This is a genomic window from Thiobacillus thiophilus, from assembly GCF_055378705.1.
Genome location: NZ_AP042404.1, coordinates 2,536,723 through 2,981,885 on the forward strand (window position 1 = coordinate 2,536,723; position 445,163 = coordinate 2,981,885).

457 protein-coding genes, 11 tRNA genes, 1 other RNA gene and 8 pseudogenes (2 of these 477 only partly in view) are annotated in these 445,163 nt (G+C 62.2%); 273 read left to right on the plus strand and 204 right to left on the minus strand.

Features of this window, described 5'->3' with window-relative positions; translation table 11 throughout:
- Nucleotides 1-1,318, minus strand: partial view of an aspartate ammonia-lyase gene (locus ACZ41T_RS12605; RefSeq protein ID WP_464921731.1) — the 5' portion only. It extends 83 nt beyond the left edge of the window; 1,318 of the gene's 1,401 nt are visible here — the first part of the coding sequence; the start codon lies at nt 1,316-1,318; its stop codon lies beyond the left edge, outside the window.
- Between the two features lie 11 nt (nt 1,319-1,329).
- Here ACZ41T_RS12605 and ACZ41T_RS12610 point away from each other — a divergent pair, with 11 nt between their 5' ends.
- The 4 genes from ACZ41T_RS12610 to ACZ41T_RS12625 are packed head-to-tail and all read left to right on the plus strand — an operon-like array spanning nt 1,330 to nt 4,144.
- A complete protein-coding gene (locus tag ACZ41T_RS12610; RefSeq protein WP_464921732.1) occupies nt 1,330-1,827 on the plus strand; it encodes a TlpA family protein disulfide reductase in 498 nt (165 codons plus the stop codon).
- Nucleotides 1,828-1,854: 27 nt separating this feature from the next.
- Nucleotides 1,855-2,361, plus strand: coding sequence for a thioredoxin family protein (locus tag ACZ41T_RS12615; RefSeq protein ID WP_464921733.1), 507 nt, complete (start codon nt 1,855-1,857; stop codon nt 2,359-2,361).
- Nucleotides 2,358-3,623, plus strand: a complete 1,266-nt coding sequence (locus tag ACZ41T_RS12620; RefSeq protein ID WP_464921734.1) for a TolC family protein — start codon at nt 2,358-2,360, stop codon at nt 3,621-3,623. Before ACZ41T_RS12615 ends, ACZ41T_RS12620 begins: the two co-directional genes overlap by 4 nt.
- Nucleotides 3,623-4,144 carry an efflux RND transporter periplasmic adaptor subunit gene (locus ACZ41T_RS12625; protein ID WP_464921735.1) on the plus strand — a complete coding sequence of 174 codons (522 nt, stop codon included), beginning with the start codon at nt 3,623-3,625 and terminating at the stop codon, nt 4,142-4,144. Before ACZ41T_RS12620 ends, ACZ41T_RS12625 begins: the two co-directional genes overlap by 1 nt.
- A gap of 94 nt (nt 4,145-4,238) precedes the next feature.
- Here ACZ41T_RS12625 and ACZ41T_RS12630 read toward each other — a convergent pair whose 3' ends face one another.
- Nucleotides 4,239-4,874: a lytic transglycosylase domain-containing protein gene (locus ACZ41T_RS12630; RefSeq protein WP_464921736.1), complete on the minus strand. Its 636-nt coding sequence runs from the start codon at nt 4,872-4,874 to the stop codon at nt 4,239-4,241.
- A 1-nt stretch (nt 4,875) separates the two neighbouring features.
- The gene (locus tag ACZ41T_RS12635; protein WP_464921737.1) at nt 4,876-6,618 is read right to left on the minus strand and encodes a proline--tRNA ligase; all 1,743 of its coding nucleotides are present in this window, start codon (nt 6,616-6,618) and stop codon (nt 4,876-4,878) included.
- A gap of 81 nt (nt 6,619-6,699) precedes the next feature.
- Here ACZ41T_RS12635 and ACZ41T_RS12640 point away from each other — a divergent pair, with 81 nt between their 5' ends.
- From ACZ41T_RS12640 to alr, 12 genes are all read left to right on the plus strand, one after another.
- Nucleotides 6,700-7,470 (plus strand): polyamine aminopropyltransferase, encoded by a 771-nt coding sequence (locus ACZ41T_RS12640; RefSeq protein ID WP_464921738.1) that lies wholly within the window; start codon nt 6,700-6,702, stop codon nt 7,468-7,470.
- A 165-nt stretch (nt 7,471-7,635) separates the two neighbouring features.
- The gene (locus tag ACZ41T_RS12645) at nt 7,636-8,187 is read left to right on the plus strand and encodes an RNA pyrophosphohydrolase (RefSeq protein ID WP_464921739.1); all 552 of its coding nucleotides are present in this window, start codon (nt 7,636-7,638) and stop codon (nt 8,185-8,187) included.
- Nucleotides 8,188-8,208: 21 nt separating this feature from the next.
- On the plus strand, nt 8,209-8,568 hold the full coding sequence (locus ACZ41T_RS12650; protein ID WP_464921740.1) for a hypothetical protein: 360 nt from the start codon (nt 8,209-8,211) through the stop codon (nt 8,566-8,568).
- Between the two features lie 189 nt (nt 8,569-8,757).
- A complete protein-coding gene (gene apbC / locus ACZ41T_RS12655; protein ID WP_464921741.1) occupies nt 8,758-9,846 on the plus strand; it encodes an iron-sulfur cluster carrier protein ApbC in 1,089 nt (362 codons plus the stop codon).
- Nucleotides 9,847-9,940: 94 nt separating this feature from the next.
- Entirely contained in the window at nt 9,941-10,507 is a 567-nt protein-coding gene (gene dcd, locus ACZ41T_RS12660) for a dCTP deaminase (RefSeq protein ID WP_464921742.1), read from the plus strand.
- A 180-nt stretch (nt 10,508-10,687) separates the two neighbouring features.
- A complete protein-coding gene (locus tag ACZ41T_RS12665) occupies nt 10,688-12,931 on the plus strand; it encodes an Orn/Lys/Arg family decarboxylase (protein WP_464921743.1) in 2,244 nt (747 codons plus the stop codon).
- 160 nt (nt 12,932-13,091) lie between these two features.
- Nucleotides 13,092-13,505 (plus strand): 30S ribosomal protein S6, encoded by a 414-nt coding sequence (rpsF, locus tag ACZ41T_RS12670; RefSeq protein WP_464921744.1) that lies wholly within the window; start codon nt 13,092-13,094, stop codon nt 13,503-13,505.
- Nucleotides 13,506-13,522: 17 nt separating this feature from the next.
- Nucleotides 13,523-13,813 carry a primosomal replication protein N gene (gene priB, locus ACZ41T_RS12675; RefSeq protein ID WP_464921745.1) on the plus strand — a complete coding sequence of 97 codons (291 nt, stop codon included), beginning with the start codon at nt 13,523-13,525 and terminating at the stop codon, nt 13,811-13,813.
- A gap of 3 nt (nt 13,814-13,816) precedes the next feature.
- A complete protein-coding gene (rpsR, locus tag ACZ41T_RS12680; RefSeq protein ID WP_461590754.1) occupies nt 13,817-14,107 on the plus strand; it encodes a 30S ribosomal protein S18 in 291 nt (96 codons plus the stop codon).
- A gap of 10 nt (nt 14,108-14,117) precedes the next feature.
- Entirely contained in the window at nt 14,118-14,567 is a 450-nt protein-coding gene (gene rplI / locus ACZ41T_RS12685) for a 50S ribosomal protein L9 (RefSeq protein WP_464921746.1), read from the plus strand.
- 137 nt (nt 14,568-14,704) lie between these two features.
- On the plus strand, nt 14,705-16,096 hold the full coding sequence (dnaB, locus tag ACZ41T_RS12690) for a replicative DNA helicase (protein ID WP_464921747.1): 1,392 nt from the start codon (nt 14,705-14,707) through the stop codon (nt 16,094-16,096).
- A 4-nt stretch (nt 16,097-16,100) separates the two neighbouring features.
- A complete protein-coding gene (gene alr, locus ACZ41T_RS12695) occupies nt 16,101-17,168 on the plus strand; it encodes an alanine racemase (protein ID WP_464921748.1) in 1,068 nt (355 codons plus the stop codon).
- Nucleotides 17,169-17,249: 81 nt separating this feature from the next.
- Here the strand turns inward: alr and ygfZ are convergent, their stop codons facing one another.
- Nucleotides 17,250-18,278, minus strand: a complete 1,029-nt coding sequence (gene ygfZ, locus ACZ41T_RS12700) for a CAF17-like 4Fe-4S cluster assembly/insertion protein YgfZ (protein ID WP_464921749.1) — start codon at nt 18,276-18,278, stop codon at nt 17,250-17,252.
- A gap of 51 nt (nt 18,279-18,329) precedes the next feature.
- On the opposite strand from ygfZ, the gene ACZ41T_RS12705 reads away from it, so the two are divergent.
- Nucleotides 18,330-18,761, plus strand: coding sequence for a protein YgfX (locus ACZ41T_RS12705; protein WP_464921750.1), 432 nt, complete (start codon nt 18,330-18,332; stop codon nt 18,759-18,761).
- Here ACZ41T_RS12705 and nadB read toward each other — a convergent pair.
- Nucleotides 18,697-20,322, minus strand: a complete 1,626-nt coding sequence (gene nadB, locus ACZ41T_RS12710) for an L-aspartate oxidase (RefSeq protein ID WP_464921751.1) — start codon at nt 20,320-20,322, stop codon at nt 18,697-18,699. The two genes, ACZ41T_RS12705 and nadB, sit on opposite strands and share 65 nt — an antisense overlap.
- Nucleotides 20,323-20,473: 151 nt before the next feature.
- On the opposite strand from nadB, the gene rpoE reads away from it, so the two are divergent.
- The 17 genes from rpoE to ACZ41T_RS12795 all read left to right on the plus strand — a co-directional run bounded on the left by rpoE (nt 20,474) and on the right by ACZ41T_RS12795 (nt 34,518).
- A complete protein-coding gene (gene rpoE / locus ACZ41T_RS12715; RefSeq protein ID WP_464923971.1) occupies nt 20,474-21,070 on the plus strand; it encodes an RNA polymerase sigma factor RpoE in 597 nt (198 codons plus the stop codon).
- Between the two features lie 2 nt (nt 21,071-21,072).
- Nucleotides 21,073-21,612, plus strand: a complete 540-nt coding sequence (locus ACZ41T_RS12720) for a sigma-E factor negative regulatory protein (RefSeq protein ID WP_464921752.1) — start codon at nt 21,073-21,075, stop codon at nt 21,610-21,612.
- Nucleotides 21,612-22,568, plus strand: a complete 957-nt coding sequence (locus ACZ41T_RS12725) for a MucB/RseB C-terminal domain-containing protein (protein ID WP_464921753.1) — start codon at nt 21,612-21,614, stop codon at nt 22,566-22,568. Before ACZ41T_RS12720 ends, ACZ41T_RS12725 begins: the two co-directional genes overlap by 1 nt.
- Nucleotides 22,569-22,576: 8 nt before the next feature.
- Nucleotides 22,577-22,999, plus strand: a complete 423-nt coding sequence (locus ACZ41T_RS12730) for a SoxR reducing system RseC family protein (protein ID WP_464921754.1) — start codon at nt 22,577-22,579, stop codon at nt 22,997-22,999.
- A 22-nt stretch (nt 23,000-23,021) separates the two neighbouring features.
- Complete coding sequence (locus ACZ41T_RS12735; RefSeq protein WP_464923972.1) at nt 23,022-24,407, plus strand: DegQ family serine endoprotease; 1,386 nt, start codon at nt 23,022-23,024, stop codon at nt 24,405-24,407.
- A gap of 156 nt (nt 24,408-24,563) precedes the next feature.
- On the plus strand, nt 24,564-24,842 hold the full coding sequence (locus ACZ41T_RS12740; RefSeq protein ID WP_464921755.1) for a glutaredoxin family protein: 279 nt from the start codon (nt 24,564-24,566) through the stop codon (nt 24,840-24,842).
- A gap of 64 nt (nt 24,843-24,906) precedes the next feature.
- The gene (gene lepA / locus ACZ41T_RS12745; protein ID WP_464921756.1) at nt 24,907-26,706 is read left to right on the plus strand and encodes a translation elongation factor 4; all 1,800 of its coding nucleotides are present in this window, start codon (nt 24,907-24,909) and stop codon (nt 26,704-26,706) included.
- 2 nt (nt 26,707-26,708) lie between these two features.
- Nucleotides 26,709-27,518 carry a signal peptidase I gene (lepB, locus tag ACZ41T_RS12750; protein ID WP_464921757.1) on the plus strand — a complete coding sequence of 270 codons (810 nt, stop codon included), beginning with the start codon at nt 26,709-26,711 and terminating at the stop codon, nt 27,516-27,518.
- Between the two features lie 9 nt (nt 27,519-27,527).
- Nucleotides 27,528-27,929 carry a DUF4845 domain-containing protein gene (locus ACZ41T_RS12755; protein WP_464921758.1) on the plus strand — a complete coding sequence of 134 codons (402 nt, stop codon included), beginning with the start codon at nt 27,528-27,530 and terminating at the stop codon, nt 27,927-27,929.
- Nucleotides 27,922-28,635: a ribonuclease III gene (gene rnc / locus ACZ41T_RS12760; protein ID WP_464921759.1), complete on the plus strand. Its 714-nt coding sequence runs from the start codon at nt 27,922-27,924 to the stop codon at nt 28,633-28,635. The genes ACZ41T_RS12755 and rnc overlap by 8 nt, the downstream gene beginning before the upstream one ends.
- Entirely contained in the window at nt 28,632-29,516 is an 885-nt protein-coding gene (era, locus tag ACZ41T_RS12765; protein WP_464921760.1) for a GTPase Era, read from the plus strand. The genes rnc and era overlap by 4 nt, the downstream gene beginning before the upstream one ends.
- 131 nt (nt 29,517-29,647) lie before the next feature.
- Complete coding sequence (gene recO / locus ACZ41T_RS12770; RefSeq protein ID WP_464921761.1) at nt 29,648-30,385, plus strand: DNA repair protein RecO; 738 nt, start codon at nt 29,648-29,650, stop codon at nt 30,383-30,385.
- Between the two features lie 3 nt (nt 30,386-30,388).
- Nucleotides 30,389-31,126: a pyridoxine 5'-phosphate synthase gene (gene pdxJ / locus ACZ41T_RS12775; protein ID WP_464921762.1), complete on the plus strand. Its 738-nt coding sequence runs from the start codon at nt 30,389-30,391 to the stop codon at nt 31,124-31,126.
- Nucleotides 31,127-31,254: 128 nt separating this feature from the next.
- The gene (locus tag ACZ41T_RS12780) at nt 31,255-32,214 is read left to right on the plus strand and encodes a GGDEF domain-containing protein (RefSeq protein ID WP_464921763.1); all 960 of its coding nucleotides are present in this window, start codon (nt 31,255-31,257) and stop codon (nt 32,212-32,214) included.
- On the plus strand, nt 32,211-33,260 hold the full coding sequence (locus ACZ41T_RS12785; RefSeq protein WP_464921764.1) for an ATP-binding protein: 1,050 nt from the start codon (nt 32,211-32,213) through the stop codon (nt 33,258-33,260). The genes ACZ41T_RS12780 and ACZ41T_RS12785 overlap by 4 nt, the downstream gene beginning before the upstream one ends.
- A complete protein-coding gene (locus ACZ41T_RS12790) occupies nt 33,247-34,131 on the plus strand; it encodes an STAS domain-containing protein (RefSeq protein ID WP_464921765.1) in 885 nt (294 codons plus the stop codon). Before ACZ41T_RS12785 ends, ACZ41T_RS12790 begins: the two co-directional genes overlap by 14 nt.
- A gap of 33 nt (nt 34,132-34,164) precedes the next feature.
- Nucleotides 34,165-34,518 (plus strand): STAS domain-containing protein, encoded by a 354-nt coding sequence (locus ACZ41T_RS12795; protein ID WP_464921766.1) that lies wholly within the window; start codon nt 34,165-34,167, stop codon nt 34,516-34,518.
- 207 nt (nt 34,519-34,725) lie between these two features.
- Here ACZ41T_RS12795 and ACZ41T_RS12800 read toward each other — a convergent pair whose 3' ends face one another.
- Both ACZ41T_RS12800 and ACZ41T_RS12805 read right to left on the minus strand, forming a co-directional pair.
- Nucleotides 34,726-36,042 carry a hemolysin family protein gene (locus tag ACZ41T_RS12800; protein ID WP_464921767.1) on the minus strand — a complete coding sequence of 439 codons (1,317 nt, stop codon included), beginning with the start codon at nt 36,040-36,042 and terminating at the stop codon, nt 34,726-34,728.
- Between the two features lie 293 nt (nt 36,043-36,335).
- Nucleotides 36,336-37,985, minus strand: coding sequence for an electron transfer flavoprotein-ubiquinone oxidoreductase (locus tag ACZ41T_RS12805; RefSeq protein WP_464921768.1), 1,650 nt, complete (start codon nt 37,983-37,985; stop codon nt 36,336-36,338).
- A gap of 72 nt (nt 37,986-38,057) precedes the next feature.
- On the opposite strand from ACZ41T_RS12805, the gene ACZ41T_RS12810 reads away from it, so the two are divergent.
- The 4 genes from ACZ41T_RS12810 to ACZ41T_RS12825 all read left to right on the plus strand — a co-directional run bounded on the left by ACZ41T_RS12810 (nt 38,058) and on the right by ACZ41T_RS12825 (nt 42,514).
- Nucleotides 38,058-38,810: an electron transfer flavoprotein subunit beta/FixA family protein gene (locus tag ACZ41T_RS12810; protein ID WP_464921769.1), complete on the plus strand. Its 753-nt coding sequence runs from the start codon at nt 38,058-38,060 to the stop codon at nt 38,808-38,810.
- A complete protein-coding gene (locus ACZ41T_RS12815; protein WP_464921770.1) occupies nt 38,807-39,739 on the plus strand; it encodes an electron transfer flavoprotein subunit alpha/FixB family protein in 933 nt (310 codons plus the stop codon). Before ACZ41T_RS12810 ends, ACZ41T_RS12815 begins: the two co-directional genes overlap by 4 nt.
- 23 nt (nt 39,740-39,762) lie before the next feature.
- Entirely contained in the window at nt 39,763-40,557 is a 795-nt protein-coding gene (locus tag ACZ41T_RS12820; RefSeq protein ID WP_464921771.1) for a ferredoxin--NADP reductase, read from the plus strand.
- Nucleotides 40,558-40,636: 79 nt separating this feature from the next.
- The gene (locus ACZ41T_RS12825; protein ID WP_464921772.1) at nt 40,637-42,514 is read left to right on the plus strand and encodes a potassium transporter Kup; all 1,878 of its coding nucleotides are present in this window, start codon (nt 40,637-40,639) and stop codon (nt 42,512-42,514) included.
- A 160-nt stretch (nt 42,515-42,674) separates the two neighbouring features.
- Here the strand turns inward: ACZ41T_RS12825 and ACZ41T_RS12830 are convergent, their stop codons facing one another.
- From ACZ41T_RS12830 to queA, 6 genes are all read right to left on the minus strand, one after another.
- Nucleotides 42,675-43,271: a DedA family protein gene (locus tag ACZ41T_RS12830; protein WP_464921773.1), complete on the minus strand. Its 597-nt coding sequence runs from the start codon at nt 43,269-43,271 to the stop codon at nt 42,675-42,677.
- A gap of 51 nt (nt 43,272-43,322) precedes the next feature.
- On the minus strand, nt 43,323-44,255 hold the full coding sequence (gene secF / locus ACZ41T_RS12835; protein ID WP_464921774.1) for a protein translocase subunit SecF: 933 nt from the start codon (nt 44,253-44,255) through the stop codon (nt 43,323-43,325).
- 9 nt (nt 44,256-44,264) lie between these two features.
- A complete protein-coding gene (gene secD / locus ACZ41T_RS12840) occupies nt 44,265-46,079 on the minus strand; it encodes a protein translocase subunit SecD (protein ID WP_464921775.1) in 1,815 nt (604 codons plus the stop codon).
- An 83-nt stretch (nt 46,080-46,162) separates the two neighbouring features.
- Nucleotides 46,163-46,480, minus strand: a complete 318-nt coding sequence (yajC, locus tag ACZ41T_RS12845; protein ID WP_464921776.1) for a preprotein translocase subunit YajC — start codon at nt 46,478-46,480, stop codon at nt 46,163-46,165.
- 40 nt (nt 46,481-46,520) lie between these two features.
- On the minus strand, nt 46,521-47,624 hold the full coding sequence (tgt, locus tag ACZ41T_RS12850) for a tRNA guanosine(34) transglycosylase Tgt (protein WP_464921777.1): 1,104 nt from the start codon (nt 47,622-47,624) through the stop codon (nt 46,521-46,523).
- Nucleotides 47,621-48,646, minus strand: a complete 1,026-nt coding sequence (gene queA / locus ACZ41T_RS12855; protein ID WP_464921778.1) for a tRNA preQ1(34) S-adenosylmethionine ribosyltransferase-isomerase QueA — start codon at nt 48,644-48,646, stop codon at nt 47,621-47,623. The genes tgt and queA overlap by 4 nt, the downstream gene beginning before the upstream one ends.
- Nucleotides 48,647-48,730: 84 nt before the next feature.
- Here queA and ACZ41T_RS12860 point away from each other — a divergent pair, with 84 nt between their 5' ends.
- Nucleotides 48,731-49,501, plus strand: a complete 771-nt coding sequence (locus ACZ41T_RS12860) for a ZIP family metal transporter (RefSeq protein WP_464923973.1) — start codon at nt 48,731-48,733, stop codon at nt 49,499-49,501.
- Here the strand turns inward: ACZ41T_RS12860 and ACZ41T_RS12865 are convergent.
- The 3 genes from ACZ41T_RS12865 to ACZ41T_RS12875 all read right to left on the minus strand — a co-directional run bounded on the left by ACZ41T_RS12865 (nt 49,433) and on the right by ACZ41T_RS12875 (nt 50,525).
- Nucleotides 49,433-49,657: a hypothetical protein gene (locus tag ACZ41T_RS12865; RefSeq protein ID WP_464921779.1), complete on the minus strand. Its 225-nt coding sequence runs from the start codon at nt 49,655-49,657 to the stop codon at nt 49,433-49,435. The genes ACZ41T_RS12860 and ACZ41T_RS12865 overlap by 69 nt on opposite strands.
- An 81-nt stretch (nt 49,658-49,738) precedes the next feature.
- On the minus strand, nt 49,739-50,020 hold the full coding sequence (locus ACZ41T_RS12870) for a TSUP family transporter (protein WP_464921780.1): 282 nt from the start codon (nt 50,018-50,020) through the stop codon (nt 49,739-49,741).
- 67 nt (nt 50,021-50,087) lie between these two features.
- A complete protein-coding gene (locus tag ACZ41T_RS12875; protein WP_464921781.1) occupies nt 50,088-50,525 on the minus strand; it encodes a MarR family winged helix-turn-helix transcriptional regulator in 438 nt (145 codons plus the stop codon).
- 96 nt (nt 50,526-50,621) lie between these two features.
- Here ACZ41T_RS12875 and ACZ41T_RS12880 point away from each other — a divergent pair, with 96 nt between their 5' ends.
- The 4 genes from ACZ41T_RS12880 (at nt 50,622) to ACZ41T_RS12895 (ending at nt 54,264) form a co-directional block, all read left to right on the plus strand.
- Entirely contained in the window at nt 50,622-51,182 is a 561-nt protein-coding gene (locus ACZ41T_RS12880) for a YIP1 family protein (protein WP_464921782.1), read from the plus strand.
- A 380-nt stretch (nt 51,183-51,562) separates the two neighbouring features.
- Nucleotides 51,563-51,934 (plus strand): hypothetical protein, encoded by a 372-nt coding sequence (locus ACZ41T_RS12885; RefSeq protein WP_464921783.1) that lies wholly within the window; start codon nt 51,563-51,565, stop codon nt 51,932-51,934.
- A gap of 32 nt (nt 51,935-51,966) precedes the next feature.
- On the plus strand, nt 51,967-52,884 hold the full coding sequence (locus ACZ41T_RS12890) for a hypothetical protein (protein WP_464921784.1): 918 nt from the start codon (nt 51,967-51,969) through the stop codon (nt 52,882-52,884).
- Between the two features lie 114 nt (nt 52,885-52,998).
- Nucleotides 52,999-54,264 carry an HD-GYP domain-containing protein gene (locus ACZ41T_RS12895; RefSeq protein ID WP_464921785.1) on the plus strand — a complete coding sequence of 422 codons (1,266 nt, stop codon included), beginning with the start codon at nt 52,999-53,001 and terminating at the stop codon, nt 54,262-54,264.
- A gap of 152 nt (nt 54,265-54,416) precedes the next feature.
- Here ACZ41T_RS12895 and ACZ41T_RS12900 read toward each other — a convergent pair whose 3' ends face one another.
- Nucleotides 54,417-54,797 carry a DUF3597 domain-containing protein gene (locus tag ACZ41T_RS12900; protein WP_464921786.1) on the minus strand — a complete coding sequence of 127 codons (381 nt, stop codon included), beginning with the start codon at nt 54,795-54,797 and terminating at the stop codon, nt 54,417-54,419.
- Between the two features lie 209 nt (nt 54,798-55,006).
- On the opposite strand from ACZ41T_RS12900, the gene ACZ41T_RS12905 reads away from it, so the two are divergent.
- On the plus strand, nt 55,007-56,047 hold the full coding sequence (locus ACZ41T_RS12905; protein WP_464921787.1) for an RNA methyltransferase: 1,041 nt from the start codon (nt 55,007-55,009) through the stop codon (nt 56,045-56,047).
- Between the two features lie 247 nt (nt 56,048-56,294).
- Here ACZ41T_RS12905 and ACZ41T_RS12910 read toward each other — a convergent pair whose 3' ends face one another.
- Together ACZ41T_RS12910 and ACZ41T_RS12915 are read right to left on the minus strand one after the other, a co-directional pair.
- Nucleotides 56,295-59,195: an IPTL-CTERM sorting domain-containing protein gene (locus tag ACZ41T_RS12910; protein WP_464921788.1), complete on the minus strand. Its 2,901-nt coding sequence runs from the start codon at nt 59,193-59,195 to the stop codon at nt 56,295-56,297.
- Nucleotides 59,196-59,232: 37 nt separating this feature from the next.
- Nucleotides 59,233-59,310: a hypothetical protein gene (locus ACZ41T_RS12915; RefSeq protein WP_464923974.1), complete on the minus strand. Its 78-nt coding sequence runs from the start codon at nt 59,308-59,310 to the stop codon at nt 59,233-59,235.
- Between the two features lie 407 nt (nt 59,311-59,717).
- Here ACZ41T_RS12915 and ACZ41T_RS12920 point away from each other — a divergent pair, with 407 nt between their 5' ends.
- Nucleotides 59,718-60,266, plus strand: a complete 549-nt coding sequence (locus ACZ41T_RS12920) for a GNAT family N-acetyltransferase (protein ID WP_464921789.1) — start codon at nt 59,718-59,720, stop codon at nt 60,264-60,266.
- 21 nt (nt 60,267-60,287) lie between these two features.
- On the opposite strand, the gene ACZ41T_RS12925 is transcribed toward ACZ41T_RS12920, so the two are convergent.
- The gene (locus ACZ41T_RS12925) at nt 60,288-62,651 is read right to left on the minus strand and encodes a Tex family protein (RefSeq protein ID WP_464921790.1); all 2,364 of its coding nucleotides are present in this window, start codon (nt 62,649-62,651) and stop codon (nt 60,288-60,290) included.
- A 202-nt stretch (nt 62,652-62,853) separates the two neighbouring features.
- On the opposite strand from ACZ41T_RS12925, the gene ACZ41T_RS12930 reads away from it, so the two are divergent.
- On the plus strand, nt 62,854-63,282 hold the full coding sequence (locus tag ACZ41T_RS12930; protein ID WP_464921791.1) for a hypothetical protein: 429 nt from the start codon (nt 62,854-62,856) through the stop codon (nt 63,280-63,282).
- Here the strand turns inward: ACZ41T_RS12930 and ACZ41T_RS12935 are convergent.
- Nucleotides 63,279-64,541 carry an EAL and HDOD domain-containing protein gene (locus ACZ41T_RS12935; RefSeq protein ID WP_464921792.1) on the minus strand — a complete coding sequence of 421 codons (1,263 nt, stop codon included), beginning with the start codon at nt 64,539-64,541 and terminating at the stop codon, nt 63,279-63,281. The two genes, ACZ41T_RS12930 and ACZ41T_RS12935, sit on opposite strands and share 4 nt — an antisense overlap.
- Before the next feature lie 334 nt (nt 64,542-64,875).
- Between ACZ41T_RS12935 and ACZ41T_RS12940 the strand changes: the two are divergent.
- Both ACZ41T_RS12940 and ACZ41T_RS12945 read left to right on the plus strand, forming a co-directional pair.
- A pseudogene (locus ACZ41T_RS12940) lies at nt 64,876-65,004 on the plus strand (hypothetical protein); the annotation flags it as partial.
- Between the two features lie 259 nt (nt 65,005-65,263).
- Nucleotides 65,264-65,824 carry a CBS domain-containing protein gene (locus tag ACZ41T_RS12945; protein WP_464921793.1) on the plus strand — a complete coding sequence of 187 codons (561 nt, stop codon included), beginning with the start codon at nt 65,264-65,266 and terminating at the stop codon, nt 65,822-65,824.
- Nucleotides 65,825-66,060: 236 nt separating this feature from the next.
- Here the strand turns inward: ACZ41T_RS12945 and ACZ41T_RS12950 are convergent, their stop codons facing one another.
- Both ACZ41T_RS12950 and ACZ41T_RS12955 read right to left on the minus strand, forming a co-directional pair.
- Complete coding sequence (locus ACZ41T_RS12950; RefSeq protein WP_464921794.1) at nt 66,061-67,014, minus strand: PDC sensor domain-containing protein; 954 nt, start codon at nt 67,012-67,014, stop codon at nt 66,061-66,063.
- 159 nt (nt 67,015-67,173) lie between these two features.
- Nucleotides 67,174-67,518, minus strand: a complete 345-nt coding sequence (locus ACZ41T_RS12955; protein WP_464921795.1) for a hypothetical protein — start codon at nt 67,516-67,518, stop codon at nt 67,174-67,176.
- A 298-nt stretch (nt 67,519-67,816) separates the two neighbouring features.
- Here ACZ41T_RS12955 and ACZ41T_RS12960 point away from each other — a divergent pair, with 298 nt between their 5' ends.
- The 8 genes from ACZ41T_RS12960 to ACZ41T_RS12995 all read left to right on the plus strand — a co-directional run bounded on the left by ACZ41T_RS12960 (nt 67,817) and on the right by ACZ41T_RS12995 (nt 72,335).
- Nucleotides 67,817-67,993 (plus strand): hypothetical protein, encoded by a 177-nt coding sequence (locus ACZ41T_RS12960; protein ID WP_464921796.1) that lies wholly within the window; start codon nt 67,817-67,819, stop codon nt 67,991-67,993.
- Nucleotides 67,994-68,070: 77 nt separating this feature from the next.
- Entirely contained in the window at nt 68,071-68,532 is a 462-nt protein-coding gene (locus tag ACZ41T_RS12965; protein WP_464921797.1) for a DUF3465 domain-containing protein, read from the plus strand.
- 430 nt (nt 68,533-68,962) lie between these two features.
- Entirely contained in the window at nt 68,963-69,466 is a 504-nt protein-coding gene (locus tag ACZ41T_RS12970) for a Spy/CpxP family protein refolding chaperone (protein WP_464921798.1), read from the plus strand.
- A gap of 323 nt (nt 69,467-69,789) precedes the next feature.
- Nucleotides 69,790-70,065 (plus strand): hypothetical protein, encoded by a 276-nt coding sequence (locus tag ACZ41T_RS12975; RefSeq protein ID WP_464921799.1) that lies wholly within the window; start codon nt 69,790-69,792, stop codon nt 70,063-70,065.
- Nucleotides 70,066-70,102: 37 nt separating this feature from the next.
- Nucleotides 70,103-71,008 (plus strand): NYN domain-containing protein, encoded by a 906-nt coding sequence (locus ACZ41T_RS12980; protein WP_464921800.1) that lies wholly within the window; start codon nt 70,103-70,105, stop codon nt 71,006-71,008.
- Between the two features lie 283 nt (nt 71,009-71,291).
- Complete coding sequence (locus tag ACZ41T_RS12985; RefSeq protein WP_464921801.1) at nt 71,292-71,552, plus strand: hypothetical protein; 261 nt, start codon at nt 71,292-71,294, stop codon at nt 71,550-71,552.
- A 50-nt stretch (nt 71,553-71,602) separates the two neighbouring features.
- Entirely contained in the window at nt 71,603-71,935 is a 333-nt protein-coding gene (locus tag ACZ41T_RS12990; protein ID WP_464921802.1) for an ElaB/YgaM/YqjD family protein, read from the plus strand.
- 7 nt (nt 71,936-71,942) lie between these two features.
- Nucleotides 71,943-72,335: a phage holin family protein gene (locus ACZ41T_RS12995; RefSeq protein ID WP_464921803.1), complete on the plus strand. Its 393-nt coding sequence runs from the start codon at nt 71,943-71,945 to the stop codon at nt 72,333-72,335.
- A gap of 17 nt (nt 72,336-72,352) precedes the next feature.
- Here the strand turns inward: ACZ41T_RS12995 and trhA are convergent, their stop codons facing one another.
- Together trhA and ACZ41T_RS13005 are read right to left on the minus strand one after the other, a co-directional pair.
- Entirely contained in the window at nt 72,353-73,009 is a 657-nt protein-coding gene (trhA, locus tag ACZ41T_RS13000) for a PAQR family membrane homeostasis protein TrhA (protein ID WP_464921804.1), read from the minus strand.
- 53 nt (nt 73,010-73,062) lie between these two features.
- The gene (locus ACZ41T_RS13005; protein ID WP_464921805.1) at nt 73,063-73,632 is read right to left on the minus strand and encodes a lipid-binding SYLF domain-containing protein; all 570 of its coding nucleotides are present in this window, start codon (nt 73,630-73,632) and stop codon (nt 73,063-73,065) included.
- A gap of 120 nt (nt 73,633-73,752) precedes the next feature.
- On the opposite strand from ACZ41T_RS13005, the gene ACZ41T_RS13010 reads away from it, so the two are divergent.
- Both ACZ41T_RS13010 and ACZ41T_RS13015 read left to right on the plus strand, forming a co-directional pair.
- Nucleotides 73,753-74,418, plus strand: coding sequence for an FAD-binding oxidoreductase (locus ACZ41T_RS13010; RefSeq protein ID WP_464921806.1), 666 nt, complete (start codon nt 73,753-73,755; stop codon nt 74,416-74,418).
- Between the two features lie 121 nt (nt 74,419-74,539).
- Nucleotides 74,540-75,367: an HDOD domain-containing protein gene (locus tag ACZ41T_RS13015; RefSeq protein ID WP_464921807.1), complete on the plus strand. Its 828-nt coding sequence runs from the start codon at nt 74,540-74,542 to the stop codon at nt 75,365-75,367.
- A gap of 21 nt (nt 75,368-75,388) precedes the next feature.
- Here ACZ41T_RS13015 and ACZ41T_RS13020 read toward each other — a convergent pair whose 3' ends face one another.
- The 4 genes from ACZ41T_RS13020 to ACZ41T_RS13035 form a co-directional block, all read right to left on the minus strand.
- Nucleotides 75,389-76,225: a MinD/ParA family protein gene (locus tag ACZ41T_RS13020; protein WP_464921808.1), complete on the minus strand. Its 837-nt coding sequence runs from the start codon at nt 76,223-76,225 to the stop codon at nt 75,389-75,391.
- The gene (locus ACZ41T_RS13025; protein WP_464921809.1) at nt 76,222-77,028 is read right to left on the minus strand and encodes a GGDEF domain-containing protein; all 807 of its coding nucleotides are present in this window, start codon (nt 77,026-77,028) and stop codon (nt 76,222-76,224) included. The genes ACZ41T_RS13020 and ACZ41T_RS13025 overlap by 4 nt, the downstream gene beginning before the upstream one ends.
- A 280-nt stretch (nt 77,029-77,308) precedes the next feature.
- On the minus strand, nt 77,309-78,661 hold the full coding sequence (locus tag ACZ41T_RS13030) for a TrpB-like pyridoxal phosphate-dependent enzyme (RefSeq protein WP_464921810.1): 1,353 nt from the start codon (nt 78,659-78,661) through the stop codon (nt 77,309-77,311).
- A gap of 207 nt (nt 78,662-78,868) precedes the next feature.
- Entirely contained in the window at nt 78,869-79,240 is a 372-nt protein-coding gene (locus tag ACZ41T_RS13035; protein WP_464921811.1) for a TusE/DsrC/DsvC family sulfur relay protein, read from the minus strand.
- A 229-nt stretch (nt 79,241-79,469) separates the two neighbouring features.
- Between ACZ41T_RS13035 and ACZ41T_RS13040 the strand changes: the two genes are divergently transcribed.
- The 21 genes from ACZ41T_RS13040 (at nt 79,470) to ACZ41T_RS13140 (ending at nt 100,134) form a co-directional block, all read left to right on the plus strand.
- Complete coding sequence (locus ACZ41T_RS13040) at nt 79,470-79,904, plus strand: YbaN family protein (RefSeq protein ID WP_464921812.1); 435 nt, start codon at nt 79,470-79,472, stop codon at nt 79,902-79,904.
- A gap of 62 nt (nt 79,905-79,966) precedes the next feature.
- A complete protein-coding gene (locus ACZ41T_RS13045) occupies nt 79,967-80,503 on the plus strand; it encodes a flavin reductase family protein (protein ID WP_464921813.1) in 537 nt (178 codons plus the stop codon).
- 58 nt (nt 80,504-80,561) lie between these two features.
- Nucleotides 80,562-81,722 (plus strand): MFS transporter, encoded by a 1,161-nt coding sequence (locus ACZ41T_RS13050; RefSeq protein ID WP_464921814.1) that lies wholly within the window; start codon nt 80,562-80,564, stop codon nt 81,720-81,722.
- Nucleotides 81,723-81,786: 64 nt separating this feature from the next.
- Nucleotides 81,787-83,190 carry a 3-isopropylmalate dehydratase large subunit gene (gene leuC / locus ACZ41T_RS13055; RefSeq protein ID WP_464921815.1) on the plus strand — a complete coding sequence of 468 codons (1,404 nt, stop codon included), beginning with the start codon at nt 81,787-81,789 and terminating at the stop codon, nt 83,188-83,190.
- Between the two features lie 9 nt (nt 83,191-83,199).
- Nucleotides 83,200-83,322 (plus strand): entericidin A/B family lipoprotein, encoded by a 123-nt coding sequence (locus ACZ41T_RS13060; RefSeq protein WP_464921816.1) that lies wholly within the window; start codon nt 83,200-83,202, stop codon nt 83,320-83,322.
- Complete coding sequence (gene leuD / locus ACZ41T_RS13065; protein ID WP_464921817.1) at nt 83,322-83,957, plus strand: 3-isopropylmalate dehydratase small subunit; 636 nt, start codon at nt 83,322-83,324, stop codon at nt 83,955-83,957. Before ACZ41T_RS13060 ends, leuD begins: the two co-directional genes overlap by 1 nt.
- A 79-nt stretch (nt 83,958-84,036) precedes the next feature.
- Nucleotides 84,037-85,098 carry a 3-isopropylmalate dehydrogenase gene (leuB, locus tag ACZ41T_RS13070; protein WP_464921818.1) on the plus strand — a complete coding sequence of 354 codons (1,062 nt, stop codon included), beginning with the start codon at nt 84,037-84,039 and terminating at the stop codon, nt 85,096-85,098.
- A 72-nt stretch (nt 85,099-85,170) separates the two neighbouring features.
- Nucleotides 85,171-86,283 carry an aspartate-semialdehyde dehydrogenase gene (gene asd, locus ACZ41T_RS13075; protein WP_464921819.1) on the plus strand — a complete coding sequence of 371 codons (1,113 nt, stop codon included), beginning with the start codon at nt 85,171-85,173 and terminating at the stop codon, nt 86,281-86,283.
- Between the two features lie 131 nt (nt 86,284-86,414).
- A complete protein-coding gene (locus ACZ41T_RS13080; protein WP_464921820.1) occupies nt 86,415-88,802 on the plus strand; it encodes a motility hub landmark protein FimV in 2,388 nt (795 codons plus the stop codon).
- Nucleotides 88,803-88,866: 64 nt separating this feature from the next.
- On the plus strand, nt 88,867-89,430 hold the full coding sequence (locus tag ACZ41T_RS13085; protein ID WP_464921821.1) for a hypothetical protein: 564 nt from the start codon (nt 88,867-88,869) through the stop codon (nt 89,428-89,430).
- On the plus strand, nt 89,427-90,206 hold the full coding sequence (gene truA / locus ACZ41T_RS13090) for a tRNA pseudouridine(38-40) synthase TruA (RefSeq protein ID WP_464921822.1): 780 nt from the start codon (nt 89,427-89,429) through the stop codon (nt 90,204-90,206). Before ACZ41T_RS13085 ends, truA begins: the two co-directional genes overlap by 4 nt.
- Nucleotides 90,191-90,808: a phosphoribosylanthranilate isomerase gene (locus ACZ41T_RS13095; protein WP_464921823.1), complete on the plus strand. Its 618-nt coding sequence runs from the start codon at nt 90,191-90,193 to the stop codon at nt 90,806-90,808. Before truA ends, ACZ41T_RS13095 begins: the two co-directional genes overlap by 16 nt.
- Nucleotides 90,808-92,007 carry a tryptophan synthase subunit beta gene (gene trpB, locus ACZ41T_RS13100; protein ID WP_464923975.1) on the plus strand — a complete coding sequence of 400 codons (1,200 nt, stop codon included), beginning with the start codon at nt 90,808-90,810 and terminating at the stop codon, nt 92,005-92,007. The genes ACZ41T_RS13095 and trpB overlap by 1 nt, the downstream gene beginning before the upstream one ends.
- Before the next feature lie 272 nt (nt 92,008-92,279).
- Nucleotides 92,280-93,086, plus strand: a complete 807-nt coding sequence (trpA, locus tag ACZ41T_RS13105; RefSeq protein ID WP_464921824.1) for a tryptophan synthase subunit alpha — start codon at nt 92,280-92,282, stop codon at nt 93,084-93,086.
- A gap of 184 nt (nt 93,087-93,270) precedes the next feature.
- Complete coding sequence (accD, locus tag ACZ41T_RS13110; RefSeq protein WP_464921825.1) at nt 93,271-94,137, plus strand: acetyl-CoA carboxylase, carboxyltransferase subunit beta; 867 nt, start codon at nt 93,271-93,273, stop codon at nt 94,135-94,137.
- Nucleotides 94,138-94,194: 57 nt separating this feature from the next.
- Complete coding sequence (gene folC / locus ACZ41T_RS13115) at nt 94,195-95,562, plus strand: bifunctional tetrahydrofolate synthase/dihydrofolate synthase (RefSeq protein WP_464921826.1); 1,368 nt, start codon at nt 94,195-94,197, stop codon at nt 95,560-95,562.
- Nucleotides 95,543-96,136 (plus strand): SPOR domain-containing protein, encoded by a 594-nt coding sequence (locus ACZ41T_RS13120; protein WP_464921827.1) that lies wholly within the window; start codon nt 95,543-95,545, stop codon nt 96,134-96,136. Before folC ends, ACZ41T_RS13120 begins: the two co-directional genes overlap by 20 nt.
- A gap of 2 nt (nt 96,137-96,138) precedes the next feature.
- The gene (locus ACZ41T_RS13125; RefSeq protein WP_464921828.1) at nt 96,139-96,624 is read left to right on the plus strand and encodes a CvpA family protein; all 486 of its coding nucleotides are present in this window, start codon (nt 96,139-96,141) and stop codon (nt 96,622-96,624) included.
- A 22-nt stretch (nt 96,625-96,646) separates the two neighbouring features.
- Nucleotides 96,647-98,170 carry an amidophosphoribosyltransferase gene (gene purF, locus ACZ41T_RS13130; protein WP_464921829.1) on the plus strand — a complete coding sequence of 508 codons (1,524 nt, stop codon included), beginning with the start codon at nt 96,647-96,649 and terminating at the stop codon, nt 98,168-98,170.
- 141 nt (nt 98,171-98,311) lie between these two features.
- Complete coding sequence (locus ACZ41T_RS13135) at nt 98,312-99,484, plus strand: O-succinylhomoserine sulfhydrylase (RefSeq protein WP_464921830.1); 1,173 nt, start codon at nt 98,312-98,314, stop codon at nt 99,482-99,484.
- Entirely contained in the window at nt 99,484-100,134 is a 651-nt protein-coding gene (locus ACZ41T_RS13140) for a hypothetical protein (protein ID WP_464921831.1), read from the plus strand. The genes ACZ41T_RS13135 and ACZ41T_RS13140 overlap by 1 nt, the downstream gene beginning before the upstream one ends.
- Here the strand turns inward: ACZ41T_RS13140 and ACZ41T_RS13145 are convergent.
- The 3 genes from ACZ41T_RS13145 to ACZ41T_RS13155 form a co-directional block, all read right to left on the minus strand.
- Nucleotides 100,129-100,884: a UDP-2,3-diacylglucosamine diphosphatase gene (locus tag ACZ41T_RS13145; protein ID WP_464923976.1), complete on the minus strand. Its 756-nt coding sequence runs from the start codon at nt 100,882-100,884 to the stop codon at nt 100,129-100,131. The two genes, ACZ41T_RS13140 and ACZ41T_RS13145, sit on opposite strands and share 6 nt — an antisense overlap.
- On the minus strand, nt 100,881-101,372 hold the full coding sequence (locus ACZ41T_RS13150; protein WP_464921832.1) for a peptidylprolyl isomerase: 492 nt from the start codon (nt 101,370-101,372) through the stop codon (nt 100,881-100,883). Before ACZ41T_RS13150 ends, ACZ41T_RS13145 begins: the two co-directional genes overlap by 4 nt.
- Before the next feature lie 69 nt (nt 101,373-101,441).
- Complete coding sequence (locus tag ACZ41T_RS13155; RefSeq protein ID WP_464921833.1) at nt 101,442-102,011, minus strand: tetratricopeptide repeat protein; 570 nt, start codon at nt 102,009-102,011, stop codon at nt 101,442-101,444.
- Between the two features lie 114 nt (nt 102,012-102,125).
- Here ACZ41T_RS13155 and cysS point away from each other — a divergent pair, with 114 nt between their 5' ends.
- The 20 genes from cysS to ACZ41T_RS13255 all read left to right on the plus strand — a co-directional run bounded on the left by cysS (nt 102,126) and on the right by ACZ41T_RS13255 (nt 121,003).
- On the plus strand, nt 102,126-103,493 hold the full coding sequence (cysS, locus tag ACZ41T_RS13160) for a cysteine--tRNA ligase (RefSeq protein WP_464923977.1): 1,368 nt from the start codon (nt 102,126-102,128) through the stop codon (nt 103,491-103,493).
- Nucleotides 103,494-103,511: 18 nt separating this feature from the next.
- Entirely contained in the window at nt 103,512-103,967 is a 456-nt protein-coding gene (locus tag ACZ41T_RS13165; RefSeq protein WP_464921834.1) for a hypothetical protein, read from the plus strand.
- Nucleotides 103,968-104,054: 87 nt separating this feature from the next.
- The gene (locus ACZ41T_RS13170) at nt 104,055-104,867 is read left to right on the plus strand and encodes an ABC transporter ATP-binding protein (RefSeq protein WP_464921835.1); all 813 of its coding nucleotides are present in this window, start codon (nt 104,055-104,057) and stop codon (nt 104,865-104,867) included.
- Nucleotides 104,860-105,648: a lipid asymmetry maintenance ABC transporter permease subunit MlaE gene (gene mlaE, locus ACZ41T_RS13175; RefSeq protein ID WP_464921836.1), complete on the plus strand. Its 789-nt coding sequence runs from the start codon at nt 104,860-104,862 to the stop codon at nt 105,646-105,648. Before ACZ41T_RS13170 ends, mlaE begins: the two co-directional genes overlap by 8 nt.
- On the plus strand, nt 105,649-106,116 hold the full coding sequence (gene mlaD, locus ACZ41T_RS13180) for an outer membrane lipid asymmetry maintenance protein MlaD (protein WP_464921837.1): 468 nt from the start codon (nt 105,649-105,651) through the stop codon (nt 106,114-106,116). It begins immediately after the preceding gene.
- Entirely contained in the window at nt 106,113-107,510 is a 1,398-nt protein-coding gene (locus ACZ41T_RS13185; protein ID WP_464921838.1) for a TolC family protein, read from the plus strand. Before mlaD ends, ACZ41T_RS13185 begins: the two co-directional genes overlap by 4 nt.
- A gap of 69 nt (nt 107,511-107,579) precedes the next feature.
- Complete coding sequence (locus tag ACZ41T_RS13190; protein WP_464921839.1) at nt 107,580-108,215, plus strand: MlaC/ttg2D family ABC transporter substrate-binding protein; 636 nt, start codon at nt 107,580-107,582, stop codon at nt 108,213-108,215.
- A complete protein-coding gene (locus tag ACZ41T_RS13195; protein WP_464921840.1) occupies nt 108,212-108,490 on the plus strand; it encodes an STAS domain-containing protein in 279 nt (92 codons plus the stop codon). The genes ACZ41T_RS13190 and ACZ41T_RS13195 overlap by 4 nt, the downstream gene beginning before the upstream one ends.
- On the plus strand, nt 108,487-109,395 hold the full coding sequence (locus tag ACZ41T_RS13200; protein WP_464921841.1) for an ABC transporter ATP-binding protein: 909 nt from the start codon (nt 108,487-108,489) through the stop codon (nt 109,393-109,395). Before ACZ41T_RS13195 ends, ACZ41T_RS13200 begins: the two co-directional genes overlap by 4 nt.
- 181 nt (nt 109,396-109,576) lie before the next feature.
- A complete protein-coding gene (locus tag ACZ41T_RS13205; protein WP_464921842.1) occupies nt 109,577-110,332 on the plus strand; it encodes an ABC transporter permease in 756 nt (251 codons plus the stop codon).
- Nucleotides 110,333-110,359: 27 nt separating this feature from the next.
- On the plus strand, nt 110,360-110,596 hold the full coding sequence (locus tag ACZ41T_RS13210; RefSeq protein WP_464921843.1) for a BolA family protein: 237 nt from the start codon (nt 110,360-110,362) through the stop codon (nt 110,594-110,596).
- A 297-nt stretch (nt 110,597-110,893) separates the two neighbouring features.
- Nucleotides 110,894-112,147 (plus strand): UDP-N-acetylglucosamine 1-carboxyvinyltransferase, encoded by a 1,254-nt coding sequence (gene murA / locus ACZ41T_RS13215; protein WP_464921844.1) that lies wholly within the window; start codon nt 110,894-110,896, stop codon nt 112,145-112,147.
- A gap of 135 nt (nt 112,148-112,282) precedes the next feature.
- A complete protein-coding gene (hisG, locus tag ACZ41T_RS13220; RefSeq protein WP_464921845.1) occupies nt 112,283-112,945 on the plus strand; it encodes an ATP phosphoribosyltransferase in 663 nt (220 codons plus the stop codon).
- A 33-nt stretch (nt 112,946-112,978) separates the two neighbouring features.
- The gene (locus ACZ41T_RS13225) at nt 112,979-113,263 is read left to right on the plus strand and encodes a type II toxin-antitoxin system Phd/YefM family antitoxin (protein WP_464921846.1); all 285 of its coding nucleotides are present in this window, start codon (nt 112,979-112,981) and stop codon (nt 113,261-113,263) included.
- 29 nt (nt 113,264-113,292) lie between these two features.
- Nucleotides 113,293-113,694, plus strand: a complete 402-nt coding sequence (locus ACZ41T_RS13230) for a type II toxin-antitoxin system VapC family toxin (protein WP_464921847.1) — start codon at nt 113,293-113,295, stop codon at nt 113,692-113,694.
- A 471-nt stretch (nt 113,695-114,165) separates the two neighbouring features.
- Nucleotides 114,166-116,001 carry a hypothetical protein gene (locus tag ACZ41T_RS13235; RefSeq protein ID WP_464921848.1) on the plus strand — a complete coding sequence of 612 codons (1,836 nt, stop codon included), beginning with the start codon at nt 114,166-114,168 and terminating at the stop codon, nt 115,999-116,001.
- A 92-nt stretch (nt 116,002-116,093) separates the two neighbouring features.
- Nucleotides 116,094-117,218, plus strand: coding sequence for a glycosyltransferase family 4 protein (locus ACZ41T_RS13240; protein ID WP_464921849.1), 1,125 nt, complete (start codon nt 116,094-116,096; stop codon nt 117,216-117,218).
- Nucleotides 117,218-118,210, plus strand: coding sequence for a UDP-glucose 4-epimerase family protein (locus tag ACZ41T_RS13245; RefSeq protein WP_464921850.1), 993 nt, complete (start codon nt 117,218-117,220; stop codon nt 118,208-118,210). Before ACZ41T_RS13240 ends, ACZ41T_RS13245 begins: the two co-directional genes overlap by 1 nt.
- A 14-nt stretch (nt 118,211-118,224) precedes the next feature.
- Complete coding sequence (locus ACZ41T_RS13250) at nt 118,225-119,163, plus strand: MraY family glycosyltransferase (RefSeq protein WP_464921851.1); 939 nt, start codon at nt 118,225-118,227, stop codon at nt 119,161-119,163.
- Entirely contained in the window at nt 119,153-121,003 is a 1,851-nt protein-coding gene (locus ACZ41T_RS13255) for a polysaccharide biosynthesis protein (protein WP_464921852.1), read from the plus strand. The genes ACZ41T_RS13250 and ACZ41T_RS13255 overlap by 11 nt, the downstream gene beginning before the upstream one ends.
- A 207-nt stretch (nt 121,004-121,210) precedes the next feature.
- Here the strand turns inward: ACZ41T_RS13255 and ACZ41T_RS13260 are convergent, their stop codons facing one another.
- Together ACZ41T_RS13260 and ACZ41T_RS13265 are read right to left on the minus strand one after the other, a co-directional pair.
- Nucleotides 121,211-122,275, minus strand: coding sequence for a glycosyltransferase family 10 domain-containing protein (locus ACZ41T_RS13260; protein ID WP_464921853.1), 1,065 nt, complete (start codon nt 122,273-122,275; stop codon nt 121,211-121,213).
- 46 nt (nt 122,276-122,321) lie between these two features.
- A complete protein-coding gene (locus ACZ41T_RS13265; protein WP_464921854.1) occupies nt 122,322-123,056 on the minus strand; it encodes a hypothetical protein in 735 nt (244 codons plus the stop codon).
- A gap of 554 nt (nt 123,057-123,610) precedes the next feature.
- Here ACZ41T_RS13265 and ACZ41T_RS13270 point away from each other — a divergent pair.
- Nucleotides 123,611-124,612, plus strand: a complete 1,002-nt coding sequence (locus ACZ41T_RS13270; RefSeq protein ID WP_464921855.1) for a glycosyltransferase — start codon at nt 123,611-123,613, stop codon at nt 124,610-124,612.
- A gap of 177 nt (nt 124,613-124,789) precedes the next feature.
- Here the strand turns inward: ACZ41T_RS13270 and ACZ41T_RS13275 are convergent, their stop codons facing one another.
- The 7 genes from ACZ41T_RS13275 to thiO all read right to left on the minus strand — a co-directional run bounded on the left by ACZ41T_RS13275 (nt 124,790) and on the right by thiO (nt 130,981).
- The gene (locus tag ACZ41T_RS13275) at nt 124,790-126,049 is read right to left on the minus strand and encodes an O-antigen ligase family protein (RefSeq protein WP_464921856.1); all 1,260 of its coding nucleotides are present in this window, start codon (nt 126,047-126,049) and stop codon (nt 124,790-124,792) included.
- A 78-nt stretch (nt 126,050-126,127) separates the two neighbouring features.
- Nucleotides 126,128-127,270 (minus strand): glycosyltransferase family 4 protein, encoded by a 1,143-nt coding sequence (locus ACZ41T_RS13280; RefSeq protein ID WP_464921857.1) that lies wholly within the window; start codon nt 127,268-127,270, stop codon nt 126,128-126,130.
- A complete protein-coding gene (locus tag ACZ41T_RS13285) occupies nt 127,249-128,340 on the minus strand; it encodes a mitochondrial fission ELM1 family protein (RefSeq protein WP_464921858.1) in 1,092 nt (363 codons plus the stop codon). The genes ACZ41T_RS13280 and ACZ41T_RS13285 overlap by 22 nt, the downstream gene beginning before the upstream one ends.
- On the minus strand, nt 128,333-128,902 hold the full coding sequence (locus ACZ41T_RS13290) for a Uma2 family endonuclease (RefSeq protein WP_464921859.1): 570 nt from the start codon (nt 128,900-128,902) through the stop codon (nt 128,333-128,335). The genes ACZ41T_RS13285 and ACZ41T_RS13290 overlap by 8 nt, the downstream gene beginning before the upstream one ends.
- A gap of 81 nt (nt 128,903-128,983) precedes the next feature.
- Nucleotides 128,984-129,397 carry a type II toxin-antitoxin system VapC family toxin gene (locus ACZ41T_RS13295; protein ID WP_464921860.1) on the minus strand — a complete coding sequence of 138 codons (414 nt, stop codon included), beginning with the start codon at nt 129,395-129,397 and terminating at the stop codon, nt 128,984-128,986.
- Nucleotides 129,397-129,633 (minus strand): type II toxin-antitoxin system Phd/YefM family antitoxin, encoded by a 237-nt coding sequence (locus ACZ41T_RS13300; protein ID WP_464921861.1) that lies wholly within the window; start codon nt 129,631-129,633, stop codon nt 129,397-129,399. Before ACZ41T_RS13300 ends, ACZ41T_RS13295 begins: the two co-directional genes overlap by 1 nt.
- A gap of 262 nt (nt 129,634-129,895) precedes the next feature.
- Nucleotides 129,896-130,981: a glycine oxidase ThiO gene (gene thiO, locus ACZ41T_RS13305; protein ID WP_464921862.1), complete on the minus strand. Its 1,086-nt coding sequence runs from the start codon at nt 130,979-130,981 to the stop codon at nt 129,896-129,898.
- 79 nt (nt 130,982-131,060) lie between these two features.
- Here thiO and ACZ41T_RS13310 point away from each other — a divergent pair, with 79 nt between their 5' ends.
- On the plus strand, nt 131,061-131,210 hold the full coding sequence (locus ACZ41T_RS13310; RefSeq protein WP_464923978.1) for a type II toxin-antitoxin system HicA family toxin: 150 nt from the start codon (nt 131,061-131,063) through the stop codon (nt 131,208-131,210).
- A 309-nt stretch (nt 131,211-131,519) separates the two neighbouring features.
- Nucleotides 131,520-131,741: a type II toxin-antitoxin system HicB family antitoxin gene (locus ACZ41T_RS13315; RefSeq protein ID WP_464923979.1), complete on the plus strand. Its 222-nt coding sequence runs from the start codon at nt 131,520-131,522 to the stop codon at nt 131,739-131,741.
- Here the strand turns inward: ACZ41T_RS13315 and ACZ41T_RS13320 are convergent.
- A complete protein-coding gene (locus tag ACZ41T_RS13320) occupies nt 131,732-131,944 on the minus strand; it encodes an NAD(P)/FAD-dependent oxidoreductase (protein ID WP_464921863.1) in 213 nt (70 codons plus the stop codon). The genes ACZ41T_RS13315 and ACZ41T_RS13320 overlap by 10 nt on opposite strands.
- A 140-nt stretch (nt 131,945-132,084) precedes the next feature.
- Here ACZ41T_RS13320 and ACZ41T_RS13325 point away from each other — a divergent pair, with 140 nt between their 5' ends.
- From ACZ41T_RS13325 to ACZ41T_RS13360, 8 genes are all read left to right on the plus strand, one after another.
- Nucleotides 132,085-132,582: a GspH/FimT family pseudopilin gene (locus ACZ41T_RS13325; protein WP_464921864.1), complete on the plus strand. Its 498-nt coding sequence runs from the start codon at nt 132,085-132,087 to the stop codon at nt 132,580-132,582.
- A gap of 176 nt (nt 132,583-132,758) precedes the next feature.
- Complete coding sequence (locus tag ACZ41T_RS13330; RefSeq protein WP_464923980.1) at nt 132,759-133,277, plus strand: GspH/FimT family pseudopilin; 519 nt, start codon at nt 132,759-132,761, stop codon at nt 133,275-133,277.
- Between the two features lie 8 nt (nt 133,278-133,285).
- Nucleotides 133,286-133,723, plus strand: coding sequence for a type IV pilus modification protein PilV (gene pilV / locus ACZ41T_RS13335; protein ID WP_464921865.1), 438 nt, complete (start codon nt 133,286-133,288; stop codon nt 133,721-133,723).
- The gene (locus ACZ41T_RS13340) at nt 133,720-134,727 is read left to right on the plus strand and encodes a PilW family protein (protein ID WP_464921866.1); all 1,008 of its coding nucleotides are present in this window, start codon (nt 133,720-133,722) and stop codon (nt 134,725-134,727) included. The genes pilV and ACZ41T_RS13340 overlap by 4 nt, the downstream gene beginning before the upstream one ends.
- Nucleotides 134,728-134,739: 12 nt before the next feature.
- The gene (locus ACZ41T_RS13345) at nt 134,740-135,297 is read left to right on the plus strand and encodes a pilus assembly PilX family protein (protein WP_464921867.1); all 558 of its coding nucleotides are present in this window, start codon (nt 134,740-134,742) and stop codon (nt 135,295-135,297) included.
- 20 nt (nt 135,298-135,317) lie between these two features.
- The gene (locus ACZ41T_RS13350) at nt 135,318-138,767 is read left to right on the plus strand and encodes a pilus assembly protein (RefSeq protein ID WP_464921868.1); all 3,450 of its coding nucleotides are present in this window, start codon (nt 135,318-135,320) and stop codon (nt 138,765-138,767) included.
- 7 nt (nt 138,768-138,774) lie between these two features.
- Nucleotides 138,775-139,122 carry a hypothetical protein gene (locus ACZ41T_RS13355; RefSeq protein ID WP_464921869.1) on the plus strand — a complete coding sequence of 116 codons (348 nt, stop codon included), beginning with the start codon at nt 138,775-138,777 and terminating at the stop codon, nt 139,120-139,122.
- A gap of 53 nt (nt 139,123-139,175) precedes the next feature.
- The gene (locus tag ACZ41T_RS13360; protein WP_464923981.1) at nt 139,176-139,562 is read left to right on the plus strand and encodes a type IV pilin protein; all 387 of its coding nucleotides are present in this window, start codon (nt 139,176-139,178) and stop codon (nt 139,560-139,562) included.
- A 39-nt stretch (nt 139,563-139,601) separates the two neighbouring features.
- Here the strand turns inward: ACZ41T_RS13360 and ACZ41T_RS13365 are convergent, their stop codons facing one another.
- The 6 genes from ACZ41T_RS13365 to ACZ41T_RS13390 form a co-directional block, all read right to left on the minus strand.
- Entirely contained in the window at nt 139,602-140,801 is a 1,200-nt protein-coding gene (locus ACZ41T_RS13365; protein WP_464921870.1) for an IS4 family transposase, read from the minus strand.
- Between the two features lie 225 nt (nt 140,802-141,026).
- The gene (locus ACZ41T_RS13370) at nt 141,027-141,440 is read right to left on the minus strand and encodes a GNAT family N-acetyltransferase (protein WP_464921871.1); all 414 of its coding nucleotides are present in this window, start codon (nt 141,438-141,440) and stop codon (nt 141,027-141,029) included.
- Between the two features lie 71 nt (nt 141,441-141,511).
- A complete protein-coding gene (locus tag ACZ41T_RS13375; protein ID WP_464921872.1) occupies nt 141,512-141,775 on the minus strand; it encodes a type II toxin-antitoxin system TacA family antitoxin in 264 nt (87 codons plus the stop codon).
- A gap of 238 nt (nt 141,776-142,013) precedes the next feature.
- A complete protein-coding gene (ispH, locus tag ACZ41T_RS13380; RefSeq protein ID WP_464921873.1) occupies nt 142,014-142,940 on the minus strand; it encodes a 4-hydroxy-3-methylbut-2-enyl diphosphate reductase in 927 nt (308 codons plus the stop codon).
- A 9-nt stretch (nt 142,941-142,949) separates the two neighbouring features.
- Nucleotides 142,950-143,204, minus strand: a complete 255-nt coding sequence (locus ACZ41T_RS13385) for a type II toxin-antitoxin system RelE/ParE family toxin (protein ID WP_464921874.1) — start codon at nt 143,202-143,204, stop codon at nt 142,950-142,952.
- 443 nt (nt 143,205-143,647) lie between these two features.
- A complete protein-coding gene (locus ACZ41T_RS13390) occupies nt 143,648-143,929 on the minus strand; it encodes a DUF3579 domain-containing protein (RefSeq protein ID WP_464921875.1) in 282 nt (93 codons plus the stop codon).
- Between the two features lie 323 nt (nt 143,930-144,252).
- Between ACZ41T_RS13390 and ACZ41T_RS13395 the strand changes: the two genes are divergently transcribed.
- From ACZ41T_RS13395 to ACZ41T_RS13435, 9 genes are all read left to right on the plus strand, one after another.
- Nucleotides 144,253-145,434, plus strand: a complete 1,182-nt coding sequence (locus tag ACZ41T_RS13395; RefSeq protein WP_464921876.1) for an acetylornithine transaminase — start codon at nt 144,253-144,255, stop codon at nt 145,432-145,434.
- Nucleotides 145,434-146,351, plus strand: a complete 918-nt coding sequence (argF, locus tag ACZ41T_RS13400; protein ID WP_464921877.1) for an ornithine carbamoyltransferase — start codon at nt 145,434-145,436, stop codon at nt 146,349-146,351. The genes ACZ41T_RS13395 and argF overlap by 1 nt, the downstream gene beginning before the upstream one ends.
- Nucleotides 146,348-146,587, plus strand: coding sequence for a DUF2283 domain-containing protein (locus ACZ41T_RS13405; protein WP_464921878.1), 240 nt, complete (start codon nt 146,348-146,350; stop codon nt 146,585-146,587). The genes argF and ACZ41T_RS13405 overlap by 4 nt, the downstream gene beginning before the upstream one ends.
- A gap of 11 nt (nt 146,588-146,598) precedes the next feature.
- Nucleotides 146,599-147,828: an argininosuccinate synthase gene (locus tag ACZ41T_RS13410; protein WP_464921879.1), complete on the plus strand. Its 1,230-nt coding sequence runs from the start codon at nt 146,599-146,601 to the stop codon at nt 147,826-147,828.
- A 2-nt stretch (nt 147,829-147,830) separates the two neighbouring features.
- Nucleotides 147,831-148,145 carry a pyrimidine/purine nucleoside phosphorylase gene (ppnP, locus tag ACZ41T_RS13415; RefSeq protein ID WP_464921880.1) on the plus strand — a complete coding sequence of 105 codons (315 nt, stop codon included), beginning with the start codon at nt 147,831-147,833 and terminating at the stop codon, nt 148,143-148,145.
- Between the two features lie 3 nt (nt 148,146-148,148).
- Nucleotides 148,149-148,754 carry a hypothetical protein gene (locus ACZ41T_RS13420; protein ID WP_464921881.1) on the plus strand — a complete coding sequence of 202 codons (606 nt, stop codon included), beginning with the start codon at nt 148,149-148,151 and terminating at the stop codon, nt 148,752-148,754.
- Entirely contained in the window at nt 148,741-149,226 is a 486-nt protein-coding gene (locus ACZ41T_RS13425) for a YajQ family cyclic di-GMP-binding protein (RefSeq protein ID WP_464921882.1), read from the plus strand. The genes ACZ41T_RS13420 and ACZ41T_RS13425 overlap by 14 nt, the downstream gene beginning before the upstream one ends.
- 18 nt (nt 149,227-149,244) lie before the next feature.
- On the plus strand, nt 149,245-149,790 hold the full coding sequence (locus ACZ41T_RS13430) for a DJ-1 family glyoxalase III (RefSeq protein WP_464921883.1): 546 nt from the start codon (nt 149,245-149,247) through the stop codon (nt 149,788-149,790).
- A gap of 72 nt (nt 149,791-149,862) precedes the next feature.
- On the plus strand, nt 149,863-150,297 hold the full coding sequence (locus ACZ41T_RS13435) for a CBS domain-containing protein (RefSeq protein ID WP_464921884.1): 435 nt from the start codon (nt 149,863-149,865) through the stop codon (nt 150,295-150,297).
- A 311-nt stretch (nt 150,298-150,608) separates the two neighbouring features.
- Here the strand turns inward: ACZ41T_RS13435 and rsgA are convergent, their stop codons facing one another.
- From rsgA to ACZ41T_RS13455, 4 genes are all read right to left on the minus strand, one after another.
- Nucleotides 150,609-151,334, minus strand: coding sequence for a ribosome small subunit-dependent GTPase A (gene rsgA, locus ACZ41T_RS13440; protein WP_464923982.1), 726 nt, complete (start codon nt 151,332-151,334; stop codon nt 150,609-150,611).
- 149 nt (nt 151,335-151,483) lie between these two features.
- Nucleotides 151,484-151,849 carry a CZB domain-containing protein gene (locus ACZ41T_RS13445; protein WP_464921885.1) on the minus strand — a complete coding sequence of 122 codons (366 nt, stop codon included), beginning with the start codon at nt 151,847-151,849 and terminating at the stop codon, nt 151,484-151,486.
- Between the two features lie 86 nt (nt 151,850-151,935).
- The gene (locus tag ACZ41T_RS13450) at nt 151,936-152,277 is read right to left on the minus strand and encodes a 4a-hydroxytetrahydrobiopterin dehydratase (protein WP_464921886.1); all 342 of its coding nucleotides are present in this window, start codon (nt 152,275-152,277) and stop codon (nt 151,936-151,938) included.
- 9 nt (nt 152,278-152,286) lie between these two features.
- Nucleotides 152,287-152,589 (minus strand): c-type cytochrome, encoded by a 303-nt coding sequence (locus ACZ41T_RS13455; protein WP_464921887.1) that lies wholly within the window; start codon nt 152,587-152,589, stop codon nt 152,287-152,289.
- A gap of 112 nt (nt 152,590-152,701) precedes the next feature.
- Here ACZ41T_RS13455 and orn point away from each other — a divergent pair, with 112 nt between their 5' ends.
- Complete coding sequence (gene orn, locus ACZ41T_RS13460) at nt 152,702-153,250, plus strand: oligoribonuclease (RefSeq protein WP_464921888.1); 549 nt, start codon at nt 152,702-152,704, stop codon at nt 153,248-153,250.
- 43 nt (nt 153,251-153,293) lie between these two features.
- Here orn and ACZ41T_RS13465 read toward each other — a convergent pair whose 3' ends face one another.
- The 4 genes from ACZ41T_RS13465 to ACZ41T_RS13480 all read right to left on the minus strand — a co-directional run bounded on the left by ACZ41T_RS13465 (nt 153,294) and on the right by ACZ41T_RS13480 (nt 156,545).
- Complete coding sequence (locus tag ACZ41T_RS13465; RefSeq protein WP_464921889.1) at nt 153,294-153,803, minus strand: PEGA domain-containing protein; 510 nt, start codon at nt 153,801-153,803, stop codon at nt 153,294-153,296.
- 142 nt (nt 153,804-153,945) lie between these two features.
- Nucleotides 153,946-155,235 carry a porin gene (locus tag ACZ41T_RS13470; protein WP_464921890.1) on the minus strand — a complete coding sequence of 430 codons (1,290 nt, stop codon included), beginning with the start codon at nt 155,233-155,235 and terminating at the stop codon, nt 153,946-153,948.
- 182 nt (nt 155,236-155,417) lie between these two features.
- On the minus strand, nt 155,418-155,825 hold the full coding sequence (locus ACZ41T_RS13475) for a DsrE family protein (protein ID WP_464921891.1): 408 nt from the start codon (nt 155,823-155,825) through the stop codon (nt 155,418-155,420).
- Between the two features lie 231 nt (nt 155,826-156,056).
- Nucleotides 156,057-156,545: a DsrE family protein gene (locus ACZ41T_RS13480; RefSeq protein ID WP_464921892.1), complete on the minus strand. Its 489-nt coding sequence runs from the start codon at nt 156,543-156,545 to the stop codon at nt 156,057-156,059.
- A gap of 75 nt (nt 156,546-156,620) precedes the next feature.
- On the opposite strand from ACZ41T_RS13480, the gene ACZ41T_RS13485 reads away from it, so the two are divergent.
- The 4 genes from ACZ41T_RS13485 to ACZ41T_RS13500 are packed head-to-tail and all read left to right on the plus strand — an operon-like array spanning nt 156,621 to nt 159,391.
- Entirely contained in the window at nt 156,621-157,175 is a 555-nt protein-coding gene (locus ACZ41T_RS13485; protein WP_464921893.1) for an RNA polymerase sigma factor, read from the plus strand.
- Nucleotides 157,172-157,903: a twin-arginine translocation signal domain-containing protein gene (locus tag ACZ41T_RS13490; protein WP_464921894.1), complete on the plus strand. Its 732-nt coding sequence runs from the start codon at nt 157,172-157,174 to the stop codon at nt 157,901-157,903. The genes ACZ41T_RS13485 and ACZ41T_RS13490 overlap by 4 nt, the downstream gene beginning before the upstream one ends.
- Nucleotides 157,890-158,957, plus strand: coding sequence for a DUF255 domain-containing protein (locus ACZ41T_RS13495; protein WP_464921895.1), 1,068 nt, complete (start codon nt 157,890-157,892; stop codon nt 158,955-158,957). The genes ACZ41T_RS13490 and ACZ41T_RS13495 overlap by 14 nt, the downstream gene beginning before the upstream one ends.
- A 23-nt stretch (nt 158,958-158,980) precedes the next feature.
- Nucleotides 158,981-159,391 (plus strand): hypothetical protein, encoded by a 411-nt coding sequence (locus ACZ41T_RS13500; RefSeq protein WP_464921896.1) that lies wholly within the window; start codon nt 158,981-158,983, stop codon nt 159,389-159,391.
- A gap of 44 nt (nt 159,392-159,435) precedes the next feature.
- Here ACZ41T_RS13500 and ACZ41T_RS13505 read toward each other — a convergent pair whose 3' ends face one another.
- Nucleotides 159,436-160,629 carry a Do family serine endopeptidase gene (locus ACZ41T_RS13505; RefSeq protein WP_464921897.1) on the minus strand — a complete coding sequence of 398 codons (1,194 nt, stop codon included), beginning with the start codon at nt 160,627-160,629 and terminating at the stop codon, nt 159,436-159,438.
- Between the two features lie 141 nt (nt 160,630-160,770).
- On the opposite strand from ACZ41T_RS13505, the gene petA reads away from it, so the two are divergent.
- The 6 genes from petA to ACZ41T_RS13535 all read left to right on the plus strand — a co-directional run bounded on the left by petA (nt 160,771) and on the right by ACZ41T_RS13535 (nt 164,567).
- A complete protein-coding gene (petA, locus tag ACZ41T_RS13510) occupies nt 160,771-161,376 on the plus strand; it encodes a ubiquinol-cytochrome c reductase iron-sulfur subunit (RefSeq protein WP_464921898.1) in 606 nt (201 codons plus the stop codon).
- Nucleotides 161,377-161,380: 4 nt separating this feature from the next.
- Nucleotides 161,381-162,616: a cytochrome b gene (locus ACZ41T_RS13515; protein ID WP_464921899.1), complete on the plus strand. Its 1,236-nt coding sequence runs from the start codon at nt 161,381-161,383 to the stop codon at nt 162,614-162,616.
- The gene (locus tag ACZ41T_RS13520) at nt 162,617-163,342 is read left to right on the plus strand and encodes a cytochrome c1 (RefSeq protein ID WP_464921900.1); all 726 of its coding nucleotides are present in this window, start codon (nt 162,617-162,619) and stop codon (nt 163,340-163,342) included.
- Between the two features lie 92 nt (nt 163,343-163,434).
- Nucleotides 163,435-164,034, plus strand: a complete 600-nt coding sequence (locus ACZ41T_RS13525) for a glutathione S-transferase N-terminal domain-containing protein (RefSeq protein WP_464921901.1) — start codon at nt 163,435-163,437, stop codon at nt 164,032-164,034.
- 9 nt (nt 164,035-164,043) lie between these two features.
- Nucleotides 164,044-164,448 (plus strand): ClpXP protease specificity-enhancing factor, encoded by a 405-nt coding sequence (locus ACZ41T_RS13530; RefSeq protein WP_464921902.1) that lies wholly within the window; start codon nt 164,044-164,046, stop codon nt 164,446-164,448.
- 43 nt (nt 164,449-164,491) lie between these two features.
- A tRNA-Thr gene (locus tag ACZ41T_RS13535) sits at nt 164,492-164,567 on the plus strand.
- Nucleotides 164,568-164,640: 73 nt separating this feature from the next.
- Here the strand turns inward: ACZ41T_RS13535 and ACZ41T_RS13540 are convergent.
- From ACZ41T_RS13540 to ACZ41T_RS13555, 4 genes and pseudogenes are all read right to left on the minus strand, one after another.
- The gene (locus tag ACZ41T_RS13540; protein ID WP_464921903.1) at nt 164,641-165,957 is read right to left on the minus strand and encodes a sigma-54-dependent transcriptional regulator; all 1,317 of its coding nucleotides are present in this window, start codon (nt 165,955-165,957) and stop codon (nt 164,641-164,643) included.
- A gap of 2 nt (nt 165,958-165,959) precedes the next feature.
- Nucleotides 165,960-167,537, minus strand: a complete 1,578-nt coding sequence (locus ACZ41T_RS13545) for a two-component system sensor histidine kinase NtrB (RefSeq protein ID WP_464921904.1) — start codon at nt 167,535-167,537, stop codon at nt 165,960-165,962.
- A complete protein-coding gene (locus ACZ41T_RS13550) occupies nt 167,534-167,758 on the minus strand; it encodes a PP0621 family protein (protein ID WP_464921905.1) in 225 nt (74 codons plus the stop codon). The genes ACZ41T_RS13545 and ACZ41T_RS13550 overlap by 4 nt, the downstream gene beginning before the upstream one ends.
- A 139-nt stretch (nt 167,759-167,897) precedes the next feature.
- Nucleotides 167,898-168,980, minus strand: a pseudogene (locus ACZ41T_RS13555) (IS3 family transposase).
- A 420-nt stretch (nt 168,981-169,400) separates the two neighbouring features.
- Between ACZ41T_RS13555 and ACZ41T_RS13560 the strand changes: the two are divergent.
- From ACZ41T_RS13560 to glgB, 9 genes are all read left to right on the plus strand, one after another.
- Nucleotides 169,401-169,673 carry a ComEA family DNA-binding protein gene (locus ACZ41T_RS13560; protein ID WP_464921906.1) on the plus strand — a complete coding sequence of 91 codons (273 nt, stop codon included), beginning with the start codon at nt 169,401-169,403 and terminating at the stop codon, nt 169,671-169,673.
- Nucleotides 169,674-169,957: 284 nt separating this feature from the next.
- Nucleotides 169,958-170,464, plus strand: coding sequence for a hypothetical protein (locus tag ACZ41T_RS13565; protein WP_464921907.1), 507 nt, complete (start codon nt 169,958-169,960; stop codon nt 170,462-170,464).
- Between the two features lie 301 nt (nt 170,465-170,765).
- Nucleotides 170,766-170,852: transfer RNA gene (locus tag ACZ41T_RS13570), tRNA-Leu, on the plus strand.
- Nucleotides 170,853-171,210: 358 nt separating this feature from the next.
- A complete protein-coding gene (gene pgi, locus ACZ41T_RS13575) occupies nt 171,211-172,812 on the plus strand; it encodes a glucose-6-phosphate isomerase (protein ID WP_464923983.1) in 1,602 nt (533 codons plus the stop codon).
- A 2-nt stretch (nt 172,813-172,814) separates the two neighbouring features.
- The gene (gene glk / locus ACZ41T_RS13580; protein ID WP_464921908.1) at nt 172,815-173,783 is read left to right on the plus strand and encodes a glucokinase; all 969 of its coding nucleotides are present in this window, start codon (nt 172,815-172,817) and stop codon (nt 173,781-173,783) included.
- A gap of 52 nt (nt 173,784-173,835) precedes the next feature.
- Complete coding sequence (gene glgC, locus ACZ41T_RS13585; RefSeq protein ID WP_464921909.1) at nt 173,836-175,155, plus strand: glucose-1-phosphate adenylyltransferase; 1,320 nt, start codon at nt 173,836-173,838, stop codon at nt 175,153-175,155.
- Nucleotides 175,145-176,866, plus strand: a complete 1,722-nt coding sequence (locus ACZ41T_RS13590) for a glycoside hydrolase family 57 protein (protein WP_464921910.1) — start codon at nt 175,145-175,147, stop codon at nt 176,864-176,866. The genes glgC and ACZ41T_RS13590 overlap by 11 nt, the downstream gene beginning before the upstream one ends.
- Before the next feature lie 169 nt (nt 176,867-177,035).
- Nucleotides 177,036-178,388: a 4-alpha-glucanotransferase gene (gene malQ, locus ACZ41T_RS13595; RefSeq protein WP_464921911.1), complete on the plus strand. Its 1,353-nt coding sequence runs from the start codon at nt 177,036-177,038 to the stop codon at nt 178,386-178,388.
- Nucleotides 178,389-178,551: 163 nt separating this feature from the next.
- Nucleotides 178,552-180,759, plus strand: coding sequence for a 1,4-alpha-glucan branching protein GlgB (glgB, locus tag ACZ41T_RS13600; protein WP_464921912.1), 2,208 nt, complete (start codon nt 178,552-178,554; stop codon nt 180,757-180,759).
- A 142-nt stretch (nt 180,760-180,901) separates the two neighbouring features.
- Here the strand turns inward: glgB and ACZ41T_RS13605 are convergent, their stop codons facing one another.
- Nucleotides 180,902-181,117 (minus strand): hypothetical protein, encoded by a 216-nt coding sequence (locus ACZ41T_RS13605; protein ID WP_464921913.1) that lies wholly within the window; start codon nt 181,115-181,117, stop codon nt 180,902-180,904.
- Between the two features lie 26 nt (nt 181,118-181,143).
- Between ACZ41T_RS13605 and glgA the strand changes: the two genes are divergently transcribed.
- From glgA to ACZ41T_RS13620, 3 genes are all read left to right on the plus strand, one after another.
- Nucleotides 181,144-182,601, plus strand: a complete 1,458-nt coding sequence (gene glgA / locus ACZ41T_RS13610) for a glycogen synthase GlgA (RefSeq protein ID WP_464921914.1) — start codon at nt 181,144-181,146, stop codon at nt 182,599-182,601.
- 17 nt (nt 182,602-182,618) lie between these two features.
- Nucleotides 182,619-185,093, plus strand: a complete 2,475-nt coding sequence (locus tag ACZ41T_RS13615) for a glycogen/starch/alpha-glucan phosphorylase (RefSeq protein WP_464921915.1) — start codon at nt 182,619-182,621, stop codon at nt 185,091-185,093.
- Nucleotides 185,094-185,346: 253 nt separating this feature from the next.
- On the plus strand, nt 185,347-186,093 hold the full coding sequence (locus tag ACZ41T_RS13620; RefSeq protein WP_464921916.1) for a hypothetical protein: 747 nt from the start codon (nt 185,347-185,349) through the stop codon (nt 186,091-186,093).
- 188 nt (nt 186,094-186,281) lie between these two features.
- Here ACZ41T_RS13620 and ACZ41T_RS13625 read toward each other — a convergent pair whose 3' ends face one another.
- The 8 genes from ACZ41T_RS13625 to ACZ41T_RS13660 form a co-directional block, all read right to left on the minus strand.
- A complete protein-coding gene (locus ACZ41T_RS13625; RefSeq protein ID WP_464921917.1) occupies nt 186,282-186,647 on the minus strand; it encodes a hypothetical protein in 366 nt (121 codons plus the stop codon).
- 152 nt (nt 186,648-186,799) lie between these two features.
- On the minus strand, nt 186,800-187,180 hold the full coding sequence (gene panD / locus ACZ41T_RS13630) for an aspartate 1-decarboxylase (protein WP_464921918.1): 381 nt from the start codon (nt 187,178-187,180) through the stop codon (nt 186,800-186,802).
- Between the two features lie 40 nt (nt 187,181-187,220).
- Entirely contained in the window at nt 187,221-188,066 is an 846-nt protein-coding gene (panC, locus tag ACZ41T_RS13635; protein ID WP_464921919.1) for a pantoate--beta-alanine ligase, read from the minus strand.
- Nucleotides 188,066-188,854, minus strand: a complete 789-nt coding sequence (gene panB / locus ACZ41T_RS13640) for a 3-methyl-2-oxobutanoate hydroxymethyltransferase (protein WP_464921920.1) — start codon at nt 188,852-188,854, stop codon at nt 188,066-188,068. Before panB ends, panC begins: the two co-directional genes overlap by 1 nt.
- A 1-nt stretch (nt 188,855) precedes the next feature.
- Complete coding sequence (locus ACZ41T_RS13645) at nt 188,856-189,497, minus strand: deoxynucleoside kinase (protein ID WP_464921921.1); 642 nt, start codon at nt 189,495-189,497, stop codon at nt 188,856-188,858.
- On the minus strand, nt 189,494-190,000 hold the full coding sequence (folK, locus tag ACZ41T_RS13650; RefSeq protein ID WP_464921922.1) for a 2-amino-4-hydroxy-6-hydroxymethyldihydropteridine diphosphokinase: 507 nt from the start codon (nt 189,998-190,000) through the stop codon (nt 189,494-189,496). The genes ACZ41T_RS13645 and folK overlap by 4 nt, the downstream gene beginning before the upstream one ends.
- On the minus strand, nt 189,997-191,352 hold the full coding sequence (gene pcnB, locus ACZ41T_RS13655; RefSeq protein ID WP_464921923.1) for a polynucleotide adenylyltransferase PcnB: 1,356 nt from the start codon (nt 191,350-191,352) through the stop codon (nt 189,997-189,999). Before pcnB ends, folK begins: the two co-directional genes overlap by 4 nt.
- A 78-nt stretch (nt 191,353-191,430) precedes the next feature.
- Nucleotides 191,431-192,189 (minus strand): ABC transporter ATP-binding protein, encoded by a 759-nt coding sequence (locus ACZ41T_RS13660; RefSeq protein ID WP_464921924.1) that lies wholly within the window; start codon nt 192,187-192,189, stop codon nt 191,431-191,433.
- A gap of 482 nt (nt 192,190-192,671) precedes the next feature.
- On the opposite strand from ACZ41T_RS13660, the gene ACZ41T_RS13665 reads away from it, so the two are divergent.
- The 6 genes from ACZ41T_RS13665 (at nt 192,672) to ACZ41T_RS13690 (ending at nt 199,591) form a co-directional block, all read left to right on the plus strand.
- Nucleotides 192,672-193,871, plus strand: a complete 1,200-nt coding sequence (locus ACZ41T_RS13665) for a DNA cytosine methyltransferase (protein WP_464921925.1) — start codon at nt 192,672-192,674, stop codon at nt 193,869-193,871.
- Nucleotides 193,868-194,470, plus strand: a complete 603-nt coding sequence (locus ACZ41T_RS13670; RefSeq protein WP_464921926.1) for a hypothetical protein — start codon at nt 193,868-193,870, stop codon at nt 194,468-194,470. Before ACZ41T_RS13665 ends, ACZ41T_RS13670 begins: the two co-directional genes overlap by 4 nt.
- 61 nt (nt 194,471-194,531) lie before the next feature.
- Entirely contained in the window at nt 194,532-195,905 is a 1,374-nt protein-coding gene (locus ACZ41T_RS13675; protein WP_464921300.1) for an IS1182 family transposase, read from the plus strand.
- A 101-nt stretch (nt 195,906-196,006) separates the two neighbouring features.
- Nucleotides 196,007-196,507, plus strand: coding sequence for a phosphoribosyltransferase-like protein (locus ACZ41T_RS13680; protein ID WP_464921927.1), 501 nt, complete (start codon nt 196,007-196,009; stop codon nt 196,505-196,507).
- Between the two features lies 1 nt (nt 196,508).
- The gene (locus tag ACZ41T_RS13685; protein WP_464921928.1) at nt 196,509-198,608 is read left to right on the plus strand and encodes an ORC-CDC6 family AAA ATPase; all 2,100 of its coding nucleotides are present in this window, start codon (nt 196,509-196,511) and stop codon (nt 198,606-198,608) included.
- Nucleotides 198,605-199,591: a hypothetical protein gene (locus ACZ41T_RS13690; protein WP_464921929.1), complete on the plus strand. Its 987-nt coding sequence runs from the start codon at nt 198,605-198,607 to the stop codon at nt 199,589-199,591. Before ACZ41T_RS13685 ends, ACZ41T_RS13690 begins: the two co-directional genes overlap by 4 nt.
- Nucleotides 199,592-199,908: 317 nt before the next feature.
- Here ACZ41T_RS13690 and vapC read toward each other — a convergent pair whose 3' ends face one another.
- The 6 genes from vapC to ACZ41T_RS13720 form a co-directional block, all read right to left on the minus strand.
- Nucleotides 199,909-200,325 carry a type II toxin-antitoxin system tRNA(fMet)-specific endonuclease VapC gene (gene vapC, locus ACZ41T_RS13695; protein ID WP_464921930.1) on the minus strand — a complete coding sequence of 139 codons (417 nt, stop codon included), beginning with the start codon at nt 200,323-200,325 and terminating at the stop codon, nt 199,909-199,911.
- Nucleotides 200,326-200,327: 2 nt separating this feature from the next.
- Entirely contained in the window at nt 200,328-200,552 is a 225-nt protein-coding gene (locus tag ACZ41T_RS13700; RefSeq protein ID WP_464921931.1) for an antitoxin, read from the minus strand.
- Between the two features lie 78 nt (nt 200,553-200,630).
- Nucleotides 200,631-201,491 (minus strand): FecCD family ABC transporter permease, encoded by an 861-nt coding sequence (locus tag ACZ41T_RS13705; RefSeq protein ID WP_464921932.1) that lies wholly within the window; start codon nt 201,489-201,491, stop codon nt 200,631-200,633.
- 62 nt (nt 201,492-201,553) lie between these two features.
- Nucleotides 201,554-202,198, minus strand: a complete 645-nt coding sequence (locus tag ACZ41T_RS13710; protein ID WP_464921933.1) for a peptidylprolyl isomerase — start codon at nt 202,196-202,198, stop codon at nt 201,554-201,556.
- 262 nt (nt 202,199-202,460) lie between these two features.
- Nucleotides 202,461-203,090 carry a DsbA family protein gene (locus tag ACZ41T_RS13715; protein WP_464921934.1) on the minus strand — a complete coding sequence of 210 codons (630 nt, stop codon included), beginning with the start codon at nt 203,088-203,090 and terminating at the stop codon, nt 202,461-202,463.
- 29 nt (nt 203,091-203,119) lie between these two features.
- On the minus strand, nt 203,120-203,473 hold the full coding sequence (locus ACZ41T_RS13720) for a winged helix-turn-helix transcriptional regulator (RefSeq protein WP_464921935.1): 354 nt from the start codon (nt 203,471-203,473) through the stop codon (nt 203,120-203,122).
- A gap of 118 nt (nt 203,474-203,591) precedes the next feature.
- Between ACZ41T_RS13720 and ACZ41T_RS13725 the strand changes: the two genes are divergently transcribed.
- Nucleotides 203,592-204,194, plus strand: coding sequence for a nitroreductase family protein (locus tag ACZ41T_RS13725; RefSeq protein ID WP_464923984.1), 603 nt, complete (start codon nt 203,592-203,594; stop codon nt 204,192-204,194).
- A 40-nt stretch (nt 204,195-204,234) separates the two neighbouring features.
- Here ACZ41T_RS13725 and ccoS read toward each other — a convergent pair whose 3' ends face one another.
- The 9 genes from ccoS to ccoN form a co-directional block, all read right to left on the minus strand.
- Nucleotides 204,235-204,408 (minus strand): cbb3-type cytochrome oxidase assembly protein CcoS, encoded by a 174-nt coding sequence (ccoS, locus tag ACZ41T_RS13730; RefSeq protein WP_464921936.1) that lies wholly within the window; start codon nt 204,406-204,408, stop codon nt 204,235-204,237.
- Between the two features lie 16 nt (nt 204,409-204,424).
- A complete protein-coding gene (locus ACZ41T_RS13735) occupies nt 204,425-206,842 on the minus strand; it encodes a heavy metal translocating P-type ATPase (protein WP_464923985.1) in 2,418 nt (805 codons plus the stop codon).
- Nucleotides 206,843-207,361: 519 nt separating this feature from the next.
- Nucleotides 207,362-207,496 carry a DUF3149 domain-containing protein gene (locus ACZ41T_RS13740; protein WP_464921937.1) on the minus strand — a complete coding sequence of 45 codons (135 nt, stop codon included), beginning with the start codon at nt 207,494-207,496 and terminating at the stop codon, nt 207,362-207,364.
- A gap of 1 nt (nt 207,497) precedes the next feature.
- Nucleotides 207,498-208,031 (minus strand): FixH family protein, encoded by a 534-nt coding sequence (locus ACZ41T_RS13745; protein ID WP_464921938.1) that lies wholly within the window; start codon nt 208,029-208,031, stop codon nt 207,498-207,500.
- Between the two features lie 19 nt (nt 208,032-208,050).
- Nucleotides 208,051-209,481, minus strand: coding sequence for a cytochrome c oxidase accessory protein CcoG (ccoG, locus tag ACZ41T_RS13750; protein ID WP_464921939.1), 1,431 nt, complete (start codon nt 209,479-209,481; stop codon nt 208,051-208,053).
- A gap of 92 nt (nt 209,482-209,573) precedes the next feature.
- Nucleotides 209,574-210,494, minus strand: a complete 921-nt coding sequence (ccoP, locus tag ACZ41T_RS13755; RefSeq protein ID WP_464921940.1) for a cytochrome-c oxidase, cbb3-type subunit III — start codon at nt 210,492-210,494, stop codon at nt 209,574-209,576.
- Entirely contained in the window at nt 210,491-210,658 is a 168-nt protein-coding gene (locus ACZ41T_RS13760; protein WP_464921941.1) for a cbb3-type cytochrome oxidase subunit 3, read from the minus strand. The genes ccoP and ACZ41T_RS13760 overlap by 4 nt, the downstream gene beginning before the upstream one ends.
- A gap of 7 nt (nt 210,659-210,665) precedes the next feature.
- A complete protein-coding gene (gene ccoO, locus ACZ41T_RS13765; protein WP_464921942.1) occupies nt 210,666-211,271 on the minus strand; it encodes a cytochrome-c oxidase, cbb3-type subunit II in 606 nt (201 codons plus the stop codon).
- Nucleotides 211,272-211,282: 11 nt separating this feature from the next.
- Entirely contained in the window at nt 211,283-212,704 is a 1,422-nt protein-coding gene (gene ccoN / locus ACZ41T_RS13770) for a cytochrome-c oxidase, cbb3-type subunit I (protein WP_464921943.1), read from the minus strand.
- A gap of 397 nt (nt 212,705-213,101) precedes the next feature.
- Here ccoN and aat point away from each other — a divergent pair, with 397 nt between their 5' ends.
- From aat to ACZ41T_RS13800, 6 genes are all read left to right on the plus strand, one after another.
- Nucleotides 213,102-213,800: a leucyl/phenylalanyl-tRNA--protein transferase gene (gene aat / locus ACZ41T_RS13775; RefSeq protein ID WP_464921944.1), complete on the plus strand. Its 699-nt coding sequence runs from the start codon at nt 213,102-213,104 to the stop codon at nt 213,798-213,800.
- Nucleotides 213,787-214,509 (plus strand): arginyltransferase, encoded by a 723-nt coding sequence (locus tag ACZ41T_RS13780; RefSeq protein ID WP_464921945.1) that lies wholly within the window; start codon nt 213,787-213,789, stop codon nt 214,507-214,509. Before aat ends, ACZ41T_RS13780 begins: the two co-directional genes overlap by 14 nt.
- Nucleotides 214,506-215,345 carry a hypothetical protein gene (locus tag ACZ41T_RS13785; RefSeq protein ID WP_464921946.1) on the plus strand — a complete coding sequence of 280 codons (840 nt, stop codon included), beginning with the start codon at nt 214,506-214,508 and terminating at the stop codon, nt 215,343-215,345. Before ACZ41T_RS13780 ends, ACZ41T_RS13785 begins: the two co-directional genes overlap by 4 nt.
- On the plus strand, nt 215,342-216,136 hold the full coding sequence (locus ACZ41T_RS13790; RefSeq protein ID WP_464921947.1) for a thymidylate synthase: 795 nt from the start codon (nt 215,342-215,344) through the stop codon (nt 216,134-216,136). Before ACZ41T_RS13785 ends, ACZ41T_RS13790 begins: the two co-directional genes overlap by 4 nt.
- 31 nt (nt 216,137-216,167) lie before the next feature.
- Complete coding sequence (locus ACZ41T_RS13795) at nt 216,168-216,668, plus strand: dihydrofolate reductase (protein ID WP_464921948.1); 501 nt, start codon at nt 216,168-216,170, stop codon at nt 216,666-216,668.
- A 115-nt stretch (nt 216,669-216,783) separates the two neighbouring features.
- Nucleotides 216,784-217,122 carry a zinc ribbon domain-containing protein YjdM gene (locus ACZ41T_RS13800; RefSeq protein ID WP_464921949.1) on the plus strand — a complete coding sequence of 113 codons (339 nt, stop codon included), beginning with the start codon at nt 216,784-216,786 and terminating at the stop codon, nt 217,120-217,122.
- 178 nt (nt 217,123-217,300) lie between these two features.
- Here ACZ41T_RS13800 and hemH read toward each other — a convergent pair whose 3' ends face one another.
- The gene (hemH, locus tag ACZ41T_RS13805; RefSeq protein ID WP_464921950.1) at nt 217,301-218,404 is read right to left on the minus strand and encodes a ferrochelatase; all 1,104 of its coding nucleotides are present in this window, start codon (nt 218,402-218,404) and stop codon (nt 217,301-217,303) included.
- Nucleotides 218,404-219,414 (minus strand): heat-inducible transcriptional repressor HrcA, encoded by a 1,011-nt coding sequence (gene hrcA, locus ACZ41T_RS13810; RefSeq protein ID WP_464921951.1) that lies wholly within the window; start codon nt 219,412-219,414, stop codon nt 218,404-218,406. The genes hemH and hrcA overlap by 1 nt, the downstream gene beginning before the upstream one ends.
- 127 nt (nt 219,415-219,541) lie before the next feature.
- Between hrcA and ACZ41T_RS13815 the strand changes: the two genes are divergently transcribed.
- Genes ACZ41T_RS13815 through ACZ41T_RS13825 form a run of 3 tightly spaced genes read left to right on the plus strand, consistent with a single transcriptional unit; the run spans nt 219,542 to nt 222,568 of the window.
- Complete coding sequence (locus tag ACZ41T_RS13815) at nt 219,542-220,414, plus strand: NAD kinase (protein ID WP_464921952.1); 873 nt, start codon at nt 219,542-219,544, stop codon at nt 220,412-220,414.
- A 7-nt stretch (nt 220,415-220,421) separates the two neighbouring features.
- Nucleotides 220,422-222,077: a DNA repair protein RecN gene (recN, locus tag ACZ41T_RS13820; RefSeq protein ID WP_464921953.1), complete on the plus strand. Its 1,656-nt coding sequence runs from the start codon at nt 220,422-220,424 to the stop codon at nt 222,075-222,077.
- Entirely contained in the window at nt 222,074-222,568 is a 495-nt protein-coding gene (locus ACZ41T_RS13825) for a thermonuclease family protein (protein WP_464921954.1), read from the plus strand. The genes recN and ACZ41T_RS13825 overlap by 4 nt, the downstream gene beginning before the upstream one ends.
- Here the strand turns inward: ACZ41T_RS13825 and ACZ41T_RS13830 are convergent.
- Nucleotides 222,565-224,388, minus strand: coding sequence for a SulP family inorganic anion transporter (locus ACZ41T_RS13830; RefSeq protein ID WP_464921955.1), 1,824 nt, complete (start codon nt 224,386-224,388; stop codon nt 222,565-222,567). The two genes, ACZ41T_RS13825 and ACZ41T_RS13830, sit on opposite strands and share 4 nt — an antisense overlap.
- 271 nt (nt 224,389-224,659) lie before the next feature.
- Nucleotides 224,660-224,803: a hypothetical protein gene (locus ACZ41T_RS13835; protein ID WP_464921956.1), complete on the minus strand. Its 144-nt coding sequence runs from the start codon at nt 224,801-224,803 to the stop codon at nt 224,660-224,662.
- Between the two features lie 77 nt (nt 224,804-224,880).
- Here ACZ41T_RS13835 and ACZ41T_RS13840 point away from each other — a divergent pair, with 77 nt between their 5' ends.
- Complete coding sequence (locus ACZ41T_RS13840) at nt 224,881-226,911, plus strand: nucleoside recognition domain-containing protein (RefSeq protein WP_464921957.1); 2,031 nt, start codon at nt 224,881-224,883, stop codon at nt 226,909-226,911.
- Nucleotides 226,912-227,020: 109 nt separating this feature from the next.
- On the opposite strand, the gene ACZ41T_RS13845 is transcribed toward ACZ41T_RS13840, so the two are convergent.
- Nucleotides 227,021-227,944: a histone deacetylase family protein gene (locus ACZ41T_RS13845; protein WP_464921958.1), complete on the minus strand. Its 924-nt coding sequence runs from the start codon at nt 227,942-227,944 to the stop codon at nt 227,021-227,023.
- Nucleotides 227,945-228,080: 136 nt separating this feature from the next.
- On the opposite strand from ACZ41T_RS13845, the gene ACZ41T_RS13850 reads away from it, so the two are divergent.
- Nucleotides 228,081-230,759: a bifunctional acetate--CoA ligase family protein/GNAT family N-acetyltransferase gene (locus ACZ41T_RS13850; protein ID WP_464921959.1), complete on the plus strand. Its 2,679-nt coding sequence runs from the start codon at nt 228,081-228,083 to the stop codon at nt 230,757-230,759.
- 40 nt (nt 230,760-230,799) lie between these two features.
- On the opposite strand, the gene ACZ41T_RS13855 is transcribed toward ACZ41T_RS13850, so the two are convergent.
- The 13 genes from ACZ41T_RS13855 to ACZ41T_RS13915 all read right to left on the minus strand — a co-directional run bounded on the left by ACZ41T_RS13855 (nt 230,800) and on the right by ACZ41T_RS13915 (nt 242,201).
- The gene (locus ACZ41T_RS13855; protein ID WP_464921960.1) at nt 230,800-232,701 is read right to left on the minus strand and encodes a sensor domain-containing diguanylate cyclase; all 1,902 of its coding nucleotides are present in this window, start codon (nt 232,699-232,701) and stop codon (nt 230,800-230,802) included.
- 237 nt (nt 232,702-232,938) lie between these two features.
- Nucleotides 232,939-233,373 (minus strand): DUF1841 family protein, encoded by a 435-nt coding sequence (locus tag ACZ41T_RS13860; protein ID WP_464921961.1) that lies wholly within the window; start codon nt 233,371-233,373, stop codon nt 232,939-232,941.
- Entirely contained in the window at nt 233,366-234,061 is a 696-nt protein-coding gene (gene nth / locus ACZ41T_RS13865) for an endonuclease III (RefSeq protein WP_464921962.1), read from the minus strand. The genes ACZ41T_RS13860 and nth overlap by 8 nt, the downstream gene beginning before the upstream one ends.
- A 10-nt stretch (nt 234,062-234,071) precedes the next feature.
- The gene (locus tag ACZ41T_RS13870) at nt 234,072-234,224 is read right to left on the minus strand and encodes a hypothetical protein (protein ID WP_464921963.1); all 153 of its coding nucleotides are present in this window, start codon (nt 234,222-234,224) and stop codon (nt 234,072-234,074) included.
- The gene (locus ACZ41T_RS13875; RefSeq protein ID WP_464921964.1) at nt 234,221-234,895 is read right to left on the minus strand and encodes an electron transport complex subunit E; all 675 of its coding nucleotides are present in this window, start codon (nt 234,893-234,895) and stop codon (nt 234,221-234,223) included. The genes ACZ41T_RS13870 and ACZ41T_RS13875 overlap by 4 nt, the downstream gene beginning before the upstream one ends.
- Nucleotides 234,892-235,566, minus strand: coding sequence for an electron transport complex subunit RsxG (gene rsxG, locus ACZ41T_RS13880; RefSeq protein ID WP_464921965.1), 675 nt, complete (start codon nt 235,564-235,566; stop codon nt 234,892-234,894). The genes ACZ41T_RS13875 and rsxG overlap by 4 nt, the downstream gene beginning before the upstream one ends.
- Nucleotides 235,563-236,600, minus strand: coding sequence for an electron transport complex subunit RsxD (rsxD, locus tag ACZ41T_RS13885; protein WP_464921966.1), 1,038 nt, complete (start codon nt 236,598-236,600; stop codon nt 235,563-235,565). Before rsxD ends, rsxG begins: the two co-directional genes overlap by 4 nt.
- The gene (gene rsxC, locus ACZ41T_RS13890; protein ID WP_464921967.1) at nt 236,600-238,321 is read right to left on the minus strand and encodes an electron transport complex subunit RsxC; all 1,722 of its coding nucleotides are present in this window, start codon (nt 238,319-238,321) and stop codon (nt 236,600-236,602) included. Before rsxC ends, rsxD begins: the two co-directional genes overlap by 1 nt.
- Nucleotides 238,318-238,869 (minus strand): electron transport complex subunit RsxB, encoded by a 552-nt coding sequence (rsxB, locus tag ACZ41T_RS13895; protein ID WP_464921968.1) that lies wholly within the window; start codon nt 238,867-238,869, stop codon nt 238,318-238,320. Before rsxB ends, rsxC begins: the two co-directional genes overlap by 4 nt.
- A 241-nt stretch (nt 238,870-239,110) precedes the next feature.
- A complete protein-coding gene (rsxA, locus tag ACZ41T_RS13900; RefSeq protein WP_464921969.1) occupies nt 239,111-239,686 on the minus strand; it encodes an electron transport complex subunit RsxA in 576 nt (191 codons plus the stop codon).
- A 95-nt stretch (nt 239,687-239,781) separates the two neighbouring features.
- Nucleotides 239,782-240,744 (minus strand): PDC sensor domain-containing protein, encoded by a 963-nt coding sequence (locus tag ACZ41T_RS13905; protein WP_464921970.1) that lies wholly within the window; start codon nt 240,742-240,744, stop codon nt 239,782-239,784.
- 71 nt (nt 240,745-240,815) lie between these two features.
- Nucleotides 240,816-241,481 (minus strand): histidinol-phosphatase, encoded by a 666-nt coding sequence (locus ACZ41T_RS13910; RefSeq protein ID WP_464921971.1) that lies wholly within the window; start codon nt 241,479-241,481, stop codon nt 240,816-240,818.
- 36 nt (nt 241,482-241,517) lie between these two features.
- Entirely contained in the window at nt 241,518-242,201 is a 684-nt protein-coding gene (locus ACZ41T_RS13915) for a YecA/YgfB family protein (protein WP_464921972.1), read from the minus strand.
- A gap of 47 nt (nt 242,202-242,248) precedes the next feature.
- On the opposite strand from ACZ41T_RS13915, the gene ACZ41T_RS13920 reads away from it, so the two are divergent.
- From ACZ41T_RS13920 to ACZ41T_RS13930, 3 genes are read left to right on the plus strand one after another with little or no spacing between them, the layout of a single operon-like run.
- Nucleotides 242,249-242,932, plus strand: coding sequence for an energy-coupling factor ABC transporter permease (locus ACZ41T_RS13920; protein WP_464921973.1), 684 nt, complete (start codon nt 242,249-242,251; stop codon nt 242,930-242,932).
- Nucleotides 242,933-242,956: 24 nt separating this feature from the next.
- A complete protein-coding gene (gene hrpA, locus ACZ41T_RS13925; RefSeq protein WP_464921974.1) occupies nt 242,957-246,727 on the plus strand; it encodes an ATP-dependent RNA helicase HrpA in 3,771 nt (1,256 codons plus the stop codon).
- 14 nt (nt 246,728-246,741) lie between these two features.
- Nucleotides 246,742-247,314: a CDP-alcohol phosphatidyltransferase family protein gene (locus tag ACZ41T_RS13930; protein ID WP_464921975.1), complete on the plus strand. Its 573-nt coding sequence runs from the start codon at nt 246,742-246,744 to the stop codon at nt 247,312-247,314.
- Nucleotides 247,315-247,320: 6 nt separating this feature from the next.
- Here ACZ41T_RS13930 and ACZ41T_RS13935 read toward each other — a convergent pair whose 3' ends face one another.
- A complete protein-coding gene (locus tag ACZ41T_RS13935; protein WP_464921976.1) occupies nt 247,321-248,532 on the minus strand; it encodes a diguanylate cyclase domain-containing protein in 1,212 nt (403 codons plus the stop codon).
- Nucleotides 248,533-248,676: 144 nt separating this feature from the next.
- A complete protein-coding gene (locus ACZ41T_RS13940; RefSeq protein ID WP_464921977.1) occupies nt 248,677-249,243 on the minus strand; it encodes a peroxiredoxin in 567 nt (188 codons plus the stop codon).
- A 78-nt stretch (nt 249,244-249,321) separates the two neighbouring features.
- On the opposite strand from ACZ41T_RS13940, the gene ACZ41T_RS13945 reads away from it, so the two are divergent.
- The 5 genes and pseudogenes from ACZ41T_RS13945 to ACZ41T_RS13965 all read left to right on the plus strand — a co-directional run.
- Nucleotides 249,322-249,397, plus strand: a tRNA-Arg gene (locus ACZ41T_RS13945).
- 580 nt (nt 249,398-249,977) lie between these two features.
- Entirely contained in the window at nt 249,978-250,055 is a 78-nt protein-coding gene (locus tag ACZ41T_RS13950; RefSeq protein WP_464923986.1) for a hypothetical protein, read from the plus strand.
- Between the two features lie 246 nt (nt 250,056-250,301).
- The gene (locus ACZ41T_RS13955; RefSeq protein ID WP_464921978.1) at nt 250,302-250,616 is read left to right on the plus strand and encodes a type II toxin-antitoxin system Phd/YefM family antitoxin; all 315 of its coding nucleotides are present in this window, start codon (nt 250,302-250,304) and stop codon (nt 250,614-250,616) included.
- 16 nt (nt 250,617-250,632) lie between these two features.
- Nucleotides 250,633-251,052 (plus strand): putative toxin-antitoxin system toxin component, PIN family, encoded by a 420-nt coding sequence (locus ACZ41T_RS13960; protein WP_464921979.1) that lies wholly within the window; start codon nt 250,633-250,635, stop codon nt 251,050-251,052.
- 148 nt (nt 251,053-251,200) lie between these two features.
- Nucleotides 251,201-251,605 (plus strand): annotated as a pseudogene (locus ACZ41T_RS13965) (type I restriction-modification enzyme R subunit C-terminal domain-containing protein); the annotation flags it as partial.
- 153 nt (nt 251,606-251,758) lie between these two features.
- Here the strand turns inward: ACZ41T_RS13965 and ACZ41T_RS13970 are convergent.
- The 9 genes from ACZ41T_RS13970 to ACZ41T_RS14010 form a co-directional block, all read right to left on the minus strand.
- Nucleotides 251,759-251,834: transfer RNA gene (locus ACZ41T_RS13970), tRNA-Glu, on the minus strand.
- 46 nt (nt 251,835-251,880) lie between these two features.
- Complete coding sequence (locus tag ACZ41T_RS13975; RefSeq protein WP_464921980.1) at nt 251,881-252,066, minus strand: hypothetical protein; 186 nt, start codon at nt 252,064-252,066, stop codon at nt 251,881-251,883.
- A gap of 17 nt (nt 252,067-252,083) precedes the next feature.
- A tRNA-Ala gene (locus tag ACZ41T_RS13980) sits at nt 252,084-252,159 on the minus strand.
- Nucleotides 252,160-252,204: 45 nt separating this feature from the next.
- Nucleotides 252,205-253,587, minus strand: coding sequence for an FAD-binding oxidoreductase (locus ACZ41T_RS13985; protein ID WP_464921981.1), 1,383 nt, complete (start codon nt 253,585-253,587; stop codon nt 252,205-252,207).
- Nucleotides 253,588-253,604: 17 nt separating this feature from the next.
- Nucleotides 253,605-254,024, minus strand: a complete 420-nt coding sequence (locus ACZ41T_RS13990) for an SseB family protein (protein ID WP_464921982.1) — start codon at nt 254,022-254,024, stop codon at nt 253,605-253,607.
- Between the two features lie 65 nt (nt 254,025-254,089).
- Nucleotides 254,090-255,175 carry an alanine dehydrogenase gene (gene ald, locus ACZ41T_RS13995; RefSeq protein ID WP_464921983.1) on the minus strand — a complete coding sequence of 362 codons (1,086 nt, stop codon included), beginning with the start codon at nt 255,173-255,175 and terminating at the stop codon, nt 254,090-254,092.
- Nucleotides 255,176-255,244: 69 nt separating this feature from the next.
- Nucleotides 255,245-256,492 (minus strand): TIGR03790 family protein, encoded by a 1,248-nt coding sequence (locus tag ACZ41T_RS14000; protein ID WP_464921984.1) that lies wholly within the window; start codon nt 256,490-256,492, stop codon nt 255,245-255,247.
- Between the two features lie 5 nt (nt 256,493-256,497).
- Complete coding sequence (locus ACZ41T_RS14005; RefSeq protein WP_464921985.1) at nt 256,498-257,508, minus strand: quinone-dependent dihydroorotate dehydrogenase; 1,011 nt, start codon at nt 257,506-257,508, stop codon at nt 256,498-256,500.
- 2 nt (nt 257,509-257,510) lie between these two features.
- The gene (locus ACZ41T_RS14010) at nt 257,511-258,755 is read right to left on the minus strand and encodes a dicarboxylate/amino acid:cation symporter (protein ID WP_464921986.1); all 1,245 of its coding nucleotides are present in this window, start codon (nt 258,753-258,755) and stop codon (nt 257,511-257,513) included.
- A gap of 153 nt (nt 258,756-258,908) precedes the next feature.
- On the opposite strand from ACZ41T_RS14010, the gene ACZ41T_RS14015 reads away from it, so the two are divergent.
- The 3 genes from ACZ41T_RS14015 (at nt 258,909) to ACZ41T_RS14025 (ending at nt 265,436) form a co-directional block, all read left to right on the plus strand.
- The gene (locus tag ACZ41T_RS14015) at nt 258,909-260,072 is read left to right on the plus strand and encodes a D-alanyl-D-alanine carboxypeptidase family protein (RefSeq protein ID WP_464921987.1); all 1,164 of its coding nucleotides are present in this window, start codon (nt 258,909-258,911) and stop codon (nt 260,070-260,072) included.
- A 162-nt stretch (nt 260,073-260,234) separates the two neighbouring features.
- Nucleotides 260,235-261,671 (plus strand): AsmA family protein, encoded by a 1,437-nt coding sequence (locus ACZ41T_RS14020; RefSeq protein ID WP_464921988.1) that lies wholly within the window; start codon nt 260,235-260,237, stop codon nt 261,669-261,671.
- 249 nt (nt 261,672-261,920) lie between these two features.
- On the plus strand, nt 261,921-265,436 hold the full coding sequence (locus ACZ41T_RS14025; RefSeq protein WP_464921989.1) for a hypothetical protein: 3,516 nt from the start codon (nt 261,921-261,923) through the stop codon (nt 265,434-265,436).
- Nucleotides 265,437-265,580: 144 nt separating this feature from the next.
- Here the strand turns inward: ACZ41T_RS14025 and ACZ41T_RS14030 are convergent, their stop codons facing one another.
- Both ACZ41T_RS14030 and ACZ41T_RS14035 read right to left on the minus strand, forming a co-directional pair.
- Nucleotides 265,581-266,912, minus strand: a complete 1,332-nt coding sequence (locus ACZ41T_RS14030) for an ATP-binding protein (protein ID WP_464921990.1) — start codon at nt 266,910-266,912, stop codon at nt 265,581-265,583.
- Nucleotides 266,909-267,628: a response regulator gene (locus ACZ41T_RS14035; RefSeq protein WP_464921991.1), complete on the minus strand. Its 720-nt coding sequence runs from the start codon at nt 267,626-267,628 to the stop codon at nt 266,909-266,911. Before ACZ41T_RS14035 ends, ACZ41T_RS14030 begins: the two co-directional genes overlap by 4 nt.
- Before the next feature lie 303 nt (nt 267,629-267,931).
- On the opposite strand from ACZ41T_RS14035, the gene ACZ41T_RS14040 reads away from it, so the two are divergent.
- From ACZ41T_RS14040 to ACZ41T_RS14085, 10 genes are read left to right on the plus strand one after another with little or no spacing between them, the layout of a single operon-like run.
- Entirely contained in the window at nt 267,932-268,660 is a 729-nt protein-coding gene (locus ACZ41T_RS14040; protein ID WP_464921992.1) for a hypothetical protein, read from the plus strand.
- Nucleotides 268,657-270,168, plus strand: coding sequence for a TolC family protein (locus ACZ41T_RS14045; protein WP_464921993.1), 1,512 nt, complete (start codon nt 268,657-268,659; stop codon nt 270,166-270,168). The genes ACZ41T_RS14040 and ACZ41T_RS14045 overlap by 4 nt, the downstream gene beginning before the upstream one ends.
- Nucleotides 270,165-271,166, plus strand: a complete 1,002-nt coding sequence (locus tag ACZ41T_RS14050; protein ID WP_464921314.1) for an HlyD family secretion protein — start codon at nt 270,165-270,167, stop codon at nt 271,164-271,166. The genes ACZ41T_RS14045 and ACZ41T_RS14050 overlap by 4 nt, the downstream gene beginning before the upstream one ends.
- Nucleotides 271,163-272,023: an HD-GYP domain-containing protein gene (locus ACZ41T_RS14055; protein ID WP_464921994.1), complete on the plus strand. Its 861-nt coding sequence runs from the start codon at nt 271,163-271,165 to the stop codon at nt 272,021-272,023. Before ACZ41T_RS14050 ends, ACZ41T_RS14055 begins: the two co-directional genes overlap by 4 nt.
- Nucleotides 272,020-272,958 carry an ABC transporter ATP-binding protein gene (locus ACZ41T_RS14060; protein ID WP_464921312.1) on the plus strand — a complete coding sequence of 313 codons (939 nt, stop codon included), beginning with the start codon at nt 272,020-272,022 and terminating at the stop codon, nt 272,956-272,958. The genes ACZ41T_RS14055 and ACZ41T_RS14060 overlap by 4 nt, the downstream gene beginning before the upstream one ends.
- Nucleotides 272,955-273,914 carry an ABC transporter ATP-binding protein gene (locus ACZ41T_RS14065; RefSeq protein WP_464921311.1) on the plus strand — a complete coding sequence of 320 codons (960 nt, stop codon included), beginning with the start codon at nt 272,955-272,957 and terminating at the stop codon, nt 273,912-273,914. Before ACZ41T_RS14060 ends, ACZ41T_RS14065 begins: the two co-directional genes overlap by 4 nt.
- A complete protein-coding gene (locus tag ACZ41T_RS14070; protein WP_464921310.1) occupies nt 273,911-275,035 on the plus strand; it encodes an ABC transporter permease in 1,125 nt (374 codons plus the stop codon). The genes ACZ41T_RS14065 and ACZ41T_RS14070 overlap by 4 nt, the downstream gene beginning before the upstream one ends.
- Nucleotides 275,036-275,045: 10 nt before the next feature.
- Nucleotides 275,046-276,173 (plus strand): ABC transporter permease, encoded by a 1,128-nt coding sequence (locus ACZ41T_RS14075; RefSeq protein WP_464921309.1) that lies wholly within the window; start codon nt 275,046-275,048, stop codon nt 276,171-276,173.
- Nucleotide 276,174: 1 nt separating this feature from the next.
- Nucleotides 276,175-276,627: a cytochrome c gene (locus ACZ41T_RS14080; RefSeq protein WP_464921995.1), complete on the plus strand. Its 453-nt coding sequence runs from the start codon at nt 276,175-276,177 to the stop codon at nt 276,625-276,627.
- Between the two features lie 34 nt (nt 276,628-276,661).
- The gene (locus ACZ41T_RS14085; protein WP_464921996.1) at nt 276,662-277,078 is read left to right on the plus strand and encodes a hypothetical protein; all 417 of its coding nucleotides are present in this window, start codon (nt 276,662-276,664) and stop codon (nt 277,076-277,078) included.
- Nucleotides 277,079-277,246: 168 nt separating this feature from the next.
- On the opposite strand, the gene ACZ41T_RS14090 is transcribed toward ACZ41T_RS14085, so the two are convergent.
- Nucleotides 277,247-277,423, minus strand: a complete 177-nt coding sequence (locus tag ACZ41T_RS14090; RefSeq protein ID WP_464921997.1) for a hypothetical protein — start codon at nt 277,421-277,423, stop codon at nt 277,247-277,249.
- 71 nt (nt 277,424-277,494) lie between these two features.
- Here ACZ41T_RS14090 and ACZ41T_RS14095 point away from each other — a divergent pair, with 71 nt between their 5' ends.
- The 9 genes from ACZ41T_RS14095 (at nt 277,495) to ACZ41T_RS14135 (ending at nt 288,728) form a co-directional block, all read left to right on the plus strand.
- A complete protein-coding gene (locus tag ACZ41T_RS14095; protein ID WP_464921998.1) occupies nt 277,495-278,898 on the plus strand; it encodes an MBL fold metallo-hydrolase RNA specificity domain-containing protein in 1,404 nt (467 codons plus the stop codon).
- Nucleotides 278,899-278,952: 54 nt separating this feature from the next.
- Nucleotides 278,953-279,375 carry a hypothetical protein gene (locus ACZ41T_RS14100; protein WP_464921999.1) on the plus strand — a complete coding sequence of 141 codons (423 nt, stop codon included), beginning with the start codon at nt 278,953-278,955 and terminating at the stop codon, nt 279,373-279,375.
- A 23-nt stretch (nt 279,376-279,398) separates the two neighbouring features.
- Complete coding sequence (locus tag ACZ41T_RS14105; protein WP_464922000.1) at nt 279,399-280,262, plus strand: LOG family protein; 864 nt, start codon at nt 279,399-279,401, stop codon at nt 280,260-280,262.
- A 28-nt stretch (nt 280,263-280,290) separates the two neighbouring features.
- Entirely contained in the window at nt 280,291-281,334 is a 1,044-nt protein-coding gene (locus ACZ41T_RS14110) for a S1C family serine protease (protein WP_464922001.1), read from the plus strand.
- Between the two features lie 133 nt (nt 281,335-281,467).
- Nucleotides 281,468-283,516, plus strand: a complete 2,049-nt coding sequence (locus ACZ41T_RS14115) for a glycogen debranching protein (protein WP_464922002.1) — start codon at nt 281,468-281,470, stop codon at nt 283,514-283,516.
- Nucleotides 283,517-283,528: 12 nt separating this feature from the next.
- Nucleotides 283,529-284,629 carry an acetate/propionate family kinase gene (locus ACZ41T_RS14120; RefSeq protein WP_464922003.1) on the plus strand — a complete coding sequence of 367 codons (1,101 nt, stop codon included), beginning with the start codon at nt 283,529-283,531 and terminating at the stop codon, nt 284,627-284,629.
- Between the two features lie 112 nt (nt 284,630-284,741).
- Nucleotides 284,742-287,072, plus strand: coding sequence for a phosphoketolase family protein (locus ACZ41T_RS14125; protein WP_464923987.1), 2,331 nt, complete (start codon nt 284,742-284,744; stop codon nt 287,070-287,072).
- A 177-nt stretch (nt 287,073-287,249) separates the two neighbouring features.
- The gene (locus ACZ41T_RS14130) at nt 287,250-288,296 is read left to right on the plus strand and encodes a phospholipase A (RefSeq protein WP_464922004.1); all 1,047 of its coding nucleotides are present in this window, start codon (nt 287,250-287,252) and stop codon (nt 288,294-288,296) included.
- A 123-nt stretch (nt 288,297-288,419) separates the two neighbouring features.
- Nucleotides 288,420-288,728 carry a hypothetical protein gene (locus ACZ41T_RS14135; protein ID WP_464922005.1) on the plus strand — a complete coding sequence of 103 codons (309 nt, stop codon included), beginning with the start codon at nt 288,420-288,422 and terminating at the stop codon, nt 288,726-288,728.
- Between the two features lie 270 nt (nt 288,729-288,998).
- On the opposite strand, the gene ACZ41T_RS14140 is transcribed toward ACZ41T_RS14135, so the two are convergent.
- The 5 genes from ACZ41T_RS14140 to murJ form a co-directional block, all read right to left on the minus strand.
- On the minus strand, nt 288,999-289,436 hold the full coding sequence (locus tag ACZ41T_RS14140) for an FKBP-type peptidyl-prolyl cis-trans isomerase (RefSeq protein WP_464922006.1): 438 nt from the start codon (nt 289,434-289,436) through the stop codon (nt 288,999-289,001).
- Nucleotides 289,433-289,927 (minus strand): signal peptidase II, encoded by a 495-nt coding sequence (gene lspA / locus ACZ41T_RS14145; RefSeq protein ID WP_464922007.1) that lies wholly within the window; start codon nt 289,925-289,927, stop codon nt 289,433-289,435. The genes ACZ41T_RS14140 and lspA overlap by 4 nt, the downstream gene beginning before the upstream one ends.
- Before the next feature lie 94 nt (nt 289,928-290,021).
- Complete coding sequence (ileS, locus tag ACZ41T_RS14150; protein WP_464922008.1) at nt 290,022-292,808, minus strand: isoleucine--tRNA ligase; 2,787 nt, start codon at nt 292,806-292,808, stop codon at nt 290,022-290,024.
- A gap of 12 nt (nt 292,809-292,820) precedes the next feature.
- Nucleotides 292,821-293,750 carry a bifunctional riboflavin kinase/FAD synthetase gene (locus ACZ41T_RS14155; protein ID WP_464922009.1) on the minus strand — a complete coding sequence of 310 codons (930 nt, stop codon included), beginning with the start codon at nt 293,748-293,750 and terminating at the stop codon, nt 292,821-292,823.
- A gap of 63 nt (nt 293,751-293,813) precedes the next feature.
- Nucleotides 293,814-295,352: a murein biosynthesis integral membrane protein MurJ gene (gene murJ, locus ACZ41T_RS14160; protein ID WP_464922010.1), complete on the minus strand. Its 1,539-nt coding sequence runs from the start codon at nt 295,350-295,352 to the stop codon at nt 293,814-293,816.
- 247 nt (nt 295,353-295,599) lie between these two features.
- Between murJ and rpsT the strand changes: the two genes are divergently transcribed.
- Entirely contained in the window at nt 295,600-295,866 is a 267-nt protein-coding gene (gene rpsT / locus ACZ41T_RS14165) for a 30S ribosomal protein S20 (protein WP_464922011.1), read from the plus strand.
- A 17-nt stretch (nt 295,867-295,883) separates the two neighbouring features.
- Here rpsT and ACZ41T_RS14170 read toward each other — a convergent pair whose 3' ends face one another.
- From ACZ41T_RS14170 to pdhA, 4 genes are all read right to left on the minus strand, one after another.
- On the minus strand, nt 295,884-296,237 hold the full coding sequence (locus ACZ41T_RS14170) for a hypothetical protein (protein ID WP_464922012.1): 354 nt from the start codon (nt 296,235-296,237) through the stop codon (nt 295,884-295,886).
- Between the two features lie 3 nt (nt 296,238-296,240).
- Nucleotides 296,241-299,261, minus strand: a complete 3,021-nt coding sequence (locus ACZ41T_RS14175; RefSeq protein ID WP_464922013.1) for an FAD-dependent oxidoreductase — start codon at nt 299,259-299,261, stop codon at nt 296,241-296,243.
- Nucleotides 299,262-299,406: 145 nt separating this feature from the next.
- A complete protein-coding gene (locus ACZ41T_RS14180) occupies nt 299,407-300,390 on the minus strand; it encodes an alpha-ketoacid dehydrogenase subunit beta (protein WP_464922014.1) in 984 nt (327 codons plus the stop codon).
- Nucleotides 300,391-300,408: 18 nt separating this feature from the next.
- Nucleotides 300,409-301,410, minus strand: coding sequence for a pyruvate dehydrogenase (acetyl-transferring) E1 component subunit alpha (gene pdhA / locus ACZ41T_RS14185; RefSeq protein WP_464922015.1), 1,002 nt, complete (start codon nt 301,408-301,410; stop codon nt 300,409-300,411).
- Nucleotides 301,411-301,522: 112 nt separating this feature from the next.
- Between pdhA and ACZ41T_RS14190 the strand changes: the two genes are divergently transcribed.
- Nucleotides 301,523-303,001 (plus strand): M17 family metallopeptidase, encoded by a 1,479-nt coding sequence (locus ACZ41T_RS14190; protein ID WP_464922016.1) that lies wholly within the window; start codon nt 301,523-301,525, stop codon nt 302,999-303,001.
- Nucleotides 303,002-303,013: 12 nt separating this feature from the next.
- On the plus strand, nt 303,014-303,673 hold the full coding sequence (locus ACZ41T_RS14195; RefSeq protein WP_464922017.1) for an RluA family pseudouridine synthase: 660 nt from the start codon (nt 303,014-303,016) through the stop codon (nt 303,671-303,673).
- A gap of 106 nt (nt 303,674-303,779) precedes the next feature.
- Here the strand turns inward: ACZ41T_RS14195 and ACZ41T_RS14200 are convergent, their stop codons facing one another.
- From ACZ41T_RS14200 to ACZ41T_RS14315, 24 genes and pseudogenes are all read right to left on the minus strand, one after another.
- Complete coding sequence (locus ACZ41T_RS14200) at nt 303,780-304,262, minus strand: hypothetical protein (RefSeq protein ID WP_464922018.1); 483 nt, start codon at nt 304,260-304,262, stop codon at nt 303,780-303,782.
- Between the two features lie 126 nt (nt 304,263-304,388).
- Nucleotides 304,389-304,850: a hypothetical protein gene (locus ACZ41T_RS14205; protein ID WP_464922019.1), complete on the minus strand. Its 462-nt coding sequence runs from the start codon at nt 304,848-304,850 to the stop codon at nt 304,389-304,391.
- Between the two features lie 84 nt (nt 304,851-304,934).
- Nucleotides 304,935-305,249, minus strand: a complete 315-nt coding sequence (gene soxZ, locus ACZ41T_RS14210) for a thiosulfate oxidation carrier complex protein SoxZ (protein WP_464922020.1) — start codon at nt 305,247-305,249, stop codon at nt 304,935-304,937.
- A gap of 34 nt (nt 305,250-305,283) precedes the next feature.
- The gene (gene soxY, locus ACZ41T_RS14215; RefSeq protein ID WP_464922021.1) at nt 305,284-305,763 is read right to left on the minus strand and encodes a thiosulfate oxidation carrier protein SoxY; all 480 of its coding nucleotides are present in this window, start codon (nt 305,761-305,763) and stop codon (nt 305,284-305,286) included.
- Between the two features lie 31 nt (nt 305,764-305,794).
- Nucleotides 305,795-306,727, minus strand: a complete 933-nt coding sequence (gene soxA, locus ACZ41T_RS14220) for a sulfur oxidation c-type cytochrome SoxA (RefSeq protein WP_464922022.1) — start codon at nt 306,725-306,727, stop codon at nt 305,795-305,797.
- 12 nt (nt 306,728-306,739) lie between these two features.
- Nucleotides 306,740-307,234, minus strand: a complete 495-nt coding sequence (soxX, locus tag ACZ41T_RS14225; RefSeq protein WP_464922023.1) for a sulfur oxidation c-type cytochrome SoxX — start codon at nt 307,232-307,234, stop codon at nt 306,740-306,742.
- A gap of 32 nt (nt 307,235-307,266) precedes the next feature.
- A complete protein-coding gene (locus tag ACZ41T_RS14230; protein WP_464922024.1) occupies nt 307,267-308,763 on the minus strand; it encodes a hypothetical protein in 1,497 nt (498 codons plus the stop codon).
- Nucleotides 308,764-308,787: 24 nt separating this feature from the next.
- Nucleotides 308,788-308,931 carry a hypothetical protein gene (locus ACZ41T_RS14235; RefSeq protein WP_464922025.1) on the minus strand — a complete coding sequence of 48 codons (144 nt, stop codon included), beginning with the start codon at nt 308,929-308,931 and terminating at the stop codon, nt 308,788-308,790.
- Between the two features lie 97 nt (nt 308,932-309,028).
- The gene (locus tag ACZ41T_RS14240) at nt 309,029-309,238 is read right to left on the minus strand and encodes a hypothetical protein (RefSeq protein WP_464922026.1); all 210 of its coding nucleotides are present in this window, start codon (nt 309,236-309,238) and stop codon (nt 309,029-309,031) included.
- Nucleotides 309,239-309,481: 243 nt separating this feature from the next.
- Nucleotides 309,482-310,585, minus strand: coding sequence for an IS1380 family transposase (locus ACZ41T_RS14245; protein WP_464923988.1), 1,104 nt, complete (start codon nt 310,583-310,585; stop codon nt 309,482-309,484).
- A pseudogene (locus tag ACZ41T_RS14250) lies at nt 310,585-310,824 on the minus strand (IS3-like element ISAzo10 family transposase); the annotation flags it as partial. The gene ACZ41T_RS14245 and the pseudogene ACZ41T_RS14250, both read right to left, overlap by 1 nt.
- Nucleotides 310,825-310,849: 25 nt before the next feature.
- Complete coding sequence (locus tag ACZ41T_RS14255) at nt 310,850-311,323, minus strand: periplasmic heavy metal sensor (protein ID WP_464922027.1); 474 nt, start codon at nt 311,321-311,323, stop codon at nt 310,850-310,852.
- On the minus strand, nt 311,320-311,760 hold the full coding sequence (locus ACZ41T_RS14260) for an anti-sigma factor family protein (protein ID WP_464922028.1): 441 nt from the start codon (nt 311,758-311,760) through the stop codon (nt 311,320-311,322). Before ACZ41T_RS14260 ends, ACZ41T_RS14255 begins: the two co-directional genes overlap by 4 nt.
- Nucleotides 311,761-311,801: 41 nt before the next feature.
- On the minus strand, nt 311,802-312,374 hold the full coding sequence (locus ACZ41T_RS14265) for an RNA polymerase sigma factor (protein WP_464922029.1): 573 nt from the start codon (nt 312,372-312,374) through the stop codon (nt 311,802-311,804).
- A gap of 439 nt (nt 312,375-312,813) precedes the next feature.
- Nucleotides 312,814-313,530, minus strand: a complete 717-nt coding sequence (locus ACZ41T_RS14270; protein ID WP_464922030.1) for an ABC transporter ATP-binding protein — start codon at nt 313,528-313,530, stop codon at nt 312,814-312,816.
- 1 nt (nt 313,531) lies between these two features.
- Nucleotides 313,532-314,725 carry an ABC transporter permease gene (locus tag ACZ41T_RS14275; protein ID WP_464922031.1) on the minus strand — a complete coding sequence of 398 codons (1,194 nt, stop codon included), beginning with the start codon at nt 314,723-314,725 and terminating at the stop codon, nt 313,532-313,534.
- A complete protein-coding gene (locus tag ACZ41T_RS14280) occupies nt 314,726-315,871 on the minus strand; it encodes an efflux RND transporter periplasmic adaptor subunit (protein WP_464922032.1) in 1,146 nt (381 codons plus the stop codon).
- Nucleotides 315,868-317,157: a TolC family protein gene (locus ACZ41T_RS14285; protein WP_464922033.1), complete on the minus strand. Its 1,290-nt coding sequence runs from the start codon at nt 317,155-317,157 to the stop codon at nt 315,868-315,870. Before ACZ41T_RS14285 ends, ACZ41T_RS14280 begins: the two co-directional genes overlap by 4 nt.
- Before the next feature lie 295 nt (nt 317,158-317,452).
- Nucleotides 317,453-317,728 (minus strand): hypothetical protein, encoded by a 276-nt coding sequence (locus ACZ41T_RS14290; protein ID WP_464922034.1) that lies wholly within the window; start codon nt 317,726-317,728, stop codon nt 317,453-317,455.
- A gap of 80 nt (nt 317,729-317,808) precedes the next feature.
- Nucleotides 317,809-318,288: a Spy/CpxP family protein refolding chaperone gene (locus ACZ41T_RS14295; protein WP_464922035.1), complete on the minus strand. Its 480-nt coding sequence runs from the start codon at nt 318,286-318,288 to the stop codon at nt 317,809-317,811.
- Nucleotides 318,289-318,673: 385 nt separating this feature from the next.
- The gene (locus ACZ41T_RS14300; protein ID WP_464922036.1) at nt 318,674-319,621 is read right to left on the minus strand and encodes a hypothetical protein; all 948 of its coding nucleotides are present in this window, start codon (nt 319,619-319,621) and stop codon (nt 318,674-318,676) included.
- A complete protein-coding gene (locus ACZ41T_RS14305) occupies nt 319,614-320,015 on the minus strand; it encodes an ExbD/TolR family protein (RefSeq protein ID WP_464922037.1) in 402 nt (133 codons plus the stop codon). Before ACZ41T_RS14305 ends, ACZ41T_RS14300 begins: the two co-directional genes overlap by 8 nt.
- Nucleotides 320,002-320,649 (minus strand): MotA/TolQ/ExbB proton channel family protein, encoded by a 648-nt coding sequence (locus ACZ41T_RS14310; protein ID WP_464922038.1) that lies wholly within the window; start codon nt 320,647-320,649, stop codon nt 320,002-320,004. The genes ACZ41T_RS14305 and ACZ41T_RS14310 overlap by 14 nt, the downstream gene beginning before the upstream one ends.
- Nucleotides 320,650-320,897: 248 nt before the next feature.
- A complete protein-coding gene (locus tag ACZ41T_RS14315) occupies nt 320,898-321,620 on the minus strand; it encodes a MipA/OmpV family protein (RefSeq protein WP_464922039.1) in 723 nt (240 codons plus the stop codon).
- 315 nt (nt 321,621-321,935) lie between these two features.
- Between ACZ41T_RS14315 and ACZ41T_RS14320 the strand changes: the two genes are divergently transcribed.
- From ACZ41T_RS14320 to ACZ41T_RS14335, 4 genes are all read left to right on the plus strand, one after another.
- On the plus strand, nt 321,936-322,658 hold the full coding sequence (locus ACZ41T_RS14320) for a response regulator (protein ID WP_464922040.1): 723 nt from the start codon (nt 321,936-321,938) through the stop codon (nt 322,656-322,658).
- Complete coding sequence (locus ACZ41T_RS14325) at nt 322,655-324,034, plus strand: ATP-binding protein (protein ID WP_464922041.1); 1,380 nt, start codon at nt 322,655-322,657, stop codon at nt 324,032-324,034. Before ACZ41T_RS14320 ends, ACZ41T_RS14325 begins: the two co-directional genes overlap by 4 nt.
- Nucleotides 324,035-324,245: 211 nt before the next feature.
- Nucleotides 324,246-324,470 carry a Fic family protein gene (locus ACZ41T_RS14330; RefSeq protein WP_464922042.1) on the plus strand — a complete coding sequence of 75 codons (225 nt, stop codon included), beginning with the start codon at nt 324,246-324,248 and terminating at the stop codon, nt 324,468-324,470.
- Nucleotides 324,418-324,969 carry a Fic family protein gene (locus ACZ41T_RS14335; RefSeq protein ID WP_464922043.1) on the plus strand — a complete coding sequence of 184 codons (552 nt, stop codon included), beginning with the start codon at nt 324,418-324,420 and terminating at the stop codon, nt 324,967-324,969. The genes ACZ41T_RS14330 and ACZ41T_RS14335 overlap by 53 nt, the downstream gene beginning before the upstream one ends.
- Nucleotides 324,970-325,126: 157 nt before the next feature.
- Here the strand turns inward: ACZ41T_RS14335 and ssrA are convergent.
- The 5 genes from ssrA to ACZ41T_RS14360 all read right to left on the minus strand — a co-directional run bounded on the left by ssrA (nt 325,127) and on the right by ACZ41T_RS14360 (nt 328,695).
- Nucleotides 325,127-325,493, minus strand: a transfer-messenger RNA (tmRNA) gene (ssrA, locus tag ACZ41T_RS14340).
- A gap of 83 nt (nt 325,494-325,576) precedes the next feature.
- Entirely contained in the window at nt 325,577-325,960 is a 384-nt protein-coding gene (locus ACZ41T_RS14345; protein WP_464922044.1) for a SirB2 family protein, read from the minus strand.
- 3 nt (nt 325,961-325,963) lie between these two features.
- Nucleotides 325,964-326,641, minus strand: coding sequence for an HAD-IA family hydrolase (locus ACZ41T_RS14350; RefSeq protein ID WP_464922045.1), 678 nt, complete (start codon nt 326,639-326,641; stop codon nt 325,964-325,966).
- Between the two features lie 4 nt (nt 326,642-326,645).
- On the minus strand, nt 326,646-327,344 hold the full coding sequence (ubiG, locus tag ACZ41T_RS14355) for a bifunctional 2-polyprenyl-6-hydroxyphenol methylase/3-demethylubiquinol 3-O-methyltransferase UbiG (RefSeq protein ID WP_464922046.1): 699 nt from the start codon (nt 327,342-327,344) through the stop codon (nt 326,646-326,648).
- Nucleotides 327,345-327,354: 10 nt separating this feature from the next.
- Nucleotides 327,355-328,695 (minus strand): TRZ/ATZ family hydrolase, encoded by a 1,341-nt coding sequence (locus tag ACZ41T_RS14360; protein WP_464922047.1) that lies wholly within the window; start codon nt 328,693-328,695, stop codon nt 327,355-327,357.
- Between the two features lie 102 nt (nt 328,696-328,797).
- Between ACZ41T_RS14360 and gyrA the strand changes: the two genes are divergently transcribed.
- From gyrA to radA, 16 genes are all read left to right on the plus strand, one after another.
- Nucleotides 328,798-331,356 (plus strand): DNA gyrase subunit A, encoded by a 2,559-nt coding sequence (gene gyrA, locus ACZ41T_RS14365; RefSeq protein ID WP_464922048.1) that lies wholly within the window; start codon nt 328,798-328,800, stop codon nt 331,354-331,356.
- A 3-nt stretch (nt 331,357-331,359) separates the two neighbouring features.
- Nucleotides 331,360-332,439, plus strand: coding sequence for a 3-phosphoserine/phosphohydroxythreonine transaminase (serC, locus tag ACZ41T_RS14370; protein ID WP_464922049.1), 1,080 nt, complete (start codon nt 331,360-331,362; stop codon nt 332,437-332,439).
- Nucleotides 332,432-333,610, plus strand: coding sequence for a phosphoglycerate dehydrogenase (locus ACZ41T_RS14375; protein WP_464922050.1), 1,179 nt, complete (start codon nt 332,432-332,434; stop codon nt 333,608-333,610). The genes serC and ACZ41T_RS14375 overlap by 8 nt, the downstream gene beginning before the upstream one ends.
- Nucleotides 333,611-333,614: 4 nt before the next feature.
- Complete coding sequence (pheA, locus tag ACZ41T_RS14380; protein WP_464922051.1) at nt 333,615-334,679, plus strand: prephenate dehydratase; 1,065 nt, start codon at nt 333,615-333,617, stop codon at nt 334,677-334,679.
- Nucleotides 334,679-335,824: a histidinol-phosphate transaminase gene (gene hisC, locus ACZ41T_RS14385; RefSeq protein ID WP_464923989.1), complete on the plus strand. Its 1,146-nt coding sequence runs from the start codon at nt 334,679-334,681 to the stop codon at nt 335,822-335,824. Before pheA ends, hisC begins: the two co-directional genes overlap by 1 nt.
- Nucleotides 335,821-336,687, plus strand: coding sequence for a prephenate dehydrogenase (locus ACZ41T_RS14390; RefSeq protein WP_464922052.1), 867 nt, complete (start codon nt 335,821-335,823; stop codon nt 336,685-336,687). The genes hisC and ACZ41T_RS14390 overlap by 4 nt, the downstream gene beginning before the upstream one ends.
- Nucleotides 336,687-337,982, plus strand: a complete 1,296-nt coding sequence (gene aroA / locus ACZ41T_RS14395) for a 3-phosphoshikimate 1-carboxyvinyltransferase (protein ID WP_464922053.1) — start codon at nt 336,687-336,689, stop codon at nt 337,980-337,982. Before ACZ41T_RS14390 ends, aroA begins: the two co-directional genes overlap by 1 nt.
- Nucleotides 337,979-338,674 carry a (d)CMP kinase gene (cmk, locus tag ACZ41T_RS14400; RefSeq protein ID WP_464922054.1) on the plus strand — a complete coding sequence of 232 codons (696 nt, stop codon included), beginning with the start codon at nt 337,979-337,981 and terminating at the stop codon, nt 338,672-338,674. Before aroA ends, cmk begins: the two co-directional genes overlap by 4 nt.
- Before the next feature lie 81 nt (nt 338,675-338,755).
- Nucleotides 338,756-340,501 carry a 30S ribosomal protein S1 gene (rpsA, locus tag ACZ41T_RS14405; protein ID WP_464922055.1) on the plus strand — a complete coding sequence of 582 codons (1,746 nt, stop codon included), beginning with the start codon at nt 338,756-338,758 and terminating at the stop codon, nt 340,499-340,501.
- 3 nt (nt 340,502-340,504) lie between these two features.
- Nucleotides 340,505-340,789 (plus strand): integration host factor subunit beta, encoded by a 285-nt coding sequence (locus ACZ41T_RS14410; RefSeq protein WP_464922056.1) that lies wholly within the window; start codon nt 340,505-340,507, stop codon nt 340,787-340,789.
- Nucleotides 340,790-340,903: 114 nt separating this feature from the next.
- Complete coding sequence (locus tag ACZ41T_RS14415) at nt 340,904-341,194, plus strand: lipopolysaccharide assembly protein LapA domain-containing protein (RefSeq protein WP_464922057.1); 291 nt, start codon at nt 340,904-340,906, stop codon at nt 341,192-341,194.
- 6 nt (nt 341,195-341,200) lie between these two features.
- Complete coding sequence (gene lapB, locus ACZ41T_RS14420; protein ID WP_464922058.1) at nt 341,201-342,367, plus strand: lipopolysaccharide assembly protein LapB; 1,167 nt, start codon at nt 341,201-341,203, stop codon at nt 342,365-342,367.
- Nucleotides 342,368-342,409: 42 nt separating this feature from the next.
- Complete coding sequence (gene pyrF / locus ACZ41T_RS14425; protein WP_464922059.1) at nt 342,410-343,108, plus strand: orotidine-5'-phosphate decarboxylase; 699 nt, start codon at nt 342,410-342,412, stop codon at nt 343,106-343,108.
- A 12-nt stretch (nt 343,109-343,120) separates the two neighbouring features.
- A complete protein-coding gene (locus tag ACZ41T_RS14430; protein WP_464922060.1) occupies nt 343,121-344,443 on the plus strand; it encodes a UDP-glucose dehydrogenase family protein in 1,323 nt (440 codons plus the stop codon).
- A 3-nt stretch (nt 344,444-344,446) separates the two neighbouring features.
- Entirely contained in the window at nt 344,447-345,334 is an 888-nt protein-coding gene (cysM, locus tag ACZ41T_RS14435; protein WP_464922061.1) for a cysteine synthase CysM, read from the plus strand.
- Between the two features lie 8 nt (nt 345,335-345,342).
- Nucleotides 345,343-346,698: a DNA repair protein RadA gene (radA, locus tag ACZ41T_RS14440; protein ID WP_464922062.1), complete on the plus strand. Its 1,356-nt coding sequence runs from the start codon at nt 345,343-345,345 to the stop codon at nt 346,696-346,698.
- Between the two features lie 10 nt (nt 346,699-346,708).
- Here radA and ACZ41T_RS14445 read toward each other — a convergent pair whose 3' ends face one another.
- From ACZ41T_RS14445 to ACZ41T_RS14465, 5 genes are read right to left on the minus strand one after another with little or no spacing between them, the layout of a single operon-like run.
- Entirely contained in the window at nt 346,709-347,944 is a 1,236-nt protein-coding gene (locus ACZ41T_RS14445) for a hypothetical protein (protein ID WP_464922063.1), read from the minus strand.
- 11 nt (nt 347,945-347,955) lie between these two features.
- Complete coding sequence (locus ACZ41T_RS14450; protein ID WP_464922064.1) at nt 347,956-348,705, minus strand: hypothetical protein; 750 nt, start codon at nt 348,703-348,705, stop codon at nt 347,956-347,958.
- Nucleotides 348,706-348,734: 29 nt separating this feature from the next.
- The gene (locus ACZ41T_RS14455) at nt 348,735-349,268 is read right to left on the minus strand and encodes a hypothetical protein (protein WP_464922065.1); all 534 of its coding nucleotides are present in this window, start codon (nt 349,266-349,268) and stop codon (nt 348,735-348,737) included.
- Entirely contained in the window at nt 349,265-349,717 is a 453-nt protein-coding gene (locus tag ACZ41T_RS14460; RefSeq protein ID WP_464922066.1) for a DnaJ domain-containing protein, read from the minus strand. The genes ACZ41T_RS14455 and ACZ41T_RS14460 overlap by 4 nt, the downstream gene beginning before the upstream one ends.
- Complete coding sequence (locus ACZ41T_RS14465) at nt 349,710-351,341, minus strand: peptide chain release factor 3 (protein ID WP_464922067.1); 1,632 nt, start codon at nt 351,339-351,341, stop codon at nt 349,710-349,712. Before ACZ41T_RS14465 ends, ACZ41T_RS14460 begins: the two co-directional genes overlap by 8 nt.
- A 92-nt stretch (nt 351,342-351,433) precedes the next feature.
- Between ACZ41T_RS14465 and ACZ41T_RS14470 the strand changes: the two genes are divergently transcribed.
- The 6 genes and pseudogenes from ACZ41T_RS14470 to cfa all read left to right on the plus strand — a co-directional run bounded on the left by ACZ41T_RS14470 (nt 351,434) and on the right by cfa (nt 356,358).
- Entirely contained in the window at nt 351,434-351,577 is a 144-nt protein-coding gene (locus ACZ41T_RS14470; RefSeq protein ID WP_464923990.1) for a hypothetical protein, read from the plus strand.
- 176 nt (nt 351,578-351,753) lie between these two features.
- The gene (gene tnpA / locus ACZ41T_RS14475; protein ID WP_464922068.1) at nt 351,754-352,053 is read left to right on the plus strand and encodes an IS66 family insertion sequence element accessory protein TnpA; all 300 of its coding nucleotides are present in this window, start codon (nt 351,754-351,756) and stop codon (nt 352,051-352,053) included.
- A pseudogene (locus ACZ41T_RS14480) lies at nt 352,053-352,133 on the plus strand (hypothetical protein); the annotation flags it as partial. The gene tnpA and the pseudogene ACZ41T_RS14480, both read left to right, overlap by 1 nt.
- Nucleotides 352,134-352,136: 3 nt before the next feature.
- A pseudogene (tnpC, locus tag ACZ41T_RS14485) lies at nt 352,137-352,808 on the plus strand (IS66 family transposase); the annotation flags it as partial.
- A gap of 316 nt (nt 352,809-353,124) precedes the next feature.
- Nucleotides 353,125-354,591, plus strand: coding sequence for a pyruvate kinase (gene pyk / locus ACZ41T_RS14490; RefSeq protein ID WP_464922069.1), 1,467 nt, complete (start codon nt 353,125-353,127; stop codon nt 354,589-354,591).
- 594 nt (nt 354,592-355,185) lie between these two features.
- The gene (gene cfa / locus ACZ41T_RS14495) at nt 355,186-356,358 is read left to right on the plus strand and encodes a cyclopropane fatty acyl phospholipid synthase (RefSeq protein WP_464922070.1); all 1,173 of its coding nucleotides are present in this window, start codon (nt 355,186-355,188) and stop codon (nt 356,356-356,358) included.
- Between the two features lie 6 nt (nt 356,359-356,364).
- Here cfa and ACZ41T_RS14500 read toward each other — a convergent pair whose 3' ends face one another.
- On the minus strand, nt 356,365-357,156 hold the full coding sequence (locus tag ACZ41T_RS14500) for a glutathione S-transferase family protein (RefSeq protein WP_464922071.1): 792 nt from the start codon (nt 357,154-357,156) through the stop codon (nt 356,365-356,367).
- A gap of 224 nt (nt 357,157-357,380) precedes the next feature.
- Here ACZ41T_RS14500 and cynS point away from each other — a divergent pair, with 224 nt between their 5' ends.
- Nucleotides 357,381-357,824 carry a cyanase gene (gene cynS, locus ACZ41T_RS14505; RefSeq protein WP_464922072.1) on the plus strand — a complete coding sequence of 148 codons (444 nt, stop codon included), beginning with the start codon at nt 357,381-357,383 and terminating at the stop codon, nt 357,822-357,824.
- Nucleotides 357,825-358,426: 602 nt separating this feature from the next.
- Here cynS and ACZ41T_RS14510 read toward each other — a convergent pair.
- The 5 genes from ACZ41T_RS14510 to ACZ41T_RS14530 form a co-directional block, all read right to left on the minus strand.
- Nucleotides 358,427-359,197 (minus strand): SDR family NAD(P)-dependent oxidoreductase, encoded by a 771-nt coding sequence (locus ACZ41T_RS14510; RefSeq protein WP_464922073.1) that lies wholly within the window; start codon nt 359,195-359,197, stop codon nt 358,427-358,429.
- Nucleotides 359,198-359,567: 370 nt separating this feature from the next.
- Entirely contained in the window at nt 359,568-359,846 is a 279-nt protein-coding gene (locus tag ACZ41T_RS14515; protein ID WP_464922074.1) for a type II toxin-antitoxin system RelE/ParE family toxin, read from the minus strand.
- Nucleotides 359,847-359,862: 16 nt separating this feature from the next.
- A complete protein-coding gene (locus tag ACZ41T_RS14520; RefSeq protein WP_464922075.1) occupies nt 359,863-360,048 on the minus strand; it encodes a hypothetical protein in 186 nt (61 codons plus the stop codon).
- A gap of 79 nt (nt 360,049-360,127) precedes the next feature.
- Complete coding sequence (htpG, locus tag ACZ41T_RS14525) at nt 360,128-362,023, minus strand: molecular chaperone HtpG (RefSeq protein ID WP_464922076.1); 1,896 nt, start codon at nt 362,021-362,023, stop codon at nt 360,128-360,130.
- A gap of 197 nt (nt 362,024-362,220) precedes the next feature.
- The gene (locus ACZ41T_RS14530) at nt 362,221-362,847 is read right to left on the minus strand and encodes a phosphoribosyltransferase (protein WP_464922077.1); all 627 of its coding nucleotides are present in this window, start codon (nt 362,845-362,847) and stop codon (nt 362,221-362,223) included.
- A gap of 161 nt (nt 362,848-363,008) precedes the next feature.
- Here ACZ41T_RS14530 and ACZ41T_RS14535 point away from each other — a divergent pair, with 161 nt between their 5' ends.
- Nucleotides 363,009-366,011 carry an EAL domain-containing protein gene (locus tag ACZ41T_RS14535; RefSeq protein ID WP_464922078.1) on the plus strand — a complete coding sequence of 1,001 codons (3,003 nt, stop codon included), beginning with the start codon at nt 363,009-363,011 and terminating at the stop codon, nt 366,009-366,011.
- A 183-nt stretch (nt 366,012-366,194) separates the two neighbouring features.
- Nucleotides 366,195-366,533, plus strand: coding sequence for a YkgJ family cysteine cluster protein (locus ACZ41T_RS14540; protein WP_464922079.1), 339 nt, complete (start codon nt 366,195-366,197; stop codon nt 366,531-366,533).
- A gap of 169 nt (nt 366,534-366,702) precedes the next feature.
- Here the strand turns inward: ACZ41T_RS14540 and ampD are convergent, their stop codons facing one another.
- Nucleotides 366,703-367,263, minus strand: a complete 561-nt coding sequence (gene ampD, locus ACZ41T_RS14545) for a 1,6-anhydro-N-acetylmuramyl-L-alanine amidase AmpD (protein WP_464922080.1) — start codon at nt 367,261-367,263, stop codon at nt 366,703-366,705.
- A gap of 79 nt (nt 367,264-367,342) precedes the next feature.
- Here ampD and ACZ41T_RS14550 point away from each other — a divergent pair, with 79 nt between their 5' ends.
- The 6 genes from ACZ41T_RS14550 to ACZ41T_RS14575 all read left to right on the plus strand — a co-directional run bounded on the left by ACZ41T_RS14550 (nt 367,343) and on the right by ACZ41T_RS14575 (nt 370,642).
- Complete coding sequence (locus ACZ41T_RS14550; RefSeq protein ID WP_464922081.1) at nt 367,343-367,888, plus strand: hypoxanthine-guanine phosphoribosyltransferase; 546 nt, start codon at nt 367,343-367,345, stop codon at nt 367,886-367,888.
- A 1-nt stretch (nt 367,889) separates the two neighbouring features.
- Complete coding sequence (locus tag ACZ41T_RS14555; RefSeq protein ID WP_464922082.1) at nt 367,890-368,651, plus strand: S-methyl-5'-thioinosine phosphorylase; 762 nt, start codon at nt 367,890-367,892, stop codon at nt 368,649-368,651.
- Between the two features lie 22 nt (nt 368,652-368,673).
- The gene (locus ACZ41T_RS14560; protein ID WP_464922083.1) at nt 368,674-369,396 is read left to right on the plus strand and encodes a pseudouridine synthase; all 723 of its coding nucleotides are present in this window, start codon (nt 368,674-368,676) and stop codon (nt 369,394-369,396) included.
- Entirely contained in the window at nt 369,375-369,908 is a 534-nt protein-coding gene (def, locus tag ACZ41T_RS14565; RefSeq protein ID WP_464922084.1) for a peptide deformylase, read from the plus strand. The genes ACZ41T_RS14560 and def overlap by 22 nt, the downstream gene beginning before the upstream one ends.
- 117 nt (nt 369,909-370,025) lie before the next feature.
- Nucleotides 370,026-370,409, plus strand: a complete 384-nt coding sequence (locus ACZ41T_RS14570) for a flagellar biosynthesis regulator FlaF (RefSeq protein ID WP_464922085.1) — start codon at nt 370,026-370,028, stop codon at nt 370,407-370,409.
- On the plus strand, nt 370,406-370,642 hold the full coding sequence (locus ACZ41T_RS14575; RefSeq protein ID WP_464922086.1) for a hypothetical protein: 237 nt from the start codon (nt 370,406-370,408) through the stop codon (nt 370,640-370,642). The genes ACZ41T_RS14570 and ACZ41T_RS14575 overlap by 4 nt, the downstream gene beginning before the upstream one ends.
- A 1-nt stretch (nt 370,643) precedes the next feature.
- Here the strand turns inward: ACZ41T_RS14575 and ACZ41T_RS14580 are convergent, their stop codons facing one another.
- The 4 genes from ACZ41T_RS14580 to ACZ41T_RS14595 all read right to left on the minus strand — a co-directional run bounded on the left by ACZ41T_RS14580 (nt 370,644) and on the right by ACZ41T_RS14595 (nt 374,795).
- Nucleotides 370,644-373,196 (minus strand): [protein-PII] uridylyltransferase, encoded by a 2,553-nt coding sequence (locus ACZ41T_RS14580; protein ID WP_464922087.1) that lies wholly within the window; start codon nt 373,194-373,196, stop codon nt 370,644-370,646.
- Nucleotides 373,193-374,002 carry a type I methionyl aminopeptidase gene (gene map, locus ACZ41T_RS14585; protein ID WP_464922088.1) on the minus strand — a complete coding sequence of 270 codons (810 nt, stop codon included), beginning with the start codon at nt 374,000-374,002 and terminating at the stop codon, nt 373,193-373,195. Before map ends, ACZ41T_RS14580 begins: the two co-directional genes overlap by 4 nt.
- Before the next feature lie 125 nt (nt 374,003-374,127).
- Nucleotides 374,128-374,406, minus strand: a complete 279-nt coding sequence (locus ACZ41T_RS14590) for a hypothetical protein (protein WP_464922089.1) — start codon at nt 374,404-374,406, stop codon at nt 374,128-374,130.
- 35 nt (nt 374,407-374,441) lie between these two features.
- Nucleotides 374,442-374,795: a hypothetical protein gene (locus tag ACZ41T_RS14595; protein WP_464922090.1), complete on the minus strand. Its 354-nt coding sequence runs from the start codon at nt 374,793-374,795 to the stop codon at nt 374,442-374,444.
- A gap of 243 nt (nt 374,796-375,038) precedes the next feature.
- On the opposite strand from ACZ41T_RS14595, the gene ACZ41T_RS14600 reads away from it, so the two are divergent.
- From ACZ41T_RS14600 to ACZ41T_RS14690, 19 genes are all read left to right on the plus strand, one after another.
- The gene (locus ACZ41T_RS14600; protein ID WP_464922091.1) at nt 375,039-375,800 is read left to right on the plus strand and encodes a response regulator; all 762 of its coding nucleotides are present in this window, start codon (nt 375,039-375,041) and stop codon (nt 375,798-375,800) included.
- Nucleotides 375,797-377,128: an ATP-binding protein gene (locus ACZ41T_RS14605; RefSeq protein WP_464922092.1), complete on the plus strand. Its 1,332-nt coding sequence runs from the start codon at nt 375,797-375,799 to the stop codon at nt 377,126-377,128. Before ACZ41T_RS14600 ends, ACZ41T_RS14605 begins: the two co-directional genes overlap by 4 nt.
- Nucleotides 377,129-377,294: 166 nt before the next feature.
- On the plus strand, nt 377,295-378,047 hold the full coding sequence (rpsB, locus tag ACZ41T_RS14610) for a 30S ribosomal protein S2 (protein ID WP_464922093.1): 753 nt from the start codon (nt 377,295-377,297) through the stop codon (nt 378,045-378,047).
- A gap of 102 nt (nt 378,048-378,149) precedes the next feature.
- Complete coding sequence (gene tsf, locus ACZ41T_RS14615) at nt 378,150-379,022, plus strand: translation elongation factor Ts (RefSeq protein ID WP_464922094.1); 873 nt, start codon at nt 378,150-378,152, stop codon at nt 379,020-379,022.
- Nucleotides 379,023-379,028: 6 nt separating this feature from the next.
- A complete protein-coding gene (gene pyrH / locus ACZ41T_RS14620; RefSeq protein WP_464922095.1) occupies nt 379,029-379,742 on the plus strand; it encodes a UMP kinase in 714 nt (237 codons plus the stop codon).
- A 9-nt stretch (nt 379,743-379,751) separates the two neighbouring features.
- Nucleotides 379,752-380,321, plus strand: coding sequence for a ribosome recycling factor (gene frr / locus ACZ41T_RS14625; RefSeq protein ID WP_464922096.1), 570 nt, complete (start codon nt 379,752-379,754; stop codon nt 380,319-380,321).
- A 2-nt stretch (nt 380,322-380,323) separates the two neighbouring features.
- Nucleotides 380,324-381,067 (plus strand): polyprenyl diphosphate synthase, encoded by a 744-nt coding sequence (gene uppS, locus ACZ41T_RS14630; RefSeq protein ID WP_464922097.1) that lies wholly within the window; start codon nt 380,324-380,326, stop codon nt 381,065-381,067.
- Between the two features lie 22 nt (nt 381,068-381,089).
- The gene (locus ACZ41T_RS14635; RefSeq protein WP_464922098.1) at nt 381,090-381,896 is read left to right on the plus strand and encodes a phosphatidate cytidylyltransferase; all 807 of its coding nucleotides are present in this window, start codon (nt 381,090-381,092) and stop codon (nt 381,894-381,896) included.
- Nucleotides 381,893-383,092, plus strand: coding sequence for a 1-deoxy-D-xylulose-5-phosphate reductoisomerase (ispC, locus tag ACZ41T_RS14640; RefSeq protein ID WP_464922099.1), 1,200 nt, complete (start codon nt 381,893-381,895; stop codon nt 383,090-383,092). The genes ACZ41T_RS14635 and ispC overlap by 4 nt, the downstream gene beginning before the upstream one ends.
- Nucleotides 383,089-384,441 (plus strand): RIP metalloprotease RseP, encoded by a 1,353-nt coding sequence (gene rseP, locus ACZ41T_RS14645; protein WP_464922100.1) that lies wholly within the window; start codon nt 383,089-383,091, stop codon nt 384,439-384,441. The genes ispC and rseP overlap by 4 nt, the downstream gene beginning before the upstream one ends.
- Nucleotides 384,442-384,449: 8 nt before the next feature.
- The gene (gene bamA / locus ACZ41T_RS14650; RefSeq protein ID WP_464922101.1) at nt 384,450-386,783 is read left to right on the plus strand and encodes an outer membrane protein assembly factor BamA; all 2,334 of its coding nucleotides are present in this window, start codon (nt 384,450-384,452) and stop codon (nt 386,781-386,783) included.
- A gap of 25 nt (nt 386,784-386,808) precedes the next feature.
- Complete coding sequence (locus ACZ41T_RS14655; RefSeq protein ID WP_464922102.1) at nt 386,809-387,312, plus strand: OmpH/Skp family outer membrane protein; 504 nt, start codon at nt 386,809-386,811, stop codon at nt 387,310-387,312.
- Nucleotides 387,313-387,378: 66 nt separating this feature from the next.
- The gene (gene lpxD / locus ACZ41T_RS14660; protein WP_464922103.1) at nt 387,379-388,410 is read left to right on the plus strand and encodes a UDP-3-O-(3-hydroxymyristoyl)glucosamine N-acyltransferase; all 1,032 of its coding nucleotides are present in this window, start codon (nt 387,379-387,381) and stop codon (nt 388,408-388,410) included.
- Nucleotides 388,407-388,850, plus strand: coding sequence for a 3-hydroxyacyl-ACP dehydratase FabZ (gene fabZ, locus ACZ41T_RS14665; RefSeq protein WP_464922104.1), 444 nt, complete (start codon nt 388,407-388,409; stop codon nt 388,848-388,850). Before lpxD ends, fabZ begins: the two co-directional genes overlap by 4 nt.
- 7 nt (nt 388,851-388,857) lie before the next feature.
- Nucleotides 388,858-389,631 carry an acyl-ACP--UDP-N-acetylglucosamine O-acyltransferase gene (gene lpxA / locus ACZ41T_RS14670; protein ID WP_464923991.1) on the plus strand — a complete coding sequence of 258 codons (774 nt, stop codon included), beginning with the start codon at nt 388,858-388,860 and terminating at the stop codon, nt 389,629-389,631.
- A 172-nt stretch (nt 389,632-389,803) separates the two neighbouring features.
- Complete coding sequence (gene lpxB / locus ACZ41T_RS14675) at nt 389,804-390,919, plus strand: lipid-A-disaccharide synthase (RefSeq protein WP_464923992.1); 1,116 nt, start codon at nt 389,804-389,806, stop codon at nt 390,917-390,919.
- A complete protein-coding gene (rnhB, locus tag ACZ41T_RS14680) occupies nt 390,916-391,521 on the plus strand; it encodes a ribonuclease HII (RefSeq protein ID WP_464922105.1) in 606 nt (201 codons plus the stop codon). The genes lpxB and rnhB overlap by 4 nt, the downstream gene beginning before the upstream one ends.
- A gap of 46 nt (nt 391,522-391,567) precedes the next feature.
- Nucleotides 391,568-392,023 carry a CopD family protein gene (locus tag ACZ41T_RS14685; RefSeq protein WP_464922106.1) on the plus strand — a complete coding sequence of 152 codons (456 nt, stop codon included), beginning with the start codon at nt 391,568-391,570 and terminating at the stop codon, nt 392,021-392,023.
- 97 nt (nt 392,024-392,120) lie between these two features.
- Complete coding sequence (locus tag ACZ41T_RS14690) at nt 392,121-393,122, plus strand: sodium:calcium antiporter (RefSeq protein WP_464922107.1); 1,002 nt, start codon at nt 392,121-392,123, stop codon at nt 393,120-393,122.
- Nucleotides 393,123-393,124: 2 nt separating this feature from the next.
- Here the strand turns inward: ACZ41T_RS14690 and ACZ41T_RS14695 are convergent, their stop codons facing one another.
- Nucleotides 393,125-394,312: a GNAT family N-acetyltransferase gene (locus tag ACZ41T_RS14695; protein WP_464922108.1), complete on the minus strand. Its 1,188-nt coding sequence runs from the start codon at nt 394,310-394,312 to the stop codon at nt 393,125-393,127.
- A 5-nt stretch (nt 394,313-394,317) separates the two neighbouring features.
- Here ACZ41T_RS14695 and sucC point away from each other — a divergent pair, with 5 nt between their 5' ends.
- The 4 genes from sucC to ACZ41T_RS14715 are packed head-to-tail and all read left to right on the plus strand — an operon-like array spanning nt 394,318 to nt 398,309.
- Nucleotides 394,318-395,478, plus strand: a complete 1,161-nt coding sequence (sucC, locus tag ACZ41T_RS14700) for an ADP-forming succinate--CoA ligase subunit beta (protein ID WP_464922109.1) — start codon at nt 394,318-394,320, stop codon at nt 395,476-395,478.
- Nucleotides 395,475-396,350: a succinate--CoA ligase subunit alpha gene (gene sucD, locus ACZ41T_RS14705; RefSeq protein ID WP_464922110.1), complete on the plus strand. Its 876-nt coding sequence runs from the start codon at nt 395,475-395,477 to the stop codon at nt 396,348-396,350. Before sucC ends, sucD begins: the two co-directional genes overlap by 4 nt.
- A 10-nt stretch (nt 396,351-396,360) precedes the next feature.
- Nucleotides 396,361-397,974, plus strand: a complete 1,614-nt coding sequence (locus ACZ41T_RS14710; protein ID WP_464922111.1) for an NAD+ synthase — start codon at nt 396,361-396,363, stop codon at nt 397,972-397,974.
- Nucleotides 397,971-398,309, plus strand: a complete 339-nt coding sequence (locus ACZ41T_RS14715) for a P-II family nitrogen regulator (RefSeq protein ID WP_464922112.1) — start codon at nt 397,971-397,973, stop codon at nt 398,307-398,309. Before ACZ41T_RS14710 ends, ACZ41T_RS14715 begins: the two co-directional genes overlap by 4 nt.
- Nucleotides 398,310-398,328: 19 nt before the next feature.
- On the opposite strand, the gene gtfA is transcribed toward ACZ41T_RS14715, so the two are convergent.
- Together gtfA and ACZ41T_RS14725 are read right to left on the minus strand one after the other, a co-directional pair.
- Nucleotides 398,329-399,771, minus strand: coding sequence for a sucrose phosphorylase (gene gtfA, locus ACZ41T_RS14720; RefSeq protein WP_464922113.1), 1,443 nt, complete (start codon nt 399,769-399,771; stop codon nt 398,329-398,331).
- A 260-nt stretch (nt 399,772-400,031) separates the two neighbouring features.
- Nucleotides 400,032-400,859, minus strand: coding sequence for an outer membrane protein assembly factor BamD (locus ACZ41T_RS14725; RefSeq protein WP_464922114.1), 828 nt, complete (start codon nt 400,857-400,859; stop codon nt 400,032-400,034).
- Here ACZ41T_RS14725 and rluD point away from each other — a divergent pair.
- A complete protein-coding gene (rluD, locus tag ACZ41T_RS14730) occupies nt 400,858-401,835 on the plus strand; it encodes a 23S rRNA pseudouridine(1911/1915/1917) synthase RluD (RefSeq protein ID WP_464922115.1) in 978 nt (325 codons plus the stop codon). The two genes, ACZ41T_RS14725 and rluD, sit on opposite strands and share 2 nt — an antisense overlap.
- Before the next feature lie 49 nt (nt 401,836-401,884).
- A complete protein-coding gene (pgeF, locus tag ACZ41T_RS14735; protein WP_464922116.1) occupies nt 401,885-402,556 on the plus strand; it encodes a peptidoglycan editing factor PgeF in 672 nt (223 codons plus the stop codon).
- A 150-nt stretch (nt 402,557-402,706) separates the two neighbouring features.
- On the opposite strand, the gene ACZ41T_RS14740 is transcribed toward pgeF, so the two are convergent.
- From ACZ41T_RS14740 to nadC, 3 genes are read right to left on the minus strand one after another with little or no spacing between them, the layout of a single operon-like run.
- Nucleotides 402,707-403,564 (minus strand): DNA ligase, encoded by an 858-nt coding sequence (locus tag ACZ41T_RS14740; protein WP_464922117.1) that lies wholly within the window; start codon nt 403,562-403,564, stop codon nt 402,707-402,709.
- On the minus strand, nt 403,552-404,034 hold the full coding sequence (locus tag ACZ41T_RS14745; protein ID WP_464922118.1) for a GNAT family N-acetyltransferase: 483 nt from the start codon (nt 404,032-404,034) through the stop codon (nt 403,552-403,554). The genes ACZ41T_RS14740 and ACZ41T_RS14745 overlap by 13 nt, the downstream gene beginning before the upstream one ends.
- Nucleotides 404,031-404,867, minus strand: a complete 837-nt coding sequence (gene nadC / locus ACZ41T_RS14750; RefSeq protein WP_464922119.1) for a carboxylating nicotinate-nucleotide diphosphorylase — start codon at nt 404,865-404,867, stop codon at nt 404,031-404,033. The genes ACZ41T_RS14745 and nadC overlap by 4 nt, the downstream gene beginning before the upstream one ends.
- A 69-nt stretch (nt 404,868-404,936) precedes the next feature.
- Between nadC and clpB the strand changes: the two genes are divergently transcribed.
- From clpB to ACZ41T_RS14790, 8 genes and pseudogenes are all read left to right on the plus strand, one after another.
- Nucleotides 404,937-407,528, plus strand: coding sequence for an ATP-dependent chaperone ClpB (gene clpB, locus ACZ41T_RS14755; RefSeq protein ID WP_464922120.1), 2,592 nt, complete (start codon nt 404,937-404,939; stop codon nt 407,526-407,528).
- 148 nt (nt 407,529-407,676) lie between these two features.
- Nucleotides 407,677-407,886, plus strand: coding sequence for a hypothetical protein (locus tag ACZ41T_RS14760; RefSeq protein ID WP_464922121.1), 210 nt, complete (start codon nt 407,677-407,679; stop codon nt 407,884-407,886).
- Between the two features lie 227 nt (nt 407,887-408,113).
- Nucleotides 408,114-408,442 (plus strand): annotated as a pseudogene (locus ACZ41T_RS14765) (EAL domain-containing protein).
- A gap of 367 nt (nt 408,443-408,809) precedes the next feature.
- On the plus strand, nt 408,810-410,360 hold the full coding sequence (locus ACZ41T_RS14770) for a transposase (protein WP_464921023.1): 1,551 nt from the start codon (nt 408,810-408,812) through the stop codon (nt 410,358-410,360).
- A 500-nt stretch (nt 410,361-410,860) separates the two neighbouring features.
- Nucleotides 410,861-411,184, plus strand: a complete 324-nt coding sequence (locus tag ACZ41T_RS14775; protein ID WP_464922122.1) for a response regulator — start codon at nt 410,861-410,863, stop codon at nt 411,182-411,184.
- A gap of 11 nt (nt 411,185-411,195) precedes the next feature.
- Entirely contained in the window at nt 411,196-412,542 is a 1,347-nt protein-coding gene (locus ACZ41T_RS14780) for a PAS domain-containing response regulator (RefSeq protein ID WP_464922123.1), read from the plus strand.
- A gap of 101 nt (nt 412,543-412,643) precedes the next feature.
- Complete coding sequence (locus ACZ41T_RS14785; RefSeq protein ID WP_464923993.1) at nt 412,644-412,721, plus strand: diguanylate cyclase domain-containing protein; 78 nt, start codon at nt 412,644-412,646, stop codon at nt 412,719-412,721.
- Nucleotides 412,722-413,054: 333 nt separating this feature from the next.
- Nucleotides 413,055-413,774 carry an EAL domain-containing protein gene (locus ACZ41T_RS14790; protein WP_464922124.1) on the plus strand — a complete coding sequence of 240 codons (720 nt, stop codon included), beginning with the start codon at nt 413,055-413,057 and terminating at the stop codon, nt 413,772-413,774.
- Here ACZ41T_RS14790 and ACZ41T_RS14795 read toward each other — a convergent pair.
- The gene (locus ACZ41T_RS14795; protein WP_464922125.1) at nt 413,674-413,955 is read right to left on the minus strand and encodes a cation-transporting P-type ATPase; all 282 of its coding nucleotides are present in this window, start codon (nt 413,953-413,955) and stop codon (nt 413,674-413,676) included. The two genes, ACZ41T_RS14790 and ACZ41T_RS14795, sit on opposite strands and share 101 nt — an antisense overlap.
- A gap of 160 nt (nt 413,956-414,115) precedes the next feature.
- On the opposite strand from ACZ41T_RS14795, the gene ACZ41T_RS14800 reads away from it, so the two are divergent.
- On the plus strand, nt 414,116-414,559 hold the full coding sequence (locus tag ACZ41T_RS14800; protein WP_464922126.1) for an Hsp20/alpha crystallin family protein: 444 nt from the start codon (nt 414,116-414,118) through the stop codon (nt 414,557-414,559).
- Nucleotides 414,560-414,858: 299 nt separating this feature from the next.
- On the plus strand, nt 414,859-416,181 hold the full coding sequence (locus ACZ41T_RS14805) for a hemolysin family protein (RefSeq protein ID WP_464922127.1): 1,323 nt from the start codon (nt 414,859-414,861) through the stop codon (nt 416,179-416,181).
- An 18-nt stretch (nt 416,182-416,199) separates the two neighbouring features.
- On the opposite strand, the gene ACZ41T_RS14810 is transcribed toward ACZ41T_RS14805, so the two are convergent.
- The 8 genes from ACZ41T_RS14810 to ACZ41T_RS14845 all read right to left on the minus strand — a co-directional run bounded on the left by ACZ41T_RS14810 (nt 416,200) and on the right by ACZ41T_RS14845 (nt 424,520).
- Nucleotides 416,200-416,841 carry a class I SAM-dependent methyltransferase gene (locus tag ACZ41T_RS14810; protein WP_464922128.1) on the minus strand — a complete coding sequence of 214 codons (642 nt, stop codon included), beginning with the start codon at nt 416,839-416,841 and terminating at the stop codon, nt 416,200-416,202.
- Nucleotides 416,838-418,022, minus strand: coding sequence for an MFS transporter (locus tag ACZ41T_RS14815; protein WP_464922129.1), 1,185 nt, complete (start codon nt 418,020-418,022; stop codon nt 416,838-416,840). Before ACZ41T_RS14815 ends, ACZ41T_RS14810 begins: the two co-directional genes overlap by 4 nt.
- 67 nt (nt 418,023-418,089) lie before the next feature.
- Nucleotides 418,090-418,944, minus strand: a complete 855-nt coding sequence (locus ACZ41T_RS14820; protein WP_464922130.1) for a sulfite exporter TauE/SafE family protein — start codon at nt 418,942-418,944, stop codon at nt 418,090-418,092.
- Nucleotides 418,945-419,063: 119 nt separating this feature from the next.
- Nucleotides 419,064-419,525, minus strand: coding sequence for a rhodanese-like domain-containing protein (locus ACZ41T_RS14825; protein WP_464922131.1), 462 nt, complete (start codon nt 419,523-419,525; stop codon nt 419,064-419,066).
- Nucleotides 419,526-419,558: 33 nt separating this feature from the next.
- Nucleotides 419,559-420,221, minus strand: coding sequence for an ArsR/SmtB family transcription factor (locus tag ACZ41T_RS14830; RefSeq protein WP_464922132.1), 663 nt, complete (start codon nt 420,219-420,221; stop codon nt 419,559-419,561).
- 138 nt (nt 420,222-420,359) lie between these two features.
- Nucleotides 420,360-420,713, minus strand: coding sequence for a 6-carboxytetrahydropterin synthase QueD (queD, locus tag ACZ41T_RS14835; RefSeq protein WP_464922133.1), 354 nt, complete (start codon nt 420,711-420,713; stop codon nt 420,360-420,362).
- Between the two features lie 223 nt (nt 420,714-420,936).
- Complete coding sequence (locus ACZ41T_RS14840; protein ID WP_464922134.1) at nt 420,937-423,615, minus strand: ABC transporter permease; 2,679 nt, start codon at nt 423,613-423,615, stop codon at nt 420,937-420,939.
- 92 nt (nt 423,616-423,707) lie between these two features.
- Complete coding sequence (locus tag ACZ41T_RS14845) at nt 423,708-424,520, minus strand: ABC transporter ATP-binding protein (RefSeq protein ID WP_464922135.1); 813 nt, start codon at nt 424,518-424,520, stop codon at nt 423,708-423,710.
- 28 nt (nt 424,521-424,548) lie between these two features.
- Here ACZ41T_RS14845 and ACZ41T_RS14850 point away from each other — a divergent pair, with 28 nt between their 5' ends.
- From ACZ41T_RS14850 to ACZ41T_RS14865, 4 genes are all read left to right on the plus strand, one after another.
- A complete protein-coding gene (locus ACZ41T_RS14850; protein WP_464922136.1) occupies nt 424,549-425,178 on the plus strand; it encodes an arylesterase in 630 nt (209 codons plus the stop codon).
- Between the two features lie 32 nt (nt 425,179-425,210).
- Complete coding sequence (locus ACZ41T_RS14855; RefSeq protein ID WP_464922137.1) at nt 425,211-425,483, plus strand: YchJ family protein; 273 nt, start codon at nt 425,211-425,213, stop codon at nt 425,481-425,483.
- Between the two features lie 91 nt (nt 425,484-425,574).
- Nucleotides 425,575-427,125: a transposase gene (locus ACZ41T_RS14860; RefSeq protein ID WP_464921023.1), complete on the plus strand. Its 1,551-nt coding sequence runs from the start codon at nt 425,575-425,577 to the stop codon at nt 427,123-427,125.
- 95 nt (nt 427,126-427,220) lie between these two features.
- Nucleotides 427,221-427,385, plus strand: coding sequence for a YchJ family metal-binding protein (locus ACZ41T_RS14865; protein WP_464922138.1), 165 nt, complete (start codon nt 427,221-427,223; stop codon nt 427,383-427,385).
- Nucleotides 427,386-427,460: 75 nt separating this feature from the next.
- On the opposite strand, the gene ACZ41T_RS14870 is transcribed toward ACZ41T_RS14865, so the two are convergent.
- The 3 genes from ACZ41T_RS14870 to ACZ41T_RS14880 all read right to left on the minus strand — a co-directional run bounded on the left by ACZ41T_RS14870 (nt 427,461) and on the right by ACZ41T_RS14880 (nt 427,775).
- A tRNA-His gene (locus tag ACZ41T_RS14870) sits at nt 427,461-427,536 on the minus strand.
- Between the two features lie 38 nt (nt 427,537-427,574).
- Nucleotides 427,575-427,651: transfer RNA gene (locus tag ACZ41T_RS14875), tRNA-Arg, on the minus strand.
- Between the two features lie 47 nt (nt 427,652-427,698).
- Nucleotides 427,699-427,775, minus strand: a tRNA-Pro gene (locus ACZ41T_RS14880).
- A gap of 133 nt (nt 427,776-427,908) precedes the next feature.
- Between ACZ41T_RS14880 and folD the strand changes: the two genes are divergently transcribed.
- Complete coding sequence (folD, locus tag ACZ41T_RS14885) at nt 427,909-428,763, plus strand: bifunctional methylenetetrahydrofolate dehydrogenase/methenyltetrahydrofolate cyclohydrolase FolD (protein WP_464922139.1); 855 nt, start codon at nt 427,909-427,911, stop codon at nt 428,761-428,763.
- 152 nt (nt 428,764-428,915) lie between these two features.
- A pseudogene (locus ACZ41T_RS14890) lies at nt 428,916-429,216 on the plus strand (transposase); the annotation flags it as partial.
- Between the two features lie 155 nt (nt 429,217-429,371).
- Here ACZ41T_RS14890 and ACZ41T_RS14895 read toward each other — a convergent pair.
- Nucleotides 429,372-430,145 carry an HAD-IA family hydrolase gene (locus tag ACZ41T_RS14895; protein ID WP_464922140.1) on the minus strand — a complete coding sequence of 258 codons (774 nt, stop codon included), beginning with the start codon at nt 430,143-430,145 and terminating at the stop codon, nt 429,372-429,374.
- A gap of 68 nt (nt 430,146-430,213) precedes the next feature.
- Between ACZ41T_RS14895 and dksA the strand changes: the two genes are divergently transcribed.
- Both dksA and ACZ41T_RS14905 read left to right on the plus strand, forming a co-directional pair.
- The gene (dksA, locus tag ACZ41T_RS14900) at nt 430,214-430,633 is read left to right on the plus strand and encodes an RNA polymerase-binding protein DksA (protein WP_464922141.1); all 420 of its coding nucleotides are present in this window, start codon (nt 430,214-430,216) and stop codon (nt 430,631-430,633) included.
- Between the two features lie 89 nt (nt 430,634-430,722).
- Complete coding sequence (locus tag ACZ41T_RS14905) at nt 430,723-431,166, plus strand: hypothetical protein (RefSeq protein ID WP_464922142.1); 444 nt, start codon at nt 430,723-430,725, stop codon at nt 431,164-431,166.
- A 42-nt stretch (nt 431,167-431,208) separates the two neighbouring features.
- On the opposite strand, the gene ACZ41T_RS14910 is transcribed toward ACZ41T_RS14905, so the two are convergent.
- Both ACZ41T_RS14910 and ACZ41T_RS14915 read right to left on the minus strand, forming a co-directional pair.
- Entirely contained in the window at nt 431,209-431,463 is a 255-nt protein-coding gene (locus ACZ41T_RS14910) for a hypothetical protein (protein ID WP_464922143.1), read from the minus strand.
- A 253-nt stretch (nt 431,464-431,716) separates the two neighbouring features.
- Nucleotides 431,717-431,929: a hypothetical protein gene (locus tag ACZ41T_RS14915; protein WP_464922144.1), complete on the minus strand. Its 213-nt coding sequence runs from the start codon at nt 431,927-431,929 to the stop codon at nt 431,717-431,719.
- Nucleotides 431,930-432,098: 169 nt separating this feature from the next.
- On the opposite strand from ACZ41T_RS14915, the gene ACZ41T_RS14920 reads away from it, so the two are divergent.
- Both ACZ41T_RS14920 and ACZ41T_RS14925 read left to right on the plus strand, forming a co-directional pair.
- Complete coding sequence (locus tag ACZ41T_RS14920) at nt 432,099-432,767, plus strand: response regulator (RefSeq protein WP_464922145.1); 669 nt, start codon at nt 432,099-432,101, stop codon at nt 432,765-432,767.
- Entirely contained in the window at nt 432,764-434,152 is a 1,389-nt protein-coding gene (locus tag ACZ41T_RS14925; RefSeq protein WP_464922146.1) for a sensor histidine kinase, read from the plus strand. Before ACZ41T_RS14920 ends, ACZ41T_RS14925 begins: the two co-directional genes overlap by 4 nt.
- 61 nt (nt 434,153-434,213) lie before the next feature.
- Here ACZ41T_RS14925 and pnp read toward each other — a convergent pair whose 3' ends face one another.
- The 12 genes from pnp to uvrC all read right to left on the minus strand — a co-directional run.
- Nucleotides 434,214-436,349 carry a polyribonucleotide nucleotidyltransferase gene (gene pnp / locus ACZ41T_RS14930; protein ID WP_464922147.1) on the minus strand — a complete coding sequence of 712 codons (2,136 nt, stop codon included), beginning with the start codon at nt 436,347-436,349 and terminating at the stop codon, nt 434,214-434,216.
- Nucleotides 436,350-436,473: 124 nt separating this feature from the next.
- Nucleotides 436,474-436,743 (minus strand): 30S ribosomal protein S15, encoded by a 270-nt coding sequence (gene rpsO, locus ACZ41T_RS14935; protein ID WP_464922148.1) that lies wholly within the window; start codon nt 436,741-436,743, stop codon nt 436,474-436,476.
- Nucleotides 436,744-436,831: 88 nt separating this feature from the next.
- A complete protein-coding gene (gene truB / locus ACZ41T_RS14940) occupies nt 436,832-437,782 on the minus strand; it encodes a tRNA pseudouridine(55) synthase TruB (RefSeq protein WP_464922149.1) in 951 nt (316 codons plus the stop codon).
- A 343-nt stretch (nt 437,783-438,125) separates the two neighbouring features.
- Nucleotides 438,126-438,500, minus strand: a complete 375-nt coding sequence (gene rbfA / locus ACZ41T_RS14945; protein ID WP_464922150.1) for a 30S ribosome-binding factor RbfA — start codon at nt 438,498-438,500, stop codon at nt 438,126-438,128.
- 98 nt (nt 438,501-438,598) lie between these two features.
- The gene (gene infB, locus ACZ41T_RS14950) at nt 438,599-441,394 is read right to left on the minus strand and encodes a translation initiation factor IF-2 (protein ID WP_464922151.1); all 2,796 of its coding nucleotides are present in this window, start codon (nt 441,392-441,394) and stop codon (nt 438,599-438,601) included.
- Nucleotides 441,395-441,409: 15 nt separating this feature from the next.
- On the minus strand, nt 441,410-442,882 hold the full coding sequence (gene nusA, locus ACZ41T_RS14955) for a transcription termination factor NusA (protein ID WP_464922152.1): 1,473 nt from the start codon (nt 442,880-442,882) through the stop codon (nt 441,410-441,412).
- A 17-nt stretch (nt 442,883-442,899) separates the two neighbouring features.
- Complete coding sequence (rimP, locus tag ACZ41T_RS14960) at nt 442,900-443,325, minus strand: ribosome maturation factor RimP (RefSeq protein WP_464923994.1); 426 nt, start codon at nt 443,323-443,325, stop codon at nt 442,900-442,902.
- A 153-nt stretch (nt 443,326-443,478) separates the two neighbouring features.
- A tRNA-Leu gene (locus tag ACZ41T_RS14965) sits at nt 443,479-443,565 on the minus strand.
- A 23-nt stretch (nt 443,566-443,588) separates the two neighbouring features.
- Nucleotides 443,589-443,662, minus strand: a tRNA-Cys gene (locus ACZ41T_RS14970).
- Between the two features lie 69 nt (nt 443,663-443,731).
- Nucleotides 443,732-443,807: transfer RNA gene (locus ACZ41T_RS14975), tRNA-Gly, on the minus strand.
- 50 nt (nt 443,808-443,857) lie between these two features.
- Complete coding sequence (gene pgsA / locus ACZ41T_RS14980; protein WP_464922153.1) at nt 443,858-444,427, minus strand: CDP-diacylglycerol--glycerol-3-phosphate 3-phosphatidyltransferase; 570 nt, start codon at nt 444,425-444,427, stop codon at nt 443,858-443,860.
- Nucleotides 444,428-444,432: 5 nt separating this feature from the next.
- On the minus strand, nt 444,433-445,163 hold the final stretch of the coding sequence (gene uvrC, locus ACZ41T_RS14985) for an excinuclease ABC subunit UvrC (RefSeq protein WP_464922154.1). The gene runs 1,066 nt beyond the window's last position; only the last 731 of its 1,797 coding nucleotides appear in the window; its start codon lies beyond the right edge, outside the window; it ends in the stop codon at nt 444,433-444,435.

The following is a 445,163-nucleotide window of genomic DNA, read 5'->3' on the forward strand; positions in this document are numbered from 1 at the left end:
GTTCGGCGACGATGTCGCGCACCGGTCGGCCGGATTTTTCCGATTCCTTGGCGACTTCGGCGGCCTGGTTGTAGCCGATCTGCGTGTTGAGCAGGGTGGCGAGCGCGACGCTCTGGTGGATGAAGAAGGCGCACCTTTCGCGGTTGACGACGATGCCCTTGAGGTTCTTTTCGGTGGTTGCGTTCATCGCATTGGTGAGCCAGTCCATGGCGTCGAACAGCGCGCTGCCGAGCGCCGGCATCATTACGTTGAGTTCCATCTGCCCGGCCTGCACCATGAACGAGACGGCGGCGTCCTGTCCCAGCACCTGGTAGCACACCTGGTTCAGCATCTCGAACATCACCGGGTTGACCTTGCCGGGCATGATGGAAGACCCCGGTTGCACCGGCGGCAGCTGGATTTCGCCAAGACCCGTACGCGGGCCGGAGGCGAGCAGGCGCAGGTCGTTGGAGATGCGGGTGAGTTCGAGCGCGAGGTTGCGGATTTCACCCGACAGCCGCGCGAGGTCGTTCATCGACTGCATCTGCGCGACCAGCTGGCCGACGCGGATAGGTTCGCCGGTGAGCTTCGCCAGTTCGGCAGCAGCGCGCGTCGCGTAGTCGGGCGAGGTGTTGAGCCCGGTGCCGGCGGCGGAGCCGCCCAGGCCGATTTCGCACAGCGCCGGGCGCACCGCGTCGAGCGCGGCGGCGCAGCGGGAAAGCGTCCACGCATAGCCGGCGAATTCCTGCCCCAGGGTAGTCGGCACCGCATCCTGCAGATGGGTGCGGCCGGATTTCACCGTGTCCTTCTCGCGCTCGGCCAGGCGGCTGAATTCGGCAGCCATGCCGTGCACTGCCGCGGTCAGGCGCGGCAGCTTGGCCAGTACGGCGAGGCGTATTGCAGTGGGAATGGTGTCGTTGGTCGACTGCCCCATGTTGACGTCGTCGTTGGGATTGACCGGCTGGTACGCGCCTTTTTCGCCGCCCAGCGCCACGCTGGCGAGATTGGCGATGACTTCGTTGCTGTTCATGTTGTGGCTGGTGCCGGCGCCCGCCTGGAAGCGGTCGACCACGAACTGATCGGCATGCTCGCCGGCGATGATTTTCTCGCAGACAGCGACGATGGCATCGCATTTTTCTTCGGACAGCCAGCCGGGTTGGCAGTTGGCGTGCGCGGCGGCAAGCTTGATCCGCACGTGCGCTAGTACGAAATCATCATCCGGGTGGCGTCCGGAAATGGGAAAATTGGCGACAGCGCGTGCAGTCTGTGCGCCATACCACGCGTCCCTGGGAACCTTGACCTCGCCGAGCGAGTCTTTCTCAATGCGAAATTCGTTCATGGTGGAAAATAATGCAGACGTTACAAAGCGTTCGATTTTATCCGATGTGGCTGGCCGGATTGCTGTTGGCGCTTGCGTCGTCGTCGTGGGTGCAGGCAGCGGATTTCAAAGTGACCGATACCGATGGCAAGATCCACACGCTGTCCGGCTACAAGGGGAAATGGGTGTTGGTGAATTACTGGGCGACCTGGTGCCCGCCTTGCCTGGAGGAAATTCCCGACCTGATTGCGCTGCATGGGGACAAAAAGAACAACCTCGTCGTCATCGGCGTGGCCATGGATTACCGAAATGCCAGGCAGGTGACCGATTTTGCCAACGGCCTGCTGGTTGACTACCCCATCGTGCTGGGCACCCCGGAGATCGTGAGACAGATCGGGCCGGTGCAGGGTTTGCCGACCACCTACCTGTATAACCCGGACGGTAAAATGGTCGCACAGCAAGTGGGCTTGATTACCCGCGCGGCAGTGGAAAGCTACATCGCCGGCAAACCGGCCCGCCCAAAAAAATAACACTACCTGCAAACCAAGGAGACATCCATGCGCCAGCTGCTTATCGTGTTTTTCATGCTTTTTTCTGCATCTGCCTGGGCGGAAACGCGCGATCCAGCCAACCATTTTTTCCAGCCCAAATTCGGCGATTTTCAGGCCGATCTGCAGGAAGCCAAAAAGCAGGGCAAGAAAGGTATTTTCCTGTTTTTCGAAATGGACGACTGTCCGTTTTGCGAGCGCATGAAGACCACCATTCTCAACCAGGCCGAGGTGCAGGATGCCTTTCGCGCAAAATTTCTGGTGTATTCGATCGACGTCAACGGCGATACCGAAATGACCGATTTCCAGGGCAAGGACACCAGCGAAAAGGCCTTCGCCTTTGCAAACCGCGTGCGTGCCACGCCGACGCTCCTGTTCTTCGACCTCGACGGCAAGCTGATTACGCGCCACACCGGCCCCACCAAGGACAAAGCCGAGTTCCTGCTGCTCGGCCGGTATGCCGCGGAGGGCGCCTACGCGACCCAGCCCTTCGCCAAGTATAAGCAAGGTAAATGAGGCGCGCCGCGTGGAGTGCGCTGCTGGCGTGTGCGTTGTCCGCCACGGCGGCGGCGGAACGGTTGACGCTGGACGAGGCGCTGGCGGCGGTGAGCGCCGCCCATCCTGACCGCCGCGTGGCGGAGAGCGAGCTGGCGCTGTCGCGCGCCGACCGTGAACAGGCGGCAAGCCGGCAGGATTTCAGCCTGTTTCTGGACGGCAGCCTGCGTAGGGGACGCCAGCCCGATGACGACTGGAAGCCCGACAATATCGGCCGCATCGTGGCGCGCAAGCCCTTGCTCGATTTCGGCCGCAGTAGCCAGGCGGTCGCTGCGGCGGACCAGGAGATCGCAGCCCGCCAGGCAGCGCTCTTCAATGTCGAGAACCTGCGCCGCATCGACATCATGGCGCGCTACTTCGACGTACTGCTGGCCGACCAGCAGTACGTCGTCGACAACGAGTTCATGACAGTGGCCTATCTCGACTGGGACAAGGCCAGAGAACGTTTCGAGCTGGGAATCGGCAGCCGTCCCGATCTGTTGCGGCTGGAAGCGTTCTACCAGGACTGGCGTGAACGCCGCAGCGCCAGCCAGCTGCGCATGCGCAGCACACGGCAGAAACTGACCCATACTATTTATCGCCCCGGCAAGCTGCCCACCGAACTGGTCGATCCCGAACTTAAGGACAACGCCCGGCCGCTGCCGGAATATGAATCCCTGCTGCCCTGGGTGATGGCCAGGAACCCGCGCGTACTGACGCTGCAGGCGCAGGCAGGGGCGGCAGACGCGCGGCTTGCCGCTGTGCGTGCGGAGCGCAATCCGACCCTGGATGCTGAAGTGATCGGCGGCGGTTATAGCCGCGAATCGACCACCCGCGACGAACTCAGCGCGGGGCTGGTGTTCAACATTCCTCTTTATCAGGGCAGGCGCGTGGATGCCCGGATGGAACGCGAACGGGCGCAAAAGGAGCGCAGCGTCGCCGAACTTGAAAAACTCAAGCTTGACCTGGCGGACACCCTGCTCGCCACGCTGCAGGAGATCGAATGGCTGCGTGACAGCAGCCGTCCCGCCGCCGGCAAACAGATGGAATACCGCGACTGGGCGCTGGAGCGCGCGCGCGCCGAATACGAGCTTGAACTGAAAACCAATCTGGGAAGCAGCATGGCCGAAACCCAGGCGGCGCAGCTGCGCCACAAACAGGTCGAATACCGCCTGGCGCTCGCGCTCGCCCGGCTGGAAGCATTGTCCGGCGGCAGCCTGCCGCCTGTTGAGGGAGCACAGTAATGAAGCAACGCATTGTGGCGATCGCACTCGCCGGGCTTTGCCTGGGAGGGGGCGGCCCGCTATGGGCGGCAGGGCAGGTCGAACTCACCACCCGCGTGTCAGGCGTGGTCGAGGAAGTCCTGGTGAAGCCCGGCCAGCGCGTGAAGAAAGGCGCGGTGCTGCTGCGTCTCGACAAGACCGTGCTGCAGGCCCGGCTCGACGAAGCGACGGCGGATCAGACGCGGGCGGATGCCGACGAGGAGGATGCCGGCCGCGAACTGGAGCGGGCGGAGGAACTGTTCAACCGCACCGTGTCGTCGACCAGCGAACTCGAAGCGGCCACGCTACGCCACACGCGCGCGAAAGCCGCCCTGTCGACCGCCATTGCGCGCCGCGTGATTGCGCAGAAGAACCTCGCCGACGCCGAACTCAGGGCGCCGTTCAACGGTGTTGTCCGTTCGGTGCCGGGCGGGCCGGGCACCGTGGTGACGGCGGACTGCCTGCCGAAGCCGCTGGTTGTCCTGGATTCGGTCCAGCCCTGATCCACCGGGTCGAGGCGGGGCCCATGCGCCCGGCGTGAATGCCACTGCCACCCTGCGGTCACCCGGTCAGGGTGGGGAAGGGTGGGGAAAAGATTCAGCTGCGCGATGCGGCGGACGTGTCGGCCGATTGCGTGCGGGGCACGTAGTCCCAGTGGCGCTTCCAGGCGCCGACGACGAGATTGGGGTATTCCGGGCGTCCCAGGCTGCCGTTGTAGCGGCCCAGCGCGCGGAATAAATCCCCGCGCTCGATGTCGATGTAGTGGCGCAGGATCAGCGCGCCGTAACGCAGATTGGTGCGCAGCTGGAACAGGTTGTGGTCGGGATTGCCGATGGCCTTGACCCAGAACGGCATCACCTGCGTGTAGCCGCGCGCGCCCACCGGAGACACCGCGTATTTGCGGAAGCCGCTTTCGACCTGGATCAGCCCCAGCATCAGTTGCGGGTCGACTCCGGCGCGCGAGGCTTCCCAGTGCAGGGTGGTCAGGAATTCCAGCCGTTCGGCTTCGTCCGGCATGCGCTTGGCGAGCCGGCGCGACATTTCATTCAGCCAGGCCGCCTCATCCGCGACCTGGCGAAACGCGGTGCGGGTGACCGCGGTGTCGGCCAGTCCTCGCTGCAGGGACGAGCGCACATTGGCCGACATCGCTTCTTCGCGCTGCCCGCCCGCCTGCGCGGGCAGGGCAAGCAGCAGGACGACGATCAAGAATCCGGTGTGCGTGGTCTTGTTCATGTCAGCCTCCCAACAATTCCTTCAAAAACACCGTTGCGTCGGCCAGCGCGACTTTTTGCGCTTCGCCGCTTTGACCCGTCGCGGCGCGGCGCGGCTGGTACTCGATCACGCCGTCCGCGAGGCCGCGTTCGCCCACCGTGACGCGGTGTGGAATTCCGACCAGTTCGGCGTCGGCAAACATCACGCCGGGGCGCTCGTCGCGGTCGTCCAGCAGCACGTCAAAGCCGGCGGCAATCAATTCAGCATACAAGGTATCGGCGGCGTGTCTAACCGCCTTGCTCTTGCCGTAGCCGATGGCCACAACCACAAGCAAGAAAGGTGCCATTGTTTCCGGCCAGATGATGCCGCGGTCGTCGTGGTTCTGCTCGATGGCCGAAGCCACGATGCGCGACACGCCGATGCCGTAGCAGCCCATTTCCATTGCCAGCGATTGGCCGGCTTCGTCCAGATACGTGGCGTTCATCGCTTGCGAATACTTGTTGCCGAGCTGGAATACGTGGCCGACCTCGATGCCGCGGCACAGTTGCAGCGTGCCCTGGCCGTCGGGACTGGGGTCGCCGGAGGTCACATTCCTTATATCGGCTACAAAGTCGGGTTCCGGTAGGTCACGCGCGAAATTGACCCCGGCCAGGTGATATTTCGGCTTGTTCGCGCCGCAGACGAAATCGCTCATCGCTGCGACCGTGCGGTCGGCGATGACCTTGATTTTGGCGCGGTCGATCCCGACCGGCCCCAAAAAACCGGGCGGGCAGTCGAAGGCCGCGCGGATTTCGGCCTCGTTCGCCAGCCGGAAATCCGCCATGCCGGGGAGCTTGCCGAGTTTGACTTCGTTCAGCATATGGTCGCCGCGCAGCAGCAGGACGACCATCTGCTCGCCCGCGCTGTCGTTAACCATCCCGGCGATGAGCTTGACGGTGCGGGCCAGCGGGATGTCGAGCAGGGCGGCGACGTCCTCGCAGGTGGTCTGTTTCGGCGTATCCACCTCGCGCAGCATTTCCTGCGGTGCGGCGCGCGGCGTGGCGGGGACAAGCGCCTCGGCCAGTTCGACGTTGGCTGCATAGTCCGAATCCGGGCAGTAGGCGATCAGGTCCTCGCCGGAATCGGCCAGCACGTGGAATTCGTGCGAGGTGGAACCGCCGATGGCGCCGGTGTCGGCGGCCACGGCGCGGAAGGTCAGGCCCAGCCGGCTGAAAATCCGCCCATAGGCGTCGACCATGGTCTGGTAGGTTGCGGCCAGGCTGTCGCGGCCGGCGTGGAAGGAGTATGCGTCCTTCATCAGGAACTCGCGCGCGCGCATGACGCCGAAGCGCGGCCGGATCTCGTCGCGGAACTTCATCTGGATCTGGTAGAAGTTGACCGGCAATTGCCGATAGCTCTTGATCTCGCGGCGCGCCACGTCGGTGATGACTTCCTCGTGGGTGGGGCCGAAGCAGAAATCGCGCTGGTGGCGGTCCTTGATCTTCAGCATCTGCGGACCGAACACCGCCCAGCGCCCGGTTTCCTCCCACAGTTCGGCTGGCTGCACCGCCGGCATCAGGAGTTCGATCGCGCCGGCGCGGTTCATTTCTTCGCGCACGATGGCTTCCACCCGGCGCAGCACGCGCAGCCCCAGCGGCATCCAGGTGTACAGCCCCGAACCCAGGCGCTTGATGAGGCCGGCGCGCAGCATCAGCTTGTGGCTGACGAGTTCGGCTTCGGAGGGGGCTTCCTTGGTGGTGGAAATGAAAAACCGGGTGGCGCGCATAGTGGGGGAGCCGGGACGAAAAACGGCATTTTAGCGTGCGAAGGTGTAATCTTTCGCGCTCGATTTTGGAGTGAAATGGCAATGCGCCTGAAATTTGGTAAACGCCGGGCAACGGATGACGGGCTGGAAGTGACCGAGGAGCGCGGCCTGCGCACGTTGCATCTGGGCAGCCGCGCGATCCAGAGCGCGATGCGGGTGAGCCGGCCGTGGGATCTGGAGCTTGCCTACACCCGCGCGATGATGGGTTTTCTGATGTTCAACCCGATGCCGCAGGAGGTCCTGATGATTGGCCTCGGCGGCGGCTCGCTCGCCAAATTCATCCGCAGGCAGCGCCCGCAGACGCGCGTCACCGCGGTAGAGATTGATCCGCGGGTGATTGCGGCCGCGCGCACGCATTTCGAACTGCCGCCCGACGACGAGACGCTCAGCGTGATCGAGGCCGACGGCGCGCTGTATGTGCGTCAGCATCCCGGCAGCGCCGACGTCATCCTGCTTGACGGCTTCGACGCAGGCAATCAGGTGGAGGCGCTGGCGACCCAGACATTTTATGCGGCCTGCCGGCGTGCGCTCAGGCCCGGTGGCGTGCTGGCGGTCAATTTATGGGGACGCGACAGCGAATTCGCCGAGTATTTCGCGCGACTGACGCGGGCGTTTGACGGCGAGGTCGGCTGGCTCTCGGTGCAGTACAAAACCAACGTGATCGTGTTCGGCTTCACCGAGCCGGGCGCGGCGGCAAGGCTCGATGCGGCCCGGCCGCGGCTGGACGACCTGTCCAAACGCTACGGTCTCGACTTGCGCGGCTTCGCGCGCGACTTTCAGTGGGCGGCGAACGTCGCGCCCCTGCTGGAATAGCGCCGCCGCCATTACCGCTACGCCTTCAATTTCGAAGCATGGGCGCCCGCCAGAAACATCAATTAAAACAATGAATAACGATTGTTTTCCGGGCGGGCCGGGTTTGCATTTTCCGGTGGCTGTGAAAGAATGCGGGTAATCGAATATTTTTAGATGGTGGCGGCCATGATCGACCGAGAGGGGTACCGCCCGAACGTAGGCATTATCGTGTGCAATGCGCAGAACCAGGTTTTCTGGGGCAAGCGCGTCAACCAGCACGCCTGGCAGTTCCCCCAGGGCGGCATCAACGCAGGGGAAACGCCGGAACAGGCCATGTTCCGGGAACTGGAAGAAGAAGTAGGCTTGCAGGCCGCGCATGTGCGCATCCTCGGGCGTACGCGCGAATGGCTGCGTTACGACGTGCCCGCCCACTGGACGCGGCGCGACAGTCGCGGCCTCTATCGTGGCCAGAAGCAGATCTGGTTTCTGCTGCGGCTGACCGGGCGCGATTGCGACGTCTCGCTGCGCGCCAGCAGCCATCCCGAATTCGACGCCTGGCGCTGGAACGAGTACTGGGTGCCGATGGATGTGGTGGTCGACTTCAAACGCGAGGTCTATCGCCGCGCGCTCGAGGAGCTCGAGCGTTATCTGCACAAGGACGTCCGTTATTTGCGGCAACGCGTGCGGCCTCCATGCGACCGGCGCGGAGCGGCGCAGGACCTGCAGTTGAAGCCCTGAATCCCGGGCAGCGGAGGCGCGATGAAGATACGGATCCATGCTTCAACCACGCTGACGGCTGTCGCCGGGTCCGTGCCGGGCCTGCCCCTGTGGCAGATCGCCCCCACGCGCGACAGTGCCGGACAGCGGCTGACCGATTTCATGATGCTGATTCCGCGCCTGCGCAGCCGGCCGCTCGCCGAGATCGAGCGCACTTCGCGCGAGATCCAGGCCGTGCTTGCGCTGCATCCTGACGTGGTGTTTGCCGACCTCAACCTGAAACTGAACCTGCTGTGGATGTCGTTGCGTCCGCGGCAGGGAGCGATCGGCGAGCTGGCCGCGGCGATCCGGCTGCGGGTGCCCGAGGCGGTATTGGTGGCGCATTATGCCGGGCCTCGCTAAGCGCATTCCCGGTGCCTGGCGGACATCATTGACCCGCGCCTAGCAGCCTGTCGGACACAGGCGCCGCCGACGTGGCCTGAATAGCCCTGCAAATGGCATGGAAACCCGCGTCCTTTCTGCGTTTCGGTTCACCCAAAGCGGCGGAATTCGTTAAAATGAGCGATTGCTAATTAACCCGCTGGAGCAAACATGGCCGTTTCTGAACTTCAGGTGCAGACCGCACTGAAAGAGTTGACTGATCCCAATACCCACAAGGATTATGTCTCGACCAAATCCGCCCGCAACATCAAGATCGACGGCGGCGCTGTATCGGTCGACATCTTGCTGAGCTACCCGGCGCAGAGTCAGTTGGCCCTCATCAAAAAGCAGGTCGAAGACAGGCTTGGCGCCATCGATGGCGTGACCAGCGCCACCGCGAATGTGAGCTTCAAGATCGTTTCGCACGGCGTGCAGCGCGGCGTCAAGCTGATCCCCAACGTGAAAAACATCATCGCCGTGGCGTCCGGCAAGGGCGGTGTCGGCAAGTCCACCACCGCCGTCAACCTGGCGCTGGCGCTGGCCGCCGAGGGCGCGCGCGTCGGCATGCTGGACGCCGACATCTACGGCCCCTCGCAGCCGACCATGCTCGGGATTACCGGCAAGCCCGAATCGACCGACGGCAAGAACCTCGAGCCGCTGATCGGCCACGGCATTCAGGCAATGTCGATCGGCTTCCTGATCGACGTCGAAACCCCCATGGTGTGGCGCGGCCCGATGGTGACCCAGGCGCTGGAACAGTTGCTGAACAACACCAATTGGAGCGAGCTCGACTATCTGGTGGTCGACCTGCCTCCCGGCACCGGCGACATCCAGCTGACGCTGGCGCAGCGCGTACCGGTGACCGGCGCGGTGATCGTCACCACCCCGCAGGACATTGCGCTGATCGACGCGCGCAAGGGCCTGAAGATGTTCGAGAAGGTCGGTATCCCCATCCTCGGCGTGGTCGAAAACATGAGCCTGCACATCTGCTCGAACTGCGGCCACGAAGAGCGCATCTTCGGCGAAGGCGGCGGCGAGCGCATGTGCAAGGATTACAACGTGGAATTTCTCGGTTCGCTGCCACTTGAGGGCAGCATTCGCGCCGACACCGATTCCGGCAAGCCATCGGTGGTGGCCGACCCGGATAGCCGTGTGACCGAAATTTACAAGCAGATCGCGCGCCGCGTGGCGGTGAAGATTGGCGAAACCGCGGTGGATCACTCCGCCAAGTTCCCCAACATCGTCATTTCCAACACCTGATGGAGGATTCAGGGGCCAGGGGTCAGGGAACGAGCGGCCGCTGGCCGCGCATCCTGCCGCCCGCCACCTCCTGCCGCCTGGCCGAGCCTAAAACATGTCTATCAAATCCGACAAGTGGATCCGTCGCATGGCGGCGGAGCATGGCATGATCGAACCGTTTGAACCGGGGCAGATCAAGCAGGCCGGTGGCCGCCCCATCGTGTCATACGGCACGTCAAGCTACGGCTACGACGTGCGCTGCGCCAGCGAGTTCAAGCTGTTCACCAACATCAATACGACGATTGTCGACCCCAAGGCGTTCGATCCGAACTCCTTCGTCGAGGTCAAGGGCGATTCCTGCATCATTCCCCCCAACTCGTTTGCACTCGCGCGTACGGTGGAATATTTCCGCATTCCGCGCAGTGTGCTGACGATTTGCCTGGGCAAAAGCACGTATGCGCGCTGCGGCATCATCGTCAACGTGACGCCGCTGGAGCCCGAGTGGGAAGGCCACGTGACGCTGGAGTTTTCCAACACGACCCCGCTGCCCGCACGCATTTACGCCAACGAGGGCGTGGCGCAAATGCTCTTCCTCGAATCCGACGAGGTGTGCGAGGTGTCGTACCGCGATCGCGGCGGCAAATATCAGGGCCAGGTCGGCGTGACGCTGCCTAAAACTTAATCCCGCGGGGCACGCGGGATTCGTATAATCCGCTTCTTTATAATCCGTCCGCCTCTAGCCCGGATGTCTCATCGATTCGCGTGATGATTGCCGAGGATTTTGTTCCTTTTGGAACAAGATACCGGTTAAGTGCATGCGAGTTGACGACATCCGGGTCAAGGCTTCCCTCTGGAGCAGGCCATGCGCTTCCGCTTTCCCGTTGTCATCATTGACGAAGATTTCCGCTCCGAAAACGCATCGGGGCTCGGCATCCGCACACTTGCCGACGCCATCGAGAAGGAAGGCATAGAAGTGCTCGGCGTCACCAATTATGGCGACCTGACCTCGTTCGCCCAGCAGCAGGCGCGCGCCTCGGCCTTTATCCTGTCGATTGACGATGAGGAACTCGCCGGCAGCGACGAGGATACGAGCAAGGCGCTGCAAAAGCTGCGCAGCTTCGTCGAGGAAGTGCGCTTCCGCAATGCCGAGATCCCGATTTTCCTGCATGGCGAAACCCGTACCGCGCGCCATATTCCGAACGATATCCTGCGTGAGCTGAACGGCTTCATCCACATGCTGGAAGACACGCCGGAGTTTCTCGCCCGATATATCGGGCGAGAAGCGCGTGCCTATCTCGAATCGTTGGTGCCGCCGTTTTTTCGTGCACTCACCCATTACGCGGCGGACGGCTCCTATTCCTGGCACTGCCCCGGCCACTCCGGTGGGGTAGCGTTCCTGAAGTCGCCGATCGGCCAGATGTTCCACCAGTTTTTCGGCGAGAACCTGCTGCGCGCCGACGTCTGCAACGCGGTCGACGAACTCGGGCAACTGCTCGATCATACCGGTCCGGTGGGAGCGTCGGAGCGCAATGCGGCGCGCATTTTCAACTGCGACCACCTGTTCTTCGTCACCAACGGCACCTCGTCGTCGAACAAGATGGTGTGGCACGCGACCGTCGCGCCGGGCGATATCGTGGTGGTCGACCGCAACTGCCACAAGTCCATCCTGCACGCCATCATGATGTGCGGTGCGATCCCGATCTTCCTGACGCCGACGCGCAACCATTACGGCATCATCGGGCCGATTCCGCTGGACGAATTCCGCCCCGAGAATATCGAGAAGAAAATCGCCGCGCACCCGTTCGCCAAGGACGTGAAGCGCAAGCCGCGCATCCTCACCATTACCCAGTCGACCTACGACGGCATCCTCTACAACGTCGACATGATCAAGGAACTGCTCGGCGACTACATCGACACCCTGCATTTCGACGAGGCCTGGCTGCCGCATGCGACCTTCCACGACTTCTATCGCGGCATGCACGCCATCGGCAAGAACCGTCCGCGCGCCAAGGATGCGCTGGTGTTCGCCACCCAGTCGACGCACAAGCTGCTGGCCGGCCTCTCCCAGGCCTCGCAGATCCTGGTGCAGGATTCGGAGACGCGCAAGCTCGACTTCCATCGCTTCAATGAAGCCTACCTGATGCATACCTCGACCTCGCCGCAGTATGCCATCATCGCCTCGTGCGACGTGGCGGCGGCAATGATGGAGCCGCCCGGGGGTCCCGCGCTGGTCGAGGAATCGATCAGGGAAGCGCTGGATTTCCGGCGCGCCATGCGCAAGGTCGAGGCGGAATTCGGCGACTCCTGGTGGTTCAAGGTGTGGGGGCCGCAGAAGCTGGCCGACGAAGACGTGGGCGACCGCGAGGACTGGATGCTGAAGGCTGGAGAGCGTTGGCACGAGTTCGGCAACCTCGCGCCCGGGTTCAACATGCTCGATCCGATCAAGGCCACCGTCATCACTCCGGGGCTGGACATGGACGGCGCTTTCGCCGAGTGGGGCATCCCGGCGGCGATCGTCACAAAATACCTGGCCGAGCATGGCGTCATCGTGGAAAAGACCGGGCTGTATTCCTTCTTCATCATGTTCACCATCGGCATCACCAAGGGCCGCTGGAATACGCTGGTGACCGCCTTGCAGCAGTTCAAGGCAGACTACGACGAAAACCAGCCGCTATGGCGCGTGCTGCCCGATTTCATCGAGAAGCACACGCGCTATGAGAAAACCGGACTGAAGGACCTGTGCGACCAGATTCACACCATCTACAAGGCCAACGACGTGGCGCGCCTGACCACCGAGATGTACCTGTCGGAAATGGCGCCGGCGATGAAGCCGGCCGACGCCTTTGCCAAAATGGCGCACCGTGAGATCGAGCGGGTCGAGATCGACCAGCTCGAGGGCCGCATCACCGCCATGCTGGTGACGCCTTATCCGCCGGGCATTCCCTTGCTGATTCCGGGTGAGCGCTTCAACAGCACCATCGTGCGCTACCTGCAGTTCACCCGCGATTTCAACGTGAAATTTCCCGGCTTCGAGACCGACGTGCACGGCCTGGTCGAGGACACGGTGGGCGACAAGGCCACGTATTATGTCGACTGCGTGATGTGATGCCGCCGGGCGCGGCAACTGGCTTGATTCGCCGGACAAAAAGCGTATGATTCGCAGTCCCCGGTTTGCCGGGGATTGTTTATTGTCCCTGGCTGTTTATGCCGGGGTTTGACCTTGCCCCACCGCACCGCGGCGGGGGGCTGAACCGAAAGGAAACTCGATGCGGCATTACGAAATCGTATTTATCGTCCATCCCGATCAGAGCGAGCAGGTGCCCGCCATGATCGAACGCTATCGCAGCAACATCACCACGCGCGGCGGCAGCGTCCACCGCCTGGAAGACTGGGGCCGCCGCCAGATGGCCTACCCGATCCAGAAAGTCCACAAGGCCCACTACGTGCTGATGAACATCGAGTGCGACCAGGAAACGCTGGACGAACTCGAGCATGGCTTCAAATTCAACGATGCCGTGCTGCGCCATCTGACCATCAAGCACGCCGCAGCCGTGACCACGGCTTCGCCGATGATGAAGGAAGAAAAGTCGCGCGACATCCTGGACAGCGCCAAGGCAGAAACCGCCAAGGCAGAAACCGCCAAGCCAGACGTGGCAGCCGAACAGCCAGCCGCTGCCTGAGTGCGTGGTCTGAATGAGTGAATAGGCTGGTCATCAGCGGAGCGCTCATCCAGGTCGACCCTTTGCGTTACAGTCCGGCGGGTGTGCCGATTGCCGAAGCGGTGGTTCTGCACCGCAGCAGTCAGACAGTGGCCACGCAAGTCCGGCAGGTGGAATGCGAGTTGACGGTACAGGCGAGCGGAGCGCTTGCCGGTCAGTTGGCGCAGCTGAATGCTGGAACGCAGGTGAAACTGGAAGGCGCGTTGAACCGGCGCAGCGTGAAAAGCCGTCAGCTGATCCTGATATTGAATCGAATCGAAAAGGAATGAATCATGGCACGTCCAATGGGTGGTAAAACCGGCGGCAAGTTCGCCAAAAAAGGCGGCCGCGACAGCGGCAATCGTGGTCTCTTCAAGCGTCGCAAGTTCTGCCGCTTCACCGCTGAAAAAGTGGTTGAGATCGATTACAAGGACATCGACGTGCTGAAGGAATTCATCGCCGAAAATGGCCGCATCATCCCGGCGCGCATCACCGGCACCAAGGCGCACTACCAGCGTCAGCTGGGCACCGCGATCAAGCGTGCGCGCTTCCTGGCGCTGATGCCTTACACCGACCTGCATTGAGGAGATGACCATGCAAGTGATTCTGATCGACAAAGTCGGCAAATTGGGCGACCTGGGTGACGTGGTCAAAGTAAAGGACGGCTACGCCCGCAACTATCTGATTCCGACCGGCCGCGCGCGTCGCGCCACGCAAGCCAATATGGAAGCATTCGCCGCGCAGAAGGCCGAATTGGAGCGCGTTGCCGCCGAAAAACTGGCCGATGCCCAGCGCCGTGCCGAAAAGCTCGAAGGAACGAGCGTGACCATCAGCCGGAAAGCCGGCGTCGATGGCCGCCTGTTCGGTTCCATCACCAACGCCGATATTTCCGATGCGCTGAAAGCGCAAGGCCATGAAGTGGCCAAGTCGGAGATCCGTTTGCCCGAAGGTCCGTTCAAGACCCTCGGCGAATACCCGGTGGTGCTGGCGCTGCACGCCGACATTACCGCCAACATCACGGTGGTGGTGACCGGCCAGCAGTAACGCCGCCGGGCAGGTCGAAAAAAGGGGGGCTTTGGCCCCCTTTTTTTTCGTGTGCCTTCAGGATATTCCCGGATGTACCTGCTTTATCCACAGCCTTATCCCTTTGTGTGGGGGGGGCGGAAGACTAGAATCCGGCCATGGCCGCTATCCACTCGTTTACTCCGAATTCCGATCCCCAGCTGGCGCAAATGCGCCTGCCGTCGCATTCCCTGGAAGCCGAGCAGGCAGTGTTGGGCGGCTTGCTGCTCGACAACGGCGCATGGGATCGTATTGGCGATGTGGTGTCGGAAAGCGATTTCTACCGCCAGGATCATCGCCAGATCCTGCGCGCGATCGTGCGGCAGATTGCCGAAAACCGCCCGGCGGACGCGGTGACGGTGACCGAGGCGCTGCAATCGCTGGGCCAGCTCGAGAGCGTGGGCGGGCTTGCCTACATCGTCGCGCTGGCGAGCAACACGCCGTCGGCCGCCAACATCCGCCGCTATGCCGAAATCGTGCGCGAGCGTTCGGTGATGCGCCGTCTGGCCGAGGTGGCGACCGGGATTGCCGACACCGCTTATGCCCCGGCCGGGCGCAGCGCCTCGCAACTGCTCGACGAGGCCGAGGCCAAGGTGTTCGAGATTGCCGAGTCGGGCAGCCGCGGCCAGGCGGGCTTCACTGAAATCAAGCCGCTTTTGAAAGAAGTGGTTGAGCGCATCGACGAGCTGTATCACCGCGACAACGATTCCGGCATCACCGGCGTGCCGACCGGATTTCACGACCTCGACCAGAAAACCTCGGGTTTCCAGCCGGGCGACCTGATCATCGTCGCCGGGCGCCCCTCGATGGGCAAGACCGCATTCTCGATCAACATCGGCGAGAACGTCGCGCTCGATACCGGCTTGCCGGTGGCGGTCTTTTCCATGGAAATGGGCGGCCAGCAGCTGGTAATGCGGATGATCGGCTCGGTCGGCAAGCTCGACCAGCATCGCCTGCGTACCGGCAAGCTGGGCGAGGACGACTGGCAGCGCCTCACCTACGCCCTCGGCAAGCTCAACGACGCCCCCGTCTTCATCGACGAAACACCGGGGCTCAATGTGCTGGAACTGCGCGCCCGCGCCCGGCGCCTGCAGCGCCAGTGCGGCAAGCTGGGCCTGATCATCATCGACTACATCCAGCTGATGTCCGCCAGCAGCTCGGGCGAAAACCGCGCCACCGAAATCTCGGAAATCTCGCGCGCCCTCAAGGGCCTGGCGAAAGAACTGCACGTGCCGGTGGTCGCGCTGTCGCAGCTGAACCGCAGCCTCGAGCAGCGCCCCAACAAGCGGCCGGTGATGTCCGACCTGCGCGAATCGGGCGCCATCGAACAGGATGCCGACGTCATTCTGTTCATCTACCGCGACGAGGTCTACAACCCCGACACCCAGGACAAGGGCACCGCCGAAATCATCATCAGCAAGCAGCGTAACGGCCCTATCGGCACAGTGCGGTTGGCCTTTGTCGGCGAATATACGCGCTTCGAGACGCTGGCACAGCCGGGTTCCTACTGAGTCCATGCGTCCGATCAAGGCGCGGATTTCGATCGGTGCAATAGCGCACAACCTGCGCGTGGCGCGCCGTCACGCGGGTACGACATGCGTGTTTGCGGTGGTCAAGGCCAACGCCTATGGTCATGGACTGTCACGCGCGCTGCGCGCATTGGCGGCAGCGGACGGCTTCGCCGTGCTGACGCTGGAAGAGGCCGCCAACCTGCGCCTGATGGGCGTCGAGAAGCCGATCCTGCTGCTGGAAGGGATCTTTGGCGCGGATGAGATCGCCACCTGCGCCGAACTGGATCTGTGGCCGGTGCTGCATCATCCCGTGCATCTCGACTGGCTGCAGCAGCGGCCGCCTGCACGCCCCATTCAGGTCTTCCTCAAGTTCGACAGCGGCATGCACCGGCTGGGGCTTCCGCTCGCCGACCACGCCGCCATCGTTGCGCGAGCGCAAAGCCTGCCCGGAGTGGCCGGCATCACCTTGATGACCCACTTCGCCCAGGCAGACGAGGCCGCCGGCGTGGACTGGCAGTTGCGGCCGTTTCTGCGCGAGATCGCCGGCTATGGCCTGCCGTGGAGCAGCGCCAATTCGGCAGCGCTGTTGCGCTACCCGGATACCCTCGGCGCGTGGGTGCGACCGGGCCTGATGCTGTATGGCGCATCGCCGTTTGCCGACGTGTCTGCAGCCGAACTGGGACTGCGCCCGGCGATGACCCTGCAGTCGGAGATCATCAGCGTGCAGACCCTGCAAGCGGGCGAAGGGGTGGGCTACGGCCAGCTGTTTCGCGCAGAACGGGCGATGCGGGTGGGGGTGGTGGCGTGCGGTTATGCGGACGGCTATCCGCGCCATGCGCTGACCGGCACCCCGGTGCTGGTCGGCGGCCGCGCCAGTCGCACCCTGGGACGGGTGTCGATGGACATGCTGTGTGTCGACTTGAGCGAGTGCGCCAGTGCCGGCGTCGGCACTCCGGTGGTGCTGTGGGGGGAGGGTCTGCCGGTGGATGCGGTGGCCGCGGCGGCCGGCACCGCCAGCTATGAACTGCTGTGCGCCCTGGCCGCGCGCGTCCCGGTGGAAGAGATCGCCTGAACGCGCGAACCACCTGCTTTAATGCGTCCAGCAGCCGGCCGGTTCGCCGGCGGCCCGGCGCCGGGCGCAGGCGCTCTTCACCTACTCGGGCAGGGCATAGGGCAGGGGCTTCAGGGTCAAGGCCGCGCCGTCGGCGGCTTTCAGGTGCAGGATCTGCGTATTCGCGCTTTCGACCTGGGCGACGGCCAGCACATCGAAGCCACCGGCCGGCGCCGGCGCCGCGTTGACCACGGTTCCGGTGGCCTGGCCGACCATGTCGGCACTGTATAAAGGGTCGCCCGGCGCGGCTTCGGCGTCCACATGCGCCAAAAACATGCGGCGCTTGAGCTTGCCCAGATACTGGCTGCGCGCGACGATTTCCTGGCCCGGGTAGCAGCCCTTCTGGAAGCTGACCCCGCCGATGACTTCGAGGTTGACCATCTGCGGCACGAACAGCTCCTGGGTGGCGGCGACGATCATCGGAATGCCGGCGTTGAGCCGCAGCCAGTCCCATACTGGCGTCCCGACCGGGGTGGCCGACTGGCGCAACGCCTGCCACACGGCGGCGGCACGCCCAGGCACGATCGACAGCACGAACTTGTCGTCGCCCAGGCGGATCACCTGGCCGGCCTCGCTGGCGACCGAGTGCATCGCGGCTTCCGGCACGGCACCCATCGCGGCGGTCACCGCCGCCAGCGCCTGCCTGCCGGCGACGACCAGCCGCACGTTTTCGTCGCTGGCATCGCGCGTCTGCACCTTGGCGCGCAGAATGAACATGGACAGGCGCTTCAGCACGCCGGCAAGAATGTCGCCCGAAAGCTGCAGGCAATAATCCTCGTCCTGCCGCCACGCCAGGAAATTGCCGAGCAGGCGCCCCTTGGGGTTGCAGTAGCCGCTCCACTGCGCGCTGTCGGCGTGCAGCGCGCGCACATCGTTGCTGACCTGGCCCTGCAGGAAAGCGGCGGTGTCCTCGCCGCGTAGCGCGATGACGCCGAGTTGCGACAGATCCGCCACAATGGTGCCGTCCGTGGCGGCCGCGCGTTCGGCGGCAGGGTCGCCATAATGCAGCACGCTGTCGGCTTCGATGGCTGCGCCTTGGGATTGCAGAAAGGTTTTCCAGGAATCGATCACGATGCGTTCCAGCTAAGGGGAATGGAATGAAGGCCGAAAGTGTACACGCTGATGCGCGAGATTGAGCTCAAACCCTCACGCCGACTGGGGCTGTTGCTGGCGGGCATGCTGCTGCTGGCGCTGGCCGCCCTCTATCTCGCGGCGCTGCCGGGCAGTTTGCAGCTGCTGCTGGGCATGATCGTAACGGGCCTGGGCGTGTGGGGTTGGCAGCGGGCGCGCTCGCCGGCCAGCCTGCGTATTGCGGCAGACGGCCGCTTGCAATGTCTGGATGATGCCGCTGAATGGTGCGAAGCCGAAATATTAGGCGACAGTTTTGTTTCGACCGCCTTGATCGTGTTGCGCTACCGGGTGGCAGGCGAACCGGTGCGGATCCTGACGCTGCTGCCCGACAGCGCGGCTGCCGACGACCTGCGCCGCCTCAGGGTGTCGCTTCGCTGGACACGCCGCATACGCTCGGACACAGCGTCCCAGGACACGGGTTGAGCACCGTGTTGCCGGCGATCGGCAGCGTCTCCGGGTAGTCGCGGCTGTAGTGCAGGCCGCGGCTTTCCTGTCGCAACTGGGCCGAGCGGATGATGAGGTCGGCGCTTTGCACCAGGTTACGCAGCTCGATCAGGTCGTTGCTGACGCGGAAGTTGCGGTAGAACTCGTCGATTTCGTCGCGCAGCAGGCGGATGCGGTGCGAAGCGCGCGTCAGTCGTTTGTTGGTACGCACGATGCCGACGTAGTCCCACATGAAGCGGCGCAGCTCGTCCCAGTTGTGCGAGATCACCACTTCCTCGTCGGGATCGGTGACGCGCGAGGCGTCCCACGGCGGCAGGCCGAGCGCCGGGGCGGGCGGGGTGGCAAGAATGTCGCGCGCGGCGGCATGGCCGAACACCAGGCATTCGAGCAGCGAGTTCGACGCCAGCCGGTTGGCGCCATGCAGGCCGGTGAACGTGACTTCGCCGACCGCATGCAGGTTGCACAGGTCGGTGCGCGCGTCCATGTCGGTGACCACGCCGCCGCAGGTATAGTGCGCGGCCGGCACCACCGGGATCGGCTGGCGCGTGATGTCGATGCCGAGCTCCAGGCAGCGGCCGTAGATTGTCGGGAAATGCTCGCGCACGAAATCGGCCGGTTTGTGGCTGATGTCGAGGTAGACGCAGTCGATGCCGCGTTTTTTCATCTCGAAGTCGATCGCACGCGCCACCACGTCGCGCGGGGCGAGTTCGGCGCGTTCGTCGTGAAACTGCATGAAGCGGCTGCCGTCGGGCAGCAGCAGCCATCCGCCCTCGCCGCGCACCGCTTCGCTGATGAGGAAGGACTTGGCGTGCGGGTGGTACAGGCAGGTCGGGTGGAACTGCACGAATTCCAGGTTGGCCACCCGGCAGCCGGCGCGCCACGCCATGGCGATGCCGTCGCCGGTCGCCGTGTCGGGATTGGACGTATAGAGATAGACCTTGCCGGCGCCGCCGGTGGCCAGCACGGTGTGGCCTGCGGCGAAGGTCTCGACTTCGCCGCTGTCCTTGTTCAGCGCATAGGCGCCGTGGATCTGCCGCTCCTCGCCGCCGGCGCGCTTGCCGGTGATGAGGTCGATGGCGACGTGCTGCTCGAAGGTCTCGATATTGGGATGGGCGCGCACGCGGTCGAGCAGGCTGGTCTGCACCGCGTGGCCGGTGGCGTCGGTCGCATGCACCACGCGTCGCCTGGAATGGCCGCCCTCGCGCGCCAGATGCAGGCCGCCGGGCGCCTGCGGATCGGGCGTGAAGGCGACGCCGTTGGCGGTCAGCCAGCTGATCATCGAGCGCGCCTGGCTGGCCACCATGCGGGTGACCGCTTCGTCGCACAGGCCGGCGCCGGCGATCAGGGTGTCGCGTACATGCGCCTCCACCGAGTCGCCGTTGTCGACTGCCGCCGCAATCCCGCCTTGCGCCCAGTCGCTGGCGCCGTCGATCATCTGGCGTTTGGTGACAATGGCGACGCGGCGCTGGTCGGCAAGCCTGAGCGCGGTGGTCAGCGCGGCGAGGCCGCTGCCGAGGATGAGGACGTCGTGTCTATGCATGAATCGGGCGATGATAGCAGGCTTGGGCCTGACCGGAATCACCCCGCTGCATCGAAATTGGCGGGTGAACTTTTTGGCCGGGGCATCCTCTCATCTTTCGGAAGCTGCGGTCACGTATACTTTCAGCATAAACATAAAGCAGCAGGGAGATATGTCAGACCGCGAACTGGATCAGGTGTTGGTTGAACGTGCTCAACAGGGCGACAAGCGCGCATTCGAGCTGCTGGTGATCAAGTATCACCGCAAGGTCGGACGGCTGTTGTCGCGCATGGTGCGGGACGCGGCGGAGGTGGAAGATATTACGCAGGAAGCTTTTATCAAGGCCTATCGCGCGTTGCCGGGATTTCGCGGCGAAAGTGCGTTTTATACCTGGCTGTACCGCATCGCCGTCAACACCGCCAAGAATTACCTGGTGGCGCACAAACGCCAGCCGGTATCGAGCGATGTGCAGGCGGAAGATGCCGAGAATTATGAGGAAGGCGATCTGTTGCGCGACATCGCGACGCCGGAAGCGGAACTTCATACCAAGCAGATCGCCCAAGCAGTGAATGAGGCCGTCGATGCGTTGCCCGAGGAATTGCGGACGGCCATCACGCTGCGTGAAATCGAAGGCATGAGCTACGAGGACATTGCGCAGATGATGGAATGCCCGATTGGCACCGTGCGTTCGCGGATATTCCGTGCGCGTGAGGCGATTGCCGAAAAAATACGCCCGATGCTGGGCACCCGTCAGGATAAAAGGTGGTAACCATGTCAGCACTTCGCAAACTCGATACCTTTCCCCAGACAGGACCGGCCGACGACCGATTGTCGATGCTGTCCGCCGCGCTCGACGGTGAAACGGCACGCGCCGAAACCGAGGCCTGCATCACGGCGATGAAGCATGATGAGGTCTTGCGGCAGAAGTGGTCCGAATACCACATGGTCGGCGACCTGATGCGTGGCATGGTGCCGACGCAGGACGATTTCATGGCACGCTTTTCGGTGCAACTGGCAGCCGAACCTACCGTGCTGGCGCCGCGCCGTAGCGTGTGGCCGCAGCGGCTGGCAGTGGCATCGTTCGCTTCGGTTGCGGTATGGGGCGTGATTGCGCTGATCGGGCTGCTGTCGGATACCCCTGCCACTGCACCGATGGCGGTGGCGCCAGGCTTCCAGCAGGCCGGACTGGCTTCGAGCCCGCGTGACGACGACCGCTTCGCTTCCTATCTGGTGGCGCATCAGGAATTTGCCCCGATGGCGGTGGTTTCGCCCTACCAGCGCGTGGTGGCGGTTGCGGCGGAGCCGCGTTGATGCCGGCGGGCGTTGTGTGGCGGCAAGACTGGCTGGCAGTGGGGTTTGCCGCACTGATGCTGTTGTCCGGCACGGCGCGCGCCGACGCCGCGCTCGATTGGCTCAACCGCGCTGCCGCCGCCGCCAAGCAGCAGAACTACAGCGGCATCTATGTGTATCACCACGGCGAACACGTCGAAGTGCTGCGTGTGCTGCATCGCACCGATGCCACCGGCGAACTGGAAAAGGTCGAGGTGCTGGACGGCACGCCGCGCAAGTTCCTGCGCATCAACAACGATGTCTATTGCCACTTGCCGGACGGTAAGAGTGTGCGGCTTGAGCGCAATGCCCTGCGCCGGTTCTTCCCCGCCTTGCTGCCTGCCCAGCCGGCCGGCCTGCTCGAATATTACGAGGTGAAACTCGGCGGTGTCGAGCGGGTGGCGGGCCGGCCCTGCCAGGTGGTGATGCTGGAGCCGCACGACGGCTATCGTTACAGCTACAATTTGTGGCTGGATAAACAAACCGGACTGCCGCTCAAGTCGCGCGTCGTCAACGACAGCGGAGGCGTGGTGTCGATGTTCGTGTTCTCCGAAATCCAGATTGGCAAGGCGCCCGATGCCGGGTCGTTTCGCAACGATCTGGCGGGCAAACGCGTCCAGCAAGCCAGTCTCGACAAACCGGCCGAGGTGGCTTGGGACGTAACCCCGCCGCCGGGATTCGAGCGGGTGCAGGAGGCAGTGCGCGCATTGCCGGGCAAGCCGGCGCCGGTCACCCATCTGGTGTTTTCGGACGGGCTCTCCGTGCTGTCGATGTTCGTGGAACGCATCGATCCCCAGATGCCAAACCTGCGCGGGCTGTCGGCTGAGGGCGTGATCGGCATCTATGCGCGTGAGGTCGACGGTCACACCGTGACCATCCTGGGCGAAGTGCCGAACATGGCACTGATCGAAACAGGCAACTCGGTCAAACGGAAGTAAGTATCGCCATGCTGGAGCAAACCGCCGAAGTCGTCAAAACCGCAGCGGATGGCATCTGGGTGCAGGCGGTCGAGCCGTCCGGCTGCGGTACGTGCGGCGGGCAGGGCTGTGCGTCGCGCCGCATCGCCGAGATGTTCCAGCGCAAACCACGGCATTTTCTGGTCGACTGCGACCTGTCGCTGGCGCCGGGTGACCGCATCGTGGTCGGCATCGCCCGCGGTAGCGTGCTCAGGAGCGCATTGCGCGCCTATGGACTGCCGTTGGGTTTGATGCTGGCGGGCGCGTTGCTGGCACAGGCCGTCCAGCCCGGCGATGGCCCCGCAGTGGTTGGCATGCTGCTCGGGGGCGTAGCGGGCTGGCTGGCCGCGCGTGGCGGTCGCGCGGCGCGTCCGGTTGTGCTCAGGCGTGAAGACATCAAGCTGTTCACATGAGGAAAGGAGAACCGCGATGAGGATGGGAGTGGCATTGACCGCGACAGCACTGGTGTTTACCTTGTCTGCGCCGGCGTTGGCAAAAGAAGCGATGGACGTGGCCGATCTGGTCGAAACACAAGGCCCGGCAGTGGTCAACATCAGCACCACCAGGCTGGTGAAGCATGGCGCCGAGGGCTTCCCTTTCGCGGTGCCCGACGATGAAGCCATGCAGGAGTTCTTCCGCCGCTTCTTTCCACCTGGCGTCCCCGGACACGGGCCGGAGCAGGAAATTCCCGCACGCGGCACCGGCTCCGGCTTCATCGTCAGCAATGACGGCTACATCCTGACCAACGCCCATGTAGTGCGCGGCGCCGACGAAGTCGAGGTCAAGCTCATCGACAAGCGCAAATTCAGCGCAAGAGTGGTCGGCTCCGACAGCCGCACCGATGTTGCGGTCATCAAGATCACCGCCAACAACCTGCCGGCGGTCAAGCTGGGCGATCCCGCCAGGCTGCGGGTGGGCGAGGCGGTAGCGGCCATCGGTTCGCCGTTCGGCTTCGAGAATTCGGTTACCGCCGGCATCGTCTCCGCCAAGGGGCGCTCGCTGCCCTCGGAAAGTTACGTGCCCTACATCCAGACCGATGTGCCGATCAATCCGGGCAATTCGGGCGGGCCGCTGTTCAACATGAAGGGCGAAGTGATTGGCATCAACTCGCAGATATACAGCCGCAGCGGCGGATACCAGGGGGTATCGTTCGCGATTCCGATCGATGTGGCGATGGAGGTTGCCGAGCAGCTGAAAAGCGGCGGCAAGGTCTCGCGTGGCTGGCTGGGGGTGGTGGTGCAGGAAGTGACCGCCGATCTCGCCGAGTCCTTCGGCATGGATCGCCCGCGCGGCGCGCTGATCGCACAGGTGCAGGCGGATAGCCCTGCGGCCAGGGCCGGCTTGCAGGCGGCCGATGTAATCTTCATGTTTGACGGCAAGCCGGTGGAGAACTCTGGCGATCTGCCGCGCATGGTCGGCATGACCAAGCCGGGAACGAAAATTCCGCTGCAGGTGTGGCGCCGCGGCAAGGTGCAGAAGCTGGCGGTGGTGCTGGGCGAATTGCCGGGCGAGGAGCTGCCCGCCGGCAATAGCGGCAAGACCTATTCGCGTGGCGGCCTGGCCCTGTCCGAACTCACGGCCGACCAACGGCGCGAGCTTGGGATCGACCACGGCCTGCTGGTGGAAGAAGTGAGAGGCGACGCCGTGCGTGCGGGCATCCGCGTCGGCGACGTGATCCTCGCGGTGAACAACGGCAAAGTGCCCACGGTCGAAGCCTTCCGCAAGGCGATCGCCGCCGTTCCCAAGGGCAAGAGCGCGGCGCTCCTGGTGCGGCGTGGCGAAGGCTCGCTCTACATTCCGCTGAAGATATCGGGTGAGTAAGACACCCACTTTGTACCCGCAAGGGGCAGGCCGTGACTGTCCCCGCATGGGGGAGGCCGAGGTTTTCCCCGCATGGGGGAGGCCGTGGTTGTCCCCGCAAGGAGGAGGCCGTGGTTGTAAAGCCGATGAATCGGCAACAACCACGCACTAAAGCCGATGAATCGGCAACAACCTCGCTCTAAAGACGCTAAAGCGTCAACACTCACGCTCTACACGCGGGCAGGCTGCCCGCTGTGCGAGGAGATGGCGGCAGAAGTCGGCGCGCTGATCGCGGGAACCGGCCACCGTCTGACACCGGTGGATGTGGATGCCGATCCGTTGCTCAAAACGCGCTACGGTTGGGATGTGCCGCTGCTGTTCGACGGTGCCACCGAGATTTGCCGTCATGAGCTTAATCTGCATGCGCTTCGGGAATGGCTGCGCGGACGGCCCTGAAATCCGTTAAAATTCTGGGTGTTATCGCATCCCTAGCCGGGCACGGAAACGTGCCCGTTTTGCTGTGTCCCAGAGTCTGATCCGCAATTTTTCCATCATCGCCCACATCGACCACGGCAAGTCCACGCTGGCCGACCGCCTCATCCAGTTTTGCGGCGGCCTGTCCGACCGCGAAATGGGGGCGCAGGTGCTCGATTCCATGGACCTGGAAAAGGAACGCGGCATCACCATCAAGGCGCAGACTGCCGCGCTCAGCTACAAGGCGCAGGACGGCAAGGTCTACCGCTTGAATCTGATCGACACCCCCGGCCACGTTGACTTTTCCTATGAAGTGTCGCGTTCCCTGTCCGCGTGCGAGGGCGCCCTGCTGGTGGTCGATGCCTCGCAGGGAGTGGAAGCGCAGACGGTGGCTAACTGCTACACCGCGATCGACCTCGGCGTCGAGGTGATCCCGGTGCTGAACAAGATCGACCTGCCTGCCGCCGACCCGGACCGGGTGGCGGAAGAGATCGAGGACATCGTCGGGCTGGACGCGAGCGAGGCGGTGCGTGCATCGGCCAAGACCGGGATCGGCATTGCCGAGATTCTTGAAGTGGTGGTGAAGCAGGTGCCGCCGCCGCGTGGGGACGAGAGCGCGCCGCTGAAGGCGCTGATCATCGACTCGTGGTTCGATAACTACGTCGGCGTGGTGATGCTGGTGCGGGTGATCGACGGCGTGCTGCGTCCCAAGGACAAGATCCGCTTCATGGCCTCCGATGCGCAGCACCTGACCGAGCACGTTGGTGTATTCACGCCGAAATCGGTTAACCGGCCCAGCCTGTCGGCAGGCGAGGTCGGCTTCGTGATCGCCGGCATCAAGGAACTCAAGTCGGCCCAGGTGGGCGACACCATCACCCTGCTCGACCGGCCTGCAAGCAAGGCGCTACCCGGCTTCAAGAAGGTACAGTCGCAGGTCTTTGCCGGCCTCTACCCGATCGAGTCGCACGACTTCGAGGCGCTGCGCGACGCGTTGACCAAGTTGCAGCTCAACGATGCGGCGTTGCAGTTCGAGCCCGAAGTCTCGCAGGCGCTTGGTTTCGGCTTCCGCTGCGGTTTTCTCGGCCTGTTGCACATGGACATCGTGCAGGAGCGGCTTGAGCGCGAATACAACATGGACCTCATCACCACCGCGCCGACGGTGGTGTACGAAGTGGTGCTCAAAGACGGCATCGTGATCAAGGTCGAGAATCCGTCCAAGCTGCCCGAGCTGTCGAAGATCGAGGAAATCCGCGAGCCCATCATCACCGCGACGATCTTCGTGCCGGAAGAGTTCGTCGGCAGCGTCATTACCCTATGCAACCAGAAACGCGGCATGCAGCTCGACATGCAGTATCACGGCCGGCAGGTGATGCTGCGCTATGACCTGCCGATGAACGAAGTGGTGATGGATTTCTTCGACAAGCTGAAGTCGACCAGCCGTGGCTATGCCTCGCTCGACTACGAGTTCAAGGAATACCGGCCGGGCGACCTGGTCAAGCTCGACATCCTGGTCAACAACGAAAAGGTCGACGCGCTGTCCCTGATCGTGCATCGCGCCACCAGCGTGTATCGCGGGCGCGAACTCGCTTCCAAGATGCGCGAGCTGATTCCGCGCCAGATGTTCGACGTCGCGGTGCAGGCGGCGATCGGCGCCAACATCGTCGCGCGGGAGAATGTCAAGGCGCTGCGCAAGAACGTGCTGGCCAAGTGCTACGGTGGCGACATCTCTCGCAAGAAGAAGCTGCTGGAAAAACAGAAGGCCGGCAAACGCCGCATGAAGCAGGTCGGCAACGTCGAAATCCCGCAGGAAGCCTTTCTTGCGATCCTCCAGGTCTCGGACAAGTAAATATGAATTTCGCGCTCATCCTTTTCATCGCGCTGGCCATCACCGGCGGCATCTGGCTGCTCGACGCGCTGCTGCTCAAGCGTGGCCGCGACCGGGGCGCCCGCGAACCGCTGTTGGTCGAGTACGCCAAAAGCTTTTTCCCGGTCATCCTGGTGGTGTTCGCGCTGCGCTCCTTCCTGGTCGAGCCGTTCAAGATTCCGTCCGGCTCGATGATGCCGACGCTGCTGATCGGCGACTTCATCCTGGTCAACAAATACACCTACGGCATCCGCCTGCCGGTGCTCAACAAGAAAGTGGTGCAACTCAACAATCCCGAGCGCGGCGACGTCATGGTGTTCCGTTATCCGGCCGACCCCGGCCTCGATTACATCAAGCGCGTGATCGGCGTGCCGGGCGACGTGGTCGAATACCGCGACAAGCGGCTCAGCATCAACGGCCAGCCGGCGAGTGCGGTCAACACCGGTACCTACAGCTATGTCGGCAACGGCCTCAGCTACATTACCGCCATGGTGTACCAGGAGCATCTCAACGGCGTTGGCCACACCATGATGACCGAGCCGGGCAAGCCCACGGTCTACCCGTCGCAGGTGGTCGACTTCCCCTATCGCGAAAACTGCTCCTACAATGCCGAGGGCGAAGGCTTCGTCTGCAAGGTCCCGGAGGGGCAGTATTTCATGATGGGAGACAACCGCGACGCCAGCAACGACAGCCGTTACTGGGGCTTCGTTCCGGACCGGAACATCGTCGGCAAGGCCTTTTTCATCTGGATGAATTTCGGCGACTTTAGCCGCATCGGCACTACCCTTAAATAAGGAGACACCATGACCCGCGCATACCCTCTGCAATCCCGGCAACGCGGTCTGAGCATGCTCGGATTCCTGTTCGTCGCCGCCGTGCTGGTCTTTGTGGCCATGCTGGCAATGAAGCTGGTACCGGCCTACATCGAGTTTTTCTCGGTGAAGAAAATTCTCGCCACGATGGGGCAGGAATCCGATTTCAGGTCGAAAAGCAATGCCGAAATCCGTAGTGATTTCGCCAGGCGTGCCGGCGTCGGCTATGTCACGGCGGTCAAGCCGGAACATCTCACGATCGACCGTCGCGGTGGCGTGCCGGTCGTGTCCGCCGATTACGAATTCCGCACCAAGCTCGTCGGCCATGCCAGCCTGGTGGTCGACTTCAGCGCCAGCACCAACCCCAACGCCGCGCCCGCCCGGATTGAATAACGCCTTGCTGAACCGGCGCCTGCAGCAGGCGCTGGGTTATACCTTTATCCGCGCCGACCTTCTGATCCAGGCGCTGACACACCGCAGCTACGGCACGGTCAACAACGAGCGGCTCGAATTTCTCGGCGACTCGGTGCTGAACTGCTCGATTGCCCGCGCGCTTTACGATGCGTTTCCCGATTTGCCCGAAGGCAGTCTTTCGCGCCTGCGCGCCAATCTGGTGCGGCAGGAAACCCTCGCCGATGTTGCGGCGAACCTGCGGCTGGGCGAGAGCCTGCGCTTGGGCGAGGGCGAACTCAAGAGCGGCGGTTTTCGACGCCCTTCGATTCTGGCCGACGCGCTCGAGTCGCTGTTCGGCGCGATCTTCCTCGAGGCCGGGTTTGACGAGGCGCAGCGCGTGGTGCACGGGCTGTTCGCCCCGCTGGTGGCGCAAATCGACCCCAGGGACTCGGGCAAGGATCCCAAGACGGAGTTGCAGGAAATGCTGCAGTCACGCCGGCTGCCGCTGCCGGATTACCGGCTGGTCGACACCGAGGGCGAGGCGCACAACCAGAGCTTCATCGTCGACTGCGTGTTGACCAGGCCCGCAATCAGCACGCGCGGCGTCGGCAAAAGCCGCCGCGCCGCCGAACAGGAGGCGGCGCGCCAGGCGTGCGCCGCATTACGAAATGAACCGGCAGCAAAGAAGAGCGAACTGCAAAAATGAGTGAATTCAAGTGCGGCCTCATCGCCATCGTCGGGCGCCCCAACGTTGGCAAATCGACGCTGCTCAACCGCATCGTCGGACAGAAAGTCAGCATCACCTCGCGCAAGGCACAGACCACGCGTCACCGGGTGATGGGCATTCACACCACCGACGAGGCGCAGTTCGTGTTCGTCGATACGCCCGGCTTCCAGACGCGCTACACCGGCACCATGAACCGCGCGATGAACAAGCGGGTGCGCGAAACGCTGTCGGATACCGATGTGGTGATGATGCTGGTGGAAGCCGGGCGGCTGAAGAACGAGGATCGCCAGGTGATGGCGTTGCTGCCCAAGGATCGCCCGCTGATCCTGGTGGTGAACAAGATCGACCAGGTCAAGGATCGCGCAGAGTTGATGGCGTATCTGCAGGAAGTCACGGCTGCACATGCGTTTACCGAGATCGTCCCGGTATCGGCCAAGCAGGGCAACAACCTCGAAGAACTGTTGAAAACCCTGCAAACCCACCTGCCGGAAAACGCGCCGCTGTTTGACGCGGACGACGTCACAGACCAGACCGAACGCCAACTGGCCGCTGAACTCATTCGCGAAAAAGTCTTCCGTCTGTGCGGCGAGGAAATCCCCTATGCGGTTGCGGTGAGCATCGACAAGTTCGAGGAAGAGGGCAACCTGCGCCGCATCTTCGCCACCATCCTGGTCGACCGCGACAGCCACAAGCCCATCCTCATCGGCAAGGGTGGCGAAAAGCTCAAGACTATTTCCACCCAGGCACGCCTCGACATGGAGCGCGCGTTCGACAGCAAGGTATATCTGGAGGTCTGGGTCAAGGTCAAGGGCGGCTGGGCCGACGACGTGCGCATGCTGAAATCGCTGGGGCTGGATTGAAAATCTTCATCCGCGAAGGACGCGAAGAAACGCGAAGATAAAACCATCGGAAATGCAGGATCGCTCAATGCGCAAAGCATTTATCTTTGGTTTTCTTCGCACTCCTTCGCGTCCTTCGCGGATAAAAAAGCATGTCTTCTGACGCCCGCATCAACAACGAGCCCGGTTTCATCCTCCACACCTATCCCTTCAAGGAAACCAGTGTGGTGGCGGAGGTGTTCACCCGCAGCCACGGGCGCACGGCGCTGATCGCACGCGGCGCGCGCCGACCGACCTCAGCCCTGCGCGGGCTGATGCAACCGTTCACCCCGCTGCTGCTGTCGTGGTTCGGCAAATCCGAGCTGAAAACCCTGCACGCCGCCGAATGGCAGGGTGGCCTGACCGCGCCGCAGGGGCGCGCGCTGATGTGCGGGTTTTATCTCAACGAACTGCTGCTGCGCCTGCTGGCGCGCGGCGATGCGCATGAATTGCTGTACGACCGCTATGCCGACACGCTCGACCAGCTGGCGGGCGAGGCTCAAGGTGCCGATTACGAGCGCATCCTGCGGCATTTTGAAAAAAATCTGTTAAGCGAAATCGGCTACGGCGCCACCTTTGACGTCGATGCCGACAGCGGGATGCCGATCGAAGCCGGTGTCCGCTACGTGTTCCAGCCCGAACGCGGCGCGCTGCGTGCGAGCGGGCAACCGGGCTGTCCGGTTTCGGGCCAGACGCTGATCGATCTGGCCGCCGGCCGCTTTGAACGGCCGGCGACGCTGGTCGAGGCCAAGATCTTGATGCGCACCCTGATCAACCACACCCTGGGCGCAAAGCCGCTTTATACTCGCCAGCTGTTACGCGAACTCACAGAATTGAATCCACCCGGCTGAATCATGAGCATCTATCTCGGCGTCAATATCGACCATATCGCCACCCTGCGCCAGGCACGCAAGACCCGCTATCCCAGCCCGGTCGAGGCAGCGCTCGCCGCGGAAACGGCCGGTGCCGATTCGATCACCCTTCACCTCAGGGAAGACCGCCGCCACATCCAGGATGCCGACGTGGCGATCCTGCGCCAGGCCCTGAAAACCAAAATGAACCTGGAAATGGCGGTGACCGATGAAATGCTCGCCATCGCCTGCGCCACGCGACCGCAGGACGTCTGCCTGGTGCCGGAAAAGCGCGAGGAACTCACCACCGAGGGCGGGCTCGATGTGGCCGCCCAGCTGCCAAAAATGCAGGCAGCCTGCTTGCGGCTGGCAGATGCCGGGATCCGGGTCTCGCTCTTCATCGACGCCGATTTTTCTCAGATCGATGCGGCGCATACAGCGGGCGCACCGGTGGTCGAAATCCATACCGGCGCCTATGCCGATGCCGCGACGGATGCGTTGCGCATGATCGAATTCGAGCGCATCCGCAAAGCGGTTGCCTACGGCCGCAGCATCGGTTTGACGGTCAATGCCGGCCACGGCCTGACTTACCATAACGTGCAGCCCGTCGCCGCGCTGCCGGGCATCCATGAGCTCAATATCGGCCATGCCATCGTTGCGCAGGCGCTGTTCGTGGGCTGGAAAGAAGCGGTGTCGGAAATGAAACGACTCATGCAGGAAGCGGCTCGCGGCGGGAATTGATCGTCGCGGATTAGTCAGGAAGACGGGGTCGAGAATACCCTCTGAAGGTCCATTCATTGGCGGTGGAAGTGCTGTTGGATTTCATTTCCTTTAGAATGCCTGCAAACCAAGATGCCGTTAGAGCGGCTATGGATCCATTGGAAACCGCCAAACTCCTGTTGACGCTTTCGCTGATCGTCGAGCCTGATCGCCAGCGGCTGGCGCGTTTTGTCATTGATGCAGTCGGTGTGCTGGGGGGCGATATGTTTTCCGCATCGGCGCGGGTCGTGCTGATGCTCGACACCTTGCGCAGTGACGGGCTATCGGCCTCGAACACCATAGAGGTGCGGTTCACGCTTGAGGACCGTGCGCTGTTTCTGGAATGGCACGACAAGCGTTTCGCGCTCATCATGCTGCCGCTGACGCCGGATCCGCAGAAGGTGGACAAGCTCGCCGAGCAACTGCGATTTGCCAGCGAATCGGCCGATCCCGAGCTGCTCAAGCGCCGCAACCGGCAGATCAGCGAGGATCTGGAACGCTATATGCACCAGGCCGCAGCGCAGATTGCCGAGATGGAATCGGTGCTTGAAAAGAAGAAGCGCGAGCTTGAAGCATCGATTCACCAGGCCGAAACCGATGCGCTGACAGGGCTTAATAACCGCGGTGCCTACGACCTGCGCCTGCGCGAAGCGATGCTGCGCAGCCAGCGCCAGCATGAGCCGATGTGCCTGCTGTTGTTCGATCTCGACCATTTCAAGCAGGTCAACGACACGCATGGCCACCAGTACGGTGACGAATACCTGAAAAAGATGGCGCATGCCATGCGTGCCGCCGTCCGCGAGCATGTGGATATTCTCTGTCGCATGGGGGGCGATGAATTTGCGGCCATTGCCTTCTGCGACATCGAGATTGCGGCGCGCATCGCAAGCAAGGTGCTGGATGGCATGAACGGTAAGGTGAGTATCGGCATTGCGTTGTGCCGCGCCGATGACAACATCGAATCGCTGGTCGGCCGTTCCGACGCCGCGCTCTATGAGGCCAAAAGACGCGGTCGCGGCCAGTACGCGACCGAAGACAACATTACGCCGGGCGTAGTGGGGCACGATTGAAAACCAAGCTTCTGCTTGATCAGGTCATCAGCGACGACAGCAGTCAGGTGCTGTTGCGCTCGAAGTTGCGCGCGGTTTCGCGCCGCATGGGCTTCAAGGATACGGTACGTGAGCGCATCGAACTGGTCTGCAACGAAATCATTACCAACCAGCTCAAGTACGCGGGCCGTCACGGCCTGGTGCAGATATGGGAACAGAGCAACAGTGAGTTTACGGCGCTGGACCTGTTCGCGCTTGATTTCGGGCCAGGCATACCGAATCTGCCGGCGGCCATGCAGGACGGCTATACGACCTCTGGCACACTGGGGAAGGGGCTTGGCGCGGTCCTGCGGCTTTCTTCCGAGTGCGAGTTCTATACGCTGCCGCGTGGGATGGCACGCGATTCGCCATGGCATGGCATGGCCGTGTGGGCGCGTTTCCATGTCGGCAACAAGCCGAACCCCCGACGCTTTCAGTGCGGGCATTATGTGCGCGCCTATCGGGACGATGTGTACAACGGCGACTGCATCTGTGTGCGGCCGGATGGGCCTGGAATCCGATGGCTGCATGCGGATGGGCTCGGGCATGGCAAGGAAGCAGCCGAAGTGTTGATCGGCGCCGATGAGGTGCTGGATGAGACTACGCCACTCGATGGCGTTCTGCAGAACCTGTCGCATCGGCTGCGCGGCGGGCGCGGTGCCGTGGCCATGGCCTGCGGAATCGATTTCGACACCAGGCGGCTTAGCATTTGCGGGGTCGGCGACATGGCGGCCTTCCTGATCTGCAACGGCGAACGCAGGGTGCTCAATTTTTCGCCCGGCGTGCTGGGGCACGAGCACCGCTCGTTCGAGATGGTCGAATTGCCCCCGCAGCAGGCATTGTTCGTGACAGCGTCGGACGGCCTGCGCAGAAACTGGAGCCTGAGCACTTTCCCGGGATTGTGGCGCCTGCATCCGCAGCTCATCGCGCTCTTGCTTGGCAATGTGATAACGCGCAACAATGACGACAAATCAATACTTGTTATAAGGGCAACACCAATAAAGGGGGAGGAAAGTGGCCAAGAATAAGTCAGGCAAGAACACCAACCAGCTGCTGATCGAGCAGATCATGACCAAGGTCGCCACGATCTCGCAGAACATCGAGAAACGCGGCCAGAGCATCTTCGGCCAGGGCAACCTGCTCACTCTCGACGAGATCAACGACTACAGTCTGGAGTTCCTCGAACTGTTCGTCCTGTTGTTGCAGGCAGGCGAGAAGGTAGACCGGCGTGGCAGCGAGTACAAGGCTTTGCGGCAGTTCTTCAGTAATTTCTCGCAGCAGATCCAGATCCGTGGCGGCAATCTTGAAGAATTCGTGCGCTACATTCATTTCATGCAGGAAGTGTTTCTCGATAACCTGGAGGCCGACGACAGCGTCGATTTCCAGCAGACGCGCGAAATCCTGCTGCTGCTGGCCGCGGTGTTCAACGACATCATTCTCGATGTGTTCCATGTCTATCTTGCCGAGAAGGAACACACCATCCAGGCGCAGCAGGAGGAACTCAAGCACACCTCGACTCCGATCACCGAAATATGGGATGGCGTGCTGACGCTGCCGATCATCGGCACGCTCGACTCCTCGCGCACCATGTCCGTGATGGAGAACATGCTGTCGCGCATCGAAGAGGATCGCGCCAAGGTCGTGGTGATCGATGTGACGGGGGTACAGGCGATCGATTCGCAGGTATCGCATCATCTGGTTCAGATGATCCGCGCGGTTGGCCTGATGGGCGCCAAGGCGATCCTGACAGGTATCCGCCCCGAGATTGCCCGCGCGATTACCAGCCTGAACATCGATCTGTCGATGGTGTCGACCCGCTCGACCTTGTCGGACGGCCTCAAGGAGGCTTTCAGCCTGCTCGGCATCACCGTCCATGCCGCAGATACGCATCGTCACTGACCGCCGGGGGAACGGTAAACCATGGTTCAGGGCATGCACCTGACGCCGATCGGAGACGGCAATGTCTTGCTGGAACCGAGTGATGGGCTGGATCCGGGCGAACCGGATACCTACCTTGTTCCCCTGACGGGAACCCTGCAGCAGATGCGGGCGCGACGCCTGCTTTACGATCTGAAAAATGTGCCCGTCGTCGACAAGCTGTATTACACCTGGCTGGTGAATGTTGCGGCCATGTGCCGTATCTCGGGCATCGACATGGTGGCGGTGAACATGCGTCCGGCGACGGCCTACGCGCTTGCCCTGACGATGAAAAACAGTCCTCCCTTCGACTGCGCGCTGGACGTCGATCGTGCGCGCAACATGCCGGGCGCCACGAACCGGAAATAACGGATCTCCCCCATCTTTCTCCAGTGCGTCGGCAGTGCGTTCAAGCGGCGACAAGCAGGGACTGAACGTCTGCCCGGCAGGGGTTTGCGCAGGGGTTGCATTAGCGCAGCACTTTTTTCTTCAGTTTGAGGCGCACGTAGAGCAGAAACGATCACTGCGACCGCACCCAGCGTAATCAGTGTGATGAGCAGGCTTCGACGGCCACTGTCATGATTTCGTCTCTGCTGCATTCTGCGGCGGCGCGAGGCGCGCGATCAGCATCTTGTCCACCCGGTTCCGGTCCATGTCCATCACTTCGAAACGCCAATCTTCCCATTCGAAATGATCGGCCGCGGCCGGGAGATGTCCCAGCATGTGCATGACGAACCCGCCCAGCGTGTTGAACGCATTCTCTTCCTCGCCCGGCAGGTCATCGTCGAACTCCAGGGCTGACTTGAGCCGTTCGATGGTCACGCTGCCATCCACCAGCCAGGAACCATCTTCGCGTTCGACCACGTCCTGCTCGTCGGGCGAATCGTAGGAAGGTAAATCACCCACGATGGAGGTCAGCACGTCGGTTAAGGTCACCAGGCCTTCCAGATCGCCGTATTCATCGACGATCAGTGCGAACTGCATGCGCGCCTTGCGGAAACTTTCGAGCAGTTGAGTAGTGCTGACGCTATCCGGCACATACAGGGGCGCGCGCAAGGCTGCTTCGATATTAAGCGGGTCGCCGGTCAGCGCGGGCTTGAGCAGGTCGGACGTGCGCAGAATTCCGGCGACATTGTCGAGCCCGTCGCGGCAGACCACGATGCGCTCATAGGGACTCTCTGCGATCAGGCGGCGAATCTCGTCTTCCGGATCGTCGAGATCGATCAGATAAATATCGGTGCGATGGGTCATGATCGCGCCGAGGCGCTGCTCGTCCAGGCGCAACACATTGGAGACAATCTCCTGTTCGCTTTGATGGAATACCCCGGCCTCGGCGCCCTGGCCCATCAGCACGTTGATTTCATCGTCGGTCACCGGTGGTTCATCCTTGCGGCGCGCACCCATCATGCGCAACAGCAAACTGGAGGACGCAGACAGCAGCCACACCACAGGCCGCGTGAGGCGCGACAACATGTTCATGGGTCGTGCGATCAGGGAGGCGGTGCCTTCCGGCGCCAGCAGGCCCAACCGTTTGGGAACCAGTTCGCCGACCACAACGGAAAAATAGGTCAGACCGAGTACCACGATCGTGAGCGCGATGCCGCGGGCATAGGGCTCGAGCAGGGCGAACTGCGCCAGCCAGACCCCCAGAGGGTCGGCCAGCGCCGCTTCGCCGATGGCGCCGCTGAGAATGCCGATTGACGTGATACCTACCTGAATGGTGGAGAGGAAGGTCGAAGGTTCGGCGTGGAGGGCAAGCGCCGAGTGTGCGCCGGGGCTGCCGTCGTCGGCCAGCCGCTGCAGGCGGGACTTGCGCGAGGACACTACGGCGATCTCCGACATGGCGAAAACGCCGTTGAGCAGGATGAGGAACAGGAGTAACGCTATATCCATATGCAAGTCGCCCTTGCCCGCGGGCACGCGACTCGGGTGTGGTGAAGGCAGCATTTTGCCTGAAAACCTCTTTGAGCACCGCCTTTACGCTGTAGCAAGTACAAACCTCGCACCCGCCGGCCGGGGCCGGAGAGCGCCTTGCGAATTCACAGTATCATCACCGCCCTGCCTGATCGCCACGCGCAAGTCGTGATGGGCAGGCCGTGCACGTGGGTATTCCCATGAGCGTGGTCCTGTATGGGATGGCCCGCTAATTCAAGCAAAGCAGACGTTTAGAAGATCACCGTACCCTACTACATCGCGGAATACACCGGCCCGCTGCCACCTTCCGGTGGTTTCCACACAATGTTTTGCAGTGCATCCTTGATGTCGCAGGTTTTGCAGTGAATGCAATTTTGCGCATTGATTTGCAGGTGGCGCTTTTCATCCGCGACCACGATTTCGTAAACGCCAGCAGGGCAGTAACGTTGTTCCGGCGCGTCGAATTTTTCTATGCTGATGGAAACGGATTCTGCCTTATCGAGCAGGTGCAAGTGGCAGGGCTGATTGTGATCATGGGTGATATTGCTGAGCGCGACGGAGCTCAGCTTGTCGAAGCTGATTTTTCCATCGGGATTGGGGTAGTCGATTGTCGGCATTTCCGCTGCCGGACGGGTGCATTCGTGGTCAGCCTGCCGATGGCGCAGTGTCCAGGGCAATCGCAGCCCTACCGCGGCCAGCCACATTTCCACCCCGCCAAACAGCGTGCCGAGGGTAGTGCCGAAACGGGATAGCATCGGCTTGACGTTGCGCACGGCATGCAAATCACGCCAGACCCTTGAGTTGCGCAGTGCAGCCGGGTATACACCGAGACAATCATGGCTGCGGTTTGCTGTCAGGGCAGACATCACGGCTTCGGCTGCCAGCATCCCGGATTTCATCGCATTGTGAATGCCCTTGATGCGCGGCACATTGACCATTCCGGCACTGCATCCGATCAGCGCCCCGCCAGGAAACACCAGCTCAGGCCAGGATTGCAAACCGCCTTCGGTGATGGCGCGTGCTCCATACGACAATCGCTTGCCACCTTCAAGCAGTGGGCGAATGGCCGGATGTTGTTTGAATCGCTGAAACTCGTCGAAGGGGGACAGGTGTGGATTGGCGTAATCGAGGTGAACCACAAAGCCGACCGAGACCAGGCCATCGCCATAATGGTAAATAAACGAGCCGCCCCCCGTATCCGAGGCAAGCGGCCAACCCAGACTGTGCTGCACCAGCCCGGGGCGATGCTTTTCCGCCGCGACCCGCCAAACCTCTTTGATTCCTAAGCCGTACTTTTGTGGCGACGAATTTTTACGAAGTTGAAACCGCTGCTCCAGGTCGCGGGTAAGCGAGCCGCGAACGCCTTCAGCGATGAGCGTATAACGGGCGTGAATTTCAATGCCCGGCGCAAATTGCGGGCCTTCCTCGCCGTTTGCGGTGCGCCCCATGTCGCCGGTTATGATTCCAGCAACCTCGCCTTGCTCGCCATACAGGATTTCCTGCGCGGCGTAACCCGCATAAATTTCCACGCCTGCTGCTTCTGCCTGACTCCCCAGCCATTGGCAAAACTCGCCCAAGCTGATGATGTAAGCCCCATGATTGGCCATCAATGGCGGCAACAAAGCGACCGGTATACGCCAGCTACCCAGTTCACCCAGCACAACAAATTCGTCCTTGCTTACAGGCGTAGTCAGCGGTGCGCCCAGCGCACCCCAGTCAGGCAGCAATTCATTCAATGAGACGGGATCAATCACCGCACCGGAAAGGATATGCGCCCCAAGCTGTGCGCCCTTCTCCAACACGCAGACACTGATTTCCTGCCCGGCTTTATGTGCACACTGTTTCAGGCGCAGCGCCGCCGCAAGCCCAGCTGGGCCTGCACCGACAATCAACACGTCATACGACATGACATCCCGCGACATATCAGGCGCACCGTTACATTAACAATTTACGACATTATAATATGCCTTCGATTTGTGCCGGGTGGGCGATAGATGAAGCTATTGGTGGCCGTAAAAAGAGTGGTCGATCACAACATCAAGGTGCATATCAAACCTGATGGCTCCGACGTGGAATTGGCCGGTGCCCGCATGAGCATCAACCCGTTTGATGAAAACGCCATGGAAGCGGCCATGCGTCTCAAGGAAAGCGGCGTGGCAACCGAAGTTGTCGCGGTAACAGTAGGCACGACAGTGGCGCAGGATGTATTGCGACATGCGCTGGCCATGGGTGCGGACCGGGCCATCCTGCTGGAGAGCGGCGAGGCAGTGCAGCCTTTGGGGATAGCTCGATTGCTCAAGGTATTGGTTGAACGCGAACAACCCGGCCTGGTGCTTCTCGGCAAGCAGTCAATCGATGACGACACCTGCCAGACAGGCCAGATGCTGGCCGCGCTACTGGGCTATGGGCAAGGCACATTTATTTCCACACTGAACATAGAAAATGGCGAAGCCATAGTCACCCGCGAAATAGAAGGTGGAACCGAAAAAATTGCGGTGACGTTGCCCGCCGTATTGACTGCCGACCTGCGGCTCAATGAACCGCGCTACGTAAAACTTCCCAATTTGATGATGGCCAAGAAAAAAACGATCCAGACCATCAGCGCGTCAGAGTTCGGGATCGATGTATCACCGAGGCTGGCTTTGGTCAATGTTGCAGACCCCCCAGCCCGCAAAGCCTGCGTCATGGTCAACAACGTGCAGGAGCTGGTTGAAAAACTACGTTCTGAAGCGGGGGTGTTGCCATGAGTGTATTGATTCTGGCCGAACACGAAAATCAGAAGCTGAAGTCTTTTGTCGCCCAACTGGTCAGTGCAGCGCAATGCTGGAGTCAGACTGTGCATGTGTTACTGGTCGGCAACGATCTCGCTGCCGCAGCCCAAGGCGCTGCAGCCATCACCGGCGTTGCCAGCGTGATGTGTGTCGAGGCGCCGCATCTGCAACACCCGCTCGCCGAAGACGTCGCCAACATTATTGCAGGCATGGGCCGCGAATATTCAGTGATTCTGGCTGCGCATAGCGCCTTTGGCAGGAATGCATTACCCCGCGCTGCGGCGCTTTTGGGTGTGGAAATGGTTGGCAATGTTGTTGAGATACAAGCGCCAGCAACCTATGTGCGGCCCATCTACGTAGGCAATGTCTTTGCGACCGTGCGCAGCAATGACCCGATTCAGGTAGTCACACTACGTGCCAGCCGGTTTGATATGGCCAACACAGGCAATAACGCTGAAATTATCAACCTCGCACCACCACCTGCCTCAGGTAAAACACGCTGGCTGAGTGAAGTACGTAACCAGTCCGATCGACCTGAGCTGGGTTCGGCGAGCGTTGTGGTTTCAGGTGGACGTTCGTTGGGTAGTGCAGAAAACTTTGAATCTGTGCTGGCACCATTGGCGGACAAGCTTCATGGTGCACTGGGGGCCACCCGTTCCGCAGTGGATGCCGGATTTGCGCCCAACGATATCCAGATAGGACAAACGGGCACTGTCGTTGCCCCCGAGCTTTATATCGCGGTTGGCATATCCGGCGCCGTGCAACACACCGCGGGCATGCAAGACAGCAAGATCGTCGTTGCCATCAATCACGATCCCGACGCCGCTATTTTCCAGATGGCGGATTATGGTCTGGTAGCAGACCTGTTTGAAGCCGCTCCTGCCCTGACTGCAGCCCTTCCCTGAACACAAAAACCACCGAGTCTGTCATGTCTCCTGAAAAACCCTCAAGCAACACCACAACCACACGCGTCTTGAGCGTGCATCACTGGAACGACACGTTATTCAGTTTCACGACCACACGCGACCCCGGCTTGCGCTTTGAAAATGGCCAATTTGTCATGATCGGCTTGATGGTTGACGGGAAACCGCTGATGCGCGCATACAGCATTGCCAGCCCCAATTACGAAGAACACCTGGAGTTTTTCAGCATCAAAGTGCAAAACGGCCCGCTGACCTCGCGCTTGCAACACTTGAAGGTGGGTGACGAGGTGCTGATTTCGCGCAAACCCACTGGCACACTGGTTGTACGGGATTTGCTGCCTGGGCGTAACCTCTACCTGCTTTCCAGCGGCACAGGCATGGCGCCATTTATAAGTCTGATTCAGGATCCGGAAGTTTACGAACTTTTTGAAAAGGTTGTGCTGGTCCATGGCGTTCGTCAGGTTAGCGAACTGGCCTATGCCGATTTCATCACCAAAGAACTTCCACAAAACGAATTTTTTGGTGATCAGGTACGCGAGAAGTTGATTTATTACCCCACCGTCACGCGTGAGCCCTTCCGTAATCAGGGGCGCCTGACCGATCTGATCGGTAACGGAAAACTCTTCACTGACATCGGCTTGCCGCCATTAGACCCCGAGAAAGATCGCGCCATGGTGTGCGGTAGCCCGCAAATGCTGAAAGACACGATGCTGATGCTCGATAGTTATGGTTTAAAAATATCGCCGCGTAGTGGCGAACCGGGTGCCTACGTAATTGAACGTGCTTTCGTGGAAAAGTAGGAAACTCCAAATCGGTTAGGACTATTTCCGCGTTTCTGCTCCCCTGCAAACTCAGACGAACGTTGTGCCAGACAAGGTAATGAACCAGCCTTATCCGGAAAACAGCAGCACCACCCGCGCCCTCGCCCTCGGCGCACTCGGCGTCGTCTTCGGCGACATCGGCACCAGCCCTCTTTACACCATGAAGGAGGTGTTCGGCGGCCATCACCTGGCACTTAGTCAGGACAACGTGCTGGGCATCCTTTCCCTGATTTTCTGGTCACTGATGCTGGTGGTGTCCCTGAAGTACGTCAGCGTCATGATGCGGGCCGACAACAAGGGGGAGGGCGGCATTCTGGCCCTGCTCTCCCTTCTTCAAGGTCACGCCCCGCTGGGGTCGCGCACCCGTTGGTTCCTGATGTCGCTGGGTTTTCTCGGAGCGTCATTGTTTTTCGGCGATACCCTGATTACCCCGGCCATCTCCGTGCTTTCTGCTGTTGAGGGGCTGGAAATAGGCGCCCCAGCCTTGCACCCCTTCATCGTGCCGCTTGCACTCGGAATTCTGGTGGGGCTGTTCATTATTCAGCAACACGGCACAGCCTCCATTGGCAAGTTGTTCGGTCCGGTCATGCTGGTCTGGTTCGGCGTGCTTGGCCTTCTCGGAACGCTCAGCATCTTCCAGCATCCCCAGGTTCTCGCTGCCCTCCTGCCTATCCATGCCTTGCATTTCTTTGCTGCGCACGGCACGGCCAGTTTCCTCATTCTCGGCGCAGTCGTGCTGGCGATTACCGGTGCGGAGGCCCTGTATGCCGATATGGGGCATTTCGGCAGCCGGCCCATCCGGTTGATCTGGTTCGCCTTCGTCCTGCCGGCATTGGTACTCAACTACTTCGGGCAGGGGGCATTGCTGCTCACCAACCCGGAGGCCGTGCGCAACCCGTTTTATATGCTCGCACCCCAATGGGCGCTCTACCCCATGATCGGTTTGGCCACCGCAGCGACCGTGATTGCCTCCCAGGCCGTCATATCCGGCGCCTTCTCGGTGACCCGCCAGGCTATCCAGATGGGCTATGCCCCTCGCCTGATCATTCGTCACACGTCTGCTACCGAGGCGGGGCAGATCTATATCCCTTTCGTGAACTGGACGCTGGCGATCGGCGTCGCCCTGCTGGTGCTGGGTTTTCAGAGTTCAAGTAATCTGGCCGCTGCCTACGGTATCGCCGTGACCGCCACCTTCGCCATCGATACCCTGTTGGTGGGCCTGGTCATGCATGTGCTCTGGGGCTTTGGCCGTGGTCTGACCCTGGCTGCCACGCTGATTTTCCTCACTGTCGACCTTGCCTTCTTCGGCGCGAATGTAGTCAAGATCCCGGACGGCGGCTGGTTCCCCCTGATGGCCGCGCTGATTATTTTCACCCTGCTGGTGACCTGGAAGCGCGGCCGGGAGATTGTGATGCTGCGTCTGGGTGAAAAGGCATTGCCCCTTGGCCCCTTCGTGAGAAGTCTGCTGGAGAACCCACCGATTCGCGTTCCAGGAACCGCCGTATTCATGACCTCGGAGTCAAAAGCTGTGCCCTCAGCCCTTCTGCACAACCTCAAGCACAACAAGGTATTGCATGAACGCGTGGTGATCCTGAAAGTGCGCTATGCCGAAGTCCCCTATGTCCCTGCCGATTTACGGCTTGAATTGGAAAAACTGGCCGAAGGCTTTTACCACGTTGTCGTCCGCTACGGATTCATGGATGACATCGACATCCCCAAGGCTCTGTCGGAGTGTCCCTGTGGCATGGCGTTCGACATGATGGACACCACTTTCTTTTTCAGTCGGGAAAACCTGATTCCCACCCACGGCGAAGGCATGTCGCTCTGGCGTGAGCATATTTTCGCCGCCATGGCACGTAACGCCGCCAGCCCCATGACTTTTTTCCAGATCCCCGCCAACCGGGTGGTCGAACTCGGTGCGCAGCTTGAGATTTGAGGCTTTTCTCTGAGGGGGATGGCGCATGGTGAAAGCACACATCCCTGAACAACCATTTTCAATCTTGGTGAAAGGTGCGCTCCACGCTGAAGACCAGCCCGTCAGCTAGACACCTTGTTGAGGTGTCCGAAACGGGTTGGCCCCGGACTTTCATGGAATCTCAGCGTCGCTTCTGCCACCACACATACCCGCCAATAATCAGCGCAACAAACACAATCACGCCGATGGTGATGTGGTGCTGGTATTGCGTGATGAGCGCTTCATTGCCGCCGAGGAAGTAGCCGAACAGGGTGAGGATGAGCGACCACAGCCCGGCGCCGAGGCAGGTGTAGAGGGCGAACGCACCGGGGTTCATGCGCGTGAGCCCGGCAGGAATGGAGATCAGGTGGCGGATGCCGGGGATGAGGCGCCCTGTGAAGGTCGAGACCGCGCCGTGCCGCAAGAAGAACGCATCGGTCTTGTGCAGCAGTTCCGGCCGCACGAAAAAAAAGTGCCCCCAGCGTTCGAGGAAGGGCCGCCCAAGCCACATCGCTACCACGTAATTGAACGACGCGCCGACCAGGCTTCCGACGGTAGAGGCGAGCACGATCAGCCAGAAATCCATCTCCCCCTGGTGCGCCAAGTAGCCCGCCGGAATCAGCACCAGTTCACTCGGCACCGGTAGCACGGTCGATTCAAGCGCCATCAGAACGAAAATTCCGGTGTAGCCCCAGTCATGGACCGTGGCGAGGATCCAGTTAATGAGGTCGTGGAGCATTCGTTAGAGGTCAGAGGTCAGGAGGGGTGCGGCGTTGTGGCCCATGATCCCTCACACGACCGCCTCTTCCTTCTTCTCCACCGGCTTGATGAAATGTTCGCGTTTGACGCCGAACATCAGCAACAGGGGGCTGCCGACGAGCACGGACGAGTAGATGCCGAACATGATGCCGATGGTGAGGGCGAGCGCGAAGTTGTGCAGCGCCTCGCCGCCGAAGAAAAACATCGACAGCACCATGATCTGGGTCGAGCCGTGGGTGATGATGGTGCGGCTCATGGTGCGGGTGATGGCGTCGTCGATGATGTGGGGAATGGTCGCGCCGCGCATCTTGCGGATGTTTTCGCGGATGCGGTCGAAGATCACCACCGACTCGTTGACCGAGTAGCCCAGGACGGCCAGCACGCCGGCCATCACGGTCAGCGTGAATTCCCACTGGTAGAAGGCGAACACCCCGAGAATGATCACGATGTCGTGCATGTTGGCGAGCATCCCCGCCACCGCAAAGCGCCATTCGAAGCGGACCGCCAAGTAGGCCATGATGCCGAAGGAGACGACCAGCAGCGCTAGCGCGCCGTTGTCGTAAAGTTCCTTGCCGACCTGGGGACCGACGAAATCGACGCGCTTCAGTTCGACCGTGGCGTCCGTTGTTTTCAATGCGGCCATCACTGTGTTGCTGGTCTCTGCCGCGTTGGCTGCGCCCTTGTTCGGCAGGCGAATCAACACGTCGCGGCTGGTGCCGAAGTTCTGCACCGAGATTTCAGGTAGGCCGGTTTTTTCCAGCGTGGTCCGGATAAGGTGAAGATCGGCTGGCTGGCTGGTGCGCACCTCGATCAAAGTCCCGCCCGTGAAATCGACGCCGAGATTCAGGCCTTTGTCCCATATTGCCCAGACGGCAAAAAGGAAGGTGAGCAGCGAAATCGTGGTCGTCACCTTGCCCCAACTCATGAAGGGGATCGTTCTCTTGAATGGGAAGAATTCCAGCATGACGTGCCCTTAGATCGAGATTTTGGCCAGCCGCGCCTGGCGGCCATAGGTGAGGTTGACCATGGCGCGCGACACAGTCACGGCGCTGAACATGGAGGTGAGGATGCCGAGACACAGCACCACCGCAAAGCCGCGAACCGGACCGGAGCCCAGCGAGAACAGTGCTATGCCGGCGATCAGCGTGGTGACGTTGGAGTCGAGAATGGTGGCCCAGGCGCGTTCGTAGCCGGCGTGGATGGCCGCCTGCGGGGTCGAGCCGGCACGGACTTCTTCACGGATCCGTTCGTTGATCAGTACGTTGGCATCGATTGCCATGCCCAGCGTGAGCGCGATCGCCGCCATGCCGGGCAGGGTGAGCGTGGCCTGCAGCATCGACAGCAGCGCGATCAGCAAGAGTGCGTTGATCGCGAGTGCGATCGACGAAAACAGACCGAACACACGGTAGTAGATGACCATGAAAAGCGTGACGGCAATAAACCCCCAGATGTTGGAGTGGAAGCCTTTTTCGATGTTTTCGGCGCCCATGCTGGGGCCAACGGTGCGTTCCTCGACGATCTGCATCGGCGCGGCAAGCGCACCGGCGCGCAGCAGCAGTGCGACGTCGGACGCCTCCTGCGCGGATTCCATGCCGGTGATCTGCACCCGGCCGCCGCCGATTTCCTCGCGGATCACCGGCGAGGTGATGGCTTCGGCGCGGCCTTTTTCGATCAGCAGGATGGCCATGCGCTTGTTGACGTTTTCGCGCGTCACGTCCTTGAAGATGCGCGCGCCCTTGCCGTCCAGGTTAAGGTGCACCGCAGCCTGACCGCTGGTGTTGTCGAAGCCCGGCGTGGCGTTGGTGATCGAGTCGCCGGTCAGTACCACGTCCTTTTTCACCGCGATCAGAGCGCCTTCCCTGCTGGGCACGATTTCCGTGCCGAACGGCGCCTGGCCCTGCGCCAGCGCCAGCGGGTCGGCCAGTTCGTCGACCATGCGGATTTCCAGGGTGGCGGTGCGGCCGAGAATGTCCTTGGCCTTTGCGGTGTCCTGCACGCCGGGCAACTGCACTACTACCCGGTTGGCACCCTGCTGCTGGATCACAGGCTCCGCCACGCCGAGTTCGTTGACCCGATTGCGCAGGGTGGTGATGTTCTGCTGCAGGGCAAATTCCTGCACCTGTTTTTCGGCTTCCGGTTTCAGCCGCGCGGTCAGGGTGAAGGCTTCAGCCTGGTCTTCGGTGGTGTAGGCCAGATCGGTGAACGCCGTCCCCAGTTTGTTGACGGCAGCGTCGCGCTGGTCGCGGGTGGAAAAATGCACGGTGACGGCATCGCCTTCGCGGATGATGCGGCCGTAGCGGATCTTGTCGCTGCGCAATTCGGTGCGGAAATCATTCTGATAGCGGATGGCGGCTTTTTCCAACGCAGTTCTCATGTCGACTTCGAGCAGGAAGTGCACGCCACCGCGCAGATCGAGGCCGAGGTTCATCGGCAGCGCGCTGATCGTCGACAGCCATGCAGGCGAGGCCGGCAGCAGATTCAGCGCAACCGTATAGCGCTCGCCCAGGCCGTTTTCCAGCACGTCCTTGGCCTTGATCTGCAGATTGATGCTGGCAAAGCGCGCCTTGATGCTGTTGTCCGCCAGTCCCATCCCGCTGGTGGCCAGGCTGGATGCCTTGAGCAGCGACTCCATCTGCGCCAGCAGCGCGGTATCGACCTTTTCGGTGGTGCGCACCGGCGACACCTGCACCGCAGGAACCTGGCCAAAAAAGTTGGGCAGGGTGTAGAGAAAGGCGGCCACCAGCGTGAAGCCGATGAGCACATATTTCCAGAGCGGGAAGCGATTCATTTTTTAAGGGTTAGGTGTTAGAGGGGAGGGGTGAGATGGGAGCGACGGTGTACGCGGAGGCCTAACACCTCACCCCTTTCACCTCACAGGCCTTTGATCGTGCCCTTGGGTAGCAGGGTCTGGATCGACTGTTTCTGTACGTGGGTGATCACGCCGTCGGCGATTTCCAGCGAAATGAACTGTTCGCCGATCTTGGCGATCTTGCCGACCTGGCCGCTGGCGGTGATGATTTCGTCACCTTTGGCCAGTTCCGCCAGCATTTTTTTCTGTTCCTTGGCGCGCTTCATCTGCGGGCGGATGAGCATGAACCAGAACAGGATGAAGATGATGATAAGCGGCAGGAACTGTGTAAAGCCGGGGGCGGCCGGCGCGGCGGCTTGTGCGTGGGCGAGAGAAATCATGGTGGGCGCTCCGAATGCGGATTAATAAAACCGGGAGATTCTACCACCCGCGTGTTTGCATCTCGTGAAACCGCAGCGTGAAATCGGCAAAGCAATGGGTCTCGATGGCGCCACGCATGCCGGCCATCAGGCGGTGGTAATAGTGCAGGTTGTGGATCGTGGCCAGCCGCGCGCCGAGGATTTCGCCGGCGCGGATCAGGTGGTGCACGTAGGCGCGGCTGAAATGGGTGCAGGTGTGGCAGGTGCATTCGTCGTCGATCGGCGCGGTGTCGGTCTTCCAGCGCGCGTTGCGGATGCGCATGTCGCCATGCCGGGTGTACAGGATGCCGTGGCGCGCGTTGCGCGTCGGCAGCACGCAGTCGAACTGGTCGATCCCCTGCGCCACCGCGGCGACCAGGTCGGATGGCGTGCCGACGCCCATTAAATAGCGCGGCTTGGCGGCCGGCAACTGCGGCGCGGTGTGGGCGAGGATGCGCGCCATGTCGTCCTTCGGTTCGCCCACCGAGAGGCCGCCGATGGCGTAGCCGTCGAAGTCCATGCCGATCAGTTCGTGCGCCGATTCGTCGCGCAGCGCCTCGTACATGCCGCCCTGCACGATGCCATAGAGCGCGTTGGGATTGCCGGCATGCGCGGTTTTGGAGCGTTCGGCCCAGCGCAGGCTCATCCGCATCGAGTCGGCGGCCTCGCGCTCGGTGGCAGGGTAGGGCGTGCATTCATCGAAAATCATCACGATGTCGGAGTTCAGCGTGCGCTGGATCTGCATCGAGATCTCTGGCGTCAGAAACAGCTTGTCGCCGTTGATCGGCGAGGCGAACTTCACGCCCTCCTCGGTGATCTTCCTGAGCTTGCCCAGGCTGAACACCTGGAAGCCGCCCGAATCGGTGAGGATGGGCTTGTCCCAGCCCATGAATCGGTGCAGCCCGCCGAAGCGTTCGATCACATCCAGCCCCGGGCGCAGCCACAGGTGGAAAGTGTTGGACAGCACCATCTCGAAGCCGATTTCGGTGAGTTCAAACGGCGACATCGCCTTCACCGTGCCGTAGGTGCCGACCGGCATGAATGCAGGCGTCTGCACGGTGCCGTGCGCGAGATGGAGCTGGCCGCGGCGTGCACCGCCGTCGGTGGTGAGGAGGTCGAATTTCATTCGGTTGGGCGTTTTTCCAGAAACATCGCGTCGCCATAGCTGAAGAAGCGGTAGCGCTCGGCGATGGCGTGGGCGTAGGCCGCGCGGATGGCGTCCACGCCGGCAAACGCGGAGACCAGCATCAACAGCGTGGACCGGGGCAGATGAAAGTTGGTGATGAGCGCGTCGACCACCTGGAAGCGATACCCCGGCGTGATGAAGATGTCGGTTTCGCCGGAGCCAGCGTGCAAAGTGCCAGCCTGTGCCGCTGCCTCCAGCGCGCGCAGGCTGGTGGTGCCCACCGCCACGAGCCGGCCACCGCGGGCGCGGGTTTCAAGGATCGCGTCGACGGTCGCCTGCGGAATCGTGTAGCGCTCGCTGTGCATCCGGTGGTCGGCGATGCGGACCACTCGCACCGGCTGGAAGGTGCCCGCACCCACGTGCAGCGTCACCCGGGCCGTACGGATGCCCCGCTCGTGCAGGGCTCCCAGCATCGCATCGTCGAAATGCAGGCCGGCGGTTGGCGCCGCCACCGCGCCGGGTTCGTTGGCGTATACCGTCTGGTAGCGCGCCTCGTCGTCGGCCGTCGGCGTGTGTTCGATGTAGGGCGGCAGCGGCAGCTGGCCGAGCTGCTCCAGCACCTCCAGCACCGGGCGCGGGAAGCACAGCAGCGTCAGGTCGTCCTGCCTCGCCAGCACGTCGAGGGTGATTTTTTCGGAAAGATGAATGCGCGAACCCGGCTTGGGCGCATGGCTCGCGCGGATGAAGGCCTGTGCCTCGAATTCGCCCGTTACCCGTTCCACCAGCAGCTCGACCTTGCCGCCGGAATCCTTGCTGCCGAACAGCCGTGCCTTGATCACGCGGGTGTCGTTCATCACCAGCAGGTCGCCCGGATGCAGCAGGGTCGGCAGCTCGCAGAACCGGCGGTCGGCGAGCGCGCCGGACACCCCGACGTGCAGCAGCCGGCTGCCGCCACGCACCGCAGGCGGCAGCTGCGCGATCAACGCGTCGGGTAAATCGAAATCAAAATCGGCGACCTGCATGGGGCGCGATTATAGCCGCCGGCATCGGACGGGATGCTCGACCCCCGGTATAATGCCCCCCTTTCTTGGCTGTCCCTGATTCCCATGTCTACCCTTGCCATCATTTTGATCGCAACTGCGGCGGGCAGCTTGCTGAGCTTGTTGCTGGCTGCGGTCGTGGCCTTGTCTGCGCGTCCCAGCTGGGTGCCTGTGCTGGTGAGTTACGCCATTGGTGCGCTGCTTGGCGCATCGTTGCTGGAGGTTTTGCCGGAAGCGATCAAAATGGGCGGCGATGTCGACACGGTCGCCATGGCGTTGCTGGGCGGCATCTTGCTGTTCTTCCTGCTGGAAAAACTGGTGTTGTGGCGGCACTGCCACGACGAGATTTGCGAGGCGCATAGCAGTCATGGCCATGACCATGGACGTTCCGGACTGATGATCACGGTGGGCGACACTTTTCATAATTTTGTCGACGGCCTCATCATTGCTGGCGCCTTTCTGGTGGACTTCCGCCTGGGAGCGGTGACTACACTGGCGATCATCGCGCACGAAATCCCCCAGGAGATCGGTGATTTTTTGATCTTGTTGCATTCTGGCTATAGCCGAACCCAGGCCTTGCTGCTCAACCTTTTGACCGGGCTGGCGACGATGGTCGGAGCACTGCTGGGGTATTACGCGCTGTCGATGCTGGAAGGCTGGACCCCGGCGCTGCTGGGGCTGGCAGCGGCGAGCATGTTGTACGTGGCTTTGTCGGACTTGATACCGGGGCTGCACAAGCGTGCGGAAATCGCTTCTACGCTGCAGCAGCTAGCGCTTATCGGACTGGGGATCGGCAGCGTCGCGCTGGCCGGTTATGCCATCGGTCACGGCCATTGAGCGCCGCCGCCGCTGCGGACCATCGGCCGCATAGACGAACAGCGCCAGCGGCAACACGCCGAGAAGGATCAGGATGGCCAGCGCTTTGCCGATGCTGCTGGCGGTAATCGCCATCATCAGAATCACATAGGCCCAGCCGATTGCTACGATATACATCTCAAGCTCCATCAGGATTGAGCGTCATGGTAACCAAAGCAAAGCCCGCCCGCACGCCGACCGTCGGATTTGTCTCGCACATTACCTCCGCATCGCGTCGCTCCGACTGCCCACTTTGCCGTGGATTGGGTGGTCAGTTTCAGTGGAATACGCATGGCAGGCGTAAAGGTCTTTTCGCAGCGCATAAAATCCGTTGAGATAGCCGGCGCATGAGGCAAAAGTATTGGTTGCATTGGCACTGATCGGAGCGACACCCACAAACGGCAATGCCGGGAAAGTAATAAAACTGCCTCCCCCCGCAATGGAATTAAGCGCGCCGCTGCACACTCCCGCGAGGAGCAGCAACAGCAGCTTAGTTGTCATGGTTAAGTAGGCGAGGGCCGGGAGAAAGGTCGCGACATTCCGTCTGGTGGCGTTTTGAGCTTGATTGTTACGGGATGGAGGCGTCCTCCGCCTGGGCAAACGTCCCTAAAAACAGCTGCAGTTCATCCTGGTGCTGGGTGGCAATTCTGGCCAGCATCTCTTCCCCCTTGGGGCGCAGGTGGACTTCCACCACGCGTCGGTCATGACGGCCGGGATTGCGCGCCACCAAATTCAGCTTTTCGCAGCGGTCGATCAGGGCAACCACACCATTGTGTTGCGCTTGCAAGCGCTCCGCCAGTTCGCCGATGGAGGCCCAGTCCCGGTCCGGGAACCCCTTCACGTGCAGGAGCAACTGATACTGCAAAGGGGTCAGCCCCTGGTCTTTGCACAATTTCTCGCTGATGCGCAAAAAACGACGCAGGCGATAGCGAAAACGGGATATCCGTTCGTATTCGGCTTTCTCCAGGAGGGGCTGCTTATGCGTGCTTGAATCGGTTCTTGACATAGTTTGATTGATGGTCTAGAAAATAGCATGGTGTGATGCATTTTGCCATGGTGAGCGGACGATGTTAACGATGCCCGATAAAGCAGGAGGAGTGCCATGAACCTTGTTTCACTTTACAAATTGCCATTTTCCAATACGCAAGGCTGGTCCGAGCTGGAGAAAGTCCGCCCTGGGCTGCTCAAGGTGTTCGTCTTCATTGTCCTGCCACTGTCGTTGCTACCGCCGGCCATGCTGTATTACGCAGGTTCGAACTATTCAGAAGTATTCCTCAAGGGGACTGCAGTCAAAGCTTGGAGCGATATCGCAGTGGTCTTTTTTCTTGCCGAGATGCTGACCCTCTTGGGGATGGGTTGGTTGATCAAGCAGGTTGCCGAGAGCAACGGGCTGGAAATCGATTATCACGATGCCTATCTGCTGGCGGCCATCGCCCCGATTCCCCTTTGGCTTTCGTCACTTGGACTCCTGGTTCCAAGCCTTGCATTCAACGGGGTACTCTCGCTCGCGGCACTGGGACTTTCCTGCGCGATCATCTATCACGGTGTCGAAGGTTTGTGCCACACGCGTGAGGATGTGACCGCCGCTGCCATCGTGCAGATGGTGATTGGCGCAGGTCTCATTGCCTGGGCGCTGCTTTTGATGATGGTGATGCTGTGGTAGCGGCGGGGTCAGTTTAGGGAAGCACTGATTAATTCGATATGGCCGTCATTGCGAGCGCAGCGAAGCAATCCAGCGTATTGATTAAGCGGGCATTTCTGGATTGCCCTAAAGGACTCCGATCCACTATGGGCTGAAGCCCATGTGGAATCGTATGCCACGTCGCTGCGCGCCTCGCAATGACAAATTAATCAGCGCTTCCTTAGGTAAGACACATGACCCGTCACCACCGGTATGCCGGGTGCGGAAACGAAAAGGGGTGGCTTCAAGCTGCCCCTTTGTTTTTGTTTGTTATGGTAAAAAAAGCGGAGTCAGACATCGCCATTTGGAACCTGACGCACGTCTTGTGAAAAATCATCGCCTTTCATCGATTAGGGTGCTTCATGCGGACAAAAGTCATTGCTTATGCTGCGCTGCTTTCGCTGGGGTTCGTCATCCCGGCTTGGGCCACTCCACGCACCCTGCCTGTGCCGTCGGCCCAGGAGAAAGAAGCACCGCTCATGAATGAACCCCGGCAAGAACGGGTTACGCCGCCGGTGCCGCCGCGCGGCCAGATGCTTTACGAGAATCACTGCATGTCCTGCCACGAAAGTGTCGTTCACATCCGTGGCAACCACCGTACCCGATCGCTGGCGGAACTGCGGGGGAGGGTGTCGCACTGGGCAAACGCTTTGCACTTGCGCTGGGGCAAGGAAGAAGTCGAGGAGGTGGTGACCCACCTCAATGATCGTTATTACAAGTTCGAATCCCGCTAGAAATAAAACAAGCGCATCGAGAGGATGTGCCTATGCGTTTTAGCCAGGCATTCAAGGCAAGGCCGTCGCTATGGATGTTGATGCTTGTGCTTGCCTGCGGAGTATGGCTTGCAAGCGGGAAGTCCTTTGCTGCCGTATCAGACATATCCGTCGAACCGCTACGCGCGAAGTACGCGGAATTGGGCGAGCAGCTGCGCAATAACGCGTTTCAACGGGCGCTCTATCTTGATTCTTCGCAATCTTCGACCGATTTGAAGGGCGAAATCTACGCCGTGGTCGATTACCCTTTTAACATCGTTAACGGGGCGCTCAACAACCCTGCGCATTGGTGTGATGTGCTGATACTGCACATCAACGTCAAATACTGTAATGCTTCCAGACGCGCGGACGGCACGGTCCTTACTGTCAATATCGGAAGAAAATTCTTTCAGCCACTGGAAGATGCCTATCGTCTCGATTTCAACTATCGAGCGGTCGTCACGACGCCGGAGTATTTCGCACTGGAACTCAATGCGGATGACGGACCCTTGAGCACCCATGACTATCGTATCTGGATTGAAGCCACATCACTTGATGATGGGCACACCTTTCTACATGTCACCTATGCCTATGAGTTTGGTTTGATTGGCCGTCTTGCGATGCAAGTCTATCTGGCAACAATCGGCAGGGATAAGGTCGGGTTTACCGTCACCGAAACACTGCCCAATAGTCGCCCTGTTTATATCAAAAGGGTTCGCGGCGTGGTGGAACGCAATACCATGCGCTATTACTTGGCTATCGATGCCTATTTTAACGCGTTGACCACATCGCCCGAGGATCAGTTGGAGAAACGATTGCAGAAGTGGTATCACAGCGCTGAACAATACGCCCGCCAACTGCATGAAGTAGACTGGAACGATTACCTCGACATGAAACGAAGGGAGTACCAGCGCCAGCAGGTTGCCCAATAGGCTGGCGAACCAGAGGCGAACCAGAGGGGTCAGTTCATACTGACCCCTTATCGCTCTGGCGACCGGATCGATTATGCTTACGCGCAATAACAACAAGCGAATGCAAGGGGGCATGTGAATTCATTCAACAAGCGTACAGCTGTCAGGATTTCTGCAGTCAGCCTGTTGCTCGCCATTGTGGCCAGCCCGATCGCCTGGTTTATCGCCCGGGAAAACGCCGAGGAAAGCACGGTTGCGCTGGCGATGGAGGAGTCGCGGCGCCTGCTGCGGCATTTCGATGCGATTGCACTAAGCGGGCCGGATGCAAGGGAGTACGCCAGCCAGGCGGCAGGGACGATCACTGGCGGCCTGTTCGACATCGCCGAGGTGTATGACCGCGATGGCAACAAACTCGCCGAGTCGATGACCCAGGATGGCCAAATCATTGAGCCGTTGCTGTCCAAGCATGGCCGTCCGCAATACAGCGAAGCCTCTTACGAAAGCCTGAAACTGGAAGGCGACCGCTGGATATTGCGTGTATTCGTGCCACTGCAGGAAAGGTCGGACACCCAGGGGGCGGCCAGGATCACCGGATATTTCGAAGGGGTGCGGGTCGTCTCCGAATGGCAGCACCAGCAGATGCTCGACGATGCGCTGAGCGCCGCGCTGATGGTGGGCCTGGCCTCGCTGCTCTGCGGCGGCGCCATTTATCCGGTGGTCATTCGCCTTTCGGCGGAAAACGAGCAGAAGGCCCGCGAGGTGCTGGATTCGCACATCTCGATGATGGAGGCGCTGGGCCGCGCCATCGCCAAACGCGATTCCGATACCGGCGCCCACAATTACCGCGTGGCCTGGATCGCCGCACGCATCGCCGAACGCCTGGGGATGCGCGACAAGGCGATGCAATCGCTGATCGCCGGGAGCTTCCTTCACGATGTCGGCAAGATCGGCATCCCGGATGCCATTCTTCTGAAGCCCGGCAAGCTGGATGCCGACGAACTCAACACCATGCGCACCCATGTGCAGCAAGGGGAAGAGATCGTCACCGGGATAGGCTGGCTCGACGGCGCGAGTGCCGTCGTTGCCGGCCATCATGAGAAATGGGACGGCTCCGGTTACCCGCGACGGCTGTCAGGTCAGGACATCCCGCTTGCAGCGCGGGTGTTTGCGGTGGCCGACGTGTTCGATGCGCTCTGCTCGAAGCGCCCGTACAAGGAGCCGATGGGCCTGGACTCGGCCATGGAGATTCTGGAGAAGGATACCGGCAGCCACTTCGATCCGGAGGTGATGGCTGCCTTTCGGACCATTGCACAAGAGGTGTTCGACCGTCTTGCCGGATGTGGCGAGGACGCCGCCCGGCAATTGCTGGAAGTGAAAGTTCGTTCACATTTCGGCATCTAGGAGCCTGTCGGACTTGAAGGAAATCGGCTGCAAATCCGCCTGGCCGGTTCATATTTCGCCGCTTTCTTGGGCAATAGAATGACTATTGTCCGGCGAAACCGTCAAAATTATGTCCCGTCGGGACGGTTGCTCCGTAAGGGGGCGCAGCCTGTTTAGTCCAGCAGCTCCTTGGGCACATTGCCGCCGTTGGCGGCGATTTGCGCGAGCACGGTCTTGTGCAGCCACATGTTCATCTTCGCCGAATCGCCCATCAGGTCGGCCGGGCAGCCCAGTTCCGTTGCCAGTTCCTTGCGTGCTGCAAAGCTGCTGTCGATATCGAGAAGTTTCAGCAGGTCGACGATGGAGGTCCGCCAGCTCAGTTTCTGCGGGTTTGCTGCTGCGCGCTGCTCCAGTTGCGCGACGACGTCGACGAGCGCGACCGGCTTCGGCGGTGGCGCACCCGTGGCCCCAGGTATGGTGGTGGGTGCCGGGGCGGCGGCTACCTTGTCGCTGCCGATGCCGAGCTTCGCGAGAATTTTGCTGAAGAATCCCATGGTTCTCTCCTTTGCGGGTTGGTGGGACGGCATGACCCTGCAAGATTGCATGGCCGTACCGCCTTCGTTCGTGAATACATTCACTGTAGCAACGATAAATTGGGCGATTGGTCAACCGGATTCACGACTTCGTGGCCAGGCCTTGCGTGAATAAACGGCCGCTGACGCCCGGGCCGCCCCGCAGCCCCCGTGCTACCCTCCACCCCGCCATGCGATTCCCTCAACTCCGACAACGTCTACGCGATCTGGGCGCTGCCCCCTGTCATGAGGGGCGCGTGCTGCGGGCGTGGGTTCAGGGGCGCTCGCTCGACACCAAGCGGCGGCGCGCCGAAGACTTCCTGCCGCTGGCGGTGCGCGATGCGCTGCCTGGCCTGTTCGATGAATTGCGCGGCCTGGCGCGGGTGCATTCCGAGCACGCCGGCGAGGACGGCTCGGCCCGATTGCTAGTGGAGCTGGCGGATGGCCAGACGGTGGAAAGCGTGCTGCTGCCGCGCGACGGCGTGTGCGTGTCCACCCAGGTCGGCTGTGCGGTGGGGTGCGTGTTCTGCATGACCGGCCGCGCCGGCTTGCTGCGCCAGCTCTCCAGCGCGGAGATCGTCGCCCAGGTGGTGCTGGCCCGCAGCCGCCGCCCGGTGAAGAAGGTCGTGTTCATGGGCATGGGGGAGCCGGCCCACAATCTGGACAACGTGCTGGAGGCGATCGAGCTGCTCGGTGTGGAAGGCGGCATCGGCCACAAGAATCTGGTCTTTTCGGCCGTCGGCGACCGGCGCGTGTTTGAGCGCCTGCCACAGTCCACGGTGAAGCCTGCGCTGGCGCTCTCCCTGCACACCACCGACGCCGAGCTGCGCCGGCGCCTGCTGCCCAGGGCGCCCGACATTGCGCCGGCCGAACTCGTCGAATTGGGCGAGGCCTATGCCCGCCGCACCGGCTACCCGATCCAGATCCAGTGGACGCTGCTCGAAGGGATCAACGATACCGATGCCGAGCTGGACGGGATCGCACGACTGCTGGCCGGAAAGTTCGCGGTGATGAACCTGATTCCCTACAACAGCGTCGAGGGCGTCGAGGGCTTCGACTACCAGCGCCCGAGCTGGGAGCGCGCGGCCGCGATGGCGCGCAGCCTGCACCGGCGCGGCGTGCTCACCAAGCTGCGCCACTCCGCAGGGCAGGACGTGGAGGGCGGTTGCGGGCAGTTGCGGGCGCGGGCGCTGGGCGTGGCGGTCGGTTTTTCGCCCGCCGGCTTGCCCTGACGCAATAAATTGGGCGAATAAATGGGGTCAGTTTAGTCTGACCCCATTACCCTTTTTTTTCGCCCTGGCCGAAATCCATACGAGAAGCCGAGGAACTCTTCCTCGTAGATCGCGCTGAGTACTTTTACGACTGCTTGCTGCATGATCTTGTCTTCTATGGCGGCGATGCCCAGCGGACGCAGTTTGCCGTCCGCTTTGGCGGTCCAGGTTCGCCGCGAGGCTTGCGCCCGGCACCCCTTTAGTTTGTTTACCTCGCCTGCCTGCGCATCGCCGCAAAACCCACGATAGCCAGGAGCATGGCAAGCATGATCATTGCCCACTCGGAGAGCGTGGGGATGCCTGTGGCAGCTGAAGGCAGGACAGCAGTCACGTTCACGCTTTCGTTCAAGGCGTTGCAGCCATTTGCCGTCGGCAAATTATTTGAATCACCACCGTAGTTGGCAACCCAGCGATAGGTGCCGATCGCCACAGGCGTGAAAGGCGCGGACGAATAGTTGCCGTTGCCACTAACTGCCACTGGCGATGTAAAGATCGCCGCGCCGGCACACAACGTATCGTTGGGGCCATACAAGTTGAAGGTGATCGTCCCTGTTGGAGCGATGCCGCCGCTCAACGTCGCGATGTCGCTGATTGCCCCTCCGAGCGTCACGCCGGATGAAGCCTGTGTTGTGAGCGTTGTAATCGCGATTGCCGGGACGGTCAGGGTGGCGATGGCCGCCGCCGCGTTGTTGCCGTTGCTGGTCGCCAGGGCGCCGGCGGGCAGCGTGTTGATGTAGGAGCCGCCGGTGGCGGCGGTCACGTTTACCGTGACCGTGCAACTGCCGGCGGCCGGGATCGTGCTGCCGGACGACAACGCTACCGTGCCTGCACCGGCGATGGCGGTCACCGCGCCGCCGCCGCAGGTGGTGGCGGCAGCCGGGGCGGGGGCGATCACCACCCCGCTTGGCAAGGTGTCGGTGAGCGCGGCGCTCAGGGTGGCGATCGCAGCATCGGGATTGCTCAGGGTGATGGTAAGCGTCGAGACTCCGCCCGCATTGATGGTGGCCGGGCTGAAGGCCTTGCCCAGCGTGGGCGGCAGGACGGGGGAGACGACGGTCAGGGTGGCGATGGCCGCCGCCGCGTTGTTGCCGTTGCTGGTCGCCAGGGCGCCGGCGGGCAGCGTGTTGATGTAGGAGCCGCCGGTGGCGGCGGTCACGTTTACCGTGACCGTGCAACTGCCGGCGGCCGGGATCGTGCTGCCGGACGACAACGCTACCGTGCCTGCACCGGCGATGGCGGTCACCGCGCCGCCGCCGCCGCAGGTGGTGGCGGCAGCCGGGGCGGGCGCGATCACCACCCCGCTTGGCAAGGTGTCGGTGAGCGCGGCGCTCAGGGTGGCGATCGCAGCATCGGGATTGCTCAGGGTGATGGTAAGCGTCGAGACTCCGCCCGCATTGATGGTGGCCGGACTGAAGGTCTTGCCCAGCGTGGGCGGCAGGACGGGGGAGACGACGGTCAGGGTGGCGATGGCCGCCGCCGCGTTGTTGCCGTTGCTGGTCGCCAGGGCGCCGGCGGGCAGCGTGTTGATGTAGGAGCCGCCGGTGGCGGCGGTCACGTTTACCGTGACCGTGCAACTGCCGGCGGCCGGGATCGTGCTGCCGGACGACAACGCTACCGTGCCTGCACCGGCGATGGCGGTCACCGCGCCGCCGCCGCCGCAGGTGGTGGCGGCAGCCGGGGCGGGGGCGATCACCACCCCGCTTGGCAAGGTGTCGGTGAGCGCGGCGCTCAGGGTGGCGATCGCAGCATCGGGATTGCTCAGGGTGATGGTAAGCGTCGAGACTCCGCCCGCATTGATGGTGGCCGGACTGAAGGTCTTGCCCAGCGTGGGCGGCAGGACGGGGGAGACGACGGTCAGGGTGGCGATGGCCGCCGCCGCGTTGTTGCCGTTGCTGGTCGCCAGGGCGCCGGCGGGCAGCGTGTTGATGTAGGAGCCGCCGGTGGCGGCGGTCACGTTTACCGTGACCGTGCAACTGCCGGCGGCCGGGATCGTGCTGCCGGACGACAACGCTACCGTGCCTGCACCGGCGATGGCGGTCACCGCGCCGCCGCCGCCGCAGGTGGTGGCGGCAGCCGGGGCGGGCGCGATCACCACTCCGCTTGGCAAGGTGTCGGTGAGCGCGGCGCTCAGGGTGGCGATCGCAGCATCGGGATTGCTCAGGGTGATGGTAAGCGTCGAGACTCCGCCCGCATTGATGGTGGCCGGGCTGAAGGCCTTGCCCAGCGTGGGCGGCAGGACGGGGGCGCTGCACCCACCGATCGTGTTGCCACCGGTAGACATCGTCACGATACCGGTTGCAGTAACGGCTCCCGCCAGCACACGCCCGGACACGTTACCCCCACCCACTGTGATGCTCGTGTCCGCGATCACGGTTCCCATGAAGGAGTTGCCATTGAGCGTCGCGAATGAGCCGACCCGCCAGTACACGTTGCACGGGTTCGCGGTGCCGGTCACCACCGAACCGACATTCATAATCAGCGAGCTCGCGACGTTGAATACAAAGATACCCGTCTTACCGGGGCTGGGGTCGTTGAGCGTCAAGGTTGTCGAAGCCCCCAGGTCTGCCGCGCCAGACGAATAAAGGCCTGGAGTAAGCGTGAGGTTATCGAGAGTGTTGCCCAACGGAGTGCCCAGCCCCTGCCCCGCCAGAAAACCATAGGCAGTTGCGGCATCAGTATGAGCCTGTGCCGTGACCGGATCGGCTGCCGTGTATAGAACAAAAGGCGCTGGCACGGTCGAAGGGGGAAAATTAGTGATCGTGGGAACCGTTGGAGCAGAACCAACATTGCCGTTGACCACCGTACCGGGAAGGGTCGAACCGGTTACCTCCGAGTTACCGAGAGCCCCGAACTGCTCCGCCGCACCAAGTGTCGGGGCTACCGCCACTACGGCCAGTGCCGGAGCGGAAGCCAGAAAAAACACAATGAATCCTACGCATGTCAGCAAGCCACGATTACATCGCCTGAACCAGGAGTTTGCTTCAGCAATATGGGACTCAACGTGCTCTGGTTTAGTGCTGGTGTAAATCTGATCGTTCATGGCGTTGCCCCCGTGCAGTAGGCGATTTGACCAATTATGTAGCTTAAAATCGTAGCCATGTGCATACATACAAACAAAAAGGGGCGCTTATGCGCGCCCCCGGGGTTTATGTAGCCACTTTATTTGCCTGCCTGCGCATCGCTGCAAATCCCACGATAGCCAGGAGGGATGCCAGCAGAATCATCGCCCACTCGGAAAGTGTGGGGATGCCTGCGGGGGTGGGGCAGCAGTTTTTGCCATGCGCTCGATTGGGGCGTTGCAAACATTTGTCGTCGGCGAATTGTTTGAATCACCGCCGTAGTTGGCGATCCAGCGATAGGTGCCAATTAGCGAAGGTGTGAAAGGCAAGGACGCATAGAAACCGTTGCCGTTGACTGCCACTGGCGACGTAAAGATTGCCGCACCGGTGCAAGTCGCGTCATTGGGGCCATACACGTTGAAGGGAATCGTCCCTGTCGGCGCACCGCCGCCTGTGCCACCATCGCTCAACGTCGCGCTGTCGCTGATCGCCGCTCCAAGCGCCACGCCAGGCTTCGTTTATCCGATTGCTTTCTTAAACGTTGACCCGCAAAAAAGAGAAACAACAACGCCATGAATCCGAAGATCGTTATCAGGGGCGAAACCGATGCCGATGTGAGCGCGATCACCGACGTGACCGTCGCCGCGTTCAAGACCCTGGAGATCAGCAATCACACGGAGCAGTTCATCATCGCGGCACTACGCGCCGCCGGGGCCCTCACGCTATCGCTCGTCGCAGAAATGGAGGGCCGTGTGATCGGGCATATTGCGTTCTCGCCCGTGACCATTTCGGATGGCACCCGGAACTGGTACGGCCTTGGACCTGTTTCGGTGTTGCCGGCGTACCAGCGGCAAGGCGTTGGCAAAGCCCTGATACGGGAAGGGCTGGCACGGCTGAAAGCCATGAATGCGCAAGGATGTTGTCTCGTTGGACATCCGGATTACTACCGGAAATTCGGGTTCAAAAACATGCCGGGACTTGTGCTTGAGGGCGTGCTGCAGGAGGTCTTCTTCGCGCTGTCTTTCGACGGACAAACTCCGCAGGGCGCCGTCGCCTTCCACGAAGCATTCAAGGCGGATGGCCCGCAAGCGGGGGCGGTAAAGGGGCAGGGCTCGAATTAAATTCAGACCGGCAAACCGGCCTCACCCCTTCAACTTCGAGAACGCCGCCGCCATCGCGCCCCCCATCGTCGCTGAAGCGGGCGCACCGTTCGGTTTGCCGCCCGCCGGTTTGCCCTGAGCGCGTGGGTCGCGCGGCGGACGCGGGGCCGCGGGTGGCTTCTCGCCCGTCTTCTCCGCCGCATCGCTCAGCCGCATTGTCAGCGCGATGCGCTTGCGCTTCTCGTCCACTTCCAGCACTTTGACCTTCACGATCTGTCCGGCCTTGACTACGCTGTGCGGGTCTTTGACGAAGTTGTTGGACAGCGCCGAGATGTGGACCAGGCCGTCCTGATGCACGCCGATGTCGACGAACGCGCCGAACGCGGCGACGTTGGTGACGATGCCTTCCAGGATCATGTCGGGCGTCAAGTCGGACAGTTTTTCCACGCCTTCTCTGAAGGTCGCGGTGGTGAATTCGGGGCGCGGGTCACGACCGGGTTTTTCGAGTTCCTTGAGAATGTCTGTGATGGTGGGGATGCCGAATTTCTCGTCCCGGTATTTCGCCGGATCGAGTGACTTCAAGAGGCTTCCGTTGCCGATCACGGCTTTGAGGTCCTGCTTGATGTCGGCGAGGATCGCTTGCACCAGCGGATAGGATTCGGGGTGGACGGCGGAGGCGTCGAGCGGATCGTCGCCGTCCATGATGCGCAAAAAGCCCGCCGCCTGCTCGAAGGTCTTTGCGCCCAGGCGCGGCACGTCGAGCAGTTGCGCGCGGCTGGCGAACCGGCCCTGGGTCTCGCGGTGGGTGACGATGGCTTGCGCCACGCTGTTGGAGAGGCCGGAAACGCGCGCGAGCAAAGGCACCGACGCCGTGTTGACGTCGACGCCGACGGCGTTGACGCAGTCTTCCACCACCGCATCGAGCGAGCGTGCCAGCTGGAATTGGCTGACGTCGTGCTGGTATTGGCCGACGCCGATGGATTTGGGATCGATCTTCACCAGCTCGGCTAGCGGGTCCTGCAGGCGGCGCGCGATGGATACCGCGCCGCGCAGCGAGACATCCAGTTCGGGCAATTCGCGCGAGGCGAATTCGGACGCGGAATACACCGACGCACCCGCCTCGGACACCACCACGCTGGTCAGCCGCAGTTCGGGGCGCAGCTTGATGAGGTTGCGCGCCAGCTTGTCGGTCTCGCGCGAAGCGGTGCCGTTGCCGATCGAGATCACCGTAACCCGGTGCTGCTCGGCCAGCCTGGCCAGCGTGTGCAGCGAACCGTCCCAGTCGTTGCGCGGCGGGTGCGGGTAGATGGTGGCGGTATCCAGCACCTTGCCGGTTTCGTCCGTCACCGCCACTTTCACGCCGGTGCGGATGCCGGGGTCGAGCCCCATCGTGACGCGCGGCCCGGCCGGCGCGGCCAGCAGCAGGGCCTTGAGATTGCGCGCGAACACGTGGATGGCGTCGGTCTCGGCGCGGTCGCGCAGCGCGCCCATCAGCTCCAGTTCCAGGTGCATGAAGCTCTTCACGCGCCAGGTGAAGCGCACCGTGTCCATCAGCCAGCGGTCGGCAGGACGGTTCTGGTTCTGGATGCCGAAGCGGCCGGCGATGCGCGCCTCGCAGGGATTGTGCGGTGCGCTCCAGCCCGGCCGCTCTTCCTCACTGTCGAGGCGCAGCCGCACGTCGAGCAGGTCCTCGCGCCGTCCGCGGAACAGCGCCAGCGCGCGGTGCGAGGGGATGGTGTTGATGGATTCTGAATAATCGAAGTAGTCGGCATACTTTTCCGCTGCGGTTTCCTTGCCGTCGCGCACTTTCGATTCGACGATGCCGTGTTCCTGCACGTAGTCACGCAGCCATTGCAGCAGGGGCGCATCTTCGGAAAAGCGTTCCATCAGGATCTGCCGCGCGCCGTCGAGCGCGGACTTGGCGTCCGCCACGCCGGGGTTGTCGCCCTGCTCGGTGGTGAAGGGCTCGTGCAGGAATTTGGCCGCTTCCTCGTCGGGATTGAGCATCGGGTTCGCCAGCAGGGCGTTGGCCAGCGGTTCCAGCCCGGCCTCCTGCGCGATCTGCACCTTGGTGCGGCGCTTCTGCTTGTAGGGCAGGTAGAGGTCTTCCAGATGCGTCTTGTCCGCCGCCAGCGAGATCGCCGTCAGCAGTTCGGGTGTCATCTTGTTCTGCTCGCTGATCGACTGGATAATGGCCGCGCGGCGGTCTTCCAGCTCGCGCAGATAGCGCAGCCGGTCTTCCAGAAGGCGCAGCTGCGTGTCGTCCAGGCCACCCGTTGCCTCCTTGCGATAGCGCGAGATGAACGGCACCGTCGCCCCCTCGTCGAGCAAGGCAATGGCCGCGATAACTTGCACAGGTTTGGCCGCGATCTCAGCGGCGAGTCGGTGTTCTATGGAAGGAAGCATGGTTCTGTTTACTGAATGAATCGGCCGCCGCGTCGCGGAGCCGATGGGTGAAGGACACGGGTTGTGCATTATGCCGAATATCCTCAGAGCAGCGCACCACCTCTTCCAACCATTTACCCGGTAAAAAATGGGATCATTGATCGATCCACCTGCCCCGGCCTCCTCGTAAATCGGAGTAAACCCTTCTTTAGTATCGATCGATATGAGCAACAACACTGTCCGCGCCCGACTGCCCCTCTCGTTCAAGGGAGAGACTTACGAACTCGATTCCGTCATCGACCTGGATGGATGTCTCGACGCGTCTGGCGAGGCGCCCGATTTCCACCGGCTTCTAGCCAGGGCGGCGGGGATCGATCCCTACTCGTATCTGTATGAAGTGCTGGCGACGCACGAGATCGAGTTCTCGGATGGCACGAATGTCGCGGCGCGAAGCTGCCGCAATGGCCGGTTCGACTGGACTCGATTCGAGCAGGAGCGACGCGGGGAACAGGACTGGCAAGTTGTCAGGGCCATCGCGCAGCAGATGCTGGGTGCGCGCGACCTGGACGCAGATCCGGACTTGGGGGCGGCCCTGCTGGCAGCGTATCGGGTGGGGAAGGCGAGCGGACTGAAGGAGCCGGGCCCGAATTAACGCGACACGGCTGCCGGCGTGTCAGGCTCGGCTGTCGGCGCCACTTCGCTGACGAGCTCCTCGGTCCAGGCAAGCGATTGCAGCTGGACCAGGTTGATCTCTTCCGGGCTGGAGGCGATGTCAGCGGCGTAGCGGGTGATTTGCCCGAAATCGCCGCGCTCCGACGCTTCGGCGAGTTTGAGAAAGGGCGCATAGGGCCCGGTCTGGTGGACCAGGGCCTGAACGATGGGGTCGGGCATGGGCAACTGTTCGAGCAGATAGGCGAGCGGGACGCCCAGCAGCGGTTCGGCCAGGGAAAACAGCCCGGTCATGAACAGCTCGTCCTGCGCCTCGTGGTTGAGCCGGGTTTGGCCGAGCAGTTCGCACAGGCGCCCGCGCGTGACGGCTGTCCGCGCCAGCAGGGCGTTGGTTGGCGTCGGGTTGGCGGTGACCAGGAGCAGCGCCAGCCAGCGATAAAGCGTCTTCAGTCCAATCTGGGTCAGGGCCTGGCGCACGGTGTGGACTTGCTGCCGCAGGCCCAAGGCGGCGGAATTGGCGTAGCGCAACAGGCGCAGGGTCAGGGCGGCATTGCGGCGCAACGGTTCTTCAATCTCGCCCAGGTCTTCGCAGACCCGAACTTTGTTCATCAGGTCAAGAACCGCCAGCTGACCCGGCTGGATGGCCTTGTTGGCGAGATTCTCCGGGCGGGCGAAATAATAGCCTTGGAAATACTGGATGCCGCTGTCGCGGCAGAGGTCGAACATCTCGCGGGTTTCGACTTTTTCGGCGATGAACTGACCGGTAAAGTTGAGCCGGATGTGCGCGATGATTTCCTCGGTCTTTTCGGGAGGCTGCTCAAGCACGTCGAGCTTCACGAAGTCGACCATCGGCAGTAGCGGGCGGTACTCCTCCAGGCAGACGAAATCATCCAGGGCAAAGCGGTAGTCGAGCTGCCGCAGTTCCTGGATACGGGCGATCAGCACCGGGGTGACCGGTACGGTCTCGAGGATTTCGTAGACGACGCAGTGGGGCGGGAGCAGGCAGACGAAGTCACTCATCAAGGTGGCTTCGTCCAGATTGATGAAGGCGAGCTTGCCGTGTAGCAGCCAGTCGGGTCCGAGACAGAGGGTGTTGCTGATGACCTCGACGCCGGCTTGCAGCTGACTGGTGATCTGGGCCGAGACGGAAACCAGCGATTGCCTGAACAGGAGCTCGTAGGCGAACAGGCGATGCTCGGCATCGACGATGGGTTGACGTGCGAGAAAGGTTTCCTTGACCATCCAGCGCTCCTCGAAAGATTTGTTATGTGTTTGCCAGCAGGAGCTACATATCGGCTCAATCCGCCCAAGGTGAGCATGGGACCGTAAAGACGGTAGGGTGGCTGGCACCCTGCCTGTTTACATCAAGATTTAGCTTCGGCAGCCGGGACGCTTGCTGCGACGGTGGAAACTGCCCCGGCAGCTATTCTGCCTGTAAGTGTGCGGCCGTACTGACGACCGCCAAATACTGCTTAAGATAATATGCGCCGACAGGACAACTCAAGCACGTAATGACGCGGACTAAATTTTTTCCCTGGCTGATTGCCGAGTCCACGCCCTGAGCATAGGCGAGAAATTGCGCGCCATCCTGGGCGCCTTTTTCGCCACGCTGGCCGTCGGCCTGGTCGGCAGCCAGTTTCTGCAGGGCAGTGGGCTGCATATCATGGTCACTTCCATGGGCGCTTCGGCGGAGCTGCTGTTCGCCGCGCCCCATAACCCACTCACCCAGCTCTGGCCGCTGATCGGCGGGTACCTGATCGCCAGCGACTTTTCCTTCGTGCTCGAACCGGTTGGGCTCAATGCCCTGCTGATGCTGGTCATGGCACTGGTCATCAACAATCTGTTCGGGCGCCGCTATCCGCTCGCGCTTATCCGCCCGGGACACGAAGCATCGGCACGACGCCCCCAAGCCGCTCGACCGCATTGGCATCGACAAGAGCGATTTGCACCAGGCTTTGCGCGACATGGATGCGTATCTCGACGTCGGCAAAGCCGATCTGAAGCAGATCTACCGCCGGGCCGGCATGTATGCCCACCAGCGCAAGATGGGAGAGATCACCTGTGGCGACATCATGTGCGCGACGTCATCTCGGTCGATTTCGGCACGGAACTGGAAGAAGCTTGGACGCAACTGCGCCCCACAAGATCGGCGCCATCCCGGTTGTGGACAAGGCGCGGCGCGTGATCGGCATCATCTCGCGGGTGGATTTTCTCAAGCGCGCCAACCTCAAGGCCTACGAAACCTTCGAGGAAAGCTGGTCAAGTTCATCCGCCGTACGCCTGGCGTTACCTCGGCAAAGCCGGAAGTCGTCAGCCAGATCATGGCCACGCCTGCAGTCACGGCACCCAAGGATATGAATATCGTGGAGTTGGCGCCCCTGCTATCCGATCACGGTCTGCACCATATCCCCATCGTCAACGCCGAGCAGCGGCTAGTGGGCATGGCCCCCCAGTCCGACCTGATCGCAGCACCTACGCTGGCGGCGGCCGGTCTGAAGGAGCGATGCCATGAACGCGCCCACTAAGGAACCGCTGATTAATTTCATTGCGAGGCGCGCAGCGACGTGGCATACGATTCCACATGGGCTTCAGCCCATAGTGGATCGGAGTCCTTTAGGGAAATCCAGAAATGCCCGCTTGATCGATACGCTGGATTGCTTCCCGCCGCGCTTCGCTGCGCTCGCAATGACGGCCATATCGAATTAATCAGCGCTTCCCTAGCAAACGCTACGCGTTTTGATAATGGCTGGCGTTGGCTGGATCAGAACCAAAACGACGTGTCCTTCGCCAGGAACTCGCCGTGCGGCATATAGTGCGAGCCATCGCAGGAAAAGGTCACGCTCACCATACCGTTGAAAATGTTGATTGAAGCCATGCGCAGGTAGATCGTCTGATCGGTGAGGCGCAAGGCCTGCAGGGTTCTCAGGATGCGGCCGATTTCTGCCGGTGCGATTGCGGCATCGGGCGGATAGGTGCGCGGCGGATAGATCAGGCAGATATCGGGATCGCCCAGGGTCTCGTGATCCAGGATGCGATAACGCAAGGGATCGTCCAGCGTCCAGATGGTAGCCAGGCTGCTGGAAAAATGGATTTGGCATTGAAATACGCCGCGCTCCGTCATCAGTTCTTCAAGGATGGACAAGGCCTGTTCCAGATTGCGATCCATTGGGTTTTCCACCCGGCTTTGCTGAAACACTGTGCCGCGGATCGCCGGATCGCCCTTCACCTGGCGCCAATCGCCCGGCTCTTCGTAGAGTTCAGACGTCACCGGCAGATTGCGCAAATCGAAGTTGGCACCGAGGTAGCCCAAGGTCTGGGAATCCCGGCTCACGACCTGGAGCGCCGTGAGCGAGGGCCGGTGTTCACTCAGGCCGATGTAAGCATCCGAGAGCAGAAACCCCCATGACGGGACCGCTTCCTGCATATACGGGCGCTGCGAGCGGTCGCGTCCGAGGTGTTCTGGCACGACCCCTTCCGGGCCGATATTGTTGCAAATTTGTATCCCGTCGCTTTCCACGCAATACAGGGACGAACAATGTGGAATGCTGGAGAAGTGCTCCGAGAGAACCGCATCCAGCGCTTCGCAATTGCCCCATGCCGGTGCGCAATGCTCGGCCAATTGCCCCAGCGGTTCTCGCAGCATACGCGCCAGCTCGCCGCGCTGCTGGTATATGCAGTCTTTCCATGAACGAGCCATGACACTTTCATCATTCATGGGTGAGCCAACGCTTTCTATTCGATGCATGCAGATGTTCCTCCGCATAGCGGGCAGCCAATTTTTTGAAGAGGCCTACCCTCCAACCGATAAGGCCGATTTCGAATCGGCATGCACCCAGACTCGACGCCTTGCGGCGACAGGGCGCTAGAGGGGGCTTCAGCGCATCCCCCGCTTGGCTGATGCAACGGTCTTGCCGACGACCTCGGAGCCAGGCGCAGTCGATTGCTCCCGCCCATTGCCGCTCGTGTCCAAGCGTTCGACGATGCGGTCTGCGCCCCGTGTCTCCCAGCTCTGCCCCAGGGCGTTGTGGAAGGCACTGCCGGTGGTGCTCATGTGCATAGCCACATAATTGCGGGCCTGAACACCAGCGCTGACAATGGGGTTGGCGCCGAGTTCCGCAGCGGTGGCAGTCGTGACTGCCATGGCAAAGCCAACGACGGCCACACCGGCCATGAGCACGGTCAAGAGTTTGTTGCGGGTATGCTGGGCATGGTGCTTCATTTGCGATACTCCTTTTGTGCATAGAGGTTTGGATGGGCGGTTTTTGTTTTTACAAGCCAACACCTCAAAGCACATGCCATGCCAGAACAGCATTTCTCTTGTTTTTCATTGGCTTGATTGAAATTTATGGTTGTGGGACGTCTTTATTTCGTCGCCTCCCGGCGACACAAAATAGGGCATAACAAGCAACTCATTGTAGGAATGGACATTTTCTTGTCTTTTAACGGAGACAGGTTCTACCGCCGGGCCGGCATGCCTGCCAACGCAAGATGAGGGAGATCGCCTGGCGTCCGGGGATATGCATGTCGTGGAGCGGGTGCCCCTGCTATCCGATCACGGTCTGCACCATATCCCCATCGTCAATGCCGAGCAGTGGCTACTGGAAAGGATCACCCAGCCCGACCTGATCGCAGCGCTCTATGTTGGCGGCAGCCGGCCTGAAGGAGCGATGCCCGTCGTTCCATCGATCATCTGACTATCTCCGGCAGGCAGCTTCGCCGCCCCTGCCCATGGCCGGCTTCGCGGCTAATATAACGATTTCCGGGAGATCCAATGAACAAGCTTCTGCCGATCGCGGTACTCGCTGCCGCCGCTTATTTCGTGCTTGCCCCGGGCCCTGACACGCCGGAAAGCCGTCAGGCAGCAGGCCTGCCCGCTGTATCTTCGACTGCGCGTGACAGTAACGATGCCGCCATCGAAAACGCCTTCTCCAACCGCCTTGGCAGCCAACTGGTTGAAGGGAAGGGAACGGTGGTGAAAATGCTGGCGGACGACAACGACGGCAGCCGGCATCAGCGCTTCATCATTCGGCTGGATTCCGGACGGACGCTGCTGATATCGCACAATATCGATCTGGCGCCGCGCATCGACGGGCTACGTACGGGAGACACGGTGGCCTTTTACGGTGAGTATGAATGGAATTCGAAAGGTGGCGTGATTCACTGGACGCATCACGATCCACAGGGTCGCCACCCCGCAGGCTGGATCAGGCACGATAGGCGGACCTATCGGTGACCGGGAAACTGCTATTGCTGCCGTGCACCCCGGTTCATTTTTTTGCCGGCATCCAGATGGCAAACCAGGCGTTTTATTGGTGGGATATTTTCTTGAAATGCTTCAGACAAAGTGGCCTGGACGAGACGTCATGCGATCGAACGCTTTTGATTCGGCTGCCCGACGCTGACAGGTGTAAATAATCCCGATTTTTTCAGTCCATTCCCCATAACCACTCGTTATGAATGCCCCGAATGCAAGGTTTTGGGACCATGCCCCGCCTGCATCGTTGCCGGGTTTTGCTGACGGTTCCGGTTATATTCGGATACAACCCGTTACATTTTTGCGGGTACTCGACATCACGGGGATACATCTCTTCTTCAGAATACGTTCCATGCCTTGCCTGTACCGGGCCGGCAGTTTTTTTCAACATTTCTGAAGGAGATTCGTAATGAAATCGATTCAAGGTTCTTTTGCCAAACGCGCCCTGATGGTGGGCTTGATCGCGGGCGGCGGCATTCTGGCGGCCTCGTCTTTCGCGATGCCTGCCGGAGGGGCGGAAGGCAAGACGGGATGCGAAGCCAGGCAGGGGCAAAAGCTCGACGGCAAGTGGCAAGAACAGCGTGCCAAGCGCCTGTCCGGGCTGAAGGAAAAGCTCGATCTCACGCCAGCGCAAGAGGCTGCATGGGATGCCTTTGCCGGCGCCGCTCAGCCAGGAATGCGCCAGGGCGTGGACAGGCAGGCCATGCAGGCCGAGTTTGCAAAGCTGAACACGCCGCAGCGCCTGGACAAGATGCTGGCCATGTCGGAGCAGCGTCGCGCCAGGATGATTGAGCGCAGTCAGGCGACCAAGGCCTTCTATGCCCAGCTGACCCCCGCGCAGCAAGGCGTGTTCGATGCCGAGGCGATGCCTGGCCGTCATCGGGGCCACGACCATCATCGCCATCAATCCTGAGTGATCAGGCGGTAGTCTGGAATTTGTGGGCGGGCAACCGCCCACTTTTTTGGTCCGCTAAGAAATAATTTTCAGGCCGCCGGCCATTACGCCTCATTCGGATTCCGGCTGTCTGTGCAGTCCGGCAACACTGCCGACAATTGCCCGCTTGCGGCCCGCCCCCGGCCGAAGCCATGGCATCGCAGTAGCGCGAAACTTGCGGCGAGGACGTCCTCCCGCAAATCGATTGAAATACGTCACGGCCCTTGGAGCAGCACCCGCCGGCAGCCCGTTGATGGCACAATCCATCGAACATCCTTAATCCAGGCAATCCAGGAAACTCCATGAAGAAATCCGATCTCGACAAAAACGAAGGCCTGAAAATTACCGGCCAGATGAAACAAGCCGGCACGCCGGATCGCTTTGGCAGTGCGGCCGGCGCGGTCGTGTCCCGGCGCGAGCAGCGCAAGCTCGAGCAGGCACAGGGCCTGGTTGCGTTTGCCGTCAAGCTCGATGGCGAATTGGTTAAGAAAATTCACGCTCTTGCAGATGCCCGCCAGGCGGGCATCAATGAAACCGTCGCCGACTTGCTGGCCAGAGGTTTGGCCGACAAGACCTGACACTAGCAGTACCGATCAACACCCAAGGGGAATAACGATGGCCATACCGGATACTCACAACTTTGCCGTGTTTTGCGATTTTGAAAACGTGGCCATCGGCCTGAAAGAAGGCAACTATCCCGATTTCAAGATTCGCCCCATTCTCGAGCGTTTGCTGCTCAAGGGCAGCATTGTGGTGAAGAAGGCTTACTGCGACTGGGACCGCTACAAGGAATACAAGCGGGACATGCACGAGGCGGCGTTCGAGCTGATCGAGATCCCGCATCTGCGGCAGTCGGGCAAGAACTCGGCGGACATCCGCATGGTGGTGGATGCGCTCGACCTCTGCTACACCAAGACGCATATCGATGCCTTCGTCATCATCAGCGGGGATTCCGATTTTTCGCCGCTGATCTCCAAGCTCAAGGAAAACGGCAAGAGCGTGATCGGAATCGGTGTGCGCGGCTCGGCGTCGTCGCTGCTGATCGCCAACTGCGACGAGTTTATTTTTTATGAAGACCTGGTGCAGGCCAAAGCGCCGAAATCCCCCGCCAGGAAAGTGGCCGCGCCTGCCCCGGCGGTGAAGGAAATCGCCGCCGGCGCGGCCAAGACGGCGAGTCCGACCCGGCGGCGAGCCCGGCCGGTGACGGAAAAGGTAGCAGACGGCAAGAACCGGGTTGCGGAAAAAGCCGAGCCGAGCGCCGAGGACAAGAAGAACCAGGCGATTGAAATCGTGGTGAGCACGCTGGAGCAGTTGATGGCAGAGCGCGGCGGCGAAGGCGCCATTTCGGCGTCGCTGATCAAGAGCACCATCAAGCGGGTCCATCCGGGCTTCAGCGAGTCGGAATACGGCTACAGCGCGTTTGGCAAGATCCTCGACGACGCGCACAAAAAAGGCATGCTGGCGGTGGAAAGGAAAGAGGGCGGCGCAGTCGTTGTCAGCCTGCCCCCTTCCAGGGGCTGAAGCGGATCATGGGCGCATAGGGGCTTCGCCTGTCCCCCGGCCCTGCCAAGAGGACAGCCTGAACCGTCCCTTTCCCATTACGTTGGACTCAGGCCGCCCTGATCACGGGCATTTTCTTCATCAGCTTGCGCAACGTGTCGCACAGTTCAGGTGTGTCTTGCTCGTGATGCACCGACACCACATGCTGAACGGCAACTTCCAGAAGCCCGGCTTCTCATTCACCCAAATTGAACCTGATCCAATGAACCGGAAATACAGGATGTGACGCCTTTCCCGGTGGGGGTTGGGGTTCCTGGCTTCGCGCACATCCCTGGCGTGCCCGGCCGATCCGCATCCCGGCCACACCACTTTCCTGAATGTCCAGCGGGCTGATCGGCTCGGCCGGCCAATGGCCGCGGCCCGAGCGGGTGTGGAGGCAACGCTGGGCCTGCTGTTCGGCGCCTTGCTGAAAATTGCCCTGGCTTTCACCATGATGGGCGTGTTCGCGCTGGACCGCCTGCTTCGCGTTGAGGCGGCGATTTACAATGGGTTCAAGTGTGTCTAAGCTTATAAATGTCGGAAACCTTGCATCATTACCAAGAGAGGGAAATATCCATGAATGCCCATTATTCTGCCGAAGCAGATCCATCCGATGCCACGAAAGAACAGTTGATCGACGATTTCAAGGCGGTAGTCGCCGATGCGGAAGCCCTGCTGAAGGCCACGGCCGGCCAGGGCGGCGAGGCGGTGGCCGCTGCACGCGCCAAGACGGACGCCTCGCTCGCGGCGGCAAAAGCGAAAATGGCCGATGCCCAGGCCGCGCTGCTGGTCAGGACACGGGCCGCAGCCAGGGCGACGGACGAGTACGTCCACACTAATCCGTGGCAATCCATGGGCGCCGCCGTCGGTGTCGGCTTGGTGATCGGCCTGTTGATCGGGCGGCGCTAACCAGGCAATGGCTGAGGAATCTCATGCTGCGACCGGAGGGTTGTTCGAATCCCTGAAAACGCTGTCATCGTGCCTGGTCGGCATTGTCCATACCCGTCTCGAGCTTCTGTCCACGGATATTGCGGAAGAGCGTGAGCATCTGGTCCTGCTCCTGGTGATGGCGCTGGTTGCGCTGTTCTGTCTCGGCGTCGGCATCGTGTTGCTGGCAATTCTGATTGCGGTTGCCTTCTGGGAGTCGCACCGGATCATGGCGCTGGGCGGGTTGACCGGTGTTTTCCTGGTGGCCGGCGCCGGGGCGGGGTGGTTGGCCATGCACAAGGCCAGAACCAAGCCGCGGCTGTTCGATGCGAGCCGGGCTGAATTGTCCAAAGACCGGCAGCGCCTCACCGCCGGATCATGAGTCGAGCGGCAGCCTTTTCAGGCTGCATACCCGTACACGGCGAAGTAATGGCAGGCAGTCCCTGCCATGACGAACAGATGCCAGATGAAGTGGCCGTATCGCAGGCGCGCGTCGAGCGCGAAGAAAATCACCCCCAGCGTGTAGGCCAGGCCGCCGGCGACCAGCCATAGCAGGCCGGCTACGGGCATGCGGGTGGATAGAGGTTCGGCTGCAATCACGATGAGCCAGCCCATAAGCAGATAGAGACCGGTGGAGAGCATGGGGTGGGACATCCGGCTCAATGCCTTCAGCGCCACCCCGACCGCGGCCAGCCCCCAGACAAGTCCGAGCAGCGTCCAGCCCCATGCGCCACGTAGTACACCGAGGGTGAACGGCGTGTATGTCCCCGCGATGAGAAGGAAGATTGCGGCGTGCTCGACGACCCGAAACACGCGCTTGGCGCGGCCGGCCGGCAGGGCGTGATACAGGGTGGAGCCGAGGTAGAGCAGCACCATGGTCGCGGTGAAGATGCTCGCGCCGACAATGAACGCCGCATCGCCATGCCGGACCGCACGCACGATCAGGAAAGGGCTGGCAACGAGCGCTGCGACCAGCCCCAATCCGTGGCTGAGGCTGTTCGCGATTTCTTCCCCTCGCGACTGCCCGCGCTGGTTTGCCGCTGGCGGCAGATCCACGATATCGGCCCGATTATCCGGGGTTGGTCGCCGCACGCATCGTGGGTTTGCGGTTATTTCTTGTCCAGCCTGGTGAACTTCGAGCCTTCCAGGGTGAGGTTGTACATCAGGCCCTTCTGGCCGAAGATGAAGCCGATCACCGGATCCTTGATGTTGGTGGTGTCGACCGCCTTGCCGACGCCGATGTCCACCAAGGCGACCGAGCCATCCACCCCCACTTTCCAGCCTTCGCTTTCGCGGAATTTCTTGAGGGCGGATTCCTCCGTAAAGATCACCACGATGCTCTTGGCCTGCGCGCCCAGCTGTAAACCAACGGACGCGGCGGCGGTGCTGTAGTAGTCGACGGTTTTCCCGCCCACCCGCAGCGCGCCTTCGCCGTATTCGCCGCCCACGCCGATGCCGGCCTTGTAGACCTTGGGAAACACCAGCACGCCTTTTGCGATCCGGAGAAAGGCATCGGCGCCGTCGATTTTCCGGAAGTCGGCCAGGGCCCGGTCGACCTCCCGGCCAATTTCCGCCGCGCTGGCCGCGTGCACCGAAGGCGCAGCCAGAAACAGGGCGATCAGGGCCGTGAATAGCAGGGCAGGGCCGGAAGGGTGCCGTGTCGAAATAATGTAAGACATGGGTTCTCTCCTTGGATGGAAGCATGACCTTCAATATAGTGCAGGCCGATCGGGTTGGCCTCAGCGATATTCCGCTGCGTGGCTATGATGAAGGAACCGACAAGCATCAGGAGTATGGACATGGATCACACCGTCACGCTGCTAATGAATCAGTTCGTCACCCACGACGTGAAGCGCTTCATCGTCAGCAAGCCGGAGGGGCTTTCCGTCGATCCCGGCCAGGGCGTCGAGCTGGCGATCAATCTGCCTGGCCTGCGCGAACAGGGACGACCCTTCACGCCCACCGGCCTGGCTGCCGACCGGGTGCTCGAATTCACCATCAAGGCCTATCCGGTCCACGCCGGCGTGACCCAGGCGCTCCACCAATTGAAGCCGGGTGCGGAACTGCTGATGTCCGAGCCTTTCGGCACCATCCGCTACCAGGGGCCCGGCGTCTTCATTGCCGGCGGCGCCGGCATTACGCCATTTCTGGCCATTCTGCGGGGGCTGGCGCACAGGGGAGAACTGGGCGGGCAGACGTTGATCTTTTCCAACAAGACCCCGCGTGACGTGATCTGCGAAAAGGAGCTGCGCCACCTGCTGGGCGAGCGCTGCATCCTGACCTGCACCGGCGCCGATGCCCCTGGGTATGCGCACCGGCGGGTCGACCGCGCATTCCTGGAAGAAACGATCGACGACTTCAAGCAGCGATTTTACGTCTGCGGCCCGCCCCCCTTCATGGATGCGGTCAACGGCGCGTTGACGGATCTGGGCGCCAGCTCTGAAAACGTGGTATTTGAGCGGTGAGTGCCTGCCCGTCCCATTAGCCGGCGCGGGCTCAAGTTAAGACGGGAGATACCGATTCATCGGGTATTCCGTTCGGGTGCGCATTCGCGATCAATGCGGCACGCCGGACTGTCTTGGAGAGATGATGCCGCAGCAACCGAAAAGTCTGGCAGCCTGGCTCGCCTTTTTGGGGCAGGCCGATATTCCTGTTTTAAAGTACACCGCGCGCGAACTCGAACGTCTGTGCGCCGATGAGGTACTTCTCAATGCGCGCGGCATTGCCAATGTCGTGACCGACGATCCGCTGATGACGGTCAAGCTGCTGCGCTACATGCAAACGCACAAGCATCGCAACCAGAAGTATGAACTGGTGGACGTGAAGGAGGCGCTGCTCATGATGGGGCTGGATGCCTTCTTCCGCGAGGTGCCGGCGATGCCGATCGCGGAAGACATACTGCATGGCCACATCGAGGCGCTGGTGCAGCTGCTGCATACGGTCCGGCGTGCGCAGCGTTCGGCGCATTACGCATTCGACTGGGCATTGCGCCTGCACGATCTGCACGCGGAAGAGGTGCACGTGTCCGCGCTGCTCTACCATGTCGCCGAAATGCTGATGTGGTGCTTCAATCCCGGGCAGATGCTCGAAATCCAGAAGCTGCAGGCGGCCGACCCCACGCTGCGTAGCGCGGAGGTGCAGAAGCAGGTGCTGGGCTTCACCGGCCTGGAGTTGCAGCGCCAATTGACGATCGAATGGAAATTGCCAGAATTGCTGCTGAACCTGATGGACCCGGCGCAGACGAACACGGCGCGGGTGCGCAATGTGAAGCTGGCGGCCAATCTGGCGCGGCATTCCGCCCAGGGCTGGGATAACGATGCCTTGTCGGACGATTACCGCGAGATCGCCGCGTTGCTGCGGATGGAACCGGACAAGGTGGCGGCGCTGGTCAAGCCGGCCCCCGCCATCGTTTAGACGGGGAAGGCTTTCCCCGGGCTATGCCGGCTTGGGGATGACGCTCTCTTCCAGCTTGCGGGCGAGTTGCGAAATGGCGACGCCGGCGGGGCAGCCCGGCGTGGCCTGCATCAGCAACTGGCGGCGCATGATGGCCTGGCGCACTTCGGGGTCGACGGGAATGTCGCCCATGTGGATCAGACGGATCGGGCGGTCGGGTTCGGTGACGACGAAACGGTCGAGCACCTGTTGCAGCTGGTTCGTGATGGCCTGGCCGCTGCCCGGACGGGTGGCCTGGTTAATGACTACCCGCACGGTTTGCCGCTGCTGCTGTCCCACCAGAACTTTAATCGTGGCGTAGGCATCGGTGAGCGAGGTCGGCTCGGGCGTGGCGACCATCAGCACTTCGGATGCCAGCGAGACGGCGAACAGGACGATGTCGGAAATCCCGGCACCGGTATCCAGCAGCACGACGTCGTAATTCGGCACCAGGCCGCCGATGATGCGCAGGAATTCATCGCGTACTTCGGGCGTCAGGCGCGAATACTCGACCATGCCGGAACCGGCCAGCAGTACGGAAAAGCCCCCCGGCGCCTGAAGAATGGCCTCTTCCAGCCTGGCTTTTCCGGTGAACACGTCGTGCAGCGTGATCTTGGGATACAGGTTGAGCACCACGTCGAGGTTGGCGAGGCCAAGGTCGGCGTCGAGTACCAGCACCTTGTACCCGCGTTTGGCCAGGGCGGCGGCAAGATTGGCTGAAACGAAGGTCTTGCCCACACCGCCCTTGCCGCTGGTGACCGCGATGACCTTGCCCAGCGGTTTCAGAGGGACCTTGGCCGCGTTCTTGTTTTCGGCAGTGGGGGGCAGCACATTGCTCATTCGTTTGCCCGGTTTGTGGCGTTGCCCATGGCATCGTGGGGGGCGTTGCCTGACGTATTTTCAATCGTGGGCATCTCATCCATGATGAGGTGCCCAAACAACAGTCCTTTCTCTTCCGCACTGACCGCAATCTCTCGTGGCTGGTCCAGGCAAACCTGGTTGCGGCCGCCGGTTTTGGCGCTGTAAAGCTGCTGGTCGGCGCGCTCGATCCACAAATCGGCGGTGGAGCGCACCCATTCCGGGGCGTAGGCGCCACCGATGCTGATCGTGGCCTGGATGCTGAGCAGCGGTGACACGGGTATCGAGAGCGAGGCAACGGTTCGGCAAATCCGCTCGGCCACCGCACGCCCGAAAAGCGGCCGGCAGTGGGGCAGGATTACGGCGAATTCCTCGCCGCCGTAGCGGGCGACGGTATCCATGGGGCGCACGCAGTCCGCCAGACATTTGGCAATGGCCTGCAGCACCTGATCACCGACCAGGTGGCCATGGGAATCGTTGATGGTTTTGAAATGGTCGACGTCCAGAAATAGTAGCAGCACCGATTCGCCGGAACGTGCGACGGCCTCGATCGAACGCTCGAGTATCGAGCGGAAATGCCGGCGGTTGCCCAGCCCCGTTAACGGATCCTTGAGCGAGATATCGCACAGGTCGTTGATGATGCGCTGCAAATAGTCGGTGGCTGATTCCCCGGCGCCCTGCTGGCTGTTTTTTGCGTCATGCTTCAGCAGGGCGCGCGCGTCGTCGAGTTGCAGCGCTTGCAGCTCGACTTGCTCGATCTGGGGGAATGGGTTCAGGGGAGCCAAAGGAGGTTTCAATACATGGTGTCGTGAATTAGGAATATCGAAACATATAATTTGTCATTCCGATCGATACGCTGGATTGCTTCGCTGCGCTCGCAATGACGGCCATGTCGAAGTAATCGGCGTTTCTCCAGCGCTCAAAATTAGGTTTCTCTTGGCATCCAGAGTGAATTGGACAAAGATCGGGAAAATGAATCAATTTTCAAAAGTATGTTGGCAATTGCGTCTTTGATCAAGCGCCGGCCGACAATCCGGGGGCATGCATCTTGGCACGGAAGGAAAATCACCCCACCTTGGGCAAGCGCTCGAGCGCGGCCTTGATCGCTTCTTCCGGGTAGGCGAAGTCTTCCAGTTTGCCGCTGAAATAGCTGTCGTAGGCCGCCATGTCGAAGTGGCCGTGCCCCGAAAGATTGAAGAACAGCGTCTTTGCCTCACCGCTTTCCTTGCAGCGCAGGGCCTCGTCGATGCAGGCGGCGATGGCGTGATTGGATTCGGGGGCGGGGATGATGCCTTCGGTGCGGGCGAAGGTGACGCCGGCTTCGAAGGTGGCAAGCTGGGGTACGGTGATCGCTTCGATCAGCTTCTCATGGTAAAGCTGCGACACCAGCGCCGAGGCGCCGTGGTAGCGCAGGCCGCCAGCGTGGATGCCGGGCGGCATGAAATCATGGCCCAGGGTGTACATCAGCATCATCGGCGTGAGTTTGGCGGTGTCGCCAAAATCGTAGGCGTAATGGCCGCGTGTCAGGGTCGGGCAGGAGTCTGGCTCCACCGCGACCAGCCGCACGTTCTTGCCGGCGGCCTTGTCGGCAAAGAAGGGGAAGGCCGCGCCACCGAAGTTGGAGCCACCGCCGCAGGGGGCGAAGATCATGTCCGGGTAGTCGCCCGCCTTCTCGAACTGCTTCTTGGCTTCCAGCCCGATCACGGTCTGGTGCAGCAGTACGTGGTTCAGCACCGAGCCCAGTGTGTAATTGGTGTCGGGGCGCGATGCTGCTTCTTCCACTGCTTCGGAAATCGCCAGCCCGAGCGAGCCCGGGTTGTCGGGGTCGGCCGCCAGCGCGGCGCGGCCGGTGTTGGTTTCCATGCTCGGGCTGGCGAACACTTCGGCGCCCCAGGTATGCATCATCGAACGGCGGTAGGGTTTCTGGCCGTAGCTGACCTTGACCATGTAGACCCGCACTTCCAGTCCGAACATCTGCCCGGCCAGCGCCATCGAGCAGCCCCACTGCCCGGCGCCGGTTTCGGTGGCGATGCGCTTGATGCCGGCTTCGGCGTTGTAATAGGCTTGGGCAACCGAGGTGTTGACCTTGTGCGAGCCGGCCGGGGAGACGCCTTCGTACTTGTAGTAGATTTTGGCCGGCGTGCCGAGAGCCGCTTCCAGGCGGTGGGCGCGGATCAGCGGCGAAGGCCGCCACAGCTGGTAGATTTCGCGCACCTTTTCCGGGATCGGGATCCATCTTGCAGCCGACATTTCCTGCTCGATCAGGCTCATCGGGAAGATCGCCGTCAGCGCATCGGGGTCGATCGGCTTGCCGTCCGGCCCCAGCGGCGGTGCCGGCGGATTGGGCATGTCGGCAACGACGTTGTACCAGTGGGTGGGGATCTCCGATTCGTCGAGCAGGAACTTGGTTTGCGGCATGGCGGCCTCTCTGTTGTATTGAGTGCTTATTTCGGACAGGCAAGCCCGATTAAAAGATCATCGGTCAATCGCCTCATGTCGTCAACAAACCACGCGCAGGGGGGGCTGCTTCTACCTTTCGAAGGATGGTGAAAAGACTTCGATCCACTTTGATGGCCCGCTTTCTTGCGGATCGGGCCATCGGAAACGTGCTGTGGCGCAAAAGCGTCAGGCTACGCTGCCGAAACCGGGGACGGTGGCCCCGGACGGCGCCTTCAGCCCCGCCAGACGGGAACTCTGGGCGATAGGCCCGCCCGGAAACAGGGTGTACAGGTACTTGACGCCGCCTTTCGAGTGGAAGTGCTCTTCCAGGGCATCGTTCAATTCGGGCAGGGTGATGGTCGGGCTGTTTTCATGATGGGCATAGAAGTGTTGCATCGCGCGAATGACTTCCCAGTGCACGTCCGTGAGCTCAAGTCCTTCCTCGCTGGCGATTCGCTTCGCCTCATCCCGCGTCCACTCAAACGGGGCACAAGGAAAGTCGGGGTTGGGCGCCGACTTCTGAAGCAGTTTATTGATATCGGTTGAATCGTTTCCCATGACCGTCTCCTAAAAGGCTTCCGTAGACATCTTAAAGATAGGACAGGCCTTGCCCGAATTCAAGGCAGCGCAGGGTGGTAAGTTTCCTTCCGGACAAGGGCTCGACAGGGAGATCTCCGGCGGTAAATGAACGCATTCTGACGCAGCGGGTCACCCTATGGTCGTGATTTAAATCCCGATGGACACACGAGGGCGCGGCGATGGGTTCGGTGCAATGGAGGAGAAACGCTTGGATCGGGAACCGGCAGCAGACGATGTGAGGACGATGCATCACCGTCACTCTTTCCCGGTGCGCCTACTGTTTGCCGGCCTCGGCACCCTGTTCGTGTTGCTGGGGGTGCTCGGTATTTTCCTGCCGGTGCTGCCAACCACGCCTTTTCTGTTGCTGGCCGCCGCCTGCTACGCACGCTCGTCGCGCCGCATCTACCACTGGCTGCTGCATCAGCCGCATTTCGGCCCGCTGCTCAGCGAATGGCGCGAGCATCGCAGCATGCCGTATCGCGCCAAGCGTAAGGCGCTGTTGCTGGTTGCGTTGAGCTTCGGTGTCTCCATCGTATTTTTCGTGCCCGGGTGGCCGGCCAAACTGGCGATGGGCATCGGCGGGATGCTGCTGGCGGCCTGGATCGCCCGCATCCCCTCGCGCGACGCCCCGCGCCGGCCATGAAAGCCGCACCCCTGAAACAACAACTAGGCTGAAAGCGTCCGATCCACAGAAGGAGCGACGCCATGGCAAAACGATCCTTTCCGCTATCCCGTGTCTATGGCCTGCTGGAGCCCGGTCCGGTGGTACTGGTGACGACCGCCCGCAAGGGCCGCGCCAATATCATGACGATGTCGTGGCACACCATGATGGAGTTCGAGCCGCCGCTCGTCGGCTGCGTGATCAGCGGCCGCAATGCGTCGTTCGACGTGCTGCGCGCAACGAAGGAATGCGTGATCAATATCCCGACGCGGGAATGGGTGAAGCAGGTGGTGGGCGTCGGCAACTGTTCCGGGTGCACGGTCGACAAGTTCGTCAAATTCGGTCTCACGCCGGTGCCGGCCGCCGAGGTCGCCGCGCCGCTGATCGGAGAATGTTACGCTAATCTCGAATGCCGGGTGGCAGACACGCGGCTGGTGAACCGCTACAACTTCTTTGTTCTCGAGGTGGTGCAGGCGTGGGTCGATGCCGCCATCAAGCAGCCGCAGACGCTCCACCACCGCGGCAACGGCGTGTTTGCGGTGGCCAGCGAGACGGTCAAGCTGCGCTCGGCGATGAAATAGCACATGGATTGATCCGCGCATGCGGATTCGGCGCCAAGCTCGGGGATAATCCGGCCGCATGAATGCAGTGCCCTACTGGCGCCTGTCCGGTTTCTATTTCTTCTATTTCGCCTTCGTCGGGGCGATGTCGCCGTTCTGGGGGCTGTATCTGCAGTCGCTGGCGTTCAACGCCTTTCAGATCGGCGTCTTGATGTCGCTGCTGCAGGTGATGCGGATTTTTGCGCCCAACATATGGGGGCATATTGCCGACCGCACCGGTCGCCGCACGGCAATCGTGCAGGTGGCGGCGCTTGGCAGCGTGCTGGTGTTTGCCGGGGTTTTTGTCGGTGACAGTTTCTGGTGGCTGTTCGCGGTGATGGCGGCGCTGGGCTTCTTCTGGAGCGCTTCGCTGCCGCTGGTCGAAGCGATGACGCTGTCGCATCTGGGCGAGCGCACCGATGCCTATGGCCGCATCCGCCTGTGGGGCTCGATCGGCTTCATCGTCATGGTGGTGGGGCTGGGTTACACCTTCAACACTGTGTCGATCGACTGGTTGCCGTGGGCGGTGATGGCGGTGATGCTGGGTATCGTTGCGTTCGCGCGGGTGATTCCGGAGGCCGAGATCCTGCCGCACCCCACCGACCTGCATTCGGGGTGGGCGATCGTGAAGCGGCCCGAGGTGGCGTCGCTGCTGGTCGCCTGCATGCTGATGGCGGTAACGCACGGGCCGTATTACACCTTCTATTCGATCTATCTGGTCGACCACGGCTACGACAAGTCCACCGTGGGCTGGTTGTGGGCGTTCGGCGTATTGTGCGAAATCGGCATTTTCCTGATCGTTCCGCGCATCTTCGCGCGGGTGACGCCGCGCCAATTGATTCTGGCCAGTTTCGCGCTGGCCGTGCTGCGTTTCCTGCTGATTGCCTGGGGGGTGGAGTCGGCCTGGCTGGTGTGGGGCGCGCAGACGCTGCATGCCTTCACCTTCGGCACCCATCACGCGGCGGCGGTGGCGCTGATCCACCAGCATTTCCGCGGGCGCCACCAGGCGCGCGGGCAGGCGCTCTACACCAGCCTGTCCTTCGGCGTCGGCGGCACCATCGGCGGTCTGGCGAGCGGCCTGACCTGGGACACGCTGGGGCCGGCCTGGACTTTCACGCTAGCCGCCGGGAGCGCAGCGCTGGCCTGGGCGGTGTACGCCGTGTGGGGACAGACAAAATCCGTGCCAGTGCTCCACAGATAATGATGGAAACAGGTCAAGCTATGAAATAATCGGCGTTTTACGCGCTGCCTCGCCTTAATTCCACATGCCAGGACTCACTTTATTCCAGAAACTGTGGGACGCCCACGTCGTTCACGTCGAGGCCGACGGCACCACGCTGCTCTATATCGACCGCCACCTGGTGCATGAAGTCACCAGCCCGCAGGCGTTCGAGGGGCTGAAGCTGGCCCACCGCACCCCCCGCAGGGCTGATGCAGCCGTCGCCGTGCCCGACCACAATGTGCCGACGACCGACCGCAGCCAGGGCATCGCCGATCCGATTTCACGCCTGCAGGTCGAGACGCTCGACGCCAACTGCGCCGAGTTCGGCATCACCGAATTCAAAATGGACGACATCCGCCAGGGCATCGTTCACGTCATCGGTCCCGAGGCGGGCCTGACCCTGCCCGGCATGACCGTGGTGTGCGGCGATTCGCATACGTCTACCCACGGCGCGTTCGGTGCGCTCGCCTTCGGCATCGGCACGTCCGAGGTCGAGCACGTGCTGGCGACGCAATGTCTGTGGCAGAAGCCGTCGAAGACCATGCTGGTCAAGGTCGAAGGTGCACTGGGCCGCGGCGTTACCGCCAAGGACATTGCGCTCGCCGTCATCGGCGAGATCGGCACCGCCGGCGGTACCGGCTATGCACTGGAGTTCGGTGGCTCGGCGATCCGCGCGCTGTCGATGGAAGGCCGCATGACCCTGTGCAACATGGCGATAGAGGCCGGCGCGCGCGCCGGCATGGTGGCGGTCGATCAGACCACGATCGACTACGTCAAGGGCCGTCCCTATTCGCCCAGGGGAGACGCATGGGACAAGGCGGTGGCGTGGTGGAACACGCTGCACTCGGACGACGACGCGGTGTTCGACCGTGTGATCGGGTTCGATGCCTCGAAGATCGAGCCGCAGGTCACCTGGGGCACTTCGCCCGAGATGGTGACGACCATCGGCGGCCGTGTGCCGAACCCGGCCGATGCGCCGAGCGAGGTCAAGCGGCACGACTGGACGCGTGCGCTGGAATACATGGATCTACAGGCCGGTACGCCGATTGCCGGGATTGCGGTGGACAAGGTGTTCATCGGTTCGTGCACCAACTCGCGCATCGAGGATTTGCGCGAGGCCGCTACCGTGGCGAAGGGCCGCAAGGTCGCGCCCAACGTCAGGCTGGCGATGGTGGTGCCGGGTTCCGGCCTGGTCAAGCAGCAGGCCGAGGCCGAAGGTCTGGACAGGATTTTTGTCGAGGCCGGTTTCGAATGGCGCGAGCCGGGCTGCTCGATGTGCCTGGCGATGAACGCCGACCGGCTGGAGCCGGGTGAGCGCTGTGCTTCGACCAGCAACCGCAATTTCGAGGGGCGGCAGGGGCAGGGTGGGCGTACCCATCTAGTCAGCCCGGCGATGGCTGCCGCGGCGGCCTGTGCCGGGCATTTTGTCGATGTTCGTAAATCTTAAGGAGAACACATGAAGCCAATGATTGCCCTGATGATCGCCGTTGCACTGACGCTGGCAGGCTGCAACACCGTGCGTGGAGTGGGTCAGGACATCGAGAAGGCGGGCGACTCGATCCAGAAGGCCGCCAAGTAATGCGGGCTTTCACCACACTCGATGGGCTGGTGGTGCCGCTCGACCGCGCCAACGTCGACACCGACGCCATCATTCCCAAGCAGTTTCTGAAGTCGATCAAGCGTGCCGGCTTCGGCCCCAACCTGTTCGACGAATGGCGTTATCTCGACCACGGCGAACCGGGCATGGACCCTGCCACGCGCCAGCCGAATCCGGAATTCGTGCTGAACTTCCCGCGCTACAAGGGGGCCAGCGTGCTGCTCGCGCGTGACAACTTCGGCTGCGGCTCGAGCCGCGAGCACGCGCCGTGGGCGTTGGAAGACTACGGTATCCGCGCCATCATCGCGCCGTCCTACGCCGACATCTTCTACAACAACTGCTTCAAGAACGGCATCCTGCCGATCGTGCTCGACGCCGCGGCGGTCGAACGCCTGTTTCGCGAATGCGAGGCCAGCGAGGGCTACCGCCTCAACGTCGATCTGGACAAGCAGACCGTGACCACGCCGGGCGGCGAGGTGCTGAAATTTGATGTCGACGGCGGGCGCAGGCATCGGCTGTTGAACGGCCTGGACGACATCGGCCTGACCCTGCTTCAGGCCGACAAGATCAAGGCGTACGAAGATCGGCGCAAGCAGGAAGCGCCGTGGCTGTTTTAATGCGTGAAGCGTCAGGGGTAAGGCGTACAGCGCGCAGCCTGCTCCTCACCCTTCACGCCTCACCCCTCACGGAGTCGAAATGAAATTAGCAGTTCTCCCCGGTGATGGCATTGGTCCCGAAATCGTCGCCCAGGCCGTCAAGGTGCTGGAGGCGCTGCGAGCCGAAGGCGCGAAAATCGAAATGGAAACCGCGCCCATCGGCGGCGCTGGCTACGATGCGGCGGGCGATCCGCTGCCTGAGGCGACGCTTGCGCTTGCGCGCGCAGCCGACGCGGTGCTGCTCGGCGCCGTTGGCGGCCCGCAGTACGACGCGCTCGACCGTCCGCTGCGCCCCGAGCGCGGCCTGCTGCGCATCCGCAAGGAACTCAACCTGTTCGCCAACCTGCGCCCGGCGCTGCTGTATCCCGAGCTGGCATCGGCGTCTTCGCTGAAGCCGGAAGTGGTATCCGGCCTCGACCTGATGATCGTACGCGAGTTGACGGGCGACGTGTATTTCGGCCAGCCGCGCGGGATCGAAATTCGCAACGGCGAGCGTGTCGGCTTCAATACCATGCTGTATTCCGAATCCGAGGTGCGCCGGGTGGCGCATGTCGCCTTCGGCATCGCCATGAAGCGCGGCAAAAGGCTGTGCTCGGTCGAGAAGGCCAACGTGCTGGAATGCTCCGAGCTGTGGAAGGAAGTGATGATCGAGGTGTCGAAGGACTACCCGAAGGTCGCACTCTCGCACATGTACGTCGACAATGCGGCGATGCAGCTGATCCGTGCGCCCAAGCAGTTCGACACCATTGTCACCGGCAACATCTTTGGCGACATCCTGTCCGACGCGGCGTCGATGCTGTCGGGTTCGATCGGCATGCTGCCTTCGGCCTCGCTCGACGAGCACAACAAGGGCATGTACGAGCCGATCCACGGTTCCGCGCCCGACATCGCAGGGAAAAACCTGGCGAATCCGCTGGCGACCATCCTGTCGGTGGCGATGATGTACCGCTACACCTTCGCCGACCTGACGACCGCCGATCGCATCGAGAACGCGGTAAAGAAAGTGATCGCGCAGGGCCTGCGCACCAGCGATATCTGGACCGAAGGCGCGCGGAAGGTGTCGTGCAGCGAAATGGGTGACGCGGTGGTGAAGGCGCTGTAATTTTTCCGCGAAGGCTCGCGAAGAAAAGCACTTCTTCGCGTCCTTCGCGGATAAGATTTTTTGGAGATGAACATGATGAAGGTAGGACTGATCGGCTGGCGTGGCATGGTGGGTTCCGTGCTGATGGGGCGCATGAAGGAAGAGCGCGATTTCGACCACATCGATCCGGTGTTCTTCACCACGTCGAACGTCGGCGGCAAGGGCCCCGACATCGGCCGTGACGTGCCGCCGCTGAAGGATGCCAGCAGCATCGACGAACTGAAGCTGTGCGACACCATCATCACCTGCCAGGGCGGCGATTACACGAAAGAGGTCTATCCGAAGCTGCGCGCGGCCGGCTGGAACGGCTACTGGATCGATGCCGCCTCGACGCTGCGGATGAAGGACGAGGCCATCATCATCCTCGACCCGGTCAACGGCCAGGTCATACGCGACGGCATCGTCCATGGCGTCAAGACCTACATCGGCGGCAACTGCACGGTGTCGTTGATGCTGATGGCGATGGGCGGGCTGTTCGACGCCGGCCTGGTCGAATGGGTGTCGCCGATGACCTACCAGGCGGCCTCCGGAGCCGGCGCGCGCAACATGCGAGAATTGATCCGGCAGATGGGCGCGGTGCATGCCGAAGTCGCAGACCTGCTCGACGACCCGGCCTCGGCGATCCTCGAAATCGACCGCAAAGTGGCCGAGTTCATCCGTTCCGACCGCTATCCGGTCGACGCCTGGCCGGTACCGCTGGCCGGTAACCTGATCCCGTGGATCGACGTCGCGCTGGAATCCGGCCAGTCGAAGGAGGAATGGAAAGCACAGGCCGAGGCCAACAAGATCATGCGCCGCAACGACAAGCCGATTCCCATCGACGGCCTGTGCGTGCGTGTCGGTGCGATGCGCTGCCATTCGCAGGCGCTCACCGCCAAGCTGACCAGGGATGTGCCGCTCACCGAGATCCACAGCCTGATCGCCGCGCACAACCAGTGGGTGAAGGTGGTGCCGAACGACCGCGAGCTCACCATGCGCGAACTCACCCCGGCGGCGGTGACCGGCACGCTGAGCGTGCCGATCGGCCGCATGCGCAAGCTCTCCATGGGGCCGGAATATCTGACCGCGTTCACCGTGGGCGACCAGCTGCTGTGGGGCGCGGCGGAGCCGCTGCGCCGCATGCTGAGGATCCTGCTGGACGCTTGAGTGGGCAAGAACCGAACAGTACGCTCCGGGCTGGTGCGATTTGTGCATTAAAGATTGCGCCCGTCGAGCCGTCAATACAGGCGTCAAGGATTCAACAGCTCCGGCACGCGGGGCGAACAAGGAGATACTGGATGAAATTGAAGCGCTTCACCACCCAACTGGTGGCCGCAGGCCTGATCGCCATGCCGCTGATGGCGCACGCCGCCGGGTTGGGCAAGCTGTCGATTACTTCTGCGCTGGGTCAACCGCTCGCGGCGGAAATCGAACTGTTCGCGGCAGACAAGGCCGAGCTTGACAGCCTGTCGGCCAGTCTTGCTTCCGACCAGGCCTTTCGCGATGCGCGCGTCGAATTCGCTCCGGTGCTGTCCTCCCTTCGTTTTGCGGTCGCAAAGAAGCCCGACGGCAAGGCGGTGCTGAAGGTCAGCTCCAGCCGCCCGGTGAACGATCCTTTCATCGACATGCTGGTCGAGCTGAGCTGGGCCTCGGGACGGCTGGTGCGTGAATACACCATGCTGCTCGACCCGCCTGGCATGGGCGGTGTCCAGACGGTGGCCCCCGTGGCTGTTGCCCCGACGCCCATTGCCAAGCCCGCACCCGCGGCGGCTCCGCAAGCTCCGGCTGCTACTGCCACGCCCACGCCCACGCCCACGCCCACGCCAGCCCCGCAGGCCGCGGCGCCGGATCGCATGAAGGTCAAGCGGGGCGACACGCTGACGGGCATTGCCAGCCGCGTGCGTCCCGAAGGCGTCAGCCTGGAGCAGACCTTGCTGGGGCTCTACCGCGAGAACGACCAGGCTTTCGACGGCAACATGAACCGCCTGAAGGCAGGCAAGACGCTCAAGGTGCCATCGGTTGAAAAAGTGGCCGCCATTTCACAACAGGAGGCGGTGCGTGAATTCAAGCTGCAGGCAGAAGACTGGCGGGTCTATCGCCAGAAGCTGACCGGGGCGGTAAGCGCTGCTCCCGAGGCCAAGGCCACCGCGGACCAGACCAGCAGCGGCAAGATCACGCCCAAGGTGGAAGACCGTGCCAAGCCAGCGCCCGAAGCGCAGCAGGATGTGCTGAAGCTGTCCAAGCTTACGCCGCCGGCCGGTGCTGCCGGCAAAGCGGACGAAACCCGTATCCTGCAGGAAAAGCTGCGCGCCCAGGAAGAGGATGCGACCGCACGTGAAAATGCGCTGCAGGAATCGGATCAGCGCGTGACCACGCTGGAAAAACAGATTCAGGACATGCAGAAGCTGGTCGAGATGAAGGAGCAGGCACAGGCTGAAGCACCGGTTGCTGCCCCTGCTGCCCCAACTGTCCCTGCTGCGGCAGCGCCGGCTCCCGCACCGACCGCACCAGCCGTTGCGGCGCCGCCTGTCGTTCCCGAATCCGAACCTGCCGACCACTGGTACGACCCCTTGCTCGCCAACCCGCTTTACTGGGGGGGCGGCCTGTCTGTGCTTGGCCTGGGCGGCGTGTTGTGGTGGATGCTGGCGGGCGGCGGTCGCCGCAGGAAAAGCGGTGCTGCGCTTGACGACAGCCTCATCACCGGCGGCGACATTCCGCCCAATACCGTTATTGGGGATGCATCGGGTGGCAGCGTCAATACCGGCGACACCTCCTTCCTCACCGACTTCAGCCAGGCGGGCCTGGGCACCATCGATACCCACGATGTCGACCCCATCGCCGAAGCCGAGGTATACATGGCCTATGGCCGCGATGCGCAGGCCGAGGAAATCCTCAAGGAAGCCATCAACAACAACCCGGACCGCCACGAGATCCGCGTCAAGCTGCTTGAGATTTACGCCGCACGGCACAACACCGTGACGTTCGAAGCGGTCGCCGGCGAGCTCTATGCCGCACTGGGCAGCAAGTCGAGCCCGCTGTGGGACAAGGCTTGCGAAATGGGCCGCAGCATCGATCCGACCAACCCGCTCTATGGCGGCGTGCAGTCGAGCGCCGCGCCGGCGGCAGCGGCCGCCACGGTGGCGGCCACTACCGCCGTGGCCGGCGGAGCGGTGACGTTTGCCGACGAATCCACGCCGGCATCGCTTGAAATCGATGCCGCATTCGAGCCCGAACTTGAGCCCGAGCCCGAGCCCGAGGTCGTGGCAGCCAATGGGCCGCTGGAATTCGAGTCGGCGGGTCATGTGCTCAATTTCGACACGCAGCCCGAGGCGGTCGTGGCGCCCGAGGCCGGCTACGTGGAAATGGATACCCTGGGACTCGACTTCGACCTGCCTGACCTGGATCTGCCCGCGACGGCCGATGACACGCTGAAACTCGACCTGGGCCTGGATGAAGATAACGGCCCGGACAGTAAATTCGATTTCAGCGGTCTCGACCTCGATCTGGGCGAGGCCGGCGGCAACGATCTCGAGCTCGATGACGTCGGCACCAAGCTCGACCTTGCCCGCGCCTATGTGGAAATGGGCGACAAGGAAGGCGCACGTGAAATTCTCAACGAAGTGCTGGCCGAAGGCAGCGACAAGCAAAAGGCCGACGCGAAAGGCATGTTGAGCTCGCTGGGTTAGGCGTATTCCCAGTCCTGCATGCCCCCATCCGGCTGCCCGTATCCTTCTGTGGTGCGGCTGGGCCGTGGCGGTGGAACGCGCTGCGCTGTCTCCGCTGATGATCCTGGCCGTCGCCGCTGCGACGGCCTTTCTGTTTGCGCCGGCCCGTCATGAAGGCTGGCGCCTGCTGCGCCGCACTCGCTGGCTGATGGCGGTGTTGCTGCTCACCTATGCCTATAGCCTGCCGGGAATCCCGCTGTGGCCGTCGCTGGGATGGGCCAGCCCCAGTGTGGAGGGGCTGGTCCAAGGCGCGCTGCGCGTCGGGCGGCTGGTGCTGCTGCTGGCCGGGCTGGCGGTGCTGCTGGCCTATACGTCCCGCCCCCGCCTGATTTACGGCTTGTACGCGCTGGCCCGGCCGCTGGCCTGGCTCGGCTTCGACCGCCGCGCCTTTGCCGTGCGCCTGGGGCTGACCCTGGATTATGTCGAACACGCACCCAAACCGGCGCGCTGGCTGGATGCGCTGCGCGCGCCGCTGCCGGACGATGCGGCGCCCACCACCTACACCCTGCACACCGAACGCTGGCAAGGCTGCGACAGCGCCGTCATACTTGCGGGCTTGCTCCTGTTGCTCGTCGTCGTTTTGGTATGAGAATCGTATTGGGACTGGAATATTGCGGCGTCGGTTTTTGCGGCTGGCAGTCGCAGTCGCAGGGCTGCGGTGTGCAGGATGCGCTGGAAGCCGCGGTGGCCGTCATCGCCGGTGAAAAAACAGGCATTATCGCTGCCGGACGCACCGACACCGGCGTCCATGCCGCGCTGCAGGTGGTGCATTTCGACACCGCGGCAAACCGCCCGCTGACCGCTTGGGTGCGCGGCGTCAACAGCCATCTGCCGGCGGGCGTGGCCGTACTGTGGGCGCGCGAAGCCAGCGAGGACTTCCATGCGCGGTTTGCCGCCACCCATCGCGGCTACCGCTACGTGCTGCTGAACCACCCGGTGCGCCCCGCAATCAACCGCGGACTGATCGGCTGGTATCACCGCCCGCTCGATGCCGCCGCGATGAACCTGGCCGCGGCGCATCTGATCGGACAGCACGATTTTTCCGCCTTTCGTGCCGCCGCATGCCAGGCCAAATCGCCGGTCAAGGACCTGCGGCTGGCGCAGGTCGAGCGGCGCGGCGATTATCTTTTATGCGACTTCCATGCCGACGGCTTCCTGCACCACATGGTGCGCAACCTCATGGGTTGTCTCGTCCAGGTCGGCGCTGGCAGCCAGCCGCCCGAATGGCTGAGCGGGATCCTGACCGGCCGCGATCGCACGCTCGCCGCGCCCACCTTCGACGGCGCCGGACTGTATCTCACCCACATCCGGTATCCTGCGCACTTTGGCTTGCCGGAAACCTCCGACCGATGGCTGTACGCGTAAAAATCTGCGGCATCACCCGACTGCAGGACCTGCATGCCGCCTGCGACGCCGGGGCGGACGCGCTGGGTTTCGTGTTCTACGAGAAAAGCCCGCGCCACCTGAGCATTGCCGCCGCCGCCGTGCTGCTGCGCGAACTGCCGCCGTTCGTGCAGGGGATCGGGCTGTTCGTCAACGCCGAGCCGGCATTCGTCGAAGCGGTGCTGCAGGCAGTTCCGCTCGACTTGCTGCAGTTTCATGGCGACGAGACGCCGGCCGACTGCGCGCGCTTCGGGCGGCCCTATATCAAGGCGGTGCGCGTGAATCGGGAGTCGGATTTGCTAAAATGCGCGGCTGACTTCGATGCCGCGCGCGGATTGCTGCTCGACGCCTGGGTGCCCGGCATGCCGGGCGGCACCGGCGAACGCTTCGACTGGAGCTTGATCCCGCCGGCCCTGCCCACGCCGGTCATCCTGTCGGGCGGACTGACGCCGGACAACGTCGCCGAAGCGGTGCAGCGCGTGCGCCCGTGGGCGGTGGACGTGTCCTCCGGCGTCGAGGCAACAAAAGGCATCAAGGACGCGCACAAGATTGCGCAATTCATAGCGAAAGCGAAAACGGCATGATGAAGCTGACAGACCTCCCCGACTCCCGCGGCCACTTCGGCCCCTACGGCGGCATTTTCGTCGCCGAAACCCTGATGGCGGCGCTGGAAGAACTGCGCGTCGAGTATGACAAGGCGCGCAACGATCCCGCCTTCATCGCCGAATTCGAATACGAACTGAAGCACTACGTCGGGCGTCCCAGCCCGGTGTATCACGCCAAACGGCTTTCCGAGCAGTACGGCGGCGCGCAGATCTATCTCAAGCGCGAAGACCTCAACCACACCGGCGCGCACAAAATCAACAACACCATCGGGCAGGCGCTGCTGGCGCGGCGCATGGGCAAGAAGCGCGTCATCGCCGAGACCGGTGCCGGCCAGCACGGCGTCGCCACGGCCACCGTCGCCGCGCGCTACGGCATGGAATGCGTGGTCTACATGGGCGCTGAGGACGTTATCCGCCAGGCGCCCAACGTCTTTCGCATGAAACTGCTCGGCGCCACCGTGGTGTCGGTGTCTTCCGGATCGAAGACCCTGAAGGACGCGCTCAACGAAGCAATGCGCGACTGGGTCACCAACGTCGAGTCGACCTTCTACATCCTCGGCACCGCCGCCGGCCCGCACCCGTATCCCATGCTGGTGCGCGACTTCCAGTGCGTGATCGGCCGCGAATGCCTCACCCAGATGCCCGAGCTCACCGGCCGCCAGCCCGATGCGGTGATCGCCTGCGTCGGCGGCGGCTCGAATGCCATCGGCATTTTTCATCCTTACATCCCGCATGACGGCGTGCGGCTGATCGGCGTCGAAGCGGGCGGTTCCGGCATCGCCAGCGGAAAACATGCCGCACCGCTGAATGCAGGCACGCCAGGCGTGCTGCACGGTTTTCGCAGTTACCTGATGCAGGACGAAAACGGCCAGATCATCGAAACCCACTCGATCTCTGCCGGCCTTGACTACCCCGGTGTCGGGCCGGAACACTCGTGGCTCAAGGACGCCGGCCGTGCCGAATACGTCGCCATCAACGACGATGAGGCCATGGCCGCCTTCCACGACCTGTGCCGCTTCGAAGGCATCATCCCCGCGCTCGAATCCAGCCACGCCGTCGCCCAGGCCAAGAAGCTCGCGCCGACGATGAAGAAAGACCAGATCATCCTGGTGAATCTTTCCGGGCGCGGCGACAAGGACATCGACACCGTGGCGAAGCTGTCTGGGATTACGCTGTAAGGATGGACTTTTGATGATTTGACGGACGGCCCATTCCGGAACCGCGCGGGCGCTTGAAGCTTGAAATGGCGAAGGTGTGGGGGATTACGTTATTGAACCCAGCATTACCGTAATTGTTCATTAGGGTGTGATGATGCTTGGAGTAGGGTGCACTCCGTTCACTCTCAGGCATCAAACGGTGCACGAAGTGCACCCTGCATGCGACAAATCGCCTAATGAACAATCCGCGGATTAGATTAATTTAATCGAGCTATTTTTTAGAAGACTGAACCATGAGCCGAATCGGCCAGACCTTTATCGCGCTGAAGGCGCACAACAAGAAAGCCCTCATTCCCTTCATCACCGCCGGCGATCCCGGCAAGGGGCTGACGGTGCCATTGATGCACGCGCTGGTGGAGGCGGGGGCGGACATGGTCGAGCTCGGGGTGCCGTTTTCCGACCCGATGGCCGACGGGCCGGTGATCCAGCGGGCGTCCGAGCGGGCGCTGGCGAACAAGGTTGGGCTCAAAGATGTGCTGGCGATGACGGCGGAATTCCGCAAGACCAACACGACGACGCCGGTGGTGCTGATGGGCTATGCCAACCCGATCGAGCACATGGGCTACGAAACCTTTGCCCTGGCGGCGAAGGCGGCCGGGGTGGACGGCGTGCTGACGGTGGACATTCCGCCGGAGGAATCGGCGGGGGTTTCGGACGTTTTCAAGGCACACGGGCTCGACCCGATTTTCCTGCTGTCGCCGACCACGCCGGAATCGCGGGTGGAGCAGGTGGCAGCGGTTGCGGGCGGCTTCATTTATTACGTCTCGCTCAAGGGGGTGACCGGCTCGGCCAACCTCGATATGGATGAAGTGGCGCAGAAAATCGCCATGATCCGCAAGCATTGCAGCCTGCCGGTCGGCGTGGGCTTCGGCATCCGCGACGCGGCCACCGCCGAGGCGGTGGCGCGGATTGCCGACGCCGTGGTAGTGGGCAGCCGCATCGTGAGCGAGATCGAATCCGCGCCGGAAGGTGCGTGCGCCAGCCGCGTCGGGCATCTGGTGGCCGGGTTGCGCCGCGGCGTCGACGCTGCATCGAAATAAACCTGAAAACCCCCACCACAGAGGCACAGAGGCACGGAGAACGGCAGGGAATCAATGGGTTGTTTATCAACCCGCCTTCACCCATCGGGTGGGCGCACTAAACCCATGCAAGGTGTTGTTTTTCCCCTGTGCGCTCTGCGCCTCTGTGGTTCAACTGCGGTTTCAAGGATAAACGGAGAAAAACATGAGCTGGTTCCAGAAAATACTGCCGCCGAAAATCAAGCGCCGGGTGGAAGCGCGCAAATCGATGCCGGAAGGGCTGTGGTCGAAGTGCCCGGCCTGCAACGAAGTGCTCTACCGTGCCGACCTCGAAAGCAATCTGGAGGTGTGCCCCAAGTGCGGTCACCACCACCGTATCGGCGCCCGCGCACGGCTGGCCATGCTGCTGGATGCCGAGGGCCAGCACGAGATCGGCGCGCAGGTGACACCGCTCGATCCGCTGAAATTCAAGGACGGCAAAAAATATTCCGACCGTCTGAAAGAAGCCCAGGCGGGCACCTCGGAAACCGATGCGCTGGTGGTGCTGGGAGGCAGCGTCAAGGCCGTGCCGGTGGTGGCGGCGGCGTTCGAGTTCAAGTTCATGGGTGGCTCGATGGGCTCGGTGGTGGGTGAGCGTTTTGTCCTCGGCGTGGAAGCCGCGATCGAGTCGAACTCGGCCTTCGTCTGCTTTGCCGCCAGCGGCGGCGCGCGCATGCAGGAAGGCCTGTTTTCGCTGATGCAGATGGCCAAGACCTCAGCCGCGCTGACGCAGTTGTCGCGCAACCGGCTGCCCTTCATCTCGGTGCTGACCGACCCCACCATGGGCGGCGTGTCGGCCAGTTTCGCCATGCTGGGCGACCTTGTCGTGGCCGAGCCCAATGCGCTGATCGGCTTCGCCGGCCCGCGCGTGATCGAGCAGACCGTGCGCGAGACGCTGCCGGAAGGTTTTCAGCGCGCCGAGTTCCTGGTCGAGAAGGGCGCCGTCGACCGCATCATCGACCGCCGCCAGATGCGCGACGAGCTCGCCGCCACGCTGGCGATGATGATGGGGCGGCCCGCGCTGGCGGCCTAGGGGAAACAGCTGGATAAATAAATTCCCGTCATTGCGAGCGAAGCGAAGCAATCCAGAATGTCGGAGAAATCAAGGGTTTCCGGGTCGCCACGTCCCGCCACGGCCAGTGGCCTCGCGGCTAATGGCGCGCCTCGCGATGACGGAATTGTTCAGCACTTCCCTGGATTTTCCCTCGCTGGCTGGCTGGAACGGCTCGAGCGCCTTCATCCCAGCACCATCGAACTGGGGCTCGACCGGGTTCGACGCGTCAAGGATGCGCTGGGACTCGATCCGGCCTTCCCGCTTATCCTCGTTGGCGGCACCAATGGCAAGGGTTCCACCTGCGCCTATCTGGAAGCCATCCTCGGCGCCGCCGGTTACAAGACCGGCCTTTACACCTCGCCGCATTTTTTGCGCTACAACGAGCGGGTCAGGATCGCCGGCAGCGAGGTGAACGACGCCGACCTGGTCGCGGCGTTTGAAAAAATCGACGCCGCGCGCGGCGACATCTCGCTGACCTATTTCGAATTCGGCACCTTGGGCGCGATGGCGCAGTTCATCGACGCCGGCGTCGATGTAGCAATCCTTGAAGTCGGCCTCGGCGGGCGGCTCGACGCAGTGAACGTGTTCGATGCCGCGGTGGCGATCGTCACCGGCGTCGACCTCGACCACATGGATTATCTGGGCGATACCCGCGAGCAGATCGGCTTCGAGAAAGCCGGGATCTATCGTGCGGGCCGCCCCGCCATCTGCACCGACCCTGCGCCGCCCGCCAGCCTGCTCGATCATGCCCGGCAGATCGGCGCCGATCTGCGCTGCGTCGAGCGCGACTTTTCCGCGCAGCGCGAGGGCGGCCAGTGGACCTACCGCGGTCAGGCCATCGTCTGGCCGGCGCTGCCGCTGCCTGCCATGGCGGGGGCATTTCAGCTGCGCAATGCGGCCGGGGCGCTGGCGGCGCTGGAGGCCGTGCGTGCCCGCCTGCCGGTGAGCGAGGCGGCGACCCGCCAGGGGCTGGCCCAGGCATGTGTGCCGGGGCGGTTCCAGCGCATTGCCCGCGCGCCCGATGTCATTCTCGACGTGGCGCACAATCCGGAAGCGGCGCGGGCGCTTGCCGCCACCCTGCGCGAGCGGCCGGTGGCCGGGCGCACGCTGGCGGTGGTGGGGATGCTGGCCGACAAGGACGCGGGTGGGGTGTTCGCCGCATTACGCGGTGAGATCGATGCGTGGTGGACATGCGCGCCCGACTCGCCGCGCGCGCAGGATGCCGCGGCGCTGGCCACCCTGCTGCGGGCGCATGCTGGCCGTGCACCGGTCAGCGTGCAGCCGGATGTGAACACGGCGCTTGCGGAGGCGCGAAGCGCGGCGCACGAAGGTGATAGAATTCTCGTCTTCGGTTCGTTCTATACCGTTGCCGCCGTCCTCGACCATGCCGCCACCCAGCAGTGAAAACGATCTCAAACGCCTTGCCCGGCGGCGCCTGATTGGCGCGGTTGCGCTGACCCTGCTGGCGGTGATTGTGCTGCCGCTGCTGCTGGAAGACGAGCCCCCGCCGGCGAGTTCGCTGGCGGTGCACATGGCGGCCGCATCGCCCGATCAGGCGGCGCAGCCGGATCCGGCCGGCGCGCCCGACGAACTGTCCACGCCGCCCCCTGCGCAACCCGCGCCGCCGGTTGAGCCTGCCAAGCCCGCCCTCAAGCCTGAACCACCCAAACCTGAGCCGGTCAAACCTGCACCGGTCAAACCTGTATCCGCGTCCCCCCAGCCCGCTGCGACGCCTGCGCCGCAGGCCAAGCCTGCCGCCGCCGAGGCTTTTGTGGTGCAACTGGCCGCCCTGTCCGATGCCGCCAAGGCCCAGGCCCTCAAGGCGCGCGCCACCGCGGCCGGGTTGCCGGCCTACACGGACAAGGTAGGAGCCTTGACGCGCGTGCGGGTGGGGCCCTATCCGTCGCGTGAAGCCGCCGTGGCGGCCGCGGTGAAGCTGGCCGAAAACGGCATGTCCGGGCAGATCCTTGCAAAATGAGCATGCTCGACCTCATCGTGCTGCTGGTGCTGATCTTCGCCGTGGTGCGCGGCCTGGTGCGCGGCATGGTCGACACGCTGTTTTCGTTGGCGGCCTGGGTGCTGGCGTTCGTGCTGGGCAAGTGGGGCGCATTGATGGTGGCGCCGCTGCTGCCGATCGGCATCGAAAACCCGGCGATCCGTTATTTCGCCGGCTTTGCGGTGGTTTTTCTGCTGGTGCTGATCGGCGTGTTGCTGCTGGGGCATGCGCTGGCTTCACTGGTCAAGGCAGTCGGGCTGGGCAGTGCCGACAAGGTGCTGGGCGGGGTGCTGGGGCTGGGCAAGGGGCTGGTGATCCTGATCGGCCTGACGCTGGCCGCCGGGCTGACCTCGTTGCCGCGCACCGACTTCTGGAAACAGGCCAGGCTGTCGAACAGCCTGCAGGCGATGGCGCAGCTCAGCTTGCCGCTGCTGCCGGCAGACGTGACGAAATACATTCGTTTCGAGTGATTTTTATGGATAGGTGCGCAGCATGTGCGGGGTAATCGGAGTTGTTGCCAACACGGCGGCCAATCAGTTCCTGTACGACGGCCTGATGGTATTGCAGCATCGCGGCCAGGATGCTGCCGGGATCGTGACGGCGGAGGAAAGCCGCTTTCACCTGCACAAGGGGCCGGGGCTGGCGCGCGACGTGTTCCGCACCCGCGACATGCGCAGCCTGCTGGGCGACATGGGGGTGGCCCACGTGCGCTACCCCACTGCGGGCAGCGCGTCGTCGTCGGCCGAATCGCAGCCGTTCTACGTGAATTCGCCGTATGGCATCGTCCTCGGACATAACGGCAACCTCACCAACACCCACGAACTGAAGGAATCCCTGTTCCGCACCGACCTGCGCCATGTCAACACCAATTCGGATTCCGAGGTGCTGCTGAATGTGCTGGCGCATGAATTGCAGGTGCGCGCTTCGGGACGACAGCTGGACCTGGATACGATCTTTGGTGCGGTGGCAGGCGTACATGCGCGTTGCAAGGGGGCCTATGCGGTGACGGCCTTCATCGCCGGCTACGGATTACTGGCGTTCCGCGACCCGTACGGCATCCGGCCGCTGGTGATCGGCATCAACGACCAGGTCATGCCGCACGAATACATCGTCGCGTCGGAAAGCGTGGCGATCGATACGCTGGGCTTTCGGCTGCTGCGCGACGTCGCACCGGGCGAAGCGGTGTTCATCGATTACCAGCGCAAGCTGCACAGCCGCGTCTGCAGCGACAAGGCGGTGTTGAACCCCTGCATTTTCGAGTATGTGTATCTCGCGCGTCCCGATTCGGTGATGGATGGCATTTCGGTCTACAACACGCGGCTCGCCATGGGGGTCTCGCTGGCCGAAAAGATCAAGCGCGAGTTCTCGCACCTGAAAATCGACGTGGTGATCCCGATTCCCGATACCAGCCGGCCTTCTGCGCTGCAGCTGGCCAACCACCTCAACGTGCCGTACCGCGAAGGCTTCATCAAGAACCGCTACATTGGCCGCACCTTCATCATGCCGGGACAGGCGTTGCGCAAAAAATCGGTGCGGCAGAAACTCAACGCCATCGGCGAAGAATTCAAGGGCCAGAACGTGCTGCTGGTCGACGACTCCATCGTGCGCGGCACCACCAGCCGCGAGATCGTGCAGATGGCGCGCGACGCCGGCGCCAAGAACGTGTATTTCGCTTCGGCCTCGCCGCCGGTACGTTTCTCCAACGTCTACGGCATCGACATGCCGACGCGCGACGAGCTGATTGCCAACGGCCGCACCGATCGGGAAATCGCGCTCGAAATCGGTTGCGATGCGATGATCTATCAGGATCTTGACGCCATGGTCAACGTGGTGCGCGCGGGCAACCCTGCGATTACCGACTTCGACACTTCGTGCTTCGACGGCCGCTACATCACCGGCGACGTCACCCCGGAGTACCTTAATTACGTCGAGGCCGTGCGCAACGGTGAAACGCCGCCGCTGGCGGCGCTGTCAACCCAGCAACTCGACCTCAACCTGGCGACGAATAACGGTTGACCGTGTCCGGCGCCGGGCGTAAATTGATCCTGGCGCCGATTTGAGCTTCAGCTTGCGGGCGCTTGATAAATCCGGCTAAAGCGTTACCAGGGAAACCCCGAACCGCGCGGCCGTTCGGGGTTTTTTATTTTGGGACCAGACATGAACAACGACGAATACGACCTCGAAACCCTGGCGGTGCGCGCCGGTACGTTGCGCAGCCAGTTCAACGAACACTCGGAGGCGCTGTTCCTCACCTCCAGCTTCGTGTTCGCCAATGCGGCCGAAGCGGCGGCACGCTTCAAAGGCGAGCAGCCCGGGCCGATCTACGCGCGCTTCACCAACCCCACCGTCAGCATGATGGAAACGCGGCTCGCCGCGCTTGAAGGCGCCGAACGCTGCGTGGCGTTCGCATCGGGCATGGCGTCGATCCTGGCGACCGTGATGGGCTTGATGAAGGCGGGCGAACACGTCGTCGCGTCGCGCTCGATTTTCGGCTCGACCGTGCAGCTGTTTTCCAATATTCTCGGCCGCTTCGGCATCGAAACGACCTACGTCTCGCCGACCGACCCGGCGGAATGGCGGGCGGCGGTGAAGCCGAACACGAAACTCTTCTTCGTCGAGTCGCCGTCGAACCCGCTCACCGAGGTGAGCGACATCCGCGCGCTGGCGGACATCGCGCACGATGCCGGCGCATGGCTCGCGGTCGACAACTGCTTCTGCTCGCCGGCGCTGCAACAGCCGCTGGAACTCGGTGCCGACATCGTGATCCATTCCGCCACCAAATATCTCGACGGCCAGGGCAGGGTGCTCGGCGGTGCGGTGCTCGGCAGCCGGGCGCTGATGGAAGGCGTCTACACCTTCCTGCGCACTGCCGGGCCGACGCTGTCCGCGTTCAACGCCTGGGTGATCCTGAAGGGCATGGAGACGCTCGCGCTGCGCATGGAGGCACATTCGAAGAACGCGCTGGCGCTGGCGCAATGGCTGGAGGCGCAGCCGCAGGTGTCGCGCGTGTGGTATCCCGGCCTGCCGTCGCACCCGCAGCATCAACTCGCGATGGCGCAGCAGAAGACCGGCGGCGGCATCGTCGCGTTCGAGCTGAAGGGCGGCCAGGCGGCCGCATGGAAGCTGATCGACGCGACGAAGTTGCTGTCGATCACCGCCAACCTGGGCGACACCAAATCCACGATCACCCATCCTGCGTCGACCACACACAGTCGTATGACGCCGGAACAGCGTGTGGCGGCGGGCATCGGTGACGGGTTGCTGCGTGTTGCGGTGGGGCTGGAATCGGTGGCCGACATCCAGACCGACCTGGCGCGCGGGCTGGCGTAATGAAAACGCTGTTCGGGCTCCTTGCGCTGTGTGCGGGATTTGCACAGGCGGCCGATATGACGGTACTGCGTTATGTCGATCAGGATCCGGGTGATCCGCCTTATTCGACGCGCATTCTGGTCACTCCCGAGTTCATGCGCATGGATAGCGGCGAGGACGAAGGAGATTTCATCCTGCTGGACCGACGGCGACGTGTGGTCATCAACGTGATGCACGAGAACAGGCTGGCGATGGTGTTCGCCCCCGGCAAACTGCCGCCGAAACCCGCCGGCTGGACGCCACGGCTCGAAGCAGGCAAGGCCGAGCGCGGCGGCCGTCACTTCACCCTGACCGTCAAGGGCGTGGTGTGCAGCGAAGGCGTTGCCGCCAAGCATGCCATGGATGCGGCGCGCGCGATGACCGAGCTGAAAGCCATCCTGGCCGCGACACAATACCGGGTATGGAAGGATTCGCCACCGGGCATGCAACACGACTGCGATCTGGCGAATCAGGTATGGAATTCGGGCGACACGCTCACGCTTGGGCTGCCGCTCGATGAGCGCGAGTTCACCGGTCGGTCGCGCACATTCGAGAGCGAAATCCGGCAACCGCTGAATCCCGAACTGTTCCGCGTGCCCGACGGCATAACGGCGATCGACGCGCCGTCATAAATCCTCGATCCTGAGCACGCAGCCTGTGGCATCACACGCCACATAGCCCCAGCGGGCATACCAGTCCGGCACCACCCAGCGCTCGCAGTTCTGCCCGTCGACCGCATGGCGATGCTGCGCCGGACGATGGGTATGGCCGTGGATCAGGCGGCTGACCTGCTGCGCGCGCAGCACCTGCGCCACTGCATCGGCATTTACATCCATGATTTCGGCCGCCTTGCCGGCCTTGGCCGATTCGCTGCCTGCCCGCGCTCGGCGTGCCAGGCGGTGGCGCAGCGCCAGCGGCAGGCGGCGCAGCAGCGCCAGCGTCAGTGGGTGCCGCACGCGGCGGCGGAACGTCTGATAGGCAGTGTCGTCGGTGCATAGCGTATCGCCGTGCATCAGCAGCGTCGGCGTGCCGTACAGGTCGATGCGCGTGGGGTCGGCCAGCAGCGTCATGCCGGACTGCGCGGCATAGCGCGCGGCCAGCATGAAGTCGCGGTTGCCGTGCATGAAATACACCGGCGTGCCTGCATCGACGAGGGATTTTATCTGGCGGGCGGCATCGTGCGCCACCTGCGCGTCGTGGTCGTCGCCGACCCAGGCATCGAACAGGTCGCCGAGGATGTAGAGCGCATCCGCCCCGGCAACGTCTTGCTGCAGAAAGCGAAAAAAACGCCCGGTGGCGACCGGGCGTTCGTCGGTTAGATGCAGGTCGGCAACGAAAAAGGTGCGGCCTGTCGTTCCCGGCGAAGGCGGGTTCGTCTTCAGACGATTTCCGCCTGGGTGATGACCACGTCTTCCAGCGGCACGTCCTGGTGCCCGGCGCGGTTGCCGGTTTTCAGCTTCTTGATCTTGTCGACCACGTCGGTGCCTTCGACGACCTTGCCGAACACGGCATAGCCGTAGCCCTGCGGCGTGGGCGAAGTGAAGTTGAGGAAGCTGTTGCTGGCGATGTTGATGAAGAACTGCGCGGTGGCCGAAGCGGGGTCGGAGGTGCGCGCCATAGCGACAGTGTAGGCCTCGTTCTTCAGGCCGTTGCCGGCTTCGTTCTCGATCGGGCCACGGGTGGGCTTCTGCGTCATGCCGGGCTCGAAACCGCCGCCCTGGATCATGAAGCCGTCAATCACGCGATGGAAAATCGTGCCGTCGAAAAACCCGTCGCGCACGTATTGCAGAAAATTTTCCACCGTTTTCGGCGCTTTCTCGGCGTCGAGTTCAAGGGTGATGATGCCGTGGTTGGTGTGCAGCTTGACCATGTGTGTGTCCTAAGGAACGTTGAGGTGAATGATATTCCGGCGGCCGTTGTTGCGGCGCCGGCGCGGGCGTTATCTGGCCGGCGCGGGCTGCCCGGGATCCGGCAGGGACTTGGCCGTTGCCGGCTTGTCCGGCGGCTCCCCCAGCATGTTCCGGATCAGCGTGAGCTTGGCTTTCGCAGTCGTGTTGGCGCTGTCCAGCGCCAGTGCCTTGTCATACGCGATCGCTGCCATTTTGGCATGGATGTCGCCGAGGTTTTCGTGCGCGGTGGCGTAGCCGGGATGGGCGCGGATCGCCATTTCCAGCGCGTTTTTGGCCGCTTCGTACTGGCCTTGCGAGGCGTAGAGCACGGCCAGGTTGTTGTAGGGCTCGGGCAGTTCGGGATAGTCCTCGGTCAGCCCGTTAAATACGGCGATGGCGTCATTTGTCTTGCCCTGGTCGGCGATGATCAGGCCTTTCAGGAAGCGCGCCTGCGCATCCTGCGGGTTTTGGAGCAGGAAGCGGTCGGTGCGGTCGAGCGCAGCGGACAGGTCGCCCTCGCGGTATTGCCGGTCGATGTCCTGGATTTCATCGGCCAGAACAGGGGTGCCGGCGAGGAGGGCACAGGCGACAACAGCAGCGAAAAAACGTGGTAAAGCCATGTGATATGCTCGGATCATCCCGGATAAGCCGGCATTTTAGCCCGGATGTTTCATCAATCGTCACCCCGCCCCATTCCTCTCCCCGTCATTTCGCCCTTGGCCCGAATCCGCACCATGCTGCACATCACCAACTCCCTTACCCGCACCAAGGAAGAATTCGTTCCGCTCATCCCCGGCCAGGTCCGCATGTACGTCTGCGGCATGACCGTTTACGACCTGTGCCATCTGGGACACGCGCGGGTGTTCGTGGTGTTCGACATGGTGACGCGCTGGCTGCGTGCAAGCGGCTATCGGGTCGAGTACGTGCGCAACATCACCGACATCGACGACAAGATCATCAAGCGCGCTGCGGACAACGGCGAAACCCCGGCCGCGCTGACCGGGCGCTTCATCGCCGCGATGCACGAAGACGAGCGCGCGCTCGGCGTGCTGCCGCCCGACCACGAGCCGCGCGCCACCGAATATGTGGCGCAGATGCTGGCGCTGATCGGGCAACTGATCCAGAACGACCTGGCCTATCCGGCGCCCAACGGCGACGTCTATTACAGCGTGCGGGCGTTCCCCGAATATGGCCGCCTGTCCGGCAAAAGCCTCGACGAGCTGCGCGCGGGCGAGCGCGTGGGGGTCGACCCCAATAAGCGCGACCCGATGGATTTCGTGCTGTGGAAAGCCGCCAAGCCGGGTGAGCCGGCGTGGGAGTCCCCCTGGGGCGCGGGGCGGCCCGGCTGGCACATCGAATGCTCGGCGATGAGTGCCGATCTGCTCGGCAAGCATTTCGACATCCACGGCGGCGGCCAGGACCTGCAGTTTCCGCATCACGAAAACGAAATCGCCCAGTCCGAAGGCGCGCACGGCTGCAAATTCGTCAATTACTGGATGCACAACGGCTTCGTGCGGGTGGACAACGAAAAGATGTCGAAGTCGCTGGGCAACTTCTTCACCATCCGCGAGGTGCTGGAGAAATACGACGCCGAGGTGGTGCGCTTTTTCATCCTGCGCGCGCACTACCGCAGTCCGCTGAACTATTCCGATGCCCACCTGGACGACGCCAAAGGCGCGCTGAGCCGCCTCTATACAGCGCTGAAGCATGCGCCCGTGACGGCGGCCGCGCCCGACTGGAGCCAGCCTGCGGCAGCGGCCTTCCGCGCGGCGATGGACGACGACTTCAATACCCCCGAAGCGATCGCGGTGCTGTTCGACCTGGCCGGCGAGGCCAACCGGGGCGATGCCGCCGCCGCGCGGACGCTGCGCAGCCTCGGCGGCGTGCTCGGCCTGCTGCAGCGCGATACGGCGGACTTCCTGCAGGCTGGGACCGCTCCCGGCGGCCTCTCCGAAGCCGAAATCGAGGCCCTGATCGCCGCGCGCCAGGCGGCGCGCCAGGCGCGCGACTTCGCCGGTTCCGACCGCATCCGCGATGAACTGACGGCGGCCGGCATCGTGCTGGAAGACGGGGCGGGCGGCACCAGCTGGCGCCGCGCCTGAAGCGTCGGCCGTCTCGACATGGCATCCACCTCACTGGTTCTGGTCGGTGCCAGCGGCTGGCAGCATCCCGCATGGCGGGGCGGGTTTTATCCCGAGGATCTGCCGGACGACTGGCTGTTGTCTTACTACAACACGCAGTTACAGGCGGTCTATCTGCCGGCAGCGGTCTGGCAGGCCGCCTCCGAAGCGACCTGGGCGCAATGGCTGCACGACACCCGTGACGGCTTTTATTTTGTGCTGGAACCGGGTGAGACGGCATCGGTAAAACCCGTTTCGGAGCGGGTGCTGCCGGCAACGCCGGAATGGGAAGCGGCGCACGTCTGGTGGCTGGACGAGGCGCCTGACCTGCGTGCGCTGGCGCAGCGCATCATGCAGCAGGCGACGACGGGTGAGTCCCTGTTCGTATTCAGCCGTAGCGGCGATGCCGATTTGCTGGAACAGGCCAATACCCTGAAGCAGGTGATGGGTTACTGAATATCGGGTTAAAACGTCTGCTATTGCCGTGGCACGTGTTTGCTCCGGTAAAATGGCAGCCCTCAACAAAGACACAGGCTGGATTTCTTGTACAACGACAATCTGGTCGAAATCGAGGGTGTCGAATTTGGCTATGGCGACCGCCCGGTTCTGAAGGGCGTCAACCTGACCGCCCGGCGCGGGCAGGTCATCGCCATCATGGGCAGCAGCGGTTGCGGCAAAACCACCCTTTTGCGCCTGATTGGCGGGCAGCTCAAGCCCGGCCAGGGACGGGTGCGGGTGGCGGGCCAATCGGTGGGCGAGCTCGGCCAGGCCGGCCTCTACCGTCTACGCCGCAAGATGGGCATGCTGTTCCAGTTCGGCGCACTGTTCACCGACATCTCGGTGTTCGACAACGTGGCGTTCCAGCTGCGCGAACACACCGATTTGCCGGAATACGCCATCCGCGACCTGGTGCTGATGAAGCTGCATGCGGTGGGTCTGCGCGGCGCGGCGCAGCTGATGCCGGCCGAGTTGTCCGGCGGCATGGCGCGGCGGGTGGCGCTGGCACGTGCGATCGCGCTCGATCCCATGCTGGTGATGTACGACGAACCGTTTGCCGGGCTCGACCCCATTTCTCTGGGCGTGACCGGCAACCTGATCCGCCGCCTGACCGACACGCTGGGGCTGACCTCGCTGGTGGTGACCCACGACGTGCAGGAGTCGCTTAAAATCGTCGATTACATTTATTTCGTCTCGGAAGGCGTGATCGTCGCCGAAGGCACGGCAGCGGATATCCGCGCGTCCGACTTGCCGTACGTGCACCAGTTCGTGCATGGCGAGGCCGATGGCCCGGTGCCGTTCCATTATCCGGCGCCACCCTATGCCGACGATTTGCGACTGGGAAAACAGCGTGCTTAAGCGATCGATTGAAAATCTGGGAAACCGCGCCATCCAGGTCGTCTGGCGCATCGGCTTTGCGGCCCGCTTCTTTGTGGCGGTGCTGCTGCACTCGGGCACCGCATTCCGCCGCTTCGGGCTGACCATCCGCGAGATGTACTTCACCGGCGTGCTCTCGCTCATCATCATCCTGGTGTCGGGGCTGTTCGTCGGCATGGTGCTCGGCCTGCAGGGCTACGAGACGCTGCTGACCTACGGCGCGGAAGAGGCGCTGGGCATCCTGGTGGCGCTGTCGCTGGTGCGCGAACTGGGGCCGGTGGTGGCGGCGCTGCTGTTCGCCAGCCGCGCCGGCTCGGCCATCACCGCGGAGATCGGTCTGATGAAGGCGACCGAGCAGCTGTCGGCGATGGAAATGATGGCGGTCGATCCGATCGCCCGTGTGGTAGCGCCGCGCTTTTGGGCCGGGGTGATCTCGATGCCGCTTTTGGCGGCGCTGTTCTCGGCCATGGGAGTTTTCGGCGGCTATCTGGTCGGCGTGCAGTTGATCGGCGTCGATGAAGGCGCGTTCTGGTCGCAGATGAAGAGCGCAGTCGACTTCGAGCAGGACATCCTCAACGGCGTCATCAAGAGCGTGGTGTTTGGCGTCGCCATCACCACCATCGCGCTGTTCGAAGGCTACGATGCGCCACCGACCGCCGAAGGCGTGTCGGGCGCCACCACGCGCACCGTGGTGACATCAAGCCTGGTCGTGCTGGCGCTAGACTTCGTTTTGACCGCATTCATGTTTCGGGGATTCAATTAAATGAACAGAACCATACTCGATCTCTGGGTGGGATTATTCGTCATCGCAGGCGTCGCCGCGCTGCTGTTCCTGGCGTTCAAGGTCGGCAGCACGAGTGCCGTCAGCGTGTCGAGCAGCTACGAAGTGGTTGCCCGCTTCGACAACATCGGCGGACTCAAGCCACGTGCACCGATTAAAAGCGCTGGGGTAGTGGTGGGCAGGGTGGCGGATATCCGTTTTGACAATGAGACTTACGAAGCCGCCGTTACCCTTCGGCTGGATAACCGCTATGCTTTTCCCAAGGACACCTCCGCCGCCATCCTGACCTCGGGCTTGCTGGGCGAGCAGTATATCGGGCTGGAAGCGGGGGGCGACAGCCGGATGTTGAAGAACCAGGATCAGATTTTCATCACCCAATCGGCCGTGGTGCTGGAGAATCTGATCGGACGGTTTATGTACGGCCAAGCTCAGGAAGGAGCGCCACAATGAAATTTGCCACAACCCGATTCAACCCAGTCACGCGCATGTTGCTGGCAGCCGGAATGCTTCTGGCCGCGCTGCCCGGACAGGCGGAAACCATTAACCTGCAGCAGGCCGTTCAAATGAGCCTCGCCGCCGATCCCCGCATCAAGGAGCGCGAACAGGTGGTCGAAGCCGCGCGCGGCATGCTGCAGGAAGTGCAGGGCAACGGCGGCTGGCGGGTCAGCGCCAACGCCTTTGTCGGGCTGGCACCCAAGGCCGATGGCGGCTTTTTTCAGAATCAGGGCGGTGACAACAATACCTGCAACACGCCACCCTGCACACTGAACTCTTCCGGAGACGATTGGAACGGCGTTTCCGACTGGACCCACCTCGACTTCGCGCTGATCAAGCCGCTCTATACCTTCGGCAAGATCGAACGTTACGGCGAGGCCGCGCAGGGCAATGTCGACCTCAAGCGCGGCGAGCTCAAGCAGACGCGCGGCGACACGGTATACGACACCAAGCGCGCCTACTTCGGCTATCTGACCGCACGCGATGTCCGGGTTTTTCTGGAAGACATGCAGGAGCGGATGCATCAGGCCATCGAATCGGTCGAGCGCAATCTCAAGGAAGAAACCGGCGAATCCAGGCAATCCGACCTGTATGCGCTGCAAACTGCAAAAGGCATGCTGGCCAAGTATGTGCACCAGTCGCGCGCGGTCGAGAAAATCAGCCTCGACGGCCTGAAGGTGCTGACCGGCGCCGGTCTGAAGTCCGATCTCGCGGTGGCCGACGAACGCATCGAGCCGGTAGCCTTCCCGCAGATCGATCTGGCCGGCCTGCAGTCGCGCGCCCTGCTTGAGCGTCCCGAAATGCAGCAGCTCGAAGCGGGGCTGCGCACCCGTCGTGCCCTGGTGGCCGCCAAAAAGGCCGACCGCATGCCGGACGTCTACGCCGGCGTGATCGGGCAATTCAACTATGCCTCGCAGCGCGAGCGGCTGGACAACCCCTACCTCAATGACCCCTTCAATGGCGGCGGCCTCACCCCGGTGGTCGGGGTGAAATGGGACAGCGTGTTCGGAGCGGCGAGTGCCCGCGTCGATCAGGCGCAGGCCGAGCTGGAAGCGCTCAACCACAAAAAAGCTTTTGCGGTGGCCGGCATTCCGTATGAAGTAGGTGAGGCCTATGCCAATGCCCGCGCCAACTATGATTCGCAACGCGATCTGGCCGAAGGCGCGGCAGCGGCGCGGCGCTGGATGGTGGCATCGCTGGCCGATTTTTCGGCCGGGCTCGAAAGCGCCGACAAGGTGGCCGACGCGATCAAAAACTATGCCCTGGCGCAGACCGAGTATTTGCGCACGATCAACGACTACAACATGAACGTGGCGCAGCTGGCGCGCCTGACGGGCGAACTCTGGTAGACAGCGGGCGTCTACGCCTTACCTTTGCCCGATTGATGCCTCCGATTTTCTCGAACAGGAACTCCTATTATGCTGCGCTCATTTTTACTGCTGCTAGCGTTACTGCTGGGGGCCAATGCCCCGGCGGCGCTGGCCGTCGAACCCCCGCCCGACGTGCTGACGCGTACCACCACGCAGGAAGTCATTACCATCCTGAAACAGGACAAGGAGCTTCAGCGCGGTAATCCAGCCAAGGTACATCAGCTGGTCGAAGCCAAAATCCTGCCCAACTTCGACTTCAACCGCATGACCCAGCTGGCCCTCGGCAAGCACTGGCCACGTGCCACGGCCGCGCAGAAACAATCGTTGGTGACCGAATTCCGCAACCTGCTGGTGCGCACCTATTCCAGTTCGCTCACCGCGTTCACCGACGAGGTCATCGAATTCAAGCCGCTGGCGATGAAGCCGGACGACACCGATGTGACCGTGCGTTCCGAAATCCGTCAGCCGGGCGGGCAACCGATCCCCATCAACTACAGCTTTTACAAAACGGCCTTCGGCTGGAAAGTTTACGATGTGACGATCGACGGCGTCAGTCTGGTGACCAATTACCGGGCCTCCTTCGCCAGCACCATCCGTCAAAGCGGGATAGACGGCTTGATCAAAACCCTGGCGGCCCAGTCGACGCGCGGTGAGGCCACGCCGGTTCCGCGCAGCGGCTCATGATTGCATGTGAGGGAACACGCTGTCGCATCACCGGCGCGGTGACCGTCGACAGCGTCGGCAGCCTGCTGCGCGAATTGCAGCCGCAGCTTGCACAAGGCATCGACATGCTGGACTTCAGCGGCGTCGAAACCGCCGATTCGGCTGCGCTCACCCTCATCTTCAGCGCCATGCGACAAGCCCGGCAGGCAGGCCGCACGCTGGCCTGCACCGGCTTGCCGGCCAGTTTCACCACCCTGGCCGAGTTGTACGGAGTATCCGAACTGTTGCCCGCATGAGCCAGGCACGTCCCGCGATCCATGTCGGCGATCTGCACAAGCGCTTTGGCGCCACCCAGGCGCTCGACGGCGTCTCGCTCGACATCCAGCCGGGCGAATTTTTCGGGCTCTTGGGCCCCAACGGCGCCGGCAAGACCACTCTGATTTCCGTCCTTGCCGGCCTTACTCGCGCCGATTCCGGCCACGCTGCCATCATGGGCCACGATGTGGTACGGGACTACCGCCAGTCGCGGCGCGCGCTGGGCGTGGTGCCGCAGGAACTCGTCTACGACCCCTTCTTCAACGTGCGAGAAACCCTGCACATCCAATCCAGCTACTTTGGCCTCAGGCACAACGACGACTGGATCGACGAGATCATGCATCACCTCGATCTTGTCCAGCACGCCGACAAGAATACGCAGAACCTGTCGGGGGGCATGAAGCGGCGACTGCTGGTGGCGCAAGCGCTGGTACACAAGCCGCCGGTCATCGTACTCGACGAGCCGACGGCCGGGGTCGACGTCGATCTGCGCCGCTCGCTGTGGGAATTTGTCAGTCGCCTCAACCGCGAGGGGCATACCGTCCTCTTGACCACGCATTATCTGGAAGAGGCCGAGGCGCTGTGTGGCCGCATCGCGATGCTGAAGAGCGGGCGGGTGGTCGCCTGCGATACCACGCGTAACCTGCTGCAATTGACCAACGAGCATTGCGCACAATTGCGGCTGGACAGGGACGAGGTGCCGATCGCCTGGCAGGATCGCCTGCTGCGCAATACGGACGGCAGCTGGCGCGTCAATTTCAGCGAATACACGGAACTGGAAATCCTGCTGGCCGACCTGCGTGGCGCGGGGGTGCGCGTGATTGAAATGCATTTGCAGGAACCCGATCTGGAGGATATCTTCACCGACATCATGAAGCGCACATGAGTTCTGAAATGCATTCACCACAGAGGCACAGAGGTATGTTCCGCAGGGACGGCATCCCTTGGGGCACGGAGAAGGACTTTTTGGTGTGCGTGTCATCAGGCGTGTTCATGCTTGATGATTTCAGTTTCTGCTTTGCTTTTTCTCCATGTCTCTGTGCCTCTGTGGTTCAAGGTTTTCGCGCATGAGCGGACTGTCGGCACTGTTCTACAAGGAACTCCTGCGCTTCTGGAAAGTGGCGGTACAGACCGTGGTCGCACCGGTGGTGATGGCGCTGCTGTATCTCCTGATTTTCTCGCATGCCCTTGAAACGCGTATCGAGGTCTACCCCGGCGTTTCATACACCAGCTTCCTGGTACCGGGGCTGGTGATGATGAGCATGCTGCAGAATGCCTTCTCCAACAGTTCGTCCAGTCTCATCCAGTCGAAGATGCAGGGCAACATCGTGTTCGTGCTGCTGCCGCCGCTGTCTTACCTGGAATTTTTTCTGGCCTATCTGGGCGCGGCGATCCTGCGCGGGCTGATCGTCGGGCTCGGTGTGTGGGCAGTGACCCTATGGTACGCGCCATTTCAACTGCCGCATCCGGGCTGGCTGCTGGCGTACGCGTTGCTGGCCTGTGCGATCATGGGCACGGTCGGCATCGTGGCGGGTATCTGGGCGGAAAAATACGACCAGCTGGCGGCGTTCCAGAATTTCCTCATCCTGCCCCTCACCTTTCTGTCCGGCGTGTTCTACTCGATTCACTCGCTGCCGCCCTTCTGGCAGGCCGTGTCGCGCGCCAACCCCGTGTTCTACCTGATCGACGGTTTCCGCTACGCATTTATTGGCCAGTCCGATGCCGATCCCTGGCTCGGCCTGCTGGTCGCCGGGGCCTGCTTTGTGGCAATATCCGCGCTCACCCTGATGCTGCTGAAGAGCGGCTACAAGCTCAGGCACTAGTACTGCGAAAGACGAGGCAAGACAAGCATGGTTACACCCGACGACATCAAAGGCTGGATCACCGAAAAACTGCCGTGCGATCATATCGAACTGGACGGCGATGGCCAGCATTTCCAGGCGGTGATCGTCAGCCCGGCCTTTGCCGGCAAGAACACGATCCAGCAGCACCGGCTGGTGTACGACACACTCGGTTCGCGCATGCATGCCGAGATCCATGCGCTGTCGATGAAGACTTACACCCCCGAAGACTGGGCCGCGCGCTAAACCTGGAAACCACAGTTGACCGCTCAAGGCCTTATGGAATATCGCATGGATACTGACCCTTCAGACTTCGATCGGGATCGCCGCCAGGCTCGGGTTCACTACGCACCCGCTGGCACGCCTGGTCGCGCGCCTGCCTTTGTCGCTCGTCGTTGCAGGCCCCGGCCTGCCGCCCACCCGCAAGGGGCAGGCCGTGGATGTAAAGCCGCTAAAGCGGCAACATCCACGCTCTCCTCGCTCCGCGGCAGCCACCCGCCCAGACGCACCATCGGGCGCGTTCAACTATGGTTTCCGGGTTAGATGGATGCGCTGTTGATTCACGGCGGCAACCCGCTTGCCGGTGAGGTGCGCATTTCCGGTGCCAAGAATGCAGCGCTGCCGATCCTGACCGCGAGTTTGCTGACCGCCGAGCCCTTGCGGCTCGGCAACGTGCCGCATCTCAAGGACATCAGTACCATGCTGGCGCTGCTCGGCCACATGGGCGTGCGCGTCACCCTCGACGACCAGAACCACGTCACCCTCTGTGGCGAATCCATTCCGCACAAGGAAGCACCCTACGAAATGGTGAAAACCATGCGTGCCGCCATCCTGGTACTGGGGCCGACGCTGGCGCGCTTCGGCGAAGCGCGCGTCAGCCTGCCCGGCGGCTGCGCCATCGGCTCGCGCCCGGTCGATCTGCACATCAAGGGCCTGCAGGCGATGGGGGCTGAAATCAGCATCGAGCACGGCTATATCCACGCCAAGTGCAAGCGCCTGCAGGGCGCGCGCATCGTGATGGACATGGTGACCGTCACCGGCACCGAAAACCTGATGATGGCCGCCGCGCTGGCCGAAGGCACCACCGTGTTGGAAAACGCTGCGCGCGAACCCGAGGTGGTCGACCTGGCGCACTGCCTGATCGCGATGGGTGCCAACATCGAAGGCGTCGGCAGCGACGTCATCACCATCCACGGCGTCGACGCGCTGCATGGCGCGGACCATTCGGTGATGGCCGACCGCATCGAGACCGGCACCTTCCTGGTCGCTACCGCGATGACTGGCGGGCGCGTGCGCACCACCCATGCGCAACCCGACACGCTCGACGCAGTCATGAGCAAGCTGCGCGAGGCGGGGGCGAAGGTCGAGGTGGGCCCCGACTGGATCGAGGTCGAATCCGACGGCAAGCTGAAAGCAGTCGATGTGCGTACCGCGCCGCACCCGGCGTTTCCCACCGACATGCAGGCGCAGTTCATGGCGATGAACACCATTGCCGAAGGCGCTGCCAGCGTCACCGAAACCATTTTCGAAAACCGCTTCATGCACGTGCAGGAACTGCGCCGCCTCGGCGCCAACATCGAAGTGTCCGGGCACACCGCGCTGGTGCGCGGCGTGCCGCGGCTCGACGGCGCCATCGTCATGGCCACCGACCTGCGCGCCTCCGCCTGCCTGGTGCTGGCCGGCCTGGTCGCGGCGGGGGAGACCACCATCGAGCGCATCTACCACCTCGACCGCGGCTACGAACGTATCGAGGAAAAGCTCACCCAGCTCGGCGCGCGCATCAGGCGCGTGCACTGAAGCCATGCAGATACCGTCATTGCGAGCAACGCGAAGCAATCCAGAACGCCAGCAGAATCGAAAGGCCCTGGGTCGCCACACCCTGCGGGCTCGCGATGACGGCCTGGATGAATGTAATCCCCGACACAAACCAACATGACCTACTCCGGAATCACCCTCGCCCTGTCCAAGGGCCGCATCTTCGAAGAAACCCTGCCGTTGCTGGCGGCGGCTGGTATTACGCCGTCCGAGAACCCCGAGTCCTCGCGCAAGCTCATCATCGGCACCAACCGCGCCGACGTGCGGCTCATTATCGTGCGCGCCAGCGATGTCCCCACCTACGTCCAATACGGCGCCGCCGACCTCGGCATCGCCGGCAAGGATGTGCTCAACGAGCACGGCGGCAACGGCCTCTACCAGCCGCTCGACCTGCAAATCGCGTGCTGCCGCATGATGGTCGCCGTGCGCGAAGGCTACGACTACGCCGGGACAGTGAAACAGGGCGCGCGCATCCGCGTCGCCACCAAATACATCAATGCAGCGCGCGACCATTTTGCCGGCAAGGGTGTGCATATCGACCTTATCAAGCTGTATGGCTCGATGGAACTGGCCCCGCTGGTCGGCCTGTCCGACGTCATCGTCGACCTTGTCTCCAGCGGTGGCACCCTCAAGGCCAACGGCCTGGTTGCGGTGGAACATATCTGCGACATCAGTTCGCGCCTTGTGGTAAATCAGGCTGCGCTCAAGCTCAAGCGCGGGTTGGTCCAACCCGTGATCGATGGCTTCTCGTCGGCGGTCGGCGCACGCGACGCTGTATAACGGCCTCGATATGATTATGGCTATAATGGCCAAATGAAAACCGCTTCAATATCCACCACCAAAAATCAGTTGAGTGCGCTGATTGAACAAGTGCGCCACGGCGAGACCATCCTCATCACCGACCACGACCGGCCGGTCGCCCGGCTCATCCCGGTCGTGAGTGAAAACGGCCAATCGGATGAGCTTGCACTTCTGGAACGCAAAGGTATCCTGCGGCGAGGCCATGGAACGGCCTGTCGTTTGGCACCGTCCTCCGTACCACAGCAGCATGCCAGCGCACTTCAGGCTTTGCTGGAAGAACGCGAGTCGGGGCGGTGAAATTCTGGGATAGCTCTGCAATTCTGCCGTTGCTGGTTGAAGAAGCGGGCACGCCCTCAGCCCTCGGCTATTACGAAAACAACCCGGAAATCGTTGCATGGTGGGGAACCCCGGTGGAGTGCGCTTCCGCCTTGGCCAGGCTCGAATGCGAAGCCAAGCTTACTTCGACAGAAATAACGCTGGCGTTGGGTCAATTGGCAGCGCTGCAGGCAGCCTGGCATGAAGTGCAACCCCTGGACAGCGTGCGCCAAGTCGCTCAACGCCTGTTGCGGCTTCACCCTTTGCGTGCCGCCGATTCACTGCAATTGGCGGCAGCGCTGCTTGTCTGCGAGCATAGACCGCAAGGTTGGCAATTCGTATGCCTGGATACGCGCTTGAGTCTGGCGGCCGAGCGCGAAGGCTTTATGGTCATCCGAAATTTTACGGATTGAACGAGGGGAGGTGGTATGAGATCCCCCGCAGTGTTCAACGGAAAAAGCGCGCCAAGCTGCAATCAGGCTCAAGCAGGCCAATTTCCATAACGCTATCCGCCACAAGGTCTCGCATAACGCCCTGTCCGAATGCCTGCAACGGTGCAACTACCGCCTTGCCAAGGCTCCCCGGGATGGCCGCATCTACGTGGTCATTACTCAGATGAGCTGCAAGTTGATTCGACCTATTGGTCAGCGAGGGCGGACTTGCGATAGCGATAATGGTCAACTGGCATGTTTATTTAAGGGCGAAATCGCGGATTTTTATACCAGGAAGGGCGAAAGAGCTGTCACAGCGGTAATAAAACGAGACGGCGCTACGAAAAAAGACGTGGTTTACAATTTTCTGAAGAAATTGAACTGGATTTGGTTGTGCTCGTCAATAAAGGCGCAATCCACTAAAAAATCTAACTGTGCAGAATATTTTTTATTATGTTAGAGCAATTAGAAAAAAACAAGAAACTGTATAGCTTCGATCTGTTCGATACGTTAATTTCTCGCCCGTTGAAGAGACCTTTCCATGTGTTTGACTTGGTCGAATGCACGGGTGTGGTCAATTATCGTTTTTCGGGCTTTAGCGTTTTTGGCTTTCGGCGCTGGCGTGTTATGGCGGAGCGTGTCGCAAGGAAGCTCAGCAAAAAAGAAGATATTTCCATATGGCAAATTTACCGGGTGTTGGGTTGGGTCGTTCTGAATCCGGCTATGGTGCTCAAGCAGGAACTAGCCCTTGAGCGCGCCCTTCTAAAGCCAATTCCGGAAAATGTTCATGTTGTCACATCGCTGGTCGATCAAGGCAAGCAGTGCTGCATTGTTACCGATATGTACTTGCCCCTCTGGTTCTTGCGCAAAATCGTTCAAGAACATGTGGCGCACGGCGTCAAAATTTTTGCATCGTCAAGTTTCGGGGCAACAAAGCACAGTGGAAACTTATACAAGCTGGTCGCCGAACATTACGGCCTGGATTTTTCAGAAATCCAGCATGTTGGTGATAATCACTATTCGGATTGCATCGTTCCAGAGCGGCTAGGATTGGCGGTAAATAGAATGCCTGACCGCTCGGTTAGAGACTCTTCCAGAAGCATATTCGAATACTTCACGCCACATGATGATTTTCAAGACAATACATTAGCCAAACTTGGATATTCCCTGGTTGGGCCAGCCTGTGTTGCCTTTGCAAAGTTCATCAAGGATGATGTCGAACGCAGGGGGATCGACAAGGTTTTCTTTTGCGCGCGAGATACTTATCTTATCAAGGAGGCGTTTGATAAACTCGCCGCTGAAGCAACAAGTCGTTATTTGAGATTGTCGAGACGTGCTTTGTATGTACCTGCATTTTCATGCCATAAAAATAAAGAGCGTCTGTTTGAGCGGCGCATTTCTGGGCGAGAGTTCTTTGAGCGGATTGATGTTGTGCCGCCTGAGAACATCGTTGATCTTGATCCATGCAAAAACAAACCACTTTTCATGCAAGCGCTTAAGGAAAGCGATTTTTTCCAGCGTTCGGAGGAAGACGCGACTGTTCTGCTTGATTACCTTAAAAATCAGGATTTTTCCGGTAATGTGGCTTTGGTTGATCTCGGTTGGAGGGGAACATTACAGGAGTCCCTGAAATCGGTCATTGGAAAACAGTGCAAAATGACCGGATATTATTTTGGCAGCATTGTCAGGTCGGAAGATAGGCATGGATTCTATTTTGATGATTGCACGCCACGGAGGCGGTTTTCAAGAATTTTTCAGGCGCTTCCGGTTTTTGAGTTTTTGTTTACAGAGCCTGTGCGAAGCTTGAAGCGTATTTGCCGTAACAATGATGAGTTTAGCTATGAATATGTCGATGATGAGCAGCAGAAACAAATCGAGTTGAGACAGGAAATTGCGAAAGGATGTAGGCAATTTATTGAAGACTATGGAAGAGTAGCAAATATTCTGCATTGCGACAGCAGGCTTTATCTCAGGTCTCTCGATGTTTTGTTCAATCGCTATCTGATCAAGCCAGATACTGAAATTATTGAGGCCTTTAGTGGTATTGGTCATGCTGAAGGCTTTGGCGGCAGCAAATACGCACAGATAGTCAATAAAGAGGCGTTCACATTTTCCGGCTACAGAAATTCATATTGGCGTGCTGCTTATGTTTTTACCGCCAAGGGTTTCATGGGTTTTCTGGGCCGACGATTGCATTCCGTGGTTTATTCACCAATGGTGGTGGGCCTTATATACAAAAGGCATGGCCTGGCGCTGAAGACGGGGCGGCTGAAACGCAGTAGAGCCTGATTCGCAACATAACACTAAGGGTGCGCTGAACTGTTCTCCCGTGTCCACAAGAATGGTTGTCACGTGGAGGCATTGCAGCCGGAGGCTGAAAAATGAAAACCCTTGCCATTATTTCTATCCAGGCTTTTTCGCTGGTCAACTTTCGCGGACCGTTGATTCAGGCGCTGGTAGCAACCGGTGCGCGTGTTTATGCCTTGGCGCCAGACTACAGCGATGAACTCCGGCAACAGGTTAAGGCGCTGGGCGCAGAGCCTGTTGATTATGATTTTGCTCGCACGGGGATGAACCCCTTGCGCGATGCCTTCGACGCGCTCAAGCTGGCCCTCGTGCTGCGCCGCCTGCGGCCAGATGTGACCTTGGGATACTTCATTAAACCAGTGGTTTTTGGCACCTTGGCGGCCTGGTTGGCGCGGGTTCCGCGACGGGTGACGATGATTGAAGGCTTGGGCTATATCTTTACCGAAAATGGCGAGGCCTGGTCACGCAAGCGTCGATTGCTGCGTACTGGCGTATCGTGGCTGTATCGTTTGGCACTGTCTCGGGCGTATAGGGTTATTTTTCTAAACAAGGACGATCTCGCAGAGTTTGTGCATGGTGGTTTGGTTGACCCGACCAAGGTTAGCTGTTTGGGTGGAATAGGCATTGATTTGAATGAATGGTCTGAATTCCCGCCTTGTACCCAGCCCATTACCTTTTTGCTGGCTGCGCGCCTGTTACGTGAAAAAGGTATTGTCCAATACGCCGACGCAGCAAGATTGGTAAAGGCCCAATACCCAGCGGTGCGCTTTGTGTTGCTGGGAGGGCTGGACCCCAATCCCGGCAGCCTGCAACACGCCGAAGTGCAAGCTTGGGTCGATGAAAACCTGCTGGAATGGCCCGGCCATGTGCCGGTGCAGCCCTGGCTGGCGCAGACCAGCGTTTATGTGTTGCCGTCTTACTACCGTGAGGGCGTGCCCCGCAGCACCCAAGAGGCCATGGCCATGGGGCGCGCGGTGATTACCACCGATGCGTTTGGCTGCCGCGAAACGGTGGAGGATGGCGTCAACGGATTTTTGGTGCCAATACGTGATGCGACTGCTTTGGCGACTGCCATGCTGCGCTTTATCGAGACTCCCGATCTGATCAAAACCATGGGACATAAGAGCAGATTGCTGGCGGAGGCGCGTTTTGATGTGCACGTGGTCAATGCCAAGTTGCTTGAGGTGTTGGAAGTGTGATGAATGCAGACTTGCCCAAAGTGCTTGTCACCGGCGCGGCCGGGTTTGTGGGCCGGGCGCTGGTTTCCGAGTTGCTGATCAAAGGCTATCAAGTAAAGGCGCTTGTTCGTAAGGTTTGGGGGGAGTTGCCTGTTGAGGCTGGACAGGTGGTGGGGGATTTGACGGCATTGGTCGATGGTGATTCTTCAGCGTTTCCCCAGAATGATAGTGTGGGCCTGGGCGGCAGCATGTTTGCGGGTGTGGATGTTGTTGTCCACCTGGCTGCGCGGGTACACGTGATGGACGACACGGATCAAAATCCGCTGGCGTCGTATCGGGCAACCAATCTTGACGCCACGCTCAATCTTGCCCGACAGGCGGCCGATGCCCGGGTGAAACGCTTCGTCTTCATCAGCACGATCAAGGTCAACGGCGAGGGAGGCGATGCCGCCTATCGGGAAATCGATGCACCCGCTCCCGCGGACGCGTATGCGATTTCAAAATGGGAGGCCGAACAGGGTTTGTGGCGAATCGCCCGGGAAACCGGACTGGAAGTTGTCATTCTGCGCCCGCCACTGGTTTACGGTCCTGGTGTGAAAGCGAATTTCTTGCGGTTGATGCAATGGGCTCATAAGGGCTGGCCGCTTCCGCTGGGGGCGATTCGCAATCGCCGCAGCCTGTTGTATCTGGGTAATTTAGTCGATGCGATCCGGCTGTGCGTCGAGCACCCGGCCGCTGCGGGGCAGACTTTTCTGTTGGACGATGGCGAGGCGGTTTCGACACCAGACCTGATTCGTGCAGTGGCGCATGCCATGAGCCGAACTGCGCGCCTACTGGCGGTTCCAGTGAGGGTGATCGAATTTGCCGGCGTACTTTTAGGAAAACGCGCCGCGGTAGCACGTCTGACGGGTTCGTTGTGGGTGGACAGTTCGTTGATCCGGTCGCAGCTGAACTGGACGCCGCCATATTCAATGGAAGCCGGGCTGGCGGCAACGGTGGCCTCTTTACAATGAAGGGGTTTGCTGTCATGTCCGCCTTCATCGTCTGCTGGATGGTGCTGGCCTGGCTTCTGCAACGCCGCCGTCTTCCGATGGACCATCCCAATGTGCGTTCGCTGCACGTAACGCCGACGCCACGCATCGGCGGATTGGGCATGATGGCCGGGGTGGGCGTCGCCAGCCTATGGCTGGCTGACGCGGTTCTGCTGCCAGCGATGCTGGCAGCGTTTGCCCTGGCTGCACTGTCGTTGCTGGACGATGTGCGGAGCCTATCGATGGTGGCGCGCTTGCTGGCGCATTTTGTTGCGGCCGTGGCATGCCTGCTGGCGCTGGGCTTGACCGGCTGGGCGCTGGTCGGGGCGACTCTTGCAGTGGTCTGGATGACCAATCTGTACAACTTCATGGACGGCACGGACGGGCTGGCGGGCGGCATGGCCGTAATCGGATTTGGCGCGCTGGCGCTGGCGGCAATGCTGGGCGATGCGCCGGGGCTGGCCGCATTCTGCGCGGCGATTGCGGCGGCGGCGCTGGCGTTCCTGCGCTTCAACTTCCCACCGGCACGGGTGTTCATGGGCGATACGGGGTCGATTCCGCTTGGGTTCCTGGCGGCGTCATTGGGCATTGTGGGCACGATGCAGCATGTGTGGCCGTGGCTGTTCCCGCTGCTGGTGTTCTCGCCGTTTATCGTCGATGCCAGCGTGACGCTCATCCGGCGCGCGCTGCGCGGAGAAAGAGTCTGGCGAGCGCACCGCTCGCATTATTATCAGCGGGTTGTGCTGCTCGGCGCGTCGCATCGCCAGCTTGCCCTGGCAGCCTATGCGTTGATGCTGGCGGCGGCCGCGCTGGCCTTCGCGCTGCTGCTTTTTCTGCAATACACCGCATGGTTGCTTATACTGTCGGCCGCTATATATCTCCTGATTTTTCTGCCCATCGATTGGTGCTGGCACCGTATTCCAAATGAACCTTAGTTCCCGCACCGTCGGCATCATCCTGCATGACATTCTGGCTGCGTGCCTTGCCTGGCTGGGAGCATACTGGCTGCGCTTCAATCTGGATATGCCCGCCGAGTTCCAGGCGGCGGCGCTGACCACGCTGGTTTGGGTGGTGCCGCTGCAGGCTGTGGCATTCTGGCGCTTCGGCCTGTATCGCGGTATCTGGCGTTTTGCCAGCCTGCCCGACCTTAAGCGCATTGTGCTGGCCATCGGCCTGGCGGCACTGCTGGTTCCGCTGGTGTTGGTTCTGTTCAGTATCGGTACGATAGTGCCGCGTTCAGTGCTGATTCTCGACCCGCTGCTGCTGGTGATCCTGATGGGTGGCAGTCGCATGGCCTATCGGGCCTGGAAAGAGCATCGCCTGGCCAGTGTCTTGCACCCGGACAGCAAGCCGGTGCTGGTGGCTGGCGCCGGATCGGCGGCGGACTTCTTGCTGCGCGAACTGGCACGCAATCCGTCAGGGTTTCATGTTGTGGGTCTGCTGGACGACAGCCGTGACAAGCAGGGACGGCTGGTGCAGGGGATTCCGGTGTTGGGAACGCTGGACGATGTCGCGGCCTACGCACAAAGCATGGGCGTTGACGATGTGGTGCTGGCGCTGCCATCGGCTGCACATGAGGTGCGCAAGCGCATTACCCGGATATGTGCCGAAGCCGGGCTGAATGTACTGACCGTGCCCTCGCTCGAAGACCTGGTGGCAGGCCGGGTATCGGTGTCAAGCTTGCGCCCTATCGAACTTGACGACTTGCTGGGGCGCGACCCGGTGGAACTGGACGACAGCGGCCTGCACCAGTTATTGACCGGCCAGGTAGTGATGGTGACTGGCGCAGGTGGTTCGATCGGTTCGGAACTGTGTCGCCAGATTGCGCGTTTCGATCCCGCGCGACTTGTATTGTTCGAGCAGTCAGAGCTGGCGCTGTATGCGATGGAGGAGGAATTGTCGACACGTTTCCATGGGTTGCAGATTGCACCGGTGATCGGCGATGTGAAGGACGCAGTCTGGGTGAATCAGGTGATGGCCGGGCATCGACCTGCCGTGGTGTTCCACTCGGCGGCTTACAAGCACGTACCCTTGATGGAGGGCTGTAACGCTTGGGAGGCGGTGCGCAACAACGTGCTGGGCACTCAGGTTGTCGCGGCAGCGGCGCAGGCGCATGGGGTAGGCAAGTTTGTGATGATCTCCACCGACAAAGCGGTCAACCCGACCAATGTCATGGGCGCGACCAAGCGGCTGGCCGAGATGACCTGCCAGGCGATGCAAAAGCCGAGCGGCACGCGCTTCGTGTCGGTGCGCTTCGGTAACGTGCTCGGCTCGTCCGGCAGCGTGATTCCAAAGTTCCAGAAACAGATCGAAACGGGTGGGCCGGTGACGGTGACGCATCCTGAGATCACGCGCTTTTTCATGTCGATCTCTGAAGCCGCGCAACTGGTGCTGCAGGCGGGCCTGATGGGCGAGGGCGGCGAGATTTTCGTGCTCGACATGGGCGAGCCGGTGAAAATCGCCGAGCTGGCCAGACTCATGATTCGCCTGTCCGGCGCGGACGAAGACCGCATCCGCATCGAATACACTGGCCTGCGACCCGGCGAAAAGTTGTACGAGGAACTCCTCGCCGATGACGAATCGACGCTGCCGACGCCGCACCCGAAGTTGCGGGTGGCGAAGGCGCGGGCAGCCGATGCCGGCTGGTACGCCGAATGTCTGGCCTGGCTGGCCCATCCGGACACATTCGACGAAGCGACGGTCAAGCGCCAGTTGAAGACCTGGGTGCCGGAATATCAGCCGGAATTGGTGCCAGACATGAACACCATGTTGTAGCAAAACTTGGCCGCGCCCTTGTCGCCAAGCGGGGCGCGTCAGTCGATTTTTGATCATTGCGCATTGATGAGAGACGTCGCGCGGCGCGCGTTTCATGGCGCGAAAATCCTGCCAGAAAGCGCTATTTTGCGCTGATCTGTCTTCGACAAATCACAGGTTAGACCGTCGCTGATACAGATACTGATGGCAGCACTATCAGCGTAGATTTTAGTGTTTGCGAATCAGATGGACTGCGCGTGCGCGTGCTTTCCCATACATGTCCCGCAGGCTGACGCCCCAGCTTCTTTTTCGCAAGGCGTGACGCGAATAAATTGTGTGGTCAGTGCTGTTTTTAAAGCCGGAATGATGACGTTTTTCTATTTCGCGTGAAATCACTGCGAAAAAGTTATATTCGAAAAGCACACGGCGGCGGGCTTCGATGATGGCGGGAAGCCGTTTCTCATACTCGTTGTTGGATATGGCCTGGTGGATGATGCGTGTAGCGTCTTCCGGGTTTTTTATGTCGATGGTTATGAAGCTTTCTGCCGGGAAGTAGTCCGTGGCATTGGGGGAGCCGCAGTAAAACGGCAAGGTCATGCCCAGAAATGCATCCGTCAGTTTTTCCGTCCAGTGGTGAGGACCAATGTAGTTCTCTATGGCCACATGATAACGGTAGGCATCCAAGGCATCGGCCTTGTCGTCCAGAGGACGTGCGCCCCGGCCAAAGACATCCATCTCCGGCATGTTGTCCATCAGATGGCGCATGAATTCATGGCGCCGCCAGTGCAGGGTGTGCCGCATGCTTTTGGGCGAAAACACCATGGACAGATCGTGGGTCTTGGCGGTAGGGGGGTGGGACTCCATCTCGTCGAAGGGGACGATGCGTTTGGTGCCGACGCCGTAGAACCAGTGCAAGGCAGGCTGCGAGTAAATGCGTCGCGGGTGAGGTAAGGCCCATTCTTCCTGGCTGGTGAGCACGACACCAAACTGGCGAGTGAAGTCATTGCCATATATCTTTATGGACGAAGGTTCGGTCGTTACCAGGATGCTGTTGGAGGCCGCACACACCAGTGCTTCGCTGCTCCGGCTTTTGGTCTCGCCTTTCCCCGGCGGGATGTCGTCGTAAACCACCAGCCAGTCGTAATCTCTTGCGTCACGGTCAAATAGATAGTTGCAGCGCCCCCACCGCCCATTGCCATGCGGCAGTTGATGCAGCCAGTGCTCGGCCGGAAAACGGCTAATCAATTTGACCCGGATCTCATCTCCGGGAAGCGCGGGTTCAGTCTGCGTCACGAATATCCAGTTCGGTACTCAAATCAGGCAAGGTTCAACGGGCCGTTTACTCGTGCCAATAATCCGCTATCCATTTCGTCGGCAAAATATGCTTGTAAAGTCGCTTGTACCATTTGGCTGGCCAGATTCCCAATACCGCGTCGGGGGGGTTGGGATCGCCTGGGAACGCGATGACGTGGGCGCTTTCTGGTCTTGTCGGCGCCTTCCACCAGCGTTGTGGCATGGGTGGGATGCAGTGCGTCTTGAATAGTGCGCACCATTCGTCGGGCCAGAAGGCCATTTCAGAAACGGTGCGGGAAATATAGATTTGCTCATTGTTATAGCTTGCGAGTATCGATTTGAATTCAGGTACCAGACGGTTGTAGATATAGGGATGCTTGCCTACCCTGAAACGAAATACCGATGTGTTGCCGATCCTCTGTCCGGGCTGGGTCCAGTTCTGCATGACCACGAATGTTTTTTCCGGTTCGAAGTCGAAAAAATCATCCAGCGTTCCGGTTACGATAACGTCAAGATCAAGGAATAACCAATCACCCTCCATGCCGGGGAGTTCGCTGGCCCAAAGCGAAATTTTGCGCCATCCAGTATTATTGTAAGGAGGGGGGAGCGACACGGTTGGGCACGGGAGACATTCGACTTCGCTGCGTATTCCAGTCGGATCGTCGGTCAAACATACAAAGCGTATCGGGCCCTGGATGTTTCTGCGGACCATTCCGTACAATTTGTTCGCATACTCGGCCGGGTACTTGGGCCCCCACTTCATGCAGACAATCTGTTTCATGGTTTTGGATTAAAAATCAAGTGTCAAAAATGGCAAAGCGGGTTCTGAATTATCAGCGCGAACTCGGTTCATCAAGCTATTTCATTCGTGTTCGCCATGAAATGCGGGAGCATTACTCTCCTGCGATCAAGGGCAGGGATCAGCCTCTCTCGACGAGAAAGTGTAACTTGGATCAAGTCCTGGTCTAAATCGTATTGGCTCTATAGTGTCGCATGCTTGCCAGGCTTTCCAGTAGATTTATCATGGATCCTTTTACGGCCCGTCGTGCGATCAATGTCTGTGATTGAGAAACAGGCATGTAACTGGATCGATGGCCGATCGACATGGCTGTAATGCCGAAATGCCTTCGAAGAATTCGAAGCGTTCTGGATTGTCCTATGCCGCCGTGAATGGTGAGGTTTGCCTCTGGATATCTACACTTTCCTACACCCTATCGCACATGGCGATGGTTTGGTCGGTGCAGTGTGTTCTTTGAATGATGGAAAAGTGAGGTAAGTGTGCCCAGTGTACTCTGGTGGGGGCGTTTCGATCCTGGTTACTCGCGCAACCGCGTCTTGCGCAAGTTGCTGGTTGAGATGGGTTGGCAGGTCAAGGATTTCCATCCTAAGCTTGCCGCAGTGGCCGACTGGGAAGCATGGCTGCATCGGGTACCCAAACCCGATTTGGTCTGGGTACCCTGTTTCAGGCAGCGCGATCTGGCTGCAGCGAGCCGCTGGGCCAGAAGGCATGGCATTCCGTTGATATTCGATCCGCTCATCTCGGCCTATGACAAACAGATGGATGAGCGCGGAAAACTGAACGTGGCGAGTTCGCGTGCGCGAAGGTTGTTATCTTGGGAGCGTATGCTGTTTCGGCGTGCAAACCGGGTTGTCGCCGATACGCCCAGCCACGCCGACTACTTCGCACAGGTGCTGGAAGTCGGAAGAAAAAATATCGAGGTGATTTACGTGGGCGCAGAAGAGGCGCTTTTCAGGCCTCAGCTCTATCTTGCCGAGAATTTGCGTGTGCCCCTGGAAGTATTGTTTTACGGCAGTTTTATTCCGCTCCAGGCGCCGCAGGTGGTCATCGAGGCTGCCAGATTGTACCGGGGTGCGCCGGTGAAATGGGTTCTCCTTGGGCAGGGGCCATTGCGCAAGATATGCGAGGAGCGTGCCCAGGGCCTTGCAAACGTTGCGTTTGAAGACTGGTTACCATATGAGAAGCTTCCGGAACGCATTCATCAGGCCGATATCCTGTTGGGCGTATTCGGCACCACGCCGAAGGCGGGGAGAGTCATTCCCAACAAGGTGTTCCAGTCGCTCGCGTGTGGTAGACCCGTGGTAACACGGTCGGCCGGCGCTTACCCGGAAGCCTTGATCGCTGAAGAGAATAGCGGCCTTGAGTGGATTCCTGCCGGGGATGCTCAAGCACTGGCTGACCGCGTGGCGATCCTGGTGGCGAATCCAGACAAACTGCGGCAGCTTGGCGAGGCCGCTGTAGAAACAAGTCACCAATATTTCTCCGAGACGGTGGTGCGACGACAGTTGAAAAATGCACTTGAAGGCCTGGTTGCTTGAGCTGGGCAGCAGGTCGAAATGGCTCGCGGCGGCCTGGACATAAATGCCCGCCCAGCTTGTCTTCACAGGGGCAGGCATGTTCCAGAAGCGGCGCAGGGGTTCGGCAGCGATGCGCAGGCCGAATGCGGTTGCAGAAATGATCGGGTCAAAACGCTTCCGCCATAACACATTGTGCTTTCAGACTGATTCCATGCGCCTCGCTTCTCCCAATGGCGCGCAGGCTAGTGCGAGTAGCCACCAAATCAACTGGGACCACTGGGATGAATAGAAGTTAGGGTGGCTGTTGAAAGGGAATAGCCAAGCCCAGGCCGCCAGTAGAAAAGGCAGTGAGGCATAGAGGGCCATAGGCGTCACGCGTAATGGCGCCTTGATCAGGATTGCATAGAAGACAATCAGGCCCGCCAGGCCAATCAGTCCGGCTCCACTTGTGACATCAAGTAATAGTTGGTGAGAATAGAGGGCACCGGTGTTTTTGACCGGATCGACAAATGGGTCTCCGGCCAGTGCGTAGTCTGGATAGGCATAGCGATATCCTCTTACCCCCACCCCATTGACAGGATTATCGGCAATCATTCGTAACGACGTTCCCCAGATATCCATGCGCCCGGAGGTGGCTTCGTTAAGGGATAGAGGGTCGCCCTGTAAGGCTTTGAGGGAAATGTCCACACGGCTATAGGCGTCAGACTTGATTGCAAGCAAGGTCCCTAACGGAATAGTGACAAGTACCAATGCCACCATGGCGATTTTCCATATCGGAAGCTTGATTTGTCGAGCGTGCAGCATGAATAACACCAGGCTTGCCAAGGCAAAACTGACCCAGCCGCCGCGGCTGCCAGCCAGGAAAACCACGGATGTCAGCCCCATGAAAACCAATGCGGTCAGCCACCATGGCCCCCTACGCCGGACGGGCTCCAGCAACAATGGAGAAAGGGTGGCGAGAGCAGGGCCGAAATCTATATGCTTCTCTCCATACAACGCATTCAGGCGACCTGTGGGGGATTGGAAACCAAACAGGTCCACTCCCCGGAAGGTCTGTATCAGTCCGTCAATGACCCAGAAAGCAATCAGTGCCGCACACAAGATCAATAAGCGCTCACGTCGTATCTGTGAATTGAGCGTCCAGACAATGAATAAACCCGCGAGGTAGAAGCGTGGGAGGCCTACCAGGATGTTGGCCGTTCTCTCCGGGCTCACCGCTCCCGGCAGGGACAGCAGGGTGGGGAGCCATATGCAAATGAAAAGCATCGTGAATAGTCGACCGCCCCCTTCCCATGCCAGTTGTCGGCCATGACGCCATAACAGGATGGCGCCTGAGATGGCCATGATCAGGGTTGGCGCTTCTACCAGACGCCCTACCGGTAGCAGTACCAGACAGGACCAGACGATGAGTATCGGCGTCCAGTCGGAAGCCAGAATGCGTTTAATCGGGCTAGCCATTTATTTATTCCGGGCCTGAGGGTGAAGTAGTTTTTGAATACGCGAAGCTCGTATTTTTCCAGTAGTGGGCAAGGCTTGTCATTGATTGTCCTGTCTGCGCGGGGTGCGGGCGAGCTGCTCATACAGATCCAGTGTCTGCGACAGCATGTCGCGCAGCGGAAAGTAATCGCCTTCAGGCACCGGGATCGGCTGTTGCAGCAGGGATGCGATGCGTTGCGTCGTCGCATCGATGTCGCCGATCGGCAGCAACCCTTGCGGGTACATGGCCCTGAGAATCTCGCCCACGCCACCATGCTCGTAGCCTGCCGTAGGTACGCCTAGCCGCAGCGCCTCCAGCGTGGTGCGGCCGAACGATTCGGGCTGGGTGGAGAGCGACAACACCAGATTCGAAATCGCCAGAATGTTTTTCAGGTCGTCGCGCTGGCCGGTGAAGGTGATGTCGGCTGCCAGCCCCATGCTGCGCACGCGGTAGCGCAGCTTTTGCAGATAGCGCTGCTTGGACGCCGACGCGCCACCGACTATGAGGCCGTGCACCGGCAGCCCGCGCCGCTTCAGCTGTGCGATCAATTCGATGAAGTCTTCATGGCCCTTGAGCCGGGTGATGCGGCCGGGCAGGGTGACCAGCTGTTTGCCTACGGCGTGCGGAAACTGTGCGAAGAACGCCTGCTGCCAAATGGGGTCGGGTTTCCAGCCGTGCGGATAGACTTGCCCATCGACGCCGCGATGGATGACCTGAATGCGCCACGGCGGGGTGTCGGGATATTCGCGCAGGATGTAGTCGCGCACGGTGTTGGAAACGGCGATCACGGCTTCGCCCTGCGTCATGATGCGGCTGTAGCGATTGACGCCATACATGCCGTGCACCGTGGTGACAAAACGCGGCCGCGTCGCCGGATTCATGCCGCGCCAGGCCAGATACGCAATCCAGGCCGGCACGCGCGAACGCGCATGAACGATGTCGACCTTTTGTGCCAGCAAAAATCTGCGCAGCTTGCCGACGAGCAACAGCGTTTTGAACGACTTTTCTCCGATCGGCCAGGCAAAATGCTCGGCACTCGATGCAAGCAGCGGCGCGACCTGTCGCCCGCCGGCCGACATCACCAGCGCACGCTGGCCGTGCTCGACCAGTGCTTGCGCCACTTCGAGCGTGCCGCGTTCCACCCCGCCGGATTCCAGCGCCGGCAGCAGTTGCAGGACGGTCAGTTTATTTTCTTCAGCCATTCAAGGATCCATTCGGCACAGCGGTCCGCTTCCGCCAACGGGTGCGTATTGGACTGCAATTTATCGTTCGCGCACCAGTTCGCGAAGCGGGTGATGCGCTGCGACTCGACGAGCTGGGCAATCGCACGGCCGACACGGCTTTTCGGGTTGACCGGCAGGTCGAATACGCCGACATCGGCGCCTGCCGTCAATGCCTCGAGCACCATCGAGGCGCTGTCGGGTGTCACCCATACCGTGCCGCATTGCGCCAGTTGTTCGGGCAGCCAGTCGGGCGAGGTGGCGGTATGGGGGACGATGTTCAGCTTGGGATGCTGCGGCAGCAGCGCCAGAAAATCCTTCGGGGTGCGGCGCGAGGTGGTCAGCGTCCACTGCATGTCGGGCGTGCGCGCGAGGATGCGTTTGATCTGCGCCCGCAAGGCGTCGCTGTCCCATTCGAAATGCGGCGAGGCGCCGCCGACCAGAATCAAACCGTGGTTGGCATCGCTTGCCGTTGCCGGGCGGACGCGGTTCAGCGCGCCATCGGTCACCAGCGTATGCGTGTCCGCCGCAACGCCATCGTGCCGGGGAAGAATGCACAGATCGAAGCAGCGGCGCGGCAGGCTCGGCTTCATCAGCACCACTGCGCGGCCGCCGTGCGCGCGGCGTGCGGCCAGCAGCGTCGGGTGGGTGGCGTGACCTGCGCCGACGATCAGATCGGGTTTCGGAAAGGTGCTGCCCGGTGCGTGCTCAGGTGGGCGCTGGTTGATCTCGTCATTGCGAGGCCCGAAGGGCTGTGGCGATCCGGAAGTTGCCGCATCCGCAAGCATCCCGGATTGCTTCCCGCCGTGGCCCCCGGCCTCGTGGCTAAAGGCAGAAGCGCTCGCAATGGCGAAGCTTGCAGGGTTCAGCCCGGTCTTCAGCAGCAGCGCCAGCCAGGCACGCCAGGCGGGCAGGGCGCGAAGGGTATGAATTTCGGTGGGGGTGGTGCGCGCCAGCGCCTCGACCAGTCCCCGCGACTGATTGACGTGGCCCGGCTTGCCGTCGCTGACGATCCAGACGATCAGCGAACGCTTACCGGCCGCCTCAGACAACGAGCAGCCCCGTATCCCCGTACCGGTCGTCCAGCGTCAGTGCCAGCCTGGTGCCGCTGCATGCCACGTCGACGCGGTCTTCGGCAGACGACGCCTGCTCGAACCAGGCGTCATGCTCGTCGCGAAAGAAGACCCTGTCCCACAGTCGTTCGGAATCCACCGGCAGGCAATAGCGCAGGCTGGCCAGCCCGCGATACGCCGTCCATTTTCCATGAACGTCCACAGTGGCGGTGGACAACACCTCGGCAATGAGGCAGGGGGATTGCTTGTAGAGGGGGTGATCGTCGGCCGGATCGCACACCAGCATGGCGTTAGGATAGTAATAGGTCGTGCCGCCAGCCAGTCGCCGCCTCATGTCTGCCATGAAGGCACGGCAAGGCTCACCGCGCGTGGCGCTGCGCAGGTGGAAGAATAGGTTGCCTGCAATGCGCTTGTGGCGCTCGCTTTTGTCGGCCATGGCGTAGATCTCGCCGCCCACAAACTCGTGTTTCGAGGCCGCGATCTCTTCCCCGTGCAGATAAGCGGCTTCATCGACAGGCGAATGGACGTGGGCGTGTGACATGGCGGGTGAGCGGGTGGATCGACGCGCCGATTATCCTATTGATTCGGCATGAAATGTAGCGAGTGGCTTGGCGAGGTTGAACTACACTGCCTCTGCCCGCAATCCTGTGCGAGCGGCGGCCTGGAGCTGTCGCGTGTCGGCAGAGACGAACACATCGGCGTTCAAGGCTAGCGCACTGCCGATATGAATGGCGTCCATGCCACGCAGGGCATTGGTTTCGAGGCACAACACCGCCTGCGCCAGCACGGCCGGGGTCAGGTCGCAAATGGCGGCGTCTTCGATATCGGCCAGCAGCAGGGATTTCAGTTGTCGGTATTGGACGTCGGTGATTCGGGTTTCCCGATGCAAGCGGCAAAAGGCCGAAACAATCTCGGGCAACGCAATGCCGGACAGGCCGATTTCCGTCGCCTGATCGCACCACGCCAGTACGGCATCGGTTCCGGTTTCGCTGATATAGCGCTTGACGAAAGCCGAGGAATCGAAAAAAACACGCATCAGCCCGACAGCTTCTCCGCTTCGCGCTCTTCGAGAATCATGCGGCTGACCGATACGCCGTCAAGCACCAGGGGTTGTGCGCGGCGCCGCTTCCACGAAGGCAGGTCAGTCGACACGGGAACGATGTCGGCGATGGGTTTGCCGTTGCGCAGCACGCGCACGGATTCACCAGACTCGACGATGTCGAAATACTTTTTGGCGTTGTTGCGGACTTCGGTCAAGGTGGCCTGTTTCATGGCGTTAGCAGAATGTACATAATGGTGTCAATGTAAGCGTACATTCCGGTGTGCGTCAAGATCGGAGTCCTTTAGGGCAATCCGGAAATGACTGCTTGATCGATGCGCTGGATTGCTTCGCTGCGCTCCATGTGCAATGACGGCCATATCGAAATAATCGGCACCCCTTGGAAATAATCCCGAATTGTTCAACAGGCGTCGCGTTTGCGGGTAGGGTGCACTCCGTGCACCTTACGCCCTACGAATAACGAACAATTCCGGATTACCAATGCCTATCCAGGGCGGCCTGCCAGCAATACGGCGCAGGATCCAATGCGGGCGGTCTGCCCTCCATCAAATCGACCAGTAATTCCGCCGTGGCGGGCGCCAGCGTGACCCCGTAGCGGTAATGCCCGGTGTTGACGAACACGTTGTCGAAATCCGGATGCCGGTCGATCACCGGGATATTGTCCGGCGAACCGGGGCGCAGCCCGGCCCAGTGCAGCACCGGTTGCATGGCGCCCAGCGCGGGCAGCAGTTCGGCCGCCGCGGCGTGCAGGCGCTGGCGCGTGGCGTCGTCGGTCGATTTGTCGAAGCCGGCATCCTCCAGCGTGCTGCCCACCAGCACATGGCCGTCCCGGCGCGGAATCAGGTACAGCCTGTTGCGATACACAATCGTATCCAGCACGCCCGGCGCCAGTTTGAACAGCAACATCTGCCCGCGCACCGGGCGAATGTTCGGCGTCGCCGCCAGCCCGCTCATCCCCAGCCCGGACCAGGCTCCAGTAGCCAACACCACGCTGTCCGCCGGAAAAGTTTCCGCCGCCGTCTGCACCGCCGTCACTCGTCCGCCCTGCGTCAATACCCCGGTGGCCGGGCAGTGCTCGCGTATCATCCCGCCCAGTTGCACCACCGCCGCGTGTAATGCCGCCACCAGGCGCGGGCTGCGTACCTGCGCCACCTCGGGCAGCCAGATGCTGCTTTCTTCAGGTGTATTGCGTAACAGGTGCAGCGAATCCGGACAACCCCGCTCCGCTGCCACGCCGTGTATTTCACACCAGGCCAGCGCCTGCTCCGGTTCCGCCACCGCCAGCATCCCGCAGCGCCAGAATTCCGCACCCCGTCCCGATATCGCCTCGATTTCAGCCACCCAGTCCGCATAGCCCGCCATCGACCGCAAGGCCAGCGCAGAAACCGGCTCCGCATAATCCCACGGCATCAGCGGCGACAGAATTCCGCCCCCCGCCCAGGACGATTCGCCGCCCACCACGCCGCGTTCCAGCAGCGTGACGCAATAGCCGCGCTGCAATAAAGCCAGTGCGGCGCTCAGGCCCGAGACGCCTGCGCCGATAATTAGAAGGTTCGGCATGCTTCAGTTACAGGCGTTATATTTGTGCATGAAAGTATCTGCGTGATTGCGGCTGCTGGAAAAAGATGGCTGGATCGTAGTGAGCCAACGCGGTAGCCATTGCCAATTACACCACATGATGAAACCGGGTACCGTTACCGTTGCTGGCAAGCCGGGCGTGGATGTTCCTCCCGGTGCATTAACCGGTACATTAAACAGCGCACTCAAACAAGCTGGGTTAAAGGAGTAGGCTATGTCACTGTTGGCTGTTGACGCTATGTTTTGCTCTCTCCGTGAAGCCCCTACCCTGCGGCATCTTGCAGGCGGCCCCGTGGGAGCGGCTTTAGCCGCGATGCGCCGCAAGGCGCGAAGAGCAAATGCTCGCCAGGGTCTTGTCGCGCCACCTTTGCGGGCTACCGCCCGCATCGCGGCTGAAGCCGCTCCCACGAGGCTGGCCAACACCAACAAATAACGGTGAAAGAGCCAAGGAGTAATTCCATGCGCTACATGGTCGTTATTTTTGGTTCGTGACACTAGCTACGGTGCTTTTGTCCCGGATTTGCCTGGCTGCATCGCTGTAGGCGAAACAGAGGCAGAAGCACTGAAGCTTATTGAAGAAGCAATCCAATCCCATCTTGAAGACATGAGAGCTGGCGGACTTCAAATCCCGCCGCCTGCGTCAAAAAGCACTTATGTTGAAGCGGCTCTGGCTGTCCGACGCCACATCCGGCTGACAACCCCCACCCGCGCCAGCATCCCTCAGCGCCAGAACTACGCATAGCCCACCATCGACCGCAAGGCCAGCGCAGAAACCGGCTCCGCGTAATCCCACGGCAGCAACGGCGACAGAATCCCTCCCCCCGCCCACGATGACTCGTCGCCCACGCAGCCGCGTTCCAGCACGGTCACCCGGTGGCCGTTCTGCAATAAAACCAGCGCCGCGCTCAGGCCCGAGATGCCAGCGCCCAGGACGACGACGGACATTTTCTGCCCCGATGTGCCTGGCACACGCACAGGCTACCCCTACAACTAAAGTTGTATAGATGCATCCCTCGTAGCGTGGCAAGCTCACAAGCACAAAAAAATGGAGGGAGGGGGAAATGGCAAGTCGTGGATTCACACTGGTGGAACTGCTGGTTGTGCTGGCGGTGGGCGCAGTTTTATTGGCGATTGCCATTCCCAGCTATGCATTTCTGGTAAACAGCAGCAGGCTGGCGGCCGTGACCAACGATCTGGTTAGCGCGCTGCACCTGGCACGCTCCGAAGCCATCACGCGGCGCATGCGCGTCACAGTATGCAAAACCAGCAACGCCATGGCGGAGACGCCGGCTTGCGACACCACAGCCGGTTGGCAGCAAGGCTGGCTGGTATTTATCGATGGTGGAACAAAAGGGGTGATCGATTCCGGCGACACCGTGTTGCGGGTGCAAGGTAGCGCATCCACAGCAGTAACCATCACGACCGGCACCAACTATGGCAGCTTTATCAGCTACCGTCCCAGTGGTGTCAGCCAGGGGTCGCATGTGGCCAATGGCACCGTTCACGTTTGTGTAGCGGGCATCAGCCGCGACATCATCATCAATAACACCGGGCGCATCAGGCTCGACACCAATACCTGCTGATTGTCAGCCAGGCTCAAGTTGAACCCGTTCATGACGTTAAACAGGGTGCGTTTTTAAAGCCCCATCGGGTGGATTTGGCCGTTCATGAATCCAATCCCGCCATTCGTCTTGCGAAGCTGGACTTCCCAAGCCCCCTTCCTTAACGTGACAGTATGAAATGCGAGAACTTGAAAACCATGGTTGACGCCCCGGCCTCAAAGCGCGGATTTACCCTGATCGAATTGATGATTACAGTGGCTGTGCTGGCCATTCTGCTTACGATTGCCATCCCGAGCTATCAGACGCTCATAGCGAATAATCGTATGTCTGCGCAGGCGAATGACTTGATAACGGCGCTTACTTTTGCGCGCAGTGAAGCCGTCAAACGCTCAGCCAACGTAACCGTGTGCTCCAGCAGTGATGGTGCAACCTGTACCGGCGGCTGGGAGCAAGGCTGGATTGTGAGTGACGCGGCAGGCACACCGATTCGGGTGCAACCGGCTCTGGCAGGATCAAGCACGTTAACGGGCGGAACGGATGTAGCCAGCACCATTACGTTTACCTCAAATGGCCGCACGACCATTCCAACCACCGCCACGGTTGCGACCACCACCCTCACACTTTGCCCACTCAGCCCAGCTACTGTCGATGGACGTGCCATTCAACTCGAACGCACCGGGCGACCAAGTGTTTCTCCCGAACTCGCATGCCCATGAGAATGCCCATGAAACAGTCAGGATTCACTCTTCTCGAAGTATTGGTCGCCATGTTGGTGCTGACCATTGGTTTGTTGGGGCTGGCCGGATTGATGGCGTCCGGCATGCGTAACAACCTTAGCGCCAGTCACCGCACCCAGGCCACCTGGATGGCGGCCGGCATCATCGACCGGATGCGTGCCAACCGTGTACTAGCGGTTGGCGGGAATTACAACACCATGGGGATGGGTACCGCGGCCACCTGCGTAGCGGCGCCTTCCTCTGCAGGTACCGTCCCGGTACAGGACATCGCAGCGTGGAAGAACCAGCTGGCCTGCGTGCTTCCGGCTGGCAATGGTTCGATAACGCCTGTGGGAAACAACGTAACTATCAACATTCAATGGAATGACAGCCGGGGTAGTCAAGGATCTTTAACCCAGACTTTTACTGTGGACACGCAATTATGAGACCTTTGCTTATTCCCTCCCGCGGGCAGGCCGGCTTCGGGCTGGTCGAGTTGATGATTGCCATGACGCTGGGACTGGTGCTGCTGGGCGGGATTGGTTATGTCTTTGTCGGCAGTCGCGGCGTATTTCGCACCACGGATAACCTCTCACGCATCCAGGAAAACGCGCGTTATGCGCTGGATGTGATGAGCCGTGATATTCGCATGGCGGGGTATGTAGGCTGTGGAAACATCGCCTCGATGACGGTTAACACCATCGCAAAAGCACCGGTTCCGCAGATGACGGTGGAGAATGCTTTGGTTGGATATGACAACGGTACGGGTTGGACCAATCCAACCGGCATTACGCGCGCTGCTGGCGACGTGCTGTCGATCATGGGCGCATTCAGCAGTGGCGTTAATTTGACAGGCAATCTGATTCCGTCTAATGCCAACATTCAGGTCAATGGCAATCCGGATGGATTCAAGCAGGGCGATGTGCTGATGGTGACCAATTGCACCAACGCTGATGTGTTCAAGGTAACCAACAATCCCGGAAGTTCGGGCACGGTAACGTTAACGCATGCCAATAGCAGTAACACAGGTAATCGGTTGGGCAGCTACAGCAGCGATGCGTTTGTCATGCGCGTGGATCAGTACTCGTATTTCATCGGTACCAACCCGGCAGGTAACCGGGCTTTATACCGAGTGGGGCTGGATGGCACCGCCGAAGAATTGGTCGAGCATGTGCATGACATGCAATTCCGCTATGGTCTGGATACCAATGGCGATGGCGCGGTGGATAGCTACAGCGCCACCCCGGGTACCTGGACGCAAGTGGCAAGCGTCACCGTAAACCTGCTGATGCGCAGCCCCGATAACAATATTTCGACGTCCACACAACAATCTGTCACGTTTAATAACGGCACTTTCGATGCTTCTGCCGAAGATGCCGCCGACCAGAGGCGGCTTTATCAGGTGTTTACGTCTACCGTGGGCGTGCGAAATCGCCTGCCGGCATTGTGAGCGATGAATCTCATGCATAAATCATCTTCTAGTTCGCAAAACGGCGCGGCGCTCATTACCGGGCTGATTTTCCTCGTCGTGCTGACCTTGATTTCTCTCTCCGCTATCAAGTCCACCTCGCTCGAAGAACGCATGGCTGGTAATGCACGCGATCAGGATGTCGCGTTTCAGGCTGCCGAAGCCGGCGTGCGTGATGCCATGAGTCTTTTCGGAACAGGCCTTCCGTCCGCCTCGGGCTTTGTGGTGGGGTGTGCGGCAGGGCTGTGCGAGAACGATCCCACCACGCCAGTCTGGACGACGATCACCGCCAACAACGACTGGACCAGCAGCAAGACTCGAGCTTATTCAGGTGCCCCTCTTACCATTGATGGCTCGACCCAGGTTGCCACCCAGCCGCGCTACATCGTCGAATTGATCACAGGCACCAGCGCACCCATCGGAGAGTCTGCATCAGTAGGGGGCGGGCCCTCAAGCCCGATGACGACTTCATACCGCATAACGGCACGTGGCTGGGGGTTGACCAATCAAACCCAGGCGACCGTGCAAGCCACCTTTACCAATACCAACTAATGAACCAAGGGAGTGTTTTCATGACGACCTTTAACCACAAACCTTTGTCGCTGGCACTGTTGGCTGCTTTTTCTGCAGGCTATTACGGCGTGGCCAGTGGCGCATTGCTGAGCCTGAGTCAGGTTCCCTTGTTCGTTACCTCCGCAACAAAAGCCAACGTATTGTTGATTTACAGTAATTCTAACGCAATGGACGAAGACGCTACTGGCTTGGCGGTAGGTAGTGCCAGTCCTAGCAGCAAATCGGAGATATCGCGCACGGCAGCCAGAAGCCTGATAGCTGACTATACTGGCCAGATCAATATGGGCTTGATGGCCTATCAGCAATCGGGTGTGACACATAACTGGCTGAATCCTTCTACATACGATGCAAGCTATGATCCGGCTAATTACGACCCAGCCTGGACGGGCGCTAGGGATAGTGCAACGCATAAAAAATTCAAACTCCCTAATCCCACCAGCCCGAATGCTGCGGGTGCCTGTACAACAAGTGGCGGCACTCAAGTTGACTGCATCTATTACAACATTAACCTCCCCTATTATTCGGGAACGCCAGCAGGCAATAGTTTTTGCTACTCTGCCGTCACAGGGGGCAGTGGGTACGCTAGCTTCCCCGGCGATCATACGAACTATTCCTGCTATGGAACCAAGACGGGCACATCGGATGCGGCGGCACCAGGTGCCGGGTATGGTTCGTTCCAGTTCAGCGGGACTTTTGGGCCAACAGAGAGTGACTATGCACAGGCTATTGATGACTTCGGCCGCAGAATAACCTCATACGATGTTGGTCCAACCTGGTTTGCCAATACTAGCCCCGGTAAGGGGTATCTTCATGTTCCGATAGCCAATTTGGACACAACCCAGGCAGGAAAGCTCAACCTCAAACTGGCGACCAGCGTTGTGCCCACCTACACCGCAGGGGTTTGGAACGACAACCCTACCGGCATTTCGGGGGGAAACACCGCAACGAATCCTAATGCACCGTTACAAAATGCGGGTCTATCTCCCATTACCGGAACGTTTCTGACAGCCAAGGATTATTTTAACGGCGCCACAACGAATTTTGATACGGCACAAGGCGGCGCTCAGGCGGCACCAGCCACTTCATGCGGCAAGGATTTTGCTGTGTTTTTGACAAATGGGTTGCCTAGCGTGACGGCGGCAGGGGTAAAAATGGGCGCGGCCGATTATGTACCTGGTCAGCCATTTGCTGCGGGCGAAGTGACCAATTCGATTGCGGCAGTGACTGCGTTGAATGGGGGTTCGCGCCCGGTCAAAACGTATGTTATCGGTTTTGCATTGCCTGATTTTACTAATAATTATTTCGTCACCAATCCGCCAAATCCACTCGATCAAATGGCGGCTGCGGGTGGAACGAGTACTGCCTTTTTCGCCAACAACCTGTCTTCCCTGAATACCACGTTTTCTTCCATCTTCAGCAGCATTCTCGCGCAGTCCGGGGCAGCTGCCGCAGTGGCCTTGACATCAGGATCGGTCGTTGCCGGTGGCAAAATTTACCAAGGCCAATTCAACTCATCCGATTGGTCGGGTGATCTGGTTGCCTATAACACCAACTCGTCAACCGGTGCAATTACAACCGAGGCATGGAAAGCGGGTACGGTGATAAATAGCCAGAACTATGATGCCGGGCGAAAAATTATCACGTTTAAACCGAGTGCCACTCTAGGCAGTCAAGGCATTCCATTTCGCTGGCCGGCTGTTTCGGCAAGCCCAACTGCGACCGAACTGGATGTCAGCCAGGTGACGGCGCTGAATACCAATGCCAGCAATGTGAATGACGGTGCCGGGGCAAACCGGCTGAATTTCCTGCGTGGTCAAACCGGAATTCCCGGTTTTCGCGTACGTTTGGCAAGTGTTCTAGGTGACCTGGTGAACTCCGCACCGGCCTACGTGGGTGCACCGGCTTTCAATTACCCGGATACGCTGGAAGCGGCGAGCTACAATTCATTCCAGACTACCTACTCAACCCGCACGCCTTTACTTTATGTGGGCGCCAATGACGGGATGCTGCATGCTTTCGATGCGGCAACGGGGCAGGAAAAACTGGCTTATGTGCCCAGCAAGGTCTATGCGAACCTCTCCAAGCTGACTTCGTCGACTTATAGCCATCGTTATTTTGTCGATGGTTCACCTACGATCGTCGATACGTTTTATTCGGGCGCCTGGCATACCACGCTGGTTTCCAGCTTGGGAGCGGGCGGCCAAGGTGTGTTCGCACTGGATGTAACCAACCCCAGTAACTTTTCAGAAGCCAATGCGAGTTCGATTGTGCGATGGGAATATAACGATAACGATTTGGGCTATGTGGCTGACCGCGCCAAAATTGTCAAACTCAACACCGGCGCGTGGGCTGCAGTGTTCAGCAATGGTTACAACAATAGTGAGGCGGATGGCAGTGCCAGCACAACGGGATACGCCTACCTGTATATCGTGGACATCGAAACCGGGGCGCTCATCAAGAAAATTTCAACCAAGGCAGGGACTGCTGCCTCCCCCAACGCACTGACCACGCCCACACTGGTAGATATCGATGGCGATGGCGATGTGGATTACGCGTACGCGGGTGATTTGCTGGGCAATATGTGGAAATTCGATTTGTGTAAGGCGAATGGTAGTGGGGTATGCGCCTCTGTATCGAATAATTGGGAGGTGGCGTTTGGCACGGCAGCGACACCCTTGCCACTTTTTGTGGCCAAGGATTCCAGCAACACCCCCCAGCCGATCACCAGTGCAATCGAGGTGACCCGCCATTTTAGCGGGGATGGGTACCAACTCTATTTTGGAACCGGGAAATATCTGGAAGCCGCCGATATCGCCACAACCGGGCCGCAAACTTTTTATTCGCTGTGGGATCAGGCCGTGTCGCCGTCCAGGATTACGGGTGGACGCAGCGATTTGCAGGAGCAGACCGTCGTCACGACCGTCACCGTCTCGGGTGATGATTATCGTACGACAAGTGCCAATTCGGTGGATTGGGCACCTCCGGTGAATGCTGCGGGAACAAAACGGGGTTGGTATATGGATTTGCCGGCATCTGGTGAGCGGGCTGTGAGCAAGCCCACGTTGTACTCGGGACGCATCTTATTTACCACCTTGATTCCTAATAGCGCAGTCTGCGGAAATGGTGGAACTGGTTGGATAATGGAACTGGATGCCGTGACAGGGATGCCATTGGCTAGCGGCCCGACCTTTGATGTGGATGGCGATGGCGATGTCGATACTGATGATAATCTCGGTACCGCTGGCGTCTACCCATCTGGTGTCAAAACGACCTCCATCCCGAGTGCGGTGACCGTACAAAAAAATCTGACTAGCCCTATTCAACCGGTTAATAAGATAACCAGCCAGACTCAGGTTGTTGTCGGTGTTGTTGGTGGTGCTGTGGATATGAACTTGAATTCACCGCCGCCAACATTTACGCGTTCAAGCTGGCGGCAAATTTTTGAATAAGGAGTAGATGATGAAACTGTTTCCGATAATTTGTTTGCCTGTCATGTTTTGCAGCAACCTGGCGCTTGCAATGACCCAAGTGGGTGCGCCTGCCCCCGGGAGCGCGGCACCAACAACTACAGCGAATCCAGTCCAGCAGTCCGGCAAGGTGGATGCAATCCATGCTGGTGCCAGCAAAATGGTGATCGGCGGGGTGACCTACTCATACAATCCTTTGAGTACAACGGTCACGATAAATGGAAAGCGTGCAACGATTAGCGATGTGCACCAGGGTGAAGTGGTTCAGTTCCAGGCCGTGTCACAAGTTGTTGGCAAGGCTGCCTTGTTGTCTACGATTAGTGTGCAAAGACGTTGATCCAGGAGGGTGGCATGAGGAAATTGAACCGTTGCGCTAAATTTCAGTCAGGAATGACCTTGATCGAACTGATGATAGTGGTGGCCATCATCGGCATTCTGGCCTCTATTGCTTACCCTAGCTACACGCAGTATGTGCTGCGGGCGAACCGCGCCGAGGCGCAGGCCGTCCTGACGGAAACGGCGCAGTTCATGGAGCGCTATTTCACCACCAACGGCACCTATGTTGGTGGGACCGTAGCGTCGGTATCGGCGGTGTCGCCAAAGGGAGCGAGCGGGACAGCAATTAAGTACAATATTACTCCCGCAACAGTAACAACAGCTACAACCTTTACGCTTACGGCAACGCCTGTGAATAGCCAAACCGCCGATACTACGTGCGGCACGCTGACCTTATCCAACACGGGAGCACAGACACCATCGACGGCCGGATGCTGGTGATTCCGCACAGGGAAAGGGGACGCTACCTGACCCTTCCCCTCATATTTGCCTCCCCCAAGCCAAATTGCGAAGCATCTCCAGCGCGATCGTTTCTTCCCGTTTTCGGAATCGCGTAGCGCGGTGCGCTGGCTCCTCCAACCACCATCTCGCCAACGAAATGGTAGACAGCGTTGAATCCGCCCGAGCACGCGAACCGAAGTTCACCCGGTACCCTCGCGCCCGGGCGGCCAGGCCGATCAGCCATAACGCAAACATCGCCAGCGCCCCGATCAGCAGCAGAATCGCCAAACGATCCGGACGCGTGGTTTGGCTGAGCGACAAACCCAACCCAAAGTTCGGATTCCTCACATCCCTGAACGATTGTTCAATCTGCATCCGACCGCCGTATAAATCCACCACCGCGCGCGCATCAAGCTCAGCCAAGCCGGGGGAAGCAGCCGGGAGCCAAGGCTCGGTTTGTGCCTTCGCCTGCTTCAGACTATGACGGCAGCGCGCACGCTTGCCAAAGGCCGTCTTCGCCTGCCGATGACAGGCAGGCTTCTTGTAGAGGACGAGGCGGCACGCCACCGGCGTGCTGCGCACATAGTCGAACGCACCCCTGTCCTCTGGTGTGGTAGTGGCCTTGGGGTACAAGCTCTTGCAACCCACCCACGCCGCAGCATCCGTCTGCGGACGGATCATGTCGCGGTTGCGGATACGGCCCACCCAGTCAAACGTCAAACGATTGCACAGCTTGAACCAGGACGCTCTGAATCCCGCGTCGGTGACCAGAATGGGGCGGCTATGCTGCGGCAGGAGTGCCCGCAACCGCCGCAGGAAGCGTTCATGCACCTTGGGGGAGCCGTACTGCTTCATGGGATGAACTTCTTCATACAACACGACAGCGCGGCCTTTGACGATCAGCGCGGCGCGCAGCAGGTGCTGACTGCGGTCAGCAGACAGATCAGACCAGTCGATAACAATGGCAGGTCTGGGGTTGCCGATGAGGATGCGCTGCGCCATGGCGCGATACACGTCAAGTTTCTCGTGGTTGAGATGGAGATTACCGAGCAGTCGGTCACAGCGTTTGATGCGGTGGCGCAACGCGGTGGCAGTATCGAGCCTGCGGCTGATTCCGATGAGGCTGAGATGCCCGATGCAGCTTGCCTGCACCATGAGCGCCAGCGTGACCCGACGCTTGGCATGAATGGCGCCGCATTCTGTTTGCAGCAGGTCTTGTATGATTCTCTGTGCATGCATGGTCGCACTCCTTCGCAGTTTGGTCGCTACGAATGAAGTGCTTAACTCGGCCATGCATGCGCCGTTTTTGCGGTTGTATACTCCGCAACTTATTGTTTTACAAGATTAGTTTTAGGGGAAGGGTCAGGGACGCTACCCTTTGTTTGTGCTAGCCTCCAGCCATGCCCAGACTATCCAGAACGGTATTTGCTTGGAGAGAAAAGGGGACGTTACCCTTTCTTTGGATTACGTATTTGGCCGAATACGCAACATGAGTACCAGCGGATCAATCGCGGATTCGCTAAACCCATGATGTAAATAAAACCTGCGGGCGTGATCATGCAGGGCATGCACGACGAGTGCGCGAATTCCGATCTCCTGGGCCAGGCGGGCGGTGCGCAAGATGGCATCCCGAAGCAGGTCTGCGCCGAGTCCTTTGCCATGGTAGCCCCGATCGACGGCCAGACGGGCAAGTACCATGACCGGAACAGGATCGGGCATGTTGCGCCGAATGGCGCTGGCCGCGGTGGCATGGTCGACGGCCCCGGCTGCCAGCGCGTAGTAGGCATATACGATATGCGCGTCATCCGCGACTACGAAGGTTCGCGATGCGCCCGAAGATTGATTGCCCAGGGCGCGGCGTTTCAGCCAGTTGTTCATGACGGGTTCACCACAGTCAAACGCCGTTACATCGTGTTCGGAGCGTAGCAAGGTGGGTGCATCCAATCTCGTCACTTTTCCCATAGCGGCCGGCGTGCAAGCAAACGATCCAGGGCGGGGTTGGCTTCGACCGGCGCATCCAGCATGGCGGTGAATCGCATAAAGGCTTCATCATCCAGTGCAAAAAAGGTGCGATCCAGTACGATGGCCTGAGCTTTTTCGCAGGCGGCTTCAAGCATGAAATCGGAACGGTTCTTGCCGAGTGTGCTGGCTGCCCGGTCGATCAGGTCTCGCTGCTCGGAGCGGGCCCGCAGGTTGATGGAGATGTCGCGCATGGTGTTGTCCCTACAATGAATACACGTCGATCACTTTATTGCGGGTGTGTATGCGTTGTCAATACATTTTCCGCGCTTCGTCAAAGTGTCAAAGGGGATGCTACCCTTGACCGAATCTGACCGCACGCGTTGCCTTGCGGCTCTGCTGGGTTTATTCAAGAGGGCAAGCTGGCAGCGGGTCAAAGGGGAGGGTCAAAAGGGACGCTACCCTTGACGGGTCGAACCGGCCCCCTTCCTTTCACACTAAACCTTTTGGCAGCGGAAATCCGACCCTCTCCTGCACCCCATCCAGATCGGTCACTGAGCCGATGCCCAACTGATCCAGCCGATCAATAACTGCGCGCACCAGAATTTCCGGCGCTGATGCGCCGGCGGTCACACCGACCCGTTTCTTTCCCGATACCCATTGCGGGTCGATTTCACTGGCATTGTCGACCATATAGGCAGGCACGCCCAGATTCTCCGCAACCTCCCGCAGCCGGTTGGAGTTCGAACTGGTCGGCGACCCCACTACAATCACCACGTCGCACTGCGGCGCCAGCGCCTTGACGGCGTCCTGGCGGTTTTGCGTGGCGTAGCAGATGTCGTCTTTTTTCGGGCCGGTGATGTTGGGGAAGCGCGCGCGCAGGGCGTCGACCACGCGCGCGGCGTCGTCGACGGACAGCGTGGTCTGGGTGACGTAGGCGAGCTTGTCGGGGTCGGTCACCCGCAGGCTGGCGACGTCTTCCGGCGTTTCGACCAGGTACATGCCGCCGCTCGACTGGCCCAGGGTGCCCTCGACTTCGGGGTGGCCCTTGTGGCCGATCATCACGATTTCGAATCCCTTGTTGCGCATTTTGCTGACTTCGATATGCACCTTGGTGACGAGTGGGCAGGTGGCGTCGAATACGTTTAGCCCGCGCGTCTCGGCTTCAGCGCGCACCGCCTGCGACACGCCGTGGGCGCTGAAGATGACTGTGGCGCCGGTGGGCACCTCGTCGAGTACCTCGACGAAGATCGCGCCCTTGGCCTTGAGGTCGTTGACGACGTAGGTGTTGTGGACGACTTCGTGCCGCACGTAGATCGGCGCGCCGAATTTTGCAAGCGCCGACTCGACGATGGCGATGGCGCGGTCGACGCCGGCACAGAAGCCGCGGGGGTTGGCGAGAAGAATGATGGGTGTCATGGGGTAGGCTTAAAAAGAAACTTCTTTCTGGTGCCGCAATGCCAGCATGGTGACGAGTTCGCCGTCATGGCGGTACAGCACGACGCAGCCGTTGTCGCCAAAGCCGATCGGCAATTCATGATACGTGTATTCAGGGTCGTCCACGTCGATTTCTTCGACTGGGCGGCCTATCTGTGGATGCTGCCCGAGTACTTTAACAGCCTTGGTGATGACGGCGGCCCGCTTTGCCGCCGCTGGATTTTTGGGGAGCAGGAATTCGCGCAATTTCTCCAGGTCGCGCAGCGCGATTTCGGGTGTCTTCGTCGATTTTGATCGCTACGGGGCGAATGGATGTCGCATTCATGGCGCACTCCAGTGGGTATGTATAAGTATCTCCTTAGGGAAGCACTGATTAATTCGATATGGCCGTCATTGCGACCGCGAGCGAAGCGCGGCAGGAAGCAATCCAGCGTATCGATTAAGCGGGCATTTCTGGATTGCCCTAAAGGACTCCGATCCACTATGGGCTGAAGCCCATGTGGAATCGTATGCCACGTCGCTGCGCGCCTCGCAATGACAAATCAAGGCTCTTTCACCGTTATTTGTTGGTGTCGGCCAGCCCCGGAGCGGCTTGCGGGATGCCGCAGGGTAGGGGTTTCATCAGAGGGGCAAGACATAACGTCAACAGCCAACAATGACATAGCTTTATTTATTGCCGTTTCGGCGGCTCAGTCGGCGTTTTCGGTCTGCAATTCGTTGCTCTCGGCAAAGGTCTGCAAAAAGCGGTAGGCAATCGGGTCGGAATTCCTGAGCTTTTTGTCCACCACCACGCAGGGGATGCCGTCCAGCGTGGTGGGCTGCACATAAGGTGAATAATTGGTGCGATGGTTGGGATCGATCACCGCAAATGCACCCGCCAGCCGCTCGGTCCAGTCGCTCGGCCGAAACCGGGCGCCCCGGGTGGTGATGCCGCGAATGATGAAGAGAGCGTTGGCGGATGCGTCATCCATGAGTGGGGGGCTGCTGAAGGGGTTGGCGGATTTTAGCACGCAGCCCGGGACGGAAATGTTGCAGTGCCGTTGTGCCGCGCGCTGCTGTTCTTCCGCCGGTCGGCCGTGGCGACCCGGCTCGCCGGCGCCGTGTCGTCTTTCTGGCATCGCGTACCCATACTATTGCTGTCGATCTCCATGCTGTACTTCATGGGCGCGGGTGTGCACGGCTTGTGTAGCCCAAAAAACGCGAGCGTAGTAATATCCCGGAACGGATACGGCGGCTTAGGCCGCCGTATTGCTTTAGTGAATGATTTTATCTTTGCAGGGTAGACCTTAGCGCCATGTCCGAACACTTGATGAATACCTATGCCCGCCAGCCCGTCGCCTTTGTGCGCGGCGAAGGCGCCTATCTGTGGGACGAAGCCGGCAAGCGCTATCTCGATGCGGTCGCCGGCGTGGCGGTGAACGGGCTGGGCCATGCCCACCCCAAACTGGTGAAGGCGATTGCCGACCAGGCCGCGACCCTGATCCATACGTCCAACCTGTACCGCGTGCCGCGGCAGGAGGCGCTGGCCGACCGCCTGTGCGAACTGGCCGGCATGGACCGCGCTTTCTTCTGTAATTCGGGCTGCGAGGCCAACGAGGCTGCGATCAAGCTGGCACGCCTGTACGGCCACGGTAAAGGCATCGAGGTGCCGACCGTCATCGTGATGGAAAAGGCCTTCCACGGTCGCACCATGGCGACGCTGACCGCAACCGGCAACCGCAAGATCCAGGCTGGTTTCGAGCCGCTGCTGACGGGCTTTGCACGGGTGCCGTTCAACGATCTGGAGGCGATTCGCCACGTCGCCGAGCACAACAAGAGCGTGGTTGCCGTGCTGGCCGAGGTGGTGCAGGGCGAAGGCGGCATCAACCTGATGGCGCCCGACTATCTGGCTGAATTGCGTGCGATTTGCGACGCCCACGGCTGGCTGCTGATGCTGGACGAAGTGCAGACCGGCATCGGCCGCACCGGTACCTGGTTCGGCTTTCAGCATTCGGGCGTGATGCCCGACGTGATCGCGCTGGCCAAGGGCCTCGGCTCGGGCATGCCGATCGGCGCCTGCCTCGCGCGCGGCGCGGCGGCGGACGTTTTCAAGCCGGGCAACCACGGCTCGACTTTCGGTGGCAACCCGCTGGCGTGTGCGGCGGCGCTGGCGACGCTCGACGCCATCGAGGATGAAAAGCTGCTCGACAATGCGCGCGTGCGCGGCGAGGCGATCCGCAGCGGCCTGCGGCAGGCGCTGGACGGCGTACGTGGCGTGGTCGACATTCGCGGCGAGGGCCTGATGATCGGTATCGAGCTCGATCGGCCGTGTGCCGGGCTGGTGGCGGTGGCGCGCGACGCCGGCGTGCTGATCAACGTTACTGCCGACACCGTCATCCGTCTGGTGCCACCGCTAATTTACGGTGCAGCCGAAGTCGATGCGCTGGTCGCTGCGCTCTCCGGCATCGTCAGGAACTACCTGCAGCAGGCGGCGTGATGTTGAGGCATTTCCTGCAATTCAAGGATCTGTCGCGCGATGAGCTGCTGTATCTGTTCGAGCGTACGCGGGTGATCAAGGCCCGCTTCAAGCAATATCAGCCGTATCACCCGCTGGCCGACCGTACGCTGGCGATGATTTTCGAGAAAAGCTCGACCCGCACCCGGCTCTCGTTCGAGGCGGGCATGCACCAGCTCGGCGGTACGGCGATCTACCTCAACACGCGCGACACCCAGTTGGGACGAGGCGAGCCGGTGGAGGACGCGGGCGAGGTCATCTCGCGCATGGTCGACATCGTGATGATCCGCACCTTCGAGCAGGAGATCATCGAACGTTTCGCCGCGCACTCGCGCGTGCCGGTGATCAACGGCCTGACCAACGAGTACCATCCGTGCCAGATCCTCGCCGACATCTTTACCCTGATCGAGCATCGCGGCTCGATCCAGGGCAAGACCGTGGCGTGGATCGGCGACTCCAACAACATGTGCAACACCTGGCTGCAGGCGGCCGAAATACTCAACTTCAACGTGCACGTGTCGACCCCGCCCGGCTACGAAGTCGAACCGGAGCGCGCAGGCCTGTACGGCACCGACCATTTCGAGAGCTTTGCCGACCCGATGGACGCCTGCCGCGGCGCCGATCTGGTGACCACCGACGTGTGGACCAGCATGGGCTGGGAAGCGGAAAACGACGAGCGGATGAAGGCCTTTGCCGACTGGCAGGTGGACGCAGACATGATGCGGGTGGCGAAATCCGATGCCGTCTTCATGCACTGCCTGCCGGTGCACCGTGGCGAGGAAGTCACCGCCGAGGTGATCGACGGCCCGCAGTCGGTGGTGTGGGACGAAGCGGAGAACCGCCTGCACGTGCAGAAGGCGCTGATGGAATATCTGCTGCTGGGGAAAATCGAATCATGAACATCGCCTATTTCAAGGGCATGGATTCGCTCCATGTCGAAATCAGCCCCGAGAATCCCGCGCAGGCGTGGGAAGCGCACGAGGGCATCGTCCTCAACCTGTCCGAGGACGGCCGCGTGGTCGGCATCGAGATCCAGAGGGCCAGCCAGGCTGCCAATCTCGACATCCTGAAGATCGGCGACTTCCCCGGCCAGGTCGAAATCATCGACAAGAATACCTCCGGCTCTACCCACTGAACATTGAAACCATGAGCGACATCAAGAAAGTAGTACTCGCCTATTCCGGTGGCCTCGACACCTCGGTCATCCTGAAATGGCTGCAGGACACCTATCAGTGCGAGGTGGTGACCTTCACTGCCGACCTGGGACAGGGCGAGGAACTGGAGCCGGCGCGCGCCAAGGCGCTGCAGTTCGGCATCAAACCCGAGCAGATCTACATCGACGACTTGCGCGAGGAATTCGTGCGCGACTTCGTCTTCCCGATGTTCCGCGCCAACACCGTGTACGAGGGCGAATACCTGCTCGGCACCTCGATCGCACGCCCGCTGATCGCCAAGCGCCTGATCGAGATCGTCAACGAAACCGGCGCCGATGCCATCTGCCACGGCGCCACCGGCAAGGGCAACGACCAGGTGCGCTTCGAGCTTGGCGCCTACGCACTGAAACCCGACGTCAAGGTGATTGCACCGTGGCGCGAGTGGGATCTTTTGAGCCGCGAGAAACTGCTCGCCTACGCCGAGGCCCATGGCATTCCCGTGGAGATGAAGCACAAGGCCGGCGGCAGCCCGTATTCGATGGACGCCAACCTGCTGCACATCTCCTACGAAGGCCGCCACCTGGAAGACCCCAACGCCGAAGCCGAGGAGGACATGTGGCGCTGGACCGTGTCGCCCGAGAAGGCGCCCGATCAGGCCGAGTATATCGAGTTGACCTACGCCAAGGGCGACGTGGTGGCGATCGACGGCCAGGCCATGCGCGCGCACGAAGTGCTGGCAAAGCTGAACGAACTGGGCGGCAAGCACGGCGTCGGCCGCCTCGACCTGGTGGAAAACCGCTACGTCGGCATGAAGTCGCGCGGCTGCTACGAAACCCCCGGCGGCACCATTTTGCTGAAGGGCCACCGCGCGATCGAGTCGATTACGCTCGACCGCGAAGTCGCCCACCTGAAGGACGACCTGATGCCGCGCTACGCCAGCCTGATCTATAACGGCTACTGGTGGGCACCGGAACGTATGGCGCTGCAGACGCTGATCGACCACACCCAGGAACACGTCAACGGCAGCGTGCGACTCAAGCTCTACAAGGGCGGCGTCAGCGTCGTCGGCCGCGATTCGAAGACCGATTCGCTGTTCGACCCGACCATCGCAACATTTGAAGACGACGCCGGCGCCTACGACCAGAAAGACGCGGGCGGCTTCATCAAACTCAACGCGCTGCGCCTGCGCATCGCGGCCAAACAGAATGCACGGAGAAAATAAGCATGTCTCAGTTCGATAACGTTGCCGTTCTCAAGCAGGCCAATGTTTACTTCGACGGCAAGTGCGTGTCGCACGCCGTGCAGTTTGCCGACGGCAGTAAAAAGTCGGTTGGCGTGATCCTGCCGTCCACGCTCACCTTCAACACCGGCGCGCCGGAAATCATGGAGACCGTGGCGGGGTCGTGCCGGGTCAAACTGGCGGGCGAGAGCGAGTGGAAAGATTACGGCGCCGGACAGTCATTCAATGTGCCGGGAAACTCCAGCTTCGATATCGAAGTCTCCGGCGAGCCGTATCACTACGTCTGCCATTTCGCCTAGGCTATGACTACCGTCACCGTCGTCAAGAAGGACGGCCGCATCGCGATCGCGGCCGACACGCTGACGAAGTGGGGCGGCGGCAAGGAGTCCGCCCACTACGTGGCGAACCACGAGAAGATCATCCGCATCGGCGACAGCCATATCGCAGTCACCGGATCGGCCACCTTCAAGCTGATCCTGGCGGACTATTTTTTCTCGCTGGACGCACCGCCGCAACTCGATTCGGCGGCGGACATTTTCCGCGTCTGGAACACGATGCACGGCGCCCTCAAGGAGCACTACTATCTGCAGACTGGAGAGGACAAGGAAGAAGACCTCGAATCCTCCCGAATGGACGTGCTGATCGCCAACCCGCGCGGAATTTTCGGCGTGGCGGCGCATCGCACGGTGCAGGAGTTCTCGCGCTTTTATGCCTACGGCAGCGGCAGTTCGTATGCGTTGGGGGCAATGTATGCGGCCTGGCGCGCGCCCTCGCTCGACGCCGAGGCCCTGGCGCGGCTGGGGGTGATGGCGGCGGCCGAGTTCCACGACGAAACCGGGCTGCCGGTGCAGTCGTTTGCGATGGATATGAACCCGGATATTAAGGAGCAATCAAGTGCCAAGTTTTGATATCGTGTCCGAGGTGGACAAGCAGGAAGTGCGCAACGCGGTCGACCAGGTCAACAAGGAAGTGTCCACCCGTTTCGATTTCAAGGGTTCCGACGCACGCGTCGAGCAGGCCGATTACGTGCTGACGATCCATGCCGACACCGAATTCCAGCTCGACCAGGTCTACGACATTCTGGCGCAGAAGCTCGCCAAACGCGGCGTCGACGTGAAATGTCTGGAACTCGGCAGCGTCGAAAAAGTCTCGGGCAACAAGGTCAAGCGCAGCGTGACGGTGAAGACCGGCGTTGAAACCGAACTGGCGAAGAAGATCGTCAGGTGCATCAAGGACAGCAAGCTCAAGGTGCAGGCCAGCATCCAGGGCGACGCCGTACGCGTGTCGGGCGCCAAGCGCGACCTGCTGCAGGACACCATCGCGCTGGTGCGCAAATCCATCACCGATTTTCCGCTGCAGTACCAGAATTTCCGCGACTGAAAAAGACAGGAGGCGCGCATGGCCAAGGTTCTGGTTCCCCTGGCAGACGGCTGTGAAGAGCTCGAAGCCGTCACGATCATCGACCTGCTGCGCCGCGGCGGCATCGAGGTGGTGACGGCGGGCCTCAAGCCCGGCATCGTCCGGGCCAGCCGCGGCGTGCAGCTGGTGCCCGACGTCACGCTCGACGTGGCCTTGCAGAACGACTACGACATGGTGGTGCTGCCGGGCGGCATGCCGGGGGCAGCACATCTGAAGGACGATGCGCGCATCATCGAATTGCTGAAGAAAATGGCGGCAGCCGGCAAGTACACCGCGGCTATTTGCGCCGCGCCGATGGTGCTGGCCGAGGCCGGTGTGCTCGACGGCAAGCGGGCGACCAGCTACCCCGGCGCGCTTGATGGCCTGCCCGGCGTGACCGTTGTCGCCACGGCCGTGGTGCAGGATGGCAAGGTGCTGACCTCGCGCGGCCCCGGCACCGCGATGGACTTTGCGCTGGCGCTGGTCGAGACGCTGACCGGTGCCGAAAATCGCCACCGGGTCGAAGCTGAGCTGGTCAGACCATAGCCCGCCGCGCATCATCGTTCTATTATTAAGTTACTGCGCCCCCCCCCCTCAAGCCGACCTCCGGAGATCACCATGCTGATTCGCGAAATTCTCACCCTCAAAAGTGACACCATCTACAGCATTGAACCGACCGATTCGGTGGAAAGCGCCGTCGCCAAGCTGGTGAGCCTGGGCGTGGGTTCGCTGGTGGTGCTGAAGAACGGCGAGATGGTGGGATTGCTGACCGAGCGCGACGTGATGCAGAGCATGGTCAAGCAGGGCTGCGATCTGAAGAATGCGCAGGTCAGCACCCTTATGGTGACTGAGCCGGTGGTGGCCGGTGCCGACGATTCGGTCGACTATGCGCGCGACGTGATGACCAAGTCGCATATCAGCCACCTGCCGATTTTCGAAAAAGACAAGCTGCTCGGCATCATCTCCTTCCACGACGTGGCGCGCGCCTGCCTGAAGGAAGCCAAATTCGAAAACAGCCTGCTGAAGCGCTACATCAAGCACTGGCCGGAATAAGGCTTGAAAAAATCAAACCCAGAAGCACAGAGACACAGAGGAAAAGCCCGGAGCCTGTCGGGCTTGAGGAATCAAAGGGCGACCCTTGCGCTTTAATGGTTTTCTCTGTGCCTCTGTGGTGAAGAGGTTGCCGGGCTTCAATAAGCGAAGTGCATTGCGCCGTATTCGGGCTAGCGGAGCGCCGAACAATTCAATATAGCCGTCATTGCGAGCGCAGCGAAGCAATCCAGCGTATTGATCAAGCAGGCATTTCTGGATTGCCGCGTCGCTGCGCTCCTCGCAATGACAAATTAATCAGCGCTTCCTTAGGTTTATAGACGCTGGGCGGCGTTTTGCTGCAGGCGGCGCAGGGTCTGGAACAGCTTGAGCCGCGCCGGGGCGATCTCGCCCGCGGCGGCCGCTTCCTGCAGCCGGCAGCCCGGCTCGGTCTCGTGCTTGCAGTCGCGAAAACGGCATTGCCCCAGAAGAGGACGGAACTCGACGAAAGCGTGCACCAGGGCGTTGGCGTCCAGATGTTGCAGGGCGAATTCCTGCAGGCCGGGCGAATCGATCACCGCCGAGTCGGTATCCAGCCGGTGCAGGCGGGTGTGGGTGGTGGTGTGGCGCCCGCTGTCGAGTGCCTCGGAATACTCGGCAGTCACGACGTCGGCGCCCGGAAACAGTGCGTTGATGAGGGTCGATTTGCCCATTCCGGACTGTCCGATCAAGAGCGTGGTGTGGTCATGCAGGGCTGGATGCAACGGCGCCACGTCGGTCAGCGCCGACAGCATGACGAGCGGATAGCCGATGCCGGTGAGCAGATTCAGGCGTTCACGGGCGGCCGGGGTTTCCGGCAGGTCGGCCTTGTTGAGGATCAGCAGGCTGGCGATGCCCTGGTCTTCGGCGGCGAGGACGCAACGCTGCACCAGTTCCATCGAGAAACTCGGCCGCGCCGCCACCACTACGGCAAGCTGGGTGACGTTGGCGGCAATCGCCTTGGATTTGAATGCGTCGGAGCGATACAGCAGGCTGGCACGCGGCAGCACCGCCTCGATCACCCCGGCGTCGCCGTCGTGCCGGACCTCGACCCGGTCGCCGCACACCACGCGCAGGTGGCGTCCTTTCACCTGGCAGGGCAGTTCGCCGCCGGCGGTCTCGACGATGAAACGGCGGCTGAATGCGGCAATGACCCGGCCTTGCAGCGTGCTCAGAAGCGGGGAATTCCGTCGGTAGCCGCCTTGACCTGACGGGACAGGCCGAGAATGCGGTGTTTGAGCTTTTCTGACAGCCTGGAGTAATCTCCATTCAGCAAGGCTTCGGCTTCGGCCGTGCTGTCCGTCTGATGCAAGACGATTACCTGGGCGGCATTCTGATGGAATTGCGCATGCAGTTCGCGCACCTCTTCATACCCTGGCAGCGTTTCCATGGACTTGCCTTCGCCGTAAATCCATTTACCCAGTGGGCAGCGATCATCGAGCCCGATCACCTCCGGGTCGAGCTGTTCCTGGCTATCGCCTGCAAGGTAGGCGATCAGGCGTTGCTTCCACATGACGTGGGCGCTAATGATTTCCATCCAGTTCATGCAGAGTCACTCCAATTGAATCAAAGCGAGGACATAACATTAACGGATGAAGTGCAGGAATACTTGACCTCCCTCACTTACATGTCCAGCAGGCTGTCCACCTTGGCGGCGCAGATGAAATCGTTTTCCGACAGGCCGCCGATGGCGTGGGTCCAGTATTCGACGCGACAGGTGTTGTAGCCCACCAGCAGGTAGGGATGATGGTCCTCGCGGTGCGACACCCACATCACCGCGTTGGTAAAGGCTTGCGTCTGGTAGTGGTCCTTGAACTTGAATTCCTTGGCGATTTTTTTGCCATCGCGCTGCCAGCCCGACAGGCCTTTCAGCATCGGTGCAATCTGCGCATCGGTCAGCGGGGCGACACCGCCCTCGCAAGGCGCGCATTTCTTGCGGACGAGTTCTTCAACGATGGTGGTCATGGCGAACCCCTACTTGAACTTGTAGTACTGCTGATTGAGATAGGCGGCAACGTGTGCCTCGTCCTCCGGGAACCAGCCGGCGCCGGTGTTGGCATTGCAGCCGGAGATGCGGGCGGCGAGCTGCTGCGCGTTCTGGATCTTGCGGTCGGCGCGGGTGTAGATCTTGCTGCCGTCGCCGCCGAACATCCTGGCATGGCAGCTGATGCAGGCCTTGTCGTGCAGGATCTTGCCGGCCTTGGAATCGGCAACCGGTGCGGCGTGGGCGCCGCCAACCAGCAGCACGCTACAGAACAGGGCGGTCAGGGTTTTCATGATGGGATTCCTCTGGGTTATTACCAACATTATCGTCACTGGGTCGCAATTGCGCCAGCGCCGGATGCGTCGTGTGCGAAAATGACGGCCTGTTTTTCGAAGGAACGCTGATATGGCCCTGAACCCCACGCATCTGCTCTGGCTCGACATGGAAATGACCGGCTTGTCGCCGGAGACCGACTGCATCATCGAACTCGCCATCGTCGTCACCGATGCCGACCTCAATACCGTGGCCGAAGGTCCGGTGCTGGTGGTCCATCAACCCGACGCGGTGATGGATGCGATGGACAGCTGGAACAAGGGCACGCACGCCAAATCGGGGCTGATCGACCGCGTCAGGGCCTCGCAGCTGAACGAGGCCGACGCTGAGGCGCAGATGCTGGCGTTCGTGAAACAGCACGTGCCGGCCAGGACCTCACCGATGTGTGGCAACTCGATCTGTCAGGACCGCCGCTTTATGGCGCGCTGCATGCCGCAACTGGAAGCGTTCTTCCATTACCGCAACCTCGACGTCAGTACTCTGAAGGAGCTTGCCAAGCGCTGGCGGCCCGGACTTTCCGAAGCGTTCAAGAAGTCCAACAAGCATGAGGCGCTGGCCGACATCTACGAATCCATCGACGAAATGAAGTATTACCGCGAGCATTTCATCCGCAGCGCATAAGCACAACGGCCTGATGGCCGTTTGCTTTATGGGGGCAGCGCGGTCAGAGTTTCTCGATAATGCGGGCGCGTAGGCGCTTGTATTCATCCTCGCCGATCAGCCCTTTCTTGCGCAGCGCTTCAATGCGCTCCAGCCGTTCGATGGGTTGATCGCCGGTCGCCGTGCCGGCGGGCTGCACGGGTGAGGGGGCGGCGGCGGGCTGGTAATTCGGATCGCACCTCAGCTTGGCGTGGATGTCCTTCGACAAAATCGCGTCGTTGACTTCAGTCGACCAGGTCTCGCAACCGGGTCTCTTGATCGAGAGCTTGCCGACGTAGCGGTAGGAAAACCCCGCGAAGCCCGAGCGGAAGTGGTTGCCGGGCGCGATCGCCAGTGGGGTCGCGCCAAGTTCGGCGCCGTCCGCATAGGCGATGGCGCCGGCGGGTTCGGAGGTGATCCTGATACGCCCGCTCTGGGTTTCGCTGCTGCCGCCCGTGCCGGCACAGCCGGAGAGCAGGCTGGCGGCCGCCAGCAGTCCCGGCCACTTGATGCCGGGTGAATGAAATAAGCGCATTGCGTTCCCTTCATGGAAAAGTGTTGTGGCGTTGTCGCACACCGGTGGCTGAGCGACACGCCTGATCTGGTCTATTCGCAAAAAACCCACCAGTTTGACCTGGTGGGCATGAGGAGACCCATACGAAAAACTGATTTTCTGCTTAGAAAATCGCCGTCAGCTGCACGCCGACCTTGTCATCCACCCCTTTCAGGTTGTTGTTGACGGCTGTGCAGACAGCTCCTGCAACAGTGCATTCGAAGTCGCGGATCTCGTAGTTGAGAGTGACGCGGGTCTTGGGGTTGAAATGGTACTGCATGCCCAGGGTCCACTTGTCGAACTGGTGCTCGTTTATGCGGTCCTCAAGCCGGGTCATGGTGTCGAAGCGGGCATCGAGCTCGAACCTGGTTTTGGGGATATACCAGCCGCCCTCCACATACCAGCCACTGGCTTTGGCATCGGCGCCGTTACCGTGCGCTATTTGGGTGAAGTAGAAATTGGGCTTGTCCGGCCCGCTCCAGATCATGCCATCCGCCGTGATGTACTCGGCCGTCACGCGGAAGGGCTTCTTCATGTATTTGAAGCCTAGTCCAGCGCGATCCCGGTCGTGGGATTGGGCGTTGGCCGTTGTGTCGTTCGTCAGATCAATCAGGCGCTTCCCTTGCTGACCCCAGGCGAAGAACTTCAGCCCTTCGGCCTTGGGCCCCTTGCCACCGTACTTCTTCTCGGCCGAGAAGTAGAGATAGGTGTCGTATTCGCCATCGCTGTTGCTGAACTCGATGCCGTTGCCGTTGCCGATCATCGCGGCATAGGAGGCTTCCCAGTCGTTACCGATGTCGAACGCGTCGAACACCTGCACCCCCACATCGCGGAATGCGCCAACCGGACTGTCGAATCGGTTCAAGCCGGCGCCACCCTGAAGCTGGGCCTCGGTATAAGGGCCAACGTTGCCGGTGGTCGCGTTGCATGGGGGGATGGTATCGGTGCAGTCGGTGAAGCCCTTGTTCGGGAAGCGCTCCAGCAGCAGGCCGTTAGTCGCTTCGCTGAAGTTGATGTAGTCGAATACATGAATTGCCTGCAGGCCTTCTTCGGAGCCTGGGGTTTTGAACAGGCCGGCGCGAATGCGGGCACCGGGAATGTAATTCAGGGTGACACTGGCGTCGGACATTTTGGCAAAGGCGCCGCCACCATGAGTGATGCCGTTGTTGCCCATCTCGAGCAGCACGAAATAGTTGATCCGGCTGTCAAGCGGAAAGCCGGTGCCGCGAACGCCGATGCGAGCGCGATTGATGTTGAAACCGTCCTGAGCGTCGAGTTCAGGCCCAAGCAGTTTAGGGGGTACGTATTGTCCTAAGGCATTGGCATCGCTGAAGTCCTTCTCGTATTTGGCCTGGATAAATCCCCACACATTGGTGCGTGCAGCGGATGCTGGATCTTCGGTGCCCTGCAGCATCAGCCAGTTGGCGGCATGGGACGTACCTGCGGCGGCGAAAGCCAGGGTGCAGGCTGCACTGATCAGTGCGCGCTTGAATTGTTTGTTCTCTCCCAATTTATTGCTCCTCTATTATTTGGTTTCAAGTAAGTCCGGCAGGACTTGTGCCCCTGCAAAAAGACCGGTAATTCCCATTCCGGGTATCAGGGTTTGACGTAGATGTAGCCCTGCTTGACCAGTTCGCCGATGCGCACGATGCCGCTGGGCACCACGGTGGCAGCCGGATTCAGCTTCGGCTCTTCCCCGAGTAGCTTCGCCATGCCCTTGAGGGTGTTGCCGCATGCGGTGAATTTCACGCCGCTCTGGGATAGCGAATCAAGGCGCTGGGCGTTGACGTTCTCGGCAAACATCAGGCGCAGGCCGGGTCCATAGGCAACGATTTCGACTTCCACATCGCCCGGCGGGTAGGCTTCCAGCAGGTTTCGGGCATTGTTCAGGATGAGTTCCTGCTTGGACGGATCCATGTCGCTGATGTGAAGGACATATTTGTATTCAGCCAGGCTCTGATCTGCCGCCAGGGCGGAGGCCGAGACGAACAGAAGAGAAAACATGACGAGAAGGGCGGATCGAAAAAATTTAAGCACTGCTTGCCTCCGATAGATGAACAGGTACGGCCAGGGCTAAAGTGGCGGCCAAACAGCGCCTACCGTGTTTTTTGATTCATGTGGTCCCGTTTTTTCGGGCCAAAAAAGTTCCTGCCCCCCTCTCCGGAGGGGCATAAAGGAAGTGATTCAGGGGATGGAACCCACGCGCGCATTGATGCGCGCGCAGATCGGGGTCCTTTAGGGTTTCAGGTAGACGAAGCCTTCTTTTGCCTGCAGTTTGCCGATTTCGGCCACGCCCGACGGTACAACGGTTGCCTCTTCCACCACGTCGCTGGCGTCCAGCTTGCGTGACTTCAGGGTGTTGTTGCAGACGCGGAAGTCGACGCCTCTGCTTTTCAAAGTCTGCACCCCAATTTCATAGGGATTGCCGTTAGCATCTTCTGCTCCTTTCAGCAGGAAATCGATGCCCTTGCCGTGGGTCACCACGACGATCCTGGCATCCGGCGCAGCATTAAGGTGGTTGTTCACGTTGTTCAGGGCAACGCGGGCGTTGGCGGAATCGTTGACGTGGTACACCACCTTCTCTTCTGCGGCGCTGGCGGCCATGGGCGCGGTTGCCAGAAGCAGGGCGGCTAGGAACGGGGTGAAAATACGGGTCATGGTGGTCTCCTGATCGACGTTGGATAAACGGGCCTGATGAACAATAAGCCTATTGATAAGACGCATTGCATGGGACGCTTATTCCATTCCGGCAGGTGATTTTTTATGGAATAAATGAACCACTCGCCCCGTCTTACTCATATGACTCTGATCAGCCGCTTCCTGTTTGGCCCGTTTCGTTCCGGCATCGAGGCGCAGCGCCCGCTGCTCTACCGCATCGCCTATGCCTGGTGCCACGATCCGGCACTGGCCGACGACCTGGTGCAGGAGGCTCTATCGAAGGCCTGGGCGCGGCGTGCCCAGCTGCGCGACGAGGCGGCGCTGAAGGGCTGGATGGTGTCGATCATGAATCACTGCTGGCTCGATCACCTGCGCAGCTGGCGCGACTTCGACGATATCGACGACCTCTACGATGAACTCGAATCCGGGGTCGAAGCGCCTGACGCGTGCTGCAACCGCCGGGAGGTGATCGCGTGCGTACGGGCCGCGGTGGCGCGCCTGCCGCTGGGGCAGCGCCAGGTGCTGACGCTGGTCGATCTGGAAGAATTCGGCTATGCCGAAGTGGCCGGAATTCTGGATATTCCGGTGGGCACGGTGATGAGCCGGCTCTCGCGCGCGCGCGCGAGCCTGAAAGTTTTGCTGGATCCTGCGGCGCAGCAGCCTGCGGCCAGGACCTTGCTGAGGAGCGTGAAATGAATCCCGTCGTTTCGGATGAGACCCTGCATGCCTTTGTCGATGGCGAACTTGACGTGGCCGAGAGCGAAGCGCTCATCGCCCGCATACGCGACGACAAGGATCTGGCGCAGCGTGTCTGCGTGCTGCGCAGCCTGCAGAGCATGGTGCGGCTGGCGTATGCCGAGCCGCCGGTTGCCGCCGGCCGGCAACCGGGTGCGACGTCCCGGCGCCAGTTCATGCAGCGCTGCGCGTACGGCTGTCTCGTCCTGGTTGCGGGATTGAGCGGCGGTTGGGCCTTGCGTGGGCTGGAGCCGCAAGCGGTGGCCACCGTTCCGGCCGTCGTCGCCGGCGGCTTTCAGCCAGTCAGCCTGGCACGCGTGACCGACCCGAATCGGGTCATCCTGCATCTCGACAGTGCCGCGCCCGACAAGATGCAGTCGGTGCTGGATCAGGCCGAGCGGCTGCTTGATGAAGCGGAACAGCAGGGCCGGGCGATGCAGCTCGAAGTCATCGCCAACAGCCGTGGTATCGACCTGCTGCGCGCCGGGGTCAGCCCCCATGCGGCGCGCATGGCACGCATGAAGCAGCGCCATGCCAACCTGCACTGGGTGGCGTGCGGGCAGTCCATTGCCCGTTTCGCGAACGAGGGCGAAAAAATCGTCCTGCTGCCCGCCACCCAGACTGCGCCCACCGCCATCGGCGAAATCGTCACCCGGCTCCAGCAAGGCTGGACCTATGTCAGGGTTTGAGCGCAACACAGCATTCGCCACCCTGCTGTTGAGCCTGCTGCTGCCTGTTGCAGTTGCGGCCGCTCCGGTCAATCGGCTGGTCAACCACCCTTCGCCCTATCTGGCGCTGCATGGCAGCGATCCGGTGGCCTGGCAGGAATGGAATGCCGCCACCATCGCCCGCGCCAAGCGCAAAAACAAGCTGCTGTTCGTGTCGGTCGGCTACTTCGCCTGCCACTGGTGTCACGTCATGCAGCGCGAAAGCTACAAGAACGCGCAGATTGCCGCACTGCTCAACCGCGATTTCATCCCGGTCAAGGTCGACCGCGAACTCAACAGCGGGCTGGACGATGCCCTGCAGACTTTCTCGGCGCAGCTGAACGGCGTCGCCGGCTGGCCGCTTAACGCCTTTGTCACGCCCGAGGGTTTCCCGGCGTTTGTCGTGTTGTATGCGCCGCCGGATGATTTTCGCAAGTTGTTGAGCCATCTCGCCGAACGCTGGGCGGCAGACCCCGCCGGGATTCGCCGCCTGGCGCGGCAGGCGGCGCCCCCGCCCGTGCAGCCGCCCGACCGCGCGCCGCTGACGGCCGCTCGCACCGCCCGCGCCGCCGACGTGCTGGATGAGCCGCGTTACCGCGAGATTGCGCGCGGTACGCTCGGTTTCATGCAGGACGAATTACTCGACCCGGGCGGCGGCCTCTACAGCAGCACGTCGGCGGTTGACGCCGCCGGTCGGGAAGGTGCGGCCTATCTGTGGGAACCCGATGAACTGAAACGGCGCCTGCCGCCGGAGGCTTTTGCTGCGGCGCGGCGGGTGTGGCGACTCGATGCGCCGCGCAGCTTCGATCACGGCTATCTGCCTGCGGAATACCGCACGCCGACGGCCGACGAGCGCCGGCTGCTGGCCACCGCCGTGCGCATTCTGCGCCCCGTACGCCAGGCCCGCAGTTTGCCCAAGGACGACAAGCTGAACGCCAGCCTCAATGGCCTGGCGCTGTCGGCGTTCACAGTCGAGCCATTCAACTCGATCCGGCCTACCGTCTGCACGCCGACCGCCTGCAGCAATTCCTGCTGACGCGGCTGGCCAGGGACGGTCGCTTGCTAAAGGCGATGGCGCGCGGGAAGGTGCTGCCGGATGCCGAACTGGAGGATTACGCCTATGTCGTGCAGGGTCTGCTCGACCATGCCGACGCCACCGGTAATGGCCCATCGCGCGAGCAGGCGCGGCAGATTGCACAGGTCGCCTGGCAACTGTTCTGGAACGAGAAGGGGTGGAAACACGAAGCGCGGTCGCTGCTGGCCACCATGCAGGCCGAACCGGCGCTGGCCGATGGCGCGCTGTATTCGCCATCCGATGTGTTGATTCTGGCCAGCCTGCGCCTGCGCGACCCCACGCTGCAGCGGCTGGCACGTACTGCCGCCGGCTGGCGCGTGTCGGCAATGGAGCAGGATACGTATACGTACCCCACCCGCGTCCGCGTGTTGACAGAAGTGCCGCCGGACGCGTGATGCGTTCAGGGGGCGCGCAGTCAGCCCGCATCCCAACGGATTTTTTAGTTCGGTTCGGGTTCCGGCGCCGGCTCCAGCGTGCGCTGTAGGGGGCGCCGCTGGACCTGGATTTTCAGGTCCAGCACTTGCTGCTTGCGCGCCACCGTGAGGCGGCCGACTTCGGTCGGTTTCAACGCGGCGATCAGGTTCAGCAACGAGGCAGAGTTGGTCACCTTGTTGCCGTTGACCGCCAGCAAAATATCGCCTGGACGGATGCCGCCGGCGTCGGCCGGACCGCCTTTCAGCACGCCCGCGATCAGTGCGCCATCGACGTTTTTCAGGTTGAAGGATTCGGCCAGTTCGGGCGTGATGTCCTGCACTTCGATGCCGACCCAGCCGCGCGTCACGCTGCCGGACTTGATGATCTGTTCCATGATCTGGCGCGCGATGCTGACCGGAATGGCAAAGCCGATGCCTTGCGAGCCGCCGGTGCGCGAATAGATCGCGCTGTTGACGCCGACCAGATGGCCTGCTGCGTCGACCAGCGCGCCGCCCGAGTTGCCCGGATTGATGGCGGCGTCGGTCTGGATGAAATTTTCGAAGGTGTTGATGCCGAGATGGGTGCGGCCGAGCGCGCTGACGATGCCTGCGGTGACGGTCTGGCCGACACCGAACGGATTGCCCACCGCCAGCACCCAGTCGCCCACCTTGAGGCTGTCGATCTGGGCGAAGGTGATCGCGGGCAGGTCACTGGCATCGATTTTCAGCACTGCCAGATCGGTCTCGGGGTCGGCGCCCACCACGCGCGCCGGCAGGGTCTGGCCGTTTGCCAGCGCCACCTGGATTTCGTCGGCGGCTTCGACCACATGGTGGTTGGTGAGAATATAGCCGTTGGCGCTGACGATCACCCCCGACCCGAGGTTGGACACTTCGCGCGGGCGCTCATCCAGCCGGTCGCCAAAAAAATAACGGAAGATCGGGTCCTGCAGTGCGGGATGTGCCGGCGTGCGTATCTTTTGCTGGGTAAAGACGTTGACCACCGACGGGATTACTTTTTGCGCTGCCGGGGCGAAGGATTCGCCCACGGAGACTGCGTTCGCCGCGGGTTGCGGCGCCTGCTGGATGGTGAGGCCCTGCTGTTGCCGCTGCCAGCCCAGGAGATCGGGCTTGAACAGGGTGATGATGAACAGTACGCCCAGTGCCACCGTGGCGGATTGGGCGAAAAGCAACCATAATTTGCGCATGTTGATTGAATTCATGGACTTGGCGTAGTTCCGCCACGCGTAATTATAACCCAGGGGGCGGTGCATCGCGTCCATGCTACGCGGGGGGGCTTCCAGTAAGTGCGAAAAATTGATTAGAATGTCGTCTTTATCGAAACACGTTCAGGTCAGGTAAACATGAGCCAGGAAGTCGATGGGCAAAAAGTGGACGCACGTAAACGAAAATTCCTGATCGCCGCGACCAGCGCTCTGGGCGGGGTCGCGGCGGCAGGCGTGGCAGTGCCGTTGGTGATGAGCATGATGCCCAGCGCGCGCGCCAAGGCGGCAGGCGCACCGGTTGAAGTGGATATCGACAAGATCGAGCCGGGCATGCTGCTGACGGTCGAATGGCGCGGCAAGCCGGTGTGGGTCGTCAACCGCACCCCGGAAATGCTCGGCCTGCTGGGCAAGCACGACGACAAGCTGACCGACCCCGGCAGCGAAATGCCGCAGCAGCCCGACTACGCCAAGAATGCGACCCGTTCGATCAAGCCGGAATACCTGGTTGCGGTGGGTATCTGTACCCACCTCGGGTGCTCGCCCACCTTCCGCAGTGACATCGGCGCGGCCGACCTCGGCGGCGACTGGCCGGGCGGTTTCTTCTGCCCCTGCCACGGCTCGCGTTTCGACCTTGCCGGGCGCGTATTCAAGGGTGCGCCGGCCCCGACCAATCTGGTGATTCCGCCTCATCAATACCTCAGCGATGCCAGATTGCTGATCGGTGTAGACGCAAAAGGAGCTTAAATAAATGTCTGCCCTGCAAAAAATGATGGGTTGGATCGACGACCGATTCCCCCTCACCTCAACCTACAAGGCGCACCTGTCCGAGTACTACGCACCCAAGAACTTCAATTTCTGGTATTTCTTCGGTTCGCTGGCGATGCTGGTGCTGGTGATCCAGATCGTCACCGGCATTTTCCTCACCATGAACTACAAGCCGGACGCGGCGCTCGCCTTCCTGTCCGTCGAGTACATCATGCGTGACGTCGAGTGGGGATGGCTGATCCGCTATATGCACTCAACCGGCGCCGCGATGTTTTTCGTCGTCGTCTACCTGCACATGTTCCGCGGCCTGATGTACGGTTCCTACCGCAAACCGCGCGAACTGCTCTGGATATTCGGCGTGCTGATCTATCTGGCGCTGATGGCCGAAGCCTTCCTCGGTTACCTGCTGCCGTGGGGCCAGATGTCCTACTGGGGCGCCCAGGTGATCGTCAACCTGTTCTCCGCCGTACCCTTCATCGGTGAAGACCTGTCGATCTGGATTCGCGGCGACTACGTGATTTCCGACGCCACCCTGAACCGTTTCTTCGCCTTCCATGTCATCGCCCTGCCACTGGTGCTGCTCGCGCTGGTTGTGGTGCACCTGGTGGCGCTGCACGAAGTCGGCTCCAACAACCCGGACGGCATCGAAATCAAGAAGCACAAAGACCCGGTGACGCATATTCCGCTCGACGGCATTCCTTTCCACCCCTACTACACGGTGAAGGACATCGTCGGTGTCATCGTCTTTCTGATGGTGTTCTCGGCGATTGTATTCTTCGCGCCTGAAATGGGCGGCTACTTCCTCGAGCAGGCCAACTTCGTTCCGGCCAATCCGCTGCAGACGCCGCTGCATATCGCGCCACTGTGGTACTTCACCCCGTTCTACGCGATTTTGCGCGCGGTGCCGCCGTTGTTCGGCTCGCAGTTCCCCGGCGTGATCGCGATGGGCATGTCGATCGTCGTGCTGTTCTTCCTGCCCTGGCTCGATCGCAGCAAGGTCAAGTCGATCCGCTATCGCGGCCCGATCTACAAGATCATGCTGGCCCTGTTCGTCGTGTCTTTCATCGGCCTCGGCTATCTGGGTCTGTTGCCGGTTTCCCCGGTGGCGACGACTTTTGCCCGGATATTTTCGGTGATCTACTTCCTGTTTTTCCTGTTGATGCCGTGGTACACATCGATTGACAAAACCAAACCGGAACCGGAAAGGGTGACTGGCTAAATGAAACGCTTGAAGAATTTTCTTTTCCTGCTGGCGGCAGCTCCCGTCGTGGCCTTTGCTGCCGGCGCCACGGTTCACCTCGACAAAGCGCCGGTCAACCTGGCCGATCAGGAATCCCTGCAGCGCGGCGCCCGCGTGTTCGTCAACTACTGTCTTAGCTGTCACAGTGCCAGTGCCATGCGCTACTCGCGCATGCAGGGCATTGGCCTGACCGAAGACCAGATCAAGGACAACCTGATGTTCGCCGCCGAAAAGCCGGGTGAACTCATGAATGCCGCCATGGCCGTTACAGACGCCAAGGCCTGGTTCGGCGTCGCCCCGCCCGACCTCAGCGTGATCTCCCGTGCTCGCGGCGCCGACTATCTGTACACCTATCTGCGCAGTTTCTACCGTGATGGCACGACGGTCACTGGCTGGAACAACGTCGTGTTCGCCAACGCCGCCATGCCGCACGTGATGTCGGATCTGCAGGGTGAAATGGCGCCACGCTACAAGACGGAAGGCGGCCATCAGGTGATCGAGCGGCTCGAACTGGTCAAGCCCGGCAGCATGGCCTTGGCCGAGTACGATGCCATGGTGGGCGATCTGGTCAACTACCTGGTGTGGATGGGTGAGCCCGCCCAGCTTCAGCGCAAGCAGCTTGGCATCATCGTCCTGATTTTCCTGTCTGTTTTCTTCGTCGTGGCCTACTATCTGAAGAAGGAATTCTGGAAAGATATCCACTGATCCTGGTCGCGCCTTTTGCCAACAGCCGGACTGTGTCCGGCTGTTGGCATTTTACGTATCAAATACACGCAACACCTTAGGGAGCCCCCGCCATGATGACCTTGTATTCCGGTAGCACCGATCCGTACAGCCACCGCTGCCGCATCGTCCTGTTCGAAAAGGACATGGATTTTGAAGTCATCGATGTCGACATGCACAGCAAGCCGGAAGAAATCGCCAGCATCAGCCCCAGCGGCAAGATGCCGGTGCTGGTCGAACGCGACCTGATCCTGACCGAGTCCAACATCATCAACGAGTACATCGACGAGCGCTTTCCGCATCCGCAACTGATGCCGCCGGATCCCGTCATGCGCGCGCGTGCGCGGCTGGTGCTGTTCAACTTCGAGCACGACCTGTTCACCCATGTCAACACGCTTGAGCACGGCCTCGGCAAGTCGTCGGACAAGGCACGTACGGAAATCCGTGACAGCCTGTCGCAGCTCACGCCCATCCTTACCAAGCAGAAATACCTGATGAACGACGAGTTCTCCATGCTGGACGTGGCGATCGCCCCGCTACTGTGGCGCCTCGAGCATTACGGCATCGAACTGCCAAAAGTGGCCGCGCCGGTGCTCAAGTACCGCGAGCGCCTGTTCAGCCGTCCCGCTTTCATCAGCGCGCTGACGCCCACCGAAAAGGCATTGCGCAAATAAGGCAGGCTGATGGCCGAGATTTCAACCAAGCCGTATTTGATCCGTGCGCTGTATGAATGGTGTGCAGATGCGGGCTATACCCCGCAACTCCTGGTTGCAGTGGATGGTCGCACCCGCGTGCCGCCCGGCTTCGTCAAGGACGGCCAGATCGTGCTCAACATCAGCGCAGGGGCGACGCGAAATCTCACTCTGGACAACGACTGGATCCAGTTTTCCTCGCGCTTCGGCGGCGTCTCGCACGAGATTTCCATTCCAGTGGACCGGGTCATGGCCATCTTCGCGCGCGAGAACGGCCAGGGCCTGCATTTCGAACCCGTCGACACGCCAGAGCCGCCTGATCAGGCCCCGTCCACCCAGGCTGACGAGCCGCCGCCCCCGCCCAAGGGCAGACCCTCGCTAAAAGTCGTCAAGTAATTCGCTCAATCAAGCGCGCGGCATCGCTATAATGTCGCCCGTCGCCGCTTTAGCTCAGTTGGTAGAGCAACCGCCTTGTAAGCGGTAGGTCGTCAGTTCGAATCCGACAAGCGGCACCAATCATTATCGCACGTTAAAAAACCCGCCTTCGACGGGTTTTTTAACGTGCGCGACGCGGGCGCAGGCGACGCGTTATTCGATCCCCAGGCGCTCCAGCCGGTAGCGCAGGCTGCGGAAGGTGACGCCGAGGACGCGGGCGGCGGCGGTCTTGTTGTGGCGCGTCTGTTCCAGCGCCTCGAGGATGGCGGTACGCTCCATCTGGTCGAGGTGATCCTGCAGCGGGTATTTGCTGCCGGGCGCGCCATTGGTAGCGGGCAGGGCGGGGGTAAGGCTGAGGTCGGCCGCGCTGATGTGCCGGTTTTCGCACAGTGCCAGCGCCCGCTCCAGTGTGTTTTCCAGTTCGCGCACGTTGCCGGGGAAGGCATAGGCGCACAGCGCCTTTTCGGCGTCGCGATCCAGCCGGACGTCGCTGCCGCCCAGCTTGCCGAGCAGGAAGCGCACTATTTCGGGGATGTCCTCGGCACGGTCGCGCAGGCTGGGCATGAGCAGATCGATGACGTTGAGACGGTAATACAGGTCCTGGCGAAAGCGTCCGGACTCTACCCACACGGCGAGGTTCTGGTGGGTGGCACTGACGATACGCACGTCGATGGGTTCTTCGACCGTGGCGCCGACCTTGCGCACCTTCTTTTCCTGCAGCACGCGCAAAAGTTTCACCTGCATCGACAGCGGCAGGTCGGCCACCTCGTCAAGAAACAGGGTGCCGCCGTCGGCGGCCTGGAAAAAGCCGTTGCGGTCGGCGTCGGCGCCGGTGAATGCGCCTTTGCGATAACCGAAAAACTCGCTTTCCATCAGCGTCTCGGGAATGGCACCGCAGTTGACCGCGACGAAGGGCTTGTCGGCGCGGTTGCCGAGACGGTGGATCAGCCGTGCTGCGAGCTCCTTGCCGCTGCCGGACTCACCGGCGATGTGCACCGGCGCCTGGGTGCGCGCGAGCTTGGCGATGCGTGCGCGGATGTCCTGCATGGGGGCGGATTGGCCGATCAGGTCGCGTGCGGAGCCGTCGGCCTGTGCGGTCTCGGGGATTTTCAGCGCGGACTTGACCAGCGCGCGCAGCTGGTCGAGCGCAACCGGCTTGGCCAGGTAATCGAACGCCCCCGCCTTCAGCGCGGCCACCGCGTTGCCGGCATTGCCGTACGCGGTGATGACCGCCACCGGAACCGGTGACGCCAGCGCGCCGGCGGCGGCGATCACCTCCAGTCCTTCGCCGTCGCCCAGCCGCATGTCGGTCAGGCAGAGATCGTAGTGCGTCTGTTTCAACCGGGACTGGGCTTCGGCGATGCTGACGGCACGGTCGGTTTCCAGCCCCATCTTGACCAGCGTCAGCTCCATCAGGTCGAGCAGGTCGGGCTCGTCGTCCACCAGCAGAATGCGCGGGGAAACGGTCATGGTCACTCGCTCCCGCGCAGGCTGAGGCGGAAGTGGGCGCCGCTTGTGCCCGGCACGTAGGTCAGTACCGCATTGTTGGCCTCGGCCAGCTCGCGCGCGAGGAACAGCCCGAGTCCGGTGCCCTGGGCATCGGTGGTAAAAAACGGTTCAAATAACTTGCCCTGGTGTTCCTGCGATAATCCTGGGCCGTCGTCCTTGATCTCGAACTGCAGGTTGCTGCCTGACATCTGCATGCTGAAACGGAGGCTGCCCGTGTGTTTGCGGCTGAAACGCCAGGCGTTGCGCAAGAGGTTCCATACAATCTGGCGCAGATGGTCGGGGTCGAACTGGAAATGCAGGGACTTGGGCATGCTGACTATGACGGCGTCTGCCGGGATTTCTTCAGTCTGCCGCAACTCATCGATCAGGGCGGCGAGCGCCGCGGCATCGAAGCTGACCGGGTTGAGGCGGTCGCGCCGGTTGAGCGTCAGCACTTCTTCCACCAGCCGGTCGAGACGCCGTGCGTTGTTTTCGATGATCGCGGTCAGCCTGGCCTGGGCGGGGTCGCGTGCTTCCTCGTACAGCAGCTGCGCGGCATGGCTGATGGCCGACAGCGGATTGCGGATCTCGTGCGCGATGTTGGCGGTCAGCCGCCCCAGCGCGGCCAGCTTCAGGCGCTGCGCCGCCTGCTCGGCCTGGCTCTGATCCTCCAGCATGAGCACCCGGCTGTCGTCCGGCGTCTCCAGCGGAATACAGCGTACCCGCAGCTGCGCAGTCGGCGTGCTCAGGGCAGGTGTCGTGCCGGCGCGCAAATGCTGCGCCAGGCGCGCCAGTTCGGGCGAGCAGTCCCGCAGCCGGGTGACCCCCGGCGTCACCGGCATCGTGATGCCAAGCAGCCCCAGCGCACGCGGGCTGATATGGCGCACGACGCCGTCGCCGCGCACCGCCAGCAGGCCGTCGGGGGAGTTCTCGATTGCCAGTGCGTTGATGCGGTTCAGCAGCGCCAACTCGTCCGCCTGCCGCTGTGCCAGCGTTTCCGAGCGCAGCGCGCGCTGCGTCAGCGCATGCGCCAGCCAGCCGATGGCGAAATAGCCGGCGCACAGCAGGCCGACCTGGAAGAAGCTTTCCCTCCCCTGGTTGCCGCCCAGAATGTTGAAGCCGTGCTGCAGCAGCACGGCGATCGACGCCATCGCGGCATACAGCAGGGTCAGCCGGCCGCTGCCGACCAGCCCACCCGAGGCGATGGAAATCGCCAGCAACAAGCCCATGCCGCCCGCCAGCCGCTCGCTGGTCGACATCATCAACACCACCAGCAGGATGTCGGCGGTGATGTGTGCAGTGAGTTGGATCTGGAATTCCGGCCAGCGCGCCCGGATGCCCAGAACGAACAGCGCCGCAATCACCAGGTAGGCATAAGCAAAGCTCTGGAAGCGCGCGCCCGTGCCGAGGAACAGGTCGGACTCGTCGAACAGGATGCCGGTAAATACCAGCGCCACTGCCAGGGTCAGGCGATACAGGTTGAAGTAATCGAGGCTGCGCCAGTGCGACGCGAAATAGCCCTGTGCGGCAGGACGGGGCAGGGCAGCCGCCGGGGCGCTCATTTTTTACCGAGTTGTTTGTGTTCGGGGGTGCAGAAGAAGTCGCCGCCGGAATAAATCGCTTCGCTACGCGGCAGGTTCACCCCGCAATGCGCGCATTTCACCATGTTTTCGATGGTGTGTTCGTGCGCCGGTGCGGCGGATTTGTCGAGCGAACGCTGGTAGTTGCGGATCAGCGCATAAACCACCAGACCAATAATGATAAGCAGCAGGATTTTGCCCACGCAGACCCCCTGAAAATGGCCATCAGCATAGCACAGCGCCCTTCAATGAGCGTACAGGCAGCACGGGCAAAACCAGCTGTTTTCCGGCACCGGCCCTGGGTGACCTTCCCTCGGTTTTTCGTCTTCCAACGAGCGGTGTTCATGCTACCCGTTTTTCCATCTGCTGAGCGGTCAGCCAGTCCTGCAAGAACAGTGTCGGAGATTTGTAACCGAGCGTCGAATGCAGCCGCTTCCGATTGTAAAACACCTCGATGTACCCGAAGGCCGTGGCCGTCATGCCCTCGCGCGTCGCGAAGCGCCAGCCATGCACCCGCTCGTTCTTGAAGCTGTTGAATCCGCCCTGGCTGCCCCGGTCGGAGTGGTGAAGCACACCCGGCGCTGGCTTCCTCCTGAACCACGCCATCGTCAGCACATCCGTCACGATGTCCGCCGTCATGCGCGGTTTCAGCGACCAGCCCACCCCCTCGCGGTTGAACAGATCAAGAACAACCGCCAGATACAGCCAGCCTTCGTCCGTCCACGGATAGGTGATGTCGGATGTCCAAACCTGATTAGGCGCAGCCGGTGCGAAGTTGCGATCCGGCAGGTTGGGCGCAATCGGCAGCTTATGTTTCGAGTCCGTCGTTACCTTGAATTTGCGTTTGTGACGCGCCCGGATGCCGTGCTCGCGCATCAGCCGCTCGACGCGGCCCTGCTGGCAGAGAAGCCGCGTGCGCGCAGTTCCAGGACCATTCTGGGGCTGCCATAAGCCCCCTTGAGTTCGTCGTGGATGGCGCGGATCAGCGCCAGCATCTGGGCGTCGGTCAGACGACACCGATCAGCCTTGCCGCCGCGTTTCCAGGCACGGTAGCCGCTGACGCTGACCGCCAGCACGGGGCACATTTCAGTCAAGGCGTAGTACGGGCGCCGGGTGTCGATCCAGGCATACTTCACAGCGCATCCTTTGCAAAGTATGCCGTCGCTTTTTTAAGATTTCGACCTTGCGCCGGAGCCGGATGACCTCGGCACGCGCCCGGGTCAACTCCATCTGTTCAGGCGTGACCGGCTTGGTGCCCGCCCCGTTGAGCTTGCCCGCGTCAGTGGCCTTGACCCGGTTACGCAAGGTCTGGTCAATCAACCCCAATTCACGAGCTGCAGCGCCTACTGTCAACCCGTCTTTTACCCGCTTGACCGCCAGCGCTTTGAACTCGGCGGTGTACTCTTGTTTCGGTATCTTCTTCATCTTCCCTCTTCCCAAATTAACGTCAATACTACGTCACCCCTGGAAGACGAAATTTCGGGGAAAGGTCATTCCGGTGCAGTAAATTCAGCTGAATTTCCCTGCCTATGCGGGATCAGAGGGTTTTGCAGGGCCGGCTCGATATTATGCAAACCAAACACCGCCCCGGTTGGGGAAATCGTCGCCGTACGGAGTTCAAGTCCGACAGGCTGCTAGGCGCTTACTTCACTTTTTAAATCGGGGAATCTTGTGGCAGCATTGGTTGGCGCTCATGGCGCAGCGAGATTTTAGGATTATTTGTTAAAACAAATCAATGTGATGCATCGTCCCTACAACTAAAGTTGTATAGCTCGTTTCTCTGGATGAAGATAAGTTACTGCGTGGGCGTTTGCCCACAACCAACGATCTTCATAAGGAGGCAATATGAATAAACTGTACAAGGGGTTGCTGGTATTGGCAGGGCTGATCGCGTTTCCGGTTTTTGCGGCGGTGGATATCAATACGGCCACACAATCCGAGCTTGAGGTGGTCAAAGGCCTAGGGCCGGCAAAAGCCAAGGCCATCATCACGTACCGGGAAACCAATGGCAATTTCAAGCATCTGGATGAGTTGGACAATGTGAAAGGTTTTGGCAAGGCCAGCGTCGAAAAACTGAAAGGGGAATTATCGGTTGTTCCGAAGAAAGCAAAAAAATAGTTCCGCCTGGAAATTGACTTCCGGCGTATCCCGCGGCCAGTGAAGGCTGCCGCGGGATACGCCGCATACCGGTCTCACGCGTCAATTCGATCGAATGGAACTTGCCGATATACCGGGATTGATTGCTGCATTCGGACAAGCCGGCATAGCATTTTCCAACCCGGACATGAGCCTGAGCAGCGGGGGCAAATAGAGTTGATTCAGGCGGCGCGTTGTTGGGATTTGTTAATCAGTTGAAATGAAAGAATTCAGCCCGTGCCGAGTTCAGGCGTTTGGCGGCTTCATTGTCGCTGCATTCGTGGGCAATTTTATCCATTTGTTCAAACACCGCGCTGACCACCCTGCTCAAACACGACACCCTGCCCAGCACCGATGCCGTCGGCGACTGGCTGCGTCGTACCGGTGCGGGCGCGGGGCTGAGCGGCCTTGATCGCATCAACCGGCACATCGTCGCCACCCGTATCCGCCAGACCGGCACGACCGCGCACCCGCTGGACATTGATGCCACCCAGATCAAGGAGCGCAAACTCGACTTTGGCATGCAGCGCATGCTGTGCGGTCAGTTTGCGGCGAATGCGGCGTTCTTCCGCATTGGGGTGATTGCGCACAACCTGTTTGTACCGTTCCGGCACTGCGCGCCGGATGCCGACGGTGCGTTGGCGGTTGTTTCATGCGGCGGGGAAGGTGGTTCGTCATGCCGGTGCCTGGGTGCTGAAGATCACTGTCGGGGTGATCGATCTGTTCACCGCCATCCGGGAAAAAGCTTCGCGCTGGGCGCAGCCTCGTCATAGCGCGCAAGGCGTTTGACGCCGCAAATTGCCCTTCCGCGCATCGCTGCGCGGGTACCGACTCGCCCAAAATTCATACGATCAAGCGCCCCGCAACTCGATTGACGCGATTCCACTGCTTAACGGGAACGGCTTTGCGCAGACATCCCGGTTTGCATCGCAGAATGACTCAAAAATCCGCAAAATCGGAATGCGGGGATTTCAATCGCGGAATTTGGGAGAAGACTCTGCCTTGCCGCAGCACACCCGATTCGGTGATAATGCGCGGCTTCTGTCGCCGGACGCGCTCGCGTCCGGCCCCTTTGCCGGGATGGCGGAATCGGTAGACGCAGCGGATTCAAAATCCGCCGCTGGTAACAGTGTGGGGGTTCGAGTCCCCCTCCCGGCACCAATTAATTTTTTAAGATTCTCATTCCGGGGCTATGGGCGTCCCCCTGTTTTGCGGCACTATTGGGGTGCATTGTGCGCATTTCTGCCCTACGCTTAAAGAACAGGTTTGTATTGATCAGATGTGTTCATGGCGTTGTCATCAAGGGTTCACCGGCTTTGTACAGGGTTTGTGATGGCAGGCACGGTGCCGGATGCGTGGCACAGGCGTTGCTTGATGACAGGGGGACGACGGTCAAGGCTGTTGTTGAACGGGAGTAAAAAGAATGCCGTTATCTGAAGAGACGCTTCGAGACGAGTTGGGCGGAACAGGTGCGTTGCCTTGGGCGGCCTGCCGCCTGCTGCAGGCGCACCGGTCGCAGATGGCGACGTCGCCTATGCGCGACCTGTTCGCCGCCGATCCGGCGCGCGCCGAGCGGTTTTCGCTGCAGGTGGGCGATGTGCTGCTGGACTATTCGAAGAACCGCGTCACCGACGAGACCATGACGCTGCTGGTGCGGCTGGCCGAAGAGGCGGATGTGACGGGCTGGCGCGAGCGCATGTTTGGCGGCGAGGCGATCAACAACACCGAAGGCCGTTCGGTGCTGCACGTGGCGCTGCGCAACCGCGGCAATCGCCCGATCATGGTCGACGGCGAGGACGTGATGCCGAAGGTGAACGCGGTGCTCGAAAAGATGGCCGCGTTCGCCGGGCAGGTGCGCAGCGGCGCGTGGCGCGGCTACAGCGGCGAGCGCATCACCGATGTGGTAAACATTGGAATCGGCGGTTCGGACCTGGGGCCGCAGATGGCGGTTCAGGCGCTGGCGCCTTACCGTCACCCGCAACTGAAGGTACATTTCATTTCCAATATCGACGGCGCCCACGTGAAGGAGGCGCTGGAATCGCTGAACCCCGCAACGACGCTGTTTATCGTAGCCTCGAAAACCTTCACCACGCAGGAAACGATGACCAATGCGCACCATGCACGCACCTGGTTTCTGGCGCAGGCGCGGGATGATCGTCACATTGCCGGGCATTTTGTCGCGGTGTCGACCAACCGCGAGGCGGTAACGGCATTCGGCATCGACCCCGCCAACATGTTCGAATTCTGGGACTGGGTGGGGGGGCGTTATTCGCTGTGGTCGGCGATCGGGCTGTCGGTCATGCTGGCGGTGGGGGCGGAGCACTTCGGCGAACTGCTGGACGGCGCGCACGCGATGGACGCGCACTTCCGCCAGGCGCCGCTCGACCGGAACATGCCGGTGATCCTGGCGCTGCTGGGCGTCTGGTACAACAACTTCTTCGGTGCGCAATCGCAGGCCATCCTGCCCTACGACCACGCCCTGCGCAGCCTGCCCGCCTATCTGCAGCAGGCCGACATGGAAAGCAACGGCAAGTCGGTCGACCGCGACGGCAGGGCGGTGGACTACACCACCGGCCCCATCGTCTGGGGGGCGACCGGAATCAACGGCCAGCACGCCTTCTTCCAATTGCTGCACCAGGGCACCCGGCTGGTCCCGGCCGATTTCATTGTCTCGGTCGAGGCGCATGACGATATGCAGGATCACCATGACCTCCTGCTCGCCAATTTCCTGGCGCAGACCGAGGCACTGATGCGCGGCCGCACGCGCGAGGAAACGCTGCTTGAAATGGGCTCGCTTGACGCAGGCTTGGCGCAGACCAGTCAGTTCGTGCAGCAAAAAGTGTTCGATGGTAACCATCCCAGCAATGCCATCCTGCTGCAGAAGCTGACGCCGCACGCGCTGGGCATGCTGATCGCGCTCTACGAGCACAAGATCTTCGTGCAGGGCGTGATCTGGAACCTGAATTCCTACGACCAGTGGGGGGTGGAGCTCGGCAAGCAGCTCGCCCGCCGCATCCTGCCCGAACTGCACGCCGATGCGCCGGTGGACAGCCATGACGCCTCGACCAATGCACTCATCAATCGTTGCCGGCGCGTGAGCCGGCGTACCGCTGGCCCATAGTTATGGAGCTGATTGCAGGCGACATCGGCGGAACCAAGAGCTGGCTGGCCTGGATGGCGGGCGAGACGGATGGAATGCAGCAGCTGCGTTTCGAGCAGGTGTATGCGAGCGCGGCGTTTGCGACGGCGGACGATCTGATCCGCCAGTTCATTGCCGATTCCAGGCTGACAACGGTGCCGGATCGCCTGCTGCTGGCGCTGCCGGGCCCCTTGCACGCCCAGCACAGCACGCTCACCAACCTGGACTGGACGCTCGAGGCCGCGGACATGGCGGCTTCGCTTGGCATTGCCCGCGTGCGCTTCATCAACGACTTCCAGGCGGCCGCTGCCGGGGTGGCGACGCTGACTGCCGCCGACGTGGTCGCGCTCAATCCGCAGTCGACCGAGGCGGGTGGGGTACGCGCCATCACCGGCGCCGGCACCGGGCTGGGGCTGGCCTTCATGCTGGCCGACGCCGGCGGCCGCTATCGACATTACGCCAGCGAAGGCGGGCATATCGACTTCGCGCCGGCCAATGCGCTGCAGCTGCGTCTGCTGGAACGCCTGCGCGCCGCCTATGGCCACGTGTCGTGGGAACGTGCGGTGTCGGGGCTGGCGATGAACGACCTGTATCGTTTCTGCTGCGCCGAGAAAAACACTGCGCCGCCCGACGAGCCGGTCGACGGCGCCGCGCTGGTTGCGCGCGCCGCAGCCGGCGATGCGGCGGCCGAGGCGGCGCTCGACCTGTTCATCGATCTGTATGGATCGTGGGTCGGCAATGTGGCGCTACTGCTCCAGCCGCGCGGCGGACTGTATGTCGCGGGCGGCATTGCCGTCCATCTGCAGGCACGCATGCAGTCGCCGCGTTTCATGGCCGCAGCCAGCGATAAGGGTCGCATGCGCGGCGTGGTCGAGCGCACCCCGGTTCTTCTGGTCACCAACAGCCGGCTGGGCGTCCAGGGCGCGATAGCGACCGGGTTTGCCATGTCTTGATCAATCGTATCCAATCGCATTTCATTTAAAACCAGCGCAACCAGGAGCGGGCATGACCATTTCCAAGGACGAGCAGACGCGGCTTTATCGCTATTACACCGAGCCCAAGATCGCGACCGACCTCACGCGCAGGACGCTGGCGCTGGTGCTGGCGGGCGGCGAAGGGTCGCGGCTGATGGACCTGACTGCCTGGCGCGCCAAGCCGGCGGTACCGATTGGCGGCAAGTACCGCATCATCGACTTCACGCTGTCCAACTGCGTCAACTCGGGCATCCGCCGCATCGGCGTGCTCACCCAGTACAAGTCGCATTCGCTGATCCGGCACCTGCAGCGTGCCTGGGGCTTCATGCGCGCCGAGATCGGCGAGTTTGTGGAAATCCTGCCGGCGCAGCAGCGCACCGACAAGAAAGAGTGGTACCAGGGCACCGCCGATGCGCTGTTCCAGAACATCGACATCATGCAGCGCCACCACCCGGAGTATGTGCTGGTGCTGGGCGGCGACCACGTCTACACCATGGACTACTCGGAGATGCTGCTGTATCACGTGCAGACCGGTGCAGACTTCACCGTCGGCAGCATCGAGGTGCCGGCGTCCGAGGCGAGCGCATTCGGCGTGATGACGGTCGACGAGGACATGAATATCACCGGCTTCACCGAAAAACCCGCAAACCCCGACAGCATTCCCGGCAAGCCCGGCACCACGCTGGTGTCGATGGGGATTTATATTTTCTCCAAGGACTTTCTCTACAAGACGCTGATCGCCGATGCCGGCAACCCCCATTCCGCTCATGATTTTGGCAAGAACATCATTCCCGACAGCATCGCCAATGCCCGTGCGATGGCCTTCCCTTTCCGCAACACGGAAGGCCTGCCGGCCTACTGGCGTGACGTCGGCACGCTGTTTTCCTACTGGCAGACCAATATGGAACTGTGCGCGGTCGAACCCGAGCTCAACCTGTACGACCGCGACTGGCCGATCTGGACCTACCAGCCGCAATACCCGCCCGCCAAGTTCATCCTCGACGACGAGGGACGGCGCGGCGAGGCGATCGATTCTCTGATCGCCGGCGGCTGCATCCTGTCGGGCGCACGGGTCAAGCGCTCGGTGCTGTTTTTTGCCGCCACGGTGGAAAACTACAGCCTGATCAAGGACAGCGTAATCCTGCCCAAGGTCAGCATCGGCAGCCATTGCCGCATCAACCGTGCCATCATCGACAAGGGCTGCGTCATCGAAGACGGCACGATTATCGGCGAAGACCCGGTCGAGGACGCCAAGCGCTTTCACGTGACCAAAGAAGGCATCACCCTGGTGGTCCCGGCGATGCTCGGGCAGAACCTGTACGCGAGGCTGCAGAACGACTATGACGGCTAAGTTGAACGTGGTGCTGTGCTGGCACATGCACCAGCCGTATTACCGCGAGGGCCTCAAGGGCGCCTACCACCTGCCCTGGGTGTACCTCCACGGCATCAAGGACTACAGTGACATGGCCGCGCATCTGGAGCGCTATCCCTTGATGCGCGCAGTGGTGAATTTCGCGCCGGTGCTGCTGGAGCAACTGGACGACTACGCGCAACAACTCGATGCGCTGTTAAAGCACGGCAAGCCCACCCAGGACCATATGCTGAACCTGCTGTCCGGCGTCGAGCGCATTCCGTCGGATGTCGCCAGCCGCCTGCGCATCGTTCAGGATTGTCAGCGTTGCCATGCGCCGCGCATGATCCATCCGTATCCCGCATTTCATCGTCTGTTGCGCATGATCGGGGCCAACGATGCCGCCGCCGAGGGCGGCGCCGATCTGCAGGCGCACCTGGGCTACCTGTCCGAGCAGTATTTTCTTGATCTCTTGACCTGGTACCACCTCGCCTGGCTGGGAAATTCGCTGCGTCAGCTGCCGCTGGTGCAGCGGCTGATGGCGCAGGAAAAGAGCTTTTCCGCCGCCGACCGTCATGAACTGCTGCACTTGATGCAGCACTGCATGGCCGGACTGATTCCGCGTTACCGTGCGCTCGCCGAGCGCGGCCAGGTCGAGCTGTCGATGACGCCCTACGGTCACCCCATCGTGCCGCTCTTGAACGACTTCGGCAACCTGCGCGATGCGCTGCCCGACGTTCCTGCCCCCGACGCGACCGCCTATCCGGGGGGCGCGGCGCGCTCGCGCTGGCATTTGCAGCACGGCGTCGAGGTGTTCGAGCACTACTTCGGCATCAAGCCGGTGGGCGTTTGGCTGTCCGAAGGCGGAGTGAGCGAGGATGCGCTGGCCCAGCTCGATGAAATGGGCTTCGCCTGGACCGCCTCGGGCGAGGGCGTGTGGCGCAACAGCTGCGCCAAGTCTGGCTGCCCGGTGGAAGACGGGCAAAGCAGGCGGGCGCTGTTCTCGCCGACACGTATCGATGGCTTCAAGACGCGGGTGTTTTTCCGCGACGACGGCCTGTCCGACCTGATCGGCTTCAAGTACAGCGACTGGCATGCCGACGACGCGGTGGCTGATTTCGCCCGACACCTGGAAAATATCGCCACGTTCTTCGGCAAGGAGGCCGGCCATCATGTGGTTTCGGTCATCCTCGACGGTGAAAACGCCTGGGAGTATTACCCCGCCAACGGCCACCATTTCCTGGACGCGCTCTATGCGATGCTGTCCAGCCATCCCACCCTCAAGGTCAGCACCTTCGCCGAGCAGGCCGCGCATGCGCCCGCCAGGCCCATGAAGCGGCTGGCGGCCGGCAGCTGGGTTTACGGCAATTTCTCGACCTGGATCGGATCGGAAGACAAGAACCGCGGCTGGGACTATCTGGTCGCCGCCAAACAGGCTTACGACAGCGTGGCGGCCAGCGGCAAACTGAACGCCGATCAACTCGCACTGGCCACCCGCCAGCTCGCCGTGTGCGAAGGGTCGGATTGGTTCTGGTGGTTCGGCGATTACAACCCGGCGGGCAGCGTCAGCGATTTCGAGCAACTGTATCGCACCCAGCTGCGCGAGCTGTACCGTCTGCTCGGCGTGGCGCCGCCGGCGCTGCTCGACGTGCCGGTGTCCGCCGGCGGCGGCTGGGTGGAAAACGCCGGCACCATGCGCAGGAACGCCTGATGAATGGAGTAAAAACCTTTATCCGCGAAGGACGCGAAGAGACGCGAAGAAAAGCAAACGTTTGTGTTTGTTTGTGCCTGCGCGGCAACCGGTGTGAAAGCACATGGCCATGTTCGGGTTTGCTTCGCGCTTCTTTGCGTCCTTCGCGGATCGCCTTTGGATTCCCCGAATGAACTTCGACACCCATCGCGCCGGCCTGCTGCTGCATCCGACCTCGCTGCCTTCCGGCACCCTGGCCGATGCCGAGCGCTGGCTGGATTTCCTGCAGGCAGCGGGCTTCGGCGTGTGGCAGATGCTGCCGTTGGGGATTCCGCTCACCGGCTTGTCGCCCTATCAGTGCGCGTCGGCCTTTGCGGTCAATCCCGGGCTGTTTCCCGCGGCGCCGGTCGACATGCAAGGCTTTGCCGACTGGCGCCGCCGGCAGACGCACTGGCTGGAGGATTTTGCGCGCTTCATGGTGATCAAGGCCGAGCAGGACGGCGCATCCTGGACCGACTGGCCGGCAGCGCTGCGCGACCGCGATGCGCAGACGCTGGCCGAGTTCGACGCTGCCCACGCCGACAAGCTGGAAGCGGTGATGGTCGAACAGTACGGCGCGGCCATGCAATGGCGGCACATTCACGCGCACGCGGCGGCGCACGGCATCCAGTTGTTCGGCGACATGCCGATTTTCGTCGCCCACGACAGTGCGGACGTGTGGGCGCAACGCGGCTTGTTCCTGCTGGATGACGTGGGGCATCCCGCGGTGGTGACCGGGGTGCCGCCGGACTACTTTTCCGAAACCGGGCAGCGCTGGGGCAACCCGCACTACAACTGGGCGGCGATGCAGGCCGACGGCTTTTCCTGGTGGCGGGCGCGGCTCGCCGCGCATTTCGAGTGGTTCGACCTGGTGCGCATCGATCACTTCCGCGGGCTGGTGGCAGCCTGGGTGATCCCCGCCCATGAACCCACCGCCATCCACGGCGAGTGGGTCGAGGCGCCGGGTGCGGCGCTACTGCAGGCAATTGCCGACGAAATGGGCGAGTTGCCGTTGGTGGCCGAGGATCTCGGTATCATCACCCCGGAGGTCACCGCGCTGCGCCACCGGTTTGGCTTGCCCGGCATGGTTGTGCTGCAATTCGCGTTCGACCACCATGCCGACAACCCGCACAAGCCCGAAAACGTGCACCCCGACACCGTCTATTATACCGGCACCCACGACAACGACACCACACTGGGCTGGTGGCGCGCGCTGCCCGGCGAGGCGCGTCAGGAGGTGATGCGGCAACTAAACGTCGACGATCCCGATGCGGTGCCGGATGCGATGATCGACACGGTGCTGAAAAGCCGTGCTGCGCTGGCGATTCTGCCGCTGCAGGATGTGCTGCGGCTGGGCTCCGAGGCGCGCATGAACACGCCGGGCACCGACAACGGCAACTGGGCCTGGCGGTTTGCCTGGGAAGTGCTGTCGCCCGATCTGGCATCAAGTTTGCTGGAACACTTACAGAAAGCCCATCGATGCGAGAATCAGCCCCGCTCATGAACATGAAAACACCCGTTTCACTACCGAGGCACAGAGGACACGGAGGAAAAACAAGCACTCGCCTTGCTTCCTGGACTTGGCCGTTTGTTGTTCGCGATCGGTTCGAGCCCCTATTGTTTTGCCTTTTACTGTGTCTCTGTGCCTCTGCGGGGAAGGCGCTGGTATGAAAACGTCCCCGCAAGCCCCGCTCGGCGCCAGCCTACCCGAGATCGCTCCGCCGATCCTGCGCGTGCAGACCGGCACGCATCACGATCCGTTCGAGGTGCTGGGTGTGCATCCCCAGCCCGACGGCAGCACTCTGATCCGCGCTTTTCTTCCCGCCGCCGAAGCGGTCGAGGTAGCGGGCGGGCGCATGACCCGGGTAGCCGGTACCGACTGTTTCGAGCGGCTGCTGCAGGCGGGCGCGGCGGTCGAGCCGCATCCGGTCCTGCGCTGGCAGGACAAGGGCGCGGGCGACTGGCACACCATGCAATGCCCCTACAGCTTCGATCCGCAGCTGGGCGAAATGGACCTCTACCTGCTCGGCGAGGGGCGCCATCTCGAAGCCTGGAAAGTGCTCGGCGCGCGCCTGAAGACCATCGATGGCGTCGACGGCTGCCTGTTTGCCGTGTGGGCGCCCGCGGTGCAGCGCGTCAGCGTGATCGGCGACTTCAACGAATGGGATGGCCGCCGCCACCCGATGCGCTGCCGCGGCACCTCGGGTATGTGGGAATTATTCATCCCCGGCCTCGCCGCCGGACCGGCCTACAAATACGAAATTCTCGGCAGGCACGGCCAGTTGGTGAGAAAGACCGACCCGTATGCGCGGCAGATGTTTCTACGCCCCGAGACCACCAGCCGTGTGCCTGACGAAACGGCGCATGCCTGGGGAGACGGCGACTGGATGGCGGCCCGCGCGCATTTCGACTGGCAGCATCGGCCGATCAGCATCTACGAGCTGCACCCCGGCTCCTGGCGGCGCCACGATGACGGCAGTTTCTATACCTGGGACGAACTTACCGCCGAACTGATCTCTTACGTACTGGATCTCGGCTATACCCATATCGAACTGATGCCGGTAGCCGAGCACCCGCTCGACGCATCGTGGGGCTATCAGGTATCGGGCTACTACGCGCCGACGGCACGCTTCGGTTCGCCGGACGATTTTCGCGCCTTTGTCGATGCCTGCCACCAGGCCGACATCGGCGTGCTGCTCGACTGGGTGCCGGCACATTTCCCCAAGGACGACTGGGCGCTGGCGCGCTTCACCGGCGAACCGGTGTACGAGCATGCCGATCCGCGCCGTGGCGAGCATCAGGAATGGGGCACGTTGGTGTTCGATTTTGGCCGCAATGAGGTGCGCAATTTCCTGGTCGCCAACGCGCTGTACTGGCTGGATGAGTTCCACATCGACGGCCTGCGCGTCGACGCCGTCGCCTCGATGCTCTACCTCGACTACTCGCGCAAGCCGGGCGAATGGCTGCCGAACCAGTACGGTGGGCGCGAGAATATCGAGGCGGTTCATTTTCTGCGCGAAATGAATACCGAGGTGCACGGCCGCTTTCCCGGCGTGCTCACCATCGCCGAGGAATCGACCGCCTGGCCGGCGGTGTCGCGCCCGATCGAACTCGGCGGTCTCGGTTTTTCGATGAAGTGGAACATGGGCTGGATGAACGACAGCCTCAATTACATCGGAAAGGAGCCGATCTACCGCAAGTACCTGCACAACCAGCTGACCTTCAGCCAGATGTATGCGTGGACCGAGAATTTCGTGCTGCCGCTGTCGCACGATGAGGTGGTACACGGGAAGAGAAGCATGCTCGACAAGATGCCGGGCGACACCTGGCAGCGCTTCGCCAACCTGCGCCTGTTCTATGCCTGGCATTACGCGCATCCGGGCAAGAAACTGCTGTTTATGGGCGGGGAATTCGGCCAGTGGACCGAATGGAACGAAGCCCGCCAGATTGACTGGGCGCTGCTCGACTTCCCCGCGCATGACGGCATCCGCACGCTGCTGCGCGATTTCAACCATCTGTACCGTAACGAGCCGGCGCTGCATGACTACGACTTCGACCCGCGCGGGTTTCGCTGGATCGACTGCCACGACGCCGACCAGTCGGTGCTGAGCTTCGTGCGCCAGGGACAGGACGCATCCGCGCAGCTGGTGGCGCTGTTCAATTTCACCCCGGTGCCGCGCCGTGCTTATCGCATCGGCGTGCCGTCGGGCGCCGCGTGGTGCGAGATATTGAACACCGACTCGACGTATTACGGCGGCAGCAACCTCGGCAACAGCCAGCCGCTTTATCCGCAGAACCTGCCGTGGATGGGGTACGACTATTCCGTCGAGGTGACGCTGCCGCCGTTGGGTGCGATCATCCTGAAACCATGTTGAAAAGCAAGGGGCCAGGGGTCGGGATTCAGGGGTCAGGGTTCATGTGGCCTTGGCCACGCTATTCAAAGGCGCGAAGCACAAAGCCCCCTGATCCCTGACCCCTGAATCCCGACCCCTAAGAAAAAACAAGGCTCTTTCGCCGTTATTTGTTGGTGTTGGCCAGCCCCGGAACGGCTTTAGCCGCGATGCGGGCGGTAGCCCGCAAAGGTGGCGCGACAAGACCTTGGCGAGCATTTGCTCTTTGCGCCTTGCGGCGCGTCGCGGCTAAAGCCGCTCCCACGGGGTCGCCTGCGAGATGCCGCAAAATAAGAACTTCATCGGAGGGGGCAAGACATAAATCAACAGCCAACAGTGACATAGCCAAAAACAATGAAAAGCGGAGCAATGAAAATACTATTTGTCGCCAGCGAAGCCTATCCGCTGGTAAAAACCGGCGGGCTGGGCGACGTGCTCTACAGCCTGCCACATGCGCTGCACGCTCGCGGTGCCGATATCCGCCTGGTGCTGCCGGCCTACCGTGCGCTGTTGCGCCAGCTCGATCAGGTGCGCATTCTTGGCTGGCTCGAGGTGCGCGGTTCCGCTGGCATCGTCACTGCGCGCGTCCTGGAAACGCGTCATCCCGATTACGCGTTTCCGTTGTGGCTGGTCGATTGTCCTGCGCTGTTCGACCGCGAGGGCAATCCCTATGTCGACGAAAGCGGCCGGGACTGGGCGGACAATGCCGAGCGCTTTACGGTGTTTGCACGGGTGGCGGCGTTGCTGGCGCAGGACGCGCTGGACCTCGGCTGGCAGCCCGCGGTGGTGCACGCGCACGACTGGCAGACTGGACTTGCAGCGGCGTTTCTGGCCGAACAGCCGGTGCGCCCGAAAACCGTGTTCACCATTCACAACCTCGCCTATGGCGGCAATTTTACCCACAGCGATTTCGTGCGCCTGCAGCTACCCGGCCACTGGTGGTCGTCCGAAGGGGTGGAGTTCCACGGCGGCTTTTCGATGCTGAAGGCCGGCATCGTGTATGCGGACGCCGTCACTACCGTCAGTCCCACCTATGCCCAGGAAATCTGCACACCCGAATTCGGCTGCGGGCTCGACGGTCTGTTGCTGTCGCGGCAATACAAGCTGCACGGCATTCTGAACGGCATCGACACGACGATCTGGAATCCGTCCACCGACGCACACCTGCCCGCACGCTATTCGATGGGCCGGATCCAGCCGGGCAAGCGGCGCAACAAACAGGCCCTGCTCGAACGCTTCCTGCCGCACGTCGACGATACGGCGATGCAGGCGCCGCTGCTGGGCTTGGTGGGGCGGCTGGTCGAGCAGAAGGGAATCGACTGGGTGCTGGCGGCGATACCGGCGCTGCTCGCCGAAACCGATGTGCGCATCGTGCTGCTGGGCAGCGGCCAGGCGGTGTACGAAAAGAAACTCACCCAACTGGCCAAACAGCATCCAGAACGGCTGTTTGTGAAAATCGGCTACGACGAGCCGCTGGCGCACCTGATCGAGGCCGGCGCCGACCTGTTCCTGATGCCGTCGCGATTCGAGCCGTGCGGATTGAACCAGATGTACGGCCTGCGCTACGGCACGCCGCCTGTCGTGTTCAGGACTGGCGGGCTGGCCGACACCGTGGTGGATGCGAATGACACTACGCTGGCAGACGCCACTGCCACCGGTTTTGTATTCGACACTCCCGGTGCGTCCGCCTTTCTGGGTGCTATCCACCGAGCGCTCGACCTGTATCGCCAGCCCAAAAAATGGCGACGGTTGCAGCAGACCGGCATGCGTCAGTCGTTCGACTGGTCGGACAGCGCAGGCCACTATCTTGCACTCTATTCCTTATGAATTCAGACAGAATCACTATGCCTGCCGAAAAATCAGCCGCCCCCTGTTCCCTCGTCCTGAAACCGCTGCCGAACAGCAGCGAGGCGTTCACCCACGATCTCGAGCGCTACCAGTTTTATCACCTGGGGCGCATGCTGGGCAGTCCGCCGCTCTACACCTACCAGGCGCTGGCGCGGACGCTGCGCGACCACCTCATGTCGGACTGGATGAATACTTATGTTGCGCGCGACCAGCCGGGCAAGCGTCGCGCCTATTATCTGTCGCTGGAGTTTCTGATCGGCCGTGCACTATCCAACCACGTGCTCAACCTGGGGCTGGACGAGGTGTCGCGCGAGGCCTTGCACGGTTTTGGCCAGACGCTGGAAAGCCTCGCCGAAGAGGAGCCCGACGCCGGGCTGGGGAACGGCGGTCTGGGCCGGCTCGCTGCGTGCTTCATGGACAGCTGCGCTACGCTGAATCTGCCGGTGATGGGCTATGGCATTCATTACGAGTACGGCATGTTCCGCCAGCATATCGAAAACGGCTATCAGATCGAGAACCCCGACAACTGGCTGCGCGACGGCAATCCGTGGGAGGTCGAGCGGCCTGAATATACCTGCCACGTGCCGTTTGGCGGCCATACCGAGCATTTTCACGACAAGGCGGGGATCCATCGTGCACGCTGGGCGGACACCAGCGATGTGCTGGCGGTCCCGTACGATATGCCGATTTCAGGCTACCGCAACCATGCGGTGAACACGCTGCGTTTATGGAAGTCCGAGGCCACGGACGAATTCAATCTCAATGAATTCAATGCCGGCAGCTACGCCGAAGCGGTGCAGGAAAAAAACTACGCCGAGCACATTTCCATGGTGCTCTACCCAAACGACGCCAGTGAAAACGGCAAGGAATTGCGCCTGCGCCAGCAGTATTTTCTGGCCTCGGCCAGCCTGCAGGATGCGCTGCGCCAGTGGCGTACGGCAGGCAACAGCGACCTGTCGAAATTTGCCGAGCACAACGTGTTCCAGATGAACGACACCCACCCATCCATCGCGGTGGCCGAGCTGATGCGTCTGTTGCTTGACCAGGAGCGCATGCAGTGGGATGAGGCCTGGGCGATCACCACGAAAAGCATGGCCTACACCAACCACACGCTGCTGCCCGAGGCGCTGGAGCGCTGGCCGGTTACGCTGTTCGAACGCCTGCTGCCGCGCCCGCTGGAAATCATCTGCGAAATCAATGCGCGGTTCTTGCACGACGTGGCGGTGAAATGGCCGGGTGACATCGAACGCCGACGCCGCATGTCGATCATCGAAGAGGGCGATGTGCAGCAGGTGCGCATGGCCTGGCTGGCCATCGTCGGCAGCTTTTCGGTCAACGGCGTTGCCGCGCTGCACTCGCGGCTGCTGAAGGAAGGTCTGTTCCGCGATTTCGTCGACCTGTGGCCGCACAAGTTCAACAACAAGACCAATGGCGTGACGCCGCGACGCTGGATGGCGCATGCCAACCCCAGCATGAGCGCACTCATCAGCAGCAAGATCGGCGAAGACTGGGTGGTCGATCTGTCGCAACTGGAAAAGCTCAAGCCGCTGGCCGACCTGAAAAACACGGAATTCCATGCCGACTGGCGCGCGATCAAGCGCGCCAACAAGCAACGCCTTGCGACGCTGGTCAAGGCCGAGTGCGGGGTCGAATTCAACCCGGACGCGCTGTTCGACGTGCAAGTCAAGCGCATCCACGAATACAAGCGGCAGCTGCTCAACGTGCTGCACGTGATCCATCTGTACAACCGCATCAACCGCGGACGGCTGGACGGCTGGGCAGATCGCTGCGTGCTGATCGGCGGCAAGGCGGCGCCGGGCTACGTCATGGCCAAGCGCATCATCAAGCTCATCAACAGCGTGGCCGAGATGGTCAACAGCGACCCCGACGTCGATGGCCGCCTCAAGGTCGCCTTCCTGCCCAACTACCGGGTGACCAGCATGGAAATCATCGCGCCGGCGACCGACCTGTCGGAGCAGATTTCGACCGCCGGCAAGGAAGCGTCCGGCACCGGCAACATGAAATTCATGATGAACGGCGCCGTCACCATCGGCACCTATGACGGTGCCAACATCGAAATCCTTGAAGCGGTGGGTGAGAAAAGTTTCTTCCTCTTCGGCCTGCATGCCGAGGAAGTCGAGACGCTGCGTCCGCAGTACCAGCCGCTGTCCTACGTGGAAAAAGACCCCGAACTGCGCGATGTGATCGACCTTCTGGCATCGGGCCATTTCAACCTGAGCGAAGCGGGCATCTTCGACATGATCCTCAACACCCTGCTGAGCCCGCACGACCCCTGGATGGTGCTGGCGGATTTTCGCAGCTATGTCGATGCGCAGGAGCGGGTGTCGCAGGCCTGGCAGGACGAAGCGGGCTGGACGCGCATGAGCATCCTCAACACGGCGTCGAGCGGCTTCTTTTCTACCGATCGCACCATGCAGGAATACAACGCCGACATCTGGAAGCTGAAATAGGCACAATTGCCTTGCAGGGTCGCGGCAATGGAAGGCCTGAAGCGACCAAAGAAGTGTGCTTGTTGAACATCCGTTTGGCCGGCAGATGGCGGCTATCTGCGAGTGGAGTCCGATGGTTTAAACTCCGTGCTCATCAGGCGGGGCATTCAATTTTTTCCGTGCCGGGAAAATATTGTGTCCCCCCCCGTTTATTCGCCCGTTTCCCCCAACGTACTTGAGTTGCCGATTGAATTTTTGAATGAGGAAATTGACCATGATCTCTGGAATGAAGACGATAATTTTTTTCTTGATGGGCGCCTTTGCCCTGGTTTCTTCCGGGTCTGCTCTGGCCGTACTGACCACCGATGAACTGACCAGACTGAAGACCTCGGGTCTTGGTGAGGATGTGATCCTCTTCATGATTGAAAACGATTACGGCAACATCGATCGGGTGGTGAAGCTCAAGGAGGCGGGCTTTGCCGACGAGACGATATCATCGGTCATCAGGAGCGATCTCAAGGCGGGTACTGAAACGAAGCGGCCCGCACTTCAACCGCAGCAAGTCAAGCAAGTTGAGCCCGTAGCCGAGCCCGTGACCCAACCCGTGGCCAAGCCGGTGGCCGAAACGACGGCGCTCATGCAGACCTCGGGAAAGGTGACGATCGAGCAGTATTTGGCGGTTGGAGAGCCGACCGTTCAAAAAAATCAGGAAATCCCGGACGCCACGATTTCGTTACTCCAGGGGCGGCGTTTGAAAATTGAATGGGATGGCAGCAAGCTTACCCCGACCGTGGGCAATCTCATCCTCCGAGGCAAACCGTTTACAAGCCCGTTTTATTGGGATTTGGACAAGGGCGATGGCTTGCACAGCGTAAATTCCAAGGACAACTCCTTCATCCTGCGAACGGGGCACTTGCATCAGGGCAGCCCCAGGGCAAACAAATCGCAGTACTGGGTTATGCACTTGACCCCCGGCAGCCCGGATTTGGAGAAACGAATCAGGGCATTATTATCGGAATGAGCTGGCTGAACCAGGCAGTCGATATGGCCGTCATTGCGAGCGCAACGAAGCAATCCAGCTATTGATCGTGGACATTTCTGGATTGCCCTAAAGGGCTCCGATCCACATGGGCTGAAGCTCATGTGGAATCGTATGCCACGTCGCTGCGCTCCTCGCTATGACAAATTGCAATGACAAACTAGTCAGCCCTAGAGAGGCAAGCCAAACAGCAGGGTGTGAACGGCGCCGACAGCAAATGCACCATGAATGAAAATAATGCTTTTTGACAATATTCCTTTTCTTCTGATCAGGAAATAAAGTGTCACGCCACCTAAAACCGTTAAAGCCAACAATCCAAGTGTCGGTTTTATCGATTGGGCCGTTTCATTGCCGATAAAAAATGAAGCGGCCAACAGCATTGCGCCCAATGCGCCGGTACGCCCATGCAATAGCCCTGTATCAAATGGCGTGTTCTTGTCGGCGAGGCGTACAAAGGCTGTTATTGCGCCGCCTATGATGGCAGCGGCAATAAGCGCTAATGCTGACAGGGCCAACCACGTTTCCGGTAATTGCACTTTTTATCCCTTCGCATGATGTCAAGGTGACGCGTCCTGTTTGTCCCCCGGCCGGTTCCCGCCCCACGCAGGAATCCTGGCCAATAGCCGATTCCAGATATCCATAAAAAAGACCGGGTTCTCCCCGGCCTTTTGACTGGATGGGCGCAGGCTTACGCCGCCTGGGCCGGAATTGCCTGACGGGTGTCCATGATGCGATTGTCCGCGTCGACGTACACCAGTTCGGGCGCGTAGCGCGTCAGTTCCAGTTCGTTGTAGATGGCGAAGGTGGCGATGATGACGAGGTCGCCCGGGTTCGCCTTGTGTGCGGCGGCGCCGTTCACCGAAATGATGCCGGAATCGCGCGCCGCGCGAATGGCATAGGTGGTGAAGCGCTCGCCGTTGGTGACGTTGTAGATCTGGATCTGCTCGTATTCGTGGATGTTGGCCGCATCCAGCAGGGTTTCGTCGATCGCGCACGAACCTTCGTAATGCAGCTCGGAATGCGTGACGGTCGCCCGGTGCAGCTTGGACTTGAGCATCGTTCTTTGCATGACGGTGCCCTCAATAAGGGAAAGCCCGCATTATAAAACCTCAGGCCGGATTGCCCAAGGCCGCCTCGATGTTGTCGATCAGCCGGGTTTTTCCCAGCCAGGCCGCGCCCAGCACCGCCAGCCGGGCGCTGCCGGGCGCGGGCACCTGCAGGGTCGCGGCGTCGCGCAGCGCGACATAATCGACCCGCCAGCCCGCCATTTTCAGGTGACGGGCGGCGGTGGCGGCGAGCGCCTCGAAGTCGCGTTCGCCCGCCTGGACGGCTGCAGCGACGGCGGCGAGTTCACGCTGCAGCTGCGCGGCCTGGATGCGTTCGGACGCGCCGAGGTAGGCGTTGCGCGAACTCATCGCCAGCCCGTCGGCCTCGCGCAGGGTGGCGCCCGCCACGATCTCGATCGGCAGGTTGAACTGCCGCACCAATTCGCGGATGACGAACAGTTGCTGGAAATCCTTCTTGCCGAATACCGCCACGCGCGGCTGCACCAGGTTGAAGAGCTTCAGCACCACGGTGGCGACACCGCTGAAATGGCCGGGTCGGAAGGCGCCGCACAGGTCGTTCGCCAGGCTGTCGGGCGGCTGCACAGTGAAGGTCTGCGGCACCGGGTACATCTCGGCGGCATCGGGCGCGAACACCAGGTCGCAGCCGGCGGCGGCGAGCTTGTCGCAGTCGGCATCGAGGGTACGCGGATAGCGCTCGAAATCTTCGCCGGCGCCGAACTGCAGCGGGTTGACGAAAATGCTCGCCACCACCGGTCGGCCGTGCCGTTTCGCCAGTTCGACCAGCGCCACATGCCCCGCGTGAAGATTGCCCATGGTCGGCACGAACACGGTACCGCTCTGCCCGGCGAGCGTGGCGCGCAGCTCAGCGGCGGTATGAAAAACCTGCATCAGAACGCGTGTTCGGCGGCCGGGAAGCTGCCATCCTTCACCGCGGCGACGTAGGCGCGCGTGGCGGCCTCGATGCTGTCGGTTCCAGCCAGAAAGTTCTTCGAGAATTTCGGCGCGCGCGGGTACAGGCCCAGCATGTCGTACAGCACCAGCACCTGGCCGGAACAATTCACCCCGGCACCGATGCCAATGGTGGGAATCGTGAGCGCCTCGGTCACCATTTTTGCCAGCGCGGCCGGCACCATCTCCAGCACGATGAGGCCGGCGCCGGCGGCTTCCAGCGCGCGCGCGTCGGCGATCAGTTGTGCGGCCGCAGCATCCTCGCGCCCCTGCACCCTGTAGCCACCGAGCTGGTTCACCGACTGCGGCAGCAGGCCCACGTGCGCGCACACCGGAATGCCGCGCTGGGTGAGGAAGGCCACGGTGTCGACCATCACCGCGCCGCCTTCCAGCTTGACCATGTGCGCGCCCGCCGCCATCAGCCGCGCCGCGGCGGCAAACGCGCGCTCGGGCGAGGGCTGGTAGCTGCCGAAGGGCAGGTCGGCGACGATCAAGGCCCGCTCGGCTCCCATTGCGACGCAGCGCGTGTGATAGGTCATTTCGGCAAGCTTCACCGGCAGCGTCGAGGTGTGACCCTGGATCACCATGCCGAGCGAATCGCCGACCAGCAGCACGTCGACGCCGGCGGCGTCGAGCACGCGCGCAAAGCTGGCGTCATAGCAGGTGAGCACGGCGATTTTTTCACCGTTGTTGCGCATCGCCTTGAGGGTGGACAGGGTGACGCTCATCTCATGCCGCCCGGTTGAAGAATTCGCGCGGCCCGCGCATCTTGCTCATGCGTTCGATCAGCAGCTCGAAGTCGGCTTCGCTCTGCGCGAAGTTGAGGTTGCCGGTGTTGACGATGAGGAGGGGCGCGGCTTCGTAGCGATGGAAGAACTCGCTGTAGCTGTTGGTCAAACGCTGCAGGTAGTCCGTATCCATGCCGCGCTCGAAGTCCACGCCGCGGCGCCTCACGCGCTCCTGCAGCGCATCGATCGGTGCCTGCAGGTAGACCACCAGGTCCGGTGTCGGCGCCTGCGGCGCAAGGTCGGCATAGACCTTCTGGTACAGCTCGAACTCGTCGTCGTCGAGGTTCATCCGCGCGAACAGCATGTCCTTGTCGATCAGGAAATCCGACACCGTGCCGGCGCGGAACAGGTCGCCCTGCGCCAGATCGCGCAGCTGGCGCGCGCGATCGAACAGGAAATGCAGCTGCGTCGGCAGCGCGTAGCGCCGGGGCTCCTGGTAGAAGCGCGGCAGGAAGGGGTTGTCGCTGGCGTTTTCCAGCAGGGTGTCGGCCCCCATGCGCTCGGCCAGCCTGTGGGTGAGGCTGGTCTTGCCGGCGCCGATCGGGCCTTCGACGACGACGTAGCGGTAACGGGAAAGACTCATGCGTTGACGGCGGCAGCGGCAGGAAAAACGGGGACGATAGACTGCCCGGCGCAGCCCGCAAGCCAGTCGGCGGCGCGGCCGCGGCCGGGGATCGTCGCGTCGGTGGCGATTTCCAGCAGTGGCAGCAGTACGAAGCCGCGTTCGGTCATGCGCGGGTGCGGCAGCGTCAGGCCTTCTTCGTGGAAATGCGCGTCGCCGTACAGCAGGAGGTCGAGGTCGAGCGTGCGCGGCGCGTTGCGGAAGCTGCGTTCGCGGCCGTGGCGGTGCTCGATATCCAGCAGCGCGGCGAGCAGCGCGCGCGGCGCGAGGCCGGTTTCTATTCGTGCCACTGCGTTGATGAAATCGGGCTGGTCGACGTAGCCTACCGGCGCCGAGGCGTACAGACTGGAACGCGCGAGCAGCCGGGTGGCGGGCAGGCGGTCGAGTTCGGCCAGCGCGTATTCCACCTGCGCCGCCGGGTCGTTGAGGTTCGCCCCCAGCCCGATGGTGGCGATCACGTTCATGCGGGCGGCGTCTCGCCGGCGGCTTCGCCCGGCTTTTTGCGACGGCGCTTGCGGCGCGGTTTGGGCGTGCTGTCGGCCAGCAGCATGGCGGCACGTTCGTTGTCGCCAACCGCCTGGAAGCGCGTCCACCACTCGCCGAGTTCGGCGTCGACCTCGCCGGATTCGGCGCGCAGCAGCAAGAAGTCGTAGGCGGCGCGGAAGCGCGGATGCTCCAGCAGGCGGAACGGGCGCTGTCCGCCACGCTGTTCGAAGCGCGGCTGCAGCGCCCAGATTTCCTTGATCATGCCGTCGTAGCGGCGCGGGATGGCGAGCTGGTCGCGCTGCGCATCGAGCACCTCGTCCATCGCCATGAACAGGGCAGGCTGCGGCTTTTCTCCGGCAGCCTCGAGCGCGCGCCAGCGCTGCAGCACCTGCGGCCACAGCAGGGCGCCGAACAGGAAGGCCGGCGAGGCCGGCTTGTCCTGCGCGATGCGGGCGTCGGTGGTTTTCAGCGCGGCGGTGATGAAGCGCTCGCCGGTGGTGTCGTCCAGGATCGTGTCGAGCAGCGGCAGCATGCCGTGGTGGAGGCCTTCGGCGCGCAGCTGGTGGACGCCGCGGAGCGCGTGGCCCGACATCAGCAGTTTCAGCGCCTCGTCGAAGATGCGCGCGCGCGGGATGTTGGACAAGAGCGGCGCCAGGGTGGCGACCGGCCTGCGGGTGTCGGGGTCGATGTGGAAGTCGAGCTTGGCGGCAAAGCGCGCAGCGCGCAGCATGCGCACCGGGTCTTCGCGGAAGCGCGTCTCGGGGTCGCCGATCATACGCAGCACGCGCTTCTTGCAGTCGGCCACGCCGCCGAAATAGTCGTGCACCTCCTCGCTCAGGGGGTCGTAATACAGCGCGTTGATGGTGAAGTCGCGGCGCGCGGCGTCGTCCGCCATGTTGCCGAACACGTTGTCGGACAGCAGGCGACCGTGCTCGTCGGTCGAGCGCCCGTCTTCCTCATCGGCTTCCTTCTGGCCGTTGGCGCGGAAGGTGGTGACTTCGATGGTGACGCGGCCACACATCACATGCACGATCTGGAAGCGCCGCCCGATGATGCGCGAGCGGCGGAACAGCCGCCGCACTTCTTCCGGGGTGGCGTCGGTGGCGACGTCGAAATCCTTGGGCGTCTTGCCCAGCAGCAGGTCGCGCACCGCGCCGCCGACGAGGTAGCCCTTGAATCCAGACTGCGCCAGGGTTTCGCAGGTTTTCAGCGCGCAGTCGTCGAGCTGGTCGCGGCGGATGCCGTGTTTGGACTGCGTCAGGATCTGTGCGGCTGAGGCAGCGCCGCGCGGTTTGCGGCTGAATACTTTGTTGATGAAGCGACGAATCATGGGGTACGCGGGGGCGGTTATATGCGGGATAGATCGCGATTATACAGGCTGGGTCAAGCACCTTTTCAGCAGGCTTTGTCAGCCCTTTTGCCGCCACAGCGTCGCCGTGCCGGGGCCGTACAGGGTTTCGAGCGAATCTGGAGTGAGCAGGTCGGCCGGGCTGCCCAGTTGCCAGCGCCCGTCGCCGAAGAGAAATAGCAGGCGGTCGCAGTGGCAGGCCGCCCAGTTGGGGTCGTGCAGGGTCAGCACCACGCTGCGTCCGGCATCCGCCTCGCTGCGCGCCCACGCCAGCAGCCGTGCCTGGTGCGCGGGATCCAGATGCGTCAGCGGTTCGTCGAGCAGGGCGATGCGCGGCGCCTGCACCGCCAGCTGCGCCAGCCGCGCGCGCTGGCGCTCGCCGCCGGACAGGGTGGCGAGCGGACGGCGGGCCAGTTCGGTGAGTTTCCAAGCCGCAAGCTGCGGTGCCAGGTCGCCGGATACATGGCCGAATAGCCTGCCGTGGGCAGCGTCGAAAGGAAATCGCCCCAGCGCGACGTAATCGGCCACGCTGCCGAAGAATCCGCCTTCGTCGCCCTGCGGCAGCAGGCCGATGTACTGCGCGCGGGTCAGCGGCGGCAGCGTGTCGAGCGCGCTGCCGTCGAGCGTGACCCGGCCTTGCGCGGGCGCGGCAAGCCCCGCCAGCACCGTCAGCAGCGTCGACTTGCCGGCGCCGTTGGCGCCGAGGATGCCGAGGACTTCGCCGGGTTCGAGCGCGAGGTCGAGCGAGTCGACCAGCGTGCGGGTACCGGCTTGCAGCGTGAGTTGAAACGCGGTCAGTCTGGGAGCAATGGATTCCATGGAACGAAGGGGATCGGTCGTGAATCCGAGCATAGCAGCACCGCGCCCGGGGCGGCATGGTGTGGCGGCGCTGCGTATTGTCCGGGGTGGGCACGGGTTGATCCGTGGTACTTCCGCTATCGACCCGGAAGAGTCAGTCGTGAGGTAGGTCGGAAGCGTCCGTTTGTCGGCCTAAGCAGACGTTCGAAATTTGTTGAGGCGGTACTTTGCGCAGTTAGTTGTAATCTACAACTTCAGAATGGCCGGGATACCGATTAGATCCACTTGCAGCCATTGGATGAAACCAACCCAACGCTAATGGGCGTCATTGACACCGCAGTGATACCATCCCACCAAAATCGGAGCCTCTGAATGTGCGATAGCGATGTTCTCATAGTATCGCTAGCTCCCAAAGTGGCTGGGTTTCGGCAACCCCTTCGCGAGTTCATATGCTAGATGTCCAATCGACACGTGGGATTTGAAGGCAATATACGCAACACTCTATGCGCAACGGTACATTAAAATTTGCGAGCTTATTTTCTGGCTGCGGAGGCTTCGATCTAGGTTTCATACAACATGGTTTCCATCCGCAAGGTGCTTATGACTCAGACCCAGAAGCAGTTGAGAACTTCAAAGCAAACATCAGTGGAGACATCTACAACGTCGACCTCACTAATGGCGTACCCAACGAGCGTTCACTTTACGGCATTGATGCGCTTATTGCGGGTCCACCTTGCCAAGGTTTTTCGACCGCAGGGAAGAGGCTGATTGACGACGAACGAAACCATCTGCTCACTCTAACCGGCCATCTTGCCCGGAGGATATATCCGAAAATATTGGTTGTAGAAAACGTTGCTGGAGCGCTTTCAGGTGCTCATGCGCGTTACTGGAACGAACTGGACGAAACAATGCGGCTCGCCGGTTATCGCACCAAGACCGTTCGCTGCCAGGCTGTCGATCTCGGTATGGCGCAGTTACGGAAGCGCATCTTGTTTTTCGCATGGCGTACTCAGCGGGACATCGATTTCACCACTCCGAGTCTACCTGCAGGAGATCTTCGGTCAGTTCTAGCAGGTGTAAAGAACCAAATTAACCACCATCCGCAGCGACTTTCCACACAGAGCCGCGAGTGGCAAATTGCCAAGAGAATCAAACCAGGTCAGAAGCTTTCTAATGTGCGCGGAGGTGAAAATGCGGTCGCAACGTGGGACATCCCGGAAGTGTTCGGCACGATAACCGAGAATGAGCGCACTGTACTTGAACTTTTGCGCCGTCTACGAAGGCAAGAACGTCAGCGCGATCATGGGGATGCGGATCCAGTTTCACTGGGTCGCCTCGAAGCAGCACTCGGGGGCCGCTTCCATCGTCTCGTTAATGGATTGGTGACTAAAGGCTACCTTAGGGAAGTGGACGATGGGGTCGATCTGGTTGGCACCTTCAACGGGAAGTTCCGGCGACTCGCATGGGATAGACCAAGTTGCACAGTAGATACCCGTTTCGGTTCACCGAGATACTTCCTCCATCCATCTCAACAAAGAGGCTTTACCGTTCGCGAGGCTGCTCGAATCCAAGGCTTCGACGACGGCTATATCTTCCATGGCAATGAAAAGGCCCACTACCGGCTGATCGGTAATGCTGTGCCGCCCCCGCTTGGTGCGTTTGCTGCGAAGATCGCGAAAGGCCTTTTGGGGAGAACCTCATGACGCTAGAACAGCTACGCGCCATGGTGCGGGAATGGGATCGTCACAATACGGGGAATCCAGACGATAGCTCATACCACGAGACCATCCTCAACCAACTCGACTATCACGCGTCAAAAGAGTGGCGTGTTTACTTGCCTGCAGAGCACCCCGATTTCAACACAAGTTACATGGAGCGCCTGGCAGCGTGGATCGGCAACCTCACTGAGGAAGCCGATCAGAAGCTCCTACTGGAATACGCACTCTATATAAGCTTCTTTTCGCACGCTGATTTTGCAGCGCTCTACCGAACGGCGCTTGACCGTGAAATTACCCGCTGGGTAGTCAGTCAAATTGGGGGACGCTTGGAACCTAATGGTGGGCAGGCACTGCATGAGCAAGTGCACCAACAAATACATCACCATACATGGTTCTGTCCCATCACTGACAGTATGGATATTAACGAGTTTTACAAGGTGAATCATCTAAAAGGTGTTGGACATCGCCCTGGGTTCGCCACACTTCAGATGCTGGCTGAAAAATCAGCGGCCCCAGACCCAATGCTTGCGAACAACGTCATTCATTACATGGCAAATCCGAGCCTAGCAGCCTGTCGGACTTGAACCCCCAATTCGTCTTCCAATCCGCGATAATCCCGCTATCGAATCCGAGCCCCTCCATCGCATGAGCCGCTTCCGCCCGATCGACCGCAAGACTGCCTACCTGCTGCCGCCCTCGGTCGAAGACTGGCTTCCCCAAGACCACCTGGCGCGTTTCATCGTCGAAGCCATCGAACAACTCGACCTCACCGAACTGACCCGCGTCTATGCCGGGCGCGGCAGCGCCGCCTACCACCCTGAAGTCCTGCTCAGCCTGCTGGTTTACGGCTACGCCACCGCCACCTTCTCCAGCCGCCGCATCGAACGCGCCACCTACGATTCCGTCGCCTTCCGCTACCTCGCCGCAGGCAGCCACCCCGATCACGACACGCTCGCCAGCTTCCGCCGCCGCTTTCTTGAAGAACTCGCCGGCGTGTTCCTGCAAGTGCTCGAACTGGCGAGCGAGATGAAGCTCCTGAAGCTGGGGACAGTCAGCCTCGACGGCACCAAGGTTCACGCCAACGCCTCCCGCCACAGTGCGCTCTCGCACGGCCACATCGTCAAGCTCGAAACCCAACTCAAGGCCGAAGTACAAGACCTGCTGGCGACAGCCGAAGCCGCTGACCAGGCCGACATCCCGGATGGCGTGAATCTGCCCGCAGAAATCAAACGCCGTGAAGACCGGCTGGCCGTCATGGCCGCCGCCAAAGCCAAGATCGAAGCGCGTGCCCGAGCCCGCTTCGAAGCGGAACAAGCGGCTTATGAAACGAAGCTCGCCCAGCGAGCCGCACGCGCAGCGGAATCAGGCAAGAAGCCCAGCGGCAAGCCGCCCCAGCCGCCGACGCCGGAACCCCGTCCGGAAGACCAGATCAATCTCACCGACGAGGAATCCCGCATCATGAAGATTGCCGGCGGCGGCTTTGAGCAGTGCTACAACGCTCAGGCGGCGGTCGATGCGCCGACGATGCTGGTAGTGGCGGCATCACTCACGAATGCGGGCAACGACAAACAGCAGGTTCAGCCGATGCTGGACAAGCTCGGTGCGCTACCCGCCAGCCTGGGCACAGTCGATGCCCTGCTGGCTGACACGGGCTATTGCAGCGCGAACAACATCACCGCTTGCGAAGAAGCTGGAGTTGAACCTTACATTGCCGTCGCCCGCGAAGATCACCATCCCGGCTGGCGCGAGCGTTTCACCGAGCCGCCGCAGTTGGAAGCGGACGCCACGCCGATGCAAAAGATGGCGCATAAACTCAAGACCAAACTGGGGCGGATGCTGTATGCGCTGAGGAAGCAGAGCGTGGAACCGGTGTTTGGCATCATCAAATCGGTGATGGGGTTCAGGCAGTTCTTGCTGCGTGGTTTGGAGAAGGCGAAGGGCGAGTGGACGCTGGTATGTCTGGCGTGGAATTTGAAACGCATGGCCGTGTTGCGCCAGAAATCCGTCCCAAGCGCCTGAAAAGAGCAGAAACCCGTTCAAATTTGATACCGATGCGGCGATGAACGACTAAAAATGCCTAAATATTGTGCAAATACCGTCCCGGCGGGGAAATTGCTGCCGTGCGGGGCTCCAAGTCCGACAGGCTGCTAGATCCTCAAGATCCACTACCGCACCTAGAGCGCTTGGTTTTACTTGAGGATGTTGTTGGGTCGGGCACCCAGTGTCTGAATGCTGTGAAATGGGCTGTAGCCAACCTTGGCAAGCCGGTTTTGTTTATTCCGCTCATCCTTTGTCCAAATGGTGCCGAATCACTACGTTTAGAGGAAGAGCAATCAAACGGTCGCCTAACAGTGCGTCCGGTGGTCGAGCTCCGCCGCAACGACCTGCTCGGCCCACAGCGCAAAGGAGAAAATGGTTGGCCAATAACCGATGAGGTAGAGGATTTGGCGAGACGTTGTGCTGTTCTGGCTTCCGCCAATATGGATCCTTTTGGCTACAGAAATACCGGTTGTTCGTTGGCGACATTCTCGAACACCCCGGATAACACCCTTCCCATCGTTCACCACAAGCCACGAACTGGAACTTGGGAACCCCTTTTCCCACGGGTATATCGAGATTGATATGAATATTACGATTAACCCATTCCAGCAGCTTTACTTCTCCGATGACACCCAGGCAGATAACTTTGTGGAACTGTTTAGCGCTGAGGTCTTGCAAACGGCGATCCATCCGGTTTTTCAGGGTGGCAATGTGGTGCTGAGCGGGACGCAGGGGTGCGGCAAGACGATGATTTTGAGTCTTCTCCGTCCGGAGACGCGCATTGCGTACTGGAAGCTCGGGAAAGATTTTCCCGTAAACAAACAAATGCGCAATTTTATCTCCGCGGGGGTGAATCTTACGCGGAGCCGGATTTCCGACATTGTTCAAGTGACCTTGCACCGCGGCGATGACGCTGATGAACGCGAGATGCCCTTCTACTTCGCGGATTTCTTCAACTACTTGGTAGTGGATGATCTCATCAAGTCAGTTGAAACGATAGGGAAGAATCCTGAGATTTTTGACTCAATCGTGGATATTTCCCGTATTGGGGAATTCGTGTCCGCCGTGGCAAAGCAAGACTGTTGGTTTGGGTCGCTGGATGGCGTCAAAACGGTCGAACAACTGAAGGAAAGAATTGGCGAGCGTATCGATTTTTATAGGCGTTGGGTTAACGGCAACATATCTGAAATGCGGCTACTTGATGATATCAGCCAGAGCAAGACGAACATTGGTGAGCCAATTGCACGAACCGCAGAGTGCCTTCGACAGAGCGGGATAATTTCGGATAGTGTCCCAGTTCTCATTCGCGTTGATCAGATTGAGGAGATGCATCGTGCCTTCACTGATCGGCAGCGTCGTTTGCTCCTTGCTTTTCGGAAAATGCTAAATCGTGCATTCGCATCGAGGGATGCACGAGTTCACTATCGAGCTGGAACTCGACGTTATGGTTGGAGCAATCCTGAATTTTTGGGAATCTGGGGTAGTGAGGCTCGGCTTGAGAACATACGTGACTACCAATTGATCGAAATGGATCAACAGCTGTTCGCGTGGGGAGAAGCAAAGAATACTATCTTCGAAAGGTTCTCAATCGATGCCTTCCAGAAGCGAATGGAATATTACTTTCGGAATGATGCCAACAAGTTAAGACCGCAGCTCGCCAAGTCAATATTCGGGAAACATCCAATTGCGGAAGATCGCATCACTCAGGTAAAGATAGCTCAGGACGATAGGCAGATAGATCGCGCACTGGGTCTCGATTTGGCTGCTGATGGGGGTAAGTGGTCAGAGGAGTGGCGAGAATTTCTCAGGGCGTTATTTCGAACCGGCCATTCAGGAATGCTTGATGCCGTGCTTGCTGCAGCCTGGGGGCGGCAGACCGGCGGAGCACGTTTTAAACGAGAGCATCGGGAGTCGCCTCCACCATTTGACTCGCCATGGCGGGAACGAAAATGGTGGCGTAAGGAGCGGCTCGATCAAGCGGTTTTGCAACTGATGACCCGTTGCCAACAACGGTTTATGTGGTGGGGATACGACGATATCCGTTCTCTAAGTGGCGGGAATATCACTGTGTTCCTCCATATTTGCCACAGGATCTGGGATGGTTTTCTAAAAAATGAATCCAGTCTTCCAGAAAAGAGGCGAACGGATCTTCTAAATGGCGGAACTATTGACCGCAATATCCAAGATGCAGGAATTCTTTTTGCAAGTAATGAATGGTTTAAGAAGTTACCAGAAGAACCCGGAGGGAATGCCAGGCAGGGATTTGTAGAGAAGCTTGGAATGAGGTTGAACGAAGATATGATGCGCGATTTAAGAATGGCGTATCCAGGCGGGAATGGCATCTCCATTACCTTGACAGAGTTCAACTCGGAAGCCGAAGACGTAACTGATTTGAGGAGCTTTATTCGTGAGGCCGTAGGGTATGGCGTCCTATTTGAAACGGAGCACTCATCAAAATCCAAGTCCGGTGGGCGTCGAATAAAATTCTACCTCCATCCTATCCTCTGTCCACGGTTCCAGCTTCCAGAAGCAAGAACGAAGGAACCTTACTACTGGAGGATTGATGAGTTGTTTGAATTGGCAAGAAAGGCTCAAGTAACCCTGGCGAGGGCGCGCGTTTCACAACCTAGAGTTGCTAGAAGCCTTTCCTTGTTCCCCGAGCTAGATAACGACAAATCATGAAATACCGACCTTGGGGCTCGATAGACTGGGCGCTATCGCTCAGTAGCCCGAAGCAGTGGCATTTTGTTGGCACTATAGCAACTGAAGAACGCTCGCTATGTGCTTGGGCTGAGATGCGACGACTAGGATCGGTCAGTGGCGAGGCGTTTGCCGAGATTCATGATATTGATTCCGAAAAATATCGGCATCGTAACCAGATCGCGTTAGAGCAACGTCGTGCTGAGTTCACCGAGCATGGTGGAAATTCAGCAGCCATTTACAGCTTTGGGCTTATGGATGAGTTGTTTCGTATCGACGCGTTTTCTAAACGAGTGGAAGAAGGAAACGCATCAGTCGTATTGGATATCACTTCGCTTCCAAAGAGATTCTTTTTCCCAATCCTTCGAACTCTGGTCGGCAGCGCCAATGTGCGAAACCTTCTTCTAACATACACATCTCCCGAAAGTTATGCGGATGACGCTCCACTTTATGAAGACATTGAGCCTTGGAAAACTTTGCCGGGATTTGGTGGAGTGGGCAGTAAACCGGAGCAGTGGATTGTCAGTGTTGGCTTCCTCGTCGAGAGCCTGAGGCGTTATGTTGGGGATAACCCGCATGAAAAAATGAAGATAATGATTCCATTCCCCGCACCGCTTGCGGCCTTGCGGAGGACATGGAAGTCGGTTGCAGACCTTGAGCAGGGCCACTCAGATGATCGGTTCGATAAATATCGGGTCGACACGCTTGATATGTCGGCCGCCTTCGACCGCATTAAATCACTCGCGGGCAATCCGCCAAGAAGTTTGGCGTTCGCCCCTTTTGGACCAAAGCCGACATCAGCGGCGATGTGTTTGTACGCCCTCCAATGTGATTCCTCCGTTCATTACCCGCAGCCAACTGTCTATCATCCTGAATATTCCAGGGGTATTCGTAGCAGCGATCCCACCAAGGCAGTGTGCGCATATTGGATAAAACACGAAGGCGAGTTTCTTTACAGCGTGTGATGCCCGAAACTTCCCGATCTGTGGTCGCAATCTCCTCTACAGGAGATTGCGACCGTCTGCTTCGGCCGACGAGCCGACCTTCCTGGTGGGTTTGCCAGACGTCCGTTACTCGGGCGATTGCTGCCTGACAGAACAATTTCGAGATTACCTCTGCGGCTGACAAACAAGTTTGATGAGCTATCACATGTCGGTGTTTCGTTGGCCTGGCGCCCGGATATTGTTCCTTTGAGTGCTGAACCAGTCTCGCCGCTGGTTTCCATCATTCCGCCTCTTGATTTCACGTTGGAAGTCGGCAATCAGTTGCTCGGGCATCAGTTTCAACCCGTCCAGTCTTCCAGCCGCAAACCTTTCACTCTCGCGAATTCACGTGTGTTGTGCGTCACCAGGGTGGCATCCAGTGCAAGTGCGTGGGCGGCGATCATCATGTCCATGGGGCCGATAGGCTGGCCGCGTTTTTCCAGACTGGTTCGCCGCTCGCCGTAGAAAACGGCAGCACTCGCGCCATAGTCGCTTACATCGAAGTCCAGCAGGAACTCATCCAGCAGCGCCTGATTGGTTTTGCGCCAGCGGCTTTTCCGTACGCCGTATTGCAGTTCGGACAATACAACGCTGGAAATCAGGGGGCGTTCGTTGCGCGGCAGCGCATCCAGTCTGGCGAGGATGTTGTGCTGATAGTCAGGCTGATTTCCGGTAAGCAGGTAAATGCAGGTGTTGGTGTCCAGCAGCCAGGCCACGCTTACCAATCCCGCTGGTCGGGTTGCGCGGGTTGGTTGCGTTCGAGTTCGCCCTTGAATTTGCCCAGGCAGGCACGGACATGCCGCCAGCGAGTCGCTGACTTGGGCACCAGCACGATTGTTTCGCCTTCGCGGCGGATTTCGACTTCGTCCTCGGTCAGACGGAATTCCTTGGGCAGCCGCACGGCCTGGCTGTTCCCTTGCTTGAAGACTTTAGCGGTTTTCATGGGGTCATTCCGATAAGTGTATACGTGCAAGTGTACACAATATTTTCGGATGCGTGTCTGCGCCCTATCCTGCCGTATTCACGGCCTGCGCAACAGCCACAACATCATCGGCACGCCGAGCAGTGCGGTGAGCACCCCCACCGGCAGTTCGCGCGGCTCGATCACGGTGCGCGCGAGGGCGTCGGCCAGCACCAGCAGGCTGCCGCCGGCCAGGGCGCAGGCGGGGAGCAGCACGCGGTGGCCGGCAAAGCCGAGCCGCCGCAGCGCGTGGGGCACCATCAGCCCGACGAAGCCGATGCTGCCGGCCTGCGCGACAACCAGGGAGGTGGCGGCGCCGGCCAGAACAAACAGCATCCAGCGCGTGGGGGCGACCGCCACTCCGAGCGAGGCGGCTTTGAGCGGCGACAGCTGCAGCACGTCGAGCCGCCTCGATAAGCTCAGCGCGGCAGCCACTGCCAGCAGCAGCGCCGCCCACAGCAGCCCGGGCTGGCTGGTCCAGGCGAGATCGCCCATCAGGAAGAACAGCATGCCGGGCAGGCGCTCGGCGGGCGTCACGGAGAGCACCAGCGCGATCAGCGCGCCGAAGCCCGCCGCCAGCATCACGCCGGCGAGCAGCAGCGGCGTGTGGTCGCGCGCCAGCAGTCGGCCGCCGAGCGCGGCGGCGAGCGCCAGCGCCAGCAGGCTGCCGGCAAACGCCAGCAGGGATATCCACGGCCACGCCAGCCCCGCCGCCATGCCCAGCAGGGCCAGGAGTCCCGCGCCGCCGGATACGCCGAGCAGATAGGGTTCGGCCAGTGGATTGCGGAACAGGGTCTGCATCAGCGCGCCCGCCAGCGCCAACAGGCCGCCGCAGGCGAAGGCCGCGGCCACGCGCGGGCCGCGCAGTTCGGCGAGGATCTGCAGCGCCAGCTCGCGGTCGGCCGGCAGCGTGCCGGCCATCAGGCCGAGCGCGATGGCGAGCGGGGCGGCCAGCCCGAGCAGCAGCAGCCGGGAGGCGTGGCTCAGGGCTGGGCCGCCTCGGGCAGCAGCGTCACGCGCTGCATGACGATGGGATCGACCGGCACATCGCCGTGCGGGCCGCGATTGCCGCGCGGCACCGCGACGATGGCGTCGACTACGTCCATGCCGTCGACCACCCGGCCGAATACGGCATAGCCCCAGCCGTCGCCGCTTCTGCCGCGATGGTTGAGGAAGGCGTTGTCCTTGAGGTTGATGAAGAATTGCGAGCTGGCCGAATGCGGGTCGGCGGTGCGCGCCATCGCCAGTGTTCCGCGCAGATTTGCCAGGCCGTTGTCGGCCTCGTTGCGGATGGGCGGACCCTTGGGCTTTTCGGTCATGTCCGGCAGCATGCCGCCGCCCTGAACCATGAAGTTGGGGATGACGCGATGGAAGATGGTGCCGTCGTAGAACCCGTTTTTTACGTAGTGCAGAAAATTCTTCGTCGTCCTCGGCGCCTGGGCGGGGAACAGCTCCACCGTGATGTTGCCCTTGCCGGTTTCGATCAGCACGCGCGGGTTGGCCGGCTGGCCGGCGGCGGGGGCGGTGGAGACGGTCTGCGCGCCGGGCTCGCTGGCGCCGCAGCCGGAGATACCGAGCATCAGTGCGCCGAGGAACAACACGTTTGAAAACAGGGACAGGCGGGTCATGGGAATGCTCCAGGATAAGGGTGGGTGGATTTTACTGGCCGGCGTCACGCGGCCCAAACGCTGCCTTAAACCCGAATAATCCATTGTGGCCAAAACACCACTTGTGGGAGCACCCGCAAGGGAGAGACCGTGGTTGTAAAGCCGATAAATCGGTAACAAGCACGCACCGGCGTCCTCGCCGCGATTTGCGCTCGCATTCGCGCCGGGGGCGACGCTACCCCTATGTGCGCATCAATATGTGTGCATCAATAGGCAATCCGGGTTAAACAGCAGGCAGCAGGGTGCGGTCGATTGCCTCGCGCACAACCTCAAGGGGCTGGCAGCCGTTGCTGACCGCGTGCAATTGCGAGTCCTGTTGCAGGATCAGCGCGGGGAAACCGCGCACGCCGGCCTGCCGCGCCTGCCTGAAATGTGCCTGGGTTTTTGCGCGGGCGGCGTCGCTGTCGAATGCCTGCATAAATGCGGCGGCATCCACACCGAGACCTGCTGCCAGTTCGGCCAGCGCGCCGGCCTGGGTGACGTCGCGCCCTTCGGCGTAGAAAGCATTTTGGATTGCCCTGAACAGGGGAAAGATCAGCGTCGGTTCGATGCCGCCAATCGCCACCACCGCGCGGCTGGCAGGTTCGGTGTCGTAGACGAAGCCCGGCGGCAGGGCATTGTCGAAACGAAAGGGCTGGCCGGTGCGTTCGTGCACCTGCTGCCAGTGGTGCAGGATGTCCTCGCGCGCCGCCGCCGTCAGCGGCGCGGTTTCGCCAGGTCGCAGCCCGCCCAGCACCAGCGCGATTTTTGTACGTTCGTGGAATTCCTCGCGCAGCGTCTCGATCACGGGCGAAAACCCCCAGCACCACGAACACATCGGGTCGGCGAAGTACCAGAGGATGGCTGTGCTCATGTTGGATGAGGTCTCTTCAGGATGCTGTGTCATGCGCGTTCTTTTCTGATCCGGGTGATCTGTTCCAGGTAGTTTGCGCCCCATCCCTGAAGCATTTTCAGCACCGGCTCAAGCGTTTCCCCGAATGCCGTAAGCGAGTACTCGACTTTTGGCGGAACTTCAGGATAGACCTTGCGCGCCACGACCTGATCGGCTTCCAGTTCCCGCAACTGCCGGGTCAGCATTCTTTGCGTCACCGCAGGCATCAGTCGTGACAATTCGTTGAACCGTTTGGTGCCGCCCAGCAGATGAAACAGGATGACCCCTTTCCATTTGCCGCCGATCACTTCGACGCAGGCCTCGACCGGGCATCCAAAGTCACAGTCGTAACGCTTGTGGCGCATCGGGGTCTCCTTGGGATACAAAATGTAAGTACCTGACATGAATGTGCATACTTACACAGATTGGAACCACCCGATAACATGGCTTTTGGCATTGGGCCATATCACCGGGGAGATCAGCATGGATGTCAGAACCGCAATCGAAACACGGCGCGCGATCAAACAATTCGATCCCGGCCACGTGATGGCCGAGCATGAAATCGACGCGCTCATGTCGCTGGCGCTGCTTGCCCCGACGGCTTTCAACATCCAGCACTGGCGCTTCGTTCTGGTGCGAAACCCGGAATTGCGCGAAGCCATTCGCGCGGTGTCGTGGATGCAGCCCCAAATTACGGAGGCTTCCTTGCTGGTGGTCATTTGCGCGGACGTTAATGCGTGGGAAAAGGAACCTGACCGCTATTGGCGCAATGCGTCCGATGACGTCCGCGAGGGCATGGTGGCCGCCATCGACGGGTATTACCGCGGGCGGCCCCAAACGCAGCGTGATGAAGCGATGCGGTCATGCGGCATTGCCGCCCAGACACTCATGCTTGCCGCGCAGGAGATGGGATACGACTCATGTCCGATGGATCTGTCGGATTTCGATGAAGTCGCAAAATTGATCCGGTTGCCCGAGGGGCACGTCATTACGATGTTCGTCGCCCTCGGCAAACGGGCTCGGGAACCGTGGCCCAGGGGAGGCCAGCTTCCTGTGGACGAGGTGGTGCTGGTGGACCGCTTCTGACCGGGACGCATTCCGTCAGCGCGGTGTGGCCCGACGTCGGTTAGGGCTTGGGGTCGTCGTCGGATTTGGGCGGGTTGTCGTCGTCCATGATGATGCTGTGCGCCGGTCCTTCGAGGTCGTCGAACTGGCCGCTTTTTACCGCCCACAGTATGACCCAGGCGATGATGCCGACCAGTACGAGGCTCAGGGGGATCAGCAGGATCAGAATGTCCACGGTTAGCGGTTAGCGGTTAGCGGAGAGTGGAGAGTTGAGAGCGGAGAGCCGCCGGGGCGGACGTCGCTTTGTACTTGAAGTCGGACAGCCGCAGTGCGTTCAGCACCACCAGCAGCGAGCTGGCCGACATGCCGATGCCGGCCATCCATGGCGTGACGTAGCCGAGCGCGGCAGCGGGGATGGCGATGAGGTTGTAGCCGAGTGCCCAGCCCAGGTTCTGGCGGATGATCTGCTGCGTCTTGCGGGCGAGCGCCACGCCTTCGGCCAGGGTGGCGAGGCGGCTGCCGAGCATCACCATGTCGGCGGCGGCCTGCGCGACATCGGTGCCTTCGCCCATGGCGATCGACACCTGCGCGCCGGCCAGCACCGGAGCGTCGTTGATACCATCGCCCACCATGGCGACGATGCGGCCCTGCTGCTGCAGCGCCTTGACGTAGGCGAGCTTGTCTTCCGGCAGTGCGCCGGCATGCCACGCGTCGATGCCGAGTTGCTGTGCGGTGGTCTTGACCGCGCCCTCGGCGTCGCCCGACAGCAGGTGCAGACGCAGGCCCTGCTGGCGCAGTGCGGAAAGCGCGGCGTCGGCGTCGGCGCGCGGCGTGTCGGCCAGCGCGAACCAGGCGATCGGTTCGTTTTTTTCGGCAAGTGCGACCCAGCTCGCGCCGTCATCGGATTCGGGTGGCGGCGCGCCGGCGGTGGCGAAGCGCGGCGAACCCAGGCGGTAGGTGCGGCCGGCGATCATGCCTTCGACGCCGCGCCCCGGGGTGTTGCGAATGCCGTCGGCGGTGACGGAGGCGTTAACGGCTTCGCTCATGGCGCGCGCGATGGGATGTTCGGAGCCTGCTTCCAGCGCGGCAGCCAGCGCGCCGACTTCTTCGGCGCTGCGTCCGCCCAGCGGCACCACGCGGCGCACGCTCAAGCGGCCGTGGGTGAGCGTGCCGGTCTTGTCGAACACCAGGTCGGTGGCGCGCGCCAGGGTTTCCAGCGCGTGGCCGCGCGTGGCCAGCAGGCCCAGCCGGGTGAGCCGGCCGGTGGCGGTGGTGAGCGCGGCGGGGGTGGCGAGGCCGAGCGCGCAGGGACAGGTGACGACCAGAACCGATACCACGATCCACAGGGTGCGGGACGGATCGATGACATACCACGCCAGGCCGACGAAGAAGGTGATCAGCAGCAGCAGGCCGACGAACCAGGCGGCGGCGCGGTCGGCCAGCTGGCCGATGCGCGGCTTCTCGCTCTGCGCGCGGTCGAGCAGGCGCACGATGGACGCCAGCCGCGTGTCGGCGCCGAGCCTGTCGACCCGCACCACCAGCGGACTCGCCTGGTTGAGGCTGCCGCCGACCACTTTCGCATGTGCGCTTTTCGACACCGGCAGCGATTCGCCGGTCAGCATCGCCTCGTTCACCGCGCTGTCGCCCTCGACCACCTCGCCGTCGGCGGGCAACGTCTCGCCTGGACGCACCAGTACGTGGTCGCCCACGGCGAGGCGCGCCACCGGTATCTGTTCCTCGTCGCGCGCCGGCCAGTGGGGCAGCCGCGTGGCGGCGGCGGGGATGAGCTTGACCAGTTCTTCCACCGCGGCGCCGGCGCGGCGACGCGCATTCATTTCGAGAAAACGCCCGGTCAGGAGCAGGAAGACGAACATGGTGACCGAGTCGTAATAGACCTCGCCATGGCCGGAGAAGGTGCCGTAGACGCTGGCGACGAAGGCGGTGCCGACGCCCAGCGCAACCGGTACGTCCATCCCCAGCATGCGCCGTTTCAGATCGCGCCAGGCGCCGATGAAGAAAGGCCACGCCGAATACAGCACCACCGGGATGGTGAGGACCAGGCTCGCCCAGCGCATCAGCAGCCGGATGTCGTCGGTCATGTCGGTGGCGGTGTAGCTCGGCAGCGCGTACATCATCACCTGCATCATGCCCAGACCGGCGATCGCCAGCCGCCTGATCGCGGTGTTGCGCTCGCGTCGGTGGATGTCGTCGGAGCGGCCGGGGTCGAACGGGTGGGCGATGTAGCCGATGTCGGTTACTGCCTTGAGGATCGCCGACAGCTGGATGCGGCTGTTGTCCCAGCGCACCCGCGCGCGGCGGGTGGCGTAGTTGATCTCGACCGACAGCACCCCGGGCAGCCCGGCGATGTGGCGCTCGTTGAGCCAGATGCAGGCGGCACAGACGATGTTTTCCAGGATCAGCGCGGCCTCGCGGATATTTTCCGATTCCGTCCGCACGAAGCTTTCCTGGATTTCCGGCAGGTCGTACAGGCCCATCTGCGCCAGCTCGGCTTCGGCCTCGCGCGCGGTGGCGGGCAGGGCGGTGCGGTGGGTGTAATACGCGCCCTGGCCGCTGTCGATGATGGTCTGCGCGACCGCCTGGCAGCCGCGGCAGCAGGTTTGTTTGGTCTGGTTTTCGAACTGGATCGGGTAGTGCGCGCCGTCCGGCACCGGCAGGCCGCAGTGAAAGCAGCCCGAAAAAGACGGGGCGTCCGTGAGCCCATGAGGGTGGCTCACGAATCGTCCCGCAGAAAGACGCCACAACGCGGCAAGTCCGGGAGAGAGGACGGACCGGCCGCCGGCGTCGGGCACGGCTTATTTGTAAAACCCGCAATTGCTGCCCCGAACCATCGGATCGATGGCCGGGCTGGCAAGCCGGATGCCGATGCTTGTGACTTCGGCGCCGATACGGGTCGGTTTGACGTGGTGCTGGGTGTGGCCATTCTTCCCTGCTGCAATGTCTCCGGCGCGAAATGCGCCGCGAGAGGGTTCTCTCGGGGGCAAGCCGTTAAACCGGCATTATAAAAGGGAGCGGGTTTCAGTCCCGCGCCCCCGTTTAGCCGTCTCGAAAGAAAACGTAATAGCAGTATTGAAGATGCTCATATCATAATACATTCATGGCACTTGGTCACGATGTGCCGCCCCAAAATGGGGATCAGGCGCCGCATCATGGCGTGTACCTCTGGACGATTATTCTTTGGGGTCGTTCATTTTTCGTTTGTACATGCGCACCAGGTAAATCGCCATGCCGATCATGAACAGGATGGTGAACAGGCTCAACAGGCCAATCGGGCTGGTAAACAACAAATTGAGTACGACATCCATTTCAGTCTCCCTGGGTTTGAATGGTGGATTCGGCATCCGTCGTGAGCGTGACGGGTTGGCTGAATGGGGTGTGCAGCACACCGGCAAGCCGCCAGGTGGAGGCGGCATCGGCGAGCAGGGCGTGCCACTTGCCGGCCGGCATGGCGGGCAGTGAGGTGCGATAGTGCCCGCCCCCCGCATGGCTGAAGGTAAGCGTCTGGTCCTGCCCCTGGCGGGTCGGGTGGGCCAGCGTGAGCTTGAGTCGATCCGGGTAGGCCTGCAGGCGTCCCGCCAGCGTCAGCGCCAGGGTGCCGTCCTCGCGCTTCAGGGTGGCGGTCAGCGCCAGTGCCTGCGCGGCGTCATCGCGCGCCAGCGTCTGGTTGATGGCCAGCCCGGCCTTGTAGTAATCGCCGACCACCAGGCCATCGGCGCTGGTGGTCGCGATCCAGACTGTCGTCACGCCGGCGATGACCGCGGTGGCGGGCAGGCTGATGAGAAACCACGGCCAGAATTCGCGATACCAGGGCTTGCTTGCGGGGGGGCTGAGCGTATTCATGGTCGATGCCTCATCAAAACTAGCGGTTGAAGAATTTGGTGGCAACGTCTTCCTTGATGCGCGGATCGTCGGTGGCCTGTATCGTGAACGTCACCTCGATCGAGCGACCTTTCAGCTCGACCGGGTCGGCAATCAGGCTCACGGGAATGTCGATGGTCTGCAGGGGGGCGGCTGCAATTTCGCGGCTGGTCATCACCACCTGCAGGCCCTCGATGCCCTGCGCCTGGATGGTGTAGCGGTGTGGCTGGCCATCCTTGTTGATGAGCTGCAGGCGATAGACGTTTTCGATCAGGCCCTCGTCGGTTTCCTTCGACAGCGCCACGCGGTCGCGTATGACGTCGACGCGCAGCGGCACGCGGGTGGCGAGGCTGTATACGAAAGTACCCGAGAGCAGTGCCAGCAGCACGGTGTAGATGATGGTGCGCGGGCGCAGGACATGTTTCAGGATGCCGCTGTCCGGATATTTTCCTTTCACCACGTTCTCGGTGGTGTAGCGGATCAGCCCGCGCGGGTAGCCCATCTTGTCCATGATCTGGTCGCAGCCGTCGATGCAGGCGGCGCAGCCGATGCATTCGTATTGCAGGCCGTCGCGGATGTCGATGCCGGTTGGGCAGACCTGCACGCAGACGCTGCAGTCGATGCAGTCGCCCAGCCCCAGGGCCTTGTGGTCGGCTTTCTTGCTGCGCGACCCGCGCGGTTCGCCGCGCGAGGTGTCGTAGGTCACGGTCAGCGTGTCGGAATCGAACATCACGCTCTGGAAGCGCGCGTACGGGCACATGTACTTGCAGACTTGCTCGCGCATGAAACCGGCGTTGCCCCAGGTGGCAAAACCGTAGAACAGGATCCAGAAGGTTTCCCACGGGCCGAGGCTGGCGCTCATCACTTCGGCGGCCAGCATCTGGATCGGCGTGAAGTAGCCGATGAAGGTGAAGCCGGTCCACAGCGCGATCAGCATCCAGATCAAGTGCTTGAGACCGCGCCGGCGCAGCTTGTTGGCATTCCACGGCGACTTGTCGAGTTTCTTGCGTGCGAGGTGGTCGCCTTCCAGCCAGTTTTCCACCCACATGAAGATTTCGGTGTACACGGTCTGCGGGCAGGCATAGCCGCACCACAGGCGGCCGGCGACGGCGGTGAAGAGGAACAGCGTCAGCGCCGACAGGATCAGCAGACCGGTGAGATAAACGAAATCCTGCGGCCAGAACACCAGGCCGAAGATGTAGAACTTGCGCGCGGCCAGATCGAACAGCACCGCCTGCCGGTTGTCCCACTGCAGCCAGGGCAGGCCGTAATAAATCGCCTGGGTCAGTAGCACCAGCGCGATGCGCCAGTTGGCGAACACGCCATGCACCGAGCGCGGCTGGATTACCTGCCGGATCGCATAGAGTTCCTGCTCGATCGGGGCTTCGGTGGAAGCGGGCTGCTGCTTGTCGTTTGTCACTGCATTTTCCATGGAGGGTCTGAGCCGCTTGAACGTACTGTCGATGGCGCTGGCACAATACGCTCAAGCGGCTCGCCGGAAGCGGTCCGGCGAGCGGCCTTTACTTACTGCTTATGCGACAGGCCATACACGTAAGCCGCCAGCAGATGCAGCTTGGCTTCCTTGTTGGAGGTGGTGCCGAGTGTTTGTGTCATGGCGGGCATGACGCCATTGCGCCCCTTGGCGATGGTTTCGACGATGGTCGTCTCGCTGCCGCCGTATAGCCACACGTTGTCGGTGAGGTTGGGCGCACCCATCGCCTGCATGCCGGTACCTTCCAGCGTATGGCAGACGGTGCAGTTCTCGGCGAATTTCACCTTGCCCGTAGCGGCCAGCGCGGCATCGTGCTTGCGGCCCGACAGCGACAGCACATAGTTCGCCACTTCCTTCGTCCCCTGCGCGCCGAGTGCCACGCCCAGCGGTGGCATGACCCCGGCGCGGCCGCCGGTGATGGTGGCCTTGATGGTGTCGGGGTCGCCGCCATAAAGCCAGTCGCCGTCGGTCAGATTGGGGAAGCCCCTGGCGCCCGCTGCGTCCGAACCGTGGCACTGCGAGCAATAGGTCAGGAACAGGTTCCTGCCGATGGCGCGCGCATCCGGATCGGCGGCCACGGTGGCGATGTCCTGCTTCATGAATCCGGCATACACCGGCTGGAACTTGGCTTCGGCAGCTTTCACCTCGTCCTCGTATGCCCCCCTGGAGGTCCAGCCGAGTATGCCGGCGTAATTGCCGAGCCCCGGCCACAGTGCCAGGTACACCACCGCGAACACCAGGGTGGCGTAGAACAGACCCAGCCACCAGCGCGGTAGCGGATTGTTCAGATCCTGCAGGTCGCCGTCCCAGGTGTGTTCCATCAACTCGGGTTTTTCGCCGGGCGCGAGCTTGCGGGAGGTCTGGGATCTGAGAAACACCCATGTGCCGATAATGCTCACCACGGTGATGACGCTGATGTAAATCGGCCAGAAGCTGTGTGTGAAATCACTCATTGTTTGTCTCCTTTTTTGGCGGGTGTATCGTCTTCTTCAAAGGGCAGCTTGCCGGCGTCTTCGAAACGCTGCTTGTTGCCCTTGCTGTAGGCCCACCAGACGATGCCGATGAACACCACGATGAAGATGATCGTGACAATGCCGCTGACAAGTCCGCTGTCCATGGCTGTCTCAGCTCCTGGGGGCGTGGGTGCCCAGCACCTGCAGGAAGGTGATGAGCGCTTCAAGCTCGGTCTTGCCTTCCAGCGCGGCTGGCGCTTCGGCGATTTCCTGTTCGGTATAGCCGTGGCCGACGATGTTCAGCGTGCGCATCTTTTTCTGGATCGCCGTATCCTTGAGCGGACGGTCGAGCCAGGGGTAGGCGGGCATATTGGATTCCGGCACCACGTCGCGCGGATTCATCAGGTGAGCCGTATGCCAGGTGTCCGAGTAACGCCCGCCAACCCGGTGCAGGTCCGGCCCGGTCCGCTTGGAACCCCACAGGAAGGGGCGGTCATAGACGTACTCGCCCGCCACCGAATAGTGACCGTAGCGTTCGGTCTCGGCGCGGAACGGACGAATCATCTGCGAGTGGCAGCCGACGCAGCCCTCGCGAATGTAGATGTCGCGCCCCGACAACTGCAGTGCCGTGTAAGGTTTCAGGCCCGCCACCGGTGTGGTGGTGGAGGTCTGGAAGAACAGCGGCACGATCTGCACCAGGCCGCCGACGCTGACGACGAGGATGGTCAGCACGATCAGCAGACCGAGGTTCTTTTCGATAGTCTCATGCGAAATCATGTTCGATCTCCTTAGGCGTGGACGGCTTGCGGGATGGCTGCATCGTTCACCACGCGGCCTGTCCGTACGGTTTTCCAGACGTTCCAGGCCATCATCAGCATGCCGCTGAAGAACAGCGTTCCGCCCATGAGACGAATGCCGTAGAACGGATACATGGTGTTGATCACCTGGGCAAAGCTGTAGGTCAGCGTGCCGTCGGCGTTGGCTGCACGCCACATCAGACCCTGCGCCACCCCGGCGATCCACATCGAGGCGATATACAGCACCACGCCGATGGTCGAGAGCCAGAAATGCCATTCGATCATTTTGGTGCTGTACATCGATTCGCGGCCGTACAGGCGTGGAATCAGGTAGTACATGGAGCCAATCGTGATCATCGCCACCCAGCCGAGCGCGCCGGAATGCACGTGGCCGACAGTCCATTCGGTGTAATGCGACAGCGCGTTCACCGTCTTGATCGCCATCATCGGGCCTTCAAAGGTGGACATGCCGTAGAACGACAGCGCAGTGACGAGGAACTTCAGGATCGGATCGGTGCGCAGTTTGTGCCATGCGCCCGACAGCGTCATGATGCCGTTCATCATGCCGCCCCAGCTCGGCGCCAGCAGCATCAGGGAGAACACCATGCCGAGCGACTGCGCCCAGTCCGGCAGCGCGGTGTATTGCAGGTGGTGCGGGCCGGCCCACATGTAGATGAAATTGAGCGACCAGAAGTGGACGACCGACAGGCGGTAGGAATAGATCGGGCGGCCAGCCTGCTTGGGGATGAAGTAATACATCATGCCGAGGAAGGCCGTGGTGAGGAAGAAGCCCACCGCGTTATGGCCGTACCACCATTGCACCATCGCATCCTGCACGCCGGCGTAGAGCGAGTAGGACTTGGTCAGGGTCACCGGCAGTTCCAGGTTGTTGACGATATGCAGGATCGCGATGGTCAGGATGTAGGCGCCGAAGAACCAGTTCGATACATAGATATGCTTGGTCTTGCGCTTGGCGATGGTGCCGAAGAACACCAGCGCATAGGCCACCCACACCACCGTGATGAGGATATCGATCGGCCATTCCAGCTCGGCGTATTCCTTGGTGCTGGTGTAGCCCATGGGCAGGGTGATGGCCGCCAGCACGATCACCGTCGTCCAGCCCCAGAAGGTGAAGGCCGCCAGCTTTTCGGCCCACAGCCTTACCTGGCAGGTGCGCTGCACGATGTAGTACGACACCGCGAATAGTCCCGAGCCGCCGAAGGCAAAGATGACGGCGTTGGTGTGCAATGGACGCAGCCGGCCATACGACAGCCATTCGATTCCATAGGTTAATTCCGGCCAGATGAGTTGCGTCGCCAGGGTCACCCCGAGCAGCATTCCGACGATCCCCCACACCACCGTCATGATGGCGAACTGGCGGACGACCTTATAGTTGTAGGTTGTCGCTTCCATACACGTCTCCCGTGATTGATGATCAAACTGGCATATGTGAGATAAATTTCACATTGAGGATAAACATATCCTGTTAATTAAGAATTTGTCAATATCAAAGACCACATCAATACTAAAGACCTTGTTTATCAAGTGGTCACCTCTATAAATTCCCCGCCCAGCGCACGGGAAATCCGCCAGATTCAGGCACCAAGCTGAACGCGCGCCTCATGTGGTCTCCCTGTTTCTTGTCCCTTGCGATTCGAAGAAACCGTTCCATCCGCCTCGGCTATCCCGGCGGATGCGTCGCCTGCGGGATACTGGCCATCCAGGCGACCGGTAGCGCCAGCAGAAAGCTGTGTTGTGTTGCGGGCGCAAGCCCATTCGAGTCCTCATCTGAATCCGCTACCATGGCGGTATGAGCGAACGCCTCGAAAAAGCCCCATTTTTTCCCCCGGCCGAAACCGCGCTTCGCGAGCCGAACGGCCTGCTGGCGATGGGCGGCGACCTGTCGCCGGCGCGCCTGCTGGACGCCTATCGGCACGGTATTTTTCCCTGGTTCAATCCGGGCGACCCCATCCTGTGGTGGAGCCCCGACCCACGCATGGTGCTGGTCCCGTGCGAGGTGCGCGTTACCCGCTCGCTTGCCAGGCGACTTCGCAATTCCGGATTCGAGATGCGCGTCGATACCGCGTTCACCGAGGTGATGCGCGCCTGCGCCGCGCCGCGCGAAAGAGAAACCGGCACCTGGATTTCGCCGGCGATGGTGGCGGCCTATAGCCGCCTGTTCGATGCGGGCTACGCGCATTCGGTGGAAACCTGGCACGACGGCCGGCTGGTCGGCGGCCTCTACGGCGTGGCGATCGGCCGCATGTTTTATGGCGAATCGATGTTCAGCCGCGAACCCGATGCCTCCAAGGTCGCGCTGGTGCGGCTGGCAAGGCAGCTTCAGCAATGGGATTTCGGGCTGATCGACTGCCAGATGGAAACGCCCCATCTGGCCAGCCTGGGCGCGCGCGCCATGCCGCGCGCGATGTTCACAGCCCGGCTGGCGGAGTTGGTAAAATTGCCCCATCTGCCCGGGCCGTGGACGCTTACCTTTAATGCACCCGACTGAACCGCCTTTCCAGCGCATCCAGTTCTACCTGACCGCGCATTACGACTGCAGCTATCTGTCGGGTCGGCGCGCGCGTTCGCAGGTCGCCACGCCCGCCCACATGATCGATGCCGACGCCTACAGCGCGTTGATCCGCGCCGGGTTCCGCCGCAGCGGCCAGTTCACCTATCGCCCGCAGTGCGAGCAATGCCAGGCCTGCGTGCCGGTGCGGGTTGCGGTGGCCGGCTTTGGGCCCAACCGCACCCAGCGCCGCTGCCTCAAGCGCAGCCAGCACCTCGGCGCCCGCTTTCTGCCGCTCGATTTCAAGGAAGAACACTACGCGCTGTACCGCCGCTATCTCGGCAGCCGCCATGCCGGCGGCGGTATGGATCGCGACGACCCCGACCAGTACACGCAGTTCCTGCTGTCGTCCAACGTCGACAGCGTGATGGTCGAATTCCGCGACGGCGACGCCCTCGTCATGGTCTCGGTGATCGATCAGATCGAGGATGGCCTTTCCGCTGTCTACACCTTCTTCGACCCCGCGCGCGACAGGGATAGCCTCGGCGTCTACGGCGTGTTGTGGCAGATCGAGCTGGCGAAGCGGCTGGACCTGCCCTATCTCTATCTCGGCTACTGGATCGCCGAAAGCCGCAAGATGGCGTACAAGAAGCAGTACCCGCCGCTGGAAGGACTGGTCGACGGCCGCTGGCAGGTGCTCGACGCGTGAAGCTGTGGTTTCTGACAGTCCTGCTGGCGACCCTGCAGGGCTGCGCGCTCAGCGTGAGCCACCCGCGCGCGCTCACGCCGATCGACAGCTTCGTCCCGCTGGCGGACGATCCGCGGGTGTGGGTCGAACCGGGGTTCGAGGCCTACGGCGCGCGCGTCGCGGCGGCCTTGCCGGACGCCATCGCCAGGGTCGAGGCGGCGCATTACCTGCCGTTTTCCCGCCCGCCGCGCGTCCATGTGTGCGGCACCGACGCCTGCTTCAAGCGCTATGTACTGACGCCGAAATTGTCGGCCGCGGTGGTGCCTGACAACCGCCTGATCCTGTCGCCCAATCTCGACGGCAGGGAACGCCACCGGCTGTCCGCATTGCTGACGCACGAACTGGCGCACCTGCATCTGGGCCAGCGCATCGGCCATTATCACAGCACCTTGCCGGTGTGGTTCCACGAAGGCTGGGCCTCGCTTGTCGCCGACGGCGGCGGCGCCGACTACGCAACCGACGCCAGGGCGTTCGAAGCGATCCAGGCCGGCAAGCGGGTCAATCTCACCGCGCGCGACACGCCCGGCAAGCGTCACCGCGCAGCTACGTCCAGACTCGATATCTTTGAGTTCTATCGCCAGTCCATGCTGCTGGTCGGCTGGCTGCGCGCGCAGGACGAAGCGCGTTTTCGTCAGTTGGTATTGGCCGTACAGGACAACGCCGATTTCGAGATCGCCTTCTGGGATGCCTACGGCCAGGCACCCGCCACCCGGCTCGCGGGATTCTTCGACGGTGTTCTAAGCGATAATCAGGCGGTCCTGGCCGCACCCGCAAAACCCAAACTCACTTCACCATGAAACCCTACCTCGACCTGATGCGCCACGTGCTCGAGCACGGCACCCGAAAAGACGACCGCACCGGCACCGGCACGCTGTCGGTTTTCGGCTGGCAGATGCGCTACAACCTGGCCGCAGGCTTCCCGCTCGTCACCACCAAAAAATGCCACCTGCGCTCCATCATTCATGAGTTGCTGTGGTTTTTGCAGGGCGACACCAACATCCGCTATCTGAAGGAAAACGGCGTCTCGATCTGGAACGAATGGGCCGACGACAACGGCAATCTCGGCCCGGTTTACGGTCACCAGTGGCGTAGCTGGCCGAAGCCCGACGGCGGCACCATCGACCAGATCAGCGAAGCGGTAAAGACGCTCAAGACCAACCCCGATTCGCGCCGCATCATCGTCTCGGCCTGGAACGTCGCCGACCTCGACAAGATGGCGCTGGCGCCGTGCCACGCCTTCTTCCAGTTTTACGTCGCCGACGGCAAGCTCTCCTGCCAGCTGTACCAGCGCAGCGCCGACATCTTCCTCGGCGTGCCGTTCAACATCGCCAGTTACGCGCTACTGACGCTGATGATGGCGCAGGTGACGGGCCTGGAGCCCGGCGACTTCGTCCACACCCTGGGCGATGCGCATTTGTATCTGAACCACCTCGACCAGACGCGTGAGCAGTTGAGCCGCGCGCCGCGCCCGTTGCCGACCATGACGCTCAATCCGGACGTGCGCGACATCTTCGCGTTCCGCTTCGAGGATTTCACCCTCACCGGTTACGACCCGCACCCGGCGATCAAGGCCCCGGTGGCGGTGTGAAGGGTGAAGGGTGAAGGGTGAAGTGGGCAATATGAATCAGACAAAACCGCGTGTCAGCGTTATCGCGGCGCTCGCCAAAAACCGTGTCATCGGCATCGAAAACCGCCTGCCGTGGCGGCTGCCGGAAGACCTCGCCCACTTCAAGGCGCTCACCCTCAATCACCCCATCCTGATGGGCCGCAAGACCTTCGAATCGCTCGGGCGTCCGCTGCCCGGACGCACCAACATCGTCATCACCCGCAACCCCGACTACTGCAAGGACGGTTGCCTGGTCGCCGCCTCCATCCCCGCCGCCATCGCCCTGTGTGCGGACGCCGACGAAGTCTTCTTCATCGGCGGCGCCGACCTCTACGCCCAGACCATCCCGCTCGTCGACCGTTTATATCTGACCGAAGTCGACATCGAAGCCGAGGGCGACGCCTGGTTCCCCGACTACGACCGCAGCGCGTTCAGGGAAGTCTCGCGCGAGTCGCACACGGGCGAGAAGGGCGATGCGCTAAGGTTTGATTTTGTGGTGTACGAGCGGGGGTAATGACGTGTCCCGTTGAAAGACGTCGGGCCTGGCAGCCCAACGAGTTTGATGATGAGTTAAAGGAAAGCTTTATGGATATGAAAGACAGCAACGCAACTTTGCAACGCGGTGCGGCATGAGCGGTTTGCCTGAATGCTCCCAGTGTGGCTCGGAATTCGCTTACGAAGATGGCTCCATGTATGTCTGCCCGGAATGTGCGCACGAATGGCCCAAGGATGCGCCGGCGGGTGCAGACGACGCACGGGTGGTGCGCGATGCCAACGGCAATGTGCTGCAGGACGGCGACACGGTGACGGTCATCAAGGACCTGAAGGTCAAGGGTTCGTCATCGGTCGTCAAGGTTGGAACCAAGGTCAAGAATATCCGCATCGTCGAAGGCGATCATGACATCGACTGCAAGATCGATGGCATCGGTGCCATGCAGCTGAAATCGGAATTTGTCAGGAAGGCGTAGGGGCAGGCCGCGACGTGCCCGGATCCGAGCCCGAACGCTGCCCTTACCATCTTTTTTTGCGAGCGCGCCGGGAACGAAAAAGTGGCGTAGCTTCTGCTGTGCCATTTTCAATTCGCGCTTGAAATCCACTGATGGTGTTTATATAGCGTGGTTTTTTACGTGAATGGATGGCGTTTGTTCAGCTGCGCGCACCCATGGTCAGGGCCCTGTTTTTGCTGGCCTGGCGCGACACCTCGTCGGCGTTGCGGTCCTGGTTTTCGCTGACCCAGCCGCCCAGGTTTTCCAGCGCGATCCGGCCGAGCGCATCGATCCATTGCGGGTGTTCGTTGAGCGCGGGGATGTAGTGGAAATCCTTGCCGCCCGCCTGCAGGAAACTGGCGCGGCCTTCCATCGCCAGTTCTTCCAGCGTTTCCAGGCAGTCGGCGGTGAAGCCCGGCGCGACCACGTCGACGCGGCCCACGCCTTCGCGACCGAGCGCTTCCAGCGTCTTGTCGGTATAGGGCTGCAGCCATTCGGCGCGGCCGAAGCGCGACTGGAAGGTGAGGCGGACCTGGCTTGGCGCCAGACCGAGCGCTTCGGCCAGCAGCCGTCCGGTCTTCTGGCATTCACAGTGGTAGGGATCGCCCTTGTCGAGCGTGTAGCGCGGTACGCCGTGAAAGCTCATCACGAGCACGTCGGGGCGGCCGTGCATCTGCCAGGTGTCGCGGATGTTGGCGGCCAGCGCGTGGATGTAGGCGGGGTGATCGTGGTAGTGCCTGAGGGTGCGCAGCGCCGGCTGGTTGCGGGTTTTCAGCAGCCAGGCAAACGCGGCGTCGAACGCGCTGGCGGTGCTGGAGGCGGCGTATTGCGGATAGGACGGCAGGATCAGGATGCGGTCGCAGCCGGCGGCTTTCATCCGTGACAGGGTGTCGGGCACCGACGGCTGGCCGTAGCGCATGGCGTATTCGACCATGAAGGGGCTGGCGATTTTTTCGCCCAGCCAGCCTTTCAGCAGTTTGGCCTGCTTTTCGGTGTGCACCTTGAGCGGCGAGCCGTCGGCGGTCCAGATCGCGGCGTATTTTTCGGCTGATTTTTTTGGCCGGGTGTTGAGGATGATGCCGTTGAGGATCAGCCACCACACGGCGCGCGGAATTTCCACCACGCGCGGGTCGGACAGGAACGCCTTCAGGTAGGGCCGCAACGCCTTGGCGGTGGGCGCTGCGGGGGTGCCGAGGTTGACCAGCAGGATGCCGGTGCGCGCGGGCTGACCGTGAACGTATCCGGGTTCTTTGAGATAGCGCATCAGTGGTAGGAAAGCGCGTTCGATAACAGTTTGGCGGTGATGTCGACGATCGGCACCATGCGCGCGTAGGCCATGCGGGTGGGGCCGACGACGCCGAGCGTCCCGACCACCTGGCCGTCGACGGAATAGGGCGCGCTGACCAGGCTGCATTCGTCGAATGGCAGCAGATCGGATTCGCCGCCGATGAAGATCTGCACGCCGGCGGCATTGCGCGACTGGTCGAGCAGTTGCAGCAGGCCGGTCTTCTGCTCGAAGGCGTCGAACAGGCGGCGCAGGCTGCCCATGTTGCTGGAGAGCTCTTCCACGTCGAGCAGCTTGCGGCTGCCCGATACCACCACATTTTCCTGGCCGGCGGTCTGGCTGCCGGCGTCCACTGCGGCAGACATCAGGTGTGTGATGTCGTCGCGCATGCGGCCGAGTTCGTCGCGCAGCTTTGCGCGCACCTGGTCGAAGCTGTGGCCGGCGAAGTGCTGGTTGAAGTAATTGGCTGCCTCGGTCAGCGCGGAGGCACTGACCGGCTGCTCGGTGAGGATGACGCGGTTCTCGACCTCGCCCTCCATGGTGACGATGATGAGAAGGATGCGTTTTCCGGACAGGCTGAGGAATTCGATCTGGCGAAACGCCGGGTTGCGGCGCGGCGTCATCACCAGGCCGGCAAACCGGCTGAGATCGGACAGCAGGGTGGAGGCCGCGGTCATCAGCCGTTGCGGGTCGGACGAGGTCAGGCTGTTTTCGAGCTGGCTGACCTCGATCTGTTCCAGCGGGCGCACCATCAGCAGCGTGTCGACAAAAAAGCGGTAGCCAAGCGGCGTCGGCACCCGCCCGGCCGAGGTGTGCGGGCTGGAAACAAAGCCCCTTTCCTCGAGATCGGCCATGATGTTGCGGATGCTGGCGGGCGACAAATCCAGCCCGGCGTGCTTCGACAGGGTGCGCGATCCCACCGGCTCGCCGTCGGCGATATGGCGTTCCACCAGGGTTTTCAGCAGGATGCGCGCGCGGTCGTTGAGCATTTGTCAATTATATAGGGGCCGGGGGCCAGGGGTCAGGGGCCATCGGCAACTTTGGTTTGATCAAAAAACGCGCAGCACATTTCCTGAATCCTGAATCCTGACCCCTGAGCCCTTTATAATCGCCCCCATGCAGACCCCCTTCCACACCGTCGGCCTCGTCGGTAAATACGATAACCAGGGCATGGAAACCTCCGTGCGTGTGTTGGGGGAGTTTCTGCGAGGGCGCGGGCATACGGTGCTGATTGCCAGCCAGACGGCAGAACACCTCGGGATCAAGAATTTTCCCGCCCGCACCCTGCACGATCTGGCGATTGAAAGCGATGCTGTCGTGGTGATGGGCGGCGACGGCACCATGCTGTCGATCGCGCGTGAAGTGGCGCCGTACGGTGTGCCGCTGATCGGCATCAACCAGGGGCGGCTGGGCTTTCTTACCGATATCATGGTCGATGACATGTTCGGCGCCATTGCCGAAATCCTCAGCGGCCAGCACGTGGCGGAAGAACGCATCCTGCTGAACGGGCAGATCCGCCGCGGCGGCGAGTGCGTGTTCGAGGCCACCGCGTTCAACGATGTGGTGGTGGGCAAGGGCGGTTCGGGCCGCCTGATCGATCTGGAAATCGCCATCAACAGCGAGTTCGTCTATAGCCAGCGGGCCGACGGTCTGGTGATCACCACGCCGACCGGCACCACGGCGTATGCGCTGTCGGCGGGCGGGCCTATCGTACACCCCACGCTGGAGGCGGTGACGCTGGTGCCGATCTGTCCGCATACCCTGTCGGCGCGCCCCATCGTGGTCAGCAGCCATTCGCGCATCGAACTACACCTGACCTTTGCCGACGACGCACGCGCCCATTTCGACGGCCAGCATCATTTCGACCTGCGCAGCGGCGACCATGTGTGGATCACCCGCGCCAATTCTCCGGTCACGCTGCTGCACCCGCATTCCTACAGTTACTACGATACCCTGAGGCAGAAGCTGCACTGGGGCAAAAAGCTTTAAAGCGCTTGTGTTGTCGCATCTCTCCATCCGCAATTATCTGCTGGTCGAATCGGTCGAACTCGATTTCGCGCCGGGGCTCACCGTGCTCACCGGCGAGACCGGCGCGGGCAAGTCGATACTGATCGACGCACTGGCGCTGGCGCTGGGCGATCGCGCCGAGGGCGGCGTGGTGCGCAGCGGCGCGCCGCGCGCCGAAATTACCGCCGAGTTCACGATCGACCGCCTGCCAGGGCTGCTGGCCTGGCTCGACGAGGCGGGCTACGCGGTGGACGACGGTGTGCTGATCCTGCGCCGGGTGATCGACGCCGGCGGCCGCTCGCGCGCCTTCATCAACGGCAGCGCCGCGCCGCTGGCGCTGCTGAAGGAGGCCGCCGAATTCCTGCTCGACATCCACGGCCAGCACGCGCATCACGCCTTGCTGCGCCCGCAGACCCAGCGCGAGGTGCTCGACGCCTATGCCGGCGCGCAGCAACAGGCCGCCGCGGTCGGCACTGCCTGGTACGCCTGGCAGGCGGCGCGTGCGCAGCGCCTGGACGCCGAATCCCACAGCCAGGCGCGGCAGATCGAACGCGAAGGCCTGAACCTGGCGGTGGAGGAATTGCGCGCGCTGGGCGACGACCTTGCGTGCTGGGACGACATCCAGACCGAGCACGCGCGGCTGGCGCACGTCACCACGCTGCTTGAAGGCAGCCATGCGCTGATCCAGGGGCTGGACGAGGGCGAGGCGGCGGTGGCCGGCCGCCTCGGCGAAATGAGCGCGCGGCTCGACACCATGCAGGCAGTGGACGACAGCCTGCAGGAGGTCGCCGCCCTGCTGGGTTCGGCCAGCGCCGATCTCGCCGAGGCGCTGCATGCGCTGCGCCGCTATGCCGGCCATCTCAGTCTCGACCCCGAGCGGCTGGCCGAACTCGATCGCCGGCTCGCCGACATGCACCGGCTGGCGCGCAAGCACCGGGTGCAGCCGGAAGCGCTGGCCGATCTGCTGTTGCAGTTCGAGGCGCGGCTGGCCGAACTGGCCGCCAGCGACGACTTCGACGCCTTGCAGGCGGCCGAGGACGCTGCCTGGACGCAGTACCAGGCACAGGCGAATCAGCTCGGCGCGTTGCGCCGCAAGGCGGCGACGGCGCTGTCGAAGCAGGTGACGGCGGCGATGCACGAACTCTCGCTGGCCGGCGGCCATCTCGACATCCAGCTGCAAGCCGTCGCCGAGCCGCGCGCGCACGGCCTGGAGGACGTCGGCTTCCTCGTCGCCAGCCATCCCGGCCTGGCGCCGGGACCGCTCGCCAAGGTGGCGTCGGGCGGCGAGCTGTCGCGTATCAGCCTGGCGATCCAGACTGCGCTGTCCGGCGTGGCCGGCGTGCCGACGCTGATTTTCGACGAGGTCGATGTCGGCATCGGCGGCAGCGCGGCCGAAGCAGTCGGACGGCGGCTGGCGAAGCTGGGCGAAACCCGCCAGGTGCTGGTCATCACCCACCTGCCGCAGGTGGCCGCGCGCGGTGCGCAGCACCTGCGGGTAGCGAAGCAGGCCAGCGGCAGCTTTGTGTCATCCAATATCGAATTGCTCGACGCCGACGCGCGGGTGGAGGAAGTCGCGCGCATGCTCGGCGGGCTGAAAATCACCGCCACCACGCGGCAACATGCCGCGGAGATGCTCGCCGGGTGAAAATCCTGCTGGCGCTGTGGCTGCTATTCGCCGCGTCCGGCACGGTTTGCGCAGACACCTTGCACGGCGTCGTCATCGTGGTGATCGACGGCGACACCGTGCTGTTCAAGCCCGACCACTATGCCCCCGGATCGCGCGCCTTTCTGAAAGTCCGCCTGGCCGATATCGACGCCCCCGAAACCGGCCAGCCGTATGCCGAGGCCGCCACCGAAGCGCTGAAAGAATGGGTGCTGAAGCGGCGGGCGCAGCTGGAAACCGTCGCCACCGACGCCTATGGCCGTAAAGTGGGGCGCCTCACCGTGGATGCACAGTCGGTTAACGCGGAGTTGGTACGGCGCGGCCTTGCCTGGGTGTCGACACGCGGCAGAGAACGCAATGGCATATTGGCGCTGCAGCGTGAGGCGCGCCGCGCACAACGCGGACTGTGGCAGGACGCTACACCGACGCCGCCGTGGGTGTGGCGGCGCGAGCAGTCGGCGCGCAATCGCTAGGCACTGGGTGGCGGTATAGGCTCGTCGGTGCGCGGCGTGCCGTCCGGCAGCGCGATGTGGCATTCGCGGAAAACCCGTGCCGTGCAGGTACGGCAGATTTCGTTGTCCAGCCGCGGGTAGATTGCCTGAATGGCATCGCCCTTGTGGCGAAAAATCTGTTCCTCGCCAATGGTATCGACCTGGCCGCTGCGGCGCAGCATCTCGCACAGATCCGGCTGCACCCCCACTAGATACAGGCCGCCGCCCAGCTTGCGCCGTCGCGTGGCTTCCTTGGCCAGCTGTTCGGCACCGGCCAGATCGATGAAGCCGATTGCGCGCGAAGTCAGCAGCAGGTGCTTTTTCTGCGGGTCGGATTCGTCGACGTTGCGGAAATATTTCTGCACGTGCTCGACCGCGCCGAAAAAGATCGAGCCTTCGACGCGCAGCATGGTCAGCTGCGGGCAGCCCGGCGTATCGATGTCGGGCGGCACGAACTTGCGGCGTGGGTTGTTGCGGTTGACGTGGGACGGCACCAATTCACGGATCGACGGCTGCGAGGTGCGATACAGATAGAACATCAGCGACACCAGAATGCCAAGAAAAATGCCTTTTTCCAGGTCGACCAGGGTACCGATGAAAGTGAGGGCGAACACGATGCGCTCACGTTTGTGGCGCTTGATGATTTCGCCGATGTGGTGGAAGTCGATCAGGCTCCACGCCACGATGAACAGGATAGCCGCCATCGACGGCACCGGCAGGTAGGCTGCGAGCGGGGCGACCAGCAGCACGATCAAGAGCAGGAAAACCGCCGACAGCGCAGCGGCCAGCGGCGTCCTGGCGCCCGAAGCGTAGTTGACGCCGCTGCGGTTGAACGAGCCGCTGGCGGCGTAGCCGGAGAAAAAGCTGCCCGCAATATTGGACAAGCCCTGGCCGACGAATTCCTGGTTGCTGTCGATGCGCTGGTCGGACCGGGTCGCAACCGAGCGGGCGATCGCCACCGCTTCGGTCAGTGCCAGGATCGCGATGATGGTGGCCGGAAACAGGGTTTGACGGAGGGCAGTGAGCGAGAAATCCGGCAGCGACAGCGGTGGGAACGACGCCACCAGTGCGCCGACGGTGCGGATGCCGGTCGCATCGCTGCCGAATTGAGCATTGAGGACCGCCGCCACCCCGCCGCCGACCACCATGGCAACGATCATGTACGGCAGTTTCTGCAGATAGCGTTTGGCGAGGATGCCCGACGCCAGCGTGACCGCACCCACCATCAACACCCAGGGCTGGATGTCCGGAATATGCGAGCCGAACTGGATCAGCACTTCGTGGAAATGCGCACCGCGCGGCATGTCGAGGCCGAAGAAGTTCTTGATCTGGCTGGCAGCGATGAGGATGGCCGCGCCCGCGGTAAAGCCGATGATGACCGTGTGCGAGATGAAGTTGACCAGCGCGCCCAGCCGCGCCAGGCCCATCGCCAGCTGGATCAGGCCGGCCAGGAAGGTGAGCGTGAGCACCAGGCCGATGAACTGCGGGCTGCCGGGTTCGGCCAGCGGGCTGATCGAGGCAAACACCACGATCGAGATCGCGGTCGTCGGTCCCGACACCAGATGCCAGCTCGACCCCCACAGCGCCGCGACGACGGCGGGCACCATCGCCGCATAGAGGCCATATTCGGGCGGCAGTCCGGCAATGGTGGCAAACGCCACCGCCTGCGGCAACACGATGAGCGCGCCGGTGAACGCGGCGACGGTGTCGGCCTTGAAGGTTTGCGGGGTGACGTTGGGCCACCAGCGCAAAAATGGCAACAGGCGGTAAAGCCAGAGCGGACAGGCCTTGAAATCGATCACGCAAACTCCAGAAGCATATGGATGAGAAATACTATAACTAGCTGATATAAAAAGATTTTTGCTCCGGGCTGCATTCGCCAATCGGGCTGTCCGGATTTATAAGCCGGAGCAAATACCCTGTGTCAGACGGGACTCAACAACATAACCAGGGGAGGAAGATGAAACCCATCACGATGACTACGCGTCCGTGCCGCTACAGGCGACCTCAAGGCCGGACAACTCAAAACCTGATCTGTGCCGGCGGCCGCGGCATTCCCGGCTGGTGCACTGCCTATTCCAGCGTATACGGCATTCCAAACTGGGCGGACAGCATGCCGATTATATCGTGGCGGCGTTCAAGGCCCGCAAGCGCGGCGAGCGCAACCAGCCAAACATGGCGGGTATTGCTGGCAGCCTGCCCGAGCAGGGCAGGCATTGACAGTCCCGCCAAAAACAAATACAAATGAGAGACATTCTCATATTAATATCGTTGATAAATGACCCCGACCGCCCATGCCTTCCCCCTCCACGGCCCAGGATTGCGCGGTGCAAGGCGTCCTCGCGTGGCGATCGTCGAGCGGTAAGCACAGCATCTTCCGCGCTGCCGCCAGCACCTCTACACGCCACGAACGCCTGGCCGGCATCGGGCCTGCGTATGAGGAATGCCTGGTCGAGGTGGGCATCGACCAGATTTCCCTGGTCGCGCTGCCTGCCATCGACGGCCTTCATCATCCCGACGAAGATGCGTGCGTGACGCTGAAATATATGCTGTGGGGCGACCGCTGGCCGGCCATTTCCCGGCACGAGGCGCATCAGCCGGCGAGTGCTTTCGCCGCTCCCGACGTGCTGCTGATGGTGATGGATGCCACGGCGCTGGAGCGCGATCTCGAACTCGCGCTGGAGCTGATGCAGCTGGGCCGGCCGATGGTGTTTGCGCTCAACCGCATGGACGAAGCGCGTTCCAGGCGGCGCTTCATCAACGTGCGCACCCTGTCGGCCAGGCTGGGCGCGCCGGTGGTGCCGACCGTGGCGCATATGGGCATCGGCCTGGCCGATCTGTATTCCGCCGCGGTGCGGGTCGCGCGCGAGGCCAGGCATGCCCACGCGCAGCCGCCGGCGCAACCGCCCAGCGCGCACATCGAGACGCAATTGCGCGCCATTGCCGAGATTGCCCGGCAGCCCGAGGTGGCGGCGGCATTCGCGGTGCCGTCAGCCTTGCTGACGCTGCAGCTCGCGGAGAACGACGGTTACTTCGCGCAGGAATTGCAGGCGCATTTCCCCGACCACTACGCCACCCTGCTCGCCGCGCGGGCCGCCGCCGGTGCGGCCTTGCCGCGCCCGCTGGCGGAGGAAATTCATGCCGACCGCCATCACCGCGCCGCCATGCTGTACGAGGCGGTGACCCGCCCCGGCCAGGAAGGCGCGCCGCCGCGCTGGCAAATCTGGGCGGACGACCTTTTCCTGCACCCGCGCTGGGGTTTCATCGGCTCGCTGGTGATTTTTGCCCTGGTGCTGATCGTCGTGTTCGAGGTGAGCGCCTTTCTCGACGCACTCACCGTCGCACGCCTGATCGAATGGGCCGCGCCGTGGCAGCCGACCGGCCTCATGGGGGTGGTCGCCCGTGCCGTGCTGGACGGCTTCATCGGCCTGGCGGGCATCGTCATCCCTTACATGATCCCGCTGGTGCTGGTGCTGGTGTTGCTGGAAGAGTCCGGGATCATGCACCGCGTGGCTTTCGTGGTCGATCGCGGCTTCCACCGGCTGGGCCTGCACGGCGGCGTCGCCCTGCCTTTCCTGATGGGGCTGGGCTGCAACGTGCCGGCACTGGCCGCCACCGCCGCCGTCACCCACGGCCGTGACCGCACCGTGGCCTCGCTCTTGATCACCTTCCTGCCCTGTTCGGCGCGCTCGGCCATCATCCTGGCGGTGGGCGGCAAGTACCTCGGCGGCTTCGGCGTGTTCGCGCTCTTCATGCTCGTTCCCGTCGTCGTCAGTCTGGTTGGCAAGCTTCTGAAGCGTCGCTATCCCGAGACCACGCCCGGCATGATCCAGGAGATCCCGCCCTATGCCGTGCCCACCCTGCGCGCCTTGCTGGTCAACACCTGGGAGCGCAGCCGCGACATCGTCACCATCGTGCTGCCGCTTCTGGTGGCGGGCAGCGTGGTACTGGCGCTGCTGGGCCATTATGGCGCCGACGCCTGGATCAATCTCGCGCTCACGCCGGTGACGGTGTGGTGGCTGGGACTGCCGATGGCACTGGGTGTGCCGATCCTGTTCGGCGTGCTGCGCAAGGAACTGTCCCTGCTGATGGTATTCCAGGCACTCGGCACGCAGGAACTGGCCACGGTGCTCGACACGACGCAGATTGCCACTTTCCTGGTGTTCCTGACCTTTTACGTGCCCTGCGTGTCCACCTTCGCCATGATGCTGAAGCTGCTCGGCCGGCGCGATGCGCTCTATTCAGTCACGCTTTCCATCGGCGCCGCGCTGGCGGTGGCGGCGGCGGTGCGCTGGCCGCTGGAACTGGTGGGGTGGGCGTTATAGCGGTTGGGTTTAACCTGGAAATCGCAGTTTGCACGCCGGGGGGCGCCGTACCGTACCGATGTGCCCTGCATTTGCGTCAACGCGCCCACGCGGGTCAAGGGTGCATGGCTCATAACGCCGCCAGGGTCTTGATGTGCATCGTAGCGCTGCGCCCCAGGGCGCTGAGGTCGTAGCCGCCTTCGAGCAGCGAGACGATGCGGCCTTCGGCGTGGCGTGCGGCCACGCCCATGACCTGCTCGGTGATCCAGACGTAATCGGCCTCGACCAGGCCGAACTGCGCCATCTCGTCCTCGCGGTGACCGTCGAAGCCGGCGGAGCAAAACAGCATCTGCGGGCGGTGCGCTTCCAGATGCGGCATGATTTTCGCACTGAAGGCTTCGCGATAGGCATCGCCGGCGGTGCCGGCGGGTAGCGGTACGTTGACGATGTTGTCGCGGGCGGTGTCGGCGCCGCAGAACGGGTAGAAGGGATGCTGAAAGGTGGAGCACAGCATCACGCGCGGGTCGTCCTTGAAGATGTCCTCGCTGCCGTTGCCGTGGTGGACGTCGAAATCGACGATGGCGACCCGCGCGAGGCCGTGCGCTTCCAGTGCGTGCGCGACGGCTACGGCGACGTTGTTGAAGAAGCAGAAACCCATGGCCCGGTTGCGGGTGGCGTGGTGGCCGGGCGGGCGGCAGGCGACGAAGGCGTTGCCGACCTCGCCGCGCATGACGCGGTCCACCGCCATCACCGCCCCGCCGGCGGCATGCCGGGCGGCTTCCAGTGTGTGCGGGTTCATGCTGGTGTCGGGGTCGAGCGCGCGCAAGCCTTCGCTGGGCGAGGACGCTTCGACGAAGTCGATATAGGCGGCGTCATGCACCCGCAGCAGCTGGCTGCGCTGCACCGACGGGGCTTCGAGATGCGTCAGATAGTCGAACAGGCGGGCGGCGTGCAGCCGGTCCTCGATGGCGCGCAGCCGCTCGGGACTCTCCGGATGCCAGTCGCCCATGCTGTGCAGGAGAAAGCTGGGGTGGCTGATGTAGGCGGTGTGCATGGCGCGGGGAAAGGGCAGGAATGAATAAACTATACGCCCGGTATACGCCCGACGTGATGGCGCGGTAACCGGAGATGGCCTAGCATGGACTGTTCACTACTCCATCGGTTCAGCGTACGCCAGCCCGAAGCAAACCATGTTCCAACACTATCTTTACCCCTTGTTTAACGCCCGCTCGGTGGCGGTCTTCGGCGCCAGCGAACGCGAGGATTCGGTCGCCGGCATCCTGTTCCGCAACCTGCGCCATGCCGGCTACACGGGCGAGGTCTACCCGGTCAACCCCAAGCACGACACGGTGTTCGGCGTGCGCTGCTACGCGTCGGCCGGCGAGCTGCCGGCAGTCCCGGAACTGGCGCTGATCGCCACGCCGGCGCCGACGGTGGCGCCGATCATGGAGGCATGCGGGGAGCGCGGCATCCGCCATGCCATTGTGCTGTCGGCCGGCTTTAGCGAAGTGGGCGCGCAGGGCGCGGCGCTGGAAGACGGCGTCAAGGCGGCGGCCAAAAAGCACGGCATCCGCTTCATCGGCCCCAACTGTCTCGGCATCCAGCGGCCTTCCATCGGGCTCAACGCCACCTTCAGCCAGGGCGCCACGCTGTCCGGCGACCTTGCGCTGGTGTCGCAGTCCGGCGCCATCTGCACCGCCATGCTGGATTGGGCGGAAACCAACGGTATCGGATTTTCCAGCGTGATCTCCACCGGCGCGTCGGCCGACCTGGATTTCGGCGAGATCCTCGATTATCTCGCCACCGATACGCAGACCCGCGGCATCCTGCTGTATATCGAGGGCATCCGCGACGCACGCCGCTTCATGAGCGCATTGCGCGCGACGTCGCGCTTCAAGCCGGTCGTCATGGTGAAGGTGGGGCGCTACGCGGCCGGTTCGAAAGCGGTGCAGTCGCACACCGGCGCACTGGTCGGTTCGGACGCGGTGTTCGACGCGCTGGTGCGGCGCGCCGGGGTGGTGCGGGTCAACACCATCCTGCAACTGTTCGCCTCGGCGCGGGCGCTGTCCACCCACATCAAGCCCAGCGGCAATCGCCTCGCCATCGTCACCAATGGTGGCGGCCCCGGCGTCATGGCGACCGACCTTGCGGTGGAGCTGGGGGTGCGCATGGCCGAGCTGTCGCCGGCGACGATTGAGACGCTCAACGCCGTGTTGCCGCCCAACTGGTCGCAGGCCAATCCGCTCGACATCATCGGCGACGCCAATGCCGACAGGTATCACGCGGCGGTGGACGCCTGCCTCGCCGACGACAACGTCGACGGCGTGCTGGCGATGCTGACGCCGCAGGCGATGACGCGACCGACCGAGGCGGCACAGGCTGTGATCGAGGTGGCGAAAAACTCGAGCAAGCCGGTGCTGACCTGCTGGATGGGCGAGGCCCAGGTATTCGAGGGCCGCCGCCTGTTCAAGCAGGCCGGGATTCCCTACTTCACCACACCGGAACCGGCGGTCGAGGTGTTTTCCTATCTATCCGCTTTCTACGAGAACCAGCGCCTGCTGATGCAGACGCCGGAGCCGCTGTCGCAGCAGGCCGCGCCGGACGTCGAGGGCGCGCGCCTGATCATCGAGAGCGCCCTGGCGCACGGCCGCCACCTGCTCAACGAGGTGGAATCGAAGGCGTTGCTGGCGGCTTTTCACATCCCGATCGCGCAGACCCTGATCGCGCGCAACGCGATGGAAGCGATGCTGCTGGCGCAACAGATCGGCTTCCCGGTGGTGATGAAAATCAATTCGCCGGACATCACCCACAAGTCCGACGTCAACGGCGTGCGCCTGGGGCTGTCGAGTGGCCAGGCCGTACGCTCCGCCTACAGCGAGATGCTGGCCGACATCGGGCGCCTGCGCCCCGATGCCACCCTGGACGGCATCGTCATCGAGCCGATGGTCACGCGTTCGCATGCACGCGAGGTATTGCTGGGCATGACCTCGGATCCGGTGCTGGGTCCGGTGATCGTGTTCGGCGCCGGCGGCGTCGATGTCGAGGCCTTCCGCGATCGCGCGGTGACGCTGCCGCCGCTCAACCGCTATCTGGCGCGCGACCTGATCCAGCGCACCCGCGTCGCTACCCTGCTGGGCGCGTTCCGCAACCGCCCGCCGGTTGACATGGACGCGCTGGAGAACGTGTTGCTACGCCTGTCGGAGATGGTCTGCGAGCTGCCCTGGCTGGCGGAGCTGGACATCAATCCCCTGCTGGTGGACGAGCACGGCGCGCTAGCGCTGGATGCGCGCGTCATTATCGCGCCGCGGGTGCCGATGGCTGACCGCTATGGCCACATGGCGATTCATCCCTATCCGGCGCATCTGGTGACGCACTGGCAATTGCCGAGTGGCCACAATGTGGTGATCCGCCCGATCCGTCCGGAGGATGCCGAGCTGACCCAGGGCTTCGTCAAGAGCCTGTCCGAGGAATCCCGGTATTTCCGCTTCATGGACGCGGTAAGCGAGTTGTCTCCGGTCGCACTGGCACACCTGACCCAGATCGATTATTCGCGCGAAATGGCGCTGCTGGCGCTGACCGAAATCGACGGCCGCGAAGTGGAGCTCGGGGTGGCGCGTTATGCCATCAATTCGGAAGGGGCGTCCTGCGAATTCGCCCTGGTGGTCAACGACCAATGGCAGAAACAGGGGATCGGCCACAAGCTGATGGACGTGCTGATGGACGTGGCGCGCAGCAAGGGGGTGAAGGCGATGGAGGGCGAGGTGCTGAAAACCAACCACCCCATGCTGAAGCTGGTGGAAGCCCTGGGTTTCCGGATCGAGCCGCACCCGGAGGATGACGCGGTGCGAAGGGTTTCACGCGCGCTGTAGCGTGGTCAGGCGAACTTTACAAGCTTGGTTTTTTCCAGGTTCAAGTGAACAGGCTTTGCTGCCGGGTGCAGGTCCGGTTGCGCCCGGCTGCCTTGGCTGCATAGAGCGCCTGGTCGGCTGTGCTCACCAGCGCGTCGATGTCGGGGGTGCCGGGTTCGCGCGTTGCCACACCGATGCTGACGGTGAGGTTTTTTTCCACCTCTCCGATGGCAATCTGTTTTGAACCCAGGTTCGTACGCAGGCGTTCGGCCGATTGTATTGCGGACTTGAGGTCGGTGTTGGGGCAAATGACCAGAAATTCCTCGCCGCCGATGCGGCAGACGCTGTCTTCGCGGCGTGCCGATTCGCGCAGGGTGGCCGCGGCCTCGCGCAGTACCGTGTCGCCGGCGGCGTGGCCGTAGCTGTCGTTGATGTGCTTGAAATGATCGATGTCGATCACCATCACCGAAAGCGGTAGCCCGGTGCGCAAAGTGGCACTCCAGGCCTGTTCGAGTTGATCCATGGCCGAGCGACGGTTGGGCAGCCCGGTCAGCAGGTCGGTCAGCGCGGCGGTGGCCAGCCGCCGGTTGGCCACCGCCAGCTCGGCCGCAATCCGGCGCAGCTGGGTGCGGTCTTTTTCCCAGGCGGTCTGTAGCTGCACCAGCCGCTGCGCGGCGCATAACCGGGTGCGCAGCCCCTTGGCGCTGATCGTGCTGGGCATATAGCCGTCGGCGCCGGCCTCGAAGGCATGGGTCAGGTGTTCTTCGCCATGGCTGTCGGCCATCAGCAGGATATGCATGCGGCGGCCTTCGTCGGTTGTGCGCAACGCCTGGCACAACTCCATGCCGTTGAGCAGCGGCAGGTCGCAATGCGCGACGATGACGTGGGGCAGCACCTCCATCGCCAGCGCCAGCGCGGCGTTGCCGTTGTCGGCCGGATAAACGATGTGATCGCTGTTCTCGGCCAGCAGCGCCATGGCCTTGCGACGGGTGAAGGCATTGCCGTCCGCCACCACGATGCGCAGCGGCGTTTTGCTTTTCGCCGCCGTTTCCGTTTCCGCCTCATGGTGGCCGTGACAGATTCCGGCAAACGACGGCAGCGCAACAGCCGGAATCTTCAGCAGTTCGCCCCATTCCCGCCAGCTGGCCATGACTTCGTCGATAAAACGCCAGGCGTCTTCCTGCGAAATGTCGAGCTCCTTTGCCAGCGCAACCCATTCCTGCGCCAGTTTCAGGTGCATGCCGGCATTGGCCAGCCCGAGATCGGCCAGTCGATGCGACAACCGCAGCATCAGCATCAAACTGTTGGACCGCGAATCCAGAGGGGGGCTCGGCTTATCCGGATATTCGTAGTGGGTGATCGGCCCGGTGAATATTTTGGGCATGCCCCAGTCCGACATCATGACGATGCCAAGTTCGATGTGATCGGTTTCCAGACGGGCGCGCTCCTGGACGATGATTGCTTGCGCGGGATTGGCGTGATGCGCCTTCAGGACCGCGCTGTACTCATCGGGGTACGCCGTTGCCAGCGCCAGTTGGCCCACCTGCGCCAGCAGGCCGCAGACAAACAGTTCGTCCGCATCTGCCACGTGCACCCGTCGCCCGAGGGCCTGCATGCCGAGAGCCATCAGCAGCGAGTGCGACCAGTACCGCTGATAATCAAATGCCTGGCAGGCGCCGTTGCGGTATTGGTCCACCAGCGAAAACCCCAGCGCCAGCTGGCGCACCGTCGCCATGCCCAGGCGCGCGACGACGTCCTGTACCGATACCACCGGGCGTGAGATATACGAAGCGGTGTTGGCCAGCTTGATCAGCCGCCCGGACAACGCGGGATCGGTCTGCACCACCCGTGCAATGGCTTCCAGCGTCGCATTTTCGCGCTGGGATATCTTAAGGATCGCAAGCGCGACTCCCCGAGGCGTGGGCAGCTGACCGCTGAGCTTGAGTTGTTCAACCTGTGCCATCAATCAACCTGTATCGATATGAAGTAAATATGCCTTTGTTATGGGGAACGGCCCGAATCGGCCCCGATGCGCGCACGCAGGATCGCGACTTCGGCTGCGTTCCGGTCAAGTCGATCAAAGATCGTTGGGGGCGCCATACAACGGGCGCTGTGAGGCGCCGATGTCATATATCCATCAGGGTTATCGGCAGTGTTCCGACAAAATGAAGTTGGCCGGCGCCGGACGCTGCCCGTCCGCTCAGGACTCGCCGAGCTTGAGGTCGAGGCAGTACAGGTAGGCCGTCGAGTCGAACGCCGTCCGATGGCGCTGCACCTGCCAGATCATCTCGGCCAGGCAGTCCATCACTGTGTGCTGGGCGTCCATCGCGTCGCCATGCTGCTGCAGCAGACGCTGATAGCGGTCGCGGATCCCGGGCGGCTGGTCGACCGACACCTGCTCGCTGATCGCCAGGTGGATCGACAAATGCAGGAAGGGGTTGGTCTCGCCGGACTCCGGCAGGTAGTCCCGCTCGATATAACGAGCGGGCTGATCGAGTAGGGCGTGGTATTCCGGGTGCGCCAGCACGACCTCGAGCGCCGGTTGCTCCGCGCCCGTCAATGGCTGGCCCGCACGGTATTTCGCCCACAGATCGAAGAAGAACTGGCGAACCTGGTCACGGCTGGGATTAAACATCAGTCGGTCCGGATCCGGGGCTTACGCCCTTCGGTGTCCGCGGAGAAGCGTGGGACGCTGGGGTTTTGTTCTTGTACTCGCACAGATCCGCAATGATGCACTCCGGACATTTCGGCTTCCTGGCCTGGCACACGTAGCGCCCGTGCAGAATCAGCCAGTGATGGGCGTTGATGCGGAATTCGTCCGGAATGGTCTTCAGCAGCTTCTTTTCCACTTCGAGCACGGTCTTGCCGGGGGCGAGGCCGGTGCGGTTGGCGACGCGGAAGATATGGGTATCGACCGCCATGGTGGGCTGGCCGAACGCGGTGTTGAGGATGACGTTGGCCGTCTTGCGCCCGACGCCGGGTAGGGCCTCGAGCGCGGCGCGGTCGGCGGGCACCTGACTGCCGTGCCGCTCGATCAGCATGCGGCAGGCGGCGATGAGGTGGCGGGCCTTGCTCTTGTAGAGCCCGATGGTCCTGATGAACTCGGCGAGCCCCGTTTCGCCCAGCGCGTAGAGGGCTTCAGGCGTGCTGGCGACCGGAAACAACCTGCGGGTCGCCAGGTTCACTCCCTTGTCGGTGGCTTGCGCCGACAGCACCACCGCCACCAGCAGCTCGAACGGTGTGCGGTATTCGAGCTCGGTGACGGGACGGGGGTTGGCGGCGCGGAGGCGGGTGAAGATTTCGCGGCGTTTGATGGCATTCATCGTCGCGAGATCACGCTTCGGCGAGGTGCTTTTTCAATGCCTGTTTTTCGGCCCGGCGTTTGGCGCCGACCGACTTTTCGTGCTCACCGGCACGGCGGGAAAGCGCCAGCGGAACATACGGATTGCGCGGCTTCGGCACGCGCCTTTTCAGTGGCGGCTTCATGCCGGCATCGGCACGGCAACAGGGACGCGCCGCTCGGCACGGGCCATCCGCCAGTTGTGCGCGGCGATCAGGAGGCCCAGTGCGATGAAGGCGCCGGGCGGCAGGATGGCGAGCAGAAAGCCTTGGTAATCGGGCAGTACATGCAGCACGAATTGTTTGGACGCCTCACCGAAGACCATGTCGATGCCGGCCAGCAGCGTGCCCTGGCCGGCGAGTTCGCGTACGCCGCCCAGCACCACCAGCACCGTCGTCAGGCCGAGGCCCATCGCGATCGCGTCGACCACGCTGTGCAGCGGGCGGTTCTTCGAGGCGAAGGCGTCGGCGCGCGCCAGCACGATGCAGTTGGTGGTGATGAGCGGAATGAAAATCCCCAGCACCAGATAGAGCGGATGCACAAATGCGTTCATCAGCAGATCGATCACCGTGACCAGCGAGGCAATGATCAGCACAAACACCGGGATGCGGATTTCGTGCGGGATGAAATGGCGCACGCCTGACACCGCGCCGCTGGCGGACGCCATCACCAGCATCGTTGCCAGTCCCAGCGACAGCGCATTGACCACGGTGGTGCTGATGGCGAGCAGCGGGCACAACCCCAGCAGCTGCACCAGGCCGGTGTTCTGCTTCGACAGGCCATTGTGAAAAATTGTGCGAAATTCCTGCAGGGTCATGGTGGCGTCTCCTTGTTGGGTGCGGCGTCAGGCGCTTCATTCCCGGCCAGCAGCGCGACGCGGTTGCGGGCGAAATAGTCCAGCGCGCCGTGCACCGCCCTGACCACGGCGCGCGGTGTGATGGTGGCGCCGGCGCGGGCGTCGAAGCGGCCGCCGTCCTTGGCAACCTTCCAGTATCTGGCTTCGGGCACGGTCAGCGACTTGCCGACAAACTGCTCGATCCATGCGCTCTTGCTGCGGACGATGTAGTCGCCCAGCCCGGGCGTTTCGCGGTGCGCGGTGACGCGCACGCCGGTGAGGGCGCCGTTTGTATCGATGCCGACCACCAGGTGGATGTTACCGCCGTAGCCTTCGGGCGCAATGGCTTCCAGCACCACGGCGGTGACGACGCCGCCGCGCCGGGCGATCCACACCGTGGATGGCTGGCGTGTTCCCAGTAGATCGTCGGGCGGCACGCTTTGCTGGCTGGCGAGCAGGTCGTTGTCATATAGATCGGCGGGCAACACCTGGCTCAGTAGCGCCAGTTTTTCGGCCTGCTGGCTGCGCTCGATGGTGGGCTGGGTGCGGGCGAAAGTAAAGGCTAGCAGCGCGGTGGCGACGACCGCGAAAATGAACAGGATCATCCCGGTGCGCAGGGCGTTGCGGCCGGCGGCCTTGATCTGCGAAATCACGCCGGGGGTTCCTTGCCGTTCTCGCCGCCGGTGCCGTAGACGCGCGGCTGGGTGTACTGGTCGATCAGCGGCACAGAGAGGTTCATCAGCAGGATCGCGAACGCCACCCCGTCCGGGTAGCCGCCCCAGGTGCGGATGACGATGGTGAGCAGGCCCGCGCCGAAGCCGAAAATCAGCTTGCCGCGCGGCGTCGTCGCGCCCGACACCGGGTCGGTGGCGATGAAGAAGGCGCCCAGCATCACCGCCGGCGCGAACAGGTGGAACCACGGCGCGCCGAAGCGGCCGGCGTCGAAGAAGTGCAGGAAGCCGGCGGCGAGCCAGATGCCGGCGAGAAACGCCAGCGGCACCTGCCAGCTGATGATGCGCAGCGCCCACAGCAGCAGGCCGCCGAGCAGAAACGCCGCGGCCAGCCATTCGAAACCGACGCCGCCGTAATGGCCGAAGATCGGCTGCGTCATGATCTCGTCCACCGTCAGTTGCTGCAGCAGGCCGGTTCGCAGCGCATCCAGCGGCGTGGCCATGGTCACCGCGTCGAGGGTGGCTCGCGGTACGTCGCCGCCAAATATCACCGTCGCGCTTTGCGCCAGCGTGAGTGGCGTCTCCGTGAGCGCAAGCGGCGCGGGCCATTGCGTCATCTGCACCGGGAACGACACGATCAGCACCGCATAGCCGACCATCGCCGGATTGAAGATGTTCTGCCCCAGTCCGCCGTACAGATGCTTGGCGACCACGATGGCGAACAGCGTGCCGGTGACGATCAGCCACCATGGCGCCAGCGCGGGCAGCGACAGCGCCAGCAGCCAGGCGGTGACGATGGCGGATAAGTCGGTGAGGAAAGGCTTGGCCGGATAGCCGCGCGCCTTCAGCATCGCTGCTTCGGCCGCCAGCGCGGTGACGGTGGCGAGTGTCAGGGTGACCAGGATGCCCGGCCCGAACAGCCAGACGTACGCCGCAACGCCGGGAAGCAGGGCGGCCAGCACCCAGGCCATGACCTGGGTGACGCTGCTGCGGTCAAGGATGAAAGGGGATGGCATCAGGGTTTCTTCTCTTCGGATTCCAGCGGCTGGTGCGCCAGTTCGCGGATTTTAGCCCGGCGTGCCTCGATTTCCTCGATCTCGTGCTGCGTGCCGGGCGGCAGGTGGTCGGTGTTTTTCGGCGCAACCCCGGCTTTTTTCGCCTGCGCGCGCGCCAGCGCGGCGGCGATCAGCGCCTTCCTGGCGTCGGCGTCGCTGGGCGCGGCGGCGAGTCCGGACGCAGGCGCGGCAGGGCGTTCGGCGCGCGTTGCCTGATCCAGCGCAACCTGATCCAGCGCAGATTGCGCCCGTGTGGCCTGCGCTTTGGCGGCAAGCTTATCGGCCTTTTCCTTCTTCTCGCGCGCCAGCCGGAATTCGCGGAATTCGTGGCGTTCGCGCGCCAGGTCGGCGGCGCGTTTTTCCTTCTCGCGCGCCCAGATCTCGCTTTTGGCGTAGCGGTAGAAATCGACCAGCGGGATGTGGCTGGGGCAAACATAGCTGCAGCAGCCGCATTCGATGCAGTCGAACAGGTGGTATTCCTGCGCGCGCCCGAAGTCGCCCGTCTTGGCAAAGCGAAACAGCTCCTGCGGCTGCAGCCCGGCCGGGCAGACGTCGGCACAGCGGGTGCAGCGGATACACGGCAGCGCTTTGGGCAGCGGCGGAAACAGTGCGTTCGACTTCACCAGAATGCAGTTGGTGGCCTTGACCACCGGCGCCTCCAGGTCGGGTATCGGCAGGCCCATCATCGGTCCGCCCATCAGCGCGCCGGTGCTGCCGTCGCGCTCGCCCGCCAGTGTGATCAGCGTGTGTATTGGCGTGCCGATCAGCACCTCGAAATTCTGCGGGCGCAGCACGTGGCCGGTGACGGTGACCAGGCGCGAGATCAGCGGCTCGCCATAATGCACCGCGCACGCCAATGCGTAGGCGGTGCCGACGTTGAACACCTGGATACCGATGTCGGTGGACAACTTGCCGGAGGGGACTTGCTTGCCGGTCAGGGTCTCGACCAGCTGCTTGGCGCCGCCGGTGGGATAGATCGTCGGCACCGCCACTACTTCGACCGCGAAGTCGAGGCTTTGCGCGGCGGCCTGCATCGCGGCGATGGCTTCGGGTTTGTTGTCCTCGATGCCGACCAGGATTTCCGTGCTGCCCAGCAGGTGGCGCATCACCGCCACCCCCTGCAGGATGTCGCCGGCACGGCTGCGCATCAGCATGTCGTCGCAGGTGATCCACGGCTCGCATTCGCCGCCGTTGATGATGAGCGTGGGGCAGGAATGCGCGGCGCCGGGGTCGAGCTTGACCGCGCTTGGGAACACTGCGCCGCCGAGGCCGGCAATGCCCATGTCGCGCACTTTCATACGCAGATCGGCAGCCGCCATCGCCTGGTAATCGAGTGGCGCGTGGGCGATCCATTCGTCGCGGCCGTCGGTTTCGATGGTGATGCACAGATCGGGCAGGCCGGAGATATGCGGCACGGCGGCCAGGCCAATTGCCGTGACGATGCCGGAACTCGACGCATGAACGGCGGCGGAAACATAGCCGTCCGCCGCACCGATGATCTGGCCTTTTAGCACGCGTTCGCCCACTTCGACCACCGGCTTGGCCGGGTTGCCGATGTGCTGGCGCAGTGGGATGACCAGTTTCCCCGGCAGCGGCGCGGCATGGAGCGGACGCGTATTCGATTCCGCCTTGTGTTCGGGCAGATGCACGCCACCCTTGAATTTGAATAGTTTGCGGGTCATGGGACGCGCTTCAGTTCGATCACCGGATACTTCCACTTCCAGTGTGGCAAATCTTCGGCGATCGGTACCATCGAAATGCAGTCGACCGGACATGGCGCTACGCACAGTTCGCAGCCGGTGCATTCGGCGGCGATGACCGTGTGCATCTGCTTGGCCGCGCCGGAGATGGCGTCGACCGGGCAGGCTTGGATGCACAGGGTGCAGCCGATGCAGGTCTGTTCATCGATGAAGGCCACCGATTTCGGCTTGGGCGTGCCGTGGGCTTCGTCGAGCGGTTTGGGTTCCACGCCCAGCAGCTCGGCGAGCTTCTTGATGCCTTCCTCTCCACCCGGCGGACACAGGTTGATGTCGGCCTCGCCCTTGGCGATGGCCTCGGCATAGGGCCGGCAGCCGGGGAAGCCGCACTGCCCGCACTGCGTCTGCGGCAGGATGGCGTCGATCTTTTCCGCCAGCGGGTTGCCCTCCACCTTGAAGCGGACCGCCGACCAGCCGAGCACCAGGCCGACAGCCACGGCGAGAACGGCCATCACCAGAATGGCGGTTAGCATGATCCCGGAAACCTCGGTTGGGCGTACCCGATGATGTGTTCGGGCGTGTGGATGGCGCGAAGCGACGCCGCGGCAGGCTCATGCCTGCAAGGCGGAGCGACAAAGCCAGACGCATGTCCGAACGCATCAGCGGGTGCGTAGCGGCGCTTGATGGGCTGGAGACCACGAATGAACGCACAGAAGTTCGTCTTCAATACGGACGTTCTTGTGATGGTCGAGCGGTCAACCGGGGTTTGCGGGATCACTTCACCAGTCCGGAGAAACCCATGAAGGCGAGCGACATCAGACCTGCGGTGATCATTGCGATGCTGGTGCCCTTGAACGGCGCGGGCACGTCGCAGGTGTCGAGGCGTTCGCGGATGCCGGCAAACAGGACCAGCGCAAGGGTGAAACCGATCGCGCCGCCGGCGCCGAAAAACAGCGATTCGACGAAGTTGTGATTCGCCTGCACGTTGAGCAGGGGAATCCCCAGCACTGCGCAGTTGGTGGTGATGAGCGGCAGGTAGATGCCCAGCACCTGGTACAGCACCGGGCTGGTCTTGTGGATGAACATCTCGGTGAACTGCACGATGCCGGCGATTACCACGATGAACGACAGCGTGCGCAAATAGAACAATTCGGTACCGAGCAGGTACTCGTTGATGAGGTAACTGGCGCCGGACGCCAGCGTCAGCACGAAGATCGTCGCCAGGCCCATGCTGATCGAGGTTTCAAGCCGGCGCGACACGCCCATGAACGGGCACAGGCCAAGAATTTTGGCCAGCACGATGTTGTTCACGAACACCGTGGATATGAGAATGAGAATATAGGTTTCCAAAGCAGGCGGCCCGATACGATGCTGCATTATCCGCCGCGGGAGGCGTGCGATTCAAGCTATTGCAGTCAGGGGTATTCGTCCCCCGACTTATCCGCTCAGCCGAGCGCCTTGCCGCTGGCCCAGAAATCGTAGCCTTTGCTGAGGAATTCGTCCCATGGCAGGTAGTGCGAACCGTCGCACGAGAAGGTGAGGCCGACCATGCCGTTGAAGATGTTGAGCGAGCCGGCGCGCAGGTAGAAGGTCTCGTCCATGAAGCGCAGCGCACGCAGGCCGTCGAGTACCGGGCGGATCCTGTCCCGCGGTACCACGGCGTCGGCCGGGTACGCATGGTGCGGGTAGATCAGGCAGGTGTCGGGGTCGGTCAGCGCGTCAATGTCGAGCAGGCGGTAGCGATAGGGATCGTCGACCACCCATACGGTGGCGCGGCTGCTGGAAAAATGCAGCTTGCCATGGAAGATGCCGTGATCGGTCATTAGCTCTTCCATCACCCCCAGCACGGTGTCGAGGTTGAGGTCCATCTGGCTGTCGCTGCGGGTCTGGTGGAACACTGCGCTGCGGATTGCCGGGTCGCCCTTGATTTGCCGCCAGTAGGTGGGTTCGTCATACAGCTTGCCGGTGATCGGCAGGTTGCGCAGGTCGAAGTCGGCGCCGACGAAGCCGAGTACCTGGCCCTCGTCGTCGCGCACGATCTGGATCGCGGTGAGCGACGGCCGCTTGGCGCGCAGGCTGATGTAGGCCTGGGTCAGCAAAAAGCCCTGATTCGGCACCGCTTCGCGCATGTAGGGACGGTCGGAACGGTCGCGCCCGTAATCCGTCTCGACCAGGCCCTCGTGGCTGATGTTGTCGGAGAGCTGGATCGCACGGGTGTCCAGCGCATACAGATACTTGCAGGCGGGAATGGTCGCCAGCGCATGCGTCAGCGCGGCATTGAGGCCGGCTCGGCTCGGCCAGGCCCGGCTGCAGGCCTGGGCGGCCAGCGCCAGCGGTTCGCGCAGCAGGTTGGCGAGGACGTCGCGCTGGCGCGCGACGCTTTCGGCAAGGGTGGTGGGGATGGTCATGTTCGATCGGTCCGCGGTGGAAGCCTGCATTATCTGCAATATAAATGACGCAAGGATTAATGACGCAAGGATTAATTTCGCAGTGAAATTACCGGCCAGCCCTGCGCGTCGGCATGGGTGCGCAGCGTGGGGTCGGGATCGACTGCGACCGGATGGCGGACCTTTTCCAGCAGCGGCAGATCGTTGAGCGAGTCGCTGTAGAACCAGCTGCTGTCGAGGCGGTCGAGACGGGTGCCGTGGGTCTCGAGGAAACCTTCGAGGCGGACGACCTTGCCTTCGCGAAAACAGGGCGTGCCGGCGACTTCGCCGGTGAAATGGCCGTCGATTTCCTCGGGATCGGTGGCGATCAGGTGCGGGATGCCGAATTCCTTCGCGATCGGCCCGGTGACGAAGCTGTTGGTGGCGGTGATGATGGCGACCAGATCGGCCTGGTTCAGGTGCCGGTTGACCAGATCGCGCGCAGCCTGGGGAATCATCGGTTTGACGCGTGTTTCCACGTATTCGGCGCGCCAGGCGTCGAGCTGCGCGCGTGCGTGGGTGGCCAGCGGGCGCAGGGCAAACGCGAGGAAGGCGTAGATGTCGAGCCGCCCGGCCTTGTAGTCCTCGTAGAACGCCTTGTTTCTGGCTTCGTAATGGGGACCGTCGACCGCGCCCTTGGCAATGAGGAACTGCCCCCATTCGTAGTCGGAGTCGCCGGCAAGCAGGGTGTTGTCGAGGTCGAAGAGGACGAGGTTCATGTCAGACGCAAGTTACAAGAGGCAAGTTACAAGTATTCAGGCGCGCGGGGCGTGGCCGCGGTCGAGCCAGAATTCGCGCAGTTCGTAGGCGCCCCAGAGGGCGAGGGCAAGGTGGTCTTCGCGGCGGACGGCCAGTTCCTCGGCGCTGAGTTCGTCGAGCGGCGCGGCCAGCACGTAAAACGGGTCGAGCACCTCGTCGACGAAGGCTTCGTCCTTGCTGCCGACGGGCAACGTCCAGTCGTCTTCCCAGTGTTCCACCGCCAGCAGGAAGCCGGCGGCCCACAGCTGGGCATAGGGCGGGATGCCGGCTTCCTTCAATTGCCCGGCCTCGGCTGGCGGCAGTTCGGCCAGCAGGCCGTCCCAGTCCATGACCAGCGGCGACAGCGCCTTGGGGTCGCTCAGGTTTTCGATCGGCGCGGCGAGTGCGCGGGCGATCTCGTTGCGGCGGCGCTTGAACAGCGCCAGGAAGCGCGTCTGGTCGGCCGCATCCTCGAACACCGTGGCGAGGCCGTCAGGGCGATCGAGCAGCACCGGGAAATATTCCTCGGGCGGGATCGCGCGCGGGCCGCACACCAGCGCGGCGATGAAGCCGTCGAGGCTTTCCAGCGAGACCGACACGTCGGTGTGCTCGCCGATGAGGTCGACCAGGTCGGCCAGCGCGTCGATCTCGGCGTCGCCGAGCGGGGTATTGGGGGATTTTGAAACAGGGGTGGCGGACATGGCTGAGACTCGAAGAAAGGGGGCGGCGCATCGCGTAAAATCCACCCATGAATTTTACCGCGTCGGGCCTGTCCGCATCACTGTTGCCCGCATCCTTTTATCTGATCGGCTGGCTGGGGCTGGCGTGGCTGGCCTGGCGCTGGCTGATGTCGGGCGACTGGCGCCGCCTCACCGAGCCGTCGCGGTTGAACCTGTTTCTTGCCGCCACGGTGGCGGTGCTGGCGCTGTGGCAGATCCGCACCGGCATCAAGCCGGGGCTGAGCTTCCATTTTTACGGTGTGGCGGTGCTGACGCTGATGTTCGGCTTCTGGCGCGCCACCTTTGCCGGCGCCCTGATCCTGCTGGCGAACGCGGCCTACGGGCGCGGCAGCTGGAACGCGCTGGGCTTCGATGTGCTGCTGGTGGCGGCGCTGCCCGCGGCGGTGAGCTGGGGCCTTTTCCGCCTGCTGGAACGGCGCTTGCCGGACCATTTCTTTATTTACGTGCTGGGCAACGGCTTCTTCGGCGCGGCGCTTTCGGTGGCGGCAATCGGCCTCGCCACCACCGCAGTCATGGCCCTGGCCGGCGCCTATTCGCTCGACTATCTGCTTTCCTACTACACGCCTTACGCCACCTTGCTGATCGGTTGGGCCGAAGCATTCATCACCGGTATGGCGATCACCATGATGGCGGTGTATCGCCCGGCCTGGCTGGAGACTTTCGATGACGCACGGTATATCCGGAACAAGTAATTTTTTTCATCCGCTTTTTGAATTTTGAGCCCACCCTTACGCATCACCTACCCCGACCTGCCGGTTAGCGCGCGCCGCGACGACATCCTTGCCGCGCTCAAGGCCAACCGCGTGCTGATCCTGTGCGGCGAGACCGGCTCGGGCAAGACCACGCAGATTCCCAAGATGTGCCTGGAGGCGCGGCTTGGATCAGAGGCGGTGCGCGCGGGGAAATTCATCGGCTGCACCCAGCCGCGCCGTATAGCCGCGCGCGCGGTGGCGGCGCGCATCGCGCAGGAACTCGGCGGCGAGCTCGGCGGCGTGGTCGGCTACAAGGTGCGCTTCACCGACAAGGTGCGCCACGACACTGCGATCAAGGTGATGACCGACGGCATCCTGCTGGCCGAAAGCCAGGGTGATCCGCTGCTCTCGCGCTACGACACGATCATCATCGACGAGGCGCACGAGCGCAGCCTCAACATCGATTTCCTGCTTGGCTACCTGAAGACGCTGGTCGAGAAGCGCAGCGACCTGCGCGTGGTGATCACCTCGGCCACCATCGACGCCGAGCGCTTCTCCAAGCACTTCAACGACGCGCCGATGATCGAGGTGTCGGGGCGCACCTATCCGGTGGAAATCCGCTGGCGGCCGATCGAACGCGAGGAGCCGACCGCGCCGGCCAAGGGCGAGCGTGAGAAAAAAGACAAGGACGCCCCCGACCAGATCGCCGCCATTCTCGACGCCACCGACGAACTGGCGCGGCTCGGCGCCGGCGATATCCTGGTGTTCCTGCCGGGCGAGCGCGAGATCCGCGACACCGCCGAGGCGCTGCGGAAACACCACCCGCCCGGCACCGAAATCCTGCCGCTGTTTTCCCGCCTGTCGGTCGCCGAGCAGGATGCGATTTTCAAGCCTACCAATGCGCTGCGGCGTATCGTTCTGGCGACCAACGTGGCCGAGACCTCGCTCACCGTCCCGGGCATCCGCTACGTGATCGATCCCGGTACCGCGCGGGTGAAGCGCTATTCGGCGCGCAACAAGGTCGAGCAACTCCTGATCGAGAAAGTGTCGCAGGCGTCGGCCAACCAGCGCGCCGGGCGCTGCGGCCGGGTCGCCGACGGCGTCTGCATCCGCCTCTACGACGAGGCGGATTTTGGTAACCGCCCGCGCTTCACCGACCCCGAGCTGCTGCGCTCGTCGCTGGCCGGCGTCATCCTGCGCATGAAGTCGCTCGGCCTGGGCGACGTGGTCGGCTTCCCCTTCATCGACCCGCCGAGCTCAAGGCTGGTCACTGACGGCTACCAGCTGCTGGCTGAACTGCACGCACTCGACGAAGCCGGGCAGCTCACCGCGATCGGCAAGAAGCTGGGCAAGCTGCCGCTCGACCCGCGTATCGCCCGCATGTTATTGGCGGCCGAACAGCAGCGTTGCGTGCGCGAGGTGCTGATCATCGCCAGCGCCCTGTCGGTGCAGGACCCGCGCGACCGCCCGATGGAGCGCGCGCAGGCGGCCGACGAAAAGCACAAGCTGTTCGCCGACGAGCGTTCCGACTTCATGGGCTGGCTCAAGCTGTGGCACTGGTACGAGGAGCAGGTGCGGCACAAGAAGACCAACCGCCAGCTGCAGACGTTGCTGCAGGACCATTTCCTGTCGCCGCGGCGGATGCGCGAATGGCGCGATATTCATGGCCAGCTGCACGCGCAGATGAGCGAGCTGGGTTTGCGCGAGAACGAGAAGGACGCCGGCTACGACACGATCCACCAAGCGCTACTTACGGGCCTGTTAGGCAACATCGGCTTCAAGTCGGACGACGCCAAAAGTCGGCCCCGGCCGGGCGAGGGCAATTACCAGGGCGCGCGCGGCATCAAGCTGTCGATCCATCCCGGCTCGGCGCTGGCGAAAAAGGCACCTAAATGGATCATGGCCGCTGAGCTCACCGACACCGGCCGGCTGCTCGCGCGCACCGTCGCCGAGGTTCGGCCGGAATGGATCGAGATCGCCGGTCGCCACCTGCTCACGCACATGTTCATCGAGCCGCACTGGGAAAAGGACGGCGCGCGCGCGGTGGCGTTCGAGCGCGTGAGCCTGTACGGCATCACCCTGGTGCCGCGGCGCAGGATCCACTACGGCCCGATCGATCCGGTGCTGTCGCGCGAGCTGTTTATCCGCGGCGCGCTGGTGGCCGGCGAATACGACACGAAAGCGCCGTGGTTCGCCCACAACCGCGCGCTCATTCAGGAAATCGAGGAGCTCGAACACAAGGCGCGCAAATCCGGCGTGTGGCTGGACGAGGAACGCATCTTCCGCGTGTTCGACGCGCGCATCCCGGCCGATCTCCACAATGGCGCGGCGTTCGAGAAATGGCGTGCGGAGGCCGAGGCGGCCGATCCGAAAGTCCTGTTCCTCAAGCGCGAGGACATTCTCGGCGAGGCGCTCGGCGCCGACCACACGCTGTTCCCAGAGACCATGACGGTCGACGGCGTGGCGTGCAGGCTCAAGTATCGCTTCGAGCCCGGCCACGTGCTCGATGGCGTGACGCTGCAGTTGCCGCTGTACCTGCTCAACCGCATCGAGCCGGCACAGGTCGACTGGCTGGTGCCCGGCCTCATTCGCGAAAAGCTCACCCTGCTCCTGAAGTCCCTGCCGAAGGACAAGCGGCGCCCGCTGATTCCGCTGCCCGACACGGTGACGGCGTTCCTTTCGGTGGCGAAGCCGGGCGAACAGACGCTGACCGCCGCGCTCGCGGCCATCATCCATAGGAAAACCGGCGCCGACATCCATCCCGACGAGTGGAAAGGCGAGCTGCCGGCCCACCTGCAGATGAACGTGAGCGTGATCGACGACAGCGGGCAGGAGCTCGCCGGCGGCCGCGATCTTGCCGCGCTGCGTCAGCAGCTCGGGGGCGCCGCGCGCATCACCTACGGCGGCGGCGCCGAGGACAGCGAGTTCGAGCGCACCGGCCTTGTCGAATGGAATTTCGGCGACCTGCCTGAGCAGGTGAAATTCAAGCGCGGCGGACGCGAGCTGATCGGCTACCCTGCGCTGGTCGACAACGGCGAATCCGTCGACCTGCGCCTGCTCGACGCGGCCGACGTGGCTGAGATGGAGACCCGCCGCGGCGTGGTGCGTCTGTTGCGGATCGCGCTTGCCGCCCAGTTCAAGCAGCTCGACAAGGACCTCGCCCGCGAAACCGCGCTGGCGCTGAAATACCGCGGCTTCGGCAGTCCCGAACAGCTGCGCGCCGCGCTCATCGATGCCATCGCTACGCGCGCGCTGCTGGGCGACGACGACACCCCGCGCGACGCGAAGGCCTTCGCCAAGCAGAAGGAGCGCGCCAAACCGAAAATTTCAGTGGTGAAACAGGCGCTGCTGCGCGACGTCGCGGAAATCCTCGACCTGTATGCGCAGGTGGCGGCGCGTCTTGCCGCCAAGCCGCAGTTCACCGCCGCGATGCGCGACGAAACCGCGCACCTCGCCGCACTGGTGCCGGCCAGCTTCATCACCGCTACGCCGTGGACGCACCTGAAAGGCCTGCCGCGTTACCTGCGCGGCATCCTCAAACGGCTGGAGAAGCTGCCCGCCGCCGAGCAGCGCGATTCGCGCGGCATGGCCGGTGTGCTGACGCTGCAGAACAAGTACCTGGCGCGACGCGCGCAGGTGAAGGGCGAGGCCCCCGCTGCGCTGGAGGACTTCCGCTGGCAGCTGGAGGAACTGCGTATTTCCCTGTTCGCCCAGGAACTGAAAACGCCGTACCCGGTATCGGCCAAGCGGCTCGACAAACTGTGGAACGAGCTTGCCAGACAGCCCCTGTATTAAGTAGCGTTCCGCTTATGAGCGAGCGCGTACTCAACCTGCCGAACGCCATCACCCTGCTGCGGATCGTCGCGGTGCCGGTGGTGGGCTGGCTGATCCTGCAGCAGCGCTGGGAAACGGCCTGCTGGCTGTTTCTCGCCGCTGCAGTGTCGGATGGCATCGACGGCCTGCTGGCGCGCTGGCTCGATCAGCTGACCCAGGTCGGTGCCGCGCTCGACACCGTCGCCGACAAGGCGCTGGGCCTGGTGACGCTGGTGATGCTGACGCAGGCGGGCGCGATCCCGTTGTGGGTGACGCTGGCGATCCTGCTGCGCGACAGCGTCATCGTGCTGGGCGCGCTGAGCTACCGCGGGCTGGCCGGGCATCTTGAGATCCACCCGACGTGGCTCGGCAAGACGCACATATTCGCCGAATTTACGCTGCTGGCGCTGGTGCTGGGCGGGCTGGCCGGTCTGCTGGCGCTGGACGACTGGCGCTTGCCGTTATTCGTGACGGTGTTCGTCATCGCCGTGGCCTCCGGCGTGCAGTATGTGTGGATCTGGAGTGCCAAGGTGCGTCGCGAGCGCGCGGCCCGCCACAGGCCGCGCTGACGCGCTTCACTGAAACGGCAGGCGGTGCTGCTGCACCGGTTCGCAGCCGGATTTGACCCGGTACATGGCGGCGTCGGCGGCATGAATCAAAGCGTCTTCGTCGGTGCCGTCGTCGGGGTACAGCGCCTGGCCGATGCTCGCGGCAATGTCCACATCGAGTCCGTAGAAACGCGTGTCCGCATTCAGCGCCTGCTCGATCTTGTGCGCGGCGGCGAGGCAATCCTGCCGTCCCTGCACCGCTTCCAGCAACACCACGAACTCGTCGCCCCCCAGACGCGCAACCGAATCGGAGTCGCGAATGCTGGCGGTGAGGCGTTTCGCCACTTCGGTCAGTACAGCGTCGCCCACACGGTGACCATGTCGATCGTTGATCTCCTTGAAGCGGTCCAGGTCCACATACAGAATGCCCACCTTGCCGCCGTAGCGATGGGCGTGGCGCACCGCCTGTTGCAACCGGTCGTAAAATAGCCGCCGATTGGCCAGCCCGGTGAGCGGATCGTGCGTGGCTTCCTCACGCAGCGCCACGCGCGAGCGCTCAAGCTCCATCATCTGTTCACGTATCAGCTGTGACCTCAGTCTCGCTGTCCGCAGCGTGCGCCAGGCGATCAGCAGCGCCAGGGCAATCGCCGCAATACCGAATACCAGCGTGAATAAGAAGGCATACTGGTAGGTTTGCTGCGCCTGCTGCTGGGCGGTCAGGTTGGCCTGTTGATACAGATTGCGCATGTCGGCCAGCTGCTGGTTGAAGGCTTCCTGGACGGGAATGGCTTCCAGCATCAGCATCCGGCGCGCATCTGTGCTGTGTTCGGCGCTGAGCAGATCGGTTACCCGTCCCTGTATCGATTCAATGTCGTTGATCAGGCGGGTCTGGGCATCAAAGCTGCGTTGCTCGTCTGTGGTAAAACCCATCTGGCGCAGCGCGTTGCGTCCGCTTCCCACCAGGAAGCCGGCGCGGATGAATTCCTGGAAATAGGCATCGCGTTCAAACGGATCGCTGGCCAGCGCCATGCGGTACAGGCTGTCGGTGCGGAGGTGCGCCGCCGCCTGGGTTTGAGCGATGATATTGATCTTGCGGTTATGGTGCTCGACCACCGTATGGATCTGCGAGCCCAGCGTCTGCAACTGCAGCAGACCGTTTAAAGTCAGCCCGCAAATCAGGGCGATCAACACGACGAAAGCTGTGCCAGTGGTGAGGGGCAATGCACGTTGTAGTGGCATGAGCGCTTTTGATCAGATCATTTCTTAAGGTTCTTTCATCGTTATTTGTTGGTGTTGGCCAGCCCTGTGGAGGGGCTTCATCAGAGGGAGCAAGACATGACTTCAACAACCAACAGTGACATAGCATTTTTTGAATTTAGTCCATTATTTGACCGGAGGCAGGGCTTGCCGTGCCGTCCGTTGCAGAGCCCGCAGGGTTCGGGCCACTTCCTGCACGTGACCTGCCGGGTCGATCTTGTCGAAGCAAGCCGCGATGCGGCCATCCGGCGCGATGATGAAAGTACGGCGGCACGCAAAGCACACGACGCCCAGATTCAGCAGGCTGTCATACGCGGCGGCGGTCTGTCCGTCGGGGTCCGACAGCAGCGGAAACGGCAGCTGGTATTTGTGGGCGAAATTGGCATGCGAGCGGATGTCGTCGACGCTGATCCCGATCACCGCCGCGTCGAGTTCGCGCAGGATTCCGATGTCGTCGCGAAAGCGGCAGGCCTCACGGGTGCAGCCCGGCGTGTCGTCCCGGGGATAGAAATACAGCACCAGCCAGCGCCCGGCGTAATCGCCCAGACGATGGGTCTGGCCGTTCTGGTCCGGCAAGGCGAAGCCCGGTGCCGCGCTGCTTTCCGTTCGCGGCATCCCCGGCCGCAGCATCCACAGCACCGCACTCGCCACCAGCAACAGCACCGCCAATCCGCCCAGCATCAGTTTCAGCATGTGTGCTCTCCCAACGCGCATCATAGCGGGCCGGCGCGGCTCGGTAATCCATGCGTGATTCGGTACAATGCGCCCCACGCCCCGGTAGCTCAGTGGATAGAGCAACCCCCTCCTAAGGGGTAGGCCACACGTTCGATTCGTGTTCGGGGCGCCACAAGAACACAATAGCCCGGCCCGTTCCCGTCCTGTGAACGCCATTGCGGCCAATCTTCCCGGTTCGGCGACTGCCCAATGTTCGAACAAGCCTTCAAAAACATCGACGACGTGCTGTGGAAAGAAGCCGGTTGCGCCAGCGAGCTGGGTGGGCTACACCGAGCAAACTTCCTGGCTCTTGTTCCTGAAATTTCTCGACGGCCTGGAACAGGACAAGGCGATGGTGGCCGGACTGAGGGTAAAAATACGCCTTCATCCTCGACGCGCCCTACCGCTGGGAAAGCTGGGCAGCGCCCAAAGACCAGGACGGCAAGCTCGACCACAATGCCGCGCTCACCGGCGACGACCTGCGCGATTTCGTCGACCGCAAGCTGTTCCCCTACCTGCACGGGTTCAAGCAGAAAGCCGACGGCCCCAACACGCTCGAATACAAGATCGGCGAAATCTTCGGCGAGATCAAAAACAAGATCCACAGCGGCTACAACCTGCGCGAGATCGTCAACCACATCGATGAACTGCGCTTCCGCTCGCAGACCGAAAAACATGAGCTTTCCCACCTGTACGAAGCCAAGATCAAGAACATGGGCAACGCCGGGCGCAACGGCGGCGAGTACTACACCCCGCGCCCGCTGATCCGCGCTATCGTCCAGGTCACCTAGCCCAGAATCGGTGAGCGCATTTACGATGGCGCGGTCGGCAGCAGCCCAAAGCTCGATGTGCTCGACCCAGAAACCCAACGCCTCGAATCCCTCTACCAGCGCAAGCTCGCCGCCCTCGACGCCCTGAAGCAATCCCTGCTGCACCAGTCTTTCAGCGGCCAGCTCTGAAGCGCTTGACTACAGCTTTCCTGCATTTGGCGCGAGAAACCCCAACAGGCCACGTCGTTACCGAACGAAACGCTCAAATTGACCAAATCGAACGATTCGGCTAAATTGAGCTTGTTGATTCAGCCGGAAGGAATGTCCGCCATGCAAACCTACACAGCCAATGAAGCCAAGACCCGTTTTGGTGAATTTCTCGACCGCGTACAGCGCGAGCCGGTGCGGGTGATGCGTCACGACCGGGTGGTGGGCGTGATGGTGAGTGCGGAAGATTACGAGGCGATGCGTGCGTTTTATGCCAATCGCTTGTTGCAAAACATGGACAAAACGGCCGAAACCGCCGAGCGCGCTGGTCTGACCCCTGAAAAACTAAACGCGTTGCTGGCGGATGAGAGCTGAACCCGCCCGGCGGATCGTGATCGACACCAATGTCTGGATCAGCGGTTTTTTGACCCAAACCGGCGTGCCTGCGATCTTGTCCCGCTGGGTCGTCCAGAACGCCCAGCCAGTATTCAGCCCCGACACGTTTGCCGAGCTTAAAGAACGCTTGTGGCGGCCCAAGTTTGATCGCTATCTGGCCATGGATGACCGAAAACGGCTGTTGCGAGACCTCGATGCCATCGCCTATTGGGTGAATGTTCCGCCGGCGATCAGCGAGAAAGCCTACTGTCGCGACAAGGACGACGACAAATTCATCCACGCGGCGCTGGCCGCCCAGGTTTCCTTGCTGGTGACGGGCGACGACGATTTGCTTTGCCTGCATCCGCTGAATGGGCTGCGCATCCTGACACCGCGCGCGGCACTGGATGAACTTTTCCCGCAGGCCAGCCAATAAATGAAGCCGACTGCCCATGAACGAAGCCGAAACCCGCGCCGAACACATCGACCCTCTGCTTGCGGCGGCGGGCTGGGGCGTGGTCGAAGGCAGTCGCATTCGCCGTGAGTATCCGATCACGCTTGGCCGTATCGAGGGCGGGGGCAAACGTGGCAAGCTGCTGGAGGGGCTGGCCGAGAAAGGATTCGGCAGGGATCAACTGACTGAAATGCAGAAGATCATCGACGCGGAGAAAAGCGACCTGTTCGACGTGCTGGCGCACGTGGCCTATGCCCTGGCGCCGCTCACCCGCGAGGCGCGTGCCGCGCAGGCGCACGACAGCATCGGCGCGCACTTCAACAGCAAACAGCAGGGTTTCCTCGATTTCGTGCTTTCGCACTACGTCAGCGTTGGCGTGGAGGAACTCGACCAGGCGAAGCTGGCGCCGCAGCTGCGCCTGAAATACCACGACTCGATTACCGGTGCCGTGGCCGACCTCGGCAAACCCGAAGAGATCGGGCGGGTATTTGCGGGCTTTCAGAAATATCGCTACCAGCTCTCGGCGATGGTCTGACTGCCGATCGAAAATAGCCAGCTGGTGCGCGGCGCACAAAATAAAATAGCGGCTTCGGCCCGCTATGATTTTTTGCATCATTTTTTATTACAACTGAGTTTTTTATCGCAGTCCGGAAAAGACTGGATATTAAGCACCTTACCGAATGTAAGGTGGCGTCCCCACGGGGATTCGAACCCCGGTACCTACCGTGAAAGGGTAGTGTCCTAGGCCTCTAGACGATGGGGACCCGGACGACGGTGTGAACCGTCATTTTTACTACACGACTTGCGCCGTCAACGTTTATTGGAAAGCTGTGTCAGGGTGACGCCGAGAAACAATCCGACGAAACCCAATGGTACCAGTGAGAGCCAGACTTCGGCGTTCTCGCTGCCATTCAGCATCTTCCAAAATCCAACAACCAGTCCGACGACACTCAGTATCAACCCCAGCAGCGTGGTGATGACGCCAAGCTTGTGCATCGGTACATCCTGTAAGTTGGTGGAGGTAAGCGGGATCGAACCGCTGACCTCTTGCATGCCATGCAAGCGCTCTCCCAGCTGAGCTATACCCCCAACGAAGCCGCGCATTCTATAGATGCCTTGCGTTCTTGTAAAGCTTCAATCGGGAAAAAGTTTGCCCGGGTTGAGCAGGCCGTGCGGATCGAATTGCTGCTTGATGCTGCGCATGATGGCCAGCGTGGCCGGTTCGATTTCCAGCGGGACGAAACGGCGCTTTTCGGTGCCGATGCCGTGTTCGCCCGACAGGGTGCCGCCCAGTGCCAGCACGCGCAGCAGGATGGCTTCGTGCGCCAGGCGGGCGCGTTCCATTTCGTCGGCGTCGTCGGGATGCACCATCAGGTTGACGTGCAGGTTGCCGTTGCCGGCGTGGCCGAACGAAACCACCGCCAAATTTTGCGCCTGCGCGGTGTGGTCGATGAAGTCGACGAAGTCGGCGAGCTGCGATACCGGCACCACCACGTCCTCGTTGATTTTGAGCGGGGCGATCTGCTTGACCGCGTGCGACAGCGATTTGCGCGCGGCCCACAGTTGCGCGATGGCGTCGCGCTCGAAGCCGCTCCTGATTTCGAGCAGGCCGGCGCCGTCGAGTGCCTGCTTCAGCGCGGCGATCTGGCGCGGCAGGTCCTCTGCGGCGCCGTCGGCCTCGACCATCAGCAGTGCCCGGGTGTCGGGCGGCAGGTCGTCCGCCGTGCCGGTCGGGCGGATGGCGTCGATCGAACGGTGATCCATGAATTCGAGCGCGCAGGGCACGATGGACTGGTGCATGACGCGGCTGACCGCATCGAGCGCGTCGCGGGTGCTGGCGAAACATACGCGCAGGGTGGCGACGGCTTCCGGCGCGGGCAGCAGCTTCAGGGTGGCTTCGGTGATGAGCGCGAGGGTGCCGCCGGAGCCGACCAGCAGGCGGGTCAGGTCGTAGCCGGTGACGCCCTTGGTGGTGCGGCAGCCGGTGCGGATTTCGCGGCCGTCGCCGGTGACGGCGCGCAGCCCCAGCACGTAATCGCGGGTGACACCGTATTTGACGGCACGCGGCCCGCCGGCGTTCATCGCGAGGTTGCCGCCGATGCGGCAATACGCGCTGCTGCCGGGGTCGGGCGGGTAGAACAGGCCGGCGCTGCGCGCGATGCGCTCGATGTCGTCGGTGACTACACCGGCCTCCACCACGATGAGACGGTTGGCGGGGTCGAATTCGAGCACGCGCCGCATGCATTCGAAGCTGACGACCACGCTGCCGGGCGCGGGCAGGGCACCGCCGACGTTGCCGGAGCCGGCGCCGCGCAGGGTCAGCGCAACGCGGTGTTCGAGGGCGATGCGCGCCAGTGCCACCACATCGTCGTGCGACGAAGGGAACAGCACGGCGTCGGGTTCGACCCGGCGCGGAGTTTCGTCGCAGGCGTAGCGCGCGCGGGTGGCGGCATCGTCGAACACGCGTTCGTTACCGAGGGCGGAACGGAAGGCGGCAAGTGCGCGATCGGGCAGCATGGCGTGGGCAGCGGGGGTCAGACCGGGTGTTCGGGGGGAAGCTGTGCGAGCAACTGGCCGACCATGTCGGCGTCGAGATCCATGCCGATGTCCCAGCCTGGATTGAGCGCGATCGGTACGCCGCCGCCGATGCGGCGCAGCAGCCAGGAAAACTCGGTCAGCAGGCCGCCCGAAAAGTCGGGATAGTGCTCGGCAAACGGCTTGGCGCGCTCGGGACTGGTGAAGACGACCAGCACGCGCTCGCCGTCCTCGTCCTCGATGATCAGCGGCTCGGCCTGGGTCGAGCGCTGGAAGCCCTGGATGGGGTTCTTTTCGTCGCGTACCGGCATGAACAGCTGCTGGCTCATCAGTTGCAGCACGAAGGTTTCGGGGTCGAGCGTGCCGGCGTGGACGGCGGCGAGCTGTTCTTCCAGTGCATTGTGGGGGGTGAAATTCATGGTCTTGGGAATGGATCGGAGATGACGATCAGTGTAGCGCAAGCCGCGGGGGGTACGACAGTGCCCTACATGCCGAATCCAAGATCCTGCGCCAGCCCGGCGTGGGTGATTTTTCCGGCGTGGACCTGCAGGCCTTGTTTGAGCCCGGCATCGGCGTCCAGCGCGGCGAGGCCCTGTGCTGCAAGCGCCTGCACGTAGGGCAGGGTGGCGTGGGTGAGCGCCTCGGTGGCGGTGCGGGCGACGGCACCGGGCATGTTGGTGACGCAGTAGTGGACGATGCCTTCGGCCACGAAGAACGGGTTGCTGTGGGTGGTGGGGCGCGAGGTTTCCGCGATGCCGCCCTGGTCGATGGCGACGTCCACCAGCACCGAGCCCGGCGACATCCGCTGCAGCGATTGGCGGTCGATCAGACGCGGCGTATGGCGGCCGGGAATTTGCGCGGCGCCGATGACGATGTCGGCGTGCGCCAGGCTGTCGGCGATCGCGTTCGCTGAAGAAAACCGCGTTTCAATTTGCGCACCGAACAGCGCTTCGGCGCGGGCGAGCTTGTCGGCCTGGTGGTCGATCAGGGTGACGCGCGCGCCCATCCCGGCGGCGCTGCGCACGGCGCTCATGCCGACCACGCCGGCGCCGATGATGAGCACGTGCGCGGGGGGGACGCCGGGCATCCCGCAGATCAGCTTGCCGCTGCCGCCGTGCGAGGTGAGCAGCCCCAGCGCGCCCATCTGCGGCGCCAGCCGCCCGGCGATGTCGGACATCGGCTGCAGCAGCGGCAGGCCGCCGGCGGGCCGGGTCACGGTTTCGTAGGCAATCGCCGTCACGCTCCGCGTCATCAGTTCACGCGCCAGTTCCGGCGCGGCGGCCAGATGCAGGTAGCAGAAGAGCAACTGCCCGTTGTGCAGCAGAGCCAGTTCGGCCGGTTGGGGCTCCTTCACCTTGACGACCAGATCGGCGACGAAGGCTTCGGCAGGTGTTGCGACGATGGCCGCACCGGCGGCGCGGTAGGCCTCGTCGCCAAACCCCGCTGCGGCGCCCGCGCCGGCTTCGATACTGACAGCATGGCCGGCCTGGGTCAGGTCGCGCGCGCCCTCGGGGGTGAGCGCCACCCGGTATTCGTGATTCTTGATTTCCTTGGGTATGCCGATGTGCATGACGAGCCTCGCGAGGGATGGATAGTCCGTAGCATAACCAAAGCCGCTACGCGCCAGAAGTGCGGCGACCTATTGCGCCGGCGCCGGATCGGCGCGGCGCTCGAAGCGGTAATACGCGGACGGAATGCGATCGATCTTGATCTCGCGCGTACCCCAAGCGACCGGCAGGCGAGCGACGTTGCGATAGGGGCCCATCATCGACGGCGCGGCCTGCACGTCGTAGAGCCCGGGGGCAAGCAGGCGCGCCGAGAGGGCCACGCCGCCGTCGTGGGAGGGGAGGGCGATGCCGGCAAACGGGCGCGCCAGCGGCTCGCCGATGAAGAGGCCCTGCCCCGGCATCCGCACGCTTTTCCAGTAGGCCTCGATCAGGGTTTCGCCTTGCAGGTAGTGCGTCATGACGACGGCGGGGGCCGGAAACTTGGCCGGATAGTTGCACGGCTCGACCACCGCGCCATAGCTGCCGGTGGCACCCGCCTGCAGCCAGGCGAGGCTGCTCATCTGGCCGCTGCCAAACAGGTCGCCGCCGGCCGAGGTGAGGTGGTCGCCGATGGCGCCGGGCAGGAAGGTGTTGCTGTCGAGCGAGGGCACGTGGGTCAGCCCGGTGAAGTAGAACATCACGTCGGGCATGTTTTCGAGCGCGTTGGTTTCGACGATTTCGGTGGGAATGATGCGCTGCATCCGGGTGCGCAATGCATCGTAGCCGGCCGCGCGCACGTTGCGTGCCTTGTCGGTCGTGCTGACGAGATAGGCGGTGCCGGCCGGGTTGCTGCCGTCGGACGCGATGCCGCGGTCGATCAGTGCTTTCGCTTCGGCCACGCTGGCGGCGGCCAGGCTCATGGTCGGGCGGATTTTGTGGATATCGAAGGGACGCGCCACGTCGCTGTTGAAATACGGACTGGGCCGGGTCGGTTTGCAGCTGCTGGCGCAAAAGGTGGGGTCGAAGCCGAAGGCGAAGGCGGTGGTGATCGACATGCAGCCGACGCGGTACGGCTGCGCCCAGGTCAGCGCGTAGGCCTGAACCTGTTTGGGGGTCTTGCGGTCGACGCGGCGCTTGAGGTTGACGAATTCCTCGCGCGTAAGTGTGCTGCGCCCCGGCTTGAATCGCACGTGAATCAGGTTGGCGGCGGGAATGCCGCGCCTGTCGCGGTAATAGGCAGCGATGGCGACGCTGTCGGGGTCGTCGTCGTTGACGATCACGCCCAACTGGTCGGTGCTGAGGGCAGGCTGCGGAAAGTGGGTGACGACCGGTTCGGGCGGCGCGGCGTGTGCCGCAGCCTGCATCAGCAGCGCTGCGAAAAGGCCGCGCAGAAATACCATGCCCATTATGCGAGGGACTGCACGCATTCGTGCACCAGCGCCGGGCCGCGATAGATCAGGCCGGTGTACAGCTGCACCAGCGAGGCGCCGGCGGCGATTTTTTCCTGCGCGTCGGCGCCGGAAAGAATCCCGCCGACGCCGATGATCGGCACTTCGTTTTTGAGGTGGTGCGCCAGCGCGCGGATCACGCGGGTGGATGCCGCGCGCACCGGCGCGCCGGACAGTCCGCCGGCTTCTCCGGCATTTGGCAGGCCGGCGACGGCGTCGCGCGCGAGGGTGGTGTTGGTGGCGATCACCGCGTCGATGCGGTGCATTATCAGCAGCGCGGCAATCGCAGCGACCTGCGCGTCGTCGAGATCGGGCGCGATCTTCAGCGCGATCGGCACGTATTTGCCGTGGCGCTGCGCGAGCTCGGACTGCCGCAGCTTGATCGCGGAGAGCAGCGCGTCGAGCGCCTCGTCCTTCTGCAGTTCGCGCAGGCCCTGCGTGTTGGGCGAGGAGATGTTCACCGTGACGTAGCGGGCGTGTGCGTAGACGGCATCGAGGCAGGTCAGGTAATCGTCCACCGCCTGCTCGTTCGGCGTGTCCTTGTTCTTGCCGATGTTGATGCCGAGCACGCCGGTGAATCCGCTGGCCTCGACGTTCCTCACCAGCTTGTCGACACCGAGATTGTTGAAGCCCATGCGGTTGATGATCGCTTCCGCTTGCGGCAGGCGGAACATGCGCGGTTGCGGGTTGCCCGGCTGCGGCCGCGGCGTCACCGTGCCGATCTCGATGAAGCCGAAACCGAGTGCCGCCAGCGCGTCGATGTACGCGCCGTCCTTGTCGAGGCCGGCCGCGAGACCCACCGGGTTGGGGAAGTCGATGCCCATCACCTGCACCGGTTTGCCGGTGGCGCACGGCAGCAGGCTCAGCAGGCCGAGGCGATGCGCGAGGTCGAGGCTGGCGAGGGTGAAGCGGTGCGCGTCTTCGGGGTCGAGCGAGAAGAGGGCGGGACGGAGCAGCGGATAGAGCATGTTCAGGCAGCCGGGTGGGGGGGAAGGGCGTGGCGGGTGGCGGCCTCGACCGAGCCCGCTTCCGGGTCGTCGAACACGGCCTGGTCGAGCGCGTTTTCGCTCCTGGCGACGATGCAGCTCACCGCGCAGTCGCCGGTGACGTTGACCGTGGTGCGCATCATGTCGAGCAGGCGGTCGACACCGATGATGAGCGCGATGCCCTCGACCGGCAGGCCGACCTGGCCGAGTACCATGGTCAGCGTTACCAGCCCGACACCCGGCACCGCCGCGGTACCGACCGAGGCCAGCGTGGCGGTCAGCACCACCAGCAGGTAGTCGGTGAGCGACAGGTCGATGCCGTAGACGTTGGCGATGAATACCGTGGCCACGCCCTGCATCATGGCGGTGCCGTCCATGTTGATGGTGGCGCCCAGCGGCACGGTGAACGAGGCGACGCTGTTCTTCACCCCCATCTTGTTTTCCACCGTGTGCAGGGTGACCGGGATGGTGGCACCGGAACTGGCGGTGGAAAACGCGAATGCCGCCGGGTCGCGCATTTTTTTCAGGAAGGCGAGCGGGTTGAGCGAGGCCAAGAGGCGCAGCAGCAGCGGGTAGGTGCCGAACAGCTGGATTGCCAGCGCGGCGGTCAGCGCGAACACGCCGTAGGGTGCGAGCCGCATGATCCATTCGACCATGTGCATGATGACCGCATTGAGGTCGGTGAACAGGTTGAGCACGTGCTTGCCGCGCGCGCCCGACATCGTCACCGCGATGCCGAACAGCAGCGCGAACACGATGACCTGCAGCATGTTGCCGTCGGCCATCGCCGCCACCGGATTGGTCGGCACCATGTCGATCAGCACCTGCGTCAGCGGCGGCGCCGCCTTGCCGGAAAAGCCGGCGCCGGTTTCCCCGGCATCGAATCCCTTCCCGGGGTCGAGCAGGCCGGCCAGCGAAAGGGCAATCGTCACCGCGATCGCGGTGGTCGCCAGGTACAGCCCCAGCGCCTTGGCGCCGATGCGGCCCAGTGCCTTCAGGTCCGACAGGGCGGTGACGCCCACCACCAGCGAGACGAACACCAGCGGCACCACCATCATCTTCAGCGCCGCCACAAACACCGAGCCGACCACGTGCAGCAGGCCGTCGACCACAAAAATCCGCATCCAGGGCGCCGTGCCGAGCAGGTTCAGCGCAACGCCCAGCGCGATGCCCGCGAGCATCGCAAGGACGATCTGGCGGGTGAGGCGGTGGGATTCGGGTGCGGCCATGGGGGTCGGTGCAGGCGTCGACAAGGCGCAAGTTTAACAGGGCGCTGTCGCCAGGCTGTTGCACGACGGGCAGGCGATGTTATCCTGAACCTGCATGCAATTGTGCATGTCTGCAAGCTTCCAATGCCCGTTTCCTCACTTAGCGACAAACCCATGACGACCCCGTACTTTTCGCAGCGACTCGTATTGCTTTTCAGCCTGTTGATGGCGTCCGCCGCCTGGAGCGCCGACATCGTCCCGCCACCGCCGCAACTGGCGGCTAAATCCTGGGTGCTGATGGACGCGGCCAGTGGCAGCGTGCTGGTCGACCACCAGGGCAATACGCACCTGCCCCCCGCCAGTCTGACCAAACTGATGACCGCGCACGTCGCGGCACTGGAACTCCAGCGTGGCCGCATCAAGGAGAATGACCTCGTCACCATCAGCGAAAAGGCCTGGCGCATGGGTGGCTCGAAAATGTTCGTCAAGGTCGGCAACCAGGTTGCGGTGAGCGACCTGTTGCGCGGCATCATCGTGCAGTCGGGCAACGACGCCAGCATCGCGCTGGCCGAGCATCTGGCGGGCGGCGAGGACACCTTCGCCGCGCTGATGAACCAGGAAGCGAAACGACTGGGGCTGGCCGACACTCATTTCGTCAATGCCACTGGCTGGCCGGCCGAGGGCCATTATTCGAGCGCGCTCGACATGGCCAAACTCGCGCGGGCCATCGTCATCGAGGATCCCGAACACTACGCGCTGTATGCCGAAAAGGAGTTCGTCTGGAACGGCATCAAGCAGCCGAACCGCAACCTGCTGCTGTGGCGCGACCCCACTGTAGACGGCCTCAAAACCGGCCACACCGAGGAAGCCGGTTACTGCCTGGTGGCTTCCAGCAAGCGCGACGGCCAGCGCCTGATCGCCTCTGTTTTCGGCACCGAAAGCGAAAACGCGCGGGCGACCGAAACCGCCAGGCTGCTCGCCTACGGCTTCAATTTCTTCGATAGCAAGACCTTCTTCAAGCAGGGTGAAACGGTGCAGTCCGTGGCCGTCTGGAAAGGTGCCGCGCGCACGCTCAAGGCCGGCGTCGCGGCCGACTTCGCCGCCGCACTGCCCAAGCGCACCAGCAGCGAGGTTCAGACGCGCATCGTGCTGGCCGCGGGCGAGGTGGTGGCGCCCGTCGCCGCCGGCGCGCCGCTGGGGCGCATCGAACTGGTCGGCGGCGACGGCAAGGTCGTCATGCAGGCGCCGCTGGTCGCGCTCGAAGCGGTCGAGGAAGGCGGTTTCTTCCGCCGTATGTGGGATGGCATCCGCCTGTTCTTCAAGGGCTTGTTCGGCTGACGCCAAGCGCCGCACGTGCAGCCGAAAGCGGCCCCTGGAAGCGGGCCGCTTTTTTTATGGCGCTCGCGCCTTTAAAACATACCGTGCAACCACGCTTTGGATTAAATTGTCATCAATCCGTGAAGGATTGCGGTAGATCTTGCACGTGCTTGGATCAGGCCCATGACAAAAACACTCAAAGTCATTACCTATGCCGCCGGTGCCATCATCGGACTGCTTGTCATCGTCGCGCTCGCCCTGTCACTTTTTCTGGATATCAACACCTACAAGCCCCGGATCGAAGCGGCCGCCTCGGACGCCTTGGGGATGGAAGTCAGCATTGGCGGGCGTTTGGGAATCGGCTTCTTCCCCGGCTTGCAGGTCACGCTCGAAGATCTGCATATCCGCAACCGGGGAACGGAACTCGTCACCGCCGGCAAGGCCCGGATCGGGATCGATTTTCTCGCCCTGCTCAACAATAGTGTCCGGATCGGGAAAGTCGTGCTTGAACGGCCGAGCATCACCATCGAGCGGGGCCGCGATGGCCGGTTCAACTACGAGGGAACAGGCGCGGTTCGGGGCCCCTTGCCCGGCCTGAGCCTGGCAAAAATGTCTTTCTCGGACGGCATGTTTCGCTACCTCGACCCGCAATCCGGGAAAGACTTCGAGGTCGCCGGGTGCAGCCTGGACGCGAATCGCCTGCAACTTGCAGAGAGGGATCGACCGGGCATCATGAAGTCCCTTTCCCTCTCGGCGGAAATCGTCTGCGATACGGTGCGGACCAAGGAGCACGCCGCATCCGATCTGAGATTCACGGTCGCTGGGCAGCACGGGATCTTCGATCTCAATCCGCTCACGATGCGGGCCTACGATGGGCAGGGTTCGGGAAACCTGCGGGCGGACTTTACCGGCGCCGTTCCCCGCTACCACCTCAGCTATACCCTTTCGCAGTTCCACGTCGATGCATTCCTCAAGCCCCTGTCGCCGAAAAATGTCCCGGAAGGGTCGGCGGATTTCACTGCAAACCTGTCGATGCAGGGCAAGACCGTGAAAGACATGAAGCAGACCCTGCAAGGCCAGGTCTCGCTGCGCGGCAAGAATCTCATCCTCAATGGACGCGATCTCGATCGGGCGTTCGCCCGCTTCGAGTCCACCCAGACCTTCAACCTCGTCGACGTGGGTGCCTTCTTCTTTGCCGGCCCCGTCGGCCTCGTGGTCACCAAGGGCTACAGCTTTTCGAGCATCCTGCAAGGATCGGAGGGCCGCAGCGAGATCCGGACCCTCGTCTCCGACTGGGAAGTCGAGCGAGGCGTTGCGCTGTCGCGGGATGTGGCCATCGCGACGGCCAAGAACCGGGTCGCCCTCCAGGGTGGGCTCGATTTCGTCAACGAGCGCTTCGACGACGTGACCGTGGCCTTGATCGACGACAAGGGCTGTATCCGGGCACAGCAAACCATCCATGGCGCCTTCAACAACCCGGTGGTAGAAAATCCGAGCACACTCAAGGCGCTTACCGGACCCGTGGTCAAGCTGCTCAAGCAGGTGGGAAGCCTATTTCCGGGTGGAGAGTGCGAGGTGTTCTACGCGGGCTCGGTCGTGCCGCCGAAACAAGAGCGGTAGGGGTTTGTTCGGCTGACGCATGCGAGCGCCATAAACCGGTTTGTCAAAGGCGGCCACCGGAAAAGTGGCCGTTTTTTCGGGGCGTGCTTGTCGAGTCCTCTGCAATCGGGCGCTTTGGCGCCTGCCTGGGCTCGCGATGCGATCGTCGATGGCCCTGCATTGCCCTGAGCGTTTATCATAGGGGGTTCAACTGATGGCGCCTGGCCAGATTGCGCCCGCGATTGCGGGCGCCGTATTTAGGGAACACGTATGAACAGAACCGACATTTCGGGCCCGATCCCGGCGAGTGACGCGCAGCGCCAGCAGGACAACCTGCGCCTGTACATCAACCTCAAGCTGGCCTCATCCGGTCAGCCGTTCGTGCATGGGCAGGAAAGCGACGGCTTCATGGACGTGGCACACGACCTGCTGATGGCCTACCGCGCCAAGAACTGGCTGCTTTCGGGCTACCTGTGCCCGCCCGACCGGCGCATCCAGGACTTTCTCGAACGCTACCTGGCCGGGGTGGACGAGATGCCGCATCTGCCGGGACAGAGCTTCATCCTCGACCACCAGGGGCTGGCGCGCGAGCTGTCGCTGGCGGCCGATGCGGACGAGTTCCGCTCGGAAATCGTTTCCAGCTACCGGGTGCGTCAAGGCGTGCTGCACAATCCGGCGAGCGATCGCCGCACCACCAAGGGCCTGTTTCATATCAGCGAAGGTGGCCTGCCGATTCCCGGCGACAAGAAGGCGGTGCCGCGCGAAGTGTTCGCGCGCATGCTCAAGCATGCCTTCAATCCCCCCGCCGAACTGCTGACGCTGCCCTATGCCGTCAACCAGCCCGAATCCGCGCGCATGTTCGTCTCGCTGCTGCTGCGCCCGGTGATCTGCCCGGAGATTCCCGGCGTGGCCCCGGAGAAAAGCATGGAAATCCGCTTTTTCGCGCCCGGCAACCTGGTCGGCAATCTGGATTTCGTCGAGAGCATCTTCGGCAACGGCGGCAATCCCTATCTGCCGGAGCACGACGCCGCACTCGACGTGGAACACTGGAGCGGGCACACCGGCTGCGTGGTGCTCGCCCCGCATCTGGTCACGCTGACCAAGCGCGAATTGGGCCTGCCGCACCGGGATGACGCGACCGAGCGCCAGCGCCGCGAGGGCATGTGCTGGAAGGATCCCGACGAGCGCTACAATGACGGCCAGGCGTTCAAGCTCACCGCGCGCGACGCCAGCGGCGTGATGGTCACCCTCCTCGCCGACAATTACTTCGGCTACTGCAAGAAAGAGGTCAAGACCCAGATCAGCTTCGCCGCCAACCTCTACGGCCTGGCCGAGGAGGAGCATGCCGGCGGCGCCCTGCTGTTCCAGTGCCGCAACCACGGCGAGGAATACGGCGTCGACAGCCGGGCGCGCGAGCCGGGCTATTCGTTCCCGGATTTGCTGGCGCGCTACGGCGAGTGCATGCGGCTGATGCCGGAGGGCCACGCGCTCGACGTCAACTATCCCGACATCGTCTACGTTCCGCAGGATGTGCGTTTCGACCTCAACGCGCAGAGCATCACCTGGGAACAGGAAGGCCGGACCTGCCAGATCCGCCTCATGCCGGGCAAGATCTACATGCAGCCCAATGGCTACAAGGTGGAGATGCGCCAGCACCCGGGCGCGCCGTCCTGGCGCCTGGTCGGCATCGAGCCTGAAGGCACGTTCTGCCACAAGCCGTGCACGGTCTCCGGCGGCGGCAAGTCGGAAATTTCCAAGTCGCTCGAGGACGCGGTCATCTACGGCCCGCTGTTCATCGACGATCTCGACCGCGACCTGGAATGGGTGCGGCGCATCCTCGGCCACGATTACACGGCCCGATTCCGTCCCGGATTCGAGCACGAGGACCGCGACCCCACGCGCAAACCGCTCTCCATGGAACGCAGCCTCGGTTCGGTGATCAAGCTGCTGACGCCTTCGTCCAGCCATACCGACGCCTACAACGCCTGGCTCGACAGCATCCCGCCGCGCATCCTGGCGCTGGTGTTCCTGATCAAGCGCTTCCATCGCCCGGAATGGGGCGATCGCTGGGACGAGCAGCTCGCGGTCGACGTGGTGGACGGCGCGCCCGGCCATGAACTGAAGATGTTCGGCCGCCGCATCGTCGCCAGCTACCTGCGCGTGGGTTTCGATACCGACGAGCAGTGGCGCACCTTCAAGCTGCGCCAGGATTTCATTCCCGCCGAAAAGGTGCAGATGGAAGACGACATCACCGCCTCGGTGGTCGCGCCGGTGGCCTGGCTCGACGGCTGCAAGCCGGGGCTGGACCCGGCCGGCAGCGTCAAGCTGACGCACAACTGCGAGCTGCGCCTGTTCCAGCGTCCGGACGACGCGGTCATCCCGGGCTACGACAAGCAGACCGAGGCCGACATGGCCCTGCCCGGCAACTTCCTCGCCAACTTCGAACCTTTGAGCGGCGACGCGCTGGCCGCCGAAGTCGACAACGTCATGCGGCTGCATGCCTACACGCCGCCGATGCGCGACCTGCTGACCGCGGCCGCGCAGGCCGGACAGACCGTCGTGTCGTCCGCATGCCCGCGCCTGGTCGATGGCAAGCCGTCGAAGAATCCGCGCTACCTGCAGGTTCGCCCCGACATCGCCAACCCGATCCGCAAATACGCGGCGGAGATGGGCATGCGTTTCCACCGCAAGCTGGCGGCTGCGGCGCCGGTGTGCATCAGCGTCGACGCGGTGCTGTCCGGGCGGCGCAACAATCCGCCCGAGGCGGGGGTGCGCTCCCTGGCGGTGTACAACCCGATCCATTACCAGGCCCTGCCGGAACTGTTCATGGACTATATCTGTTCCCTCACCGGCAAGTCGCCCTCGACCACCGGCGCGGGCTCGGAAGGCGCGCTCACCAAGGGGCCGTTCAACGCGCTGCACCCCACGGCCGATCTCAACAACGCCCTGGTGTCGATGATCATCACCGGGCATGACGGCTTCTCCACCTCGGCCGGCCATGTCGGCGCCCAGGTGCGGGTCGATCACGACATCAGCCTGCTGGTGCCGGAAATCTGGGCGCGCCTGTATCCCGAGCAGCGCAAGGCGGCCTGGCTCATCGACCAGGGCTACATGGAAGCGCTCGACGATTTCGACTTCGACGGCAAACGGGTGCTGGCGAGCCGGCTCGGCTATCGCATCACCGAACGCTTCGTCGCCCACTTCATGGGCAAGATCTTCGACAATCCGTGCGCGGTTTTCACCGAAGCCATCCTCAAGCCGGAAACCCAGGGCCGGGCGAGCTTTGCCGACGGCGTGCACAATATCGTCGAAGCGCAGGAGCGGGTGGCAAGGCGCTATTTTGAGGATGGCAGCATCGAGGAAGCCTGCCCGCCGCTGAAAGCGCTGCTCGCCATCATGGCCTATGGAAACTACCAGGGCCTGGACGTGCATGCGCCGCAGATTCGCGCCCTGTTCACCCGCGAGGCGCTGCTCGCGTCCGACTGGTACCGCCAGCGCCTGCAGGTCAAGCGCGAGCGCGACCTTGCGCTGTGGCGGCGCAACCTCGACGAACTGTCGCGCTTCCAGCAAAACCCGCACAACGCCGACGAGGCGCGGCGCCTCGACCTCGGTCCCCGCATCGCCTATGCGCAGGCGCAACTCGATGCCCTGGCGCATCCCGACGCGTGGCGCACCTTCATCGGCACCCTCGGCGCCGATCCGCTCGAACCGATCGCAGCGACGCAGCTCGATATCGGCAGTGCGCGCAGCGGCGATGCGAGCATGCCACTGTCCGCGTTGGCATAGGGAAGCGCCGATTAATTCGATAGGCTATGCCGCTGTTGGTTGTCGAAGTCATGTCTTGCCCCTCGGCTGAAGCTGCGCCTAGCCCATCTTTAAAAGGGCCGCCCTCGATGGATCTGTCCAGCCCAGACCCAAAGCCGGTCTGGGTTAATCCCTATGTGCGGCCGGGTTGAGGGGCTGTATCGCCAGCCAGGCACTGACGCCACCGCCGACGCGCGGTTTGATGGCGATTGTCCAGCCTTGTGTCTCGGCCAGTTGGCGGGCGATGGCCAAGCCCAGGCCGCTGCCGCCAGAGGCTCGATTGCGCGAGGGGTCGAGGCGGAAGAATGGCTGGAAAACAGCCTCTCGCAGATCGGCGGGGATGCCCGGTCCGCGATCTCGTACACCAATCAGGATTCCGTCGGCACAACGCCGCCGCACCAGCTCCAGGCGCCCTGGTCCGCCGTAACGCAAGGCGTTGTCCACGAAGTTGCCGAGAATACGCCTGAGCGCAAGGGGGGCGATGGTCGCATGGCAAGATGGCCCGCCAGTTCGCAGGTGCGTTTGGCCGGGCGATTGGGCCTCTGCCGACTCGATCAGTTCACTTAGCAGGGCGTCGATGTCGGTTGCTTGAGCAGGCTCGCGCTCTTGGGAGCGGGCGAGTTCCAATTGTGCGCCGATGAGTGTTTCCATCTCGGCGACATCGCGTTCCATGCGCGTGAGCAGAGGCGAGGTGTGTTCCTCGGCGAGCATCCCCAAGGCCATCTTCATCCGGGCAAGGGGGCTCCTCAAGTCGTGCGAGACGCCGGCCAGCAGGGTGCTCTGGTTTTCGCGCCGCGCTGCAAGTTGAGCCGCTGTCTGGTTGAAAATCCGGGCCAGATCGGCCAGTTCATGCTCGCCCGATTCCCGCAGCCGTGGCGGGTGTTCGCCGCTGCCGATCAGGCGTGCAGCTTCGGCCAGGCGTGCCACCGGCGCGGTGATCCGGCGCGCGAGCAGCCAGGCAGTGATCAGGGTGACCAGCAGGCCGGCCGCGACAGTCCAGGCCAGGGCAAAGGAGGGGCGCGGCACGAGCAGATCCTTGGCGAAGCTGAAACGCAACACGTGGTGGGCCATGGGGATGTCCACATGAAAGCGCCCATCCGCAGCTTCGGCCACGTGCAGGGCGGTTCCGGAATCGAGGCGGGAGGCGAGCGAGGTGCGCAGGAAGTTGACGTAGGGGAGGTGCCTGGCATCCTTGCCCAAAGGCGCGCCTGCCTCCGTCAGGCCAATGTCGTGACTGAACTTCAGTTCATCCTCGAAAGCGGGACGCGTCGTGGCGGGCAGTTCCACCCAGGTACGCGCGGACAGCACCAGCAGGGCGGCCAGATCGTCGGCCGAGCGTTGTGCGAGCGGCCTGGTGATATACAAGAAGATCGCCGTGCCCGAGGCGATCTGGAATACGAGCAGGCCTGCCGCAATGGTGAGCACCGTGCGACGAAACAGCGAACCGCGCAGTTTCACGTCGCGGCCTCGCCGCGCGGCGAGAACAGATAACCTTCGCCCCAGACGGTGCGCAGGTAGATCGGCGTTTCGGGATTGGGCTCGATCTTGCGGCGCAGACGGGTCACCCGGACATCGACGCTGCGGTCAAAGGGTGAACGTTCGTAGCCTTTGACCAGGGTGATGAGGTGGTCGCGCGTCAGCACCTGATTGGGATGTTCGAGAAAAATGCGTAACAAGGTGAACTCTCCAGACGTCATGGGGACTTCACTGCCTTCGTGCGTCAGGACATGGGTGGCGAGGTCGAGACGGAACGGGCCAAAGACAAGTGCGCCGGTCTCTTTGGACGCGGACGCATTGCCGCCACCGCGTCGCAGCACCGCACGCACGCGGGCGAGCAGTTCCCGCGGGCCGAACGGCTTGGCCAGATAGTCGTCGGCACCGATTTCCAGGCCCACCACCCGGTCCACCTCCTCGCCCCGTGCCGAGACGATGATGACCGGGGGGCCACCATCGGCGCGCAGCCATTTGAGCAGGCTCAAGCCGTCCTCCCCCGGCAGCATCAGGTCGAGCACCACCAGGTCGGCAGCGTGGCGCGCCATGCTGGCCCGGAAGGCGACACCGTCGCCCACGCCTTCCACCAGGTATCCGCTTGCAGTGAGATAAGACGTGACCAATTCGCGCAGTGCCGTGTCGTCGTCCACGACCAGGATACGTTGCGTTGCCTCTCCACCCATTCAGCTTGACTCCGTCCCATCCGGAATGTGGGAGCACAGCCGCTATTTTACCGGCTGCTGCGCCGCGGATGACCCATGAAACAACTTGCAACAACCTGTAGCGGTTGTGAAAGAACCAGGAAACGTCTGGCCAGGATACTTCGTCCACTGCCAGCGGAATCGAAGCCCTCGTGCTCCACTCCCCGTACATGCAGCAAGACATCGCGCAATGCCGCGCGATGGGTCGGAAAGCCGCCAATCCCGGCAGGCGGCGCCCGCAGATCGGGTCGTGACACCAGTCCGGGATGAAACTGGAGGTTGATCATGAATATGGGTGACACAAGCAAGTTTAATCAAGCGCATTTGGCGCAATGGATGGAAACCAGCCGTCATTACCTTTTTTCCGAGGAGGAGAAGCGGGTGGGGTTGGCAATGTCTTCCGGCGTCGCGTCCAATCAGCCCGTGATCGGGCAGTGCAAGCAGGATGGTGCGGATCTGGTGGAACATGATGCCGATCCGGCTGAGAAAGCGCTGCTTCAGTTGCGTCTGGATACTCATGGTGCACGGGTCCACTTCATTTCTCGGGTGCGTGGGAAGTTGTTGCGCCGTGTGAAACGTACGGCGCAGTGGAACTCAAACCCGCTGCAGGAACTGGAGCATGTGTTCTTTTCTCATGTTTCATTCATCGCGCGCAACCCTGAGCTTGCCAGGCGCATGCTGGATTGGTTGCTGTTGCGCGGCGATATCCGCATCCAGCGGCGCGTCCAGGGAGTCGTTGATTGCTACGCATCACGCCTGGCCCGGATAATCGAACGCGCCAGGCGCCAGGATTTCATCAGAGCCGACATCAGCCCCCATTTCGCCGCGAATTTTTTCGTCAGCCTGATTCAGGGGTTGATGCTCGGAAAAGATGCGGGTCTATCCGCGCGCGGTGAAATATTCAGGAAGGCGGCATATGCCTTTGCGCTTTATCGAGACTGGGTGACCGCGCCGGCACAGGGAATAAAACCGGTCTGCCTTTATCCCGCCTATTTCGGATGGAATCGGACATGAAGCCTCTGTCGCGGTTGTTGACCGCGTTCTTTCTTGCCTCTGGGGCAACGACCTGCGCTGCCGAGCCCCTCTTTCTGTGGGACGCAATGGCGCGGGCCGCCCAGGCCAACCCGGCGCTTCGCAGCCAGCAGGTCGAGGTCGAGAGGCAAACCCTGGAGCAGGACATCGCCCGCAGCCAGCATCTGCCCAAGGTCGACCTGAACGCGGATTACACCCACTATGCCTACCCCACCTTCGTTACGCCAATCCGCGATACGAACGTTTTCCCGCCGATGGACAAGGATATTGCCAATATCGGCCTGGCCTTATCCTTGCCGCTCTACAGCGGCGGCAAGCTGGTCGCCGGCGAAGCGCTGGCCGCGCACAACCGGGAGGCGTCGGCCCAGGTGCTGCGCGCCGGCGGGCAGGATTTGCTGTTCAATGTCGTCGCCACCTACACCAAGGCCTTGCATTTCCGGGAGCTCGACAAGGTGTTGGATGCACGCATCAAGGCGCTGCAGCAGGAGGAAAAAGATACTGAACTGCGCATCAAGCAGGGGCGCGCGGCGCGGCTCGAATTGATCCGCCTCAGGACCCAGTTGTCCCAGGCGCGCTATGACAAGGTGTCCGTTACGCAGGGTGAGAAGGATGCCTTGTCGCTGCTGACATCACTCCTGGGAGAAAGCGGCCCGGCCCCGATCCTGGCCGATCTGAACAAGACCTCCCCTTCCTTGCCGGTTTCGATCGAAGAGGCGAAGAACCAGGCTTTGCTGCGTCGTCCGGACATGCTCGGGCTGGTCGCCACCGGCAAGGCGGCACAGGAAAAAACCGCCATCGCCCGCGGCGAGCGGCTGCCGCAAATCGATCTGGTCGCCAAGGCGCAGGAAAGCACCGGCGGCGACTGGGAAGGCTACGACGACTGGCAGATGGGCGTGCAGCTTTCCCTGCCCGTGTTCGACGGCGGCATCCGCAAGCGCCGGGTGGAACAGGCGGGTCTCGAACAGCGGCAAAATGCCTTGCAGCAGGAGGACACCCGCAACCGCATCGCCAGCGAGATCGAACAGGCGTTCGGCGCCCTGTCCGAATCCCGCGCCCGGCTGGAAGCGGCCACCCAGGGCGAAACCGAAGCCAGCGAAGCGCTGCGCATCGAAACCCTGCGCTACCACAGCGGAGAGAACACCATCACCGACCTGCTCGCCGCCGAATCCGCCCTCTGGGACGCCACCGCGAGCCGCCTCCAGGCGGGATACGACATCACCGTGAGCCAGGCGCAGTTGCTACGCGTCACCGGCAAGCTCGCTACCGACAGCTTCAACCCCACGCTGTCGGACAGTAAAAGCGCCGCAGGCCTTCCCGCGTCCGGCAGTGCCCAATACGGCCTTGCGTACTATCTTGCATGGCACCGTTGGGGAGTGGGCAGCGGTAACGAACCCGTCGCACAGGACAGCGCAGCAAGCACATTTCACAATTCTGGTCTTGCCGGCGAAAGCCCTTCAGGGCATCTCGTCAAGCAAGGAGCAAAACTATGAATAAAAAGATCGTAATCGTCGGTATTCTCGCCGCAGGCATCGGTGCCGCCGTGCTGTGGAAGCTTGCGCCCTGGGTAACACCGGATGACAACACGGTATTCGCTTCGGGCACGATGGATGCCACCGAAATCGCGGTCTCCTTCCGCATCCCCGGCATCCTTCACAGCCGGCCGGTCGAGGAAGGCAGCCGCGTCAAGGCGGGCGATCTGCTGGCCGCGCTCGACGAGCGCGAGTCCATCGCCCGGCTGCAGCAGGCGGAAGCTGCGCAGCAGGCCGCCGAGGCGCACCTCAAGGATCTGGAACAGGGCTATCGCCCGCAGGAAATCGCCGAAGCCCGCGCCCAGGTCGAGCAGGCCCGCGCCGACCGGGCCAATCTGGAAGAAGAAGCCAGACGTTCCGAAGCGCTCTTCCTTGGCGGCGCCGTCAGCCAGCAGCGGCGCGACAAGGACCGCACCGCCGCCGCCGTATCGGCCCAGCAGCTAAGTGCGGCGCAGGAACGATTGAAACTGCTGCAAAGCGGCTATCGCCCCGAGACCATCAACGTCGCGCGGGCGCAACGCGACGAAGCGCTGGCCGCTGTCGAGGCCGCCCGTGTCGCGTGGGAGGATTTGCTGGTCAAAAGTCCGGTGGAGGGCGTGATCACCCGCACCCATGCGGAAGTGGGCGAGACCCTCGGAGCGGGGCGTCCGGTGGCGACGGTCACCGACATTTCCAGGCCCTGGGCACGGGTCTACGTCCCGGAAAACCAGATCGGCAAGGTACGTCTTGGCGCCGCCGCCAAGATCAAGGTCGACACCTTCCCCGACCGGGAATTCGATGGCCGCGTGAGCTACGTCTCGTCCCAGGCGGAGTTCACCCCCAAGAACGTGCAGACCCAGGAAGAACGGGTAAAGCTGGTCTTCGCGGTGAACGTGACGCTGGACAACCGCGACGGCACGCTCAAGCCCGGCATGCCGGCCGATGTCTACATCGCGAATGAGGGCGGGGTTGTACAGTGATCCCTTCAGTCGGCTTCGATCATGACAGGCAGATGCTGCAGCGTCTGCAACGGCGTGACCGCTACGCGTTGCTGTTCTACTTGATTTCGGGCGCAACGATTATGGTGGCGGGCGAGGCAGCGGCCTTTTATCTGGGCATCGCCGATCGCTATGGATTCATCCCCCTGTTGCTGCGCGGCATTATTTACCTGCTGCTGACCATGGCGTTGTGGGCAGCCTTGCTGCGCGTCAACCGGCGCCTGGTAACCGGGCTGATGAACGAAAAGCGGCAGGGCTATGAATCGATTCTGCTCGCCTACGATAGCGCGCTCTCGCTCAAGGACACCTATACAGGCGGTCACGGACGCAGGGTGGCGCATTACACCCGCTTGATTGCCGGGGCCATGGGCTTGCCGGAAGCCGAGGTGGATTCGATCGGCCAGGCAGCGCTGCTGCACGACCTGGGCAAGATCGGGATCCCCGACCGCATCCTGACCAAACCGGAGCGTCTCACCCGTGAAGAATTCGCCGTGGTGCAGAAACATCCCGCCGCCGGTGCAGACATTCTTCGCACTATCGCCCCGCTGCGCCGCCACGCCAAGGCGGTGCGCCATCACCATGAACGCTTCGACGGCAGCGGCTACCCCGACGGGCTGCGCGGTACGGACATCCCCGTCGCGGCGCGCATTATCGCGGTGGCCGATGCTTTCGACGCCCTCGGCAGCAACCGCAGCTATCGCCGCGGCGTCAGCGCGGAGCAGGCATTGGATATCATCGCCCAGGCCGGTGGCAGCCATTTCGACCCCGAAATCGTCGCCGCGGCTGCCGGCAAGCCTCTCCACGAAGCCCTGATCGCCGCGCACGGAGAAATGCCATGAACGATATTGCCATTCAGGCCAGCGGCCTCGGACGCGCCTTCGGTGACATGTGGGCGGTGCGCGAGCTCGATCTTGAAGTGAGGCGCGGCGAAATCTTCGGCCTGGTCGGCCCGGACGGCGCCGGCAAGACCACCACCATGCGCATGCTGACCGGTATTCTCGCCGCAAGCGAAGGCAGTGCGTCCGTAGCGGAATTTTCCATCCAGGGCGACGAAGAGGCGATCAAGTCCCGCATCAGCTACATGTCGCAGCGCTTCGGCCTGTACGGCGATCTCTCGGTGGAAGAGAACCTGCGCTTTTATGCCGACCTGTACCAAGTGCCGCGGCGCGAGCGTGAGCCGCTGGAAGAGCGCCTGCTCGGCTTCTCCAACCTGACCCCGTTCAGAAAGCGCCTGGCGCGCAACCTTTCCGGCGGCATGAAACAGAAGCTGGGGCTGGCCTGCGCCCTCATCCACAAGCCCGAAATCCTGTTTCTCGACGAGCCCACCAACGGCGTCGATCCGGTATCGCGGCGCGATTTCTGGCGGATTCTCTACGCCATGCTCAAGGAGGGGGTGACGATCTTCATCTCCACCGCCTACCTCGACGAAGCGGAGCGCTGTACCCGTGTCGGCCTGATGCACCAGGGACGCCTGATCCAGTGCGACACGCCGCAGAAACTCAAGCAGGCTATCCCCGGCCTGCTGCTGGAACTGGAAACCGCACAACCCCGCGTCGCGCGGGAGGCGCTCACCGCCCAGCTGGGCGCCAATCGCGTGAGCCTGTTCGGCGGCAAGCTGCATCTCTACGCCGCAGACGAGGCGGAGGCGGAGCAGGCCCGCACCGTCTTGCGCGAGGCCGACATCCCGATCCTGGCTGAAAACACCATCATCCCGTCGCTGGAGGACGTGTTCATCTACCAGCTGACGCGAAACGACGAGGAGACGACGGCATGAGCACAGACCCGGCCGTGGAAGTACGCGACCTGACCCGGTTGTTCGGTGATTTCGTCGCCGTCGACCGCATCTCGCTCACCGTGGAAAAGGGTCAGGTGTTCGGCTTTCTCGGCCCCAACGGCGCCGGCAAATCCACCACCATCCGCATGCTGTGCGGCCTGCTGTTGCCCAGTTCAGGCGAGGGTCGGGTGGCAGGCTTCGATGTCATGACCGAGTCCGAAACCATCAAGCGCCACATCGGCTACATGTCGCAGAAGTTTTCTCTCTACGACGACCTCAGCGTGGAGGAGAACATCGACTTCTACACCGGCATCTACAACGTGCCCAGGGACAAACGCAAGGCGCGCAAGGACTGGGTGCTGGAGATGGCGGGGCTGACCGGCAAGCAAAGCAACCTGACCGGTTCGCTGGCCGGCGGCTGGAAACAGCGTCTGGCCCTGGGCTGCGCGGTACTGCACGAACCGCAGATCCTGTTTCTCGACGAGCCGACCTCGGGCGTGGATCCGCTCTCGCGGCGCCGGTTCTGGGACCTGATCGCGCAGATGTCGCACCGTGGCACCACCGTGTTCGTTACCACCCACTACATGGAGGAGGCCGAATACTGCGACGAACTGGCGCTGATATACCACGGCAAGATGATCGCCAAGGGTAAACCTGCCGAGCTCAAGACCCTGATCCCCGAGGACATTCTTGAAATTCGCGTCGAACGTCCGTTCGAGGCGCTGGAACAGCTGGAAGGCTCCGGCCTGGTGCAGGGGGTCGCGCTGTTCGGCGGCGCTCTGCACGCCGTGGTCGACGATGCTGCCAAGGCAAGCGCAGCGATTCGCGATTTTCTTGCGGAACAAGGCCTTGCCGTGGAAGAAATCACCCCGGTTGTTCCTTCGATGGAAGACGTGTTCGTCTCCCTGATCGAACTCGAGGACCGCCAGCGCGGAGAAGAAGAGGAGAAATCATGAAAAAGCCCGTTTTCTCCTGGATCCGGTTGTGGGCGCTGGTGAAAAAGGAATTCATCCACATCATCCGCGACCCGCGTTCGCTGGCGATGGCCTTCCTGATGCCGCTGATCCTGCTGATCCTGTTCGGCTACGCCATCACCATGGACATCAAGACACTCAACCTTGTCGTCTACGATCAGGACAAGAGTGCTGCCAGCCGCCATTACGTGGAAGGGTTTCCGGCTTCCAGCTATTTCGACGTGGTCGCGGACGTGGAAAATTACACCGATGCGCGCGCGCTGATCGACCAGGGCCGCGCTCACCTGGCGCTGGTGATCCCGCAGCACTTTGCGCGCGACCTGGAGCAGGAGCGGACCACACAAGTACAATTGCTTGCCGACGGCTCGGACGCCAACACCGCGACCATTGCCATGGGCTACGTCGAGGCCATCACCGACCGCTTCAGTGCGGCGCAGTTGGGCGGCAAGATCGAGCTCGCCGTGGATAACCGCCTGCGGGTCTGGTACAACGCCGAGCTGAAAAGCCGCTGGTTCATCATCCCCGGCCTGATCGCGGTGATCATGACGGTGATCACCGCCCTGCTCACCGCGCTCACCGTTTCACGCGAGTGGGAAAGCGGCACCATGGAACAGCTGATCGCCACGCCGGTGCAGCCGATCGAACTGTTCCTCGGCAAGATGGCGCCGTATTTCGTGATCGGCGTACTGGACGTGCTGTTCTCGGTGGCGATGGGGGTATGGGTATTCGACGTGCCGCTTAGAGGCAGCTTTCTGTTCCTGCTCGGCGTCACCGCGATGTTCCTGGTGGGCGGCCTGAGCCTCGGCATCATGGTTTCCACCATCGCCAAGTCGCAACTGGTGGCGAGCCAGGTGGCAATGGTGGTCACCTTTCTGCCGGCCTTCCTGCTTTCCGGATTCCTCTACTCCATCGACAACATGCCGCGCTTCCTGCAGGTGGTCACCCACGTGGTGCAGGCACGCTATTTCGTCGAAGTGCTGAAGAACATTTTTCTCAAGGCCAGCCCGCCTTCCTTCGTGGCGGGTGACCTGATTTTCCTCGGACTGTTCGCAGCGGTGGTGTTCTCCGTTGCTTTGGGCAAGTTCCGTAAAAAGCTGGCCTGACGGAGGCGTTATGTGGGAACGAATCTATCGCATGCTGGTGAAAGAGTTCATTCAGGTGCTGCGCGACCCGCGCATGAAGGCGCTGATCTTCGTCATGCCGGTGATCCAGCTGATCATGTTCGGTTATGCCGTGACCACCGACGTCGACCACATCAAGACCGCGGTGTGCGACCTCGACAAGAGCCCGCAGAGCCGCGCGCTGATCGAGCGCTTCACGGCTTCCGGTTATTTCACCGTGGTGGACAACACCGACCGGCCCGAACGGCTGGGCGAGCTACTCGACCGCAGCAAGGCGATCATCGGCATCCAGATCAACCGCGGCTTTGCCGACGACCTGATATCCGGACGTCAGGCGGTGATCCAGACCATCATCGACGGCACCGATTCGAACACCGGCACGGTGGCGATGGATTATGCCCAGCGCATCACCCAGGAGTTTTCCAAAGAACGCGCCGCGCCGATCGAACTGACCCAGCTGGCGCAGGAGCAAGCCAGTCCCATCGAACTGCGTTCGCGCGCCTGGTTCAACCCCGACCTGAAGAGCCGCTATTACAACGTCCCTGGCGTGATCGCCGTGGTGGTGCTGCTGATTTCCCTGCTGCTCACCGCGATGGCGATCGTGCGCGAGCGTGAGATCGGCACCATGGAGCAACTGATGGTGACGCCGATTCGCTCATTCGAACTGATCCTCGGCAAGACCCTGCCGTTCGTGCTGATCAGCTTCATCGACGTGCTGGTGGTTACCGCAATCGGGGTCAACTGGTTCAATGTGCCGATTCATGGCAGCCTGGGGCTGCTGCTGTTCGGCGCCGGACTGTACCTGATGTCGACCATCGGTATCGGCCTGTTCATTTCCACCATTTCGCAGACCCAGCAGCAGGCGCTGATGTCGTCGTTCTTTTTCTACCTGCCCGCGGTGCTGCTGTCCGGCTTCATGTTTCCGATCTCGAACATGCCCGAGCCGGCACAGTGGCTCACCTATCTCAACCCGCTGCGTTATTTCCTGATCATCATCCGGGACATCTTCCTCAAGGGCAGCGGCCTGGAAATCCTGTGGCCCCAGTTCGCCGCCCTGGCAGTGCTCGGCACGGTGCTGCTGCTGGTGAGTTCGCTTCGCTTCCAGAAACGGATGGTCTGAGATGAACACGCTGCGCAAGCTCGCCTATCCCTTTTTTTCTTCAGCCTGCCTGGCGCTTGCCACAAGCGGCGCGCAAGCGGCGAGTCCCGTGATCCTTCATAAAATCATGGAAGATCTGGGCAGGAACATGCAGGCCATTACCGACGGCATTTCGCGCGAGGACTGGATCCTGGTGGAAAAAAACGCTGCGCAGATTATCGACCAGCCGCAACCCCCTCTGAACGAAAAGGTAAGCCTGCTCGGCTTCATGGGCACTCAAATGTGGAAATTCAAGACCTACGAAGGTAAGAAAGTCGATGCCGCGCTGATGCTGGGCAAGGCGGCAAAAGCCAAGGATGGCCCGCGCGTCATCCTGGCATTTCAGAAACTTCAGACCAGTTGCTACAACTGCCACAGCGAATTCCGCAAGCCCTTGGTGGAGTATTTTTCCGGCAGTAAAAACGCCGTGCAGTGATCGGCATTCACCTCAACAACCCAGGAGATATTTGATGAACCCTTCTACACAACCGCGCGGCATTCGTGTCTGGGCAATTTCCCTGCTTGCGGTCGCATTCGGCCTGCTGACCCTCATGGAGGGCGGCACCATCCTGTTCGGCGGTGACGCGGCGCGCGCTGCGGCTGGAAACTATGTGCCATTCGTGCTGTGGTTCAATTTTCTGGCGGGCTTTGCCTATGTTATTGCCGGCGCCGGGCTGTGGCTGATGCAGCGCTGGGCGGTATGGCTGGCCGTTGCCATCGCCGCGGCAACGGCGTTCACCTTTGCGGCTTTCGGCGTGTATGTTTATTTCGGCGGCGCCTTCGAACCGCGCACGATGATCGCCATGACGCTGCGGACGCTGGTGTGGGTGACGATCGCGGCCATTGCCTGGCGCGGGCTGCCACGTGTAAAGCCGGCCAGACCATAAGGAAGCAAGCAATGAATTTGCATACGCGCTTCACCACTGTCCGCTGGACGTGCCTGGCATTGGCTGCCAGTGCCAGGCCGTCGCTGGCGTTGCCCGATACTGACCCGGCGCCAGCGCATACCAGATCATCCCCCATGGCGTCGACGAACTCGTCGAAGGCCACTACATTCAGACGCCGCAGGAAATGCTTGCGGACGTGCGCCGATTCGATGCCATCAATGAGCCTGAAAACCGCAGTTGACCGCTCATCGCCTTCAGGAATTCCACATGAATGCTTGCTTTAGAACCGTCGATCACGTTCACCTGTTGGGTGAGCACGCGTCCAGCTGCGGTTTCCAGGATCAAGAAAGGCAGGGGCTGCTCGATCGCCTGGCGGTGGCCCCGAATCAGACGATGAAAATAGACGGAAGGACATCATGAAAATCACTTTTTACGGCGCGGCCCGCGAGGTCACGGGTTCGTGTTATTTGATCGAGACCGGTGCAGTTCGCTTCCTGGTGGACTGCGGCATGTTTCAGGGCGGGCGCGAGGCCCCGGCGCGCAACCGCCGGCCGTTCGACTTCGACCCGCGAGCGCTCGATTTTGTGCTGCTCACGCATGCGCATATCGATCACAGCGGCCTGTTGCCGAAGCTCATGCTTGAAGGATTCACCGGTCCGATTCATGCCACCGGGGCCACCGCCGACCTGCTCGCGGTGATGCTGCCGGACAGCGGCCACATCCAGGAGGTCGAGGCTGAGCGCGCCTTGCGTAAACAAAAATCCTCCAGGCGAGCCGGGGTTGCGGCGACGCCGATCTATACCGTGCAGGACGCCATGGACTGCCTGGAACAGCTGAGTCCGCTCGTCTATGACCAGTGGATGGAGCCGCACGCCGACATCCGCTGCCGCTTTCACGACGCCGGGCACATCCTCGGCTCGGCGATTATCGAGATTCAGGTCACGGAGGGCGGCAAGACCACGACCCTGGTGTTTTCCGGCGATCTCGGCCAGCCGGGGCGGCCGATTCTGCGCGACCCGGCCGTGATCGAGGCGGCGGACGTGCTGTTCATCGAGTCGACCTACGGCAACCGCATGCACAAGGACCTGCCGGCGACCCTGGAGGAGCTTGCCCAGGTGATCGAGCGCACGCTGCGGGTCAAGCACGGCAATGTCATCATTCCTGCGTTTGCCGTCGGACGCACGCAGGAAGTCATTTATTACCTGCATCAGTTGGTACGCCAGGGGCGTCTGCGCGATCTCGATATCTTCGTGGATTCACCCATGGCCACGGCCGCAACCCGAATCACCATGCAGCATATGGCGCTGTTCGACGATGAAGCGCGGCACCTCGCCGACTGGCGCTCATCAGCGGGCAGCAGCCTGCCGAATCTGCACTTCATCGGCAGCGTGGACGAGTCCATGGCCCTCAACCAGATTCGCTCCGGGGCCATCATTATTTCCGCGAGTGGCATGTGCGATGCAGGCCGCATCAAGCATCACCTGCGTCACAACCTGGGACGCGCCGAGTGTAGCGTACTGATCACCGGCTTCCAGGCGCAGGGCACGCTCGGCCGGCGGCTGGTGGATGGCGTAAAGCGGGTGCGCATCTTCGGCCAGGACATTCCGGTGCGCGCCCCGATTCACACCCTGGGCGGTTTCTCGGCACATGCCGATCAGCGGGCGCTGCTCGACTGGGCCGGCGGTTTCCGGCGACCCCCGCGCCAGACGTTCGTGGTGCACGGGGAAGAAGCTGCGGCACTCGCGTTCGCCGAGCGCCTGCGAACCGACAACGGCTGGACGGTGACAGTGCCCGAGCCCGGCCAGAGCGTGACGTTGTAAGTACCAGCAGTGCTGTCACCAACCTTTATTAACGTGTCCGACAAGGAGAGCAACATGCAAGGCAAGAAAAATATCGCGACAGGTTTCCTGTTTCTCGCCGGTTTCATGGTTTACGGTTTTGTCCTGATCTACCTGCGTGATTTTGCACCCGGCAAGGAGGCGTGGATCGCCGACTATGCAGTGGGCAAGCATTTTGAATCGCGCCTGGCGCACGTGCACGGCAACCTGTTCGCCTTCATCAACATCGTCGTGGGCTACCTGTTGCTGCGCCTTCCCATCGGGTCGGCTTCCGCGAAAGGCATCTCGTGGCTGACGCTGGCCGGCATGCTGATGCCGCTCGGGATACTTTCCGAGGTGGTGTTCGGCCTGCCGCCGGTGCTGGTCCTCGTCGGTGGCATCTCGATGGTGGCGGCGATGATCTGGTTTGGCGTGGTGGCGACCAGGCTGCGCCTGGACGGTGGTGGAGGACGGTCATGAGTACAGAACGAGATCCTGCCGCTGTGAGCGACACGGTTGCCGATAGCGAACGCGATGCACTGGTTCGGGCAATCAACGAGAGCCCTTCCTATCGGCTTGCCTATGAAGATCCGGATTTCCTGACCAGCGACGATCTGCGGCCGGTGCGGCTGCAGCTGGAACTGTTGAAGCCCGAGCGCTACCTGCGCCAGCACAATATCCATTCCACCATCGTCGTGTTCGGCAGCGCCCGCCTGCAATCGCCGGCGCAGGCACAGGCGCAGCTGAAAGCGCTGGAACAGGGCGCCGGCGGGCAGTCCGGCGACCCGGCGCTGCAGGCAGAAATCGCACGGGCCCGCAAGCAGCTGGAATACGCGCGCTACTACGATGAAGCGCGACGTTTCGCCGATATTGTCTCGCGCCGTTTTCAGCAGCAGCAGCGCCGCGATTTCGTGGTCGTGACCGGTGGCGGGCCGGGGATCATGGAGGCGGCCAATCGCGGGGCCTACGAGGCCGGCGCGCACAGCATCGGCCTCAACATCACGCTGCCGCACGAGCAGGCGCCCAACCCGTTCATCAGCCCGGAGCTGTGTTTCCAGTTCCGCTACTTCGGCCTGCGCAAGATGCATTTTCTGTTGCGGGCCAAGGCGCTGGTGGCCTTTCCCGGCGGCTACGGCACGCTCGACGAGCTTTTCGAGACACTGACGCTGGTGCAGACGGGCAAGGTCGATCGGATGCCGATCGTTCTGGTCGGCGAGCGGTTCTGGCGGCGGGCGATCGACTTCGAATTCCTGGTGGAAGAGGGGCTGATCAGCCGACATGATCTCGATCTCTTCACGATCGTGGACATCGCGGACGATGCGGTTGCCGTGCTGCAGGATTTCTACAAGGGCGTACCGCCTGCCTAGGCATTAGGAACACAGTGAGGTAATCGACATGAGAATTCGTCTACAGGCCCTGTTGGCCGTGTTTCTTCTGGCGATATGCGGCACGGCCGCATCCGGTGAGATTGCCGATCGTTTCAGACAGGTGAGTGATGCGGTCGTCATCATCGAAACCCAGCAGACAATGCTCCTGACGGACTGCCGCGGGCTGCGGCAGACGAGTGCCGGGAACATCGGATCGGGCGTTCTGATCTCGCCCGACGGCAAGATCATGACAGCGGCACACCTGGTGCAGGCAGCGAGCGTGATCAAGGTGAAATTCAAGGGCGGACAGGTGATCGATGCGCATGTCGTCGCCTCCGCGCCCCTGGCCGACGTCGCCTTGCTTCAACTCGAGCATGTCCCGAAAAACGCCGTCGTAGCAAGGCTCGGCGACTCGAGCAGGACAAGCATCGGCGACCAGGTGTTTGTCGTGGGTGCGCCTTACGGGATCGCGCATACCCTTACGGTTGGTTATCTCAGCGCACGACACAGGCAGAGCGTGGTGATGGGCGGATTCGAGACCGGGGAGCTTTTTCAAACCGATGCGGCCGTGAATCAGGGCAATTCCGGCGGGCCCATGTTCAACATGGCGGGCGAGGTGATCGGGATCGTCAGCCACATCCTCTCGAAGTCCGGCGGTTTCGAGGGCCTGGGATTCGCGGTGACCTCGGACACGGCAAAGCAACTGCTGCTCGAGGAGCACGCCTTCTGGACCGGCTTCGAAGGGAGTGCACTCGCCGGGCCGCTGGCCGGAATTTTCAACCTGCCGCAGCCGTTCGGCGTGTTGGTTGAACAGGTTGCCGACAACTCGCCGGCGTCACGCCTCGGGCTACGCCCCGGCGCGGTGCAGGCACGCATCGGCGCACAGGAATTCCTGCTGGGCGGCGACATTATCTTGTCGGTTATGGATATTCCCCTGACGCAGAGCGATGAAACCTACCGGCAGATTCAGGCGCAACTCCGTTGCGTGGATCCCGGTGGGACGATCACCGCCAGCGTCCTTCGGATGGGCGAGGTTCTGCAACTAAGCGCTCCCTGCCTGGCAGGGCAGTGATGCGGGCTGCTGTGGTTTGTTGCAGCGCGGTTTCAACAGGCGACCGGTTAATCATGTTAATCATGATGCGATCCGGCGGTCATCAATCCACCCATGCCTGCATGGGACGGGCTGGCATGGAGCATAAGAAATCATGGATCGCTGGAGAGTAATCGAGGGCGCCCCCTTTCCTTTCGGAGCAAGCTGGGTCGAATCCGGGAAGGCGTACAATTTTTCCCTGTACTCGAAGTCCGCGACGCGGGTCATCCTGCTGCTGTATTCGGAAAATGACCCGCTCCAACCTCTTCACCGGCTCCCGCTCGACCATCTCAGGAACAAGACCGGACGCATCTGGCATTGCCGGATTCCCGCTTCCGAGATCCAGGGGGCAGCTTATTACGCCTATATCGTCGAGGGGCCGGTTGACCAGGCTTCCGGCCATCGGTTCGACCCCCAAAAAATCCTGCTGGACCCGTATTCGCCGGCGATATTCTTTCCGTCAGCCTTCAGCCGGGAAGCCGCGAGACATCCCGGTTCGAATGCCGGCAAGGCCCCGCTGGGTGTCCTCCGTGGCGATCACCCCCCGTTCGACTGGCGCGGGGACTGTCGGCCGGTCCATACCTCGGATACCGTGATTTATGAGCTGCAGGTAAAAGGGTTTACCCGGCGGGCAAACGCCGGGGTCAGCGTGGAACGGTGCGGCACTTTCGCGGGCCTGATCGACAAAATTCCCTACCTCAATGAGCTGGGTGTCACGGTCGTCGAACTGCTGCCGGTGCAGCAGTTCGATCCCCAGGAAGGTAATTACTGGGGCTACATGTCGCTCGCCTTTTTCGCCCCGCACCATGCCTACAGCAGCCGACAGGATCTGGGCGGAGTGGTCGATGAATTCAAGGAGATGGTCAGGGCCTTTCATGCGGCCGACATCGAGGTGATTCTGGATGTGGCCTACAGCCATACGACGGAAATGGACGAAACCGGGCCGACTTACAGCTTCCGGGGCATCGATAACACCTCCTACTATCTGCTTGAAGCCGACCGCAAACGCTATCGCAACGATGCGGGCACCGGGAACGTGCTTGACTGCGCCAACCGCTACGTCCGGAAGATGATCCTCGACAGCCTCCGTTACTGGGTGACCGAGATGCATGTCGACGGATTCCGCTTCGACCTGGCCTCAATCTTCACGCGGCGCAGCGACGGCTCCGTCAACCTCGATGACCCTCCGATCATCTTCGAAATCATGGCCGACCCCATCCTGGCCGACAGACGGCTCATTGCCGAGGCGTGGGATCTTTCCAGTTATCAGCTGGGCCGGAGTTTCCCGGGCATCACGTGGTCGCAGTGGAACGGGAAGTTTCGGGACGACGTGAGGTCGTTTATGCGCGGCGACGCCGGCAAGGTCAATGCCCTGATGACGCGGCTCTACGGGAGCGACGATCTTTTCCCCGACACGCTCTTCGAGGCCTGTCATGCCTACCAAAGTGTGAATTTTGTGACAGCGCACGATGGCTTCTGCCTCTATGATCTGGTGTCCTATAACGCCAAGCACAACGAGGCCAACGGCCATCGCAATACGGATGGAAGCGATTACAACCTGAGCTGGAATTGCGGCTGGGAAGGCGATGGCGATGTTCCGCCGGAGGTGCTCGCATTACGCAGGCGCCAGGTCAAGAATTTCTGCTGCCTCCTGTTTCTTGCCAACGGTACGCCGATGTTCTGCGCCGGCGATGAGTTCATGAATACCCAGCGTGGCAACAACAACCCGTACAACCAGGACAATGAAACCACTTGGCTGGACTGGGATCTGCTACAGCGCAATCGCGAGGTTTTCCGGTTTTTCAAGGGGATGATCGCGTTTCGCAAGGCCCATCCGTCGCTTGGCCGAAGCCGCTTCTGGCGTGAAGACGTGCACTGGTATGGCGTCGGTTCCGAGGTCGATCGCATGGAGGCTTCCCGCAGCCTGGCATTTTTTCTGAGCGGCGCCGCGGAATACGATCAGGATCTCTATGTCATGATCAATGCGTATGACCATGATCTCGTATTCACGCTTCAGGAGGGTCGCGCGCAGGATTGGCGGCGCGTGGTGGATACCGCGCTTCCCAGTCCGGATGACATCTGTGAACCGGGTCACGAGACTGCGCTGCCAGCGGCCCGGTACACGGTGAAGGCACGGTCGATCGTGATTCTTATGCGGCCATAGCCAAGGACAAAAATGAAGCTTTTGACCGTCAACGCCGGAAGTTCTTCCATCCGCCTCGCTGCCTATGCGAGCGAGCGGCGCCTGCTCGCCACCCATCACAGCGATGCCGCACCCGCGCGGGCGCAGACCGTGCTGCGTGAGTTCATCAAGCAGCACGGCCTCGATGACATTGCGGTCGTGGCGCACCGCGTGGTGCACGGTGGCAATACGCTCGTGCGCTCGTGCGTGATCGACGCCGCAGTCGAGCGCGAGATTGAGCGGCTTTCCGTGCTCGCGCCGCTGCACAATCCGCCGGCACTTGCCTGGTTGCGCGCCTGCCGCGCGCTGCTGGGCGCGCGTGTCCCGCAGGTGGCGGTGTTCGATACGGCGTTCTATGCGCACCTGCCCGAGGTCGCCGCAACCTATGCGCTGCCACGAGCGCTCAATGCGCGCCTTGGGCTACGTCGCTTCGGCTTCCACGGGCTGGCGCACGAGGCGATGTGGCGGCGCTGGTGCGCGCTGCGGCCGGATATCGCGGATCGTGGGTGCGTGATCTCGCTCCAGCTCGGCGCCGGCTGCTCGATCACCGCGGTGCGCGACGGTCGGGCGGTCGACACCTCCATGGGCTTCTCCCCGCTTGAGGGGTTGGTGATGGCAACGCGTAGCGGTGACGTCGATGCGGGATTGCTGCTTTATCTGCAAAGCGTCGAAGGCATGTCGCCCGAGCAGCTCGGAAGGCTGCTCAACGAGGCGTCCGGCCTGCTTGGACTTTCCGGCATCAGCGGCGATATGCGTACCCTGCTCGAGTCGAGCGATCCGGCCGCGCGCTTGGCCGTGGAGGCTTACGCCTACCGTGCGCGCAAGTACATCGGCGCTTATTTGGCGGCACTGGGTGGCGCCGATGCCATCGTATTCGGCGGTGGCGTGGGTGAGCACGCCCCGACGGTGCGTGCGGCGGCATTGAAAAATATGGAATGGGCCGGCGTGCGCCTGGATGCCGCTGCAAATGAAACAACCGTGGCGAAGGCGGGTCGAATCAGCCGCCCCGGCAGCAAGATCGAGGTCTGGGTGCTTCCCGTGGATGAGCAACAAATCCTGGCACAGGAGGCGCTGGCGGTGATCAGCCGTCAATGAAACGCATGACAAAAGGAGAGCAAGGATGAATCTGAAAGCAAGCAACAAGCAACAAGCCCGGCCAACCGGCGCAAAGGTGGACGGACCGCTGTCCGCAACCGAGCTGCGCAGGATGAACGCCTACTGGCGCGCGGCGAACTATCTATCGGTAGGACAGATTTACCTGCTGGACAATCCGCTGCTCAGGTCGCCGCTCAGGCTCGAGCACATCAAGCCGCGGCTGATCGGCCATTGGGGTACGACGCCGGGGCTGAATTTCATCTATGTCCACCTCAACCGTGTGATCAAGGCGCACGACCTCAACATGATTTACATTGCCGGTCCTGGCCATGGCGGCCCGGGCCTGGTCGCCAACACCTGGCTGGAAGGCACCTACAGCGAGGTTTATCCCAATATTGCGCAGACCGCCGAAGGCATGAAGAAACTGTTCCGGCAGTTTTCGTTTCCCGGCGGCGTGCCGAGCCACGTGGCGCCGGAGACGCCCGGCTCGATCCATGAGGGGGGTGAACTGGGCTACTCGTTATCGCATGCCTACGGTGCGGTGTTCGACAACCCGGATTTGATCGCCGCCTGCGTGGTCGGCGATGGCGAGGCCGAAACCGGACCGCTGGCGGCTGCATGGCATTCCAACAAGTTCCTGAACCCGGCGCGCGACGGCGCGGTGCTGCCGATCCTGCATCTCAACGGTTACAAGATTGCCAACCCCACGCTGCTCGCGCGTATCCCGCACGCAGAGCTGGAGAGCCTGTTTACCGGCTACGGTTACAAGCCGTATTTCGTGGAGGGATCCGACCCGGCGCTGATGCATCAGCAGATGGCAACGATTCTGGATACGGCCATTGCCGACATTCAGGCCATCCAGCAGGACGCGCGCGCCAATGGCGTCAAGACGCGTCCTAACTGGCCGATGATCATTCTGCGCAGCCCCAAGGGATGGACCGGGCCGAAGGAAGTCGATGGCAAACAGACCGAGGGTTCGTGGCGCTCCCACCAGGTACCATTCGGCGACATGGCGAATCCGGAGCATCTCGGGCTGCTTGAGCAGTGGATGCAGAGCTATCGGCCTGAGGAACTGTTTGAGGAAAGCGGCGCGCTGAACGCCGAGCTTGCCGCGCTGGCACCGCAAGGTGCGCGGCGCATGGGTGCCAACCCACATGCCAACGGCGGCCTCCTGCTCAAGGATCTCAAATTGCCGGACATCCGCGATTATGCGCTCAAGGTGTCTATTCCCGGCGCGGTGACGGGCGAAGCAACCCGCACCATGGGCGTGTTTCTGCGCGATGTGATGAAACACAACCTCGATGCATGCAACTTTCGTGTCATGGGGCCGGACGAGACGGCATCGAACCGTCTCGGCGCGCTGTTCGAGGTGACCGAACGGACATGGGTGGCCGAACACTTGCCGCAGGATGATCATCTCGCGGCCGATGGCCGGGTGATGGAAATACTGAGCGAACATACGTGCCAGGGCTGGCTCGAGGGCTATCTCCTGACCGGCCGCCACGGACTGTTTTCCTGTTACGAGGCGTTCATCCACATCGTCGACTCGATGTTCAACCAGCATGCCAAGTGGCTCAAGGTGTGCCACGAAATTCCCTGGCGCCGCCCCATCGCCTCGCTCAATATCCTGCTGACTTCGCATGTGTGGCGGCAGGATCACAACGGCTTTTCGCATCAGGACCCGGGTTTTATCGATCACGTGGTCAACAAGAAGGCCGATATCGTCCGGGTATACCTGCCGCCGGATGCCAACACACTGCTCTGCGTCACCGAGCAGTGTCTGAAGAGCCGCGATCTGGTGAACGTCATTGTGGCCGGCAAGCAGCCGCAGCTTCAGTGGCTGGATATGGAGAGCGCGACCCGCCACTGTGCCGCCGGCATCGGCATCTGGGAATGGGCGAGCAACGACCAGGGCGGCGAACCGGACGTGGTGCTGGCGGCAGCAGGCGATGTGCCCACGCTGGAAATGCTGGCGGCCATCGACATTCTGCGCCAGCACGCACCCGAGCTGAAAATCCGCTTTATCAATGTGGTGGACCTGATGACTCTGCAGCCGAAGGAAGAGCACCCGCATGGTCTGTCGGACAAGGACTTCGATACGCTGTTTACCACCGACAAGCCGATCATCTTCGCCTATCACGGTTATCCGTGGCTGATCCATCGCCTGACCTACCGGCGGACCAACCACCAGAACCTGCATGTGCGTGGCTACAAGGAAGAAGGCACGACCACCACGCCCTTCGACATGGTGGTGTGCAACGATCTCGACCGTTTTCATCTGGTGGCGGACGTAATTGACCGCGTGCCGACGCTGGGTTACCGGGCGGCGCATCTCAAGCAGGCGATGCGCAACAAGCGCATCGAACATCGCGAGTACATCATCCGCCATGGCGAGGATATGCCCGAGGTGCAGGAATGGCAGTGGGGGGCAAGTAATACGTGACGTCACGACAAGGTGGCGTGGGGAATACCAGGAACCCGTGGTTGATTCTGCGGTTTGTCGATCAGGCAGGCCGCTTCCGGCTGCGGCTCGACACCCCACGACCCGGCTCCATTCCATACCCACTCGAGTAGTGGCGCGCCTAAAATATGAATCCACCCATAACAACAGGAGCCAAAAATGAAACCGATCAAGTGCCGTTTCGGCAGCACTGCGGCGATATTCATATGGGGCGGTCTGTTTGGCGCCGTGCAGGGATACTCCGCCCAGGCCTCTCCGCTTGCCGATCTCGAAACCTGCGCAGCCATCAAGCAGGATGCCCGGCGGCTGGCTTGCTTCGATCATTTGACCAATCAGCTTAAGCCCCCATCACAACCCACGCCGCAGGAAACGGCGCTGCAGCAAGCGGTCCCGGAAACGGGTGCGATTTCGGCATTGTCACGCCATTGGGAACTGGACGACGCGGCCAAGCAGGGCACCTTCCTGCTCAAGTCGCACGGCACCAATTATGTTCTCCCGGTCAAATACAGCGACTCGCCCAACAACACCCCGTTGCGAGGGAGTCTGCTGCAACCCGATCAAGGCCTGGATTCGGTTGAAGCCGAACTGCAATTGAGCTTCAAGGTCAAAGCGATTGAAGGCGTGTTCAGTGACCGTGCCGATTTGTGGATGGGTTTCACCGGGACGTCCTACTGGCAGGCCTACAACAGCAGCATTTCCGCTTCGTTCCGGGAGACCAATTATGAGCCCGAGGCGATGCTGGTGTTTCGAACCGACTACAGCTTGGCGGGTTTAAGAGGGCGTTTTATCAACTTGGGCTTGGTGCACCAGTCCAATGGTCGCCCGGAAGGCTTGTCGCGCAGCTGGAACCGGATTTATGCGCAGTGGGGGTTCGAGCGCGGCAATTTTGCGTTGCTGGTCAGGCCGTGGTACCGCATCCCGGAAAGCGCAGCGGATGACGACAACCCGGATATTGAGGACTATATGGGCAACGGCGATCTGCTGGCGGCCTACAAGAACGGCGGCCACACTTACTCCATATTGCTGCGCAATAACCTGGAAGGCTCATCCAATCGTGGCGCGGTGCAGGTGGACTGGAGTTTCCCGATCAATGGCCGGCTGCGGGGGTATGTCCAGTATTTCAATGGCTACGGTGAATCGCTCATCGACTACAACCACAGCCAGCAATCGCTTGGTGTCGGCGTGAGCCTGATGGACTGGATGTAGGCACGGCCATCGCATGGACACGAAACAACCTGAAACAAGCTGAAACAAGCTGTAACGGCTGCGAAAAAACCGGGCAATACTTGGGCGTCACCCTTCGTTTCAACCCAATGGAATCAAAATGGCATGCGCTTCCTCTTCATACAATTCATCTCTTTTGCTTGCATGTTGTTCGTCATGGCCGCTCAGGCAGGACCGGACACTCAAACAGCAGTGAACGTGGAGCGGGGCACACCGACATCGGTTGCTGCATCGCATTCATCCGATGCGGCTGGGGTCGAGGATTCAGATGGGAACACCGGCGTAAAGAAAGTCGTGCGTGGTGGTAGCCGCTATGGCATCGGTTTTGAAGCCCGTCAGGGTATCGGATCCGATGTGCAAGGGAATCGCGGTGGGCGTGATGGACGCGCCAAACGTGGTAGTCAGGGGCGATGAAGGGTTGATTTATGGTAAACCCTTTACCCGCTTGAAATAGACAGGGTCAGAATTAGAGAAAATTCACTGTTCGATCTAAACGAAAGTGATTGCTGGAAGATGGCCTGTTTGCTGCCAGCGGCAAGCTTTGAACACGCGACAAGGATCAGGGCAGGTCGAACCTCAACACCTTGGCAGCCTTGTTGATCCGGTTGTCGAAGCAAGCGAATCTCACCTCCCCTTTCAGCTGTGGTGTTGGCGATAAGGGCTTGCTGAGAGGGGTGCTCGGATTCACAGGATGCGTTCGATTTCCACTTCGAATTCGATGCACAGATCGGCGAGCGGGTGGTTGAAGTCGACTTTCACCGCGTCGCCGCCGATTTCCAGAATGCGCCCGGCCAGGGTCTGGCCGTTGGGCATGGCGAATTCGAAAAGCTGGTCGATCTCGAATTTCATATCGATGGGCAGGTCGGATTTGGGCAGGGTCTGGATCAGGTCGGGCTGGCTGTCGCCAAAGGCCTGCCAGGGGTCGAGCAGGAATACATGGCGCTCGCCGGGGCGGATGTCGATCAGCCATTGCTCCAGCATCGGCGCCAGGGTGCCGTCGCCGAGGGTCACGGTTTCCGCTTCGGGGTCGTCGAAGTTGGAGACGAGGTCGTCGCCGCCGCGCGGGCGCAAGGCATAGCGGAGCTGGAGGGTATCGCCCGCGGCGACGGCGCGATCGGTCATGATTTGTGTGCGGCGTCTTTGCCGAACAGACTGTCCCAGATCAGCAGGGCGGCGCCGACGGAGATGGCGGAATCCGCGACGTTGAACGCCGGCCAGCCAACCCCGCTGTAGTGGAAATACAGGAAATCGACCACGTGCCCCAGCACGGCGCGGTCGATCACGTTGCCGAGCGCGCCGCCGAGCATCAGTGCCAGCGAAAAGGCCATCCGCGGCTCGCGCGCGTGGCGCTTGAGCAGGCGCACGATGATGACGGTGGCGATGACGCCGACCGTAATGAAAAACCAGCGCTGCCAGCCGCCGGCATCCGCCAGGAAACTGAATGCCGCGCCGGTGTTGTGCACCCGCACCAGCGAAAAGAATGGCAGCACCGGGATGGTTTCCTGGTAATCGAGGGTAGCGGATACCCACCATTTCGTCAGGTGGTCCAAGGCGATGACGGCGAGGGCGAGGCCCAGCCATTTGCGTATTGCGGGGTCAGAGAAATATTTCATGGCGTAGAAGTTTAATCGGGGCGAGGGCGGGGCATTGCGATGCCGTAGCGTATGTTCGGTCGAATCGCTTCGCGCTCGATGACGGCTGGCCGTGTCAGGCATGCGTGCGCGCTTCGCCGTCGCCATAGAGGTTGCTGACGCAGCGACCGCACAGGCCGGGATGGTCGGCGTGGGCGTCGACGTCGGCGCGGTAATGCCAGCAGCGCTCGCATTTTTTCGCGGTGCTCGGGGTGACTTCAACGTGGTCGGTATCGGCCGCGACGACCTGTGCCTGCGAGGTGATCAACACAAAGCGAAGGTCGTCGCCCAGCGGCGTCAGCAGGGCGAGGGTGTCGGGACTGGCCTGGAGCGTGACTTCGGCCTGCAGCGACGAGCCGATGGCACCGCCGACGCGCACGGTCTCCAGCTCTTTCTGCACCTCGGCGCGGATGGCGCGGATGCGGGTCCAGCGGTCCAGCAGATCGGCTTCGCCGGCCTGTGACGGCAGTTCGTGCCAGGTATGCAGGAACACCGAATCGTCCGAACTGCCCGAGAGTTCACTCCACACTTCCTCGCCGGTGAACGACAGGATCGGCGCCATCCAGCGGCTAAGGGCTTGGGTAATGTGGAACAACGTGTTCTGCGCGGCACGGCGGGCGCGGCTGTCGGCGCCGCTGGTGTAGAGGCGGTCCTTCAGGATGTCGAGGTAGAAACCGCCGAGGTCTTCGGAGCAGAAAGCTTGCAGCTTCTGCACGATGAAGTGGAATTCGTAGGCGTCGTAATGCGCCTGCAGCTCGCCCTGCAGTTTCCGCGTCAGCGCCAGCGCATAGCGGTCGATTTCCAGCCACTCCGCCACCGGCAGCGCGTGTGCCTTGGGGTCGAAATCCGACAGGTTGGCGAGCAGAAATTTCAAGGTATTTCGAATCCGGCGATAGCCTTCCACCACGCGTCTGAGGATCTCGTCGGACAGGGACAGCTCGCCGGAATAATCGGTGGATGCCACCCACAGCCGCAGAATATCTGCTCCAATGCTATTCGCGATTTCCTGGGGCTCAATGCCGTTGCCCCTGGATTTGGACATTTTGTATCCCTTGCTATCCACCACGAAGCCGTGAGTCAGCAAAGCCTTATAGGGCGCGTGGCCGTCGGTGGCGCAGCCAGTGAGCAAGGATGACTGGAACCAGCCGCGATGCTGGTCGGAGCCTTCCAGATAGAGGTCGGCCGGGTGCGCGAGCTCGGGACGGCGCTTCAGCACGCAGGCGTGGGTGACGCCGGAATCGAACCAGACGTCGAGCGTGTGGCCGGTCTTGTTGTAGTGCGCGGCGTCCTCGCCCAGCAGTTCGGCCGGGTCGAGCGCGAACCAGGCCTCGATGCCGGCGGCCTCGACGCGCTTCGCCACGGCTTCCAGCAGCTCTGCTGTGCGCGGGTGCAGTTCGCCGGTTTCCTTGTGGGTGAAGAAGGGCATCGGCACCCCCCAGTTGCGCTGGCGCGAGACGCACCAGTCGGGACGATTTTTGATCATCGCCTCCAGCCGCGCACGCCCCCAGCTCGGGAAGAACTGCGTCGCCTCGACCGCCGCCATCGCCTGCTCGCGCAAGGTCTCTCCCTTCTCCCTTCCCCCTTCCCCCTTCACTTCCATGCCAATAAACCACTGCCGCGTCGCGCGGAAAATGATCGGCGTCTTGTGGCGCCAGCAATGCGGGTAGCTGTGCAGCAGTTTCTCGTGCGCCAGCAGGTTGCCGCTGGCTTCGAGCGTGTCCAGAATCAGCGGGTTGGCCTGCCAGATACTCATGCCGCCGACCAGCGGAACGCTGGCGTAGAAGCGGCCGTCGTCGCCCACCGGGTTGTCGACTTTCAAACCGTAGCGGCTGCCGACGACATAGTCGTCGAGGCCATGGCCGGGCGCGGTGTGTACCGCGCCGGTGCCGGCATCGGTGGTGACGTGGTCGCCGACGATGATCGGCACCTGGCGTTCCTGGAAGGGATGCCACAGCAGCACGCCTTCAAGCGCCTGGCCGGTGGTGTGCGCGATGACCTCGGCGCCGTCGGCGAGGCCGTAGCGCGCCAGCGCAGACTCGCGCAGGCTGTCGGCGAGGATCAACAGGCCCTTGGCCGTACGCACCAGCGCGTACTGGAAATCGGGGTGCAGCGCCACCGCCTGGTTGGCTGGCAACGTCCACGGCGTGGTGGTCCAGATGACGATCTGGATCGGTTCCGCTATCGATGCAATGTCGAAACGGCGCGCGAGGTCAGAGGGGTCGGCCACGGCAAAACCGACGTCGATCGCCGGCGAGGTCTTGTCCTCGTACTCGACTTCGGCTTCGGCCAGCGCCGAGCCGCAGTCGACGCACCAGTGCACCGGCTTGGCGCCCTGATACAGATAGCCCGCCGTCTGGATCTGTCCTAGCACGCGCAGGGTGTCGGCCTCGAACTGGAAATCCATCGTGCGGTAGGGATTGTCCCAGTCACCCAGCACGCCCAGGCGAATGAAGTCGGCCTTCTGTCGCTCGATTTGCGTCGTCGCGTATTCGCGGCACAGCTCGCGGAATTTTGCCGGGGCGATGGCCTTGCCGTGGGCTTTTTCCACCTGCAGTTCGATCGGCAGGCCGTGGCAGTCCCAGCCCGGCACGTAGGGTGCGTCGAAACCGCTCAAGGTCTTGGCCTTGACGATGATGTCCTTGAGGATCTTGTTGACCGCGTGGCCAGTGTGGATGTCGCCGTTGGCGTAGGGCGGGCCATCGTGCAGGATGAATTTCGGCCGGCCGGCTGCTGCCTTGCGGATGGCTTCATAGCGCTTTTTCTCCTGCCAGTTTCTTACCCAGCCCGGTTCGCGCTTGGCGAGGTCGCCGCGCATCGGGAAAGGGCTGTCGGGAAGATTGAGCGTGCTTTTGTAGTCAGGCATGGCGTCTGGGTTTTATTTGATCTTGGCTAGGAAATGTTTGGCGTTGTCGACGTCGCGGCGGATCTGTGCAACGAGGCTGTCGAGGTCGGGGTATTTTTCTTCGTCGCGCAGCTTGTGCAGAAAATCCACCCGCACGCGGCGGCCGTATATCTCCGCATTGAAATCGAACAGGTGCACTTCGAGCACCGGTACGGCATCAGGGTTTTTGACCGTCGGGCGTTTGCCCAGGCTGGCCGCTCCCGGCAATGGCTCGCCGTTGAGGCCGTAGACCTCGACCGCAAAAATCCCCAGCAGCGGCGGCCGGTTGTGCTTGAGCTGGATGTTGGCGGTGGGGAAGCCGATGTCGCGCCCCAGCTTGTCGCCGTGCATCACGCGCCCGGAAATGCTGTAGGGCCGGCCCAGCAGGCGCTCGGCGTGTTCGAGTTCGCCCGCGGCGAGCGCCTGGCGCACTGCGGTGGACGAGGCGCGCTCACCGGCCACTTCGACCGTGGGCAGGAATTCGGCGTCGAAGCCGAGCGACTGGCCGGCCTGCTTGAGCAGGGCAAAATCGCCCGTGCGCCTGGCGCCGTAACGGAAATCGTCGCCCACCAGCACGTAGCGCGTCTGCAGCGTCGTGCCCAGCACCTGCTCGATGAAGGCCTCGGCGGACAGCGCCGAGAACGCGCGGTCGAAACGGAACACGTGCAGCCGGTCGATCCCCATCCGCTGCAGGCATTCGGCTTTTTCGCGCAGGCTGGACAGGCGCGCGGGTGCCTGTTCGGGGGTGAAGAATTCGCGCGGGTGCGGCTCGAAGCTCAGCACACAGCTCGGCAGGCCGCGCGCGCGCGCCACGTCCTGCAGGCGGGCGAGCATGGCCTGATGGCCGAGGTGCAGGCCGTCGAAGTTGCCGATGGTGACCGCGTGGGGCGTACCGAGTGGAGTCAAGCCGTGGGTAATGCGCATTGCCGGTGGGTGCGATAAAGGCCGCGGGCGCCGAAAGGGAGCAATTCTAGCCGATTCGACGCCTTATTCGGCCGCGCTGCGGGCGAATTGCCGCGGGCGGAAGCCCATCAGACCGAGCGCGGCGAAATACAGCGCGATGCCGCCGCCGACCAGCAGCGCCAGTCTGATTGCGCGGTCGAGGAAGCCGGCCGCCAGCCACCACTGCGCCTCGCCCATGGTGGCGAAAAGCATCGCCGCCATCAGCGCGGCGGCCAGCAGCACGCGCAGGAAATAGCCGGTCCAGCCCGGTTGCGGCTGGTAAATTTTCTGTTTTTTCAGCAGGTGCAGCAGCAAACCGGCGTTGAGGCAGGCCGCCAGGCCGATCGACAGCGCCAGCCCGGCATGGCCGAGCGGAATGATGAAGGCGAGGTTCATCATCTGGGTGGCGAACAGGGTGAAGAGGGCGACCTTGACCGGAGTGCGGATGTTCTGCCGCGCGTAAAAGCCGGGCGCCAGTACCTTGACCAGGATCAGCCCGACCAGCCCCAGGCTGTAGGCGACCAGCGCCCGCTGGGTCATGGCGACATCGGTCGCATTGAAGGCCCCGTAGTGAAACAGCGTGGTGATGAGCGGCACCGCCAGCACCGCCAGCGCGGCGGCAGCGGGCAGCGCGAGCAGCAGGGTCAGGCGCAGGCCCCAGTCGAGCAGCTTGGAATATTCAGCTGTGTTGTCGTCGGCATAATGCCTGGCCAGGCTGGGCAGCAGGATGGTGCCGAGCGCCACCCCCAGCATGCCGGCGGGAAATTCCATCAGGCGGTCGGCATAGTACAGCCACGACACGCTGCCGCTGGCAAGAAACGACGCGAAGATGGTGTTGATCAAAAGACTGATCTGGGCGACCGAGACACCCAGCGTGGCCGGCGCCATCAGCCTGAGGACGCGGCGGACCCCCGGATCGTCGAAATGCCGGGTGGGGCGCGGCAGCATGCGGATCTTCAGCAGGTGCGGCAGCATCCACGCCAGTTGCAGTACGCCGCCCAGCGCCACGCCCCAGCCCAGCGCCAGCACCGGCGGGTCGAAATAGGGCGCCAGCCACAGCGCGGCGCCGATCATGGCGACGTTGAGCAGCACCGGCGCGAACGCCGGCACCGAGAACTTGCTGTGGGTGTTGAGAATGCCCGCCGCCAGCGCCACCAGCGAGATAAAGACGATGTAGGGAAAGGTGATGCGCAGCAGACTGACGGTGAGCGCGAACTTGTCCGGGTCGGCCCGGAACCCGGGCGCGCTGACATAGGCCACCCACGGCGCGCCCACCACCCCCAGCAGGGCGATCCCGACCAGCGCCAGCGTGAGGGCGGTGCCGATCTGATTGACCAGGGTCTGGGTGGCGTCGTGGCCGCGGCGGCTCTTGTATTCCGCGAGGATGGGCACGAAGGCCTGCGAGAACGCGCCCTCGGCGAACAGGCGCCGCAGCAGGTTGGGAATCTTGAAGGCGACGAAGAAGGCGTCGGTCAGCATGCCGGCGCCGAACACGCGGGCGATGATGGCGTCGCGCGCGAATCCCAGGATGCGGGAAAGCAGGGTCATGCTGCTGACCGCAGCGAGGGCTTTGAGGAGATTCATGGGCGGTGGCATTTTGCGCGCATTGTGCGGGGCGGGCGCCGCAACTGCAACCACATGCAAAAGTCGCTTGATTTGTGGCGGGGGTTTCCCGTACAATCGCGGGCTTTGGTGGATCTTCCCACCAGTGGCGTCCGTGGGAATCGGGGCGCTTCAGATTCAGGATTGATTTTTTGCCTTGCCCATTGTGCAGGGCGCTTAGAGACCCAATGCCCCGCCTCCGGCTGGGCTTATCAGGAGCAGAAAAGTTATGGCGAACTCCGCCCAGGCGCGCAAGCGCGCACGTCAAGCCAGCGCACGGCACGACACAAACATGAGCCAGCGCTCGGAATTCCGTACCGCGATCAAGAAAGTGCGCAAGGCAATCGCAGCCGGTGACAAGGCCGCTGCGCAGCAGGTTTTTCAGGCTTCCATGAGCCTGATCGACAGCATCGCCGACAAGAAAATTGTCCACAAGAACAAGGCATCACGCCACAAGAGCCGCTTGTCCATGGCGGTCAAAAGCATGGCGGCCTGAGCACCCGCCACTCCGCGCTACCTGGTCAGCGCAGTGCAATAAAAAACGCCGCGATCGCGGCGTTTTTTATTGGCTTTCACCGTTTTTATTGGTGTCGGCCAGCCCTGTAGGCGGTAGCCCGCAAAGGTGGCACGACAGGACCCTGGCGAGAATTTACTCTTTGCGCCTTGCGGCGCATCGCGGCTGAAGCCGCTCCTGGTGTTGCGAACCGGAAATAGCGGAACAAATGAAACAGATGAATTTTTTCGCCAGGCCAGGCGCAGACCCGCAGCCGTATGGGGTATACGGCAAGGGGCTGCAACGACGCATGGCGGAAAAAGACAATGACAAGGGCCGCTTTCGCGGCCCTTGTCATTGGTGGTGCGGTGCAAGGTTTATTTATTCGCGGTCCGCCGCAAGCGATTCAACAAGCGCCGCGCCAGTTCGCCGAACAGCTCGGTCTGCGTCGGATGCGGGAAGATCGCCCTGGCGACCTGGGTCAGGGTCATCTCGCCCGCCACCATCGTCACGCCGGTGCCGATCAGGGTGTCGGTGTGGTCGGCGAGGAAGTGCACGCCGATGATGCGGCCGCTGGCCTTGTCGGCCACGAGCTTGATCATGCCTTCGGTCTCGCCGGTGATCATCGCCTTGGCGTCGATGCTCATCGGCATCTTGGCCTCGACCGCGTCGATGCCCTTGGCCTTGGCCTGCGCGACGGAGAGACCGACGAAGCCGGCCTGCGGGCGCGAGAAGGTGACGGCGCAGTCGCGGTCCTGGTCGTACTCGCCGCCATGGCCGAGCAGGTTGGACGCGGCGACGCGGCCCTGCGTGGCGGCGGTGTGGGCGAGCATGTAACCGCCGATGACGTCGCCGGCCGCGTAGATATGCGGGGCGCTGGTCTGGCAGCGGGCGTCGACCTTGATCGCCGCGCCGTCGAGCGCGACGCCGGCCTTGTCGAGGCCAAGCCTGCTGGTGTCGGGACGCTTGCCGGTGGCCATCAGGACGACGTCGCAGTCGAACACGGACTCGACGCCTTCCTTGTTTGCGTAGCGCAGCTTCATCTTGCCCGGCTTGCCGCTCGCTTCCTTGATGTCGGCGCTGGTGACGACGGTGATTTCCTTTTCCAGCGATGCGACCAGAACCTTGCCGATCTCCTCCTCGATTTCGGCGAGGATGCGCTCGTGGCGTTCCAGCATCAGCACTTCGGTGCCGAAGTCGCGGAAGATCTGCGCCATTTCCACGCCGATGACGCCGCCGCCGACGATGCCGAGTTTTTTCGGCGGGCTGGCGAGGTTCCAGATGGTGTCGGAGGTGAGCACGCCGCCGGTCGCCAGGTTCTCGCGCGCGCCGGGAATCGGCGGCACGAAGGCGGGTGCGCCGGTGGCGATGACCGCGGCGCCGAAACTGATAGTGTAGGGCTCGCCCTCGACCGGGGTGATTTTCAGTGTGTGGGCGTCGACGAATTCGCCGTAGCCTTCGCGCACGTCGATCTTCATGCCCTTGTCTGCCTTCAGCGCCATCTCGCCGCGGCTCGACTGCACCCAGCGGCGATGTTTTTCGACCTGTTCCCAGTTGAGCTTGGGTGTATTGGTGCCGTCGACGCCCATGTCGGCGTCGTGCGCGCGGTTGCGGATGACGTCCGCCGCGGCGCGCCAGGCCTTGGACGGGATGCAGCCGCGCCACAGGCATTCGCCGCCGGGGAAGGGCTCGTTGTTGATCATCATCACACGGACACCGTGATCGGCCAGGTCGCGTGCGCAGTCCTCGCCGCCGGGGCCGCCGCCGACGACGACCACGGGGAAGTCCCAATTGCCCTCGGGGATGGGCGAAACGGGCACGCTCGTGGTCGCGGCTGCGCCGGCGACGGTTTCAGCCGCCGTTCCCTGACCCCTGACCCCTGACCCTTGAATCCAGCCTTCCGGCGCCTCGATGGTCTGCTTCAGCGTGGCGAGATACAGCGCCACGTCGGCACCGTTCAGCACGCGGTGGTCGCCGGTGATGGTAAAGGGCGTGCCCTGCGATCCGTTGGCGGCAATCGCCAGGATCGCGGCGATGCCGGGGGTGGGGATCGCGGTGAAATGCGACACACCCAGCATGCCCATGTTGGAAATGGTGAAGCTTGGGTTGGAATACTCGGCCGGCGCCAGTTTGCGAACCCGAGCGCGCTCGACCAGTTCCGTCCAGTCGCTTTGCAGCGCCTCCAGCGGCTTCTTCTCGATGCCGTGCAGGATCGGCACCACCAGGCCGCCATCGTTCGACATCACGGCGACGCCGAAGTCGTGATTGTCGCGCTCGACCAGCTTGTCGACCGGCTGGTAGGCCCAGTTCATGCGCGGGAATTTCGCCATCGCCACCGAGCAGGCCTTGGCGATCGCCACCGTCACCGAGATCTTTTTCGCCTTGGCGGCGGCGGTCAGCGCGGCGGTGTCGATGTTCATCGTGACGTTGAAGGTCGGCAGCGTCAGCGAGGCGGTCATCGCGTGGGAGACGGCCTTTTCCATCGAGGTCATTTTGCGACCCTGGCCCGGCACGTCGACCTGCGGCAGCGAGTGCGCGACTTCCTGCATCGACGGCCGCGCACGCGCCACGTCGGCGGCGACGATGACACCGGCCGGCCCGGTGCCGGCAAGGCCGGTGAGGTTGACGCCCAACTGCGCCGCAACCTTGCGCGCATAGGGGCTGGCCTGGCGGCCCGACGGGCGGCCGACCGGCGGCAGGGTGCCTTCGGCGGATACCTGTACGGGCGCGGCCTTGGGCATGGGAATGTGCGCCGGCCGGTCGACCGCAGGCGGTGCGACCTTGTGCGTGTCCTTGACCTTGTGATCGGCGCTGATGGTGACGCCGGTGTCGTTGGCCTTGGCTGCGTCGTCGACGATGAAGGCCATCGGGTGGCCGACCTCGATCACGCTGCCGACGTCGGCGATCGGGCCGGAGAGGAAGCCGTCCTGGAATACCTCGACATCCATGATCGCCTTGTCGGTCTCGACCGTGGCGACGATGTCGCCGCGCTTGATGACGTCACCCGGCTGTTTTTCCCAAGTGACGACGATCCCTTCGGTCATGGTGTCCGACAGTTGAGGCATCACTACCGGCGTACCGGCGTGGTGCGGAATCATTTCGGTCTGTGCTTGTTCTTCCACCACTTCGTCTGCGGCGATCGCCACGTCGCCCGCGGTGTCGGTGATGTAGCCAAGCGCAGCGCCAACGGCGATGGTCGCGCCGACATCAGCCAGCGGCCCGGCCAGATAACCGGCCTTGAACACTTCGACGTCCATGATGGCCTTGTCGGTTTCGACCGTGGCGACGATATCGCCGCGCTCGACGCGGTCGCCGGCCTGCTTTTCCCAGGTGACGACCACGCCCTCGGTCATGGTGTCCGAGAGCTGCGGCATCGTAATTGCGTAGTGTTGGGACATGTTTGTTTCCTGCTAGTGAAGGAGGGAATTAAAGTGAAGGGGGAAGGGAGAAGGGGGATACCTACCCGGCGCTGCGCGCCACCCTCCCGGCCGGGAGGGTTTTACCCTTCTCCCTTTACCCTTCTCCCTTCCCACCCATTGATCTTTAAGCCTTTCCGAACAGCTTCAGCACCGCCCTCACCACGTCTTCATGATCCGGGATCGCCGCTTTTTCCAGCGTGTGGTTGTAGGGCTGCGGCACCAGCGCGGAGTGGACGCGTACCGGCGCTGCATCCAGTTCGAAGAAGCATTCCTCGTTGATGATGGCGATGACTTCGGAGCCGACGCCGACCGGTGCTTCGTCTTCTTCGGCAATGACGGCGCGGTGGGTCTTGGTCACCGACGCCCTGATCCCGGCGCGATCCAGCGGCGACAGCGAATACATGTCGACGACTTCAGCCGAAATACCGTACTGCTTGTCGAGGATTTCGGCAGCCTTGAGGCACCAGTGCACCGAGATGTTATAGCCGAACAGGGTGACGTCGGTGCCGGCGCGGGCGATATCCGAACCTTCCAGCGGATGGAAGTATTCGCCGTCCGGCACTTCGCCCTTCATGTTGTACATCAGTTCGTGTTCGTTGATGAACACCGGATCGTCGCAGCGGATCGCCGACTTCAGCAGACCATAGGCCTGCCTGGGGCTGGACGGCGTCACCACGCGCAGGCCGGCGATGCCCATGAACACCTTCTCCATGCGCGCCGAGTGCTGCGCGCCGAGCTGGTGCGCAGAACCGCCGGGGGAGCGGAACACGCACGGCGCTTGCAGCTGGCCGCCCGACATGTAGCGGACCTTGGCGGCGGAGTTGAACATCTGGTCCATCGCCAGCCAGGCAAAGTTGACCGACATGATTTCGACGATCGGGCGCACGCCGAGGAAGGACGCGCCGATCGCAAGGCCGGTGAAGCCGCCTTCGGAAATCGGCGTGTCCATCACGCGCAGCGGGCCGTATTTTTCGTACAGGCCCTTGGTGGCCTTGTAGGTGCCGCCGGCCACGCCGATGTCTTCGCCCATACAGATGACCAGGGGGTCACGCGACATTTCTTCGTCGTGGGCGCGTTGGATCGCTTCCCAGTACATGATGTTTGCCATGCTGTCTTTCCTTAAACCTTAAGCGGCCTTGCCCGTGAGCCAGGGCAATTGGGTTTCGCGGTCGGCGAAAACGTATTTTTCGAGATCCTCGACGCGCGGTTCGGGCGATTCCTCGGAGAACTTGATCACTTCGTTCTCGATGTAGGCGTCGGTTTCCTTTTCCAGCGCCTCGTAGTCGGCCATGGTCATCGCGCCCGCCGTAATCAGGCGGTCGCGCAGCATGAGGATGGGATCGCGCTGCTTCCACGTTTCTTCCTCTTCGCGCGAGCGGTAGCCGCGCGCGTCGGACATCGAGTGGCCGCGATAGCGGTAGGTCATCAGTTCGAGGAAAAAGGGACCGTTGCCCGCGCGCACGTGTTCGACCGCCTTGCGCGCGTGCTCGTACACGATGTCGATGTCCTGGCCGTCGCATTCGTCGGCCGGGATGTTGTAGGCGGCAACGCGCTTGTGCTGGTGAATCACGGCGGTGGAGCGCTCGATCGAGGTGCCGATGCCGTACAGGTTGTTTTCGCACACGAACAGCACCGGCAGCTTCCACAGCGCCGCCATGTTCATGGTTTCGTGGAACACGCCCTGGTTGTTGGCGGCGTCGCCGAGGAAACAGATGGCGATTTCGTCGCCGCCCTTCAGCTGGATCGCCTTGGCGATGCCGGCCGCCAGCGGGAAGGGGCCGCCGACCAGCGCGTAGCCGCCCATGAAGCGGTGCGCCGCGTCGAAGATGTGCATCGAACCGCCGCGCCCCTTGCTTGATCCGGTTTCCTTGCCGTACAGCTCGGCCATCACTTCCTTCGGGTCGGCGCCGCACTTGATCGCGTGGACGTGGTCGCGGTAGCCGGTGATCACGTAGTCGTGGCCGGGGCGCGCGGCTTCCATCACGCCGTTGCAGCAGGCTTCCTGGCCGGGATAGAGGTGCAGAAAACCGCCGATCTTGCGTTCGATATAGGCCTGATAGCAGCGCTCTTCGAAACGGCGGTGCAGCACCATTTCGCGCAGCACGCGTTTCTTGTCTTCAATCTTCATTCGGTTACCCTTGGTGGACAGGCTTGGAAAAAGCGCCGGAAAAATTCAAACGCGCAATTATCCGGCAAACCCCGCCAACCATCAAGAAAAACGCCATTTACAAGGAACCGCCATGCTGCCTAAACTCACTGAAAACAAACAGGAAATCACCGCAAAATCGCTCGAAACAGCGGGCCATGCGCTGCTGCTGCTGCCGGTGACAAAGTCCTTGCCAGAGGTGCCGGGCAGCGTTGAACTCAAGGCCGCGATGAAGCGACGCGATCTCAAGATCGACACGCTGGCCAAGTCGCCGGTGGCGGTGCAGCTGCCCGGCGGCACCCTCGCTGTTTACGCGATGCTCAAGGCCGACGCCAGCACCTTCGAGACCCACGAGCTGGTACGCAAGGCCTTGGCCTTGTTGATGGCAGAGCATCCCAAGACACTCACGCTGGCCGTGTTCGGCGAAGCAGAATTCGCGGCGCGTGCGGCGGAGGCCGCCGTCTACACCGCGCTGGTCAACGCCGTGCCGCTGCCGTCGCGCAAGTCCAAAACCGATCCGGTACTCAAATCCGTGCAGCTTTTTGGCCACAAGTCCGCCGATGGTTTCGCCCGCGCGCAGGCGCTGGCCGAAGGCAACGTGCTCACCCGCAGTCTCACCGTGCAGGGACCGGACGAACTCACCCCTGGCGTATACCGCAAGCGCATCAAGGCGCTGGCCAAACAGTACGACTGGACGGTCGAGGAATTCGCTTTCGACAAGCTGAAGAAAATGGGCGCCGGCGCCTTCTGCGCGGTGGCGCAGGGTTCGCCGGAGAAGGATGCGGCGATCGTGCGCGTCAGCTACAAGGGGCCTAAAAAGGGGTCAGGAGTCAGGGGTCAGGGGTCAGGGAAGACCGTGGCGTTCGTCGGCAAGGGCATCTGCTTCGACACCGGCGGCCACAACCTCAAGCCGGCCAAGTACATGCAGGGCATGCACGAGGACATGAACGGCTCGGCGGTGGTGCTGGGCATTCTCGCGGCGGCGTCGAAGCTCAAGCTTCCGGTCGCGCTGGAAGGCTGGGTCGCGCTCGCGGAGAACCACATCAGCCCGCAGGCCTACCGGCAGAACGAAGTGATCACGGCCTTGAACGGCACCACCATCGAAGTCGTCCACACCGACGCCGAAGGCCGCATGGTGCTGGCCGACACGCTCACGCTGGCGGCCAGGGGCAAGCCCGATCTCATCGCCGACTTCGCCACGCTGACCGGCTCCATGCACCACGCGCTCGGCAGCCGCATGTCCGGCGTCTTCGCCAGTTCCAGCGCGCTGGCGCACCAGGCCTCGCGCGCCGGGACAACAAGCGGCGAGCGCATCGTCGTCTTCCCCTATCCCGAGGACTACGACAGCAGCCTCGATTCGACGGTCGCCGACGTCAAGCAGTGCAGCATGGAAGGCGAGGCCGACCACATCCTCGCCACCCGCTTCCTGTCGCGCTTCGTCGGCGACACGCCGTGGCTGCACATGGACCTGTCGGGCCACAGCTGCAAGGGCGGCCTGGGCGCGGTGATGAGCGATGCCAACGGTTTTGGCGTGGCATGGGGAATGGCGTTACTCGATGGCTTGCAGGCGTAAGGCACTTCATCCATGGCAGAGACGCCGAATCCAGCCAGCCTCGCCATCGAGCCGCTCTACGCCGACGACACACTGCTGGTATTCGACAAGCCCAGCGGCCTGCTGGCGGTGCCGGGGCGCGGCGCCGACAAGCAGGATTGCCTGAGTGTGCGGGTGCAGGCTCGCTATCCCGACGCCCTGATCGTGCACCGGCTCGACATGGCCACCTCGGGGCTGATGGTGATGGCGCGCGGCGCGGCGGCGCAGCGCGAACTCTCCAGGGCATTCGCCGCGCGCACGGTGAAGAAGCGCTACATCGCGGTGGTGGCCGGCCGGCTGGAAGCGCCGCCGGAAGGCTGGGGCATCATCGACCTGCCTATCATCGTCGACTGGCCCAACCGGCCGTTACGGATCGTCGATCGCATCCACGGCAAGCCGAGCCTCACCCGCTGGCGCGTGCTGGGGTACGAGGAAACCTGCACCCGGGTCGAACTCGAACCCATTACCGGCCGTTCGCATCAGTTGCGCGTCCACCTGCGCGAGTTGGGACACCCGATCCTGGGGGATGCCCTCTACGCGCCGCCGGATGTGCAAGCCATGGCCGGGCGCCTGCTGCTGCATGCCTGCGCGCTGGGCTTCGTGCATCCGGTGACGGGGAAGGGGCTTGCGTTTGAGAGGCGTGCACCGTTTTGATCGGCGGCCCGATTCTGGCGAGGCTCGCCAGGTAGCGCAGGTTGCGGCAATTCGTCAACGCCCGTTTTGCCGCAACCCGGCAGGATAGATAAGGTTTGGAGAGGGTTTAATGAGGCAGCTCGATGGTCTGCCAGCCTGGGTGGTTGAAATACTTGCCGTAGGTATTGAGGGTGCGGGAAATTTCCACCACCCCCATGGCGCGATCCTGGCCGGGCTGTTTCCCCTGCATCGCTTCGACACCGTTGGCCAGGTCGCCGATGACGATATGGAGTTGCGCATCGGCCTTGGGATCGAGCTTGCAGTTCTCCACGACAAATGCGATCTGCGCGTTGACATCGTTTGCCAGGGCATCGTACCCGGCAGGCGTGAGCTTGCCGGCGTGGGCGGCCGGCAGCGCTTTTTCAGCAAGGGTGTGGATCGATCCCATGCCATGGCGTAACGCATCGTCGGTGCCCCATTTCTTGCCGGCATTGAGTTCGATTGAGGGCGGGGCACTGGCGCCATGATCGTGGTGGCTATGGTCGGCGGCCTGCACCATCAGGGGAAAAGCCAGCATGGCGGCGGACAGCGAAAGCAGGATGGATTTCATGATTTATATTCCGTTGGAGGTTGGGTTTAGGTGCCTCTGCGGAGGCGCCCGATTCTAACCCGGCAATTGCCGGGCCTCTTACGAACGTAGCGAAAATAGAAAAGTTCCATTTCCGAAAGGGAAACCTTACCGCTTCAGGGACGGGAAGGGCTCGGTCGCGACCTGGTAGATGCCGTGGCAGGCATTGCATGTCTGCAGCAGGTTGCCCATCTGCCTCATGGTATGCATGGGGTCGCCCAGGCTTTCCGCATCCAGGGCAATCACGTCGAACGTGGTGTGCACGGTGCTGGCGAGCATCTGGAAGGTCTCCGGCAGTTTTGCCACGGTCTCGGGCGGGATTTGATTGGCGGCCCCGCTGCCCATGCTTCGTGCCGCCTCCGCCACCATTTTCATATCCTCTCTAATCACCGAGTCTGTTATGGTCTGCACGACTTGGAGGAAGGTGCGCATCTCGAGCAGCACTAAATGGCGCTCGTGCGGTTCCAGCACCAGTTTGAGCCGATCGTCTTTGCCAACATCCGACGCTGCTGCTGCCGTGGTCAGGCTTATCGCCAGGCCAAGCCATGCCGCCTTGAAATTTAGTTTCATGAATTGCTCCAAAATCAATAATTGTTCGATACCTGCATGGCGCCCGCATGGTTCTTGTGCATGCGGGCCCGCCGGGAGACACGCTCAGCCGACCGTGGCCTCCGCACTATTCTTTTCGCCCTTGTTGTCCTCCCACTTCACCGTCACCTTGTCGCCGGATTTGGCGCCTTTCACCTTCAGCCCCAGGAAGGGGTCTTTGGAGATGGCCGGGCCCCATTGGGCGGCCATGACCGTCTTGTCGTTCAGGCCGACGCTAACGTGCTGGATGTAATGGGCGAGTATCATCTGCCCGGTTCGCGGGTCTTTGCGCTGCCCGGTCTCCATGATGTGGCTCATCAGAATCTTGATATTCAGCAAGTCGCCGGAGAGTTGTGCGCGGACTTTCATTGGTTCTGCCATTTTCTATTCCTTTCCTTGTTTAAAATTTCGGTTCTCAGCCGCCGCAGCCGCCGATGGTGACCTTGATTTCCCTGGCCGCGTTGTAGTACTTGCCGCCCGCCTTGACCACCACGCGCACGCTGGAAGTCTGGCCCATCTTGATGCGGGTGGAGACATAACCCTGTGCGCCCTCGGCGAACTCGAACACCGCCAGCAGCGGCAGGGGGTTTTTCTCTGCCAGGATGGAAATGGACTGGGTGTCGGCAATCTGGCTGGTCACCTCGACGGGAATCATGGAGCCGTTTTCGGCAATGTCGGGAGCCTTGATCAGAATTTCCTTGCTGTCGGTCACGCCCGCCGCCCCCAGGCCTTTGAGGGCGTCGGCGATGCTCTTCGACTCGAAGGCGGCCTTGTTCCATTGCGCAGCAAGTGCACGACCTGGCACAAGCAGCCCGGCGGATGCGGCAAAGGCAACAACGCTGGCGGCGCATCCGCCCTTCAGCAAGGTCCTGCGTAGTACATTCAGTTCATTCATGTCGTTCTCCGGGTGAAGTTGCAGTAAACGGTCACCGTGTCGAGGGCACGGAAACCGGGTAGTCGTTGGAAAGCACGGTGTAAAACACCTCCAGGTCCGTGTAAGCCGGATCGCCGGGCGGCAGAGCTTTGGTTCGGGCCTGCATGTTGCAGCGCATGAAGCGCTGCTGCAGCGATTCGATATCCCCCAGGGCCAAGCGGTAAGTGGGGAAGTGGGCCGCATCCCCAAACGGGGAGGTCGGCACCTGGCCGCGGAAGCGTTGGCCCAGGAGGCCCGACGCAGTGTGGCAGGCGGCACAGGAGAAGTTGTACTGGCCGACCTTGGCGTAGAACAGTTTTTCGCCACGCTGGTAGGCCGCCATGATTTCGGCGGATCCCGTATCCACCTTGATCGGCGTATAGGCAGAAAGGGACTTGAAGTAAAGGGAGATCTGGTTGTTTGCCGGCGAACCTTGCTTGAAATTCTCCCACAGGGCGGTCTTGGCGCAGTGCTCCACCCGGCTCTCGACGGTCATGATTTTCTTGAGCTTTGGGTCGTACTTGGGATAGGTTGCTGCCAGGCCCTTGAGGTCGGCCTTGCCCTCGCCGAGGCAGGTGCGGAATGACGGCTCTCGCTTGGCCCAGAACTTGAACAGCTTCTCCCCCTTGTCCAGCGCCAGGTAGCCCGGGTGCATGTCGTCGCTGCGGTCCAAATCCATGAATTTCCAGTTGAGCTTCCACTCGTGTTCCGGGTTGCCGACCCACTGCATGTTCTGCTCAAGTGATTTTTCGTCCTGCCAGTACTGCAGGGTGGCACCGAAGTCGGCATCACCACCGCCGGCGACGCCCCTGGCGGGGTCTATTGCAACGCGCGGGTAGGTTTCACGGTATATGTCTGCGTCGGCAGCCTGTGCGTTGGCTGCCACGGCATACAGTACCGCCAGGCTTAGCGTGCGCAGGGAAAAGAAATGATGATTTCCAGTCATAACAGGCTCCTTTTACTTCGAGGACTGCAAAAAGGCGATCACGTCGCGTAGTTCCTGGTCGTTCAGGATCTGGTTGATCCCGGCCGGCGGCATGACGGTGTCCGGATTGCGCCAGCGCATGTCGTAGACCAGGGCGTAAGTTTCCTCGTCGCTTCTGCCCCAAGTGCCGTAGGAACTCAGGTCAGGCCCCTTGGAACCTGGCTGTTCCGCGCCCTGCATCAGATGGCAGGCGACACAGTTACCCTTGCTGCGCTCGTTGGCTAGCGCCTTGCCACGGGCCGGATCGCCGTTGAGAGAACCGGCAAGCGCCTGCTTGACCGGCTTGCGATTCGGAATCTGGCCGCAAGCCAGGGTGGTGCTCAGGCAGGGCCAGTCCGAAAAGTCCGCCTTGCCCCCAGGTCCGGCCGCCTGCTGAACCGGCTTGCCTGACTGGGCGGCGCACCCGGCGAGCGCGGCGACCAGGAGCAGTGGAACCAAGGTTCGGCCTTTTCCAGAAATCGATCTCATCAATATTTCTCCTTTTGTGTATTGGGCCAGCGCTAGAAACTGTGCGTCAGCCTGAGGCCCACGCGGTCGCCCACCGAACCGGTGATCTCGTTCGCGTTGATGGTGGCGCTTGGGTTGACGGTGCCGTCAAGGTTGAGCGCCGGGTTCGGGGCTTCGGCCTTGCGGAACTCGTAGTTGAAGGTGAGCCGGGTCTTGGGAGCGAAGTAGTAGTTCACCCCGAGCGTCGTGTACGTCAGGACACGCTCGTCGCCGCTGGTCCAGTAGGGCGTCGAGTCGTCCGTCTCGTACAGCAGGTTGTCACGTGAGTAGCGGACGTCGAACTGCCAGCGTTTGTTCAGGTAGTAGCCGTAGTCGAGCGTGAGGCCCTTGGCCTTGTTGCCTTCCTCAGCTGCGAACTGGACCAGGCCGCCGTAGGCGGCGTCCGCCATGTTGGCGGTGGGGGTGTAGTTGATCATCCCCTCGGCGAACATCAGCTCGAACGCCAGGCGGTGCTTGCCGCGATCCTCGCCGAACAGGTGGCCGATCGCCTTCGCCCCGATGCCGTAGCGGATCCGGTCGAAGTCCTGGCTCTCGGTGCCGCTGGCGTCGATGACGAAATTGCGCACCCCCTGCTGGTGGTAGCCGTACAGTTTCACCCCGTGCTTCAGCGGGCCCTTGCCGCCGGGCAGGTCGTACTCGGAGGAGAGATAGAGGTTGAGGTCCTTCTCGCTGTTGTTGTCGCCACGATGGATGCCGTTGCCGTTGGCGAACATCACCGAATAGGTGTGGGTCCATTTGTCGCGCTTGAAGGCGTCGAAGAACTGCACCCCCCAGTCGCGCCCCACGTCCACGTCGTATCCCCATCTGGACACATTGCCGGTAATCGGCCCCACGCCGCTGGCTGTGGTTGGGTTCACCAACGTGCCTTGGTAGCCGTAACCCTGGCCAGGAATTGCGACGGTGCCCTTGGCGTTGCCGTCGATGAAGCGCTCGATCTGCACACGCTGCACGAAGTCGGTGAGAAAGATGTAGTCGGTAGCCTCAAGCCCCTGATATATTTCCTCGGGGCCGGGCTTTTGCTGCAGGCCCGCCCGTACCCGCACGCCCGGGATGTAGTGAAAGGAGACGCTGGCCCCGACCAGGCTCGCCAGGTAGTCGCGCTCAGTCTTGTAGGGGTGATAGTTGGCGGAGTTCTGCCCGGCATTGGCGGCGACAAAATAATTGATGCGGCCCGGGATCAGGTTTCCCCGCGCGCCCAGCATCAGGTTCTGCAGAGCAAGGCCGGATTCGTCGTCCCTCAATTCCGGCCCCTGCCGGCAGTTGTTTACCACGCCGCCGTTGTTGACCTTTGCGCCGCCCTGCAGATTGTCCGGTTCCGTGCAGTCAAAGTTGTTTTCGTAGGTGATCTGCACCGCACCGAGCAAGCGGTGCGTGCTGGTGGCGGGTTCGGTCCCGTACGCCATCACCCAGTTGGTGGCGTGGCTTGCCCCGGCGGATGAAAGTCCGGCTGCAGCAAAGGCTGTGGCGATTAGTTTTCTATTGACATGCATTGTGTTCTCCTCCTCGTTATGTCTTTATGTCTTTACTTCGGTGAACAAACCTTGATGCGGGCTGCCGGCTTCTTCTGATTCGGCGCTGGCAGCTTTGAAGACAATTCGCTCTTCGCAAACGTAAACGAGCGAGTGGAGGAAATGTTCCGGATTTTTGTGAGGCTTCATAAAACCCGCCTGCTCAGCGGGGATGAAGTGGTGTGGGAATCCTGAGGAAAGGCTGCACGCGCGGGCGATGGCTGCGGTGGGGCGTGCTGTCCGGCCGCTATGCGTTCATTTCGGGCGAAGGCGCTTCCCGGTTGCGGGACGAGGCAACAAAGCGGCGTTCGCGATTTGAAGAGTCGAAGCGGAAATTCGGCTGGGCGAGGAAATGTTTTGACGGTTTCGCCGCGCCCGTTCTATTGCCCAAGAAAGCAGCGGTGAGATATGCGGCGGTTATCTCGGGATGCGGGCCGGGCATGGCATCGATTGCCATGCCGATAACAAGTTCCTGAATCCGTGACCGCCCTTAAACCGCATCGCCCCGCAATCTGCCATCGCCTCGAGAATGACATTTTGAGCGAGATTGAGCCTGGGGTTTGATTTGAGCATGCCAACTCGAGCAGAATTGGAACAAAATCGTGCCGCCGAAATCGGCGTGGGGACCGCTCCCACGTCGTCTGGGCGAGCCTGCGCCTGCCTGACGGCATTGCTACGTCCCATCGAAACAACGCGGGGCTTAGTCGGAGAACTGGAGCAGCGCCTGATGATGCCGCTCGAACACAGCAAAGGCCGCGCAGCATTCCCCCAGCCCCAAGGTGAGGCGGCGAGCATGCTGAATTACCCGCGCGGCAATGCCGATGATCTCCTGCATCACCGTTCGGATGCGGCGCCGCTTGGCGGGGTGGCGCACCGGACTGTCCGGGCTGATCAAGGTAGCCTGGCCGATGGCGCGCAGGATGTTGAAGGCCAGTACTGCCAGAGACAGCACCAGATCGTTGGTCGCGAACTTGCCCGAAGGCAGCCGCTCCAGGTCCAGATCGGTCTTGAACTCGGAATGGAACTGCTCGTGGGTGCCGTGCCCCTGGTACAGCTTGACGATGTCCGCCACCGGCAAGTCCAGACTGGTCAGCCAGCCCTCGATCGCGATATCGGGCATCAGCAGGGCCTGGCCGTGGCGGTCGATGGTGCGCTCGATCAGATGCATCACCCGGCGCATGGAAACGGATATGCCGCCATGCTCGCGCGTGATGGCTTCCACCATGAAGGTCTTGCGCTTGCCCTCGCGCGGCTGTGTCCAGGCGGTGGCAGGGTCGGCGGCAGGGTCGGCGGCAGGGTCGGCGGCAGGGTCGGCGGCAGGGTCGGCGGCCAAACGTTGATGCAGGGCGTCTGTATCGTAGCCGCGCGGGTTCCACTTCACCAGCCAGTCCAGCGATCCCGATGCACGGGCCTCGGCCATCGCCACGAAGATGGCGGCACCATCGAAACCCGAGTCCGCCCGCACCAGGAGCGGCAGACTCGACACCGCGCGGGCACGCGGCAGCAATCGTTTGAGGAAATCCGGGGTTTCGCTGGCCGAGTGCTGGGTGCCCGGACGTAATTCCAGACCCAGGCAGTAGCCTTCCTCAGCCAGGTAGCCGGCAATCGGCGCGTAGCCGTCGAAGCCCATGTAGGTGCGGCCCACGCCTTCCTTGGCGGTGCCACTGTTGTCGAGCGTGAAGACATCGAAGTCCAGGGCCAGGTGGCCGGTGGACAAGGGCGTGAAGGCGGGTTTGGCGCGGCGCAGCAGCCGTTCGTTGGCCTCATCCAGTGCGGTGAGCGCGCTATCTCCCGAATTCGCCAGCGTATCCATGCGCTTTTGCCGGCTTCGTCCATCGCCGCCGCGGTGATGACCGCTTCGAGTCGGGCGCTCGCAGTCCAGGCCCGCCCTCGGACGGACCTGGACTGCGCATCCTCACGCCACCGTTACAATGTCTGCACCGATACCCCAATCTCTTTCGCCGCCAAGCCAACATTGGCGCTCTCCGGCGGCAACAACCGCGCCACCACTCTGCTCCTGAATGCTTCTCCGTACCGAGCCATCTTTCATCCTTATCGCCCCCAAGTCCTAGATCATATCGAGGCGACAACTATTCTGACGCGGGGGGTTCTGCTGGATCAGGAGTCCGGCCAGGGCCTCCCGCTGTGTCGCATCGAGTATGCGCTGCTCCTCTATCAACTGCGCAATGATATGGCGCTGCTGTTTTTCCTGGAGGCTTGAAATGGCTGCGCGATCGGCCTCGATTGCTGCAAGGTCGGGTTGCTGCGAGAAGATCTGGCGGATCATGCGTTCGCGGTGAATGCGAACGTCCTCCCAGTCGACCTCCATTTCCCACAGGAATTTTTCTTCCCTTTCCCGCCAGTGCTGACGCTGTTCCGTATTGAGATTGAGATATTTCGCCAGATGGTCATGCTTGTCGTCGGCATGCTGCCCGGGCCACTCGCCGCTTTGCCATGCCCGATAACCTACTGCGCCCAGCCCCCCCACGTTAAGAAGCAGGGAAAATACCAGCAGCGTATTAAGCCAATGACGCTTCATCATATTTTTTCCTTCGGAAAGCATTCCGCGAACCCGATACATAGGCCGCCCGGCGGGATGGGGTCGAACATGGCCAAGGTCGGAGCAACCGGCTCGGCATCGTGCGGGCTGGTCAGGCTGGCGCCCAAAAACACGCCCAGCGAAATCGTGGCCGCGGCCGTGAAGGAAACGGGCAGCAGCTGCCACAAGTTTAGGCGCGGCCACCTTGTCGCAGAGGCTCTGCGCCCCGCCGCTGCCAGCACCCCCGGCGCCAGATCGAAGCCAACTTCCTGCTGAGGCATGGCCTGGAAGCATCCCCGGAGACAGCGCAAATCCTGCAGCATTTCCTTGCAGGCAAAACAGCCGCCCAGATGCATCTCGAATTTCAGACGAGACTTCCCGTCCAGCTCGTCGTCGAGGTAGGCGGATAACGCCTCGCTTTTTTTACAGTACTTGTTCATGATCGCTGCTTTCCGATTCGCCAAAGTTTCATCCGATTACCTTAGACCTTGTTCTTGCAGACTTCCAGCAGAGCCTGCCTTGCTCGCGCAATACGGGACTTGACCGTGCCTTCGCGCAGCCCCAGCACATCGCCTATTTCGGCGTACGACATTCCTTCCAGTTCCCGCAACAGGAGCACCTGTCGATAGTCCGCCTGAAGCCGCGACAGCGCCGCCTCGAGGATACGGTAGCGCTGGGCCGAGTGCAGTTCCTCTTCCGGCCCGGCGGCAGGGTCGGGGAAATCCATGTGCTCCTCGATCGGTACGTACTTGACCACCTTCTTGCGTCGCAATCTGTCCGTGGCTGCGTTGCTGGCGATACGAAACAGCCAGGTTGAGAAGGCGGCGTCCGGCCGCCAGCCGGGTAGCGAGCGAAAAGCCTTGAGCATCGTGTCCTGAGTCAACTCCAGGGCCTCTTCGCGGCAACCCGTCATGTGCAGGAGGAAACGGAAGACACGATTCTGGTGGCGCTGCACCAGTTCGGCGAACGCAGCCTGTTCACCGCTGAGGAACAGTGCGACGCATTCGTGATCCGGCAACTGCCGCCAGCTGCCGCATGCCTCACTATTGTCCATCCGGCACTCTGCTCATCGATGTCCTGTTCCTTGCTGCAGCCATACCCACTACCCTGGTTGATTCCATCAAGCGGGCCCCGGATTACTGGCCGGCGATCATTTCCATGAAACATATAACGAAGTCGGCGGAAGAAAGTTCCAAAAAAGAAATATATCCCTGTGCGCTTTATTCCAATTTAATAGGATGTGGAGAGGATATGGACTCTTGAGCTGCAAAATCGACAAAATCCATCCTCGGTCAGCCGGATTTTCGTTTCGACTCTTCAAGTCCGACACGCTGCTAGCAGCCGGCAATTGCCGGGTCTCTTACGAGAGTAGCGAAACTAGAAAAGTTTCATTTTCAACGATCCGCGTAATTCGGTGACTGTGACAAAGACCGTCTGACGGCACGCGCCGTCCATGCTGATTTGCTGCTTCAAGGCGCCTTTCTTGGCCCGTATCAATGCGGCGGCGCCAGCGCACCGACCGCTTCGGCATCGGTGCGCGTCAGGCGGCCATCTTCCATGTGGTAGAGGGTATCGAAGCCGGCGATCATGCGCACATCGTGCGTCACTGCGATGATGGCCGAGTTTTTCTCGCGCGCCACACGCTTGAGCAGTTCCATGACCTTCATCCCGCGCCCGGTGTCGAGCGAGGCGGTCGGCTCGTCGGCAAAAATGAGCGGTGGCTCGTTGGCGAGCGCCCGCCCGATTGCCACGCGCTGCTGCTCGCCGCCGGAGAGGTTGGCAGGCATGTAGTCGGCACGGTGGGAGATTTCGAGATAGTCGAGCAGTTCGCGGGCGCGTTTACGAGCCTCGCGTTTGCCAACGCCGTCCAGTTGCATCGCCAGTGCGACGTTGTCCAGCGCCGAGAGGAACGGGATCAGGTTGTGCGCCTGGAAGATGAAACCGACATTCTCGCGCCGGAAGCGGCGCTCGTCGATGCTGATCCGGCCATCGCGGTAGACGTTCTTGCCATTGATCTCGATCGCGCCGGCGGTGGGTTCAAGAATCAGGCTGATGCACAGCAATAGCGTGGTTTTTCCGGAGCCGCTGGGGCCCAGCAATGCAACCAGTTCACCGGCCTGGACATCGAGATTGACATTATCAAGCGCGGTCACCGCCAACTCGCCGTTGCCGAACACCTTACTGAGCCCCCGCACGCTGAGTACCGCCATGTCAGCCTCCCAGCGCCAGCGAGGGCGGCGTGCGTAGCGCCTGCACGATGCCGAGCAGGCTCGCCACCATACCGCCGACGAAGATCACGGCGAAGGTGATGAGCGTCTCCTCCGGCAGCAGCACCAGGGTGCGCGGGAAGCGCTCATAGGTGAGTTCGACCAGCACATAGGCGAATACGAAGGCTGCGATCGTGATTACCAGCGACTGCTCCAGAATCAGGCGCACGATGACCCAGTTGTTGGCGCCCATCAGCTTGAGCGTGGCGATGGCCTTGATCTTCTCCATCGTTAGCACGTAGATCAGCAGCGCGATGATGATGATCGAGACCGCGATCAGCAGGATGCGGAACAGGCCGAGGATGGCGGTCATCTTCTTCAACTTCCCCGCGACCACGAGCTCGATCTGCTGGGCCGTGGAGTAGACGTTGAAGTAGAGCCAGTCCTGGATATGCTGCGCCACCTGTGGCGGATCAGTGCCGGGGCGCAGGCGTACCAGCACCGCGTTGATGGTATCGCTGTCCGCAGAAACCAGCGGCAGCAGCCGCTGCGCCTGCTCGGGCGTATTGCCGGCCGCCTCGAGGCGTTTCAGGCTTGCCGCGCGCGCGGCCTCCAGCGCCCGGTTGTCCTGTTGATACAGTACCTCTTGGGCATCGGCGAGGGAGAGATAGACCAGCGGGTTGCCGCCGGAGTCCACCGCGCCCTTGGTAAGGCCGACCACGGTATAGTCGTGCCACCCGAGGTACACGCGCTCCCCGAGGGCGACGCCGAGTTTCTTGTCCGCTACCATTTCGTAATGGGCGCGCTCGATGCGCCGACCCTCGACGATACGCCCGGGTCCGCCCAGGCCGCCGAAGACGTCGTAACCGATAATGGTGTACTGCTGCTCCTTGCCGCGAACCTCGCGCTGCACCCCGTAGGTGATCCATGGCGAGGCCTGCGCCACCCCCGGCGTGGCGGCGACGCTCTTCCATGCGTCCTCGGGCAGACGCGACGACTCGTTGAATGGCCCGCCGCGATCGCGCTCGGCCACCCACAGGTCGGTGTCGGTGTTTTCGATGAGCCATACCCCGTCCGCGGTGTTGCCCGCGAAAATACCGTTCATGATGAGCACGATGGCGAACAGCAGGCCGACCCCGACGATGGTGGCGATGAATTTGCCCACATGACGCTGGACGTCCTTGATGGCGAGGTCCATCTAGCGTTCTCCTCCCGTCACCGCGCGCACCCGGCTGCCCGACTTGATGCCGGCGGGACGGAGAATCACAGCCTCGCCGGCCTTGAGCCCCTCGCGCGCGGCCACGCGCTCGCCGTCGCTGGGGCCGGTGCGCACCGGCCGGAAGGCGGCACGTCCGTCCGTTACCACCAGCACGCCGAACGCGTGCCCCTGCTGGAATAGGGCCGAGGCCGGAATCACCACCCCCTTCTCTTCGCCGGCATGGATCACGACCTGGGCTTCCTGGTCGATGGCGAAGCGCTCGGGAATTTCGCGGAAGGCCACGTCCACTTCCAGTTCACGGGTCGCCGCGTCGGACTGGCGGTTGATACGCGCCACCTCGCCTGGCAGTTCCTTGCCGCCGCGCAGGCGGATCGTGGCCGGCTGGCCGACCTCGACATGCCCCACCACTGACTCGTCGATCCGTGTCGCCACCCACAGCTTGCTGGTATCCACCATGCGGAAGATCGGCGAGCCCGGTACAACAACATCTCCTGCCTCAGCGTCGCGGACGATGATCAGGCCGTCCATGGGCGCGATGATGCGGGTGAAGCTGTGCAATGCGCGGGCATAGACGGCTTCCTGCGCGGATGCTTGCGACTCGGCCTGACGTGCCCCGAGCGTGGCGGCGGCATTGGCTTCGCCGCTTTGCGCGGACTTCAGCGCCGCGGCGGCGGCGTCCATGGCCGCCTGGGAAATGTAGCCGGCGCGGAAGACCTCTTCATCCCGCCGGAAATTGCTTTGCGCCAGTTCCCTGTCCGCCCGCGCCTTGGCAAGCGCCGCGTCCGCCTCCGCGATGTTGCGCTGCGAGGCCGCGGCGGCTGCCGCAGCACTGCCGGCCTTGGCGGCGGTATCGGTGTCATCCAGCAAGGCGAGCAGCTGCCCCGCCTTGACGCTATCCCCCTGATCCGCATGAAGCACCTTCAATGTTCCGGTAACGCGGGTGCTGACCGTGACCTGGATGCGGGACGCCACCACGCCGGGGCCGCGCACTTCGAGCGCGACCTTGCCTTCCTCTGCCTGGATTACTGCCACCGGGGGCGCATAAAAAAATATGCGGTAAGCCAGCAGGGCAACCAGCACTGCGACGGCCGACAGTGCGAGAATTATTTTCCATTTTTCTTTCACGGCTTCGACTCCGATTCCAATTCCAGGGGATTCCCAATAAGCCGCGCCACGGCATAACGCGCCACGGCATAATTGGCGGCGGCATGCACCTGATCGCCCTCGGCCTGTGCCAGGTCGTCCTGCGCGGTCAATACGTCCAGCGCAGTCGCTTTTCCGGAACGGTAGAGCACCTCAGCCGCCTTGAGCGATTCGCTGTTCGCCTCGACCAATTTCGCGCTTGCCCGTGCGTCGTTGAGCGCGGTACGCCAGGCGCGCAAGGCATCCTTCATCAATGTCTGTACCTCCAGATCGACGGACCGCTCCGCTTCCCGTGCCTGACTCAGCTTCGCACGGGCCTTTTCCGTCTGGGCCGGCAACGCACCGCCGTCATATAGCGTCCAGGTACCGGCCAGTCCCACAATCCATTCCGGCGCGCTGCCGCCGATGTCCCGCTCGCGATAGCCGTAACTGCCCAGCAGGGCAAGCTCAGGAGCGCGCGCGGCCTGGGCCGATCGCAAGCTCTCCTCCGCCTGTGCCACCTGCGCCTGTGCCTGTTGGAGGTCGGGGTTGCGCACGGTCGCGATGTGCAGCATTTCGTCATCCGGTGATGGCGCCTCGAAGCGTCGGGGAAGCTCTCCCTCGATGGAAAACGCCAGGCCCGGCCGCAGGCCGATGGCCTGCGCCAGCGACACGACCGACATTTTTTCCGCTTCCTGCGTATTGGCCAGCACCCTTTCCGCATCCAGTCGCGCCGCTTCCGCTTTGAGCACATCCAGCTGGGTCGTTTTGCCCGCCTTGAAGAAATCGGAGGTCAAGGCCTCGAACGCCTGCTGCCGCTTGAGCGCGCTGGCCGCCACGCCCACCGTGTCGCGCGCATCCAGGGCGCGGGAAAAGGCCTGGCTGACCTGATAGACGGTTTCCTCGCGCGTCGCCTGGAAACCCATGCGGCCCGCCTCGACACCGCGCTGCGCGGCACTTTTCGAGGCCGAGGTCTTGCCGCCGTCGAACAGCAACTGGCGTCCCGTCACCCCGCCGAAACTATCGCGCGTGTACAACGCCGACGAATAACTGTCCAAGGAGCCCAGTCGGTCTTCGTTCAGCCGGCTCACGGAGGCATTGGCCTCCACCGTGGGCAGGAGGTCGGCTGCCGCGATGGCGTAATCCGCCTCGGCCTCGCTTGACCGCGCCGAAGCCGCGCCCAGATTCGGATTCTCCTTGAGCGCCAGATCAAGGGCCTGGGCCAGAGTAAGCCGCTGACCGGCGACGACGGGGCTCGCCAGGCAAGCCGCCGCAAGAACCAGCAGCAAGGCCAGCGTTCCTCGCCTGAATGAAGGTGGCTTAACGAAGATAGCATTCATGTGTTTACGTACATGCCTTTCTGAGCCCAACGTATGATCTGAACCATGTTCCGCTTCACGCAAACCGACACATAGTCAGTCACCGCGCGGAATAGCTGCCTTAATCATACGGGCACACTCATCTTGATGGTCGCTGGCATGGAAATTCGTACGGGTTGATCGCTGTGCGTGTTATTGATTACACGCAGATATTGGCCACGTTGGCACCGAGAGCCCCCGGTGCGCATCAATGCAGGGCTGGAGGTCAGTGCCCCCGCCCCATGCCCTGTCCGCCGCCCTGGCCTTTGTTTTGCCCACGCATTTGATTGCGAACTTCCTCTTTTTCCGCGGCGCTCATGTTTACTGAACGTTTCTTTATCTCAGTCCGAAAAGCGTCACGGTCTTCCTCGCTCATCTCGTTAAGTTTCAGCTGCGTCAATTCCGTCGTGCTCAGCGCGGAGAAATCCTGCGCCGCCAGCGCGCTCAAGCTAACGAGGCACAATGCAATCATGGCTGCCTGCGTTAATTTTTTTCCGTACATGTCAGTGCTCCTTTTGGTTTGAAATGGCTCCTGGACCGGGGTTTCTGCCGGACGTTCAAGATTACTCGTCAACAACGACTTCAGAACTGCATTGGCATGTCCTGGCCGAAACGGCTATCCAGGACTTCCTTTTGCTGCGGGGTCAAAACGGCATACAACTGCTTCATGGTGGCAGCCACGGTTTCCATACCGGCTACACGCTGCTTCATGGACTGGATACGCTCGTCAATTCGGTCAGGCGCAGCCTGAGCCGGCTGCTCGTCGGAGGTGCGCTGTTGCATCTTCGCCTGCATGGCTGACATCATTTCCGTTTTTTGCTGCTTCATGGTTTTGGCGAACGCCGCCCATGCTGCCTCCTGTTCGGAACCGATTTTCAGAATTTCTTTCATTTCGGCCAGTTTGCTGTCTATGCGAGCTGGATGGGCCATTTTTTTGCCGGCCATCGCGCATCCATTCCCCGGCCCCATGCCCATGTCGGTTGCGTAGGAGGTGGCCATCGCACCAATGCCGATGGTGGCGGCGGTAAGAAGGGTCAAGGTAATTTTCTGTCTGCGTTTCATGATGGGTTCTCCATGTAAAAAATGGGCTATGTCACTGTTGGCTGTTGAAGTCATGTCTTGCCCCCTCCGATGAAGCCTCTACCCTGCGGCATCCTGCAGACGGCGCCGTAGGAGCGACTTTAGCCGCGATGCGCCGCAAGGTACAAAAGGGCAAATACTCGCCAAGGCTGTGCCGCGCCACCTTTGCAGGCTACCGTCCGCATCGCGGCTGAAGCCGCTCCAGGGCTGGCCAACACCAACAAATAACGATGAAAGAGCCAAAAATGATTGGCGTGTTGCAGTGAAGCGTATTTAACCGAAGCTATGTAAATGGCTTATGTCAAAATCGCCCTTTTTTGTAACGTACTGTGACAAGCTGGCTTGGCCGTGACGCAAGCCCGTGAATTCAGGCGCCTGCGCCAAAAAACTCACGTATCAAAAAATCTTCCAGCCCGGCGTTGTCTTCCATGCGTGCAGACAGGACGATTACGCGGCCGAGACGCTGCGATTCCCAATTGAAGTCACCTTTGTAATATCTGCGGATCAACGCGATCATACTGCGCACGGTTGCGCGCTCCACATCGCCGCCAGGTCCGGCATCGACTTCGATCACTTCGCGTCGGCCATTGTTAAAGTCTTTTGTCCAGCCGTGAAATGAAAATTTCGCCGTCCGGACACTCATGCTGATAATTTGAAACACTCCATTCGTGCCTTGCGGCTGGAGATTGCGCATGATGTTCGCCATCCTGGTCTCGTCAGCCGAGGGTCCGCGTTCGTTGGCGGTTGCTTGCGCATTTTCCAGCCGGGCAGCCACTTCGGCGGCCCGGCGGCGCGCTCTGGCGGCATTAACGTAAGCCATCAAGTCTGCCGGTGGCGCTAAATCCGGTTCTCGTGGAGCATCCGCCGGGGGCGCAGGCTTGACTGCCGCCATGTCGGGTTCGGGTTCGGGTAAGGGTTCTGGTTCTGGTTCTGGTTCTGGTTCTGGTTCGGGTTCGGGTTCGGGTTCGGGAGCAGATCGATGCCTTATTCTGGATTTGCTTTGCAGGGGCAGGGTTTTTGACTGCAGGTTTGGGCGCTTGTCCGGAGGGTTTTGAGCCGCTTCGGGAAATTCGATAAAGCTTGCTTCTATGGGGACAGGTGCTGCCATTTCGACCTCGGGGGAGGCCAGGAAGTAGCTGAATTCCCATATGATCGCCAGCCAGATAATCAGCGCCAGCGGCCCCGGCCACCACAGCCTGACCTCCCTTGATCGGGAATCGGGCACATGGACGCGCACGATCTCGCCACAATTACTGCACATGGCGTGTTGAATCCCCCCCGGACGGAAGTCTGGCGCGCTTGTTACATCATTCATGTTTTACCGCGATCAGGAAATTCCTGGCGCCGGCAGCCCGTGCCTGCAACATCGCCTGCACCACGATGCCCTGCGGCGCGGCATTATCCGCCGACACGATCACGCTGGGTTGCGCATCGTTCAGCAGCGGCGCGAGTGTGGCTGCCAGGGTTTGCAAGGTCACCGGCGTGCGGTTGATCAGGATTTTGCTGTCGGCGGTCAGCGTCAGGGTGACCGGCGTATCGGTCTTGAGTTTTTCGGCTTTTCCCTGGGGCAGGTTCACTTGCAGCGAATCGAGGTTCTGCATGGCAAGTGAAGACAGCATGAAGGTTGCCAGCAGGAAGAACATCACATCGATCATCGGGATGATTTCGATGCGTCCCTTGCGGGACGCACGGGGTTTACGCAGCTTCATGGGCGTTACCCTGCTGGTCCAGGCGGATGTGGTCGATCAGGCGCGTGCCGAGGCGTTCCATTTCGTCCATCGTCTGCGATTGCACGCGCGAGAAGTAATTGAACCCGAACAGGGCAATCAGCGCGATCAACAGGCCGATTGCGGTTGCAATAAGGGCCTGGGCCACTCCCCCCGTCACGCCGGTGGGGTTCACGACCCCGCTGCTGCCAATGATCTTGAAGGCATCCATCATGCCGCCAATGGTTCCCATGAGCCCGAGCAAGGGTGCGGCTGTGACGATGGTTTCCAGCACCCACAACCTGCGGGCAAGGGAGGTTTCGATCAACTGGGCTTCGTCCGCTGCCCGTGACTCGGTCCACCATGCCGGGCGACGCCGGTTGGCGATCACCACCTCGAAAAAGCGCCTGAAGTAATGGCGGTCATTCAAGCCGTAAAGCCTTTTCTCCAGTTCTTCCCAGGCAAAGCCATAAGTCTCGGCAAGCCTGAGCAGGTCAAGTGGAAGACGGGCATAACGCCAATAGATAAATGCCTTCTCAAGCATGATGGCCAAGGCGATGATTGCCAGCAACGACAGCGGCACAATGATCATCCCGCCCAGTTTTATTGCGATCCAGGTTTCTTGCAGGTCTTGCATGCTTATCTCCGAATGGGGAATTCATTTTCCCCTTGATTGACGTGAAACTCGCACCGCGAGCCTGCGTCACCCTCTCCCGTCGCGCGGAAGAGGGCAGGGGTGGGGGAACGGTCATGCGAGTTTCATAATCGGGTGTGGCCCCTTGCCATGACCGTTGGTTCCGTCCTGCTTTGCACCGCTTGCACGATTTCCGTCCGAGCAGGCATGGCGGCATGCCCGTTCACTTCCACACGGATTAAAGATGCTCGTCAGAAGCGGTATTTGATGCCGACGCCTGCGGACGCCTGGTCTCTGCTGCCGAGGTCGGTGACGATTGGGCTGTCGGCAGCATCACCCAGAATCCGCTTGTAGCGGATGGTTGCAAAGCCTGCCCAATCGCGGGTTATCGCATAATCGACCATGATACTCGCGCCGGCATCCTTGAAGCCCGAACCGGCTTCATATTGGGCGATGCCCGATTGCGCCGATTGCAGTGCGCTAATGCCGAAGAAGGTATTCATATAGTCCGCCGATGCCCAGGTTGTTTCGAGATTGGCGCGGAGTTTGAGCTTTTGTCCAAGAGGCATGCCATGGCCCACGGAGAGATTTATCGTCGCGCCTTCGTCGCTATGCGTGACGTTCTGTCTGACATCGATGGAAGCATGCCAACCTTGCTTGCGGAAGCGGATAAAGCCGCCTGCATCAAGGCCCGGGTCGATGTCACCCAGCCCGCTCAACGCTTCATTGTCGTCCTGATCGCGACCGCGGCGCAGGGCCAGGAGCGGTCCGGCAGCGATGGTAACGCCCTGCTCCGTTTTGAAACGCAGGAGATTGGCGCCCGCACTCAACCGGGTGAAAAACAGGCTGTCACCGTAGAAGAGGTTGATATTCGGCATGACCCTCGCCTGGTAGTCGTTCGAGCCTTCGTACTCCGGCATCACAGCCACCCCCATGCCGATGCTTCCGTGCAGGCCGGCGGGCGTGGCCGGCATGTCATCCGCCGTGGCCCGGCCGGTGGCAGAAATCAACAAAGTTAACCCCACTGCACCCGCCATTCTGGTGCAAGTCATTTGGTGCAGTCTCGACAGCAAGATGTTGCAGCGATATAGGCCATGACGGCGCGTCTCCGAGTCAAACATAATGAAAATGAATAATTGCTTTTCAGCAACGCGTATTTAACCGCCAGGGTGTAACGGGTATGTGTCAAGGCAGGCCTTTTTTGTAACGTACTGTGACAAGGTGCCGGGTTGTTACGCTGCCTTACAATTTCCCTGCATGGAAATTGGGTTTCCCGGTATAAAAACATCATGACGACACCAGAACACATCCTTATCGTGGACGACGATGCCGAGATCCGCAGCCTGCTGAGCAATTACCTGCAGAAAAACGGTTATCGGACCACCTCCGTGGCGGAAGGCAAGGGCATGTTGGCGGCGCTGGATAATGAGCGGGTGGATCTGATCGTGCTCGACCTGATGCTGCCAGGAGACGATGGCCTGGTGTTGTGCCGCAATCTGCGGGTGCGCTCCGACATCCCGGTGATCATGCTCACCGCCCGTGGCGAGGATATGGATCGTATCCTCGGCCTGGAGATGGGCGCCGACGATTACCTGCCCAAGCCTTTCAATCCGCGCGAACTGCTGGCGCGCATCAAGAGCATCCTGCGCCGGGCAAAGGCCTTGCCAGGGAACAGGGAAATTGACGTCGCGGCACGGATTGACTTTGCCGGATGGGAGTTGGATACGATCTCGCGTCAACTCGTCTCGCCGCAGGGGATGGTGGTTCCACTGAGCGGTTCCGAATACCGCCTGCTCCAGGTATTCCTCAATCACCCCAACCGGATTCTCAGCCGGGACCAGCTCATGGAGCTGATGCGGGGGCGTGGAACGGACCCTTTCGAAAGAAGCATTGATGTTCAGGTGAGCCGCCTGCGCCACCGCTTGGCGGACGATGCCAAGGAACCCGCCATCATCAAGACGGTGCGAGGCGAAGGCTACATCCTGTCAGCGCAGGTGGAAACGGGTAAATGATGCGGCTCTTGCCACAATCCCTCTTCAGCCGCATGGTTCTGATTCTGCTCGGCGGCCTGATTCTGGTGCAATCAATCAGCGTCGTCTTTCACTTGCGCGAACGCGATCGTTTGTTGTTTCACTCGAACAGCATGGAATCGGCGCAACGTATCGCCGATGCCATCCGGATGCTGAATTCACTTGCTTCAGCCGATCGGCAAAAATTCGTGACGGCTCTCAATTCTCCGACCCTGCTCGTCTCTCTTGGCGTGATCCCCTCAAGCCAAGCGCTTCAGAACCCGGAGGCCCACGATCAGGCGGACAGCTTCCGCATGATGCTGGGCGACCTGCTCGGGGGAACGCCGCCTATCGAGGTCGTCGCATCCGACCCGGAATGGCGCTTGGGACAGCTCTCTGCCAATACGCCCGGTCTTGCGAGGAATACTTTCCCACAGAAAAAAAACGCCTTTACAGTGGAGACGCGCTTGCAGGATGGAACAGTGGTCTCATTCGATGTGTTCCCGTCCGACGAAACTTTCCCTCTGCCTCGCCGTCTGCTGCTCAATCTGCAGATCCTGCTCGCCGCCGTTATTATTCTTTCGCTTCTTGCCGTGCGCCTTGCCACGCGCCCCCTTAATACCCTCGCCAGCGCTGCAGAAAAACTGGGAAAGGACATCAACAGCCCGCCACTGATTGAAACTGGACCAACCGAAGTGCGGCGCGCGGCGCATGCCTTCAATACCATGCAATCACGCCTGGTCAACTATATTCAGGACCGCACGCGGATTCTCGCAGCCATGTCGCACGACCTGAAAACACCCATCACCCGCTTGCGGCTCCGCGCCGAACTGCTGGAAGATGATGATCACAGAATCCGGTTCGTAAAGGATCTGGAGGAAATGGAGTTCATGGTGACCGCTACCCTGGATTTCATGCGCGGCGTCGACAACCCGGAGCCGGTGCAACCTATGGACATCATGGCCCTGCTGGAAAGCCTTCAGGCGGATGCGGCGGAAATCGGCCAGCAAGTCTGTCTGGATGGCGTCGCTGCCCGGCCCTATCCGTGCAAGCCGGCAGCCATGAAGCGATGTCTGGGCAACCTGATCGACAACGCCGTCAAATACGGAAAAAATGCCACCATCACCGTGGACGACCACCACAAACAACTGCAAATCCACATCCTGGATAATGGTCAGGGTATTCCAGAGGCTGAACTTGAACGGGTATTCGAGCCGTTTTATCGCCTGGAAAGTTCACGCAGCCGCGATACCGGCGGCACCGGCCTTGGCTTGGGCATTGCGCGCAACATCGCACAAATGCACGGTGGCGACCTGTTGCTACGCAACCGTCCATGCGGCGGTCTTGAGGCGATACTGACGCTGCCGCGGAGGTCATAAGCGCACTGCACCAAGCAGTGAATTCGACGATGAACCGAAATTCAATTGAGCCATAGGTGAAAGTGCGACAGGTTGGTTCGGGGCCGGGAAACGACTTGCTCTCGGGTTGGTGGCTGACGCCTTTTCTCCGCGGGCCAAAAAGAAACGCCGACAAGGTCGGCGTTTCGATGCTTCGGGAAAAGCAACTCCGCTGATCAGCTGATTGCCGCTTGTGTCCGGCCCCATCGGTCGCCAGCGGGTGCACTTCGAGGCGCCGCCCGCCGATCGTCTGGAGGTCGAATCCAGCCGATTCCTCAACTGGGTGAATGGCGCACCGAATGAACCGCCGCTGCTCAAGGCCGGCCTCGGCCATCTCCGGCTCGTCACCTGGCACCCGTTCGACGATGGCAACGGTCGTATCGCTCGGGCGAGGCGACCTGCTGCCGGCACGCGCTGACGGCAGCCCGCAACGCTTCTATAGCCTGTCGGCGCAGATCCAGCGGGAGTGCCGCGTCTGCTACGACATTCTGGAGCGGATGCAGAAGCGGTCGATGGACGTCACCGAGTGGTTCGTCTGGTTCCTCGATACCCTCCATCGCGCCGTCGATCAGGCACAACACACGCTCGACGCCGCGCTGATCAAGACGCGGTTCTGGCAGCGCTGGGCGGCCACGCCGTTGAACGAGAGACAGGTGACGTTGCTCAATCGGCAACTCGACAGCTTCGAAGGCAAGCTCACCAGCAGCAAGTGGGCGGCCATTGCCAAGTGTTCGCCGGACATGGCCTTGCGTGACATCAACGACCTGCTTGCGCGGGGTGTGCTGCGGAAAATGGATGCGGGCGGGCGCAGCACCGGCTATGAATTGAACGATTTACCAAGGTACAGCCCGCCACCATCCGTCAGCGTGGTGGGCTTGTCTGTGGGCTTTTGGTGGTGCGAATCGCTATGTCGGTAAGTGCGATGACGGTAACTCCATGTGGCGTAGGCTGGTTACCGCCAGTTACCGTCGGATTACAATGGTCGTCATGGGATAAGTCTGGACGTGAAAAAGGCCATAATCCTTGTTTTTAATAAGAATTATGGCCTTCTTTGGACCACCATGGATCAAATTCTGGTGGAGCCGGGGGGAATCGAACCCCCGTCCGCAAGCCCTCTACAGGCAGTTCTACATACTTAGTCCGGTGTTTTTGTGCTTTAAGCTCCATCACGCCCGCCGAACAGGCTGGATCTTGCCGAGTCGCCTTGATTTAGCATTTACCCAAGCGACCCGGATAAACGCGATTTCATGTGAATTAACTCACTGTCGGCTTGCGCCGGCCCGGCCCATGAACGATCCGGTGTGAGTCCTAGACCTTAAGCGGCTAGGGCGTAGTTTTCGTCGTTTGCGACTAAGTTTTTTTCAGTTGGATTTACGAGGTGCTCTGACCCTCGGTATGCCCTACTCTGCTTTGCGACCCACGTCGAAGCCAGGTCGGCCCCCATGTGCATCTAAAAGAAGTGTACTGCATAGAGCGGGGGGAGGACAGAAAGTTCCGGCGCGAGAGTATTTTCTGTGGGGCGGTTTACTGCCCGAAGGGGAAGGGGTCGTGCGCGATCGCGACCGCCACCATGTAGCCGAATACCAACAGGGCGGCGATCCAGGCGGCGATGCGCCAAGCCTTGGTTTTGCCGCGCTTGAGGGCGATTGTGCCGAGCAGGATGTAGGCGATCAGTGCGAAGAACTTGGCGGTGAGCCAGCCGTGCACCAGCGGGTATTGCTGGATCAGCACGGCCAGGGCGATGCCGCTGGTCAGCAGCAGGGCATCGTTGACGTGCGGGACGATGCGCACCCAGCGCGCCTGTAGCCGGGGGGAATCTGCCATCATCCAGGCGCCGCGCAGGACGAACAGGGCCAGGGTGAGGACGATGGTGGCGAGGTGCAGGTTTTTGATGAGGCTGTAGGTCATCGCTCAGGCCAGGTAGTCGAGGGTTTCGGCCGGGTGGCGGATTTGCGCGTGCGCACCCCAGGTGTGCGGCTGGTCGGCAGCGTCGAGATAGCCCCAGGCGGCGACCAGCGCGGGCATGGTGGCGGCATTTGCGGCCTGGATGTCGCGTTCGGCATCGCCCAGGTAGAGGCACTGCGTCGGCGTGGCGTCGCACAGTCCGGCGGCGGCGAGCATGGGCGCCGGGTGCGGCTTGGGCTGCGGGCAGGTGTCGCCGGAGACGATGCAGGCGGCGCGCTCGGCGAGGTCGAGGATGGACATCAGCGGCTCGGTGAAGCGCGCCGGCTTGTTGGTGACCACGCCCCATTTGAGCTGGCGTGCTTCGAGTTCGGCCAGCAGGTCGAGGATGCCGGGGAAGGGCTGCGAGTGACGGCAGATGTTGGCCGCATACAGTTGCAGGAATTCCTCGCGCAGGGCGGCAAAGTGCGCGTCGTCGGGGTGCAGGTCGAAGCCGATGCCAAGCAGGCCGCGTGCTCCGTGCGAGGCCTGCGGACGGATGAGGTCGTCGGCCAGCGGCGGCAGGCCGTGGCGTGCGCGCTGCAGGTTGAGCGCGTAGCCGAGGTCGGGCGCGGTGTCGACCAGAGTGCCGTCGAGATCGAACAGCACCGCCTTGATGCCGTCAAGCTTCGCTGCATTGAACGCCACGGCTTCAATCCCCCCGGCGCGTCGCTAGCAGGTAGTTGACGTCGGTGTCCGCTTCCAGCTTGTAGACCTTGGTCAGCGGGTTGTAGGTCATGCCGATCAGCTCCTGGGTGTCGAGCCTGGCTTCGCGCGCCATGCGGGCGAGTTCGGCGGGCTGGATGAATTTGGCGTAGTCATGGGTGCCGCGCGGCAGCAGCTTCAAGACGTATTCGGCGCCGACGATGGCGAACAGGTAGCTCTTGGCGTTGCGGTTGAGCGTCGAGAAGAACACCCAGCCGCCCGGCTTGGCCAGGCGCGCGCAGGCGGCGACGACGGAAGCCGGATCGGGGACGTGTTCGAGCATTTCCATGCAGGTGACGATGTCGAATTCGCCTGCGTGCCGCGTGGCGTAGTCTTCGGCGGACACTAGTCGATAGTCGACGCGCTTGCCCGATTCGTACAGGTGCAGTTTGGCGACATTGAGCGCCTTGTCCGACAGGTCGATGCCGCTGACCTCGGCGCCGGCGCCGGCCATCGCCTCGGCCAGGATGCCGCCGCCGCAGCCGACGTCGAGCACTTTCCGGCCGGCCAGCGGCGCCAGCGTGTCGATCCACTTCAGGCGCAGCGGGTTGATCTCGTGCAGCGGCTTGAATTCGGAATTCGGGTCCCACCAGCGGTGGGCGAGTTCGGAAAACTTGGCGATTTCGGCGGTGTCGACATTACTCATAACAAAAACCTCAGGCAGTGAGCTTGGTGCGCCAGTAATGGGCGCGGGCATTCAGATCGTCGGTGTCCAGATCGACCAGGCGGCGGTCATTCAGTTTCAGCTTGCCGTCGACCCATACATGGGTGACGTGCTCGCGTCCGGCAACGTAAACCAGGTGCGAGACGGGGTCAAATACCGGCTGGCTGGACAGGGCACGCAGGTCAACCGCGACCAGGTCGGCGCGCTTGCCGGGGACGATGCTGCCGATCCGGCTGTCGAGATTGAGCGCGCAGGCGGCGTCCAGGGTGGCGGCCTTGAGCGCGGCGGCGGCGGGCAGGGCGGCGGCGTCGCCGCTGGCGCCCTTGGCCAGCAGGGAGGCCAGGCGCATTTCGGCGACCAGGTCGAGGCGGTTGTTGCTGGCGGGGCCGTCGGTGCCGAAACCGAAATTGACGCCAGCCGCCATGAACCGGTTCACCGGCGCGATGCCGGACCCGAGTTTCAGGCCCGCTGTCGGGCAATGCGCCACATGGCAGCCGTTTTGCGCCAGCAGGTCGATTTCGGCGTCGTTCACGTGGATCGCGTGGACGCCGATGAAGTTCGGCCCCAAAAGGCCCAGTCCCGCCAGCCGCTCCAGCGGCCGCATCCCGTATTGCTTGAGGCTGTCGCGGACTTCGTTGGCCGTTTCGTGGATGTGGATGTGAATGGGCAGGCTGAGTTGTTCGGCCAGGGTGTTGATGCGGCCGAAGGTGGCGTCGGCAATGGTGTAGGGCGCGTGCGGGGCGAAGGTGAAGGAGAGCAGCGGCTCGTCCTTCAGCTCGTCGCGCATGGCCAAGCCCTTGGCCAGGTAGTCGTCGGCGTCCGACGCATAGGCGCTGGGGAACTCCAGCACAATGATGCCCAGAGTGGCGCGCATGCCGGCCTGCAGAAAGGCTTCGCCGGCGGTCTGCGGGAAGAAATACATGTCGTTGCAGGTGGTGATGCCGCCCGCGAGCATTTCGGCGGCGGCGAGCAGGGTGCCGTCGCGCACGAAGGCCTCGGACACGTGCTTTTTCTCGGCCGGCCAGATGTGCTCGTTGAGCCAGGTCATCAGCGGCTGATCGTCGGCAAAGCCGCGCAACAGAGACATCGCGGCGTGGCCGTGCAGGTTGACGAGGCCCGGGATCAGCGCGTGGTTGGGCAGGTCGACCGTTTGTGCGGCGTCGTAACGTGCCTGCGCGGCGTCGGCGGGCAGCACGTCGAGAATCTCGCCGCCCCGGACGACCACGGCATGTTCGGCCAGGGCGCCGCAGGCGCGTGCGGGATCATCGGTGCCAGCGGATTCGACGGGCACTACCCATTGCGGCAGGAGAAGGAGATCGGCGGGGGCTTTCATGGTGGGCTGCATTTTCACTGTTTGGCCGCGGTTTGGCAAAGGCTGGCGGAGCGGGCGGCCATGCTAAAATCACGGGCTTTAAGTCAACAATAAAAGCCGGCCATGGAACAGTTTGCCAAGGAAACCCTCCCGGTTAGTCTCGAAGACGAGATGCGGCGCTCATACCTCGATTACGCCATGAGCGTGATCGTGGGTCGCGCGCTGCCGGATGTGCGCGATGGTCTGAAGCCCGTGCATCGCCGCGTGCTGTTTGCGATGAACGAGTTGGGCAACGACTGGAACAAGGCTTACAAGAAGTCGGCCCGCGTGGTCGGCGACGTCATCGGTAAATACCACCCGCACGGCGACACCGCGGTGTACGACACCATGGTGCGGATGGCGCAGGATTTCTCGCTGCGCTACCCGCTGATCGACGGCCAGGGCAACTTCGGCTCGGTCGACGGCGACAATGCGGCGGCGATGCGTTACACCGAAGTGCGCATGTCGAAAATCGCGCATGAGCTGTTGGCCGACCTCGACAAGGAAACGGTCGATTTCGGCCCCAACTACGACGGCTCCGAGCATGAGCCGCTGGTGATGCCGACCAAGATCCCCAACCTCTTGATCAACGGTTCGTCGGGCATTGCGGTGGGCATGGCAACCAATATTCCGCCGCACAACCTCACCGATATCTGTAGCGCGCTGTTTGCGCTGCTGGACGACCCCGAGATCGACATCGAGTCGCTGATCGCCATCGTCAAGGCGCCGGACTTCCCGACCGCCGGCATTATCTACGGCCTGACGGGCGTGCGCGACGGCTATCGTACCGGGCGTGGCCGCGTGGTGATGCGCGCCACCTGCCATTTCGAGGATGTGGGCAGGGAGGGCGGCAAACAGGCGATCATCATCGACGAGCTGCCGTACCAGGTGAACAAGGCCAATCTGCTGATCAAGATCGGCGAACTGGTGCGCGACAAGCAGATCGACGGCATCGCCGATCTGCGCGATGAATCCGACAAGTCCGGCATGCGCGTCTATATCGAACTGAAGCGCGGCGAGAATGCCGACGTAATCCTGAACAATCTGTACAAGCAGACGCAGATGCAGGACACCTTCGGCATGAACATGGTGGCGCTGATCGAAGGCCAGCCGCGCCTGCTCAACCTGAGGCAGATGCTCGATGCCTTCCTGCGCCACCGGCGCGAAGTCGTCACCCGCCGCACCGTGTTCGACCTCCGGAAGGCGCGCGAGCGCGGCCATATCCTGGAAGGGCTGGCGGTGGCGCTGGCCAACGTCGACGAGATCGTCGAGCTGATCAAGAGTTCGGAAACTCCGGTGATCGCCAAGGAGCGCCTGCTCAGTCGCGCCTGGAAGTCGGCGATGGTCGAGGAAATGCTGGCGCGCATCGATCCCGAGTTTTCGCGGCCGGTGAACGTCGGGCCCGAGTTCGGTCTGCATGGCGACGGCTACCACCTGTCGGAAATCCAGGCGCAGCGCATCCTGGAAATGCAGCTGCAGCGGCTGACCAACCTGGAATCCGACAAGATCATCGGCGAGTACAAGGACATCATGGCGAAGATCGCCGACCTGCTCGATATCCTCGCCAACCCGGCGCGCATCACCCAGATCATCCGTGACGAACTGACCCAGATTCGGGATCAGTTCGGGGACGCGCGCCGCTCGGTGATCGTCGAAAACGCCCAGGACATGTCGATGGAGGACCTGATCAAGCCGGAAGAGATGGTGGTGACGCTGTCGCACAGCGGCTACATGAAGGCACAGCCGCTCGACGACTACCGCGCGCAGAAGCGTGGCGGGCGCGGCAAGCAGGCGGCAGGCACCAAGGATGAGGACTTCATCGAGAAGATGTTCGTCGCCAATACCCACGACTACATCCTCTGCTTCTCCAGTCGCGGACGCATGTACTGGCTCAAGGTCTACAACGTGCCGCAGGGCGGACGCGGCGCGCGCGGCAAGCCGATTGTCAACCTGCTGCCACTGGAAGACGACGAGAAGATCAGCGCGCTGCTGCCGGTCAAGACCTTCGATGACGACCACTATGTGTTCATGGCGACCAGCAACGGCATCGTCAAGAAAACGCCGCTGTCCGATTTCTCGCGCCCGCGCACGGCCGGCATCATCGCGGTGGGCCTGGACGACAAGGATTTCCTGATCGGCGCGTCGATCACCGACGGCCGCCACGACGTGATGCTGTTCTCCGATGGCGGCAAGGCGGTGCGCTTCGACGAGAACGACGTGCGCCCGATGGGACGCACCGCGCGCGGCGTCATCGGCATGAAGCTCGCCAAGGGCAAGACGGTGATTTCTCTGCTGGTGGCCGAAGACGAGAACGACTTCGTGCTGACCGCGACCGAGAACGGCTACGGCAAGCGCACGCCAATCGACGAATATACCCGCCATGCGCGCGCGACGCAGGGCATGATCGCAATCCAGACCAGCGAGCGTAATGGCAAGGTTGTGGCCGCCACGCTGGTGAAGCCGGATGACGAGATCATGCTGATCACCACCGGCGGCGTGCTGATCCGCACCCGCGTCAAGGAAATCCGTTCCATGAGCCGCGCGACGCAGGGCGTCACGTTGATCAACCTGGATAAGGGTGAAACACTGATCAGCCTGGAAAAAGTGGCTGAAACCGATAACGAAGAGGAATTAGGAGACTAAATCATGACGATCTATAACTTCAGCGCCGGCCCGGCCGTGCTACCCAAAGACGTTCTACTGCAGGTGCAGGCCGAGATGGTCGATTGGCACGGCAGCGGCATGTCGGTGATGGAAATGAGCCATCGCGGCAAGGAATTCATGGGTATCGCCGCCGAGTCGGAAGCCGACCTGCGCGAACTGATGGGCATTCCCGCCAATTACAAGGTGCTGTTCCTGCAGGGCGGCGCGTCGAGTCAGTTCGCCATGGTGCCGATGAACCTGCTGCGCGGCAAAGCCGGTGCCGACTACCTGAACACCGGCGAGTGGTCGAAGAAGGCCATCAAGGAAGCGAAGAAATACGGCGCGGTGAACGTGGTGGCGTCGAGCGAAGACAGGAAGTTCAGCTACGCGCCGACGCAGGATGCGTGGAAGCTCGACCCCAACGCCGCCTACGTCCACTACACGCCCAACGAAACCATCGGCGGGGTGGAAATCTTCTGGACTCCCGACACCGGTAGCGTGCCGCTGGTGGCCGATATGTCGTCGACCATCCTGTCGCGCCCGATCGACGTGTCGAAATTCGGCGTGATCTATGCCGGCGCACAGAAGAATATCGGCCCGGCCGGCCTCACCATCGTCATCGTACGCGACGACCTGATCGGCGAGACCGTGAAAGGCACACCGACCATGTTCGACTACAAGATCCACGCCGACAACGACTCGATGTACAACACGCCGGCCACCTTCTCCATGTACACCGCGGGGTTGGTGTTCAAGTGGCTGAAGGCGCGCGGCGGCCTCGCCGCGATGGAAAAAACCAACCGTGAAAAAGCTGGTCTACTGTACGACACGCTCGATGCGACCAATTTCTACAATTCGCCGGTGGCGATGGACAACCGCTCGCTGATGAATATCCCCTTCACCCTGAAGGACGCTGCGCTCGACGAGGCCTTCCTCAAGGGCGCACAGGCGCGCGGACTGATCCAGTTGAAGGGCCACCGCTCGGTCGGCGGCATGCGCGCCTCGATCTACAATGCGATGCCGGTCGAGGGCGTGCGCGCGCTGGTCGGGTACATGAACGAATTCGAGAAGAGCCATGGCTGAGCTGCGCAAGATTCTCACCCTCAACGCGATTTCCGCGCGCGGACTGGCGCGGCTACCCGAGCATTACATCGTCGGCGGCGACATCGCCGATCCGGACGGCATCCTGGTGCGTTCGGCCAACATGCACGAGATGGACATTCCGGCGTCGGTGCGCGCGATTGCCCGCGCCGGCGCCGGCACCAACAACATCCCGGTCAAGAAAATGTCGGAGCGCGGGGTGCCGGTGTTCAACGCGCCGGGTGCCAACGCCAATGCGGTGAAGGAACTGGTGATCGCCGGCATGCTGATCGGCGCGCGCAACCTGGTGCCGGCGTTGAAGCTCGTCGAGGGCCTGGCCGGCACCGACGAGGACATGCACAAGGCGACCGAGGCCGGCAAGAAGCAGTTTGCCGGGACTGAACTGCCGGGCCGCACGATTGGTGTGATCGGGCTGGGCGCGATCGGCTCCTATATCGCCGAAGCGGCGATCAAGCTCGGCATGAACGTGATTGGATTCGATCCGTCGATTACCGTTGACGCTGCCTGGCGGCTGCCGTCGCAGGTCAAGCGCGCCGAGAATGTCGAGGATGTGCTGCGCATGGCCGACTTCGTCACCCTTCACGTGCCGCTCGTCGATGCCACCCGCAATCTGATCAATTCCCAGCGTATCGGCGTGATGCGTCCCGGCGCGGTGCTACTGAATTTCGCACGCGAGGGCGTGGTCGACAACGCCGCGGTGATCGAGGCGCTCGATGCCGGCAAGCTGCACGCCTACCTCTGCGACTTTCCGGCGAACATACTCAAGGGCCACGCCAAGGTGGTGGCGCTGCCGCATCTGGGTGCGTCCACCGAGGAAGCCGAGGAGAACTGCGCGGTGATGGTGGCCGAGGAGCTCGCCGACTATCTGGAAAACGGCAACATTCTCAATTCGGTCAACTTCCCCAACGTCAGCATGCCGCGCGAATCCGCGTACCGCGTCGCGGTTGCCAATGCCAACGTACCCAACATGGTGGGGCAGATTTCGTCGGTGCTGGCCGCCGCCGGACTCAACATCCACAACATGATCAACAAGTCCAAGGGCGACATGGCGTATACGATGGTAGACGTCGACAACGCGGTGACCGACGCCGTCATGCAGCAGCTCTCCGCCATCGCCGGCGTGCTCGCGGTGCGCTATCTGCCTGCCGCCTGACGCGATGGACGAGGGACTGAAGGCGCTACGCGCGCGCATCGACAGCATCGACGACGCCGTCCTGCAACTGGTGTCGGAGCGCGCGGGCATCGCCCAGCAGGTCGGGCGTGCCAAGAACGGCGAAAAGATCTACCGCCCCGAGCGCGAGGCGCAGATCGTGCGGCGCCTGCGCGAGGCCAACCCCGGGCCGCTGTCCGGCGACACCGTCGAGCGGCTGATCCGCGAAATCATGTCGGCATGTCGCGCAGTGGAAGTCACCACCCGTGTGGCCTACCTCGGCCCTGCCGGTAGCTTCACCCAGCAGGCGGTGATGAAGCATTTCGGCCATGAGGTCGAGGCGCTGGCCGAGACCGATATCGATGCGTGCTTTCAGGCGGTGGAAACCGGGCGCGCCGATTTTTCCCTGGTGCCGGTGGAAAACTCGACCGAGGGTGCGATCGGCCGCACCCTCGATCTCATAGTCGAAAGCCCGCTGAAGATCTGCGGCGAGGTGATGCTGCCGATCCACCAGACCCTGATGCGCAAGCATGGCGGCTTGGGCGGCATTCAACGGGTATATGGCCACGCGCAATCGCTCGCCCAGTGCCAGCAATGGCTCAACCGCCATCTCCCCAACGTCGAACGGGTCAGCGTGGTCAGCAACAGCGAAGGGGCGCGCCGCGCGGCCGTCGAGCCCGATGCCGCCACGCTGGGCTCGGAAACCGCCGCCGAACTGTATGGCCTGACCGTGGTGGAAAAACGCGTCGAGGACGAGGCCAGCAACACCACGCGTTTTCTGGTGCTGGGGCAGACCGATGCCGCGCCGTCCGGGCGCGACAAGACCTCGCTGGTGATGGGCGCGCACAACCAGCCGGGCGCGGTGGTCAAGCTGCTGCAGCCGCTCGCCGATGCAGGCATTTCCATGAGCAAGCTCGAATCGCGCCCGGCCCGGTCAAGCAACTGGGAATACCTGTTCTTCGTCGTCTGCGAAGGCCACCGCGAAGACGTCAAACTGGCTGGCGCGCTGGCCGAAATCAAGGCGCGCGCCGCCTTCCTGAAGATTCTCGGTTCCTACCCCGCGGCCTCGTGATTAATTGCTGTGACCTCGTGCCGCCGCATGTGCGCGCGATTGCCCCCTACCCGCCCGGCAAGCCCATTTCCGAACTCGCGCGCGAACTCGGGCTGAGCGAAGCCGACATCGTCAAGCTGGCATCCAATGAAAACCCCCTCGGCCCCAGCCCGCGGGCGCTGGCGGCGGCGCAGGACGCCCTCGCCGACATGGCGCTTTATCCCGACGGCGCCGGGTTTGCGCTAAAGGCGAAGCTGTCGGAAAAACTGGGCGTCGCGGCAAACCGGATCGTGCTCGGCAACGGTTCCAACGACGTGCTGGACATGGCGGCGCGCGCTTTCCTGGCGCCCGGCGCCTCTTCCGTTTACGCGCAACACGCTTTCGCGGTGTACCCGCTTGCCACGCAGACCGCGGGCGCGCAGGGCATCGCGGTGGCGGCGAAGGATTACGGTCACGATCTGGCCGCGATGCGGGCGGCGATCCGCGACGACACCCGCGTGCTGTGGATCGCCAATCCCAACAACCCGACCGGCACCTTCCTGCCGTGGACGGAACTCGAGGCTTTCCTCGAAACCGTGCCGCCCCGGGTTCTGGTGGTGCTGGACGAGGCCTACGGCGAATACCTGCCGCCGGCCGGGCGCTGCGACACCGCGGCCTGGCTGGCGCGCTTCTCCAACCTGCTGATCGTCCGCACCTTTTCCAAGGCCTATGGCCTGGCCGGATTGCGCGTCGGCTACGGACTCGGCAGCGCCGACGTCATCGACCTGCTCAACCGGGTGCGCCATCCCTTCAATGTCAATGTGCCCGCGCTCGCCGCGGCTGAAGCCGCGCTCGACGACGCCGAGTTCCTCGCGCGCAGCTATGCGCTGAACAGCGCCGGCATGGCGCAGCTGGTTGCCGGGCTGGCCGGTCTGGGCGTCGAAACCGTGCCGTCGAAAGGCAATTTCCTGCTGGCGAAAGTCGGCGATGCCGCACGCATCAATACCGAATTGCTGAAGCGCGGCGTCATCGTACGCCCAGTGGCCAATTACGGCCTGCCCGAATTCCTGCGTGTGTCGGTTGGACTGGCCGGACAGAACGCCCGTTTCCTCGACGCATTGAGCGTGGTTCTTGCCGCTTTAGCAGCTTTAGAACCGCGGCCTGACCCTTGTAAGGACTGCCTGTGATCGTCGACACGCTCGCCATCGTCGGCACCGGTCTGATCGGCGGTTCCTTCTCACTGGCATTGAAACAGGCCGGTGCGGTGCATACGGTGCTGGGGGTCGGCCGCAGTCCGGCGCGGCTCACCGTCGCACGCGAGCTTGGCCTGATCGACCGCGCGGTCGATTGGGCCGGGGTCGGCCAGGCCGACTGCATCCTGCTGGCGCTGCCGGTGGGCGAGACCGAAGCCGTACTGAAAAATCTCGCGCCGCATCTGAAGGCCGGCGCCATCGTCACCGACGCCGGCAGCACCAAGGCCAACGTGGTCGCGGCGGCCCGTGCGGCGCTCGGCGCGCGGGCCGCCGATTTCGTGCCCGGCCATCCGATTGCCGGCTCCGAGCAGAGCGGCCCCGGCGCCGCGCGCGCCGATCTGTACCAGGGCAAGAAAGTAGTGCTGACGCCGCAGGCCGACACCCGTGCCGACGCGCTCGCCACCGTGCGGGCGCTGTGGGAGGCGGCCGGGGCGCAGGTCGAAATGCTGGATGCCGTGCAGCACGACCGCGTGTTTGCCGCGGTGAGCCACTTGCCGCACCTGGCCGCGTACACGCTGGTGGACGAACTGGCGCAGCGCGCCGACGGCGGCACCTTCTTCCGCTATGCCGCCAGCGGCTTTCGCGATTTCACCCGCATCGCCGGCTCCGCGCCCGAGATGTGGCGCGACATCGCGCTGGCGAACCGCGAGGCGGTGCTGGCTGAATTGGACGCCTATGTCGCCGCGTTGCAATCGCTGCGTCAGGCCGTGGCCGGGGAAGACGCCGACGCCTTGCTGAAACTGTTCTCACGCGCCCGCAACGCGCGTGAGAACTGGATGAAAAAACAGGATTCTTGATGGACTTTCTCGATTTGCCCGCATCCAGCGCGGCACGTGGCACGGTACGCCTGCCTGGCTCCAAAAGCATTTCCAACCGCGTGCTGCTGCTGGCGGCGCTGGCACAGGGCACAACGATCGTGCGGGCGTTGCTCGACTCCGACGACACACGGGTGATGCTTGATGCCCTGCGTGTACTGGGCGTGGGGGTCGCGCGGGTGAGCGATTCCGACGATTACGAGATTACCGGCACAGGCGGAGTGTTCCCGGTCAAGCAGGCCGAGCTGTTCCTGGGTAATGCCGGGACGGCATTCCGTTCGCTGACCGCCGCGTGCGCGCTGTCCGGCGGCGAGTATGTGCTGAAAGGCGTGGCACGGATGCACGAGCGGCCGATCGGTGATCTGGTCGACGCGCTGCGTCAGCTGGGCGCACGTATCGACTATCTCGGCCAGGAAGGCTTTCCACCGTTGCACATCCATCCCGCCGACCTGGCCGGCGACACGACCGAGGTGCGCGGCAATGTGTCGAGCCAGTTTCTCACCGGTCTCTTGATGGCATTGCCGCTGCGCCAGCGCAACACCACGATCGAAGTGGTGGGCGAGTTGATTTCCAGGCCCTACATCGGTATCACGCTGGCGATGCTGCGCCGCTTCGGCGTCGGGATCGCACGCGACGGCTGGCAGCGCTTCGGCGTGCCAGCGGCATCGCGTTACCAGAGCCCCGGCGAAATATGGGTTGAAGGCGATGCCTCGTCGGCGTCGTATTTCCTGGCCGCCGGCGCCATCGGCGGCGGCCCGGTGCGGGTAGAGGGCGTGGGCCGCGACAGCGTGCAGGGCGACGTGCACTTTGCCGATGCGCTGGCAAAAATGGGTGCGCAGATCGAGATGGGGCCGAACTGGATCGAAGCGCGTTCGCCGGCAAACGGCCGACTGAACGCGATCGATCTCGACTGCAATCACATTCCGGATGCCGCGATGACGCTGGCGGTGGTGGCGCTGTTCGCCGATGGCGTCACCACACTACGGAACATCGCCAGCTGGCGGGTCAAGGAAACCGACCGCATCGCTGCGATGGCGATCGAGCTGCGCAAGGTCGGCGCGACGGTGGAAGAGGGTGCGGACTTCATCCGCATCACCCCGCCTCACGCCTCACGCCTCACCCCTCACGCGGTAATCGATACCTACGACGACCACCGCATGGCGATGTGCCTGTCGCTGGTAACACTCGGCGGCGTGCCGCTGCGCATCAACGACCCGGCGTGCGTGAACAAGACCTTCCCGACGTATTTCAAGACGTTTGCGGGGATTGCCCAATGACGCGTTCCTCACCCCTCACCCCTCACCCCTCACCCGTAATCACCATCGATGGCCCCTCGGCCTCGGGCAAGGGCACCGTGGCCGAGCGCGTGGCAGCGGCGCTGGGGTTTCACTTTCTCGACAGCGGCGCGCTCTACCGGCTGACCGCGCTGTCGGCAATGAAGCATGGCGTGGCGCTCGATGATGAGGCGGGCGTGGCGGCGCTGGCGGCAAAACTGCCGGCGACATTTCGTGACGGCGCAGTGTGGCTGGGCGAGGAAAACGTCACCGACGCCATCCGCGCCGAAACGGTGGGCGAGGGCGCATCGAAAGTCGCCGCGCTGCCGGCGGTGCGCGCGGCGCTGCTCGACCGCCAGCGCGCCTATCGACAGGCCCCCGGGCTGGTGGCCGACGGCCGCGACATGGGCACCGTGGTGTTTGTAGACGCGGTGGCCAAGGTCTTCCTCACCGCCTCTGCCTCCGCGCGGGCGGAGCGGCGGTACAAGCAGTTGATCGGGAAGGGAAACCCTGCTAATCTCTCGGCCCTTGTCGCTGATATGCAGGCGCGCGATGCGCGCGACGCGGCCCGTGCCGTGGCGCCGCTCAAGCCCGCCGCCGATGCGTTGTTGCTTGATACCACCCACATGGATATCGAGTCGGCGGTGCAGGCGGTACTGATGCACTACACTTCGTGTATGGGCCGCAGCAAGTAAGGTAATTAACGTGTCAGTCCTGCGCCCGCAGGCTGGCGATGTGCAACTAACCCCGTCCTCACCGGCGGACTGAAGGTTTTAATGTCTACTGCTACCGCTACTTCCACCCCCGCTTTGATGGAAAGCCCCCCCCCTTCGATGGAAAGTTTTGCCGACCTGTTCGAGGAATCCCTGGTTCATCAGGAAATGCGTCAGGGTGAAGTCATCACCGCTGAAATTATCGACATCGACAGCAATTTCGTGACCGTGAATGCCGGTCTCAAATCAGAGAGCCTGATTCCGCTTGAAGAATTCAAGAATGATCTGGGCGAAATCGAAGCCAAGATCGGTGATTTTGTCGCGGTCGCCATCGAGTCGATCGAAGACGGCTTCGGCGCCACCAAGCTGTCGCGCGAGCGTGCCAAGAAACTGGCCGCATGGCTGGATCTGGAAGCCGCGATGAACGAAGGCCGGATCGTCACCGGCATGGTGCAGGGCAAGGTCAAGGGCGGTTTGACGGTGCTGGTGGGCGGCCTGCGCGCCTTCCTGCCGGGTTCGCTGGTGGACATGCGTCCGGTCAAGGACACCACGCCCTACGAATACAAGGAAATGGAATTCAAGGTCATCAAGCTCGACCGCAAGCGCAACAACGTGGTGGTATCGCGCCGCGCCGTGCTGGAAGAGACCATGGGTGCCGACCGCGAAGCGATGATGGAGAACCTGAAGGAAGGCTCCATCGTCAAGGGCGTGGTCAAGAACATCACCGACTATGGCGCGTTCGTGGATCTGGGCGGCATCGACGGCCTGCTGCACATCACCGACATGGCTTGGCGTCGCGTCAAGCATCCGTCCGAAGTGGTGCATGTCGGCCAGGAACTGGAAGCCAAGATCCTGCGCTACGACACCGAGAAAAACCGCGTTTCGCTCGGCATCAAGCAGCTGGGTGACGATCCGTGGGTCGGCATCGCACGCCGCTATCCGCAGGGTACCCGCATGTTCGGTAAGGTTGCGAACCTCACCGACTACGGCGCGTTCGTCGAAATCGAGGAAGGCATCGAAGGCCTGGTGCACGTCTCCGAAATGGACTGGACCAACAAGAACGTCAGCCCCTCGAAGATGGTGCAGCTGGGCGACGAGGTCGAAGTCATGGTGCTTGACATCGACGAGGACAAGCGCCGCATCTCGCTGGGCATGAAGCAGTGCAAGTCCAACCCGTGGGAAGACTTCGCGATCAGCCACAAGAAGGGCGACAAGGTCGGCGGCGCGATCAAGTCGATCACCGACTTCGGCGTGTTCATCGGCCTGCCGGGCGGCATCGACGGCCTGGTTCACCTGTCCGACCTGTCATGGAGCGTTCCCGGCGAAGAGGCCGTGCGCAATTTCCGCAAGGGCCAGGACGTCGAGGCCGTGGTGCTGGGCATCGATCTCGAGCGCGAGCGTATTTCGCTCGGCATCAAGCAGCTCGAAGGCGACCCGCTGACCAGCTACGCGACGGGTCACGAGAAGGGCAGCATCGTCAAGGGCACCATCAAGACCGTTGAGCCCAAGGGTGCCACCGTGCAGCTGGACAGCGACATGGAAGGTTACCTGCGCGCATCCGAAGTTTCGCGCGACCGCGTCGAAGACATGCGCAGCCACTACAAGGAAGGCGACGAAATCGAAGCCATGATTATCAACGTCGATCGCAAGAACCGCGTGATCAACCTGTCGATCAAGGCCAAGGACATGACCGAGCAGGATTCGGCGATGAAAAAACTCGCCGCCGACTCCGCTGCGGCCGCCACCGGTTCGACCAACCTCGGCGCGCTGTTGAAAGCCAAGCTCGAAAACAAGAGTGCCGAGCAGTAATCCATGACCAAGTCCGAGCTGATTGCTCAACTCGCGGCGCGGCATTCGCAGTTTTCGGTTGCGGATATCGAGATGGCGGTGAAAACAATCCTCGACGCACTGGTGAAAAACCTGGCGCGCGGCGAACGGATCGAAATCCGCGGTTTTGGCAGCTTCAGCCTGAGCTTTCGTCCCGCCCGTCTTGGGCGCAACCCCAAGACGGGCGAGCGTGTGCAGGTGCCGGCCAAGTATGTGCCGCACTTCAAGGCAGGCAAGGAGTTGCGCGACCGGGTGGATTTCCCGCTCTGAGTTCGCGTGCAAGGCAGGTGAAAACGGCGCGTTGAGCGCCGTTTTCTTTTTCATCGCCACTTTTTGAAGTTGGCCTGCAAAGGTAGAATGGACGCCACTCTGACGCGATCGACCATGAAAAATCTCACACGTTATCTGGGGCTGGCGGCGAAACTGCTGGTGTTCCTGCTGGTGCTGGGCTTCGCCCTGAAAAACAGCCATAGCGTCACGTTCAATTCCTACCTGGACTATGTGTGGCAGGCGCCGTTGATCGTCATGCTGGGGCTGGCGTTCATGCTGGGCGTGCTGATGGGCGTGCTAGCCTTGCTGCCGACCGTATTTCGCCTGCGGCGCGAGCTTTCCCTCAGGCCGCAGGCGGCCGGGGGAGACACGACAATGATGCAGACCGACATGCCTGTCGTCTGACGCGCCATGGAATTCGAGTTCTGGTGGCTGCTGGCGTTCCCCCTGTTTTTCGTGCTCGGCTGGCTGGCGGCGCGGATCGACATTCGCCAGGTGGTGACCGAATCGCGCGCACTGCCCAATTCGTATTTCCGCGGGCTGAATTTCCTGCTCAACGAGCAACCGGACAAGGCCATCGAAGCCTTTCTCGAAGTCGTCAAACTCGAACCCCAGACCATCGATCTGCACTTTGCGCTGGGCGGCCTGTTTCGCCGCCGCGGCGAACTCGACCGCGCCATACGCATGCACGAAAACCTGCTTGAGCAAGAGGGCCTGGCCGAAGACCAGCGTCTGCGCGCGATGAGCGAACTGGGGCAGGATTATCTGAAGGCCGGGCTGCTCGACCGCGCCGAGCAGGTGTTCGGCAAGCTTCTGGAAACCTCGCAGCATGGGCTGGCGCGCACCTACCTGCTGGAAATCTACGTACAGGAAAAGGATTGGCAGAAGGCCATCGACGCGGCACGTCTGCTGGAGAAGGACACCAGCAAGCCGCTCAATGCCGATATTGCCCACTTCTATTGCGAACAGGCGCTGCAGGAATCGGCGAAAGGCAATCCCGACGCGGCCGCCGCACACCTGCAGCGGGCACTCTCGGCCAACCGCCAGTCGGTGCGCGCCAATCTCATGGCCGGCGATCTTGACGCGGCGGCAGGACGCCACGAAGCCGCGATTGCCGACTGGCGCCTGGTCGAAACTCAGAGCGCGGCACACATGGCGCTGGTGGTGGACCGTGTGCTCGGCAGCTATCGCCAGTTGGGGCGGCTGGTGGAAGGCGTGCAATGGCTGCGTGCGCTGTATGCCCGGCAACCGTCGCAGGACGTATTCAGCGCGTTGTATCTGGCCGTATCCGAAGCCGAAGGCGCGACAGCTGCCAGCCAGCTGGCGCGCGAGGAACTGCGCCGCAATCCCAGCCTGCGCACGCTGGACCGCCTGCTGGAAGCCGAGCTCATCAATGCCGAGCCGGAACAGCGCGAGTTGCTGCAGGTGGAAAAAAATCTGGTGGCGTCGCACAGCCAGCGCATGATGCGCTACCAGTGCGGTAGCTGCGGGTTCAAGGCCAAGCAGTTCTTCTGGCGTTGCCCGGCGTGCGGACGATGGGACAGCTTTGACCCCGAACGGCGCGAGGGGGAAAGCTGAGATGCGGGATTCAAGATACACGTTTCAAGAGCAAGTGGCAGCGTGAATTCGACCAAGATCATTGTGGCGCTGGATTATGCCGATGCGGCCTCCGCGCTGGCGCTGGTGGAGCGGCTCGACCCTGCACTGTGCCGGCTCAAGGTGGGCAAGGAGCTGTTCACCGTGGCTGGGCCGGAGCTGGTACAGACGCTGGTGGCGCGCGGCTTCGAGATTTTCCTGGATCTGAAGTTCCACGACATTCCGAATACCGTGGCGGCGGCATGCCGCGTGGCCGCGAGCCTGGGCGTGTGGATGATGAACGTCCATGCCTCGGGCGGACGCCGCATGATGGAGGCGGCACGCGAAGCGCTCGCGGATTTGCCGCATCCGCCGCTCTTGATCGCGGTGACCGTGCTGACCAGTATGAGTGCCGAAGATCTGGGCGAGGTCGGCGTGGCCGGTTCGCCTGCCGAACAGGTACTGCGGCTGGCACGCCTGACACAGGCCTGCAGGCTCGATGGTGTAGTCTGCTCGGCGCAAGAGGCCACCCTGCTGCGTGCCGACCTGGGAACCGACTTCCGGCTGGTCACGCCGGGAATACGCCCGGTGGGGGCCGAGGCGGGCGACCAGCGCCGCGTGATGACGCCGGCCGAGGCCTTGCGCGCCGGCGCGACCTACCTGGTGATCGGGCGCCCGGTCACAGCCGCGGCCGATCCGCTGGCTGCGCTCAAACAGATTCAATCCGGCATACGGAATATATAGGAAGAAGACGCTGTGAAAATTACCGTAATCGGCACAGGCTATGTGGGCCTGGTGACCGGAACCTGCCTGGCGGAAGTCGGCAACGAGGTGTTGTGCCTCGACGTCGATCCGACAAAAATCGAAATGTTGAAAGCCGGCGGCATCCCGATCTACGAATCGGGGCTGGAAGACATGGTGAAGCGCAACGTCGCTGCAGGCCGGCTACATTTCACCACCGACATCGAGGCATCGGTGGCATTCGGCCAGATCCAGTTCATCGCCGTCGGTACGCCGCCGGACGAGGATGGCTCGGCGGACCTGCAGTACGTGGTGGCGGCGGCACGCAACATCGGCCGCCACATGACCGATTACAAGCTGGTGGTCGACAAATCGACCGTACCGGTCGGTACCGCCGATAAGGTGAAGGCGGCGCTCACGGAAGAACTCGCACAACGCGGCGTAGCGATCGAATTCAATGTCGCCTCCAACCCCGAATTCCTGAAAGAAGGTGCGGCGGTGGACGATTTCATGAAGCCCGACCGCATTGTCATCGGCACCGACAGCGAGCATGCCACGGCCCTGCTGCGCCAGTTGTACGCGCCGTTCCAGCGCAACCATGACCGCCTCACGGTGATGGATGTGAAGAGCGCCGAACTGACCAAATACGCCGCCAATGCCATGCTGGCGACACGCATTTCCTTCATGAACGAGCTCGCCGTGCTGGCCGAAAAACTCGGCGCCGACATCGAGCAGGTGCGCCACGGCATCGGCTCCGACCCGCGCATCGGCTACGATTTTCTGTATGCCGGCTGTGGCTACGGCGGTTCGTGCTTCCCCAAGGACGTGCAGGCGCTGCGCCGCACCGCGCAGGAAAACGGTATTCCGCTGCGCGTGCTCGATGCGGTGGAAGAGGCCAACGACGCGCAGAAGCAGATTCTGGTCGACAAACTGACCGCAAAGCTGGGCACCGACCTCAAGGGCAAGCGCTTCGCCATGTGGGGCCTCGCGTTCAAGCCCAACACCGACGACATGCGCGAGGCGCCCAGCCGCAGCATGCTGGAAGCGCTGTGGGCGATGGGTGCCGCCGTGTCGGCCTACGACCCGGCGGCGATGGAGGAAGCCCGCCGCATCTACGGCGAGCGTGCCGATCTCTTGCTGGTCGACAGCCCGATGGACGCGCTGAAGGGCGCCGACGCGCTGTTGATCGTCACCGAATGGAAAGTGTTCCGCAGCCCCAATTTCGGCACCATGAAGGCGTTGTTGAAAACGCCGCTGGTGTTCGACGGCCGCAACCTGTACGAGCCGCAGGCGATGCGCGGGATGGGCTTCGATTACCTGCCGATCGGACGCCAGTAGAGCATGTACAAAACCATCGAAGACTGTGTCGGCAACACCCCGCTGGTGCGCCTCAAGCGTATGCCCGGTGCGACCTCGAACACCGTGCTGGTCAAGCTCGAAGGCAACAACCCGGCGGGCTCTGTGAAGGACCGCCCGGCACTGGCCATGATCGAGCAGGCCGAGGCGCGCGGCGAGATCAAGCCCGGCGACACGCTGATCGAGGCCACCAGCGGCAATACCGGCATCGCGCTCGCCATGGCGGCGGCGATGCGCGGCTACAGGATGATCCTCATCCTGCCGGAAAACGCTTCGATCGAGCGGCGCCAGACCATGCGCGCCTTCGGCGCCGAACTGCAACTGGTGGGCCGGGAAGCGGGCATGGAAGGCGCGCGCGATCTGGCGATTGCGATGGAGAAGCAGGGCGCCGGCAAGGTCCTCGACCAGTTCGCCAATTTCGACAATCCGGAGGCGCACTACCGCACCACCGGCCCGGAAATCTGGCGCGACACCGAGGGCAAGATCACCCATTTCGTTTCCAGCATGGGTACCACCGGCACCATCATGGGCTGCTCGCGCTATCTCAAGGAACAGAACCCCGCTATCCGGATCGTCGGCGTGCAGCCGACCGAGGGTGCGCAGATCCCCGGCATCCGCAAATGGCCGGAAGAATACGTACCGAAAATCTGTGACCCCAGCCGCGTCGACCGCATGGTCTACGTCTCCCAGCAGGACGCCGAGGAAACCACCCGTCGGCTGGCGCGCGAGGAAGGCATCTTCGCCGGCATCTCGTCGGGCGGCGCGCTGTGGGCGGCATTGCAGGTGTCGAAGGAAGTCGAGAATGCGGTCATCGTCTCCATCGTGTGCGACCGCGGCGACCGCTATCTGTCTACCGGTGTGTTCCCCGCGTAGTCCGGCGAATGGCCAAAACCAAAACGATCTACAGCTGCACCGAGTGCGGTGGGCAATCCCCCAAGTGGCAGGGGCAGTGTCCGGCCTGCAACGCCTGGAACACCCTGGTCGAGACCATTGCCGAGTCGGCCAAGCCGCGCTACCAGGCGCTGGCGGCGTCGAGCCAGGTGCAGATGCTGGGCGAAGTGGAGGGCGCCGAGGCGAGCCGGATTCCGACCACCCTCGGCGAGCTCGATCGCGTGCTCGGCGGCGGGCTGGTAGCAGGCGGCGTGGTGTTGATCGGCGGCGATCCCGGCATCGGCAAATCGACCTTGCTGCTGCAGGCGCTGGCGGTGTTGTCGCAAAGCCTGCCGACGCTGTATGTCAGCGGTGAGGAATCGGCGCAGCAGCTGGCGCTGCGCGCGCGCCGCCTGCAGTTGCCGGAAGCGCATCTGCCGGTGTTGCCGGAGATCCGGCTCGAAGCGATTCTGGGCCATCTCGCCTCGATCAAGCCCGCCATCGCGGTGATCGATTCGATCCAGACCGTGTATTCCGAAACCCTGACCTCGGCGCCCGGTTCGGTGGCGCAGGTGCGCGAATGCGCGGCGCAGCTGACGCGCTACGCCAAGCAGAGAGGCTGCGCGATTCTGCTGGTCGGCCATGTCACCAAGGAAGGCGCCATCGCCGGCCCGCGCGTGCTCGAGCACATCGTCGATACCGTGCTGTATTTCGAGGGCGATACCGGATCGAGTTTTCGCCTGGTGCGCGCGATCAAGAACCGCTTCGGCGCGGTGAACGAGATCGGCGTCTTTGCGATGACCGAGAAGGGCTTGAAAGGCGTGTCCAATCCTTCGGCCATCTTCCTGTCGCACCACGGCGCGCCGGTGCCGGGCTCCTGCGTGCTGGTGACGCAGGAAGGCACGCGTCCGCTGCTGGTCGAAATCCAGGCGCTGGTCGACAGCAGCCAGTCGCCCAATCCGCGCCGTCTGTCGGTTGGCCTGGAACAGAACCGGCTCGCCATGCTGCTGGCCGTGCTGCACCGCCATGCCGGCATTTCTTGTTCCGATCAGGATGTGTTCGTCAACGCGGTAGGCGGGGTGAAAATCAGCGAGCCTGCGGCCGATCTGGCGGTGCTGGCGGCGATCGTGTCGTCGCTGAGAAGCCAGCCCCTGCCCGACAAACTGGTGATGTTCGGCGAAGTGGGTCTCGCCGGCGAAATCCGGCCGGTGCAGCGCGGCCAGGAACGCCTGAAGGAAGCCGCCAAGCTTGGGTTCACCCAGGCCATTGTGCCGGCCGCCAATCAGCCCAAACAGAAAATCCCCGGGATGGAAATCCATCCTGTTCATCGGCTGGACGAGGCAATCCGGTTTTTCAGGGAAAGCTGAAGCCGAACAATTACTGCCTGCGCACTTTCCAGGTGGCACGGCAGGTTTTTCTCAGGTATTCAAGAGCACGTGCCATGTGGGTGTCCGGCCAGTTGGGGTCGCGATCGCTGAGCTGTTCTTCCGCTTCGCCCTGCAGCTCATCCTTCCAGAATTTCTGCAAGTCCTCCCGCATCGCTTCAGGCGCATGGTCGTCGACAAACTTGATCACGGCCTGGGAATCAAAACCGCACGTCCGAAAAACACGAATGATTTCCCGTGCTTCCCGCAGGAGCAGGCTGGCTTTGGGTGGAAATCCTGTCGCAACGAGAAGAAACACCGTGGCCACAACCGCCGGGTCGTCCGCCTCGCCTCGCGTCACGCGATCCCATTCCCTGGCAACCAGGCGATCGTATTCCCTGACGTCTTCGTCCAGGCTCTCGCTGACGAAATACATCCCGCCTGAGTTCCCATACAGAAATTTATCCACCGTGCTGGAGGACGCCCGAATCTGCGGCAAATCCGTTTCGATGAAACGGTCCATCGCACGGCGTGCAAGCTGCTGGAATTCCGTTGGCGCCTCCCTGAGGAAGGCTTTCAGCCGGTCTTCGTCCAATCTGGCTGTCGGATTCCTGGCGGCTTTGAACAAGCGGACAAAAACCGTGCGGGTCGGCAGCTTCAGATCGGCCTGATCTACAAAGATCACCAGCATGGCGCTCCGGATCAGCGACTCCGCTTCATCGACATCGTCGCGGGGAACGCCCATTTTTGTTGCCAGCCAGAACGCGAAATCGATCATGTTCCGGTTCTCCTGGCGCATGGCAAGCCCAGAGCGATATTCGGCAAAGGAGATCGTATCCGCAGCCGTTTTTTCGTCGAGATAGGCGCGTTGCCTCTCGGCTGAAACCGGACCATCTTCGATCAGCGTGCCGTCCGGCATCGCATGGAGCCGTTTGAGCATGTCCGAGCCGGCCTTGGAGTGCGACAGCAAGGTCTTGTCACGCAAGGAGGTTGCGGCGATCTTCAGGTCGCCGCCCGACATGTCCTCGAGGTAGAGGCTGACCAGATTCACCATGCGGCGCAGCGCGAGTTCGAGTTCGGGACGCAGATGAGCGGTGCCGAAAAAGTTGGCGATCTGCACAATGCCTTTGGAAAAATCCGTCTGGATGCCGAGCAGTCGTTCAGGCGTGATGAGCCCCTGCTGAACGCCGTAACGCAGGGCCTTGTCGAAAAACGGCCGACTGTCGAAAGTCGCGAGTGCGGTTGCCATGCGTCCAGCCCTTAAATTGCGGACTCTTCCTCGTCGCCCGCCGCTTGCCCGGCGTCCGGAAATTCGGGCGCGAAAGCCGCATCGAACATCTCCAGCATTTTCTGCGTACGGTCACGCAGGATGATCATCGTTTCCTCGAATGCATCGGGCACCTCGTAGCGCAGCACCCAGGCGGTTTCCATCCAATCGCCATCGGCCACCTCCGAACGGGATAGCAGCGGGCGCGTATCTTCGATGAAATTGCCGAACGCCAGGCCATGATCGATTTCCTCGATTTTTTCCATCAGCCAGGTGTTGTGGGTTTTGACATCGGAATCAGGATCGATTTGCGGCGTGAAACTCCCGTTTGTGGCGAAACAAAAAACTTCGTCGTAATGGTCGGCAAAATAGTCGGCCAGCGTGTCACTGCCGCCCTCGATGTCGGCCATGGCCTCGAGGTATTCGTGGGTGGTGTCGGCGTCGCGGTAAAGAACGGCATTCACCATGGCGCGCAGTCTTTCGCTGGTGCGATCGCCATACTTTTTTTCCAGCACGATCGAGCGGGCAAACTGCTTGGGCGTGACCAGCATGTTCACCACGGATTCCCTGGACGAATCGAATTCGCGCATGACCGCAAGCAGGTCCTTGGGCTGCAACTCGTCCAGGATCTCCACCAGCGCGTGATCGCCCTGCTCGTCGGCAATGGTCGCGAGCGCATGCTCGGCGCCGGCGATATCGCCGGCAAGTATCAACTGCGAGGATTTCAAAACAACCGGATGCATGCCATGTCCTTCTTTATGAATAGTTACGCTTAACGATCCAGCGGATCGAATCCCTGCTCGGCGAGCCAATCCGCGCCTGCCTCGTTCAAGTCATCCGAGCCATTCTCATCGCCGCTTTCGTCATCGTCTTCTTTCTCGGCTTCCGACTCGCGCATCGGCGCCGCCACCGAATCCTTGCCGCGCAGGAATTCCAGCGCGGCGGCGGCGACGAGGAATACATCGCCTCCATCCGCTTTCAGCGACGATTCGATCAGCGGCCTGGCCCAGTCCGATACCGTCAACTCGTTTTCCAGTTCGGCCCATGCGAAGAACGTGGCATCTCCGGGCTCGCTCAGCACGACCTGTTGCATGATTTCAGGCGACCTGAAACCAAAGGCGCCGTAGAAAACGACCGATACCATTTCCGGGCTGAATTCGATCATTGGCAGGATGGCGTCGATTTCCCGCCGCTTTTCGTCCAGGCGCTTTTGCAGCACCGATTTGCCACCGGAATCTGTCACCAGGTCATCGATCTCATCGATGTAGTTTTTGATGAGATCCGAAAAATAACGGGATTTTTTCACTGAATGACGTCCTGGATGTATTTGCCTGAAATGTCCCATGCGACAGCCAAAGGATCTTCGATCAGATTGCGTTGCCGGTATTCGTCGTAAGCCTTGCGGCGCTCGGGGTCGGAAAGCACTTCATAGGCTTCCTGGGCTTCCCTGAAGCGTGTAGGGGAATCCGGAGACTGGTTTTTGTCGGGGTGATATTGTGCGGCTTTTTTTCGGTAAGCAGCCTTGATTGAATCTGCTGTCGCAATGGGCGAGACGCCCAGTACTTCATAGTTGTCCTGCATAAGAATCCTTTGTGTGAGCGCCAGGGAAGCGTTGAACCATTCCGTCATCGCGAGGAGCGAAGCGAAGTGGCGATCCAGGCTTTTCATTTTGCCGACATTCTGGATTGCTTCCCGCCGCGCTTCGCTCGCGGTCGCAATGACGGGAAGTGATTTATTCGGTTTTTCCCTAGCCAAACAGCTGCCCGTGTTCCCTTGTGTCGTGGAAAGCGACCTTGGGCCAGCGCTCCTGCGCCAGCTGTAAATTCACGCGGGTATCCGCCAGATACACCAGGTTGCCGTCAACGTCCTTCGCCAGCTTCAGCGTGTTGGCCTTGGTGAATTCGGCCAGATGCTGGGCGTCCGGGCAGGTGACCCAGCGCGCGGTGTAGATACCTGCGTTCTCGAAACTGGCGTCGACGCCGTATTCCGTTTTCAGGCGATGCGCGACGACCTCGAACTGCAGCTGCCCGACCGCGCCGATCAGCAGGGTGTTGTCGGTAAAGGGCTCGAACACCTGCACCGCGCCTTCCTCGCCGAGTTCCAGCAGGCCCTTGTTCAGCTGCTTGGCGCGCAGCGGGTCGCGCAGGCGCGGGCGGCTGAACAGCTCGGGGGCAAAGTAGGGGATGCCCTTGAACTGCAGGGCCTCGCCCTCGGTGAGGGTGTCGCCGATATGCAGCTGGCCGTGGTTGTGGATGCCGATGATGTCGCCGGCCACCGCGTCTTCCATGCGGGTGCGCTCGTTGGCCATGAAAACCACGGCGTTGGCGATCTTTATGTCCTTGCCGGTGCGACGGTGGCGCACTTTCATGTTGGGGCTGTAACGCCCGGAACAGACGCGGAAGAAGGCGATGCGGTCGCGGTGCTGCGGGTCCATGTTGGCCTGGATCTTGAAAACGAAGCCGGTGAACTTGGGCTCGGTGGGGTCGACCACGCGCTCGACCGCCTCGCGCGGCTGCGGCGGCGGCGCCCAGTCGGCCAGTGCGCGCAGCACTTCGCGCACGCCGAAGTTGTTGATTCCGGAGCCGAAAAACACCGGCGACTGCCTGCCCTTGAGAAAGGCATCGAGATCGAAGCTGTCGCCGGCGCCGCGCACCAGCTCGATTTCCGACAGCAGGGTGTCGGCTTCGAGCGGGAAACGTTCCTTCAGGGCGTCGTCGCCCAGCCCTTGCAGCGACTCGAACTTCTGACTGGCGTTCTCCTCGCCCGCCTTGAAGCGCAGGATTTCGTTGTTGAGCAGGTGATACACGCCCTGGAAGCGCTTGCCCATGCCGATCGGCCAGGTCACCGGCGCGCAGTGGATTTTCAGGATCGACTCGATCTCGTCGAGCAGCTCCAGCGGCTCGCGCACCTCGCGGTCCATCTTGTTGATGAAGGTGATGATGGGCGTGTCGCGCAAACGGCACACCTCCAGCAGCTTGATGGTCTGTTCCTCCACGCCCTTGGCGGCGTCGACCACCATGATCGCGGCGTCCACCGCCGTCAGCACGCGGTAGGTGTCTTCTGAAAAGTCCTTGTGGCCCGGGGTGTCGAGCAGGTTGAACACGCAGTCGCCGTGGGAGAACTGCATCACCGAACTCGCCACCGAAATACCGCGCTCGCGCTCCACCTCCATCCAGTCGGAGGTGGCATAGCGTCCGCTTTTCCGCGCCTTGACCGTGCCGGCCATCTGGATCGCGCCGCCGAACAGCAGCAGCTTTTCGGTCAGCGTGGTTTTGCCCGCGTCAGGGTGGGAAATAATGGCGAAAGTGCGGCGTTTCCTGACGTCGCGCGCCAGGGCCGGATCGCCGGTTTGCGCCGACGCGGTGAGAGTGGATTCCATCGGGGGTAAAGCGGTAAACAGCAATCGCATATTTTACCGGAGACCCGGTCACTTTGCCCGAACACTGGCGTTCAGGTTGAATCGGACTCGAAATTGTCGCCGAGGGGGTCGAAGAAGAAGGGCAGGCGGTTCATTTGCGCGCGCTGCAGTGCGACGTGATTCAGGGCTACCTGATCAGCCGACCGCTACCGACCGATGAGATGACGCGCTTCCTGGAAGCTTTCAGGCCTTCTTGATTTCCAGTCGACAAGGGCCAAGCCGACGCGGCAGCAGGAGAGGTTGGTTCTGAGGGGAAGAGGGGGCTATGTTTTGACGTGGGTGCCTGAAATGAAAAGGGTAAACGTCCAGCCGCCCTACCTGTAGTTCCCTGCCAATCTCATGCAATCCTGGCCCTTTTCCGAAGGGACACCAGATGGCGAAGCGGCATGGACTGGAATTCTGGCGAGCGCATCTTGCAGCCTGGCGTCGGAGCGATCTGACGCAGAGGAAATACTGTGCGAATCAAGGCTTGGATAAGAAGGCGTTTTATCGTTGGCGGCGCAAAGAGAGGGAAGCCGTTGCATCGGCAAAGTCAGCCCTCGCCCTGATTCCGGTCAGCATCGTTCCGATCAGCGTCGGCGCAGCGGTAACGGGGAGCGTCGTCCGCCTCCACAACAGCCCCGGCGGCTGGAGTGCCCCGTGGCTGGCCGGCCTGTTGCGGCAACCGCCATGATGCCCGCACCGACCCAGGTCTGGCTGGTGGTTGAACCCATCGACAAGCGTGCCGGCATCGACGGTCTCTCCCAGCGGATCCAGAATACCCTTGGCCGCTCCCCCTGCGACGGCACGGCCTACACCTTTCGCAACCGATATCTTGAGGGCTGGCAAGGCCATCTGATGGTGGATGACTACGCCGGTTACAAGGCGCCGTTTACGCATGGCGTCACGGAACGGGGCTGCCTGGCGCATGCACGTCGCAAGTTCTTTGACCTTTATGCGGCCAACCAAAGCCCGGTCGCCGCCGAGGCGCTGCGCCGGATCGGGGAGTTGTGTGAGGCGGAACGGCAAGCCCAGGGAATGGAGCCGTTGCGGCAGACCGACGCCCGCCCCAGGCTGGATACCTTGCGGACCTGGCGGATGCAGACCCGGCTCGGCGTCGCCAATGGCGATGCCACGGCCAGGGCGCTCGATTACAGTATCAAGCGCTGGCCAGCGCCGATGCGCTACGCTGACAGCGGCGTGCTGCCGATCGATAACAATCCGGTGGAGAACGCGATTCGGCCCATCGCGATCGGGAAGAAGAACTGGCTGTTCGCCGGCTCGGAGCGCGCAGAAAAACGGGCGGCAGCCATTCAGAGCCTGCTGGGAACCGCCAGGCTCAATGGCCTGGATCCTCATGCCTGGCTGAAGGGTACTTTGGAGAAATTGCTTGCTTGGTCCAATAGCCGGATTGATGAGTTGCTGCCGCTGAAAACCGTATTGCCGTAAATCTTGCTGCTGCGGGGGTGGGGCGGCTGGGCGCTTACCCTTGGTCTTGCGCTCCATCACCTTGGTCATCCGCGTTCCAGCCAGCAGAGCCACGATCATGCGGTGATTGGCACCATCCCGGCAGGCGTTATGGATGATATGGGTGACGGAGGCGGCATTTCAGAGTCGAACGACGTTTGTTGCTCAACCGCGCACCCCATGAGCCACACTCCCGTAAGCGGAAAATGCTACGCTTTCAACTGGCGGGCGTCATCCACAAATCCGATGGCAGACCCCATTTCTTCTCCCAACTTGACACTGTATGGATCGTCCTGCCATGGCCGCACTTCTGCGACGTACCAAGATCCTCGCCACCCTCGGCCCGGCAACCGACGCACCAGGGGTATTGGAATCGATCATTGCCGCCGGCGTTGATGTAGTCCGGCTGAACTTTTCCTTTGGCGATCCGGACTCGCACCGGGCCCGCGCCGAAGCGGTGCGCGAGGCCGGACATCGCCTGGGGCGTGAAGTCGGGATCTTGGTGGACCTGCCCGGCCCGAAGATCCGGATCGGCCATTTCGTTGACGGCAAGGTCCATCTGACGGCGGGCGACCGCTTCGACCTGCTCGCCCGCGCCGATGCCGCTCCGGGCACTGCGGCCGAGGTTGGCGTCAGCTATCTCGGGCTGCCCGGCGATGTCGCGCCGGGCGATGTGCTGTTGATTGACGACGGCATGATGCACTTGCGGGTGACCTCGGTGGACGGACAGCGGATCGCTACCGAAGTGCTCAACGACGGCGAACTGTCCGACCGCAAGGGGCTGAACAAGCAGGGCGGCGGGCTGTCGCTGGACGCGCTGACCGAGCACGACGCGGACCTGATCAAAGTCGCTGCGCAGATGGGCGTGGACTTCATTGCCGTCTCATTCTGCCGCACCGCCGCCGACATGCACAAGGCGCGCCGGCTGGCCCGCGCGGCCGGCAGCGACGCCTACCTGGTAGCAAAAATTGAGCGCGCCGAGGCAATTGAGAATCTCAACGAGATCATCGATGCCAGCGATGTAGTGATGGTGGCCCGCGGCGACCTGGGGGTGGAGATCGGCGACGCCGAGCTTCCCGGCCAGCAAAAGAAGATCATCCGCGAATCGCTGGCCCGGCACCGGGTGGTGATCACCGCGACGCAGATGCTGCATTCGATGGTGGAAAGCCCGATTCCGACCCGTGCCGAGGTACTGGACGTGGCCAACGCGGTCATCGACGGTACCGATGCGGTGATGCTCTCGGCCGAGTCCGCCATCGGCCGTTTCCCGGTGCGCGCGGTGGAGGCGCTGGCGCGGATCTGCCTCGGGGCCGAGCGCCAGTTCGACCACGACACCGACTTCGAGGCCGCGCCGCGCAATCTGCAGCGCGCCGACCAGGCCATTGCCATGGCGGCGATGTTCGTCTCCGAACACATCGGCGTGCGCGCGATCATCGCCATCACCGAGTCCGGTGGGACTGCCGGATTTCTGTCGCGGTACCGCTCGCCGGTGCCGATTTTCGGGTTGTCGTGGCATCCGGGCACCCGCCGCAAGATGGCCCTGATGCGTGGCGTTATCCCACTGGATTTCGACAGCCGTGGCATGGACACCCGCGACGCGGTCCACAATGGCGTGCGCCGCTTGTTTGACGCCGACCTGTTGGCCGTCGACGAACGGATCATATTCACCAGCGGGGACGAGATGGAGCTCCGCGGCGCGACCAATACCATGCGTCTGCTGCGGGTCGACGAGACCGGCAATGCGGAGATCCTGGGGGGCTTGTAGGGCGTATAAGCCGCTGTTTTTTAATGATGTTCGTATGTGCTGCGGGCTATGCCTATGAGCCAGCAGCCACGTCCGGCAGGCAATCCATGCGCATCGAACAGCGTGCCGACATCGCCCGGGCAATGGTCGCGTCGGTCAAGGGCCAAGTGGCGGGGCAGTTCCCCGTGGACAGGCCGTGTGTCGATGGCCTGACGGGTTTTTATTGCGAAACGAAAGTCGCCACTCACAGGAGGTCAGCCCGGCTCAGCGCCACGCAGGGGACGATCATGCGATTCTGACTTCGACATGTCTTGTGTGCCTCAGGGCTCGCGCATTCAACCCGGCGCGCGGGTCCGGCGGCACTCGAAACTGGGCGTCCATCGGTGCCGTCACGCTCAATCCCGAGCGTGACGCCCTCATAAAGACGTATTTCTCAGGTAACGATATCAACCGTTGGCGGCATGACCGAGGCGACAACTCCCCCGGTGTGCGTCGTGGGCAGGCGGAGTCTTATATATCGATATATTCGATATATAAGACATAAAAAAATCGTTTGTTAAATAATTGGTGAAAATCTACTCTGGGGTCTTCAATAATTGGACAGGGAAATACTCGATGCACACAGAAGACGCTCTGATTTTTGACCCAGCTGAGAGCGCTTCGACGCTTCATGAGCCGCCCGCTGTCATTCGTGATCTCGTCAGCGAAGCAGGAGTTTCTATCAATGGAGATGCGCCCTGGGATATCCAGGTACTCGATGAACGCGTCTATCAGCTCGTCCTGACGAAGGGGTCGCTCGGATTCGGCGAGGCCTATATGGATGGGATGTGGGAATGCGAGCGGATGGACCAGCTTTTCCACCGCCTGCTGAGGGCCAAGGTAGAAGAAAAAATAGACAAATGGTCGCAGCTGCGCCTGCTGGGCGAAATTTTGCGCCATAGCCTGTTCAACCTGCAATCCAGTCAGCGCGCCTTCCAGGTGGGCGAACAACATTACGACATCGGCAACGACGTGTTCGAGGCCATGCTCGACCCCACCATGAGCTATTCCTGCGCTTACTGGCATAACGCCGCCGGACTGAGAGATGCGCAATTGAAGAAGCTCGACATGATTTGCCGCAAGCTGGAATTGCAGCCCGGCGAACGCATGCTTGAAATCGGCTGTGGATGGGGCGGATTGGCCGCTTATGCGGCGGAGCACTATGGCGTTGAAGTGGTAGGCATCACCATCTCAAAAGAACAGCAGAAGCTGGCACAGGCGCGCTGCGAGGGTCTGCCGGTATCGATCAAGTTGATGGACTACCGGGATCTCGCCGAGCAATTTGACAAGATCGTTTCGGTGGGAATGTTCGAGCACGTCGGCCCGAAAAACTATGCCGCCTATTTCGATACCGCACACCGCGTGCTCAAGGACGATGGCCTGTTCCTGCTGCATACCATCGGAAATTCCGTTACTTCGCCGAAGACCGATGCCTGGATCGACAAATACATCTTCCCCAATGGCAAGCTGCCATCGGCAAGGGAGATTGCGTCATCCCTGGATCACCGCTTCCTGATCGAGGACTGGCATAATTTCGGGCTGGATTATGACCGCACCCTGATGGCCTGGTGGGAAAATTTCGACGTTGCCTGGCCCTTTCTGGAATCCAAATACGGCAAGCGTTTCTATCGCATGTGGAAATACTATCTGATGAGCTGCGCGGGCTTTTTCCGTTCTCGTCAGGGACAGCTCTGGCAACTGGTCCTGAGCAAGCCGGAAAGAGCAGGCGGCTATCGTTCAGTGCGGTAATACACCTTACAAGCCAAGCTCCGCGTCGGTCGCACTGTGTTCGTACTTGTTTCGCGGGGGCCAGGGGCGGGCACGCCAGTCGGGTGTCAAGGACATGGACGACTTCATTCGGCCGGGCAGCAAGGCACCGTTTCCGGCGCCCTTTGAATAGTCGTAATAGAGCTTGACCACTTCTTCCCGGCTCGTCTGCTGGACGGCCGGATGCGAGAGGCAGGCATCGATCCACTCGCGTACGCGGGCGTAGCGTGCCTCGTTGGGGAGCGTAAAGTCTTCGTAATACTCCAGAAACCAGAACCGTTCGAAGAATGGCGTGAAAACGACTTCCGCCCAGCCGAATTCCTCGAACAGGAACGGCCCGGACGGTGCGTGTTCCTGCAGGAAATCGTTCAGCTGCGCGTACTGATTCAGCATGTCTTTCCGCAGCGCCTCGCGGCGTGCGGGATCCTGATTCATCAACCATCCGTAGCCGGCGCTGAAAAAGTTGGCATCCATCCGCGTCAGCATGTTCTCCACTGCGTGACGGTAGGGGTCGCGTTGAACGACAGGGCGTTCCGGATAGATGTCCTCCAGATACTGCAGGATGACCAGACTTTCCTTGATGATATGCCCGTCGGCAGTCTCCAGCACCGGCAATGCCGTGGTGCCACGCGTTTTTTGCAGCAACCAGTCGGGCCGCGGCCGCGTGATGTCGATCACCTGATGCGCGATTTCATCGTGGCGACCTTTCAGAGTCAGCAGGATATCCAGCCGCTGGCAGAACGGACAGACAGGGATGTGATAGAGCGTTGGCTTGTTCATGGCCGCAGTGTGACACACGTCCGCTGGAAAGGTTCTCTGGTGGACGAAGTGGGAGGGGATTCAGGTATAGCCAGCCTCGCGCCTGACGGCTTGCTGACATGAAATGGTGTCTGACCCGAGGTTTCGAAATGCACTTTTGCTTGATCTGTTATAAACATCGAGAATGCTCAGCGCAGCAAGCGGCTGGGCATTCTCGATACCGACTGTTTCAATAGGAACCCGCCATGACACGCAACGAAGTCACCGAACTGATCATCACCCACAAACTGCGTAAACACCTGACCTGGCCGCAACTGGCAGACGCCATCGGTATGAGCAAGGAGTGGACGACCGCAGCCCTGCTGGGGCAGATGACGCTCACCGCCGAACAGGCCGACAAGATTGGCTCTTTGCTGGACCTGCCTGCCGAAGCGGTTGAGCAATTGCAGCTTGTGCCCTATAAGGGATCGCTGCCGACCGCCATTCCGACCGATCCGCTGATTTACCGCTTCTACGAACTGATCAACGTTTACGGCACCACCTTTAAAGCCCTGATTCACGAAGAATTCGGCGACGGCATCATGAGCGCCATCGATTTCAACATGGACATTCAACGCGAACCCGATCCCAAGGGTGACCGCGTCAGGATCATGATGAGCGGCAAGTTTCTGCCCTACAAGAGCTATTAGTGTCACGAACCGGAAATAGCGGAACAAATGAAACAGATGGATTTTTTCGCCAGGCCAGGCGCAGACCCGCAGCCGTATGGGGTATACGGCAAGGGGCTGCAACGACGCATGGCGGAAAAAGACGCTGTTTCATGTTTCGTTATTTCCGGTTCGTGACACTAGGAATACACATTGAGCCTCGGTCCCATCGATGGCCGAGTGCCTTCGGCATGCAGCCTGTCCACTCAACTAAAAATATCGGTCGGGCAACTTTCGGACAAAGGCCGCAAGGGAAGTAATCAAAATTCTTACGGGGTGCTCATCTCGCCACGCATAAAAATGGGTGGCAGGCACGACTCGGTCGTAGCCCGTATCGAGGAAACGGGTTCGACCTGAAACAGCAAGGCAGGATGCAGTACGGTCGTGCAAAGAAAACCCGCCTTCAACAAGCGGGCGGGTAAAGTGTTCGCGCTTGACTACGGTCGGCTAATCGGTGGCCCCATTGATTCGACCCGTATTGCCGTCACCACATGATTTGACAAATACCTTGGCGCAAGAGCGTTGCTGACTGAGCGTGCTGACTGAGTGCTTACCCTTGTTCGACATAACACCTGTCATGCCGTCTATCGGGCGGTATAGCCGCCATCGATCACCAACTCGGTGCCGGTCACGAATTTGGATTCATCCGATGCCAGGTACAGCACGCCATATGCAATATCGTCGGGTTCTCCGGTATGGCCAATGGGGTGGAGACTATCAAGCTGGCTCATGAATGCCGCAGCACCTCCCGGTGATTTCTCTGCGAGCGCCTGGACGAGCGGCGTCCTGATAAAACCCGGGTGTAGGGAATTGACCCGGATATTGTCCTTGGCATAGATCAACGCATCGTTCTTGCTCATCAATCGAACGGCACCCTTGGAGGCATGATAGGGAGGCAGATCCGCGGCACCTACAAGGCCATAGATGGAAGACATATTGATAATGCTCCCGGCGGAAGCCTTTTGCATGTAGGGGATGGCGTGTTTGGTACACAGAAACACGCCGGTGACGTTGACGCTCATGAGTGTCTCCCACTCTTTCTTGGATATCTCATGGGTAGGTTTATCCACGCCGGCGATGCCTGCATTGTTGATCAGGATATCGATCGATCCAAACTCACGGGCAACCTCTGTAAAGACCTTTTGCACGTTGTCTTCATCCGTGGTATCGAGATGCCAATACCTCGCCGAGTTCCCCGCTGCATTGATCTCGTCCGCCAGACTGTTACCCGCTTTATCGTTAATGTCTGTGATGGCCACTTTGGCCCCTTCCCGGGCCAGCAAGAGGGCGGTCGCTCTACCGATGCCGCATGCAGCACCCGTTATCACGGCAACTTTTCGATCTACTCTTTTCATGATGATCTCCTTGATGTGTTGAATCTTGAATTCAACGCGTAAGTGCAACGCTACAAAAGCGGTAAGAGGGCAGGCTGCGGTCCCATCGTGGCGCCACTCACCGCCACGTAACAGGAGCAGAGAAAGCCGAGCTGCTGGGGCGAGGCAAATCGACCATCAGCCGGGAGCGGACACGTAGGGCCAGGAATAAATGGGGTCTACCATCGGATTTGTGGATGACGTCCGCAATTGAAAGCGTAGCATTTTTTGCTGACGGGGGTGTGGGTGTGGCTCATGGGGGCCGCGGTTTAAAGGAATCAAAGGGGCCGTGCTCGAATTATTTTTTCGATAAGGAAAAAGTAAGGATAAAGGGGGCACTTCCCTGTATCTGCTACGCCTCCCACGGTCGATCGCTCAGATTATTCAAATCCCGGCTGCCGTGCAGTATGGTCAGAATATCGATTCTGTTTTCAGATACGCGGTAAATGATGCGATACCCCTGGAACACAAGTTCACGGACATCCGGCATATGGCGTTCCAGAACCACCCACCCCAGTTCCGGGAAAGATTTGAGATGATCGACATGCTCAAAAAGACGCTGAATGAAAAGCTTGGCACGGAAGGGGGAATCCTCCGCGATGTAACTTCGCAATGCCGCCATGTCCAGCATGGCGGGTTCAGACTATTCAATCCGCATCGCCGAGCAGTCGCTTCCTCGCTTCGTCGTGGGAGAGGGTGCGCCCCTCGTTTACGGCTTTCAATCCGGCCTCGGTTTTTTGCCGCACATAAAACTCATACATGAGATCGTCGAAAGTCGCTGTATCCGGCAAGTGCTCGATCAATTTGCGTGCCATGTCCTTGACTGACTGCATGGCATGTCCTCACAAATAATCAACACTCGAATTTTACCCGCATCCCGGCAGGGTCACGCTTGCTTTTAAAGCTTGCCGATTAGCCCGGCAACAGCGCCAACAACCCATTCAACCGCCGCACAAAACTCGCCGGATCGTCGAGCTGGCCGCCCTCAGCCAGCAGCGCTTGCTCGAACAGCAGGTTGGCCCAGTCGGCGAAGCGGTCTTCGTCGGCTTCGCTGTTGAGTCGTGTGACCAGCGCATGTGACGGGTTGATTTCCAGAATGGGCTTGACGCTGGGTGCGGCCTGGCCGGCGGCCTTGAGCAGGCGTTCGAGGTTGGCACTCATGTCGGCTTCGCCGGTGACGAGGCAAGCCGGCGAGTCGGTGAGGCGGTGGGTGACGCGGACTTCCTTGACGCGCTCGCCGAGGGCGGTCTGGATGCGCTCGACCAACGGCTTCATGGCGTCTTCGGCTTCTTTCTGCGCGGTCTTCTCGGCTTCATCTTCGAGTTCACCCAGATCGAGTCCGCCCTTGGCGATGGACTTCATCGGCTTGCCGTCGAACTCGTTGAGGTTGCTGGTCAGCCATTCGTCGACACGGTCGGACAGCAGCAGGACTTCGATGCTTTTCTTGCGGAAGATTTCGAGGTGCGGGCTGTGCTGGGCGGCGGCGAAGCTGTCGGCGGCGATGTAGTAAATGTCCTTCTGGCCTTCCTTCATGCGGCCGATGTAGTCTTTGAGCGAAACGATCTGCGCGTCGGTGTCGGCGTGGGTGGAGGCAAAGCGCAGCAGGCCGGCGATGCGGTCTTTGTTGGCAAAGTCTTCACCCGGGCCTTCTTTCAGCACCTTGCCGAATTCTTTCCAGAACGCGACGTATTTCTCCGGCTGGTTCTCGGCCAGGTCTTCCAGCAGGCCCAGCACCTTTTTCACCGAGCCGGCCTTGATGGCGTCGATGTCGCGGCTCGACTGCAGGATCTCGCGCGAGACGTTGAGCGGCAGGTCGGCCGAGTCGATGACCCCGCGCACGAAGCGCAGGTACTGCGGCATCAGCTGCTCGGCATCGTCCATGATGAAGACGCGGCGCACGTAGAGCTTGATGCCGTGGCGGCTTTCGCGGTTGTAAAGGTCGAACGGCGCATGCGAAGGCACGTAGAGCAGCGAGATATATTCCTGCTTGCCCTCGACGCGGTTGTGCGACCAGGCCAGCGGCGGCTCGAAGTCGTGGGCGACGTGCTTGTAGAACTCGTTGTACTCGTCTTCGGTGACGTCCTTCTTGGGGCGCGCCCACAGGGCCGAGGCACGGTTGACGGTTTCGTCCTCGTCGGTGGGCGTCTCGACACCGTCCTTCCATTCGGTCTTCTTCATCACGATGGGCAGGGTGATGTGGTCGGAATAGGTGCGGATGATCGACTTGATCTTGTAGTCGGAAAGGAATTCGTCGGCATCTTCGCGCAGATGCAGCACGATTTCGGTGCCGCGGCCGGGCTTGTCGACGGTTTCCAGGGTGTAGTCGCCGGCGCCTTCGGATTCCCAGCGCACGCCGTGTTCGGGGGTGAGGCCGGCGCGGCGGGTGGTGAGGGTGACGCGGTCGGCGACGATGAAGGCGGAGTAGAAGCCGACACCGAACTGGCCGATCAGCGCGGCGTCCTTCTTCTGGTCGCCGGACAGCTGGCTGAAGAATTCGCGGGTGCCGGACTTGGCGATGGTGCCGATGTGCTCGATGACCTCCTGTCGGCTCATGCCGATGCCGTTGTCGCTGATGGTCAGCGTGCGGGCGTCGCGGTCGAAGGCGATGCGGATCTTCAACTCGCTGTCGTTTTCGTACAGCGCGCTATCCGACAAGCCCTCGAAGCGCAGCTTGTCGGCGGCGTCGGCGGCGTTGGAAATCAGTTCGCGCAGAAAAATGTCCTTGTTGGAATACAAGGAATGGATCATCAGCTGCAGCAGCTGTTTGACTTCAGTCTGAAAGCCGAGGGTTTCTTTGGTAGCGGACATGCCTTTGATCTCCCGTAACGCACAAATAAGGTGACAGGGGAGGTGGGGGCGGGGGTGGCGGGTTTCAAGGGCGGATGTGACAAGGAAAGCGGCGGTCTGGAACACGCCGGATACGCTGTCATGGCGTGTAAAGCGGCCCTGTCGAATGATGCCTGCGGGTCGACTACCTTCTGTGAAGGCTCCCGCAGGGCGATCGATCAGGCCTGCTTGAGAATGGCCTCGACTTCGCTGTCGTCGATCTGCGGAAAGTCGGCATAAAACTGCCCGACCGCCTGAAAGAACGGCGGCGCCTGCAGGCACACCACTTCGTCGGCATAACCGCGGATCATTTCCAGCGTGTCCGGCGGCGCCACCGGCACCGCGCAGATCAGGCGCGCCGGTTTCTTGGCGCGCAGCGCATGCAGCGCGGAGATCATGGTCGCTCCCGTGGCCAGTCCATCGTCCACCACGATCACGATGCGCCCGGCCGGGTCGATCGGCGGCCGCTGCGGCGTGTACTGTGCGCGCCGCTTGCGGATCGTCGCCAGCTGGGCCTGCTTTTCCTGCTCCAGATAAGCCGGCGTGCCGCCGGCCGCTTCTGCGTAGTCCGCTATATAGGTCCATCCCGATTCGTCGATCGAGCCGAGGGCGAATTCCGGATTGGACGGCGCGCGCAGCTTGCGCACCAGCACCACGTCGAAATCGCCGTCCAGCGCCTTGGCCAGCCGCTGCCCCATCGGCACGGCCCCGCGCGGGATGGCCAGAATCAGCGGATTCTGGCCCTTGTAAGCAGCAAGGGCTGCGGCGAGCTGGTCGGCGGCCTGGTATCGATTGGCAAAAAGCATGAAGACCTCCCTCTGTATTTATCTTCATCCTAGCAGCCTGCCGGACCGCCTGTATTGGGCCTGGCCCGTGACATTTCCGGGCCAGGCCGCCTGAAAGTCTTAAGACTGTCAGGGTTTGTGTCGCTAGGGTACAAATCGATCAAAGGACTCGGGCATAGGCTATGGATGTACGGGTAGCGGATGGCGACAGTTACACCCCGGTGGCACCTGCCATCGGATTGTCCGTGTTGCCATGGGCGATTGTGCTCGCAGTGTTCTGGACCGCGATGGCGGTGATGTCCCTGCTCTGGAATGTCGTGCAGGTGCGCGAGCTGGTGCTCGAGCAGGCCCAAATCGAGTTGCGGGCGAATTTCTTCAAGGATCTCGCTTTCCGCGACTGGGCCACCAGGCATGGCGGCGTGTACGTGCCTGTTACCCCGGAGACCCCCCCCGATCCCTATGTGGCCAATATGCCGGAGCGCGATGTGCGCACGCCCTCGGGGCGCTTGCTGACCCTCATCAACCCGGCGCTGATGGTGCGCCAGTTCAACGAGCTGGCCAACGAGCGGTACGGCGCTCACGGTCACTTGAGCGGTCTCAATCCTGCCAATCCCCAGAATCATCCCGATCCATGGGAAGGCCGGGCGCTGGTGCAGTTCAGCCAGGGTGTCGAGGAGGTCACGGGCGTCGACGAGATTGGAGGCGCTCCCTATCTGCGCCTGATCCGGCCGATGATGATGGGACAGAAGTGCCTGGCTTGCCATGTCCGGCAGGGTTACCAGGAAGGCGACCTGGCCGGCGGCGTCAGCGTGTCGGTGCCGCTCGCTCCGCTCAATGCGGTGGCCGACCGGCGCATCAGCGCGCTGGGGCTCGGCCACGGCGTACTCTGGCTGTTCGGCGTGATCGGTATCGGTGCCGGCGCCCGGCAATTGCGGCGTCGAATTGACGAGAGCGAAGCCGTTCATCATGCGCTGGTGGAGCATGAGGATCGAACGCGCGCGATTCTTGGCGCCTCGCTCGATGGCATCATCGCGATCAATGCCGACAACGAAATCATCGACTGGAATTCCCAGGCCGAACAGACATTTGGCTGGCCGCGCGAGGAGGCGCTGGGACGTTCGCTTTCGGAAACCATCATCCCGCAACGCTTTCACGACCAGCACGCAGCAGGTCTGAAGCGCAGCCTTGAGAATGGCGCGGCCGTATTGATCGGCCGCCGTGCCGAACTGGTCGGCCTGCACCGGAATGGCCACGAGTTTCCCATTGAGATATTCATCGCACGCATCAGTACCTCCGGTGCGCCGTGCTTCAGCGCCTATGTGCGCGACATCAGCGAGCGCAAAACGGCGGAAGACAAGATCAATCGCGACCACCATGCGCAGCGGGTCCTGGCGGAGCTGCTGGAAACCTCCATGTGCCAGGATCCCTTCGCACAGCGTTTGCAGTTTGCGCTGGAACTTATCCTCTCGACGCCCTGGCTGTCGCTGAAAGGTTCCGGCAGCATTTTCCTGAGCGACGCGGTATCCGGAAATCTGCGTATGGCCGCCAAAAAAGGATTGTCGGCGGACATCGAACAGACCTGCGAGACTGTCGAGATGGGTCATTGTCTATGCGGGCGGGCGGCGGCGACCCGCGAATTGCTGTTCGTCGATTGTGTCGATGAGCGGCACGAAACCCATTCTCCTGGCATGTCGGCGCACGGACACTATTGCGCCCCCATCCTGTTCGACGGGGTGCTGCTGGGCGTGCTGAATCTCTATGTGGACGCCCACCACAAGCAGTCGCCCGCGGAAGTGCAGTTCATCACTGCCGCCGCGCATGCCGTGGGCGGCATGATCCAGCGGCATCAGGCCGAGCAGCAGTTGCGCCATCACGCCTATCACGACGGTCTGACCAAAATGCCGAACCGGACCTTGTTCATGGACCGTCTGGAACAATGCCTGCGTTTCGGCGAACGTCATCCGGCGTTGCGCTGCGCCGTGCTCTACCTGGATATCGACCGCTTCAAGACGATCAATGACAGCCTTGGCCATATCCTGGGCGATCAGTTGCTGCTTGAGGTGAGCGAGCGTATCCGCGTCAGCATGCGGCCGGAGGATACGGTTGCCCGCATGGGCGGCGACGAGTTCACGATTCTGCTCGAAGACGTGTCGGAAGCCGCCGATGCGCTGCGCGTAACCGACCGGCTGCACACGGCGCTGCTGCCGCCGATCATGCTCGAAGGCCGCGAAATATTCGTCTCTGCGAGCATCGGCATTGCAATCGCCGCACAGAATGGCTGCAATGCCCCCGACCTGCTGCGCGACGCCGACACCGCGATGTACCGCGCCAAATCCCAGGGCACGGGGCAGACAGTGTTGTTCGACGAGCACATGCACCTGCGCGCCGTGGCACAACTGACGCTGGAATCCGAGCTGCGCCGGGCGGTGGCGCGCGCGGAATTACGCGTGTATTACCAGCCCATTGTCGAGGCAAGCTGCGGCGAGGTGCTCGGCTTCGAGGCGCTGGTGCGCTGGGAGCATCCTGAACGCGGCCTGGTCTCGCCTATCGAGTTCATCCCGCTGGCGGAGGAAACCGGACTCATCAACGACATCGGCCACTGGGTGCTGACGGAAGCCTGCCGCCAGCTTCAGGAATGGCGCTCGGATTTCCCGCAACGGCCGGACCTGTATATGAGCATCAACCTGTCCGCCAAGCAGTTTCTGCAGCCGGACCTGGTGGACCGGATCGACGCGGCGATTGCCGAGACCGGCGTCGATCCGCATTATATCGCGCTGGAAATCACTGAAAGCGTGCTGGTGCACAACCGCGAAATGGCGAACATGATTCTGCTCGACCTCAAGGCGCGCGGACTGCATCTCTATGTCGACGATTTCGGCACCGGCTACTCCTCGCTGAGCTATCTGCAGAACTTCCCCTTCGATGCGCTGAAGATCGACCGTGCCTTCGTCAGCCGCCTGACGCCCGGAATCGAGGACACGGAGATGGTTTCAACTATCATCGCCATCGCCCGCAACTTCAAAATGGGCGTGATTGCCGAGGGCGTGGAGAGCGACGGACAACTCGAACGCCTTGTCGAACTGGGTTGCCAGAAGGTGCAGGGTTATCTTTTCTCGCCGCCGCTGCCGGCGACCGCCGCGCGTTCTCTGGTGCTGGCGCGCGGCGCCGGCTTGTCCGGCGGATAGGGGAATATCCGAAGCGTCGCGGCAGACGGCTTGCACGGCGGGCATTCATTCCCCATGGCTTGACCGCGTGCCGTGATTCCCGGCCGTCAGACGTCCCACTGGCCGTGTTCGCGAATACGCAAACCCGGCCACGTCCGATACCGTTCGTCCAGGGATTCGCTTCCCGAATGCGACAATGCAAACATGAACGCAACCAACGACCTCGACCTTACCGGCGACAGCCCGGCCATCTCGTGCGCCACCTGCGAAGCCTGCTGTTGCAGGCTGGAAGTCCTGCTGATGGGCGATGACGACGTCCCGATGAGGCTGACCGCTCAGGACCAGTGGGGCGGTTGGGTGATGCGCCGTCTTGACGACGGCTGGTGCGCGGCGCTCGATCGAGGCACCCTGTTATGCACCATCTACGCACGCCGGCCAGCCGTCTGCCGCGAATATCAGGTGGGCGATCATGAATGCCTTGGAGAGCGAGCCCGGCTCTTGCCCGACGACCCGCCCGGCAGGCTCGTTTTTCGGCGGGGCTGAGAGGAGAAGAAGCTTAAACCAGGTCGGTGGTGACGGGTCGGTTTGTGCGCTTGTGTTGAGACGGCATCTGGCACGTGTGGCCTTCAGGGGGCATTGTGCCTGAGGCTAATGCGCCCTGCACGAGCCGTACTGCGTGAAACCTGTCGAAAAACCTTATGCACCCAACGCCTCACCCCACCAACGCCCGCACCCGTTCCCACTCAAAACAAATACCGGGATCGGTCTTGCGCTCTGGCGCGATGTCGCTGTGCCCCACCACCGCGCGGATCGGATAAGCCTGTTTAAGCGATTGCAGCAGCGGAATCAGGCTGGCGTACTGCGCTTCGGTGAACGGCAGGTCGTCTGTGCCTTCCAGCTCGATGCCGATGGAAAAATCGTTGCAGCGTTCGCGTTCGCACCAGTTCGAAACGCCGGCGTGCCAGGCGCGCAGGCTGCACGGCACGAACTGGATCAGCGTGCCGTCGCGGCGGATGAAGAAATGGGCCGATACCTTGATGCCGCGGATTTCCTGGTAATACGGGTGCGCATCCCAGTCGAGCCGGTTGGTGAAGAGGTCGATGACCGCATCGCCGTCGAACACGCCCGGCGGCAACGAAATGTTGTGGATGACGACGAGCTCGATCGCTGTGCCATCCGGGCGCGCATCGCAATTGGGCGAGGGCAGCCGGTGGGCGGCGGAAAGCCAGCCAGCGGCATCGAGGCTGCGGGGAGGAAGGACGGAAAGCGACATGGCGCAAGCTTACTCGAGCCGTGCGAAGTCCGGAAACATCGCTTAGACTTCCGGCTTTTGTCGAATCGGCCCCTACCTCATGACGCCGCTAGAAGCGCAACAGTTGCTGGACAATGCCGAGTGTGTCGCGTCTGCCGACACGGTACAGGCCGTCATCAACCGGCTGGCTGGTGAGATCAATGTTGCATTGGCAGCGGATTTTCCGTTGGTGCTGGCGGTGATGGGCGGGGCGGTGGTGTTTGCCGGACAGCTCCTCCCCAGGCTGAACTTTCCGCTGGAATTCGATTACCTGCATGTGACGCGCTATCGGGGCAATACTTGCGGTGGCGAGATGGAATGGCGGGTGCTGCCGGGGAAAAACGTGGTGGGGCGCAGCGTGCTGGTGCTGGACGACATCCTGGACGAGGGGGAGACACTGGCGGCGATTCGCGACAAGCTCCTGCACATGGGCGCGGCGCGGATATTGTCGGCGGTGCTGACCGACAAGGACAATGGCCTTGCCAAACCGGTCCGGGCCGATTTTGTAGGGCTGGATGTGCCCAACCGCTATGTGTTCGGCTGCGGTATGGACGCTTACGGGGTGTGGCGCAATCTGCCCGCCATTTACGCTTTGAAGGACGAATAACATGCTAGGCATCATCGGCGGCACCGGGCTCACCCAGCTCGCCAATCTTGAAATCACCCACCGCCAGGTGGGGCGCACGCCCTATGGCGAACCTTCGGGCGCACTCATTTTCGGCCGCATCTGCGGGCAGGAAGTGATTTTTCTCGCGCGTCACGGCTACGGCCACACCATTCCGCCGCACGAGGTGAACTACCGCGCCAACCTGTGGGCGCTGAAGGACCATGGCGTCGACCGCGTGGTGTCGGTGGCCACGGTCGGCGGCATTCATCCCGACCTGCTTCCCGGCACGCTGGTCATCCCCGACCAGATCATCGACTACACGCATGGCCGCGCCGCGACGTATTTTGTCGAAAGCGACAAGCCGGTCAGCCACCTCGATTTCACTTTTCCCTATTGCGATGCCATGCGCGCCGCACTGCTGCAGGCCGCGCTCAGCGCCGGTGTCAGCCTGCGCGACGGCGGCGTGTATGGGGCGACGCAGGGGCCGCGCCTGGAAACGGTGGCCGAAATCAACCGCATGGAACGCGACGGCGCCGACATGGTGGGAATGACCGGCATGCCTGAAGCCTATCTGGCGCGCGAGCTGTCGCTTTGTTACGCGGCGGTGGGCGCGGTGGTGAACCATGCGGCCGGGCGCGGCTTGTCGGCCGACGGCATCCAGATGGAGGAAATCCAGCCCGTGCTGGCTGAAGTGATGCTGCAGGTGCGGCATTTGCTGGAACAGCTGGTGACCAACGATGCCGCCGGGCTGTGCAAATTCTGAGCACGTGATGCAGTATCGCCCCATGAAGCTCTACCATGCCCTGCAGTCGCAAGGATTCGGCACGCGCAAGCTCTGCGTGGCGCGTGTGCGGGCGGGCGAGGTCGCAGTCAACGGCGAGGTCTGCGAAGATCCCGAGACCAGGGTCGACCCGGCCCGGCTGGAACTGACGCTGGATGGCGTCGCCTGGGCGTATCGGGAAAAGGCCTATGTGCTGATGCACAAGCCGGCTGGCTACGAATGCTCGCACCACGCCAGCCATCATCCCAGCGTATTTACCCTGTTGCCGCCGCCGCTGGTGCAGCGCGGCGTGCAGTGCGTGGGGCGGCTCGACCAGGACAGCACCGGCCTGCTGCTGGTTTCCGATGACGGCCAGTTCATTCACCGCATGACCTCGCCGAAAAAGGGCGTGGCCAAGGTTTACCGTGCCGTCTGTGCCGAGCCGGTGAGCGACGCCATGCTGGACGCCCTGCGCAGCGGTGTGCAGCTTAACGACGAGCCTGCGCCGATTGCCGCGCTGGCGTGCGAAAGGCTCGACGAGCGCTCGCTGCGGCTGACGCTGGCCGAGGGCAAATACCATCAGGTCAAGCGTATGGTCGGCGCGACCGGCAATCGGGTGGAGCGTCTGCACCGCGAAGCCATCGGGCTGTTTGCCTTGCCCGCCGACCTGCCGCCCGGCAGCTGGCGCTGGCTGGAGACCGCCGACCTGAAGAAACTGGAGCAATCATGGCCATCCGCGACGTCCTGAAGATGGGCGATCCGCGCCTGCTGGAACCGGCCCGCCCGGTGGAGGACTTTGCCTCAATCGAGTTGGCGCAGCTGATTGTCGACATGCACGACACCATGCGTGCGCTCAACGGCGCCGGCCTGGCGGCGCCGCAAATCGGTGTCGGCCTGCAGGTGGCAATTTTCGAGGTTGAGGCCAATCCGCGTTATCCGGACGCCGAAAGCGTGCCGTTCACGGTGCTGATCAATCCTGTATTGGCACCTCTGTCCGACGCCATGGAAGAGGGCTGGGAAGGCTGCCTGTCGGTGCCGGGCATGCGCGGGCTGGTGCCGCGCCACGCCGACTTGCGCTACCAGGGATTCGATGCGGCGGCCCAGCCGATCGACCGCAGCGTGAGCGGTTTCCATGCCCGCGTGGTACAGCACGAGGTCGATCATCTGCACGGCGTCCTTTACCCGATGCGCATCCGCGACCTGCGCGATTTCGGTTTCACCGAGACCCTGTTTCCGGGCCAGAATCTGCAGGACGATTGACGGGATCTCGGCACGTTCGGGCACGAATTTAGCTTGCCTAAAGTTGTTCCTGTCCTCGCCGCTAACTTGTAGCGTAAGTGTGGGCAAGACGCCCCGGCACAGGCAACAAGGACAACAATGAGCCCGGAACAACCGATTCAGCAGACCCCGCGCCGCATTAACCCCGCCGACGCAAAAATGGGCGAGGCGGCCCGGCTCGACGCCATCGCCGCCCAGTTGATGGCGGTGCAGCGGCACTGGAACGACCCCAACCGCGAATTTTATCTGGCCGCGGCGCTAAAGGCCAGCCGGGATGCCTGGCATGCGATTCAGACCGCGCTGGCTGAAGGCGTGCTGACGCTGCCGCTGGAGGTGCAGCACAACCTCTTGATTTTGTCGGTGTACGCCGACAGCAAAATCAGTTCATGCGAAGCTATTTCCAGTGCCGACACGCTGGGCAGCCTCATTGCGCTGACGCGCACGCTGGCGAGCAGCCTGAAAGAATGGCGGGCGGCGGCATGAAGGCGCCGCAGTTTGTCCTGCCGGATCGGGATATCTGTCCGGCCAGAATATCGGTTGTCGCCGTGGACGTTGGAACAACGGTACGCCCGGGGCGCGTCCGCAACCGCACCAAGACCGAGCCGGACGGAAAGGTCAAGAAGCCTGCCGACGGCGTGCGCAAGAAATCGCCGCCTGCCCGCAAGGCGCCCCCGCGCGGGCGTTACGTCGACGAATACGCGCGCCCCGCCAGCTGAGTCACTTCTTCAGCGCTTCGCGTATTTCGGTCTCCAGCGCCTCGCGTCCCGCAGGGGCCTGCAGGGCCTCTCCCCGGATCAGAAAAGTATCCTCGACCCGCTCGCCCAGGGTGTCGATCTTGGCGGCATAGACGCTCACGTCGTGCTGCATCAGCACCTCGGCTATCGCAAACAGCAGCCCCCCGCGATCCGCACAGGTGATCGACAGGATGTGGCCGCGCCCTTGTGAATCGGCTTCCAGCTTGACCGTGGTCGGGTAGGGGTGGTGACGCTGGTGGCGCGACAGGCGGCCGCGCGGCACCGGCTGCATCGGGCGTGCCGGATCGAGATCGCGCGCCAGTTCGTGCTCTACGAAGTTCAGGAAATCGCGGTAATGAATGCCGCGATTGGCCAGATCCATGACCTGAAAACTATCGAGTGCATAGCCATGGCGGGTGGTGTGGATCTTGGCTTCGAGGATGGTGTACTGGATGCGGGCGAAAAAACCGCAGATGCGGGCAAACAGGTCGGGCCGGTCGGGCGTGTAGACCAGCACCTGGATGCCCTCGCCGGCCGGTGACAGCCGCGCCCGCACGACGGCGTCCGGGCTGTCGGTGCGGCGCCACAGCATGCGTGCCTGCCAGGCCATGTCGCGGGCATCGAAGCGGACGAAATAGCGTTCGTCGAGATGCCGCCACAGTGCGTCGGCCGCATCGGCGGGCAGGCCGTACAGGGCAACATTGACACGGGCTTCGTTCTGCTTGGCGGCAATGTCGGGGAGGGTAACGTCGCCCGCCAACCGGGCGCGGGCAGCATAGTAGAGGTCTTCCAGCAGCTTGCCTTTCCAGGCGTTCCAGACCTTGGGGCTGGTGCCGCGGATGTCGGCCACGGTCAGCAGATAGAGCGCCGTCAGATGATGCAGGTCGCCAACTCTGGCTGCAAAGGCGGTGATCACCTGGGGGTCGCTGATGTCCTCTTTCTGCGCGGTGCGCGACATCACCAGATGCATGTTCACCAGCCAGCCAACCAGTTCGCTGTCGTGCCTGTCGAGTCCGTGCTGGCGGCAAAACCGCCGCGCATCGACTGCGCCCAGCTCGGAATGGTCGCCACCGCGGCCCTTGGCGATATCGTGAAACAGCGCTGCCAGATACATCAGTTCGGGTTTGTCGAAGGCGGCGATCAGCCGGCTGGCGAGCGGGAGTTCGTGCGCAAATTCCGGCACGGTGAGGCGTCGTATGTTGCGCAGCACGGTAAGGATGTGTTCGTCCACCGTATAGACATGGAACAGGTCATGCTGCATCTGCCCGACGACACGGCCGAACGCCGGGATGTAGCGTGCCAGCAGCCCGTAGCGGTGCATCGCGCGCATGGCCCGGGTGATGCCGGCCGGCTGGCGCAGCAGCAGCATGAACAGCGCGCGGTGCACCGGATCGGCGCGGAAGGCGGCGTCGATGCGGGTGCAGCCGCGCCACAGCGCGCGCAGCGTGCCCGGCTCGAATCCGGCCAGTTCCGGATGCTGGGCGTAGACGATGAAGGCGTTCAGCAGGGCATCGGGCTTGCGCTCGAACAGGTCGGTCGCACGTGCTTCAAGCAGCCTCGCACGCACCTGGAAATCGGCGTCGATCGGTTGCGGCGGCGCGGTTACCGGAAACAGCCGGACCCGCAGCGACTGGATGAGGATGTCGTTGGCGCGCTGGATCAGTTTGGCCGCACGATAATACCTCTGCATCAGGCGCTCGCCCGCGCGCTTATGCGCGGTGGTGGCGAGGCCCAGGCGCTCGGCGAGATCGGCCTGGTAATCGAATGCCAGGCAGTCTTCACGCCGCCTGGCCAAAATATGTAGATGAATCCGCAGCGCCGACAGGGCGCGCTCTTCGCGCACAATGCGGTGCGCCTCGGGGCGGGTCAGCAGGCCGGCGCGCGCGATGCCGCTCCAGCCGCCGGTGATGCCGCAGGCTTGCGCCAGCCAGTGGATGGTGTGCAGGTCGCGCAGGCCGCCGGGGCTGTCCTTCAGGTTGGGTTCGAGCTTGTAGGCGCTGTCGTCGAAGCGGGCGTGGCGCGCCTGCTGCTCGGCCAGCTTGCCGTTGAAAAAATGCTGGGCGTCGAAGCGCGCCCGAAAGCGGCGGTCGAATTTGTCGAACAGGGCGGCGGCACCCAGCACGAAGCGCGCTTCCAGCAGGTTGGTTTCCACCGTGATGTCGGCGTCGGCCTCGGTGACGCAGGCCTCTACGGTGCGCACGCTGTGGCCGATTTCCAGCCCGACGTCCCAACACGTCTGCACCCAGTTTTCCAGGGTGGCCCGCTGTTCGGCGGTGGGGTCGTGCGGCAGCAGCATCAGCACGTCCACATCCGAGCCGGGAAACAGCTCGCTGCGCCCGTAGCCGCCGACGGCGGCGAGGCAGAAACTGGCGGGCAGGGCCAGTCGGGCGCCGATTTCAGACAACACGCCGTCGACCAGCGCGGTGTGGCGGGTCAGGTAGCGGGCGGCGGAGGGGGTTTCAAGATAGGCCGCGGCCAGTGCCGCGCGGCCCGATTTGAGCCGCTCGCGAAGATCGGCGAACGGCAGATTGCTCACGCGGCGTGGAGGATGTGTTCGGGGATGGCCGGGCTGCCGGCCGACAGGGTCAGCACTTCATGGCCGTTGTCGGTGACCAGTACCGTATGTTCCCACTGCGCCGACAGGCTGCGGTCCTTGGTGACGATGGTCCAGCCGTCGTTCATCTGGCGGATGTCGCGGCGCCCGGCATTGATCATCGGTTCGATGGTGAAGGTCATGCCGGGCTCCAGCACCAGGCCGGTGCCGGCCTTGCCGTAGTGCAGCACCTGTGGATCCTCGTGGAAATCACGGCCGATGCCGTGGCCGCAGAATTCGCGCACCACGCTGTAGCCATGGTTTTCGGCGAAGCGCTGGATGGCGTGGCCGATGTCGCCCAGGCGGGTGCCGGGTTTGACGTGGGAGATGCCGATCCACATCGCTTCGTAGGTCACCTGAATCAATCGTCTGGCCTGGATCGATACGTCGCCCAGCGCGAACATGCGGCTGGTGTCGCCGTGCCAGCCGTCCTTGATCACGGTGATGTCGAGATTCACGATGTCGCCATTCTTCAGCACCTTGTCGCTCGGCACGCCGTGGCAGATCTGGTTGTTGACCGAGGTGCAGATCGACTTGGGGTAGGGCACGTGGCCGGAAGGCGCGTAGTTCAATGGCGCCGGGATGGTGCCCTGCACGTTCACCATGTAGTCGTGGCACAGCCGGTCGAGTTCGCCGGTGGTGACGCCGGGTTTGACGAAGGGCGTGATGTAGTCGAGCACTTCCGAGCCGAGCCGGCCCGCAACGCGCATGCCCTCGATTTCGGTGCCGGTTTTGATGGTGACGGTCATGGTGCTGGGAGCAGGAATCAAAGCCGCATTCTAGCTTGACCGGTGCATGCCCAAAAACCTGTGCGGAACAGGGATAAAAAAGGGACGCCTGCTGGCGTCCCCCGTTTCCGTTCCGGTACGGATTTCTACAGTGAAGGCAGAGTGTTCGCGTCGCTCGTTTGCTCACGGTTCTCGTTACGGTTCTCGTAACGATTCTCCTGGTATTGAGCGTCGCCGCTCTGCGAGCCGTCGCGTTTCTGGGTGCGTTCCTGGGTGCCTTGGCTATGGTCGGCACTGGATGCATTGCCGCCGCCCATGCCACCGCCACCGCCACCGCCACCGCCACCGCCACCCCTGGCGTAGACCGCGCCGCTGGCGAGGCTGGTTGCAAGTAAAACGAGGGAAAGAACTTTCAAGGATTTCATATTGCGCTCCTGGGTAATGAATGCTGCCTGTAAAATCACCGGCCTCGACGTCCCGCGCCACGAGACGCGCCCGCTGCCGCGCCACTGCTCGCGCCCGAACCTTGCGTGTCCCGATGGCGATGTTCGTAACCCGCACCGTATGGCAGGCTGGACGGGGAGGAACCGGCATTCGGTCCATTCCCGGTCTGGGCCGGCGCTTGCAGGTTGCGCAACACCGTTTCGTCGGACATTTCGTCGTGCGCGGGGGCATGCGACGGCATGTCCCGCGGCAGCGACAGGTTGAGGGGGCGTGCATGCGCGGCAGGCGCCTTTTCCTGTCCGTCAGCGGCCATGGCGGGGGACGCCAGGGACAGCAGGCACGGCAGCAGGATCAGGGTCGGTCGCATCATGGTCGGGTTCGAGGCTGGATGTGCGCCGTCACCATTGACGGCGTGGAAGGAATTTTCGGCGCGCAGGGTGACCGCGGCATGTCTGTCGGGTGGCAGCGAGTGTCGGTGTGTGTCAATGTGTGTCGAGTCGACGTGAAGCATTCCAGGTCGGGTAGGATAATCCACCGTGACATAGCCCGTCGAGCACGGCCCCGCATCCGTCCGGCGAAACCGGTGCGCCTCCTGGAGCCTTTTGTTTATCGCATGATGCAATCCTGTCCACCCGATCCATCGCAAGCCGCAGTGTCGCGGACAGGTACCGCGCGCGCCCGCATTCTGGTGGTTGACGACGATCCCGGCATGCGAAGCCTGCTGAAAGTCTATCTGGGCGACAGCGGCTTTGCCGTGGAAACGGCAGGCGATGGCGCGGCCATGTGGCAGCTGCTGGCGCATGGTATGCCCGACGCCATCGTGCTCGACCTGATGCTGCCCGGCGAGGACGGCCTGTCGCTGGCGCGGCGCCTGCGTGACCGGTCGAACGTGCCCATCCTCATGCTGTCGGCGCGCGGCGAGGAAATCGACCGCGTGGTTGGGCTGGAAATGGGCGCCGACGATTACCTCGCCAAACCCTTCAGTCCACGCGAACTGCTGGCGCGCCTGCGAGCGCTGCTGCGGCGCAGCCAGGCGCGGGTGCCGGCGGTCGCGCCCGCCGCGAGCGCCGCATTCGGGCCTTATCGGCTCGACATCGCCAGCCATCGGCTGACCCGGGACGGCGTCGAGATCAAGCTGTCGACTGCCGAATCCGCCCTGCTGCGCATCCTGGTCGAGCATCCATTGCGGGTGCTGTCGCGCGACACGCTGATCGACATGCTGAAAGGCTACGAGCGCGATCCGTTCGATCGTAGCGTCGACACCCGCGTCACCCGCCTGCGCCGCAAGATCGAGGCCAATCCAGGTGAGCCGGTGTACATCCGCACCGTGCGCGGCGAGGGCTATCTGTTCAACCCGCGCGGCAGCGAGGCGTGAAGCTGTCGTCGCGGCTCAGTCTGACGCAGCAGAACGCCCTGCTGCTGGTGGCGTTCCTTATCGCGTTTGAACTGGTGACGGCCGCGGCCGCCGCCTATTTCCTCATGTTGCCGATGGCGCGCCGCTCGGCGGCCGACCTGGCCGGACTAATGACCCTGTCGGCGCAGACCTGGAGCGAACTGCCGCCGGTCACTCGCCCCGCTTTCGAGATTGAGCTGTCGCGCGCGCATGACCTGGCGTTGCGGGCCGAGCCGCCCGAGGGAGCGGAAGTCCCCGCCTGGCGCGAGCCCTACCTGAAAATCCTGGTGGAGGCCTTGAGCGCGCGCCTGGGAGAGCCGGTGGTCAGCTCCCGCGAGCGGGTCGGCGACAAGGAATGGCTCTGGGTATCGCTTCCAGCCGGCGGGGGCCGTCTTTCGGTGGGCTTGCCGCACAGCCGCATCGGCTCGCGCCCGATCCATGCCCTGCTGGTCTCGCTGGCGGGCGGCGTGCTGCTGGCCCTGTTTGCGGCCTGGTGGCTGGCGCGCCGCACCACGCGTCCGCTGCAGCGCCTGCAGCAGGCGGCGACCTCGCTGGGGCGCGGGCAGACCCCGGAGCGTCTGCCCGAAACCGGCCCGCGCGAAATCGCCGCCTTGAGCCGCCGTTTCAACGAGATGGCGAAACAGGTGGAAGACCTGCTGGCCGCCCGCACCGTTTTGCTGGCCGGCGTCTCGCACGACCTGCGCACGCCGCTGGCGCGGCTGCGGCTGGCGGTGGAAATGCTGGTGCGCAGGCCCGGACCGGAGCTGGCGGCGCAGGTGGAGGGCGACATCGAGGCGATGGACCGCCTGATCGGCGACGTGCTGACGCTGGCGCGCGGCTTCGGTCACGAGGCGAGCCAGCCGGTGGCACTGGCCGACCTGCTGGCCGACCTGGTGCGTGCCACCCCCGGTGCGTCCGGCAGAGTGCAGATCGAGACGCCCGATATCACGCTCGAGGCACCCACCGACGCGCTGCGCCGCATTCTCGCCAACCTGCTGGAAAACGCGCTGCGCTATGGCGGCGACCAGCCGGTCACGCTGCGTGCAGGGGGGACCGACGGCGTCTGCCGCATCGGTGTGCTCGACCGCGGCCCCGGGATTCCGCCGACCGAGCTGGAAGCGGTGTTCCGCCCGTTTTATCGGCTGGAAGCATCGCGCAGCGCCAGCACCGGCGGTTTCGGGCTGGGGCTGGCCATCGTGCGCCAGCTGGCAGCGGCGCAGGGCTGGCAGGTGACGTTGCAGGCGCGCACCGGCGGCGGCCTGGCGGCCTGGCTGGAACTTCCGTTGCAGCAGGCGGGACAGACGCGTTAAAGGATGTTTCTCCTTGAAATGGGAGCCTTATCGAATTAGAATCACGGGCTGTCCGAAATCGTTCGGACAAATTCGCACACCTGTCATTAAAGGGTGGCGGCGCGTTCAGGCCCAAACAAACGCGCAGCTGCTGACGGGTGGAGGCTCAACCCTTTAGGAGATTTTCATGTCTGTCACCATGCGTCAAATGCTGGAAGCCGGTGTCCACTTCGGTCACCAGACCCGCTTCTGGAACCCCAAGATGGCCCCGTTCATTTTCGGGAATCGCAACAAGATACATATCGTCAACCTGGAAAAAACGCTGCCGATGTTCCAGGTGGCGCAAAAATTCGTGCGTCAGCTGTCCGCCAACAAGGGCAAGGTGCTGTTTGTCGGCACCAAGCGTGCCGCGCGCGACATCGTGCGCGAAGAGGCCCAGCGCGCCGGCATGCCTTATGTCGACAACCGCTGGCTGGGCGGCATGCTGACCAACTTCAAGACGGTCAAGCTGTCGATCAAGCGGCTGAATGAGCTGGAAGCCGCACTGGCCGAACCGGGCCGTTTATCGAAAAAAGAAACCCTCACCATGCAGCGCGAAGCCGACAAGCTGAACCGTAGCCTGGGCGGCATCCGCGAAATGGGCGGCGTGCCTGACGCACTGTTCATCATCGACGTCGGCTACCAGAAGGGCGCCGTGGTCGAGGCCAAGAAGCTGGGCATCCCGGTGATCGGCGTGGTCGACACCAACAACAGCCCGGAAGGCGTGGATTACATCATCCCCGGCAACGACGACTCGGCGCGCGCGATTCGCCTGTATGCCCGCGGCATGGCCGATGCAGCCCTGGAAGGCCGCGCTCAGGTCGTCAGCGAGATCGTCGGCGGCGAAGAGTTCATCGAGATGGAAGAAGAGATGGAAGAAGACGCGCCTGCTGCCGAATAAGCGCGACGCACCGCAACATCGCCGGGGTATGTTCCCGGCGAACGCATTTTGAGGAGGGGCGTTGGCCCCTCTTTTCATATAGAAACTGGATGGGAGTACGAAATGGCAGAAATTACTGCAGGCATGGTCAAGGAACTGCGCGAAAAAACCGATGCGCCGATGATGGATTGCAAGAAAGCGCTGTCGGAAGCCGGCGGCGACATGCAGAAGGCGGAAGAAATCCTGCGCGTGCGCTTCGGCAACAGGGCTGCCAAGAGCGCCAGCCGCGTGGCGGCCGAAGGCGTCGTGACTATCGCGATCAGCGCCGACGGCAAGTCGGCCGCCATGGTGGAAGTCAACAGCGAGACCGACTTCGTAGCGAAGAACGACGATTTCCTGGCACTTTCCAACGCGCTGGCCGAGATGGTACTGAACCAGAACCCGGCCGATGTCGCCGCGCTGTCCGCGCTGCCTTACAAGGGCGCCACGGTGGAAGCCGTCCGCACCGAACTGGTCGGAAAAATCGGTGAGAACATGTCGGTGCGCCGCTTCGTGCGCCTGGACGGTCAGGGCAAGTTCGCCAGCTACATCCACGGCGGCAAGATCGGTGTGCTGGTCGATGTGAGTGGCGACGAAGCGCTCGCACGCGACATTGCCATGCATATTGCTGCGGCCAAACCGAAGTCGCTGGACGCGTCGGGCGTGCCGCAGGCACTGATCGACACGGAGCGCCGCGTCGCGATCGAGAAGGCCAAGGAAGCCGGCAAGCCGGAAGCCATGCTGGAAAAGATTGCCGATGGCACCGTGCAGAAATACCTCAAGGAAGTCACCCTGCTGTCGCAGCCCTTCGTCAAGGACGACAAGCAGAGTGTCGAGCAGGTGCTGAAGTCGAAGAACTCGCAGTGTCACGGTTTCGTGGTGTACGTGGTGGGCGAAGGCATCGAGAAGAAAGTGTCGGACTTCGCCGCCGAAGTCGCGGCGGCTGCCCAGGTCTGAGCGGGAATGGTGCCGGTTCGACGCATCCTGCTGAAGCTTTCCGGCGAAGCCCTGATGGGGCCGGATAGCTTCGGCTATCACGCCGACACCATGGCCGGATTTGTCGGCCAGATCCGCGAGGTGATGGCGCTGGGCGTACAGGTCGGCATCGTGGTCGGCGGCGGCAACCTGTTTCGCGGCGCCACCGGCGCTCTGTCCGGGATGAACCGCGCCAGTGCGGATTCAATGGGCATGCTGGCCACGGTGATGAATGCGCTGGCTTTCAGGGATGCCCTGCAGCAGGCGGGTGTCGATGCGCGGGTGCAAACTGCGGTCCATATCGCGCACGTCGGCGAGGACTTCGAGCGTGACGCGGCGGTGCGGCATCTGGAAGCGGGGCGGGTGGTGATCTTTGGCGGCGGCACGGGCAATCCGTTCTTCACCACGGATACCGCAGCAGCCCTGCGTGCGGCCGAGATCGGCGCCGACCTGCTGCTGAAGGCGACCAAGGTCGACGGCGTCTACACCGCCGACCCGAAGAAGGATGCGAATGCCCGGCGCTACGAAACGCTGAGTTTCGACGAGGCGATCGCCAACAATCTGGCGGTGCTGGATACCGCCGCCTTTGCCCTGTGCCGCGAACAGAATCTGAACCTGGTCGTGTTCAATGTCTTCAAGCCCGGCGCGCTGCGGCGCGTGGTGATGGGCGAAGATGAAGGCACGCGCGTAAGCTTATGTTGAGGAGTTGAAATGGCTGAAACCACCATTACCGAGATCAAGCAGTCCGCCGAACAGAAAATGGGCAAGACGCTGGAAGCGTTGAAAAACGATCTGGCCAAGGTGCGCACAGGGCGCGCCCACACCGGTATTCTCGATCACGTCATGGTCGACTACTACGGCAGCCCGACGCCAGTGTCGCAAGTGGCCAGCGTGTCGCTGGTCGATTCGCGTACCCTGGGTGTGCAGCCGTACGAAAAGAACATGGTCGGCAAGATCGAGAAAGCAATTCGTGATGGCGATCTGGGCCTGAATCCGGCGACGCACGGCGATATCATCCGTGTGCCGATGCCCTCGCTGACCGAAGAGCGCCGCCGCGACCTGATCAAGGTGGTGCGCAACGAAGCCGAAGGCACGCGCGTCGCGGTGCGCAATATCCGCCGCGATGCCAACGGCACGCTCAAGGACATGGTCAAGGCCAAGACCGCGACCGAGGACGAGGAGCGCCGCACCCAGGACGAGGTACAGAAGCTGACCGACAAGTACATCGGCGAAATCGACAAGATGCTGGCCGACAAAGAGAAAGATTTGCTCGCGGTCTGAGCATGCCCGGTGTGTCCATCCTGGCGAAGCGAACCGTCGATGTGCCGCGGCACATCGCCATCATCATGGATGGCAATGGCCGCTGGGCGAAGCGGCGGCTGATGCCGCGCGTGGCCGGACACCGCAAGGGTGTCGAGGCACTGCGCGGGGTGATCCGCGCCTGCGCCGAGCGCGGCGTGTCGCATCTCACGGTTTTTGCCTTCAGTTCGGAAAACTGGCGGCGTCCGCAGGAAGAGGTCACCCTGCTGATGGAGCTGTTCATGCGCGCGCTGGAGAATGAAGTCGCGCGGCTGCATGAAAACGACATCCGCTTTCGCGTCATCGGCGACCTGTCGGGATTTTCTGCGCGCATCCAGGCCCTGATCCGTGACGCCGAGGCGCTGACCCGCGACAACACCCGCCTGACCTTCACCGTGGCCGCCAATTACGGCGGACGCTGGGACATCGTGCAGGCGGTGAAAAAGCTGATTGCGGCGGGGGCGGCAGCGGAAGATGTGGATGAAACCGCGCTGGTGCAGCAGCTCAGCATGGCCGAAGCGCCCGAGCCGGACCTGTTCATACGCACCGGCGGCGAGCAGCGCGTCAGCAATTTTCTGCTGTGGCAGCTGGCCTACACCGAGCTGTATTTCACCGATGCGCTGTGGCCCGACTTCGACGCGGCGGCGCTGGATCTGGCGATCGCCTCCTACCGCAGCCGCGAACGCCGCTTTGGCCGCACCAGCGAACAGGTTCGGCCCGTGTCGTGACGGCCTGCCGGGGACTGCATTCATGACACCTCTTTTCAGACGGGTGCTTACCGCCGCACTGTTGCTGGCCGTGTTCGTGCCGGCCGTGCTGTGGGCGCCTGCGTGGCTGTGGGCGATCCTGATGGCCGGGCTGATCGGCATGGCCGCCTACGAATGGGCGCACCTGAGTCGTTTCCCGCCGCTGTCCGCGCGCGCCTATGCGGGGCTGCTGACGCTGTGTGCGCTGGCCTTGCCCTGGCTGCTGGCCGCGGACTGGCCGGGCTATCAGACCGCGCTGATCCTGCTGGCCGTCGTATTCTGGTTGCTGGTCGCACCGTTGTGGCTGCTGGGCCGCTGGCGTGCGGCGCATCCCTTCGTGCGGGCCGTGGTCGGCGTGGCGGTGCTGCTGCCGACCTGGGCGGCATTGCTGTATCTGCATGCGCGCGGCCCCGGGGTGCTGCTGGGCGTGATGGCGATCGTCTGGATTGCCGACACCGCCGCTTATTTTGCGGGGCGCCTCTTCGGTCGCCACAAGCTCGCACCCGTCATCAGCCCCGGCAAGACCTGGGAAGGCGTCGCGGGCGCATTCGTTGCCGTCGTGCTGTATGCGGCGGTCCTGAGCGCGGTGGTCGGAATGCCGCTGCTGTCGCTGCTGATCATGGTGTCGGGCCTGCTGTATCTGTCGGTGCTGGGCGATCTGTTCGAATCCTGGATCAAGCGTCTCTCCGGCATGAAGGACAGCGGCAGCATGCTGCCCGGCCATGGCGGGGTGCTCGACCGCATCGACGCCCTGACGTCCACCCTGCCGATCGCCACCGGCCTGTTGATGTGGCTGGAGCGCTCCGCATGACTGCCAGCGGCATGAAGCCGCGCGTCCTCACCATCCTCGGCGCCACCGGCACCATCGGCGTCAACACGCTCGATGTGGTGGCGCGCCACCCTGACCGTTTCGAAGTTTTCGCGCTGACCGGGGCGACGCAAGTCGAGCGCATGCTCGAGCAGTGCCGCACCCATCGTCCGCGTTTTGCGGTGATGAGCGAGCCGGCCACGGCCGCCGTTCTGCGCGCGCGGATTGCCGAAGAAAAACTTCCGGTGACGGTGCTCGAAGGCGCCGCCGCCCTGATCGAGGTGGCGACCGCGCCCGAGGTCGACACCCTGATGGCGGCGATCGTCGGCGCTGCCGGGCTACCGGCCACGCTGGCGGCCGCGCAGGCGGGCAAGCGCATCCTGCTTGCCAACAAGGAAACCCTGGTGGTGTCCGGCCAGCTGTTCATGGACGCCATCGCCGCCAGCGGCGCCGAGCTGCTGCCGATCGATTCCGAGCACAACGCCATCTTCCAGGCATTGCCACGCGACTTCAGCGGCGACTTCCAGCAGGCCGGGGTGAAGGCGCTGTGGCTCACCGCGTCCGGTGGTCCGTTCCGCACCCTGTCGGCCGAGGCCATCGCCGCGGCGACGCCGGCGCAGGCGGTGGCGCACCCCAACTGGGTGATGGGCAAAAAGATCTCGGTCGATTCGGCGAGCCTGATGAACAAGGGGCTTGAAGTGATCGAGGCGCGCTGGCTGTTCAACGCGCGCCCCGAGCAGATCAAGGTGGTGGTGCATCCGCAGAGCATCGTGCATTCGATGGTCGAATACACCGACGGCTCGGTGATCGCGCAGATGGGCACGCCCGACATGCGCACGCCGATCGCCTACGCGCTGGGTTTTCCCGAGCGCATCGATGCGGGCGTCTCCGTGCTCGAGCTGATCGGCCGGCAGCTCACCTTCGAGACGCCCGACACCGCGCGCTTCCCGTGCCTGCAGCTGGCGTTCGACGCGCTCGTCGCGGGCGGCAGCGCGGCGGCGGTGCTGAACGCGGCCAACGAAGTGGCGGTCGCGCGCTTTCTGGACGGCGCGGTGCCGTTCAGCGCCATTGCCGCCAGTATTGCCTACACGCTCGACACGCTGGCGGGCGGGGCGGCCGATACGCTGGAGGCCCTGCTCGAAGCCGACCGCCAGGCACGTAGTGTGGCCGAAATTTACCTTGATCGGGTTCTGGTATGAGCGTGCTGAGCACTATTCTCTGGTTTCTCGTCGCCATTGGTATTCTGGTGGTGGTGCACGAATTCGGCCATTATCTCGCGGCGCGGCTGGCCGGCGTCAAGGTGCTGCGCTTCTCGGTCGGTTTCGGCAAGCCCCTGCTCAGCCGCCGCTTCGGCCGCGACCGGACCGAGTGGGTGCTGTCCGCGCTGCCGTTCGGCGGTTACGTCAAGATGCTCGACGAGCGCGAGGGCGAAGTGCCGGCCGCAGAGGCACACCGCAGCTTCAACCGCGCCACCGTGTGGCGGCGCTTCGGCATCGTCTCGGCAGGGCCGATTGCCAACTTCCTGCTCGCCATCGTGTTTTACTGGGCGCTGTTCCTGCATGGACTGCCGGCGATGAAGCCGATGATCGGCGAGCCGCCCGCCGGCACCCCGGCGGCGCAGGCCGGCCTGGCGGCAGGCGACGAGATTCGCCGCGTCAACGGCAACGAGACGCAGTCGTTCCAGGATTTACGGCTGAATCTGCTGCGCGCGGGCGTGGCGGGTGACGCGCTTGTACTGGAGCTGGCGAACGGCCGCAGCGTGCGGCTCGATGCCGCGCCGATGCAGACCGAGAACCTGGAACAGGACATCCTGCGCCCGCTGGGCATCGTGCGCTACGATCCGGAGATCGAGCCGGTCATCGACAAGGTATTGCCGGACGGTGCCGCCGCGCGTGCAGGTTTGCGGGCAGGCGACCGGGTGATCGCCGCCAACGGCACGTCGATGGCGAACTGGCAGGACCTGGTGCAATCGGTTCGCCGGCACCCGGCCAAGCCATTGCGCATCGAATACGAGCGGCAAGGGCAGCGGGGTGAGCTGACCGTCGTTCCCGACGCGGTGGACGAAGCCGGCGAGCGCGTCGGCAAGATCGGCGCCGGCCCCAAGATCGATGAATCGACGCTGGCCGCGCTGATGACCGAAGTGCGCTATGGTCCGATCGATGCGCTGTGGCACGGCGCCGTCAAGACCTGGGACATGAGCCTGTTCACGCTGGAGATGATGGGGCGCATGGCGATGGGCCAGGTGTCGTGGAAAAACCTGTCCGGCCCGCTGACCATCGCCGACTACGCGGGGCAGAGCGCCGCCCTCGGCTGGGTCAGTTTTGTCGGCTTTCTGGCGCTGGTGAGCGTGAGCCTGGGCGTGCTCAATCTGCTACCCATCCCGCTGCTGGATGGCGGGCACCTCATGTATTATGTGGCCGAAGTTTTCACCGGTCGTCCGGTATCCGAACGCACCATGGAGATCGGTAGCCGGGTCGGCTTGATTCTGCTGCTGCTGCTGATGTCGTTTGCCCTGTTCAACGATTTGCAACGCCTGATAGGCGGATGATAACAACCATGACCCCGAGCCGTTTGACGCTTGCCCTTGCAGCTGTGTTTGCCGTACAACCCGTGTTCGCCGCGGAGCCCTTCGTCGTCAAGGACATCCGGGTCGAAGGCATCCAGCGCACCGAGGCGGGAACGGTGTTCAGCTACCTGCCGGTCAAGGTCGGCGAGGTGATGACCGACGAGAAAACCGCGGCGGCAATCAAGGCGCTCTACGCCACCGGATTTTTCAAGGATGTGCAGCTGGAGGCGCGCGACGGCGTAGTGATCGTCACCGTTGAAGAGCGCCCTTCGATCGCCACCATCACCCTTAAAGGCATCAAGGTGTTTTCCGCGGATGACCTGAAGGCCGGCCTCAAGCAGACCGGCCTGGCCGAAGGCCGCGTGCTTGACCGCGCCATGCTCGACAAGGCCGAACAGGAACTGCAGCGGCAGTACTTCAACCGCGGCAAGTATGCGGTGGAAATCAAGTCCACGTTGACGCCGCTGGAGCGCAACCGGGTCGCCGTGCAGTTCGACGTGGTGGAGGGCGACAGCGCCAGAATCCAGCAGATCAACATCGTCGGCAATCGGGACTTCAAGGAAAAGGAATTGCTGAAAGAGTTCGGCTCCACCACCCCGGGCTGGATGACCTGGTATACCAAGAGCGACCAGTATTCCAAAACGCGGCTGGCCGGCGATATCGAGGCGCTGCGCTCGTTCTACCTCAACCGCGGCTACCTTGAGTTCAATGTCGACTCCACCCAGGTGTCGATTTCGCCCGACAAGCAGGGTATCTACATCACCGTCAACGTCACCGAGGGCCCGCAATACACGGTATCCGACGTCAAGCTGGCGGGACAGATGCTGGTGCCCGAGGCCGAACTGTGGAAGCTCGTCACCGTCAAGCCGGGCGAGGTGTTCGTGCGCGACCGCCTGACCGAGACCACCAAGAAAATCGGCGACCGCCTCGGCAATGACGGGTATGCGTTTGCCAACGTCAACGCGGTGCCCGAGCTCGACAAGGAGAAGCTGACGGTTGCCTTCACCCTGTTCATCGATCCCGGCCGCCGCGTCTACGTGAACCGGGTCAACGTCGCGGGCAACACCAAGACCCGCGATGAAGTGGTGCGCCGCGAAATCCGGCAGATGGAAGGCGCCTATTACGACGCCGAAAAGATCAACCGCTCACGCGACCGCCTCAACCGCCTGGGCTATTTCAACGAAGTCAACATCGAAACGCCGAGCGTGGCCGGCACCACCGACCAGGTCGACGTCAACGTCAGCGTGACCGAAAAGTCGACCGGCAACATCATGCTGGGTGCGGGTTTCTCGTCGTCGGACGGCCTGGTGCTGTCGGGTTCGGTGTCGCAGGCCAACATCTTCGGCACCGGCAACCGGATGACGGCGCAGGTCAACTCGGGCAGCGTCAATACCGTGTATTCGCTGTCGTACACCAACCCCTACTACACCATCGACGGCATCAGCCTGGGCTACGATCTGTACCGGCGCGACGTCGATGCGGACGACGATAACGACGACATCAGCGATTACACTACTAAGACCTACGGTGCCGGGGTGCGCCTCGGCCTGCCGATCAACGAGCGCGATACCATCTCTTTCGGTATGGCCTACGAGCAGACCTCGCTTAAGGTTATCGACGACCTCGATACATCGAATGAAAGCATACAGGAACGATTTGTCCGTGAATTCGGCGAGGACAATGACACCTTTCGCCTGGATGTTTCCTGGGCGCGCGATACCCGCAACAGCTTCCTGTTCCCGACCAGGGGCTTATTCCAGCGGATAGCGGCGGAAGTCGGCACCCCGCTCGGCAGCCTGGAATACTACAAACTGTCCTTCCAGCATCAGCAGTTCTTCCCGCTGAGCAAGAGCTTCACTCTCATGCTAAACGGTGAGGCGGGGATCGGCGGTGGCCTGTCGGGCAAGCCCTTGCCATTCTTCAAGAACTTCTATGCGGGCGGCACCAGTTCGGTGCGTGGCTTTGGAAACGGCACGCTGGGACCGAAGGATGTCTACGGCGACGCGCTCGGCGGCGACACGCGGCTGGTCGGCAATGCGGAACTCTTCTTCCCCTTGCCTGGACTCAAGGATGACCAGTCGCTACGCATGTCGGCCTTCATCGATACGGGTGCCGTTTGGGGCACGTCTGACGGCAACCCCTCGAATCCATACAATGGCTTGTATGAGACTTTTTCGTTCAAAGACTTGCGTTATTCGGCAGGGGTAGCCATTTTGTGGGTCTCGCCGCTTGGCCCGCTCAAATTCAGCCTGGCGCAGCCGCTGGTCGAGAAGGATGGCGACGAGACCGAAGTGTTCCAATTCACCTTTGGCAATGTGTTCTAAGGGTTAGCCGTTACCGGAGTATTTAATGATGAAATTCAAGCCGTTTGTCGTTTCCCTGATTCTGGCGTCCGCCTTTGCGGCCGTTCCCGCCCTGGCCGACACCAAGATCGGTTTCGTCAACACTGAAAAGCTGTTGCGCGAAGCTCCGCTGTCGGTCGCCGCACAGAAAAAACTGGAGCGCGAATTCGCCACGCGCGATCAGGAATTGCAGAAACTCGCCAAGCAGGCGCGCGATCTGCAGCTGCAACTCGACAAGGATGGCGTGACCATGTCGGACAGCGAGCGCAAGGCGAAGGAGCGCGACCTCGGCAACCTCAACCGCGATCTGCAGCGCCAGGGGCGCGAGTTCCGCGAAGACCTCAACCTGCGGCGTAACGAAGAACTGGGACAGATCCAGGAGCGTGCGCGCAGGGCGATTCAGGAGATCGCGCGCGCCGAGAAATTCGATCTGGTCATCGAGCAGGCGGTCTATGTCGACCCCAAAAACGACATCACCGACCGCGTGATGAAGGCGCTGGGCGGGAAATAAAACAAGCCGGCGCGGAAAACGACGCCGACATGGAAATAAACCTTTCGCGGAAAGTAAACCCATCCTATGGCTGTAACGCTGGCAGCGCTGGTCGCCCGTTTTGGCGGGGAACTCGTGGGCGATGGCGCACAGACGGTGAGTCAGGTTGCGCCGCTGGATCGCGCCACGCCTGACGAAATCGGCTTCGTCTCGCAGGAAAAGTATCTCTCCCAACTGACGAGCACCCGCGCGGGTGCGGTCATTCTGCCGGCGGATGCGCGTGACGCCACCGGCCTGCCGCGCATTCTCACGCCCAATCCCTACCTCTATTTCGCGCGCGTCTCGGCCCTGCTGAATCCTCCGCCGCGTCCGCCTGCGGGGGTGCATCCCGCGGCGACGGTCGCGCCGGACGCGGAGATCGCTGCCGACGCCAGCATCGCAGCCGGCGTCGTGATCGGCAGCGGCGCGGCGATCGGCGCCCGCACCGTGGTCGGGCCCAACTGCGTGGTCGGCGACCATGCCCGCGTCGGCACCGATTGCCTGCTGCACGCCAATGTCACCGTCTATCACCGCTGCGAAGTGGGCGACCGCGCCATCCTGCATTCGGCATGCGTCATCGGCTCCGACGGCTTCGGCTTTGCGCCGAGCGAAGGCCGCTGGGAAAAAATCCCGCAGATCGGCCGTGTACTGATCGGCGACGATGTCGAGGTCGGTGCCTGCACCACCATCGACCGCGGCGCACTGGAAGACACGGTGATCGAGGAAGGCGTCAAGCTCGACAACCTGGTCCAGGTCGCACATAACGTGACGATTGGCGCGCATACCGTGATCGCAGCCTGCACCGGCATCGCGGGCAGCGCGAAGATCGGCCGCCACTGCATGATCGGCGGCGCGGCGATGATTTTCGGCCACATCGAGATCGCCGACGGCACCCGCATCTCGACCAACACCCTGATCACCAAGTCGCTGCCGAAGGCAGGCACCTACACCTCGGCGCCGCCGTTCACCGAACACGAGGTCTGGCAGAAGAACGCCGTCCACATGCGCAACCTCGACAAGCTGGTGAACCGCGTCAAGCAGCTCGAAAAACGCCTCAATGAACTGGAAAGCAAATCATGATCATGGAAATCGAGCAGGTCATGCAGTACCTGCCGCATCGCTACCCCTTCCTGCTGATCGACCGGGTCATCGAGATGGAGCTTGGCAAAACCATCACCGCGATCAAGAACGTCACCATCAACGAACCGTTTTTCCCCGGCCACTTCCCCGGCGCGCCGGTGATGCCGGGCGTGTTGATCCTGGAAGCGATGGCCCAGGCGGCGGCGATCCTGTCCTTCAAGACCAGGAACATCGCGCCGGAAGATATCGGCATCGTCTACTTCGCCGGCATCGACGCCGCGCGCTTCAAGAAGCCGGTCAAGCCGGGCGACCAGCTGGTGCTCAAGGTCGGAATCGTGCGCGAGATGCGCGGCATCTGGAAATACACCGGGCGCGCCGAAGTGGACGGCGTCCTGGTGGCCGAAGCCGAACTGATGGCCACCCTGCGCGACAAGCCCTGACATGTCGATGATGATTCACCCCACCGCGCTGGTCGCTGCGGGCGCCCGGCTTGCGGACGACGTCGAGATCGGCCCTTATACGATCATCGGCGAGCACGTCGAGATCGGCGCCGGCACCACGGTCGGCGCCCATGCCGTGATTACCGGCCATACTCAAATCGGTGCGCACAACCAGATCTTCCATTTCGTCTCGCTCGGCGAGGTGCCGCAGGACAAGAAATACGCCGGCGAGCCGACGCGGCTTGAAATCGGCGACCACAACGTGATTCGCGAGTTCTGCACCTTCAACACCGGCACCGTGCAGGACCGTGGCGTGACGACGATCGGCAGCCACAACTGGATCATGGCCTACGTCCACATCGCGCACGACTGCGTGGTGGGCGACCGCACCATCTTCGCCAACAATGCCTCACTGGCGGGGCACGCCGAAGTCGGCGACTGGGTGATCCTCGGCGGCTTCACCGGCGTGCACCAGTTCTGCAAGGTTGGCGCCCACGTGATGACCGGCATCTCCAGCGTGGTATTCAAGGACATTCCGCCCTTCATCATGGCGTCCGGTCAGCCCGCCGCGCCGCATGGTCTGAACAGCGAAGGCCTCAAGCGGCGCGGGTTTTCAGCCGAGGCACTGGCCGCGCTGAAGCGCGCCTACAGGATTCTCTATCGCGAAGGCAACACGCTCACCGAGGCCCAGGCCAAGCTCGCGACCGAGGCGGCGAACCACTCTGAAGTCCGGCAGCTACTCGATTTTCTCGCGCGCTCCGAGCGCGGCATCATCCGGTGATGGCAGCTTGGCGACATCGTGAATTCACACGCCCTCGCTTGTCTTTTGGCTGATATGAACGATTTTGTTCAGCCGGACGTAGGGTCGGCTACGCCGCTTCTTCTCAAAATGTCCCTATCAACCAAAATCCTGCGCGATCATTGTGCGAATTCATGAAGTCCCCAAGCTCGGCGTGGTCGCCGGCGAAGCGTCCGGCGATCTTCTGGGCGCGCATTTCATTGCCGCGCTGAAACAGAGACGCCCGGACTTACGCACCGCAGGCATTGCCGGCCCCGGGCTGATCGAAGCCGGCGTCGAGGCGATCTATCCGAGCGAAAAACTGGCGGTCAACGGTTACGTCGAGGTGCTGCGACATTTGCCCGAATTGCTGTGGATCCGTTGGCGTATCGCCCGCTATTTCCTGCATGAACGGCCGCGCGTCTTCGTCGGCATCGACGCGCCGGATTTCAATTTCACATTGGAAGCCAGGCTCAAACAGGCCGGCATCCCCACCGTGCACTTCGTCAGCCCGTCGATCTGGGCGTGGCGGCCCGAGCGCATTCATCGAATCAAGGAAGCCGTCTCGCACATGCTGGTGGTGTTCCCGTTCGAGGAGCAGATCTACCGCGACGCCGGCATCCCGGTCACTTACGTCGGCCATCCGCTGGCCGACGTGATCCCTTTGGAACCTGATACCGCCGCAGCACGAACGCTGTTGGGACTGGCAGCCGGCCCCGTAATCGCACTGCTGCCGGGCAGCCGGCTGAGTGAAGTGGCGCGGCATGCGCGGCTGATGCTCGACGCCGCGATGCGCATTCGCCGACGCCACCCCGACGCACAGTTCGTGCTGCCCGTCGCGAGCGAGGCCGCCGCACGGCTGGTCCGGCAGGCGGCGCAGGGACTGGATCTTCCGCTGCAGGTTCTGGATGGCCGGTCGCACACTGTGCTGGCGGCGTGCGACGTCGCGCTGGTGGCCTCCGGTACCGCCACCCTCGAAGCTGCGCTGTTCAAGAAACCCATGGTCATCACCTACCGCGTGCCCGCGCTCACCGCCTACCTGATGCGCAAGAAAGCGCTGCTGCCGTGGATCGGCCTGCCGAACATTCTGGCGCGCGATTTCGTGGTGCCGGAACGGGTGCAGGAAGCCGCCACGCCGGAGAATCTGGCAAACGACGCGCTGGCCTGGCTCGACGACGCGCCGCGCCGGGAAGCGGCGATCGAAATCTTTCGCACGATGCACGTGAGCCTGCGGCAGAACGCCAGCGCGCGTATCGCCGAGGCGGTGCAGCCTTATCTGGAGGGTGCATGACATCGCGCCAGCCCGCCGTCCTGCACGTGGGGCCGCTTGGGCTGTGCGGCGTCGACGAGGCCGGCCGCGGTCCGCTGGCGGGGCCGGTGATGGCGGCGGCGGTCATGCTAAACCCCGCGCAGCCGATCGCCGGCCTGCGCGACTCCAAGAAACTTTCCGCCACCGTACGCGAGCGTCTGGCCGACGAGATTCGCCTGTACGCGGTCGCCTGGTGCGTGGCCGAGGCCAGCGTCGCCGAGATCGACCGGCTGAACATCCTGCAGGCGACCCTGCTGGCGATGCAGCGCGCCGTCGCCGGTTTGCGGACACCGCCGGACGACGTCTGGGTCGACGGCAACCGCTGCCCCGACTGGGCGTGGCGCTCGCAGGCGGTGGTCAAGGGCGACGACAAGGTGGCCGCGATCGCCGCCGCTTCGATCCTGGCCAAGACCGCGCGCGATCAGTACATGTGCCGGTTGCATGATGATTACCCGGCCTACGGCTTTGCCCGCCACATGGGCTACGGCACCGCCGCGCACCTGGCAGCCTTGCAGGCGCACGGCGCCTGCCCACAGCACCGGAGGAGCTTTTCCCCGGTTAAGAGCCTATTTCTGCTGAAATAGGCTCTGTCGTACTTGATCAATCCGTTTTGTTTTGAAAGGAAGTCCCGTGAATGTCTCGTTATTTCTGCATGTGTTGGGCGTCGTCGTCTGGGTCGGCGGCATGTTCTTCGCCTACATGGCACTGCGTCCGGTGGCTGCCAGCGTGCTCGAACCGCCGCAACGGCTCACCCTGTGGGCCGGCGTGTTCGGCAAGTTCTTCCCCTGGGTGTGGGCCTCGGTGGCGCTGATCCTGCTAACCGGCCTGCACATGCTGGCGCTGGTCGGCGGCATGGCCGCACCGCACTACGCCATGGCCATGCTGGCGCTCGGCGTGCTGATGATGCTGATTTTCGCGCAGGTGTTTTTCATTCCCTATAAAAAGCTCAAGCGCGCGGTCGGCGAACAGAACTGGAAAGCCGGCGGCGCAGCGCTGGCGCAAATCCGCATGCTGATCGGCATCAACCTCAGCCTGGGGTTGCTGACGATTGCGGTGATGTTTCTCGGACGCGCCCTGGCGCCCTGATCAGGGGTGAAAATCGCCTTCGGCCGGGGGTGAAAAAGCGGGTAGGGCGGCAGCATCCGGGCTGCTAGAATCGCGGCTTTCCTCCTGGCGGCCGCTCATGCTGTTTCTCGAACTCTTCGGTTATCTGCTGCTCATCCTGGTGGCGGCGGAAATCTTCGTCAACGCGCTCGAACACCTGGGCGAAAAACTCAAAATTTCGGAAGGCGTGACCGGCTCGCTATTCGCTGCGGTCGGCACCGCCATGCCGGAAACCCTGGTGCCCTTGCTGGCGATCTTTGCCGGCACCGGCAATGCTGCGGTCAACGAGGAAATCGGTGTTGGCGCGATTCTCGGCGCGCCTTTGATGCTGTCGACGCTGTCACTGTGCCTGATGAGCGTGGCGGTGCTGAAGCGGCGTGGTCTGCTGGGCTACCTCACGCCGGAGAAGTCCGGCCTCAAGCGTGACCTGGACTTCTTCCTGATGGCCTTCCTGCTGGCGTTTGTCGCCATGTTCATTCCGCACGGCGAAGGCTGGGTGCGTGGGAGCATCGCCTTCGCCATGGTGACGATCTACTTCGTGTATGTGATGCTGACGCTGCGCGCGTCGGCCGGTCTGGTGCAAGACGGCCACGCCACCGAGGCCGGCTCGCCGATGCTGCTGAGCCGCCTGGGCGCGCCGCAGAACCTGTTTTTCATCCTGGTGCAGCTGGTGCTGGGCCTGGCGCTGCTGGTCACCGGCGCCAAGGGCTTCATTCACGGCGTGGAAGCCGCCGCACCCATCATCGGCATTTCCGCGCTGTTGCTATCGTTATTGATCATTCCGATCGCGACCGAACTGCCGGAAAAGGTGAATTCGATCCTGTGGATCCGCAAGCGCAAGGACACCCTGGCCTTCGGTAATATCACCGGCGCGATGGTGTTCCAGGGCACGCTGTTGCCTGCCATCGGCATTTCATTGACACCGTGGGCGCCGCAAAAGGAAGTGCTGCTGGGGGTGCTGATCACTCTGATCGCGGCATTCTGGCTGCGCTGGGCGGCGCTGAATGGTGGCCTGCGCGTGTGGCACCTGTTCGTCAACGGCGCTCTGTACGTGACCTATCTGACCGCGGTTCTGGTCTGATATCAGCCAGGCGGCTCGCGGCGGAAGGGCCCGTCGAACTCGTTCATGTAGTGGCCGATGGCGTCGGTTTCGCGTTCCAGGAAGCGGTCGACCGCCTTGCGGAATTCGTCATTTTCCAGCCAGTGCCAGGAATGCGTGGCGGTCGGAACCAGACCGCGCGCGAGCTTGTGTTCGCCCTGAGCGCCGCCTTCAAAAACCTGCAGGCCGTGCGCAATCGCGTATTCGATGCCCTGCTGGTAGCAGGTTTCAAAATGTAGCCCCGGCACATATTCCAGCGTGCCCCAATGGCGGCCATAGAGCCGCTGGCTGTCCTTGATGCAGAACGAGCAGGCGATGGGAATGCCGTTCCTGTCGGCGATGATCAGCACCAGGTTGTCCGGCAGGTTGGTGCGCAGGTCGGCGAAAAAAGCGCGGTTGAGATGCGGGTCGCTGCGGTGGCGGGCGTAGGTGTCGGCATAGCAGCGCATGAAATGATCCCAGTCGGCATCGGTGCTGTCGCGGCCTTCCACCCAGCGGAACGTGACGCCCAGTTTGTCCAGCTTCTTCCGCTCCTGACGGATTTTCTTGCGCTTGTCGTGCGTCATTGCGGCGAGAAAGTCGTCGAAGTGTGCGTAGCCCGCATTGTTCCAGTGGAACTGGAAGCCGCTGCGGTGCATGAGCGGGGTCGCGTTGAGCGCGGCATGGTCGGGTTTGGTGGGGAACAGGATGTGGAATGACGAGCAGTTCAAATCACGGGTGAGTTTGAGCGCGGCCTGGATCAGCGTGGCGCGGTCGGCGTCGTTTTTTGCCAGCAGGCGCGGGCCGGGCACCGGCGAAAAGGGTACGCAGCAGACCAGCTTGGGATAATAGGCCAAGCCTTGACGGCGGTAGGCATCGGCCCACGACCAGTCGAACACGAACTCGCCCCATGAATGGTGTTTGACGTAGAGCGGCATCGCAGCTTCGAGGCGGTCGTTGCGAAACAGGGCCAGATGCACCGGCTCCCAGCCGATGGGGGTGCCGACGCAACCGGTGGTTTCCAGCGCGTCGAGGAAGGCGTGCTGCACGAAGGGCGAATCGCCGGCCAGGGCGTTCCAGGCGTCGGCCGGCAACTCCGCAATCCTTGTGACGACGCGGACGACTGTTTCTGCGGCTTCGGCTTCCGTCGCGGGGGGCTTTGCTTCAAAATGCATGTTTTGGCGAGCTTCCATCAAAAATGAATCTGCATGAATATCAGGCCAAGCAAATCCTGCGCTCGGGCAACATTAACACGCCGCGCGGCATCGCAGCAGCGAGTGCCGATGCCGCAGTAGAAGCGGCCGGTGAATTGGGCGGCGAGGCCTGGGTGGTGAAGGCGCAGATCCACGCCGGGGGGCGCGGCAAGGCCGGTGGCGTCAAGCTTGTAAAGTCGCTCAAGGACGTGCGCGCGATGGCCGAATCGCTGCTTGGCAAACCCCTGGTGACCAACCAGAACGCTCCCGACGGCCAGCCGGTGAACCAGGTGCTGGTCGAGGAAACCCTGCCGATCGCACGCGAGCTGTATCTCTCTTTGCTAGTCGATCGCGAGACCGAACGCGTCGCCATCGTGGCTTCCGCTGCCGGCGGCATGGACATCGAGGAAGTCGCCTACGCCAGCCCGGAAAAGGTGCTGACGGAGACCTGCAACCCGCTGCTGGGCGTGCAGGATTTTCAGTGCCGCGCGCTGGCCTTTGCGCTGGATCTGACGGGCGAGGCCTATAAGGATTTCTGCCGTCTGCTGCCGCAGCTGTATCGCGTGTTCGTCGGCAACGATTTGAACCTGCTCGAAATCAATCCGCTGGTGGTGACGACCGACAACCGGGTGCTGCCGCTCGACTGCAAGATGAGCGTCGACGACAACGCGCTGTATCGCCGCAAGAGCCTGGCCGAGTTGCGCGACGACAGCCAGATCGACGCCAAGGAAGCGGCGGCCAACGCGGCCAACGTGAACTACGTCGCACTTAGCGGCAACATCGGCTGTATGGTCAACGGCGCCGGCCTCGCGATGGCGACGATGGACCTGATCCAGCTCGAAGGCGGCACGCCCGCCAACTTTCTCGACGTCGGCGGTGGCGCCACCCCGGAAACCGTGGCGCAGGGCTTCAAGATCATCCTGCTCGATCCCAACGTGCGCGCGGTGCTGATCAACATCTTCGGCGGCATCGTCCGCTGCGACGTCATCGCCGAAGGCATTATCCAGGCGGTGAAGGAAGTCGGCGTGCAAGTGCCGGTGGTGGTGCGGCTGGAAGGCACCAACGCCGAGCTGGGACGCAAGCTGCTGGCCGAATCGGGGCTGGCGATCCTGGCGGCCGAAAGCCTCACCCAGGCGGCGAAACTCGCCGTGGAGAAAGCAGCATGAGCATCCTCGTCAACAAAAGCACCAAGGTCATCTGCCAGGGTTTCACCGGCAAGCAGGGCAGTTTCCATTCCGAACAGGCGATCGCCTACGGCACAAAAATGGTCGGCGGTGTCACCCCCGGCAAGGGCGGGCAGACGCACCTCGACCTGCCCGTTTTCAACACCGTGCGCGACGCGGTGCGCCAGACCGGCGCGCAGGCGACCATGATCTACGTGCCGGCCGCGTTCGCCGCGGATTCGATCCTGGAAGCGGCCGACGCCGGCATCGAGGTCATCGTCTGCATCACCGAGGGCATCCCGGTGCTGGACATGCTGAACGTGAAGGCCGCGCTGCGCGCCAACGGCGCCAGGCTGATCGGCCCCAACTGCCCGGGCATCATCACCTCGGGCGAATGCAAGATCGGCATCATGCCCGGTGTCATCCACCAGAAGGGCCGTATCGGCATCGTCTCGCGTTCCGGCACGCTGACCTACGAGGCGGTGCACCAGACCACCCGGCTCGGGCTGGGGCAGTCGACCTGCGTCGGCATCGGCGGCGACCCGATCAAAGGGCTGGATTTCATCGATTGTCTTGAAATGTTCGAGGCCGACCCGCAGACCGAAGCGGTGATCATGGTTGGCGAAATCGGCGGCAGCCGCGAGGAAGAAGCGGCCGAGTACATCCGCTCCAACATGAAAAAACCCGTCGCAGCCTACATCGCCGGGCGCACCGCGCCCAAGGGCAAGCGCATGGGGCACGCCGGCGCCATCATCGCCGGCTCTGCAGGAACGGCGGACGCCAAGATCCGCGCGCTCGAGGCCGCCGGCGTGGTCGTCGCGCAAAGCCCGGCCGGGCTCGGCGAGGCGGTGCAGCAGGCGCTGGCGGCGCGCTGACGTCCACCCGATGAAACTCGGCATCGCTCAACTCAATCTCACCGTCGGCGACATCGCCGGCAACGCGGCCAGGCTGCTGGACGCAGCCCACGCGGCATACGCGGCCGGGGCGGCCCTGCTACTCACCCCCGAGATGTCGATCTGCGGCTACCCAGCCGAAGACCTGGTATTGCGAAGCGATTTCATCGCAGCGTGCGCTGCGGCAGTCGAACAACTGGCAACCGATGCGCCGCCCGGACTGGCGCTGATCGTCGGCTACCCCGAGCTCAGCGATGTCGGCCTGTTCAATGCTGCAGCATTGATTCGCGGCGGCCGAATCGAGTCGGTGTACCGCAAGCACCACCTGCCGAACCACTCTGTGTTCGACGAGCAGCGCGTGTTCGACCGTGGCGACGCGTCCTGCGTGTTCGCCTGCGGCGGCCTTTATTTCGGCCTCAACATCTGCGGCGACATCTGGGAGCCGGGGCCGGCGACGCTCGCGCTTGAAGCCGGTGCCGACTGGCTGCTGGTACCGAATGCTTCGCCTTATCACCTCAACAAGGCGCGCGAGCGCCTTGCCGTGGCGCGCTCGCGCCAGGGCGAAACCGGCCTGCCGATCGTTTACGCCAATCTGGTGGGTGGGCAGGACGAACTGGTGTTCGACGGCGCCTCGTTCGCACTGAATAGCGACGGCGAGGTGGTGGCGCAGTGTCCGGCCTGGCAGGAAGGGCTGTTCTACCTCGAACTGGCCGGCGACACCTGCACGGGACCGCAGCATGTCTTGCCGGGCGAGGAGGCCACCGTCTACGATGCCCTGGTGCTGGCGGTGCGCGACTACTTCGGCAAGAACGGCTTCAAGGGCGTGCATCTGGGCCTGTCGGGCGGCATCGACTCGGCATTGACGCTGGCGATCGCGGTCGACGCGCTGGGCGCGGACAAGGTGCACGCGGTGATGATGCCGTCGGACTACACCGCCTCCATCAGCGTCGAGGATTCACGCGACATGGTGGCGCGGCTCGGCGTGCGCTATTCCGAAATCGCCATCCGGCCGATCTACGATGCTTTCGTCACGCAGCTGGCGGGCGAATTTGCCGGTCTGGCAGCCGACACGACCGAGGAAAACCTGCAGGCGCGCACGCGCGGCACGCTCTTGATGGCGCTGTCCAACAAGTTCGGCACGCTGGTGCTGACCACCGGCAACAAGAGCGAAATAGCGGTCGGCTACTCTACCCTCTACGGCGACATGGCGGGCGGCTTCGGCGTGCTGAAGGACGTGGCGAAAACGCGGGTGTACCGGCTGGCGAGCTACCGCAATAGCCTGTCTGCGGTGATTCCGCAGCGCATCGTCGACCGCCCGCCGTCGGCCGAGCTGCGGCCCGACCAGACCGACCAGGACAGCCTGCCGTCGTACGACGTGCTCGACGCCATTCTGGAAGCCTACGTCGAACGCGACCTGTCGGCGCGCCACATCGTCGCGCAGGGATTCGACGCCGCCACAGTCAAAAGAGTTATCCGCATGGTCGATCTTGCCGAATACAAGCGCCGCCAGGCGCCGCCCGGCCCGCGCATCTCGCCACGTAATTTCGGCAAAGACCGGCGCTACCCGATCACCTCGAAATACCGACCCGAAGGAAACCTGCCATGAAAAAAATTGAAGCCATCATCAAACCGTTCAAGCTCGACGAAGTGCGCGAAGCCCTGTCCGAAATCGGCGTGACCGGCCTGACCGTCACCGAGGTCAAGGGCTTCGGCCGCCAGAAGGGCCACACCGAGCTATATCGCGGCGCCGAATACGTAGTGGATTTCCTGCCCAAGGTGAAGCTGGAAGTGGTCATCGCCGACAGCCTGCTGGAGCGCGCGATGGAGGCGATCATTTCCGCCGCACGTACCGGCAAGATCGGCGACGGCAAGATTTTCGTCAGCGACATGGAACAGGTGGTGCGCATCCGCACCGGTGAATCGGGCGAGGCCGCGATTTAACCGGCCGGTCTTCCCGGATTCACCCGTGCATGGTCAGCCAGCGCTTGGACTTGACGTCGACGTAGCCAATGGTCGCCTTCTTGAAATTGAGGTCGACGAACAGTTCGCAGCGAAGCTCGCCGTAACGCCAGCACATCGCCACGCTGCTGGCATTGGAGTACATCAGGTGGAAGACGCCGTCGAAAGCGGGATAGCTGCAGCGGAATTCCATCAGCTTGAGCAGCCGCCGCACCACCGGCGCCCTGACCGCCTCGTCGACCTCCTCCAGCGTGTAGCGGTGCCGGTTGATGTCGCGCAATTCGCCCGTGGCTTCCATCAGTTCGAGATCGTTGCTGCCGGCGAGCAGGCCCACGTAGTAGACCTGCGGAATCCCCGGCGCAAAGAACTGGATCGCGCGTGCGGCGATATACGCGTCGTCGTTGCACTTGAGTGCGTCGTAGTAGGTGCAGGTGAGCTGGTAAATCGCCCCCACACTGTGCACGTTGGCGGCCGAGCGGCGCAGGATGGGGTCGGCGCTGCGCTTGCTGACGTTGTCGATCACCGCCTGGATCGCGGCCTGGGGCAGGATGCCTTCCACGTCCGGGATGCAGATGCCATCGTGCGTATCGAGCACGGAGAGCTGGTTGCGCGGGCACATGCGCAGCCACTGTTTAAGGAAAACGCTGTTGGCGTCGAACAGCGAATACAGCAGCAGCGGCGCCAGTGCGAAGCCGTACGGATGCATGCCGTGCAGCGCGATGGCGTACTGGAAGCTGGAATGGTCGTGCACCTCCGGCAGCGTTTCGGCGCCGTTTTCGCGCGCCACGCCATCGATCCACTTGAGCAGGTCGTAGACGTCCGGCTCGACCAGGAAGCAGCTGGTGCCGATCTTCTTGGTGGTGTAGCCGAAGGCATCGAGGCGGAACAGTTTTACCCCGCGCGCGGCAAGGAACTTGATGGTGTCCTCCATCAGCGCATAGGTCTTGGGCGAGTTGAAGTTGAGGTCGATCTGGTGTTCGGTGAAGGTGCACCAGACGCGGCCGGTGGTGCCGTCGGCGAAGGTCACTTCGCGGAATGGCTCCTTTTCCTTGCGAATGTGGATGCGCGCCAGATCGTCGGGTGAAATGGGACCCAGCTGATCGACGTGCACGAACAGGTCGGCGTGCTCCGATTCGTAGCCCTTGGCGATGAAGTCCTTGAACTCCTCGGATTCATCTGAAATGTGGTTCAGCGTCAGATCCAGGCACAGGTCGAAGCGGCCGGAGATTTTCTCGATGTCGGCCCAGCTGCCGTACCTGGGATCGATTTCCTTGTGGGTGAGCGGCGAAAAACCGCCATCGGCATTCGACGGGTAGGGCGGCAGGATGTGCACGCCGCCGATCGCGCGCGCGAAGTGCCTGTCGATGATGCCGGACAAATCTGCGAGATTGTTCCCCATACGGTCGGGGTAGGCGATCAGCTGGATCTGGTTGCGTAGCGTCATGGGTTTTGATGTGCTCCTGTTGGATGCCTGGGGCCGGGAACCGCGGGGCAAGTTTGGCGGAAGTCCATTGGTCCGCGCCTGCGGTGGAACGTTCCAATGTCCTGCCGATGCGTCCTGTCGGCACAGCGGATTCGGGGCGTTGACGGCTCGCACCGACACGGGTGCCATGCGCTGCGAAGCATGACGAAGAACCTGAAACGAAACCGGCGCTCGAAGCGCAGGTTCCTGTTGTGGCGTTAGCCGGCTGCCGCGAGCCGGGCTTACCAGAAGCGATACCAGGCCTTGCCTTCGGTGCTGACGCCCTTGGCGTATTGGCTGTTGGGGAAGTTCAGCGTCAGCACGCGCTGCGCATCGTCGCGCAGCTCGACGAGTTCCAGCTTGTCGTAGGCCACCACCATGACCGCCAGCGCTTCTTCCAGCGCAGGGGCTTCGGGGTAGGTTTTCAGTACTTCCTTGGCGCGGTTGGCAGCAGCGACCCAGGCTTTGCGTTTCAGGTAATATTTGGCGACGTGCACTTCGTTGCTGGCCAGCGCGTTGACCAGGTAGGTCATGCGGGCGGTCGAGTCGGCGGCGTATTTGCTGTCGGGGAAGCGGGTGATCAGTTCCTTGAACGCCAGGAACGCATCGCGCGCCGCACGGGGGTCACGCTCGCTCAGGTCCTGATTGACCAGGTTGCCCAACAGGCCGAGGTCGTCGTTAAAATTCGCCAGGCCCTTTAGATAGTAGGCGTAATCGACGTTAGGGTGATTGGGGTGCAGCTTGATGAAACGGTCGCACGCGGCAATCGCGGAAATCGGCTCGTTGTCCTTGTAGTAGGCGTAGGCTACTTCCAGTTGCGCCTGCTGCGCATAGCGGCCGAAGGGATAACGCGACTCCAGCGTCTCGAATAGCTTGACTGCGCGTTCGTAATTGCCGCTGTTGAGATTATCCTTGGCTTCGGCGTAAAGCTTTTGTGCCGACCAACCCGAGGTCTCGTCCTTGACCTCGGGCAACAGGCCACAGCCGCCCAGGGTGAGCATGGTAGCGAGCAGTACACAACCCAAAACCCGATTGAGTGCGTTAAAACCGGATGAACATCGCTTAAGCATGGGAAAAGACACAGAAAATTTGTCGGACAATTATAAGGGAAATACCGGGGACGGCGTCCGTGAGCTGGTGATCCCCGACGAGCAGGGCGGCCAGCGACTGGATCAGGCCTTGTCCGCCATGCTGCCCGAGTTTTCGCGCAACCGCATCCAGAACTGGATCCGGGCACGCAAGATCGCGGTGGACGACGCCTGGGGCACCACCAAAATGAAAGTCAGCGGCGGCGAATCGGTGCGGGTCGAGGTCGAACCCGATCCGAATACCAAGCCCGACGCGCCGGAGGCGATTCCTCTCGACGTGATATTCGAGGACACCATGTTGCTGGTGATCAACAAGCCGGTCGGCCTGGTGGTCCATCCGGGCAGCGGAAATCGCCACGGCACGTTGCTGAATGCCCTGCTGCACCGGGTGCCGCAGGTGGCCGAACTGCTGCGCGCCGGCATCGTGCACCGGCTCGACAAGGACACCTCGGGCCTGCTGGTCGTCGCCAAAACCCTCATGTCGCAAACCGATCTGGCGCATCAGCTGCAGGCGCGCACCGTCAAGCGCGAATACCTGGCCCTGGTGTATGGCGAGGTCGATCACGGCGGCACCGTCGATGCGCCGCTGGCGCGCGATCCCCACAACCGTATCAAGCGCACCGTGCACAGCATGGGCAAGGAAGCGGTCACGCATTATGAGGTGGTCGAGCGCTTTCCCGGCATCACCCTGCTGCGCTGCAAGCTGGAAACCGGGCGTACCCATCAGATCCGCGTGCACATGCAGCACATCGGCCATCCGCTGGTCGGCGAATCGGTCTACAGCGCCAGTCGTCGCAACCACCTCAAGATTCCGTTCCCGCGCCAGGCGCTGCACGCCGAACGACTGGGCCTGATCCATCCGGTCACCCAGGAATCCATGCAGTGGGAATGCCCCCTGCCGCCCGACTTCGCCTCGCTTCTGTGCGCCCTGCGCGAGGACACCACCTGGAAAGCCTGAGCGGATGATCCAGCCCGCCTGGCCCGCCCCCGCCCGGGTGAAATGCTTGATGACCACCCGCGCAGACGGGGTGAGCCAGGCGCCCTGGACCAGCCTCAACCTCGGCGACCACGTCGGCGACGATCCGCTCTGCGTCGCGGCCAACCGCGTGCGCCTGCGCCGGCAGCTGCCGGCCGAACCGGGCTGGCTAAGACAGGTGCACAGCGCACGGGTGGTCGAACTCGGGCGCGAGCCGAACCCCGAAGCCGACGCATCGTTCACCCGCGAGTCCGGGCAGGTTTGTGCCGTGCTCACTGCCGACTGTCTGCCGGTGCTGCTGTGCGACCGCGCCGGCAGTGTCGTCGCCGCCGCGCATGCCGGCTGGCGCGGGCTGGCGGGCGGCGTGCTGGAATCCACCGTGGCCGCGATGCAGGTGCCGCCGGAAGGAGTCCTTGCCTGGATGGGCGCCGCCATCGGTCCGCAGGCGTTTGAAGTGGGCGACGAGGTGCGCGAGGCATTTGTCGCGCAGCACCCGCAGGCGGCTGCGGCCTTTGTGTCGCAGCCCACACCGGGTAAATGGCTCGCCGACATCTACCAGCTTGCGCGTATCCGCCTTGCGCACGCCGGCGTGCAGGCGATCCATGGCGGCGGGCGCTGCACCTTCAGCGAGGCGGAAAGCTTCTATTCCTACCGGCGTGACGGCGTCACCGGGCGCATGGCTGCGCTGATCTGGCTGGAATGACCGCGATTGTTCATTCGGGCACGAGATGCTTGGAGTAGGGTGCACTCCGTGCACCTATCAGGCATCAATCGGTGCACGGAGTGCACCCTACGCACTGTGAATCGCCACGGCTCTGCGAACCTTGCGATGCCAGGATAAGTCAGCGTTTCTCTAAAAATCTTCCCGCACCCGCAGGTAGCGCGGAAAGCGCGGCAGACCGTTTTTCGTCAGGTGCTGGTAGCGGTAGGTGATGCGGGTGCCGATGGGCGGCGGCTGGCGGCGCAGCGCGTCGGAGAGGCCGCTGCCGAGGCGGAAACGCCTGCCGTCCGGCATTGCCATCTGCAGCGCGCCGGCCATGCCCTGATATTTCCCCTTGCCCGGCGTATGGCCGACCACAATGGCCTCGGCGTCCTGCCACGGTTTCAGCTTCAGCAGCGCGTCGCTGCGGCCGATGAGATAGGGCGCGTCGGCGCGGTGCAGCATCAGGCCTTCGCCGCCCGCGCGCATCACGGCGTCGAGCCGCTGCATCAGCGCGGCGCGGTCGGCCACGCGGGTCTGCTCGACGGCTTGCAGCCAGGGCAGCTTCGCCTGCGCGACGAGTTGCCGCATCTGCCCGACCCGATGGGTGAAGTCACCCGCTGTGCCGGGCAGCTCGAAAACCAGGTAGCGCACCTGCCGCCATTCGGCATCCACGGCTTCGGTCTTGCGCACCGTTCCCGACAGCGCATCGAAGCGGTCGCGTGCTATCCACAATTCGCCGTCCAGCGGCTGTGCCGGGAAACCCGCGGTAAACCACGCCGGCGCGGGAACGCTGCCGCCGCCGCGAAAGCGCAGGGTGCGGCCGTCCCACTGGGCGCGCACGCCGTCGAATTTTTCGCTGACCCAGTATTGCGCGAGGTCGACATCGGCAGTGTACATCTCGGCCAGCAGCATTGCCGGGGCGGGCGGTACGCCGGCCCATGCCGCAGGAAATGCCAGCACCAGAAATGCCAGCCATAGCGTGGAGAAGGCGCGCTTCAGGTCAGCCACTTCTGCAGGAACTGCGCGTGCCTCATCGCGGGGTCGAGCTGGTAGGCGGCAAAGCCGAGCCGCCGGTACAGCGCGCGGGCCGGCGCATTGCCGTCCAGCACTTCGAGCGTGAGCTTGCAGGCGCCGCGTTCGCGGGCGATGGCCTCGACCCCGGCGAACAACTGCGCCGCGATGCCTCGGCCGCGATGGCTGGGCGCGACCATCACGTCGTGCACGTTGACCAGCGGGCGGCAGGCAAAGGTGGAAAAGCCCTCGATGGCGTTGACGAGGCCGACCGGGGTGTCGCCGTCGAATGCCAGCACGCTGAAGACGAAAGGCCGCGCGGCGAGTTCGGCAATCAGGTTGTTGCGGACGAAGTCGGACAAAGGCTCGCCGCCGCCGGCCGGGTCGCGCGCGTAGGCATCCAGCAGGTCAAGCAGCGCGGCGGCGTGCGCGGGGTCGTTGTAGCGGGCGCGAATGATTTCAATCATTCGATGCGCATCGACAGGTCCACCGCGCGGATATGCTTGGTGAGGCTGCCGACGGAAATGCGGTCGACCCCGGTTTCGGCCACCGCGCGCACGGTCTCCAGCGTCATGTTGCCGGAGGCTTCGAGCAGGGCGCGGCCATGAGTGACCTGCACTGCATGGCGCATGTCCGCCAGGCTGAAGTTGTCGAGCAGGATCAGCGGCGCGCCGGCACTCAGCGCCTGTTCGAGCTCATCGATGTTTTCCACTTCGATCTGTACGCCGATCCTGCCCTCGGCCAGCTCGAACGCGGCATTGAGCACCTGCGCGATGCCGCCCGCCGCCGCGATGTGGTTTTCCTTGATCAGGATGCCATCGTACAGCCCCGTGCGCTGGTTCTGCCCGCCGCCGACCCGCACCGCGTATTTTTCGGCGATGCGCAGCCCGGGCAGGGTCTTGCGGGTGTCGAGAATGGCGGCATGGGTGCCGCGCACGGCCTCGACATAGGGCCGGGTAGCGGTGGCCACGGCCGACAGGGTTTGCAGGAAATTCAGCGCCATGCGCTCGGCGGTCAGCAGCGCACGTGCGTTGCCGCTGATTTCGACCAGCACGCTGTCGGCGGCGATGGCGTCACCCTCGCTCACTTTCCAGTCGATGACGCAACCGAGATCGAGTGCCTGAAAGCAGGCATCGAACCATGGCCGGCCGGCGATCACCGCCGTTTCGCGGCTGATGACGCGGGCGCGCGCGGTTTGCGTTGCGGGGATGAGCAGGGCGGTGAGGTCGCCGCTGCCGACGTCTTCGGCCAGCGCGCGCGCAACATCGGACAGAACCTGATCTACATTCAATTCAGACATGGCGGGTTGAAATCGCCGTAGACGGCATCATTTGGATGACATCGAATATACCCTAGCACGAGGCCACTTATGCGTTTTGACAAGCTCACCACCCAGTTCCAGCAAGCCTTTTCCGACGCGCAAAGCCTGGCCGTCGGCGGCGACCATGCCTACATCGAGCCGCAGCACCTGTTGCTTGCCCTGCTGAACCAGGAAGGTGCCGGCGCAGCGGCCATCTTGGCGCGCGCCGGCGCGCAGGTGCCGGCGCTGAAGGCGGCACTGACCCAGGCGCTGACCCGACTGCCCAAGGTGGAGGGCCAGGGTGGCGAAGTGGCGATTTCGCGCGATCTCAACAACCTGCTGAACCTGACCGACAAGGAGGCGATGAAGCGCAACGACGCCTACATCGCCTCCGAGCTGTTTTTGCTGGCGGCGCTGGACGACAAGGGCGAAATCGGGCGCCTGCTGAAGCAGCACGGCGCGCAGAAGGCGGCGCTGGAACAGGCGATTACGGCCGTGCGCGGCGGCGAGGCCGTGCAGTCGCAGGAAGCCGAAGGCCAGCGCGAGGCGCTCGCCAAATACACCCTCGACCTCACCGCGCGCGCGCGCGAAGGCAAGCTCGACCCGGTGATCGGGCGCGACGACGAAATCCGCCGCTCAATCCAGATTTTGCAGCGTCGCACCAAGAACAACCCGGTGCTGATCGGTGAACCCGGCGTCGGCAAGACCGCCATCGTCGAAGGCCTGGCGCAGCGCATCGTCAATGGCGAGGTGCCGGAAACGCTGAAAGGCAAGAAGGTGCTGGTGCTCGACCTGGCCGCGCTGCTGGCCGGCGCCAAATATCGCGGCGAATTCGAGGAACGGCTCAAAGCCGTGCTGAAAGAGCTGGCGATGGATCCGGGCCGCTACATCATGTTCCTGGATGAGTTGCACACTCTGGTCGGCGCCGGCAAGGCCGAAGGCGCGATGGACGCCGGCAACATGCTGAAACCCGCGTTGGCGCGCGGCGAGCTGCACCTGATCGGCGCCACCACGCTCGACGAATACCGCAAGTATGTCGAGAAGGACGCCGCGCTGGAGCGCCGCTTCCAGAAGGTGCTGGTCGACGAACCCAGCGTCGAATCGACCGTTGCCATCCTGCGCGGCCTGCAGGAACGCTACGAACTGCACCACGGCGTCAATATCACCGACCCCGCAATCGTCGCGGCGGCCGAACTCAGCCACCGCTACATCACCGACCGCTTCCTGCCCGACAAGGCCATCGACCTGATCGACGAAGCCGCGGCGCGGGTCAAGATGGAAATCGACTCCAAGCCCGAGGTGATGGACAAGCTCGAACGGCGCATGATCCAGCTGAAGATCGAGCGCGAGGCGGTCAAGCGCGAGAAAGACGAGGCGTCCAAAAAACGCCTGCAACTCATCGAAGACGAGTTGCTGACCCTGCAACGCGAATACAACGATCTGGAAGAAATCTGGAAAGCCGAAAAAGCCCAGGTCCAGGGCAGCGCCCACATCAAGGAAGAAATCGACAAACTACGCGGCGAGATGATCGAGCTGCAGCGCCAGGGCAAGCTCGACAAGGTCGCCGAGATCCAATACGGCAAGCTGCCGCAGATGGAAGCCCAGCTGAAGCACGCCGAAGCGGCCGACACCAAGCCCGTGTTCAAGCTCCTGCGCACCGAAGTCGGCGCCGAGGAAATCGCCGAGGTCGTCTCGCGGGCGACTGGAATACCTGTATCCAAGATGCTGCAGGGCGAGCGCGACAAGCTGCTGCACATGGAAGACAAGCTGCACAGCCGCGTGGTGGGGCAGGACGAAGCCGTGCGCGTCGTCTCCGACGCCATCCGCCGTTCACGCGCCGGCCTGTCCGACCCCAACCGGCCGCTCGGCTCCTTCCTGTTTCTCGGCCCCACCGGCGTCGGCAAGACCGAACTGTGCAAGACACTCGCCGAATACCTGTTCGATTCCGCCGACCACATGATCCGCATCGACATGAGCGAATTCATGGAGAAGCACTCGGTCGCCCGTCTCATCGGCGCGCCGCCCGGCTACGTCGGCTACGAAGAGGGCGGTTACCTGACCGAAGCGGTGCGCCGCAAACCCTACTCCGTCATCCTGATGGACGAGGTGGAAAAAGCGCACCCGGACGTCTTCAACGTGTTGCTACAGGTGCTTGACGACGGCCGCTTGACCGACGGCCAGGGCCGCACCGTCGACTTCCGCAACACCGTGATCGTGATGACCTCCAACCTTGGCAGCCAGATGATCCAGCAGATGAGCGGCGACGATTACCAGGTCATCAAGCTCGCCGTGCTGGGCGAAGTGAAGTCCTACTTCCGCCCCGAGTTCATCAACCGCATCGACGAAGTCGTCGTCTTCCACGCCCTGGACGAGAAGCATATCGCCAGCATCGCGCGCATCCAGCTAAAAGGCCTGGAAGAACGCCTGGCGCAGATGGAGATGAAACTCGACATCACCGAAGCCGCGCTCGCCGAAATCGCCAAGACCGGCTTCGACCCGATCTACGGTGCCCGACCGCTCAAGCGGGCAATCCAGAGCGAACTGGAAAACCCGTTGGCGAAGGAAATCCTGTCCGGACGCTTCGGGCCCAAGGACACCATCCGTATCGATTCGCAGAACGGGGTGTTCAGTTTCGAGAAGGCGGCGGTACAGCCGGCTTGATCGGGCTGAACAGGGTAGCGAGAGAGGGCGGGATTCCGCCCTCTTTTTTGTCCGGCCATCGGCCTTATGTGAAGCTTCACATAAGGCCGGTTATGCACAGTCGTTGATTATATGAAGTTGTGGAACGGATTGCGTTGAGGGGTAGGTAGTGAGCGTTACGGATTTGCTACAGGCAGGCACCGACATCAGCGTCATCGCACTGTGGCTTGGCCATGAGAGTCCCGTAACCACGCACCATTATGTCGAGGCCGACCTGACCATGAAGGACCGTGCCTTAGCCCGACTGCATGAACCGGATGTCAGAATTCAGCGCTACCGTGCGCCTGACGCGTTGATCGACTTCCTGATGACGTTGTGATTATGTGGAGAATAAAATACGCGTCAGCCTCCGCCCATCGGCGTCGCGGTCAACCTCCCGGCACGGCAGTTCAGGCAGCCCGACCTGGTCGAAAAGGTGGCCACCATTCTCGATGAAACAGGGCTTGACTCCGTTTGCCTCGAACTGAAACTGACCGAGAGCCTGGTCATGCAGTGGTCTTGCAGGGCGTCGAAAAAACCATCGTCACCCTGAGCCGGCTCAAGGCGATGGGCATCAAGCTGTCGGTTGACGATTTCGATACCGGCTATTCGAGCCTGAGCTATCTCAAGCGCTTCCCGATCGACACGCTGAAGATCGCCAGTCATTCGTGCACGATATCACCACCGATCTGGACGACGCGGCGATCGCCAAGAGCATCATTTCCATGGCGCACGACATGCAGCTCAGGGTGATCGCCGAGGGGGTCGAAACCGAGTCGCAGAAATCCTTCCTGCAGCAGCGCCACTGCGACGAGATGCAAGGCTATCTCTTCAGCAGACCGGTGGCAGCCGCGGAATTTGAAAGACTCCTCAGGGAAGCCGTAGCCTGCTGCTGAACGCTAGCGCAGCGGTCAGGAAGCCGGCGATCCAGCCGTTTCCCGCAACGCCGGCGCCTTCAACGGGCGCCGCTTTTTTGTCTGCGTGCGTTGGACATCCAGGCCGGCTGCGCCCATCCTTAAACTAAGGAAGCGCTGATTAATTCGATATGGCCGTCATTGCGAGCGCTGCGAAGCAATCCAGCGTATCGATCAAGCGGGCATTTCTGGATTGCCGCGTCGCTGCGCGCCTTGCAATGACAAATTAATCAGCGGTTCCCTAACGAGGCTGTATAAAAAGCCCCTAAAAATAATCATTCCCGCATCTTGCCCCAGCCTCCCGCCTGCATCAACATCGCTGCATTGATTTTGTGATGGCACAGACCGCATGGCGCGCTACAAGCATATCGACACCAGCCCCCGTTTCCTTGCCGTCGACCTGCAACGGCAACTGCTTCCCGGTACTTTCGAGCACGCGCTCAATCACCTCATCGACCACGAGCTGGACCTGTCCAGCTTCGATGCCCGCTTCAACAACGACGCGACCGGTGCGGCGGCTTATCCGCCTGCCATGCTGCTCAAGGTCGTGCTGTTTGCCTACAGCCAGGGCATTATTTCCAGTCGCAACATTGAAGCAGTCTGCCGTGACCACGTCACCTTCATCGCCCTGTCAGGCGACACCCAGCCCCACTTCACCACGATTGCCGGATTTGTCTCGAAGCTTGCCGACGACATCGCCCGCGTCTTCACCCAAATCCTCTACCTGTGCGACCGGCAGGGTTTGATCGGACGCGAGATGTTTGCCATCGACGGCGTCAAGCTGCCCAGCAACGCCAGCAAACAGAAGAGCGGCACCCGTGCCGACTTCGAGCACCAGGCCACCAAGCTCGAAGCCGCTGCCCGCGTCATGCTCGAACGGCATCGGGAAGAGGACAGCAAACCGGTCGAGGCCGACCTCAGACAGAAAGAAGTCCAGCGCATCAGCCGCCTGCAAACCGATGCCGCCCAACTGCGTCAATGGCTCACCGCTCATCCCGATGATCGCAAGGGCAGCAAAGGCACGATACGGAAGAGCAACCGCACCGACAACGAATCCGCCAAGATGGCGACCAGCAAAGGCGTCATCCAGGGTTATACGGGTGTGGCCGCCGTCGATGCCCGTCACCAGATCATCGTGGACGCGCAGGCCCACGGTACCGGCAGCGAACAGGAACTGCTGGTACCGGTGGTCAAAGCCATCCAGGTCGCATTGAATGATGCTCCACTCATCACCCCGGCCAGCCTCATCACAGCGGACGCGGGTTACCACTCAGAAGCCAACCTTAAGCAACTTACTGAACTGGAAGTGGACGCCTTGATTGCCGACAACGGTATGCGGCAACGCGATCCACGCTTCAAGGATCAGGACAAACACAAGCAGGCCCCCGATCCTCTGCACGACAAATCCGGCCAGAAGAAAGAGAAGAAGCCGACTGCTGTTTATCGCCCCGCAGACTTTCGCTATGACATGGACGCGCAGACCTGCGTTTGCCCTGCGGGCAAGACACTCTACGGCAACGGCAGCCATTGCATCATCAATGGTTTCGTTGCCGTCAAATTTCAGGGCGCGCAGCAGGACTGCGTACCGTGCGCACAACGGGATAAGTGTCTACGCACGCCGACCAGGACCAAGACCCGGCAAGTGAGTTTCTTTCAGGGCAAGGCTGACGGCACGGAGTCCTTCACCGACAAGATGAAAGTCCGTATCGATTGCCCGGAAGGACAGGCGCGATACGGACGACGCTTCGCCACGGTGGAACCGGTGTTCGGCAACTTGCGGCACAACAAACAGCTCAACCGCTTCACCTTGCGGGGGCAGAAGAAAGTGGATGCGCAGTGGAAGCTCTACTGCCTGGTGCACAACATCGAGAAGCTGGCGCATCACGGGTATGCGCAGTAGGGACGGGGCGGGCAGCCCGCACTACGTCAATCAGATGCTGCCATGACTGATCGGAACATCCCACCGAATCGGTTCGGTAAGTTGCAAATCATGAATTGAAAACGGCGTGGAAATTCCACGCCGTTTTTTACGTCGCCAATTTGGCTGAAAAGGGGTTTTTCTACAGCGTCAACGTTAAAAACCGCAGTTGACCGCTTATCACCCTCAGGAATTCCCCGTGAATGCTTGCTTGAGTGCCGTCGATCAGGTGCACCTGTTGGGCGAGCGCGTCCAGCTGCGGTTTCTAGGTTGAATTGAATTCCTGATAGACAATTCCGAATAATCCGATTAAATATCGCGCTTGCGCCAAAATCAGGGCCAGGGATAGCGCCTGTTCAGGACCGCATGTATATTTGACGCGCGTCGACAAGCTTGGGTAACAGCTTTTTTACCCTGCCGCGCGACGGCACAAATCGGCAGGAGCAGTTCAATGGAAGACAGCTTGCAAGGCAATCATGTTGATGGAAGACTACGAAGTGGACACCATAACGGTGCGTCGCGCCCTGAAGGGATTGCATGGGGGAAATCCGCTGGTGCGGCTTGAGAACGGTAAGGAAGCGCCCGGTTACCTGCGTCAGTCGGGCCGGGTCATGCCGTGCCTCATCCTGCGCGACCTCGATATGACGGCGGTGATGCTCACCACTTCCGAGGAGTTGCAGGACGGGTTGGCCAGCTTTGATCCCGGCGCGACCGGCTACGTCGGCAAGCCGGTTGACTACCCGCAGTTCGCGGAAGCGACGCGCGCCACCGACCCCTGCCGGACGTCGAGCGAGCTGCCACAATGAGCCCCGTCATCGTGCGAGTTCTACTAGTCGAGGACGACGTCGTTGATCGCCTCGCCTGCTGCCGCGCGCTGGCGGCGCAGCCCGGTTACGTATTCGAGGTGGAGGAGGCCGACACGGCGCGCGCCGGCCTGCAGCATGCGCGCGCCGAGGCGCCGGACCTGATTTTGCTCGACTACCGCCTGCCGGACATGGACGGGGTGGAGTTTCTCGACGAGCTCGCGGCGGATACCGGGAAAATCATGGTGCCGGTGGTCATGCTGACCGGTGCCCAGGACATCGCCATTGCGGTGGACGCCATGCGCCGCGGTGCGCGCGATTATCTGGTCAAGGACGACAAGGGCGACCACCTCAAGCTGCTGCCGACAGTGATCCATCGCGTGCTGCGCGAGAGCCAGGCGCATGCCGACAAGCGCGCAGCAGAAGACCAATTGCGCGCCGCCGAAGCCAAATACCGCAGCCTGGTCGAACAGATTCCGGCGATCGCCTTCACTGCCGCGCTGGATGTGCCGGGAAACCTGCTCTACGTCAGCCCGCAGATTGAACGTCTGGGGTTTTCTCCGGACGAATGGCTGGCAAACCCGGACGGCGTGCTCCACCGCATTCACCCGGACGACCAGGCGCGGGTGCACGCGGCCTTCGCCCGCAGCTACGAATCGGGCGAGCCGCTGCGCTGCGAATATCGCCTGCTCGCGCGTGACGGTGCGCCGCATTGGTTCCTTGACGAAGCCCACGTGGTGCACGATGCGGCCGGCGAGCCGCTGTGCTTGCAGGGCGTGCTGATCGACATCACTGAAGACAAGCAGCGCGAGGCGGAGCTCGAGTTTCACGGCAGCTATCTTGAGTTACTGGTGGCGGAACGCACCGGCCAACTGGAAAAACAGACCGAGATGCTCAGATCGGCCAACGTCAACCTGGTGAAAGAAATCGACGAGCGCTGGCAGGCCGAGCGGGCTTTGCGCGCCAGCGAGACGCGCTTCCGCCTGCTGCTCGAATCGGTCGATGAGGGTATCTATGGACTCGATACTGAGGGACGCTGCACCTTCGTGAATAAGGCCGCGTTGACGATGCTCGGCTATGCCCGCGACGAACTGCTGGGGCGCGAGACCCACAGCCTGATGCACCCCACCCATGCCGATGGCAGCGCCTACCCGGCCGGGGCATGCCCGATCTACGACGCGTTTCGCACGGGCCGGCCGTCCCGGGGCTTGGTGGAACTGCTCTGGCGCAAGGACGGCAGCTCCTTCCCCGCGGAATATTCGGCGCAGCCGATACGCGAGGCGGGACGCGTGACTGGCGCGGTGCTGGTGTTCCGCGACGTCGCCGAAGCGCAGGCCCTGAGGCATCTGCTTTCGTACTAGGCAACGCACGACATGCCCGCCGGCCTGGTCAATCGTCAGGAGTTCGAGCGCCGGCTGGATCGGGGGTCGACCAGCCACTGGGAGACGGTGAGGAATACGCGCTGCTCTATCTCGATCTCGACCGGTTCAAGATCGTGAACGACACCTGCGGTCACCCTGCGGGCGACCAACTGCTGTGACAGATCACTGAGCGTCTGCATGAACGCCTGCGCGACCGCGACACGGGCGGCGACGAATTCGGCGTGCTGCTCGAACATGCCCATTGGACCAGGCGCTGCGCATCGCCACGGCGTTGCGCGATGTGGTGCAGGACTATCGTTTCGCCTGGGAGGGCAAGCCGTTCCCGGTCAGCGTGAGCATCGGTCTGGCACCGTTGTCCGCAATCGTCGGCGGCGTATCCGCCACACTCGCCGCCGCCGATGCCGCCTGCTACGCGGCGAAGGAGCAGGGCCGCAACCGGATGCACCTCTACCAGCCGGACGACGCCCTGCTCGCGCAGCAGCACACCCCAAATGCAATGGGTGTCGCGCCTGACCCATGCCCTCGACACCAACCGCTTCCGCCTCTATCAGCAGGTCATCGCGCCGCTCGGTCAGCACGGCCAGAGCCGCCCGCACCACGAGGTGCTGCTGCGTCTGCTGGACGAAGAGGGGCGGATGAAGCTGCCGGTGGACTTTCTCAAGATCGACGGCAACTTCATCCGCACCATGGTCGAGGGCAGCCTGACGCGGGCCATGGCCGATGCGATTAACCGGGCGGCACACGTGATGGCGATCGAAACCGTGGCTGATGGCGCAGAGAGCGCATCGATTCTTGCCCTGCTCAGGGAGCTCGGCGTGGACCACGCCCAGGGCTCCTGCCGCTGCCAGAGGCGGACGCGTCCGTACCTGGCGCCGATGGGTACGGACGCAATCCGGCACACCGCCCGTGACTTATCTCCAAGCGCAAGGACAGTAACGAGTCAGGCCTTTTCGCCGGTCGCCAGCAACAAGCCGCCCCACGGCAGCGCAGCGGGCATGGCCTGCTCCAGGCAGCGGGCCGTGCGTGTGGCCGAAGGCGGAAAAATAGCCGAGCGCAATTTCAGCTTGCGCTCGGCCTTGTATTCCTGCCAAAAGGAAAAGACGCCATTGATCAGGATGACGCCGACGATGGCGACCCCCAGCCACGCCATGCCCTGGCCGGCATCGAAATATTCGGCCAGCAACGCCAGCGCCGCCCCACCCACAAAATGATGGCGAAGAAGTGGGTAAACCCGCGGGCGACGCGCAGCAGTAAACGCTCGGGTCTCGCCTCCTCGACATGGTTCGGGCCGAACTCTGCGGGGCGTCGCTGCGCCTCGGCCGAAGCCAGGCCAACGGCTGAGGTATGCAGGCTGGCACGAGACTGCTCCGCAGTGAGGCTCTGGATGTGCACAGGGAAATGGGCGACGTTGCCTGCTGTTAAGCATGGGCGGCATAACGGAATGTTTGCGTCTTGAAATATCCGGATGCGGAGCTAAGTTGAGTGTGTAAGTGTAGCCGCTATGGCGACTAAGCCTTTATCCAGAAAACCTGCTTTAATCGGAGAAAAAGTCATGACCAAGCTTACGCGTTACGATCCGTTTAATGTCGCCCGCGTCGATCCGTTCGGCGACATCGATGACCTGTTCAAGGGTTTCTTCATGCGTCCTGTTGTCATGGAGGGTCAGCCCCAGATGCAGATCAAGATGGACGTTAAGGAAGATGGCAACGCCTATATCGTGCACGCCGACATCCCAGGCGTGAAGAAGGAAGACATTCAAGTCAGCATCGAAGGCAATCAGGTTTCGATCAGCGCCGAATCGAAGACTGAAAAGGAAGAGAAAAAGGGCGAAAAAGTCCTGCGTTCCGAGCGCTATTACGGCAAGGTGGCGCGTAGATTCACCCTGGCGAACGACGTGGATGAAGCCAAGGCCCACGCCAAGTACAATGATGGGGTGCTGGAACTGACCTTGCCGAAGAAGGCCACCACGTCGGCCAAGAAACTGGCGGTCCAGTAATTTCCCGCAACGCTGGCAAAAGCGACGCCCTTCCCTTGGCGTCGCTTTTTTGTCTGCGTGAAATGGATATCCAGGCCGGCATCGCCCATGATCCGATGGCATGCGTCTCGACTCGGCAGCCAATGACCACTCAGTTCCGTTAAGGAGACGCTGATTAATTTGTCATTGCGAGGAGCGCAGCGACGCGGCAATCCAGAAATGCCCGCTTAATCGATACGCTGGATTGCTTCACTGCGCTCGCAATGACGGTCATATCGAATTAACAGTGCTTCCTTAAGTTTTTCAGACGGAATCAAGTCATGGAAATCCTGCTCCTAGCCGCACTGATTGTGCTGAATGGCGTGTTCGCCATGTCGGAAATTGCGCTGGTGATCGCCCGGCGCGCGCGCCTGGCGCATATGGCCGAAAAAGGCAGCCTCTCGGCTGCCGCGGCGATGAAACTGCACGACGAGCCAACGCATTTCCTGTCGACGGTGCAGGTCGGCATCACCTCGATCGCCATCCTCAGCGGCATCGTCGGCGAGGCCGCGCTGGCCGGGCCGCTGGCGCTATGGTTGCAGTCGGTCGGGATGGAAACGGAAGCCAGCCGCATCGCTTCGACCGCGCTGGTGGTGGTCATCATCACCTATGTCACGATCGTTGTCGGCGAACTGGTGCCCAAACGCATCGCCCAACTCGATCCCGAGCGCATTGCCTGCCGGGTGGCGCGTCCAATGCAGCTGCTGGCGCAGTTGGCGCAGCCGTTCGTGTACTTCTTGTCGTTGTCGACCGATGGCCTGCTGCGGTTGCTGCGCATGCGCCCGCCCGATCAGACGGACATCATCGAGGAGGAAATCCACGCCCTGCTGCAGGAAGGCTCGGACTCCGGCGCGATCGAACAGGAGGAACGCGAGATGGTGCGCAACGTGTTCCGCCTCAACGACCGCCTGGTCGAGTCGCTGATGGTGCCGCGCGCCGACATTGTCTATCTCAATGTCGCGCTGTCGCTGGACGACAACCTGCGGCGCGTGGCCGGATCGGAGCACACGCACTTCCCGGTCTGCCGCGGCGGGCTCGACGAGGTACTGGGCGTCCTCAGCGTCAGGCAGCTGCTCGATGCGATGCTGGCCGGCGCGCCGCCCAGCCTCACCCAATCGCTGCAGCCGGCCGTGTTCGTACCGGAACGCCTCAGCGGCCTCGACCTGCTGGGGACGTTCCGTGCGTCCGACACCCACCTGGTGCTGGTCGTCGACGAATACGGCGAGATCAACGGCCTGGTCACCCTGCACGACGTGCTGGAAGCCATTGCCGGCGAATTCAAGCCGCGCAGGCTGGACGAGGCGTGGGCGATGCGGCGCGAGGACGGCTCCTGGCTGCTAGACGGCCTGATCCGCATCCCCGAACTGAAGGACAGGCTGGGGCTGAAAAGCCTGCCGGAAGAAGACAAGGGCCGCTACCACACGCTGAGCGGTCTGGTGATGTGGCTGTCCGGGGCTTTGCCGCAGACCGGCGATGTGCTGATCTGGGAAAACTGGCGGCTGGAAGTGGTCGACCTCGATGGTAAGCGTATCGACAAGATTCTTGCCACGCCGATTGCGCCCGCCGAAGCCGCGCCGCCGGACACGCCTGACGGGTCGGGTTGATGTCCTCGCCGCGGCGAATCAGGCCTTTTCGCCGGTTGCCAGTAGCAGCCCGCCCCACGGCAGCGCACCAGAGATGGCCCGTTCCAGGCAGCGGGCCGTGCGCGTAGCCGAAGGCAGAAAAATGGCCGAGCGCAATTTCAGTTTGTGCACTGGCAAGCCGGTGAACAGCGCGCGCACTTCGCCAGCGGTATGCCAGCGGGCGCCGCGATAGGCGCCGCTGCCGCCCCCCCGGCCCTTTTGCCAATACAGCAGGCTGCTCCGGTTGAGCCAGCCGATGGCAAAGCGGTGACGCGTCACCCGTACGGTCTCGGCCACGGCCTGGCGCTCGTCGTCCACAAAACAGAGCGCGGCGATCGACAGCACGCGATCGAAGCTGGCGTCGGCAAACGGCAGCGCGCGCGCATCGCCTTCCCCCCAGTTCGATGCCGGGCTGCCGTGGGTGCGCGCGTAATCCAGCCAGCCGGCATTGAGATCGAGCCCGGTGGCGACGAGCCCGTCTGCCGCGGCGCGGCGGGTGAACCAGCCGGTGCCGCAGCCGACGTCGAGCAGGCTGTCGCCCGGTTGCGCCGCGAGCAGGCGCGCGGCCAGCGCATATTCGGTTTCGCCGATCCAGCGCCCGCGCGGGGTGGCGTACCAGGTGTCGTAGTCGGCGGGGTTCATGCTGCTGCCGCCAGCCGGCGGGATTGTCGTTCGATGCCGATGACCGCAATCAGCGCGGCCAGCAGGAGGGGCACCACCGCGAGGTTCAGCGTCACCCAGCCGAAGCGGTCGTAGAGCCATCCTGCCGACAGGGTGGCCGTCGCCGCCAGGCCGAAGACGGCGAATTCGTTCACCGCCTGCACCTTTAGCCGCTCGCCGGGCTGGTAGGCCTGGGTCAGCAGCGCGGTGCCGCCGATGAAGGCGAAGTTCCAGCCGACACCGAGCAATATCAGCGCCGACAGGAAATGCATGAACTCGACGCCGGACAGGGCCAGCACGACGTGGCCGAGCAGCAGGACAAACCCGGCCTGCATGATGCGCGGCGCACCGTAGCGTGTGATCAGGATTCCGGTGAAGAAGGACGGCGCGAACATCCCCACCACGTGCCACTGAATCACCGGCGTCACGTCCGACCCCGGCAGGCCGCAGCCCAGGATTGCCAGCGGCGTCGCCGTCATCACCATGATCATGACGGCATAGCCGATGGCGGTGCCGAAGATTGCCACGCGCAGAGCGGGCTGGGCCAGGATTTCACGCAGCGGACGCGCGACGCCGACGTGGGTGACGGCCACTTTGGGAAGGTGCAGGCGGGAGAGCAGAAGCAAGGCGATGAAACTCAGGACCCCCTGCGCCAGATAGGAACCGACAAAGATCTGCCCGCCGATCCAGTCGCGTCCCCATATCCCGAGCTGGGGGCCGAGGAAGGCCGCGACCACGCCGCCGGCCACCACCAGGGAAATGGCCCTGCCGGCATGGGCCGACCCTGCGGCCTCGACGGCGGCGAAGCGGTAGTAATTGGCGAAGCCCTGGTAGCTGCCCAGCAGGAAATGCCCGATGACGAAGACGACAAAGTCGCTCCGGTAAAGCGCCAGCGCGCACAGCAGGCTGCCGCCGACGCCGAGCAGCGCGCCGAGCAGAAAACCCGGCCGGCGGCCCGACCGGCGCATGAGCATGGCCGCCGGCAGCGAGGCGATGGCGGTGCCGATCACCATCGCCGCGACGGGGAGCGTCGCCAGCCCCTTGTCGGGGGCGAGCATGGCGCCGAGGATCGCGGCGAGCGCCATCGACAGGACAATGGCGGACAGCATCAGGGCCTGGCTCAGCACCAGGATCAGGATGTTGCCGCGGGGTGAGGCTGGCATCAGGGTTGGCATGATTCTAATTTGGGTGGCTTGTTGCGGGCAGCGGATAACGCGCATGTTTCCATCGTTATCCCCCAATGACGCTTTTCAACAAAATGTAGCTGGCGACGAACAGCAGGAACACCGCGAATCCGCGCTTCAGGGCGTCCTGCGAGAAGCGGTGGGCGATCCGGGTGCCGGCGAAGCTGGCCACCACGGTGACGGCAGTGAACCCGCCCATCAGCGCCCAGTCGATGGGCACCGCGCCCATATAGCCTGCGAAGCCCGCATAGGACTTGACGGCGACGATGGCGAGCGAGGTGCCGACCGCGATCTTCATGGGGATGCGCGAGAGCAGCACCAGGGCGGGGACGATGAGGAAGCCGCCGCCGACGCCGACGAAGCCGGTGAGCACACCGACGCCGACGCCGTGCAGGGCCATGTGCGCCATGCACGGGGAGAACAGGCCGGTGCAGGGCAGCACTGCCGCATTGCCGGAGAGCGTGGTTGTTGCCGCCCCTGCGGCATTAAAACCACGGCCTACCCCTTGCGGGTGCATCGATACATTTCCGGATGCGGGAACGGCGAGCCGGGCCGGCTTGAGCATGCGCCAGGCCGCCGCAACCATCACCAGGGCGAACACCACGAGCTGGATGACGACGGGGGTCACCACGCCGAGGCGCGCCCCGGCGTAGGTGCCGACCACGCCGAACAGGCCGAACACCGCCGCCACCGACACGTCCACGTTGCCGCGCTTCCAGTTGTCCAGCGCAGCGATCGTGGCGGTCACCGCAACGATGCCCAGACTCATGGCGATGGCCGACTTGGGCGCCACGTCGAGCAGATAGAGCAGCGCCGGGGTGGCCATGATCGAACCGCCGCTGCCGAACAGACCCAGCACGATGCCGGTTGCCGTGCCGGCGAGGATCACAAGGATGTCCATATCAACTCCCGGTCAAATCAATCTAAAAAACTCACCACAGAGATATGTCCCGCAGGGACGGTATCCCTTGGGACACAGAGGCACGGAGAACAGCAGGAAATCAATCGGTTGCCGATCGATCAACCAGCCTTCACCCATCGGGTGGGCGCGCGCGCGTGGGCCTCGAAGCCGCCCTTGGCTTTCCAGCCTTCGATACCGTCCTGCAGCACCTTCACGTTGTCGTAACCGAGCAGGCGCAGGGCGAACACCGCCTGCGCGGATAGCGAGCCGGAATTGCAGTACATCACCGCCATGCGGTCTTTCGGCAGTTCGCTGCGTCGTGCCACCGACTGTCGCCAGTCGATGTTGACCGCGCCGGGGATGTGTTCTTTGGCGAACCGGTCGGCATCGCGCGCATCGACGATGAAGACCTTGTTCCAGTCATCCTGCGGGATCTGCTCCGGCCAGATCAGGCTGCTGCTGTATTCGGCGAAGTCCATGTATCCGGAAAGCGCATCGACGACGGCGGGACTGTTTTCCGCATGGGCCGGTGCGGCCAGCAGGGCGAAGCCGGCAAACAGTGCAATCAGGGTTTTGTTCATGAAGGTTTCTTGGCGAGAAAGATTATGAGAAGTTCAGGATTCGGCCAGCGGCAAACCCGCCGCCTGCCATTCCGGCGTGCCATCGGCGATCTTCTGCGCGCGGTAGCCGTGCTCTTTCAGTAGCGCCACGGCCTCGGCGGACATCATGCAGAAGGGGCCGCGGCAATAGGCGACGATTTCCTTGTCGGCGGGCAGCTCCTTGATTCGCTGCAGAATCTCGTCGAGCGGCATCGAGCGCGCAAACGGCAGGTGACCGCTTGCGTATTCGTCAGACGGGCGCACGTCGATCACCACCACGTCGCCGCGCCGCGCCTTCTCCATCAGCGAGCGCCGCGTTTCGGCATTGAGATTTTCCGGCGCGGCGAAAATCTGCTCCATCGCCACCTTGAGCTCGACCAGATGCTCTTCGGCCACCGTGCGCAGATTGACCCAGAGCGCACTCACGTCGTTGCCGGACAGGCGATAGGCGATGAAGCGCCCGTCGCGCTGTGCCTCGACCAGTCGCGCCGCCTTCAGCACCTTGAGGTGCGCGCTCGCCAGCTTGATGTCGATTCTGGCTTCGGCGGCCAGGGCCTCAACGGTTTTCTCGCCCTGTGCCAGAATTTCCAGCAATTCCAGCCGCTTGGGGCTGGAGACGGCCTTGCCGATGCGGGCGACCTGTTCGTAGAGCAGGTCCTTGGTGTGTCGTTTGATCATGCTTCATATATTCTAACGATTATTAGAATGTGTCAACTGACACAAACCAACCATGGCCTTGAGCAGGCATCCAGCTTGCAATAGCTGTTGATGTTTGCCTTCTCTGCTCAGCCGGCGCGCGGGGTGGAGACGGCCCGGCTAGCCGCGGTAGATGCAGCCCGAATCGTGCGTTTCCATCACGCTCACCTGCGACAAACCGGGTAGCACAGGCCTGATCTGCTGCCACAGCCACACGGCCAGGTTTTCGCTGGTGGGGTTTTCCAGCCCGGCGATGTCGTTGAGGGTGCGATGATCGAGCGCCGCATGAACCGGTCGCCAGGCCGCCTCGATGTCGGCGAAATCGAGCACCCAGCCAAGCACCGGATCGACTTCGCCGCTGACGGTGAGTTCGACCCGGAACGAATGACCGTGCAGACGCGAGCAGGGATGGGATTCGGGCAGCGCGGGCAGGCGGCGCGCGCATTGCAGGTGAAAGATGCGGAAGACGTCCATGCGGCATTCTCGCGCAAGTCGCAGGTGCTGACCATGACGGCAGGCAGCGGAATTAATGCGATCGGTGGTCCGCAGTCCCGGCAATATCCTTGCAGCTTATGAAAACCAGCGCAGGAAGGCCGCCGCCGTCAGGGCTGGCGCCCAGCGCGGCCAGGCCCAGGATGGTGCACTTCACGCGCACGCGATTTATAGATAGTCGATCCGCACAGCAACCTGCTGCCATTCAACCCAGCGCGCGGATCGACTGCATCGGTGGCACCCGGATGATATGCCGTGTGGTGAGCCAGCCGCTCATGCCGACCAGCAGCGCCCCGCCCAGCGGTAACGCAAGCCACAGCCAGGGGTGCAGGCGCAGCGGCAGTTCGAACAGGCGATCGGCGATCAGCGCCATGGCGATTTCGGCACAGGCGCTGGCGAGCAATCCGGCCAGCAATCCCAGGGCGATGAATTCGCTCCATAAGCCCTTGGCCAGATAGGCGCGCTGGGCGCCGAGGGTGCGCAGCAGCACCGCTTCCTGCTGCCGCGCGTCGAGGCTGGCCAGCAGCGTGGCGACGACAACGGCCATGCCGGCAGCAAGCAAAAAGCCCAGCAGCAGCTGGATGGCGCCGATGATCTGCGCGAACACGGCTTCGATATTGGCGATGAGCTTGTCGAGCGCGAGTATGGTGATGCCGGGGAAGGCCTTGACGAAGCCGGGCAGCACGCCGGTGGCGTCGGGCGGCACGTAGACGCTGGCGATGAAACTGGCGGGCAGGGCGTCGAGTTGGCCGGGAGCGAAGATGACGAAGAAATTCGGTTGCATCGAATCCCACTTCACACTGCGGATGCTGGTGATGCGCGCGGCGATCGTCTGGTCGCCGATCTGGAAAGCGAGCTGGTCGCCGATCGCAAGATTGAGCCGCTCGGCCATTCCGGATTCGACCGAAAGTGCTGCGGAAGGGTCGCTGCGCAGCAGCGGGGCACCCGCCGGCGTGCCCTTTACGGGTGCTGCGGAAGGGTCGCTGCGCAGCAGCGGGGCACCCGCCGGCGGTGTCAATTCCGCATCGGCTTTAGCCGATAGCGGATTGCCTACCTTCGGCATACCCTTTACGGATGCTGCGGCGCTGCGCTCGCCGTGCCACCGCCCGGCCAGAATGGTGTTATTGGCGGGCAGGGTGGCGGTCCAGGTGAGGTTGAGTTCGCGCCGCAGGGTGTTGCTGTCGCGCGCGTCCTCGGGCAGCGTCTCGGCGATGGGGGTGCCGTTCTTGCTGACCAGGCGGCCGCGCACCATGGGGTAGAGCGCGGAGGCCTTGAGGCGATGCTGCGACAGATACGCGGCCACCGCCTGCTGCTGGTGTGGCGCGATGTTCACCAGAAAATAGTTGGGGGCTTGCGGCGGCAGTTGCTGCTGCCAGCCGGCGATGAGATCGCTGCGCACCAGCGCCAGCAGGGCCACCAGGAACAGCGCCAGGGTGAAGGCGCCGAGCTGCAGGGTGCTGTCGAAGCGGTGGCGCAGCAGCTGCGCAAGACCGAAGCGCAGCGGGCCGTGGGCCATGCGCTGCACGCCGCGGCCGGCCACCAGCGCCAGCCGCGCCAGCAGGATCAGCACGCCGACCAGCGCGGCCAGCGCGCCGACAAAGACGCCGACCAGTTTGACGTCGCCCGCATACCAGGCAATCAGCCCCAGCAGTGCCGATCCGCTGACCGCAGCGCCGAGCCACGCCGTCACCGGCAGCGGCGGCAGGTCGCGCCGCAGCACGCGTAGCGGCGGCACCCGGATCAGGCGCATCAGTGCCGGCAGGGCGGCGCCCGCCAGCGCCAACAGGCCGCTGGCGACGGCGACGCCCACCGGCGCCAGGCCAAGTGACGGCAGTCGGGTGACGGCGTCGGGCAGAATCAGCCCCGCCAGCGCCTGTTGCATCAGTGCGCCGATCACCACGCCGACGAGGCTGCCCAGCAGCCCCAGCGTCAGCAGCTGGACGGCATAGAGTGTGCGCAGCTGCCCGGTGGTGGCGCCGAAGCAGCGCAAGAGCGCCGCCTGGTCGTAATGGCGCAGCGCGTGGTGATGGGCGGCGATGGCGATTGCGGCCACCGACAGCAAGAGGCTGATCAAGGCGGTGAGCTGGATGTAGCGGTCGGCGTTGGCGAAGGCGCCGCGCAGGGTTTCGATGCCTTCGCGCGAGCCGATGAGGCGCTGGGTGCTGTCGAGCGTTGGCTTCAATGCCGCGCCGAATGCGGCGAGTCGATCGGGCTCGCCCGCAAACTGATACAGGTAGGTGAGGCGGCTGCCGGGCTGCAGCACACGGGTGCGTTCGACCTCGTCGGCGCGCAGGAACACGCGCGGGGCAAGGCCGAACACGCCGCCGAGCTGGCCCGGCTCCTCGGCCACGAGGCCGGCGATGCGGAAGGTGGCTTCGCCGATCTGCACGCTGTCGCCGACGCTGGCGGACAGCAGCGGCAGCAGCGACGGCTCGACGTAAATCGCGCCGGGCGGCGGCTGAGCCGGACGCGGGACGCCCGGTTCAAACGGGCGTTCGGCGATACGCACCACGCCGCGCACCGGATAATTGGCGTCGACCGCGCGCAGCGTGGCGAGCTGGAAGGCGTCGCCACGGCTCACCATGCTGGCGAATTCGAGCGCCCGACTCGTGGCAAGCGAACTGCCTGCAAGCGTGCCGGTTGCAGCGGCGGGGGCAGGCCAGTCCTCGATCGGACGCGGGCTGGTGACGAGCAGATCGGCGCCGAGAAAGCCGGCGCCCTGTTCGCTCATCGCGCGCTTGAGGCGGTCGCCCAGAAAGCCGGTGGTGGACACGCTGCCGACGCCGATGATCAGCGCCAGCAGCAGCACCCGCCATTCGCCGCTGGCGCGTTCGCGCCGCAGCAACCAGAGGCCGAGCCGGATCACCCGTAAAGGGTATGCCAAAGGTAGGCAATCTGCATCCAGCCTGCGGCTGGGCGGAATTGACACCGCCGGCGGGTGCCCCGCTGCTGCGCAGCGACCCTTCCGCAGGAACGTCATGCGAGCGCTGCTTCGCACACGCGGCCGGCGACCAGGTGCAGCCGGCGCTGGCAGCGCGCCGCCAGCGCCTCGTCGTGGGTGACCAGGATCAGGGTGGTGTGGGCGGAGGCGTTGAGTTCGAACAGCAGGTCGATGATGCGCGCGCCGGTTTCGGCGTCGAGGTTGCCGGTGGGCTCGTCGGCGAACACGATTTCGGGATCGGTGGCAAAGGCGCGCGCGAGGGCGACGCGCTGCTGCTCGCCGCCGGACAACTGGCGCGGCGTGTGCGCGGCGCGCGTGGCCAGTCCGACGCGGTCGAGCCAGTAGGCCGCGCGTTCGCGTGCGCTCCCGTAAGAGGCAGGTCGCGGTTGTAAAGCCGCTGAAGCGGCAACCGCCACGTTCTCGGCGCGGCCGGTCAGTTCCAGCGGCAGCAGGATGTTCTCCAGCGCGGTGAGCGCGGGCAGCAGTTGGAACGACTGGAACACGAAGCCGATACGACCCGCGCGCAGCCGGGCGCGGGCATCCTCGTCGAGGTCGCCCAGACGCTGGCCGAGCAGAAATATTTCACCCGAGGAGGGCTGATCGAGCCCCGCCAGCAGGCCCAGCAGGGTGGATTTTCCCGAGCCGGAGGCGCCGGTGATCGCGAGTGTCTCGCCCGCTTTGACCGCAAGCTCGACTTCGCTCAGGATGGCAAGCGTTCCGTCGGCGGTGGCCACACGCTGCGACAGGGCGCGGGCGACGACGGCGTTCTCTCCCGCTTGCGGGGAAGGGGGCGAATGCGAGGCCGAATTCGATTTGGCGGGGAACTGGGCGTTGTCCGGGGGCGTCATTGAGGGGGGTTTGGATTAAGGTGCATGAATGGATTATCGCGTATGGATGTTGCTGCTGGTGCTGTGGCTACCGGGGTGGGCGCTGGCCAGCCCGTGCACTGTGTTGATTGTCGGCGATAGCCTGAGTTCCGGCTACGGCCTTGCAGCGGGGAAAAGCTGGGTGGATCTGCTCGATGCGCGCCTGAAGAAGGCCGCGCCGTCATGGCGTGTGATCAACGCCAGCGTGAGCGGCGACACTACGCAGAACGGCCTGCAGCGCCTGCAGCCTGCGCTCGATCGGCAACGCCCGCAAGGCGTGCTGATCGCACTCGGCGGCAACGATGCCTTGCGCGGCACGCCGCCGGCGACGATCCGGCACAATCTGGTCACGATGATCCGCCAGGCCAAGGCGGCGGGTGCCTGGGTGGTCTTGCTTGAAGCGCCGGTGCTGCCGAATTACGGCAAGTCGTATGCCGATGCGGTGGCGAAACTGTATGTCGACGTCGCGCGCGAGGAGAAAATCGTGCGTGTGCCGTGTTTTGTCTGCGGCGTGGGCACCGCGCCCGGAATGATGCAGGCCGACGGCATCCACCCGAACGAAAAGGCCCAGCCCCGGATGCTCGACGCCGTGTGGCCGTACATCCAGCCGATGCTGCGTTGCCCGGTGAAAAAGCCATGAGTGGGGCAGCCTGTCCGTGCGGATCGGGACGCATGCTTGAAGCCTGCTGCGGGAGATTCCATGCCGGCGCGCCGGCCCCGGATGCCGAGGCCCTGATGCGCTCGCGCTACAGCGCCTATGTGCTGGGACTGGAGGGCTACCTGCTGGCGACCTGGCACCCGGCGACCCGGCCCGCTGCGCTTGAACTTAACGCCACGTCGCGTCCGCAATGGCTGGGGCTGGCGGTGAAGTCGCACATGCCGCTCGACGCGCGCCAGGCGACGGTCGAGTTTGTCGCCCGTTACAAGATCAACGAGGCTGTATAAAAAGCCCCTAAAAATAATCATTCCCGCATCTTGCCCCAGCCTCCCGCCTGCATCAACATCGCTGCATTGATTTTGTGATGGCACAGACCGCATGGCGCGCTACAAGCATATCGACACCAGCCCCCGTTTCCTTGCCGTCGACCTGCAACGGCAACTGCTTCCCGGTACTTTCGAGCACGCGCTCAATCACCTCATCGACCACGAGCTGGACCTGTCCAGCTTCGATGCCCGCTTCAACAACGACGCGACCGGTGCGGCGGCTTATCCGCCTGCCATGCTGCTCAAGGTCGTGCTGTTTGCCTACAGCCAGGGCATTATTTCCAGTCGCAACATTGAAGCAGTCTGCCGTGACCACGTCACCTTCATCGCCCTGTCAGGCGACACCCAGCCCCACTTCACCACGATTGCCGGATTTGTCTCGAAGCTTGCCGACGACATCGCCCGCGTCTTCACCCAAATCCTCTACCTGTGCGACCGGCAGGGTTTGATCGGACGCGAGATGTTTGCCATCGACGGCGTCAAGCTGCCCAGCAACGCCAGCAAACAGAAGAGCGGCACCCGTGCCGACTTCGAGCACCAGGCCACCAAGCTCGAAGCCGCTGCCCGCGTCATGCTCGAACGGCATCGGGAAGAGGACAGCAAACCGGTCGAGGCCGACCTCAGACAGAAAGAAGTCCAGCGCATCAGCCGCCTGCAAACCGATGCCGCCCAACTGCGTCAATGGCTCACCGCTCATCCCGATGATCGCAAGGGCAGCAAAGGCACGATACGGAAGAGCAACCGCACCGACAACGAATCCGCCAAGATGGCGACCAGCAAAGGCGTCATCCAGGGTTATACGGGTGTGGCCGCCGTCGATGCCCGTCACCAGATCATCGTGGACGCGCAGGCCCACGGTACCGGCAGCGAACAGGAACTGCTGGTACCGGTGGTCAAAGCCATCCAGGTCGCATTGAATGATGCTCCACTCATCACCCCGGCCAGCCTCATCACAGCGGACGCGGGTTACCACTCAGAAGCCAACCTTAAGCAACTTACTGAACTGGAAGTGGACGCCTTGATTGCCGACAACGGTATGCGGCAACGCGATCCACGCTTCAAGGATCAGGACAAACACAAGCAGGCCCCCGATCCTCTGCACGACAAATCCGGCCAGAAGAAAGAGAAGAAGCCGACTGCTGTTTATCGCCCCGCAGACTTTCGCTATGACATGGACGCGCAGACCTGCGTTTGCCCTGCGGGCAAGACACTCTACGGCAACGGCAGCCATTGCATCATCAATGGTTTCGTTGCCGTCAAATTTCAGGGCGCGCAGCAGGACTGCGTACCGTGCGCACAACGGGATAAGTGTCTACGCACGCCGACCAGGACCAAGACCCGGCAAGTGAGTTTCTTTCAGGGCAAGGCTGACGGCACGGAGTCCTTCACCGACAAGATGAAAGTCCGTATCGATTGCCCGGAAGGACAGGCGCGATACGGACGACGCTTCGCCACGGTGGAACCGGTGTTCGGCAACTTGCGGCACAACAAACAGCTCAACCGCTTCACCTTGCGGGGGCAGAAGAAAGTGGATGCGCAGTGGAAGCTCTACTGCCTGGTGCACAACATCGAGAAGCTGGCGCATCACGGGTATGCGCAGTAGGGACGGGGCGGGCAGCCCGCACTACGTCAATCAGATGCTGCCATGACTGATCGGAACATCCCACCGAATCGGTTCGGTAAGTTGCAAATCATGAATTGAAAACGGCGTGGAAATTCCACGCCGTTTTTTACGTCGCCAATTTGGCTGAAAAGGGGTTTTTCTACAGCGTCAACGGCCGCGCGTTCAGGCTGCACGAAACCAGCCGCTTCGAGCACGCGGGCGGGCGCTGGTTGTATGTCGATGGAGAGATCCGGGAATGAACGGGTGCACGCAAGGGATGCACGCAAAATGAACCAGGCCCGCTTGCGCGGGCCTGGTTCATTCGTGCAAATAGATGGGGTGGACGATGGGGCTCGAACCCACGACAACAGGAATCACAATCCTGGACTCTACCAACTGAGCTACGTCCACCATTGGTGTCGTCGACAATTGCCGACAACGAAAAACTTTGGCCTGCCCGACAGGAATCGAACCTGTAACCCCCAGCTTAGAAGGCTGGTGCTCTATCCAGTTGAGCTACGGGCAGAGACACACTTCTCGGGCGCCATTCTTACACTTGGGACGATTGGGGGGTGGTCGGGGTGAGGGGATTCGAACTCCTGACATCCTGCTCCCAAAGCAGGCGCGCTACCGGGCTGCGCTACACCCCGAAATCCTGTTTTTGTATTACGGCCGTATTTCGGAGAAGCGAGACTATACATGGCCGAATTGGCCGGGTCAATTTTTGCTTGAGTCGGATGAGCGGTTCCGGGAAAATCACTCTTTTGCTTCAGGGTTATCTTGATGAGCGCACGAATTTTAGACGGCAAGGCGATGGCCGACACCATCCTCGCAGTGATTCACGACAAGGTGGCCGAACGCGAGGCGCAGGGCAAGCGTCGCCCCGGTCTTGCGGTGATTCTGGTGGGCGACGAAGCTGCCTCGGCCGTATACGTGCGCAACAAGAAGCGCGCCTGCGAACGTGCCGCCGTCACCAGCGTCTCGCACGACCTGCCCAGTGCCACCACGCAGGGCGAACTGCTGGCGTTGATCGACACGCTGAATGCCGATCCTGCCATCGACGGCATCCTGGTGCAGCTGCCGCTGCCGGCGCACATCGACACGGAGACGGTGATCGAGCGCATCCGTCCCGACAAGGACGTCGACGGCTTCCACCCCTACAACATCGGCCGCCTGGCGGTGAAAATGCCGACCCTGCGGCCGTCCACCCCGCGCGGCATCATGACGCTCCTGCGCGCGACCAACGAGGAACTGCGCGGCAAGAATGCGGTGATGGTCGGCGCTTCCAACATCGTCGGCCGGCCGATGAGCCTGGAACTGCTGCTCGCCGGGTGCACCATCACCGTGTGCCACAGCGCCACCCGCGATCTGGAAAGCTTCGTGCGCTCGGCCGAAATACTGGTGGTGGGGGTGGGGCGGCCGCGCATGATTCCGGGCGACTGGATCCGCGAGGGCGCGATCGTGATCGATGTCGGCATCAACCGCCTGCCCGACGGCAAGCTGGTCGGCGACGTCGACTTCGACACCGCGGTGGAACGCGCCAGCTGGATCACTCCGGTGCCGGGCGGCGTTGGGCCGATGACCGTGGCGACCCTGCTGGAAAACACGCTCGAAGCGGCGCTGATGCACAATCCCTAAGGGAGCGCTGAACAATTCAACATGGCCGTCATTGCGAGCGCAGCGAAGCAATCCAGCGTATTGATTAAGCAGGCATTTCTGGATTGCCGCGTCGCTGCGCGCCTCGCGATGACAAATTAATCAGCGCTTCCCTAGGGATTGTGCAATAGCGCCGCTGGCTCAAGCGGCGGCAGGCGGTGGAGCCGGCGATTGGGCATTTGAAGTCGGATAACCGCATGGGACCGGTGCTGGTTGCCGGGACAACTCGGCGATGCGTTGCATACGGTGCTCTGTGCCGCGGGTTACAACCTGCGCTGGTTGCAGAGAGCGATGATGCGTCTGGGCCTGAAGGCCCTTTTCTTGCGCCCGTTATTTCTGGCGCTGTTGGCTGCGTTCCTGCGCGCGAATCCGCTCCAGCAAGCTCATCCGGCGGCAGGGCTCTCGCTTGGCGTTGCTGATGGCTGCGTCAAATGAATTTTGCAGGGGCGACTATATGCCCAATCGGTTCGAGCAGCCTGTGGTGGTTGAGCCAGCACACCCATTGACCCCAATTTTCTCGAAGGTCGCGATGTCTCGTGAAGAAAATCTGTTTTTCCCTTCGCTTTTCTTCGCGTCCTTCGCAGATAAATTCAGTTCGCATGCAGCGTTCTGAGGTATGCCACGTCGACGAACGGCTGGCCGAAATCGGGGCCGGCCAGCAGCCGGTTGGGGGCGTCGGGGTCGCCGAGGTCGGACAGCACCACGGCGGCGCCGGTGAAGTCGTGGCCCTGCGTGTAGTCGTTGACCGTGACCAGCGTTTTCAGGCCGGCGCCCAGGCTTGCGCGCAGGCCGTTTTCCGAATCCTCGAAGGCCAGGCACTCGGCGGCTTGCAATCCCATTTTCTCCAGTGCGTAGTGGTAGATGTCGGGTGCGGGCTTCTTTGCCGGCACGATGTCGCCCGCCGCAATGACCTCGAACCAGGATTGGGTGCCGGGGCCAAGGCTGTGCTCCAGCAGCACGGTGACGTTTTCCGGGGTGGTGGTGGTGGCAATCGCCAGCCGCAGGCCGGCTGCGCGCGCCGCGGCCAGCAGGCGCCTGACGCCAGGGCGCATGGGGATGCCGCCCTTTGCGGCCAACGTGCTGTAATGACGAGTCTTGGCCTGGTGCAGGCCGGCTACCAGTTCGTCAAAGTTGCTTGGCTTCCTGTAGTCGGGCCGAAAGCGGTCGATATAGTATTTTATCCGCTCCTTGCCGCCGGTGACGGCAAGGAGTTTGCCGTAGAGGGCGGCGTCCCAGTGCCAGTCGAGGCCGGCGTCGGCAAAGGCCTGGTTGAAGGCGGGACGGTGGCCGTCGCGCTCGGTGTCGGCAAGGGTGCCGTCAACATCGAAAAGCAGGGCCTGAAGTGTGGTTTTTGGTTGCGGCATAAAGAGGATTCTGTTATTAAATCGCGTTGGGCTGGATCCTGAACATCCTATTTTTCAAAGAGAACGAGATGGCTGAAACTTTGATGCGCTTTGAGCCTTACAAGGCAAAAAAAGGCGAAGAATACATGAACGCAAAACAGCTCGCGCATTTTCGTAAAATACTCGAGGCGTGGAAAGCCGAGTTGTCGCAGGATATCGATACCACCCTGCATTCCATGCAGGATGAGCAGACGGTATTTGCGGATCCCAACGACCGCGCCACCCAGGAATCGGACATGGCGCTCGAACTGCGTAACCGCGACCGCGAGCGCAAGCTGATCAAGAAAATCGGCGAGACCATCGCCAAGATCGACAGCGGCGATTACGGCTACTGTGAATCCTGCGGCGTTGAAATCGGCCTGGACCGGATGCAGGCGCGCCCGACCGCAACGCTGTGCATCGACTGCAAGACGCTCGAGGAAATCCGCGAACGTCAGGTCGCCAAGTAAATATGGCACGTCAGGTCGCCAAGTAAATATGGCACACCAGGTGCAAAATCAATCCGACTGCCAAACAAGCTAACTCCGCAAAACATGCCATGACCGATACCACCGAATTCGACCGTAACTTCAATGGCCTGCTCTACAGCGTGATGCGCTGGGATCAGTTGACGGTGTTCTGGCAAAGGGTGGAGGCCGGTGCCGGCTGGTATCTCTATGCGGTCGGTCAGCAGGTGCCGCAAGAACCTTCCGCTGCCGACAAGGTGCAACAGTTCACGCACGAACTGGATGAACTGCTGCGGCGCGAGCATCACGAGGATTACTGTGCGATTGTTTACGCCGACAACCTCGATGCCCCCAGCTTCATCAAGATCTACGATCCCAACCACCTCGGTAGTTCGTGCGGTTCGAGCTCGATGAAGTCGTCGGTGCTACCGGGCTGGGTGATGAGCCGCACACCGCCGCGTGAGCTCGAAATGAATGGCGTGGTGACCGGCCAGCGCAAACGATGGTGGCAAACATTTCTCGGTAGTTCAGAATAAAAAACCGCGCCCGAGAGCGCGGTTTTTTATTGCCATAAATAATTACTTCTTGGCAGGTACTGCGGGTGCGGCAGGGGCAACAGCGGTTGCGGCCGCGTCAGCTTTTTTTGCTTCGGCTTTGGCAGCATGGTGGGTTTTTTTCGCATCCTTGGGCGAATCGGCAGGCTTTTCAGCAGCAGCAATGGCGGCTGCAGCAGGTGCAGCGGCGGGGACTTTGGCAGCATCAGCAGCAACAGCGGACAGGCTGAAAGCGCCAACAATCGTTGCGGCGGCCAGGGAAGACATCAGTTTACTCATTTATTTCTCCGGAGGATGTAAGTGGTCGGTTAGGTATGCAATCGCGAACGGCTTCTGCATGATTCGAACTGTGCATCAGTATCCTTACATGAACCTTACGGTGATAACGCCACGTGTGTATCCGTAAGGTTGTTTACTCATAAGATGGGCCACCTTCGTAAAGGCAAGAAACCGTACCCATGGACACGGTTTCTTGCCTTATCTGTAGAAGTTCAGACTTGACTTGAACTTCTACGCTTCATTCAAGAATGGCTTATTTCATTCCGGGTTCTGCAGTGTCGGATTTTTTCGCTGCGGATTTTGCCACATGCTTTTTGGTGGCCTTATGAGTTGTGTGCTTTTTGGGCGCTGCTGCAGGTTTTTCAGCAACTGACATGGCAGAATCAGGCGAGTCAGAGGCCATGGCAGACATGCTAAAAGCACCAATAATCGTTGCGGCAATGAGGGAGGACATGATCTTGTTCATAAATTTTCTCCAGTGTGGTAAGGCATTGAAATGCAGTTGCCAAAACAACTGCATGGCGATCACTATCTTCCGACTTGCTTACAAGCACCTTACGGATTCTATTTTTATCTGATCTTTAATTTGCGTGGGTTTCAAGCGGAATGGGCGTGTTCTATGCAAGACTTGATACATGAAAATTCTGCTGGTTGAAGACGACTTGACCTTGGGTGAGGCTGTGATGCTGGCTGTTCGACAGGCCGGGTTCTCGGTTGACTGGGCACATGACGGCGTGCAGGCTGATAGTGCCCTGTCTGACTATACCTACGATGCCGTGCTGCTGGATTTGGGATTGCCTCGACGTGAGGGCCTGGTCGTGCTGCGGAACCTGCGTAAGCGTGGTGAGACCCTGCCTGTTATGGTTTTGACCGCGCGTGATACGGTGGAGGATCGGGTTAAAGGGTTGGATGCGGGGTCTGATGATTACCTGCTGAAGCCATTTTCACTTGATGAATTGCTGGCTCGGTTGCGCGCTTTGCTGCGTCGGTCGAATGGTTTGGCCGATACCCAGATACGTATAGGACGCCTGAATTTTGACAGTGTTAGTCGTCAAGCTCGTGTCGATGATGCTTCTTTGGTGTTGTCTGCGCGCGAACTTGAGGTGCTCGAGATTTTGCTGAATCATCGTGGCCGAGTTACTGCAAAAGAAGCGATTGCAGATCGACTGACGGGTTGGGATGACGGGGTGGGTGAAAATGCAGTTGAAGTCTATATCCATCGGCTAAGACGCAAATTGGATGGCTCAGGCGTGGTGATCCGCACATTGCGCGGGCTGGGCTATTTATTGGAAGTTGAACGTTGAGCAAGGTCAATACGCAGAGTCTCAGGCGACAGCTGATCGTTCGCATGCTGTGGATGCTGCTGCCACTTTTTATTTTGCTGTGGATCATCGCGTATTTTTCCAGCCTGTATTTTATTAACGAGACTTTCGACCGTTCGCTGGTACGTCGAACCTACGCGCTGGCCGACAGAGTCGAAGTGTTGCGTGGGAAGGTCTTTGTCGACATCCCAGTTTCGGCTCGGGCCATGCTGGCTTTTGACCAGGAAGATCTATTGTTTCACCGTGTTGTGGACCCGCAGGGCCGGGTAATTGAAGGGGAGGCCGACATGCCTCCGCTGCACGGGAAGAGCGGCATCAAGCCGGGTCAGTTGCTTGTTTACGATGGAATCAAGGACGGCGAGAACGTTCGGATAGCCGCTTTTGCGTTGCCGCTTCGGGGCACCAGCGCGAGCGGCACGGTGCTGGTCCAGGTGGGGGAAACCCTGTCGCGGCGACGGGCCATGGCTGATCGCGCCACGTTGGCCATTGTGATTCCGATGTTGCTGATGACACTGGCTGCAGCGGCGGCCATCGCTTATGGCGTGGGCCGAGGACTCGCCCCATTGAGCCGGCTGCGCGACCGTTTATCCGCCCGAAAAGCACTTGATCTGACACCGGTTCCGCTGGAGGGGGCTCCTGCGGAGTTGCGCCCATTCCTGGATGAAATCAATTCGCTATTGCAGCGCCTGGCAGAGGCAGTCGAAGCGCAGTCGCGTTTTGTGGCGAATGCCGCGCATCAACTGCGCACGCCCATCGCGGGGATACGTGCACAGGCCGAAGCGGCTCTGGCCACTGCGCGTCCTGACGATGCGCAGCACGCCTTGGTACGCATCGCGAAATCGACTCAGACCATGGGCAATCTGGTCCAGAAGCTGCTCATTCTGGCGCGCGTGGATGCCGCAGAAAATACCTTGTGCCTGCAGCGGCTGGATGGGGTTGAACTGGTAAGAGAGATAGCGCGTGAGTGGGCGCCCCTGGCGTTGGTAAAAGGCGTGGAAATAGGATTCGAAGCAAGGGGTGACGATGCGGCCATGATGGGGGATTCCCAATTGCTGCAGGAAATGTTGACCAACCTGATTGACAATGCCCAGCGCTATGGTGGGACGCAGATCATGTTGACGGTGCAGGCTACGGAGCAGGGTTCAGACTGGCGGGTGGCTGATAATGGCCCTGGCATACCCGAGTCGCAGCATTTCGCCGTGTTTGTGCCATTCTATCGCCTGTCCGGAGATGTGGATGGAGCAGGATTGGGGTTGACCATCGTGCAGCGCATTGCGCAGTTGCACGGCGCGGTCGTGAGTCTGGAAGCCGGGATTGGGGGAGTTGGGCTGGCTGTTCGTGTTCATTTTCCGCTTCCTGCGACATAACGCTGCCACACAATAAAAAACCGCGCCTAAAGGCGCGGTTTTTTATTGGCACGGACCAGGCTTAGCTCGTGCTTTCAGGTGTTTCGGTGTCATTGGTGACGGGCGCAGGCACAGGCGCTTCAAGCAGGGCCTTCATCGACAAGCGCAGGCGGCCTTTTTCGTCGGCTTCCAGAATCACCACCTTTACGACCTGGCCTTCTTTCAGATAATCGCCGATGGCATTGACGCGCTCATGGGCAATCTGCGAAATGTGCAGCAGGCCATCGCGTCCCGGCAGCACGTTGACGATCGCGCCGAAATCGAGCAGCTTGATGACCGGACCTTCGTACACCTTGCCGACTTCGACCTCGGCGGTGATTTCCTCGATGCGCTTCTTCGCAAGTTCGCCGGCTTCCATGCTGGTGCAGGCGATTTTTACGCTGCCGTCCTCCTGGATGTCGATCTGGGTGCCGGTTTCCTCGGTCAGCGCGCGGATTACGGCGCCGCCCTTACCGATGACGTCACGGATTTTTTCCGGGTTGATCTTCATTGCGATGATGCGTGGCGCGTAGGCTGACATCTCGTGGCTGCCGGCAACCGATTCCTTCATGATATCGAGGATGTGCAGGCGGCCTTCCTTCGCCTGCGTCAGCGCGGCCTGCATGATTTCCTGGGTGATGCCGTTGATCTTGATGTCCATCTGCAGTGCGGTCACGCCTTTTTCGGTGCCGGCAACCTTGAAGTCCATGTCGCCCAGGTGATCTTCGTCGCCGAGGATGTCGGTCAGCACGGCAAAGCGATTGCCTTCCTTGATCAGGCCCATGGCGATGCCGGCGACGTGCGCCTTCAGCGGCGCGCCGGCATCCATCAGCGACAGGCAACCGCCGCATACCGAAGCCATCGACGACGAGCCGTTGGATTCGGTGATTTCCGAAACCACGCGCATGGTGTAGCCGAATTCTTCCTTGGAGGGCAGCACTGCCAGCAGCGCGCGCTTGGCCAGTCGCCCGTGGCCGACTTCGCGGCGCTTGGGTGCGCCCACGCGGCCGGTTTCACCGGTGGCGTAGGGGGGCATGTTGTACTGCAGAATGAAGCGGTCTGAATAACTGCCTTCGAGTGCGTCGATGGTCTGCTCGTCGCGTCCGGTACCCAGCGTGGTGACGACCAGCGCCTGGGTTTCGCCGCGGGTGAAAAGAGCGGAACCGTGGGTACGCGGCAGCACGCCGGTGCGGATGGTGATCGGGCGCACGGTGCGGGTGTCGCGGCCGTCGATGCGCGGCTGGCCGGACAGGATGCGGTTGCGCACCACGCTGGCTTCCACGCGGTGGAAAGCGTCCTTCACGGCATTGGCAGCGGCGGTATCCATGCCGGCGGTGATGAGTTCGGCGAAGGTCTTGTTGCGCATTTCGTCGATTGCGCTCATGCGCGCCTGCTTCTGCTTGATGTTGTAGGCCTGCTGCAGACCGTCTTCGGCCAGTGCCTTCAGGCGTTCCACCATCGCGGTGTCTTCGGCGACCGGCTGCCAGTCCCACGCGTCGGCGCCGGCTTCGTCGGCCAGTTCGTTGATGGCGTTGATCGCGGCCTGCATCTGGGTGTGGCCGAACATGACCGCGCCCAGCATGATGTCTTCGGGCAGTTCCATCGCTTCGGATTCGACCATCAGCACGGCCGTCTCGGTGCCGGCGACGACCAGATTGAGCGCCGAATCTTTCAGCTCGGAGTTGGTCGGATTCAGCACGTATTCGCCGTTGATGAAACCGACGCGTGCTGCGCCCACCGGACCGTCGAACGGCAGACCGGACAGCGACAACGCAGCCGAGGCGCCGATCAGCGCGGGGATATCGGCGCTGACTTCGGGGTTGGATGAGATCACCGTGGCGATGATCTGCACTTCGTTGAAGAAGCCTTCGGGGAAGAGCGGGCGGATGGGGCGGTCGATCAGGCGGCAAATCAGGATTTCACCGTCGGACGCGCGGCTTTCACGCTTGAGGAAGCCGCCGGGGATGCGTCCGGCAGCGTAGGTTTTTTCCTGGTAGTCGACGGTCAGGGGGAAGAAATCCTGACCGGGCTTGACTTCGTTCTTGGCAACCACGGTGACCAGCACCACGGTGTCATCCATGTTGACGAGGACGGCGCCCGAAGCCTGGCGGGCGATTTCGCCTGTTTCCAGCGTGACCAGGTGGCGGCCGTAGGCGAAGGTTTTCTTGATAGCGCTCATGCGAGTTCCTTTCAAAGCAAAAACGCCCCGCATGGGCGGGGCGTGAAAAAATCAGGGGGCGACAGGCCCCATCCACTGTGCCGGGGCAGCAGGGTGCTGGATCATCACAGTGGTCTTGCCGGGCTTACTTGCGCAGACCGAGACGTTCGATCAGGGTCTTGTAACTTTCGAGCTGGGTGCGCTTCAGATAGTCCAGCAGCTTGCGGCGGCGGCTCACCATTTTCAGCAGACCACGACGCGAGTGGTGATCCTTCATGTTGGCCTTGAAGTGGCCGGTCAGGTCGTTGATGCGGGCCGTCAGCAGGGCAACCTGCACTTCGGGCGAGCCGGTATCGGCGGCGGCACGCTGATAATCCTGGACGATTTGCGCTTTCTGGGTAACGGTAACAGCCATGGTGTACTCCTTCTGAATCGCGTGGCCTGCGGCTGAGCGGGACACGTTCGGGGAAACCATGCATTTTACGCTATATGGGAGATCCAACTCAAGCCTGCTGGGTGGCAATCAGCCGGTGCGGCAGCAGGCGGCCGGCATTGGCCTCGGCCAGGCCGAGGAAAGCGTGGGGCACTGCGTAAATCCGTGTCAGCCCTTGATGCTCCGTGGGGTGCGCCACACTGCGGCCCTGGCATAGCGCCGCGGCATCGACGGCATCGAGTTGTACCGCGGGCAGATGCGCCACCAGGCAGTCGGCAGGCAGCAGCAGGGCGTGGCGCTGGAAAACGTCGAGCGCTTCCAGGTCGACCAGGGCGTGTGCCTGTTCCAGCCTGAATCCGCCGGCTGCACAGCGCGTCAGCGCGGTGAGGTGGGCGCCGCAGCCGAGCACAGCGCCGATGTCCTGCGCCAGGGTTCGAATATACGTGCCGGCACTGCATTGCACGTCGAGTACCACGCGGGGCGGATCGCATTCGACCAGTTCGAGGGCGCGAATCGTCACCTTGCGCGGCGGGCGGTCGATTTCGATGCCGGCGCGGGCGTATTCATAGAGCGGGCGTCCCTGATGCTTGAGTGCCGAATGCATGGGCGGGATCTGCTCGATTTCGCCGCTGAAGCGGGGCAGCACGGCGCGGATGTCTTCACGGCCGACTTTGACCTCGCGGGTGCTGACAACCTCGCCTTCCGGGTCGCCCGTAGTCGTGGTGACACCGAGTTGCAGCACGGCGCGATAGTGCTTGTCGGCTTCGAGCAGATAGGCGGAGAACTTGGTGGCCTCGCCGAAGCACAATGGCAGCAGCCCGTCGGCGAACGGGTCGAGAGTGCCGGTATGGCCCGCCTTTTTGGCGTTGAGCAGCCACTTGGCTTTCTGCAGCGCGGCGTTGGAAGTGATACCGACCGGCTTGTTCAGCAGCAGCACGCCGTTAATTGGCTGGCGGGGAGGCAACCTAGAAACCGTAGTTGGACGCGTCCGATGGTGCGTCTGAGCGGGTGACTGGCGCATACGATTCCACACGGGCTTTAGCCCGTAGTGGATCGGAGTCCTTTAGGGCGAAGCGAGGAGGCGGCAGGCCGGGGCCTGCAACGACGAGCGAGAGCGGAATCGTTGCCGCTTTAGCGGCTTTAGTGCATGGTTGTTGCCGATTTATCGGCTCTACAACCACGGCCGCCCCCTTGCGGGGACGAATCCGGCCTACTCCTTGCGGGTACAAAGGCAGGCGCGCGACCAGGCGTATCAGCGGGCGCGTAGCGGACTTAACCTGATGGTGAATATGATCGAAGGCGAAAAAGCCAATATTCATGCGGAATGCCATACGTTTATAAGCGGTCAACTACGGTTTTTAGGTTCATTCGTCTTTCGGGTGTTTGGCATCTTCGGCGACGGCCGCTTCAATTAGCTGGCTAAGCTCGATGCCGCGCTCGACCGAGCGGTCATAGACGAAGCTGAGCTTGGGCACCACCCGCAACTGCATGCGGCGTGACAGCTGCGTGCGCAGAAAGCCGCTGGCACGCTGCAGGCCCAGCAGGCAGGCGGCATGCTCGGCCTCGCCGCCCAGGGTGGTGAAGTAGACCTTGGCAAACTCCATGTCGCGGTTGACCTCCACCTCGGTGATGGTCAGCATGCCGACGCGCGGATCCTTCACTTCCTGCCGGATCAACTCCGGCAGTTCGCGCTGGATCTGGTCGGCGACGCGGCGGGCACGGGGAAAGTCTTTTGGCATGGTGGTTAAGGCTAGGAGTTGGGAATCAGGAACCAGGGCGCGCGGCTCGCCGCGCTCATTCCCTGAATCCTAGCCCCCAGATCCTGATTCCTGGATCCTCACAATGAACGCGCGATTTCCACGACCTCGAACACTTCGAGCAAATCGCCTACCTGGATGTCGTTGAAGTTCTTCAGGGAGAGGCCGCATTCGAAGTTTGCCTTGACTTCCTTGACGTCATCCTTGAAGCGCTTGAGCGAGTCGAGCTCGCCCTGGTGGATCACCACGTTGTTGCGCAGCACACGCACGCCGGCGTTGCGTTTGATCACGCCATCCAGCACGTAGCAGCCGGCAATGGTGCCGACCTTGGAAATGGTGAAGACCTGGCGGATTTCCACACTGCCGATGACGCTTTCCCGCTTTTCGGGCGCCAGCATGCCGGAAAGAGCCGATTTAACTTCATCCACCGCCTCGTAGATGATGTTGTAGTAGCGGAGATCCACGCCGCTGGATTCGGCCAGCTTGCGTGCCGACGCATCGGCGCGCACGTTGAAGCCGATCAGCACCGCCTTGGAGGCGAGCGCCAGGTTGACGTCCGATTCGGTGATCGCGCCTACCGCACTGTGGATGATGTTGACTTTGACTTCGTCGGTCGACAGCTTGGCCAGCGCGTGCGCCAGGCCTTCGTAGGAGCCCTGCATGTCGGCTTTGAGGATGATGGGAAGTTGCTGGACTTCGCCTGCCCCCATCTGCCCGAACATCGATTCCAGCTTGGCGGCCTGCTTTTTGGCGAGCTGCACGTCGCGGAACTTGCCCTGGCGGAACAGCGCGATTTCGCGCGCCTTGCGCTCGTCGGGCAGCACCATCATGTCCTCGCCCGCCCGCGGCACGTCGGACAGACCCTGGATTTCGACCGGGATCGAAGGCCCGGCTTCGTTCACGACATTGCCCGACTCGTCGAGCATGGCGCGCACGCGGCCGAAGGCCTGGCCGGCCAGCACCATGTCGCCGCGGCGCAGGGTGCCGGATTGCACCAGCAGCGTGGTGACCGGGCCCTTGCCCTTGTCCAGGCGCGCTTCGATGACGAGGCCTTTGGCCGGCCCTTCGGCGGCTGCCTGCAGTTCCAGCACTTCGGCCTGTAGCAGGATGGCATCGAGCAAGCCATCGAGATTGGTGTTGGCTTTGGCCGACACTTCGACGAACTGGGTGTCGCCACCCCATTCCTCGGGGGTGACGCCCTGCGCGACGAGTTCCTGGCGGATACGCTCGGGGCTGGCGTCGGGCTTGTCGATCTTGTTGATTGCCACCACCAGCGGCACCCCTGCGGCCTTGGCGTGGTGGATGGCTTCGATGGTCTGCGGCATGACGCCGTCGTCCGCCGCCACCACCAGCACAACGATGTCGGTCGCTTTGGCGCCGCGTGCCCGCATCGCGGTAAACGCTTCGTGGCCCGGGGTGTCGAGGAAGGTGATGACGCCTTTTTCGGTTTCGACGTGATAGGCGCCGATGTGCTGGGTGATGCCGCCGACTTCGCCGCTGGCCACCCGGGTGCGCCGGATGGTGTCGAGCAGCGAGGTCTTGCCGTGGTCGACGTGCCCCATCACCGTGACGACAGGCGGGCGGGGGCGCATGACCGTTTCGCCGGTAAAGCCGGTATCGATGTAGGCTTCCGGTGTATCGAGCGCGGCGGCCTTGGCGATGTGGCCCATTTCCTCGATTACGATGATCGCGGTTTCCTGATCGAGCACCTGGTTGATGGTTACCATGCTGCCCAGTTTCATCAGGGCCTTGATGACCTCGGCAGCCTTTACCGACATCTTGTGGGCAAGTTCGGCCACGGTGATGGTTTCGGGCACCAGAACCTCGCGCACGATCGGCTCGGTCGGGGCCACGAAGGTGGTCTCTTCATGGCCGGATCCGGATCTGGATTTGCCTTTACGGCCGCGCCAGCCTGCGTCAGGCGCAGCGCCGCCACGGGTCTTGAGTCCGCCCTTGCGCTTTGCGGCCTCATCCTTCCAGCTGCCTGCGGCTTTCTTGTCCGGCCCTTTGGCGCCCTTGGCACCAGCCGGCTTGTCGGGTTTGTGCAAGGTTTTGGCGGTAGGTGCGGCGGGTGCAGCGGGCGCAGCGGGCGCCGCGGCTTTCTGGGCTGCCTCCAGTTTGGCGGCTTCGCGCGCGGCTTCCGCTTGCTTGCGCAAGGCTTCGCGTTCGGTGCGGGCCTTGGCGTCGGAGGCCTGGCGTTCCTGCAGGGCCGAGTGACGGCGTGCTTCTTCTGCGCGCGTCTTGACTTCTGCCTCGTTCAGGATCGACGCCTTTTTGATGCGCGTGGTTTTCTTCACCACCGGGGCGGCTTCCGGTGCGGGCTCCACAGCCATCTCAAGCGGCACGGGTGCAGCTTCAGCGACGGGCTCCACCGCGGTGGGCTCGGCGGCGACGGGCTCGGCGGCGACGGGCTCGACCACAGCAGGCTTGGATTTGGCAGGTTTGGCCGCAACCGGTTCGATGACGGGCGATTCAACCCTGGCTTCAACCACCGGCTGAGCCAGTTCCTCGACCTGCGGGGCAGCCTGGATTTCAGGTGCGGGCTCCGACACGGGCGGGGCTTCGGCCGTCAGCGCAGCGGCATCGCGCTTGACGTAGGTGCGCGACTTGCGCACTTCCACCTGAATGGTACGCGACTTGCCGGTGCTATCGGTCTTGCGGATTTCGCCCGTCTGCTTGCGTGTGATGGTGATCTTGGTTTTTCCGGTCTCGGCGCCGCCGCCATGCACCTTGCGCAGGTAGTCGAGCAGGTGTGCCTTGTCCGCCTCGGTGACGGAATCGATCACATCGTTTTTATTGACGCCTGCCGCTTTCAGCTGTTCCAACAACAGCTGGGGCGGCAGCTTCAATTCCTGGGCAAATTGTTCAACGTTCATGCAGTCCTCTTAGCCTTAGGCAAACCAGGGCGCGCGTGCGGCCATGATCAATTGTTTGGCGCGTTCGGCATCCATGGCGGATATTTCGGTCAGTTCGTCGACTGCCAGTTCCGCCAGGTCCTCGGTGGTGTGGATGCCGTTGCTGGCGAGCATGCGTGCGGTTTCTGCGTCCATGCCTTCGAGCGACAACAGGTCGCCCGCAGAGGTCTCGACCTGCTCCTCGCCGACAATGGCGGCGGTCAGCAACGCGTTGCGGGCACGGTTGCGCAGTTCGTTGACCAGGTCTTCGTCGAAGGCTTCGATCTCGAGCATTTCGTTGAGCGGGACGTAAGCGACTTCTTCCAGCGTGGAGAAGCCTTCGTCAACCAGAATCTGGGCGACTTCCTCGTCCACATCGAGCTTCTCGACGAAGAGTGCGAGGGTCTTGCCGCTTTCGCTCGACTGCTTCTCTTCTGCCGTTTCACGCGACATGATGTTGAGTTCCCAGCCGGTCAGCTCGGACGCCAGGCGCACGTTCTGGCCGCCGCGGCCGATGGCCATCGCCAGCTGTTCCTCGTCCACCACCACGTCCATGCTGTGCTTGTCTTCGTCCACCACGATGGAGCTGACTTCGGCTGGCGCCAGCGCATTGATGACGTACTGCGCGGGGTCGGACGACCAGTGGATGATGTCGACGCGCTCGCCCGCCAGTTCGTTGGTCACCGAGGTGACGCGCGAACCGCGCATGCCGATACAGGTCCCGATCGGGTCGATGCGCGGGTCGTGCGATACCACTGCGATCTTGGCACGCAGGCCTGGATCGCGGGCGGCAGCCTTGATTTCCAGCAGGCCCTCCTCGATTTCCGGCACTTCGAGCTCGAATAGCTTCATGATGAATTCGGGCGCGGTTCGCGACAGCACCACCTGCGGGCCGCGGGCGCCGCGGTCGATGCGCAGCAGGTAGGCGCGGACACGGTCGCCGACGCGCAGGTTCTCGCGCGGAATCATCTGGTCGCGGTGCACGAAGCCCTCGATGCGGCCCGATTCGATGATGGCGTTGCCACGGTCGATGCGTTTCACCACCCCGCTGACGAGATGTTCCTTGCGGTCGAGGAAGTCGCTGATGACCTGTTCGCGCTCGGCATCGCGGATCTTCTGCAGGATGACCTGTTTGGCTGCCTGCGCACCGATGCGGCCAAACTCGACGTTTTCCAGCGGCTCCTCGATGTAGTCGCCGATCTCGATGTCGGGATGCTTGTCCTGGGCGTCGATCAGCAGAATCTGGTAACCCTCGGATTCCAGATCCGCTTCGGACACCACCTGCCAGCGGCGAAAGGATTCATAGTCGCCGGTGTCGCGATCGATCGACACGCGCACGTCGGCCTCATCCTTGAAGCGTTTTTTGGTGGCGGAGGCGAGCGCCTGCTCCAGCGCATCGAACACCACATCCAGGCCCACGTTTTTTTCGCGCGCCAGCGCATCGGCCAGCATTAACAATTCACGACTCATCATTCCCTCCAGCCTGCCTAAACCTTTGGGTTCAGGCGGGCAGCGTCCACATTCCTTAAATCGATCGACACTTCCGTGCCATCGACGATCAATTTCACTGCATTTTCTTCCAGGCCGAGCAGTTGGCCGCTGAGGCGCCGCCGGTTATCCATCGGCACCCGCAGCTTGAGCGTCACCGGCTCACCGGCAAAACGTACATAGTCCTGCGGCTTGACCAGCGGCCGGTCGATGCCGGGCGAGGATACTTCCAGCCTGTCATAGTCGATGTTCTCGACGGTGAACAGGTGGCTCAAGTGATTGCTCACCGTTACGCAGTCCTCGATCGTGATGCCCCCCGGCTTGTCGATGAAAATCCGCATCAGCCCGCGCCCGGCGCGTTCCAGCGTCACCAGTTCGTAACCGAGTCCGGCAAGTACAGGCTCCAGGCGGGCGGGCAAATCCATCATTGCAAATCCATCTTCGTGCCGCTGCGCAGCGCAAACGAAACCGCATGAACTCATGGCGCAGCACAAATAAAAAATGGGCGAACCGCCCATTGTTGTTAATAATCAAGCGCCGAAATTATACCACTCGGGCAGGTAGTCTGAAAGACAAGATGGTGCCCGGAACCGGGGTCGAACCGGTACGCCATCGCTGGCGAGGGATTTTAAATCCCTTGTGTCTACCAATTTCACCATCCGGGCGAAACGGACAGCTGGCTTGAGTCTGGAGGCGCGAGCCGGAGTCGAACCGACCTACACGGATTTGCAATCCGGTGCATAACCGCTTTGCTATCGCGCCGTCGCGGTGAATTGCTTAAACGAAAAGGGGAAAACATCCGGGCTACGCCATCTGTTTTCCCCAGAATGCTGGAGCGGGAAAGGAGGCTCGAACTCCCGACCTCAACCTTGGCAAGGTTGCGCTCTACCAGCTGAGCTATTCCCGCGTTTCAAGGCTGCGCATTATGGGGATTCCGCTTTTCCCTGTCAACAATTTTCATGAAGTTTTTTGCAGCGCGCGCGCTGCCATTACAAGGTAATACGCCATCGACACCAGGGTGAGCAGCGCGGCGACCCAGATCAGCAGTGTGCCGATGCTGGCAATGGGCAGGCCGGCGGCCGGGTCGAAATACAGCAGCAGTACGATGGCGATCATCTGCGCCGTGGTTTTCAGCTTGCCGACGAAGGATACCGCCACGCTGGCGGATTTGCCTTCCCTGGCCATCCACTCGCGCAGCGCCGAAATGGTGATTTCGCGGCCGATGATGATGAGCCCGATGAGCGGCGCCACGCGACCGAGGTCGATCAGCACGATCAGCGCGGCGGCGACCATCAGTTTGTCGGCCACCGGGTCGAGAAAGGCGCCGAAGGCCGAGGTCTGGCCGAGCGCGCGCGCCAGATAGCCATCGAGCCAGTCGGTCAGCGCCGCCACCCCGAAAAATACCGCAGCCAGCAGGTTGGCTTCATGCGGCGTCACCCAGCCATCCGGCAGGTAGAAGACGCCCACCATCAACGGGATGAAGAGGATGCGCAGCCAGGTGAGCAGGTTGGGGAGGTTGAGGGGCATCGGTGTTAATGGAGGGCGTTGTAGATGGTTTCCGCCAATTCTCGACTGATACCGTTCACCGTGGCAAGCGCGTCGACGCCGGCGTCGCGCACGCCTTGCAGTCCACCGAAGTGTTCCAGCAGCTGTTTGCGGCGCTTGGGGCCGATTCCGGCGATGTCTTCAAGGGTCGATTGCAGGCGTGCCTTACCGCGTTTGGCGCGGTGGCCGGTGATGGCGAAGCGGTGCGCTTCGTCGCGCACCTGCTGGATCAGGTGAAAGCCGGGATGGTCCTTGGCAAGCTTCAGCTCGCGGCCGTCGGCGAAGATCAGTGTTTCCAGGCCGGGCTTGCGCGCCTCGCCCTTGGCGACGCCGAGCAGCAGAACATCGCTCAGGCCAAGCTCGGCCATCGCCTCGACCGCGCTCGAAATTTGCCCCTTGCCGCCGTCGATCAAGAGCAGGTCGGGCAGCACGCCATTTTCCTCCACGCTCTTGCGGAAGCGCTTGGTCAGTGCGGCGCGCATCGCGGCGTAGTCGTCGCCCGGCGTGATGCCGCCGATGTTGTAGCGCCGGTAGTCGGATTTCTTCAGGTCGTCGCCTTCGTAGACGACGCACGAGGCGATGGTGGCTTCGCCCATGGTGTGCGAGATGTCGAAGCATTCGATGCGGTTCAATTGCGGCAAGCCAAGCGTGTTGCGCAGCGCGGCCAGCCGCTGCGACTGGTTGGCGCGGTCGGCGCTGCGGCGCGCGGCGGACAGGC

Coding starts and splice junctions, on each gene's coding strand:
- ACZ41T_RS12610 (WP_464921732.1), top strand. CDS start 1,330: ATGCAGACGTTACAAAGCGTTCGATTTTATCCGATGTGGCTGGCCGGA.
- ACZ41T_RS12615 (WP_464921733.1), top strand. CDS start 1,855: ATGCGCCAGCTGCTTATCGTGTTTTTCATGCTTTTTTCTGCATCTGCC.
- ACZ41T_RS12620 (WP_464921734.1), top strand. CDS start 2,358: ATGAGGCGCGCCGCGTGGAGTGCGCTGCTGGCGTGTGCGTTGTCCGCC.
- ACZ41T_RS12625 (WP_464921735.1), top strand. CDS start 3,623: ATGAAGCAACGCATTGTGGCGATCGCACTCGCCGGGCTTTGCCTGGGA.
- ACZ41T_RS12630 (WP_464921736.1), bottom strand. CDS start 4,874: ATGAACAAGACCACGCACACCGGATTCTTGATCGTCGTCCTGCTGCTT.
- ACZ41T_RS12635 (WP_464921737.1), bottom strand. CDS start 6,618: ATGCGCGCCACCCGGTTTTTCATTTCCACCACCAAGGAAGCCCCCTCC.
- ACZ41T_RS12640 (WP_464921738.1), top strand. CDS start 6,700: ATGCGCCTGAAATTTGGTAAACGCCGGGCAACGGATGACGGGCTGGAA.
- ACZ41T_RS12645 (WP_464921739.1), top strand. CDS start 7,636: ATGATCGACCGAGAGGGGTACCGCCCGAACGTAGGCATTATCGTGTGC.
- ACZ41T_RS12650 (WP_464921740.1), top strand. CDS start 8,209: ATGAAGATACGGATCCATGCTTCAACCACGCTGACGGCTGTCGCCGGG.
- apbC (WP_464921741.1), top strand. CDS start 8,758: ATGGCCGTTTCTGAACTTCAGGTGCAGACCGCACTGAAAGAGTTGACT.
- dcd (WP_464921742.1), top strand. CDS start 9,941: ATGTCTATCAAATCCGACAAGTGGATCCGTCGCATGGCGGCGGAGCAT.
- ACZ41T_RS12665 (WP_464921743.1), top strand. CDS start 10,688: ATGCGCTTCCGCTTTCCCGTTGTCATCATTGACGAAGATTTCCGCTCC.
- rpsF (WP_464921744.1), top strand. CDS start 13,092: ATGCGGCATTACGAAATCGTATTTATCGTCCATCCCGATCAGAGCGAG.
- rpsR (WP_461590754.1), top strand. CDS start 13,817: ATGGCACGTCCAATGGGTGGTAAAACCGGCGGCAAGTTCGCCAAAAAA.
- rplI (WP_464921746.1), top strand. CDS start 14,118: ATGCAAGTGATTCTGATCGACAAAGTCGGCAAATTGGGCGACCTGGGT.
- dnaB (WP_464921747.1), top strand. CDS start 14,705: ATGGCCGCTATCCACTCGTTTACTCCGAATTCCGATCCCCAGCTGGCG.
- alr (WP_464921748.1), top strand. CDS start 16,101: ATGCGTCCGATCAAGGCGCGGATTTCGATCGGTGCAATAGCGCACAAC.
- ACZ41T_RS12705 (WP_464921750.1), top strand. CDS start 18,330: ATGCGCGAGATTGAGCTCAAACCCTCACGCCGACTGGGGCTGTTGCTG.
- nadB (WP_464921751.1), bottom strand. CDS start 20,322: ATGCATAGACACGACGTCCTCATCCTCGGCAGCGGCCTCGCCGCGCTG.
- rpoE (WP_464923971.1), top strand. CDS start 20,474: ATGTCAGACCGCGAACTGGATCAGGTGTTGGTTGAACGTGCTCAACAG.
- ACZ41T_RS12720 (WP_464921752.1), top strand. CDS start 21,073: ATGTCAGCACTTCGCAAACTCGATACCTTTCCCCAGACAGGACCGGCC.
- ACZ41T_RS12725 (WP_464921753.1), top strand. CDS start 21,612: ATGCCGGCGGGCGTTGTGTGGCGGCAAGACTGGCTGGCAGTGGGGTTT.
- ACZ41T_RS12730 (WP_464921754.1), top strand. CDS start 22,577: ATGCTGGAGCAAACCGCCGAAGTCGTCAAAACCGCAGCGGATGGCATC.
- ACZ41T_RS12735 (WP_464923972.1), top strand. CDS start 23,022: ATGGGAGTGGCATTGACCGCGACAGCACTGGTGTTTACCTTGTCTGCG.
- ACZ41T_RS12740 (WP_464921755.1), top strand. CDS start 24,564: ATGAATCGGCAACAACCTCGCTCTAAAGACGCTAAAGCGTCAACACTC.
- lepB (WP_464921757.1), top strand. CDS start 26,709: ATGAATTTCGCGCTCATCCTTTTCATCGCGCTGGCCATCACCGGCGGC.
- ACZ41T_RS12755 (WP_464921758.1), top strand. CDS start 27,528: ATGACCCGCGCATACCCTCTGCAATCCCGGCAACGCGGTCTGAGCATG.
- era (WP_464921760.1), top strand. CDS start 28,632: ATGAGTGAATTCAAGTGCGGCCTCATCGCCATCGTCGGGCGCCCCAAC.
- recO (WP_464921761.1), top strand. CDS start 29,648: ATGTCTTCTGACGCCCGCATCAACAACGAGCCCGGTTTCATCCTCCAC.
- pdxJ (WP_464921762.1), top strand. CDS start 30,389: ATGAGCATCTATCTCGGCGTCAATATCGACCATATCGCCACCCTGCGC.
- ACZ41T_RS12780 (WP_464921763.1), top strand. CDS start 31,255: ATGGATCCATTGGAAACCGCCAAACTCCTGTTGACGCTTTCGCTGATC.
- ACZ41T_RS12795 (WP_464921766.1), top strand. CDS start 34,165: ATGCACCTGACGCCGATCGGAGACGGCAATGTCTTGCTGGAACCGAGT.
- ACZ41T_RS12800 (WP_464921767.1), bottom strand. CDS start 36,042: ATGGATATAGCGTTACTCCTGTTCCTCATCCTGCTCAACGGCGTTTTC.
- ACZ41T_RS12805 (WP_464921768.1), bottom strand. CDS start 37,985: ATGTCGCGGGATGTCATGTCGTATGACGTGTTGATTGTCGGTGCAGGC.
- ACZ41T_RS12810 (WP_464921769.1), top strand. CDS start 38,058: ATGAAGCTATTGGTGGCCGTAAAAAGAGTGGTCGATCACAACATCAAG.
- ACZ41T_RS12815 (WP_464921770.1), top strand. CDS start 38,807: ATGAGTGTATTGATTCTGGCCGAACACGAAAATCAGAAGCTGAAGTCT.
- ACZ41T_RS12820 (WP_464921771.1), top strand. CDS start 39,763: ATGTCTCCTGAAAAACCCTCAAGCAACACCACAACCACACGCGTCTTG.
- ACZ41T_RS12825 (WP_464921772.1), top strand. CDS start 40,637: ATGAACCAGCCTTATCCGGAAAACAGCAGCACCACCCGCGCCCTCGCC.
- ACZ41T_RS12830 (WP_464921773.1), bottom strand. CDS start 43,271: ATGCTCCACGACCTCATTAACTGGATCCTCGCCACGGTCCATGACTGG.
- secF (WP_464921774.1), bottom strand. CDS start 44,255: ATGCTGGAATTCTTCCCATTCAAGAGAACGATCCCCTTCATGAGTTGG.
- secD (WP_464921775.1), bottom strand. CDS start 46,079: ATGAATCGCTTCCCGCTCTGGAAATATGTGCTCATCGGCTTCACGCTG.
- yajC (WP_464921776.1), bottom strand. CDS start 46,480: ATGATTTCTCTCGCCCACGCACAAGCCGCCGCGCCGGCCGCCCCCGGC.
- tgt (WP_464921777.1), bottom strand. CDS start 47,624: ATGAAATTCGACCTCCTCACCACCGACGGCGGTGCACGCCGCGGCCAG.
- queA (WP_464921778.1), bottom strand. CDS start 48,646: ATGCAGGTCGCCGATTTTGATTTCGATTTACCCGACGCGTTGATCGCG.
- ACZ41T_RS12860 (WP_464923973.1), top strand. CDS start 48,731: ATGTCTACCCTTGCCATCATTTTGATCGCAACTGCGGCGGGCAGCTTG.
- ACZ41T_RS12865 (WP_464921779.1), bottom strand. CDS start 49,657: ATGTATATCGTAGCAATCGGCTGGGCCTATGTGATTCTGATGATGGCG.
- ACZ41T_RS12870 (WP_464921780.1), bottom strand. CDS start 50,020: ATGACAACTAAGCTGCTGTTGCTGCTCCTCGCGGGAGTGTGCAGCGGC.
- ACZ41T_RS12875 (WP_464921781.1), bottom strand. CDS start 50,525: ATGTCAAGAACCGATTCAAGCACGCATAAGCAGCCCCTCCTGGAGAAA.
- ACZ41T_RS12880 (WP_464921782.1), top strand. CDS start 50,622: ATGAACCTTGTTTCACTTTACAAATTGCCATTTTCCAATACGCAAGGC.
- ACZ41T_RS12885 (WP_464921783.1), top strand. CDS start 51,563: ATGCGGACAAAAGTCATTGCTTATGCTGCGCTGCTTTCGCTGGGGTTC.
- ACZ41T_RS12890 (WP_464921784.1), top strand. CDS start 51,967: ATGCGTTTTAGCCAGGCATTCAAGGCAAGGCCGTCGCTATGGATGTTG.
- ACZ41T_RS12900 (WP_464921786.1), bottom strand. CDS start 54,797: ATGGGATTCTTCAGCAAAATTCTCGCGAAGCTCGGCATCGGCAGCGAC.
- ACZ41T_RS12905 (WP_464921787.1), top strand. CDS start 55,007: ATGCGATTCCCTCAACTCCGACAACGTCTACGCGATCTGGGCGCTGCC.
- ACZ41T_RS12910 (WP_464921788.1), bottom strand. CDS start 59,195: ATGTATGCACATGGCTACGATTTTAAGCTACATAATTGGTCAAATCGC.
- ACZ41T_RS12915 (WP_464923974.1), bottom strand. CDS start 59,310: ATGATTCTGCTGGCATCCCTCCTGGCTATCGTGGGATTTGCAGCGATG.
- ACZ41T_RS12920 (WP_464921789.1), top strand. CDS start 59,718: ATGAATCCGAAGATCGTTATCAGGGGCGAAACCGATGCCGATGTGAGC.
- ACZ41T_RS12925 (WP_464921790.1), bottom strand. CDS start 62,651: ATGCTTCCTTCCATAGAACACCGACTCGCCGCTGAGATCGCGGCCAAA.
- ACZ41T_RS12930 (WP_464921791.1), top strand. CDS start 62,854: ATGAGCAACAACACTGTCCGCGCCCGACTGCCCCTCTCGTTCAAGGGA.
- ACZ41T_RS12935 (WP_464921792.1), bottom strand. CDS start 64,541: ATGGTCAAGGAAACCTTTCTCGCACGTCAACCCATCGTCGATGCCGAG.
- ACZ41T_RS12945 (WP_464921793.1), top strand. CDS start 65,264: ATGGATGCGTATCTCGACGTCGGCAAAGCCGATCTGAAGCAGATCTAC.
- ACZ41T_RS12950 (WP_464921794.1), bottom strand. CDS start 67,014: ATGAATGATGAAAGTGTCATGGCTCGTTCATGGAAAGACTGCATATAC.
- ACZ41T_RS12955 (WP_464921795.1), bottom strand. CDS start 67,518: ATGAAGCACCATGCCCAGCATACCCGCAACAAACTCTTGACCGTGCTC.
- ACZ41T_RS12960 (WP_464921796.1), top strand. CDS start 67,817: ATGCATGTCGTGGAGCGGGTGCCCCTGCTATCCGATCACGGTCTGCAC.
- ACZ41T_RS12965 (WP_464921797.1), top strand. CDS start 68,071: ATGAACAAGCTTCTGCCGATCGCGGTACTCGCTGCCGCCGCTTATTTC.
- ACZ41T_RS12970 (WP_464921798.1), top strand. CDS start 68,963: ATGAAATCGATTCAAGGTTCTTTTGCCAAACGCGCCCTGATGGTGGGC.
- ACZ41T_RS12975 (WP_464921799.1), top strand. CDS start 69,790: ATGAAGAAATCCGATCTCGACAAAAACGAAGGCCTGAAAATTACCGGC.
- ACZ41T_RS12980 (WP_464921800.1), top strand. CDS start 70,103: ATGGCCATACCGGATACTCACAACTTTGCCGTGTTTTGCGATTTTGAA.
- ACZ41T_RS12990 (WP_464921802.1), top strand. CDS start 71,603: ATGAATGCCCATTATTCTGCCGAAGCAGATCCATCCGATGCCACGAAA.
- ACZ41T_RS12995 (WP_464921803.1), top strand. CDS start 71,943: ATGGCTGAGGAATCTCATGCTGCGACCGGAGGGTTGTTCGAATCCCTG.
- ACZ41T_RS13005 (WP_464921805.1), bottom strand. CDS start 73,632: ATGTCTTACATTATTTCGACACGGCACCCTTCCGGCCCTGCCCTGCTA.
- ACZ41T_RS13010 (WP_464921806.1), top strand. CDS start 73,753: ATGGATCACACCGTCACGCTGCTAATGAATCAGTTCGTCACCCACGAC.
- ACZ41T_RS13015 (WP_464921807.1), top strand. CDS start 74,540: ATGATGCCGCAGCAACCGAAAAGTCTGGCAGCCTGGCTCGCCTTTTTG.
- ACZ41T_RS13020 (WP_464921808.1), bottom strand. CDS start 76,225: ATGAGCAATGTGCTGCCCCCCACTGCCGAAAACAAGAACGCGGCCAAG.
- ACZ41T_RS13030 (WP_464921810.1), bottom strand. CDS start 78,661: ATGCCGCAAACCAAGTTCCTGCTCGACGAATCGGAGATCCCCACCCAC.
- ACZ41T_RS13035 (WP_464921811.1), bottom strand. CDS start 79,240: ATGGGAAACGATTCAACCGATATCAATAAACTGCTTCAGAAGTCGGCG.
- ACZ41T_RS13045 (WP_464921813.1), top strand. CDS start 79,967: ATGGCAAAACGATCCTTTCCGCTATCCCGTGTCTATGGCCTGCTGGAG.
- ACZ41T_RS13050 (WP_464921814.1), top strand. CDS start 80,562: ATGAATGCAGTGCCCTACTGGCGCCTGTCCGGTTTCTATTTCTTCTAT.
- leuC (WP_464921815.1), top strand. CDS start 81,787: ATGCCAGGACTCACTTTATTCCAGAAACTGTGGGACGCCCACGTCGTT.
- ACZ41T_RS13060 (WP_464921816.1), top strand. CDS start 83,200: ATGAAGCCAATGATTGCCCTGATGATCGCCGTTGCACTGACGCTGGCA.
- leuD (WP_464921817.1), top strand. CDS start 83,322: ATGCGGGCTTTCACCACACTCGATGGGCTGGTGGTGCCGCTCGACCGC.
- leuB (WP_464921818.1), top strand. CDS start 84,037: ATGAAATTAGCAGTTCTCCCCGGTGATGGCATTGGTCCCGAAATCGTC.
- asd (WP_464921819.1), top strand. CDS start 85,171: ATGATGAAGGTAGGACTGATCGGCTGGCGTGGCATGGTGGGTTCCGTG.
- ACZ41T_RS13080 (WP_464921820.1), top strand. CDS start 86,415: ATGAAATTGAAGCGCTTCACCACCCAACTGGTGGCCGCAGGCCTGATC.
- truA (WP_464921822.1), top strand. CDS start 89,427: ATGAGAATCGTATTGGGACTGGAATATTGCGGCGTCGGTTTTTGCGGC.
- ACZ41T_RS13095 (WP_464921823.1), top strand. CDS start 90,191: ATGGCTGTACGCGTAAAAATCTGCGGCATCACCCGACTGCAGGACCTG.
- trpB (WP_464923975.1), top strand. CDS start 90,808: ATGAAGCTGACAGACCTCCCCGACTCCCGCGGCCACTTCGGCCCCTAC.
- trpA (WP_464921824.1), top strand. CDS start 92,280: ATGAGCCGAATCGGCCAGACCTTTATCGCGCTGAAGGCGCACAACAAG.
- accD (WP_464921825.1), top strand. CDS start 93,271: ATGAGCTGGTTCCAGAAAATACTGCCGCCGAAAATCAAGCGCCGGGTG.
- folC (WP_464921826.1), top strand. CDS start 94,195: ATGTCGGAGAAATCAAGGGTTTCCGGGTCGCCACGTCCCGCCACGGCC.
- ACZ41T_RS13120 (WP_464921827.1), top strand. CDS start 95,543: ATGCCGCCACCCAGCAGTGAAAACGATCTCAAACGCCTTGCCCGGCGG.
- ACZ41T_RS13125 (WP_464921828.1), top strand. CDS start 96,139: ATGCTCGACCTCATCGTGCTGCTGGTGCTGATCTTCGCCGTGGTGCGC.
- purF (WP_464921829.1), top strand. CDS start 96,647: ATGTGCGGGGTAATCGGAGTTGTTGCCAACACGGCGGCCAATCAGTTC.
- ACZ41T_RS13135 (WP_464921830.1), top strand. CDS start 98,312: ATGAACAACGACGAATACGACCTCGAAACCCTGGCGGTGCGCGCCGGT.
- ACZ41T_RS13140 (WP_464921831.1), top strand. CDS start 99,484: ATGAAAACGCTGTTCGGGCTCCTTGCGCTGTGTGCGGGATTTGCACAG.
- ACZ41T_RS13150 (WP_464921832.1), bottom strand. CDS start 101,372: ATGGTCAAGCTGCACACCAACCACGGCATCATCACCCTTGAACTCGAC.
- ACZ41T_RS13155 (WP_464921833.1), bottom strand. CDS start 102,011: ATGGCTTTACCACGTTTTTTCGCTGCTGTTGTCGCCTGTGCCCTCCTC.
- cysS (WP_464923977.1), top strand. CDS start 102,126: ATGCTGCACATCACCAACTCCCTTACCCGCACCAAGGAAGAATTCGTT.
- ACZ41T_RS13165 (WP_464921834.1), top strand. CDS start 103,512: ATGGCATCCACCTCACTGGTTCTGGTCGGTGCCAGCGGCTGGCAGCAT.
- mlaD (WP_464921837.1), top strand. CDS start 105,649: ATGAACAGAACCATACTCGATCTCTGGGTGGGATTATTCGTCATCGCA.
- ACZ41T_RS13185 (WP_464921838.1), top strand. CDS start 106,113: ATGAAATTTGCCACAACCCGATTCAACCCAGTCACGCGCATGTTGCTG.
- ACZ41T_RS13190 (WP_464921839.1), top strand. CDS start 107,580: ATGCTGCGCTCATTTTTACTGCTGCTAGCGTTACTGCTGGGGGCCAAT.
- ACZ41T_RS13195 (WP_464921840.1), top strand. CDS start 108,212: ATGATTGCATGTGAGGGAACACGCTGTCGCATCACCGGCGCGGTGACC.
- ACZ41T_RS13200 (WP_464921841.1), top strand. CDS start 108,487: ATGAGCCAGGCACGTCCCGCGATCCATGTCGGCGATCTGCACAAGCGC.
- ACZ41T_RS13205 (WP_464921842.1), top strand. CDS start 109,577: ATGAGCGGACTGTCGGCACTGTTCTACAAGGAACTCCTGCGCTTCTGG.
- ACZ41T_RS13210 (WP_464921843.1), top strand. CDS start 110,360: ATGGTTACACCCGACGACATCAAAGGCTGGATCACCGAAAAACTGCCG.
- murA (WP_464921844.1), top strand. CDS start 110,894: ATGGATGCGCTGTTGATTCACGGCGGCAACCCGCTTGCCGGTGAGGTG.
- hisG (WP_464921845.1), top strand. CDS start 112,283: ATGACCTACTCCGGAATCACCCTCGCCCTGTCCAAGGGCCGCATCTTC.
- ACZ41T_RS13225 (WP_464921846.1), top strand. CDS start 112,979: ATGAAAACCGCTTCAATATCCACCACCAAAAATCAGTTGAGTGCGCTG.
- ACZ41T_RS13235 (WP_464921848.1), top strand. CDS start 114,166: ATGTTAGAGCAATTAGAAAAAAACAAGAAACTGTATAGCTTCGATCTG.
- ACZ41T_RS13240 (WP_464921849.1), top strand. CDS start 116,094: ATGAAAACCCTTGCCATTATTTCTATCCAGGCTTTTTCGCTGGTCAAC.
- ACZ41T_RS13245 (WP_464921850.1), top strand. CDS start 117,218: ATGAATGCAGACTTGCCCAAAGTGCTTGTCACCGGCGCGGCCGGGTTT.
- ACZ41T_RS13250 (WP_464921851.1), top strand. CDS start 118,225: ATGTCCGCCTTCATCGTCTGCTGGATGGTGCTGGCCTGGCTTCTGCAA.
- ACZ41T_RS13255 (WP_464921852.1), top strand. CDS start 119,153: ATGAACCTTAGTTCCCGCACCGTCGGCATCATCCTGCATGACATTCTG.
- ACZ41T_RS13265 (WP_464921854.1), bottom strand. CDS start 123,056: ATGAAACAGATTGTCTGCATGAAGTGGGGGCCCAAGTACCCGGCCGAG.
- ACZ41T_RS13275 (WP_464921856.1), bottom strand. CDS start 126,049: ATGGCTAGCCCGATTAAACGCATTCTGGCTTCCGACTGGACGCCGATA.
- ACZ41T_RS13280 (WP_464921857.1), bottom strand. CDS start 127,270: ATGGCTGAAGAAAATAAACTGACCGTCCTGCAACTGCTGCCGGCGCTG.
- ACZ41T_RS13290 (WP_464921859.1), bottom strand. CDS start 128,902: ATGTCACACGCCCACGTCCATTCGCCTGTCGATGAAGCCGCTTATCTG.
- ACZ41T_RS13295 (WP_464921860.1), bottom strand. CDS start 129,397: ATGCGTGTTTTTTTCGATTCCTCGGCTTTCGTCAAGCGCTATATCAGC.
- ACZ41T_RS13300 (WP_464921861.1), bottom strand. CDS start 129,633: ATGAAACAGGCCACCTTGACCGAAGTCCGCAACAACGCCAAAAAGTAT.
- thiO (WP_464921862.1), bottom strand. CDS start 130,981: ATGCCGAACCTTCTAATTATCGGCGCAGGCGTCTCGGGCCTGAGCGCC.
- ACZ41T_RS13320 (WP_464921863.1), bottom strand. CDS start 131,944: ATGTCCGTCGTCGTCCTGGGCGCTGGCATCTCGGGCCTGAGCGCGGCG.
- ACZ41T_RS13330 (WP_464923980.1), top strand. CDS start 132,759: ATGGTTGACGCCCCGGCCTCAAAGCGCGGATTTACCCTGATCGAATTG.
- pilV (WP_464921865.1), top strand. CDS start 133,286: ATGAAACAGTCAGGATTCACTCTTCTCGAAGTATTGGTCGCCATGTTG.
- ACZ41T_RS13340 (WP_464921866.1), top strand. CDS start 133,720: ATGAGACCTTTGCTTATTCCCTCCCGCGGGCAGGCCGGCTTCGGGCTG.
- ACZ41T_RS13345 (WP_464921867.1), top strand. CDS start 134,740: ATGCATAAATCATCTTCTAGTTCGCAAAACGGCGCGGCGCTCATTACC.
- ACZ41T_RS13350 (WP_464921868.1), top strand. CDS start 135,318: ATGACGACCTTTAACCACAAACCTTTGTCGCTGGCACTGTTGGCTGCT.
- ACZ41T_RS13355 (WP_464921869.1), top strand. CDS start 138,775: ATGATGAAACTGTTTCCGATAATTTGTTTGCCTGTCATGTTTTGCAGC.
- ACZ41T_RS13360 (WP_464923981.1), top strand. CDS start 139,176: ATGACCTTGATCGAACTGATGATAGTGGTGGCCATCATCGGCATTCTG.
- ACZ41T_RS13365 (WP_464921870.1), bottom strand. CDS start 140,801: ATGCATGCACAGAGAATCATACAAGACCTGCTGCAAACAGAATGCGGC.
- ACZ41T_RS13370 (WP_464921871.1), bottom strand. CDS start 141,440: ATGAACAACTGGCTGAAACGCCGCGCCCTGGGCAATCAATCTTCGGGC.
- ACZ41T_RS13375 (WP_464921872.1), bottom strand. CDS start 141,775: ATGCGCGACATCTCCATCAACCTGCGGGCCCGCTCCGAGCAGCGAGAC.
- ispH (WP_464921873.1), bottom strand. CDS start 142,940: ATGACACCCATCATTCTTCTCGCCAACCCCCGCGGCTTCTGTGCCGGC.
- ACZ41T_RS13390 (WP_464921875.1), bottom strand. CDS start 143,929: ATGGATGACGCATCCGCCAACGCTCTCTTCATCATTCGCGGCATCACC.
- ACZ41T_RS13395 (WP_464921876.1), top strand. CDS start 144,253: ATGTCCGAACACTTGATGAATACCTATGCCCGCCAGCCCGTCGCCTTT.
- argF (WP_464921877.1), top strand. CDS start 145,434: ATGTTGAGGCATTTCCTGCAATTCAAGGATCTGTCGCGCGATGAGCTG.
- ACZ41T_RS13405 (WP_464921878.1), top strand. CDS start 146,348: ATGAACATCGCCTATTTCAAGGGCATGGATTCGCTCCATGTCGAAATC.
- ACZ41T_RS13410 (WP_464921879.1), top strand. CDS start 146,599: ATGAGCGACATCAAGAAAGTAGTACTCGCCTATTCCGGTGGCCTCGAC.
- ppnP (WP_464921880.1), top strand. CDS start 147,831: ATGTCTCAGTTCGATAACGTTGCCGTTCTCAAGCAGGCCAATGTTTAC.
- ACZ41T_RS13420 (WP_464921881.1), top strand. CDS start 148,149: ATGACTACCGTCACCGTCGTCAAGAAGGACGGCCGCATCGCGATCGCG.
- ACZ41T_RS13430 (WP_464921883.1), top strand. CDS start 149,245: ATGGCCAAGGTTCTGGTTCCCCTGGCAGACGGCTGTGAAGAGCTCGAA.
- ACZ41T_RS13435 (WP_464921884.1), top strand. CDS start 149,863: ATGCTGATTCGCGAAATTCTCACCCTCAAAAGTGACACCATCTACAGC.
- ACZ41T_RS13445 (WP_464921885.1), bottom strand. CDS start 151,849: ATGGAAATCATTAGCGCCCACGTCATGTGGAAGCAACGCCTGATCGCC.
- ACZ41T_RS13450 (WP_464921886.1), bottom strand. CDS start 152,277: ATGACCACCATCGTTGAAGAACTCGTCCGCAAGAAATGCGCGCCTTGC.
- ACZ41T_RS13455 (WP_464921887.1), bottom strand. CDS start 152,589: ATGAAAACCCTGACCGCCCTGTTCTGTAGCGTGCTGCTGGTTGGCGGC.
- orn (WP_464921888.1), top strand. CDS start 152,702: ATGGCCCTGAACCCCACGCATCTGCTCTGGCTCGACATGGAAATGACC.
- ACZ41T_RS13465 (WP_464921889.1), bottom strand. CDS start 153,803: ATGCGCTTATTTCATTCACCCGGCATCAAGTGGCCGGGACTGCTGGCG.
- ACZ41T_RS13470 (WP_464921890.1), bottom strand. CDS start 155,235: ATGCTGCAGGGCACCGAAGATCCAGCATCCGCTGCACGCACCAATGTG.
- ACZ41T_RS13475 (WP_464921891.1), bottom strand. CDS start 155,825: ATGTTTTCTCTTCTGTTCGTCTCGGCCTCCGCCCTGGCGGCAGATCAG.
- ACZ41T_RS13480 (WP_464921892.1), bottom strand. CDS start 156,545: ATGCGTCTTATCAATAGGCTTATTGTTCATCAGGCCCGTTTATCCAAC.
- ACZ41T_RS13485 (WP_464921893.1), top strand. CDS start 156,621: ATGACTCTGATCAGCCGCTTCCTGTTTGGCCCGTTTCGTTCCGGCATC.
- ACZ41T_RS13490 (WP_464921894.1), top strand. CDS start 157,172: ATGAATCCCGTCGTTTCGGATGAGACCCTGCATGCCTTTGTCGATGGC.
- ACZ41T_RS13495 (WP_464921895.1), top strand. CDS start 157,890: ATGTCAGGGTTTGAGCGCAACACAGCATTCGCCACCCTGCTGTTGAGC.
- ACZ41T_RS13505 (WP_464921897.1), bottom strand. CDS start 160,629: ATGAATTCAATCAACATGCGCAAATTATGGTTGCTTTTCGCCCAATCC.
- petA (WP_464921898.1), top strand. CDS start 160,771: ATGAGCCAGGAAGTCGATGGGCAAAAAGTGGACGCACGTAAACGAAAA.
- ACZ41T_RS13515 (WP_464921899.1), top strand. CDS start 161,381: ATGTCTGCCCTGCAAAAAATGATGGGTTGGATCGACGACCGATTCCCC.
- ACZ41T_RS13520 (WP_464921900.1), top strand. CDS start 162,617: ATGAAACGCTTGAAGAATTTTCTTTTCCTGCTGGCGGCAGCTCCCGTC.
- ACZ41T_RS13525 (WP_464921901.1), top strand. CDS start 163,435: ATGATGACCTTGTATTCCGGTAGCACCGATCCGTACAGCCACCGCTGC.
- ACZ41T_RS13530 (WP_464921902.1), top strand. CDS start 164,044: ATGGCCGAGATTTCAACCAAGCCGTATTTGATCCGTGCGCTGTATGAA.
- ACZ41T_RS13540 (WP_464921903.1), bottom strand. CDS start 165,957: ATGACCGTTTCCCCGCGCATTCTGCTGGTGGACGACGAGCCCGACCTG.
- ACZ41T_RS13545 (WP_464921904.1), bottom strand. CDS start 167,537: ATGAGCGCCCCGGCGGCTGCCCTGCCCCGTCCTGCCGCACAGGGCTAT.
- ACZ41T_RS13560 (WP_464921906.1), top strand. CDS start 169,401: ATGAATAAACTGTACAAGGGGTTGCTGGTATTGGCAGGGCTGATCGCG.
- pgi (WP_464923983.1), top strand. CDS start 171,211: ATGGCGACGTCGCCTATGCGCGACCTGTTCGCCGCCGATCCGGCGCGC.
- glk (WP_464921908.1), top strand. CDS start 172,815: ATGGAGCTGATTGCAGGCGACATCGGCGGAACCAAGAGCTGGCTGGCC.
- glgC (WP_464921909.1), top strand. CDS start 173,836: ATGACCATTTCCAAGGACGAGCAGACGCGGCTTTATCGCTATTACACC.
- ACZ41T_RS13590 (WP_464921910.1), top strand. CDS start 175,145: ATGACGGCTAAGTTGAACGTGGTGCTGTGCTGGCACATGCACCAGCCG.
- malQ (WP_464921911.1), top strand. CDS start 177,036: ATGAACTTCGACACCCATCGCGCCGGCCTGCTGCTGCATCCGACCTCG.
- glgB (WP_464921912.1), top strand. CDS start 178,552: ATGAAAACGTCCCCGCAAGCCCCGCTCGGCGCCAGCCTACCCGAGATC.
- ACZ41T_RS13605 (WP_464921913.1), bottom strand. CDS start 181,117: ATGTCACTGTTGGCTGTTGATTTATGTCTTGCCCCCTCCGATGAAGTT.
- glgA (WP_464921914.1), top strand. CDS start 181,144: ATGAAAATACTATTTGTCGCCAGCGAAGCCTATCCGCTGGTAAAAACC.
- ACZ41T_RS13615 (WP_464921915.1), top strand. CDS start 182,619: ATGCCTGCCGAAAAATCAGCCGCCCCCTGTTCCCTCGTCCTGAAACCG.
- ACZ41T_RS13620 (WP_464921916.1), top strand. CDS start 185,347: ATGATCTCTGGAATGAAGACGATAATTTTTTTCTTGATGGGCGCCTTT.
- panD (WP_464921918.1), bottom strand. CDS start 187,180: ATGCAAAGAACGATGCTCAAGTCCAAGCTGCACCGGGCGACCGTCACG.
- panC (WP_464921919.1), bottom strand. CDS start 188,066: ATGCAGGTTTTTCATACCGCCGCTGAGCTGCGCGCCACGCTCGCCGGG.
- panB (WP_464921920.1), bottom strand. CDS start 188,854: ATGAGCGTCACCCTGTCCACCCTCAAGGCGATGCGCAACAACGGTGAA.
- ACZ41T_RS13645 (WP_464921921.1), bottom strand. CDS start 189,497: ATGAGTCTTTCCCGTTACCGCTACGTCGTCGTCGAAGGCCCGATCGGC.
- folK (WP_464921922.1), bottom strand. CDS start 190,000: ATGAACGTGATCGCCACCATCGGGCTGGGGGCGAACCTCAACGACCCG.
- pcnB (WP_464921923.1), bottom strand. CDS start 191,352: ATGATTCGTCGCTTCATCAACAAAGTATTCAGCCGCAAACCGCGCGGC.
- ACZ41T_RS13660 (WP_464921924.1), bottom strand. CDS start 192,189: ATGGAATCCATTGCTCCCAGACTGACCGCGTTTCAACTCACGCTGCAA.
- ACZ41T_RS13665 (WP_464921925.1), top strand. CDS start 192,672: ATGCGCAACGGTACATTAAAATTTGCGAGCTTATTTTCTGGCTGCGGA.
- ACZ41T_RS13670 (WP_464921926.1), top strand. CDS start 193,868: ATGACGCTAGAACAGCTACGCGCCATGGTGCGGGAATGGGATCGTCAC.
- ACZ41T_RS13675 (WP_464921300.1), top strand. CDS start 194,532: ATGAGCCGCTTCCGCCCGATCGACCGCAAGACTGCCTACCTGCTGCCG.
- ACZ41T_RS13685 (WP_464921928.1), top strand. CDS start 196,509: ATGAATATTACGATTAACCCATTCCAGCAGCTTTACTTCTCCGATGAC.
- ACZ41T_RS13690 (WP_464921929.1), top strand. CDS start 198,605: ATGAAATACCGACCTTGGGGCTCGATAGACTGGGCGCTATCGCTCAGT.
- ACZ41T_RS13700 (WP_464921931.1), bottom strand. CDS start 200,552: ATGAAAACCGCTAAAGTCTTCAAGCAAGGGAACAGCCAGGCCGTGCGG.
- ACZ41T_RS13705 (WP_464921932.1), bottom strand. CDS start 201,491: ATGGCCGGCACGCTGCCGGCCGACCGCGAGCTGGCGCTGCAGATCCTC.
- ACZ41T_RS13710 (WP_464921933.1), bottom strand. CDS start 202,198: ATGACCCGCCTGTCCCTGTTTTCAAACGTGTTGTTCCTCGGCGCACTG.
- ACZ41T_RS13715 (WP_464921934.1), bottom strand. CDS start 203,090: ATGAGCACAGCCATCCTCTGGTACTTCGCCGACCCGATGTGTTCGTGG.
- ACZ41T_RS13720 (WP_464921935.1), bottom strand. CDS start 203,473: ATGCGCCACAAGCGTTACGACTGTGACTTTGGATGCCCGGTCGAGGCC.
- ACZ41T_RS13725 (WP_464923984.1), top strand. CDS start 203,592: ATGGATGTCAGAACCGCAATCGAAACACGGCGCGCGATCAAACAATTC.
- ACZ41T_RS13740 (WP_464921937.1), bottom strand. CDS start 207,496: ATGGATGTCGTACTCAATTTGTTGTTTACCAGCCCGATTGGCCTGTTG.
- ACZ41T_RS13745 (WP_464921938.1), bottom strand. CDS start 208,031: ATGAATACGCTCAGCCCCCCCGCAAGCAAGCCCTGGTATCGCGAATTC.
- ccoG (WP_464921939.1), bottom strand. CDS start 209,481: ATGGAAAATGCAGTGACAAACGACAAGCAGCAGCCCGCTTCCACCGAA.
- ccoP (WP_464921940.1), bottom strand. CDS start 210,494: ATGAGTGATTTCACACACAGCTTCTGGCCGATTTACATCAGCGTCATC.
- ACZ41T_RS13760 (WP_464921941.1), bottom strand. CDS start 210,658: ATGGACAGCGGACTTGTCAGCGGCATTGTCACGATCATCTTCATCGTG.
- ccoO (WP_464921942.1), bottom strand. CDS start 211,271: ATGATTTCGCATGAGACTATCGAAAAGAACCTCGGTCTGCTGATCGTG.
- ccoN (WP_464921943.1), bottom strand. CDS start 212,704: ATGGAAGCGACAACCTACAACTATAAGGTCGTCCGCCAGTTCGCCATC.
- aat (WP_464921944.1), top strand. CDS start 213,102: ATGAGCGAACGCCTCGAAAAAGCCCCATTTTTTCCCCCGGCCGAAACC.
- ACZ41T_RS13780 (WP_464921945.1), top strand. CDS start 213,787: ATGCACCCGACTGAACCGCCTTTCCAGCGCATCCAGTTCTACCTGACC.
- ACZ41T_RS13790 (WP_464921947.1), top strand. CDS start 215,342: ATGAAACCCTACCTCGACCTGATGCGCCACGTGCTCGAGCACGGCACC.
- ACZ41T_RS13795 (WP_464921948.1), top strand. CDS start 216,168: ATGAATCAGACAAAACCGCGTGTCAGCGTTATCGCGGCGCTCGCCAAA.
- ACZ41T_RS13800 (WP_464921949.1), top strand. CDS start 216,784: ATGAGCGGTTTGCCTGAATGCTCCCAGTGTGGCTCGGAATTCGCTTAC.
- hemH (WP_464921950.1), bottom strand. CDS start 218,404: ATGCGCTATCTCAAAGAACCCGGATACGTTCACGGTCAGCCCGCGCGC.
- hrcA (WP_464921951.1), bottom strand. CDS start 219,414: ATGCTCAACGACCGCGCGCGCATCCTGCTGAAAACCCTGGTGGAACGC.
- ACZ41T_RS13815 (WP_464921952.1), top strand. CDS start 219,542: ATGCAGACCCCCTTCCACACCGTCGGCCTCGTCGGTAAATACGATAAC.
- ACZ41T_RS13835 (WP_464921956.1), bottom strand. CDS start 224,803: ATGCCTGCCCTGCTCGGGCAGGCTGCCAGCAATACCCGCCATGTTTGG.
- ACZ41T_RS13840 (WP_464921957.1), top strand. CDS start 224,881: ATGCCTTCCCCCTCCACGGCCCAGGATTGCGCGGTGCAAGGCGTCCTC.
- ACZ41T_RS13845 (WP_464921958.1), bottom strand. CDS start 227,944: ATGCACACCGCCTACATCAGCCACCCCAGCTTTCTCCTGCACAGCATG.
- ACZ41T_RS13850 (WP_464921959.1), top strand. CDS start 228,081: ATGTTCCAACACTATCTTTACCCCTTGTTTAACGCCCGCTCGGTGGCG.
- ACZ41T_RS13855 (WP_464921960.1), bottom strand. CDS start 232,701: ATGGCACAGGTTGAACAACTCAAGCTCAGCGGTCAGCTGCCCACGCCT.
- ACZ41T_RS13860 (WP_464921961.1), bottom strand. CDS start 233,373: ATGTTTAATCCCAGCCGTGACCAGGTTCGCCAGTTCTTCTTCGATCTG.
- nth (WP_464921962.1), bottom strand. CDS start 234,061: ATGAATGCCATCAAACGCCGCGAAATCTTCACCCGCCTCCGCGCCGCC.
- ACZ41T_RS13870 (WP_464921963.1), bottom strand. CDS start 234,224: ATGAAGCCGCCACTGAAAAGGCGCGTGCCGAAGCCGCGCAATCCGTAT.
- ACZ41T_RS13875 (WP_464921964.1), bottom strand. CDS start 234,895: ATGACCCTGCAGGAATTTCGCACAATTTTTCACAATGGCCTGTCGAAG.
- rsxD (WP_464921966.1), bottom strand. CDS start 236,600: ATGCCATCCCCTTTCATCCTTGACCGCAGCAGCGTCACCCAGGTCATG.
- rsxC (WP_464921967.1), bottom strand. CDS start 238,321: ATGACCCGCAAACTATTCAAATTCAAGGGTGGCGTGCATCTGCCCGAA.
- rsxB (WP_464921968.1), bottom strand. CDS start 238,869: ATGCTAACCGCCATTCTGGTGATGGCCGTTCTCGCCGTGGCTGTCGGC.
- ACZ41T_RS13905 (WP_464921970.1), bottom strand. CDS start 240,744: ATGACCATCCCCACCACCCTTGCCGAAAGCGTCGCGCGCCAGCGCGAC.
- ACZ41T_RS13910 (WP_464921971.1), bottom strand. CDS start 241,481: ATGAACCTCGTCCTCTTCGACCTCGACAACACCCTGCTTGCCGGCGAC.
- ACZ41T_RS13915 (WP_464921972.1), bottom strand. CDS start 242,201: ATGTCCGCCACCCCTGTTTCAAAATCCCCCAATACCCCGCTCGGCGAC.
- ACZ41T_RS13920 (WP_464921973.1), top strand. CDS start 242,249: ATGAATTTTACCGCGTCGGGCCTGTCCGCATCACTGTTGCCCGCATCC.
- ACZ41T_RS13930 (WP_464921975.1), top strand. CDS start 246,742: ATGAGCGAGCGCGTACTCAACCTGCCGAACGCCATCACCCTGCTGCGG.
- ACZ41T_RS13935 (WP_464921976.1), bottom strand. CDS start 248,532: ATGCCACTACAACGTGCATTGCCCCTCACCACTGGCACAGCTTTCGTC.
- ACZ41T_RS13940 (WP_464921977.1), bottom strand. CDS start 249,243: ATGCTGAAACTGATGCTGGGCGGATTGGCGGTGCTGTTGCTGGTGGCG.
- ACZ41T_RS13950 (WP_464923986.1), top strand. CDS start 249,978: ATGGGCAACGCCGGGCGCAACGGCGGCGAGTACTACACCCCGCGCCCG.
- ACZ41T_RS13975 (WP_464921980.1), bottom strand. CDS start 252,066: ATGCACAAGCTTGGCGTCATCACCACGCTGCTGGGGTTGATACTGAGT.
- ACZ41T_RS13985 (WP_464921981.1), bottom strand. CDS start 253,587: ATGCTGCCCGATCGCGCACTTGCCGCCTTCCGTTCCGCCCTCGGTAAC.
- ACZ41T_RS13990 (WP_464921982.1), bottom strand. CDS start 254,024: ATGAATTTCACCCCCCACAATGCACTGGAAGAACAGCTCGCCGCCGTC.
- ald (WP_464921983.1), bottom strand. CDS start 255,175: ATGCACATCGGCATACCCAAGGAAATCAAGAATCACGAATACCGGGTG.
- ACZ41T_RS14000 (WP_464921984.1), bottom strand. CDS start 256,492: ATGGTATTTCTGCGCGGCCTTTTCGCAGCGCTGCTGATGCAGGCTGCG.
- ACZ41T_RS14005 (WP_464921985.1), bottom strand. CDS start 257,508: ATGCTCTATCCGCTGCTCCGTCCCGCCCTCTTCTCGCTCGACCCCGAA.
- ACZ41T_RS14010 (WP_464921986.1), bottom strand. CDS start 258,755: ATGGCCGCACCCGAATCCCACCGCCTCACCCGCCAGATCGTCCTTGCG.
- ACZ41T_RS14015 (WP_464921987.1), top strand. CDS start 258,909: ATGACGACCCCGTACTTTTCGCAGCGACTCGTATTGCTTTTCAGCCTG.
- ACZ41T_RS14020 (WP_464921988.1), top strand. CDS start 260,235: ATGACAAAAACACTCAAAGTCATTACCTATGCCGCCGGTGCCATCATC.
- ACZ41T_RS14025 (WP_464921989.1), top strand. CDS start 261,921: ATGAACAGAACCGACATTTCGGGCCCGATCCCGGCGAGTGACGCGCAG.
- ACZ41T_RS14035 (WP_464921991.1), bottom strand. CDS start 267,628: ATGGGTGGAGAGGCAACGCAACGTATCCTGGTCGTGGACGACGACACG.
- ACZ41T_RS14040 (WP_464921992.1), top strand. CDS start 267,932: ATGAATATGGGTGACACAAGCAAGTTTAATCAAGCGCATTTGGCGCAA.
- ACZ41T_RS14045 (WP_464921993.1), top strand. CDS start 268,657: ATGAAGCCTCTGTCGCGGTTGTTGACCGCGTTCTTTCTTGCCTCTGGG.
- ACZ41T_RS14050 (WP_464921314.1), top strand. CDS start 270,165: ATGAATAAAAAGATCGTAATCGTCGGTATTCTCGCCGCAGGCATCGGT.
- ACZ41T_RS14060 (WP_464921312.1), top strand. CDS start 272,020: ATGAACGATATTGCCATTCAGGCCAGCGGCCTCGGACGCGCCTTCGGT.
- ACZ41T_RS14065 (WP_464921311.1), top strand. CDS start 272,955: ATGAGCACAGACCCGGCCGTGGAAGTACGCGACCTGACCCGGTTGTTC.
- ACZ41T_RS14070 (WP_464921310.1), top strand. CDS start 273,911: ATGAAAAAGCCCGTTTTCTCCTGGATCCGGTTGTGGGCGCTGGTGAAA.
- ACZ41T_RS14075 (WP_464921309.1), top strand. CDS start 275,046: ATGTGGGAACGAATCTATCGCATGCTGGTGAAAGAGTTCATTCAGGTG.
- ACZ41T_RS14080 (WP_464921995.1), top strand. CDS start 276,175: ATGAACACGCTGCGCAAGCTCGCCTATCCCTTTTTTTCTTCAGCCTGC.
- ACZ41T_RS14085 (WP_464921996.1), top strand. CDS start 276,662: ATGAACCCTTCTACACAACCGCGCGGCATTCGTGTCTGGGCAATTTCC.
- ACZ41T_RS14095 (WP_464921998.1), top strand. CDS start 277,495: ATGAAAATCACTTTTTACGGCGCGGCCCGCGAGGTCACGGGTTCGTGT.
- ACZ41T_RS14100 (WP_464921999.1), top strand. CDS start 278,953: ATGCAAGGCAAGAAAAATATCGCGACAGGTTTCCTGTTTCTCGCCGGT.
- ACZ41T_RS14110 (WP_464922001.1), top strand. CDS start 280,291: ATGAGAATTCGTCTACAGGCCCTGTTGGCCGTGTTTCTTCTGGCGATA.
- ACZ41T_RS14115 (WP_464922002.1), top strand. CDS start 281,468: ATGGATCGCTGGAGAGTAATCGAGGGCGCCCCCTTTCCTTTCGGAGCA.
- ACZ41T_RS14120 (WP_464922003.1), top strand. CDS start 283,529: ATGAAGCTTTTGACCGTCAACGCCGGAAGTTCTTCCATCCGCCTCGCT.
- ACZ41T_RS14125 (WP_464923987.1), top strand. CDS start 284,742: ATGAACGCCTACTGGCGCGCGGCGAACTATCTATCGGTAGGACAGATT.
- ACZ41T_RS14130 (WP_464922004.1), top strand. CDS start 287,250: ATGAAACCGATCAAGTGCCGTTTCGGCAGCACTGCGGCGATATTCATA.
- ACZ41T_RS14135 (WP_464922005.1), top strand. CDS start 288,420: ATGCGCTTCCTCTTCATACAATTCATCTCTTTTGCTTGCATGTTGTTC.
- ACZ41T_RS14140 (WP_464922006.1), bottom strand. CDS start 289,436: ATGACCGATCGCGCCGTCGCCGCGGGCGATACCCTCCAGCTCCGCTAT.
- lspA (WP_464922007.1), bottom strand. CDS start 289,927: ATGAAATATTTCTCTGACCCCGCAATACGCAAATGGCTGGGCCTCGCC.
- ileS (WP_464922008.1), bottom strand. CDS start 292,808: ATGCCTGACTACAAAAGCACGCTCAATCTTCCCGACAGCCCTTTCCCG.
- ACZ41T_RS14155 (WP_464922009.1), bottom strand. CDS start 293,750: ATGCGCATTACCCACGGCTTGACTCCACTCGGTACGCCCCACGCGGTC.
- murJ (WP_464922010.1), bottom strand. CDS start 295,352: ATGAATCTCCTCAAAGCCCTCGCTGCGGTCAGCAGCATGACCCTGCTT.
- rpsT (WP_464922011.1), top strand. CDS start 295,600: ATGGCGAACTCCGCCCAGGCGCGCAAGCGCGCACGTCAAGCCAGCGCA.
- ACZ41T_RS14175 (WP_464922013.1), bottom strand. CDS start 299,261: ATGTCCCAACACTACGCAATTACGATGCCGCAGCTCTCGGACACCATG.
- ACZ41T_RS14180 (WP_464922014.1), bottom strand. CDS start 300,390: ATGGCAAACATCATGTACTGGGAAGCGATCCAACGCGCCCACGACGAA.
- pdhA (WP_464922015.1), bottom strand. CDS start 301,410: ATGAAGATTGAAGACAAGAAACGCGTGCTGCGCGAAATGGTGCTGCAC.
- ACZ41T_RS14190 (WP_464922016.1), top strand. CDS start 301,523: ATGCTGCCTAAACTCACTGAAAACAAACAGGAAATCACCGCAAAATCG.
- ACZ41T_RS14195 (WP_464922017.1), top strand. CDS start 303,014: ATGGCAGAGACGCCGAATCCAGCCAGCCTCGCCATCGAGCCGCTCTAC.
- ACZ41T_RS14200 (WP_464922018.1), bottom strand. CDS start 304,262: ATGAAATCCATCCTGCTTTCGCTGTCCGCCGCCATGCTGGCTTTTCCC.
- ACZ41T_RS14205 (WP_464922019.1), bottom strand. CDS start 304,850: ATGAAACTAAATTTCAAGGCGGCATGGCTTGGCCTGGCGATAAGCCTG.
- soxZ (WP_464922020.1), bottom strand. CDS start 305,249: ATGGCAGAACCAATGAAAGTCCGCGCACAACTCTCCGGCGACTTGCTG.
- soxY (WP_464922021.1), bottom strand. CDS start 305,763: ATGAATGAACTGAATGTACTACGCAGGACCTTGCTGAAGGGCGGATGC.
- soxA (WP_464922022.1), bottom strand. CDS start 306,727: ATGACTGGAAATCATCATTTCTTTTCCCTGCGCACGCTAAGCCTGGCG.
- soxX (WP_464922023.1), bottom strand. CDS start 307,234: ATGAGATCGATTTCTGGAAAAGGCCGAACCTTGGTTCCACTGCTCCTG.
- ACZ41T_RS14230 (WP_464922024.1), bottom strand. CDS start 308,763: ATGCATGTCAATAGAAAACTAATCGCCACAGCCTTTGCTGCAGCCGGA.
- ACZ41T_RS14235 (WP_464922025.1), bottom strand. CDS start 308,931: ATGAAGCCTCACAAAAATCCGGAACATTTCCTCCACTCGCTCGTTTAC.
- ACZ41T_RS14240 (WP_464922026.1), bottom strand. CDS start 309,238: ATGGCAATCGATGCCATGCCCGGCCCGCATCCCGAGATAACCGCCGCA.
- ACZ41T_RS14255 (WP_464922027.1), bottom strand. CDS start 311,323: ATGATGAAGCGTCATTGGCTTAATACGCTGCTGGTATTTTCCCTGCTT.
- ACZ41T_RS14260 (WP_464922028.1), bottom strand. CDS start 311,760: ATGAACAAGTACTGTAAAAAAAGCGAGGCGTTATCCGCCTACCTCGAC.
- ACZ41T_RS14265 (WP_464922029.1), bottom strand. CDS start 312,374: ATGGACAATAGTGAGGCATGCGGCAGCTGGCGGCAGTTGCCGGATCAC.
- ACZ41T_RS14270 (WP_464922030.1), bottom strand. CDS start 313,530: ATGGCGGTACTCAGCGTGCGGGGGCTCAGTAAGGTGTTCGGCAACGGC.
- ACZ41T_RS14275 (WP_464922031.1), bottom strand. CDS start 314,725: ATGGACCTCGCCATCAAGGACGTCCAGCGTCATGTGGGCAAATTCATC.
- ACZ41T_RS14290 (WP_464922034.1), bottom strand. CDS start 317,728: ATGTACGGAAAAAAATTAACGCAGGCAGCCATGATTGCATTGTGCCTC.
- ACZ41T_RS14295 (WP_464922035.1), bottom strand. CDS start 318,288: ATGAAACGCAGACAGAAAATTACCTTGACCCTTCTTACCGCCGCCACC.
- ACZ41T_RS14300 (WP_464922036.1), bottom strand. CDS start 319,621: ATGAATGATGTAACAAGCGCGCCAGACTTCCGTCCGGGGGGGATTCAA.
- ACZ41T_RS14305 (WP_464922037.1), bottom strand. CDS start 320,015: ATGAAGCTGCGTAAACCCCGTGCGTCCCGCAAGGGACGCATCGAAATC.
- ACZ41T_RS14310 (WP_464922038.1), bottom strand. CDS start 320,649: ATGCAAGACCTGCAAGAAACCTGGATCGCAATAAAACTGGGCGGGATG.
- ACZ41T_RS14315 (WP_464922039.1), bottom strand. CDS start 321,620: ATGCCGGCCACGCCCGCCGGCCTGCACGGAAGCATCGGCATGGGGGTG.
- ACZ41T_RS14320 (WP_464922040.1), top strand. CDS start 321,936: ATGACGACACCAGAACACATCCTTATCGTGGACGACGATGCCGAGATC.
- ACZ41T_RS14325 (WP_464922041.1), top strand. CDS start 322,655: ATGATGCGGCTCTTGCCACAATCCCTCTTCAGCCGCATGGTTCTGATT.
- ACZ41T_RS14335 (WP_464922043.1), top strand. CDS start 324,418: ATGGCAACGGTCGTATCGCTCGGGCGAGGCGACCTGCTGCCGGCACGC.
- ACZ41T_RS14345 (WP_464922044.1), bottom strand. CDS start 325,960: ATGACCTACAGCCTCATCAAAAACCTGCACCTCGCCACCATCGTCCTC.
- ubiG (WP_464922046.1), bottom strand. CDS start 327,344: ATGAGTAATGTCGACACCGCCGAAATCGCCAAGTTTTCCGAACTCGCC.
- ACZ41T_RS14360 (WP_464922047.1), bottom strand. CDS start 328,695: ATGAAAGCCCCCGCCGATCTCCTTCTCCTGCCGCAATGGGTAGTGCCC.
- gyrA (WP_464922048.1), top strand. CDS start 328,798: ATGGAACAGTTTGCCAAGGAAACCCTCCCGGTTAGTCTCGAAGACGAG.
- serC (WP_464922049.1), top strand. CDS start 331,360: ATGACGATCTATAACTTCAGCGCCGGCCCGGCCGTGCTACCCAAAGAC.
- ACZ41T_RS14375 (WP_464922050.1), top strand. CDS start 332,432: ATGGCTGAGCTGCGCAAGATTCTCACCCTCAACGCGATTTCCGCGCGC.
- pheA (WP_464922051.1), top strand. CDS start 333,615: ATGGACGAGGGACTGAAGGCGCTACGCGCGCGCATCGACAGCATCGAC.
- aroA (WP_464922053.1), top strand. CDS start 336,687: ATGGACTTTCTCGATTTGCCCGCATCCAGCGCGGCACGTGGCACGGTA.
- cmk (WP_464922054.1), top strand. CDS start 337,979: ATGACGCGTTCCTCACCCCTCACCCCTCACCCCTCACCCGTAATCACC.
- rpsA (WP_464922055.1), top strand. CDS start 338,756: ATGTCTACTGCTACCGCTACTTCCACCCCCGCTTTGATGGAAAGCCCC.
- ACZ41T_RS14410 (WP_464922056.1), top strand. CDS start 340,505: ATGACCAAGTCCGAGCTGATTGCTCAACTCGCGGCGCGGCATTCGCAG.
- ACZ41T_RS14415 (WP_464922057.1), top strand. CDS start 340,904: ATGAAAAATCTCACACGTTATCTGGGGCTGGCGGCGAAACTGCTGGTG.
- lapB (WP_464922058.1), top strand. CDS start 341,201: ATGGAATTCGAGTTCTGGTGGCTGCTGGCGTTCCCCCTGTTTTTCGTG.
- cysM (WP_464922061.1), top strand. CDS start 344,447: ATGTACAAAACCATCGAAGACTGTGTCGGCAACACCCCGCTGGTGCGC.
- radA (WP_464922062.1), top strand. CDS start 345,343: ATGGCCAAAACCAAAACGATCTACAGCTGCACCGAGTGCGGTGGGCAA.
- ACZ41T_RS14445 (WP_464922063.1), bottom strand. CDS start 347,944: ATGGCAACCGCACTCGCGACTTTCGACAGTCGGCCGTTTTTCGACAAG.
- ACZ41T_RS14450 (WP_464922064.1), bottom strand. CDS start 348,705: ATGCATCCGGTTGTTTTGAAATCCTCGCAGTTGATACTTGCCGGCGAT.
- ACZ41T_RS14465 (WP_464922067.1), bottom strand. CDS start 351,341: ATGGAATCCACTCTCACCGCGTCGGCGCAAACCGGCGATCCGGCCCTG.
- tnpA (WP_464922068.1), top strand. CDS start 351,754: ATGGCGAAGCGGCATGGACTGGAATTCTGGCGAGCGCATCTTGCAGCC.
- pyk (WP_464922069.1), top strand. CDS start 353,125: ATGGCCGCACTTCTGCGACGTACCAAGATCCTCGCCACCCTCGGCCCG.
- cfa (WP_464922070.1), top strand. CDS start 355,186: ATGCACACAGAAGACGCTCTGATTTTTGACCCAGCTGAGAGCGCTTCG.
- ACZ41T_RS14500 (WP_464922071.1), bottom strand. CDS start 357,156: ATGAACAAGCCAACGCTCTATCACATCCCTGTCTGTCCGTTCTGCCAG.
- cynS (WP_464922072.1), top strand. CDS start 357,381: ATGACACGCAACGAAGTCACCGAACTGATCATCACCCACAAACTGCGT.
- ACZ41T_RS14510 (WP_464922073.1), bottom strand. CDS start 359,197: ATGAAAAGAGTAGATCGAAAAGTTGCCGTGATAACGGGTGCTGCATGC.
- ACZ41T_RS14515 (WP_464922074.1), bottom strand. CDS start 359,846: ATGCTGGACATGGCGGCATTGCGAAGTTACATCGCGGAGGATTCCCCC.
- ACZ41T_RS14520 (WP_464922075.1), bottom strand. CDS start 360,048: ATGCAGTCAGTCAAGGACATGGCACGCAAATTGATCGAGCACTTGCCG.
- htpG (WP_464922076.1), bottom strand. CDS start 362,023: ATGTCCGCTACCAAAGAAACCCTCGGCTTTCAGACTGAAGTCAAACAG.
- ACZ41T_RS14530 (WP_464922077.1), bottom strand. CDS start 362,847: ATGCTTTTTGCCAATCGATACCAGGCCGCCGACCAGCTCGCCGCAGCC.
- ACZ41T_RS14535 (WP_464922078.1), top strand. CDS start 363,009: ATGGATGTACGGGTAGCGGATGGCGACAGTTACACCCCGGTGGCACCT.
- ACZ41T_RS14540 (WP_464922079.1), top strand. CDS start 366,195: ATGAACGCAACCAACGACCTCGACCTTACCGGCGACAGCCCGGCCATC.
- ampD (WP_464922080.1), bottom strand. CDS start 367,263: ATGTCGCTTTCCGTCCTTCCTCCCCGCAGCCTCGATGCCGCTGGCTGG.
- ACZ41T_RS14550 (WP_464922081.1), top strand. CDS start 367,343: ATGACGCCGCTAGAAGCGCAACAGTTGCTGGACAATGCCGAGTGTGTC.
- ACZ41T_RS14555 (WP_464922082.1), top strand. CDS start 367,890: ATGCTAGGCATCATCGGCGGCACCGGGCTCACCCAGCTCGCCAATCTT.
- ACZ41T_RS14560 (WP_464922083.1), top strand. CDS start 368,674: ATGAAGCTCTACCATGCCCTGCAGTCGCAAGGATTCGGCACGCGCAAG.
- def (WP_464922084.1), top strand. CDS start 369,375: ATGGCCATCCGCGACGTCCTGAAGATGGGCGATCCGCGCCTGCTGGAA.
- ACZ41T_RS14570 (WP_464922085.1), top strand. CDS start 370,026: ATGAGCCCGGAACAACCGATTCAGCAGACCCCGCGCCGCATTAACCCC.
- ACZ41T_RS14575 (WP_464922086.1), top strand. CDS start 370,406: ATGAAGGCGCCGCAGTTTGTCCTGCCGGATCGGGATATCTGTCCGGCC.
- map (WP_464922088.1), bottom strand. CDS start 374,002: ATGACCGTCACCATCAAAACCGGCACCGAAATCGAGGGCATGCGCGTT.
- ACZ41T_RS14590 (WP_464922089.1), bottom strand. CDS start 374,406: ATGAAATCCTTGAAAGTTCTTTCCCTCGTTTTACTTGCAACCAGCCTC.
- ACZ41T_RS14595 (WP_464922090.1), bottom strand. CDS start 374,795: ATGATGCGACCGACCCTGATCCTGCTGCCGTGCCTGCTGTCCCTGGCG.
- ACZ41T_RS14600 (WP_464922091.1), top strand. CDS start 375,039: ATGATGCAATCCTGTCCACCCGATCCATCGCAAGCCGCAGTGTCGCGG.
- rpsB (WP_464922093.1), top strand. CDS start 377,295: ATGTCTGTCACCATGCGTCAAATGCTGGAAGCCGGTGTCCACTTCGGT.
- tsf (WP_464922094.1), top strand. CDS start 378,150: ATGGCAGAAATTACTGCAGGCATGGTCAAGGAACTGCGCGAAAAAACC.
- pyrH (WP_464922095.1), top strand. CDS start 379,029: ATGGTGCCGGTTCGACGCATCCTGCTGAAGCTTTCCGGCGAAGCCCTG.
- frr (WP_464922096.1), top strand. CDS start 379,752: ATGGCTGAAACCACCATTACCGAGATCAAGCAGTCCGCCGAACAGAAA.
- uppS (WP_464922097.1), top strand. CDS start 380,324: ATGCCCGGTGTGTCCATCCTGGCGAAGCGAACCGTCGATGTGCCGCGG.
- ACZ41T_RS14635 (WP_464922098.1), top strand. CDS start 381,090: ATGACACCTCTTTTCAGACGGGTGCTTACCGCCGCACTGTTGCTGGCC.
- ispC (WP_464922099.1), top strand. CDS start 381,893: ATGACTGCCAGCGGCATGAAGCCGCGCGTCCTCACCATCCTCGGCGCC.
- rseP (WP_464922100.1), top strand. CDS start 383,089: ATGAGCGTGCTGAGCACTATTCTCTGGTTTCTCGTCGCCATTGGTATT.
- bamA (WP_464922101.1), top strand. CDS start 384,450: ATGACCCCGAGCCGTTTGACGCTTGCCCTTGCAGCTGTGTTTGCCGTA.
- ACZ41T_RS14655 (WP_464922102.1), top strand. CDS start 386,809: ATGATGAAATTCAAGCCGTTTGTCGTTTCCCTGATTCTGGCGTCCGCC.
- lpxD (WP_464922103.1), top strand. CDS start 387,379: ATGGCTGTAACGCTGGCAGCGCTGGTCGCCCGTTTTGGCGGGGAACTC.
- fabZ (WP_464922104.1), top strand. CDS start 388,407: ATGATCATGGAAATCGAGCAGGTCATGCAGTACCTGCCGCATCGCTAC.
- lpxA (WP_464923991.1), top strand. CDS start 388,858: ATGATGATTCACCCCACCGCGCTGGTCGCTGCGGGCGCCCGGCTTGCG.
- rnhB (WP_464922105.1), top strand. CDS start 390,916: ATGACATCGCGCCAGCCCGCCGTCCTGCACGTGGGGCCGCTTGGGCTG.
- ACZ41T_RS14690 (WP_464922107.1), top strand. CDS start 392,121: ATGCTGTTTCTCGAACTCTTCGGTTATCTGCTGCTCATCCTGGTGGCG.
- ACZ41T_RS14695 (WP_464922108.1), bottom strand. CDS start 394,312: ATGGAAGCTCGCCAAAACATGCATTTTGAAGCAAAGCCCCCCGCGACG.
- sucC (WP_464922109.1), top strand. CDS start 394,318: ATGAATCTGCATGAATATCAGGCCAAGCAAATCCTGCGCTCGGGCAAC.
- sucD (WP_464922110.1), top strand. CDS start 395,475: ATGAGCATCCTCGTCAACAAAAGCACCAAGGTCATCTGCCAGGGTTTC.
- ACZ41T_RS14710 (WP_464922111.1), top strand. CDS start 396,361: ATGAAACTCGGCATCGCTCAACTCAATCTCACCGTCGGCGACATCGCC.
- ACZ41T_RS14715 (WP_464922112.1), top strand. CDS start 397,971: ATGAAAAAAATTGAAGCCATCATCAAACCGTTCAAGCTCGACGAAGTG.
- gtfA (WP_464922113.1), bottom strand. CDS start 399,771: ATGACGCTACGCAACCAGATCCAGCTGATCGCCTACCCCGACCGTATG.
- rluD (WP_464922115.1), top strand. CDS start 400,858: ATGGGAAAAGACACAGAAAATTTGTCGGACAATTATAAGGGAAATACC.
- ACZ41T_RS14725 (WP_464922114.1), bottom strand. CDS start 400,859: ATGCTTAAGCGATGTTCATCCGGTTTTAACGCACTCAATCGGGTTTTG.
- pgeF (WP_464922116.1), top strand. CDS start 401,885: ATGACCACCCGCGCAGACGGGGTGAGCCAGGCGCCCTGGACCAGCCTC.
- ACZ41T_RS14745 (WP_464922118.1), bottom strand. CDS start 404,034: ATGATTGAAATCATTCGCGCCCGCTACAACGACCCCGCGCACGCCGCC.
- nadC (WP_464922119.1), bottom strand. CDS start 404,867: ATGTCTGAATTGAATGTAGATCAGGTTCTGTCCGATGTTGCGCGCGCG.
- clpB (WP_464922120.1), top strand. CDS start 404,937: ATGCGTTTTGACAAGCTCACCACCCAGTTCCAGCAAGCCTTTTCCGAC.
- ACZ41T_RS14770 (WP_464921023.1), top strand. CDS start 408,810: ATGGCGCGCTACAAGCATATCGACACCAGCCCCCGTTTCCTTGCCGTC.
- ACZ41T_RS14775 (WP_464922122.1), top strand. CDS start 410,861: ATGGAAGACTACGAAGTGGACACCATAACGGTGCGTCGCGCCCTGAAG.
- ACZ41T_RS14790 (WP_464922124.1), top strand. CDS start 413,055: ATGCAATGGGTGTCGCGCCTGACCCATGCCCTCGACACCAACCGCTTC.
- ACZ41T_RS14800 (WP_464922126.1), top strand. CDS start 414,116: ATGACCAAGCTTACGCGTTACGATCCGTTTAATGTCGCCCGCGTCGAT.
- ACZ41T_RS14805 (WP_464922127.1), top strand. CDS start 414,859: ATGGAAATCCTGCTCCTAGCCGCACTGATTGTGCTGAATGGCGTGTTC.
- ACZ41T_RS14810 (WP_464922128.1), bottom strand. CDS start 416,841: ATGAACCCCGCCGACTACGACACCTGGTACGCCACCCCGCGCGGGCGC.
- ACZ41T_RS14815 (WP_464922129.1), bottom strand. CDS start 418,022: ATGCCAGCCTCACCCCGCGGCAACATCCTGATCCTGGTGCTGAGCCAG.
- ACZ41T_RS14820 (WP_464922130.1), bottom strand. CDS start 418,944: ATGGACATCCTTGTGATCCTCGCCGGCACGGCAACCGGCATCGTGCTG.
- ACZ41T_RS14825 (WP_464922131.1), bottom strand. CDS start 419,525: ATGAACAAAACCCTGATTGCACTGTTTGCCGGCTTCGCCCTGCTGGCC.
- ACZ41T_RS14830 (WP_464922132.1), bottom strand. CDS start 420,221: ATGATCAAACGACACACCAAGGACCTGCTCTACGAACAGGTCGCCCGC.
- queD (WP_464922133.1), bottom strand. CDS start 420,713: ATGGACGTCTTCCGCATCTTTCACCTGCAATGCGCGCGCCGCCTGCCC.
- ACZ41T_RS14845 (WP_464922135.1), bottom strand. CDS start 424,520: ATGACGCCCCCGGACAACGCCCAGTTCCCCGCCAAATCGAATTCGGCC.
- ACZ41T_RS14850 (WP_464922136.1), top strand. CDS start 424,549: ATGGATTATCGCGTATGGATGTTGCTGCTGGTGCTGTGGCTACCGGGG.
- ACZ41T_RS14855 (WP_464922137.1), top strand. CDS start 425,211: ATGCTTGAAGCCTGCTGCGGGAGATTCCATGCCGGCGCGCCGGCCCCG.
- ACZ41T_RS14860 (WP_464921023.1), top strand. CDS start 425,575: ATGGCGCGCTACAAGCATATCGACACCAGCCCCCGTTTCCTTGCCGTC.
- folD (WP_464922139.1), top strand. CDS start 427,909: ATGAGCGCACGAATTTTAGACGGCAAGGCGATGGCCGACACCATCCTC.
- ACZ41T_RS14895 (WP_464922140.1), bottom strand. CDS start 430,145: ATGCCGCAACCAAAAACCACACTTCAGGCCCTGCTTTTCGATGTTGAC.
- dksA (WP_464922141.1), top strand. CDS start 430,214: ATGGCTGAAACTTTGATGCGCTTTGAGCCTTACAAGGCAAAAAAAGGC.
- ACZ41T_RS14905 (WP_464922142.1), top strand. CDS start 430,723: ATGACCGATACCACCGAATTCGACCGTAACTTCAATGGCCTGCTCTAC.
- ACZ41T_RS14910 (WP_464922143.1), bottom strand. CDS start 431,463: ATGAGTAAACTGATGTCTTCCCTGGCCGCCGCAACGATTGTTGGCGCT.
- ACZ41T_RS14915 (WP_464922144.1), bottom strand. CDS start 431,929: ATGAACAAGATCATGTCCTCCCTCATTGCCGCAACGATTATTGGTGCT.
- ACZ41T_RS14920 (WP_464922145.1), top strand. CDS start 432,099: ATGAAAATTCTGCTGGTTGAAGACGACTTGACCTTGGGTGAGGCTGTG.
- pnp (WP_464922147.1), bottom strand. CDS start 436,349: ATGAGCGCTATCAAGAAAACCTTCGCCTACGGCCGCCACCTGGTCACG.
- rpsO (WP_464922148.1), bottom strand. CDS start 436,743: ATGGCTGTTACCGTTACCCAGAAAGCGCAAATCGTCCAGGATTATCAG.
- truB (WP_464922149.1), bottom strand. CDS start 437,782: ATGCGCCAGTCACCCGCTCAGACGCACCATCGGACGCGTCCAACTACG.
- rbfA (WP_464922150.1), bottom strand. CDS start 438,500: ATGCCAAAAGACTTTCCCCGTGCCCGCCGCGTCGCCGACCAGATCCAG.
- infB (WP_464922151.1), bottom strand. CDS start 441,394: ATGAACGTTGAACAATTTGCCCAGGAATTGAAGCTGCCGCCCCAGCTG.
- nusA (WP_464922152.1), bottom strand. CDS start 442,882: ATGAGTCGTGAATTGTTAATGCTGGCCGATGCGCTGGCGCGCGAAAAA.
- rimP (WP_464923994.1), bottom strand. CDS start 443,325: ATGGATTTGCCCGCCCGCCTGGAGCCTGTACTTGCCGGACTCGGTTAC.
- pgsA (WP_464922153.1), bottom strand. CDS start 444,427: ATGCCCCTCAACCTCCCCAACCTGCTCACCTGGCTGCGCATCCTCTTC.